The following is a 421,439-nucleotide window of genomic DNA, read 5'->3' as shown; positions in this document are numbered from 1 at the left end:
AAGAAGATTATACGGCTATGACTAAACGTACTTTGGGTGGAACGGTTCGCAAACGTAAACGGACATCCGGCTTTCGGGCTAGGATGCGGACACACACGGGCCAACAGGTGCTTAAAGCACGGCGGCGTAAAGGTCGGGCCCGCTTAGCTGTGTAATGCTCCCAAGCCCCCATCGGCTGCGATCTCGGCATGACTTTAACCACATTTATAAAGAGGGCAAAAGCTGGCACGGCCCATATTTTGTCGCTTGGTTACTCCCTCGCGCAACCCTAGAACCAGGCCAGGCTCCGTCAAACCCTTCATTCTTTGCAACCCGGATTGGCCTGGTGGTCGGTAAAAAAGTTAGTAATTTGGCCATCAGACGTAATTGGGTCAAACGCCGTATGCGCCAGGCCTGCTGGGAATTATTAAAGGAGATCGAACCGGGCTGGGATGTGATTTTAGTAGCCCGGCGGGCAGTATTAGATCTCCAAGCCAATCAATATCTGCCAGAATTAGAGCAGTTACTGGCACAAGCAGGTATCTTACATGGGCATTAAAGAAGACATTTATTATGAAGGTGGCCCCCACTGGGGGGATTTACTCATCAATATCTTTTTAGGTTTTACAGTGATCTGTTTACCGTTAACCGTTGGGGCAATTGTTCGGGCCTTGTGGGTGCGCTATCGCATTACAGACCGCCGCATTACCATCATTGGTGGCTGGTTAGGGCGTGATCGCTCGGATATTGTGTACAGCGAAGTAGCCAAGGTTGTGACCGTGCCGCGGGGCTGGGGAGCCTATGGGGATATGGTCGTAACTCTCAAAGATGGAAATCGCCTAGAAATGCGGGCTGTGCCTGGGTTTCGTGATGTTTATGCCTTTATCTCGGAACGGTTAACCCCCCAGGCCCAGGGTGTCAGTGGGGCCCTCGGCCGCTAAGATAGGGTTCAGATTGCTATAAGATTGCTGTTCTTGCGCTAGGGATTCATTTAAGTTCATGGATTTTGGTATTGGGTTTCTTTCCAGTAATGTCATGCTGCCGATCCTGGATTTTTTCTACGGGATTGTGCCGAGCTATGGCCTGGCGATTGTGGCGTTAACCTTAGTGATTCGGTTTGCGGTTTACCCCCTCAGTGCTGGCTCGATTCGCAGTATGCGGCGGATGAAAATTGTCCAGCCCCTCATGCAAGAGCGTGTTAAGGACATTCAAGAGCGATACAAGAGTGACCCGGCCAAGCAACAACAGGCCATGTCAGAGGTTTACAAAGAGTTTGGTAACCCCTTAGCCGGCTGCTTTCCCTTACTCCTCCAGTTGCCCATTCTCTTTGCCCTCTTTGCTACCCTGCGGGGATCGCCCTTTGCTGATGTAAAATACCCAGTTAATTTACAAATTGTTCCAGCCGACCAAGCTGTGCAGGTTCAACCCTATGCCAGTAAATCTCAAAACATCTATGTGGCCGAAGGAACTCACTACCCGATTCAAGCGGTTTTACCTGTAGGCACTAAGCTCACGGTCGGGGAAACGATTGATTTAGCCTTTCAAACTACGGAAGGCAAGCCCTTAGGGGGCATCCTGGGAAACTACCCAGACACAGATATTCAACCCCACTGGCAGGTCACTCGGGGACAAGAACGGGTCAATCTGGATGAAAACGGCCATCTCGTTGCCCTCCAGCCTGGTGATGTCACCCTTGAAGGAATCGTCCCCGGCATTGCGTCCCAAAAAGGCTTTCTATTCATTGACGCTCTGGGCCGGGTTGGGGCCTTAGATAATGAACTCTTTATGACGGCCCCTGATGGTAGCAAAACGATCAATTGGGACGGGATTCACTGGGATATTTTGTTCATGATCTCCGCCTTTGGGATTAGCTTGTACGTTAACCAACTCCTATCTGGCCAAGGTGCAACTAGTAATCCCCAGCAAAATCAAGTCAATCAACTGACTCCAATTCTTTTTTCAGGGATGTTTCTCTTTTTCCCCCTCCCGGCTGGAGTTTTGCTTTATATGTTGATTGCTAATATTTTCCAGACAGTCCAAACCTTCATCTTGCAGCGAGAACCCTTACCGGAAAACCTGCAAAAACTCCTGGATGAAAAGGAAAAAGCAGAAGCTGTCAAAAATCGAGATGCTCTGCCCTTTGAGGCCGGTAAAGCCAAACGGAAAACTAGTAGCTAGTCACTCCCTTAGATTGAATCCATTGTCTTGAGTTAACTATGAGCGATCCGAAAATTGAACAGGGATGCCAATGGCTAGAGCAGGCCCTAACTAAATCTGGTTTTCCGGCTGTAATTTCCGTGATTGAGCCACCCGTGAGTCAGTTAAATGGCTGCTGGTTAAAAATTCAGGCCGAGAGTCTAACCCCAGAGCAGCGGAGTCAGCTTTTAGGTGTCCAGGCCAACTTACTCAACTCTTTCCAATATCTTTTGAATGCCACCTTAAATTTGGGCTTACCGAAAGATGAGCATTTGATCTTTACGTTGGAATTAGGGGATTTCCGAGCCCAACGCTATCAGGAACTCGTCAAATTGTCTGAGTCTGTCGCTGAAAAAGTGAAAGAAACAGGGCAAGCTTATCAGTTTCCAGCCTTGCCCGCAGTTGAGCGGCGGATTATTCACACCCTTTTACAGGAATACCCCGAACTGAATACCCAAAGCCAAGGGGAAGAACCGAATCGTCACTTAGTGGTTTCTTTACAGGCCAATTCCCCAGATACTGCCGAATTGGACGTGTAATCACTCTTGGCCTGGCTAAAGCAATTAAAAATCTAATCTCTCCCAGGCCAAGCTTGCCAAACTGTCCCTAAGGTCGCTGGTTTTTTGACATTGACAGCATGGGTAAAGCCCGAGCCGATTGGGGGGGTAAGGCATAGGCAGCCACCTTTTCTGGGGGATGATTTCGCTGCCAACGTTGCCAGGTTAACCACCGCCAGGCCAGGGCTGAACTAACGGCTAAAAGCCCCACAAACACCAAGCCTCCATAGCCACCCAGGCCGCCAATGGCTGTATCCACAGACCCAACAATGACTATAAAGGCAGAGATTGGTTCTTTACGGTAGGCAGTACGGAGAAAACGGGGCCAAATCATGATGCTTAGGTTAGAAAGTAATAGGGATCGTGCCAATCAGTTTAGAACAAGCCTAACCAAGAAAGAAGCCCTTGACCTGTAAAATATTCCACTAACAAGACGGCCACTACTCCAACCATTGCGGCCCGGCCATTTAAGCGTTCGGCAAAACTGTTAAAGCCAAACTTGGGAGTTTCTACGTTGGGAGTCCGGGTTGGTTCTGTCATACAGAGATTTTTAACGTCCTAAAGAATAAGAGTTTGGCCAAGGTAGCTCCTTGGATTGCCCCCATTCTAGCTTGATTCCCGATTAAGAGCCTAAGACTAGGGCATTCTGGGGAAAAGCTAATACGAGTTCAATCGCTTCAATTATGGAGTTTCCTTGTCAAGTTTTGCTGGTGAGTTACGGTTAATGGCCCGCCCGATGGTATCCGGCAGTTTGGTAATCGCTTCCTGGATAAAGGCCTGGATAAATTCATCGCGGCGATTCAGTTGGAATTGTTGCTGGACGACCTCACTCATGCCCCCATCGCCCCAATCTTGATCTTGGCGGAAATATTCAATAAAACTTTTCCCAGCAATGCGGGTTAAATAGGCGGCCCCAATACTCTGGATCGCCCGCCCAACGACAATGCCCCCGACACTCAGTTGTAAAGCAGTCGCCACTAAGTCCATGGCCCCTTTCACAATCCCCAAACTGGCTAAGGTGCGCCCCAACGAGAGGGCTAATTCCCGGCCCCGGGCTGCATTAAGATCACACCCATAAACGCGCCCAATTTCCACTACCATTTGGGCATTGACAGCGGCAGCCGCGAGTAGATCCACGACTGGAATTGGCGTAACACAAATGACTCCAGCCCCAATCCACTGATAGCGTTCGACAATTTTATCGGCCTGGCGTTTCCGTTGGCGGTCAATCAGGCGGCGGGCTTCTTCCCCCAGACGTTGGGATTGGAGGAGGATATTATCCGCAACGAGATCCTGTCCCTCGGCCCGGAGAATTGCGGCAATCCGTTTTAAGACAGGCAAAATATCCGGATCTGGGATAACGGTATTGCCATTGTCCAGAATGATTGGCTGAGGGGCGGCGGCAATGGCTACGACATCGGGTGCGGCAATAATACCTTGCAGACGGTGGCGGAGTTGGGCCAGGATTAAATCCCGATCGGCTGAGGTCATCCGATCAATTTTGTTCAAAACCACCAGCGAGCGTTTGCCCATTTCCACTAGGCTGACTAAGGGGAGATATTCCGATTGCCGCAGGTCGTTATCTAAGACAAACAGGAGTAAATCAGCTTCCGTGGCCAGTTGACGGGCCTGTTGCTCCCGTTCTGTGCCAGCAATCCCCGCTTCCAAGATGCCTGGGGTGTCGGTAATCCAAATATCTTGGTCAATCCCCCGCAACTGGAGGCAATAGGTGGCTCCCATGGTGGTTGTTCCCATTGGGGCACTGACTTCACCGACAATTTTACCGACAATTGCATTCACCAATGAGGTTTTGCCCGCCGAACCTGTGCCAAAGACAACTAAGCGGATATGTTGACGACTAAAACTATGTTCCAATTCCCGGGCTTTGGCTTGGAGGGCAAGGCGGGCAACTTCATCTTCAACTTGGTTCAGTTGTTTTTGCAGGGCTTCGAGGGTTTCAACTGCGGCTTCCGTTTTTTCTACCGGGGCCTGGGGGCGGGGTTTCCGGGCTTTTGTTTGACGAACGAGGCCAAGGTAGTGAATTAGGGCATAGAGGAGGGCCAAGAAAACCAGGATTAGGACAACCAGGAGGATATTGGCCAGGAGGGGGCTGGAAAAGGCAATTTGAACATACAGGCCATGGAGGGCCGCCACTAACCAGAGCATTAATCCTAAAACAATCCCCAGGCCAAGAATCAACAGCAGTGAACGGGACATGGGTTAGGGTAAATACTTGGCGAAATAACTGAAAAATGGCAAACTCAAGGACTGATTCCGGCTGAGGCGAGTCATCAACCAAAACAACGTCAAAAAATATCCCGATGTCCAGAGACTATTGAGAAGTAAGAAGCTAGTTTCTGGCCCCATTTCAGCGGCTCCGGCTCCTAAATTTAACGTTCCATAACCCACCACCCAGGCCAAGGCTAAAAGGATGGTTAATCGGCTAATTTTGCGCTGATCGGGATTGACCTGACGTTGCCTGATGATCCAAATGGCCGGGATCACGCCAAAAACTGGGATCAAAGACAGATAAAGCCAAAGCCGTGTTGCCGGTTTCATTGGGATAACTTCACGAGCCTAGGCCAGATTAACAAGATTCGACCACCAGGCCTGGAGCGGCATTCCGACATAAAAGGTTAACAATGATTTAGAGCGCGGTACATAGTTATTACACCCCCCCATCAGCCATTCCCAGAAGCGGAGCTTGCGTAACCGTTCTTCCCGCCACAGGTTATCCGCCAAAAGTTGATCGTTATCGGCCAAAATTTTTGTCACCCGTTTCTCTAGGTCGGTGATTTCAATCCGAGTTTGCTGGTAGATGCCTTGAATTTCAGTAATGGTCTCCTGGAGTTCTTGGTAGTTGGCTTGCAAGGCTTCGTACTCGATTTTGGTGCTTTGCCATTGGGCATTGAGGGTGACTTGTTCGGCTTCCAAGAGGCGATAACTCTCTTGAAGTTGCTGGTGAGCCGTTGTTTGGGCAACTAATTCCTGTTCTTGGGCTTGATAGGCCTGGCGCAATTGTTCGTTGTCATAGTCAGCATTTTCTAGTTTGGCACTCAAATCTCGGAGATCAAATTCCAGATTTTGGCAATGGCTTTGGCTGGCGGCATAGTTTTCTTGGATCGTGTGATAGTCCGCTGCTAGATGTTCATATCTTGTTTCTAGATTGAGATAGCGAGTTTCCAGGGTTTTGATTTGGGCGGCATAGGCTTCGGCCTGGGCTTTGTATTGTTCAATTTGCCGGGCCTGGTATTGGTACTCTTGGCGAATTTGGGCCACTTTGGCTTCTAAGGACTGTTTCTCGGTTTTGAGCCGCTCGGCAATGCCCCAGGCCTGTTTGAGGGGCCCGTCATAACTCTTTTTGAACCAACCACTAAAGAAGGAGACTCCCGTTAAGCCAATTCCGACAAAAAAATAGGTAGTGAGGAAGGATTGGGCTTGATCAGAAAGAATATGCAGCATAGGTCATCCCCTGATTCTGATAAATTGCATGAGCAGCAGTGAAGGAGAAGTGTGAGGCTAGGAAACATAGCCTAGTAAATCACGACTACCAAGGTCTTAAGACAACTATACCAGGCCGATCAAAGCAGGGTTAGGGGGTGAATTTACTGATCCAAGTCAAAATGAATAACGGTAATCTAGTGGCCCACGCCCACATAGCGGAATCCTAAGCGTTCGAGGGCCTGGCGGTCTAAAAAGTTGCGGCCATCCACAATCACGGGGTTGGCCATGTTCTCGGCAATTTTGCTGTAATCCAACTCCAGAAATTGCTGCCAGTCTGTGACCAGGACGAGGGCATCACACCCATCGGCTAGTTGGAGAGGATCCGTTTCCACAATCACATTCGATAGCCCAGACCGTAATCCTGATTGAGATACCAGGGGATCATAGGCTTTAACTTTGGCCCCCAGTCGGTTTAATTCCTCAATCAGGTTCAACGCCGGGGCATCGCGCAAGTCATCGGTATCGGGCTTAAAGGTGAGGCCCAACAGGCCAATGGTCTTGCCCTTGAGAATTTTCAGGACTTGCTGGAGTTTTTCAACGACAATATAACGCTGCCGTTTATTGACTGCCACCACAGACTTGAGTAACTCCGCTTCATATTTATAGTCATCGGCTGTATGGACAAGGGCAGAAACATCTTTCGGGAAGCAAGATCCCCCCCAACCCAGGCCGGCCTGGAGGAATTTTGAGCCAATCCGCGAATCCAATCCAATCCCCTGAGCCACCTGGACCACATCAGCCCCGACCCGATCACAGATATTAGCCACTTCATTGATAAAACTAATTTTGGTTGCTAGAAAAGCATTGGCGGCATATTTAATCATTTCGGCGGAACTGAGATCCGTCACTAGCACGGGCACCGGGGGCAAGTTTTGATTTTCAGCATATTTCCGCTCCACAATCGGTGTGTATAGCTCCTTCATTAGGCCAAATGCCCGCTGACTACTGCCCCCTAGGACAATCCGATCCGGGTTAAAGGTATCAAAGACAGCAGAACCTTCCCGTAAAAATTCCGGGTTACTGATGACATCAAAGGATAAGAGGCTCTCATCTTTAATCGCCCCGCTTTGATCTACGAGTTCGGGCCGCTTTTCGTTAATCCCATCGAGGATCAACATCCTAACCCAATCTCCAGAACCAATTGGGACAGTGGATTTATTGACCACGACCTTATAGCCCGCCTTGAGATTTTCGCCAATCCCCCGAGCCACCGCTTCGATATACCGGGTATCGGTTTCCCCAGTCGGTAAAGCTGGAGTCCCCACCGCGATAAATAAAATTTCCCCATGCTCAATGCCCGCCTCTAAGTCACTGGAGAACTGAATCTTTTGGGCCTGGATCGCGTCCCGGAGAATTTCCGTGAGTCCCGGTTCATAAATGGGGGATTGCCCGGCCTGGAGGATTTTAACTTTCTCGGCGTTGTTATCAATGCAAATCACGTCATGGCCAATGTGCGCTAGACAGGCACCGGTGACTAAGCCTACATACCCTGTTCCAATCACACAGACTCGCATGATTACGCTCCTACTGCTAAAAAATGTGCCGAATCAATTCTCAAAATGTACCGGAAATTGCGCCACTTGAGGCAGTTTTTATTTTATTGATTCACTAGAAAAGGGTTTTAGGGCTGTGGATTCTCAAGCCAGGCTCCGAGAGCTAATTGAGTCGCTTCCACGGAATTTAGGAGTTGATCTGTGAGGTAAGTTAACGGGTGGGGAGATATGCCAGGGCTAGCAGGAACAAATTCAGCCACCACGGCCTGGAGGTGATAAATCAAGGCTTTTGTCGTAGCGATATGGGTTAGGCAAAGATCTGAGGGGGTAGGCTGCACATGAGTGGGCGGAGATAGAAAAACAGGCCTGACCTCGGTTAAGGTTAAGGGTAATAATTCGGAAAAGAGGGACTCCACTTCTGGTTCTAAGGACTCAGGCCCTAAAAGCTGGTTCAGTAAGTCCACATCCAGCCAATCGTTGACGGGCGATAAAGACGGGCCTGGGTTCTCCAGTTCAGAATTATGGGCAGTCGGAATTGAATTCATGACCCGTCTCGCAACAACTACAACTTAGGATAATCCAGGCCCCGCCTACAATAGTAAACGTGGCTGTTGGGGCCACCGGTTCTGGTTTGGATTAGCTGTGATAGTAAAACGTCCCATTGTTATTGGTGTTTCCGGTGCATCAGGGCTAATTTATGCAGTGCGGGCCGTGAAATTTTTACTCCAAGCCAAGTATCCAGTGGATTTGGTCGCTTCTAAGGGGGCTTATCAAGTCTGGCGGGCAGAGTTGGGAATTATGATGCCTTCTCAACCCGATCAACAAGCTGAGTTTTGGCGGTCACAAACCCAAGAAGCGGGGGGAACCTTAATTTGTCATTCAGCCACGAATTTAGGGGCGAGCATTGCCAGTGGCTCCTATCGGACATTGGGGATGGTGGTGATTCCCTGTAGTATGGCCACCGTGGGGAAATTAGCGGCGGGATTGAGCAGTGATCTCCTTGAGCGGGCGGCCGATGTCCAATTGAAGGAGGGGGGGAGATTAATCCTTGTGCCGCGGGAAACCCCTTGGAGTTTGATTCACCTGCGAAATCTGACTCAATTGGCCGAAGCGGGGGCCCGCGTTGTTCCAGCGATTCCGGCCTGGTATCATCAACCGCAAACCATCTTAGATTTGGTCGATTTTGTCGTGGCCCGCGCCCTTGATCAACTCCAGGTTGACTGTGTTCCCCTCAAGCGTTGGCAGGGGCCAATTTCATCTGAGGAGTAATAGTTGGTGCGGCGGATTTTTCTATTAGTTGTTCTAGTTGGCCTGGCCTTGTTGATTTGGCAGAATTGGCAGGTTTCATTCCCCATCGTCTTTTTATTTTGGCGGACTCCTGCTTACCCCTTTGGACTGTTAATCTTGGCGGGCCTGGGTTTAGGCTTGTTGGTGGGGATGGTCATTACACTTCTGTGGTCAATTGGGCAAAATAGGGTTGTTAAGACTGCGGAACCGCCCCGCCGAGAACGAACCCCCCCGCCTCCTGCACCTGCACCCGAGCCAGAAATTGAGGATTGGTTTACGGAGCCGACTGCCTCATCCCGACGAGAACGCTGGACAGAGGCCCGGAATGTCACCCCTCTAGAGGATCAGCTCCCTCGCCCCCAAGAGAGTTACCCCACTCCAGAATCCCCCCCGGTCAAAATTCCCGAGGTAGAAGTCCCCGAATCAGAGGCGATTCCGGCCGAGCCATCTTCCCCCAGGCCAGCCCGCAAACCCCGTCGCCCCCGCCCAAATGTCCGCCCAGATGTGGTAGATGCTGAGTTTCGCGTTTTAACACCCCCCTACCATTCCTCCGGTTCCGATGATGGGGTTAGGGATCATGACGACTGGGGTGACTGGTTAGAGGAAGAAGGATGATTTCTGATCCGCAATGTTCAACTCTCCCCCATCGCCTCAATGGGACGAATCTCTATTTAATTGGGATGATGGGATCCGGTAAAACGACCACTGGCCAAGAACTTGCTGCTGCCTTGGGCTATCGGTTTATGGATACAGATCGCTTGATTGAACAGGTGGCCGGCCAGTCTGTGAGTGAAATTTTTGCCCAGGCCGGGGAAGCAACCTTTCGTCAACTAGAAACCCAAGTTCTGGCGGAAGTCTCCTGCTATCATCATCTCGTGGTGGCGACGGGGGGCGGAATTATTCTAGAGCCGATGAATTGGAGTTATCTGCATCATGGCCTGGTCATTTGGCTCAAGGTATCGATCCCCAACTTGGTCAATCGTTTGGCTGGAGATACCACTCGTCCCCTCCTTGCTCATGCCGCCTTAGCCGAGAAACTGACCACCCTTGCCCAGGCCCGCAATGAGTTCTATGCCCAGGCCGACTTAACCTTAACTATTGCGGATGATCTGCGCCCTCATCAGGTGAGCCAGGCCATTTTGACCGCTTTACCAAAAATTCTCCGGGATGATATTTAAGATCATTTAGGGGCTAGTAAAACGGGGGTGGGGCCTGGAAACTCTATGGTAAGCTGCAAACTAAGCACAGTTCGAGAGCACCTCTAAAGCCATGTTCAAGCGCATTTTAATCCCAACCAACTTAGCGGATGGCTTGCCGCGACTGGTGAATTTTATTCCTCAATTAGCGGTCAATGGCCTGGAAAAGGTGATTTTTCTCCACTGCTGCCACATTGAGGATGACTTCGAACGGATCCGCCAGCGGGAAAAACAATTGACCAAAGCCCGGGAACTTTTGACAGTGGATCAAAGCCAATTTCCGCCCGGTTTGACCGCCGAAGTCATTATTGAGACCCGGCGAGCGGTGGATGTCATTTTAGAAGTGATTGAGCAACACCAAATAGATTTAGTCTTGATGAGTCGGCCGGCTCGGAGCTTACTAGACGAGAAAATCTTTGGCAGCACCACCATTGATTTAATTCAACGTACCAAAGTTCCAGTGATGATTGCCCGGCCTCATTTATTTTGGGTTATGACCTCGGAAGAACTGGCTTTGCGCTGTCAGCACCTCTTACGTCATGTCATGATTCCCTACGATCATAGCCCCTCGGCTCAACACCTGCTGCAACAAATTAAAACCCTGGCCCAAGAAGCTCCGCCCCATCCCCTCGCGGCCTGCACCTTAGTTTGGGTGATTAATAATTCCGGTCAACAGGATTTAAGTGCTAATCAAAAGGTCAAGGAAGCAGAAACAATTTTGGCAGAGATTGAAAAAGAATTGGCTGGCCTGGGATTACGGGTCAAAACCATCACTAAAGTCGGAACCCCGGTCACAGAAGTTGAAGCCGTTGCCCATGAGTTGGATATTCATGCCATTGGCTTGTCCTCGGCAGCGGTGGGTAAAATCTGGGAGCTTTCCATTCCGAGCTTTGCCGGTGAAATTTTGCGCCGGAGCGCGTATCCCGTCATCTACTTCCCGCCCTCTGGCCGTGGTTAAGCCAATCTATAACTCCTTACCGATATTCCACTACTTCTGAGACTGGGAAGCGGACTTTCGGCGAAGTGGCATATTTATCATCCGCAGCCCGGTAGCCTAGGGGACAAACAACCACGGATTTATAGCCTAATCCTGCCAGTCCCAACACCTCATCATATTTGGCGGGAATAAAGCCTTCCATCGGGCAAGTGTCCACTCCCACCATTGCGGCAACGGTCATTAACTGAGCCAAGGCAATATAGACCTGCCGGGTGGCCCAATCTTCCATATCCAAGGGGTAGGGCGGCTTGGCAATAAATCCTTTCACCACATCGCCAAATTTTTGCAGATTTTCCACCGGGACTCCCTGAACTTCGGCCATCCGAGCGAGATAGTGATCCACATAATCCGCATCAATGGGGGTTCTGATGGCTAGGACAACTAAATGGGAGGCATCCACCACTTGTTTTTGTCCCCAGGAGTGTTCCACCAGTTGGGCCCGGATTTCCGGATTTTCGATCACAAAAAATTTCCAGGGTTGTAGGCCAAATGAGGACGGGGCCAGGACTAAGCTCTGTTCCAGTAAAGCCCAGACATCTGCCGGAATTTTTTTGTCTGCATCAAACTTTTTCGTGGCATAGCGCCAATTCAGTTGTTGTAACACCACTTCGGGACTGGGAGTCGGTAAGCTCATAGTTAAACCTCACACTGCATCCCTAAAATATCACTGCTACCCGCTTGCCTGCCATTTGGTCAATGACTGAAGGTGATCTACAAACGACCTACAGTTTTCACCAGGCCTGGGAGATTCTTTTTAAGGGGATGCCAGGGCCAAGGGGATAGGGTTAGTTGAGGAGTTCATACAGTTGGGAGAGGGTCGTTGGAAGTTTTGGTGCATCAGCAATTACGGGCCTATTTACGGGCGGTGGGAGGAAGTGACTGGCCCCATCATTTGACCTTGGCCCGTTTGGTAGCCCGTACCTTACACTTGCACCGCGATGCCTTAATGCAAATTTCTGGCCAAGCCACCTATCATTACCACCATACTCTCAGTTATTTAGTCCCCCTGTTGTTACTGCCCGGCCCCGCAGTTCTGGTCACTTGTCCCGCAACCCAGCAATATATCCTCCACGGACAATTGCCTCAGCTTTTAGAGTTTTTGCCGATTGATAAGCCAGTTGTGACTGCACCAACCTGGCCAGATAAAAACTTTCAAGGCTTGCTGTTGATCACCCAGGCCGACTGGTTAAGGGGGATGTTAGCCGCGACTCCAATGATCCCCTCGGCCCTTCCGACTGTGATTGATGGCCTGGAAATGCTTGAAACTACGGCCCAAGCTGTCTTGACGGTTAAACTGACCCCTGCGGATTGGGAAGAACTCACTCGCTGCTTTCCCCAGGCCCGGCAAGCAATTCGGGATGTGTTGATTAAGCTAATTCATGAGGTTTTTCAATATCCCCGTAATCCCTATGGCTGCTATCGCCTGTCCCGCCTGGCAATTGAGCGGCTTTTGCAACTGTTGACTGGGTTACTAGCCACATATTCCGTGAACCTTCCCCAGGCCTGGCAACAATGGTTCATGATGCTGAAAACGCCCCAATATCATTGCCTATTAGCCAACCCTGATGCCGATTATGGGCAGATCACCCTCCAAGGGTTTCCCCTCAAAATTCAAGACCAACTCCAGGCCCTCTGGCCCCGCCAACCCCTCGTTTTCTTAGGACAGCAAATTGAATTAGACCCTCAAGCTCCCCTGTGGCGGCAGCGTTTGGGCCTGACTGGCCTAGAAGCCATTAATCTGGCCTTTCATCCAGCCCGGGCCCAAGAAACCCTATCCCTCTATCTGCCGCAGCGATTTCCATTGCCCAATACACCGGAATTTGCCCCCTATCTCCAGGCCCAGTTGGGTGGTTTACTCTGGCAGTTTCAAGCCCGTAGCAGTCGGCCCGAAAATCCCTGGTTTGCGGTGGTGATTGTTGATGATTTGCCTTTACGGGAACAGATAGCCGCCAATTTAGCTGCCAGTTTTGGTTCTCAGGTGCGGGTTGAAGCGCCGCTACGGTCAGAAAGAGGAATTTTGATTTGTCGGTGGCAGTACTGGGTGGCCCAGAGCCGCTCCTTCCCGATTCCCCAAGCCCTTTTGGTTGTGACGTTGCCGATCCCCTCTCGAGAAAATCCTCCTGTCGCGGCTCGGATTGAGTTTTATAAACAACAGCATCGAGATTGGTTTCGAGAATATTTATGGCCAGAGTGTTTATCTCGCTTGGCCCAACTTATCGCCCCAATTCGCAATCAAAAAACACTCCTTGCCTTGTTTGATACTCGGATTATTCACCGCAGTTATGGTCAGGATGTTCTTAATCTTTTAAGCCCCTATGAGCCTGTGGAAATCTCCCAGGTCAATGCTTTAGAGCCTTGGTTAGAAGAACTCAAACTCGAAGCACCCTAAACTATAATGAAAAAGTCATTACTGATGTTTTTGGGAATTTTACCCAATACACTCCTAACAGTCTTAATTGCAGTCACAGCAGCTCTAAGGTTTTATGAACCCACCGACTTCCCACCCCAATTCCCCCCCGGAACCTTTAGAGACTGGAGCCTATGGGCCTTTGCCGCAACCCTCTTGGTGGCTTTGGTTGATCTTGGCCTTAAGTGGTTCAATGGAAATTTGGCTCGAAACCGAGAGGATCAAGCAAGAGACCAGGCAAATCAAGCTCGACACCGAGAAATTGAGAGAGAGCAACGCGAGGCTGAGAGAGAGCAACGCCAGATTGAGAGAAAGCAATACCAGGATCGACGCGATCTTGCGCTCCTAACTTACTTGGCTGAGCCTACCCCCGCAAATCAACAGAAGTTAAAAGCGATCTGCCAAGAGATTCAGCAAAATATGGATGATTTGGGTTTGAATCAGTAAAAGTACATCACCGTTCTGCCAGAATTTGCTCCACTACTGTCCAGGCCCCGTAACTCACCCCCGCCGTTCCTTCTCCTGGATGGACAGAATCACCCACCAGCCATAATCGAGAAATGGGAGTCCGGGTCGCCAGGCCAAAGGGGCCAAAGGTACTCAATCGCTGACCCAAACCACCAACAATGCCTAAATCGCGGGCTGTATAACGGGCAAAGGTTCTGGGGGTCGCAGCTTCAACGTGGTGAATGGTCTCTGGGGTGAGGTGAAAATATCGGCCAAGATGTTCTAGGGCAGTTTGGATATAAACTTCTTTCCGGGCCTGATAATCAACATCATTGCCCCACCATAAAACCGGATCCGTAAAACTGGAAGCAATAATCGTCCGATATCCTTCAGGAGCGCGCCCATCCCCGGCCTGGCTGACGGAAACAAAAAGGGAATTATTCTCGCCAATGGGGCCATCGTTATCGGACAAAAACTGGAGATGGGGCGGGCAATCTTGGGGAACGGCAGCGTCTTGAACCCCTAAATAAATCACAAAGGCCCCGGAAGCAGGCGGTAATTTTTCAATTCGATGTTTGTAACTGGCGGGAACTTGCTCACCTAAAAGTTGGCTCAGGTTTTGGACGGTGACATTGGCGACAACATGATCGGCGGTTTCTGTAAAGGTTTCTTCGGTTTTTAAGTTGCGGGTTGTGACCGACTTGGCCAGGCCATTTTCGAGGTGAATATTTTCGACACGGTGTCGGGTCAAGAGTCGGCCACCAAATTTTTCCAGGCCTGCCTTTAACCGATCCGCCAAAACCTGTATACTGCCCTTCAAGTGATACAAGCCAAAGGGGGCCTGGGACATGGCTAAGGCTGTGGCTGCATATAACACGGCGGTTTCACGGGCATCCACTTGGGAATAGAGTTTCAGTTGTAAATCTAAATAACGCCGCAATCGGTCATCTTGCCCCAGGCCAAACAGGTTTAATAAATCCCCCACGGTTAGTAAACTAAAGGGAATGGTTAAGAGGGTATCTGGCCGTAAGGCTGCCAACAGTTTAGATAGATCCCAACCATTGCGCGGGGGTAGCACCGGATCCCGGGCCTGAAATCGCCAACTAATGTCAAATAAGCGAGCTAAACACTGCCAAAAGGGTTCACTACCCGGAAATTGTCGTTGTCGCTCCTGTTGCCATTTTTCGGGATCTCGCCAGGCCTGGATGGGGTGCTTTTCTCCTGGTAAATAGACTGCACAGGCTGGGTCACAAACCGTTGCTTCGGGTATTGGCAAATCTAAATCCTGAAAAATGCGGTGATGAATGCCCCCCGGTTCCAGGCCCGCCACCTGAGTTGCCCCAACATCAAAGGTAAACCCCTGCCGCTTAAACGTCGAAGCACAGCCCCCAATCACCGCCGCTTGCTCCAATACCAAAACATCAAAACCCCGCCGTGCCAACAACGCCCCCGCTGTAATCCCGCCAATCCCGGCCCCAATCACAATGACGCGCTGACTCATAATGTCTGTATTTCTGAGAGATTCTTTACATATCTTAACAATATTTGCGGGTCAAATGAAATGAAAATGGCTATTTTTCCTAAGAAAAGCCCGTTTATCTGTCCCCTTGAACAAATCGCCTAAACTGGAAATTGATTGATTTCTCTATCATTCCGTTTGACAAAACAGTCAAGTAGGATCTTTCAACCCCCTTCAATTCTTCCTCCCTTCAAGCCATTGGAATCGCCGGTCAAAAGGTTTTGCAATGCTCTGTGCCCCTTGTCCAGATAACGAAGATCGCCGCCTCCAGGCCCTTGATGCCTATCGTGTTTTAGATACGCCGCCGGAGTCTGACTTTAATCAAATTGCCGAATTAGCGGCTGCGGTCTGTGACGTACCCATCGCCTTAATCAGCTTGGTTGATAAAGATCGCCAATGGTTTAAAGCCAAGGTGGGCCTGGATGCAACCGAAACGCCCCGAAACCTGGCCTTTTGTGCCCACGCTATTTTGCAACCCCACCTTTTGGTCATTCCCGACACCCTCTTAGATGAACGTTTTGCTGATAATCCCCTAGTCACGGGTGAACCCCATATTCGTTTTTATGCGGGCATGCCCCTCATCACCCCGACCGGATTTACCCTAGGAACCCTATGTGTCATTGATCAACAACCCCGCCAACTCAACCCAGTCCAAGAACTCACGCTCCAAACCCTAGCTAAACAAGTCGTGACTCAACTGGAAGTCCGCCGGAATCTGCGTCGGGTTCAAAAGCTGCTCCGAGAACGGCAACATAATAGCAACCTACAGAAAGATATTCTTGATAGTGCCAACTATGCCATTATTTCCACAACTGTTGATGGAACAATCTGCGCGTTTAATTCCGTAGCTGAAAAATGGTTGGGATATAAAGCCAGAGAGCTACTCGGTTGTGCAACCCCAGCAATTTTTCATGATCCACTCGAAATTCAGTTCCAGGCTAAAATCCTCAGTCAAGAAGTGGGTCAAGAGATTCCTCCAGGGTTTGAGGTTTTTGTGCATCGTTCTCGATCTGGTCAGGCCGATGAGCGGGAATGGACCTATATTCGTAAAGATGGCAGTCGCTTTCCGGTCAAATTATCGGTTACAGCCCGGCGGAATTCCAAAGGCGAGATTAATGGTTTTTTGGGAATTGCTAGTGACCTTTCGGATCAAAAGCACGCTGAAATTGAACTGCTGTTGCGCGAGCGGGCTATAGAAGCCAGTACGAACGGGATTGTAATTACGGATCATCGCCGCCCAGACTACCCCGTGATCTATGCCAACCCTGCCTTTGAAAAAATTACGGGCTATCGTGTCTCAGAGGTGATTGGCCGCAACTGTCGGTTTCTCCAAGGGGACGATCAAAATCAACCAGGGCTACAGGCCCTCCGTCATGCCATCAAAAAAGGCCAGTCGGGGCGGGTTGTGCTCAAAAATATTCGCAAAAATGGTACTGTCTTTTGGAATGAACTTTCCATTTCCCCAATTTACGATGACCAGGGGCAGTTGACCCACTATATTGGCATTCAAACCGATGTCAGTGAACGGAAACGGGCTGAGGCGGTTCTTCAGCAACAAATGCGACGAGCATTACTTCTGCGGCAAATCACGGAAGAAATTCGCCAAAGTTTGAATGCTAAACACATCTGTGAAATGGCGGCCCAGGCCCTTGGGCGAGCGTTGAAAGTCGATCGCTGTTTAATTCATACCTATCGGCATACCCCCGAATTAGATGTGCCCTTGGTGGCGGAATATTTAGCAGAGGGGATTACTTCTATTTCTCAGCTTGAGATCCCCATCAGTGGCAACAGGATGCTGGAGCGGGTGTTAGTCTCTGACCAGGCCTGGGTTGTGGATCGCGTCGAACAAGAACCCGAAACGGCCAGTATTGCCGAGTTTTGCCAACAGATTTCCCTCAAGTCCCTTTTAGCCGTTCGGACATCCTATCGGGGTGAACCCAATGGCTTAATTGCCTTGCACCTCTGTCACCACTCTCATCGCTGGCAACTTGCGGAAGTAGAATTTTTGGAAACGGTGGCGGCCCAAGTTGGGATTGGTCTGGCTCAGGCCCAGCTATTGTCCCAAGAAACGGAACAACGGGAGCAACTTCTGATTCAAAATCAAGAGCTGGAGCAGGCCCGCCTGAGTGCTGAACTGGCCAACCGGGCCAAAAGTGATTTTCTCGCCACCATGAGCCATGAAATTCGCACCCCCATGAACGCGGTGATGGGCCTGACCAGTTTGCTGTTAGATACGCCCCTATCCCCCCAACAACAGGACTTTATTCAAACGATTCGCCAGGCCGGGGATACCTTGCTGACGATTATTAACGACATTTTAGACTTTTCCAAGATTGAATCGGGCAGCATGAGTTTGGAGCAACGTCCCTTTGACTTGGCCGACTGCATTGAGGAGGTTCTCGATTTATTAGCCACCAAAGCGGATGAGAAAAATATTGAACTTGGCTATACCTACAGTTGCCATACGCCTCGACAAGTCCTAGGGGATGTGACCCGAGTCCGGCAAATCTTAGTGAACTTAGTCGGCAATGGCGTGAAATTTACCACCCAAGGGGAAGTGATGATCCATGTGGATAGTCGCCCCCAAACGGCCCAAGGAGACTATGAACTGCGGTTTGCCATTGAGGATACCGGGATTGGGATTCCTGACGATCGCCTCGATAGATTGTTCAAGCCCTTTAGTCAGGTGGATGCCTCAACCACGCGCCAATATGGTGGGACGGGCCTGGGCCTGGTAATTAGTCGGCGGCTCTGTCAGCTAATGGGGGGCGATATGACGGTGCAAAGCCAGGTTGGGGTTGGGACAACATTTCGGTTTACGATTCGCGTCCCTGTGGAGGCGAGAATTTGTCTTCCCCCCCCCGAAAACCCAGCTCTCCAAGGAAAACAAGTCTTAGTTGTTGATGATCATGAACCCATTGCCCATCTTCTGGGGGCGCGGCTCCAGGAATTGGGCCTATCTCCAAACGTTTATTCTGAGGCAGCCAAGGTTTTGCAGATTCCCGACCAACCCTGGGATGTGGCTCTGATTGATCTCCAGATGCCGGGTCTGAATGGGATTCAATTGGGTCAACAACTGCGGCAAAAATATCCCCAACTGCCCCTGATTTTGATGACTCCCCGGAGTTGGTTACAAACCGCTGTAGCGAAATCACTATTTGTGGCGTTTTTGCAAAAACCAGTCCGGGCCAAGCAATTGGGACAAACTCTGCTCCAGGCCCTGGATCCACATACCCAAGCACCCCAGACTCCGGCCCCGGCCACCCTTGATGTAACCTTAGGGGAACGGCTACCCTTACGAATTTTATTAGCTGAGGATAATCCTGTTAATCAAAAAGTGGCTCGACATATTCTCCAACGCCTGGGGTATCAAGCGGATGTGGCTGTCAATGGCCTAGAGGTCTTAGCGGCCCTAGAGCGTCAGCCCTATGATGTGATTCTCATGGATATCCAAATGCCAGAAATGGACGGACTCACCACGACAGAAAAAATTTGTGAACGTTGGTCAGCCCAACAACGCCCTTGGATCATTGCCATGACCGCCAATGCCTTAGAGGGAGATCGGGAGATGTGTTTCCGAGCCGGAATGGATGATTATGTCAGTAAGCCAGTCAAGATTGAAAGCCTCGTAGCCGCCCTCCAACGCACCCAGGCCCATTCCCCAAAGTTGACCTATCCGCAAATGCATTAATCATTAATCATTAATCACTGAGAACCACTCATCAGTTGGTTGAGACGGTTTGCCTTTGTCTGTAATCTTCTTCCAGCCAGGCCATGACTGTTTTCCCTAGACGTGTCCCACTCAGCCGATCAATTTCCCGCATCCCCGTTGGACTAGTGACGTTGACCTCCGTTAAATAACCGCCAATCACATCAATCCCGACAAAGACCAAGCCATCTCGCCGGAGAATTGGCCCCACTGCCTGACAAATTTCCTGATCCCGGGCCGTGATCTCGACATTTGCCACCCGCCCGCCTGTGGCCATATTCCCCCGAAACTCATCCCCGGTCGGAATCCGATTGACAGCCCCAATAGGCTCACCGTCTAGCAAAATAATTCGTTTATCCCCGGCCTGGGCCGCTGGCAAATATTCCTGCACCATGACGGGTAATTGCCCCCGCTCCGTACTAATTTCAATCATGGAGTTTAAGTTGCGATCACCCGCTGCCAAAAATAGAATCCCTTCCCCCCCTTTGCCTCCCAAGGGTTTTAAGACTGCTGTACCCTGGGCCTGGACAAACTCCCGGATTTGGGTTTTCGATTGGCTCACAATGGTCGTAGGAATCACCTTAGTAAATTGCAGGGCATACATTTTCTCGTTGGCTGAGCGGATGCCTTGGGGATGATTGATAACCTGAGTCTTCGTTGTGGCTAAACGATCGAGAATATAGGTGGCATATAAATAAGCGGTATTCACGGGTGGATCGGGGCGGATCCAAACCACATCAAAGTCTGTCAGTGGACGCAAGCTGGAGTCCCCTAAACTAAACCAGACTGGCTCCGGCAACCATTGATCCTCTTGCAGAATAACGGGAACTAAGGTCACGGGTTGGACAACTGCCCAGGCCTGGCTATGGATAATACTAAGCTGCTGCATGGTGGTGATCCAAACCTCGTGACCAGCCAGTTGGGCCGCCTCCATTAAGGCAACACTGGTATCGTGGCCGGGATCAAGGCCAGCAATTGGATCGATGATAAAAACCTGTTTCATCGGCTGTTTCTCCCGTTAATTAGGCGTAAAACTTAAAAGCAGCTACGGGAGTTTAGACCCCACTTTGGAGTAAGATATCCAACTTTCCCTGAGCCTCTAAGCGATGTAAATCATCACAGCCGCCAACATGTTGGTCATTGATGAAAATTTGCGGTAAAGAGCGTTTGCCATTAGCCCGTTTAGCCATTGCCGCCCGTGCGGTTTCATCCCCATCAATCCCATATTCTGTAAATTGAACTTCCTTACGGGAGAGTAACTGCTTAGCACGGATACAAAAGGGACAGGTTGCCCATGTATAAATTTCCACCTTGGCCTGGCTCATCGGAGGAGCATTCCTAACGGTACGACATCTGCTTTTACGTTACCCTAATTTCTCCCCGAGAATCTGGGATTAACCGTCAAAATCATCCCAAAGATAGGCCACCTAACAACATTTTTAGGTTCTTCTCGAAAACTTTGTGAAAAATTAAAATTTCCCCCACAGAGACTCTATCTTCGCATCTGGGTTAACGACAACTATCCCATTGCAAGCGAGGAAGGGTGAGGGAAAGATCGATGATTGGTTATGTTCCGAGCCTAGACAGCAGCGTCTTCTTCAGAAACTTGGGTTAATTTAATGTGCTTGCGCCCCAGGGTAATTTCAAACTCATCTCCGGGTTCCAAGTTCATTTGCTTGGTGTAGGCTGAACCAATCAGTAAGTTGCCATTGGCCTGGACACTAATGCGATAGCTGGCACTCCGTCCACCCCGACTGCTGCCTGATGCTGATTTGCCGTCCAAATTCAGACCTTGGGCATAGGCTAGTGCTTTATAAAATTTCAGCGTGCTAACCCGTTCTGCGCCACCTTTTGTTGTTGTGTAATAACCACAGGCCTTGGCAATTTCTTCTTGGCTTTTCCCATCCAAGTCCTTGACTTTTTTGAGGAGAGCTTCACCTGTGAGTTGATTAGTGCTCTTGCGAGGCATTCGTTCACCTTCCTTAAATTAAGTTGACATTGGGTAAGTGGCGAATAAGGGAAATCTGCCAGACACTTGGCGCGAATCGCAACTTACAAACCTGAATTTTTAACCTAATAACTAGCAAAGCATAGAATCTGATAGGTTTCAAGTTGAGAACTCAATTTTTAGTACATTTTGTTATTATTTTTTTTGATTTTTGGCCATCGGTTACTTTTATTACTTGTGGGATTGTTGCCTTGAACTATAATTCTATAATTGAAAATATTTTACTTAAGGCGAGAACTTAGTTTTATACAGATAAATCATTAAACATTCTGCTATGAGATTCAGCCAACACAATCTTGGTTGGGGTTGACATTATTTACGACACCACTTGAGAGGTTGCATTGATTATGACCTAGAATTTTAGAGAGTTTTACCCATCCAGGCCTGATCCGTTAGACTCAAAATATTAGCTATTAGAACTTGTTTTTGTGACCTTGGATCAGCAACTCCAAACTCTGATTGCCCAGGCCCCTGCCGATGGCCAAACCCCCCAGGCCTTACAAACAATTGCCCCAATCTTGCGGAAAATTGCCGAATCTTTGCCTGAATTGAACTATTACATTTGTCAAAGTCCCCAAGGAAATTGGGAATCGGTTACCCTTCAACATCGCCACCTACCCGACCTCAGCAGAAACGTCATCTATGCCTATGCCACCTCTGGTCAAGCCGAAAGGGCCGCGGCCGCAGGTCGGGTTGTGGGGGAAATTCCCGTCATTGCCCTCTTGTTTCAACTCATCGCCCTAGAACCGGTGGATAGCATTATTTTTGTCCCCCGCACACCCCAAGCTCCGTCTCAGGAACTCCAACGCCAAGACCTGCAGCAGCAAATTTATCAGGCCCTCAGCCTACCCGCGGATTTGGCCTAAGCTCAGTCTAAAATGTCGAAGCAGAGTTAATATTCGGGGACTGGGCTGCGGGTTTCCCATCGCCATACACAGACTGTTCTAGAATCAGAGACATCCATAGGCATTGCTGAAATGAGGATTGACCTGCTTTGACCCTCCCCGAGATTTCCAGTCTATCTGGCCCTAACTAGGTTCTGTAATCTGCTGCTGAGGGGAGTCAGAATTTGAAAAATTTAGGCATAAATTTTAGATGCAGTCCTGAAGAGATGACTTGATGATGACCCTCAATAATTTGGCTCCCCAGATTGACCACACCTTATTAGACCCCCTTGCCACAGAAGCTGACATTGAGCAATTGTGCGCCCAGGCCGAGCAGTGGAAATTTGCCAGCGTTTGCATTTACCCGATTTGGGTGGCCCGTGCTGTTGAGCTCCTCTATGGCAAAGTGCCCCTCGTTTGTACGGTGATTGGTTTTCCCACCGGGGCCCATACCCCTGCAACAAAGCTCTATGAAGCTCAAGCTGCGGTGGATGCTGGGGCGCAAGAATTGGATGTGGTCATTAATTTGGGCTGGTTAAAAATGGGTCATAGCGAGGCCATCTATAACGAAATCGCTGCCATCTGTGAAGCCACTCAAGTTACAGTCAAAGCGATTTTGGAAACCACGGTTTTAACTACGACTGAGAAGCAAATTGCGGCGGAAATTTGCCTGGATGCGGGGGTGAGCTTTCTCAAAACCAGTACAGGTTGGCAGGGGGGAGCAACGGTTGAGGATGTCAAACTTCTGAAGGAAGTGGCCAAGGATCGGGTTGGAGTGAAAGCCTCAGGCGGGATTCGCACCTATGACCAGGCCAAGGATTTAATTAATGCTGGAGCCACCCGTTTGGGCACATCCCGCGGCATAGACATTCTCAATCAACAAAATCGGGATGATAGGATTTGAACCTACGACCCTCTGCTCCCAAAGCAGATGCGCTACCAAGCTGCGCTACATCCCGAAATCGAACTAGCAAGAGGTCAATAAGATATAACTTCCTGCTTAACCATAGTAGCTTGTCTCATCCCCTAGCGGCTATTAGGATACCAAAACATCCCCTTAATGCCCTCCGGATCCGGGCGAAACCCTAAATTTCGGTAAAAATTAACCACACCAGGATCCGCAAATAGGGTGATGTTGCTAATGTCTTCCCGGCGCAGTTCTTTAATAATTTGCTGCATTAAGGCTTTGCCCAGGCCCCGTTGTTGAAACTGTGGATGGACGACAACATCCCAAATGGTGGCATTAAAGGCATGGTCAGAAGTGGCTCGGGAAAAGCCAATTAAGCGCCGATAACTGCCCCGCTGCTCCCACATAGAAACGACAATAAAACTATGCTCAATGGCTTTTTTCACCTTCCGCAGGGGCCGTCGCGACCAACCCACCGCATCACAGAGTTCTTCAAGCTCCTGAACGTCAATTTCCTTTTCTTTGCTAAAGAAGATCTTGCTTGTCCCGGAACATTCAGCCGTAGGATTAGCATCTCCAGAGGGAACAGGTGTCAGTGTTGAGGTGGCGGTTGAAGAATTACTTTGACCACTAAAAAGATTTTTCCAGAAGCTCATGCAAGTATGCTGGAGATGGTTTGTTAATCACAGGCCTGGGGCTAACGAAGCAACCAAAGTTGGCTGATCCACAGATTTCAGTATAGCGGCAAACAAAGTATGATTTCCGAGAATCAATGGTCAGACCAAGACCTCCTGAAGCGCTTTAACCGCACGTTCCCCGATTTTTACGAGCAGTACGCCAGCAGCGAAATTCAGCGACAAAATCTCCAGCTTGCCTATCAGATTCACCGCACTAAGCAACCCGTAATTCACTTATCCCTAGAGAACAATCGCACCGCCCTTTACTTTGCTAATCGGAACCATTCCTATCTCCTGAGTGATCTCTTTGGGGTGATGGCCGCCTATCGCCTGGGAATCCATAGCCTTAGCCTCTATGGGCAAATTCGCACCCCCATGCTGGTGTTTATTAAACTTGTCCTCTCTCAAGATGGTATAGCCCTCTCGAAAAAAATGACCGATAGCGTGCAGCGGGCCCTTCTGCAAACCTTGAATGGTGAATTTGCCGTGGAGGACATGCTGACCTTAGAGTTTGACTGGGGAGAAGGACTCAAGGATGTCCAAACCAGTTTTTATACGGATCATGTGTTTAAGTTGCCCGCCCTATTAATTGAAGCCGCCAGTCACCCCGGCCTGCTTTATAAGGTCATGCATGCAATTTGGGGGGAAGAGTTGTTGGTGGTCAATACCAATTTCATGCTTTGGCGGAGCCGGGTGCGACTACTCCTTTACCTCCTCGGCCCCAATGGCAATTTAATTCCTGATTACTTGGGACAGCGTCTCGCCCAAAATATTAAAGACCGTATCCTGGAAATTCCCACATCAAATTAAACAGCCCTAAATTGGCCAGCCAGGGCTTTTAGATTAACATAAGGTAAAGTTCCTAGGTGACTGGCCTGGGATATTCCACAAGCTTGATCGCAGTCATGGGTTTTATGTTGCCGCTGCCAGACTGGTAAATAGATTCACGTCAAGAGTAGGATGGCTGCCTCAGGTCAAAATTTGGGGGTGAATTGTTAGGATCACCCGATACACAACCATTGAAATTTAAAAATAAGCCTGCTAGGGTCCCTACTTGATGCTTCTGTTATGAACCCATCTCTCAAAGCTCCTTGCCCTTGAGTCACAACTTCGCTATTCCCGAACACGCAAAGTTTTTATTGTTTTCCAGGCCTTCTCTATGACTCCTGAACAATCCGACCAAGAACATTTTGAAATTAAAGATCTGCAAAACCCCGCAGAAACCAGTGCCATGACCGTCACTGTGCGGGATATGTCCGTAGATGATATCGCTCCAGTCTTTCATTTAGGGGAGCGTTTATTTACGAGTGATCTCTACCCCTCCCTGTACCGAATTTGGGACGAATGGGAAGTGATTGGCTACTACAATACGGATCCCGATTATTGCTTAGTTGCAGAAATAGAAGGTAATCTGGCCGGATTTGTCCTCGGCACCATTATTGAAAAAGCCCCTTGGGTTTATGGCTATATCAACTGGTTAGGGGTCAGCCGCGACTATCAACGCCGGGGAGTGGCTGATATTTTGGTGGATAAAATCATTGAGCGGATGATTGAGCAAGGAGCCCGGTTTATGCTTGTGGATACGGACCCAGCTAACACCCCCGCCGTTAAATTCTTTACCCGGAAAGGCTTTGGCAATCCCCGCAAGCACGTCTTTTTCTCAATGAACTTGACGAAGCACGAATACTATGGCCGCCTGATTGAATTTGAGCGCAATCGCTCTGAACGAGTCACCTATCACCGTCCCCGCCGCCGCCAATAGACCCTTAAAATAACTGAAAAAAATAAGGCCTGATCTCAACTAGACCCGGCCCTGTTTATTCAACCCCTCTAAACTCCGGCCGTTAAGGGTGATGGAGCCTGAGGCACATCCAAGGTAATGGACAAGGGTTCTACCCGCCAAATGTCTTGACAGTATTCCCAAATCGTCCGATCCGAGGAGAATTTACCCATCCGGGCGACATTTAAAATCGACATTTTTGTCCAATGGGTCTTATCCCGAAATGCCGCTGCCGCCCTGGCCTGGCAATCTATATAGGACTGATAATCGGCTAAAAGCATATATTCATCGTGGTAGAGCAGGGAATTGACAATGGGTTGGAAAATGCCTGGTTCGCGGGGGTTAAAGTAGTCGCTGATTAAGCTATCAATCACCTTTTTGAGCATCGGGTTACTCAGGTAATAGTCATAGGGGTTATAGCCCTCGGCTTTCAGGCTCATCACTTCTTGGGCCGTTAAGCCAAACAGGAAGAAGTTTTCCGGCCCCGCCTCTTGGCGAATTTCCACGTTAGCCCCGTCCAATGTGCCAATGGTTAAGGAACCGTTGAGGGCAAACTTCATATTCCCAGTCCCGGATGCTTCTTTTCCAGCGGTGGAGACCTGTTCTGAGAGGTCAGCGGCGGGATAGGCCATTTCGCCCAAGGAGACAGAGTAGTTATTCAGGAAGACGACCTTAATCCGCCCCGCCACATCCGGATCATGGTTGACCATATCACCAACTGCGTTGATCAGTTTAATGATCGTTTTGGCCATGAAGTAACCAGGGGCCGCCTTCCCGCCAAAAATAAATGTGCGCGGCTGAATATCAATGCTGGGGTTGGCCTTGATTTGTTCGTAGAGGGTAATAATGTGCAGGACACAAAGGTGTTGGCGTTTGTATTCGTGAATCCGCTTGATCTGGACATCAAAGAGGGAGTAGGGATCCACCTCGATTTGGTTGTTGCGCCAGATGTATTCTGCTAGTCGTTCTTTGTTGCTCTGTTTAATCGCCTGCCACCGGGCCTGGAAGGTAGGATTCTCGATTTGGGTTTCCAGTTGCTGCAACTCATCTAGGTGGGTCACCCAATGCTCGGAGCCAAGGGTTTCTGTGATCAGGGTAGCTAGTTGGGGATTGCTCAGGAGTAACCAGCGGCGGGGAGTAATTCCATTGGTTTTGTTTTGGAATTTCTCGGGGTACATCTCATAAAAGTCCCGCAGTAATTCCTGCTTGATCAACTCAGTGTGTAACTCGGCGACCCCATTGACCGTATGACTGCCGACACAGGCCAGGTGCGCCATCCGAATTTGCTTGCCATGTCCTTCTTCCACCAAAGACATCCGGGCTAAACGGGCCGTATTGCCGGGGTAACGGAGGCGAATTTCATTGAGAAAGCGGTAGTTAATTTCGTAAATAATCTCCAAGTGTCGGGGTAAGAGCCGTCCAAACAAATCCACCGACCAGCGTTCCAAGGCTTCTGAGAGGAGAGTGTGATTGGTATAGGCAAAGGTGCGTTGGGTAATATCCCAGGCCACGTCCCAGTTCAACTGCTGCTCATCCACCAACAACCGCATTAATTCCGCCACACCAATGGAGGGATGGGTATCGTTTAATTGGATGGCCGCTTTTTCCGGGAAGGCATCAAAGGTGCTGTGATTACGGAGATAGAGGCGAATAATGTCCTGGAGGGAGCAAGCCACAAAGAAATACTGTTGCCGTAACCGGAGTTCCTTCCCTTGGAGGGTTTGATCTGCTGGATAGAGAACTTTGGAGATGTTTTCGCTAAAGGTTTTGTTGGCTACGGCCTGGGTGTAGTCGCCAGCATTAAACACCTGGAGGTTAAAGTCTTCCCCAGCCTTAGCACTCCACAGCCGCAGGGTATTCACTGTATTGTTTTTGTAACCAGCTACCGGCGTATCATAGGGAGTCCCGAAGACTGTTGTTTCCGCAATCCAACGCACCCGATAACGTCCTTGAGCATCGGTAAACGCTTCGGTGTGGCCGCCAAACTTGACTTCGACATTGTAATCGGGACGGGCAATTTCCCAAGGATTTCCAAACCGGAGCCAGTTATCTGGAACTTCCTGTTGCCAGCCCCCACTAATCTGCTGCTCAAAAATGCCAAATTCATAGCGAATTCCATAACCAATGGCTGGAATTTCGAGGGTGGCTAAGGAATCGAGGAAACAGGCTGCTAAGCGTCCCAGGCCCCCATTGCCTAAACCAGGTTCCGCCTCCCGATCCATGAGTTCCGTCAGATCCAGGCCAAAGTCGGCCATCGCTTGTTTGGCTTGCTCATAGAGGCCCACGTTGATCAGATTGTTGAGCAGTAAGCGGCCAATCAAAAATTCTGCCGAGAGGTAATACACCATTTTGGCATCTTTTTCGTAGTAAGCTTGGGCTGTTTTAATCCGCCGATGGACTAATCGATCTCGCACCGTGTAGGCCAGGGCCATGTAGTAGTCATAGGCCGTGGCAAAATAGGCATCTTTGCCTTGGATGTAGTGCAGATTATCTAAAAAGGCGCGCTTGAGTGTCCCAACCGTCATTCCCGTCCGATCACTGTCACAGTACATATCCTCATGGGTGAGCTCGGGCCTGGGGGAGTTCCCATTTTGCTTTTGGTTAGTCATGGCGGAATCGGCACTTAACGTAAATACTTAGAATAATCCTAGGCCAGATAACGCAAAAGTACCTGAGATTACCGCTGACCAAGCTTTAAGAATTGCTTAATATCTGTAATATCTTCCATCTGTAACTCTGACCAGGCCTGGTGTTGACTGGTTTTTATTCGATATCATCCCTGCTGAACACGTTGCTCTAAAATTTAAGATTGTCTTCATCTTTGTCCACAGAGTTGTCTGAACCGAGCCTGGATCAGGAGTTTGTATTTTTGGGGTCTAAGGCATCTCGTAAACTATCGCCGACAACATTAAACGACAAAACCGTTAAGACAATCAAAACAGCGGGGGGCCAAATCAACCAGGGTTGCAACAAAAGAATAGAAGCATTGGTGGCTAAGGAGAGCATATTTCCCCACGAGGGATCCGGTTGTTGGATACCCAGGCCAATCAGACTGAGGACGGACTCGGCGACAATAAAGTTGGGGATAGCTAAGGTAGCGGCAATAATGACATAGGTGGTGGTTTGGGGCAGAATATGCCGCAGGATGATGTACAGGGAACGGCCCCCCATCGCCACCGCGGCCTGGACATAGGTTTGGGACTTGAGGGAAAGCACTTGCCCGCGAATCACCCGTGCCAGGCCTGCCCAACTGACAAAAGACGTGATCAACACAATCAATAAAAATCGTTCTGCACTGCTTAAACCCGCCGGTAAAACGGCCGCCAATGCCACCAGTAAGTAAATGGTTGGGATTGTCATGAGTACTTCAACAATTCGCATCAGCCCCACATCCCACCAGCCGCCAAAGTAGCCGGAAATTCCTCCCACCAACATCCCCAGGGGAAAAGCCACCGCTACTCCGACCAGCCCAATACTTAGACTAATGCGGGCCCCAAAGAGCAGCCGACTTAATTGATCGCGGGCTTGTTCATCGGTGCCTAAAAGATTGAGAGTGCCTGGGCCGGTTGTACCAAATAAATGGAGACGACTCGGAATTCCTGGAATCATCACCCGCGACTCAATTTTCGGATCAGCAAAATTCCACTGGGTTGGCCAAGGCAGACTGATTTGGAGAAACCGATATTCAAACCCCTGAACAAATAGGCGAACTGGGGAAGGTGCTTGTCGGTTAACTCGTAATGGCCGCTCTCCCGTATCTAAGCTAACGGGGCCAAGGGTGGTGGGATAGACATGGGGGCCAATGAACTGCCCTTGGGCGTTGCGCCAATACAGCTGGGTGGGGGGTAACAGCGCGCCCTCGGCCTGGCTACTGTAGGGATCATAGGGAGCCATGAAGTCCGCGCCCAGGGCCAACAGATAAAAGCTTAAAAGGACAATCGCCCCCAGCTTGGCCAGCGGGTTTGACCGCAATCGCTGCCAGGCCTGCATTCCTTAGCGCACCACGAGGGCCTGATTCCGCACGGCCTGGGCTAAATCCTGCAACATCTCAACGGTGGTCGGAAAATCCACGCAGGCATCCGTAATGCTTTGGCCATAGGTGAGTTGGCGTAAATCTCCGGGGATGGCCTGCTGGCCGGCGACTAAATGACTTTCAATCATCACGCCCAGAATATGGCGATTACCCCGTTGCAGTTGCCCGGCAATGTTCTGAAGGACGGCCACTTGCTTATTGTGATCCTTATCAGCATTGGCATGACTACAATCCACCATGATCCGTTGGGGTAAGCCCTTGTGTTGGAGGAGAGTGGCAGCCATCTCAATGTGATCACTAGAATAATTCGGGCCATCTTTACCGCCCCGGAGAACCAAGTGACTATCAGGATTGCCTGTGGTAGTAACAATGCTGGCCAGGCCTTGGGCGTTGATGCCAAGAAAATGATGGGTTTGTTTGGCCGCTAACATGGCATTGATGGCGGAATCGAGATGCCCATCGGTTCCATTTTTAAACCCCACAGGCATGGAAAGACCAGAGGCCATTTGGCGGTGGGTTTGGCTTTCGGTGGTTCTCGCTCCAATCGCAGTCCAGGCCACCAGGTCGGCAATGTATTGCGGAATGATGGGATCTAATAATTCAGTTGCCGCAGGCATTCCTAGTTCGGCTAAATCGAGTAGGAGTTTCCGAGCCAGTTGCAAGCCCGTGTTGATGTCATAGCTGTCGTCTAGGTGGGGATCGTTAATCAGCCCTTTCCAGCCCACTGAAGTCCGGGGTTTTTCAAAATAGACCCGCATGACAATTTCTAAGGAGTCGGCCAGCTCCTCCCGCAAGGCCTGGAGCTTTTGCCCGTAGTCGTAAGCCGCACTGACATCATGGATTGAGCAGGGGCCAACCACCACGAGCAGGCGATGATCGCGGGCCTTCAAAATCGCCCGGATGCGATCGCGGGTGTCAGCCACGAGGGCGGTAATGGTGGGGGTGGTGGGAAGTTGGTTTAAAACGGTTGCCGGGGCTAACAAAGGACGAGTTTCAACAACGTGGAGATCAGAGGTTTGACGCATGGGGCCGATCAAAGTGGTTTTCTGATCTTAGCAAAGTTTTTTTGCCCCCCTAGATTTGATCACGCTTAGTAACATTTCTGACTGGCCTGGACTGAGACCTTGCTAGTTCTTGCTGAGGTGACAGAGGAAATAGTCTTGAGGCATAATAAAATTAATGAGTCTTTTTCAATACCTAGCGACTCAAAATTCTATCAAGGCTTTTGCTTGGGGTGGTTCCGCTGTGTCTAAATATTCCCCGGAGTTACAACCCACACCTCCCCCTCAGGCCTGGGATCAGTATTTAGAGCATCCATCAGTTCAGCCGTCTAATTCTTGTTCGGCATCTAGCATTCATGTAATTTTTATTGATCCCAATCTTCACCAAGCTGCACACCTGCAACATCTTCTTGACCAGGCCTGTGATTTGCTGGACTTCTGCCAAGTGGAGCATTACCCCAGTCTTGAAGCCGCTCAGGCCCATTTAAGCAACCCAACTCCACCTATCCTCTTAATCTTGATCTTGCCCCTCGAGAATCCTCAGGCCATCATCAACCAGTTAGATACCATTGCCTCCTCTATTCCCTTAATTCTGATTAGCCCGCCAGAGCATGAATCTTTGGGCCTGGCGCTACTCCATTTTGGTGTCCAAGATTACTTAGTCAATAATGAACTCAGCCCCAGAATCCTTGCGCGGGCGATCCACTATGCTCAAGAACGCCACCGCAATAAACAAGCTCTCTGGCAAAAAGCAGAACAGGAACGTCTTGTTATTCAAATCACCCAGAATATTCATGCTTCCTTAGACCTAGAGACGATTCTCAATACCACTGTCCAGGAAATTCGCCAATTCTTAAAAGCAGATCGGGTCGTGATCTATCGGTTTCGTCCAAATTATTCGGGAACAATGGTGAATGAGGCCGTTATCGCCCCTTGGCCCTCAGTGTTAGGGGATGTGATTCATGATCATTGCTTCTCTCAAAACTTTGTTGACCAGTATCAAAATGGGCGTATTCAGGCTTTGGGAAATATCCACACTGCTAAACTGCACCCTTGTCATAAAGAACTCCTCCAGTGTTACGATATCCAAGCAAATTTAGTCGTTCCGATTGTGGTGGCCGGTAAGCTCTGGGGCCTGATCATTACCCATCAATGTAGCCAACCGCGGGAATGGGCCGCTGAAGAAGTCAATCTAGTTCGCCAACTATCCACCCAAGTTGCGATTGCCATTCACCAGGCCGAACTTTACAGCCAACTCCAGACCGAACTCAATGAACGCAAAGAACTGGAAAATCGCCTCCGTCACCAGGCCCAACATGACTCCTTAACCGGACTGCCCAACCGGGATTTATTGTCTTTACGCCTTCAAGAGACGATAGAGCGGCCCGACAATGCCTATGCCATCCTCTGTTTAGACTTGGATCGCTTCAAAACCATTAACGATAGTCTGGGGCATTCCGTCGGTGATGGTTTTCTCCAGGAAATTGCCCAACGTTTAAAACGTGCCGTCAGTCCCCAGGATTTTGTCGCCCGGATGGCTGGGGATGAATTTGTGATTATTTTGGAACAACTCCGGGATCAGGCCCAGGCCGAAACCATTGCCCAACATTTAATTAATCGGCTAGCGATTCCCTTCAAGGTTAATCAGTATAATCTCTATACCACTGCCACCATTGGCCTGGTGATGGGCACACCGGACTACCAGAAACCGGAAGAACTGCTCCGAGATGCGGACACGGCCATGTATCGAGCCAAAGGCCTGGGGAAAAATCGGTATGAAGTATTTAATTCGCAACTTTACCTCCAAGTCAGCCAACGCCTGAATTTGGAATTGGAAATGTGGCAGGCTGTGGAGCGTGGCGAATTTACCCTCGTCTATCAACCAATTTTCAACCTGAGTACCCAAAAGCTAGTTGGCCTGGAAACCTTGGTACGCTGGCCCCATCCCACCAAAGGCATGATTTCCCCCGCAGACTTTATCCCTATTGCCGAAGAAACCGGACTGATTATTCCCTTGGGAACTTGGGTCTTACAAACCGCCTGTCAACAGTTTCACCTCTGGCGAGAAAGCTATCCTTACGAATTTACCGAGGATATTGGTTTGAGCATCAACCTCTCCAGTAAACAGTTTTCCCAGGCCACCTTGGTTGAGCAGATTTCTAATATTCTCAAGGCTAATAAAGTGCCTGGTTCCTGTCTGAAAGTAGAAATCACCGAAAGTATTTTAATGGAACATCTTCAATCCGCTCGGCAAATGCTCCATGAACTCAAGGCCTTGGGGATTCAAACGGTTATTGATGATTTTGGCACCGGGTACTCTTCCCTCAGTTATTTAAGCCATTTACCCCTAGATAGCATCAAAATTGACCGTTCCTTTATTACATGCATGGAGCAGACCCCAGAAAACTTAGAAGTTGTCCATGCCGTTATTTCCCTAGCTCAAATTCTCAAGTTAGATGTTGTTGCTGAAGGAATTGAAACCGATAGCCAACTTGCAACATTGAAAACCCTTGGCTGCCCCCATGGTCAAGGTTACTGGTATTCTCGTCCTTTACCCCCAGAGTTAGTTCCCCCCTTTCTCCGTGAACACAGCTAACAATTCCTATCCCTTGTTAAACCTAGAATTTTCAGCTTATATCTTGGATATATTGCCATGGCTAACTCAGGATATTGATCATGTCAGAAGTCACAACTCAATCCAATCTGGGACAAGTATTAACTGTCATCCAGGCCATGTAAGCGGACATCACCGTGATTCGTTAAGATGTGCAAACCCTGGATAAACGCTTTGAAGTGGATGCGGCCCGCACCGATGAGTGCCTCAAAGGTATTGAAGACAAAATTGGTGATCTAAAGCAAGAAGTTTCAGACTTACGAACTCAACAGCGGGCCACAGATAGCCGGATTCTTACGTTTATTTTCCCTGCGTTGGCAGCGACCCTTGGTTTATGGGCTAAGGTTGTATTTTTTGATACCAAAGCCTAAATTCTTTGGACTAAGACTCCCCCAGGCCAAGGGATTGGGTTAAGCTTGATTCGCACTGAACTTAAATCACCACGTCTATGACCGTCCTTACGCCGAACCCCAGTTTTAGCTTGACGATGCGGATTGAGATTCCCCAACAGCCAGGAATGTTAGCCCGAATTCTCCAGGCCATTGCCGAAGTCGGAGGTGATTTAGGACATATCAATTTGGTCAAACATAGCCGAGATTTTACAGTTCGTGATGTCAATGTGGCCGCTGCCAGTACGGAACACGCCGAAGCCATTGTTAACGCCGTTAAGGAGCAAACCCACTGCCACATCTTGGAGGTCTTTGACCGGACATTTAACCTGCATCAGGGTGGCAAAATTACCGTTACCAGCAAGATTCCCCTCCAAGGGCAGGATGATTTAGCCATGGCCTATACGCCGGGGGTGGGTCGGATTTGTACCGCCATTGCCCAAGATCCGGATCAGGTGCATCGCTTAACCGTCAAGGGGCATATGGTGGCGATTGTGACAGATGGGAGTGCAGTCCTGGGCCTGGGGAATTTGGGGCCAGAGGCAGCGTTACCCGTGATGGAAGGCAAGGCGATGTTGTTTCAAGAGTTTGGGGGCCTGGATGCCTTTCCAATTTGTCTGGATACCCAAGATGTGGATGAAATTGTCCAGGCCGTGAAGCATATTGCGCCGGTCTTTGGGGGAGTGAACTTGGAAGATATTAGCGCGCCCCGTTGCTTTGAAGTGGAAACTCGTCTCAAGCAAGAACTGGATATTCCGATTTTCCATGATGATCAACATGGAACTGCCATTGTCTCCCTAGCGGCGTTATTCAATGCCTTGAAGTTAGTCAATAAAACCCTCCCTCAGGTGCGGATTGTCATTAATGGGGCCGGGGCGGCGGGGGTGGCCATTGCCCGATTATTGCGCCAGGCCGGGGTGACGGATATTTTCCTCTGTGACTCCAAAGGAATTATTTCCCTGGATCGGACGGATTTAACCCCTGGAAAAAAAGAATTTGCCGTCAAACAGGCTGGGAATTTAGCCGCCGCCATGACCAATGCGGATGTTTTTTTAGGGGTGAGTGCGCCCGGAGTGGTTTCTGTGGAGATGGTCAAATCCATGGCCCCGGATCCAATTGTCTTTGCGATGGCTAACCCGATTCCCGAAATTCAACCGGAACTAGTCCGCGATATTGTTGCCGTTATGGCCACTGGCCGGAGTGATTACCCCAATCAAATTAATAATGTTTTGGCGTTTCCGGGTGTCTTCAAAGGAGCCTTGGGCTGTCGAGCGAAAGCCTTAACCACCGAGATGTTTCTCCAGGCCGCGCAAGCCATTGCCGAACTCGTGACTCCCAGCGAACTGAACCGGGAATTTATTGTCCCCTCTGTCTTTGATCGGCGGGTGGCTCCAGCAGTGGCGGCGGCGGTAGAACATTGTGCCAGACATCAAGGCCTTGCTCGCATCTAAAGCCCTGAAGATGCCTAGTTTTTCGCCTTTGGCTCCCGGTTGCGAATGACTAAAAAACCACGGGATTTACCTGAGACTGGATCTATCGTTCCCATTGCTTGCCAGAGGGCCTGGACAGAAACCCAGATCGGCGGATATTTGTAGCGGGCTACATCTAAGATCAACACCTGATCCTGCTCGGCATGATAGGCGGCCAACGGTGAAATATGTCCCCCTGTTTCCTGACCAATACTGGAGCGTAAATAATTCACCAAGATGTATTGATTAGCCTTTCCGAGGGATATGCCCAGAATTTGCCGAAATTCCGCCAGGCCCAGATCAGACCCGTAATATCGCTCTACCGTGACGGGATAGGTCTGTAAGAATTCGGCCAACTGGGATAGGGTTAACCCCTGGTGAGCAATCAGATGCCGATCAATCACCGCATTGGTTTGGGGAGTAAAAATGGTGTCTTGGTTCAGATAGCCCCGTTGCCAGGCCGGTGTATTTGCAGTTGTAACGCCTAAGGCATTTAAGACCATGACACTACTGGCCACACCACAATAGGCTGGGTTAATTTGGGTGACAAAGTGGCTCATGAGGGGCAAAACATCGGCCTTAGCTTGGCTGGTTTCCAGTAGTGATTCGCCAGTTCTAGATGTTAAAGAGGTTAGCCCGGCTTCTAAGGTTAAGGTTTGTCCCCAGGCCGGTGTGCCTAGCCAACTTCGACCCAAGCCCAGCATCAGGAAGGTCGAGATCCCCAACCCCTTGATCAGAAGATTCAAAATTATTTCACCCCCCTTAAACATCGTCTTTCTCTGGTATCTGGGCTACGTTTCTGTGGCTGTGGGGGGGCTAAAGAGTCCTAGAATTTGCTCGCAGATTTGTCGGAGTTGGTTTTGGACTGCGGCCTGGGGTAGATTTTGACCCATGAGTTGCCAATTGCCCACGGTTGAAAGCCGCCATTGTTCTCCCTGGAAACTCAGACCCACGGCTTCGACACCAATAGCCCGCTGTTCCTCAGAGATTGGATCTCGAAACAAGCGAATTTGGAGCAAAAGACTGCGGGCCTGACAACGGCGACTCCACCCAGGAAGATGGAAGGCTAAATCAATAGAGTCGGGATCGACTAATTCTCTTGTACTGGGGTCATTGGCCCAGGGTTTGAGATCCACCTTCATATCAGGAAATTCCTGCTTGACCAAATTCACCACTGCCGCAATCTTGGTTGTCATGGAAAGCCCCACGGCTTGTTCGGCTGCATTCATGAATCGGTCTCCTCGCCTGACTTGTCAGTGATTTTAACAAGGTTCGCCAAAAAAGGTTGCATCCCCCAGTCATACCGATGATGAACCCCAGTCCGAGGATCAGCAGCCATCAGGTCAAAAACCAGCGCGGGGGAGATAAACCCTATAATCAGCCCTATGTTTTCTCGTTTTTGACAAATCTCCATGATTGCAATTTATCCGGGTAGTTTTGATCCCATCACCCTCGGCCACTTGGATGTGATTCAACGGGGCTGCCGCTTGTTTGAGCGGGTGATTGTGGCTGTTTCCCGAAATTTACAAAAACAGCCGTTGTTTACTGTAGAAGAACGGATTCAGCAAATTCGCACCTGCACTGAGCATCTCAGCAATGTGGACGTGGATACCTTTGATGGCTTAACCGTGACCTATGCCCAAATCCAGGGGGCGAAAGTTTTGTTAAGAGGATTACGGGTTTTGTCTGATTTTGAGTACGAGTTGCAAATGGCCCATACTAATAAGAGTTTATGGCCGGAGGTGGAAACAGTTTTTCTGACCACATCCAATGAATATAGTTTTTTAAGTAGTAGCCTCGTCAAAGAAATTGCTCGCTTTGGTGGCAGTGTTACTCATCTGGTTCCCCCCAATGTTGTTCAGGACTTAGGACGATGTTTCAACCCAACCCCACCAGTCAACCCACCGACAACCGCCCCATTGATAATCGCGGAGTCCCGATGATTCCGACCACCTCCCCCGCTGATTTACCGCTGTTGCAACAACTTCGGGAATTAGAAGAGTTGCTGATTATGGAAGGGGTCAAAATTCCCTTAACCGGCCGCAAAATCATCGCCGAGGAAGAGATTCTCCATCACCTCGAAGAAATTGAGAAAAAAATCCCTGAGACAGTCCTTACAGCCGAGCGAATCTTGGCCAAACGAGATGAAATCATTAGCCAGGCCCAGAATTTTTCCCAGGATATTGTCCAAAAAGCAAAACAGAAAGCAGCCGAAATTGCTGATGAGTTGCGGATTGTCCAACAGGCGGAAATGGAAGCTCAGAAAATTCGGGAAAATGTCCAACGGGAAGTGGAGGCTCTCCGGCAACGGACTGTGGATGATCTCAATCGGATGCGACAACAGGCTGAACAGGAAATTTATCAGTTACGTCACCGGGCCGAAGCAGATGCTCAACAAACCCAAACCGATGCTGATGCCTATGCCTATAAAGTCTTAGGGGATATGGAAAATCAATTTTTGGAAATGCTGCGAGTGGTTCGCAATGGCCGCCAACATCTCCAACACCAAGCCCCCCGTCATAAGCACTAAGAAGTGGCTACACCCAAATCAGCGAGTTGGCCCCAGAAATAGGCGGATTCACTTAAATATCCGTGTAAACTGGGGGAATCCTCTAGGGCATCGGCAATCTGACCCAGGCCATTAACCAGACTCGATACCCAACTGTTGTGATACTCTTTGGCCTGGGGCTGGGCTTCTAACTTCAGTAAGTGCATTATCACCCGAACCCACTGGGATTTCAGTCCATGGCGTTCTGAGTGTCCTAAACTTTCGACCTCCTCAATTAATGCCTCTACGTCCAGGCCGGCAAAGTTACCCGCACGCAGATGTTTGGCGGTTTCTTTCACCCAGGCCAGATAATCGGTTTGATATAAAGTTTGATGTGGCGTTGTTTTCACCGTTTCGACCTCTAGGCCCACAACCACTCTAGTATTTCTAAGTATTCGCAGGACTGAACATAACAACTAATTAAGGTACCGGATAGCATTACAGATAAATCATTGATCTCCATTTCCATAACGCTATTCGGCACAATTTAGTTAAGGTGGGGGTTGGTTTAGCTGAGATAGTGCTGAATGGTTTCCCGGTATTTGCTTTTTGGTTTCATCCCAACCAATTGCTCTACCAATTCCTTATCTTTGAACAGTTGAATCGTGGGGGTGCTGGTGACTCCGGCCTGTTCGGCAATATTACTATCCACCGTGATGTCAATTTCAATCAGGTGCATCTTCCCGGCAAACTCATCCGCAACCCGATCCAAAATGGGCTTGAGGGTATGGCAGGGGCCACAGGTGGGGGAAACATATTTGACCATCAACAGCCGATCACTGTCATGGAAGAGTTTCCGCAGCGCATAGCCGCCATACTGTTTGGTTGCTTCTGGATCAAAAGTCGCTTCAGTGGTCGCAGGGGTCGCTTCTTTGACTTCGGCTTCGTAGTGGGCATCGGGGTTGGCCTGGTGAAATTCTTGGATCAAGTTATTGGCCGATAACCAGCGTTCGGCTTCGAGGGCGGCCATACATCCACTTCCGGCAGCAGTAATGGCCTGGCGATATTCATGATCTTGAACGTCCCCGGCAGCAAACACCCCTGCGAGACTAGTTTCAGCTTTTCCCGGATGGGTGACGACATAGCCGACTTCATCTAAATCCAGTTGCCCTTGGAATAGATCGGTGTTGGGTTTGTGACCGATGGCATAGAACAGGCCCTTGGCAGAAATTTTGCGCTCTTCCCCTGTAACCGTATCTTTGACCACCAGGCCCTGCATTAGATTGCCATCCCCATAGACTTCCACCCCGACCGTATTGCGATGCACTGTGACTTTAGGATTAGCCAAGACCCGATCCTGCATGGCTTTACTGGCCCGCATTTTGTCCGTCCGGATCAGCAAATGAACGTGGGAGGCATATTTGGTCAGGTAAACGGCTTCTTCGGCGGCACTGTCTCCCCCCCCAATCACAATCAGTTCCCCATCCCGGAAAATGGGTGTGGCCCCATCACAAATGGCACAGGCAGAAATTCCCTTCGTCCAATATTCAGTTTCTCCAGGCAGTCCCAGGCGTTTGGCGGTGGCTCCGGTGGCAATAATCACGCTGTTAGCTCTGACTTGACGTTCGGCCGAGGTAATCACAAAGGGCCGCTGGCTGAAATCCACATGGGTAACGTCCTCTGTGACCATTTCCGTGCCCCAGCGAATGGCCTGGTCTTTCATCCGTTGCATCAGTTCCGGGCCTTGTAAGCCTTCGGGAAATCCAGGAAAATTCTCAACCTCAGTCGTCGTCATCAGTTGTCCGCCTGGGAGTCCGCCGGCCTGGAACCCTTCAAACATAAAAGGTTTTAGGTTAGCCCGAGCCGCATAAATCGCCGCTGTATATCCGGCGGGGCCAGAGCCAATAATCACCACGTTTTCAATGGTATTCAGGGCGTTGGTTGTGCTGTCCATGGTTTTAATCCAAACTCGTAATGATTCCGCTTAAGCCTGATTTGATTGTAAAGGATTTGTAATGCCTCTGCAAGGGATGTTTCTTATCCGGCCTCTAGCTGCATTGCAAAATGGAAACTATGGCATCAATTTTGATATTAAGGTTGCTGCACATCACAGGCCGTCAGTCCTTGAGCTTTCTTGATGAATTTTGTATCAAATGTGTAAAGGCCAGAACAGGCCTGGCTCTGGGCAAGGTGCAAGGCATCAGCAAAATCTAAACCATTCTCATGCCATTGCAAGGCCTGGAGGAGCAAGTGTCCATTGGTAAGTTCAACATTGGGTAACCCTAGAAGGGTTCTAAAGGCCTGGCCAATGTCAGCAGGTTTAAATTGGTAGGCAAAGCGTAAGACCCATTCGGTTTCCAGAAGCACAGTATCGGGAATAAAGATCACTTGTTCTTGAAAGAGTCTCAGACTTTGTTGAAACTGGAGTTCATCATCTTTCGTCAATAGGCGGACAAGGATATTGGTATCAACGGCGTTCATCCCACTGCTCCATAACTCCCTGGCGAATTGCATCTTCTAGTTCATCCAAGGTTTTGGGTTGTCCTGCATAGGCTAAACATCCAGCAACTTGAGCCAAGCTTGTTTCTGGAAACGGTTTCTTTGGCTTGAGGAGAATACCATCACCCACAGTAGTCGCGATCAATTCTTGACCCGCTTCCCATTGATGAGCCGTGCGGAGAGCTTTGGGGATAATAACTTGACCTTTACTGGATAAGCGAGTGATATCCATGACTTCAGTCTGGCAATCAGTAAGAAATATGTAAGGATTCTAGCATTCCCATCTCAGGGGTAGTTGTAGGGATTAGATGCAATGAAAGTAAGAGTCAGGATGTTTTGGAGTATGGCCTGGTATAGTAATGTGCAAGAAATTTATGCACTCAGAGACATGGCTTTATCAGCATCCCAATTTAACTACATTGCAAAATCATCCAGGCCTGGTCAAAGTTTTGGGCGTGAATATCGCTTTCCTGACACCAAAAATAGAGCCGCCCCATGTCTCCCCACATCATCTTGGTATTGTCATCAGTATCCAATTGGAACAGCAGTTGCCAGTTTGTTGCGCCAGGGATCAGGTTTCGGATTTTGGTATCGGCTTCCTCAGAACTATCCGTACTGTAAGAACTATCCCCACAGTAAATGCCATGTGCGGCAAATTGGCACTCTAGTTGCATACCGCCCTGGATCGCCAAGGGATGCCCCAAGATTTGATGGCAAACACCCGCCGATTCAGAAATTTCAGCCAGTAGCTCGTAGTAGGTTACTCTTTCGGGGTCTGTTAATTGGAGGTTTTGGATGGCGATAGCATCAATGGGGGGTAAGGTTAGATTTTCTGAGAAACTTAAGGAGCAAAGATCATAGAATTCCTCTTGGAGTTCTTGACTTAGTAGCTCGCAGCGGTGGAGTGGTTCACTGGCCTGGGGTAAATAAATCACAGCCCAACTACCTCGATCCTCTGGATCAAATCCCCATGTCAGTTGATTTTGATCATAAAAAAATAGAAGCCAGCCATTGGAGGGCAAAATACTGGCAGTCGGAAAGATCGCTAAGTCCGTGAGATTAATTTGAGCTAAAAAGGATAAGGTGTCACCGTCCCAAACTGGCCAGGCAAAATCCTCGCTTACATCGGGTCGTCCGCCAATCCGAGATGCTCCCAGAGGTAATTCTGTAGCTGTGATTGGGGTTGTGTCGATCCGAATCCCAGGCCTGGTCAAGTTTTTTAAGGCATCAGCTACTCGGGCCAATTGGGGATTCCCTAAACCATTGATAATCGTTGAAGACATGGGTTAAAAACCTGATTGCGGGCCTGGGCAAGCGACTCAACTGAGCAGAAACATCGGCATATCAGAATTTTAGACGGGAAAGTTGCTATTCAATGGCCAGTGACTTAATTCAGCTACATTAAAAACCTTGAATAAATAATTAACTTGAGTCCAAAATCAGGAATTCCTGAAAAGCTTTGCGAGAGAGGGCTTTTATTGAGCTAAAGTCCGGGTAAATTCCCAAAAGTTATCCGTCTTGTATCAATCACCAAAGGTCTTTAGGATACTCTTAAGCCACTCTTTTAAATTTAAAGCCACAATCATGACACCAGCAACGGAGCCTGAGACTTTATCCCCCATGGCAGAGTCTATGGCCTCCCCACCGCCGCAAATGGTTTTGATGCAAATGATCACCGGATATTGGGTGTCTCAATCGATCTTTGCGGCAGCCAAATTGGGTCTTGCGGATCATTTAAGCACAGGTGAAAAGAATTGTGCGGAACTAGCCACTGCCACTGGCTCTCATGAACCCTCTCTCTATCGTCTGTTGCGGGCCTTGGCCAGTGTGGGCATCTTTGCGGAAACTAAACCCAGTACCTTTGCCATAACTCCCCTGGCGACCTTTCTCCGCAGTGATGTCCCTGGTTCCGTTCGGGATGCCTCGATCATGATGGGCGATCAGGAACACTATGGCAGTTGGGGCAACATTCTCCATGCCATTAAAACGGGTGACAGTAGCTTCCAAGACCGTTTCGGCATGAATATCTTTGACTACTATGGTCAAAATCCGGAAGCTGCCAACATCTTTGACCGCGCCATGACTAGTTTCTCCAGCCCGGAAATTGCGGGAGTAATATCAGACTATGATTTTTCTGGAATCAAGAGCTTAGTTGATGTGGCCGGCGGGCAAGGGAGTTTACTCACAGCCATTCTCCAGGCCAACCCCACCATGACCGGCACTTTATTTGATATGCCTGACGTGATTGAGCGAGCAAAATCCCACATTGCAGATAGTCCGGTGAGTGAGCGATGTCAGTTGGTGAGTGGCAGCTTTTTTGAATCAGTCCCCGCCGGAGCCGATGCCTATATCCTCAAACACATCATTCATGATTGGGATGATCAACGCGCTATTGCCATTCTCAAGCAATGTCACCAGGCCATGGCCGCCAACGGTAAAGTTTTGGTGGTTGAGCAAGTGATACCCCCCGGCAATGATCCCTTTATTGGCAAGTTCCTCGATGTGAATATGTTAGTCATGTGTCCCGGTGGTAAAGAACGGACTGCGGCAGAATTCCAGGCCCTGTTTGCCCAAGCTGGATTCAAGTTAACTCGAATTGTTCCCACCCACGGCATTGTCAGCGTTATTGAAGGGATGCGACTGTCATGAATTCTCGCTCTTTCATTTCCGGCAGATTACTTCGACCATTTCGCAGGGGGTTGTGGTTGGGAATTTTCCTGGCGGTTTGCGTCCCTTTGGTGTCCTTAGGTGTAGCTCATCCGGTCAGTCGGGGATTTCAGGTTTCGACCTTGGATGCTTTAAGTGCCGGGGTGTTTGAGGGGGCGATCAGTTTTCGAGAGTTGCGGCGACATGGGGATTTTGGTTTGGGCACTTTTGCGGGCCTGGATGGAGAACTGATCGGCCTGGACAATCAGTTTTATCAAGTCAAACGTGATGGCGCAGTTTTACCTGTCAGTGATCAAAGCCAGACTCCCTTTGCTGTTGTTACCCAGTTTAAGCCCACCCAAAAAATTATCCTGCCCGGAACTTTTACCTACACCGAGTTACAAACGGCCTTAGATCAAAAATTACCCAGTCTCAACTATCCCTATGCCCTAGCGATTGAAGGCCAATTCCCCCAATTGCAATTCCGAAGTGTCCCAGGCCAGACCCCGCCCTACCCAACCCTAGCCGCAGTCGTCAAACAGCAAACCCTGTTTAATTTTGAGCAAGTCTCAGCTACCTTAGTCGGGTTCCGCCTGCCCCAGAATATGCAAGGAATCAATGCGGCTGGATATCATTTTCATGGTTTAACCAAAGATAAAAAAAGTGGTGGGCATCTCCTAGCTGGGCAATTTCGGAATCCGGTGGTTCAAGTCCAACTCATGCAGGATTGGCAGATTCAATTTCCCGACACTGCTGCCTTTGCCCAATCACCTGCCCCAATTCCCTAGCTCAAGACCGGAATGGAAGATCAGAGAACTCATTGCGGCAGTCTCAAGCAGTCAGTTCGGAACAACCTCAGTAAATTAAATAAAGTCGCAACACACTGCAGGGAGTAGGAGTATGCTCGGCAGGGTGAACAAGTTATTCTGTTTTGCCATGATGATTACTGCTGATTACTAATGGTGAGTTGATCTGGATTGTTGTAGTTTACAAAGCCAGGAAAGAGCTTCTCCAGGCCCTGATCCAAGGTTTCTGCCATGACAATTTGTTGATTAAACATGAGAATCACTCGCGCTAAAATCGGCAAACTATTCTGACTGGCTTCCAGGTAAAGGGGTTCGACATAGAGTAACGAGCGTTCAATCGGAATAATCAGTAAATTCCCTTGCAATGAACGTGAGCCAGCCCGATTCCAGAGGGAGATTTGTTGGGAAATGGTTGGGTCTTGGTTAATTCGAGCTTCAACTTGTTGGGGGCCAAAGACCAATTCTTGTTTTGGAAAGGTGTAGAGGAGTAGCTTCCCATATTGATCGTGATCTGAGCGAGCCGCTAACCAGGCCACCAGATTGGGGCGATTTAGGGGCGTAAAGGGATAGAGCAAAATAAACTCCTCCTGATTCCCACTGGGTAGCCGCATGATCAGGTAATAGGGCTTGACGGCCTGGGGATCGTTACCATAGATTTCCTGGGGAATTTGCCATTGGTCTTCCTGACTGTAAAACACCACCGGATCGGTCATGTGATAGCGCAAAAGTTTCTGAGACTGGGCCTGGAACAGATCCACCGGATAGCGAAGATGGGCGGCCAGACGCGGCGGCATTTGGTCAACGGGATAAAAGAGGTTCGGAAAAATCTTCGACCAGGTTTGAATCAAGGGATCGGAATTGTCCATGATATAGAAGCGCACCGAACCATGATAGGCATCCACGACCACCTTGACGGAATTGCGAATATAGTTAAACGGCTCCTCCCCCGGATCAGAGTAGGGATAGTAACGGCTGACAGTATAGGCATCAATGACCCAGTACAAGAAATTTGGCTCTGATTCATGGGGCGACTCCACATCAATGGCAGCCTCGGGGCGGGTATCGGCAATGACTAAATAGGGCTGCTGATCAAAGCGCAAAAAGGGGGCCAAGGTTTGCACCCGCGTCATGATGTTGCGGCGAAAGAGAGCCTTGGTTTCTCGGTTGATATTGGGAGTTAACAACAGTTGCCAGTCGTGGAAATAAACAGACATCACCAACCGTTGCCAGAATGCCCCCACTGGAACGCCTCCTCGTCCTTGATAGTGGTTATAGGCATTGTCATTCCCCGTTGGATAGTCCAATTCCGGGACATTGGAGGGGGCCAGGACATGGGTATCCGTAATTTGTCCGTAATAAATCCGGGGAAAACCAATGGGAATACTATTGGCGATGGCTGGATTGGCCGTCACTAAACCGCCCTGGGAACCACTAACAATATCTTGGACAAAGTATTTCGGCAGCCCTCCCTCACCCGCTACATTGACGGGACTCATGGTAAAGCCATAGCCGTGGGTAAACACCAGATGTTCATTGATCCAACTTTGGGCCTGGCTGGGGACGGCGGTGTAATCTAACTCCCGGGCGGCGGTGAGGACTTGGCGGACTTCTTGATCGGAGTTGGGATTTGTTGAAGTGGGGTCGGCCTGGGCACTGATCTGGTAGCGATCGATAAAGGCATCGGGAAAGCGGTAATAGGAGCGCAGTTGTTGGAGTTGGCGATTGGTTTCTAAAAGAGGGCGAGTATCCCAGAGGCGAATATTCCGCACCGTGGGGGCATTGTCAGCGAGGGCTTGGGCCGTGAGATTATTTTCCGGTTGGAAGGGTTCTGCATAAACAGTTTCCAAGTTATAGGCCTGACGAGTGAAATCAATCGTGCGCTGGATATAGGGCAGTTCTCGTTCCAGTTCGTTCGGTTGGACAATCAGGGCCTGGGCCAGGTTGGGGAGAATTTGACCAATGATAAAAATTAAACAGGCATAGCCCGTCACGGTTCGCAATAACCAAGGGGATGCGGGGGCCAGCCGAATTTGCCCTTTCCCACCCCGCCGGATTGCTGACCAGAGCAGGATAATCCCCACCCCCAAGGTAAAAACAGCAAAGAGGGTATAGAGAGGAAGGGTAATTCTAATATCCGTATAACTGGCCCCAAAGGTGACTCCCTGCGGGGAATAGAGGAGTTTATAACGCTCTAACCAAAAACTTAGGGCTAAACAGAAACAAAACCCACCGGCGAGGGCCTGGATATGCTGCCGTTGGGCCCGATTAAACCCCGTAAACTGACCAAGACTGAGGCTATCTCCGGCCAACAGATAAATTAAGGTGACTCCGGCGAGGGCAGAAATCATCAAGGCAGTGAGGACAAAGCGGATCCATTCCCAAAAGGGCAGGGTAAAAATATAAAAGCCAATGTCTTGATGAAACAGGGGATCAATTTGACTAAAGTTTGTCCGTTGCCAGGCCTGGAGAACAATGGCCCAATGATTCCGCCCTAACCAGGCCAGTCCCAAGCTTTGCCCAATGGCCACCAGCCGATAGCCCCAAAAGGGTTGGACAAGACAGCCGACAGCCGCCAACAAGACAAGACAGAGATAGAGGGGATTTTGGAACCAGCCTCCAACAATCGTGATCACCGCAGTCAAATCAAACTGGGGCAGGAGGGGATTAATGGCCAAACTTGCCTGGGCCTGGGAATTAAAGGCTAAGGAGACCACTACCGTATGTTCAACTAGAGCAATCGTGACTAAGGCCAGGCCCAAGCTTAAGGGCAAGAGTCCCTGCAACCCTAAATAGCGTGTCCCAGAGCGGGGCGTTTGCTCGCGTAATCGATAGGCCAGGCCACTGTTTAAGCCCAAAAAGACCAATCCCCCCACCAGGCCCAGGCCCAGAAAGCCGAATTGGGTCAGCCAGCGCCGCCAAAGCACAGATAAGTAGCCCAATTCCTGAAACCAGAGGGATTCAGCTACAACTCGACAGCCCAGATAAATCAGCCCCAAAATAGTCAGGCTCAGCAGGCCAACCAGGATTCCTTTCGGCCATCGTTGCGTTTTCGATGTCAGGGGAGGCGGGGCAATTACGGTCATTTCCTACCACTCTACGAACAACTGATGATCTATAAACCAAGCGTCTAAACGCGGGCTGCTTCTATCCTGCCTAATTCCTGAGGGACTATGACGGGTAGGATGTTGAACATTTGAGAACTTTAATCGGATTGCCCAGCCACTTGCCGGAGGGTCGGGGTCGGGACTTGGGCCAGATAATGGCGGCGAAACTGTTCTTCGGCAATGGTGAGGGCAAACTGCTCTACGGCCTGGGCGTTGCGAGAAATTGCTTGCGGATAGCGACAACTGATGGCCGGGTGAGCCTGGGGCTGTTCGGGCTGCGGATAAACAAAAATCTCGACTCCCAAGGCAGTTAACGTATCCAGGCCCCTGGTCAAGGCTAATTCACTAATGCCCAGTTCGGTTTGGAGGCGACCTAGACTAATTTTGGCTCCGGTGCGGCTGAGATGTTTAGTGATCCCAATTAACCGTTGCCAGGCCTGGGTGGGAGTGGTGCGGGGTGGGTGGCCATAGATCAGGGCTAAGGGGGTGGCAGTCGTCCAGGCCTGGGAGAGCCATTGGCGCCATTCTGCCCAAGTTTGGGGGGGAGTCTCTAGGGTTAAGACCGTTTCTGGTAAGGGTGGGGTGGGGCGATAGCGATAATCTAAAATTTCCAGCCGGGCGGCGTGGCTCAGGAGAACATTGGCATAGGGGGCAGGTTGCAGATCATTGACTTGAAAAACATATTTCTTGTCTTTGGTGTTAAAGTTCAATTCTCCCACGAGGTCACAAAGTCCAAGGGGAATATCTTCGGGTTGATGATCCCACCAGATGCCCGCCGCCTGATGTCGCGATTCTGGGTCAACTATTGTAAAGGTGACAAAGCTATAGTTCTGGGACTGCCCTTGAATATCTTTCAGGCCATTGCGCCAAGGTTTGAGAATTTCCACACCCCGTACCCGCAACGTGACCGCTGGATTTCCCAGGCCATCATAGGGTTCCAGTAATTTTAACTCCCGAAATAGCCTGGGCCCGAGTTCAGCAACGGTGACATCTAAATCAATCTGAATGGCAGGTTCAGCCGGTGGTTGTCCGCCCCATTGTTGCCCCAAGGTCTGGTTTAAGGCTTCTCGCAAAAGTGGCACATTTTGAATGGGTAAGCTCAAACCAGCGGCAAAGGGATGGCCCCCAAAACGATGGAACAGATGTAGGTGTTGATTGAGTAGCTCATAGAAATCCAGGCCCCCAATGGAGCGAGCCGAACCCATGGCCAAGTCTGGGGGTGAATTTCCATCTGCTTGAGGATTAAAGGGGGCAGATTCAAAATCTAGATCCGCACCATCCTCATCACCAAGGTCTAATCCTTCTGCTCGCAATAAAATCACTGGTCGCCCATATTTCTTGGCCAATTGCCCTGCCGCCACACCGACTAGGCCCACTGACCATTGGGGGTGCATCAGGACAATCACATAGGTGGTGGATAAATCTAAGCGGGAAATTTCTTTTTCAGCTTGTTTAATGATGGTTTTTTGAAGTGCTTTGCGGCGATCATTGGCTAACTCAGCGGCCTGGGCTAATTCCTCGGCCCGTTTGGGATCTCGGGTCGTCAACAACTCGACACAGAGTCCGGCATCCCCATAAATCCGACTAACGGCATTAATCCGTGGCCCCAGGCCAAAACTAATATCGGTGGGGCGATCTCCTCTCTTACGGGCATTTGCAAGTAAGGCTTTTACACCCGGACGCTGCTGATCCTTTAACTGCTCAATTCCCCGTTGGGCTAAATACCGACAATCTCCTCTGAGTTCGACTAAGTCGGCAATTAAACCAATCGCTACCAAATCCAAGTACGCTTCCAGGGGGCCTTGGGGAATCTCCGGAAATTTGGCATACAAGGCCTCAATCAGTTTATAGGCCACGGCCACACCAGATAAATGGTGGAGGGGATGGTCGTCAGGAAATTCTCTCGGGTTGATGATGGCGGTGACATTGGGCCGATAGGGAGGCAGGGTATGGTGATCCGTGATAATCACATCCATTCCCAGGCCGGTTGCATGGCGAATTTCAGCTAGATTGGTGCTGCCCGTGTCACAGGTAATAATCAAGGTACATCCCTGGGCCTGGAGTTGGGCAAGGCCGGTCATGGATAACCCGTGAGATTCTGTCAACCGATTTGGGATGTAATAGACAAGCTGCTCATTTTGCCGAAAAAACTGCCCCAACCCCTCCCATAACACCGCCGTGGCTGTCATCCCATCCGCATCAAAATCCCCCCAAATCGCCAGCTTCTCTTGGTCGGCCCGGGCCTGGGCAATCCGTTCTACTGCTTGGGACATTTCCGCAAAGGCAAACGCCGATGTTGGTTCGTAGTTCTCAGGAAATAAGAAAGACTTAATCGCTGCGATATTGCGCCACCCCCGCTGCCATAACACTTGGGCGGTAGAGTTTCCCGCTTCTGGATGGAGAGACTTAATTGCACTGATGAAGGGGCCTGGGGGAGTCTCTGAGGCCAAGTGCTGCCAAAATACCATCGTTAAAAAATCTCCCTAGCCTAGATGTGATCTCAGACGGGATTTTCCTCCTACATATCCCATGATTGTCTCACTTTTGGCAGAAATGACTATAGCTCATGAGATATTGACAGAAAAATATTATACCGAAAAAGTAGGTGTAAAGGCCTAAAGCACAATGTGCCTTTCAGGATAGGTTCAAGCTGATGAGTGAATTCTTTTATTGGTGTTAGCGCGGGGCCTGGATTAACCATGTGGTCAAGTCCATAGGGGTTTGAAAGTCTAAAAGGGCTTCTGCCAAGTTCTCCAGTTCTGAAACAGGAAGATCGCGAATCTGCTGGCTAGTAGCCTCCGACAGGGGGCCAAATTTATGCTGAAGTAGCCGCAAGGTTAACAAAGCCTCACCTTCTTGTCGTCCTCGTTGAAGTCCCCGTTGTTCGCTGGTTTCGACTAATCGCCGATAAGTGACAGATTCGAGCATAATTTCCTCCCGTAATAACTGATTCAACAACTCCTCTCTAAACTTTAGCCCACCCAAAAGATAGGTGTAAGTGGTTAAACTCAGTCGTTCTTCTCGGTTTTCTAAATCTTCTAACCGCTGCGCCACATCAGTTAACAAGTTTTCGGCATTTGTAGTTTTGGCCAGAATTGCTAAGGGCCACAAGGTCGGAAAGGCCATAAGTTCTGATGCTGCCACTTCCCACAACCGAATGACCTGGTAGCGATGCAGGGTACTGGCAGTTTCAAAATAGTCCACTTGCACAGCGGTTGACGTAGTAGGCCTGAGAAATAAAACAATCTGCTTCACGGGTTGGCGATATTGACGATAAAGCCGGGTGTAGTAATCCAGCATTCTCAAGGGCATTTCTGGGTCAGCTTGGGTTTGAAATTCCAAATGCAAGATTTGATTGCCGACTTCTAAAAAGCTGACAAAATCTGCCCGGATCGGTTCTACAGATAGTTCAGTTTTGAGAATCTTGATTTCCGCAACAGGTTCGGCCAACAGCCATGTGACAAAGGGCCTGGGGTTACTTTCAATCAGAGCTTTGCAGAGGTTGTCGTAGACCATGGTGGGGATGTGAAAAAGCTTGCTCTAACTCTGACCTAGTGTCCCTCCTGATTACTAATTGTCATCGTTATCGGGCATGGTTCTTCAATTAAGGATTTAGCTCCTACATCTTATCGGCAATACCCAAGGGAACACGTTTTCATAGATTCGGTATTGCCCTGACTCAGCCTTAGACAATGAGGATGTCACTGGCAACCAGGCCTGGTTTTGTACTGAGAGTCGCAATCTGGGTTTGGGCTGTCCCGCCGAAGCCATCTGCATCAAAGAATAATCCACCCGTAGATTGGTTGTAAATAAACCGATGGGTAGAACTGGTTGCGGCTGTACCCAAGATAAATTGAGATGCAGCGAGTGTCCCAACAACTAAACCACCACCAAATCCACTTGCTAAGACTTGAATCCTATCGGCATTGCCAGAAACCTTACTAAAGTCAGTAATCGTATCAATACCTTCAGTGCGCGCCGTGAACCGGAAGAAATCATTGCCATTGCCACCGGTCAAAGAGTCGTTACCCGCCCCTCCTACTAAAAGATCATTACCATCTCCACCAATCAATCGATCTACACCTAGCCCACCATTGAGGGAGTTTGCTCCAGAGTTTCCAGTAATTGTATTATTGAGGGTATTCCCAGTGCCATTTATAGCTGCTGTCCCTGTTAGGGTTAGGTTCTCTAAATTAGCTCCCAAGCTATAGGTAATTGAGGAGAAAACAGAGTCAATCTCAGTCGTAATTGTTGACGTTTCAGAAATGACATCTCCCGTGTTGTCTACAACATAGAAATCATTGCCAAGACCACCGACAAGACGGTCTGCCCCTAACCCACCATTGAGCGAATTATTGCTGGCATTTCCAGTGATCGTATTGTTTAGACTATTCCCTGTTCCATTGGCAGCACTGCCCGTCAGAAAGAGGTTTTCCAGGTTTGACCCAAGAGCATAACTAATTGAAGAATAGACCGTGTCAATCTCAGTCGTAATTGTTGACGTTTCAGAAATGACATCTCCCGTGTTATCCACAACATAGAAATCGTTTCCAAGACTGCCGACTAGACGATCTGCCCCTAGCCCACCATTGAGAGAGTTATTACCACTATTACCGTTAATCGTATTAGCTAGGGCATTCCCTGTTCCATTAACTGCGGCTGTTCCCGTTAAGGTCAGATTCTCTAAATTAGCTCCCAAGCTATAGGTAATTGAGGAGGAAACAGAGTCAATCTCAGTCGTAATTGTTGATGTTTCAGAAATGACATCCCCTGTGTTATCCACAACATAGGAATCGTTGCCAAGACCACCGACTAAACGATCTGCCCCTAGCCCACCATTGAGAGAGTTATTACCACTATTACCATTAATCGTATTAGCTAGGGTGTTCCCAGTGCCATTGATCGCCGTAGTTCCGGTTAGAATCAGGTTTTCCAGATTCGTCCCTAAACTGTAGGTAATTGCGGATTGAACTGTGTCAACTCCCTGACTGAGGGCCTCAACCACAACATCCCCAGCATTATCAACAATGTAGGTATCGTTTCCCAGGCCCCCGACCATTCGATCAACCCCGGCCCCACCATTGAGGAGATCATCCCCCGCTTCTCCTGTCAGGGTATTATTCGCCGTATTGCCAAGAATTGTATTGTTGAGTTCATTCCCTGTCCCGTTGATGGCGGCTGTACCGGTGAGCGTCAGGTTTTCCACATGAGGTGTGAGGATATAGCTAACACTGGCCTGGATAACATCAATGCCTTCATTGGCTGATTCCACCACCTTATCGCCCAGATTATCAATGATGTAGGTATCATTCCCCAGGCCCCCGGCGAGCCAATCTGAACCAACCCCACCATTCAAAACATTGTTGCCCGTATTGCCCATCATCGAGTTATTAAGGGTATTGCCAGTCCCGTTAATATGCCCAGTTCCAAGCAGGGAAAGATTTTCAACATGAGCCGCCAACGTATGGGTGATAGACGAGCCTACTTCATCAATGCCAGCATTAGCAGCTTCAACCACCACATCACCCGTGTTATCCACCAGATAAAAGTCGTTCCCCAGGCCCCCCACCAAGCGATCTGCCCCCAGGCCCCCATCGAGAAAATCATTACCCAATAAGCCTTCGAGGGTGTCATTCCCCCCTAACCCAGACAGACGATCATCCAACACCGTACCGTAAATCTCATCATTGCCTTCAGTTGGTGTATTACTTGGAGGATTGGGTTTGGTAATAGCCCGCAGATCGCGGAAGTTTTCAGTTGTAAATGTGTAGAAGTTTGTGTGATTGAGGGTGATTAAATTTGGGGCAATCAGGCCAATCTGTTGAGCCGCCTTTGTACCGGAGCCATCAGCGTCATAGAAAATCTTACCCGTGAGGTGATCATAGAAAACCCTTGTGGTCGTCCGTGTGGCTTGGGAGCCAATTTCAAACTGATTGGCAAGGAAGAAGCTATTCGCTGTCCGGCCATCGCCAGTGGTTTGCAGGGCAATAATATCTTCATTGGGATTAAAATCGGTAACGGTGTGCATCGCATTGGGATGGATCATCATGGCAAACCGATCGCTCCCGGCTCCCCCTTGCAAGGCATCAAGCCCTTCATTCCCGATAATGACATCATTCCCTTCCCGACCAATAATGGTGTCGCTGTTTTTAGTACCAACGAGAAGATCCGCCCGCAACGTCCCGGCAATGACTGCCCCATCGTTGGGATTGACCACACCATCGCCATTGAGATCTCCTTTAACTCCAGAAGCCGGGGCATACACCCATCCATCAGGATTGTTCTCAATTGGTTGAAACGAACCATCCGGGAGTCGCACCATTTCCGTAATGTGCATCCCATTGGATTGGTCATCGGGGCGAATCAGAAAGTGGCGGTCGGGAATGTCAAAAATCGTGCCGGTCTCATAGCGATCTTGCCAATCGGAATAGTAAACCTGGGACGCGGCCGTAAACTTGACTGTGATAATGCCCTGGTCGTTAACGGTATAGGTTCCGGTATATTCATCGAAGCGTAAAATATAGCCCTCGGAGCGATTGGCGTATTGATAGCCCTCATAAAGATAGAACTTGCCATCGGCAGTGAAGTTGTAAACCCCCTTTAATTCCACCGGAAATGTCCAGTAGCTTTGGGGATAGTTATCAAGTTCAATCCCTGGGGTGCTGGGGTCTGGGTCAAACTCACCACTGGGCCGAGGATCATAGGGAATACCGGGCCGACTCACCCCATCATCCGTAATAATTGCGTAAATATCCCCCCGGCCAACCCTGACATAATCGTTAAAGTAATTCAGCTTTGAAGCATCTCCCCAAACACCAACAAAAAAGGGCGTTTGATTCTGAGTTGTGAACGTTCCTTGGTTCTGATTAATAAATGTACTCACAGACTGGGAAAGGGGATTGTTCGGGCCTGGGGTTAATCCCGTAATGCCTACGTTGACGGCAGAGGTGGGGGCCTGGGTGAGTAAGGGGGATGTCAGACTTGGGGTTTGGATTGGTGTCCCGTTTGACTTGGCAAGGGCATTGATTTGCGTATTGAGTTGATCGATGGCCTGTTGGGCCGGGGCCTGGGTCGTCCGAATTAGATTGGTTCGCCGCAATAGTAAATCTTCCACCCCATCATTTTCTTGCCCAATCAGAGCGGAATTAAATAAGCCTGACATTGCCCACTGCTCCTAATCCTAGATTTGACTTTTGATAGTTCCATCATCTCCAGGCCCCTCTGGGCAGTCCATACAGCGAATTTCGGAATTATCTCTGCTATACTTCTGATGAAATTCTGGTAAAGTTCGCTATCCCTGGATCAACATACTTGCTATGGAGTTTGAACAAGGCCTGGAAGCAGTTGATAATACTGTGTTCCAAAAAACTGGCCGGCGATTAGGGCAAGTAGAACGACTTGTATTAACTGGATGTTGGCAGAACAAAACCTATGATGAAATTTCTGAGGCAGCAGGGTACTCCCTTAGTTACATTAACCGCACCGTTGCGCCTAAGCTTTGGCAGACTCTTTCCTCGGTTTTAGAAGAGCGAGTGAATAAGAAAAATATTCGCTTCTGTTTAGAACGGCATTGGCACAATCAAAGGCTTGCTCAAACATCATCTGCTCTACCCCAGGCCAATATCCCTAAACCGCCACTGTCCCCTGAATTATGGCCATCATTATCGGCTTCATCCAGCCCTGAGTCATCCCCGTCTATTGATCAAATGGTTGATTGGGGTGAAGCGATGGACGTTTCCTTGTTTTATGGCCGTCAGCAAGAAATCAGTATCCTCAGTCAGTGGATTGTCCAAGACCGATGTCGGCTGGTGGGAATTTTGGGCCTGGGGGGAATGGGAAAAACGGTGCTTTCAATTAAATTGGCCCAAACTGTCCAAGATCAATTTGAAGCGATTATTTGGCGAACGGTTCGTAATGCCCCAACCCTAAAAAATCTATTGGAAGATATAATTCCGCTACTTTCCCATCAACAACAGATCCAAGGGGATATTGGGGCGTTACTGGAGCTATTCCGTCAGTCCCGTTGCTTACTCATTCTTGATAATTTGGAAACAATTTTAGATAGTCGGAATGCCGGCCGATTTCGCCCAGATTATGAGGACTATGGTGAGTTATTGCGCCTAGGGAGTGAAACACCTCATCAAAGTTGTATTCTGTTGACCAGTCGCGAGCGACCCATTGAGATTGGAATTTTAGCCAGCACAGAAGCGAAGGTACGCCTATGGAGACTCGAAGGTTCTTGGGAGATTGCTCAGGCCATCTTGCAAGCTAAGAATATTGATAGTTCTCTGGCTGTCCAACAGCAATTAAGCTCTCGCTATAGCCACTGTCCCCTCATCCTCAAAATAGTCGCCACCTCGATTCAAGATTTATTTGCTGGTGATGTGGCCGCATTTCTGGAAGAAGATACCCTCGTTTTCAATGGCATTCGCCGCTTGCTCGATCAACAGTTTCAGCGACTTACTCCGTTGGAATTGAGTGTGATGTATTGGCTGGCTATTGGTCGAGAGGGCTTAGGCCTGGATGTCTTACTCGGCCTGATTCTGACTCCCCTGCCAAAACGCAAACTCCTAGAAACCCTGGAAGCTCTCACTAACCGCTGTCTGATTGAAAAGCAAGCCAATGGTTATACCCAGCAGCCTGTGGTTATGGAATATGTCACTGATGTTTTAGTGGAACAGGTCACGGCGGAATTGCTCACTGGAGAACTGAACCTATTTTTGAGCCATGCCCTCCTCCAGGCCAGTAGTAAGGACTATATTCGCTCGACCCAAATCCGCCTCATCCTCCAACCTATTGGGATCAATCTCCAGTCCCAATTTCCAACTGCTGTGTCCCTCCACCAACATATGCACCACATTCTCCAGCAAATCCGCGATACAGGGCCTGGGGCAAGCTATGGGGCGGGCAACCTTCTCAACCTGATGCAAACCTTAGAACTCGATTTAACTGGGGCGGATTTTTCCGGGTTAACCATTGCCCAGGCTGATCTCCAAAATGCACGGCTACATCGGGTCAACTTTCACCAGGCCAGCTTCTCCTATGTGTTATTTGCTGAATCCTTTAATAGCCCCTATGTCTCGGCCCTCAGTCCTGATAACCGCTATTTAGCCATGACCGGCCCCGATGGCTTAGTCCATATGTGGGATGTCACAACTGGTCAACGTCAACTGACACTGGCCGCGCATCAGGGCCTGGCCTTAGGGGTTGCCTTTAGTCCCACTAGTGAGGTGTTAGCCACGGCCAGTTTTGATCGCACCCTCAAGTTTTGGCAGATTCCTACGGGGGTCTGTCTCCAGGTGATCTCAACTCCGGCTCCTATTTGGAGTGGCTGTTATAGCATTGATGGGCAACTCTTTTTCCTAGGCCTGGAAGATGGCAGGATTCAAGTCTGGGATGTCAACCACAATCAAGGGGTGCAGGAATTCTCGGCCCATGAAGCCACCGTCGCGAGTTTAGCCATCCATCCCCAAGGAACTGTTTTGGCCAGTAGTGGCTATGACCGCTGTATTAAACTTTGGCATCTTCCCAGTCGAACGTGCCTCTATCAACTGACGGCCCACAGCGATAATGTCTGGAAGGTGGCATTTTCTCCCGATGGCACTGTGTTGGCAACGGCTGGGTTTGATGGGGTGGCGCGACTGTGGGATGCTGCGGGCCTGGACACTATCCCTGATTCTCCTAACCTAGATTCCTCTCAAATTCTCCCCCTACCCTGTCGTCATACTCTCAGCCTTCACCGCGGCCAACTTTTGGGATTATCCTTCAGTCCTGATGGCAGCCTAGTGGCCACGGCTGGTCAAGATAGCCTGATTCGTTTGTGGCAAGTCAGTACGGGGCAGCCAGTAGCGACATTGGCCGGACATCGAGATCTGATTTGGTCAGTGGTGTTTAGCCAAGATGGCCAGTCTCTCTATAGCGTCAGTAACAATGAAATTAAGTTTTGGTCGGTGGCAGCGCGTCTGTGTGAGCGGACATTGTATGGATTGAGTGTCACCTGTCGCACCCTGGCCATCCATCCCGCCGGAACCCGTTTGATCACAGGCAGCAATGATCGACAAATTCGTCTTTGGGATTTAATCAGCGGCCACTCTCCACGAATCCTATCTGGTCACACCGGCCCGATTATTTGCTTAACGCTCTGTGGCGATGGTTCGACTCTGGCCAGTATTGACGATGAAGGGATACTCAAGCTCTGGGATTTAGAGACGGGCATTTGTCGGCATACCTGTAAAACGGGCCTGGTCGCACTCTATGTCAGTGGCAGCCATCACTCCGATTTTCCGTTCATCGCCATCTCCAGCACCGCCAAAGTCATTCAACTGTGGAACTATCGCACCGCAGAACTGTTTCGGACTCTGGAAATTCCCAAATCCTTGGGCCATCCCCATGTGGTTACGATTCATCCCCATCAACCCCTCATAGCCACGGGACATCACACTGGGCAGCTGTATCTCTGGCATCTGACCGCAGACCAGCCCCACCAAACCCTGAGCGGCCAGGCCAACAAACCTTGGACGATTGCCTTTCACCCCGACCAACCCCTAATTGCCAGTGGCGGTGATGACTGTACAGTGAGCGTTTGGAATTATCAAACCAATACAGCCCTCCTTACCCTGGTGGGACATACAGCTGCCGTGGCCTGGGTGGCATTTAACTCTGATGGACGGCTAGTTGCTAGTGGGGCCGGAGATAACACGGTGCGAATTTGGGATGTGACGACTGGCCAATGCTTACACACACTTACCGATCATCAAGCCAAAGTAACCGCCGTTGCCTTTAGCCCCAGGCCCCTACCAGGTTATGACTGCCCTAATCTGTTGATCAGTAGCAGCTTTGATGAAACGATTCGCCTCTGGGATGCCGACACCGGAACCTGTCTTAAAATCTTACGACCGGATCGAATTTATGAGGGGATGAATCTGGTTAATGCCAGCGGACTCACGGAAGCCGAGAAGTTAACATTACAAACCTTAGGGGCGATCATTTCCTAACCAATGGCCTGGTTCAGACTTAGATTACGCCCACCCTTACTTCACCGAGGAGATTTTTACAGGCTCAATATCACCAGGCCTGGGGCCGGGGAGTATCATAAAGCATAAGTAAAATTGCGCGTTTCCGTGAATTTTCATCTTCTCTTGGCTGAGGCATAGAATGACCCGTTCTTATTTATCTGCTCTCTTAGTGTTGACCCTAGCCACCAGTAGCGCTGGAATCGCTGATCTCACAGCCCAGGCCCAGGGAAATGTTTCTCGCCCAGCCGTCCCCACAGAACTCCAGTCCCTCATTCAGAAAATTGATACTGCGGCTAATCAACGGGATTTGGCAGCACTTTTAGAGTTTTATGCCCCCAGTTTTAGCTCTACGGATGGTCTGAATCGGGAAATACTTGAGAAAGTCATTAAACGCCTTTGGGAAGAGTATCCTACCCTGACCTATCGCACCACCGTCAATCGTTGGAAACGTAATGCCACAGGCTGGGACGTTGAACTCACTACCACCATTAACGGCAAAGGTCAGTTTCAAGAGCAACCCCTAACCCTTGAATCTAACCTGAGCAGTCGGCAAAAAATTGTCAACGGGCAAATTACCTGGCAGGACATTACCTCTGAGCAGACCAAGATGACCTCTGGCTCGGCTCCACCCACAGTCCAATTTAATCTCCCCACTGCCGTCAAGCTCGGTCAAGATTACAACTTAGATGTCATTGTTCAAGAACCCCTAGGTGAATCCCTCCTCTTAGGAACCGCTACCGTTCAACCCATCACCCCAGAAACTTACCTCAAATCTCCTCCCTTGAAACTAGAGTTATTGCCAGCGGGCGGGTTATTTAAAATTGGCCGGGCCCCCAACCAGGCCGGGAGCCAGTGGATATCCATCGCCCTAATTCGGGATACAGGTAAGATCCTCGTGACCCAACGGCTACGGATTGGTCAACCATGACAGCTATGGAGCAAAATCCTGGAGAGACCAAGACCAGCGATCTCCCTGCTCAAACCACCCCCACTGCCTCTGAATCGCCTGCCTTAGCTGAAGAATTACCAGAACTGGAACCCAGCCAACCCGTTGCGAACATCACAGATTTTGGCATCAATCTCTACAGTCAAGCGGGGCAACTCATTCTCCAACTACCGCCGGAAATGCCTGGAGACTGGGAAGCGGTTTGGCAACAATTGCAACTCCATCTTCAAGCCCGGTCTCCATTTTGGTCTCCCCAAACCCATATGGAAGTGCGCGTCGGGAATCGCCTCCTCGACCAACGCCAACTCCAACAACTCGCGGAAGCTTTTCACCCTGTCCACATTAACGTACAAAGAATTTGCACCAGTCGTCGTCAAACCGCCATTGCCGCCGCCACCCTCGGTTACAGCGTTGAACAAACTCTCTTCATCCCCCCCTTTCCTGATAGCGAAGCAAGCCCTACAGAGGCGGCCCCCACCGCTAGCCCTCTCTATCTGCAAACAACTCTGCGATCTGGCAATGAAATTTGTCATGCTGGCTCGGTCATTCTCGTTGGTGATTTGAACCCAGGCAGCACCATTATTGCTGGTGGAGATATTTTAGTCTGGGGCCGCATTCGTGGGGTTGTTCATGCTGGAGCAGGTGGGAATTTATCAGCCCGGATTATGGGACTGTACTTAGCCGCCACTCAATTGCGAATTGCTGACTTAATTGCCCGTAGCCCGACTCCTCCCAAGGGTTTCTATCCAGAAGTTGCCTATGCCACCCCCAACGGGATCCAGATTGCCCCAGTCGGCCACCTTCACCTTGCCTAAGGAAAAACCCGTCCTCATTAGCCAATCCTCAAACGCAACGGTTATTTCTGAGCCGACTCAGATAGATGCTTACAACTCCACCATGCCTAAATTCTTAATCGGTCAGGCTGAACTGTACTACACCGTATCAGGTAATCACGCAGGAGATTGGCTTCTTTTAATTCCAGGCTTTGCTAGCGACACCTCGACTTGGGCATTGATGCTGCCGGAGTTAATTCAAGATTACCGAATCTTACGCTTGGATAATCGGGGCATTGGGCAGAGTTCCACTTCTGAACATGAATACCGTGTTACCGATCTCGCCCAAGATATTGCCGTGCTTTTAGAGCATTTAGGCATTAATGCGGTTCATGTGGCGGGGCATTCCTTGGGGGGGCAAATTGCCCAAGAACTGGTATTTCTGGCCCCTGAAAAAGTCAAAAGCCTGATTTTATTGGCAACTTGGGCCATGCCGGATCCGAAATTCCAGGCCCTGATGCAATTATTGGGTGATTTAGCAACACGGCTTGAGATGCGGTTTTACCTGAAGTCTCTAGTCCATTGGTTATTTAGTCAGCGGTTTTTTGCCACTCCCCAGGCCATTAACCAGATTTTCCAGGGCATTGACTCCATCCCAAACTTACCTTCACCCCAGGAATTAGCTCACCAAAGCCAGGCGATCATCCAGAGCAACACCATTAGCCGCCTAGTCTCAATTCACTGCCCCACCTTAATTCTCCACGGAGATCAGGACTTGATCACGCCCATCAAATTTGCCCACCAGCTAGCCCAAGGGATCCCCCAGGCCCAGTTTGCAGTCCTACCTGAAACCGGCCATGGTTCTATCATTGAGTCGTCCCAATTGGTTACAGGCGCAATGTTGGCTTTTCTGGAGTCCCTCAAGGGGGAGGGGAGTAAACCCTAAGCGGGAATGGGTAAGGTTTCCTCGGCAAATAGATTGTTGGCCAAACGATCTAAATCCGCATGGAAGTCCTGGCTGACTGTGGTTCTAGCGGGGGCAATCTGGCTGAGGTAAATCGTTTGCACATCACCGGGCAGGCAATCCCGTAACAGTTGGTAGCCATTTTGGAGATGCTGGGAAATTTCTCCGAGAGTGATGGGTTGGTCTTCGGCCTCAAGAAAGGCAATCAATCGCTCCGTATTCCAGTGAAAGGTCTGTGTTGTCACCAAAATTAGGCGAGTTAGGGCGGGTAGGTAGGCTAGGGCTGCTTCCAAATAACACCAAAATGGGGGGGAAGCGACTTGGAGGGTATAGGAAATAGACTCAATGGGAGGCACTGGGCTATGGACACAGGCGGCCACTTGATTTAATACCCAGGCCCGGAATGTGGGGACAGGAGCTTGATCTTCATCGGCCATCAATACCCCCGCTTCGGTAAACTTGACGGCGTGTAAACTAACGAAAATGGTTTGCCAGGTTTTGGCGTACAAGAAATCAATTTGGACTTGGCTGCGGGCGTGGTGGGAGAGGACACTATAAACCAAAGGCGCATAGCGGGCAAAAATCGCCACAAAATAGCGGCCTTGTTGTAACTGCTGTTGAAAAGATTCCACAAGGGCCTGGTCACTCAGCTTGAGGAGGGGCTGTACCAAGGGATGAGTATATTCCATTAAAGGGGGTAAAACTGCCGTTTTGACCATAATCTCGCTCAACAAACTCAAGGGTTAGTCCAAGGCAAATTGACACATTACAACTGACCTATTGGTGATACCGTTCCGCTCCTCTGGATTATGCAGGAGTATGCACAAGGCCCCTGTTAAGCTTTTGTAACTGTCCCAGGCCACTTGTGGAGAACTTGGCTTGGTTAAAATAAAACTAACCCTGACTGGGTGGACATCATGACACTGGCAACCCAACCGGACATTATCTACCCCGATAGTGACGGGCAACCGATGGCTGACAACACCAAGCAATTTAACTGGATTGTCCTGATCAAAGAAAATCTGGAATGTTTGTTTGCCAATGATCCTAATGTCTTTGTGGGGGGTGACTTACTCTGGTATCCCGTCGAAGGTCGGCCCGATATTCGGATTGCCCCCGATGTCTTAGTGGCCTTGGGTCGTCCTAAAGGAGACAGGGGTTCCTATCGCCAGTGGCAAGAGAATAATATTGCGCCCCAAGTCGTGTTTGAGATTTTGTCGCCGGGGAATACGCTCAAAGAAATGACCAAAAAACTCCAGTTTTATGAGCGATACGGCGTGGAAGAATATTACATCTATGATCCGGATCGCCATGAACTCACTGGCCTGGAGCGGGTTGAGGACAAACTGGAATTGATTGAAGAAATCGAGGCCTGGACTAGCCCCCGTTTAGGGATTCGCTTTGCTTGGACACCAGAATTGCTCAAGGTCTATTACCCGGATGGAAAACCTTTTTTGTCCACGATTGAACTGGCCAAACAAGCAGAGGCGGCCCAAATGTCATTAATTCTAGCCCAAGAGCGGGCTGACTTGGAAAAACAACGGGCAGACCAGGCCGAGGCGGAAAACCTGCGGTTACTGGAACTTCTGCGCAAGGCTGGGGTTGAACCTTAATTAATTCTCTGGAATCTGTTCTTGGCGAATTGACCAATCTAAAAGCTGCATCGGATGATAGACGGGAATAGTGTGGTGCTGCTCTGGAAGATACTGGCGAATTTGCAACGTACAACCGACATTAGCTGAGACAATCACGTCTGCCTTGGTTTGGGTCAGGTTTTTGACTTTTTGTCGGCCCAGTTCCGCAGCCACGTCCGGCTGGAAAATGTTATAAACCCCGGCACTCCCACAACATAACGCCGCATCAATCGGTTCGCGCAAGGTCACACCAGGAATTTTCCGTAAAAGCTGACGGGGTTGCAGGCTGATTTTTTGCCCATGAATCATGTGACAGGCATCTTGATAAACCAGTGTCAGGGGATCTTCTTGGAGGGGATGGAGGGGGGCGGTTAAACCCACATTGGCGAGAAATTCTTGAACATCTTTAACTTTGCTGGCAAAGGCTTGAGCCGGTGTGGCGTAGTCTGGGTCTTCCGCTAGTAAGTGTCCGTATTCCTTCAGGGTATGGCCGCAACCCGAGGCGTTAATAATCACGGCATCTAAATCCCACTGGTCAAAGGTATCAATCATCTGGCGAGCAAGAGCTTGGGCCTGGGCTTCTTGGCCTTGGTGGTGGGAGAGAGCAGCGCAACAGCCTTGGCTAGGGGGAATCACGACTTCACAGCCATTGGCCGTTAAGACCCTCACCGTAGCTTCGTTGACTTCTGGCAAGAAAATCCGTTGGACACAGCCGAGAATGAACCCGACTCGAAATCGTTTTGTCCCTTGGGCTGGAATCACAGTTGGAAATTTATCCTGCCAGGCCTGGGGGGGAATCGGGGGCAACATTTTTTCCATCGCCCCGAGGGATTTAGGTAACAGTTTCGCTAAAGGAGACCGCCGCCAAAGGGTTTGTATCCCCATTTTTTGATAGAGCCAGAGGGGAGCCAACAAGACCCGTAAACGCTGGGGATAGGGAAATGTAGTGAAGATCAGCGTCCGTAAGAGTTGCTCTCCTAAAGACCGTTTGTGATTCCGTTCAATTTGGGGACGAGTGGCGGCAATTAACTGGTCATAGGCCACCCCCGAGGGGCAAGTCGTGACACAGGCTAAACAGCCTAAACAGGAGTCAAAATGTTGGACGGTTGCTGGTGAAAGGGGGACTTTGGCGGTGTTGATCCCATCCATTAAGTAAATCCGCCCCCGCGGAGAGTCGGTTTCCTTGCCAATCACTCGGTAACTGGGACAGGTGGCTAAACAAAACCCACAGTGGACACAGGTATCAATCAGCTTCGGATCCGGGGGTGATTGGTTATCAAAGCCAAGGAAGGGAGGATAGGTGGCCGCTGATACGGGTAATGAGGCTGGCAACTCTGACATTAAATCCCTCCGACAAAACGTTGCGGACTCAACAGGCCCTTGGGATCAAATTGTTGCTTAATTGTTCCCATGAGTGCCATTGCATTCCCGGTGTAGCCCCATAGATCCAGGCTTTGCTTGAGGGCTAAGGGCGCATCTAAGACGGTGAAAAATCCCCCGCGGGCCTGGCAGAGAGGACGAATAATAGTGACAATTTTGGCTAAAGCGGGTTCATCCCCCAACAGTTGCATTTCCCCAATCCCGGCCCCCCAATGGAACACGAGGGAACCACCCAGGCCTAGTTTAGTAATCTCAGCCAAGATCATGTTCAGACCTAACACCCCTTGATCGGGTAAGAGACCAAACTTGGCTCGCAGCCCCCCGGCCCCCAAATTCCCAGCCCCCAGGCCCGCTAATGGTTGGGGAATTTCCGTAATCTGTACCCCGGCCTGTTGAGCTAACTGCTTGAGGCGTTTCCCTTGCACTTGTACCGCTGGCCTAAAGCCTTGAAACTGCACCCGTAAGCCCAAGTCGCCCTGTAAATGCGTTGATGTCAGCCAATCGGGAGAGAGCAAATCTAGACAAGTCGGCATTAGACTATTACCGCGTAAATCCGGCAGCAGTTGGGCCAATCGATCAGAGGCCCCACCCATGAGCCAGGTTTGACTGTGTTCCGGCAGAGGATAGACCCGCAACGTTAATTCGGTGATGATCCCCAATGTGCCCCAGGCCCCGATTAGCACTTTATGGAGGTCATACCCAGCCACATTTTTAACCACTCGCCCCCCGGACTTGACCAACGTGCCATCAGCCCGGACAAACTGCATCCCCAAGCACAGATCTCGAATCGTGCCATACCGATGCCGCAGCGAGCCTGTATCTCGGGTTGAGGCAATTCCCCCCAGAGTGGCCTGGTCAGGCTGGATCGGATTCAGGGGAATAAATTGCTGTTCGGCTTTGAGTTGATCTTGGAGGGACTGGAAGCTGATCCCGGCCTGGGCTGTGACGGTCATATCCGCCGCGGCATGATCAATCAGTTGGGTTAAGTGGGCCGTACTCAGCAAAATATCGGCAATCCCTAATCCGCCCCAGGCCAACTTAGTTCCACTGCCTAGGGGTAAGACTCGCCAGCCTTGACTGGATGCGGCCTGCATGATCGCTTGGATTTGGGCCACTGATGCCGGATAAACTACTGCGACAGGGTGTGTATCTGGAGATAATGCTCGTTGCCAAATGGACTTTGCAGGATGCTCTGCCCAGGCCTGGATGCTCTCACGCCCGACAATAGTTCCGAGAGTATCAATGATTGATTGGGGAGAAATAACGGTCATTACTCGGCTAAACCCAAAATTACTTGACCGGAATTTCAAACACAAACCCTTCATAGTAGAGCAGTTGTCCCTCAGGACTAATCACCGGGCGGGCACTTTCACAAATTCGGGTTTGCGTACCATCAGCTCGATAGATCTGACCGACTAAATTTTTCACAAACCCCTGCTTATCCACCATTTGCAGAAATCGGGGCCATTGTTGATCATCCACATAGGGCAGTTTTTCATGGGCATGGGGATCATCCAGCCAGTCTTGGGCCGAGGCATAGCCATATATTTGGGCTAAGGCATCATTCAGTTTGAAATACCGGCCTGCCGGGGAACGCTGATAAATGCCAACAATGGCCTGGTCAAACATTTGCCGTGACTTTTCTTCCATCTCCTGCAACGAAGTGACCAACTCGCGCCGCTCTTCCACAACCTGATGGAGTTGCTCATTTTGCCTATTGAGAAGAGCATTCTTGTGGCGCAGACTCTTTTCTAAATTGGCAATCGTCAGTTGGTTTTTGACTCGCGCTAAAACTTCTTCGGCCTGGAATGGCTTAGAGATGTAATCAACAGCACCGGCCTGAAACGCTTTAACCTTATCAAAAACATCATCCAAAGCACTGATAAAAATGATGGGCAGAGCTTTAGTTTTGGGATTACTCTTCAGCCGCTGGCAAACCTCATAGCCATCCAAATCCGGCATCATAATGTCCAACAAAATTAAATCTGGCGGTTCAGCCTCAACACCCATCAAGGCCATCTGCCCATTAATTGCCATCCGCACCTCATACCCCTCTAACTCCAGCAAAGCACTCAAGACTTCCAGATTTTCTTGGGTATCATCCACAACCAAAATATTGCCTGGCACGGAGGTCAATTGTTCTAAGGCCATGCAGATATCTCCTACTCTCTCTCTACTCTACTAGACAAGACAGAATCCGATGAAATACGCAACCCTAGCCCTCAGATTGCTCGTTGACATTGCTCTTTGTGAAGTGTTTTATCAATAGTAAACGTGTCCTATTCTCAAAATACTCGACAACTTTCTGGTGCATCTCTTCAACAGTATTTCCCGGCGAGAGAATCTCTACTACCAAATCAGGGGCCCCCTTAAAAAATCCCTGGGGTGGCCGGCTAAAACCTGTGAGACGATCCCGACTAATAAAGGAAATATCAGGGGATCGCTTATTGCCATTTTTGAGCGTAAACGCCGTACTCGAATCACAAATCGCGCCTAACTTGTGAGATTGAATATACCCTCCCAACTGGATTGTTAAAACACTGGCCAAGTAGCCATGCTCCATCCCGGAATTGCTTATTTCCACCACTTCCCCATTCGCTAGCTCATAACGCTGCCCATCCTGAGGCAAGGCCATAAAGGCTTCATCTGTCCAAGATTTGACTTCGGCAGCAACAGTCATTTCTTTATCCTCCTAAATCCACAGCAAGACTTAAAGGGTTAACTTGACTCTGAATATCAGCTAGTGGAGTGTGGGGGCAACTCAGCCAAAATTGTAAAGCGAACATGATTGAGAGCCAGATTACCGATCCGAACCCCTTTGTCACGGTAATTTGTTGTTTCAAAGGGAATCCCTTTACTCATTTCAATGTGATACCAGGGCAGTCCCATAAAAAAACGGGTCGGATAAGGGCCCCGCTCAACCACATCATCAGGGTTAGACTCCATCGGTAGCCAGCCGATCCCCGGCACATAAAACTCCAACCAAACATGATTATAGGTTGCTGTTAAGGGAATCCCAATTTGCTCTGGAGTGGGAGGACATTTATACCGGCCAACTGTGCGGCAGGCAATCCCATTTAAGCGGGCCAAGGCTAGCAAAACTCCCACATATTCCCCACAGGAACCCACGCCGCGTTCCAAGACCACATCCGGGGTATCAATCATCGGAGTCAAACTATAGGAAAGACGGTCATAAACGTAATTGCGGATTTTCAACATCTGCCGCAAGATATTGGTTTCCGTCCCAATCGCCTCTCGAGCCGCAGCCTGGACAAGGGGGTGATCCATCGCCAAATCATCATCATCAGTTAAATACTTTGCCGCAAATTCGGTCGATAAAGATTCCCCCCTAGGCACATCATCAGGAGTCAAGTGATATTTAATCCCGCGCACTTCGACCCAGGCCCGCCAACCAAACAAACGGGCCTCAGGAGAGCGTAATTCGGGAAAGTGAAACACGGCAACCTGGTGATTTCCAACGGTTTCAACCTGATAGGGAGTTCCCAAGGGTTCGGCTTTAATGAGTCTTTGGCGGAGAGTGTCTACCGGCAAGGAGATGCGCCACTCTAGGTTATCCAAGTAGGTCTCATCCAGGGGAGAAATTTCCTCCAGATAACACATCTCAATTAGGTAGCCATTGGAAAGTGTGTAATAGTCAGCGGCATTGGGCTGAAAGACTAGGGGATGGATATAGGTGTAATCTCGATAGTCCAGTTCTAACGGATTATTCAGGTTATTGGGATTGTCCCGTAGGTAGGGTTCCTCCCCCGCATAGGTTAACCAAACGTTACCCTCTGGATCCAGGCTAATCGCCGTAGGATTGGTAAACGGTGTTAACGCTGCAGATTGAACCTTCCCCGTAGTAATGTCAAGTTGATAAACCGTTTGCTCTAACTGATCACAGACCCAAAGGTAGTTGCTAGCCAAGGTGAGATTTTCCGGCCCAATCCCCGGTTGCGGAATTTTCCGAATCAAATCGCCTGTTTTGTGGGCCAGTTGGTGAATATAGCCGGATTTTTGACAAGTAACATAAACCCCATTTGCATCCACCGTTACTCCATGAACTGGGTAGGTCAAGCGGGTAAAAACTTGCGGCGTAAAGTCGGGCAGTTGGCAGACATAAACGCTTTCGGCTCGACAAAACCAGAGAGTTTCCTGCCACAGACAAAGCCCCTGGGCATCTAAAAAGTCCTCGGCGTTGTAAGGATTGAGGATTTCAGCATGGTTATTCTCAGGATTAACGAGCAGCAAGTAACCGCGAATCCGATCCACGGCCAGGAGCGTCGCGCCATGAGTTGCAGCCGGGTAGGGTAAGCGAGACAATTGCCGCAGCCAAACAGAGTCGTCATTTACCCAGGCCAGGCCATAAAGTTGATAGCTACCTAAGGGACGGACAATTCGCCAACTCGGAGTCGGAGGATCATCAGCGACTAACTCTGCCTCAATAATCTCAGTCACACTTTATCCTTTGACAGGCCAGAATACGCCCATGCCTAATTGCCGTTTACCTTAGCCTGTTTTTTCCCTAGGTTTCAACCCTGGCAAATTACTTCACACGATTCCCTTGCCATAATTCAGAGCGGGAAGCTATGAGGATAGGCCGCTGTGGATTAAGCAACGCCAGATCACCAGCTTCGTCAACGAAAGAGTGACGATAACATTGATCGGATGGCATGACAACAAGATAGGGAACAGGAACTAGAAACCTATTTATTCCGCAGCCGAGACTAGTTCCCGTTGGGGGGGCGTAATCAGCACCTTAACTTGGCCCGACTCATCCACATCCACAACGGCTGTAGCCCCCTCCTTCATCCGGCCAGTAAGGAGCTCTTCCGCCAAACTATCTTCCAATAAGCGCATGATTGCCCGACGTAAAGGTCGCGCCCCATAGCTAGGGTTATATCCTTCATCAATCAGCCGCTCTTTGAACCGATCCGTAACCGTCAAGGTGATATTGCGTTCGGTTAAACGGGTAAAGACTTCCTTGAGGAGAATATCGGCAATCTCTTTCACCTCGTCTTTGGTGAGTTGCCGGAAGACAATAATTTCATCCAAGCGGTTGAGAAACTCAGGACGGAAGTATTGCTTCAGTTCTTCATTCACCAACGACCGGATGCGATTGTACTGAGACTCGGCCGGGTTATCACTGGCAAACTCAAAGCCCAGGCCCCCAGCCCCTTTCTCAATCACCTTCGAACCAATGTTTGAAGTCATGATCAAGAGGGTATTTTTGAAGTCAACGGTACGTCCCTTAGAATCCGTTAACCGCCCATCCTCCAGGATTTGGAGCAAGAGGTTAAAGACATCGGGGTGAGCCTTTTCGATCTCGTCAAACAGCACCACCGTATAGGGCCGTCGCCGCACCGCTTCCGTTAATTGCCCACCCTCGTTATAGCCGACATAGCCAGGAGGAGACCCAATCAGTTTAGAAACCGTATGTCGTTCCATAAACTCCGACATATCCAAGCGGATCATCGCCTCTTCCGAACCAAAGAAGTAGGCAGCCAGAGCTTTTGTTAACTCGGTTTTACCAACTCCAGTGGGGCCTGAAAAGATAAAGCTGGCAATGGGACGATTCGGATTTTTGAGACCAACCCGGGCCCGGCGAATCGCCCGAGAAATTGCTTTGACAGCCTCATCTTGACCGATCACCCGTTGATGGAGTGTGTCTTCCATATGGAGCAGTTTTTCCGATTCGGTTTCGGTTAACTTGCTCAGCGGCACACCCGTCCAAGAGGAAACAATATGGGCAATGTCTTCTTCGGTGACGACTGGAGATTTATCTTCATCCGTGGTGGTTTCTGACTTCTTCTGTTGAGAAATATTGCGGATTTGGGCTTTTAAATCCATTTCCTTATCCCGCAGTTCCCCGGCCTTATCAAAGTCTTGGGCCCGCACTGCATCATCCTTATCCTTCAAGACTTGCCGCAGTTCTTTATCCAACTCTTTAGCGGCTGGAGGCAATTGAGAATTAATCAACCGCACCCGTGATCCGGCTTCATCAATCAAGTCAATGGCTTTATCCGGCAGATAGCGATCTGAGATATACCGATCCGCCAACTTAGCCGCAGCTTCCAGGGATTCATCCAAAATTTTCAGTTTGTGGTGTTTTTCGTACCGCTCCCGCAGACCATAGAGAATTTCAATGGTTTCATCAACAGACGGTTCACCGACCATCACGGGTTGGAATCGGCGCTCAAGAGCGGCATCCCGTTCGATGTGTTTACGGTATTCATCAAGAGTGGTGGCCCCAATGCACTGGAGTTCGCCCCGAGCCAAGGCCGGCTTGAGAATGTTGGCCGCATCAATGGCCCCCTCGGCCGCCCCCGCTCCAATCAGGGTATGGACTTCATCAATCACCAGAATCACATTGGAGGCCTGGCGAATTTCGTCCATGATCTTTTTCAGACGCTCTTCAAATTCCCCCCGATACTTGGTTCCGGCCACGAGTAAGCCAATATCCAAGGTGACAACACGTTTCTCTTGAAGAATATCAGGAATATCATTGTTGGCAATCCGTTGGGCCAGGCCCTCGGCAATGGCGGTTTTACCCACCCCAGGTTCACCAATCAGGACAGGGTTGTTTTTTGTCCGCCGTCCTAAAATTTGAATGACCCGCTCAATTTCTTTTTGCCGCCCCACAACGGGGTCTAATTTACCGTCAATGGCCATCTGGGTTAGGTTAGAGCCAAATTCATCCAAGGTGGGAGTTTTTGTCCGTCCTGAACTGGAGCCAGCGGCAACCTCGGCTGTTTCGCCCAGCATCCGGATCACTTGGGTGCGAACTTTAGAGAGATCGACCCCTAAGTTTTCTAGCACCCGGGCCGCCACTCCCTCTCCTTCGCGAATTAGCCCCAAGAGTAAATGCTCTGTACCAATGTAGTTGTGGCCCAATTGACGCGCTTCTTCTAAGGACAGTTCTAAAACTCGTTTAGCCCGCGGTGTAAAGGGAATTTCTACTGCCACAAAGCCAGAGCCACGACCAATGATTTTTTCGACTTCAATCCGGGCATCTTTGAGATTGACTCCCATGGATTTGAGGACTTTGGCAGCAACCCCTGTTCCCTCGCCAATCAGACCGAGGAGGATTTGTTCTGTGCCAACAAAGTTGTGACCCAGTCGCCGGGCTTCCTCTTGCGCCAGCATAATCACCTTGATGGCTTTTTCTGTAAACCGTTCAAACATGACCTTACCCCAAATGGTTGCTGCGTGCTGGTAGAGACAATCTTAACACGGGATTTTAGGTGCTAAGTTGTATGCAAACCTACAACTACTCTAGTGTTCTGGCTTAAGTTTGGGGGAGGGGATTGGGGTTCGGTTTTTACGCCTAAATTATTTTTAAGTTGCTTATTGGCGTTAATTCCCTAGGCTCCAATCACCAGGCCCCGTTGGCGCAGTTGATCGACAAAAAATTCTTCTAAAGAGGGTCGCCCTAATTTCAAACTCAGCACTTGCCCACCCATCTCTTTGACGATGGTTAAAAACCGCTCTGGGGATTCCTGGATGATTCCCTGCCAGCGATCTCCTTGGACTTCCAACTGTTTTAGCCACTCCTGCATGCCTTCAATGTGACCGCCCCGACCCTCGACATGATAAGTATTTGTGCTGCCCAGCAGTTGATCAATCCCCCCTTCACAGATCAGTTCCCCCTGGTGCAGAATCCCAACCCGATCACAAATTGCTTCCACATCCGAGAGAACATGACTGTTAAAAAAGATCGTTTTGCCCTGTTTCTTGAGGGATAAGATAATTTCCCGAACCTGATACCGGCCGAGGGGATCTAAGCCAGACATCGGTTCATCTAAAAAGACGAGTTCTGGATCATTAATCAGGGCCTGGGCCATGCCAACCCGTTGGAGCATCCCTTTGGAATAGCGGCGCATTTGTTTTTTGCGAGCATCTTTTACCGATAAACCAACCATTTCCAGGAGTACTGGAATCCGTTGTTTTTGAATCGTGCGGGGAATCCGAAATAGCCCAGCCGTAAACTCTAAAAATTCCCAACCCGTCAAATAGTCATAAAAGTAGGGATTTTCCGGTAAATAGCCGATGGTTTCTTTCATCCGTCTATCGCCAATCGGATGTCCCAGAATTAACCCGGTTCCCGCAGTCGGACGCACCAGGCCCAGGAGTGTTTTTAGAAGTGTCGTTTTACCTGCACCATTGGGGCCCAGTAAGCCAAAGGTTTCGCCCTCATAAATGGTCAGGTCATAGCCCTTCATAGGGTTAATTTTTTGTTGGAGCCAAAATCCAGTCCGATAGGTTTTACGCAGTTGCTTAATTTCAACAACGGGCCGCTTGGCCTGGCCTGGCTGGAGATTGGCAGAGAAACTATCCATAGAAATAGAGGCAGAACAAACAGGTGACGAGTTGAGCTTAATTGACCTAGATCCTACTCCAGGCCTGGGGATTCTCCAAGGTTTTTTTTAGGATTAGGGCATGGGTTCCCTGACTGCTTGAGGAGTCGTGCACGCCCCTGAACCTGTTTAGTCCTCAATCCTCAGCGGTAGAATCTGGCGATTTAACTTGGCCCCACCTTGAAAACTCTATTTTCTGTGTAAAACTCAAAATGTCAAAATGCTAGAGTGCAAAAAGTTGCCAGAAAATCTATGTCCAAACGTACCCAGGCCCCTGACTTTGAAATTCGTCTCCTGCGCGAAGGAATCGTTGAGTCTGTCCATCGAGGTCATGCTGTTGTCTGTGATCAACGGGGACGAATTCTTTCCTTAGCTGGAGATGCGGAAACTGCCGCCTTTATTCGCTCCTCCCTCAAACCCTTCCAGGCCTTGGCGATTACCACCAGTGGCACCCTTGAGCGTTTTGATCTCAGTGATCGGGATCTGGCGGTGATTTGCAGTTCCCATCGGGGCACCGTCGAACAATTACGGCAAGTATTTAATATTCTCTGGCGATCTGATGTTGACCCCACCAATCTCCAATGTCCTACACCCACTGGTCAACAGGGCCCCTTAGCCCACAACTGTTCTGGGAAACACGCTGGGATGCTGGCGGTTTGTCAACAACGGAACTGGCCCCTCAACACCTACCTGAATCGGCAGCACCCTGTCCAAGAGTTAATTTTGGCGAAAGTTGCGGAACTGTTACGGATGCCCGCGGTAGAATTTATCTACGCCCATGATGACTGCGGCGCCCCCACCTACTTCATGCAACTTGCGGACATGGCCACTCTCTATGCTCAACTCACCTCTGGGGAAGACTGGGCCATGGAGCGAGTGATTCGGGCCATGACTCACCATCCGATCATGGTTGCGGGGGATGGACAATTTGATACGGAACTGATGCGTCTCACCCAAGGGGAACTGGTCAGCAAGACAGGGGCAGAAGGGATTCAATGCATCGGACGGATTGGGGAAGGCATGGGCCTGGCGATCAAAGTGACCGATGGAGCTAAACGAGCTAAGTATGCAGTCGCGATTCATCTGCTTCGTCAAATGGGCTGGATTACCCCAGCTATTGCTGAAACCTTGGCGGAAACTTTTTTGAATATCACCCATTTTACCCGCCTTGAGGTAATTGGGGAATTAGTCTTAACTTAAATACTTAAATTTGCCCCAAATGTAACAACGGCAACATAGGTTTTTGTAATAAAAATTATTCTTACTGTAGGGGGCTTTGAAATTAGGTTTCATGGCGTGCCTGGGCATATTCCCTAGCTCTCTTCAAGAACCAACAGTGACCAAATTGCCTGTGTAGTGTTGTGATTCATCAACTCATCCAGGATCGCTATTACATCCTCAAACTTCTCGGCACAGGGGGGTTTGGAGAGACCTACTTGGCTAAAGATATTGGCCGGGCCAGTAATCCCCTCTGCATTATCAAGTACCTCAAACCAGCTAGTACAACCGCCGCATTTCTCAAAAAACTCCGGCAGCTGTTCCTGCGCCAGGCCGAGATATTAGGGCGGTTGGGACATCATGAGCAAATGCCCGCCCTAGTCAGTTACTTTGAGCAGGACGGGGGCTTCTTTATTGTCCATGACTACGCCGAAGGGCATACCCTTGATCAAGAGTTTCAAACTGATCAACGCTGGAGCGAGTCTCAGGCCACAGAATTACTTAAAAATGTTCTCGAAATCCTCAGCTTTGCCCATAGCCAAGGGGTGATCCATGGGGATGTTAAGCCGGAAAATCTGGTGCGGCGATATCGGGATAACCGGATTGTTTTAGTTGATTTCGGCACTGTTAAACAGGAGCAAACTCAATTTACAACTCCCGATGGGGATGTCCATGTCAGCATTGCTGTTTCCACACCTGGCTATGCGGCGGCGGCCGATGGAACAGTAATTCCTGATTACGGGCGTGATGTCCAGTCCGTAGGCTATCTCGGGATACGCGCCTTGACGGGAGTGTCCATTGAAGCCTTACCCCGCGATCAAGAAACTGGAGAAATCATTTGGTCCTCCCTCGCCTTAGCCAACTTTGAACTAGAGGCCTTCATTAGCAGACTCGCCCACCCCCTCCCGGAAGAACGATTTAGCAATGCCAGTGAAGCCTTACGGGCCCTGCTGCATCTAACAGATTTTTATGCCCCAGTCAGTGTGGCCGCCCTGGCAGCTAATACAGCCAACAATGTCGCCTTACTAGAGTCTCCACCGGTTCTTTTGACAACAACAGTAGATATCCCCCCAGCAACTTCAGTCCATGGTGGACTACTAACGGATAGTGAACTGGCCAATCTGGATGCTTGGTTACCCGGAGAGACCGCTGAAGAGCAGACCTCGACGCGCGACTCTGCCCAGCCAACACTGTCACCCCTGACAGGGCTACAAAAAATATTGATATTTGGGGGCACGATTTTGGCCCTCATGGCGGGCATTATGGGCCTGGTTGGCGGCCTGGGTTTTGTCACCCCCCCCTCGCAATGGCAAACAGTCCTAGACCAAGCCCACCAACGGCGGGGAACCGGAGCCTTTGATGACTGTCTCAAACTGGCCCAACAGATCCCCAGTACTGACAAGCTCTATGGCCAGGCCCAGTCCTTAATAATTCAATGTCGGCTAGATCCCGCCAAAGCCTTAGATGAAGATGGTCAACGCCCCCAGGCCATGGCCCTCCTCGCCACAATTCCCCAAGCCGACCCAGCCTATACCGCTGCTCAAGAACTTTTGGGGTTATGGTCTGATGCCCTTCTCAGTCAAGCTAACCAGGCCTATCAAAGTGGGAATCTTGACCAGGCCCAAGCTCTCATTCAAGCCATTCCTCCCACCAGTCCCAGCCATTCAATTGCCCAGGATGCTCTGGCCAGTTGGCGGGCTGAATTTGCGGCTAATCAAACAACGCTGGCCCAGGCCCGGCAGGCCTTTGATCAACAACGATGGCCGGAAGCCATTGCCCTAGCCCAACAAGTGCGTTTGAATGGCCAGCCAGTTCCCGAAGACTCCGACTATTACCGCCAAAATATCGCCCCCCTGATCCAGAATGCCCAGACTCGGCAAGCTACGGCCCCAGAGACCAATCCGGTAACCCCCGATGGAGCAGCCACCAGTCCTGGGTTGGATAGCAATTCCCCACCCCCAGAAGCAACACCGGAGGTAACAGCAAGCTCTTCTCCGGAGGTAGAAACTTTAAATAATCCGAATCTGGCATCACCAACCCCAACAGCCAGCCCAGAGGCCATTGGTAATATTGAAGCCGCCGTTGCCCAGTAGCTAGCCTAGGCCTGGTGATGCTCATAGGCTGCAATGATTTTTTCTACGAGTGGATGCCGGATAATATCACCCTTGGTCAGATAGCAAAACGCAATTTCAGTCACCTGCCCCAGGATTTGTTCCGCCACCACTAGGCCAGAGGGTTGATGTTGGGGCAAGTCCGTCTGGGTGACATCGCCGGTGACAACGAGCTTGGAGTTAAAGCCAATCCGGGTCAAGACCATTTTCATTTGGGCAGGGGTCGTATTTTGGGCTTCATCCAGAATCACGAAGGCATTGTTCAACGTCCGACCCCGCATATAGGCCAGGGGAGCGACTTCAATTACGCCCCGCTCCATCAGGTTGGCGATTTTCTCCGGCTCCACAAACTCATAGAGAGCATCGTAGAGGGGGCGCAGGTAGGGATCAATTTTTTGCTGCAAGTCCCCGGGGAGAAAACCGAGCTTCTCTCCCGCTTCCACTGCTGGTCGTGTCAGGATTAAGCGTTCAAATTCGTGACTGAGGAGGACTTGAATCGCCAGAACCGTAGCCAGAAAAGTTTTGCCTGTGCCGGCCGGGCCAATGCCAAAGGTGAGGGTATGGTTGCGAATTGCTTGAATATATTGCCGTTGCCGAAACGTTTTAGCCCGAATCACCTCCCCCCGTCTGGTGCGGGCCAAAACATCGGCTTGTAGGTCTCGCAGTTCTTCCGTTTGTTGGGTATCCAGGGCTTGCCGGGCGGTCAGAATATCTACCTGAGTAATAAATTTACCATCCTGCCAAAGATGTCCGAGAGCTTGCAGGAGGGACTGGCTGAGGGTTTGTTGGGATTCGGTTCCACAAATGAGTAAGTCTTGTCCGCGCAGAACCCACTTGGCTCCGGTTTGGTCGGCCAATAGCCTTAAGTTCCCCTGATTCTCACCAGCTAAAGCCACAGCAGCGGCCGCAGTTGGGAGTTGAATTGTCAGTACCTCTGGCATAGACAGAGTTTAGCGGTTCCGCTTGCGGGCGGCCTCCTGCTTACGTTTACGTCTTAAACTGGGCTTTTCGTAGCGCTCCCGGCGTTTGACTTCCGAGAGAATCCCAGCTTTTTGGATTTTTTTCTTGAATCGCCGTAATGCAGACTCAATGGATTCATTTTCACCTAAACGCACTTCAGACACAGATTAACTTTGCCTCCTTGGGGTGGGTCGGGGATGATCTCGCTGGGGTCGCCGTTTGGAACCTTCACTTTCTTGATCGCGAGAACGAGAACTGGATTTAAAATCACGTTCGCCAAAAACTTCGAGATAGGCTTGCTGCCCTTGGTTTTGTCCGGCGGCTTCAACAATAGCTCGAATCGATTGAATTGTGCGCCCACCCCGCCCTAGAACCCGGCCTTTATCTGTGGGATCAAAGGCAACACGAATCCAGGCCTTGGTATGGTTAGCCCGCAATTCCGTGTGCACCCGTAAGGCTTGGGGCATATCCAAAAAGGGGGTGAGTAAAAACTCAACGAGGGCCGTGTAGTCAACGGAGACAGCAGTCATGGACAACTTAAGCCTTTGCCGGAGTGAGGATGCTTGCTTTCTCCAGAATTCGCCGCACAGTTTCCGTTGGTTGGGCCCCGGCTTCTAAACGACGATGAATGGCTTCTGTTTCTAAACGGGTGACTTCCCGAATTGGATCGTAAAACCCTAATTCTTCCAAAGGCCGCCCATCGCGCCGATCCCGGCTATTGATGGCCACAATACGGTAGGTCGCATTGCGTTTTTTGCCATATCGTTTCAATCTCAGTTTAATCATGCCAGCGGCAGAAAACTCCGTAATTATATGAACCGGTCTCTAACTATAACATAGCTTCATCCCCAAGGATAGTCATCTTTTTTGTGCTTGGCTGTTATCAATGGCAGGGAGACATAACCTTGGGTTGGGAATTTTGACTCGTTCATCTCGGTCTATCTGAGGCTATACAATCAAGTTGGATTAATTTTGACCATCTAGATAAATTTAGGAGGGAACCGATGCCGACCAAGGTGCAGAACGAATCCCTAATTAAATTGATTAACATCGAAAAATCCTATCGGCAGCCCAATGGTCAAGTAATTACGATTATGGAGCAAATTAACCTGGAGTTAAGAACCGGGGAAATTGTTGCGCTGTTGGGGCCATCGGGATCGGGGAAATCGACGTTAATGCGGATCATTACCGGACTGGTGACTCCGACCCAAGGACAGGTGCTTTACCGGCAAGAACCGATGCGGGGCTTAAATCCAGGGGCAGCGATTGTTTTCCAAAATTCGGCGTTGTATCCCTGGTTAACGGTGCTGGAAAATGTGGAGCTGGGTCTCAAAGCCATTGGGGAGGGCCCGCGCTCTCGGAAACGAAAAGCCCTGCGGATGATTGACATCATTGGCCTGGATGGATTTGAAAATGCCTATCCTAAGGAATTATCCGGGGGAATGCGGCAACGGGTTGGGTTTGCGCGGGCCTTGGCGGTGGAACCAGAACTCCTCTGTATGGATGAACCTTTCTCAGCCTTGGATGTCTTGACGGCCGAAAACTTGCGGTTTGAACTCTTGGACTTGTGGCTAGAGAAGAAGATTCCGACCCAGAGCATTTTAATCGTTACTCACAACATTGAAGAAGCGGTGATTTTGGCGGATCGGATTATTGTTTTGGGGAGTAACCCAGGCCGGGTGCGGGCCGATTTTCCGATGACGTTGCCCCATTACCGAGATCGTAAACAAGCCGCATTCCAGGCCATTGTGGATCGGGTTTATAAAATTCTCACCAATCCCGATTTAGATGAGCCGGAAGAAGAAACACCAGAGCCGATTAGTGCCGGACAAACGGGCAGTGAACCCCAAACGCCGAAATATCAATTATTGCCCCATGTGCGAATTGGCTCGATTGCGGGCTTACTGGAACTTCTAGAGAACCGCCAAGAGGATTTATATCGCCTTGGGCAAGAACTTCAGCTTGAACTGGATGATATTTTACCGATTGTGGAGGGGGCCAAGTTAATGCAGTTAGTGGCCTTAAATGAGGGAGATATTGCCGTCACCGCATTGGGACAAGCCTTTATTGCTGGGGACATTGACCAACGCAAGTTGATTATTCGACAACAACTGTTAAATCATATTCGTCTTGTCCAGCAAATTTTTGCCTTTTTGAATGCCAAGCAAAATTCCCGTATTCCGGAAAGTCTAGTCCTGGATATTTTGGAGCGTTATTTCACCCCCCAAGAGGCCAACCGCCAACTGGATACAGCCATTGATTGGGGCCGCTATGGGGAATTATTTGGCTATGACGAACCCGCGAAGGAGATTTTCCTAGAAACCCCAGTCTTAGATGATCCGTTGGCCTTAACCACCACTGAGGTATAGTGCCTTGACCCGTCCCTTAACGCCAGAGAACCAAACCATTGATCGTGTCGCCTGGACTTGGCAGGATGGCTTAATTATTTTGGCCGTGATTGCTTTGGCCTTTTTTGTCGTCAGTACCGCCTCGCGCTTTACGGGGGTTTACGATCCGGAAATTCAAATTGACCTCAGTCCCAATAGTCTGCCAAGTTATACGGCCCAAACCTTGTTACGGATGGTGGTGGCTTATTTTATCTCTCTGCTTTTTAGTATTGTCTATGCCTATTTTGCCTTTTATAACCGAGTTGCCGAGCGGGTGCTCCTACCGTTATTAGATATTCTCCAGTCCATTCCTGTGCTTTCCTTTTTACCGGGGGTTGTCTTGGCGCTGATTGCCCTATTTCCTGGCCAACGGATTGGGATTGAATTGGCAGCGATTTTGCTGATTTTTACGGGCATGGCCTGGAACATGACCTTTAGTTTTTATCAGTCCTTGACCGGGGTGCCGCGGGAATTACGGGAAGTGGCAGAAATTTATCGGCTCAATCCCTGGCAATGTTTTTGGACAGTGGACTTACCGGCGGGGGCGATTGGCCTGATCTGGAATAGTGTCATGTCGGTGGCCGGGGGCTGGTTTTTCCTGATTGCGATTGAGTCATTTACATTGGGCGAGAGAAACTTTACCCTCCCTGGCTTAGGCTCCTATTTGGGAACTGCGGCCAATGCAGGGGATTATCAAGCACTCCTCTACGGCCTGGGGGTGCTGATTGGAGTCATCATTCTGATTGATATTCTGGTCTGGCGGCCCTTAATTGCCTGGGGTGAGCGGTTTAAGTTTCAGTTGGTAGAAGCAACCAATGTCCCCCAATCGCGGATTTTAGATTTTCTCCGCCGTTCCCCAACCCTGCGCTGGCTCAATCAAACCTGGACCATACCCCTGCAAGAAACTCTGGATCGGCGGATTGTCAAGTGGGTTAAACGGGGACGGACAGATTCTTTAGGGCAGGGTCTCAGGGGTTGGCGTAAACAGTTGAATTGGCTGATGCTGATTGGCCTGGGCTTGGGGGTTGTTTGGGGGACGATCCACGCCATGCTCTTGATGAGCCAAGTTCCCTTAAGTCGTTGGCAAGACATTGGCCTGGGGGCGGGTTTAACCACTATCAGAGTATTAGTTGCCTTAGTTCTTTCCCTGTTGTGGACAGTTCCAGTGGGAGTGGCCATTGGGCGAAATCCGCGAGCGGCTCAACTCCTGCAACCGATTGTTCAAATTGCCGCCTCCGTCCCAGCGACGGCCCTGTTTCCGGTTCTACTCCTAAGTTTGGCAAATTTGGGGGGTGGCCTGGAGATTGGTTCGATTGCCCTGATGATGCTAGGGACAATGTGGTACATCCTGTTTAATGTGATTGCGGGGGCCCAGGCCATTCCCACCGAACTGTTTGAAGCGGCAACCGTCTATCAATTAGGAACGCTCCAACGCTGGCGGACATTAATCTTACCGGGAATTTTCCCCTACTTAATTACAGGGATAATTACGGCGGTGGGCGGGGCCTGGAATGCCAGCATTGTCAGTGAATATGTGGAATTTCAGGGGCGAGTTGAGACCACCAATGGCTTAGGGGCATTAATTTCGGAGGCCAGTGCCAGGGGTGATTTTCCCTTGTTATTAGCAGCAACCATTGTCATGTCTTTGGTCGTGGTTTTGACCAATCGTTTAGTTTGGCGGCGACTCTATCGCTTGGCAGAGACAAAATATCAATTACTTTAGTGTGGAAGTTGTCAGAAAGATGATTTAGCTACTTTTGGGACAATCAAATGGATCGAGAGGACTTTAATCTTAAGTTGACAGATTGATTGAATTGGCCCCGACTGCCCCGTATATCTTATTTTTCCCCTCGTTCCTCAATGATATAAAAATGACCAATCCAGCTATCATAGACATTCCCCAGGCCCTGAAAACAGCCCAGCACCACCTCAATCAACGGGAATTTGACCAAGCTCAGTCTCTTTGCCAGCAGGTGTTAGGAATTGCCCCCCATACCCCAGGTGCATTCTATCTTTTGGCGTTAATTGCCGATCAACAGGAAAAATACCCGGACGCAATCCAACACTATCAGCGGGTGATCCAACTCCAGCCGGACAACCCCACCGCCTACAATGATTTGGGGAACGCGCTGCAACGCTCCAAAAATATTCTCCAGGCCATTCCCTGCTATCAAAAGGCCATTGCCCTCAAGCCCAACAATGCCCAGGCCTACAGTAACTTAGGGGTCGCGTACCAAGATTTAGGACGTTATGAGGAAGCCCAAGCTGCCTATCGCCAAGGCATTCAAGTCGAACCCACCTACCCCCATACCTACTACAACTTAGGGAAGTCCTTTCAATCCCAAGATCGTCTAGAAGAAGCCATTCTTACCTATCAACGCTGCATCCAGATTGATCCTAGTTATGCCATGGCCTACAACAACATGGGTCTGGCCTTTTACGATCTCGGACAAGTCGAACCTTCCCTGAGAGCCTATGAAAAAGCCCTAGAGATTGATCCCAGCTATGCCAACGGACATCAAAACTATTCCCTAGCATTGTTGTTGGCAGGTAATTACGCCCAGGGGTGGCAAGAATATGAATGGCGGTGGCGTGCTAAGGGCCCCGATAATCGCCCCCCGCGTCCGTTTACACAGCCTATCTGGGACGGCCAAGACCTAAATGGCAAAACGATCCTGATTCACTCTGAGCAAGGCTTTGGGGACACGATTCAATTTGTCCGCTATGCCACGATTGCCGCAGCAAAAGGGGGACGGGTGATTGTGGAATGCCAGGGGCCACTGGTGAGTTTAGTCCGCACTGTCCCAGGAGTCGCTGCCGTGATTCCCCGCGGGGCTGATTTACCCGATTTTGATACCCATGCCGCGACCCTGTCTTTACCCTACATTCTCAAAACCACGGTTGAAACGATTCCTAACCAAGTCCCCTATCTCCGGGCCGATGTTGTTTCCTTGCCCTTACCGACTCCCCAAAAACCAGTCCGCCTCAAAGTCGGGATTGCTTGGGCCGGTAGTCCGGGAAATCGGAATGATCACCGCCGCTCTTGCCCCCTCCATCACTGGCTGCCCCTGTTCAACTTACCCGATGTGGAATTTTACAACCTCTATAAGGGGCCACGCCTGCGGGAAATGCACACGTTGTTCCATGAGGGGAAAGTTCAAAACCTGAGCGAACGGATGCGGACTTTTGCGGATACAGCGGCGTTGATGGCCCAATTGGATTTGATTATTAGCGTGGATTCTTCGCCAGTGCATTTGGCGGGGGCTTTGGGTAAACCGGCCTGGTTGTTACTCTCCTGTGCCAGTGATTGGCGGTGGTTACAAAATCGGACGGATAGCCCCTGGTATCCCACGGTGCGGATGTTTCGCCAGGCCCGGTCACAGGATTGGGATACTGTCATGGCCGAAGTGATCACCGCCTTAAAGAGGGAACTGCAATCTGTAACCCTGCCACCCCCACGTCCTATCAGCCTCCCAACACTCAGACCGACCACAACCACTCCCCCCCGCCTGGCCATTGGCATTAGTTGGGAAATTGGGGTAACTACGGGTTGGCGAGTGTATGGGTTGAATTTAACCTTGGCTCTGCTGAAAACCGAAACCCATTGGCCCTTGCCCCTAACTCCCTTACCGGAACCCCAGGCCCTCAACCCGCTCCATCGCACCCTGATTGAGCCAACCCTACAACCTCAAACCCAACTCCGCTCAATTCTTAGTCAACACCCAGCCAACGAAATTCTCCAGGCCAATTTTGTCTGTCTCCATGCTTTAGGAAATAACTGTGCTTCTTTGCCACTGATGGAGCGACTCCGGGGACAAGCCAATATCGGAGTGATTTTTTCCGAAGACACGGCCTGGGAAACCGAAGCAGTCACGAAAGCAAATCGTTATGACCAAATTGTGGCGGGTTCGGGCTGGAATCAGGAAATTTTACAGAGCGTCGGGATTAAAAATGTGACTACAGTCCATCAGGGGATTGATCCCACCCTCTTTCACCCGGCCCCCAAAGCAGGATTATTTGCTGAGAAGTTTGTGATTTTTTCTGGGGGTAAGTTGGAATATCGGAAAGGTCAGGACATTGTCATTGCTGCGTTTCGGGAATTTCTGGCCTGTCACTCGGATGCTCTTTTGGTCACGGCCTGGCATAATCCCTGGCCAAAAACTATGACCGAAATTGAGCGGGCCGGCCATGTTCAGGGCATACCGACTCTCAAAAATGGGCGTTTGGATGTGGTTGGCTGGTTAGCTGAAAATGGGATTCCACCCCAGGCCGTGGTAGATATTGGTGCTGTTCCCAATCCCCAAATGCCGCCGATTTATCGAGAAGCAGATGTAGCAATTTTCCCAAATCGAGGTGAGGGGGGGACAAACCTAGTGGCGATGGAGTGCCTGGCCTGTGGAGTGCCAACCATTTTGTCAGCCAACACTGGACATTTAGATTTGATCGGGCCTTTAGAAAACCCGACTCATTGCTATCCCCTCAAAACTCAGGCCCCAGTTACTCCAACCGCCCAATTTCGCGGCACAGACGGCTGGGGAGAATCTGAAGTGGCCGAAATTATCTATCACTTAGAGACAATTTATCAGAATCGTTCCGAAGCCCAACAACGCGGTCAAGCGGCGGCTAAGTTTATGACCGACTGGGCCTGGGATAAGCAAACTAAACGATTATTACAAGTCATTCAGGGCCTGGAAACTCAGTAGGTTCATAATCAAGATATTCCTGGTCTCATCATGGCCTACGATAATCTCTGTAAATCCCTTGTGGAGAGCAACCCCAGGCCCTTGGTCACACGGCTGTTGGTCGAACCTGTTGCGGAAATCAAGATTCTCAAAACTGAACTTAGGCAATCACCCGTTGGCGTAAATCCAAGCTGTAACTCATCACCATTACGGTTAACAACAATCATTGAGTGTATCCCTGTTCTCTCCTCTCTGTCCTACTCTTACCTGGAATAGCTATAGTTATCGTTTTTTTGCATTTGCCTACACTTGTTTTTTTACTGAATACTAAGATTTATTGATGACCAGGCCCGAACTTTGACTCCGATTCAAGTTGTTCTAGTAGCCAGAGATCAACGGGTTTACCATCTTTGCGCTTGAGAATGACCGCTACTTGATAAACCAGGCCTGAGCCAGGGGGAGCCGGACTTTGTTGAAATTGAATCTCATAATCCTGCGGGTTTTCTTGGCGTAGTTTTAACCAATCTGCCACCTTGGCCTGGGCAAAAAAGGACTGACCCTGGGCAAACATCTGGCTGATTTGCAACACTAAGCTGTGGGGTAAATAGCGGGCCATAGATTTAATTCCCTGATTATGCTGATCTATACAATTCAATCACCAGACCTAGTTCTAGATATTTTGCTCTATTGCCCAAATTCCGAGCGGGCCTGCTCCACCAATTCTGGGGTGACTTCATCTAGGGCCTGTTGACGGGCCAGTTCTTCAATCCGTTGCCGGGCCTGGGTACGGACAAAGTAGGGGATGTTCTGGAGTTTTATTTCTGCCGCTTTTGACCAAGGTAAGGCCCCACCTAGATCCCTGTTGTTCATGTGATCAATCTCAATCAATTGTGTCCCCATCTGTCCTGATCCTAGCCCAGAGGTTCTGCCCTAGCTGAGTTTTTTGTTCCAGGGGCCTGGGAATTGATAATTTTTAATGGTTGTCCGAGCTGATTGAACGCTATCCGCTGATTTCCGGTGAAGATTCTTGCCAACAGGCCCTTAACCCTGACTAAATCCGCTACGATCAGATCTCGGCCTGAATTTTGGCATCTTTCTAGGCTCCGTCCCAGGCCCTAACCCTTTGGCGTTTTAGTTTAGACATTGGCAAGAGGCATTATTTTGACTTCGACACAGACTCCCCTTAAAGTTACCCAAGAAAAATTACCCGCCAGCCAAGTTGGCCTGGAAATTGAAATCCCCGGAGCCACCTGCCAGGAAGTCTATGACAAAGTGGTTGCCAAAGTTTTGCGCTCCACCTCTGTACCAGGTTTTCGGAAAGGCAAAGTCCCGCGCCACATTTTGCTCCAACGGGTCGGGATTGGTAATCTCAAAATTGCGGCTCTTGAAGAATTAGTTGACACCAGCATTAAAGCTGCAATTCGCCAAGAAGATATTCCGGCTTTGGGTAATTTGCAACTTCGCTCTAAGTTTGAAGACCTGATTGCCACCTTTGAACCCGGCCAACCCCTCGTTATTTCCGCCAGTGTCGATGTCAACCCAGATGTAACTTTGGCTACTTACACCGGCCTGGTTGTCGAGTATGAACCGGCCCAGCCAGACCCCGATTATGTCAGCAAAACCCTGGCCCATCACCAAAATGAGCGGGCAACCCTGCTCCCCGTTGAAGATCGCCCAGCCCAGGCCGGGGATGTTGCGGTTGTTGACTTTCGCGCGGTTTTTGCCGATACCGAGGAACCGATTGAAAATGCCCAGGCCGAGGACTTTCAACTGGAATTAACCCAAGGGCAGTTTCTTCCGGAACTGATTGAGGGCATTGTTGGGATGGAAGTTGGCCAAACCAAAGAAATTAATCTGACCTTCCCAGCAGACTATTCTGATCAAGACTTGGTGAATCAAGCGGCAGTTTTTTCAGTCACGCTCCATGAGCTTAAGGAAAAAGAACTCCCGCCTTTGGATGATGACTTTGCCCAAGAGATTAGTGAGTTTAAAACCCTGGCCGAGTTGGAAGCATTTTTAAATAGTCGTCAAGCCGAAAATGTTGAAAAAACGACCCGAACCAATCAAGAAGCGGCCCTTCTGAATCAGCTAGTTGAAAATTTAACTGTGGAACTCCCAGAAGTGATGGTTCAGCAGGAAGTGAATTATATTCTCAGTCGTACCCTCTCCCGCCTCAAGAGCCAAGGCCTGGATGTGGGCAACAACATTCCTGAGGAAATACTGGACAGTCTTCGGCAACAGGCCCGCCCAGAAGCCATCGCCCAACTTAAGCGCACCCTAGCTTTAGGTTATGTAGCCAAACAGGAAAAAATTAGCCCCGATCCGGAGGCGATTCAACAGCGAATTGCAGAACTGAATGCATCTATGCAGGATCGCCGTCTTGACCAAAGCCGTCTCAAGGACGTTGTTGAAAGCGAAATTCTCGAGGAGTTAACCGTTAATTGGCTCTTGGAAAAATCGGAACTCAAAATTGCTGCACCCAAACTAGACAGCGAAGCTACCCCTGAAGTCCTTGAGGAACCCCCGGCGGCCACAGCTACCGTTGAAATCTCAGCCACCCCTGTTGATTCCCAGTCTGGGGATGAGGCCGACTCAGAATCTAGCCCAGCCCCCAAAGAAGGCAGTCGTAAACGCAAAAAGCCAAATCCGTCACCAGTCGCGGATAGTTAGGCATAATGAGAGTAGCTAACTCGGGCCAGGCTGGAAGTTCTGCCTAAGACCCACTGATCCAGGGTTAGAAATCAGCGCAGTTTTAAGGTTTTAGTGAATTCTATGCTGCATTCTCGCTCCAACTATCTCAGCCCCACTTCAATGGCAGCACCCTTTGATGCCCAGGCCCCCTATCCCCAGGTGATTGCTCCCCAAGCCAATATTGTGCCGATGGTGGTGGAACAGTCTGGACGGGGAGAGCGGGCCTTTGATATTTACTCACGTCTGTTACGGGAACGGATTATTTTCCTCGGTGGCAGCGGTGGCCAAGGGCGCGGCATTGATGATACGGTTGCCGATTCAATCGTGGCTCAACTCCTGTTTTTGGATGCCGAAGATCCAGAGCGGGATATTTACCTCTACATCAACTCCCCTGGGGGGTCTGTGACGGCGGGGATGGCCATCTATGACACGATGAAACACGTCCGCCCGGATGTCTGTACCCTTTGCTTTGGCCTAGCTGCCAGTATGGGGGCCTTCTTGCTCTCTGGCGGAACTCCGGGTAAACGGATGGCCTTGCCCCACTCCCGCATCATGATTCACCAGCCCTTAGGGGGCGCGCAGGGACAGGCGGTGGATATTGAAATCCAGGCCCGAGAAATCTTGTATCACAAGAAAAAACTCAACGAACTCTTAGCTAGCCATACCAGCCAACCGATTGAGCGGATTGAAGCTGATACGGAACGGGATTTCTTCATGTCAGCGGAAGAAGCCCAGGCCTACGGTTTGATTGATCAGGTGGTCACTCGCCAAACCTTACCCAGCCATGTTGAAGCAGTTCCCGCCTAGGCCTTAAATTGCCCCTAGGTTGCTCATTGAGGTTCCTCATGCCCAAATACGATGCCCATCTCAAATGCTCCTTCTGTGGTAAGTCCCAAGAGCAGGTCAGGAAGTTAATTGCCGGGCCTGGAGTTTATATTTGCGATGAGTGTGTCGAACTCTGTAATGAAATTTTGGATGAGGAACTCTCGTCCCTGGGGGTAGCTCCCCGCCGTGATCCCCAACCAGAACGCCCCCGCAAGCCCCGCTCAACCCTGCCTCCTTTTAACCAAATTCCCAAGCCGCGGGAAATTAAACACTATCTTGATGATCATGTGGTGGGGCAGGATGAAGCTAAAAAAGTCCTGTCAGTGGCTGTTTATAACCATTACAAGCGCCTCAGCCTCTTAGAACATCCCGCCAAGGGAACTGAGGATCATGTCGAGTTACAAAAATCGAATATTCTTTTAATTGGCCCCACTGGCTCTGGGAAAACCCTCCTGGCCCAAACCTTGGCCAAGATGTTGGATGTCCCCTTTGCGGTGGCCGATGCGACTACCCTAACGGAAGCGGGTTATGTGGGCGAGGATGTGGAGAATATTCTCCTGCGGCTTTTGCAAACAGCTAATTTAGATGTAGAAGAAGCCCAACGGGGGATTATTTACATTGATGAGATTGATAAAATCGCCCGCAAAAGCGAAAACCCCTCCATTACCCGAGATGTTTCTGGCGAAGGGGTTCAGCAAGCTCTGTTGAAAATGTTGGAAGGCACAACAGCCAATGTTCCCCCCCAAGGGGGCCGCAAGCATCCCTATCAAGACTGTATTCAAATTGACACCACAAATATCCTCTTTATCTGTGGTGGGGCCTTCGTTGGCTTGGAAAAGGTGGTAGAGCAACGGGTGGGTAAAAAAGCGATGGGGTTTGTCCGGGATGGAGAGAGCCAGGCCAAGGAGAAACGGACGGCCGATATTCTCAAAAATCTAGAACCTGGAGACCTAGTCAAGTTTGGGATGATTCCAGAATTTATTGGTCGGATTCCGGTTGTGGCTGTGTTAGAGTCTCTGGATGAGTCAGCCCTGGTGCGGATTTTGACTGAACCCCGCAATGCCATTCTCAAGCAATATAAGAAACTCTTACACATGGATAATGTCCAACTGGAGTTTCATCCAGCCGCTATCCAGGCCATTGCCCAAGAAGCCCATCGTCGCAAAACCGGAGCCAGAGCCTTACGTGCGATTGTGGAAGAAATTATGTTGGATGTGATGTACGAGTTACCATCCCGAAAAGATTTAACCCGTTGCCAAATTACCCCAGAAATGGTCGAGAAACGCTCTACTGCTGAACTCCTACTGCATCCTTCCTCTATTCCGACCCCTGAATCGGCTTAAGGGCTGTTGCGTTCTCCCCGAGTAATAAAGGCTATCCGTTGACCAATGTTGGCGGCATGATCGGCCATTCTTTCCAAGTTACGAATTATCAACACCAGGACTAAGTTGGGTTCTACGGTTCCGGGGATTTCTAGTCCTTGCGCGAGGGTTTGATATAAGGATTCATAGTCACTATTCACGACTTGATCGAGTTCCCGTAAGTCATTACCGACCGTTGCATCCAAATTTGTAATTGCTAATAGGCTTAAGGACAGCATCATCTGAACGCGCTCAAACATACCGCGGAGGCGGGGTAAGCAAGGGGGGGGGGAGTGGGTAAAGAGCTTTGTTGCCAATTGACCAATTTCTTGGGCATAGTCGCCAATCCGCTCTAGGTCTCGCACCAGTTGTAGCATGGCACTCAGCAAGCGCATATCGTTAGCGACCGGGGCCTGGAGGGTGATAATCCCAATGCAGTTGGCTTCGATGTGATGGTAAAGGCGGTCTGTCTCGATTTCTTGGGCAATAATGGCGGTGGCGGCGGTCAAGTTCTGCTCAAAAATTGCTTGAAAGGCCAGGGAGCAGGATGTTTCAACGAGGGCCCCCATCCGTAGAACATCGGCCTGGACGCGTTTAACCTGGCGTTCAAATTGTAAGCGGAGGGGCCGGGAATTAGTCATCGTTGAGCCAAGGAGATCAGGTCATGGTTGTTGGCGTTGATTTAACCTCTCTTTATCATGATCGAACCTAAGCAGGTTATGGGATAGCCAAATGGCTCTAAAAATCATTTGAAGAATTTTTATCCTTTATGATGATAACCCTCAAAATAATTAATCTTTGATAGCGAAGCAAGTAGTCGAGATAACAGCCAGGCCGGGGGAGATTTGATAGGGTAGTGAGGCTTGGCTGACAGATATCCTGATGCAGTCTTTGAAGCTTAGTAGAACCCCTAATGATGAAATTTTATCCAGTTTTTAGATAGTAATCTCTCGCCTACAGTTCATCAGTATTTTTAATTTACCGGATGTTTGAAGTCTAGTTGTGATCATGCTTCTTTCAGATTAACGTTTCATAGTCAGGTAAATCAGCTATATGTTGCGGGGAAGGTACTCAAAGTCTCGATCTCGGCGATTCCGATCACGACAGCGGGGATTTGTTTTGCCCTTGGTTTTGGGGATGGGCCTGTTGATGCTGCTGGTGGCTGTAACGATGACTTTTCGGTCTCAAACTCAAAACACAACCGCCTCAGCCCAAAAAGCCTCAGAACGGAGTATTGCTGTTGCCGAAGTTGGCCTGGCTCGAATGCAGGATTTTTTCAGTCGAAATCGCGGTTTATTGCGTCAAAACTACCCTTGGGCTGGAGCGAGTGGTCGTCCTTTGGATAGTTTGGGCTGTACGTCTGCTAATAACACCTATACTGAAGCCAACAGTTTCAATAATCTAGTTAGTGTTGATGGTGGGCAATTTCAAGTTGTTAGTTATGCCGCTCCTGGTACAGTTCCTGGTACAGGTATATTAACGTTACAGGGAGATGCCACAGTTGGAAGTGAGGTCAAAGCAAAAACTCAACTGAGGGCTAATATTCCGATTTCCCGCAGCGTTGTCCCTTCCTCAACGACACCCGTTCTTTGGGCTGAAAATTACACCTTTTCTGGTTCCGGGACACAGGTAAATACAACTTCTGCAGATCGGATTATTGAAGCGAAATGTGGCACGCTCAGTTCATCAGTTGGGACAGGAAATCGGATCGCTGCCGGACAAGTAACCTCTAGCCCGACTCAAACCCTACCAACACCTTTAACGGCCCCAGCTTCAGTAATTGCCTTGGGAAATGTAAACTCAGGTGTAACAATCTTACCTAGAGCAACAGATATATCATCCTACCCAACAGGAAATGGTTCAGTTGCAGGTGAGTATGTTTATACTGCTAACGTCAACCTTCCGACTGGAACATCTCAAGTTATTGTCACTCCAGGCCGAAAAGTAACGATTTATCTCTCGGGCGGGGCGGCTAATTTACTCACGGCTCTTTCAGCAGGTGGTTCTTCCACAACTCGGGTAAAAATTGGTCACGACTGTACTGATACTGATTCACCAGCAGATGGGATGTCTAATGGTTCAACTGTTGTGACGGGATGTACGGCAAGTAACTTTAAGATTATTGGTACAACAAATACCGATACAATTACCCTCGCTAGCCGTCATACGGTGGGAGGTAGTTCAAACTTACAGACAACAACTGAGGCTATCATTATTGCCCCCAACGCAACTGTTACGATTGGTCAGTCAAACTATACAACTCGTTTTAAGGGGATGATTTGGGCGAAAACAATTGATTTATCCCAAGGAACTTCGACTTTTGAACCTTCTAGCGTGGCCTGGACAACGTTGCAACCAACATTACCGCCCATTAGTCCCCCTGGTAGTGTTCTGCCCCTGAGCATGGATACCTTTAGTAAGTGGGAACGGGTGGCGATACCATGAAGCAACTGTTGACGCTCCCGATGTTCCGAGTTCGTTATTCATTACTTCTGAAGTCTAAAAATCAAGGCTTCTCATTAGTTGAAGCCATTGTGGGGATGTTGATTGCTCTGCTGTTTGTGACAACCTCATTGCAGCTAATGGTTTATGCGTTGGTGTTGGCCTCTCAAGGACGAGGATCCAGTACGGCTAAAAATTGGATTCAAGAGGATTTAGAACAAGTCAAAAGTTTAGCAGCGGCATATAAATCAACAATTCTAAGCTCGGCGACTACGGTGGGAGCAACAACATTAACAGTGGGTTGGACTACGGGGTTTGCCACTGGGGATATTGTTCGTGTCGGCTCTGACCCCAATAACTACACAGTGAGCGGAGTTTCGGGAACTACTTTAACCCTCTCTTCGGGGATGACCACTGTTCAATCAGCTAATGCTAACGTCACCGCCGTCAATATGTGCAATGCTTCAACTGCTGCCTCTGGGTTTGCCTTTGCTTTACGTTCTAATCTTCCCTCTGTCGCCACAACAACTAAAACCATTGGAGGGAAAAACTACACTTTGTCTCGTGGGAGTGCCGGAGGAGGAACAACCCCAGCTATTTCGTCTACCCCTCCCTTTAATGTCTTACAAATTTCCTACAAGGTTGTCCCAGCAGGTGAGACCAATCCCATTGCGACTCTTGACACAGAGGTGATTCCCGATGCGGCGATTAAATGTCCCTAATTCTAAGGGGTTTACGTTACCAGAAATGCTAGCAGTGGTGGTCATTATTGGCATTTTAGCGGCTATTTTTATCCCTAGTTTCCTGGCCTGGCTCAATAATCAACGGATTAGAGACGGGTTGGTTAGAGTTGAAGGAGCGCTGAAAGAGGCCCAACGAGAGGCTATCCGGCAGAGCAAGACTTGTACAGTAAATGTCGTTACAGGTAGCAACGCGAGCTTGTCAGGTAATTGCCTTGTAACGGGTACTAGGAGATTTGATAGCAACTGGCTAACTGGTACTATTCAAATTGACTCTAACCGAAGTGACATAAACTTCTTTGTTGGCGGTACTACAAATGCACAAGGTACAATTGTTGTTTCTATGCCAAATACTAATGCTCAGTCACTTTGCTTAGTAATTTCTAATGGAATTTCCTTGATGAGAAAAGGAGCCTATACCGGAGATATTTCTAATCCTGTGGCTACTTCATGTAATACAATTCAAATACAATAATGAAAAATAAGTCTAAGAGATTGCAAAATAAAGGCTTTACGCTGACAGAACTTCTTGTTGGGGCTGCACTTGCTGGTGTAGTTATTGCTTTTTTGGGATATGGACTTGTTGCTCTACTGGGACAAGACAGAAATACTCAATCTAATGGTGAGCGTTCTGTTGAGATCGATCGGGCATTGGGCTATTTATCTGGCGATATTCGAGAGACTAAGTCTATAAGCCTACCCACCGGATACACTATTTCTGGTTCCGGATGTGAAATACGCACTCCAGTCCTTTATCTTAAGAATCCTGACAACAGTAATACTATCTACTATATTCGGGACATAAGTGCCTGTACTGGCTCAGAATGGTATAAGCCTAATGTACTTCATCGAGTGGGCCCTCCCGGCACCAGTCCGGCTGATCCGCCAACTTCGTTCAGTAGTTCACTAGGTAATGTTCTTCTTGATGGTTTGCAGGATCCAATAGGAGGTTTCTCTTGTACTACAGGAACACAAACTGGTACTAAAGGTTTTTATGCCTGCATTGAAAGTCCTCGCTCTGTTACAGTTCACATTTTTGGTCGGGGTTCAAAAGGTGAAACAATGCCAGTTCAATCGACGCGGGTGGCGGTGCGGGGACGTTAAGACTTATTTGCGCTTGCCCTTATTCCAGGCCCTTGGTACGGTAACGACCCAGAAGATGCGCGTAAACGTAAGAAAGTTGACAACCCATGAGGAAAATAGCACAGGTTAAATAGATCCAGAGTAGCAAGATCATCACGTTGCCGATAACACCATAGGAGAGAAAATGACTGCCAATCGTAATGATGCTATTGCTAACTAGCTGTTGTAATCCCTTGAGTAATCCCGTTGTTAGTAGTGCTCCTAGCCAAATATCTCGCCACTGAACCCGAGCTGATGGCAGAATCTTAAAAAGAATACTAGTTGCTAAAGCTAAGAGAAAGAGGGATGAAACACCTTGTAGGCCCTGGGCTAGTTTGAAGTTGTCAAGCTGGAGAAGCGAGAAGCTATCTTGAAACGTCGCAACCAACATTAAAATCAATTCAACAACGATATTCATTATTAACGAAACAAAGAGTAGTAATGCGGTACCAATGACTAATAAAAAGGCCAACAGTCTATTGAGCAGAATTGAAAGCATTGCCCCTTGTAAGGATGGCGGCTGAGGCCTGGGGTATTGGGACTGCCAAATCTGATTGATGGCGGTTCTTAAGCTGGTAAAGACTGTACTGGCTGAAAACAGGAGGAGAATGAACCCCACCAGGCCGGCTCCCGTACTACTTTGATGAAGCGCATACATCGTCTCCTGGACTAGATCATGAACGGTTGTGGGGAGGAATGGCTCAATACTGGCTTTGATGGTTTGAAATCCTACGCTACCCGGCCCCAGGAAGTATCCCAGGCCACTGAGTGCCACTAGTAGCAACGGAAAGAGAGACAACAGGGCATAGTAGGCTAAGGCTGCGGCCATCTGTGTGCAGTGATTTTGGTTCCAGAGTCGCCCCGTTTGTACGATCAATTGGGTGGGGGTGGCGGGTAAAACCACAGACTGTAGATAACGGATAATCTGCGCGACTGAGGCACGGGGGAAGTTATTTCGTTTCAGGGGCATGATAGTTTGGAGTTACTCCATGGTTGAGGTTAAAATGCCATTGCCAGAGCTTGAGCAGCTTTCCTTGCCTCAATTAGTGGCCCAGATGGTAGTGGTGCGGGCCAGTGGTCATATTTTTGATCAGGAAATTCAGTATCCGGCCTGGGAGCCACCTACAGATATTCTCAATCACTGGGTCAACGATTTGGGCGTGGGGGGTGTCATTTTCCTGGGGGGGAGTGCGGCGGAACTATCCCATCGCTGTCAAGAATTACAATCCCAGGCCCCGATTCCTTTACTACTAGCGGCGGATATTGAAGAGGGTGTTGGGCAAAGATTTTCAGGAGCCGTAGAATTTCCACCCCCATTAGCCTTAGCGGAAATTGCCCAAACTCAACCGGAACGCGCCCAAAACTACGCCACTAAAATGGGGGCTTGTATTGCTAGGGAAGCTCTCGGTATTGGCTTAAATTGGGTCTTGGCCCCGGTCGTAGATGTTAACAACAACCCCGCGAATCCGGTGATTAATGTCCGGGCTTTTGGGGAACGTCCTGAAATTGTCAGTCAATTAGCCTGCGCTTTTATTCAAGGGGCCAGAATCTATCCAGTTTTGACGGCGGCGAAACATTTCCCAGGCCACGGGGATACGGCTACAGATTCCCATTTAGATTTGCCCGTTCTCCCCCATGACCGTAACCGTTTAGAAACCATTGAATGGCCGCCTTTTCGAGCCGCAATTGCCGCCGGGGTAGATACAATCATGAGCGCGCATTTATTAATTCCCTCTTTAGATGACATCTATCCCGCGACCTTATCCTATAAAGCTTTAACAGAAGAACTCCGCCAGGCCTGGGGCTTTCAGGGGTTAATTGTCACAGATGCGTTAGTCATGGGAGCCATTGCCAATCGTTATGGTGCAAACCAGGCCCCAGTCATGGCCGTCAAAGCGGGGGCTGATATTTTGTTAATGCCCGTTGATCCACCGGGTGCGATTGACGCTGTTGTTGCGGCCGTGGAAGCTGGAGAAATTAGTCGCCAACGGATTGAGGCATCAGTGACTCGCATTTTTGCCGCCAAAGCGAGAGTTTTTACTGAACCCTCAGACTTTCGGTTAAATTCACTTTCTCATCCCGAAGATTGGCAACTCAGTGCGGAAATTCTCAGGGCATCGCAAATTGCCAGTGATCTGCCTTGTCAACTACGAGCAAATCCCAATGGCATTAATTGTCTTATTGTGGATGATTTGTTACATCAAGATTATCTGAGTCGCACTGCCCCGGCGGTAAAATTACCTGTTCAGTTTGGCTTTAAGCAACTAGAGCTTGTTGATTGCAATACATCTTTAGGGCAGTTAAAGCAGATACCTCAACAACCAACCTTGGTGCAAATTTTTAGCCGTGGGAATCCGTTTCGGGGCCTGGCCGGATTAAGTGAACAAGCCCAAGTTAAAATTCAGCAACTCATCGCCTCAGAACATCTCGTTGGTATCATCATTTATGGTAGTCCTTATGTTTTAGACAGTATCCAGCCTAATCTCCCGAAAGATATTCCCTATGTTTTTAGCTACGGTCATAGTCTAATTGCTCAAAATTTTGCGATTGAAACTCTCTTTCGTCACCCCTAACTCATAAAAATCATGGCTGAATACGACACCATTGCTAACTTGTTCCAGGCCTCGCGAGAGTTACCGTTTCGCTGGCATAGTGAAGCCTACACCTATTTAAAAGAAATTGGCGATGTAACCGACTTAAGGATTCTTGATCTGGCCTGTGGGGAAGGAATCTATAGTCGTTATTTCAAACAACAAGGGGCGGCTCAGGTTGTTGGTGTGGATATTTCACCGGAAATGATTGCCTTAGCTAGGGCGGCTGAAATCCAAAATCCCTTGGGAGTTGAATATTTAGTGGCAGATGTGACAGGCCTGGAGAAGATTGGTGAGTTTGATTTAGTCGTTTCTTCCTATCTAGTTAACCATGCCCCTGATCAATCTACCCTCTTAAAAATGCTCCAGGCCATCGCTAAAAACCTCAAACCCCAGGGGCGAACCATTCACGTTACCAACAACTTAGGCCAGGCTCCGGAAACATTTGATATCTGTACTCCCTATGGCTTTACCAAAACCGCGCAACTACCTTTAACTGAGGGAACTCCCCTAGAAGTTGGCTTCATTTTGCCCGATGGCACTGAATTTAAGGTGATTGATTTTTACCTCAGTCCAACGACCTATGAACAAACTTTTATCCAGGCCGGGTTTACGCCAATTCAATGGATTGCTCCCGAAGTCTCTTCCGAAGGTATCAAAGAGTTAGGTAAAGACTACTGGCAGGCCTGGTTAACTTACAAGCCAATTATAATTATTAAAAGTAAATTAATCTGAAAACCTGGAGTTGATTATGTTTCCTGAGTCTGTGCATGAAAAGTTGAAGCAATTAATAAATAGAAATCAAGAAATCATTGATACCATAAATTCAGAGAGTAAAAATCGTCCAGCACGAGAACTAAAATCTATTGCAGAGTCTCAAGGGTGGTGGTTAGAACGTACTCCTGGGGATCACAAAATTTATAAGCATGATGAATATTTTGAGCATCCCAGTTATTCTGGTTACATTACGATTGATGATTGCAATGACAATTTATATGCCCGCCAAGTCAAAGCTGAACTACAAAAAATATTTGCTCCTAAACAAAAGAAACTCATTCAAGAACTTATTGCTGAGCCGGAGATTCAATCAACTCTTAGAAAATGGTTAACATTTAATACCGAGGTAGCTGAATCTTCAGAGCTTCAAAAATTAGTCAATGAAATTGAAAATTTAAGGCACCAACTTTACATTCGTAATCAAGAAATTCACTTGCTGGCTCACTCAGTTTCTCTTGATACGATTCAAAATAATGTTGAAGATCAGCAAACCTTAGAGGCAATTCTGAATGAAAATCAGCAGTTGATTGACCAAAAAAATGATGAAATTAATCAATTATTTGATAATCTGGCTCAAAAAGAATATGAATTAACTGTATCTACGTATAGAATTGAATCTTTGCAGATAGAGAAAATGAATCTCTTCGCTGAACTTGCACAATTTCAAGAACAGCAGCAGCATCTTGTTGAGTTAGAACAGGAGTTAGTTTATCTCCAACAGTTAGTCGCTAATTTACAAGCTTTTGAGCAACAAGTCGCGCAACTGCAAAGCCAATTAGCTCAGGCCGAGGTTCAACGCCAAAATCAAATTGAGGCCCACCATCAACAACGTCAGCAACTCATTCAACAACATCAAACCATTCAAGATCAACGACAAACCCAACTAGCGACCTTAAATGCCCAAATTCAGCACTTAGAAGCTCAAAACAACCAGCTCCAGGCCTGGGTTGCCGAATTAAAACAAAATCTGAATCAAGCCACCCTAAGCCAGCTTCAACTAGTCCGTACAACTCGCTATGATATTCAAAAACCGCTCTGGATTTCCTCGGCCATTGCTGCTGTGATTGTTGCCTTTAACCCTGGCCCAAAATTGATCAATGCAGTGGCTGTTGCGGCGATTCCTACAGCTACTCTTGCGATGCAAAAACGGCGTGAAAGTCACAGGTTTTAGATTGCAGCTCAAACAGGGGTATAGGCCGATTTCTGAATCAGTTTAGCGATTTGATTGACTAAGTCCACAGGTTGGAACGGTTTCACAAAATAGGCATTTGCCCCCAATTGTTGAGCTTTATAGCGGTGTTGATCGCCACTGCGAGATGTCAGCATTGCCACGGGTAAAGCCTCCCACTGGGGATGATGGCGGACTTCCTGTAACAGGGCAAACCCATCCATACGCGGCATTTCCACATCTGAAATAATTAACCGGATGGGATCACTAATCCGATTGAGCTGCTCCCAGGCCTCTTGTCCATCTCGGCAGGAAATAACCCCATAACCGGCCTGGGTTAACACGCGCTCTAACAGCCGCCGCACCGCTACCGAATCATCCACGATCATCAGGGTTACTTGATCAGGGCGAGACAATTCGGGGGGCGGGGGTGGAGAGGCTGGCAGTTCTGCGGGGCTCTGAAGTAAGAGTTCAAATTGGGGGGGGGAGAGGACTGGCACAACCGCACCTGTTCCCAAAACTGTACAGCCCATCACATAGGGAGGTACTTTAATGGTGGTGTCAAAGGGTTTTAAGACAAACTCCCGCTCTTCTAATAAAGCATCCACCCCTACAGCCATAGGTCGCTCATTCACCTCCACCACCACCCCAATTGCAGCCGTGAGGGGAGCCGCCTTGGTGGGGCGAGCATAGGGTAAAAATTGTTGCAGCGGTGCATAGGGAATCGTCTGATCTTTCCAGATAATTCTAGTTGTCGGGATGCCTGGCTCCATAAACTCGGACAGCTTAATCACCTCCAAAATGTTCACAGAGGGAATTGCCAGGGTAAAGTCATGGGTTTGACACAGCAATAACGGCAGAATGTTCAGAGTTAGGGGTAAGGCCAAAGTGAACGTTGTACCCTGTTGGGGTTTGGTGCTCACCCGAATCGTCCCTCGCAATCGCTCCACTTGCAGCCGCACTACATCCAGGCCGACACCCCGCCCCGATAAATCACCTACTTCCGCCGCTGTAGAAAATCCGGGAGCAAACAAAAATTCTAAGATCTGCTCTTCCGTTAATAGGGAAACCGCCTCGGCCGGACAAAGCCCTTTTTGGACTGCTTTTTGGGTCACTTTTTCCAGATTCACCCCCTGCCCATCATCCACCACACTAATCAAGACCTGATTGCCCGACACTTTAGCCGAGAGAATGATTTTTGCGGTGGGATGTTTACCATTGCGTTGACGGACTGCGGCCGGCTCAACCCCATGATCAAAGGCATTACGGACAAGGTGGGTGAGCGGGGTTTTCAGTTGCTCCAGAATGGCCTGATCTAGTAAGGTATTTTCCCCATGAATTTCCACGCTCAGGGGTTTTTGATAGCGTTGACTAAGGCTATTTAGGGCCGGGATAAATCGTTCAGCAACGACTCGAAAGGGGACAAGCCTGGCATCTGTTAAATCAGCCCGCAAACTGCCTAAAAACTGCCGCCCATCATCTAACGCCGCTTGTAATTCCCGATTGAGGAGGTCAATGTCGGCCCCCGTTTCCTGAATTCGGGCCATGATTTCCTGAAAGTCTTGCAGGGTGGAATGAAGTTCTGTGTAGCGATCAAATTCGAGACTGTCAAATTCCGGGGCGGGATCAGGGGAGACCCCTAGGGGTAAATGATGTCCATTTGCTTTGAGGCTTGGTGCTGTGGCCAGGCGGTCATAGAGGGTTTGCACCTGTTCTCGAATCGGCCCAAATTGGCTAATTCGGCGTTTGAGTTCGCGGCTAATTTGCTGAAACTGGGCCTGGTAGAGGTTTAAGCGTTCTTGACTAATCAGTAACTCACTGACTGTATTCCCCATCCGATCCATCCGGGTGAGTGGAATCCGCAAATTCAGGGATGCTTTTTCGGATTTTGCGGTTGGTTCTAATTGAGGTGGACGAGAAGTTGGCTCTAGAGGTGGAGAAGATTCTGGCGTTGCCGGAGTTGGGTTCTGAGGGGATGGAGCAAGTTTTCCGGCTAGAAATTCCGCCCGTTTTAACCGGATTTCACTAATAATGGCAGGGACTAATTCAGCTAATGGGGCCTCACTGCGGAGAACCGTAATGTGTTCAACAACCTCTGTCAGCCAGGCCAGGTTCAGGGTTTGCCCCAACAGTTTTGTCTCCACCAAAAAGGTATTTAGAGCCGCATTAAGAGCTTGACTGGGGTGGGACTGAGCGGCTTCTAATTGCTTGAGGCTATCCTCCAAATCGGTTGTTAAGACAGCTTGGACAATTGGGGAAATCCCGGTGGAGCTAGTTTTTTGGGGTAAGGCCTCACTGGGTAAATCGTTGAGAAATTGATCCAGGGCCTGGAGCAGAGCATTGCGGTTGGGGTCTTGCTGGGGGGATTGCGCCTCGGTGGCAGCCACAACTAAGCCATGAATTTCTTCAACCCCCAAGGCCAACAATTCATGGGCCGTACTGTAGTCTCGGGCCCGCCCCTGATGTAGAGCTTCTAATAAGTCTTCCAAGCGATGGGCTACTTGTTGTAAATCAGGCAGTTGGGCAATTCCAGCCCCCCCTTTGAGGGTATGGGCTGCCCGCATTAATTCTGAATAGGCGGCGAGGGAGGGTTGGGCTTGGCGAGTTAGGGCCTGGACTCCCTGCTCCAGCATCCCCAAATATTCCGGGGCATCCTCTTGGAGAAAGCAAAGGCGGGCTTCACGGGTAATAGCATCAAGGTCAGCAGCATTCAGAGGCATAGGGCATCCACCTAAGACGATTTTCCGCTAGTCAACTTGGAAACGTGAGACCGTACTTTGTAGTTTTTCAGCCACGGATACCAATGTCTGCATAGAACTTGCTACCCCTTCCGATTCTGAGGAGGTTGTTTGGGCAATTGTCGCGACTTCTTGAATTGTTTCGTTGACCACTAAGGAGGCTTCTGTCTGGGAAACCGTGGATTTGGAGATGCTTTCCAGCAGAGCATCAATTTCTTGGCTGATACTGGCCAGGCCTTGGAGGGTATCTTTAGTTTGGGCCACCAGTTGTGTGCCTTTAACCACCTGGGTTGTACTAGCTTCCATTTGGCTTAAAACGTCTGCGGTTTCCTGTTGAATCCCGGTGACTAACTGTTCAATCTCGTGGGTCGAGTCTGTTACCCGTTCCGCCAGTCGGCGCACTTCATCTGCCACCACCCGAAACCCTTGCCCATTTTCTCCCGCCCGCGCCGCTTCAATCGAGGCATTAAAGGCCAAAAGGTTGGTTTTTTCCGAAATCCCGGAAATGATGTTGACGATTTTAGAGACCTCCTGGGACGATTCGGCCAGCCGTTTCATCCGTTTTGAGGTTTCTGCCACACTGGTGCGAATATTTTCCATACTGTCCACCGTGGCATCCATGGTCTGATCCCCAACTTGGGCAGATTCCCGGGCCTGGCGAGCAATCTGGGCCGCTTCTTGGGCCGAGGCGGCAACGGTCTGAATGGACTGGGCAATATTCGCAACTGACTCTAGGGTGTTGGCAATCACCTCGGCCTGGGTACGGGCTTCCGTGGATAACCGTTGGACGGATGTTTCACTGGAACGAGCCGCGTCTTGGACTTGGTTTGCCGCCGCTTGCACCTGCATAACAATATCTCGCAAGCTCCGAACTGTGGCGTTAAAGGCATCGGCAATAGACCCCATTTCCCCTTCATCCACCTTGGCACGGACGGTTAAATCTCCCCGCTGTGCCCCCTCAATATCCAATAGCAGATTAATCACGGCTTCCTGAACTCGGAGGCGTTCTTGTTTTTGCTGTTGAGCTTCGGCGCGGCGTTGGGCCTCCAAATCTGTGACAGTCTGGTAAAGAGCCTGAAATTTCTGGTCAATGTTTTGTAAATAGCTAACCAATCCAACCACTTGTGGATCCTGCCAGTCCACCTGTGGTAACTCACTGGCCCAATCTTCCCCATGATTATGAAAAATATTGAGTAAGCGACTTAGCTCTCCCCGGAGTTTCTTATCGCCTCCCCCCAGAAAACTAAAAACAGTTGGGGGGGGGGCAAGGGCCACTTTGGGAAGACTGGGGACAAAGAGAGGAATGGCCTGGCCCGCGATGGCTGCCAAACTATTTTGGGCACTAATCCCATAGAATCCATTCTCATCCGCGGCGACGAGTTGCCGATAAATGGCTGTTGCTTCCGCCGTTAACCCCTGTTGCTCATAGGCTGTGGCCAAGCTAAATTGAGCTAGGTAATCCTGGGGATCAGCCGTGATAATTTGCTGAAGGGCGGCCACATCTTGCCGGATAATCGCTTCAAAATAGGCATCGTTACTGGGAATACCCCCAGAGGTGGTGAGGGAATCGGTTGTCAGAGTCATAGGAGGGCCATTGAGGTAGGGGAAGAGTAAAGTTGTACGGCAGTAAAAATGGCTTCAACATTTAATTTCAGCAAGGAGTACCCAGGTGGATGAATCCAGGCTGAAAAAAATTGATGCATCCGTTGTTCGAGGCGAGGAGGGACTGGGCTAATGTCCTTGGCCTGGCAGGCAACAATACCCCGTAGGTGGCTCGTTAAACAGCCAAGATGATACTCAGCCTCTTGATCCTCAGATTCATCAGGAAGCCAATTAACGACCAGGGCTGGAGACCGGCGGCGTTTGCTGGAATGGGTTGGCTGTAGGCCCAAGAGGTATTCCAAATCAACCATCCAGAGTAACCGCCCCCGCTGGTTGACAACCCCCAACAAGGCTGGCGCAACCCCCGGAATGGGGCAGAGCTCCGAGGCTTCCACCGTCAACACCTCTGCTGTTTGGGTCAGTGGCACAGCAATATGAACAGATTTGGTTAATTCAATATGGAAAAACTCTTGTTCCATGCATCCCCCAACGTTGCTCTAGCCCCTAATCATGTAAGTATTCGGCAACAGTCTCTAACAATTCATCAGGGTCATAGGGTTTAGTAATGTAAGCATTTCCCCCCTGCCGTAACGCCCAAAACCGATCAAACTCTTGATCCTTTGATGAACAGAAGACAATCGGAATCTCTTTGAGATCTGGTTTCGCCCGGACTTCCCGACATAGCTCCAGGCCATTGGCTCCAGGCATGACAATATCTAAAACAATTAAATCCGGCGGTTGATTCTCAGCCAGCCATGTCAAGGCCAGTTCTGCTGACTCGGCTAAAGCAACCTTATGGCCAGACCGCTCCAATAAACCCGTCAGCAATTGTTGCTCTGTGCGCGAATCTTCTACAACCAAGACTGTTTTCATGCTTTGTATCGTCCTTTTCCTTCTTTTTGCTTCCTATTAGCTAAGCGACTGTTGGCCGGGCCTGGCGGGCAAAACGTTCTGCCAACGTCAGCAACTCTTGGGGTGTAAATGGCTTGGTTAAATAGTCTGTTGCGCCGACCATCCGAGCCCGAATCCGGTCAATTAGCCCATCTCGTCCGGTTAACATTACAATTGGCACATCCTTAAGGAGATCAGACTGGCGCAGCATACGGCAAAGTTCATAGCCATCCACTTCCGGCATCGTAATGTCCATTAAGACCAAATTCGGTTTTTGTCGGGCTAAGGCCGTAATTGCCCGGGCTGGCTCTGTAAGTCCCATGACTTGATAACCCGATGTTTCTAAAATGAGCCGGACATTGCGCTGAACGGTTTTACTATCGTCAATGCAAGCCACGACTGGGCGTTGAGCTTGTTTGGGTTGCACAAAGGGGCCAACATCAATCCCGCCCTCAGCGATCAGAGATTTGAGAATAGTGGCGGTGTCGAAGGTGGACAGTTTGAGCTTGGTCGCCAGGCTGTAGATACTCACGCCAGGGGTAAGATGGGTTGTGAGTCCCTTAAAGAGGGTTAAGTTAGTGCTGTGTTCCCAGAGGCATTGTTGCAGTTTGTTGGGGTTCGTGATTGTCACACGCTGGAAGGGAGAACTGATGATTGTCCGCAGTTGGGCCCACTGAGAGATTTCGCTGCGCATCGGGAGAATGGCCTGGCGAATGGGGACGGATAAGATTAAGTTTTCTAAACCCAAGACCCGGTCGAACTCAACTTCTGCTTGGGGCAGGGCCAGTAAATGGACAAGGGCTTCTTGGCTGAGAAGAAAGATCAGCTTGCGAAGTTGGTTTAGATTCAGTGTGCCTGCTTTCCATAACTGACAGAGCCACTGGTAGTCGGTCTGGTTTTCTGTAAAGTTGACGGGCAGCCGCACTCCAATTTGCTGGAGCAAGTAGGTGATTCGTTCTGGCTGTCCCATTTTGCTATTGGCGTAGTGGAATTGACCATTGCCCACATAGAGTTGCCAAATGACCGATTTATCGTTGGGGTCGAAAAAGGTAAACCGGCCAGACAAGTGGGATGCCGTAACTTTCTGAAGTACCTTGGCCGGAAACACCATTGGGTTGCCCTTCGATGTCGGCTTCGGAGGAGCAGTGTTAGAACTCGGTAAGGTGGTGTGTGTCATGGTCGCTGTAGCTAATCCTCAAGGTATGTAGTATTTGTGTCGTGTTGAGCCGTAATCGAAAACTCTACGAACCTAGTCAATAAGCAAATGTTAACTTCCCCTCAAATTCCCCTCTAAAGTCTTTAGTCCACACCCCTTTCAGTGAGCTAAAGCTTCAGTGACTCAAAGATGTTTAGGCATCATATCTTACTGAGTTGATTTTGACTATAACCCCCTTGGTACAGCTTAGAGAAATCTCCTCTAGCAAAATGTATCTAAATTAACAATTCCTTGGGGATGGAAAACACTATAAAATTCGGGAGATGCGGAGGAAAGACTTTTTATGGTTACCCCCACTGCCTATTAGTCAGTATCTTCCAGATTTTAGCCAGGCCTGTAATTAAAATTTTCTATTGATATCATCAGGTTTTATGAATAATCCAATGCTGATTATTAACAGACCTTATCTGAGCTTTGATCAGCCTGACTGGTTAATTGTTCAAATGCCTTAAGCTACGCCCCAAGCCATATCGGGTTGTCCAGATTAGGACTGGTAAGGGCTAGTTAGAAAAACTTTGGCTCCCAACATGAGATTTTTACAAGTCAATACTCTCCATAGGTTCAATGTGCTAGTTAAAAATGAGTAAGCATCGTCTCAATGAGGCTTGAACCAGGCCTAGATTAAGAAAACGAGGATAATGATGACTAAAGAAACCAGGAAGCTAGTTGGAATCAGTCGTCTGCCTAAACGTCTAATTATTTTTGTCTCCATTTGCTGTTCTTGTTGTCGTTTTGTCAGATAAACATTAATGACTAAGGTCAGGAAGATAGAAATACAACAAATTAGGAAGAAAGCATCAAAAAAGGTTAAATAACTTACCCGCGGTAAGCTGCTACTAATACTAAAGTTAAACGTAATTGCAGTGAGTAAGGCTCCAATGGAAAGGGGGAAAGGACCAGTGGGAACATTAAATAAAGGAACCCAAAGAGATAACCAGGCCACGATCACAATCAGCATTAATGGCAAGAATGCCCGCCAAATGTAGAATCCACTCCGCCGTTGGGTCTCAATCTTAAATCGAGCTTGAGAATAATCATCAGTTTGAGGAATTAATTGAGTTGTTGTAACTTCTTGAGTAATGTTGTTTAATTTCCATTCACTGAGAAATACCTCTTGTCGCCACTGGCTTGGCTTGGGACTCACCTTGAACACAACGTTATTGATACTGTAGTCCTCGGATTCTAGAATGAGTCTTAACTGCTGTTGATCAAAAGGAAAATGGGCCAAATTTAATTCCGAAGCCAGTTGTAGGTTAATCTTGCGAATATAGGTGACCGTTCCATCAGGTTCAACAATGACATCGCCATCAGTCGGTAGCTCAAAGTTGCTACTATTCACGACTTCTACCTCAGGCGACCAGATTTTTGCTAAAGGTATTAGCCTTTCTGGTTTCTCCTCTGTATCAGGCGTAAAGGCCAATCGCGAGTCCTGCCAAATCAGCCAAATCACAGTATTTAACTGATACTTTTGCAGAACCTGATTGATTTCCCCAATGTCATAGACAAAAATTCCAGCTTCGACCGTTACAGGTTGTTGTGAGGGCAGTTGCAATTGGGGGCGCAATTGCTCAAGTCTTGGTTGGGCTGTGGGGGGCCTGTTGACAGTTGCTAGAGGTTCTGCCAGGCCGGGGGGATATCCCATTCCAATAATCAATAGGAAAATAACCAGCCCCCACCCCCATCTGAATCCCCTTGAATACAATCTAACGCCCACCCACCGTAATACTATCTACCTTGATATGGGGTTGCCCGACCGTCACATAAATACTGCCACTGACAGAACCACAAAAACCCGCTGCCAGGCCCAGGTCTTCCGAACACATAGAGATCCGGTTCATAATTTCCTTGGCTTCCCCAATCAGAGTTGCGCCTTTGAGGGGTTTGGTAATTTTGCCGTTTTCGATCAGGTAGGCTTCTTCGACTGCAAAGTTAAATTGTCCCGTTGCCCCCACACTGCCGCCGCCCATGCGCTTACAATACAGTCCTTTATCTACGGAAGCGAGCAAATCATCAAGTGAATAGTCTCCGGGCGCAATGTAGGTATTTCGCATCCGAGACGCGGCGGCAAAGGCATAACTCTGGCGGCGACCACTACCCGTGCGAGGATGACCTGTCCGTAATGAACCAGCCCGATCACTGAGGAAGTTTTTGAGAATGCCGCGTTCAATTAAAAGCGTGCGTTGGGCGGGCATCCCTTCATCATCCATGTCAATCGTGCCAAATTCCCCCCGCGAGATCCCTTCATCCCAGGCCGTCAGGTTTTCATGGGCAATTTTCTCGCCTTTTTGATCAATGAAGGGCGTGGTTTGCCGCTCAATTTGGGTTGTTTCTAGTAAATGCCCACAAGCCTCATGGAAAATCACACCGCCAAATTGGTTAGCCATGATCACCGGATAAGTTCCCGATTCAATGTAATCAGCCCGCAGCATCCGCCCCGCCGCTTCAGAAACATCGGCAGCCGTAGTTTGATAGTCCCAGGCCCGGAGGAAATTAGGATTACTGGTATCTCCTTTTCGTTCACCAATAGAGGTTCGATGTTCCCCATCAGCACACAACACCGAAGCTCCCGCCGATTGGGTCAGGCGAATATCCCGGGCAAACGTCCCATCACTGGCCGCTACTAAGATTTCTTGCCAATCCCGAAAATAGCTAATCCGCCGCGATTGCAAATGTTGGGTGACGTTGTTAATTTCGGCACTGGCCGCCAAAAGAATTTCGCCCGTTTCTGAAATAGAGCTACAGGTATTTAACCAAAAGTCTTTTCCTTTCTGCCCGCCATAATCCCGCAGTAGCTCTAAATAAATTTCCGGAACATAGGCCTGGGGACTGGGGAGATTGAGGCCCATCAACAATAAAGCTTTTTCAAGGGCGGCCCGTAAGCCACTAAAACTTAAATCGTTGGTACTGACATAACAATCAGCAGTGCCCCGAAACACCCGTACCCCAGCCCCAGTGGTTAAGCGCGGTGAAATACTGGTAATTTTCTCTTCTTCGGCCAAGCAACTGATATAGTTCACTCTTTCTAGAAAGAACTCGACTAAATCAGCCCCGGCTGCCCGGCCCAGGCCCAGCAAGGTGGATAACGGTGCTTCCCAGGACAGATCAAACCGTTCTAGATTCGGGGTATAGGTCAGGCTGGGGAGTTCGTGGGAAATTAGCAAAGTAGTTGCAGGAGCCATGAAAAGATAATTCCTTGATCAAGACCGAAGTGGCGAGGACAAAGTAAATGGTTTGGGTGCGGCTATGTCCTTACAAATTTAACAAATCTCCGCCATCCTAAAATAATGAGGCCAGGCCCACAGGTAATTCTTTGATGCTGATGAATGGATGGCAGTGGCAGAGCCTTGTTAGTAATCCGCCCCAGGCCTGGTAATCATTGACTCAAAGGGTAAAAATCTAGCTCAGACTTTTGTGTTGCTCTTGATGGAGGGGCAAAGTAGAAGGGTTAGTCTAGTTATCAAAAAGAAAAGCTCCAGGAGTCTTGCCGTGTTTCGACCCTGAAGCTTTCTGTTTGCGAATCACTCCTCACTGAATTCATATTAGTCCCTCTGATTTAGGCTGTTCATCATCTGAGTGCCACTTTTGGGATCGTCACCAGCCATATGGGGATAGTCCGAGGGGTGCCAACCGAAGTTTGCATCTTGCCGATCCGGGTTGCCCTAGAGAGTCTCTTCGGCTCTAACCGTTGCATGGCGGACATTTCCTTGGGAAGATTGGAGCAATAGGTTAATCAGCAAACTCTTATTTAGGAGTGTCACCCCTTGAGTACATCAGTGGCAATTGTCACAGGCGCGTCCCGCGGTATTGGCCAGGAAATTGCGTTGACGCTGGCCGCCCAGGGCGTTCAGGTGGCGATTAATTATGCTCGCTCGGCTGAGGCGGCCCAGGCCCTGGTCGAGAAAATTCAGGCCCAAGGTGGGGTAGCCCTGGCCGTTCAGGCAGATGTCTCCAAAGCAGATGAAGTGGATCACTTGGTTAAAACAGTCACCGAGGCCTGGGGGCGGGTGGATATTTTGGTGAACAATGCCGGGATTACCCGAGATACCCTACTTCTGCGGATGAGTCTTGAAGATTGGCAAGCGGTGATTGATCTGAACTTGACAGGGGTTTTTCTCTGTACCAAAGCTATTAGTCGCCTCATGCTTAAACAGCGATCAGGACGAATTATTAACATCGCTTCCGTTTCTGGACTCATGGGCAATCCAGGCCAGGCCAACTACAGTGCGGCCAAAGCGGGGGTGATTGGCTTTACCAAAACAGTTGCCAAGGAGTTTGCCAGTCGCGGGGTTACGGTTAATGCAGTTGCGCCTGGTTTTATTGCCACAGAAATGACCCAAGACCTCAATGCTGAAGAAATTCTCAAGTACATTCCTTTGGGGCGGTTTGGGCAACCTGCGGAAGTGGCCGGCATGGTCAGGTTTTTGGCTCTGGATTCGGCGGCGGCATACATTACGGGGCAGGTGTTTAATGTAGATGGCGGCATGGTCATGGCTTAAGCTGAGGTGAGATTGATGTCGGTACTCTCATGGCTGATGTAGTCGTCCCACCCCATTGGACAAATATCACCCAGGCCTACTATCCAACAGTAAAGCGAGACTCTTGGTACAGTTCTGTGGCCCAAACCTATGATCGGGTAAGGCCGCGCTATCCCCAAGGGTGCATTCAACAGGCCTTAGATTGGGCTAACCTCTCGCCGGGCAGTCATATTTTGGAGTTAGGCTGTGGGCCGGGGATTGCCTCTCTTGCCTTTGCGGAATTGGGATTTCATCTGACCTGTTTAGAACCCAGTAAGACGGCTTGCGAAATTGCCCAGGCCCAGTGTCGTAAATTTTCTCACGTTGAAATTATTAACACCACCTTCGAGGCCTGGAGTGGTTTAGAACAGTCTTTTGATGCAGTCTTAGCGGCGACTTCGTTTCATTGGTTAGACCCAGCCATTCGGTGTCAAAAAACAGCAGAATTATTAGTTCCCCACGGCCCATTGATCTTGCTCTGGAATGTGCCACCCCAACCCCACCCGGATGTGTTCGTGACGATGACTCCGATTTACCGTGAGTTTGCGCTGCACCTAGGGCAGTATGAGGAGGCCGAGCAACATTTAGTCGCGATGGATATTCTCAAAGGGCATATTTTGGACTCAGGTTATTTTGAAGATTTTCAGACCCATACCCAGGCCTGGCAAATCACCTACTCTGTGGTGGATTATTTAGCTCTGCTGGGAACCTTATCCCCCTACATTGTCTTGGCAGCCGACCAACGAGAAACTCTTTTCAGGGAGCTAGAAAAATCTCTAACCCAGGCCTGGGGGGATACCCTGACCCTAGATTGTTTGACCGGGGTACAAGTCACCCATAAGAAAACGGCAATCCCCGGACAAACTTAAACTAGAATTGTCTTGAATAGGGTTTGCACCTGTGACCAAGCATCGCTGGCCGCCGCCGCATCATAACTTCCCCGTTGATCACAGAAAAAGCCATGATCGGCCGGATAGCGGAAAATATGATGTTTAATCCCAGATTTTTGAAGTGCCGTTTCCATGGCGGTTACTTGTTCCAGGGGAATACTGGCATCCTGATCGCCAAAAAAGGCATAAATTGTTCCCTTAATATCTGGGGTGCGAGTGATCGTAGGTTGGCCGCCGCCAGGGGTAGATGTGACAATTCCGGCCCCATAGAAAGAGGCTGTGGCTTTAATTTCTGGCAAGGTTGCGGCTAAATAGGCCACATGGCCCCCAAAGCAAAATCCAATCGTCCCAATGGCCTCAGGATTCACATCCCCTAATTGGCTGAGGTAGTAGATCGTGGCCTGGGTATCGGTGAGGAGATGGGCCGCAGTGGTGGCATCCTTATATTTCCGACCCATTTCAATGTCTGCGGCGGTATAACCCGTCTCAAAGCCTGGGGCCTGGCGCTGATAGAGAGCGGGGGCAATGGCCACATATCCCTCCTGGGCAAACCGTTCGGTGACATGGCGAATATGGCTGTTGACCCCGAAAATTTCTTGAAAGACAATGACGGCGGGATGGGGGCCTGGGGAGTCGGGCAGGGCTAAGTAGGCATCAATGGCAATGTCACTACTGGGAATTTGCACGGAGCGGGTCGTAATCGTCATCGCCAGTTATGCCCTAAACCCCGTCAACATCAGGAAAAGTGCGCTTGAATTCTTCCAAGAGATCATCCAATTCTTCCAAGGCCTGGTTGATGTCAATGCGTAAGGTGCCAATGTCGGGCTGCTCGAGCAACTGCACTAAAGCTCCTCGTTGTTGGACAATGTCCCGTACCCCAGTCCGTAATGCTTCCTGATCCATACTGCCCTCTCAAGCAGAACCAACGCTTCACCATCTTAACGAGTTCTTGGGCATCTTTTCCTAGTCGTTGTTGTAGATCTAAGGCCCGCTGGGCTGGGCTACCTTAGAGACCGGGGGAAACTGGCTCGGCCTGGGGCGTGGCTAAGAGTTCCTTTAGGGGGGTTGAGTTGCTGGTTAAGGTGGGCTTTAATTCCTGAAAATCCCGCCCCAACTCGAAAGTGGCAAACTGGGGTAAAATTTCCCGACAAAAGGTATCTGCGGCCCGCGACCGATAGCGGTTGGGATTAGTGATTAAGGACAAGGTGCGCTTGATAACGACATTTTCTATTTTGATGCACCGCATATCTCCTAATTGCAGTTCTTTATCAATGGCTGTGACCGAAAGAAACGCTGCCCCCAGTCCCGCCTGTACCGCATTTTTAATCGCTTCAATCGAGTTCAGTTCCATTTCCACCTTTAAGCGGCGAGGGTCAATATTGGCTCGGAGGAGAACCTGATCAATCACTTTGCGGATTGTGGATTGGGCATCCAAAGTAATAAAGTTCAGCTTGTATAAGTCCTCTTTAACAATTTGATCGGAGACCGCTAAGGGATGGCTTGCCGGTAAGACAAGGGCCAATTCATCTTCCGCATAGGGCGTAACGCTAATGGATTCCGTTAATTCGGCTGGAACTTCGCCCCCAATGATCGCCAAATCCACTTGCCCATTGACTAAACTCCAACAGGTTCGCCGCGTCGAATGGACATGGAGTTGAACGGCCACCTGAGGATAGAGATGGCGAAACAGACCCATCATCCGCGGAATCAGGTAGGTTCCAGTGGTCTGACTTGCGCCTAAAATCAGGGTTCCCCCCTGGAGTTTTTGCAGGTCATCCACGGCCCGACAGGCTTCTTGGCAGAGGGCTAAAATCCGGTCTCCATATTCCAAGAGTAACTGTCCGGCCTCGGTCAGTTGGGCCCGCCGCCCCCCCCGGTCAAACAAGGGGACATCGAGTTGTTTCTCAACATTTTGGATTTGTAAACTGACGGCGGGTTGCGAAATGTAAAGGCTTTCGGCGGCGCGCTTAAAACTACCTTCTGCCGCAATGGCTTTGAGAATACGGAGATGATCCAACGTAAAGGGTAGATCGGTCATGAACGACTCACAGGCTTTAGCCATAAAGGGAAGAGGATCGCAATTTAATTGAGGAAAGGTATCAGTCTGGTCAGTGAGGAATTGCCAGAAGCTTAATTGCTCATTGTGGCAGCTTATTTCATCTCGGCCAATAGGTTTAGGCTACAATCCAGCCAGGGAGAGCGGGTAATGGTCGCACTTGTGGAAATATAGTCCACTCCGGTCAGGGCGACAGTGCGAATGGTTTCCTGGGTGATATTGCCCGATGCTTCAATTTTGACCTCTGGGCGTTGATGGCGGATCATATCCACGGCCTGGGTCATCCGCTCAATAGGCATATTATCTAGCATAATGATGTCTGCCCCAGCGGCTAGGGCGGTTTGGACTTGCCCGAGGGTTTCGGTCTCGACTTCAATTTTGTGGGTAAAGGGGATTTGGGTGCGAATCTGATCAAGGGCCTGGGCAATACCACCAGCAGCCTGAATATGATTGTCTTTAATCATCACCGCGTCGTCTAAGCCCAAGCGATGGTTAATGGCTCCCCCCACTTGAGTGGCATATTTTTCCAGCAATCTCAGACCAGGTGTCGTTTTGCGGGTATCAACGAGTTGGGTTGGTAAATCGGCAATGAGATCGGCATATATCCGAGTTAAGCTGGCCACTCCACTCAGGTGCATGACTAAGTTGAGGGCAACCCGTTCGCCGAGGAGGAGCGTTTCTAAACTGGCTGTCACACGGGCAGCGATTTGACTAGGGTTGGCTGGCTCACCATCCTGAATCAAGAGCTCAATTTGGGCTGTGGGCTGGAGGAGTTGAAAGACCCGCCCAAAAATTGATAGTCCAGCGATCATTCCAGCTTGTTTGATTTCTAGTTCGGCTTGTCCGGTTTGTTCTCCCAGGCCCAAGGCTTGTGTTGTCCGATCACCCCGGCCAATATCTTCCTGGAGCCAGGCCTGGAGAAGCGTATCTAAGATCAGCCAATGGGGTAAAATCGCCACAAAATTTTGCTTCCCTACACAACTGCCTGCCAAATCCTTTTTAATACTCTAGGGCCAAACTCCAAAAATCCTCCATGTTTCGGACAAGTCTGCAGTGAGTTCAGCACGATACTGGGAATCAAAACTGCGCCAGGTTCTCTATCCCCGCCCCGGCCGTCTTCGTCTGGCCTTGCAATACCGTGGCTCGGTGATTCCAGCGATTATGCCGCCAGTGCTACTCTGTACGGCTGTTGGGATTGTGATTAGCCTCCTCCATACCTATGTCTATCCCCTGAGTATGCCGATTCTGGGGACGGTAATTCCCACCATTGTCCTGGGGTTGCTCTTAGTTTTTCGGACGAATACGGCCTATGAACGATTTTGGGAGGGGCGGAAACTATGGGGCCTGATGGTGAATACGAGCCGGAATCTGACCCGCCTAATTTGGGTGGCCATTCCATGTGAGACAGAAGCAGATCGCCATGCCAAGGTTGCTGCCCTGCATTTGATTTTGGCGTTTGCAATTGCAACGAAACAACATTTACGGCAAGAACCTTTGCAAGAAATAGCCCCATTTTTGACCCCTCATCAGCTCCAGGCCTTGGCCACGGTACAAAATCCCCCCCTGCGAATTGCGTTTTGGCTTGAGGACTATCTCCATCGACAATATCGGCAAGGGAAAATTCCCACCTATCAACTGACGGTTTTAAGTGATTATGTGGGGCATTTGGTGGATGTAGTCGGTGGTTCGGAGCGGATTATCAAAACCCCGATTCCTTTGGCCTATGCAATTCACCTCAAGCAACTCCTCCTGCTTTATTGCCTCCTGCTGCCTTTTCAATTAGTTGGACAATTGGGCATTTTTACTGGCCTGGTGGTGGGATTGATTGCCTTCACATTATTTGGAGTAGAAGAAATTGGCCTGGAAATTGAAAATCCCTTTGGTCGCGATTGTAATGATTTGCCCCTAGATGCCATCTGTCAAACCATGCAACAAAATATTCAGGATTTGATTGATGCTCCATTAATGCCGTTCATAGCTCCACCTGACTCAGAATTACGGTCAGGTTACCCCCTTACCAAGATGGATCAATAGCGTTACTGTTTATCCAGGGTAATTTAGAGACTTGCATCGAGTCTCGCTCGGCCGGTGACGGATATCAGCCTGAAACATGGCCAACAAAGTCACGTACCGTCCGTAGGGGGGCCAGAACCGCCCCACTTGCCCCAGGTCACGTCATGCCAAATTGTGTTCACTTGCAAATGCTGCCCCTGCGGATTGATGTAGTGGTACGCAGACTGTTATGAGAGAGTAGAAATCTTAAAAAGACTGCCTTCCTGACTTGTCCCAATAAGAACCCTAAATGAGTAACGCTATACATCTCTCGTGATTGTCAACATCTCTCGCCGCAACCCCCACACTTCGGGGCGGGACAACTATCTGTCATTAGTCCCAAACATCGTATCCGCAATCAATCTCTCATTCACAGAACATAAGAAGAAAAAGTGTTTTTAGAGGGTTAAAAATTGGGGACTCTGTAATTTCCAATCAAGAGTTGTGAATTAAAGAAACGGATTGATTAAATTCGCCATAAACGATCTCTGGTATAAGCCAGTGTTCTATTCATTAACCACATCAATGACAGCATTGATCGCAAAGTCTCTGCGGTTCCTAAAAATTCAAGTTCGCTCTACTAAGGCACAGGCGTGATCTCAACTTCCATTTGATAAAACTTGAATGTGTTCACTTCCTCTGGGTTATCCGCTGCCACTAACTGGTAGGAGTCCAGTACGTCCGTAATGAAGCTCTCCCATTCGGATTCTGGTAGATGCTGAGTCCATTCCACAAACGTGGCCCAGGCAAAAGCAAAAAACGTCTTGCGGGTTTTGAAATCCCAGGCTTTATCCTCCACGTTCAACTTCACAACCCGAAATCCAGCCTTCTCAGCTAACACTCTGTACTCCTCGGGCGTGAAATGCACATAGGGTTGGCAAAAGCCCGTGAAGTTGTTGATCCAGCGCTCCCGATGACAGACCTCTTCAATAATATCTTCCAGGCATTTGCGCTGGCCACTTGGTACCAAGCGTAGCAGGGCCCGTCCGCCTGGCTTCAGTACCGCTCGAATTGAGCAAAGGGCCAAGTCTTGCTCTACAACCCAGTGAAGAGCATTAAAGGAAACGACAAGATCAAATTCATTCTGGTAGGGTAATTGGCGAGCATCGGCCACCTCGAAGTGGAGGTTCTCTAGAACAGGGCGACCGAAGCGGCTCGATGCGAAAGCAACCATCTCTCGCGACGGATCAATGCCAAGCACCCAGCCACGGGGAAGCCGCATAGCAATTTCCGCTGTGATCTTTCCGTCTCCGCAACCAATATCAAGAATCCGCTCGTCGCCTTCCAGAACCAACCGCCCAAGCTGTTCCTCCGCCATCACCTGCTGAAGACCCGATTGGCGGTGATAATCGTCTGCGTGCCACTCTGTCATGAAATGTCCTCGGGTTGCAGCTGCTTGACACTAGACGTTATTAGACTGCTTCATCTAGAGATTATCTTTCAAATTCTTGAATAATGTTGTGACATCGAGCTATTTGCTTCCATTCACTCATTAATATGCTACCTGCATTTGCTCTAATCTCAATTCTAAGATGCAATCAAACATTACCACAGATGGTTATGTGCTGAAGAATTAAGCATATCTCAAATCTGACAACCTAACGCTCTTTGTCTTAATAAGCGCGAAAAGGAGAATCTGCAGCTTTAGCAATGTAGCCACCACCTTATTTAATTACAACACGGAAGCCTCTGTTATCACGAAAAACAAGCTTGTCCTGCAATGAGGGAAATGCTTATGGTTAAAAGCTGATGGATTTGAGATTGTGAACTGTTGATTCTGCCACCAGAACTCCAAACAGAAAGTCTTAAACGGGTTTATGACAACAGATTCTCTCCTGGACTGGTACAAATTAAATCCCTATATAGCAAACATGAATTATTCATGAGAACGCATCATATAGCAAACAGTAATGAATTGTGAGATTAGGATGGAATTATATCTATCTGAAAATTTCTAGTTTCACCCTAGGTTTACGGAAAGGCTATTCCTTGCCAAGGCCTGTGATGATCAATCATTCTCACAAATCAAGATGGACTGCTATACATACTGAGATGAGAAGAATGGAGAACAAAATGACTTAAAAACTGTTCAAACAGCCATTTAGTAATCTTAAACGTCTTCAATAAGTGCCACACTTTACTCAAGAAGTTTTTAACTTTCAGCCACACTGCTTCAAATCGCATATACTGATCAATTTACGGTTGAATAAAAAAGTCATTCTAATTTAAAAAAATAGTTTTGTGTTTAGAATTAGATAATCTTTAGTTGATAATTTTTCAGGATTGACTTGAAGATATTTGCAAAGAAGTATAAGATACTTATAATGGTTCTAATTTTTTATAAGGGCATCAACCTTTGATTATTATTTTAGACTTTTCTACTTGAAGTACTTCTCCTATGGGAGGAAGTATGAAAAATTACACATAAAGAAAAGAAAAAAATTTACTGAGCAACAGATTTGGCGTTGCATAGTCAAGAGATGATATGAGAATAACGTGGAATTTCCCGGAACTTGAGGTAATGAAGTAATAGTTTTATCGAGGCAGCTAAGACTGTTACCGACTTGGAATAGCAAAAGGTTTTCCGGTGTGGTCGAGCTAAATAATGACGCAAGCGACTGTTTTCGCCTTCAACTCAAGTCATCGCAGTTTTACTGACCAGATGGTCGCCATCATCTTCGAGCGAGCAAAGCTCTACAATAAAGCACGGATAGACACAATAGTCATCTGTAATATACAGAAAACAGTGCCAACGACGAATGACTAACCATAATTGTCAAAATGTTGGAGCATTTCGTTGCCCCAATACCCAAGCCATAATCCCAGCACAATGGGCATTTACAGATGTCCACAGCCAGATTTTGTTTTTTTGAGCTAACAAATGTTTCTAGCTCATCCACCTGAGCAATTTGTGGAATTTCTGCGGATTCTGGTGCATCGGGAAGGACTTCACCTAGCGCTTTGACTCAATTAATCTACGAAAGATAAAATATCTACACGGTGTTGTGATTCACCCCAGTACAGCGTTCAATGGCTCGGAATCCCAGACCGTTGACATAGAGTTTCAAGCAGTGTTCTTTCACTGTATCAGGGTAGCCTTTGGGTGAATAGGAGTCGATAAATTGGCGACCGCATTCTACACAAAGATAGTTTTGCTTCGCACCACGGTGGCCGTTCTTACTCACATGGGTAGATTGACAATTAGGACAGTTTATCTTTCCATTATGCAACGCCAGAAAAAGAACCTGATGTCCGGCCGTCTCAACGAGGTCTTGTAGACTAACGGTCGTGCGCAGCATCACTGCCTTTCGGTGTATTGAGGCATTATCCAGAATCAGGAGTGAGGGTTGGTCTAACTCGGGCAAGCAATAACGGCTCAATCACCCGGCAAATCCCACTGCATCCAAAAAGCCATTAAAAATCATCCGTGCAATAAAATCCTTCATGTGAGTTCGCCGAGCAGCAACTAGACTCTCTCGTTTCCGTCGTTTCCCCTGTTGGTCTCCAAATAACCGCTGCCCCCGTTTTGACCAGCCATAGATACAGGTCGGATTGGTGTCAAATCCCGTCTCATCAATGTAAACAAGACTTGAACTGCCGGACTCTTTCACCCACCCTTGCAGCGTCTTTAAGTAGTTAATTCGCTCAGTGCGACACCGTTCTTGATACCGGAGTTGTTTTTTTATGGGTGATTTTAAGTTAACTCAAGGCATAGGCAACGGTCGAAATCCCCACGCCCAACCGCTGGGATCGATCCACTAAACGGTCATTCTACGAACGTTGGCTTAGCCTACCGGAGGTGCAGCAAAGCTCTAGGGGTAGGCTCTCACATCTGCTTCCAGCGCAGACCAGTCCAGTTTCCGGGGACGACGAGTGACCACGGTTGGGGCTAAATTATCCCGTCCCAGCCACCGATAAATCGTTGAGCGACCCACCTGGAAAATTTTGGATGCTTGAGTCACTTGACCACCCTGTTGGAAATAGGCAATCACCCGTTGGCGTAAATCCAAGCTGTAACTCATCACCATTAGGGTTAACAACAATCATTAAGTGGATCCCTTTTCTCTCCTCTCTGTCCCACTCTTACCTGGAATAGCTATAGATTTAACCAAGTCCAGACAAAAATTTTAAAAATCGTTCAATCTGCCTACATCCCAAAATGGATAATGCTGTAATTAACAGCTAAAATTAGCGGGTGATTGGAGGCTGGTGAAACTGGAATTCCAGATAGTTAATCGCTTCAGGACTGGTGGGAGCTAAACCATGCAAAATACCAGCAGAGTAATAAATAATGCTCGGTGCAGTTGCCACAAAGCCCAAAATATCCATCTGTCCAGTTAGGAGAATAGCCATAACATCATAGTCATGGAAATGGATGGGAAAGCCAGTATAGGGATGATGATAAGCTCGATAGAAAGTAAGACTCCCGCCATTGGCCAGGGGTTGATTTTTCCAAATTTGTTTTTGTTGATGAGGTTTTTGACTATCCCAAGCCTGTAACTCTATTGGATCAAATAAGTGAAACTGGGCAGTGAAATCTTTTTGGAGTTTTGGTTTTAATTCTTCAATCCACTTAAAAATCAAAAAACTAGCTGGCTCATTGCCTACAGACTCAATGGTATGTAAGTCCCCCGGTGGATGATGGAAGCAACTGCCCGGCCCAATCCGAATCCGATGATCAGGCGAAATAATCTCTAACTCACCATTGAGGAGAATAATCATTTCTTCTTCAGGGTGTTGATGAATCCCATGGGGGCGATGCCCAGGCCACAAAGCTGAATAATATGCAGAAATTTTGCCCATCGGCCCTTTGTAGTCTTTGATTAAAGGCATGACCACCCAGTTTGCCAATGGATGAATGGGAGGATTTTGGGGTAGAGACCGAATCCAGAATGTTGATTTCATTGGAATCTAGAAGCCCCCAGTTGTTTGTGAGTTTTCACGACCCCGATGAAATTCAAATTCAATAATAGTGATTGGGGCTGGGCTGACAGGTGCAAGAGCATGGAGGGTACCAGCAGGGTAATAAATAACAGCAGGTGCATTAGTGTTATGCCCGAGGGCTTTCATTTCACCATTGAGTAGAACTAGCATCAAATCATGATCATGGCTGTGTGGGGGATACCCTCGATTGGGTGCTAGATGAATTAAACCAACTTTGAGCTTCCCGCCATTAGTCAGGGGTTGGTTTTCACAAAGTATCTGGAGTTGAAACCCTTTCTCCTGATCCCAAGGGGCTAAATCCTGGGCATCAAATAGGAAAAATTCAGCAGTTTCAGATGTTTGCGGTTTAGGTTCAGACTTCCACTTGAATACCAGAAAGCAGGCAACTTCCGACCCAACGGCCTCAATTGTGTGGGGATCATGGGGTGGATGATGAAAAAAACTCCCCGGCCCAATGGAAATTCGATGATCAGGAGCGAGAATATCTAATTTCCCAGAAAGCAAGACAATAATTTCATCATCATCATGGGTATGAATTGCATGGAGAATATGCCCAGGAGCTAGGACGGAGTAGTAAGTTGAGAGTGTCCCCACCAGGCCTGGATAGTCTTTATACAACGGCTTAATTACCCAGTTTGACTCTTGATCGATCGGAAAATATGCGGGGATAGACCTGACCCAATAGCCTAACTGACTCATATTCATATCAACGTCCAAAGGTCACATGAAATTTTATGATATTTGTAGGTTCCATTGATTAATAATTGATTTAACTGGATTAGGACGAGTTGCCGTGGCGTGTTTTTTGGAAAATTCAGTAAGATTGCTTCCTAAGTCTGCTCCTAACCAATTCTCAAGTTGATTATCGGATAAACCCTGGGGGCTAAACCAATTGGCAGTCTGGGCTAAGTGCCGTTCTTGGAGGCGAGTTCCCAAAATAGCTTTTTCTAGATCTGAGGGGCAAATTAAGAGTGTGATACCCTGCCGGAGAAAAAATGAAGCTGACAACGTACCACCGTGAACAACCACAGCCCGGCAGCTTTCCGTAATTATTTTGAAGTTGATCAGGGATGGTAAGTATTGAATCTGTGGGGGTGGGAAAGATGTTTGAACCGTTTCAATACCCTGTCCAGAAAGGTAGGCTAGCACGGGAATCTCTTTGGCAGTGAGAAACCTGAGCAATGGCACCAGAAAACGATTGTTTGCTGACATATAAATAAAAACACCAGAATCTATATTTTCTAAGCTTTTCTCCTCAAGCCTTACTGAAAACACGGCATCAATCCCTCCCCAATAGGTTTCTCCTTGGCGAATTGGATAGTGATCTAATTCCGGTTCTATGCACAAAAAACGCTCGACCCTGTCAAATAATGCCGCAACTCTGGCTAAAGGAGGGATCCCCATTTCCATCAAAACAGGGTTGACAATCCCTAAGAAAATCTGGTCGGCTTGCTGTAACTGTTCAATGGACAACGAAAACCAGGGATAGAGGCTTGGCATTGGCTCCGAGAGGGGGGGTAGCGTAAACCCATGTCCAATAGCCACGCGGGGATAAGCGGCATCACGACTGGCGAGCAGCGCAGATGGGGCATGATCACAAATCAAAAGATCAGGGTCTAGCTTGTTCAGAATGTTCTGCCAGGCCTGGACTCTTTGCTTAATTGTTTCCGAATGCCAAAACCCATTTCGCAGCAGATTCGCCGTGTAGTTGACTGAGAGGGGGAAATCCCGTGGTGGTGCAGCAGGAACAGGCAGTTCAATTACCCTGATTGCCAGTGGGAGTAGTGAGTAGGCAGCCGGCTGGAGCTTGGGAACAATAGCCGTTACAGAGTACCCATAGCCAATTAACTCACTTGCAAAGGCTGCAATCGAAGTAAGATGACCAAAACCCGCACCTAACTCCCAGGCAAGCACCACATGGAGCATAAGTTGATTAATTTTAAGAAAAACTGATTAAGAATAAAAGCCACCGTCAGCACCTGAACCAGCGAAACTAGCTTGGGTAAATTCATTAACCGGAGACTGAGAGACTGCTGGTGTGACCCATGCTTTCTTGGCCTGGCTAGGGGCCTGATCTGAGTGGGCAGTAGAGTTGGTTTGGCTATTGTCGCTCATGATTCAAAAATCTCCAATAGAAAATAAAAAATCATTCTAGCTGCTGAAGTAATCCTACCTCAAGACAATGGGTAATAAATCCACTAACTTCAGATCTGCAAACATCATCCTGGACATCGTAAACGGCCTGGACTTGTTTGTAAATATCCCCTAGAGTGCGCGGCGTAGCTTTATCTAAAAGACTAAAAATATAGCTGGCACTACTGTTTAGATTGAGAAAAAAGCCCGTTTGAATGTTTAAGGCAATAATTTCACCGTCAACATCGCCAAAGGTAATGTCTGGGTTGAGCTGAAGTTGGGTATCAGGATTAAGAGTAAAAGCGGTCATAACGATTGTGGAGTTTGTCCATGGCCAACAGCATAGCCGATCTTTCAGATGTCGTTGAGATAAAAATCTGTTTTTCGGCTTAGGCTTTGTGGAGAAGGTTAGCAAGATGATCCACCCAGGCCGGGAGTGTTAGGGTTTTGGGATAGCCAATGATTGATATGGGAATTGAGTTCGCAATGTTAATCCACTGAGGAAAAAAATGTTCAATCTGCCCCAGGCCCCGCACTAGTTCTGTCATATAAGTAAATTGGCGCAGGGTTTCTAGTTTTGCCTTGCCCAGAATCGGCGTAGTCAATTGCTCACAAGCCCGATCTAACAGCCAAATTTGCCGGAGCGGTCGCAGTTGATCACAAAAACCTGTTGGGGGCAACCGATAGATGTATTTCAGTTGGTTTGGGACAGGATAACTTAGATCCGGGGGAGACCAATTCAACAGCTTGAGGGTTGGTTCAGTCAGGCGTAAAAATCCCAGGCCAGGTGCGACTAAAAACTGATTTGCTTTTGGCGTAAGAGCGGCAATATTGTCATCCAAAATTCGGAATCCCTGGGCCAACATCAAGGCCGTCAGAGTTGATTTACCCGCCCCAGAATGACCACAAACCACCACTACCCCCGTGGGCGTTTCAATACTACAACCATGCAGGGCTAATGTTCCGCGTTGGATTAATACTCCCCCGGTCACGCCTCCAAACAACAAATTACAGAGTTTGAGGGGGTCTATAGTAGGCTTAGGCGCAATCGAAATCCGTAACCCATTCGCAACAAAAAAATTGGCAATGGTTCTGGTTTGACAGAGTAACTGGCCGGGTGCAGCCGTATAGATCTGTGACTGGTAAAGCGGATGCGGCAAAGCAGGGGGGACAGGCTCCACAACCACTTCCACATCATAGGCTTGGCCATTCTCTGGAATTGCGCGTATTGGAAAACCAGCCATTTGAGACCGAAACCTTAAGCCAAAGGCCGGGTGGACGATATACTTTTCCGCTTCTAGCATTGATAATCAAATATCCCGGTTAGAACCGCATTAAAAATAAGCCAACTCCAATCCCCCGTAAGAGGGAACTCACTCGAACTGTTTTGGCCGGGGTGATTCCTGTCGCTAATTCTGCTAGGGTCAAGCGCATTTTTGGAATATCTAACCAGGCCTGGGCCAGTGAATGTGCTTCTAGTTTGTCAAGAGTAGTCGAAATAGCATCCCGTTGGGCCCAAACTCGATAACCAATATCGGCCGCTTGCAGCCCTTTCCGTTTGCTATGGAGAACCATTTTCGGTAAAGACCCGGCCATCCCCTGGCGAATTAACCCTCGTTGTAATCCCTTGGCCCAAAAGATGCGATCTGGAACTCGCCAACAAAATTCAATTATGCGCCGATCACGGGTCGGATCTCGGACATCCATGTGATGGGCTGCCCCCAATTCCATCCAGATTTCTCCAATGCCCCCCAGGCCCCCTAGCCGAAATTGTTTAATCCGTTCTCTTGAAATTGCCTGAGATGCCCCCAATATCCGGTGATACCCCATGGCTTCCATCCGTCCCCAAAGATCAACCTCAGCCACTAATTCTGGGCCGATGAGGGCATCATTTCCCCAGGGAGCTTGATTAAGGGTTTTCAAATGAGCCAGGACATCTAGAGAGGGTTGTAGGAGCGGGCGGAGAATTTGTCCCTTCAGGGTTTGCCAAGTGCCCACGCGACTCTGACAAAATTCAGTTAAAAACCGCTGCCATTTCCCCTGGAGGACATAGGGCCAGAGAGTCCCAGACCCATTAAAGGAAACCGTGGCATTCCCACCTTGCCCAGTCAGCATCACTTTGATTCCTTGGGCCTGAGCCATTGTTAAGATGTCGAGGATCCAGTAGTAATTCACCGCCGCATGGCCCGGCCGATCATGAATTTCCAACAGCTTCTCAAGGGAATAGATAATACTACTCTCAGTTGAGAATACAGGAATAAAATTAATATCACCAATATATTCCGCACAGGCCTGGGCTAACCCTGTCTCATCTCCCAATCGTAGTCTCGAGGCTCCATCCGGTTGAAACTGTGGCACAGAAGTATAGGCCTGCAGGGTTTCATGTTGTTTTTTCAAGATCGGAGCCGCCAGCGAGGCAACTGAACCAGAATCTAAGCCAGAACTGAACATCAGTCCCACAGGCCCATGACTGTTGGCAAGCCGGTCAGATACAGCTGTACGATAAAGTTCCCGAAAGGCCTGGTAATAATCCTCATCATCGGCCCAGGCTAACTCTGATAAAGTCTCAGGCTGCCACCAAGTGTAGAGTTCTACTTTTGCGTCATGGCAACGAATCGCATTTCCCACCGGCAGTCGCATAATTTCCCCATAGGCCGTTGCCCCCTCTTGGCTCGGATCCATAACTAATGCTAGTTGGCGGGCAATCTGATAGGCATTTGGTTGTTTTGGGACAAAGGGGTGGGCTAATAATGTCTTCAAACTATTGGAAAAAATTAGCCACTGAGAATTATGCCAATAGTAAAGGCCCCGATTTCCGCCTGCATCTCGCCCCAACCAAAGAGATTGTCGGTGTCGATCCCAAATTCCGCAAGCCCAGTCCCCATAAAGGTAATCCACACAGTTTTGACCCCAATGCTGCCAGGCCTGGAGAAAAAGCTGACTATCTGATAGTTGCGAAAGCTGATCATCATTAACACCCAAATTCTGCCCCAGCCGATCGCGATCATCCAGCCGTATTTGACCAACCAAGACAAAATCTTCCGTCACAAGAGGCTGTAACTCAAACGCATCATGGGGATTAATTCTTAGTAACTGGCTGTACAACAAAATTGGCCCCTCTTGCCAAATTTCATGACCAGTTCGGCTCCAATCTGAGGTTGCCCCTACCCTATTCCAATGATGATCTGGATTTAGCTCATGTCTAAGAGAATATAGTCCATAAAATTTAGTCATCTTTTACTCCATCTCATCCCCCGTTAACTGCCACTACTAGGGTATTTATTACGATCTAAGTCTGAGGAATAGACTCAATAAACATACCCTTGCCCAGAGCGCCTATTCATCTCGATGTAAGTCCTACCATTTAAATCAATAGACTGTTGTAGAGGATTGCATGTTGTTTAGATATAAATTATCAGTATTCAGGTGTCCTTACGCTCTATTACAGCTTAGAAAACGTTTCCGAATCAGCATCAGGAACCAGTAATTTTGTCACATAGCTCTCCAGACTAAATTAAAAATCTCCAGAAGAGTGCAAAATACCCTAACAGCCCTGAATTGCTCTACTTAACTCGATTCTGTAAATTACGATCAAATCCATCCCAAGGGTTCGAGAATACCCTAGTCTTGGGTTAACAACGCCACAGCATAAACTGCAATTCCTTCTTCCCGGCCCTCAGGCCCCAATTTCTCATTAGTAGTGGCTTTGATCGCGACTTGATCCAGATCGAGTTCCAGGGCCTGGGAGAGTTGGACTTGCATTTTACTGAGATGGGGTTTCAGTTTGGGCCGCTCAGCCACAATCACCGAATCAATATTATTAATTTGCCAACCCCGTTCCTTCACCAAGCCCGCCACCTGTTTCAAGAGGCGCACACTATCGGCCCCAGCCCATTGCGGATCATCCGGCGGAAAATAATGCCCAATATCTCCTAGGCTCAAGGCTCCCAAGAGGGCATCCATAATGGCATGGGTCAGAACATCCGCATCACTATGGCCCAACAAACCCAACTCATGATCCAGGTGCACTCCACCCAAAATAAGGGGACGGCCAGGCACTAGGCGATGGATATCGTAACCGTTACCAATCCGTAACTTCATACCATAACTCTAAGGCTAGGCTTCGCTATCAGGCATAAAATTGAGTGCAGCCGAATTCATGCAATAACGCTCACCCGTGGGAGGTGGGCCATCGGGAAAGACATGGCCGAGGTGGGCATCACAGACCGCGCACAAAACCTCAGTTCGGCTCATGAACAGGCTGCGATCCACTTCCCGACGAACATTTTTGGGGTCAATGGGTTCCCAAAAACTGGGCCAGCCTGTGCCCGAGTCATACTTGGTTTGGGACTTAAAGAGGGGTGTACCGCAACAAACACAGGTATAAGTTCCAGGTTCTTTATTATTCCAGTAGCAGCCCGTAAAGGCCCGCTCAGTCCCTTTTTTACGAGTCACATGAAACTGCTCTGGGGTCAGTTGGGCTTGCCACTCCGTATCTGGTTTTTCGACTTTGGTTTGGATATTTTCAGTCATAATATCGCCCCTTCAGAGCAATCAGTGATCCTATACTGACGCAAAAACCGGTCTTCCGGCAAGTATTTTTAGGACTGAGCCAACGCCGGCAAACTGGGGATTTAGCGGTTATTTTTTTGGGGTTTACTGCGATGAAACTGACCCGAATTGGTCTGGGGATTTTGGAGTTCTGGAGCGTTAGGAAAGAGCTTAGCGGCTAATGTTGAATAACTGCCTTGGAGTGGGCAGCGATATTGGAGAGAACAGGTTGGGCAATATTGACCTTGACTGTAGCGTTCGAGGTTATCCCGATTAAAGAAATAGGGTTTATGACTAAAGGTACTGGCTACCCACTGCCACGAGAGATTATTACTAGCCGGATCACCATCCAGTAAATGGTGCAAAAACCAAGCTGCCCCGGCTTGCCAACGGACTTTACGCCAATGCACTACATAGGCCGCCAACCACATCCGGGCATGGTTATGGAGATAGCCGCTGTTTTTGAGTTCTTGGCTAAAGCCATCCATACAGGCCAGGCCAGTGCGACCGGCATCAATATCTGGTGGTAACTCCGGTTGATAGTCCCTCGGTTGCCAGCCTGTCTTATAAGGTTCTAAGTCTTGCCAAATGTGATCCCCCAGTCTTTCATAGAGTCGCTGCCAATAGTCGCGCCAGGCCAGTTCCGTAATGAGTTTTTCTCCCTCAGTCCAGGTTTGAATTTGGGCTAGAACAGCGGTCTTTACCTCGGCTAGACTCAACACACCATGACGCAAATAGGGAGATAGGCGAGTGACGGCTCCAGCCAAATAGTTACGGGTTTGACCATAGGGGCCAGGTTGGATTCTAGCGAGAGCCAATTCAGCCGCAGTCCGTCCGCCAACCACAGCACTCACCTGATCCCCTTCGGCGGCAATCTCTGGGAATTCCTGCTTTAGGTAGTGAATTAAATCGGCTCGATCCGTAAACGTTCGCCGCAGCGCAGAAGACATGACACCTAAATCTGGAGTGAATTTAGCATTTGTATCATAATGTAAAGGAGTCTCAGAATTCAGTGTTAATATATCTACAGATTTTAATGCCCCTATGCTTCACTCCAACTTACCAGAACCCCAATTGCTGAAAGCTCTCTTGGAACCCTTGTTCGATGATTTTCACTATTGGTTTGGACGGGCCGAATCCCTATTACGGCAGGAGGTGCTGTCCTTTCTGGAACCCGAAGTCCAGGCCCAGCTTTTAGCCCGCGTCATTCAGGCCCAACAAGAGGTCAATGCGGCCCAGAGCTTATTTGCGGCAACGGAGGGAACCGCCGGGGTCGATACCGAGGTTTTAATGAAGTGGCATCAACTGGTCAATGAGTGTTGGCGAGTTAGCTACCAATATCGCTTATTACGCCCGTAGAATTTCAAGGCAGTCGGTCTCTTTAGCTATGATTTAGGCAGAGGCTTCTAGACACTGAGATACCAATACCTGAGACACATTACCAAGAGATAATTACACTGGGGTTTGCTGATTATGGAAGGGTCGTTCATCTTGCAGTTAATTTATATCGTTGCCTTTACCATTTTGGCTTTATTGGCAATGGGCAACCTCATTCGCAACCTCATTACTCTGGGGATTGAGTCACAGCGTACCTACCCCTATGCCCGCCCAAATCACCCTAGAGTCAGTCACCCTGAACTCCTGGATAGTCGTGGACAAGTGATTGATGAGCCTTTGCTGGTGATGCGTTCCCTCACCCTAGAGGATGCTCGCAATCAACTCGATGCTCTTTATAAGGACTCTCCCAGTTCTGGAGATGAAACTGAAGTTTGAGCCGCGCAAATGGTTAGGGCAAGGAACCCAGGCCTGGCAGTCTTGGTTTCAGGTGGATCCAGAAAAACTCAAGGAGATTCTGGCCCAAATTCGCAGTCAGTTGCCCACCACGGAAGTTGTTTTAATGGGCAAGCCCCAGGCCGGCAAAAGTTCGATCACTCGGGCCTTGACGGGAGCAGATTTGAGTATTGTTGGCTCAGGCTTTCGGCCCCATACTCGCCATACGCAGCAATATGCCTTTCCAACGGATGATCTGCCCCTGTTGATTTTTACGGACACGGTGGGCCTGGGGGAAACGAGCCAGGATACGGATTTAATTTACCAAGAGTTAGAAGCCCAACTGGCTAACGGCAAAAATGCCCAAATATTAGTCTTAACGGTCAAGATTACGGATTTTGCCACGGATTCTCTCCACCACCTTGCCCAACAACTGCGGCAGAAGTTTCCCCATATCCCCTGTCTATTGGTCATCACGTGCTTACATGAGGTCTATCCAGCTAACTCAGCCAACCATCCCCCCTATCCTCCCGACTTTCCCCTGCTTCAGGAAGCCGCCCAGGCCCTCCAGGCTCAATTTGCTGATATTACAACTAACACGGTCTGGGTGGACTTTACCCTAGCAGAAGATGGATTTGAGCCGGTGTTTTATGGCCTGGGAGAACTCGGTATCGCCCTAGAGCAACTTTTACCGGAAGCCGAAGCCGGAATTATTCACCAACTGTTAGATGAAAAAGAAATTTCGACCCAGTTGGGAACGGTGTATCGTAACGTTGGGCGGCGATCAATCTTACCCTTTGCCATCATGGCCGCAACTCTAGCGATTGTCCCCTTACCCTTTGCCACCATGCCTGTTTTAATTGCCATTCAGACCACGATGGTAATCTTAATTGGCCGGCTCTACGGACAAACCCTGTCTCCAGCCCAGGCCGGGGGGATTTTAACAACCATTGGGGGTGGCTTCCTAGCTCGATTGGTGGGGCAACAACTGATTAAATTTATTCCGGTCTTAGGGAACGTCATGTCCGCCTCTTGGTCGTTTGCCTATACCTGGGCTTTGGGGGAAGGGGCCTGTGTTTATTTTGGGGATTTAATGGGGGGCAAGAAACCCAACCCCGACCGGATTCGCCAAGTTATACAAGACTCCTTTCAAGAAAACACTCGTAAATTTCGACAACAACTTATGGCTCAAGGGAAAATAAATTAAGTGCAGTCGCTAATTTATAAAACAGTCTATGTCAGCCATACTACTGATTTGGAATTATCGTCATTTCACTTAGGAATGAAACACAGAAATGCTTGAAACCACTATCAGTTGTACTCTTGAATGTCTGACTTTTGGCAGAAATGACTATACTAATGAAATAATCTGATTTCTATTTTTACGCTGAATCTGAAAATCACTATCCAAAGTCAATAAAGTGCTATCAGAATAAAGCTCAGTTATCCGTACTAGGCAAGTATCAGCCAGAGACATAGGTACAGATTGATACCGCTGCATAAGTTCTTGAATGGCAGGCGATCCCTGGTTAAGTTGAAAGGGAATTTTTAGTTTTTGACTGTGGATAAGTTTCAGGACGATTTCTTGTCCTTGGTAGACATTTTAGAAGAGAAAACAAGTTTCTGTAATGACGGCTTCACAGGTGAGAAACGGGGCGGTAGTTTGGCTGAGTTGAGCTTTTACCCAAGGATGATACTGTTTGCTGCAGTTGAGGCGCGCAACAAGAAATCCATCTTGATACCATTATTGACCAAATCCTGCCATGTGTTTTTATCAGTAGCTAGGTTGCCAGGCCCCCCTTCTAAACTGCCAATAAACTTACTCGCGTCTTCCCAAAGGGAGGTAATAGGTTGTGCTGAAAAAGGAGAGGAGAACTCATGGGGAGAAGGGATATTGTTCTTGAGAAGTTGGATAAAATCTGCCAGGAAGACTAGGAATTCTGGAGGTAGAGTTTGAATATCTTTTTGGATTTGCTCGAGGGTTGTCATGATAAATAATTGATGACTGCAAATCTTAGTTTAGCCCAGGCCTTGAGAACTAAGAGTTAAGTGTCGTTCTAATGTTTTGTAATAAACCCGATCACAGCGTTGAGTTTCGATTCCACTGGTGGGCTGATAGCCATTTTTCTCATAGAGTTTCACGGCCTGGTTCATAATGGTCGCTGTTTCAATCCAAATTAAGTCAAATCCCCGTTGGTGAATCTGCTGTTCCAATTGGCTCAGGAGAAACTGGCCTAAACCTTGCCCGCGGGCCTGGGGATGGAGGTACATTTTGCGAATTTCTACGGCATTCTCCCCGCGTGCAATTGGATAATAGGCGGCCGTTCCGACAATTTGCCCCGCTTGTTCTATGACCCAAAACTCGCCCCCCTGGGCTTGGTAAAACGCTTCAACTGCGACCACATCTGCGTCTGCCCCTTCCGGTTCCCAGGCCAGGCCAAATTCACCCAGCACCGTGGCAATGAGGGCGGCGACTGCTTCCCGATCTTGGGGTTGCCAGGGGCGAATGTCAAAGTCACGATAAACCAGCATCAAGCACGCCTACGGAGCGATTATCCCCAAAATTATCCCAATCTTAGACTGGCCTGGGCCTATTTGCTCTTAACCTTTCCTTAACCCAAATCGCCCTCAACAAACGAAGACGGGTCAAGCATACAATAAATTTTGAAATGGGTAAATCTATTGCTAAAATAGCTAAGGCGAAATTATTCAGCCGCCTAAGCTTTTTACTGCCTTTAGCTGAAATGTGGGCCATCAATCGGGGTGGTCAATTTTTAGCCTGAAAATATTAAGTTTTCCGATGGAGTTTGCTACTTCTATGTCATATCACAAACTTTGGTTTCGTCAAACAGCCAAAAATCTTAAGCTCTTACATCCTTATCCAGAATTCTCAAAAATACAAGGCCTGGTTAAAAGTGCCATGCCACAACTGATCACAGACTTAAAAGCAGAAGGGGAAGACCTCAATGATCCCCAAGTCTGGTGGCAAGCATTGTATATGGACGCTCTCTTACTGGTAGAAAATTCCGCTGGAGAGAGCTTCAAAATTGCTGTGGGCCTGCAAGATAAGTGGAAGCCCGCTCTCAATGCCCATCGAACAATTTCATCCCCCACCTTTCAAAAATGCCGGGAAAGACTAGATATTGATCAGCATTGGTTATTTTATGTCACAAGTAAATATCCCTACGGTGAAGAGGTTTGGATTGACCTAATTTATGCCCAGGTGGATCGGGAGCCGCCCCCAAGTACCTGCGTCTTATTGGATGTTGATGCTTAAGGGTTATCAGGTTTTAAGAGTTGACGCAGGCCCAAAACCAAGAGGATCAACATCGTTGGGAGAAGAAGCAAACTGATAATCATAGTCGGTGTTTCTGGGAGTGGGTATTGACTGCCCAAGGTTTTAATCGCCACTGCCAAAGAAAGCGAGACGATCATCAGTTTGCCAATCCAGGCCAAGTCAGATAGCATAGATTTCCTCACGCTGCCTATGGAACATGAATAATCCGGTAAGTGTTGCGCCCTTCTGCTTTAGCCTGATAGAGGGCCTGATCCGCTGCTTCGAGAAGATGGACTGGAGAGCTTTCCGGGGTTGGCCGGCCAGTGCTGATGCCAAAACTCACCGTCACCACGGGGCTAACTCGAGAGGCGGCATGGGGAATTTCCAGGGCTTTCAAGGTGGCTTGGATGTTCTCAACCACACGACTAGCCCCGGCTCCATCAGTATGGGGCAAAATGATCGCGAATTCCTCACCACCATAGCGGGCCACTAAATCTACAGCCCGCCTAGCCGTAGTTCCGAGGGCTTGGGCTACCAAGTATAAACACTCATCTCCAGTTTGATGTCCATAGAGATCGTTATAGGCCTTGAAGTCGTCCACATCGCAAAACACCAGACTCAAAGGGGCTTGTTCTCGCAACAAACGATTCCATTCCCGAGCTAGACATTCATCAAAGTGACGGCGATTGGCAATTTGGGTTAAGTCATCGGTAATCGCAAGGCGACTCAGTTCTTGGTTGGCAGCTTGCAGGGATTGGTAAAGCTCCGCTTGACGAATGGCCACCGCTAATTGATCGGCAATCACTTCTAATAAACTGACCTCGCTGGGATGCCAGGCCTGGTCGGGGTGACTTTGTTGCAAGGTTAAGCTGCCCCAAGTGTGGGCTTCAACCTGGAGTGGCACCATTAACCAATTCCCCGGGAAGGAGGTGGCTAACTCCCGATTAAACTCGCCTAGGTTGGGTTCTGTTTCGGCCTGGTGAATTTGTACCGTTTGCCCCTGTTTGAGGGAGGTAGCAATCGGGTTCTGGGCATCAGGAATAATGAGTCCTTGACTTGGGGGTAGGGAAGACTCTCTCAGGTATTCAATAATATGATCCCATTGCCCCAATTCTGGCCGATACTGAACAATCGCCACCCGATCAACATTTAATAAGTGCCCAATTTCATCCACCGTGGTTTGAAATATTTCTGCCAAATTGAGGGAGTTGCGAATGGCTTTAATCACCCGGTTCAGGGTTTGTTCTCGCTGGGATTGATACCGGAGCGCATCTTCCACTTGTTTGCGTTGGGTAATATCACTCAGGGTAATAACGACTTGTTCTAGCTGCTGGCTGGCGTTGAAATGGGGTTCGGCCGTGACTTGCAACCAGATTAGATCTTGGCTTGGACGGTTGACCCCCAAGACCACATCCCGAATGGGGATTAACTGTTCTGTGGCCCTTGCCGAGGGAAATTGGGCCGCCGTTAAACGCTCTCCAGTTTCATTTACAACATACCAATCTAAATCTTGGGCTGATTTTCCCAGGAGTTGATCAAGGGATAACCCCAAAATATTGGCTGCCCGTTCATTGGCCAGAATAATCTCCCCTTGTGGGTTGTGAACAATAATACCCACCGCCACATCTTCAACAAGCTGGCGAAAGCGGGATTCACTCTGGGCTAGTTCCAACTCGGCCTGTTTCTGAACTGTAATCTCGATGGAAATACCATCAATATACTGAGCTTCCCCAGCCGCGTTATGGATCGCTTGTCCCGACTCATAAAACCAGCGCACCTGACCATCGGCCCGAATCACTCGGTATTCAACTCCATAGTGATTTTGTCGCTTGAAGATTTCCTGAATGGTGTCATAGACATACTGCTGATCATCGGGATGAATGATGCTGGCAAAGGTGCGGCGACAGTTGTTGATAAAATCCGCGGCCGGATAACCGACAGTTTGCTCAATGTTGTCACTCAGGTATTGAATTGTCCAGTCTGGATCATTAGCACAGCGAAACACATGGCCCGGCAAATTGGCCACTAAATTCTTAAAGCGCAATTCATTGCTGGCAATAGCAGCCTCAGCGTCTTTACGGCTACTAATATCGGCCACTGCACCTAAAAGCCGGAACTCTCCAGATTCGGAATGGAAATATTGACTACAATCGCGCACCCAAGCATAGTGTCCATCCTGGCAGCGAACCCGATATTCACAACAGTAAGGCGCACCAGAGCTTTGACTGCTTTCCCAGCCAGCTTGTACTGCTGTCACGTCGTCCGGATGAATTAAATCTAACCAGGCCTGGCCGGATTGAGGCATGGCATCTAGGGGATAACCAAAGAGGCTGACAGTATTACCCACCCAGAGCGTTGTGTCGTCTTGAATGTGCCATTCCCAAAAAACTTGTTGACTAATCTCGGCGATGGTTTGAAGGCGGTCATACCAGCGGCGCAGTTCCGTCAGTTGGGCTTGATGCCAAATCAGTTCCTCTTGCTGAGTCGTCAAGTCCCAAAATATCAACCATATAGACCTATTAGCCTTGGGAACAAGTCCCACCTGCCACCAACGCTGATGAGGGGCATCAAAAATTTGGGCATATCCAGTTTGGTTTGTAGTGATAGTCGCTTTGTAGGCCGGCTGGAGATGGTCTTGCCAGGCCTGGGGGAGCAAACGCCAGAGATTTTGGTTCAGTAGAGATGTTTCTGAATAATCCCAAACCTGATTCATGGCAGCACTAAAGGCAACGATTTCCCCTTGGCTATCCACCACCACCAGGGGGATTGGAAACTCCTCAAACATCATGATATTGGTCAACGTTGACGGGGGAAGAAATTGCGTCATGCAGTGAAGAAAGCTAGGCAAAATCTGAGCAAGTGGGGATATTTGCGAAGAGTTTCAGATAACCCTAAATTTATCCTATCTTGATTATTGCCTTGACCTTAAGATAACGTCCCAAGCTCCAAAAAAATGATTAAATCATCTCGATATTCATACATAAATTCAAACAATTTTGATAGGGACAATATTGCTTGGCAATGATTTGTTAAAGATCTAAGACATTGACAGGAGGTCTAATTGAACAGAGGTGGCTATGGGTGTGATCTCGGAAGCGGGGCCTGGGGGGTGAGACGGAGTTGTACCTTCTTTTTCCCAATCTTGATGATCTAGCAAGGATGTTGCCGCCATTAATAACTCAGATTTTAAGGGTTCAAGGTCGGGGCGTTGTTCTAAATACAGTTCCAAGGCGGCTAAGGGGGCAATGGTCTGTCCCAGGCCCAGTTCTGGCAGGCGGGCCCGCGGTAGTTGGGTGACTAGTTCGGGGTGGATGCTAAAACTGTGGGCGGGTGTCAGGGCCCCATGCAAACTCGGTAGATCAATCAGGGCCGTTTGATCGGGACGGAGGCGATACCGCAGGCGGACAATGGCCTGGTCAATGCTGGCCTGAGTAATCATCTCTAAAAGCCGGGCCTGGGGATGCTCATGAATCAGGGATAGATCCACATCCAAGGTTAAAAAGGGACGGGTGGGAATTGGACAAAACTGCCACTGGGCCTGACCTTTACAGATTTCTACAAGAATAAACCCCTTTTCTTCCCCCTCTTCTCCAAAATCAACCCGCTCAATACTACCTGGGTAAATTACGGGGGGCTGCTCGCATAACACCTGATGCCGATGGACATGGCCCAAAGCCACATAGTCAAATTCTGACTGGGCCAGCAGAGAAAGGGGAATTGTAAAGCCTTTCCCGACACTTAAGAAGCGCTCTGCCCCAAACCGGGCCGTATCCACCATGGCATGGGCCAATAATACCGTTGGCTGTTCGGGATCCAGTTGTCGAATTTCCCCTGCTAATGCCACCATTAACCGCTGAATTAAAAGTTGCCCAACTTCGCCCAAGCCCAGGCCCTCGGTTTCCGGTTTTGTCAGGAGAGCGGAACGAGTTAACCAAGGCAACGTTACCACTTGCACATCACCCTGTTTTGTTCTAATCCGGTGGGTAGAAAGCTGATCGCCGACAATAAAGCCAGGTACTCCCAAGGTGCGATAAATTACTAAGCTGGCTCCCCCCTGGCCTTGGGCGTGTTGATCATGATTACCGACTAATAAAACCGTGGGAATCTGGGCATCAGCTAACCGGCGGAACTGTTGGGCAAAGGCCTCCTGCACCAAGGGAGGTGGGGTGGCATCGGGAAAAGCATCTCCTCCAAACAACACTAAGTCAACGGCTTCCGCCAGGGCCTGGTCAATGCAATAGGTTAAAGCGGCGACAAAGTCTTCTAGGCGAGTATTCAATCCTGTGAGGGGATTCAAACGACCATGGCCCAGACCGCTGCCGAGGTGAATATCTGATAAATGAAGAAGCTTAACCATTGCCACTGTTGCCCTGCATCTCTTAAGGGGTTGCGCTCATCCAGGCCTGGTTTCTATCTTAACTGTGGACGATGGGGGGGACGCGACCTGTTCTCAAGTCTAAACATCTTGGCAATTCTGGCCATACGATGCGACTTAACTGCCTCTAATCAGCGTCCTAGATGGGATCTGCGATTGTTCTTTGTATATATTTTATTTCGACTTGTGTCTCGCTCCCGCTGTGAAGCTATAGTGGGGTTGCCTATTTTGGGGCACAGTTGGCTGAAAGTTGTTGATTAATATTCCGACTGAATCATGCCCAGCCAAAATCCTAACCCGGCCTGGTTAACCATTCATAGCTCAAATAAGCTCAAATATGACGTAGAACTTTGGGGGGGGATCAGTTGGACTATTGGTCGTTCTCAAAGTTGTCGGATTGTCATTGAAGATCGCTATGCCTCTCGGCTCCATGCAGTGATTAATTCAGTCATGTTTCAGCATCAATTTCTATATTTTGTGATGGATAACAACACAGTTAACGGTACATTGCTGAATGGGAATAGCTTAGTCTATCCAACTCTCCTCCATGATCAAGATGTCATGGTGATGGGAACGACAATTCTGGCATTTCACTATCCGACTATGTTTGAGGTTAAAGAACTCAGGATTATCAAAGAAATTCAAAAATTTTCCCAAACCGTTAGCAAAAGTATTCCCTGGACGGGCTAAGGTCAGGCTAAACTAGACAACTTTAAGCGAGCAAAAATCATCCGCCCCGCAGAGGTTTGGAGGGCACTGGTAACCACAACAGGTAATTGATCACCAATGTGGGTTTGCCCCTCTTCCACCACCACCATTGTCCCATCTTCGAGATAGCCAACCCCTTGCTCTGGCTCCTTTCCTTCTTTAATAATTTTCAGTTCCAAGGTATCCCCTGGCAAGTAAACCGGACGCAGGGCCTGGGCTAATTCATTGACATTAAAAACATTTACCTTTTGAAACTGGGCGACTTTATTGAGGTTGTAATCGTTAGTGACTAAGATACCGTCAATTTCTTGGGCAAGTCGGACAAGCTTGGCATCAACGGTCGTCAAGTCTGGATAATCAGCGGAATGAATTAAAATCCGTCCATTTAGATTAGCCTGCAGCCTGTTCAAAATATCCAGGCCCCGTCGTCCTCGCGACCGTTTTAAGTCGTTTTGAGCATCAGCAACCAGTTGCAATTCCTGTAAGACAAACTGGGGAACAAGAATTTGACCCTCAATAAACCCCAAGGTGAGTAGCTGCTCAATCCGGCCATCAATAATACAACTCGTATCCAGTACCTTTGAGGCGGCGGCCTTTAAGGTACCTTCGGCCACAAGAGAGGTTTCGACAGAATTAGGATTAATTAACCGCAACAGGGCCCGCCCCTGACTGTCTGCTAATGTGGTTCCGGTATAAGCGAATAAAATGCTCGTTAATACCGCTGTCATCGGCTTGATGAACGAGAAATCATCAGGAATGGGTAGTAGAAAAATTGGTGCCAGGAGCAAGTTAGCCAACAATAACCCCACGACCAGGCCCACCGCCCGTGACAATAAAACATCGGCTGGTAAATGGCGAATATCGGCCTCAACTCGGTGATAGACCGTTTGTACTGCTAAACCAACCCCAATCCCAATTAAGCCGCCAAATCCGGCCACAACCCACCGTAATGCGCTGATGTTGGCCACTTGTTCAAGGGTCATGGGAGGAAGAAGATTGACCGCATGAAACCCAATGGCGGCTCCAGCAACAATAAAAATAAAGGAAAGTATGATGTCGAGCATGGCTTAATTACCCTGAGTGGCGGGGGCGGGGGGCGTTGTTTCCATCATCTCTGAGTTTGGGGCCGAGACAGGGTCGGGATTACCGCTCTTTAGAGGCGCAATCGTCTCAGTACTCCGAACAAAATTCCTGAACTGTTCTTATTGGATTATAATTCCTCAGTTTTAGCCTGGTTTGACTGGGGCTGTTTACAGGAAGCAGACTCTGTATTCCAATCAATGATTCGGCCGGCCCGACTACCTGCTTTAAGACCGACGGCCTCGGCCTGGGGGCCCAAAATTAAGCGCATTAACAGTCCCCCCAAGGTTGCCAAAGCTGTTTCCCCAACAAAGGCGCGACTCGTTTTCATCCACCATTCCAGAACAATATTAACCGAGGACGATGTCGGGGCTGTTGTGTCAGGTTTTGGATCAGGGCTGATGACTTGTCGGGCTGCGTCTTCGGCAATTTGTCCGCCGACCATATTCCCCATCATTTGCCCAATAATTTCTCCGGGCGGCCCAAGCAAAGCTCCCCCCACCAGGCCCCCCGTGATTTCCCCAGCTACCTCTCCGGCTTTACTGCTGGTGCGAATTTCTAAACTTTGGGTGACCTTTTCTTTAGTTTTATCTAAACAAAGCGTTTGCAGATCAAAGGCATGCTCCTTGAGGGTTTGCATGGACTCTACACAAACTCTTGCCCCAATGACACCGCCTACAAACGTCCCCACCTGTGTCCCCAAAACTACCCCGGCTGGCCCGATTGTGGCCCCACCCACTGCCGCCCCAGCTATCCCGCCGACTACATCTCCAACTTGTCCCCCAACAATAAAACTGCCAATATCCTGGGCTTTGTCGCTGACTTGTTCTGGTTCTAGGGCAAAGGCGCGGGTGAGGTTCGTGATGCCATGATTTCCCTGACCTATCACCTCTAAGTCCCCAATGGCCTGGAGTTGGGTTAACAGTTGCGGGAGGGAAATGACTTGGGGGTTCCAGTGAAGGGTTAAAGATTGGGCGGTTGAGTTGAGGCGAACTTCGGTGATCCCGGTCTGGGCCTGGAGATGCTGTTGGAGATAGGTTCCGTAGCCTGGGTCTTGGCGGAGATGGGGGATTTTCAACCGCAACCGATCTGGAGTGAGATGGACGAGCTCAGCCTGGATAACAGGATCGGGGCCTGGAGGTGGCTGGCTAGAGGATGGGGATGTGCTGCTCATGAGGGGCCAACTGCCAGGGGGGCTATTTTGATTTTAGTTAGTCTCTGGTGTCAATAATTTTGAACATAATTGGGATCAAGGGGCCAGGCCATTTTCCAGGGCAAAGCGGACTAACTCGGTGCGGCTGCTGGTATTGGTTTTAATAAATAAGCGGCTAACGTACTTTTCAATATTGCGGACACTGGTTTGGAGTTGACTGGCGATTTCCTTATTCATCAAGCCTTGAACAACCAAATCTAAAACACTCTGCTCTCTGGGGGTCAGATCCAGTTTGATCGGGTTGGGATTTAAGGGGGTACCGCGTTTGACTAAGAGGGAGCGTAATTCGGCAATTTGTCCGGCTAAGTCGGCAATATCCGGTTCGCTAATCGCCGCGGCTTGTTGATAACGGCGCAGGAGGTTTTTGACAATGGCGACCAATTCATCAGGGTCAAAGGGTTTGGAGAGATAGGCATCACAACCCGCGTCATAGCCCTGGACGCGATCTCGTTTCATCCCGCGGGCAGTTAAGAACACAACGGGTAAATAACTAAAGCGTTCGTCTTCCCGCAGCTTGGCCAAAAATTCATAGCCATCCACTTGGGGCATCATCACATCGGTAATGACTAAATCGGGTCGCTGTTGTTCGAGCAGTTCCCAGGCCTGGGTGGCATTACTGGCGGCGGTGACGGTAAACCCACTGTCCTCTAAGTAGGCCTGGACGGCATCCCGCAACCCCGGTTCATCATCCACTAACAACAAATGCTCAGACATAGTGATTCCAAGTTTTCTGACTCATTCAAGGGGGCTAATCGTTCCGCCTGATTTCTAGTGTACGCTGCCAACTTCCTCTAAAATTGAGTGAATCCGCAAGTCCGTATGCTAAAACAGAGGGCAGTTATGGAAGCTGAGACAATGAGTATATCTGCACCTGAAATGGCCATTGCCCCAATCAATACGGTCGCGGCCACAGAACTGCGTCCTTGGGGATCATTTACGATCTTGGAAGAGGGGCCGGGTTACAAAATTAAGCGGATTGAGGTCAAACCTGGCCATCGCCTGAGTTTACAAATGCACCACCACCGCAGTGAACATTGGATTGTCATTGCTGGTATTGCCAAGGTTCAACGGGGTGAAGAGATTATTATGCTTTCTCCCAATGAATCTACCTATGTGCCCCAGTTTACCCGTCATCGCTTGGAAAATCCGGGCAAGATCAACTTAGTTTTAATTGAAGTCCAGAATGGGCAATACTTGGGAGAAGATGATATTCAACGGTTTGAGGACGACTACGCCCGCTCCCATACTTAAAATTTCTCATGCCTGAGTTGCCTCCCGATACTGTCTAAACTCTGACTATGACCGTGACTCTAACCCCCGCCGCTGTCCGTGAACTTGAGCGACTGCGCCAAAAATCCCAGGCCAAGGCTAATGGAGACATTCTTCGTTTAGGGGTCAAGTCTGGTGGTTGCGCCGATTGGCTCTACGTTTTGGAGTTTACGGCAGCGGCCCAACCCAATGATTTTGTCGCGGAAATTTCTGGACTGGTGATTGCCGTGGCGGCCGACAGTGTGGCTAAATTGACAGATTTGAATTTAGACTACACCGAAGATTTAATGGGAGGGGCCTTTCGATTTCATAATCCAATTGCCGGGCAAACCTGTGGTTGTGGCCTTTCCTTCAAGCTCGTTGATCATTGAATGCAACTCTCTCGACTAAGATCAAGTCATTAGATTCGGGAGCGTTGGGCAAGAGAAGGGCAGGGGATTAAGCGTGACACGATTCAATTGGGGGAGCAAGCGATTACTCTTAGGATTACTCCTTGGCCTGGGAGTACTTGGGACTAGTGGAATAGCAGAGTCTCAGAATCTACCCACATCTGATGCCAATGCAGTTCCTCAGCAAGCCTTAACCATTCTCGCCGATGTCCAACAGGCCAACTCCATTACGGGGATCGTCACCGCCCGGGGTAATGTCCAACTCATTTATCCCGCCCGCCAAATTCAGGCTACAGCTACCCAAGCCCAATATTTCAGTCGAGAGCGGCGGATTGTCTTAACTGGCAATGTTTATGTTCTGCAAAAGGGGAACAGCTTACGGGGCGATAGTGTGACCTATTTGATTGATCAGGAAAAGTTTGTCGCCACCCCAGTCACAAACCAACAGGTTGAATCCATTTTGCTGATTCGGGATAATCCTCCCAAGACTACCAATCCAAATCCATAGCGTCCTTTCCCCATGAAAATTTTGTTAGAAGGTGTACGCAAAACCTATGGGGCCAGGACAGTTGTTGATCAGGTCACCTTAGGGATTGAGCAGGGGGAGGTTGTCGGACTCTTGGGGCCAAACGGGGCTGGGAAAACGACAACATTTTATTTAGCCACAGGCCTGGAAAAACCCGATCAGGGGAGAGTTTGGTTAGATCGTGACGACATCACCCCATTGCCCCTCCATCGCCGGGCCAGGTTGGGAATTGGCTATCTCCCCCAAGAACCGAGTATCTTTCGGAATTTGACGGTGGCAGAAAATATTCTCCTGGTTTTAGAGCAAACTAAGGTTCCCCGCCATCTCTGGGCTGATCGCTTGGATCACTTACTCGCAGATCTGAATCTCCATAAAATTGCTCAGATCAAAGGCAATCGAGTCTCAGGGGGGGAACGGCGGCGAACGGAATTAGCGCGGGCCCTGGCCATGGGAGTCGAGGGACCCAAATTTTTGTTTTTAGATGAACCCTTTGCTGGGGTAGATCCAATTGCGGTCGGCGAAATTCAAACGATTGTCACTCAACTGCGGGCCCAAAACCTGGGAATATTGATTACCGATCACAACGTTCGGGAAACGCTTTCCATCGTGGATCGAGCCTATATCATGCGGGATGGGCATATTCTGGCGGCGGGGGCAGCGGCAGATTTATACGAGGATCCCCTCGTCCGGCAATACTATTTGGGTGAAAATTTTGTCCCCTAGGCAAATTTGGCGGCGATGGCTCTGGCCACTGGGTCGGATTGGGCCTGGCTCACGGTTGGACTGGTATCTCTGGCGGAATATTGTCCCCGCCTTTGGCCTGGGGATCACGATTTTTGCCGCCTTAGCTCTTTCGGTGGGGGTGCTATTTGACCTAGTGCGACAAGTGGCCGAGGCTCAAATTCCCTTGACCGCAGTTTTACAAGTTCTGCTCTTCCAAATCCCTTACACTCTCACCTTTGCTTTGCCAATGGCGGTGATGCTGGCTGTTTTAACGACGATCAGTCGCTTGGGGGAGGATGGGGAACTAGTGGCCTTCAAGAGTATTGGCCTTAGTCTCTATCGTCTTGCTGCACCGATTTTGGCCTTTTCTCTGGTGATTAGCCTCATCACGTTTACCTTGGGTGAAACCGTCATCCCTGAATTTCGGGCCCGGTCGGATCAGGTGTTACAGCGGTATCTGCGCCAAGAAGAGCGGGTTGGCCAAAGTCGGGACATTTACTATCCAGAATATGGCCCCAATGACCAAGTGCGGCGATTGTACTATGCCAAGGAATTTGATGGGGTCTCAATGCGGGGGATTACAGTGGTAGATTTTTCCCAACCGGAGTTAGTACAGGTGATTACGGCGGCTGAGGCGGCCTGGAGTTATCCCCGCAGTACTTGGACAATTGCTGATGGAGTTATTTACCTAGTCTCGAGCTTGGGGAATATTCGCGACATTATTGAGTTTCAACAGCAGCAGTTAGTCATTCCCCGCAAGTTAGAAGAAGATGTCCTCAGCCCTTCTCAAGTGACCGAACTTTCGACGGCTCAGGCCCGCCAGGCTCTCACTCTTGCCCAGAAAGATAATAACCCCATCCTCGTGCGCGCCTTAAATGTCCATCTTCAGCAACAGTATGCCCAGCCCTTTGTCGCGATTGTCTTTGGTTTGATGGGCCTAGGGTTTGGGGCGATGGGGCAAAAGCGGGGGGCGGCGCAGGGGTTTGGCTTAAGTGTGGGCTTGATTTTCGGGCAGATTCTATTGACCTATTTTTCCGGTGCTTTAGGGTTTGTCGGCATCCTCACACCGATTATGGCCGCGTGGCTACCCCAAGGCCTAGGCCTGGCTGTGGCCATCTGGCTCATTCAACGGGCTAATCGCTAAGCTCCTCGCCGACCTATGATAGATGAGCAGAAGAGAGTCAGGTTGGGCCGGGATTAATTGGTCTTGTGAATTACGAGCCGCTGCACCATAAATATCGCCCCCAAACCTTTGCGGATCTGGTGGGACAAGCGGCTATTACGACAACTTTGACCAATGCACTTCAACAGGAACGAATTGCCCCAGCCTATCTGTTTTGCGGGCCGCGGGGAACGGGAAAAACCTCCAGTGCAAGGATTTTAGCAAAATCTCTCAACTGTTTAACTGCGCCGAAACCAACCCCAAGTCCCTGCGGTGTTTGTGATGTTTGCCAGGCCATTGCCCACAGTTCTGCCCTAGATGTAATTGAAATTGATGCGGCCAGTAATACCGGGGTTGATAATATTCGAGAATTAATTGAAAAAGCCCAATTTGCTCCAGTTCAATGTCGCTATAAAGTTTACGTTGTGGACGAGTGTCATATGCTCAGTACCTCAGCGTTTAATGCCCTCTTAAAGACTCTTGAAGAACCTCCAGATCGGGTTATTTTTGTTCTCGCAACCACCGATCCCCAACGGGTTTTACCCACGATTATTTCTCGTTGTCAACGTTTTGATTTTCGCCGCATCCCCCTGGCCGATATGGTCTCCCATTTAACCCATATTGCCGAACTAGAAACTATCAATATCAATCCAGAAGCCGTTAACCTAGTCGCCCAAATTGCCCAAGGTGGCTTACGGGATGCGGAAAGTTTACTCGATCAACTCAGCTTATTAGATGGAGAAATTACGATTGAACGGGTTTGGGATTTAGCCGGTTCGGTCCCTGAACAAGATTTATTTCAACTCCTCCAGGCCGTCAAGAGTCAACATCCCGAAACGTTACTTGAGCAAACCAGACACTTATTAGAACGCGGGCGTGAACCCTTAATTGTTTTACAGAACCTGACCGGATTCTATCGAGATTTTCTGATTGCTAAAACGGCTCCCCACCGCCAGGATTTAGTGGCCATTACCCCGGACACTTGGGCCGCCCTCTGTGAATTTGCCCAAAACTGGTCGAGTCAGGACATCTTAGTGGGACAACAACATCTGCGGGCCTGTGAACTACAAGTCAAAAACACAACTCAGCCGCGCCTGTGGTTAGAAGTGGGGCTTTTAGGTTTGCTGTCTCTCTCCAAAACAGATCAAAGTTCTCCACCCCCAGCCAATAGTCCCAGACCCCAGGCTCAATCGCCCACGATTCCCCCGGCAGTTATTTCCCACCCCCCAAGCCAGCCCGTTGCCAATGCCATTCTTCCCACTGCAACACCGCCTCGCCCAGCCGTTCCCGAAAATCTACCAACCCAGGCCCCGCCACCATCTCCGGCGAAATCTTCTCCCCCAGACCCTACCCCACAGCCCCCCGATCCGACTGACCTCAACCTTTCCCACCTTTGGCAACAGGGGATTCAACTGGTTCAATTTCCAGGCACCCAGGCTTTGCTCTCCCAACATGGGCAACTCCTCAGTTGTAGTGATCGGGAGATTCGGATTGGCTTGCCATCTCCCGGTCTATTGAAGCTGACCCAAAAGTATCAGGACAAAATCGAAATTGCCTTTCAAACAGCCCTCGGCAAACCCGTCAAAGTTCGCTTAGAAATTGCCACTAGTCCAGCGGCGGATACATCTCAATCTACTCCAGCCGTCCAGCCCCGGCCCACCCCACCTCCTCCCAACCCCACCCTTAATCCCCGTCAACCACCCGCCCACCCGCCGGAAAACCCGCCCCCCTCACCCGCCCCAGAATTCCAACTTGCGCCCCCCGCCCCACCCGATGCCCTCAGCCAGGCCACCCAAAGCTTTGCTAGGTTTTTTGCGGGCGAAATTGTTTCGCCTGAACCCGGTAGCCCCCCCGTAGTCTTGGAGCCGGAGTCTCTCAGCCCAGATAGTCTCACGCCCGCCACTGACGAAGCAGAACTCCCCCCAGAACTTGAGGAAGATTTACCTTTTTAAGCCAACAACCAGAGTGTTTTAACCCGAATATTGGCCCCGTAATTGCCCACAGGCGGCATCTCGTTCCAGGCCCCGTGAGCGACGAATACTGGCCGCAAGACCGGCTTGGTGGAGAATATTCAAAAATGTTTGTAACTGGTGGGGACTGGGGCGGCGATAACTGGCATCCTGAATCGGATTGTAGGGAATCAGATTAACGTGACTTTGAAACCCTTTGAGTAATTGGGCTAAGGCCAAGGCCTGGGCCGGAGAATCATTCACCCCCGCTAAAACCGTATATTCAAAACTCACCCGCCGGCCTGTTTTCTGCACATAGTCCCGACAATCTTGAATGAGTGAATTTAACGGGTAATGCTTGGCACTGGGAATGAGTTCTAATCGGAGTGCTTGGTCAGGGGCATGGAGACTCACCGCTAAGGTCACTTGGAGACTAAAGCTGGCTAGGCGTTTAATCTGGCCTGGAACCCCCACTGTAGAAATGGTGATATTACGCTGCCCAATCCCCACGTCTTGATTCAAGCATTGCACAGCCTCTAACACGGCCTCTAAATTCAAAAGCGGCTCTCCCATCCCCATTAAAACCACATGGCTGACCCGTTCCCCAAAATCGGCCTGGACGGTTAACACCTGATCAACAATTTCATGACGGGCTAAGTTGCGGGTGAACCCCCCTTTCCCGGTGGCACAAAAATCACAGGCCATGGGACAGCCGACTTGGGCAGAAACACAGACCGTTAATCGCTTGGCAGTCGGAATCCCCACCGTTTCAATCACCAGGCCATCCGCCAGTTTTAAAAGATACTTAACGGTACCATCGGGACTGGGATGCCGGGCCTGGATTTGGGAACGCCCCACCGCCACAGACTCCAAAGAATTCCGCCACTGCTGGGGAAAGACCGTCACCTCTGTTAATGAGTGAATCCCTTTTTGATACAGCCATTGATGGAGTTGTTGCCCCCGATAGGCCGGTTGATGTTGGGATTCAGCCCAGGCCATGAGTTCAGGTTTAGACGCACCCAGGAGAGGGCCATGCGGGGATAAAACGGCAGCGTTCATGGCTCAGTCACAGCAAAAATCAGGAATAGAAGGGGAATTATTGATTATCTTAGCACTAGACAAAATTTCCCCAGGCCGAGATCACGTCCCAAACAAACAGAATAGTCCCAGGCATGGCCAGAGCAGCAAAATTAAGCTCGGTCAAACCAGAGCACCTTCAGCACACTGCCGCCAACTACAGTTACCAGGCCAACAATGAAGGCCCACAGACGCGCATCCAGGATTTTTTGCCGATCACGCAATTCAGAAATATCATCTCGGAGTTCATCCCGTAAGGAACCAACCTTATCATTGAGTGCTTTGATCTCTCCCTTAAGCTCAGTCTTAACCGCATCAACCTTGTCACTAAGACCCTTAATCTCTCCTTTAAGCTCAGTTCTGATCGCATCAACTTTGTCATTAACTGCCTTAATTTCAGCCTTGACCTCGGCCCGGAGTTCATTCATCTCCCCTTTTACCTCGGCCCGTAATGTTTTGAATTGTTCATCGGTCTTGGCCTGATTAACCTTCATTTCCAAGGCGAGGGCCTGGATCGCATCCAAAATTTGCTTTGTTTCGCTGGCTGTTACGACTTCAGACATGGTTATCTCCCTAAGTGCTCCATTCCCGCAGGTGTGGGTAAATTTTGAAACAGCCGCCCGTCCTCCATCTGAATTAACCGATCCGCCACATCTAAAATTCGGTTGTCATGGGTCACTAGCAAAATTGTACAACCCTGTTCCTGGGCCAGTTTCCGCATAATTTCCACCACATCTCGCCCTGACTGTTTATCTAAGGCTGCGGTGGGTTCATCAGCTAAAACCAACTTGGGATGGCCCACTAAGGCTCTGGCAATGGCAACCCGTTGTTTTTGACCGCCCGATAAGTGATGGGGTAAGTAATCCAGATGATCCCCCAATCCCACCGCCGTTAACATCTCTGTGACTCGTTTTTCAGCCATGGGGGCAGGAATATCCGGCTGTAAATCCATTGACATCATCACATTTTGGCGGGCCGTCAGGGAGTGGAGTAAGTTGTTGGCTTGGAAGATATAGCCAGTTTGGCGACGAATTTGTAGTTGTTGACTGGTGCTGGAATGGCGGAGTTCTTGTCCCAAAACCCGTAAGCTTCCCTCTTGGGCCGACCGTAAGGCTCCAATCAATGTCAGGAGGGTGGTTTTACCAGATCCTGATGGCCCGGTCATAATCACAATTTCCCCCGGATAGATCTGGGCCTCTAGCTGGAACAAAACCTGCTTACGGAGACGACCAGAGCCAAAATAATGATTTAAGCCTTGAATATCAATAACGGGTTCCATCGCCCCACATCCTTGAGCCTTAGAAAATATCAGCCGGATCCGCGGCCTGGACCCGCCTCATGGCAATGCCGCCCGATACAGTACACATCATGACTGTCAGGACAAAGACCATCAAGGCTCGCTCAACAGTCATCCCCACCGGGAGCGCAGTGGCTCTATAAATTAGGTTGTATAGCACAAATGCCACCGCAACCCCTGGAATATAGCCCAATACAGACAGAATTAGCGACTCCTGCATGACCACCCCATAGAAATATAAATTCCGATAGCCCATGGCCTTGAGGGTGGCATACTCTGGTAAGTGATCCGAGACATCTGTGTAAAGCACCTGATAGACAATGACTGTGCCGACAATGAAGCCCATCAAGGCCCCCAGGGAAAAGATAAACCCAATAGAAGTGCTTTTTTCCCAATAGGTGCGCTCAAAATCCACAAAGCCTTGATGGGTGAGAACAAGAACATCATTGGGTAGCTCTGCGCGCATCTGAGCCACGAGCGTTTCAACCGCAGTCCCTGGTTTAACCTTAATTAACCCAACATCAATCAGTCCCACAGGCCGGCGCGGAAATAACCGTAAAAAATTCAGGTCGCTGGTGAGTAAATTGCCATCAGCCCCAAAGTTCGCCCCCATGTGAAAGGCCGCATCCACTGTGATTTGTCGCCCGGAAACTTCAGTGATCACCCGCCCATTGTCCTGTAGCAGTTGACTAACCGGCCCAAATTGAGCGCGGGAGTCCACATCAAACAGGGCATGATCGGCAAGTTTAATTTTTTCCCGATTTTCCCGAACCCCTGGCAAAATAAAGGAGTCAGCCGTGGGATCGACCCCAATCACGAGGAGTTGACGCGTGGTTTTATCCACCGGATTCCGCCAGAGACCAAAGCCCAAATACAAGGGGGAAACAGACTCAACTCCGACAAACCCACCTGCTTGATAGAGCCGCCGCCGGGTAAAGGTCTTCATCGCAATTAGGGCTGTGGATTGGGGGCTAATCAGGACAATATCGGCGTTAATCCCATCGTGAAAGCGCACCGCAGCCTTGAACAGGGCATCCCGAAAGCCAAACTGCATCATCATCAAAACCACTGCAAAAGCAATGCCTGCCACAGCGACTAGCAGCCGAATCCGTTCCCGTTGGAGTTGGAGCCAGGCCAGGGGAATCGCAAAAATCATTCTGGCCTACCTGGATCAATCACAACTTCTACCTGCAAATTGGTCAGGCCAGCGGCAATACGACTATCATCCAGACGAATTTTTACCTCCACAACCCGGACATCGGTTTTGGCCGCCGGATCCGTATCAATGACATCGTTTTTAGCAATGAGCAGGCCGACATGGGCCACTTGACCAGAAATCAGCTTGGGGAAGGCGGGGCTTTTAATCAGGGCCGGTTGGCCGATTTGGATCCGGGGGACATCGGTTTCATAGACTTCGGCGACAGCATACATCTGCTTTGTATTGCCCAGTTGTAAAATCCCATCATCACCAATGGCTTCCCCGGCCCAGGTATAGATTTTCAGGATTTGGCCAGCCCGGGGAGAACGAATGATGGTGCGCTGGAGACGAGCTTCGGCTAATTCTAAATTCCGTTTGGCAGAGTTGACGAGAATCTGGGCCTGGGAACGACTGAGGTTGGCCTGGGCAGAGCGGAGTTGATCTTGGGCATTGACGGCGTTGGTCTGTTCTTCGTTGCTAATTTGGCTCAAGGTGGCCTGGGCGGCTTCCAGTTCTTCAGTACGGCTGCGGACAATCAATTCTTTGTCTTCGAGCTGTTGTTGGGAGATGGCCCCGGCCTGGGATAGCTGGCGAAACCGTTGATATTCCCGTTGGCTCGAGGCTAGTTCTGCGGCAATCCGTTGAATCGTGGCTTTTTGGGCCTGCATTTGGGCCAGCTTTGGTTTGGTGACTTGGTTCAGCCGGGAGCGGGCCTCGGTAATTTGGGCTTCTCCCAGTTCGGTTTCGGCCTGGAGACGTTTCTGGGCTTCTGCCAGCTGATCCGCTGCTAAGTTGCGCTCTGCCAAGCGTTCCGGATAACTATCTAAATAGAGCAGAACTTGGCCGGGTTGAGCAAAATCCCCTTCTTTAACTAAGAGCTTGCCAATCCGTTCACCGGGGGTGCCACTTAAAACAATACTCTCCCCTTCTGGCTCAAGGCGGCCCAAGGCACTGATTTTTTCCGAGGGCGGTGGCTTAATCTCACTGATAGCAGGATTGGGCGTAGATGCGGGGAGACTTGTCAACTGTCGAAGACTCACCATCAAGGTCAATAGCCCGAGACCGACCAAACTACCGATGAGCCAGGGATTCATGCCCTTGAGACTAAATGGACTCCCCACCCGATTCACCTTCCTTCCCTGATTGTTTGTAGCCTGCCTCAAATGTCTGAGTCTGTGTTGATCCTAATCTAAATATAAAGAAATGCTAAAAATATGAAATCATGTTCGCACCAATACCCTATTGCCCTTCTGAGGGGGGATGGTATCATTTATCACAGATCTGTTGCTTAATGCGTTGCTTAATACCCACTCTGCGGAAATATCTTCATTGCCACTGTCTATTGGTAGGGTCGTCCCATGACATCGACATCCATTGCACCTGTTGTTCTCGTTATTTTAGATGGCTGGGGCTACCGAGAAGAATCGGCTGGAAATGCTGTAGCTTTGGCGAAAACACCTGTCATGGACAGTCTATGGGCGGCTTACCCCCACACCTTGGTGCATACTTCCGGTAAAGCAGTCGGTCTGCCGCGGGGGCAAATGGGTAATTCGGAGGTTGGGCATTTAAATATTGGGGCCGGCCGAACTGTGCCTCAGGAGTTAGTCCGTATTTCTGACGCAGCGGAGGATGAAACCTTGCATCAAAATCCGGCCCTTGTCAAGCTCTGCCAGGCCCTGAAAAGCCGTCAAAGGAAGTTACATTTGATTGGCCTATGTTCCGAGGGGGGGGTGCATTCCCATTTAGATCATCTTTATGCCCTTGTGGAAATGGCCCAGCAACAGGGAATTACGGAAGTCTGTATCCATGCCATTACCGATGGTCGTGATACCCCGCCCATGGAAGCCAAGGAGGTGTTAAAAACCCTAGAAGAGCACTTAAAGGACATTGGCCTGGGCAAAGTCGTGACGGTGAGTGGTCGCTATTACGCTATGGATCGAGATCGGCGGTGGGATCGGGTGGAGTTGGCCTATCGAGTGATGGTCTCCAACGATGGGATGAACTCTCTTGCACCGTGGGAAGTGGCAGCGGCGGCTTATCAACTCGAGATTACCGATGAATTTATTCAACCCGTCCGGATTGCAGCGGGGGCGGTTGAGCCAGGGGATGGGGTCATTTTCTTTAACTTTCGCCCCGATCGGGCCCGGCAACTGACTCAGGCCTTTATTGACCCCAATTTCCAGGGATTTCCCCGGGAGCAGATTGAACCCTTAGAATTCGTCACTCTGACCCAATACGACAGTAGTTTGACCTGTGATGTGGCCTTTCCCCCTCAAAACCTGAACAAAATCCTGGGGGAAGTAATTTCCGAAGCCGGGTTATCGCAATTACGGGTGGCCGAAACAGAAAAATACGCCCATGTCACCTACTTTTTTAATGGTGGTATTGAGGATCCCTTTCCGGGGGAAGATCGGGTTTTGATTCCCAGTCCCATGGTTCCCACCTATGATCGGGCCCCAGCCATGTCAGCAGCAGCGGTTACGGAAGCGGTAGTAGCAGGGGTCGAAAAAGGAATTTACTCGTTAGTAGTAGTCAACTACGCCAATCCCGATATGGTTGGACACACGGGGCAAATTCCCGCAACGATCCAGGCCTTGGAAACGGTTGATCGCTTTTTGGGTCAGGTGATTGACAGCACTCTGAAGATGGGCGGCACACTCCTGATTACGGCGGATCATGGGAATGCTGAATATATGCAGGATGAGAATGGCAATCCTTGGACGGCTCACACGACTAACCCTGTACCTTTGATTTTGGTAGAAGGGGAAAAACGGCAAATTCCCGGTCATGGGACGGATGTGCAACTGCGTGAGGGAGGCTGTTTAGCGGACTTGGCCCCGACTATTTTGGACATCCTCAAGTTAGAGCAACCAACGGAAATGACTGGAAAATCCTTAATCGATACGGCGGCCTATGAGATGCGCACTAGCCGTACCCCTGTCCCGGTTAAGCTTTAAGGCTTAGAATTAAGGTTCAGGATGTGTTGCAGATGTTCTACAGGTCACAGGTCAGTTAAAGCAATGTTGGAAAAAATCTTGATGGGTGTTTGGGCCTTTTCTGCCTTGGGTTTAGTTATTTTAGTGTTGCTTCACAGCCCCAAGGGGGATGGTCTAGCGGCGATTGGCGGTCAGGCCCAGTTATTTACCAGTACCAAAAGTGCGGAAACGACCTTAAACCGAATTACCTGGACGTTAACCGTACTGTTTATGGGCTTAACAGTGGTCTTAAGCGCAGGTTGGTTAGGGGCAAGTTCCTAAATTTTTACCGTAATTTTTCAAGATTGGCCATGGGGCAGAGGGAGAGACCCTGGGGTAAGGAATGAAGGCCGTTGTTTTGCTCTCTGGTGGTTTAGATTCCGCCACGGTGTTATACCAGGCCCAGGCCGATGGTCTAGATTGTCATGCCCTGTCCTTTGATTATGGTCAGCGACATCGGACGGAACTCAACTCTGCCCAGGCCATTGCCCAAGCTGCGGGTGTGGTTGCCCATCAAGTTGTCACCTTCAATCTCCGGGCCTGGGGTGGGTCTGCGTTAACGGATGATCAGATTGCTGTACCGGAAGAACGGGATATTGAGGCCATGGGCCAGGGGATTCCCGTCACCTATGTCCCAGCCCGCAATACAATTTTCCTCAGTTTTGCCCTGAGTTATGCCGAAGCCCTGGAGGCCCAGCGGGTCTATATCGGAGTGAATGCCTTAGATTATTCTGGCTATCCCGACTGTTGCCCAGACTATGTGGCTGCGATGCAAACGGTCTTCGATCTAGGCACAAAAACGGGTCGGGAAGGAAAACAGATTACGATTACGGCTCCTTTAATCAATCTCCATAAAACCGAAATTATTCAACTGGGAAATCGGTTAGGTGTACCGTGGCTTAAAACCTGGTCTTGCTATAGCGATGGTGGTAGGGGTGAAGTTCCCATGGCCTGTGGGGTTTGTGATGCCTGTCGGTTAAGGTTAGCAGCGTTTGCCGAGTTGGGCCTGGTGGATCCAATTCCCTATCGTTGTTTTTAAGCTGAATATATCTTAAAGAAGGCGTTAGTGTTGGCCCTGATAATCATCCCGAGTTCCCCTGGCTTTAATGGCATCACTAATTCGACCCAGGGCATGAACATAGGCCGCCGTTCTGAAGGGGATGGTTTTAGCCTGGGCAATGTGCCAAATTTCATTAGTTTCCCGTAACATCCGCTCTTGAAGTTTTTGATCCACTTCTGCTGCACTCCAATACCAGCCACTGCGATTTTGCACCCACTCAAAATAACTGACGGTTACGCCCCCGGCATTGACTAAAATATCAGGAAAAACGGGAATTCCCTTTTGTTCTAAAATTTCATCGGCAGCGGCAGTGATCGGCCCATTCGCGACCTCAAAAATCACCTTGGCCTGGACTTGGGCGGCATTATCCTGGGTAATTTGTTTTTCCAGGGCGGCGGGAACCAAAACATTCACGGGCAGTTGCAGGAGTTCTTCATTGGTAATTCGTTGATAGTCCACGCGCTGGCAGACGCTACCGGCACAATAGACCGCCTCCAGGCCCCGCGTCGTTTCCTTATATTGCTTAACACTGGGAATATCTAATCCCTCTGGGGCATAAATACCACCTTGGGAATCACTCACCGCCACAACCCGATAGCCAGACTTAAAAAGCAGTTCCGCTAAAATTCCACCCGCATTACCAAAACCTTGAATCGCCACAGTCGTGTTTTGGGGTTGATAGCCATAGCGGGGCAACACATTATTGATGACGGTATAGGCTCCCTTAGCAGTGGCAGAATTGCGGCCTAAACTCCCCCCCATTGCAATTGGCTTACCCGTGACCACACCCCGACTGATCCGGCGGTTAATTAGGCTATACTGATCCATCATCCAGCCCATAATCATGGCATTGGTATAGACATCCGGGGCCAAAATATCCATGTCCGGGCCAATAAAGTCGGCAATTCCGTCAATATAGCCGCGGCTAAGGCGTTCCAATTCCATGACCGACAGGGCTTTCGGATTAACCGTGATCCCCCCCTTTGCCCCGCCAAAAGGTAAATCCATCACGGCACACTTAAAGGTCATCCAAAAGGCTAGGGATTCCACTTCATCGGCAGTGACATGGGGATGGTAGCGTACCCCGCCTTTGCCCGGCCCCCGCGTGTCCTCATAGCGCACCCGATAGCCCTGAAAAATTTGCAATGAGCCATCATCCATCCGCACGGGAATGGCGACTCGAATCGCGGCTTTGGGGTATTTCAACCGTTCTAGGGTATCGGCGGGTAAGTCCACATGGGCCATGGCCCGTTGCAGTTGAATTTGGGCATCGGATAGTTGGGAACCACTCATAAGATCCTGGAATTGGGCCTAAGTCTAATTTTACGATGGCGGCTTCCCCAACCCGGCCTGGGTTATCAGAACCGTTACTTGGCTTCGTACTCTTAGATCAGGTTGATCCTCGCCCAATGATTTCCATGAGGCTTTCCTATCCCAAGCGAGGGCATCATCACATTGCCAGCCTAATAGCAACTTGTCAAAAATTCGATTAAAGACAATAATCTTAAGATTTCTATCTATTTATAACTGTCTGCGTAACATTATAAGTTTAAGAACTGTATCTTCAAATTGAAAGTTTTTAGTTGGCAATGTAATATCAGGCAAATGCTCAACTAGTGACCTAACAACTTTCATGAAATCTAGCCTTGCTTTTGTGTTTATTGGTTTGATCCTCACTTTTCCGCCAGAAGCAACGGCTGAAACCTGTGAGCCACTCCCCCCTCAAGTCTCGCCCACCGATGGAAACAAGGTTCGTATCAGAATTGCTCCAGATTTGGGCTTTAATTCCCATGGCAACACCTATTTTATAATTCCCCGGCCTGTTTCCACGGTCACAATTAAACTCACACCTGTCACCACTGATAATGCCGCCTATCCAACCCAACTGATTGCCCGATATTCTGATGACACAATTTTTGAATCCGGCGCACCAATCTTTGTCCCCGATAGTAACAAACCAATCATTTGGGGCCCGTTACAAGTAAATCAGTCTGGGAAGGTTTTTGATGTCTTTAATGTCAAAATTCTCGAAAACTATCGCCTCTATCCCCAATCGAAGGGGTTTACCTACGACCTAGAAGCGTTTGGCTGCCGTTAGCCTCCGTACCATTTTCCCAACCATCCCCACCCCTACTGTCATAATTCACCATGATCCGAGCTTTTTCAGTTTCATCCCTCCTCCTCTCCCTGATCCTTGCCTTGCCTGTGAGCGGTGGTAGTGTCTTAGCGGCCCCGGTTCCAGCCACCACATACAAGACAACGGCTATTCCTGCCCCCGATGCCATTGGCAATGATGCAAGCCGTTACAAAGTGACCATTTATCCAACTGTGCCCGGTATGGGAACTCGTGATGTTGCCCCCGATCCCGATGGTTCTGTTTGGTTTAATGGGCAGTGGTCAGGGGTGATTGGGCATCTTATTCCGGCCACTGGGGAGGTGAAGTTGTATCCCCTTGGTCGTGGCTCCCATCCCCACGGGGTCATTATGGGCCCAGATGGCTATCTCTGGATTTGTGATGAAGTCAATGCCATTGTCCGTTTTGACCGGAAAACCCATGAAGTGAAGCGGTATAACCTGCCGCCATTTCCCCACACGATGGGTTACGGCAACCTGAATACGCCCGTGTTTGATGGTAAGGGAATTCTCTGGTTTACAGCCCAAAATGGCTATTATGGTCGCTTAGATCCACGCACAGGTGACATTAAAATCTTTCCGGCTCCCTTGGGCTATGGTCCCTACGGGATGACAGCAACACCGAAAGGGGATGTTTGGTACACCAGTTTGGCAGGGAATTACATTGCCCGGATTAACACAACAACCTTTCTCCCAGAGGTGTTTACCATTCCTGAGCGGATTGCCAATGGTTCGCGGCGAATTTGGTCAGATTCCCAAGGCAATATCTGGATTACGACCTGGGGGACTGGGGCCTTGATGCGATTTAACCCAGTCTCGAAACTTTGGGACTCCTATAAACTACCAGGCCTGGGGCCGCGGGGCTATTCCACCTATGTTGATAACCAAGATAAGGTTTGGAGTTCTGATTTTGGGACGAATTCAATTCACCAGTTTGATCCGGTCACAAATTCATTTACTATTTTTCCGGGGAACAAGCAGAATGTCCAAACGCTCCAGATGAATGGAGTTGGAGATCGGATTTGGGCCGGACAGCAAGGGGTTGATCAGATTGTTTTATTTGAGCGTATAAAATAGCGTTTGATCACACACATTATCGTCCCCAAAAATTACCGATAACCCTGTTTCATACGTTGTTGCTGATCCCAGGCCTGGGTATGGCTTTCCTCCTTGGCGTTTGGGAAACTGTTGCCTACGCTGATCCTGTTCCTCCCCTGAAACCCATGACGTGCCAATCAGCGAAATTTCCCGCACCCACCCCAGAAGCAAGGCGCGAATTAGCTCCAAGTGGAACATTGAGGGTGGTGATTAATACGGGAAATTATGTCTTGGCTACGGAAGATGAGAACTTTAGACCCTATGGTATTTCTGTCGATATTGCCCATTTACTGGCCTGGCAATTGGGCGTCCCGGCAGATTTTGTTGTTGTTCAAGCTGCGGCAATTTCTTTTGAACGGGTTAGTACCAATCAGTCAGATATTGGCTTCTTTGGGGTTGATCCTTGGCGGGCTAAAAGTGTGGACTACACAGACTCCTATGTTCACATTGAAGGGTCTTATATTGTCAGGGTGGATTTGCCAATTCAAAACCTGAGTGATGTGGATCGTTCTGATATTGAAATTGTGGTGGGAAAAAACAGCGTCTATAATCTTTTCCTCAATCGCACTATCAAACAGGCCCGGATTATTCAAGCACCAACCTCTCCAGAGGTGACGAGCTATATGTTGGCTAATAATCATCCAGTTGGGGCTGGGATTCGTAATCAACTGGAGGCAGATATGAAGCGGTATGGCGGTTTACGCATTCTGCCACAGCCGTTTATGACGATTCAACAGGCCATGGCGACTGGAAAAAATCGTCCAAATGGAATTGCCTATCTGCAGGCCTTTGTGAGGGAACTAAAAACCAGTGGTTGTGTGCAAGAATTAATCACGCAGTACGCTGTTACCGATGCTACTATCCCGGCCGCTCAGTAAGTCCTGGTTCTATGGAAATGGCGTTGCATAATGGAAAGATGAACTGTCCTGATTGTCAATCTACCCATGTCAGTAGGAACGGCCACCGTGGCGCAAAGCAAAACTATCTTTGTCTGGATTATGGTCGCCAATTTATCGACTCCTGTTCCCCCAAAGGGTATCTTGATCCCGCGAAGAGCCACGGATTGAAGCTCTATGTCACAGTCTTAGCGGCCTCGATAAAACTATTACTTCATTGCCTCAAGTTTTGGGAACGTTCACTGCTTCCTCATATCATTTCTTGATTATGCAGCACCCCACATCCTACACCCCAAAAGTGTTTCCGAAAATATTGTTCCGCCAGGCCTGTGAGTGCCATAGGGGTACGTTGTGAGACTCAAGAGAGATTACCCCTACTTATCCCTGGATTGCAGGGTATTTAATGAGACTAACTGAGACTGAAGAAGTGCTAGAAAGGACTTAAATCCCTTCATAAATGGACATTTTGAGATAGTCTCAGACAAACATAAAACGGAGAGAGGGAGATTCGAACTCCCGGAAGGTGTGACCCTTCAACAGATTTCAAGTCTGCCGCAATCGACCACTCTGCCATCTCTCCAAGAAAAGACTATAAACGCTGATCGATACCGAAAAAGCCTTGGGATAAATGCCGTAATCTCCACGCGCCGCCATCAGTAATCTCGATCAACCTAAAGCTTATGTAAATTCAGGCCAGCTTCCTTCGCAAAGGCACTCAGACCCTTAAATTGGAGGGTTTTAATGGCTTTAGTTGATAGCCGCAGCCGTACCCACCGATTTCCTTCCGGCCACCAAATCCGTTTCCATTGCAGATTGACCTCTTGCAGCTTCTTCGTCCGGCGATGGGAGTGGGAGACAGCGTAGGCGTTGTTAGCTTTTTTTCCGGTTAGTTGACAGACACGGCTCATAAGTCACTCACAAGGCGAAATAACCACAGACTTAGTAGTGTACCACCTTTAGCCCAGGCCTGGTATTTCTAAGGGACTGAAGCAGCCGTGAACAAAGATTTTCTCTCCGGTTGAATTAAAGCTGTAACTTGGGTTAATAATTCTTCCGGGTCAAGGGGATAGTGGAGGCAAGCATCGGCTCTCAGATAGGACGGTTCTGGTTCAGATCCAGTCTCCGGTAGAGTGAGGGACGCACCTGGGGGGCACAGCAGAATGACCTTTGTGGGTTGGGGGCTGGGGGCTGCCTGCAGATGTTCGACTAATCGATTTAAATTAAATCGATCTAAGCGTTGGGAGACAATAATCAGCCAGGGTTGGAAGTGGGATAGCTGTTCGATGACCGGATCTGTGACCCAAATGACTTGATATCCCGCTGCCGTCAAAAGTTCACAAATCAGGGTCGCCGTATCTTCCTGTTCCTCAATTAAGATAATTCGACCTTCTGAAGCCGGAATCGGTAACGCGGTGAGGGAAGATTCCCAGGCCTGGAGCGGGATTGAGACAAAAAACGTTGACCCATGATCTTCTCGGGATTGCACCGTAATCGTTCCTTGGTGGAGATCGACAATTTGTTGAACAAAGGCTAACCCCAGGCCCATCCCCTCATGTCGCCGCCGATAGGGTGTATCTAACTGCTGAAAAAGCTGAAACAGCAAGGGCTGTAAATGACTTGGAATCCCAATCCCGGTATCAGACACCGCAAAGCGCGCCTCCTGGCCATCACACTCCACCCGCAGAGTCACGCTTCCTTGGGCTGGGGTAAATTTAATCGCGTTGGTCAGCAGATGAATTAAGACCTGTTGGAGTCGGTGCGGGTCAGCCGTAAAGGTATCTAGATGGGCGGGAATATCCAGTTCTAGTTTTAAATTCAGTTGGGCTGCCATGGCCAAGGCCCGCACCCGTTGCCGCACCTGTCGAGCCAGTTGCCCCAAAGAAAACGATTGAATCCGCAAGGCGGCCTGCCCTACCTCCACCTGGGAAAGTTCTAAAATCCGGTTAATTAACTCCAGTAGGTGAGTACCGCTAGCGTGGATAGTCTCTAGGTATTGCCGTTGTTTTTCCGTCAAGGGGCCGAGGGGCCAGCGCAAAAGAGTCGCCGACATCCCAATCACACAGGTGAGGGGACTGCGGAGTTCATGACTGATGGTGGCCAGAAAATCACTCTTAACTCGGTGGGCCGCCTCGGCAGCTAGAAGGGATTGACGCAGGGCCTGGGTGCGCTCGGCAACGCGATCTTCTAGGCTGATTTTCTGTTGTTGGAGTTGACTGTAGAGTTGGGATTGATAAATGGCGATGCTGATGTGATTGCAAACATGACTCAAAAATTCCTGCTCTTGGGGATACCAAACCCGTGGTTGTTGACAGGCATGGGCCATTAATCCCCCCCAGACTTTTCCCTGAACCACAATCGGAACCAGGAGAAGAGATTGTACCTGATAAGATTGCCAAAACTCTACCCAGACCCCGTTTTGCTGGTGATTAACAGTAATATCCGGCAGTGCCAAAATCTCCCCATCCCGGAACTGCTGCCAATTGACTGGATCCGGGCCCCAAGGAATATCCCCAACTCCTAACAGGGAACTCCAAGCCTCGTCCCTTTGGGCTTCATAGGTCACTTCCCCTTGGTTTTCGGCCATGGCCTGGAGAATTAAGACCCGGTCAGCTTGGAGAAATTCCCGAATTTGGCTCACAGCGGTGTTGAGGGTGGCGGGTAGATCTAAGCTTTGGCGAATTTGGGTCGTGATTTGATGAATCAGGCGTTCCCGCTGCATCCGTTGTTGAACCGCCAGATTAACTTGGGGCTGACAAATTGACGTTTGTGGCGATAGATCAGCCGCGCAGAGGTTTAAAAGTTCAGCCAAAATGGTTTGAGTGACTTGCAATACAGGGGTAGATGCCCCAGATTGATACTCTGGCCATTGGAGTTGACGGGGTAAGCTCTGGAGAAATTCCCGCACTAGCTGCGGCGCAAAGGTAAGTTGTAATCTCAAGAAGCCCGGTAGTGGGGTTGCTTGTGCCGTCAGTAGAGCCGTAAAATCCGGTGCCACAATTGCCGTAAAGTTTTCTGTTTCCCCCAGGCCTGGGTTCGTTAAATTAGGAAACTCCGCACCGAAGCTATCCTCATTGGCCAATCCCATGAGATTCTGTTCCGGTAACGGATCACCCGTATCTTGAATCACAACCCGCTCCCCTAGCTCTTGAGTCTGAGCCAGAAGCACGGCGGCAAATTGCCCATACTTCCCCGCAGGCAAGGTTTGCGAAAAGATTATGGCCGTATCCGGTGACACCAGATTATTCCTCTATGAGTAAGATATGTAAGTTGGTCAGCCAACAATGCTCAATGCAAGCAGATTTTCAGGTGAGATTGGAACAACCCGTTAAAGTAGTGAAGTCACACCCCATCCACCATCACCGAGATGAACAGAACCCCACCTTGGTGGTATTTTTCCTGAATATTATTTTTGTGGTGATCAAGCCTGATCTAATTTCTGTTGTAACGGTCGGAGATCATCAGATGGCAATTCACACCAGATTCCTTAAGGATTAAGCCCGATTCATTTAGCTCTGTAAATTAGGAAAAATAAATGCATCGAATTGTTAATTTAACCAATCAGAATGTAACCAATAGCAACGGCGAAACTGTTAATTTTATTCGCCAAACCCCGGCCCCGATTTTCTTCCTGACCACCGCCGATACTGATATTCACGTCCTTTCCCAGGCCTGGACCCGCTTACCCCAGGATTTTCCCACCGTCCGGGTGATGAATTACTTGAACCTCCAGCAGCAAATTGTTATTGATGATTATGCCGAAGCGGTCTTAGCCCAGGCCGAGGTGATTGTTTTGCGGCTTTTGGGGGGGCGGGCCTATTGGTCTTATGGCTTAGAGGTCTTACAAACCACGGTGGCCGATTCGGGTGCGAAGTTGATTGTCTTGCCCGGAGATGATCGCCCGGATTTGGAATTAATGAGTTTGTCGAGTTTGCCCCTAGAGCAGGTGGATCAACTGTGGCGATATTTTCTTGAAGGCGGGGTGGAAAATATGACCCAGGCCCTGTTGTTTCTCGGCTTTACCTGTCTGGATACACCCCAAATTCCAGCCTTACCGCAACCTGTGCCTAGAGTCGGAATCATGGCCTGGAACAGTCAAGTTGAGTTAGCCGAAACAGCCCCAAAAGTTGGAATTTTGTTTTACCGCGCGCATTATTTAGCAGGAAATACCGCACCGATTACCGCCCTCTGCCAGGCCCTGAGCGAAAAAGGATTACAACCGATTCCCGTCTATGCCCAATCCCTTCAAGATGAAACCATCCAGGCCGAACTACTTAAACTTTTAGCTCCAAATGACACCAGCAAAATTGATCTGATTCTCAATACCACCAGTTTTTCCATTGCCCGCCTTGATTTAGCCCAAACCGATACAGAACGGGGCCTGGAGTTTTGGCAAGCCTTGGATGTCCCCGTGATTCAAGTCATTCTCAGTGGCAGTGGCCTGGCAACGTGGCAGGAGGATATTTTGGGGTTGAGTCCGCGGGATTTGGCGATGAATGTGGTCTTGCCAGAAGTGGATGGGCGGATTATTAGTCGGGCAATTTCGTTTAAGTCGGGAGAACTTTACGATCAAGAGTTAGAAACAGCCATTATTGGTTATCAGCCGGAACCGAGTCGCATTGATTTTGTTGCCGAGTTAGCTGCCCATTGGGGCAAGTTGAGAAGGCTTAATAATGCTGACAAAAAAGTTGCCCTAATTCTCGCAAACTATCCCGCTAAAGATGGCCGAATTGCTAACGGTGTTGGTTTAGATACCCCGGCCAGTTGTGTCAAAATTCTTCACGAACTTAAAGCTTCCGGATATGATTTGGGCGCTCAAGAATTACCGAACACTGGCGATGAACTGATTCAACAGTTAATGAAAAGTATCACCCACGATCCAGAGAGTTGTTATCGTCCTGTAAATCAATCTTTTAGAATTCAAGAATATAAAAATTGGTTCAAGTCACAATCTGAAACTATTCAACAAAAACTTGAAACCTATTATCCCCAACCCCAACAGGATATTCCCATCCCAGGCCTGGTATTTGGCAATATTTTTATCGGCATTCAACCCCCACGCGGTAACGACTTAGACCCGAATACGAATTATCACAATCCTGAACTGCTACCCACCCCAAACTATCTCAGTTTCTATCTTTGGATTCGCCATAGTTTCCAGGCCAATGCGGTGATTCATATCGGTAAACATGGCAATTTAGAATGGCTTCCCGGAAAAAGTGTGGCTCTCTCGAATCAATGTTTTCCCGAACTTGCCCTCGGGCCACTGCCGAATTTTTACCCGTTTATTGTCAATGACCCCGGAGAAGGCTGCCAGGCCAAGCGGCGTTCCCAAGCTGTAATTATTGACCATCTCACCCCCCCGATGACCCAGGCCGGGCTTTATGGGCCGTTGGATGAACTCAGCCAAGTTCTCGATGAATACTACGAAGCTGAACAACTCGATCCGCCTCGTTTACCACTCCTTAAAGACCGGATTGATGAATTGATTAAGGTTTTGCATTTGGATCAGGATTTAGCGCACCTTGCACCGGCTGAGAGTGGAGATTGGCAGGCCTGGTTGAATCAAACCGATGGCTATTTATGTGAACTCCGGGATGCCCAAATTCGAGATGGGTTGCATATTTTGGGTCAATGTCCTGAAAACAGCCAACTCCGGGATTTAATTTTTGCCATTGCTCGCTCCCCTAATCGGATTCATCTCGGTTTAACTCGTTCTTTAGCAATAGATTTAGGGTTTGATTGTGATCCCTTAACCACCCCTGCCACAGAACCCAGTCCTGATCCCAAATTTCGCACCGTGGGGGATTGGACAGCCGCACTAGATCACCAGGCCAGTTTACTGATTGATCGCCTTCTCACTCAAGACGTACCAACTAATTTAGGCAGAGAAACTAACAAGGTCTTGGCCTGGATTGCTGATAGTTTACTGCCCAATCTCCGCCGCACCAATGAAGAACTGACTCAATTGTTACGGGGTTTAGATGGCTGCTATATTCCCAGTGGCCCCAGCGGCGCGCCAACCCGTGGCAGACCTGATGTATTACCCACAGGACGCAATTTTTATGCCGTCGATTTAAGAGCAATTCCCACCGAAGTGGCCTGGGATTTAGGTCGCAAAGCTGCCGAAGCCGTGATTGAGCGCTACACCCAAGAACAGGGAGAATTTCCCAAAACCCTCGGTCTTTCGGTCTGGGGTACAGCCACCATGCGCACCGGGGGAGACGACATTGCTGAAGCTTTAGCTCTCTTGGGAGTGATGCCGGTTTGGGATGGGCCGAGTCGCCGGGTCGTGGATTTAGACGTTATACCTTTCACGCTTTTAGGCCGTCCCCGAGTAGATGTGACGTTACGAATTTCCGGCTTTTTTCGGGATGCCTTTCCCAACCTGATTCAACTCTTTGATGATGCCGTGAACTTAGTCGCTAGTCTGAATGAACCGCCGGAGCAAAACCCCTTAGCGGCCCATGTTCAAACTGAAATCACCACGGCTGTAGATCAGGGTATTAATTTAACCACCGCCGAAACCCAGGCCAGGTTACGGATTTTTGGATCCCCCCCCGGAGCCTATGGAGCTGGATTACAAGGCTTAATTGACAACCCCCAGGCCTGGAATGACACCACCGATCTGGCCCAAGCCTATATCAACTGGAGCAGCACTGCCTATACCGGAACCGGCCAAAGCCAACCTGCCCCAAAAGCCTTTCAAAATCGCCTGGCCCAAATGCAAATCGTCCTCCACAACCAAGACAATCGAGAACATGATCTTCTTGATTCTGATGATTACTACCAATTTCAAGGGGGATTAACAGCGGCGGTAAATCTCCTTAACGAACAAGCTCCAACGGTTTATTTTGGCGATCATGGCCAGACCGAAAACCCAAAAATCCGCGCCCTGACTGAAGAACTCGCCCGTGTCTATCGTTCCCGTGTGATTAACCCAAAATGGATCGCTGGAGTCATGCGTCATGGGTATAAAGGAGCCACAGAACTGGCCGCCACCGTGGATTTTCTCTTTGGTTTTGCTGCCACCACCCAGACCATCCCCAATCATATGTTTGCCGGAGTCGCCCAGGCCTATGTCTTTGATCCGGTCGTCCAGGATTTTCTCCAGGCCAAGAATCCCCATGTTTTACGGGATATTGCCGAGCGATTATTAGAAGCGGAAAAACGGGGCCTGTGGACAGAGGTAGAGCCAAGTTGCAAAGATCAATTACGGGCCATTTTGCACCAGGCCGAAGCCAAAATTGAGACTTATGGGGTTACTTGATCTGTTGCCGCCGATTGAACAAAATATCCCAGGCCAAGAGATGCGAAGCCCCAGAAATCCCGACCCCAAAGGCTGGAATCAAGGCAATCGGAAACGTAGCAATCGTGGACATACTCGGCACTTGCAGCAATGTCAGCGTTAAACCAGTGCCCACAGCCAGGATAAAGTCCGCCATGCCAAACAAATGAAAAGCCCAGTATTTTTTCTGGCTCCGGGGACGCATCAGCACCGGAATCACCAACACCCCCGCCACTAAATCACCCCAGGCCGCCCGCTCGACAAATATTTGAGGCAGCAAATCCTGAGCACCATAGTAGAAAAATACCACCGCCGCCGGAATCCGCCACAGATGAAGCAGGGTCAAATAGTAAAGGGGAATAGATTGGCAGTAGGCCCGCAATAATGGCATTTGAGAGTAGGCAAAAACTGGAGTTGCGATGCCCAAAAACACCAGCAATGCAAAGCCCAGCCCCGTTAAACTCTGCAACCAGCCCCAGTAACTACTCACTCCAACCAGCAAGCCCCAAAGAGCCGCAACCAAAAGTAAGCGATTTGTCCAGTGTTGCCGTTGATGTTGGGTCAAGGAAATCATAAAACCTCCAAAAATAAATAAATTTGCGGACAGAGTTCGAGATTCAACTTAAGTGCATATACACATATATCGGAAAAAATTTTAGGACTGGATCGTGGTTGTTGCTGCCCCTAAGCTGGCCTGGAGCAGTTGCCATTGGGATTGGCCAAGGGATGCTTCAATGGTGGCCTGGGCCTGTTGCCAAAGGGGAAAGGCTTGACTCAATATCTGTTCTCCTTTGGGAGTGAGATAAACGAGGCGAGTGCGCTGATCCAGGCCTGGGGCAATCGTGATCCAGCCTTGGCGTTCCAGAGGTTGCAGGTTGCGGGTCAAGGTCGTCCGATCCATCACCAGAATATCGGCTAGCTCATGGATTGAAACCACACCTGCCAGGCCCAGAGCGGCTAAAACTGTGAACTGCGTAATCAACAGGCCAGTGGGTCTGAGGGCATCGTCAAAATGTTTCGTGATCACCCGTGTTGCCTTCCGGAGTTGAAAACAAGCACATCCAGACACCACCTGCTGTAGGACCGTTGAGTCGAGGGGCGTAATTTGTTGATCCATAGCTTAAGTGTATATACACATATTGTTACTGTCAACTCATTCACACAAGAGTGATGTAGGAGCGTCAGGGGCTATTTTGAGGGAGCCAAGGCAAATGATTGTTCAAATTCAGCCCGTGTCAGGGGTTGTTTAACTTCCAGGCCCTCCCCACCCAAAACCGTTAAAGGCTGACCATTGACGGATAACCAGACCGGCTGAGTTGGATTTAAACTGGTTGCCGTATAGAGTACCTGTCCCAATCGCCCTTGCATGGAGGTACTTCCACCCCCCTCTTTAAATTCCTTAGATAAATTAATATGAATGCCATCGGGCTTAACATCGAGAGTCTCTAGCTTTGTTCCAGCCGGAATCGTGGTAGTCAAGGTCGGTGCATCAGGCCCGGATAACAGTTGGCTTAAACCAGTAGTGAGGAGTTCCTCGGCAGTGGCGTTCTTAGAAATTGGCCCAAAGGTTAGGGGGGTTTTCACCAGGCCTGTCCCCTGGGGGTTTAACCAGTAAAGCTCTACCTGTCCAGAGACCACGACCGGAGAACTGGTTGGCGTGGGGACAACACTCTGCGGGGCCTGAGATTGAAATGTCCACCAGGCCGTGCCACCAATGGTCACCAATGCCACCAGGCCCAGCCCCCACCCCCAGCGCATCCATTTTTGTTCCTGGCCTGGCATGACAACTCACCTCAACCAACGCCCAAAATCTAATCTTGGGGACGCATTACAGCCCCATAATAGTTCCAGCCTACCCTCCTAGAATAGACCCATGTCACCCCTTGTCAGTTTTCTGTTTACGTCCCCCGGCCCCCTGATTCACCTCGGCCCCCTCACCTTGCGCTGGTATGGAGTCATTATTGCCACCGCTGTATTTATCGGTATTTGGCTCTCCCAACATCTGGCCCGCCGCCGTCACCTAGATCCGGACTTAATTCCTGATTTAGCGATTTGGTTAGTCCTCGCCGCAGTCCCCGCCGCCCGCCTCTATTACGTTGCCTTTGAGTGGGACTATTACCAGCACCATCCTGAGCAGATTATCCAAGTTTGGCAGGGTGGCATCGCCATTCATGGAGCTATTCTTGGGGGACTTGGGGCGACCATCATTTTTAGTAAGCTCCGTAAAATCTCCCTCTGGCAGTTATTAGATGTGATCGCCCCCTCCCTGATTTTGGGCCAGGCCATGGGCCGTTGGGGCAACTTTTTCAACTCCGAGGCCTTTGGAGATCCGACCAACTTACCCTGGAAGCTCTACATTCCCCTCAACCGCCGCCCCCCAAACCTCCGTCAATTTGACTCCTTTCATCCCACCTTTCTCTATGAATCCATTTGGAACCTGGGGCTACTGGGTATTTTGCTCTGGGTATTTTTTCGGTTTCCCCAGGCCCGGCCAGGAACCCTTATTTTTATCTATGCTTTGGGATATGGTGCTGGCCGCCTCTGGATTGAGGGCCTGCGTACCGATAGCTTAATGCTCGGCCCCTTACGGATTGCCCAGGTGATGAGCCTAGTGTTTATTCTGGTTGGCCTGGGGGGCCTCTTCTGGTTATATCGTTGGCAACGCCCCTTACCCGATGTAGTCTCGACAACAGAACAACCCTAATGTATCGGGATTTTCTCGGATTGCCCATAGCCAACCTGAGTTAAAATGGGGGCTGTTGTTAACGCCTGGGAATTTAGTAAAGGTTAGCTATGGATATTCTTTCCTTGGGTTGGGTTGGTGTTTTGGGTCTATTTACAGTTTCCATTGCCCTCGTTGTTTGGGGCCGCCACGGGATGTAATGGGGGCTGAACCTTAATTGCTTGTGGAAACTTCGGTTGTTAATGTCCTGATCTTAGTTGCCCTGGGCCTGCTCCTAGCGATCACCGGGGGAATTAGCTATTTAACCTTTGCGGAATGGCGAGATCGGCGGCGTTTAGACCAGGAACAAAAAGAACAACGGGTTAAAGGCAAACGGAAATAGGCCCAGTTCCTCTCCTCCTTCCGTGCAAATTTTTCATAGACTCTTAGCCACTACTTCTTTGGAGGTCAGCTTCAATTTCCCGTGGATAGAGTAAATACTGCTTTGTTAAGGGCTGGGTTAAGGTCATCACCAGGCTGGAACATTGATTAATATCCACCAGGCCCGTGGGACTTTTGACCTTGATCCCCTTGTTATAGAGGGTGTAACCCCGACTCACAGCCGTCCGAATCGTCACATAGTAGTTGGGGTCAAACTTAAGTTTCTTCGCTAACTCTTTGGCTCTCGCCGCTTTGACCTGTTGCTCTAATTCTGATCCACTGCTGATATCCCAGGCCTTGAGCAAATCTCGATCCAAATACCGCCGACACAAATCGGCCAAAATCGGGTCTGAATGGTGCTGCCAGGCCTGGAGATGGTAATCCAAGGTAATATCGTCTGCCCCTAAATACTGCTCCAGGGATAACTCCTGATTGTTTTGAGTTAACCAGGCCCCGATCACCCCATCCGCCCAAACTTGACCCACCCAAAATAGCTCCCTAGCCCGAGAAATTGCTTGTTCTAGCCCCCAGGCCGCAGCCAAATTTTTCGGATGGTTATAAATCTGGGCATACATAAAATAGCGGACAAACAAATAATGTTCAATCGCTGCTAACCCCTTTTGATTCACCGTCAATTCTTGGGAGACCGGGTCGTAATCCATAGCCATTAAAATTCGGTCTAGATCTAAATGCCCATAGGAAGCCCCGGTAAAATAGCTGTCTCGCATCAAATAATCCAAACGGTCACAATCTAGCTGACTGGTGACTAACTGCCAAACTAGCGGAATGGGAAACTGCTTGAGATAAATTTTTTCTAGGTCTGTGGCTAACTGGGGGTGAAATTCATCCAAGGCCTGGCGCACAGGTGGGGATTCCAGAAAAATCCGCCTAGTCCAACCCTCATGCTGTCCCTGAAAAATCTCTTCGGCTGTATGACTGAAGGGGCCATGGCCTAAATCATGTAATAGGGCTGCTGCCAACACCTGAGGACGATAGGGACGTAGTTCTGGATATCGTTTCGCCAATCGGTCAAAAGCCCGCCGGGCAATCTGCATCACCCCCAAAGAATGGGTAAAGCGAGAAGCCTCAGCCCCATGAAAGGTTAAGCTGGCTGTTCCCAACTGCCGGATTCGCCGTAACCGTTGACAGGCCGGGGTATCAATTAAGCGAATCAGCAGCTTTTCAAGTGGATCACTACCGTCAAGGGTAATGGCTCCGTGGAGAGGATCATGATACGTCCGACTAGGCAACATCTCAGGAAAAGTACCCCGATTAAAGTTGAGTCACTCAAGTAGAAGAAACGAAAACTTTGGCAGATGAAGACGAACACTAAGCGTGATGAATAGACAGATTACGTACGTCAGGATAACAGATAGAACAGCATTTAAAAAACCAAGAACACTAATTTTTGTCAATGCAAGAGAAACAACATAAATCGTAATAGGAGCATGTAAAAGATAAACACCACCACTTCCCGGAGCAGTGAAGTTTGAAAGTATTTTCGAGTAAGATACGTAGACTCCAAGTGTAAACAGGACAAAAACAATTGAAACATCTAGAAAGCGGTGATCAAATCCAGACATAGCTAAGAATAAAGAACTAACTACAAAAGCATAGACGTAAAATGATTCAATATTTTTTGAAAATGAGTATTTAAGCATTTGTCCTGATGAAAAACAAAAAATATACAATGGGATATTTAATAGGTTTGGGCCGGCAGGTGATTCAACTGGGTAAATTTGAGAAAAAATTAGAGCAATTACTGCCAAGATCAAGAAGAAATATTTTGAATCTACGTTGAATAAGTTCAGTAATAATGTACATAGAAATAATGTATTCAAAATTAAAAACAAATAGGAAAGAAAGTACATCTGCATTGGCCCCTGAAGCTTCAGAATTGATATTAAACCGTTGACAAGGCTATACTTTCCAAGCAAATATAAGGCGGATACATAAATAAAAGAAAATATAAAGAAAGGTATCATAAGTCTCATAAAGGTTTTCCTAAAGAAACTCACTAAACTCTGAATTTTGCAATCAGAGGCACCCTTAAAGAAGAAACCAGAAATAAGAAAAAAGCCAATAACAGCACCATCTACATAATTTCCAACAATATTAATTAAGTCACTAACATCTTTGGAGTAGCGGGATTCGGATTTTACGTGTAACCAAATTACTCCTAATGCAAAAATGTGCTTTACTATATCAACTCCTACAAATCTCATAAAAAATCCCCTATAAAATTGTGTATTAACGATTAATTGAGTATCATATAATTAAATATTGTTGTGTAAGCTCAAAGTTTTCAATGCTGCTTGGTATTGACTGTCGGCATCCGTAGCAACTTGATCTTGACCAATTGGAGCTAGGGACACGCGCCGATCTGGGGCAATACCAATCTTATTAATGTCACGATGGCCAGGTGTTTCATAGTGGGCAATGGTGACCGCTAACCCAGATCCATCGGATAGGTTAAACAACGATTGAATGGAGCCTTTGCCAAAGGTTTGTTCACCCACTAACTGGGCCCGCCCCGTATCCTGCAATGCCCCCGCTAAAATTTCACTAGCGCTGGCAGTTCCTTGATTGACCAACACCACTAAGGGATCTTTAGTGAAGGGTTCATGAGTGGTCGTAAAACTGCCTAACACGCCTTGCCGATCCACCGTATAAACGACCACCCCCGGTTCCATAAAGAGTTCAGCAATTTCGACCCCGGCCTGGAGCAACCCCCCCGGATTATTCCGTAAATCTAAAATGTAACCATCTACCCCTTGCTTTTCCAGCCGACTCAGGGCCTGGTGCATCTCATCAGTGGCCATGGCATTAAATTGGGTCAGACGGAGATAACCAATCTTTTCTCCGGTGGGGGTGGTTTCCAGTTGGCTAATTACCGGATTGAGGGTGATGTGATCCCGCTTAACCGGAATTTCAATTGGCTGTTGATCCCCCTGAGAATGGATAACCGTTAAAACCACCGTGGAGCCAACTTCGCCCCGCATTCGTTCTGCGGCTTCATCAAGGGTTAACTCTGGGGTTGGAGTCGCGTCAATCTTAAGAATTTTATCTTGGGGTAACAATCCCGCCGCCGCCGCTGGAGAGCCAGCAATTGGGGCAATCACTTGTAAATAGCCTGTGTCCGGTTCCGAGGCAATTTGCAGACCAACCCCGGTTAATTCCCCGCTGGTGCTGGTTTGCAGGCTGTGATATTGGGCCGGGCGTAACAAGCGGGTAAAGGGATCCCCTAAGCTAGCCAGCATCTTTTGGATGGCTTCATAGGTCGCCTCTCGGGTTTCTAGGGGATGCCGGAGTGCCTCTTGACGCACATTCCACCAATTTTGGCCATTAAAGGTCTCATCAACATAGGACTGACTGACTATTTTCCAGGCCTCGTTGTAGAGTTTTTGCTCTGTGGTCAGGGCCAAGGCGGTTGAGCTAACTCCAAACCAGGCCCAGGCCAAGCCCAAAAACCCCAAAATCAAGCCTAAACTGTGGTGCCGAAAACCTCGCCCCATCTCTTGAACCCTCCTTGCTACCTATGCCCAGAAAATTTGTTCAGATTGTGTTACATTTCTCATGAAGCATACGGTTTTCAGGACTCATCCCGGATATGAACAAAGTTTACAATTGGTTTGATGAACGTCTCGAAATTCAGGCCATCGCCGAAGACATTTCAACCAAATATGTGCCTCCCCACGTTAACATTTTTTACTGCCTGGGGGGAATCACCCTTACTTGCTTTTTAGTCCAGTTTGCGACTGGCTTTGCCATGACGTTTTATTATAAACCGACCGTGGCCGAAGCCTTTACCTCTGTCCAATACATCATGAATGAGGTCAACTTTGGTTGGTTGATCCGCTCTGTCCATAAATGGTCAGCCAGCATGATGGTGTTGATGATGATTTTGCACGTTTTCCGGGTTTACTTGACCGGTGGCTTTAAGAAACCCCGGGAATTAACCTGGGTCACGGGCGTGGTTTTAGCCGTGATCACCGTCAGCTTTGGGGTGACTGGCTACTCTCTCCCCTGGGATCAGGTTGGCTACTGGGCCGTCAAAATCGTCTCTGGGATTCCCGCTGCGATTCCCTTTGTTGGTGATTCCTTGGTGGAATTGATGCGTGGTGGTGTCAGTGTTGGTCAAGGCACTTTAACCCGGTTCTACAGCCTCCACACCTTTGTCTTACCCTGGTCAATTGCCGTCTTTATGCTGATGCACTTCTTGATGATCCGCAAACAAGGCATTTCTGGCCCCCTCTAGACCCATATCTGCCCTCTGCTATTGGATGGCATAAAGTTTTGGTAACAGTTCCATGGGTAACAGTTTTTTCCCTGATCTCCTTTTATGATCGAGAAAGTTATCAAAACCAATATTGATTAAAAACACTGACTGCCCTCTGCTGGTGCGCGAAAGGAGAACATTATCACCTATGGCTAAGATTGTTAAACAACCAGATCTCAACGATCCTGCCCTGAAAGCCAAGCTCAAAAAAGGGATGGGCCATAACTATTATGGCGAACCGGCCTGGCCCAATGATTTGCTCTATATGTTCCCAGTTGTGATCATGGGTTCCATTTCCCTATGCATCGGCCTGGCGGTTTTAGACCCGGCCATGATTGGTGAACCCGCTAACCCGTTTGCGACCCCCTTGGAAATTTTGCCGGAATGGTATCTATACCCCACCTTCCAAATTTTCCGAGTTGTTCCCAACAAGCTCTTAGGAGTCTTGATGAATGGGTTCATCCCCTTGGGCTTGATCTTGATTCCCTTTATTGAGAATGTCAACAAGTTTCAAAATCCCTTTCGCCGCCCTGTTGCAACTACTGTGTTCCTCTTTGGAACCTTGGTAACAATCTGGTTAGGTATTGGCGCTTGCTTACCCATTGATAAGTCCTTGACCTTTGGCTTGTTCTAAGACCTGCTTAATTTTTAATTGCTGATCATGCCTCCTAGATTTTTTCAGGGGGCATTTTTTGTGAGTCAATTAACAAAAAAATATTTTCTTTACACTAGTTATTAAAGTACCGCCTTAGGTAATTGGCGGTCAACCGATAGAAATAATTAGTATCCCAGCTTTGATAAAAACTATCAAAAATTTAAGAACAACTGGCTTCACTTCTAAAACTGGTGGAGTCAGGAAAACTCTAGTTCACTAACTCCAATAAATTATCAATTATCCTACATCACTCGAATTGATTAAGACTTCAGATGGAATAGGCCATCAGACTACAGTAATCTTTTTATATCTATAAACTTAGATGGTGATATGAAGTCTTAGTTAAACGCCCATGATGTTGAGATAACTATGGATATTAAACATGAGGATCGCGTTCAATATTTTTCGGCTGCTATTGTCAGTTCATTGCCGATGTGTATCCCTTAATTACCACAATAGGCTCGCCAGTTTTTTCGATTCAGCTAACTAGCTAACTCTAACTGTATTCTCCCTAATCGACATCTAGCCAGTTCATATAGGTTCAATAGCATTGAAGAATATCCTTTCAGTCAAAGCAGTAATAATTGCTAATCATTAAAGATACGGCGTGCTATTGATTTACTAACTTGAAACAGTCATCCCAAGACTTGAAATGATAGGTTCTGCTTTAAGTAAATCAAGATAAAAGGATCTGGCTTTGCAGATTTAGTTGAGATGGCTTTATCTCATCAGTCCAATTGACTCTTTTTCACTTTTTCAAGTTTTTATTACTTGCTTTTATGCCAAGTCTTTCCCCATTCAATCCGTTGTTCTAGTTACTTAAATGTAATCCCGACAAAGATTTTAGTCTCTTTTAGATACTGACAGATATAGTTGTGGGTACAGCTCATATTTTAGGCAGAGGTTCTTTAATTTTAAAGTTATCAGCGCAGTAGAGTATGTAATTTTTATTATATTGTGAAGGTATCTTGTGGATTGCATTATTTTTAACGATTGAGGATCAATCACTATGAAATTGGGACAATGGCTGGGGTTAATTGTCACCTTAGTTTGTCTTTATGTCCTTTGGGAAATTCGCCAAGTGATTTTACTGGTCTTTTTGGCCGCAGTCTTGGCAACTGCCCTCAATCGGATTCAGCGACAACTCCAGGCCTGGGGGTTAAAAGCTAAGTTAGCTCTCCCCCTGACGATTCTGGTGGCCCTGGGGCTAGTCTTGGGATTTTTTGTCCTGATTGTGCCGCCGTTTCTCCAGGAATTTCGCCAAATTGCTACGCTTGCCCCGAAAGGGGTGGCCCAACTGGAAACTTGGTTAAATCAAGCCAGTACAGTTATTCCCGGCCTGGGACGACAGGATCAAGCGCTACCAGAACGATTAGTGAGCCAACTTCAACCGTTCTTAGAAGAAATTTTTGGCAACTTTTTTGCACTCTTTTCCAATACCTTGACCGTGTTTTTAAACCTCTTGCTGGTGTTGGTCTTAACGGTGATGTTGGTCATCAATCCTCAGCCCTATCGCCAAGGGTTCATTCGTCTCTTTCCGGCCTTTTATCGCCGCCGTATAGACAACATTCTCACCCTCTGTGAAGCGAAACTCCTGGCCTGGTTGACAGGGACGGGAATAAATATGGTCGCCATTGGGGTGGTCTGTGGTCTGACTCTGGCGGTATTAGGAGTGCGCCTGGTGTTCGCTAATGCGGTCTTAGCAGGAATTTTTGAGGCGATTCCGACCATCGGCCCCGTCTTGAGCTTAATTCCACCCATGTTAATTGCCTTTCTGGATGATCCTTGGAAAGCGGGGGCTGTGTTTGTTGCCTATATTGTGATTCAGCAGTTGGAGCAGTACCTTTTAGTTCCGGTGGTCATGGCCCAGCAGGTGGAGGTTTTACCAGCCATGGCTCTTTTGGCCCAGTTGACCTTTGCCCTTTTCCTCGGGTTCATGGGCTTGCTCTTGGCCTTGCCCTTGTTGCTGGTGGGACAGATTTTATTTGCAGAGATTATTATTAAGGATATTTTAGACCCCTGGCAATTATCGGAATCTGAGCCAGAGTCCCCTCAATACCTGGAATTAGAACCTTTGTTGGAAGCCCAGGCCCCGCCCCTGTCCGAATAGGAAGCCGAGATATTGTCCTTGCTTAAGTTGAAACTTTCTCTAAACAAGCGGCGGTCTGAAACTGGGGAATTGTGCTATTTCCTGTACAAAACAGGGCAGTGGCGATCTCAGCCTGGAGAATGTCAATTAAATCAAATAAACAGGCTTCGGATTCATAGGCGGCTTGTAGCAAGGGCCGGGCTAACCCCACCAATGACGCACCTAAGGCAATTGCTTTGGCGGCATCCAGGCCATTGGTAATTCCCCCCGAGGCAATCACAGGCATGGCCGGAAATTGTTGATGAATTGCCACCAAGCAGTCAGCGGTCGGAATTCCCCAGTCAGCAAAGGTTTGTCCTAAGCGTTGTTGGCGGAAATCCTGTCCCCGCGCCCCCTCGACTTTGGCCCAAGAGGTTCCCCCAGCCCCGGCCACATCAATGGCTGCCACCCCGGCCTGGAGGAGTTTTGCGGCCATCGCGACCGAAATGCCATTCCCCACCTCTTTGACAATCACGGGGACTGCGAGTTCTAAACAGAGTTGGCTAATTTTGGGTAACAGGCCGGTAAAATTCCGATCACCGTGGGTTTGAACCGCTTCTTGGAGGGGATTCAAGTGCAAAATCAAGGCATCAGCAGCAATCAAGGAAATAATTTTTTCACAGGCCCGGGTATCACAACCATAGTTCAACTGTACCGCCCCCAAATTGGCAAACAGCGGCACATCCGGGGCAACATCGCGAATTGCAAAGGTATTGGCTAAATCAGGCTTTTCCAAGGCGACCCGTTGTGACCCCACTCCCATCGGGATCCGAAATTTTTGGGCGGCCTGGGCTAGTCGGCGGTTGATTGTTTTTGCTAAATCGGTTCCCCCGGTCATGGAAGAAATCAGGAACGGCGCACCCAGTTGATGGCCGAGAAAGGTCACTCCCAAATTCACATCCGAGAAGTCAATCTCCGGCAGACACACATGGCGCAGGCGATACTGTTCCAGGCCAGTGGTGACTCCCTCAAAGGCGACTGCATCATCCAAACACAACCGCAAATGATCCGCTTTTCGCCCCTGAATATCATCCCCAGGACTATTTTGGTTTGCCAGCATACTCTGCCTCTACCCCGCCAGCTATAATCTACTGCGATTTTTGGGGCCTGGGGAGTTGGCCTGTCCCTTGACCTGAGACAATAAAAACGCGTTAACATCACCTGCAAATCTGAAGTCCAAGGAGTCCCCATGAGTGCCGATGCCGTCAAAGCTATGAAGCAAGCAGTCGCCCAGGCCGCGGCCCAAGAGGTGAAATCGGGGATGGTGGTTGGCCTGGGGACGGGTTCGACAACCGCGTTTGTGATTCAGTTTTTGGGTGATCGCCTCAAGTCTGGGGAACTCAGCAATATTGTTGGTATTCCCACCTCGTTCCAGGCCAGTGTTCTCGCCAAACTCTACGGCATCCCTCTCGTCACCCTTGATGATGTGGAACGGATTGATATCGCTATTGATGGGGCCGATGAGGTGGATCCGGACAAGGTTTTGATCAAAGGGGGAGGCGCGGCCCATACGCGGGAAAAAATTGTGGATGGCCTGGCGGAAGAATTTCTAGTCGTGGTGGATAGCTCCAAACTTGTGACTGAATTGGGGTCAACCTTTCCTGTGCCGGTGGAGGTGTTGCCATTAGCCTTGAGTCCTGTGACCCGTGCCTTAACGAATCTTGGGGGTGAGCCAGTGTTGCGGATGGGGGTGAAAAAAGACGGGCCGGTGATTACGGATCAAGGCAACATGGTGATTGATGTCAAGTTTGCCGCCATTCACGATCCCGACGAGTTAGAGAAAACAATTAATAATATCCCTGGTGTACTTGAAAATGGTCTCTTTGTTGGCCTGGCAACGCGGATTTTCGTGGGTGAACTCGTCAACGATCAACCTGTAGTTCGGGAAATTAAGTAACTCGTAAAATCGAGCTATACCCCCTAAATCAGCTTCAAGACTTATGCAAATTGATCTGAAAACGATCCACAAGCGCGTCTGGCAAATCGGATGGCTACGGACGCGTTTCGGAAGGAATTTGAGACTTATCTGGCACAATTTGAGAACTACTTACTGACCCGTCTCCGGCTGGGTACTGTGCGCCAACATATGGCCGTCATTAGGATGCTGATTGACTATCTGTGTTGGGATTGCCAGGTGGCAGGCTTTAGTCAGATCAAGCGGGGCATGGTCTGTAGCAAATTCCGGCGTTGGCATTGCGGCCATACAGGTGATTTAGAAAGTCAAGTCAAAACCTCGGTCAAAAAGTTCTTTATGTACCTGATTGAGTGCCATCAGATTCCAATCGGTCAAGATGTAATCAAGGGCCTGGAGATTAAGCTCAAATCTAGGGGTGAAGCTCAAAATTAGAATTCTGTTTTAGATGCGGTAGAGTTCAAGAGAGTTAGATGTGGTTTGGGTTCTGATCGGGCGAGAACAGCCTTTGTCAGGTGATGTTTCTGGGTTGGCAACAGAGAGATTGATCGGGCATTCAAGTTTTAGGCAAGATGCGGAGCATGGGGATGAACATTAGTGATTTTTTACAGGTCTGGAATCGGGCAATTTTTAAGCTGGGCAATCAAACAATTACAATTGCTTGGATCATCAGTTTAGCCTTAACCCTGGTACTTTTGGGACTAGGCATCATTTACTGTAAAAAGTTTCTCCGCAATTGGTTATTAGTCAAGTTAGGGATTAGTCGTGGCAATAGTGTGGTGATTTCCACCTTACTAACCTATGGTTTGGGCGCAATCATTTCTGTTATTGTCTTGCAGATTCATGGCCTGGACATTACCTCCTTAGCTGTGGTCTTAGGGGGCTTAGGGGTGGGGATTGGCTTTGGCTTGCAAGACCTAACTAAAAATATTGTCAGTGGTGTTACTCTTCTTGTTGAAAATAAATTACAAGTGGGCGACTATGTGGAATTTAGTGGACTGACGGGGTACATCAAAGAAATATCCATGCGTTCAACTATTATTACCACGTTGGACGGGGGCGATGTCATTTTACCCAATAGCACGTTGACCACGAATGAAGTCTTAAATTGGAGTTATCGAGACTTTTCTGGACGTATTCGTTTACCTATTACTGTCGCTTATCGTTCTGATCCGGTGTTAGTAACCGAAACCTTATTGTATGCTGTCCATAAACATCCGGCTGTCCGGCGTGAACCTCTCCCACGGGTGATTTTTAAGGGCTTTGGTGACAGTGCCTTAGAATTTGAAGTCTGGGCCTGGGTGGATCGGATTGATAATGCTTTAACGATTAAAAGTTCCTTGAATTTTACGATCAATTACTATTTTCGCCAGGCCGGGATTGAAATTCCTTTTCCCCAACAAGATATTTGGTTCCGAAATCCAGAAACTCTTCGCCCACCCGCGCCAACTTCTCCAGAATTCTTGGCCTCACCGCTTGACGATCTAAATCATAACAATCATGCCCCAGGCCTGGATGGTTCTACTTGCAGCGAAACACTCCCCACCTATAGCCTCCGAGAATGCTTACATCGAATTCCTTATTTTCAAACCTGTAATGAACTGAGTGTGCTGCAAATCATTCAATCTGGGTATCGTAAGTTTTTGCCCCGACATTCGATCCTATTTCAGGAAGGTGAGGCTGCCGATGCGATGTACGTCCTACTGTCTGGTGAAATTGAATCTTTTTCCCATAAACTAAATCGGCGCATTAAGGTTTACCAGGCTGGCGAAATGTTTGGGGAAGTCCCCGTCCTCCTCAATTTTCCCTATATTGTTGATGCCCGCGCCCTAACAGATTGTCATATTTTTGTCATTCCTAAAGTTCAGCTAGAAACCCTTCTTAAAGTTGCGCCCTATTTTGCTGAAATTGTGACTCAGGAAATGATTAGTGAGAGAGAACTCTACGATCCAGTTCAACAGAAACTTGAAGAATTAGGACTCTTTAAAACAATGGAGCAAAAAGATGTCTTGGCCTGGGTGCGGACTCGGGTAAAAGAACTTCTAAGCCTCTCGAGCAATTGATCAGGCTCTAACTTTACAATTAAAGAGAAGAGTCGCTATCTGGGTAAAGACATCGTGGTGTATCAATTGGGGATTTTGGGCCTGGGAACTGTGGGGGGAGGTGTCGCACAGGTCTTATTAACCCCGGAACAGCGTCATCCGCTCCTGCAAAAGCTGCAAATTAAAAAAGTCGGCGTGCGCGACCTTGACAAGCCCAGGCCAGTGAACTTCCCCCCAGAAACCTTAACGACAGATTTGCAGAGTATTGTCCAAGATGCAGAAATTGACATCGTGGTGGAACTCTTAGGGGGCCTGGAGCCAGCCCGAACCTTGATTCTAGAAGCCATTGCCCAAGGGAAACATATTGTCACGGCCAACAAAGCGGTCATTTCTCGGTTTGGGGACGAAATTTTTACCGCCGCAAATCAGGCCGGGGTCTATGTGATGCTCGAAGCAGCTGTGGCGGGTGGAATTCCTGTGATTCAACCCCTGAAGCAATCCCTCGGCGCAAATCGGATTCACACGGTCACGGGGATTCTCAACGGGACAACCAACTATATCCTGACCCGGATGCAGCAGGAAAAGGGTGACTTTGCCGAGATTTTGGCCGATGCCCAACGACTAGGCTATGCCGAAGCAGACCCCAGTACCGACATTGATGGCCTGGATGCCGCCGATAAAATTGCCATTTTGGCTTCCTTAGCTTTTGGCGGCCGGATTGCCCGTGATGAAGTCTATTGCCAAGGGATTCGTTCCGTCACCGCCGTAGATATTGCCTATGCTGATAAGTTGGGGTTTGTGATTAAGCTCCTTGCCATTGCCCATCGGGATTTTAGCCAGGCTGACAATGCTTTAGAACTGCGCGTTCATCCAACTTTAGTCCCCTTAGATCATCCCTTAGCCAGTGTGAATGGGGTTCATAATGCCGTGTTAATTTCTGGAGAACCCCTCGGAGAAGTGATGTTTTATGGGCCGGGAGCCGGGGCCGGGGCAACCGCGAGTGCAGTGGTGGCTGATTTAATTAACATTGCTGCGCTTTTACCGATGGGAAATCAAAGTCACCCCCTCCTGACCTGTACCCATGAGCATTACTGTCCCATTGTGCCCTTAGCCCAGGTTTCTAGCCGTTTCTATGCTCGCCTCTTAGCGGAAGATCATCCAGGGGTTCTCGGAAAATTAGGCACTTGTTTTGGGAACTATGGAGTTAGTCTGGAATCCCTAGTGCAGATTGGCATTAAGGATGATTTAGCTGAAGTTGTGGTCGTTACTCATCACGTCTGCGAAGGAGAGTTTCGCCAGGCCTTGGATGAAATTAAAAGTCTGATCTCTGTGAATCAGGTTGCTAGTGTGTTACGAGTCCTGGCGTAGGTGGCCCTGGGAATATTGGCATGAGTTTCGTCAGCCTTTCTAACTCCAGAACAGTTTGTGTAACGCGATATCCCCAAATCCAGCAACCCAAAACATTTCGGTTTATGATCAAAAAATTATCCGCTCTGAACTAGGCCAACTCCCAATCCATGAACGCCAAACATCTCCAACAGGCGATCCAGGCCCTAGAGCAAGACCCACAAACTCTGCGGATCCGAAAATTTTTGTTTGCTACCGCTACCCGCAAATGGCCGCGTCAGGCCCCAACAAAACTGGCTGAAATCCCGATGAGTCAATTGGTTCTAGCTAACCTGAAACAATATCCCCAGGCCCCTCTCCTTGATCAGGTAATTAAGCGGCTGCTGGCCAGTTTGAATAAAGTGGAGGCCTATAAACCCATTGCCCGACAAATATTAACCGTCCTCCTCCCCCTCTATGGGCAAACCGAAGTCGCCAATACCTCGCCTCTGCTTACCATGCCAGCCCCGGCTACCAATCCGCCCCCCGCAACCCCAGCGATGCCTGCTACGCTTTGGTTTGATTTACGCCACGATGTCACCCGTTACATTACGCCACTGCGGGTTAAGATTTTAGTGTTTGCGACCCTATATCATCAGCCCGACCTGAATTATGCCGCTGATTGGCAGGAGATCTACAGCGTTGTCTTAACCGACCTCTTAGCCGATTTGTTTGTCCAGTATCCCAGTTATGATCTCCTCAAAAAACGGGTTATTGGGGTAGCCCAGGGCCTGGAACCAACTCAAGAGTATTTGGCCGCCGCCGACCGCCTGTTACGCACGATTCAGCCTATTTACCAACGCTACGGCATACTCTCTGTCACCTCAGCCACTCCCCCAACGATTGCCGTTGTCCAGGCCCCACCCATGCCCCACTTGGAAACTGTTGTGATTAGTGAGGATAGCGATGAGGAGGCCACCTGTGTCTTTTTTCCCCCGCCCTAATAATGGTTGAGATGATGCTTGAGAACGGCAATGAGTAATTTAGATGCCGCGCAACTTTTGGACTATTATGTCGCGGGCCAAACTGACTTTTCCCAGGCCAACTTGGCAGGGATACAACTGGCAGGGGTGGATTTAATTGGGGTTGATCTCAGTGAAAGTAATCTCTGTGGGGCCAATCTTTCCTTTGCCTTGTTGGGACGGGCTAATTTTAGACGGGCCAATTTAGCGGGGGCCGATTTACGGGGGGCGAACCTAACCCAGGCCGACTTGACGGAATCCCTACTCCAAGAGGCTAACTTACACGGAGCCAGTTTAGAAAAAGCCATCCTAGTGGGGGCTGATATTACCTTGGCCGACTTGACCGATTGCAACCTAATTGAGGCCGACTTACGCCAAGCGAATCTCAGTAGTACACGGTTTGTCGGGGCCTGTTTCCGGGGGGCGAACTTACGCAAAGATAACTATCAAGAACGGACTGTCCTGCGGGGAACAGATCTGGAAAAGGCTGATTTTCAGAGTGCGAACTTGGCTGAAGCGGATCTAGCCCGGGTGAATTTGACGGGGGCCAATCTCAAGGAAGCGAATTTACGGGGAGCCGATTTAATGGGAGCCAACCTCGAACGGGCTTATTGCCAAATGACGCGCTTAACGGATACAAATCTGAAGAAAGCCGGCCTGGCCTGGGCGAATTTACGGGAAGCTAGATTTGATCGGGCCCAACTCCAAGAAGCGGATTTCTTCCAAGCTGACTGTTACCAAGCTAACTTTTCCCACGCTCACCTGGATCAAATTATTGGGGAAAAGGCTAACTTCACCCAGGCCATTTTTACCAAAGCAGATCTACGCCGGGCCAATTTACGAGGCAGTACCTTAAAAGAAGCTCGCTTGATTGAGGCCTATCTAGCCCGTACCGATTTAACCGGGGCCGATTTAACGGGAGCCAACTTAATCCGGGCCGAAATTAGCAGTACCTTACTCTTAGATGCCAACCTTACTGATGTCACGATGCCCGATGGCAGTACTTATCAATGACTAGACCTAACTCCACATTGCTCCTAGTTGACGGGCATTCCTTGGCGTTTCGTTCCTACTATGCCTTTGCGAAGGGACGGGATGGGGGCCTGCGAACTTCTACGGGAATCCCAACTAGCATCACCTTTGGCTTTTTGAAAACCCTGTTGGAGGTCATCCAGGCCGAGCAAACCGATCATCTCGCCGTTGCCTTTGATTTAGGGGGGCCAACCTTCCGCCATGAAGCCGATAGCACTTACAAAGAAGGCCGACCGGAAACTCCCGATGACTTTGCCCCCGACCTAGAAAACTTACAACTGCTCCTCCAGGCCCTGAGCGTCCCGATTTTAATTTCCCCTGGTTATGAAGCCGATGATGTGATTGGAACCATTGCTCAACAGGCCAGCCAGGCGGGATTAAAGGTCAAAATTGTCAGTGGCGATCAGGATTTATTTCAACTGATTGACCCGGAAAAAGGGATTTCAGTTCTGCATTTGAGTTCTGCCTTTGCCAAGAGTACAACTGCTGCTAAAGAATTCGGCCCCGAAGAGGTTAAAAGTAAGCTTGGAGTATGGCCTCGGCAAGTGGTGGATTACAAAGCTCTCTGTGGTGATACGTCTGATAACATTCCCGGAGTGCGAGGCATTGGCCCCAAAACCGCCGTCCAGTTGATTGAGCAATTTGAAACTCTAGATAACATTTATGCCCATTTAGATCAGATTAAGGGGGCCACCCAAAAAAAACTCAAAGAGGGCTTAGAGTCCGCCCGCCACTCCCAATTTATGGCCCAAATTGCCCTGAATGTCCCAATTGAAGTGAGTTTAGAGCAACTGGTGTTAGGAGATTTTGATTGGCATACCCTTGATCCTCTGTTAGCCAAATTAGAATTCAAGGCCATTAAAACCTCTCTCTTACAACTGCATACCCAACTGGGCGGCGCGCAACTAGCAGCAGAAACCTTAAGCCAAGATGAGGATTGGTTCTTCTCCGCCAATGACACCGAAAATGCCCAGCCCCCACACCTAGATGTGCAAATTATTAATAGTCCCGCAAAACTCGATCAACTCATTGAAACCCTCAAACAACAGACCGATCCAAACAAACCCGTGGCCTGGGATACGGAAACCACCTCTCTCTCACCACGGGATGCCCAATTAGTCGGGATTGGCTGTTGTTGGGGGCCAGGCCTGGATCAGATGGCTTATCTTCCCTTAGGACATCGCACAGGGCAAAACTTAGAACTATCAGTAACGTTAGAGAAACTCCAACCCATCTTAAGGGATCCCAACTATCCCAAAGTTCTGCAAAATGCCAAATATGATCGGCTGGTGTTGCAGTTTCAAGGCCTAGAATTAACGGGTGTGGTCTTTGATCCCATGTTAGCCAGTTATGTCATCAACCCAGAAGGCAGTCATAACTTAACGGATATTTCCAGTCGGTATTTACCCATTCGCGCCTTAACCTACGGTGAATTAGTCAGTAAGGGGCAATCTCTCGCTGATGTCTCTATTTCAGAAGTCGCTCAATACTGTGGCCTGGATGTTTATACCACCTATTTACTCGTTGATCCCCTCCGCCAAGAACTAAGCCAAACCCCAAAGTTACTAGAGCTATTGGAACAGGTTGAACTGCCCTTAGAACCCGTCTTAGCGGCTATGGAAACGGTGGGGATTCGGATTGATGTGGATTACCTAAAACAACTCTCTGAGCAACTCAATCATCAACTGAATCAACTGGAAACCCAGGCCTATGAATTAGCAGGCTTTGACTTTAATTTAGGCTCTCCCAAACAACTGAGTCAATTACTCTTTCATACCCTGGGCCTGGATATCAAGAAAACCCGCAAAACCAAGCTGGGCTATTCCACCGATGCCGCCACCCTCGAAAAACTCCAAGGGGATCACCCCATTATTGATCTCATCCTCGAGCATCGCACCCTGGCTAAACTGAAATCCACCTATGTAGATGCCTTGCCGGAACTGGTGAGACCCGATACCCAACGCGTTCATACCGATTTTAACCAGGCCATTACCGCCACCGGCCGCCTGTCTTCGTCTAACCCCAATCTGCAAAATATTCCCATCCGGACAGAGTTTAGTCGGCAAATTCGGGCGGCCTTTATTCCTGAGCCAGACTGGATTTTAATATCAGCGGATTATTCCCAAATTGAGTTACGCATCCTGGCCCATCTCAGTCAAGAACCCCGTCTCATTACCGCCTATCAGAACCGCCAAGATGTCCACACCCTCACAGCCCAGTTGCTCCTAGACAAGACAGAGATTAATTCCGAAGAACGCCGCCTGGCCAAGATCATCAATTTTGGGGTCATTTATGGCATGGGTGCGCAACGATTTTCCCGAGAAGCCGGGGTAAATTTAGCCAACGCGAAAGAATTTATTGCCAAATTCTATGATCGCTATCCTCAGGTTTTTACCTATCTGCAACGAATGGAGTATCAAGCTATTTCCCAAGGCTACGTACAAACCATTCTCGGCCGGCGGCGCTACTTTAATTTTGATAGCTCCGATCTGACCCAACTAAAGGGCAAACCGATCCAAGAACTAGAAAAGATCGATATCAACAAACTAAAAATGACCAATTTTGAGCGGGGGCAACTGCGAGCGGCAGCCAATGCTCCGATTCAAGGGTCCAGTGCCGACTTAATTAAAGTGGCGATGGTCAAACTCCAACAGGCCTTACAACCCTACCAAGCCCAAATTTTGCTTCAAGTCCACGATGAATTAGTGATGGAAATGCCCCAAGAGGAATGGCAGGCACTTCAACCCCTGATTGAAACCACGATGGCCCAAGCAATTCCCTTATCTGTGCCCTTAGTTGTCGAAGCCCATCCTGGCCCCAATTGGATGAGCACCAAATAGCTAGGAGCCGTTCAAAAATTAGGGAATGTTCTGCCTAGCCAAAACGTCCACTGACATATTGCTGGGTTGCTTCCTGCTGCGGACTGTGGAAAATATTTTTGGTTTGATCATATTCCACTAAATAACCATATCGCTTGCCTTTATCCGACAGGGTGGCGTTAAAGAAGGCCGTCATATCGGAAACCCGGGTCGCCTGCTGCATATTGTGGGTCACGATGATGATCGTGTAGGACTGTTTTAGCTCATTAATAAGCTCTTCCACCTTCAGGGTCGAAATTGGATCCAACGAGGCACAAGGTTCATCCATCAAGACGACTTCTGGCTGCACTGCAATTGCCCGGGCAATACATAGGCGTTGTTGTTGTCCTCCAGAAAGAGCTAATCCACTGGTTTTGAGCTTATCTTTGACTTCATCCCACAGCGCGGCCTGGGTTAAGGCTCGCTCGACAATTTCATCTAAATCCCCCTTATGCCGATTCACCCGCACCCCATAAACCACATTGTCATAAATCGATTTCGGAAACGGGTTAGGCTTTTGAAAAACCATCCCAATTCGCCGCCGCAATTCCACCGGATCCACTTGGGTCGAATTGATATTTTGGCCATCAATGAGGATTTCTCCCTCAGCCCGGAAACTATCAATTAAGTCATTTAAGCGATTAAAACAGCGTAATATCGTACTTTTGCCACAACCCGAAGGACCAATAAAGGCGGTCACTTGCTGCTTCGGGATTTTAATCGAAACCTCTTGGACCGCTAAAAAGGAGCCATAGTACACATTAAGATTACGAGTTTCTACGGCAGTTTCAGCAACAGGATGAGCGGAAGTCATAAGCAATAAATCCCAAACAGAACAGTTAACGGCGGCGGGTGGCCAAGCGAGAAATGATGCTAGTAATTAAGACTAGAATGACTAATAAAAATGAAGCTGCCCAGGCCAATTCTTGCTGATTTTTAAACGGAACAATGGCAAAGTTATAAATCAACACTGCCAAAGAGGCCGTCGGGGCCAACAAACTCTTACTCCAAAACTGAGTAAACAACGCCGTAAAGATTAAAGGAGCCGTTTCTCCCGCCGCCCGGGCCACTGCTAAAGTCGTTCCTGTAATAATTGCCGGAGCCGCCGCTGGTAAAATGACCCGTAAGGTCGTCCAATAGCCAGAAGCTCCCAGGCCAACCGAGGCCCAGCGAATATCTTGAGGAACAATTAACAAGGCCTCATCCGTTGTCCGAATAATGGTTGGCAGCATCAACACCGCCAAGGCCGCCGCACCGGCAAAAGCAGAATAAGTCTTTAAGGGAACAACCAAGGCCGCATAGGCAAACACGCCCACAATAATCGAAGGGACACCGTTCAAAATATTTGTGGCAAAGCGAATCCAACGGGCGACCCAATTTGGGGCAAACTCCGATAAAAAAACCGCCGCCCCAATCCCAATCGGTAAGCTAATCACCACCGCCAGGCCCACCATCGTAATTGTCCCAACAATCGCATTGGCAAAACCACCACCCGGAACCATTGGCGGAGGGGGCAATTTCGTGAACAACGCTAAACTAAAGCGACTACCACCTTGCCAAATTACATAGGCTAATACGGCAACCAAAGGAACAACCGCAGTCACAACGCAAAGGCCAGTCAGGGAGGTCATCACCCAACTAAACAACGTCCGGCTAGTAAATTTCTTATCAAAGGCGGAAACAGCAGTCATAGGTGCAAGGGGGGAAAGGGCAGATAAACCAAATCAGGCAGGCTCAGGAAATTTATTTGACCATATATGGCAACAGCAACAACCTAGAATTTTTTGACTTGCAGGACAATCAACTCAGCAATCACATTCACCACAAAGGTCATAAAGAACAAGACTAATCCGGCATACATTAGGGCGGCAACCTGGATCCCACTGGCTTCGGCAAACTGACTGGCCAAGAGCGATGCAACCGTATTTCCAGGGGCAAACAGAGAAATATTTACCTGATTCGAGTTACCGATCAACATTGTCACGGCCATCGTTTCGCCCATCGCCCGCCCTAAGGCTAAAATGATTGCCCCGATAATCCCTGAAAATGCCGCCGGTACCAAAACCCGGAAAACCGTTTCCCACCGAGTTGCGCCCAGGCCAATCGAGGCTTGCCGAAGTTCGGGGGGGAGAGAAGCCAAGGAATCCCGAGAAATCGCCGTAATAATGGGCAAAATCATGATTGCTAACACGACCCCAGCCGGAAGCAGGCCAGGCCCAGTCGGTTGGGTTGAAAATAGAGGAAACCAGCCGGCCGCATTGTGGAGCCAACCACCAAAATCCCGCAAAATGGGGATCAAGACAAAAATACCCCAAAGCCCATAAACCACACTGGGAATGGCCGCCAACAGTTCAATCAAAAAGACTAGAACGGTTCGTACCGCCACCGGGATGAAGTTTTCACTGAGGAAAATTGCAGTTCCCACCCCAATCGGCACCCCCAATAAGAGGGCAATGGCACAGGTGACGAAAGTTCCATAAATCACCGGCAACGCGCCATAAATACCTGTCACCGGGTTCCAACTTTCTGTCACCAGAAACCCCAGGCCAAACTTCGAGATCGCCGGCCCTGCTTCAATCGCCACGCGAAGGCCAATAAACAGAAGCAAGATAGCAATCCCATAGGCACAAATGCGAGTCAACCAAATAAAGCCGCGATCCACCAATTTTTCTTGGGGAGTCCGGGGTTGGGCAATGGCCGGGGCCTGGGGGAGAGAGGTCGTCATAAACGGTTCCTAGGGTTTGATCGTCTCTAGAGCAGCTTTCACACGAGTCACCACAGGCTCTGGCAGGGCAATATAACCCAAGGCCGCGCTATCCTGTTGCCCAGTGGTTAAACCATACTCCATCGCCGCTTTGAAGGCTTTTACTTTCTCGGGATCACTGTACTCTTTATAAGCCAAAATCCAGGTATAGCTGACCAGCGGATAGGACTTCGCCCCTTCCGGATCGGGAATAAAGGCTCGCAAGTTTTCTGGTAACTCTACTGTCGCCAGCGTTTCGGTAAAGGCTTCCGGGGTTGGCTCAATAAATTCACCTGCCTTGTTTTGGAGAATCGCCATCTGGAGACCATTTTGCTTAGCGTAGCCATATTCGATATAGCCAATCGAGCCAGGGGTTTGTTGAATCTGGGCCGTCACACCCTCATTCCCTTTGGCCCCAACACCCACTGGCCATTGGACGGTTTTGCCTTCCCCAACTTTGTCTTTCCACTCTGGGCTGGCCGCGGCCATGTGCTTTGTAAATACCCCAGTTGTCCCACTGCCATCGGAACGATAGACCACTTGAATGGCTTTGTCGGGAAAAGTAACACCGGGATTGTCCTTAACCACGGCCGGATCGTTCCATTTCTTGACTTTACCCAGGAGAATATCAGCTAGTAATTGCCGAGATAATTTAATTGGTTCCTTGACTTCAGGGAGGTTATAGGCCATCACAATTGCCCCAGCCGTCATGGGTAGCATCACCACACCCTGCGAGACCTTAGCAATCTCATCGTCTTTCATGGCCACGTCGCTGGCCCCAAAGTCCACCGTACCTTGGGTAAATTGTTGGACTCCAGCCCCGCTGCCCACAGATTGATAAGCCACGGTGATGTTCGGATACTTTTGATTAAAATCAGCAAACCATTTCTGATAGAGAGGAGCCGGGAAAGTCGCCCCCGCCCCACTGAGAGCAACCTGACCTGAGACCGGAGAGGTAGAGTCGCCCGAACCTGTTGTTTCTTGACCGCCGCCACAGGCCACCACCGTGAATGCGACCGATACCCCTGCCAGGCCAGCTAAAAAACGGGATCGCTTAATTTTTGCAACCATGATCCTCAATCACCAAATAACGTCAAGCGTGAAGCAGTTACAAAACAACCAAGACAGAGAAAATCTGTAAAAACGGATACAATCACTAAAATCTCAATCTACTTCACAGGCTAGACGATACCCTGATTCAGTAAAGACCAGGTTAAGGTAAATCAAATTAACGAAACCTTAAAGCAACAAACCTGACTTTTTGACTAGAACTCCCAGGCCTGGAGGCGCAAACTGATTCATGCCAAAAACTCTGTCTCCCTTAAATTGGCCCGATCAACTCTTAACAAAATCAGGACTCAAAGGGCAATTCTGAAAATATCCTTAAAGATGTCCAAAATTAATTTGACCTTAACGTGGTCTGGGGAAAATTCTTGTTGTGTTGCCCCCTTAAACTAATTGCTGCTAGCCCCTGAATGCTCTCCCAATAATTCCTAATCCTCAGTTTTTAGAATATTTCCTCTAAATTTTTGTAACAGCTTTCCCCTCTGCAAACCAATCGAGTACCCTCAAAATATATCAATAGAAATTGATGGGTCGAGTTTTCCTGATTGATGCGTTACTTATCCCCAGTGTGCTAATTCTCCTTTTCTTGCCGGAGTGTTTTCAGTTCCTATGCGTAAACTTCTCTTCCGTCCCCTGCGCTCATTCTTTCGATTTTGGCCCCTTGCCCTAATCCTGGCTATTCTCGTGGCCTGTGGTTCACCCGAGTCCCAACTCAGTCAAGGGCCGATTAAGATTGATGGTTCTAGTACTGTGTTTCCGATTACAACCGCGGTGGTCGAAGCCTTTAAGGAAACTCTCCAGGGGCAAAATGCTATGATTGAGGCTCAGTTTTCCGGGACTTCAGGGGGGTTTCGGCGGTTCTGTGCGGGAGAGACAAGCATTAGTGATGCCTCGCGCCCCATTTTGATTGCGGAGATGAATGCCTGTATTAGTAATGCCGTGCCTTTTATCGAATTACCTGTGGGGTTTGATGCCTTGACGATTGCGGTGAATCCGGCCAATGCCTGGGTGGATCAGTTGTCTCTCGCTGAACTAAAAATGATCTGGGAGAAAGCTGCGGAAGGGAAAATTACCCGTTGGAATCAGATTCGTCCCAATTTTCCGGATCAGCCGTTAGTCTTGTACGGGCCTGGGAGAGATTCAGGAACGTTTGACTATTTTAATGAAGCGATTATGGGGGATGCCAAAAATTCCCGCAATGACTATACCGGCAGTGAAGATGATGATGTGATTGTCAAGGGTATTGCCGATAATCCTAACGCCCTAGGGTACTTGCCGTTTGCCTATTTTGAAGCGAATCAAGATCGGTTAAAGCCAGTTCCCATTGATAGTGGCAAAGGTGCAGTGCTTCCCTCGGTTGAGACGGTGCAAAATGCTCAATATCAACCCCTCTCTCGCCCCTTATTTATTTATGTGGATGCCAAGGCTGCCCAGGATAATAATGTATTAAAAGAATTTGTTGAGTTTTATCTTAAAGAAGCACCTAGTTTAGTAGCGAAGGTTGGCTATATCCCCTTACCAGAGGAAGGCTATCGTTTGGCTGAGTTGCAATTTATTCGGGGGGAAGTGGGAACTGCGTTTAATGGTGCGCCGGAACCTAATATTACGATTGCAGAAATTTTGCGGCGACAAACCCTTTTTCAAGCCCAAGGGTCTTAAGGCAGAACTTCACTAAATATTTTGGCTAAGTGGACTCATTTTATTCCATCCTGAAACCGATGGGGGGATTGACAGTTCATCAGCCCAGGCCTGGACATTGTTATCTTTGCGCCTGCAACAACCAGGCCTGGATGCCATCACCGAGGGTTTTCGCCAATTGTTTTTGGGATGTTTCATCCGTAATCCATTCAAATTCCCAGGGATTGATCATGAACCCCAATTCCAGGACAACGGCTGGGGCAACAGTGGGGCGAGTCAATGCCAAATTATTCCAAAACACGCCATACCGGGGCCGATTTAGTTGGGTAGCTAAATAATCCTCTAAAAATAGCGCAAGACTGTGACTCTGGGCCTGGTACCAAAATGCGCCAATTCCCTGGGTGTTGAGGGCATCTCCCTGGTCTGGTAGGGCATTGTAATGAAGGCTGAAGGCTAAGGTCGGTTCACTATTTTCAATGGCGAGGATCCGCTCCGGTAAGTCTAGGTCTTTGTCCGTAGTCCGGGTTTGGATGACCATCGCCCCCCGTTTTTGCAGTTCAGTTTCTAGGAGTTTGGCCAGAATTAGCGTAAATTTCTTTTCAGGCTCACCCGTTGGCCCAATCGCTCCCGAATCCTCTGGCCCCCCATGCCCTGCATCTAAGAGGATTTTTAGCCCGGCCAAAGGTTGCGTTTTAGGCCCCAATTTCGGAGGATGCCTTAAGCCCAAAACCAACGTAGTTCCTTCATAACGGAGACGATAGCCCCATTGTTGTTGGTAATGAAGTTGAAACCGATAAATGACTTCCCCAGGCCGGGTTTGTTGCCAATCCAAGCGACTAATGACGGGATCTGCATCGAGGCGAATCACATCAGTTTGGGCAGTAGTGTTGAACAGTTTCAGGGTAAAGGTTTTGTCGCTCACATCCACAGCTACTGGCACGGGAACTTCCAGGGGAAAGCGGATTTCTGTCCAACCGGGGACTTGCCGACTGGTAATACTCCGAATCAGGGATTGTGTTGGGCTGTCTGGGGGTAAGGGTTGGGTTTCGTTTTTGTTAATCCAGGCCCCGTAGTCGAGTCGTAACCATTCTCCGGTTTGGCCTGTGACGGTAGCTTGTGTACCTGGGGGTAGCGGGGTGAGTCGGGAATAATCGGTGCTGGGGCCAGTGCGGGCAATACCTCCGAGGGGCCGGATCACTTGAATGGGGCGGAGTTGATTGGGGTTGAGAATTTGGATGCGACCGGGCGCAAGTTGGGATTCTTTGTTTGGGGCAGTTAATCGAAATTGGGGCCGGCCGTAGTCACTGGATTGGGACAATTGGGTACAGCCTCGAAAGGTTGAAATGGGGTTGGATTGGGGTTGATTCGTGTGGGTGAGGGCCGCACTGTTGGGGGGAAGCTGGGCCGGCGTTGGGATTGGGAATAGAGGAACTTTCTCCTGACCGACCTGGACGTGAAGGGTGCTTGTGGCTGGGGCCTGGGACGTAAAACAAAGGGGTTCATTCGGTAAACGACTCCAATTGCTGGCTGGCTCAAGAATATTTAGTCCGGTGATGGGGGGATGTTGGGGACGGGTGACAGTTAGAATTTGGGTTTGGCCACCGGCCTGGATACGGATTTGATTTTCTCCATAGGCTAAGGGAACTGTGGGGGCAAAATGGCCGGCTGGAGACCGTTGGCTAATTACTTGGTCATTAACCGTAACAATTTGCTGGGGTGGGGCTGTGCCAATAATAAAAATTTGGGGGGCTGTGGTTTGATGTTCAACGGGTGGATAGACAATCCGTAAGCCACTTTGATCTTGGGCTAGTAACTGCATCACCATGTATCCCCCCAGGCCTGTGAATCCCCCTCCCATTAGCCAACCCATGCCCCATTCCCCATCAGATTTGCCCCCCTATTATCCCCCGCTGCTTTTACGTTCCGGCCTGATCCATACTCTCTATACGGCCCTAATTCACGGACGCAACTGGCAGGCTTTAACTCCCTATGCCCAACCCCCTTATCAAGAGCAAATTATTCAAGGCGGGCAGAATATTCCCCTTTGGGCCTGGGTCGGTTCCCCAAAATCCCAAGTTTCCCCCGGCACTGTGATCGCAACTTACGGGATTACGGGAGAGCTAACAAACCAGTGGTATCTGCAAATTTTTGGGCGCAAGGCCTGGGACAGAGGCTATGGGGTAATTTTATTTGACTGGCGTGGACATGGTAAAACAGGCGAGCTTTGCCCAACGTTGACATCCGATGGCATTTATGAGGGTGGCGATTTTCTGGCCATTGCTGAACAAGCCGCCGGACTGGGTTGTCCTCCTCCCTATTGGTTGGTTGGCTATTCCTTGGGTGGACAATTAGCACTTTGGGGACTGCACGCCGCCGAAACAGAGAATAATGCTGATATTGCTGGGGTAGCGGTCATTTGTCCGAGTTTAGATTCCTTGCGCTCCTTGAAGTATTTAGTCAAAACTCCTTGGGGCCGAGCGATAGAACGATCCATCACCAAGCAACTCAAAATTCTGGCCCGGCATCTCTACGCCTACCATCCCCAGGCCTTGGATTTAGAAGCAATTCAACGGGCGAATAGTATTTGGGAATTTGATCAGGAGTTGGTGATTCCGCGCTTGGGGTTTGAATCTGTTGCTGCATACTACCAGGCCAGTAGTCCCTTCCGATTTCTCGACCAACTCAAGCGGCCCGTTTATATCCTCTATGCTGCCGATGATCCCCTCTTTGACCCCAGCATTATTCCCGACTTAAAACAGATTTGCCACCACAATCCAGCCTTGCATTTACACTTAACTCGATATGGCGGCCATGTCGGCTACTTAAGTGACAACCGAGAACAAAAACGCTGGGGTGATCCGGATGGCTGGTGGGCCTGGAATCGAGTCTTGGCCTGGTTTAATGGGCAATCTTCCAAGAGATGACGGTCATGAGCTTTCCAGATTTCCCCAAAAGCCCATTTCTCGGATTTGATCATAGTTATCCACTAGCTCTTTTAAGCGCAAAAGTTCTTCTAGCTCACGCCCCTATTTGATAGTTAATGTCTCCCCGGCCAACTGCATGGGAAATTTGACTCAGTATAATCAGCCTGGATTAAGTTAGAAAGTTGTTGCGTAAGCCAGTTTCAATACCCATCTCCCAATTCCAGCCCAACTCTCGAAATAACTCTAATCTGCCATTACTGCCCCTGATAGTTGTTGCTTGATTTTAGTCGTTGAAATATCAGGTGTCCGCTCCAGATAGCAAACATCGCAATAGGGCTTGAGAAAATCATACTCACCGCGCCAATCACTACCCATAACGACTAAATTTACCTGATGAGATTGTACGAAATCAATTTTTTCCTGAATAATTTTGACCCGTCCCCCGCCATCAATGGCACTACCATGGCGTAAAACCTGATTGACATAGCAAGTATGGAGTAACATTTCTTGGCGAATCTCAAACCTATAGAAGGGGGCTGCTTTCCCACAGGCCATGATCACTTCATCCGTGGCCAGGCCAACAATAACGTGCGATGCCATCTCAGCCATTCGAGCCAAAAGCCGCAAATGCCCGTAGTGAAGTAAATCAAACGCACCAAAGGTTATCGCCGTTGTCATGGATTCACAATTCGATAGGCTTGCTGAAAATGCCGCCACCGCTTAGCATCATCGGGAATCTCCAGATATTTTGTGCCGTAGCGATTTTTAAGAAATTGATCCAGGTGACGGGGAATTTTGACGGGGACTTGATGGATGTGGCTCAGTTGGGTTGGGAAAATGACATCAAACGGATACTTCCCATGCCAAGGACGGCCCAATGCTCCGGTGACTAATCCCTGTTTTTGAGTAAATAAGCGTCGATCCGATGTCAAGATGTAGGGAAAAAAAATATGTCTTTGTACACATTGAGCTACACGGGCCAAAGGCAAGGAACAAATGATTCGACTGACTAAGCGTTTCCAGGCCACGGGTGAGGTTGAAACGTCTGTTCTTGCCAAAACCTCTAGGACTCGGTCAATCACCTTAGCCAACTTGCCTGGCCAGACCATCATCGGCACAATATCAATAAAAACCCCTGCTGATTCGGCATTCGTAGCCCCAGATACTTGGGTTGAACTATCAAATACATTAAAGGTTGGAAAATAGGATGTACCTTTTAGAAGGGTGGCGTAGGGAGTCGGTAGATGGGCGAAAACCTTGGGTAGTCGCGGCCAATCCCGGGCCCAAACGGCTAAATCTAAATCATCATCCCAAGGGACAAAGCCATGATCATGACGGGCAATACCAAGACACCCTCCCCCAAATAAGCAATAGTCTAGGCCATGGTGATCCAATAATTCCGTAACCACGGCCAACATCCTCAGCAGCGTTTGATGCACTTCGGACAAGTTCATTGGCTCTAAATGCTGATCCGGTTTTGCCGTTGGTTCAGCCATACTCAATCAATCCCGTGTTGAGTTGAATTTAGGCCGTGATTAACTCAGGAATGGGGCGTTTGCTGTTGCGAATTCCCTCAATGGCCTGGGCGTAGTCCTTGGCTTTGAAGACGGCTGAACCGGCCACAATCGCATTGGCTCCGGCTTCTAAAACTTGCCAGGTATTATCCCCTTTTAGACCCCCATCTACTTCAATCCAGGGATCCAAGCCCCGCTCCTCACAGATGGCGCGTAAGCGGCGAATTTTGGGGACAACTTCAGGAATAAACTTTTGACCACCAAACCCAGGATTGACACTCATAATCAAGATCAAATCACAGAGCTCCAACACATATTCAATCAGTTCCAGGGGGGTTGAGGGGTTGAGCACCACACCTGCTTGCTTCCCTAATTCCCGAATTTGTCCCAATGTCCGATGGAGGTGGGGAGAGGCATTGTGCTCGGCATGGACTGAAATAATATCGGCCCCAGCCTTAGCAAAGTCAGCCACATATTTTTCTGGCTCAACAATCATTAAATGGACATCAAGGGGCTTAGGGGTGACGGGGCGAATTGCTTCGACAATCAAGGGGCCGATGGTGATATTGGGGACAAACCGGCCATCCATGACATCCACGTGAATCCAGTCAGCACCAGCGGCATCCACAGCCCGAATTTCATCCCCAAGCCGACTAAAATCAGCCGAGAGGATTGAGGGGGCAATCACCACGGATTTTGGGCTGCGTGCGAGGTTCATAGGACAAGGTTTTCCCGGAATCTTGAGGATTTACGATTGATCTTACCCCGCTTGTTGTCTGGTCGCAATTAGCGCAATTCGTTATGCATCTAACGTTAATGCCCGCGGATCCGGGTTGGCAGCGGGTTCAATTCCCGATCGTCTTCACTATTGGCCGTAGTATCCGCCGCACTTAAATATTTGGCGGGTTTGCTTAAGGGGGCTGGGTCATTCATCTCTAAGAAATGTAAGAGATTGCTCACTTCCTCTCCTGTCCCCCAAGAAATCCGTATCGAATCTGCATCCAGGTGAATCAACTCCAAGAGCTTCCGATCCGTAAGGATATTGGTGAGAACGGCCTTGAGTTGGCAAATTGTGGCATCGGCCTGGTGGTGGCGATCTTTCCAGTGCTGGATGGCGGTTTCCTGTTCCCGCTCCTGTTGGGCCTGGTGCAAAATTTGCTCCTGCATTTCCGCCACCTGCTGCTCTAATTTGTTAATCCTGACCTGTTGCTGAATGGCGTGTTCTTCAACTTCTTGGGCATGGTGTTGGAGTTGGGCCTGGTGCAGTCGTTGGCTACTATATTCTGTTTCTAAGGTGTAGATTTTGGTTTGGGCCGTGAGAAGGTTTTGACTCAGACCTTGGATAACTTGATTTTTGCTAGACTCTGGGCCTTGGGCCTTTTGCAGCGCAGTAATTATTTCCTGTTGGGTAGCGACAATTTGGGCTGATCGTTGGAGGCGGGACTCTAGGTCTGTGATCCTTTGTTGTCGGTCTTGGACTTGGGATTCTAACTGGCCAATGCGATATTGAAGGAGCTGAATTTGCTCTTGGTGCGGCCGCAACTGATGCTGAAGCTGGTTTATTTCGGCCTGCCGTTGCTGAGTCAGGGCTTGAGATTCCTTAAAAAGGTCGGCCTGGTGGTCATAGGCTTGTTGGAGATGCTGGAGTTGGTCTTGGAGTGCCGTATGACTAGCCTGTAGTTGATTCAACTGTCCTTGTGTGTGATAGTAGTCTGCTAATTGTTGCTTAAGACTGAGAATGGCCTGTTGTTGAATTTGGGCTGTTTCTTCTGTCCGAGCAAGAATATCTTCTAAAAACTGTTGCTCAACCAGTTGTTGTTTCAATTCTTCAATATAGACTTGACATTGATCGAGGGCCTGCTCTAGATGCAAAACCCGCTGGGGCCAGTTAGGTTCAGCGGAATGGCCGTCGAGATTACTCAATTTGTGAGGATTAGTGATCGCCACAGGGGTTTGAGGCAGAGATGGGGGGTCGGGAAAAACCTCTGCTTCTGGTTCCTCTGGGGTCGGGACTGGGGACACCCTCATCTCCTGTAACCAAGGCAACTCCAATTGAGATAGAGCCGTGGGGATGCTGGGGGGAGCTTCTTCCATAAAAACGCGCGCAATCTTTTCCTTAGCCCAAGTGCATGAACTTGAGGAGAGGGGGGGAAGTCGTTCTATCTTAACCTGAGTTTGTCAGTTACCTGCGGCCAAGAGGTATGACTTTAGACAAATCCTTGAATAAGATAAGTTAACAGGACTGGGCTATGGGGTAATGATGGCTCGTACCAGGCCCCGTTATTGAACACCTAACCAAACATTCCAAAAGTCTGCCATGCTAATCATTATCGCCACTAGGTGCGAATTGGGCCATGATGCAAATTAACACTCAGGTAACCTTACCCTTTCCTCGCCCCTTAGTTTATCAAGCCTATCGCGATCACCTATTGGAGCTTACCCCCTATCTCACCAACGTGAGGGAAATTGAAGTCAAAAGCCGTGAGGAAAAAAATCCTGGCCTGCATCTTGTCTTGGTCTGGCATGGAGGGGGCGAAATTCCCTTAGCCGCCCGCGCCCTACTCAGTGATGCCATGTTGTCTTGGACAGATATTACCGATTGGCATGATGCTGAATTTGTCACCGATTGGCAGATTCAAACCCATGCGTTTACGGAAGCGGTGCAATGCCTCGGAAAAAACATTTTTATAGATAATGATCATCAAACCCTGATTAAAAGCCAAGGACATCTAACCATTAATCCTGACAAAATTAAAGGAGTTCCAGGTTTTTTAGCCGGGGTGATGGCCCAGGCCGTGGAGGACTACCTCGGACAAAAGATCGAGCCTAATTTCCGGCAATTAGCTGGGGCCGTGCAGCAGTATTTACAAACTAAAACTCAATTTATTTAATAACAACCATTGATTAACTGTTCATCATGGCGGGGTTGTCTGTATGCCGTTAACCGTGTTGGTAACTGACGATGATCCTGGGATTCGCATGGCTGTGCATCACTATTTAGAAGATCATGGCTATTTGGTTCTCCAGGCCCGGCATGGTCAGGAAGCCTTGGCGATGATCAATCAATTTCAACCCCATTTATTAATTACGGACATTGCCATGCCGGAAATGGATGGATACCAACTTGTCCAACGCATCCGCCAACAACCTGCCCTCCGACTGTTACCGGTGATTTACTTAACTGGCCGCAGCCAAACCCAGGCTCGGATTAAAGCCTATCAAACCGGAGCGGATAGCTATTTATCTAAGCCGTTTGAGCTAGAGGAACTGGGAGCAATTGTCCGTAATCTCTTGGAGCGCAATCAACTTATTCAAGCGGAATGGCAACAACGGACGATCTCACAAACACCACCGGCCCTGGGAGCTCCAACCCATGAAAGTCTCACCCCTGCTCCGGCCCTAACTCCCCGGGAAGAGGAGGTGTTACGGTATTTATCCCAAGGATTATCCAATGCCCAAATTGGTGGAGAACTCCATTTAAGTGCCCGAACGATTGAAAAATATGTCGGCAGTCTTTTACAAAAATTCCAAGCCCACAATCGGGCCGAATTAGTTCGCATCTGGGTTGAGCACAACCAAGTTTCCTAAAAGCAATAAATTTAGGGGTACACTCGGACTCATAGATCAGAGATCAATTGTGAGTCGGCTACGGATAAGGCCTGATGCATGAGTCTTTAGGAGAGTTTTTAAGGCCACCCTCATCTGGGAACAACCAGGCTAGACAGCCTTACCTTAGTCAGGTTTAGTCGCGATAACGTGCATAGGCTGCGGCCATGGCTTGACGGTGAACCTCACGCCATGGAATTTGCTGAGTTGCGGCTAATTGGGCACAGTCTTCATATTCGGGTTGGATTGTGACTAACTCCTGGCCCCAGTATCCCAACTTGACTGGCATCGGCCCATAGGGTGTGGTGATGGTGACGATTTCTCGCTTGAGGATATGTCGTGATTGGAGCTGCCGCCGAATCCCCAAGGTTGTTGTTTCTCGGAAAAGCACTTCTTCACAGGCCAAGGCCGTTGCCAGGGGAGATAATACGGTGATCAACAGGCCCGGACGATTTTTTTTCATCATAATGGCCTGAGTAAATACCTCCACTGCCCCGGCCTGGTAGAGTGCATCTAAGGTATAGCCGATGGCCTGGGGACTGAGATCATCCACTTGGGTTTGGAGTTCAATAATTTCATCGGTTTGGTAGGGAATCTCCGTAGGTCCTGGAGCAGGGGATAACTGGCCGATCCAAAGCCGAAAAAGATTGGGAGTGGCTAAGTCTTGTGTTCCGGCTCCTAAACCAATTTTCCTAATCTCCATGGCTGGGGGAGAGCCAAAGGCCTCAGCTAAGGCCACAACAATGGCCGCACCTGTTGGCGTAACCAGTTCTTTCTGAACCCCGTTGTCATAGATGGGAACTTGCCGACTTTGATAAAGCTGCAATACGGCGGGGACAGGGACAGGTAAAATTCCGTGGGCCGCTCTCACCGTTCCACCCCCACTGGGCAAGGCCGAACAATAGATCGCCTCAATTCCCAACCAGTCCAGGCCAAGGCAACTCCCGACAATATCCACAATGGCATCTACGGCCCCCACCTCATGGAAATGGACTTTTTCGGGAAGAATCCCATGTACCGCCCCCTCAGCCCTGGCTAACTGTTCAAAAATCCGTAAACTCCAGGCTGTGACTTGGGGGGGAAGTGCCGCCGCTTGAATCAGTTGGACAATTTCCGGCCAGTGGCGACCGTGGGGATGGGCATGATGGTGATGGCCCCGATCCTGAAGATGCACATGGGCCTTAGTTCCGGCCTGGCCTTGGCGGGTGACTCGTTCGATCTCTAGGGTAAACTCATCCCCCAGGCCCAGCTTCCCCAGTTCTGCTTGGAGGTAGGCCAAGGGCACTCCCGCATCCACTACGGCCCCCAAGACCATATCCCCGGCAATCCCCATTGGACAGTCACAATAGGCAACGTTCACCATGCTTTAGGCCCAAGTTTTGATCCCTTAGATCTTAATTCCCTCTGGGCAATCACCGGGCCTGGGAACTTAAATCTCAGGGGTATGAATCGTCCCAATACTCACAGGCAGTGCCGCCGATCCCAGTTGGTGAGTCCGCCGATTCAAGGCCCAACCCGATACCCAAGCTCGTTTTCTTGATCCGCCTCAACGTCAAGCAATCTAGCCTTATGCAGACTGTTCTAAGAGAGGAGACATCTTAAAAAGACTGCCCATAAAGCATTTCTTGACTTGTCCCCATAAGAGCCGTAAATGAGTCATGCTATATCCCTGCAAACTTGCATAAAAATGAGTCGCAATTGCGTTATGGCCTAACTTAAGGAGGATTCCCAGAAGTTTTTACGGGATCATGAGCGGCGGCTACCATGGGCTTGCTTTATTCCTAAACCTTCAAGCTGAGATGCATAAAAATAGTCAAGAACAAGTAAGTATTAGTGAACATAGACACCTGAAAATATGACACAAACGCTGCATAAAGCAAGAAAAACCATTGTTAGCATAGAAACGATCCCTGTAGTGTAAGGAGTAGATAAGATTCATGATTCAAATGATGCAGACATCTGAGGGTGACAGGCTAGACATGATTACGGAAACAACAATTCTCCACGCGGCACAAGCCATTTATACCTGCTATCATCAAACCCATGGGGATAAGCAACTGCCTGCTGGAGTGGCAATTGACCGGGAAACCTTGCGGGGTCATGTGATTTTTCAAACCCAACCCGTTTTATTACCACGGGAATGCTTTGTCCCAGCGCAAAAACTGCCCCAAGATGTTACTCCCACTGCATGAGTTTGTATTGAAGATTGACTCTGATTATTGATGGTTTAGTTAACCTTTTGGTTTTGGGGTTGGGTGCAGCAATTGGCAGCTTCCTGAATGTGGTGATTTATCGAATTCCGGCCGGTTTATCCCTCATCTATCCCCCCTCCCGTTGTCCTGCTTGCCTGACTCGACTACGCCCCCAAGATAATATTCCAGTCTTGGGTTGGGTCTTTTTGCGGGGTCAATGCCGCTATTGCCAAGCTCCTATTTCTCCCCGCTACCCCCTGCTTGAACTTGGGGTGGCTGTGAAGTTTCTGGCGGTTTTTCTTCTCTTGGGTTGGCAGTGGCAGACTTTGGCCGATTGGATTTTTCTGAGTTGGCTGGTGGCCTTAGCCCTGATCGATCTGGACACCCTCACCTTGCCCCATATTTTAACCAAGTGGGGAGTAATGACCGGAATCATGGCTCAAATTTTTTTGGCCTGGGCAGATCAGGGGACAGTGGTGGCTTGTTTGTCGGCCTTGACGAATAGTGTGATTTCTGTGGTTCTGGGCCTGTGGTTGTTTGATCTGATTCGCTGGGGTGGGGCAGTCATTCTCCAACAGGAAGTGATGGGCGGTGGAGATGGGAAATTAGCGGCGATGATTGGGGCCTGGTTGGGGTGGAAGTTGCTGTTATTGACCTGTTTCTTAGCCTCGGCGATGGGGGCCGTGGTGGGTTTGGCAGGGATTGGCCTGGGGTTTTTGGGCCGGCGACAACCGATGCCCTTTGGCCCTTTTTTAGCCTTGGGGGCAGCCATTGCGGCGTTGTTTGGACAGGAAATGATTTCGGCTTACTTTCGTTGGATCGGATTGGTAGCTTGAGGTGAGGGGGGCAGTTAACCCGCGCTAAATTAGGCTCTGGGGTCAATGGCGGCCTTAATGACTTGACGATTGAGCATGGCCTGGAACGTGGCTTCTAGTTCGCTTAATGGGGCAATCCGGGTAATCAGTTTTGACCAGGGAATGACATTTTCAGAGAGAACTTGCAAGGCCTGGCGCACATAGGATGGAGTGTTGTGAAAAACGCCTTTCAGGGTCAATTCGCCATAGTGCAGTTGCTCCGTATTCAACGTAATTTGGGTATCCCGAGGACAACCGCCAAAGAGATTAACCGTTCCCCCAGGCCTGGTGCAAGCAATCGCCGTTTCCCAAACCGAGGGGACTCCCGTGGCTTCAATGACAATATCCGCGCCCAGGCCTGAGGTAAGTTCTTGAATTGTGGCGGGTAGGTCAGGGGTTTGGCGATGGTTAAGAATAGTGGTGGCTCCAAAAATCTGCCCAATCTCCAAGCGGGCCGGTGAACCCCCCGATAAAATCACAGTTGCTCCCTGCTGGGCTAAGACACCGACAAACATTAAGCCAATCGCGCCATCCCCAATCACTAGGACCTGGGGGGGGTTGGGCCAAGCTTTGACCTGATCTGCAGAAAATCCACAACGGGCCACACCATGCAAAACACAGGCCAGGGGTTCTGTCATTGCCGCAATGGGAGTGGGTAAATGTTCGGGAATGGCTAAGAGGTTTTTGGCGACAATCTGGGCGGGAATTTTCAAATATTCAGCATAGGTACCATTGTTAAATTCCAAGTTCTGACAGAGAGAATACTCATGGCGGTGGCAATAGAAGCAGTCTCCACAGGGTGCAGAATTGTTTGCAACTATCCGCTGGCCAATTTGCCAATCCGATACCCCAGCACCTAAGGCGACAATTTCTCCGGCTGCTTCATGTCCAAATAAGATTGGTGGTTTTAACATCCGGGCATGACCACCCCGCCGCCAAACTTTTAGATCCGTGCCACAGGTGGTTGCCGCCTGGACTGCAATAATCACTTCCCCAGGCCCCGGTGTGGGATCTGCAATCGTCTCTAGCCGTAAATCCTGTTGTCCGTAGAGTACTGCTGCCCGCACCAAAACACCTCGTGAGTCATTGAATAATTAAGTCCAGTCTTAAAATATCTCGGCCTGGAGTTGTTAGTTACCCTTTAGGATCAAAAAATATCACCTTGGTTAATAAGCCCACCGCGGTAATAAAGGCCGTAAACAGAAACGTCAAAATCCGATTATCAGTGGCTCGTTGTTGGAGTCGCAAATCTGATACTTCTTGTTTGAGGGCATCTACTTTTTCTTCAATGCTTTTGAATCGCTCATCCGTTTTGGCCTGATTGACTTTCACTTCTAGGGTCAGAGCTTGCAAATCGGCTTGAACCGTCTTGATATCGGCTTGAACGGCGTTGAGAGTCCCCTGCATAGTCTGGAGAATGGCGAGGACTTGACTTAAATCGGTTTGGGTGGTGACTTCAGGCATAATCGAGCGTCCAGAGTCATAAGGGGTTATATCCAAAATACATGATTCAACTTCCGGCCTGGTCAATTCGCAGCTTGATAAATGGGTAAGGTTAACCAGAATGTCGCCCCCTGATCCGGTGTACTGATCACGCCAATCTCGCCCCCGTGGGCCTGGACAATTTGCCGACAGAGATAGAGTCCCAGGCCAATGCCCCGTAAATGTCGAGATTGCTTGCCTTGATAGTACAAATCAAAAAGATGCTCTTGTTGTTCCGGGTGAATTCCCAGGCCATTATCTTGGACGGTACATAAAACCATCGGCTGACTGGAAGTCGCTTCAGATTCAACAACCCGAGCCCGCAGAGACAGTTTTAGGCCGGGGGGATTATGTTTGAGGGCATTGGTGATTAAGTTTTCAAAGACTCGTTGCAGTTGTCCCGGATCAATCCAAATCAAGGGTAAATCAGTGGGAACGGCATTATCCAAGTGGGTTTGATTTTTATCGAGAAGTAAGACTAAATCAGCCAAGGTGTTCTCAATTAACTGATCCAGGGCCTGGGGTATTTGTTGTAGAGACAGTCCGTTATCTTCGCTGGTATGAATATCCAAAAGGGAATCAATCAGGGTGAGTTGACGATTGTGACTGCTAATCATGCGGCTCCAAATATGCCGGGGGACAGTGACCGGGGCTGTTGTTTCATCGGCGGGGAGCAAGTGATTCAAAACCATCAGGGTTCCCATGACTGGGGTGCGTAAATCATGGGAGACGGCATGGAGAAAGACATCCTTGAGACGATTGAGTTCTGCGAGTTCCAGCATTTTTTGTTCCAGTTGCTGGGTGCGTTCTTGGACTTGATATTCCAAATTGGCGTTGAGGGCAGCTAATTGTTGATAAAGACTGGCCTGCTGTAAGGCAATCGCAACTTGGGTGGCCAATTGTTCAAGGAGTTGCCATTCAAAGATTTTCCAATCCCGTGGCCCGGCGCATTGATGCAGCACGAGGACAACTTTGGGGGGCAAATGCTGGGTGGGATAGCGCACATTAACAGTTTGAGGAATGGGGACGGCCAGGGTGGATTGGATGTGATAGCGGGCCAAAACAGGGGCGGTTGGTTCATGGTCAGTCTGACAAGTCCAGGCCTGGGGACAATCACCCAAGGAAAATAGGGTCTGTAAATAATCTGGGTCTTGGAAAATCGCCTCAATTCCCGCCTGCCATTCGGTGGAAATTGCTGCGGCTACGGTTTGGGCCTGTTGGGCAGTTCCATCCAGATAGGCAATGAAGACCCGATCCACATGGAGGCTTTGTCGAACCTCTAAAACGGTGGTGCTGAGAATATCCTCTAGTTCAAGAGATTGGCGAATCCGGAGGGCAATTTCCCCTAATAGTTTTTCCCGTTGATCCGCCAGCCGTAACTCTATTTCTGCCTGCTTACGTTGGGTAATATCCCGTAAACTCACTACTCGCATTGCCCGCCCTTGATACCGGATTGCCCGTCCTTGGAGTTCCCCAATAAAGGTCTCACCCGTTTTCTTGCGCCCGACTGCCTCAATCAGTTGATCCGAGGGTTCTTGTAAACGCTGACGAATCAACTCTCGGGAACTTGCATCAGCCAAATCTAAAACAGAGGTGCCAATCAATTCCTGGGACGAATAGCCAAACATCCGCTCTGCGGCCTGGTTAAGATCGACAATTCGCCCATGTTCGTGAAACACTACCGCTTCGGTCGTGGCCTGGAAAAAGCATTGGAGCCGTTCTTCGCTGGCTTGGAGATCCGCAAGGGCCTGGTGACGGTCGCGGGATTCAATCGCTAAGGAGACTAAATCGGCAATGGCTGCGGCAAACTGCTGTTCCCCAATCGTCCACTGCCGCGGGGGGCCAATATGTTCATGACAGACGACCCCAATCATCTCCCCCTCAACCCAAATGGGGGCATCTAGCATAGAGGTAATCCCGAGGGGGCGTAAGTAATGGGGGGCAAATTCGTGGGTGCGTGGGTCTAACTCGGCCTGGTGGGCGGCGATGGTGCGCTGTTCTTGGAGTGCGGCGAAATAGTCGGGATAATCTGCTGCTGCCAGTTCCAAGCCCTGACTAAACTGGTCTTGACTGGATTGGTACAAAATGATGCAGCGGACTTGTTGCCGTTGGGTGCTGTAAAACCAAATACCGGTACGCTCCACCTCAAGGGTTTGGGCAGCGGTGCGAGAAATATCCTGGAGGGCTAATTCTAAGTTCCCGTGGTGGAGGGGCTTACGCTGGGCCAGTTGAACGAGACGTTGATCATAGGGTTGGGCGGGGGGGGCATAACTCAGTTGCTTGGTCTGGTGATAATGCAGGGCGACTCCTAGGGGTTGGGTGAAGTGATAGAGGAGGTTAACTGTTTCTTCAGGCCAATAATATTCCTGCTGGGTGTACTCTAAGGTCAAAATGGCCCCCAGGCCCGCACCTATGTTGACTGGCATGACTAGAACTGAAGCAATTCCCAATTCCTGAAACCACTGCTGCTCGGCGGTTGAAAGTTCCCCGACCCTGGCCTGGAGACTGTGACCGGCCTGCAAACGACTTAACCAATGACTAAAACTGGCTAAAGGGCTGACCAAGGCTAAGGCAGATGCTTCTAGGGGAGATTTGGGCCAGGCTGCAAGTAAAGAGAGCCAATTATGGGAATATCCAGAGGTTTGCTGGACTTGCCAAAGGCGGACTCGATCCACATCCAAGGCAGTTCCTAGGTTATCTAAGGCAATATCGAGGGGTTCAGGCCAGGCCTGGGATGACCATAAACAAGTGAGGGACTGGGTAATGTGGGGCAAAACCTTGGCTTGCATAACGCTCTAATCATTGGGATCAACTAGCGGCAACGATCACCGTTAATCCCTGAGGCCAGATTCACCATCCTTCTCGGTTATTTTTTGCCAGGCCTGGGACTATCGGCTTTAGATTCATGGTAACTGTATAAAAAGGTTAAATCCTCAAACCATCCGTAGATACTCTTGGGGAGCCTACCTCATCGCCCTGAACCTAGTCAATTTTGGCTGTTAGAACTTAAAATCTGGCGAGCTTGTGGTGGTTATGAAACGATATGAATGAAGGATCAACTCACTGTAGTGACCCAAAAGGATTGATAAACCGTTATGAGTTGGATTTGGATATTATCTAGTTGAAATAATCGCATATCCGATCGGGTGTTCAGATTTGTAGAGATTCCTCATGAATACAAAAAGGCCTGGAGGTATATTTAAATATCTACTCTGCAAAGAACCGACTGGCAGTAACCTATCAAGAAAATCATCATAATTTACAGATGATCAGCATGAAGGAGATGAATTAAGCCTCAGGTAGGGTTATCTGTTAGGGGTATTGAGAGAAAGAATGTCTGACAACTTAATGATTGGATCAGTCCAATTTGGACATTTTCGGATCCACAAGACGCTAAAATCAGAGTCTTACTATAACGTATAACCATTGGGATTAAGTCGGCTCATGTTAGATTTGTCCATCCTCAAGCGAGACCTAAATTGGCTCACCTCGTGCCTGGCAAAAGCCCAGGACTATCTTTGACCTCCCTGCCCTAACTGCTAAAATTCAAGACTTAGAACAGATTGCGGCCCAAGCGGACTTTTGGGATGATCAAACCCAGGCCCAGGCAACACTTCAAGATTTAACGGATGCCAAGTTTCAACTGGAGCAACTGCACAAATGGCAAGCCGGCCTGGGGGATGCGTGTACAGCTTTGGAACTTCTGGAGTTGGAGTTTGATGAATCTCTCTACCAGGAAGCCATGGCCCAACTCACGGATATTGGCCAGCAACTGGATCGGTGGGAACTGGAGCAACTGTTAAGTGGCCCCTATGACAAAAATGGGGCGGTTTTAACCATCAATGCTGGGGCTGGGGGAACAGACGCGCAGGACTGGGCGGAGATGCTGTTGCGAATGTACACCCGTTGGGGCGAGCGGCAAGGCTATCAACTCCATTTAGCAGAACTGTCAGAAGGGGATGAGGCAGGGATTAAATCAGCGACGTTGGAGATCTCCGGCCGTTATGCCTATGGTTATTTGCGTTCGGAAAAAGGAACCCATCGCTTAGTTAGAATTTCGCCGTTTAATGCCAATGGCAAGCGTCAGACCAGTTTTGCCGGAGTCGAGATCATGCCCCAAATTGATCATAGTGTTACCCTTGATATTCCCGATAAAGATTTAGAAATTACGACAACACGTTCGGGAGGAAAAGGCGGCCAAAACGTTAATAAGGTAGAAACAGCAGTGCGGATTTTACACATTCCCACAGGCCTGGCCGTGCGCTGTACCCAAGAACGATCGCAACTGCAAAATAAAGAAAAGGCCATGGCCATCCTCAAAGCCAAATTATTGATTATTGCCCAAGAGCAAAAAGCCAAGGAAATTGCCGATATTCGCGGAGATATGGTTGAAGCGGCCTGGGGCAATCAAATTCGTAACTATGTGTTTCACCCCTATCAACTGGTTAAGGATTTACGGACAAATTTGGAAACGACGGCCATTACTGATGTCATGAATGGAGAGTTAGAAAACTTTATTCAAGCCTATTTACGTCAAGATATTCCGGTCGGCTAATGACTTATTTTAATTCGATTCAGGCTGGTTTCAATGCGCTTTGATGTCATTACCTTATTTCCTGAGTTTTTCGAGTCGCCGCTGCAATCCGGTTTAATTGGCAAGGCCCTAGCAAAACAGATTGCCGAAGTTTATTTCACCAATCCCCGCGACTTTACCACTGATAAGCACCATAAGGTCGATGATGAACCCTTCGGCGGCGGCGTAGGTATGGTCTTAAAACCGGAACCCTTGTTTGCTGCGGTTGAATCCTTACCCATCTGCCAGACGCGCGCAATTATCTATGTCACCCCCCAAGGCGAGCCGTTAAAGCAAGACCATCTCCAGGCCTGGGCCAATAACTATCAACAATTAGTGATTTTATGCGGACATTATGAAGGTGTAGATGAGCGAGTTGTGGAAAATTTAGTCACCCAAGAGATTTCCCTGGGGGATTTTGTCTTGACCTGTGGTGAAATTCCCGCCTTAACAATCCTCAATGGGGTGATTCGCTTACTGCCAGGAACGGTGGGCAAAACAGAATCCTTAGCGCAAGATAGTTTTAGTGCGGGCCTATTGGACTATCCCCATTACACTCGCCCCGCTGTATTTCGAGATTTAGCAGTTCCCGATATTTTATTGTCTGGTCATCATGGAGAAATTACAAAGTGGCGCACCCAACAACAACTCCAACGCACCCAGGCCCGCCGACCGGATTTATATGCAAAATGGCAACAACAGCAGAATCAGTAATACTCACTTAAGCCCTTAACTCTAGTGACCTGGTTCAATCAGATAAAATCCTGGCTGACAAATCTTGGGGCTGGACTTCTTGGCCTAATTACTCGGTATCCCTGTGCCTTTTGCGGTAAAAGCAAGAAAAATCAAAGACAAATTCACGGTTTATGCCAGTCCTGTTATCAAAAAATCCAGGCCGCTCAGCTTCCGACTCCCCAAACGATCTGGAATAAGACTCAAAACACATTACCCATCTTGGCCTGGGGAGATTACAATCCAATCCTTAGACAAGCTATTTTTAGGCTGAAATACGATAAATCTCTGCGGATGGCGCAACCCTTGGGAATTTGGCTCGGCCAGGCCTGGGTAGATCTCAAACTCAAGCAGTTACCCCCCTTAATTGTTGTCCCCATTCCCCTGCATCCAGACCGGTTACAAGAGCGTGGATTTAACCAGGCCGAGTTGGTAGCCCAGAGCTTTTGTCGCTATACCAATTTACCCTTAGCTCCCCATGGTTTAATTCGCCGTCAAGCCACAGAAGCCATGCACCAATTGAACGATCAACAACGGGCAGAAATGATGAAAAATGCCTTCGCGTTAGGGAGTGGGATTCAACGCAACCAGTTTGTTTTACTTTTAGATGACATTTATACAAGTGGCTCAACAATTCAAGCCGCTAAGGCAACCCTCAATCGGGCTGGGATTCGCGTCTATGGTGTGGCGGTGCTGAGCCTAGCCCGGCCGAGACATTATCTTTAGCTAGCCAGGATTTTGTCGCCAGTTCTTGGGAGTTCCTTGTTCAAACCCGTCAGCTTTGGCAGAATGGGGAAGTCAATCACTGGGCAAGCAAAACGATGAAGGTTTTGGTAGTCGGAGCAACAGGTCGCACAGGTAGTCGGATTGTCGAACAACTCCAGCAACGGCAGATTCCTGTGGTGGCCCTAGTGCGAGATGCGGTCAAAGCTGAGAAAATTTTGCCCACAGGGACAGAAATTAGAGTCGGTAATGTTTTAGAACCGGCCACCCTCGCTGCTGCGGTTGGAGATTGTGACCGAATTATTTGTGCGACTGGGGCGACTCCGAGCTTTAATCCCTTAGAACCCTACCTCGTGGACTATGAAGGCATCAAAAACCTGGTCGAAGTCGCCAAACAACAGCAGGTTCAACACGTTGTCTTAGTTTCGTCCCTTTGTGTCTCCCAATTTTTTCATCCTCTGAATTTATTTTGGCTGATTCTCTATTGGAAACAACAGGCAGAACAGTATCTCCAGGCCAGTGGTTTGACCTACACCATCGTTCGTCCGGGTGGCCTGAAGGAAGAAAATACTCAACTGCCCCCTGTGATTGCTAAAGCTGATACCCTCTTTGAAGGCAGCATTCCCCGGGCCCAAGTGGCTGAAATCTGCATTGAGTCTCTGTTTGCCCCGTCAGCCCACAATAAGGTTTTAGAGGTCGTAACTCGCCCTGATGCGGTTGTGGCCCCTTTGAGTGAACTGTTTGCTCAGGTTTAACTGGATAATTCAACCTATGTCACTGTCTGTACAAAAGCGATCTGGATGGTTGCTGTTTAAACTTTGGCCAGGCCTGGTGATTATCGCTATGGGAGTGCTGATTGCTGGCCAACCGGATTGGACGCGAGTACAGGCCTTTTGGCGAAAATGGCAACCGGGGGACGTGGCCCCTTTGGCAATGCGGGGGGGAGATCCCTATGTGCGGGCCTTGATGCGAACCATTTCAGTCAGTGAAGCCAATGATCCTAGTCCTTATACCCTTCTCTATGGGGGCGATCATGTCCAAGACCTCAGCCAGCACCCGGATCGGTGTTTACCTATTCTGTGGGGCCCCAATCAAGGGCAATGTACCACTGCGGCCGGTCGCTATCAGTTTTTAACCTCCACCTGGGATGAAAAAGCGGCCCACTATCACCCAGTCCCTCCCAATTGGCTCTGGTCTGACTACAACTTTGCCCCTGAATATCAAGATCAAGTGGTCTATCGCTGGTTAACCGATACCCAGGCCTGGGGGGCAGATATTCCAAAATTACTCCGAGAGGGACATATTCAACAAGTCCTCGCACTCTTATCCACCACTTGGACAAGCCTTGGTTATGGCATTGAAGATAATGTGATGACCCCCGGCCTGGAGAAAACCTATTGGCAACTCCTTGACCAAGAACTAAAACGGAATCAAACGAGCTAGAAAGTCTCTCCCTAGGGATGTGCCGGCCGTGAACAACCTAAATGAGTCGCTGGAGGTTCAATACCCGGAAAATGTAAAAAAGATTTAAGATCAGTAACGTTGCGTTAACGCCTAAATCTATGCCCCGTGCTGTTTGGAATGGAACCGTGATTGCCGAAAGCGATCAATGTGAAGTTGTAGAAGGAAATCAATATTTTCCCCCTGATGCGCTCAAGTCCGATTTTTTTACCGATAGCCCAACCCATACCACCTGTCCTTGGAAGGGGGTTGCCAGTTATTACAACCTGGTTGTGAATGGTCAAGTGAATAAAGACGCGGCCTGGTATTATCCCGATCCCAAGTCTGCTGCGGCCAACATCAAAGGCTATGTTGCGTTTTGGCGTGGGGTCAAAGTGGAGGCTTAGGCCCAGGCCCCGTTTTTTTGAGACCCCATCCACCGATTCATCACCCAAGGACGAACACGATGCGCTTTGAATTGACGACTCTCCAAGAAGCCTTAACCCCCTATCTAGAACCCCTTGCCGCCTATTTTCGCAGTTTGAATTTACCGGAATTTATCACTCATTGGGGCCACCCCTTAATGATGGGCATTGTAGTCGTCTTTATGGGGAGTTACGTTGGCCTAAGTGGCTGGCAAGGGCGGTTATCCCCAGATCCGAACCAGGCCCAGAAAAGTCGGGCTGACCATAAAAAACTGGCCCCGTTCATGTTTTTGTTTATTGTCATGGGCTACAGCGGGGGTCTCTTATCTTTGGTTATGGCCCAGCATCCAATTCTTGAAAGTCCCCACTTTTGGACAGGTTCAGCGGCGATTGGGATTTTGGGCTTAAATGGCGTGATTTCCTTAACTAAATTTGGCGGTGGCCAGGCCTGGTTACGGACATCTCATGCCTATATTGGTAGTGCGGCCTTGGGCTTACTGTTTGTGCATGGGGTTTTGGGGCTTAAACTGGGGTTATCCTTTTAGCCAACTGTCTGGTCATGCGCTTAGGTAAAGTCGTTAAATCCAATTCCCACTGGGATTATGTAGTGCAGTTGGATGATGCCCTAGATGTGGCATTACCACCCCAACCGGAAGACTATGGCCTGGGTAGTTTTGTCAAATTTGAAGATGAATTGCGCCATTGGGCCGTCGGGGTTATTTACAACACCCAATTATTTAACCCCCAGTTTAATCAAGCTGGCCCCAGGCTCAACCCAGACCCAGACCCAGTTTTTACTCCAGATTTACTCCAGGAAACCCGCGTTTTACTGTCAGCCGTACTAATTGGGAGTCTTGTCAGCCGTGATGCTTCAGGGGTAGAGGTTCAATTTGGGCAGCAGGGTGTCCCGCCAACGGTTGTCCCCATCAATACCCCAGTGTCTAGTTTGACCCCGACCGAGTTGGCTGCTTTTCACCAAAATCCGGCGGGAAATGCTCAGTTCAGCTACTATGCCCATCTGCTCCGGGCCGGGGGGCCATTGGCAACCGAAATTGTCCGGCAAATTGTCCAAACCTTAATGCCAATATTTAATGACACTGAGCGCCGGGCCTTGGGGATTTTGGGGCAAGATCTGGCCTGGCGGCATACCCTGAGTAGTCTGCGCTAAGGAACAATAACCCTCTGATTTAAAAATTAAGTAATTTTACGGAAATGGCTGTGTTTTTCTCAGGAATTCAATGATCCCCATTGAGGCTTGTTATGATGACCCTAGACAATTTGTCAACCTAAATTAAGTTTCTGCGGAAGCTTCTCTTTTTGCTGTTCTCACTCCCAGGCCTGGAGTCACTATGCCCATAACACCGATGACCCGCTACTATGTTCGCCGACTGATCCAAGATCAAGCTGTGGCCTTGGGGTTAATTGCGGAACCATTGAGCGGAACAGACTCCCAGAACTCCCAGTTTGTGGAAGAGTTGGTGGATTTTGCAGCCCTCTCAGAAAATAAGGCGGCAGAATTAGACCTATTGGTGCGGCTACATCAATCATTCAGTCAATTGGGGCCAGGCTATCGGGGCCATGTGGAGCAGTTGGAACGTAAGTTATGGAGTCTGTTGGGCCTGGTTGATCCGGTCACAAATCCTCTGCCAAGTCCTCCAACGGTCGTTGCCCTGATTGATCAATACACAGCCGCAAATGTGACGCTGTCCCAGGCCGTTGCCAGTCTCAATCAAGTCAGTCGGGTGGCTAAAAAGTACCTCGGAGATCTAATTACCCGCAACTACTGGCAATCGAGTCGTCCCCACAGCAGTTGGTTTGTGGATTATGAACTAGCGAGCCATGCCGAAATTCAATACCGAGGGGCTGATGATTATTTTCTAACGCCGGAACAATTGACCCAACTCCAGGCCTGGTTGGATACTTTTATCCATCAATGTCAGCGGGTTTTACCCCAATTTCCTCAAATGCTCACCAACGCCAATGTAGCCCTGACTGTTCCGGGATTAAACAGCTTCAAACCATGATTAATCATAGGCCTCAATTTGGTTAAAGTAGCGGCTTAAAAAGGTTTCTAAGTTTTCACTCCCCAGGCCAAAAGTTTGCTCCATCCGTTCAATCTCTTGGGGCTGACCATAGCATTCATGGCCTAAGAGGGTGCGGAGTGTACCTAGCTCGTTTTTAATATCGGCATTGAACAGTCCCAACATGGTCCAGGCCCCATCTACAGCCCCTTGGGGCACATTAATCGTGATCGGCTGCTTATTAAAAAATCGCCCAAATATCTGAGGGACATCTTGACGATAAAGTACTTGGGAACTGGCAACGGCAAAGGTTTGTTTATAGGCTGCGGGGGTTTGGGGGGCGGCGAGGGCAATTTTAGCTAAATCATCCGTACTGACTAAACCAATGCGATGCTCTGGGTTGCCTAAGAGTAAATACACACCCGTTTGTTGAAAGCGCACCGCCAAGGGAATCAAGCTAGACATGAGGGTGGCCGGTCGCAAGATGGTGTAATTCAAGCCGCTGGCCTGGAGATGATTTTCAACTTCCCATTTAGCCTTCAGCAGGGGAGAATCTTGGCGGTCGGCCGTCACGGCGAGGGCGGAAATATAGGTGAAATGTTCCAGGCCAATGGCTTTGGCAATGTCAATCAACTCAATGCTACTGCGATAATCTACCGCTAAATGTTGACCGCTACTAATCTTGCTGGCATGACAGGCGATGATATACCGCACCCCTTGGGCCGCCTTGACCAAATCCCGTTGATTTTGCACATCACCAATGTAAATATCCGCCCCCCATTGCCGGAGTTGGTCATAATCGGAACTCAGCCGGACAAAAGCCCGCACCGGAATATTTTGGGCGCATAATCGCTGGACAACCCGCCGCCCTAACGGCCCACTTGCACCTGTGACCAGAAACATAGAGGATTCCTTTGGCTCTTATACTGCTGATTCTCTAGGATCACGTTAGCAATTCCCAGGTCTTTGTTGGCTCTTGTCTCTTGGAAAAAACCGAGCCATGGTATTCCTGATCCCCCATCCCCCTTTTAATACCAAAGGGACTAGACTAAAGAAAAGATAACCATTTGTTGCTGTGTCTGCCATGCGGTTGCCGATTGAATCTGCTCAATCTCCCTACTACGGTGATGCTTACTATCGCACTCCCCCTCCTGATCTGCCCTCTTTACTGCTTAAAGAACGGATCGTCTATTTGGGAATGCCTCTAGTCCCGGCCGTAACTGAGCTTTTGGTGGCCCAACTCCTATTCCTCCAGTACGACGATCCCGAAAAACCAATCCGCATCTATATCAACTCCACCGGAACCTCTCGCTACGATGGTGAACCCGTTGGTTTTGAAACCGAAGCCTTTGCGATTTGTGACACCATTAACTACATTAAGCCCCCAGTCCATACAATTTGCCTTGGCCAGGCCATGGGAATGGCAGCCCTTCTACTTTCTGCTGGCACTAAAGGCTATCGAGCCAGTTTAGCTCACGCCACCATTGTCATGCATCAAACCAAAAGCTATGCCCGCGGCCAGGCCACCGACATTCAAATCCGGGCCAGGGAAGTTCTCGCCAACAAGCAAACCATGGTGGAAATTCTCTCCCGTAACACCGGCCAAACCCCAGAGCGGATCACGAAGGACATGGATCGACTGCTCTATATGACCCCTGATGAAGCAAAAGAGTATGGCCTAATTGATAAGGTGTTAGCCAATGAAACGGCCCTACCCATCCCAATTCCGGCGGGTGTTCGCTAGGGATCAGGTAACTTCTAGGCTTCATTTTTATTCCGAAAATTCTATCTGTAGCTGCACTGATGGCAACTTGGGGCTGTGCCTCTAGTGAGGATTGAAGGAGAATGGCAAAATAAAGGTATTTCTTCGGCTGAGTAGGATGCCCGTGCCCATCGAACAATCCCTTGAAGTACCCAGTGACTTAGCACAACTGGATCAAGTCTTAGGCTGGTTTGCCCAGGCCCGCCCGGAATGGGTACAGAAAACGATTTGGCTCCAACTGGAATTAGCCCTCGCTGAAGCCTTTACCAATGCGGTGCGCCATGCCCATCACCATAACCCAGAGCCGCCGCCTGTCTTGATTGAACTCCAAGGAACCGCCACTGCCGTAGAACTGAAAGTCTGGGATCACGGGCCCACATTTAATCTCGAAGAAAAACTGGCCACGCTGCCGGAGCAAATTTCCCCAGACCAGGATGGTGGGCGCGGCTTAAAATTATTACAAAACATTGCGAGTGAATTAGAGTATCAGCGCATCGGCTCTCAAAACTGTTTGATTTTACGCAAGCTTCTAGACTGATTTCCCATGGTTTATCAAGGATTTAGGCATTATTAGTAGCCTATGATACTAAACGCTTGACATTCTCCCTATAGATGCCTAACTAACCTGAGAATCTGCTTCAACAGTCTCATAAATCTGTTTTATTCCGAAAATATATTAACTTCCGCATATCTACTGATGTGCTAGACTAACGGTTGCGTTAAGACAGAGATAGAGCGACTCATTGGAGTTAAAATTCCTTGATTTACCTAGTTTTACTCAAGTCATAAACTCTGCCTAGCGATTGCCAGAACCTCTTTAATTATTCATGTTCAATTAACATTTTCTTGCTATTTTGTCATTCATGCCCTCTCTTTTAATGTGTATTTGACGGTTAACTTAAAGTTTTTTTCCATTTTCACCTTTCTTTGCTTTCAAGCTGTATTGCGCGGGAGTAATCGTTCGTATGTTTAGTCATGTCTTTCAAGGAGAGCCAATGTCTCCACGTCAATCGCCTCCAAAGTCTCCAAAATTTCTCAAAGTGCTGTTTCAGCGTTTCCAGGCCTGGTTAGAGTCCATTGAAGTGCGTCATACCCGTCGGGCCCATTGGTTATGTCGGTGGATTCCCGCCCAATGCCCCTTTGAACGGGATGTCAAAATTGGCCCCTGGCAGTTTCACATTCCGGCCCTGTGCCATCTCAACCCCTTCTATGAGCAATTGATGGTCTTGCGCTTCCGAGCCTTATGTTTCTTGGCGGATGAATGTGGCGAGGATATCAGTCAATACTGCTAAAGTTTGATTTGGACACTTCACTTAATCTGCCCTTGTGGATCAATCTGTCATTTGGATACATGGCGATAATCTCAGCCCAACTCAGCCCACCTGGTCACAGTATCCGGATCGACCCGCAGTTTGGGTTTGGGATGATGACCTCCTCCAGGCCTGGGGGATTAGTTTCAAACGCCTCGTTTTTATCTATGAATGCCTCTTGGAACTTCCCGTAGAAATTCGCCGTGGTCATGTCACTCAAGAACTAACTCAGTTTATTGCCCAACATCAAGCAAGCCAAGTTCTCACCAGCCCTAGCCCCAGCCCCCGATTTACCCAAATTTGTCAAAGTTTAACCGTCCCCGTCAAAATTATTCCATCCCCAGAGTTTGTGGAAATTCCTGCCAACACGGATCTAAAACGGTTCTCTCGCTACTGGAAAGTGGCTAGACCTCACCTCATACCCGAAACAGATTAGAGAGTTAGTAGTGTTTCCAGCCACTTGAATCCTCCCAATACCGTCTGCCCGGCCGGCCGCCAACTCGGCCAATGTAATTCCCAGTTGCGTCATAACAGATAAAGTGACTATGCTTGCAAGAAACTGGCCTTTCTCGAACCTTGATGGTTGTCGGGCCATGAGCCTCTATCAGCCGTTGCACAACCTTCTCCACCCGAAAACGCGGCACTGCCGAATTAACGGAAGCTCCTACAGAAGGCAGGTGAGACTCTATAGGAAAATCTCGATAACCAATAATTGGTTTTAGAAAAAAAATAATTATCCGGAAAAAACGATTGATTTTTGCCCCGACAATCTGAATTAGCTGACGAGGAACTGCTAACTTCTGACCCTCCGGCGGAGTCACAGACTGATCTTCCTTGTAGTCCTTAGAGATACTCATCAGGATTATCCTTAAACATAGAATATGAATCAAGTCCCTTTGATGAATCCTGTTAGTGTTAATCTATTAACTAGGTAAATATCGAAGAAAGCTAAAGATATTTCTAATCCAAGCTAGTTATAGTTATGTGTATCTAAGTAGTTCGATGATGTTGTTTCAGAATTGCAGACTTTATATGAATTTGTTTATGGATCGTGCCATATCCATCCATAGCTGTCAATATGTCAAAAATCAGTTTCTAGGAACCCATGTATCTTGCTATACAGACTGTGATTAAAAGAAATTTTTCCATATTCGGTTTAAACGGTTACTACTACAGCAATTCTTTTTGACTTCCAAACGGTAGAACCTTGACATAACAGAATTTCCAGCATTAAGAGGTTCTATAACCAGATGGGATTGCTATGTCTGGCCTGTCCTAATCTTGTAAATTGAAAACAAAAAAACTGCCTAGCCTCAACCAAGCAGTCTTAAATCTCATTCGTTGATTAAAAGAGAAGGGAATTAACCTACTGCTTCAAAATAAACTTTGGACTTGACGGGATCGGGGTTCATGGTTTTCTCCCCAGGCTGCCAACCGGCGGGACACACTTCATCCGGGTGAGATTGAACGTATTGAATTGCCTGCAACACCCGCAAAGTTTCATCTACACTCCGACCAAAGCCCAAGTTATTGATCGTGGCGTGTTGGATAATCCCTTCTTTGTCAACGATAAATAACCCACGCAGGGCCACTCCTTCTTCGGTCAAGACATTGTAAGCCGTGCTGATTTCTTTTTTCAGGTCAGAGACTAAGGGATAGTTCAACTCACCAACACCCCCCGCTTTCCGGTCACTTTGCGTCCAGGCCAGGTGAGAAAATTGGCTATCTACGGACACACCCAAAATTTCCGTATTGATGCCCGAAAACTCGCTGTAACGATCACTAAAGGCAATAATTTCAGTCGGGCAAACAAAGGTGAAATCTAAGGGGTAGAAAAACAGAACCACATATTTGCCCCGGTAGTCAGAGAGTTTGACATCCTTAAACTCTTGATCAAAAACAGCCGTAGCATTAAAGTCTGGGGCTAACTGCCCAACTTGTAAACAACCTTCTGCCATGGAATACGCTCCTAAATTATTACGAAAACAGCGTCATGAACTGTGATGAGGCACTGAACAAAGGTAGGATTGTTACATTCAGTTACATCTCTTATTTACACCATATCATAGTCATAACGATTTTGGATAAATCCCCAAGGCACGGCCCCCTATGAAGCTAAAACAGTTGATTTCCGTGGGTTTTCTGATTTTTATTCCAATATCTATTGCGGCGGACTATTTGCACTGGGATACCTTGACAATCTTTTTTACCTCCGCATTGGGGATCATTCCCTTGGCGATTTGGCTGAGTACGGCTACGGAAGAAGTCGCTTTGGCAACGGGGCCCACCATTGGTGGATTATTGAATGCGGTGTTTGGCAATGCGACAGAGTTAATTATTGCCTTGGTGGCCTTGCGCTCGGGCCTGGTGGATATTGTCAAAGCCAGTATTACCGGCACAATTGTCAGCAACTTGCTCTTAGTGATGGGCCTATCCATGTTTCTGGGCGGCTTGCGATTTAAGGAACAGGAATTTGCCCCCGTGGTGGCGCGGGTGAATGGCTCCTCAATGACAGTCGCGGTTTCGGCAATTTTGCTCCCGGCGATGGTTATTTTTACATCTAAAGGGGTGACAGATGCTGCCATTGGTCATCTATCCATCGTCACGGCTGTGGTTCTGATTGTCGTCTATGCCCTCACCTTGCTGTTCTCCCTCAAGACTCATAGCTACCTTTACGATGTCAGCCAAGTGGATTTGGAAGGGGAAGTGGAACCCAGTCATAAACCCAACTTGGTGCTCTGGGTCTCTGTTTTAGTGATTGCCACCATTGGAGTTGCCTTTGAGTCAGAAATTTTTGTTGGGGTTGTCGAGGAAGCCACCTCAGGCTTGGGTCTCACACCTCTCTTTACGGGGGTGATTTTATTGCCGTTGGTGGGTGGAGCAGCGGAATATGTCACTTCGGTGCGGGTGGCGATGAAAAACAATATGGATTTGGCCGTTTCTGTGGCGATGGGGTCGAGCTTGTTAGTGGCGCTGCTAGTGGCACCGATTCTGGTTCTAGTGGGCCAGGCCATTGGCCAACCGATGGATTTGAACTTTAACCCCTTTGAAGTGGTAGCGGTGATCATTGCCGTTGTTGTCGCTAATTTAATTAGTCTTGATGGCCGTTCCAATTGGTTAGAAGGCGCGTTATTATTGGCGACCTATGCCATTTTGGGCACAGCCTTTTACTTTCATCCACCAGTCTAAAACCAGCAAAACTCGATTTATGAAAATTGCCACTTGGAATGTCAACTCAATTCGGACACGCTTGGATCAGGTTTGCCAGTGGTTGCAGGCCAATCCAGTCGATGTTCTCTGTGTGCAAGAAACCAAAGTGGTGGATGAACTCTTTCCCCAGGCCCCGCTGACAGATTTAGGCTATCACGTTTATATTTCTGGACAAAAAGCCTACAACGGCGTGGCGATCCTCAGTCGTGAGCCAGTGACCGAAATCTCCACTGGATTTAGTCCCGTCTTGGGTGATGTTGGCGACTTAGAGACTCAAAAACGGTTGATTACGGGGATCATTGCGCCCAATATTAGGGTGATTAATGTCTATATTCCCAATGGTTTGGCAATGGGGACGGATAAATATCACTACAAACTGGCCTGGTTAGCGACGCTAAGAACCTACATCGCCACGTTACAAGCCAATGCAGCGGAGGAAATGATTATCTGTGGTGACTTTAACATTGCCCCAGAGGATATTGACATTCACGATCCCCAAGGGCGAGAAACCCACATTATGGCTACCGATCCAGAGCGAGAAGCCTTAGAGCAAATAGCTGCCTTGGGCTTTCAGGATGGTTTTCGGAAATTCACCCCAGAAACGGGCCATTACAGTTGGTGGGACTATCGCACCGGCGCGTTTCGGGGTAATCGGGGTTGGCGGATTGATCATCACTATCTCACGGCGGGACTTTATGCCCAGGCCCAGAATTGTGTCATTGACTCGGCCCCGCGCAAACTGGAAAAACCTAGTGATCATGCCCCAGTCATCTTAGAAATTGGCATTGCATCATAGGAACATGAATTGTCCTGATCGCTATACTACCCTCATTGGTAAAAACAGTCACCGCCAGAATGGGCAAAACTATCGTGCTACTCATTGAGGGCTAGATGGGGACAAGTCAGGAAATGCTCTCTGGACAGTCTTTTTAAGATTTCTACTCTCTCAGAACAGTCTGTATAACGCCAGAGGGACAAACTTTTGAATTGAGTCAAACCGATTTAATCTGCCTAGAGGGGAGACTGAGGACTGTAGAGCCGGAGATAGTTCCAATAGTTACCCAAAATAGACTTGACATAGCCATAGGTTTCGGGAAAAGGAATTTGCTCAATAAACTGATCCGGATCCTTGTAGCCAAATCGCTGGAGCCAATCTGCCACGTTTCCCGGCCCGGCATTGTAGCTCGCTAAGGCCAGGAGGGTATTTTGGTCATGGAGGTCATGGGTGTGGGCAAAGTACCAAGTTCCCAGGTTGAGACTGTCCTCCACATTGTCCAACCGATAGGATGTCAGACCAATTTGGGGGGCAATCCAGGCCGCGGTATCAGGCATGACTTGCATTAACCCCGTGGCTCCCACAACCGACTGAATCCCGACTTCAAAGCGCGACTCTTGGCGAATTAAAGACATCACCAAAAGAGGGTTTATCTGCCGTTTTGCTGACCAGGCCTGGACTTGTGACCAAAAGGGTAAGGGGTAAAGCGCATACCAATAGGCAGGATTTTTCAGCATGGGGGTCAAAAACTTGGCGGTGGCGGGTTCAGTCCGGGCCCGTTGTTGCAGATTCTCCAGCATGAAAATCCCATCCAAATAATCCCCCACCCCCACCCGTACCAGGCCATCCGTTAATTGGGCCGCCGCTGTTGGTTCAACCCGATGCCGAAATTCCCATTGCCAGCGACTCCAGGCCAGGTCATATTGGCCCATTTCATAGAGAGCCTGTAAGGTTTGAGAGCCAGCACTGAGGGGTAAAATTTGCCGTTTTTCCGGGTCAACTGGAGGATTGAGGCCCCGCACCGTGGTAAAGGTGCCAACCGGTTTACCCAAAAGGCTCAAGGCCCGCCAAGTGTAATAGGAATAGGGATATTTTTCCGTCAGAATCTGCCAATCTTTTTGCCGTTGTTGCTGATCCGTTGCCCATTGCCCTAACCAAAAGGCTGCAGTTGGAGCCAGTTCACTATCGGGATTATTTTTGAGCAGAGATTGCGCCCAGGTTCTCGCTTCCCCCAGATTTCCGGCTTGGGCATCCCGTTGGGCCTGTTGCCATCTCAGTTGGGCGGCGGCCGGAGTAGTGGCATAGGTAGTTAATAAGGTTTCTCGGGCCTGGGCAGCCTGGGCCAAATTCCCGCTTTTTTCCAGACGGCCAGCTTGATCTAGGAGGGCATCAGCAGCAATAGTAGAAGTCTTAGCAGCCTTGGATGTTGTCATTGCCTGTTGAAAATAGCGCAGGGCCTGGGCATTACTCTCACTCAAACGACCTAAACGTAACCAGGCCAGGGCCGCTTCTTTTGTCTTGGGAAATTTTTGGACAACCCGTTGATAGGTCGTAATGGCTTGGTTCCGTTCATCGCCCAGTTGCAACGCTCGGCCCGCTCGATAGGTATTAAATGCCGTGGGGGGAGCTTGCAAATAGGCCCGGCCCGCTTTTTTGTAAGACAGGTTTTCCCAATAACCAAAGCCAATGGCCGCCCAATCTTCCGGTTTAAGTTCCTGGGAATAATATTTAGTGAGTTGATCCAGAATCTCAAGATAATTCTCTAAAAACAGGCCATGTTTTGCAATCAACACCAGCAGCGACCGTTGGCGGGGATTGGCCTGGAGGCGTTTTTGGGCCAGTTCCACGACGGCTGGGACTTGGGGAAATTGGGCCAGGGCTTGGTCGGGTTGATTCAACGCCAACAGGGCGAGGGCAGCTTCCGGCTCTTGGGGAAACTGGCGGACTATCTTTTCCCAAGTGGCTTTGGCTGGGGTGGGTTGATTGGCTTTTTCATAGGCCTGGGCTTGTAGAACCAAAATCGGGGCAGTCAGGGGTGTATTTTTTTGTTCTAAGTCCTTTAACCAGTCAAGGGCGGCATTGGGGTCACTCTTTTCCAGGGCAGAGATCGCCAGTAAATACCGGGCCTGGGCCTGTTGCAGCGGTAGGCCTTGATCGGCGAGTTTTTCCAGACTGGCAATTTGGTTTGGCTCTGGGGCCTGGAGGATTTCAGCAAAGGTGTTGGTACTGGCCTGGGGAGATTCTTGCTGTTTCAGACTCCACCAAATTCCGACCCCAATGCCCCCAACGGCCACTAGTCCCAGGCCCGCAGCAATCCAGGTGCTTTTTTTTGACTTGAGCATCATCAACCAGGGGGTAAGTTTGGGTAACATCTGCGAACGTTGGCAATAGCCTACCGGAGGTGTAGTAAAGTTCTACAATCCAGAGCAGGGCAACAGCAAAATCTGCCATCACTCTAGCCTGTTCCGGTCAAATCCTTACCGATCTGCGATTCAATTGAAGGGACGGGCCTTAGACTGAGAGTAATTTTTGATCCCTCATCTCAACTTGGATTTCCCCTATGTGGCAGCGGTGGTTACAGCAGTGGCAACTGAGTAGTCTAGAAAAAGCCTACCAAGGTGCAATTGCCCTCAAGGACATTGAAGATAAACATTTTCAAGGCCAGGCCGTGAGCTTTGACCCTCAACTGGGAAAAGCTGCCTCAGCGTATTTACAAAGTAAGGTGGAACAACAACTCAATGTTATCGAATTTAATCTCAGTCAGTTTCAGCTAACTGGCCGGTTTAAAAATCTCCAAAACGATCCTCAAGAAACGGAGATTCTCGCCAAGTTAGCCTTTATTGAGTCAGTTGCCAGTAAGTATCACAATCTAGCTCCGGTCTTCACCAAGAGTGGCTTAAAGTCCACCAAGCCCAGTGCCAATAATGCTTTAATTACGGATCCGATTACCAACAGTGGAGAAATTGTTGCTTTAACCACCGATAGCCGCAAGCCACCTCAAAGCTCTTTATTGATTGGTAACTTTATTGATACAGCCAATCAAATCAGACGAGAATTGAACCCAGACTATGAACAGGAAGTCGTTCAAGATTTACGCATTCTGCGCAGACAACAAGCTACGGCCATTCGCTGGCTCCTAATTCTGGTCATTGTTCCCCTTGTTGTGCAAATTACGACCCGCAATCTGATCTTTGAGCCGTTGTTAGATGGCTGGTGGAATCGCAATCCCAATCCGGCTGAAATTAGTCAAGAGGTGGGGGAACACTTTCGCCGAGAGTTTTTTGAATATAAGGAAAAGCTAGAAATTGGCGAAATCTTAGGATTAGTACCCGCCTCTTCCACGGATCAAATGCGAGCAAGACTCAAGGAAAAAGCCGAAGAACTCTATCGCCAGGCCGGGTATCGCACCTTAGATGGCCTGAAGAATATTTTTGCGGATATCATTTCCCTCGCTTCCTTTGTTCTTTTGGTTTATGGGGGACGGCGACAACTCCAGGCCCTGCGGATGTTTTTTGGGCGGACGTTTACCTCTCTCAATGACACGACTAAAGTCTTTTTGGTCATCCTTGTCACAGATTTATTTGTGGGGTATCACTCACCGGAAGGGTGGGAAGTTATTTTGGGTGGGATTGCCTCTCATTTTGGGCTGCCAGAGAGTCGCACCTTTAATAATAGTTTTATTGCTACAGTCCCCGTGATCATGGATTCCTGGTTCAAGTTTTGGGTCTTTAACTATTTAACCCGTACCTCGCCCTCTTCTGTCGCTATTTTAGAGAAGATGAATCAGTAGTAACAGATTTTAGATCCGGAGCTACGGAGACTGTTTTGACTCATAACAATCTGAGATGTTTTGCCAGTCCGTCATCTCACCTGATCATCTGCCATGGTAGTCCGTCTTCATTTTTGAGAATACTTGATGATTATCAGCTTATGTCGGAAACAGCCTTTCATTTGCTCATAAATCAGTACTGTTTGCGATAGGAACGCTCTCGGAGCCACAGCCCTAATCGGTAAGCCTATATAATCTCCAGGCTTGAAATTTTTTGCAGGATTTGACTTGCACATTTGGAGTCAGTTAGGTTATTATCTCGGTTAGTTGGGCTATCTTTTCCCCCGCATAGCCCCTCAAATCCCCGAAAAGGCAAATTACTCCGAAAGGGTAAGGCGCAAATCAGAAGGCCTGTAGCTGCCGCTTCAGAAATAGTATGGATGCTTTTGATGCCGAAGGGATTTTTCCAGAATTAGTCTAACTTAATTTTCTTACTCATCTTACAACTGCGCTCCTGTTGTGTAATATTGTGTCTCTGAGCAGCCATCATCCCAAGGGGGTTGTCCTGGGCCTGGTCTTAGGCTTGGCGGTCATTGCAGTTTCCACAGCGGCAATTTTAGTCCGTTGGGCCACTCTCGCAACCGCATCCTTGGGACTTGAGTCCAGTTATACAAGCGGTATTGGCTTTAGTATCTTTTTAGCAGCCGGCCGTCTGGGGATTGCTGCTTTACTATTACTGCCACAATTTATTAAAACTACGGCCCCAGTGCTCGCCCACCTCTGGCAACGCCCGAACTTGTCTGGCATCTCTAAACCCAATTCTCAGCAACGCCTCTCAGCCTATGGTTGGGGACTTATGGCTGGATTTTGCTTGGCAGCCCATTTTGGCCTTTGGTTTAGCTCCCTCAATTACACATCCATTGTTGCTTCGACAACCTTGGTGACCACAACCCCGATTTGGACAGCCGTGATTCAGTACCTTTGGCAAGGCAAAAAGCTAACCTGGGGGACGATGTTTGGCATTACGGTGGCCTGTGGCGGTGGGTTGCTCATTGGCCTGGGGGAAAAAGCAGGAGACCTCGCGCCCCAGCCCCTTTTAGGAAATGGCCTCGCTTTATTAGCGGCTTGGGCCGTTAGTTTCTATTTCATTAGTGGGGAGCAGGCTCAGGCCCAAGGGTTAAGCATTCAGCACTATACCGCCATTGCCAATACCAGTGCCGCCCTAATTCTTCTGCCGCTTCCACCGCTTTTGGGGGTTGCCTATGGCGGTTGGGCGGGGGAAATTTATGGTGTGCTGCTGCTGTTAGCCCTAGTTCCGCAATTGGTTGGTCATACGAGCTTGAACTGGGCGATTCGCTGGCTTTCCCCAACTTGGGTTACTTTAGCGGTTTTAGCGGAGCCAATTGCTGCGAGTGTCTTAGCCTTTTGGGTCTTTGGGGAACGTCCTGGCCTGGCTTTGATGCTTGGGGGTGGCTTAATTTTATTTGGAGTGGGTTTTGCGGTGATCAGGCGTTAACAAACAAACTATTCTTGATGCGCGCTTAATTGTGCTGTTGAAGATGCTGGATAATACCCCGCAGGCCCAGGAGGTAACTGTCGGGTCCAAATCCACAAATTTGTCCTATGACCACTGGGGCTAGGTAAGAATAATGTCTAAATTCTTCTCGTTTATGGATATTGCTTAGGTGAACCTCAACCACTGGGATCTGGATGGCGGCGATAGCATCTCGAATCGCCACGCTGGTATGGGTATAGGCTCCAGCATTGATCAGGACTCCAGAATAGCTGGCCCCGGCCTGGTGGAGCCAATCTACAAGTATGCCTTCATGATTCGACTGCTGGCAGAGAACATTTACACCCAGAGACTCAGCCAGTTGCTCTAAAGTGTGGTTAATTTCTTTAAGAGAGGTTGAACCATAAACCCCAGGCTCTCTTGTTCCCAAAAGATTTAAGTTGGGGCCGTGGATAACAGCAATGGTGATCAAATTCAGGGAATCCCGAAATGCTTAGCGACCGTTGCGATCCCGGACTGGGACTGGAATGGGTTCAAGGGCTGGCTCAGTCTCATCACCGGCAAGGAGTTCCACCAGTTTTTTTAACCAAGAGTTCAATGTTTCCAAAATTTGCTCAATGTAGTCCATAGGTTTAGTTAACTCCAGGCCTGGGCTAAAAGGACAAGGTACAGGAAGCAACGCCAGAAAATCTAACGTCTCAAATAATATTGATGATGTTTTATCACGATGTATTAAGCATAACCTAACACAAATAGTTTTGGGGTAGCAGTCGTAATTTTAGGGATCACTTTTGCAGCGCAACGCTGAGGCTCATCATCTCTGCCGATACATTGACGGTGCGGATTTATAGAAATCTTAAGAATTCTGCCAAGAAGAAACTTTCTGACATTTCTCTATTCAATCCCTAAGGGCCAGCACCATCGGCTTAGTGACAGTAACAATAAAAAATATTTATATTTATCATTGGTTGGAATCATTGAATTTCCGACTATCGAGGCTTGGTTGGGGTAGCTCCTGGATTAAAATATGGGTTGATCATGAACATTAGCCCAAAGATGCGAGGTCATAAGCTGTGCCGATAGCCGTTGGAATGGTAGAAGTGTTGGGAACTCCCCCGGCCTTGGCTGTGGCGGATGTGATGGTTAAAGCAGCGCGGGTGACATTGGTGGGATATGAACGTCTCAGTGGGGCCCGACTGACGATTATTGTCCGAGGCGATGTGGCTGAAGTCCAGGCCTCGGTTGCAGCGGGAGAAATGGCTGCTAAAAAAGTTCCAGCCGAAAGCCCGAAAGAAGAAACCCTATTTTGCTCCTCCGTGGTGATTCCCCGCCCCGATGATAATGTCGAAGCCATCTTCCCCACCATGCAGTTTCAATTTGGGCCCGATTGGGAGCGATTTTTAGTTTAGGGGTTGTACGGTGGTTTTCAGGGTCATCCCTAACTCTGTTTCCCAAAGAGATTGTTCGAGCAATTCTTGGCAGTGGTTTTGGGCATCGGCAATCACGACACGGGCCTGGTGCCCACCTTGAAGAACAGCCTGCCGCTCTCTCATCTCATAGGCCGCAATAATGACAATGTCTCCAATGGCACATAGATGTGCTGCCGCCCCATTGACACAAATTGTTCCCGTTCCGGCTTGGCCTGGTAACGCATAGGTTGTGAAGCGGTTGCCATTGGTTGCATTCCAAACTTCCACCTCTTGAAGGGGTAAAATGCCAACTAAATTGAGGAGATCCAGGTCAATCGTAACGCTCCCGACATAGTTAATATTGGCATCAGTGACTCGCAGACGATGGAGCTTGGCGTGAAGGAGTCGGATCAAAGCCATGGGAATTCATTGAATCGTATCGTCTAAATTTACCTTGCCATGGGGATCTCTGGTTGATGCCTAACTTTAGGGGACGAGGTGACGATTGGTAAAGGACAAAATGCATTCACAGAATGACCTGATAAATTTGATTACACAGTCCAACTCATTTTTTTCATCTCTCTAACTCCCCAGCCGATGACTCTGATCACTGATTAAGACTTTCAAGGTACAGATTAATCACAGCGCATTCGGGAGATTGTTCTGAGAATCCGATCCATGGCCTAGTAGAGTTATGCCCTAACCTACCCCAATCAGCCCCCTCAATGGGTCACAGGACAGGATCGAAGAGGAAGAAGAAAATGAGCCTACACACTCTACCGATCCCCCTTGAAAATTATTAAAAATTATTTCCAGACGCCCCGGTTCTTTGCGAACAAATGTAACAACTGATTAACGTCTCCCCTGGCTTTCATGGCTTTTATGTCCAACCTTGCTTGGAAAATCCCAGAAATGTTACAAAGCATTTCAAGGGTGTAGTTTGATGTTCGCATTAACAGACAATGTTTTGCGGAAGGTTTCTGACCTCACGGGGGTGATCCCGTCTGAGAGCTAGCTAGTTTAGCCCCTAGTTTGGCTCCCTGATCAAGGACGATAATGCTCCCGACTCACTCTGGCTCTGCCAGCTTCAGATACTAAGCCCCTAGTTTTTTCATTCCAACTTGGAGGAATTCAATGAGCGTCGTCACGAAGTCGATCGTGAATGCTGATGCCGAGGCCCGTTATCTCAGCCCCGGTGAATTAGATCGGATTAAGAGCTTTGTCACCACCGGCGAACGTCGGTTACGCATTGCCCAAGCCCTGACCGAAAATCGGGAGCGGCTCGTCAAACAAGCAGGTGACCAATTGTTCCAAAAACGCCCTGATGTGGTTTCCCCCGGTGGTAATGCCTATGGCGAAGAAATGACCGCCACCTGCTTGCGTGATTTGGACTACTACCTGCGCTTAGTCACCTACGGAATTGTTTCTGGCGATGTCACTCCCATTGAAGAAATTGGGATTGTTGGCGTGCGGGAAATGTACAACTCCTTGGGTACCCCCATCCCGGCCGTGGCTGAAGGTGTGCGTGGTTTGAAAAATGCCGCTGCTAGCCTCTTGTCTGCCGAAGATGCCGCTGAAGCTGGTTCTTACTTCGATTTCGTCATTGGGGCCATGCAGTAAGGCTGCGGTCTCTTGCGTTCAATTTTTAACTTATTGAGAACATTGCTGAGGAATTATAACCATGCAAGATGCCATTACCGCTGTCATCAACTCCTCTGATGTGCAGGGCAAGTATCTGGATACTGCTGCTTTAGAAAAGCTCAAGTCTTATTTTGCCACTGGCGAACTGCGCGTCCGGGCCGCTACCGTGATTAGCTCCAATGCCGCTGGTATCGTCAAGGAAGCTGTTGCTAAGTCCTTGTTGTACTCCGACATCACTCGGCCGGGTGGGAATATGTACACCACCCGGCGTTATGCCGCTTGTATCCGTGACTTAGATTACTACCTCCGTTACGCCACCTATGCCATGTTGGCTGGCGATCCGTCCATCTTGGATGAGCGGGTATTGAACGGTTTGAAAGAAACCTACAACTCCTTGGGCGTGCCCATTGCCGCTACCGTGCAGGCGATCCAGGCCATGAAAGAAGTCACCGCTAGCTTGGTGGGTTCTGATGCTGGAAAAGAAATGGGTGTCTATTTTGACTACATTTCTTCTGGTTTGAGCTAGAACTAACTACCGATCAGACATTTCTGATTGTGCTTTAGGTCTGGGATGTTGGGGATGAGTTTCAGTCTGTACAGGCCCCGTCATGTTCACTGGTGTTACTCCGGAATATGTTCGTCTTTGCTTGAACAGTTTGATATTGATCCCGAGCACCCAGACTTAGTGTATTTGAGAAGATGAATTTAGACCCACACTACTCAGGACAAGGTTTGGAGCCGATGACCTATGCGACTGTTTAAGATCACTGCCTGCGTTCCTAGCCAGACCCGGATTCGGACTCAGCGGGAATTGCAAAATACCTATTTTACTAAGTTGGTCCCCTACGATAATTGGTTTAAAGAACAGCAACGGATTCAAAAAATGGGAGGCAAGATCGTTAAGGTTGAGCTTTCTACTGGTAAACCAGGAGCTAATACTGGACTGTTGTAAGTTAGCCAGGATTTCAACGCCAATGATGCCGCTTATCAACCTAGCCAAGAGCTAGAGGGGTAGGCGGTTTTTGCTAAGGCATGATGCCCCTTTCTTTAGAGCGAAATATTCAGCCAGACATCATCTATCCCGATAGCGATGGCCAACCCATGGCAGAAAATACCTTACAGTTTAAGTGGATTATTCTGATCAAAGAAAACTTAGAATGCCTATTTGCTGATGATCCCAATGTGTTTGTGGCGGGCGATTTGCTCTGGTATCCCGTGAAAGGGCAGCCAGAAATTCGTGTTACTCCCGATGCGATGGCGGCATTTGGCCGACCTAAAGGTTATTGGGGTTCCTATCAGCAGTGGGAAGAAGGAAATATTGCCCCGCAAGTTGTTGTGGAAGTCTTGTCCCCAGGGAGCACGGCCACCGAAGTGAATCGTAAGTTGGCTTTTTATGATCGTTATCTGACTTCAGAGACTTTAGAAATTAATGATCCCAATGGGCAACGGTTTCAAACCATGATTGAGATGCGGCAGAATTTGGCAATCGCGACTCAACAAGCTGAAGCAGAACGACTACGGGCAGAGCAGGAGAGAGAACGGGCAGAGCAGTTACGGACAAAACTGCTGGAATTGGGGGTTGACCCAGAATCAGGATCGGATTTTGATGATCATTCCCTGAGCCAGAGCCTGAGATCAGAGCACATCTTGCAGGATTTTTTCAGGGTCATTTAGGCTTGGATTAGGGCGGCCGGCATAGTATTCAACGAGGGATAGTAATTCATCGGGGCTAAAGGGTTTGGCTAGGTAGTTGTTGGCCCCAAGGATATTGGCCCGTAACCGTTCGCTGAGGCCACTGTGGCTGGTGAGGATAATAATCGGGGTATGACGAAACTGGGGGGTGTGGCGAAGCATGGCACAAAAATCATAGCCATTGAGTTCCGGCATATTCAGATCACAGAAAATCAGGTCGGGATGGAGTTGAAAAATCAGGCTGAGGGCTTTGAGGGGGTGGGCAATACCTGTGGCTTCATAGCCGGCCTGGGAGAGGGTTTTTTCGACAAATTGCCGAATGGTGAGGGAGTCGTCCACACACATGATCCGGGGAGTGTGGCGTTGAATGTGCAGGGCAACTGGCCTGGGGGGAGCAGGAGGGGGGGTGAGTTGTACTAGGCCCTGGTGGAGGTAAGGCAGAATGACTTTGCCAACGCTACTGATATCTCTCCCCAAGCGCCGCGAAAGTACCCGGAGACTGAGTTGATCCTGCATCCAGGCCTGGAGGAGTTTCCAACTACTTTCGGCAAGGAGGGCCTGGGGCTGGGGGGAATCTCCTGGATGGAGGTATTGATCAGGAGAGCGAATGTAGGGATACAGGGTTTTCCACTCCCGTAACTGTTCCATGACATCACTGAGCAGCCCAATCAGAGGATAGGTGGTTAGTTGGGGAATACCGAGAGTTGCAGTTTGCCAACAAAACCAGCCCCGATAAAGACTGGCGACATCTAAAAGGGATTCCCGAATCATTGATCGCAATAGATGGTGAGCTTGGGTCATATCAATTTGGTCTTGTTGAAGTAGCCACCAAAGGGCTTCATATTCGGGCCAACTACTACCGGCAGTACTGTCCGAAAGCTCAGATTGATCGGGAGTGCGTAAATTATTGCCGTGGAGATAATCTTGGAGGCGATGGAGGGACTGGCTATGGATATCCGCGATGTAGAGAATCCGGCCGTTGGTGAGGAGCAATAACCAGTACTGGCCGCCCTCATCTTCGATATACAGTTCTCCCGTCCGTTGAGTTAGGGATAAACTTTGAAGCAAGCTATAAAAATCCAGATCGCTGAGGCTGCCTTCCATGCTCTGATTCCCAGGTTAATGGCCAGCATAGCGGTTTATCCCAGGCCTGGATGAGATTGGTTACGCTTATTCATTAAAAGATCAAAAGTTTCTGCCAGTTGTTATGATGAAGATCGACTCGGAACCATGCGATGACAACGCCTCAACCTTGTCAGGCCCGGAAGGGAGCAGCAATACGGGATGCTTGTGATAGGCGTGGCCTCCGGGTCTTTTAAGTTTTTATTGAGTCAATGCAGTAGATTGAGCTTTTTCTGGTTTGAATTATCCTGCTATTCCGATTGAAACCATTCACTTTGATGAGCGGGGCCTGGTGCCAGCCATTGTTCAGGATTACTTAGATGGCACGGTTTTGATGCTGGCCTGGATGAATCGGGATTCACTTTATAAAACAATGGAAACGGGGCGGACTTGGTTTTGGAGTCGTTCCCGCCAAGAACTCTGGCCTAAGGGGGAAACATCAGGTCATGTCCAGTGGGTGAAGTCGTTGCGGTATGACTGTGATGCTGATGCCCTGTTGATTACGGTTGAGCAGGTGGGAAATATTGCCTGTCATACGGGTGAGCGCAGTTGTTTTCATCAAATCCAAGCCCCGGAAACTGGTACTCCCACCCGGAACCCGCCCCCGGCCGATATGCTCTCGCAAGTATTTGAGGTGATCCGAGATCGGCAAAAACATCCCGACCGTCAATCCTATACTGCCTCGTTGTTCCAGGCCGGGGATAACAAAATCCTTAAAAAAATTGGTGAAGAAGCCGCTGAAGTGGTCATGGCCTGTAAGGATGATCAACCCGATGCCATTGCCGGTGAAGTTGCCGATTTGTTCTACCATGCCCTTGTTGCCCTGGCCCATCATGGGGTGAGCTTGCGACAGGTGTATGAAGTTTTGGCTGCGCGACGGAAATAAGCAGTAGAAAAGAGGAGAGAGAATACCTTAATCCTAAATATCTCACTTCTAATTCCTCACTCCTGAGAAACAACCATGAAAAAGCGCGTTACTCTCACCTTTCCCCGGCGCACGGTGCAAATGCCCTTAACCTATCGCTTGGCCAAAGATTTTAATATTGCCGCAAATATTATCCGGGCCCAGGTTGCGCCGAATCAGGTGGGGAAATTAGTCCTGGAGTTGGCGGGAGACATTGATCAATTAGAGGCGGCCTTGGATTGGATGCGATCCCAGGAAATTGGCGTATCCTTAGCCAGTCGGGAAATTATGATTGATGACCAGGCCTGTGTTCATTGCGGTTTATGCACGGGAGTTTGTCCCACCCAGGCCCTAACGCTGCACCCGGAAACCTGGCAACTGCAATTTACCCGCTCTCGCTGTATTGTCTGTGAGCAATGCATTCCCACTTGTCCCGTCCAGGCCATTTCCACCGCATTTTAGACAGTTTTGTGAGTTGTTATGGGTTGGCAGTTTTGGATTGATCGTGGTGGCACATTTACGGATATTGTCGCCCAGGCCCCGGATGGTCAAATCACCGTTCATAAGCTCTTATCTGAAAATCCCCAAAGATATCCAGATGCAGCCCTGCAAGGCATTCGCGAGATTTTAGGTATTGCATCAGATCAACCCATTCCCAGTAATCACATAACCGCTGTCAAAATGGGAACCACTGTCGCCACCAATGCCCTCTTAGAACACAAAGGTGAACCCACTGTTTTAGTCATTAATTCCGGGTTTAAAGATGCCCTCCGCATTGGCTATCAAAACCGGCCTGATCTGTTTGCCTTAGAGATTAAACTGCCAAAATTACTTTATGCGGATGTGATTGAGGTTTGTGGGCGTTACCAGGCCAATGGCACAGAATTAACCCCACTCGATACCAGCCAAATTAAACAGGGTTTACAAGCAGCGTTTGAGCAAGGAATCCAGGCCTGTGCCATTGTCTTGATGCATAGTTATCGCTATCACCATCACGAACAGGTTATTGCCGAAATTGCGACCGAGATTGGATTCAAACAGATTTCGGTATCTCATAGAATTAGCCCCTTAATTAAACTGATTCGCCGGGGTGATACGACTGTTGTTGATGCCTATTTATCCCCGATTTTGCGGCGATATGTGGATCGCTTAGGACAAGAACTCCCACCAGAAAAGTTACTGTTTATGCAATCCCATGGGGGCTTAGTCAGCGCAACTCAATTTCAAGGCAAAGACAGCATTCTTTCCGGGCCGGCTGGGGGCTTAGTTGGAGTCGTCCAAACGGGTTTACAAGCCGGAATCAAACACATCATTGGCTTTGATATGGGCGGCACGTCAACCGATGTCTGTCACTATCGCCATGGTGATGAAAATACGGTAATTCCTGTTTATGAACGGCAATGGGAAACTGAAATCGCTGGAGTCCGGCTACAAACCCCGATGTTAGCGATTCATACAGTGGCAGCCGGGGGTGGTTCGATTCTCAAATATGACCAAGGTCGCTATCAAGTTGGCCCCGAATCTGCTGGAGCAAACCCAGGCCCCGCCGCCTATGGAAACAATGGCCCCTTAACCATTACCGATGCCAATGTTTTTTTAGGTAAAATTCAACCCCAATTTTTTCCCAAAATTTTCGGCCCCAATGGCAATTTACCTCTCGATCTGGCTGCTGTTGAGACTCAATTTAAGCATCTTACTGAGCAAATCAAAACCACCACTCAAGCTACCATTACCCCAGCCGAAGTAGCCGCCGGATTTATCACCATTGCGGTCGAAACCATGGCCCAGGCCATAAAAAAAATTTCACTGCAACGGGGTTATGATTTACGGGATTATACCCTCTGTTGTTTTGGAGGAGCCGGAGGTCAACACGCCTGTTTAATTGCCGAGTCCTTGGGTATTTCTCACGTTTTAATTCATCCTTACGCCGGAGTGTTATCAGCCTATGGCATGGGATTAGCGGATGTGCGAGCCATTAAAGAGCAGTCGGTTTTGTTGGCAATTGAGCTAGATAACCACAGTCAGAATCAAACCCTAGAAAATATTGAAACTCAACTCAAACACGCCGCCATTCAAGAATTGTCAACTGAAGAAATCCAGCCAGAAAGAATTACTACCCGTACGACGCTCCAATGTCGTTATCAAGGCAGCGATACCAGTTTAGAAATTCCTTATTCCGGTGACTTAAGGACGATTATTCCCACCTTTACCCAGGCCCACCACCAACGTTATGGATTCACCTTCACAGATCGCCCCGTAGAAATTGCTAGTTTGGCCGTGGAAGCGATTGGAGTTATGCCTTTACCCCAAGATTCATTTAAAAACCAAAGCCAGACTGATATAAAACCCGTAGCCGATGTTGATCTTTACAGTAAAGGTCAATGGTATCAAGTCCAGGCCTGGCAACGGGAAAACTTAGCACCAAAAACAGTCATTACTGGCCCCGCTCTAATTATTGAACCCACGGGAACCAATGTGATTGAAGTTGGTTGGCAAGCAACAGTCACCCCACAGCGAAATCTCATCTTCAGCCAACAACATGATCAACCCCAAAAAATCAACTCCAATCAAGTAGATACAACTCAAAATTCACACCTCAAACCCGATCCAATTCAGTTAGAAATTTTCCATAACCTCTTCCAGGCCATTGCCGAACAAATGGGGATTACGCTGCAAAATACCAGTGCTTCGGTGAACATCAAAGAACGTCTCGATTTTTCCTGTGCCTTGTTTGATGCCCAAGGGGAATTAGTCGCCAACGCCCCGCATATTCCGGTGCATTTAGGGTCAATGGGGCAAACTGTGAAAATGCTTTTAGAAACGCGAGGCTCCCAACTCCGGCCTGGTCAAGTCTATGCCAGTAATAATCCCTACGCAGGGGGGACGCATTTGCCCGATATTACGGTCATCACACCCGTTTTTATCCCCAATAATCAGGCTCAGACACTAAATGATCCACCTTTAAGCTCGGACATTCCACCTCAAAGCTCGGATATTGCACCTCAAAGCTCGGATATTGCACCTCAGAACTCCAACGATGCAGCTTTGAACCCGAATGTTGGACTTCTGAACCCGAATGATGGAGCTTTGAACTCGAACGTTGGACTTCCGAACCCGAAAGATACAGCTTTGAACCCGGCCCAACCCCAGTTTTTTGTTGCTTCCCGTGGACATCATGCCGATATTGGCGGAATTACCCCTGGCTCCATGCCGGCCGATAGTCACCATCTGGATCAAGAAGGCGTATTACTCGACTTTTTCCAACTGGTGGATCACGGTGAATTTCAAGAACAAGCACTCCTGAATCTTCTGACAAATTGCCCCTATCCAGCCCGTAATCCGCAACAAAACATCACCGATCTCCAGGCCCAGATTGCGGCGAATAATTGGGGTGTCCAAGAATTAACCAAGTTAATCGAAACTTATGGTTTAGAAACTGTCAGTAACTATATGGAATTTATCCAGGCCAATGCCGCCGATTGTTTACGTCATCGCTTAAAAACGCTCAATTCTGGCTCCTTTACCTATCCACTCGATAACGGCGCAATCATTCAAGTCAACATCGAGGTTAATCCAAACAGCGAAACCCTAACCATAGATTTCACCGGAACTTCCTCCCAAGACACAGGCAATCTCAATGCTCCCCTTGCTGTCACTAAAGCCGCTGTTTTGTATGTCTTACGCACCTTAATTCCCGACAAAATTCCCCTTAATGCGGGTTGTTTGCGTCCCGTGACGGTGATTGTTCCTCAAGGCTGTTTATTGAATCCTAAATATCCCGCCGCCGTTGTCGCTGGTAATGTCGAAACCTCCCAGGCCGTGACCAATGCCATCTATGGCGCGCTCGGAATTATGGCGGCTTCTCAAGGAACGATGAATAACCTCACTTTTGGTAACTCAACCTATCAATATTACGAAACCATTGGCGGCGGATCGGGGGCGGGGCCTGGGTTTCATGGCGCATCCGGCGTGCAAACTCACATGACCAATTCCCGCTTGACGGATCCGGAAGTGTTAGAAACTCGTTATCCCGTCCTGTTAGAAACGTTTGCAATTCGGGCTGATAGTGGCGGTCAAGGTGAATTTACAGGGGGCAATGGGTTGATTCGGCGGATCAAGTTTTTAGAACCAATGACCGTTGGCATGATTTCTCAAAGTCGAATTGTGGCACCGTTTGGCCTGGGAAATGGTGAAGCAGGTAAGACTGGGGAAAATTTGTTAGAACTAGCAGACGGAACACGGCGAAAACTGGAGGGTAAATTTAGCTTAGAGATTCAGGCAAACGACATCATTGAAATTCAAACTCCTGGCGGGGGGAGCTATCAATACGGTGATTTAGAGATTAAAGATTAGAGCTTGACCTTAATTTTCATACATTTCAACAGTTTTGATCATGTGATCAGAAAATTTGTATAGATCGGTCAAATTATCTATGGGTTGACGTACTTCTTTACGATCTTGGTCGAAAAGGATCACGCTTTTTTGTTTTGTGTTAAAGCAAAGGCGACAAACTGGTTTCCGGTTATTATCATCCAATAATATCCCCATATAAGATTTTGTGTCACGATAAACAACTCTCTCTGGATTAATCACCCTAGCTGTAATTGCTCTTACAATCCGAAACCCTTCCAATTCTTCTTCCGTAGTCACAATTTCGCTAATGGGTTCATCTGATTCAGATGGTTTCTCATCAATGACTTCTTTTTGTAGGGCAGAGCGAAGACGATCTTCAATACGTTCATTAATAAACTGTTCAAATGCCTTCTTTACAATAGGAGAGAATTGTTCTTTTGCAGTTGCGGTGAATAGTTTCCCTAAATTTGCAGACTTATACAGGAACTTGACAAAATCCTCATCTGGTAATTTTGAATCATATTGGCAAAACAGATATTTCTTGATCTCAGAAATATATTTAAGCTCATTAGCAACACTCAATATCTGATTTAGATTAAAATCTTCCTTTGCTAGTTTTTTGACTTCTTTTAGTATTGAAGGCTTCGGATCCTGTAGGTTTAATTGTAAAAATGGTTTTTCATCCATTTTATTGGACACTTCAAGATCAGAATAGAAGTTATATTGGATTCCATTTGTTAGAACTCCAATCCGAGCATTAGTAACATGAAAATATCGAAAGAGTTGGGACATTTCTGCATGGCTTAAATCTACGCCAACTTTCTTACATTCAATTAAAAAGCTGATTTCACCGTTATAAAGGATGGCATAATCTACCTTTTCCCCTTTTTTTGTGCCAACATCTGCTGTAAACTCTGGAATTACTTCTCTTGGATTAAAGATGTCATACCCTAAGGCTGAAATAAAAGGCATAACCAAAGCATTTTTTGTTGCTTCTTCAGTTTGCAAATGATCTATGAGTTCAGGAATACGTTGAATGATGGCTGTAATTTTTTCGTCAAAGCTCATGTATGCCTCAATTCTTAAGCATCTTCATAAACAAGATTTTTCTAGAGTAGTCAAAAAGGAATAAGAATTTCTGACTCCTTAATGAATATAACGAATCTTTACTGAAAGCCATAGTTTATGATGACTAAGCTTTAAGTCACTGGATGCAACACTTTCTCCGCTGCAACAACTTCTGAACTATTGGCTTCAGAGGGGGAGCGACTTGCTAAAATTTTGAGAGACTAACTACCCTAAGAAAGCAATCAGAAAAGCTACTCAAAATCCTTGAGGCAGATAGACTAGAAGTAAAATTTACAGGGCTGTCAAAGTGCCTGATATCAAAATGAAATTCAACTTAACAGAATCAGAATCTAGTCGCCTCCTAGATCAAGCTATTCTATATCCCGATAGTGATGGCCAACCCATGGCTGATAATACCCTCCAGTTTCGTTGGATTGTTCTGATTAAAGAAAACCTCGAGTATTTGTTTTTACCCCAGGCCGATGTGTTTGTGGCTGGCGATTTGCTTTGGTATCCCGTCGAAGGTCGCCCTGATATTCGAGTGGCTCCTGATGTGATGGTGGCCTTTGGTCGGCCCAAGGGAGAACGGGGTTCCTATCGGCAGTGGCAAGAAGGGAATATTGCGCCCCAAGTGGTGTTTGAAATTCTCTCTCCCAGCAATACCACCAAAGAAATGAGCCGAAAACTCTTGTTTTATAACCGCTATGGCGTGGATGAGTATTACATTTACGACCCGGATAAGAACGAACTCACAGGCCTGGAACGGCAGCAGGGCGAACTTCTCCCGATTGAGACCATAGAGAATTGGGTGAGTCCCCGCTTGGGCATCCGTTTTGAATTAACACCCTCAACCCTCAATCTCTATGACCCCCACGGCAACCTATTTTTGAGCACTGTTCAGATCCGGCAACGGGCCGAGTATGAAGCCCAACGCGCCGATCAAGAAGCACAACGGGCGGAGCAGGAAAAAGCCAGAGCAGACCGACTTGCCGCGCAACTCCAGGCCTTGGGGATTGACCCTAAATGATTTTTGTTTCCTCCACCAATGTTAAGCATTGCCAGGCCCCAGCGGAATCATAGTGCCGACTTAAGCGCAGACGGAATTGAGGATTCACAAGCCAAGCCAACTCCAAGAAAAAGCCTTGCCGAGTCGGAATTTGCAACGGGAGAACCACCGAGCCACCACCGGGGAAACAAAAGAGTTTAATCGGATTAGGGCCAAAAAATGTCAGATGTTCACCATTCCAGGCCCCGGTTGAGTTAATCCTTTCCTGGCCGTAGTGGAGCGATTGGTGCAGGTGTTGGCCATCAAAGGTAATTTCTAGCTGCGTCTGCACCTGGGTCGGATTGCGAAAATCGGGATAAAGAGTCGTTGCTATCCCCTGCCAAATGCCCGTGAGTTGGCCTGGAGTCAACGCCGGTAATTCGATTTGAGGGCTGTCTTGCCGATATTCCCGGATGAAGGTGATGGTTTCCAGTTGCCCATTGCGATAGAGAGGAATTCCCCGCAGCCGCCGAGGTTTACCTATCCCTTCTCCCGCAATCAAGCCAAATTCCGCCCCAAAATCTCCATAGGGACCAAACTGGGTTGAACCTTGGGAAAACGCGCCATTGTCAAAAAATAAAACACTCCGGCTGAGGCTACTGTACTCCCAGGCCTTGGTTTGGCTCAGTTGGCCTTGGGTATCAAAGTATTGGTTCTCCTGGCGGATGGTTTGCTGATCGGGGCTGGGGGTGAGGGTGACCGTGGTTTGGGTTTCAGATTGTAATTTGCCTTGTCCATCAAAATAAGCCGAGGTTCCCAGCCAGCACCCCTGATGCAACAACAATGCCGACCACATCTGATTCACGTTTAATCCATCCCCTGTCCTAAACAAGTCGCAACGGTAGCTTTCACCGAAGTGGCCAGGCCCCCTAAGTCATATCCCCCCTCCAGACCAAACACCGTCTTGCGCGTCAAGGATAAACAGGCTTTAGTCAGTTGGGCATAGTCCGCTGGAGTCAGTAAAATCTCTGAGAGTGGATCATCCCGATGGGCATCATACCCCGCACTCACCAAAAGCAGATCCGGATTAAAGGCTTTGAGGAAAGGAATAACTTGTTTAGCCATGGCCTGGTGATAGTCGGCTCCAGTACTGCCCGCGGCGAGGGGAATATTTAACACATTCTGGTGATGGCCCTGTTCATGGGTAGCTCCGGTATAGGGATAGTGGGGAGACTGATGCAGGGAACAATAGGCAATGTTGGGTAAAGATTCCACACAGGCCTGGGTGCCGTTGCCATGGTGGACATCCCAATCAAAAATTGCCACCCGCGAGACTCCCGGCAAACTCAGGGCATAGTGGGCCGCAATGGCTGCATTGGCCAACAAACAAAACCCCATTCCCCGTTCTGGTAAGGCATGGTGGCCGGGGGGGCGGGCCAAGACAAAACTGGGCTGATCGGTATTCCACGTTTGACTAACCCCATCTAGCCACCCATTCACGGCCAATAGCGCAACTTGATAACTTTCCCCCGAAATCACTGTATCCGGATCCAAATGTCCCCGTTCCTGATCCCTTAAACTCTCAGCCAACCCTTGTAGGGCCTGGAGATATTGGGGTTGATGGACGCGCTCAATCCAGGCCAAGGGATCTCGTGCCTGTAGGGATGTCGGCAGTTGCCAGGTTAATTGATTAGCCCAGGCCGCGTTTTGGAGGAGTTTAACAATCGCCTCAAGGCGCTGGGGACGCTCCGGGTGGTAGGGGCCGGTCTTATGGTTAAGAAACTCAGGAGAATAAATAACAAGCATCGGCACCGGAGATTTTTTGCTGGTTTAACCTTAATCGGATTATAACGATCAACTGGGAAACTATGAGGCGAATTATCCTAGAGAGAACCTGTCCGCTGCCCCCTTGTTTATAAAGGCTCTTACCATGCATGAAGACGTTGATCCCATAGAACTGAGCCTAACGGCATTGACTCTAACTTTCTCTGATGAGGATATGACCCCAGCTACTCCTACGGAACCCCCACAGATGACTGACATTGACTTGAAAGCAAAAGAATACTACTTTAATCGGGCCTTGAGTTGGCTGGAATTTAATAAACGGGTCTTACAGGAAGCCTATGATCCCCGTACGCCATTATTAGAGCGTTTGAAATTCATGGCCATCCATAGCTCCAATCTGGATGAGTTTTTCATGATTCGGGTGGCTGGCCTGAAGCAACAGGTGGAAAGTGGCATCACCCAAGGCAGTGCTGATGGGATTCCGCCCCAAGAACAATTGGCAGCGATCCGGCAATATCTACGTCCAGCCGTCACAGAGCAACATCGGTTTTTTGAGTTAGAGTTGCGCCCGCGCCTGGCCCAAGAGGGGATTTTTATGTTGCATTATGCGGATCTCCATCCCGAACAACAGGCCTATCTGCACCAGTACTTTATTGACCAAATTTTCCCAATCCTCACCCCCCTGGCCATTGATCCGGCCCATCCCTTTCCCTACATTTCCAGCCTCAGTTTGAACCTCTTGGTCTGTGTCCAAGATCCCGCCTCCGGGCAAGAACTATTTGCCAGGGTCAAAGTGCCCGGTGGGTTTCCCCGCTTTGTCACCTTACCCAATCATTTACCCCGTTCAGATGAACATCAAGGCGGGGCCTGGGTCGGCATTCCCCTGGAAGATGTCATTGCCCACAACCTAGAATCCCTATTTCCGGGGATGAAGATTCTTAATCATTACGCCTTTCGGATTACCCGCAGTGCTGACTTGGAACTGGAAACCGATAAGGCCGATGATTTGTTGATTGCCATTGAACAGGAAATTCGCAAGCGGCGGTTTGGCTCGGTGGTGCGCTTAGAGGTGCAAAAACAGATCCCTCCCGCCATTCGGCATACCCTAATTGAGGAACTGGATATTGATGAAACCGATGTCTATGACGTGGAAGGCTTGATCTGCCTCAATAACCTCTTTTCTTTGCTGGATTTACCCCTGCCTCACCTGAAAGATCCTAGTTGGCACCCCATTACCCCCGCCAGTTTTCACCGGGTTGATGAGCGCGAATCCCAGTTTTCCCTGAACAACTTTGACCCCACCATTGAACTAGAGCATTGGGAGGCGGCAGCGGGGGAACTGTTTGGCTTAATTCGAGAGCGGGATCTCCTTGTCCATCATCCCTACCACAGCTTTGCCACCACCGTCCAACGCTTTATTACCCTGGCAGCTTACGACCCCAAGGTTTTAGCGATCAAAATGACCCTCTACCGCACCTCTGGGGATTCTCCCATTGTGAAGGCCTTAATTGCGGCGGCGGAAAATGGCAAACAGGTGGCCGTCTTAGTGGAGTTGAAGGCCCGCTTTGATGAAGAAAATAATATTCTTTGGGCTAGGAAACTGGAAAAGGTCGGGGTTCATGTGGTCTATGGTGTCCCAGGCCTGAAGACCCATACCAAAACCCTATTGGTGGTGCGCCAAGAAGCCGGGGAAATTCGCCGCTATGTCCACATTGGGACTGGTAACTACAACCCCAAGACTGCCGGACTCTATGAAGATTTGGGTCTCTTTACCTGCTGCCCTGATCTGGGGGCCGACCTGACGGATTTATTTAATTTCCTGACTGGATATTCTCGGCAACGGGACTATCGGAAATTATTAATCGCTCCTGTCACCATGCGGGATCGAATGTTGGCCTTAATCCAGCGGGAAATTGAGCACAGTCAGGGGGGAGGGCAGGGGCGGATTATTGCCAAAATGAATGCGATTACCGATGGGCAAATTATTCGAGCCTTGTATGAAGCCTCCCAGGCCGGCGTTGAGATTGACCTGATTATTCGGGGGATGTGCTGTATTCGGCCGGGTGTCCCAGGGGTGAGTGAGCGGATTCGGGTGATGAGCGTGATTGGGCGATTTTTAGAACATTCCCGCATCTTCTATTTTGAAAATAATGGCCAGCCTGAATTCTTTATTGGCAGTGCTGACTGGCGCTCCCGGAATTTAGATCGGCGGGTAGAGGCGATTGTCCCGATTACGGATCCGCACATTGGGGCTGAATTAAAGGGGATTTTGGATTTAATGCTCAATGACAATCGCCAGGCCTGGGATTTACAACCGGATGGTCATTATATTCAACGTCACCCCAGGGCCGATGAACCAGAGCGAGGTACCCATGCATTCTTGATGGAAATGACCCGCAAGGAACTCAAAGAACGGTACTTTAATTGAATTCAGCGGACTTTAATCTCGGCGTTATCTCAGTGTTAGCTGTTGGGAACTAAAACCAAAGAACTTCTCGTCAAGGATCAACGGTGAACCGAAACAGGTAAAGTAGGGGTTGCCAATTGCTAATTGTTGTGTGTGGTGGAAAATGCGCTTATTGATCGTTGCCGCGGTGATTATTGGAAGTTTGCCGTTCCCGGCCTGGGCTAACCCAAAACTCCAAGCCTATACCTCTGAGCAGTCGGATAAATATCTCACCGCCTGTATTGATAAAGCAAAAGCCTCTGCCCCGCCGTTCATCTCTGACAAATTTTTTCAAACCTACTGCCAATGCACCCTGACCTACATTCAAGATCGGGTCAAGTATGAAGATTTCCGCGATATGGCTAAGGCTCAAGCCCAAAAACAGGCCCTCACCCCCAGTCAACGGCAAGCGGCTGATGTTTTGGATGAAAGTCTCAAGGTCTGTTTTGCCCAATTGGGAGCCAGATTTAAGCGCTAAGTGAGGCAATGTGGCCAAGCTCAGAGGAAGATTCAGGTGGCTGGGGCTCTTTCTGCTGGTGATCGGCCTTTGGGCCTGGGGCAGTTCCGTGGGGTTGAGTCAAGAGTCGCTAGTGATTTTTCATATTCACCCCGATAGCGATCTCCAGGCCCAGTTCAACCAGGCAGCAACCGCCCAACATCAGGGGCAATCTGTCCAACTCCGATTTGCTCCGGGCATTTATCGCCAAACAGCCACCTTTCAATCTCAGCCCAATCCGACCCTCAAACATCTGCCTCCAGTCATCCTCAGGGCGGAAAAACTCGGCACAGTGATTTTTACGGGTGCAGATCTCTGGGACAATTGGCAACCCACCCCAACACCGGGAATTTATCAACATCCGTGGCCGGTTCAGTGGGGCTTTTCCGGGAATCCCTGGGCCAGTTACGACATTGACTTACCTTTACTGATGCAACGGGGGGAACTGGCCTGGATTAATCAAACCCGCCTCCAACCGGTCTTGACTCAGGCAGAATTACAACCGGGGACATTTCAGGTTGATGATCGGAGCGGACAAATTTACCTAGCCCCACCGGCCGATCTAGATTGGGCAACGGCAATGGTTGAAATCAGTACCCGCCGCAATGGATTAACCCTGAACCAGGCCGAAAACATCACCCTGCAAAATTTAATCTTTGAAAAGTATGGTGGGACATTTACGGGGGCTTTATCTATTGGTCGCTCTCAAAAGATTACGGTTGATCATTGTCAGTTTTATCAAAACAACTGGACGGGCTTAACTATTAACGAGTCCCAGACGATTGCCGTAACTAATGTCATCAGTGCCGAGAATGGGATGCGGGGCCTGGGCGGGGCGTTTATTACTGATTTGACCGTTGAGAATGTGGAATCGCGGGGCAATAACTGGCGGGGGCATTTGACTGGTTATTACGATTGGGATGCGGGGGAAAAGTATTTTTACTTGAGGCGGGCAACGTTTACTCACTATCGAGCTATTAATAACTATTCTGCTGGCCTGTGGTTTGACAGTGATTATCAAGATATTGTTGTGGATAACTGCCAATTTACGGGCAATGCGGTCACGGGGCTATTTATCGAAGCCGGGCCTGGGCCCATCACCATTAAAAACTCAGTCATCACTCAAAACTACAGTATTGCCCCCAATTATTTACAAACCCCTGGCCTGTTTGGTTGGGCAGCGGAAAATGTCACCCTTGAAAACAACATCATTGCTGGTAACTTGGGAGCGCAAATCGGGGTGCGAGATCTATATGTTCGTAACATTGAAATTCCTGAACAGCAGAAAACCGTCACCTTTGTCTCTCGAAACTGGCGGCTGCAAAATAACTGGTTGATGGCGACCCAGGCCCAAGAGTCCTTAATTTCTACTCTCAATGCCGAGCCATTTTTAACCACAATTCAATCAGATCGAAACCATTGGTTTAGCGACCAGGAAAAATCCTTTCACACCCAAGGCAAGGCTTTAACGTTCCCAGAATGGCAAGACCAAACTCAACAGGATCAAAAGTCTCGCTTTTTTAATTTAGATGGGCCGGGCTAGATTCGAACTAGCGTAGGCGTAGCCAACGGATTTACAGTCCGCCCCCATTAACCACTCGGGCACCGACCCATAACTTTTTCAGCGTTTTCTAGCTTACCACATTGAAAGAAGTTTCTTGATCATCAATTGTTCGGACTACTTTGTCATCTCAGGAGATCGGATTTTAATGATGGGCGGCATTCCTACCCAACAGTCCCAGGGAACCAACTTTCTGAAACTACATCAAATTACCTCAGGGATGAGGTAATAAGTGCAGGATTTATCTGCCAGGCGCTCGGCAATATCTCGCACTTAAGAATCTTTAGGAAGAGATTGACGAATGAGTTCTGGAACAGGGATTTTGGCTGGGGAAATCAGAGTTGGCCCGAGAGAGCGTTCACCGTAGAGCCTTGCTCGCTCGTGGAAGAGTTGGGCCAGGTGTTGGCGTTGATTCACCAGATAAATACTGACCAAGGTTAATCCCACCCCCCAGAGTTGGAAGGATGTGAGGGTCTCTTGCAAAATGAGTTGACCAAAGCTGAGGGCAAAGACAGGGGTGAGGAAGGTTAAGGAACTGAGACTGGTTAAGTTGCCTTGAGATGCAAAGTAAAAAAATAAGCCATAGGACAAGGCACTGCCAAAAACTGTGGCATACCCCAAGTTCAGCCAATCCAGGCCCGTTAAGTTAACCCAGGGCAGAGTATCTCCCCAAAGCCCCAGGCCGAGTAAGGGAAGTCCCCCAATAATCATGTGCCAGCCCGTCGCCATAATTGGATCCGCATATTCTTTGACCTTTCCCATCATCACCGTGCCCACCGCCATTGAGAGGGCCGCCAACAGCATCCAAAATTCACCCCGCCGGCCCAGACCCGCCCAACTAAAACTGATATGGGTCACCTGCCCGTGGATGAGATCAAACCACCAGGCCTGGGGAATGCCAATTAAACTAATGCCGCTAATGCCAATCAATAAACCCAGCCAACCCCAAAAGCCAATTTTTTCCCGATAGAGCCAGGCTGCCAACAAGGCCACGGCTAAGGGTTGGGAGTCAATCATGACTGAACCTAAACCTGCCCCTGTCCGCGACAAGCCAGCGGCTAAAAACCCTTGAAATAGGCTGCCATCTACCAGGGCAAATAAACCAATCCAGGCCCAGGCCCGTAATCCTTGGGGGTGTTTACGCCGAAGAAGCCAAGCCGTGAGCAGCACTAAAATTCCCGCTGGGATTAAGCGCACAGCCGCCACAAAAAAGGGACTGGTCTGGGGGAGAACCTGCTTCATCGCTACCATCGCCGTGCCCCAAAAGAAGAAGGGGGAAATTAAGATTAACCGTGAAACCAGGCCTGGGCCCGTCATAGCTCTCGGCTGCACTAACGAAAGGCGATTGTTCACGGGTATTCCACAAACTTTTGTTACAAATCCTTACGTTCCACTTTACTCAATAATTCCCCCTCCCAGCAAACGCTCACCGTCATACCAAACCGCGGCCTGTCCGGGTGTGACACCAAACTGGGGTTCGGTAAATACAAGCTTGGCCTGGGTTGTCGGGTTGACAGGATCTGGAATTAGGGTGGCGGGGGTGGGCTGGCTTTGGTAGCGAATTTGCACAGTCACATCAAGGGGATGATCTACTGGCGGAATACTGACCCAGTTCAGCCGCTGGACGCGACAGTCTCCCTGCTCGGCCTGGGTGCGGGGGCCAACAATGACTTGATTGCGGGTGGTATCGAGGGCCAGGACATATAAGGGTTCAGCGGCGGCAATCCCAATTCCTTTGCGTTGACCAATGGTGTAGTTATGGATGCCTTCGTGATAGCCCAAGACCTGCCCGGCCTGATCCACAATTTCGCCGGCCTGGGGGGGAATATATTGGGCCAAAAATTCCCGCATTGAGCCGTGGGCTTCTACCAGGCAGAGATCTTGGCTTTCCGGTTTACTGGCAGTGTGTAACTTAAACTGGCTGGCCATCGCCCGCGTCTCGGCTTTAGTTTGCTCTCCCAAAGGGAAGAGAGTATGGGCTAAATGGGCTTGGGTCAAGTCATAAAGAAAATAGGATTGATCTTTTTTCCGATCCACCGCCCGCCAAAGTTCATAGCGTTCCGTTGTGGAGTTATAGCGAATCCGGGCATAGTGACCCGTGGCGATATGATTTGCTCCTAAGGAGGCTTGGGCATAGGCTAACAGGGGGCCAAACTTGACCATCCGATTGCATTGAGAGCAGGGAAGAGGGGTCATCCCAGAGCTATAGCCAGCCACTAGGTAGTCAATTATCTGGGCCTGGAAAACCTCGCGGCTATCGACAACATGGTAGGGAACCCCTAATTCTTCACAAAGGCGGGCTGCATCAACCATCCCTTCAGAGCAACATTGCCCTTTCCCTTTCATCAGCCAGAGGGTAACACCGATGACCGGATAGCCCTGTTGATGCAGACTGGCAATGGCCACAGAACTATCTACCCCCCCGGATAAACCGACCACAATCGGCGTTGTCAGATCAAGGGCTGGCCTGGAGGAAGATGCTGGGGTTGCAGTAAGAGGAGACATAGGACGGGGGGCAATGGGGCCATTAGCGCATTAACTTCAGTCTAACTCTGGAAAATCACCTCTGAAAATATTCTCTTTATCTAGAGACTCAAGCCATAACAGCCTCTGGTTCACATCTTCGCGCGCGCTTCTTTTTGCTCAGATTGAATTTCATAGTAAAGCAATGGGCGCTCGTTGACGATGGCTCTACGAGTTCGAGACATTCCCAACCCCTCAAGCAACCGAATCGATGCGTTGTTAGGCTCATCAACGTCTGCCTCTACTCTCGCCAATCCAAGCACATTAAATGCGTAGCGAAGTATAGAACGTGTCGCTTCCTTGGCATATCCCCTGCCCCAGAGTTGTGGCCGTGTGCCAAAAATTAGACTCGGTGAACTTTGTCGTGAATGCAGTAGTCCGGAAAATCCTGCTACCTGATCCCTTTGATGTTCAAAAAAGAGCCAAATTCCATAGCCGTGCCTAGCAAAGGTTCCCACACTTGTTTCGATAAACGATTTTGCCTCCTCGGTGGATATTTCTCGGTCATCGAAGAGAAACCGTCGGACATCAGCCTCATTCCATAACTGGTGTACAGCATCTAGATCACTGATCTGACAGGGGCGCAAACTTAAACGTTCCGTGCGAAGCACATGCGACATTATTCCGACACCTCCCTTTTATGGCTGCTCTAAACAAATTCAACTTAGCCCTGAGTGACGGGTCGTTAACGTTGAAACACTGTACCAACTTAGGGATGAAGTAACCTAACTTATTGATAAACCCGCTACTCCAGGCCCATGCGTTGTTTTAAGGCGGCGGTGGCTTCTTCCCGATCATCAAAATGAATTTTTTCTGTGCCCAGAATTTGATAGTCTTCATGACCTTTGCCAGCAATAACCACCCCATCTCCGGGTTGGGCCTGGAGAATCGCGTCGAGAATGGCCTGGTGACGGTCAGCTTCCACAAGGGGGTTAATGGTTGGCTCAATCCCAGTCAAAATATCCTCTAGGATCCCTTGGGGGTATTCCGTGCGGGGATTATCTGAGGTGACGACTACTTGATCGGCTAAATCGGCGGCGATTTTTCCCATTTGCGGACGTTTGCTGCGATCCCGATCTCCACCACAGCCAAAGACACAGATCATCTGGCCGGGAATAAACGGGCGGGCGGCTTTGAGCAAGTTTTCTAAACTATCCGGTGTGTGGGCATAATCTACAATCACGCTAATATCTTGCGCTGGACTAACCTTGACCTGCTGCATTCGGCCGGGGACTCCGGGGAACTGGGGTAAACTGGCTAACATTCCAGCTAGATCTAGGCCCAGATGTAACCCAACCCCAAGAGCCGCTAGTAGGTTTTCGACATTAAATTGACCCACCAAGGGTGAGTTAAAGGCTCTTGTTCCTTTGGGGGTGTGAATGATGCCAGAAACGCCATCGGCCCGATACTGTAAATCCGTAGCCCAAAGGTCAGCTTCTCCTTTAGTCCGGTAACTCCAGGCCTGGTCTTGTCCTAACTTTCTGAGTAACCGTTGCCCATAGGGATCATCGCCGTTAATCATGGCTCGCCCTTTGAGATAGTTCTCCTCAAACAATAGAGCCTTGGCCGCAAAATAATCCTCTAAGTCCTTGTGATAGTCCAAATGGTCTTGGGTGAGATTGGTAAACACCGCCGCTGTAAATTCACAGCCCCAGGTTCGTCCTTGAGCTAAGGAATGGGAACTCACCTCCATAATCCCCACCTTGGCCCCGGCCTGGACAGCAGTGGCTAATTGTCCTTGAAGAGTAACAGCAAAGGGAGTGGTATGGGTGGCAATCACTTCATGGCCAGGCCAGCGACTATAGAGGGTGCCAAAGAGAGCCGGGGCCTGGTGAGCTTCCTTAACCAGATATTCAATCAAATGGGTGGTGGTGGTTTTGCCATTGGTTCCGGTCACACCCACAAGGGAAAGTTTTTGGGCTGGATAGTTGTAAAAGGCGGTTGCGAGTTGTCCACAGGCCCGCTCAATCTGATCTACAGGGATCACGAGGGCCGAATCATTGGGGTTAGGTTGCTTGGCCTGGGGAGAGACAATTGCGGCAATGGCCCCAGCGGCTAAAGCACTCGGCCAAAAATTCCCCCCATCTACACGAGTTCCCGGCATCCCAATAAACAAGGTTCCCGGCCGGCAATCCCAAGAATTTGTACTTAATTGAGTGACATCTAGGTCTAGAGCGGGAGATTGACTGGGGCAGGGAACATTAGCCGCAACCAAAAGCTCTCGTAAACGCATAACCATCCCATCCTCCAGGCCATGATTGAGTCTTGGCAGAAATTTTAGGCTATTTGCCTGGGTTTATTCAGACCAACGCTGAGAAGTCCAGCGAAACCCTAAGCCGAAGCACTCGTATAAAACCGGAGTGCAAACCGCCAAAACCGATTTGAGGCATAAAGTAATCCCCCCGCCAACCCAACCGCACCGAGAATCCACGGCAATTGCACCCGTCCCAAAATGACCTCTGCTGGCAGTGTGGTTAAGAATGCAACTGGAACAATAAAGGTAAAGAAAATACGATAGGCTACCGGATAAGCCACCATTGGATATCGCCCTGCTTCCACCAGGCCCCGCAACACCTCTGTCACATTATAAATTTTCACAAACCAAATACTGGTCGCCCCCAACATAAACCAAAGGCTGTAAAAACTAATGACACCCAAGCCCAAAGGCCCCAGGCCAGCCAGGTAACTTTGCCAACTGAGGCCTAAACGCTGTCCCGCATAGAAAATAATTAAACCGCCAAAGATAATATCAGGAATGCCCCAAAGAGAGACGCTGTAGGAGGATAACCAAAACTGGCTGCTAATGGGTTTGAGCAAAACAAAATCCAATGTACCTTCCTGGACTTGCCGGACAATTCGGTTTAGGTTGGGAACTAAAAAAGTGGCGGATATCCCCTGCAAAATCGTGAAAATTCCCAAGACAATCAGGGCTTCAGCCCAAGTCCACCCCGGAAAGGTATGGCCATCACGGTAAAACAAAAATAGGCCAAAAATTCCCCCAACTAAATTGCCTAGGCTACTGAGGGCGGCAATAAAAAAGTTAAACCGATATTCCATTTCCGCTGCGGTTGCAGTCGTCCAAAACAGAAAAATTAACCGAAAATATCGAGACAAGGGGAGAAGTATCCATCACAATCTATAGCAATCCTACCTGAGCCAAGGATCATTTAGATTGGCAACATCTGCAGGAGGAGTTAGAAGCTTTGGGACGGCAAGAATATCGAGAGTTAGTAAGTCGACTGACGCTGTTGTTAGGGCATTGATTCAAATGGGAATTTAAACCAGAACAACGATGCTGGAGTTGATTTTTAACCATTCGAGAACAACGGCGAACAATTACACGGCATTTAAAACAAAATCCTAGTTTAAAGACTCGATTAACTGAGGCAATAACGGATGGATATAAAGCTGGAGTAGATTTAGCACTACAGGAAACAGATTTACCCCTGCGAGTTTTTCCTGAAGATTGCCCTTACCCTATAGAAGGAGTATTAGATGACAATTTCATTTGTAAGACAAATCTGGCCTGGGAAGAGGATTATAATCAAGTCAAGTCAGTCAAACTATTTTTTGCAAAAAAATATTAGAGATTTTCAACTTTTTCAGCAAAGCTGTATACTTCGATTCCTAAATCTTCAGCAACAGGCCTGGCGGGGTCATCAACCATTGGTGAAATAACAATTTTTCGGGTGACAGGGCATTGATGACGTTTTTGATAGAATGCCACTTTACGATCAAAGCTATACATATCGAATTTTCTCATGGATGACTCAATTTCACAAGCAATGATATCTCCGTTTCTAATAATAATGTCAATTTCTACTTGATCCGGACGACCAAATACTTCACCCGCATCATCAAAGTCATTGATATTCAAAACATGGACATTAAACGATTGCTCTAAGATACCTTTCAGGGCATGACGAAAACTGGCTTCAGAATAGAGTCCCCATCTAGAACTTAGCGCACCAATAGCACTATCAAAACGCCGATCTAATCTGCGAATTTCAGCAAGTGCTTCATCCCATTTACGGTTTTGCTCGTCCCATTTGCGAGCCTGTTCTTCACGATCTCATTGCAGTTCATTAAGGATGCGATCAAATTTACTCTCGGTTTCTTGCTTGCCAGCGTAGTATTCTGAGACAGTGCGCAAAATAAAATCTCTGATCAACGGATCTTGGGGGATCAGGTTAGGAAGTTCATTGCGGATTAGTTCTTTTACTTCCGAGTTGGTCATACAATAGACATCTCCAATAACCTGATTTTGATCCATGCCCCATAAAGGTTCTAGCTTCATTTCTGGAGATGTCTAATCATTACTTAGCTTATCTATACTCTATCGCAATGTACTCGATGAGAGGGGCTGTAATCTGATAATTTCTCCAAAATGGCTAGCGGAGTTATCGGACTGGATTAGGGAATTACTCTTGAGTATCAACAACTTTTGGAAATAGGCCTTGCCCAAACAAAAAGTACTGGAACTCGATTGGCAAAATCTGCGAGAAGAAGGAGAAGCTTTGGGACAGTAAGAAAAGTAAGAATTGAGGCCTGGGAAGAACATCCAAGTTAAATTAAAAGAAAAAAACCTATATTTTTCAATCTTGTGGGCTGATAAAACCCATACTTAATCATTTGATACTTTCTAGTGGCCCAGGCCTGATTAGGAAGATTGATATAAGTTTCAATAATATTCAGTTGTTCTGGCAAGAGATGATGTTGAAAGGTTTCACGAAATTTCTTAGCTTGAATAATAGTTTTTTGGATGTCACTTCTAATTTCCTCTAAGTTACTGAGACGAGAAAAAATATAGTTAAGACCCCATTTTCTAGCACCAACATTGTTTTTTTGATGTTGACGGTAAAGTACGGTAGGTTCTGAAATATAGGCAATTTTACCAAGAGTAGCGGCGGTCAGAGCAATCCACCAATCGTGCATGATAGCTTCTGGGGGGATAGGGGTTACTAAATCTTTGAGGGGTTTGTTGATGAGCATTGTGCAGCCTGTAACAAAGTTTTGTAACAGAAGTCTAGGGAGTAGTTTTGGGGGATTGGGATCGAGGTTTTGGTATTGTCGAAAGGAGTGATGGATTAAGTTAAGGTCTTGATCAACAACTTGAAGGTCAGTATGAACAAGAATAGGAGTGTGATTACCATGTGTGGTTTCCATTTCTTGCATTTTTTTTAGGCTAATCTCCATTTTGTGTGAAAGCCAAACATCATCTTGATCAGAAAAAAAGATGTATTCTGAGTTTGCACTAGAAAAAAGAGCATTTATATTTTCTAAAACTCCAACATTAATCAATTGAATGTAAAACAATATATGTTGAGAATAACTATTTATGATTTTATTGATTATTTGAGTTGAACCATCATCAGAGCAATCATCACTTATTTTCACAAGATAGTTGGTTAATGACTGATTAAGAAGAGACAAAACTTGAGACTCAACATAACTTGAACCATTATAGACTGTAAGAAGTATTTCCACTTTATTCCGGAATTTGCTCATATTCTGATATAGCGCTTCTTAATGCATCTAGATACTGAAGTCCAAATCTTGAATCTGGCTCAAGATAAGCAGATTCTGCCCATTCATTCCAAGCATTGATAAAAATAAACTGCTCGCTTATTTTTTTCCTGGAAATCTTGGCAATTAATTGTTTCATATACATCTCAAATTTATATGGGCTAGCATCTCGAAAAATAGTCGCCCTTTCCCGATACCTTGCAGTGTTATCCCAGTCAACAAATGCACCTTCAAACAAAGGTAGTTGAGTATTTATTTTTTCACATATGATCTGCCGCCAAACAACATCATAATCATAGAAAGTCAGAGAAGATTTATTTTTGTTTTTTAAATCAGATAAATTATTCTTGATATAACTTGGTAAATAGTTATAGACGTTTATGATTTTGTTTTTTACTTTTGTAAGAATATGCGGCATAGAATTTTTTCTGAAATTGTATGCAGTATAAAATGGCTGAAAGAGCATAACTCCGTTAAAGTGTTGAAGAATACTAAAGTCAGGTAGCTGGTATTGATTCATTGCAATAAAAAATATATCATTTAACCCAAATTCTTTTGCTCTTAATTTCCAATAATTAAACATTTCACCAATTTTATGAATTTTCTGAGGTCGATAAATTAGGAAAATTGGTTTTCCATCTATAGTGATAGCTCTCTTATCTGTCCATGCCTTAATTAGGTAATCAAAATGCAATGACCAGCTATTAATTTCGGGGGGGTGAGTTTGTAATTGTAAAATATCATGATCTTGTCCATCCCATCTTCTTGACCAAGTTTCATTAGCCCAAGCAAGACAAAATTTTATATCTATATCTTTGTTTTCAAGGATGATATTCGTTGGTTTTTCTAGTAACTGTTTACCGTTAAACCAATAGTGATAGTGACAAAAACCATATATTCCATACTGCTTCGCCAAACTTACTTGCTGCTTAATTGTTTCTTTCTTAGATTGATCATAGTAGTTATTATTTGCAGGAATACGAGGCTGATAATGTCCTGGAAAAAGGGGAGTTGCTCTCCGCACATTAACCCAATCTGTGAAACCTTCACCCCACCACTCATCATTCTCTGGAATTGCATGAAGCTGAGGGAAATAAAGAGCAATTATTTTTGTCATGAGGTAATTACAAGTGTTTTGAGTTAGTTATGATTTGGCTTAACAAGACAAGCAAACTGAATATATTTCATATCGTAGAAGGGGCCTACAAGTAGCTTGGAAATAAGTTTTCCACGAATTGATTCTGATCGATTAATTCCATCCATCTTTAATATTGTATACCCCTGTTCTTCAAACATCTTTTTAATACTTTTTCTTGTAAAGAAACGAAGATGAGTTCTATCAAGGACTCCATAATCTTGATAATCCCAATTACCCTTTACAAGAAGCTCATATAGAACTGGAGCGTGTCGAATGTTAGGTAGTGAGGCTATCACAACACCTTCGTTGCTTAAATTTTTCTTGACTTTTTTTAGAACAGTATATGGATCAATAAGGTGCTCAAGCACATCATTAAATATTATACAGTCAAAATATTTTTCAGGAAGGTCATTAAGAGCATCTAATATATCTTTATGAAGAACTTTATCAAGATGCTGACTGGCAATTCTAGCAGCTTCAGGATTAATTTCAATTCCCCACGCCTCAACTCCAAATTTATCTTTTACAAGAGTTGCAAATCGTCCGTTAGCACAACCAATATCTAAAATTTTCTTTGAAAAAGATGGGATAAAAGCTAACATTTCAATTCTATCGCTATTAAAATACCAATTCTTAATGACTTGTCTCATAATTTTTACTCCTTGGGTGGCTTATTCTTATTAAAATTAACTGCAAATAACTTAATAAAAAAATTCTTAATTAAAAACCATCGAGTTCGTAGCTTCCAAAAAAAGCTCTTTTCAATATTTTCAATAGCTTTTGCATGAGTTACTAAAAGATTATTATTTTGAGCTTTTAGTTGTTTCAACTCAAGGTCAATTGAACTTAGTGCACGTTTCAAGTTAATCAGTTCAAACTTATACAAATCTAATTGGCCAGATGGCGTTAAAACTTCAAAAAGATGAGTATAGAGTTCTATAGAATCTGAATCCTGCTTAGCGACAGTCAAGGGTTTACGTGCTATGAGAACAGAGTCGTGCCAAACATTACTTCCATCATTGTAATTTTCATTTTCCCACTGTGTAAAAGCTTCTAAAACCTCGAGTTGAGCAAAGTTAGCCAGTGCCATCATACCATCAGGATAAAATCTCCAGCAATCTACAGGGTATCTATGTTCATATCCAGTAGAGGGAGCAATTAGACAACATAATCCTCCGGGTTTTAGTACTCTTGAAATCTCTAAAATAGTCAACCAAAAATACTGAATATGCTCCAAAGTTTGTCCAGATATTAACACATCAACTGAGTTCGAATTTATTTCATTCCACATATATGGATCACGAAGTAAAATATCTACGTTTTCTCCAGCCTCTAAATCTAAACCAATGTATTTCCAGTTAGGGCTGTGGAAAATAGGGCGATATGATCCTCCAATATTTTGGCTTCCAAGGTCTAATATATAAAGTTCTTCGGATAATTTGTTATTAAGATATTTATTAACAAATAACTGCATTTTGTCTATTGAGCTTTGGTGCATAGCGATGCCTCCCACTTCAAAATTGGCCTCACCAACCCCGGAAATTCACCGATATACTCTCCACGAGCGGAACTTCCAGATATATTGTCAGTAACTTTAAATGCTAGAGCGTTTGGCTCATGCAAATGAATACTAAATGGGTCTGGCGTTAATATGGCAAGTCCAACAATAAATGCCCCCTCTGCAAGGAAATTTGAAGGAATCCATACCGTGGCTGAATAATCTCCTTGACTCCGTGGTACATTACGCATATGTGAAACAATATCATGTGAGTTTAAGATATTAATACCTTTCTCATTAAATAAGTTACACCCATGTGTAAAAATACAACCATCTTTTGTTACTCTATATTCAATAGTGATTCCAATTTCCTCCGTTATCTCAAAACTGCTTTTTATAGTACCATCTTTATTATGAACTCTAGCCTTTAGGAAGAAAACTATCTGATCATCGGAAAAATTATCAAAATTCCACTGCTTAAAGTTTGTAACACCTAAATCAGATTTGATGTAGTGAGTTATTGCTTTTTTAGTCGATCCATTATATTCAACACCACCCCGAGTTAGAAGAATTGTTTCAGTACAAAGTCTAACAACAGCATCCATATTGTGACTAACAAATAGAATAGTTCTACCCTCTCTTTGACTCACATCTTTGATCTTTCCCAGGCACTTTTTTTGAAACTGGGCATCTCCTACCGCCAAAACCTCATCTACAATTAATATCTCTGGTTCTAAATGAGCCGCTACTGCAAATGCCAACCGAACATACATCCCTGAAGAATAATGTTTTACTGGCGTATCTAAAAACTTTTCCACCTCTGCAAATGCCACAATTTCATCAAACTTGGCCCTAATTTCAGTTCGGCTCATCCCTAGAATCGCCCCATTCATCAAAATATTTTCCCGGCCCGTTAACTCAGGATGAAACCCCGTCCCCACTTCCAACAATGATCCCACGCGCCCCCGAATCACTGCTTCCCCAGTTGTTGGCTTCACAATCCTCGATAAAATTTTTAACAGCGTACTCTTCCCTGCCCCATTTCGCCCAATAATCCCCACCACATCCCCTTGATGGACATCAAAACTTACATCCTGCAAAGCCCAGAACTCTTCCCACTTTCCTTGCTGCCACTCACCCTTAATGAATCCCTGCACTCCACTCCATAGATCTTCCCGAAAACTGCGATAGGCCAGTGACTTTTGGGCCCGAATCCGATACTTCTTACCTAACCCTCGCACTTGAATAACTGGCTGAGCCATTGAAATCCCCAAAAAAACTATTTCAATCTCTCAAGAAATTACTTTAACCAAACTTTCTAAAAATAAAACTGGCAAAACAGTTAGAACATCTAGGCAGCCTGCTCAAGATTCACTCTAAACATCTCCTCAATATCCAAATGCAAATCAAGGTCTTCCCATTCAATCATTGTATTACGGGCAATAAAACGAAACTGCTCCCTTTGTTCTGAACTGGCTAAAACCAGGGGTGTGTACCAGCTTAACGGAATAGAAATTATTCGACCATCCATAACCTCAATTTGTAAATAATTTTCATTAATCTCTACACTTTTACCCTGAATCATAGTTATTCTCCAATGATTTCAATCCATTTTTTGATCAGATAATCTTGATTGTCACGCACCATCTTAAGCTTAAGAGCTTGCTTTAACTCCTGTGGTTTGAGATAAGAACGAATAACTTTCAAAGTTTCAATTTCTATCTTTGCGTAGTCATCATTTGCCTTCAAAATATGGATATGCTTTGGCTCATGATCATTGCTTGGAATAATAATTTTAAACCCATACCGCTGAGATAATTCTTTAAGAATAGGTATTTCACTATATCCTCACCCATATCTGAGCCAAGTGATTATGCCAAGGACGAAATCCAATACTACTGGCCCAAATCCCAAACCTGAATCACTCCCTACTTCATGAAAACCTAGAAACTTACACTCTAAATTTACCCAAAATTTTAGGCTTATCGCTTAACCACCGAAAATCATTAAGAAAACCTTACGAATCATAATATTTTATTAAAAGTTCAGCGAACGAAAGAGTTAATAATCCAATTTTAACAAATGATGCAAAATTAATCGCACACTGCTCAAGAGACGATCTCGTTCCCGTTTTGACAAATCTCTCACTTCCTCCACCAAGTTTTCGATATCCAACTCATCAAAATGTCTGCTGGTGATCAAATCAGCCATCTTTTCTGACCATAGGGCAAAATCTTGTTCATAGATCTTTTTCATTATCTGTCTGTATTTTGCCTGATGGTGGGGTGGGACATCATCATTCCAGCATAGACTAATTGCAATTTCCCCAAAGCGACTCATAATAAACCCAGGCCTGGAATCTCCGGTATTCGGTCATACGTTAATAGCCCTAAATCACATCGGCAAATTCTTGCTCAACCGCCTGAAACGTTAGAGTTCCCAGGCCAAGGAAAATCACCCCACACACCATAGACCAGGCCAAGGCCCACCCACTCACAGGCGTAATCCCGGTGACTGCAAAGCGAAAGCCATCAATCACGGCCGCCATTGGGTTTAGGTAATACCACTTCTGGAACTGCTGCGGGACAATTTCTACAGAGAACACCACGGGAGACGCAAAAAATAGCACCTGCATTAAAAACGGGACAAGATACTGGAAATCGCGATAACGAACATTCAACGCGCCGAAAAATAAACCAATTCCAGTCGCTAAGAGCATCGTCACCCCCATCAGAACTGGAATCAAAACAAGGCTCCAAGTTGGGCGCAAGCCGTAAATAAAGGTCAAGGGCAGCAGCAGAAACAACGACACGACAAAATCAATCCAGGCCGAGGCCACCGCCGCAATCGGTATCATCAATCTCGGAAAATAGACTTTAGAAATCAGTTGGGATTCCCCAATTAAGCTGACACTGGCCCGATTCACCCCTTCAGCAAAGAGCGTCCATAACACTAAAGCGGAATAAACAAAAATTGGGTAAGGCACGCCAGCAGTGGGAATCTTGATTAATTTACCAAAAATAACATTGAAAATGATCATGGCCACTAGGGGTTGAAGTAGCACCCAGGTAATGCCCACAATGGTTTGTTTGTAGCGGACACTAATCCGTCTGAGAGTCAGCATATAGAGTAGCTCTCGATATTGCCAAAACTCATTGAGCACGTCTTTGAGGGGCGGATTTCTAGCGGAGATGATGGTAATAGGGGTAGCTACGCCGCTGTCAAGCTTTTTATCATTCACGATCTCTGAGACCCTCTCTACTCCTGCTCCGAAGCAATCGCAAACTTCACTCCCTCATAAATATCCTTCAGCCTAATTTGTAAATCGAGAGAGGCGAAAACTAGAGAACTATCCTCTCCGTGGATATCTGTTAGAATCCATTGCCCTTCTGGATTTTTAGTGAACTGCTCAATGGCAAACTGATCCTGATCAATCAAAATATAGTCCCTTAACTCAGGAATCGAGCGATAACGGGTAAACTTTGTCCCTCGGTCATAGTCTTGCGTGGATGGGGATAACACCTCGACAATCAGCATGGGGTTTGTAATTGTTGTGGTTCCCTTGCCCTCATAGATTGGCTCACCCTGAATAACCATCACATCGGGATAGGTAAATTGGCGATATTGAGGAATCCATAACCTGACATCACCGAAGTAAATTCGATACTTTTTGCCTTTAAGGGCTAATTTCAAAAATGTATAAAAATTACCAGCAATCTCATTATGGTTAGTTGTTCCACCAGCCATCTCAATAATTTCCCCATCCCGATATTCGTGCTTAAGATCAGACTTCTCCTCTATTTCTAAGTATTCCTCAGGAGAGTAGAATGACTTGTCTGTCACATCACTTGGGACTGTTTGAATCAGAGTTGCGGTCATCATTTAATCTATGCCTCCCTTTAAGAACGCATTCGTTGAATTATAAATGGCATCCCTAAACGGTATCAGGCTCAGGGTTTGGCCGTCAGTTGAATTTACCCCCTTAGCGAAATGGCGGCGAATACATCAGGCCCCCTTTTGTCCAGAGGTTGTTTTGTCCCCGTTCCAGTTTTAAGGGTGTTTGACGACCTAGATTCCGTTCATAGATTTCGCCATAGTTCCCCACGGCTTTAATGATATTGGCCACAAAGTCTGGAGCCACCCCAAGTCCTTGACCCAGTTCTCCCTCAACCCCTAAGAATCGCCGGACATTTGGATTTGGGCTTTGTAATTGTTGACTGAGGTTGGCCTGGGTAATCCCCAATTCTTCGGCATTGATGAGGGCGTAGATTGTCCACCGCACGGTATTACTCCAGGCCGGGTCGTTGGCAATCACCGCTGGGGCCAGGGGTTCCTTAGAAAAAACTTCCGGTAGAATGATATTTTGCGCGGCATTCGGTAAGGTTTGACGGCGTGAGACTAATTGGGAGCGGTCGGCCGTAACAGCATCACACCGTCCCTCTGAATAGGTCGCAAAGGTGGTATTCACATCCTCAAAGACCACGGGGGTAAAGGCAGCATTCAGGGTTCGCATCTGATCCGTAAAGTTTTGCTCGTTGGTGGTTCCGGCTTGCATACAGACGGATTTTCCGGCCAGATCGGCGAGTTTGGTAATGCCGCTGGATTGACGCACCATCACGGCCTGGCCGTCATAGAAAACAACTGGGGCAAAGGTAATGCCTAAATTGGTATCGCGGCTCATCGTCAGGGTGGTATTGCGACTGAGGAGATCCACTTCTCCCGTTTGCAGGGCTAAAAATCGTTCCTTGGCATTCAGATTGCGAAACTCGACGGCATTGGGATCATTAAATAGGGTGGTGGCCACGGCTCGACAAAGATCCGCATCCAGGCCCGCATAGTTCCCCTGAGCATCCACAAAGCTAAAGCCAGGGAGTTCACCACTCACGCCACAGACTAATTTGCCCCGTTGTTTAATAATGGCGAGACGATTGCTGCTAGTTGCGGTGGGGGTGGGGGAAGTGGGAGCCGATGTTGAGGCCGGGGGCGCGTCCCCATCACAGGCCACTAAACTAAAGCATGAGAGTAAAACAATTCCAGATAGCCTCAAAAGCTTGTGCGTCATCGTCTTCTGGAGGGTGTGTACTACCAACGTTTTCTCCCCATTTTTGATGGGTTAATGATTCCCTGACACTATAGCTTAGGATGGCGAATGGCCTGGAGTCGGGGTTGGCTGAAGGGCTAATGTTAGGATTGGGAAGATGCAGGGTAGTGAGATCCAAGGATAGGGGTCTCAATTTTTGCCATCTATATTACTCCGTCAAAGGCCAGTAAACCCCCATGACAATTCTCCACGGCAGTTGGGTGATTGGAGCGCAAGGTGAGAAATTTTATCTTTGGGGTGAGCGGTGGCGGGCCGGGGCTGAGACCATGACAGCAATCTCTGAGAATGTCGCCCCTTATCCCTATGCCCTGGAGTTTGCTGAGTTACGGACGGCTTTAGAATCAATCGGCCCAGGCCTGGGAGACGCAATTACTGCTAAGCCCTGCAATTTGGCCCTGCCCACGTTCATGATGGACAGACAACTCATCCCCAGTCCGCCCCAGTCCCTACCGGTTAAGGCCAACCCCCAAGCAAAGATTGCCCCCCAACCCGATGTCCTCATTCCTTGGCAGCTAACCGGCGGTGAAATAGATTTGGGTGTTCTCTTGGCCTGGTTTCAACATCTCCCCTTAACAGCAACTACCCCAGGCCCGCTCAAAATTGGTGATGATTTACGGTTTTGGAGCCATATCACTCGCTGGGGATTCGACTTGCTCGGACGCGGGAAATTTGTGCCGTTTCATCAGGCTGGGGCAGACTCGGAACTTGTGGAAATTCTTTGGATGCCACTGTTAGATAGTGTTACCGACCGCCAACGCCTAGAATTTTTTGCAACTCAGATGCCCCAGGCCTTGCGGTTTTACTTTTTTCTCAATCCCGATCAAGCTCCAAACATTCCCATCCCCCCCATCCCCCAGGTTCTCATTACCCGCTATTTGCAAAGGTTCATCAATTACTGGGTTGGGCAGATGCCAAAACTTGTGCCTGAAATCAGCCGTACCTGGGAAAACAAAAAACAAGGCAATGCCCCACAACAATGGTTCCAGGCCCTCCTCACTCCCTACAGCCGATTAGCCAAAACCCCGGAATCCAGTCAGTGGCTTGACACCCTTGAGCAGTGGTTAGCCCCCATTGCGCCGACAGTCACAGGTCAACCTCGCTGGCAAGTCTATTTTGAGTTAGTCCCCCCCCCCACCGAGGCGGATTCCTGGTCACTCACCTTTGGATTGCAAGCGGCAGAACAACCGGCTTGGCGAATTTCGGCGGCTCAGATTTGGCAACAGCCCGCAGACGCGATCACCCACAATCACCAAACGATTCACCGTCCTCAAGAAACTCTTTTAACTGGACTGGGCCTGGCGGTGCGGGTATTTCCCGACTTGGAAACCAGCTTAAAAACAGCCCGACCCCTTGGCCAAGCGTTAAATGCGGCCCAAGTTTATACCTTTTTGAAAATTGGGGCAGTTCGTTTAGAAGAAAGTGGTTTTGGATTGGTGATGCCTCCAGGCCTGGAACGGAATCGGAAAACCAGTGTTCCTCGCTTGGGCTTGAAAATTACGGCTGCTATTCCGAAGGAGAATCATCAGGGCCTGGGACTTGCCAGTTTATTAGATTTTCGCTGGGATATTTCCTTAGGCAATCGGGCTATGACCCAGGCTGAGTTTGATCGCTTGGTGGCCCTCAATAGTCCCGTGGTGGAAGTAGATGGGGAATGGGTGGAGTTGCGGCCCCAAGATATTCAGGCGGCCCAGGCCTTTTTTGCCACCCGCAAAGCAACCACTGGGTTAACCCTCCAAGATGTCCTCCGAATTGCCACTGGAGAGAGCGTCACCTTAGAAAAATTACCGGTTGTGGGCCTGGATGCCGATGAGAATCTCAAGGCGTTACTGGATGCATTAACAGGCAAACAAACCTTAGAACCGATCAATAACCCACCCGGATTTGAAGGAGAATTACGCCCCTACCAGGCCCGGGGTGTGAGTTGGTTAGCCTTTTTGGAACGGTGGCGATTGGGGGCTTGTCTAGCAGACGATATGGGCCTGGGTAAGACCATAATGCTATTAGCTTTCTTGTTATATTTACAGTCTAAAAAGCTCCCTTATTCTCCCACACTTTTAGTTTGTCCTACCTCTGTTTTAGGGAATTGGGAACGGGAAATTAAAAAGTTTGCCCCAGGCCTGGCCGCATATGTTCATCACGGCAGTGATCGCCCGAAAGCTAAAGCTCTCCAAAAAACCGTTAAGAAACACGATATTATTCTCACCAGTTATGCCTTGATTTACCGTGATCTTGAGAGCCTCAAACCCATCAAATGGCAAAATATTGTTCTAGATGAAGCCCAAAATATTAAAAACTCGGAAACTCGCCAATCAAAAGCCGTGCGCGAACTCAATGCCCAATTTCGGATTGCCTTAACGGGAACACCTCTAGAAAATCGCCTCACAGAACTCTGGTCAATTTTGGACTTTCTCCATCCGGGCTACCTTGGCAACAAACCCTATTTTCAAAAACGCTATGCCATTCCCATCGAACGCTATGGCGATACAACGTCCTTAAATGCCTTGAGAACCTATGTGCAGCCCTTTATCCTCCGCCGCCTCAAAACCGATCAATCTATCATTCAAGACCTCCCCGACAAACAGGAAATGACGGTCTTTTGTAGTCTCAGTCTCGAACAGGCTAGCCTCTATGAAGGAGTGGTTAAAAAATCATTACAAGACATTGAAAACAGCAGTGGGATTGAACGACGGGGACATATCTTAGCGACCCTCACGAAACTCAAACAAATCTGTAATCATCCTGCCCAATACCTAAAAGAAAAAACGCTTGCTGCCTCTCGATCTGGAAAGTTAATCCGCTTAGTTGAAATGCTCCAAGAGTTGATTGATGCAGGAGATCGGGCCTTGCTTTTCACTCAATATGCCGAGATGGGCAAACTCCTCCAGGCCTACCTGCAAACCCAAACCGGCCGGAAAGTCTTCTTTTTATCTGGCAGTACCCCCAAGCCCAAACGGGAAGCCATGGTGGATCAATTTCAACAGGATCCCCAGGCCCCGCCGATTTTTATTCTTTCTCTCAAAGCTGGGGGAGTTGGGTTGAACTTAACCAGGGCCAATCATGTGTTTCATTTTGATCGGTGGTGGAATCCGGCCGTGGAAAACCAGGCCACGGATCGCGCCTTTCGGATTGGGCAAACCCGCAATGTCCAAGTTCATAAATTTGTCTGTGCTGGCACCTTAGAAGAAAAAATCCATGCGCAGATTGAGCGGAAAAAAGCCCTCGCCGAGCAAGTGGTTGGGGCCGGTGAGCAATGGCTGACGGAATTAGATACAGAACACCTGCGAGACTTACTTTTACTTGACCGCAACGCCATTATGGACAGTGAATCATTATGAAACAACCTGACATTCTGCGGATCACCCGGAAAGCAGCCAGCCTCAAGGAAAAACGGGCCAAGGAACAGGCCGAAAATCCAGAGTTACAAGCCATCACCCCCAGTCCGGCCCTTAGCCGTGAAGGTCTCTCCCCAGAACCCTTTGCCCCCCTGCCCCAAAAAGCCCAAAATACTGAGCAATTGGAAAGTCGGGAATGGTGGAGTCAACGTTGGGTCGATGTTTTAGAATCCTTTGGCTGGCGGCGGCGGATGGAGCGGGCCCGTAATTATGTGCGGGAAGGGCGGGTTCTTAATTTAGAGTTCAACAATAATCTGGTTTTGGCCCAGGTTCAAGGTACGGCTCCTGCCCCCTATAACGTTGAGCTTTCCTTGGAGCCCTTTACGGAAGAGCAATGGCAGTTTGTGATTGAAGCGATGGCGGATCAGGCCCTCTTTGCCGCTAAACTCTTGGCTGGAGAAATGCCCCAAACTATTGAATCTGCCTTTGTCAGCAGCGGCCTCAGTCTATTTCCCTTTAGTAAGTTTGATATTCATAGTCATTGTGACTGCCCTGATCCTGTTAATCCCTGCAAACACATTGGCGCAGTGTATTACCTGTTGGGGGAACACTTCGGCCGAGATCCCTTTATTTTGTTTCAACTCCGGGGCAAATCCAAGGCAGCCATTACTCAGCAATTACGGCTGTTACGCAATTCCGAGGAGCCGCAGGGCCAGTCAACTCAGACTCAACCCCCTCCACCAGAGGTCAAAGCCCTTTACTCCCCACCAGATATGGGCTGTTTCTGGGATTACACGGCTTCTCTCGACCCGACCCTGATTAACCTTGAGCCAAGCAGTGAGAGCGATCAAATCCTCAATTTATTAGGCCCAATTCCCCTAGCCACAAGTAGTTCCGGCAATAGTAATCTCCAGAATGTGCAAGAGGCCCTGAGCGGTCTCAAAGGAATTTACCAGGCCCTGCGCCATTATGTCCTCAATTTGGAAACTGGGGAAAAGTAATCGTTCTAATCGGAGAGTTAAGCTGCCATGGGTTGCCAGGCCGGGGTTTGCTCTCCTGTGACGGGAAAATGACGAATTTCAGCATAGCCACTCAGCACCAGTTGATCTCCCACCGTCATCAGGCGATTTAATTTCAAGACCACACCATCAAGATCAAAGCGGTCTAAATCAACCATTCCATTGAGGAGATCCACAAAGGCCTCGGTTAAGCGTTGGCTAATCAGTTGTTGGGCTGGGGGAATGTCCTGTCCGAGCCACTGGGCCTGGGTAAACTGAATCCGGGTGCGCCGTTCAATGGCCAGGGCGGTGATCACCTTAATCGGGACAAGACCATGAAAGGGCAACTCGACTTCGGCTTGTAACTTGACTTGATTGTGGGGCAGCAACTGGATTTGGACATTGGTAAAGGAGACCGGTTCTTCACCGGAAATTGCCGCTAGTTGTGGGGTGAGAATATTTCTAAGCCGATTTTGCACCAGTTCCGCTTGAAAGGCCTGGTTAATGCCCGCTTCCGATAAGGTGATCTCGGCAATGGCCTGGGTGGGTTGTTGGAGCCGGAGTTTGCCTTGGAAAATTGCCCCTAAATCTATGGCCACCGCATCGGTCGCAAAGGACATTTCAGTAACGGGAAATTGCCGCCGAATCACCAGGCCCCGCCCCTGCATTTTGAAGCTGTCAACCTTGCCCTGTAAGATTTTTGCCGCCGGAAAACAGCCCACACTCACGGAGACCGCCTCGCTCTCGCTAAATAGATGGGTAATGGCCTGGGTGGCGACGGAATTGATCAGTTGCTCGCCCCAGTCAGCCGTCAATGTGGTGGTTCCAAACATGATGAGTATTAAGTAATGTTACGGAATATTTACTATCCTAACGAGATGTAACGGCTCTGACCAGGGTAGTTGTCCGTCACCTCAGGAAAAAAGTGATTGGAAGTATTGCCAGGCCTGGGTTTGGGTTAATCTCTGATTTTTTCTGATCGGGGTCATAAGTAAACCTAATCGGGGCCTGGGGGAATGAATGATAATAAAGGAGGGTTTTCCTAACAATCAGAAACGATGGGCAAGATGATGACTGAGCAAGACTTTCAACAGGCCGTTTTATCCCAACTCCAGCGGATTGAAGATGATGTTGATAACCTCAAGCAGGATGTGAGCGGTCTGAAAAAAGATGTAGATGGCTTAAAGCAAGATGTAGATGCCCTCAAGCAAGAGTTGACCTTAACCAATGTCCGAGTGGATACCTATCAAAAAGCGTCCGGACAAGTGGTGAATTTAGCCTTTGGTTTAATCGTTACTGCCACTGCCACAATCATCGCTTCAACAATCTTGCGTTAGTAGCCAAAATCATTAGGCTTTGGTGATCTCTCCCATGCCGGACAACACCCCTGTTCTTTCCCTTGTCATTCCCTGCTATAACGAAGCAGCTAATTTAACCCAGTTGTTGACTCGCATTGCCGCAACCCTCGCTCCCCTTGAACTAAACTATGAAGTGATTTGTGTCAATGATGGCAGCCGCGACCAAACCCTGCCCCAACTCATAGAACAGCATCAGCAAAACCCTCGGATTAAAGTCATTAACTTCTCCCGCAACTTTGGCAAAGAAATCGCTTTAACCGCGGGTATTGATCATAGTCGGGGCCGGGCTGTAATTCCCCTGGATGCTGACCTCCAAGATCCGCCAGAGTTAATCCCCGAGATGCTCTCCCGTTGGCAAGAGGGGTTCGATGTGGTGTATGCGACCCGGCGTACCCGTGCTCAAGATAGTTGGCTGAAGCGGCGAACGGCAGAGGGGTTTTATCGAGTCATGGCCTGGTTGAGTGACACTCCGATTCCAGCCAATACGGGAGATTTTCGGTTATTAGATCGGGCGGTCGTAAATGCTCTTAAACAACTCCCGGAGCGTAATCGGTTCATGAAGGGCCTGTTTAGTTGGGTGGGTTTTCGGCAAACAGTGATCTACTACGATCGACCCGGCCGGACAGGGGGCCAAAGTTCCTGGAATTATTGGCGGCTGTGGAATTTTGCCTTAGATGGTATCGTCGGCTTTAGTGTCAAACCCTTAAAAATTTGGCTCTATGTGGGTCTCTTTATTTCCCTCCTGGCTCTGATCTATGCTGGGATTTTAGTCTTCCGAACGATTACCTATGGGCGAGATATTCCCGGCTATGCCTCATTGATGGTGGCGATTTTGTTTTTAGGCGGGATTCAGTTACTAACTCTGGGGATTATGGGTGAATATTTGGGCCGGATTTATGCTGAGGTGAAGGGGCGGCCCCTGTATATTATTCGCGAGAGTTATGGTTTTGCCTTCAGCCCATATCATCAATCCGATCAGCCGGAGCAATTACAATCTCAACAATTTCCCAGTTCCCCCCAGGCCCCGGAGTCAGAGTCATGAGTTATGCCATTGATTTTGGGACGAGTAATACGGTCATTGCCCGCTGGAACCCAATTCATCAGCAACCGGAACCTGTGATTCTGGCGGGATTGACTGAGAGTTTAGAATCCCCTTTAATTCCCAGTTTGCTCTATGTGGACAATGCTGAAATTCCTGAACTTATCCTTGGACAACAAGTGATCCTGAAAGAGCGACAACAAAACAATAATCAGCGGTTATTTCGGAACTTTAAGCGGGGGATTGGCACCGAAATTCAGGGATTTTTGCCGCAACTTGATGGTGTTTCCCTCTCGTTTGAGCAGATTGGGACTTGGTTTATTCAGCGTCTTTATGAACAGTTACTTAAGCTCCATCCCGATGCCCTAACCTCTTTGGTCTTAACGGTGCCGGTGGATAGTTTTGCCGCCTATCGTCTTTGGTTAACAGATATTTGCCAGTCCCTAGCCGTTGAACAGGTAAAGTTATTGGATGAACCAACTGCTGCGGCTTTGGGAACTGGCCTGGAAAATGCGGAAACCCTCTTAGTTGTTGACTTTGGCGGCGGAACCTTAGATTTATCTCTTGTCAGACAACCTCCAACACCACCAGAATCACGGGGCTTTCTCCTCAAGTGGGGGCAACAAATCCTCACAGCCCAAGAAACTACGGGCAACCAGATGGCCAAGGTAATCAGTAAGGCTGGACGGACATTGGGGGGGAGTGATATTGACCAGTGGTTGGGGGACTATTTCCAAGATCGGTACGACCTCCCCATCACGCCTTGGACATTACGCCTTTGGGAACGGATGAAAATCAAGTTGTCTAGCCAGGCCCAGTCCGAGGATCTTTATCGTCATCCCGATACCGGCCAAGAGCAAATTTTGACCCTAACCCGTCAGGAATTAGAGGCAATTTTAGAAAAAAACAACTTCTTTAACCGTCTCGATGACTGCCTCAGCCAAGTTCTGCACCAGGCCCGCAACCAAGGCATCACAACCAAGGACATTGAAGGGGTGATCTTAATTGGGGGAATCTGCCAAATGCCCGCCATCAAGGCCTGGATTCGGTCGCATTTTCCAGCCGATAAAATTGCGGAGGATCATCCCCTCACGGCTGTAGCCACTGGAGCCTTATATCTCGATCAAGGGGGCGGGATTAAGGATTTTCTTTACCACGGCTATGGGATTCGCTATTGGGATTATCGCCGTCAAACCCATAACTGGCATCCGATTATTCAACCCGGCCAATCCTACCCGATGGATCAACCCATTGAATTACTCTTAGGCGCGTCAACATCCGATCAACCCGGCCTGGAACTGATTATGGGGGAACTTGGCCAAACCCAGGAGCGGACAGAAATCTTCTTTGAGGGGGGACAACTGATTACCCGCACCATTAAAGATCAACCCACTGTCCAGGCCTTAAATGATCGAGAAGGTAGCCGAACCATTGCCCAACTGAATCCCCTGGGTCAACCGGGTGCAGATCGGGTCAAAGTGCTATTTTCCGTAGATGAACATCGGCAGTTACGCATTTCCATTGATGATTTACTCACCCAAACTCGCTTGGTGGATCAGCAGTTGGTCATCACGTTGCGCTAGAGGTTAGGGAGTTTTAACCAGGCCCCGCTCAATCAACGCCTCAGCAATTTGCACCGCATTTAGGGCCGCTCCCTTGCGGATCTGATCTCCACATAACCAAAGTTCTAACCCGTTGGGATGGGATAAATCTTGGCGAATCCGGCCGACTAAGACATCATCTTGACCCGTGGCATCTATGGGCATCGGGAAGTAATTATTCTCCCAATCTTCCACCAGTTTGATCCCTGGGGCCTGGGCGATTAACTCACGGGCTTGAGTCACGGGGAAGGGCTGCTCAAACTCCAGGTTCAAGGTTTCCGAATGGGCCCGCAAGACCGGAACGCGCACACAGGTGGCCGAGATGCGTAACTCTGGGGCGTGGAAAATCTTCCGGGTTTCATTGACCATTTTCATTTCTTCCTGACAATATCCCTCGGCATTAATTGGCGTGTTATGGGGAAACAGATTAAAGGCCAGGGGATAGGGAAAGGCCGCGGTGGGGGGTGTTTCGTTGTTCAAGATGGCCTGGGCCTGTGCTCTAACTTCCTCCATGGCTCTGGCTCCGGCTCCACTGGCCGATTGATAGGTGGCGGCAATAATCCGTTGAATCGGTTGAGCTTGATGCAGGGGCCAGAGGGCAACGGTCATCAGAATTGTGGTGCAGTTGGGGTTGGCAATAATACCTTGATGCTGATCCAAATCAGCCGGATTCACTTCTGGGACAACTAACGGCACATCAGGCTGCATCCGAAAGGCACTGGAATTATCTACACACACCGCCCCGGCCTGGACAGCGACAGGTAGCCATTTCTGGGAAATACTCCCGCCGGCCGAGGCTAAGACGAGATCAATACCCGCAAATGAATCAGGGCCCACGGCCTGAATTGTCAGGTTTTCCCCTTGAAAAGCCAGGGTTTGTCCCGCCGACCGCTCTGAAGCCAACAACCGCAACTCCTGTAAGGGAAAGTTCCGTGCTTCTAAAAGCTGCAAAAGCTCTGTCCCAACTGCCCCCGTGGCCCCTAAAACCGCAACCCGATACCCCTGACTGCCCAAAGCCTGATCCTTCAAAACTACAATAATCTATGGTTTGTGTTCCCACTCGAGAAGACACCATAGGCGGATCCTGATCGTAGGTTGTGCCGTGTGGGCTTGTCTAGTCAAGAAATTTCTGTGGATACCCAAGGTGGGAGAGAGGAAAGAAGCGTGAGCCGGATTAAGACCATTATTCTTGTCCATGGTTTTTGGGCAGATGCCTCCTGTTATCGAGAAGTAATTCCTCGTTTGCGCTCGACTGGTTATGAGGTCATGGCAGTACAAAATCCCCTGACATCTTTGCAAGATGATATCGCCGCTACCCAACGGGTCTTAAATCGTCTCAATCAACCCTGTATCTTGGTTGGCCATTCCTGGGGTGGGTTTGTGATTACGGAAGTCGGGCTTGATCCCCGAGTTGTCGGGTTAGTCTATTTAGCAGGCCTGGCTCCCGATATTGACGAGTCCATGCTGGATTTAATGAGCCGTTATGGGCAACCTTCCCCCCATTTTCAAGAAGAGGATGGATTTATTTGGATTTCCCCACAGGGTATTAAAGAGGTCTTAGCTCAGGATTTATCGGATCAACAACAAGCCCTCCTCTACGCCACACAAACGCCACCTGCTGCTCCCCTAACCACGGCTAAAGCCAAGCAACCGGCCTGGCACCATAAGCCTAGTTGGTATCTTGTTACCCAAGCGGATCAGGCCATGCCCCCACCATTACAGGCAGAGTTAGCCCAACGGATGAAGGCTCAAACAATGATGGTTAATTCTGGCCATTTTCCAATGCTCTCTTACCCGATGACGGTTGTGGATATTATTGATGCTGCTGTCTTAAACTCCTAGTTTTGGATTCTCCCATCGCCAATTTTGAGCTTATGTTGGAACAAATCATCATCTGTATCAGTCAGAAGGGGTTTATAACTGAAAATTTTGGCAATTTTGTGACTTAATTCAAAGATATGAAATCCACATGGGGAACTTGCTAGCTCTAGCTGCGTCCCTAAGCCTAAGGAGACAGTTGATAAACATTGCCAATGCCCTTAGCAATACAGTTTGATTACGTTGTGTTCTGGACTGTTCAGTTTTCTCCAAGCTAATAACTGATTCAATGTATTAGCACGGTTTTCTTTAGTTATTATTCAGGAGTTTCATTATGCTTGGTCATCAGGTTTGGCCCGCTCGGTTTATGGCGGCTATGTTGCCCATTTCTTCTCTAGTTGTGCCCCTTGGTATGGTCTTTAATGCTCAAGTAGCCCAGGCCCAGACTCGGTTTAACGATACCCAAGGCCTGTGGAATCAGACCTGCATTGATAACTTAGCCCAACGGAACATTATTAGTGGCTATCCCGATGGGAGCTTCCGTCCCAATGCTTCTGTGACGCGGGCTGAATATGCAGCAATGTTGAATAAAGCCTTTCCCTCGGCTCCAGCGACCCGTTCGGCCGTCCAATTTGGCGATGTTCCGGCCAGTTTCTGGGGCTATAATGCGATTCAAACTGCGACAAAAACAGGGTTTATGAGTGGTTATCCGGGCAATGTTTTTCAACCTAATCAAAATATTCCTCGGGCCCAAGTTTTAGTTGCTTTGTCCAGTGGTTTACGGTATAGCCCCACCGGAAATATTGATACCACTTTGAATTACTTTTATGATGCTAATACGATTCCCGGTTATGCCCGGCCTGGGATTGCAGCAGCCACAGAACGGCAATTGGTGGTGAATTACCCTAATGTCCAACAGTTAGATCCAAATCTTTTAGCTAGTCGGGGGGATGTGGCGGCATTTCTGTGTCAGGCTACCCGTTCTGGAAACCAAGCTCTGATTCCGACCCAATATATTGCCGGTAGTTCCTCAGCTCCTCAACCCGTGGCCTCTGTCCCGGCAGGAACGCGCATTTCTGTCCGTTATCCTGATGCTGAACGGATTATCCTGGCACCCAATGAATCGGTCAACATCGCTCTGACCACCACCAGTAATGTGACGGATACGAATGGGCGGGTTGTGATTCCGGCTGGCAGTTTAGTCACAGGCAAAATTCAACCAGCTCAGGGTGGTTCCCAATTCGTTTCCAGTGGTGTTTCTGTTAACAACCAAATGATGCCAATTGCGGCGACCTCTGGGATTGTTGCCACTACGACTAGCACTCGAGATCCAAATGTCTTGAATGTCTTTCGGAATGCGGCTATTGGTTCAGCCGTTGCGGCGGGTATCTCAGGCCTGGCGGGGAATCAAACCATTACAGCGTTAAAAGTCCTCACTGGAACCACCGCTGGGGCCGCAGTTGAAACCAATATGGGCCGACCGGCTGCGTCCATTGCTCGAGATACCTTGATTGGGGCGGCAGTGGCCACAGGTGTTTCAGCCATTGTTGGAGATCGGACTATCACACCAGAGAAAGTCATTATTGGGGCTGGAGCCGGAGCTACAATTGGGGGAGCGATTGATCCGGCTAAGGAAAATGTGATTGTGATTACGCCAGATACTGATTTGACCTTGACACTGAATAGTCCGTTATCGGGTTATTAGGGTTCTCAGTTTGGCAAATATGGGGGGTATTCTCACCTGGCCTGGGAATTCCCCTCAATCCTAAATCACTCCGGCAATCATCAGCCCAAACCTAAGGGCAAGTGCTCCCCAGCCAGGCCCGAATTCATGCCATTGTTGTTCGACTCAAAGGTGACGATCCTTTATTTTTGGCGGGGGGGCGAAGAATACATGGGATTGATCCAAGCTCAAATTCCCGTCGAAGTTGTCCCCGGTGTCACCATCGGCATTGCTGTACCCGCCAAGTTAAATATTCCCCTCACCCATCGGGAACTCAGTTCATTGGTGCTGTTGGTAACAGGCCATGAAGGAGCCGGAAAATAGCCACCCGAAGTAAATTGGAATGCTGTAGCCCAGGCCACCGATACGATTGTGATATATTTGGGTCTGCACAACCTGAGCCAAATTCACCAGGCCTTGTTAGCTGCGGGGCGTAATTCTGAAACACCGATGGCCTTAATTCAAGCCGGAACTCGACCAGAAGAAAAAATTACCATTACAACATTGGGGGCAGAGTTTGAGGGCCTGGAGAACACGAAAACTCTGACTATTTAATAGTCAAAATTTCTAATAGATATAATTATTTTAATAATCAGTTGTTATTCTTTGTTGTCATTGCGATTTTACGCTGAATATCCATAGGAATTTTAAGTTTCTCTGCTAGCCTTTGGCGATCCTGATATCGGATATCATGCATCGAGCAATATCGTAAGACGATATACTTTAGCAATCTATCACATGTTGGATTTGTGCTAAATTCATGATGTAATTTCTCGATTTTCTTGATGTCTAATTTTTTTTCAAAATGCAACTCGATTATTTGTCGAACCAACTGAAAGGCGGGAGTTTTCTTCTTTGCAGTAACTACTTTATAAATATCGCAGCCCTTTGAAGAGCCTAAGGATAAGGAAACTTTATAAAGCATTGCTAAAATTATTAAATAGTTTATGCACAAATAAGAAGACTCAATTTTTTTAATTACTTGCAAGTCAGAAGATTTTGGATTTTGATCAATGGTCTTTTGAATCCTCCTGATTGCTTCATCACGCGAATTTTGCCAAAACTGCATAAATACACTTAGTAGTCTTAAAGAAACTGACAAAGATTCTTCGTAGATCAATTCTAGAGAGCTTCGTTCCAAGGAACCAAGTCTATTTCTAAAAATTTGCCCGCAAACTTCAGACGCACGGAAAACCTTATTTATTTTTGCCACAACCTCAGGCATCTCATCATTATCATCATCTTCCTTTTGTTGTTCTTCAAGTAGGTCTTTTTCTTGATCTTCTTTTAGACGTTCACTTTGGGCATCTTTTTGCTCCATGACAAGCTCAGGTATTTCCTTAATGAAATCATGGAGAAAGTATAAAGACTCCTTTTCTAGAGTTATCTCTTGTTCACCGGAGAAGATATCCATCACAGAATACAAGATTTGATCGAGGATCCATGGATCTTTAGAATGGTGAGTCAGAAAAAGAACTATATTGGCAGATTTTTCAAGATGAATGTTATTTATTAAATTATTTATTATTTTCTTTGCATCTTCTCCATGATGAAGAGAGTCTGAAATATTTTTGGCTGAAAAGAAGTAAAATAAATAGCGATATCGAAACTTTAACGTATTTTCAATACGCTCTAAAATCGATGCATTTATCAAATCATTAATAACCTTTTCTTGGTCAACTGCAAGAAAATTACTTGAATATTTCCTGAAAAATGCTTCCAAATTATCATCATCAATTGATTCGCTAGGAGATTGTAGTATCTCTCCCCCAAGCTCTGACAATACATTAAGATACATATCAACATCACTTTGTCTGACATTGACACGTTCAAGAGCTTGATAGATTAAATACTGATAACTATGTCCATAAGAAGTAATTTCAAGTCTTTGTGAAGTCATTGTCTCAAAAGACTGAAGTAACATCAAAATAAATAGTGGCTTTGCTGGAACTACATTTTTACCGACAAGACAATCAACATGATGCCTTAGTTCATCTTTTCTTGCCCAAAACTGTTGATCATCAGCCTCCTCTGTTAACTCTAGATTGACCCATTTATCAATTAGTTCACTACGATTAACATTACCAAAAGGAAGAATTTCTAGCTTTTGATAATCATCTAATCCAGGAATTTCATTTATAGTAAATCTCGATGAATCTTCCTCAATAAAAATAGTGTATGCAAATTCTTCTTTAACATCTGCAATGAACTTTCTCTTTGCTCTTTTATTGATTTTACTAAGTAAAAAATCATCGATAATACAAATCTTATTTGGATTTGCTAAGTAATCTTTTAGACTTAATGAAGTGTATGTTAATGAAACAGATTTTTCAATTTGCTGCTGAATACTAGAGCTTTTGATGTCTTGACCTTGAATGAGTATCGGCGCAAAGCCAGATGAAAGAGCATCAACAAATAATTGCTTTGAAAGAGAAGTCTTGCCTGATTGTTCTTCTCCAAAGACAAGTAAGCGTTTACCAACTCTTAGTAACTTTGATCCTGAAATAATCGGCGAAAAATCTTCTAATACATCTTTTAAAATTCTTAAATTTGGATAAACAAACAAATCATTAAACGTAATGAATTCCCGGTTGCGATGCACAAACTTAATTGCGGTACTATCAAGGAATTTTTGAAATTGAGCTGACAATTTCATTTCTTTTTTTGAATATAATTCTACTTGATTAAGTTGATATTCATTGTGAACTAGGTTATCTGTTTTTTTTTAGTACTCATATTTATTATTTTATTAAAAGTAGGGAAATTCCTTTCTAAAAATGTCCCTAAGTCTAGCTCCGGTTCAAACAATACTCCAAAATAAGGTGGAATAATGGAAATTACTCCTTTTATTTTTGCTGATGCAGGTTTATTTAATTGTTTAAGCTCCTTCTTTATTTCTGATAAGAGTTCAACTATTTGAATAGGGTTTTCCGCTGTACTCAAGTTAATTTTTTCAATTTCTTCACAAATTTCTGCAACTACTATTTCTGCTTCTTCTTCTGGAATCTCAATAGAGACAGATTGCCTTGACAAAATTGTCCAATATTCTTTTTCAAAAGGTTCCATCTCTTTTTTTAGATCAGATATTTGTAATTTAATTCGCTCTTTTTCTTCGACTGGAGCAATTGATAATGCTTTTTCTTTGCCAAATATTTGTTGACGATAATTACTTACAATCTGATCAAGTTCATTTAGACGGCTGATATACATACCCTAAACCTTTAATTAGCAGAAATGATTTTTGAGCCTTAAAATATAAGTTATAGCAAGATATATTCAGAAGGCATTCATAAATTTAATCGGGATCCTATACGAAAGAAAGAACAAAGGTCAATCCCATATAAGAAAATTAGCTCACGTTTATCTTGATAATGGAGCAGGTGCGCCACGTAACATCCCTTCTGTACTCAGATCCTCATCAATTTCATCCCAGTGGATACCATAACCACCCCCACACACTACCCAATTAGCCCGTTGCTCAGGTGTTGCATTAAATAACCTGGGATACCAAGCAAGAGGCACAGTAATAATCCGCCCATCCATTAAATCGACACTAATCGTTTCATCTGTGAAGTACACATTCTTGACCCGCTCATCGGCTCGAATTGCCAAAATACCCATACCAAGCCTCCAATAAGATTTTTTGATTCTCCTGAACCATTGATAGCAATTTCCGAAGTTCCTTGGCACTAAAACCAACATTTCTAGCTAGGCTAACTGGTTCCAGCCAAAACTTTACCGATGAGTGATCACGATCAATATGAATGTGGGGTGGCTCATTGGGTTCATGGCTATAAAAGTAGAAACGGTAAGCACCAATCCGTAAAACTGTTGGCATAGTTCTAAGCTATATGCTGATTGCCATGTCTAACAATATCTCCAAGTGAACCTGGGCTATCTATCCTAAATCTTGGCTGAGTTTATATATATTTTCCTCAGTTACATTTTTGAATGACTTGCGAACCCATCCCCGCCTTGCGCTTAAATTACTCCGGCAATCATCAGGCCAAAACGCAGCCCAAACAACACTGCCAGGCCCCAGAGGACTCCATTGGTCTGCTCCGGTTTACCAGCGACCCATTTCAAGCAGGGATAGAGCATAATGCCCACCGCCAGGCCCTCGGCAATGGAATAGGCTAAGGGCATGATCAAGATGGTGGCAAAGGCAGGGATCGCTTCGGTGGGATCAGACCAAGCAATGGCCCGGACATTACTTATCATCAGGACACCGACCATAAATAGGGCGGGAACGGTGGCAAAGGCAGGAATTGAGGCAAACAAGGGCATGAATAAAAGTGAGAGAATAAATAATAGGGCAACAAATACCGCCGTTAACCCTGTCCGCCCCCCTACGGCCACCCCGGTTGCAGATTCGATATAGGCGGTGACGGTGGAAGTCCCCAACACGGCCCCCACAGTGGTTCCGATCGCATCGGCCATTAAGGCTTGTTGACCTTTGGGTAATTCCCCTTGTTCATTGAGATACCCGGCCTGGAGGGCAACCCCCGCCAATGTGCCAACCGTATCAAAAAGGTCAATAAACAGAAAGACAAACGTCACCAAAATAAATGAGGCTAGTTGATTGATCTCCAGGCCCTGAAGCCCGACAAAGGCTTGCCCAATTAAATGTCCAGGCCAGTGGGGAATGGCAATTAACGCTTTCGGCCAGGCGGCCACTCCCGAGAGCCAACCCAACAACGCTGTGATTAAAATCCCCCACAACAGTGAGCCAGGCACTCGCCGAGTTAACAGGCCGGCCGTAATTCCAATCCCAGCCATGGCAATTAAAGGTTCCGGGGTATTGAGGTTGCCCAGGGTCGTTTTGGTGACCGGATCCGCGACAATAATTCCCGCCGTTGCCAGGCCAATATAGGCAATAAATAAGCCAATCCCAGCCGCAATCGCCTGTTTGAGAGATAAGGGAATGGCTGTGATGATTAAGCTGCGAATTTTGGAGAGGGTGAGGGCAATAAAAATTAACCCTTCCACCAACACTGCCCCCAAGGCCAACCGCCAAGGAATCCCCAGCTTCAGGACAACGGTAAAGGCAAAAAACGCATTTAAGCCCATCCCCGGAGCTAAGGCAAAGGGGTAATTAGCCAACAGCCCCATCACCAATGTCCCCACCGCTGCCGATAGGGCCGTGGCAATCACCAACTCTGAGGTTAGGTCTGGGGGAGATTTCAGGAAAATCGCATTAGAAAGAATTTGGGGATTGACGATCAAAATATAGGCCATGGTCATAAAGGTGGTTAACCCGGCCACGGCCTCAATTTTGATACTGGTTCTAGCCTCGGATAGGCCAAAAAAGCGTTCTAAAAGACGAATCATGCCGTCAATTATAATTGCTTGACTTCCGTCACAAGCTGCGTCAAAACCTCTTTAGCTGAACCAAACATCATCATGGTTTTGTCTTTGTAGAACAGATCATTTTCGATGCCTGCAAAGCCCGCATTCATACTCCGTTTAATCACAATCGTATGGTGGGCCCGATCCACATCTAAAATCGGCATCCCATAGATTGGACTCCCTGGATTACTCCGAGCCGCCGGATTGACCACATCATTCGCCCCAATCACTAAGGCCACATCCACATGTTCAAATTCCGGGTTGATGTCGTCCATGTCCCGTAACTGGGGATAGGGTACATTGGCTTCGGCTAAGAGCACATTCATATGGCCTGGCATCCGGCCGGCAACGGGGTGAATCGCATATTTGACATCCACACCCAAGCGTTCCAACTGATCGGCCAATTCCTTGACACTATGCTGGGCCTGGGCCACTGCCATCCCATAACCGGGAATAATCACCACAGATTTGGCATAGCCGAGCATCATTGCTCCTTCTTCGGCCTCCAGGGTGCGAACAGGTTGTTGCGTCGTAGCTCCAGTTTCTCCAGCCACTGTTGCAGGCCCACTGCCAAAGCCACTAAACAGAACATTCAAGAGGGAGCGGTTCATGGCTTTACACATGATTTGGGTCAGGATTAACCCCGATGCCCCCACCAATGCCCCGGCGATGATTAGCATACTGTTGCCAACCACAAAACCCGCCGCACTGGCCGCCACCCCCGATAAGGAGTTCAATAGGGAGACCACAACGGGCATATCCGCGCCACCAATGGGGATGACCATCAAGACCCCGATCACACTGGCCACCGCCGTTAAGCCCCAAAACAAGGGAAGTTGATTCGGATCAACAAAGAGATAGGCACTGCCCGCTAAAAAGGCAATGACTAAAAAAGCATTCACGGCCTGTTGTAAGGGAAACCGGACGGGCGAACCTGGAATAATGCCCTGCAACTTGGCAAAAGCGACTAAGCTACCAGTCAGGGTAATCCCCCCAATCAGCACGCCCAACAAAATGGTGACTAAGGAACTGGTGGTTAAGGTTTCCCCGGTGGTGACTAATCGCCAAAACTCGCCCATGGCCACCAAGGCAGAAGCAGCACCCCCCAGGCCATTGAGAATCCCGACCATCTGGGGCATATCGGTCATCGCGACTTTATAGGCTAAAACCACCCCAATCGCACTGCCGAGAGCCATCGCCAACAGAATCATTTCAAAACTGACGACTTGCCGATCAATTAAGGTGACAATCACCGCCACGAGCATTCCGACAGCCGCTAACCGGTTGCCATTGCGGGCTGTGGCCGGGGAACCCAATTGCTTTAAGCCGACAATAAACAGCGCCGCCGCCGCCAAATAGCTCAGTTCTTGAATACTAATTAACCAATTACCCACGACTTAAGCCCCTTTCCGTTTGAACATTTGCAACATCCGATCGGTGACTAAAAAGCCACCCACCACATTCACCGTGGCCAAGACAATGGCAATTAAGCCGAAAATCACACTCAAATCAGTGCCACCTGCGCCCGCCATCAACAACGCCCCAATCACGGCAATTCCCGAAATGGCATTAGAACCAGACATTAATGGGGTATGTAAGGTGGGGGGAACTTTGTTAATGACTTCAAAGCCAACAAAACTAGCCAGGACAAGAATTATCAAGCCCACTAAGACAGGATCATTCATAGAGTTCTCCAAAAAAATTATCAGGGTTGAGTCGCCAGAAGTAAGGATTGAAGAAGTGAGTCAACCTTGGATTGCGTTGAAACTGCCTCCTCTTGCCTCGCCGCTACCCCCTAAACACCGATAGTTTCCAGTTGGTGCAAGGCTTGCTTCACCCGTTCATTGCGAATTTCGCCGCCGTGGGTGACACAGGCCCCGCCAATAATGTCATCACTGAAGTCAAGGTTAAGTTCCCCGTCTTTGGTGAGATAGGTAAGCAAAGTCGAGATGTTTTTGGCGTACATTTGGCTGGCCTGGATGGCAAGGGATGAGGGTAAATTAATCGGCCCGATCACCGTGATCCCATTCCGGACAATTTCCCGGCCGGCTTCTGTCCAAGCACAGTTACCGCCCTGCTCGGCCGCTAAATCTACGACCACGGAACCTGGTTTCATGGCCAGCAACATCTCTTCAGTCACCAATAGCGGGGCGGTGCGGCCGGGCACTTGGGCCGTTGTAATCACCACATCGGCAGTGTGGACATGGGCAGCAATCGCTTCTTGGGTTTTCTGTTTGGCGGCCACCGAGACTTCCTTGGCATAGCCCCCGGCCGCAACGGTATCTTCTTCGAGGGCAACTTCCACAAACTTGGCCCCGAGGCTTTGGACTTCTTCTTTCACCGCCGGCCGAATATCAAAGGCCTCCACAATCGCCCCTAACCGCCGCGCTGTCGCAATCGCTTGTAGTCCAGCTACTCCCGCTCCAATAATAAAGACCTTGGCCGGGGGAATTGTGCCTGCGGCTGTGGTCAACATGGGGAAAAACTTGGGTAAGGCACTGGCCGCGACTAAAACCGCTTGATATCCGGCTACCCCAGCTTGAGAGGACAACGCATCCATGACTTGGGCCCGACTACTGCGGGGAATTAATTCCAGGGCAAAGGCGGTAATGTTTTTCTCAGCCAAGCGTTGGATGTGCTCGGGATTGCTGAGGGGACTCAAGAAACTAATCAAGGTTGAACCTGGCCGGAGCCAATCAATTTCCCGCTCCCGTAACGGCGCAACTTTGAGCAAGACATCCACATCGCCCCAGACCTGTTCCAACTCAGTCTTGATTTCGGCCCCCGCGGCCTGGTAGTCGGCATCACTGTAAAAGGATAATTCTCCGGCTCCGGCTTCGACAAGAACGATGTAGCCTTTTTTGACGAGCTTGGCCACCGTATCTGGATTTAATGCGACGCGCCGTTCTGCGACTTCTCGCTCCTTAACAACCCCAATTTTCATAAGCCTTTAGTAAATCAATAATGCGTGTTGTCTCCCAGGCTACTGTGATCCCCATTGGGCGATGGACATTATCAAGATTCAGCATCAAAATTCAACAACTCTTAGCATTTTGGTGATGTTGATCACGTAATAAATACCTAGTGAAACCATATTATGACTGATGATAAAAGCTATCCCATACCACATCACAACTCAATAAAATCAGCAGATTTGTTTAAGTCTGGTAATGAATTTGTTGAGCTCCTGGGCTCTTCCTTTTGAGATGTCATTAATAGTTGGTTTCTGATCAGCATCTCACTGGTAATCTCTAACACCTGCAACAGCAATTAAGTCGGACTTGTCCTAAGAAATATGCCTATGGCCGGGTGTGAATCACAGTAGTCGCATTTTCTGGAGGTCTATTCCTAGGGCCATCGGCTGTGACTCCATGCTCTCCCCTTCCTCAGCCCAGTTACGACAGGCCGCAGTCCCCATCGTCATCAACCCGAGCCTAGGTAGTTTTCAACCGATTAGCCCCATAGGAGGATAGAACCACTAACAACCCACCCATCCATTGGCCAAGACTAGGCTGCTCACCAATCATCACCACCGCACTGGCCACGCCAAAAACAGGAATCAAGGCAATATAAAACGCGGCCTGGCTCACAGGTAAATTTTGCAAGGCCATCAGATACAGCAGGAACGCCAAAGCATATTGCATAATGCCTGAACCGACGGCCAGCAGCCAAAACTGGGGTGGAATATCAGCCGCATTGACTTCATAGGTTGGGTTAATCATTGATAGGGCACTAAAACAGAAGACGGTCACAATCAAGCCCACCAACTGCTGCGATGAGGTGAGGTGTAGCGGATCAACTGATGCGATCTGCTTCTTACTCAAGAGAACGTAACAAACAGCAAAAACAACCCCCATCAACACCAGGACATTCCCGACTAACGAAGCATGATTGGGGTTTTGAGCATCCTGAAACATCAACAACAGGACACCGACAAAGCTGATGCCAGCTAGTAATAATTTCATCCGCGTCAATTTTTCCCCGAGAAATACGGCTGCGAATAAAATCGTTAAAATCACTTCCGATGCACCGATCAGGGTGACATTACTGGCGGTTGTCATTTGGATACCAAAAATCCCGACCATGTAGGCTAAGGCTGGTTCAAAGATCCCTGCAAATCCCCGCTTGATCTGCGGCCAGGTATAAGGAAGTTGCCGATCTCTCAAATAGCAAGCTAGGGTCAGAAACACCACACTGGAGGAGAGTTGAATCATCAGGAGTGTGGTTGCGGAAATCTCCGTGAGGGCGATTTTCGTTAGTGTTACCCCAACCCCCCAGAAGCAGGCGTAACCGAGGGCAATCAAAATACTTTTCATATATGCAGCAGTTGACGATATTTTTGTTCAACGGGACAGTGATCAGCCGGACAGACTTCCTCCTCACAGAGGCGACACATCACAAAATTCCGTAACTCGCTCGTGGTCATCGCAGTCAGCATCTTTTCAAGCAGGTTAGTCAGTTGCTTGCGCTCAGTCTCTGTCAGAGTGCCCAGGGCCAACTGCAATTGTTCTCGCCGCTGAGAGAGAATGGCTTGCCGTCGTTGATGCCCCGCATCCGTGAGAAACAAAGCCAATGTCCGACCATCCACGCCAGGCCGTCGCTCAACCAGATTTTCTGCTGCTAAACGGTCAATCAACCTCACAGTTCCGGGATGGGAAAGATTAAGAATTTGGCGTAGGGCATTAATCGAGAGGCCAGGATCAGCCCCCAACGTCACCAGTGCCGCCGCCGTCTCGCCACCATGTCCAGCCTGAACGGCAACGACAGCATTTAAAGAATCCATAATACTGAGAGCTAGCGCACCCAAAAGATTCAAGGTTCTGGCGTTATCCATAGTCGGGACAAAAACAAATCAAAACTTTAAATAATATATGTATTATACATATTTATTTGGAACCACAAAGCAAGTCTTACCGTTGAGAATAGGTCTTTCTGGGGTAGTCTCTTCTTGTCCATAACGTTTCAGAGGCTTCAGTGCCAAAGACTCAGGGGCATAATTTAAGAAATCAGGTCAGGGGGTCAAGGTAGCAATGATTAACTCAGTCCCACACATCCGACTCCCTCATTTTCCCAAGGGGGTTCTGGTGCTCCTTTGCGGGGTGCTTTGGCTGCTAGCAGGTTGTACTCTGCCCCAAGTCCAGGCCAGGGAACGATTATTTTTACCCCTAGAAATCAATTTTTTAGGATCATCTCAACTCCCAAATCAAGAGTTTAATGGGACAAAAGTAGGAGGACTTTCGGGAATCACCTTTGACCGCCAAACCAATCAGTACTATGCCATCAGTGACGACCGCCAACAGCCTCGGTTTTATACCCTTAAGTTGCAACCACCCGCCCCAGCCCAAACTCCGGCCGAAATTACCCAAGTCACATTTTTACAAGATCAGCAATCGGCCCCCTTTGCCCCCAACACTGCCGACCCGGAAGGCATTGCCCTCACCCCCGAAAAGACGCTGTTGATTAGTAGCGAAGGGGTGAAAGACCAGGCCCCGCCGTTTATCCGAGAATTTAGTTTAGATGGCATTGAAAAACTGCAATTTCGGCTTCCCAGTTACTACAGTGCTCATCCTGACCCCGAAAAACCAGCGCAAGGAGTCCAAAATAACCAAGGCTTTGAATCTCTCACCCTCAACCCCGCCGGAGATCGGTTATTTGTCGCTACGGAAACCGGATTAATCCAAGATTTAGACCCAGAAAACAAAACTATTCCTGTAGCCCGGATTTTGCATTATTTACGGGGAGATGTCCAACCCATCTTAATTTCTGAACACGCCTATCAATTGGAGCCAACCCCAAATACTGCTGTGGCCAATGGCCTGGTGGAGTTGTTAGCCCTCGATAATGGCGGACATTTCCTCAGTTTGGAGCGGACATTTAGCCTGACTCAGGGCTTTGGGATCAAGTTATTTCAAGTTTCCTTGGGCGGGGCAGCGGATATTACAACCCTGAAAAAACTCCCCCCAGGCCTGCAGGGGATCAAACCCATCCGCAAAACCTTGCTGTTAGATTTAGGAATCTTGGGGATCACCTTAGATAATTTGGAGGGAATGACCTTGGGCCCCCAATTGGCTGATGGCAGTTCAAGCCTCTTAATCATTGGCGATAATGACTTTCAAGCCAAGCGCACCACCCAAATTCTCTGGTTTAGCCTCACTGGCCTGGGACAAAGCTAATCAGAGGCGGCTAATATGGGGGAAAGTTAAACGCCGGATTTATTTGAGTAGCTACAAAATTTATGCCTTGGCCCTTTTCCCAACCTGTTAAAAAACAAATTGCCCGGATTGAAATCTCAGGGGCGATCATGGGGGCAACCCGCAAACGTGTCTTAAAAGCCCTAAAAACCGTGGAAGAGCGGGGATTTCCAGCCCTGTTGTTACGCATTGACAGCCCAGGGGGAACGGTCGGGGATTCCCAGGAAATTTATGCCGCCCTGAAACGCCTCCGAGAAAAAATGAAGATTGTCGCTAGTTTTGGCAATATTTCCGCATCCGGTGGGGTCTATATCGGCATGGGAGCAGAACATATTGTGGCCAATCCGGGGACGATTACGGGCAGTATTGGCGTGATTCTCCGGGGAAATAACCTTGAGGTACTCCTAGAGAAAATTGGTATTTCCTTCAAAGTGATTAAATCCGGCCCCTATAAGGACATCTTGGCCTTTGACCGGGAACTGACCGAGGATGAAAAAAACATTCTCCAAGACTTGATTGATACCAGCTACGGGCAATTTGTCCAAACCGTGGCCGAGGGACGTAACCTGAGTGAAGAAACTGTGCGCTCCTTTGCCGATGGGCGGGTGTTTACGGGACAACAGGCCTTGGGCTTGGGCTTGGTGGATCGCTTAGGGACAGAGGAAGATGCCAGGCGGTGGACAGCGGAATTAGCGGGCCTGGATGTGGAGAAAACCAAGCTCATTCCGATTGAAGAACCCAAGTCGTTGATAAGTCGCCTCTTGCCAAGTCGGGGAGAAACTCAAACCCAAAATCAGGATGTGGTGTCACGGGTGCTGGGCCTGGGGCAAGATTGGATCGAATTTGAACTGGCAACGAGCGGCCTCCCCCTCTGGCTATATCGTCCTTGACCTTGATAGAGTAGGTAAATCATGGAGGATGTCAGTGTGGCGTGGCGAGTCCGAGCAATTCGTGGGGCAACGACGGCCGCTAGTAATACGATTCCGGCGATTCGGGAAGCGGTTCAGGAGCTATTAGACGAGATTGAAGCCCATAACCAGTTGGACTTGATGGAAGTTATTAGTGTGACGTTTTCAGTAACGCGGGATTTGGATCGGATTTTTCCGGCGGCGGTGGCTCGAGAACGTCCCCAATGGCAAACCATTCCCCTGATTGATATTCAACAAATGTATGTAGAAGGTGGCCTGGAGCGGTGTATTCGATGCTTAATTTATTTCAATACCCCCCAACCCCAGGCCCTGATCCAACATATTTATCTCCGCCAGGCCCGTGATTTACGCCCGGATTTAGCCCTGACTGCTTCTTATCTACACGCTAGCCATCATTAATTTTTTCCATTGTTTGATTCTCTATCCCCCTCATAACCATTCCTATGACTACTGCTGTTGTTCAAGATTACATGACCACCAACCCTCACACCGTTAGCCCGACGGACTCGATTGAAACGGCGATTAAACTCATGGAGGAAAGGCAGGTGCGGGGTTTGCCTGTGGTGGATGAGGCTGGGAAATTGGTGGGCTTGATTACGGAAGCAGATTTAATTGTCCGAGAAGCCCCTTTAGAGCCGCCAGTGTATTTAACCTTGCTGGGGAGTGTGATTTATTTTGAGTCCCCAGAAAAGTTCCATCATCACCTTAAAAAAACGCTGGGGATGCAGGTTCAGGATGCAATGACCACTGATCCGGTTACAACCACCCCAACCACACCCATTTCTGAAGTTGCCCAGGCCATTGTCCATCACCACATCAGCCGATTACCTGTTTTAGATGAAACCGGGGGCCTGGTGGGAATCATTACGCGTCACGATTTGATGCAAGCCTTAAAGCTCTAGGTTCTGTTTAGATTAAATTGCAGAGTAATAATTGAATAAATACCCTGTTAGTCATGTTGTTAGACGACATCACTTAGAGCAAAATACTCGAATTTCTACGACAATTTTTTTTAGGAGCAGCGGGATCGATTTCACAGGCCAGGATTACTTCAATTCCTTCTTTTTCCAGGCCGATGTCAAGTCCCATGCAACCAGAGAAGAAACTTAATGCTCTCAACGTAGGTTTACTAACAGATTGTTGCGAGGAATGCTGTGACATCATTGGAGCAATAAAACAAGGCTAATTTCTCCTAGTCTATAGCAAGGTACAAAAGTAAAAAACTTACCCCAGGCCAGGCCATAGTCCATTTCTAAAATCCCCATCACCCAGGCCACGCCCAAACAGTATTTAAACCTTCCCAAAAAACCGAAAATCGTCCTGAAATCTTATCAGTTGGCAGAATCAAATACCCCAGGCCAGGCCCCGATCCATTTCAAAACTCCCCATCACCAGGCCCCACCCTAGCATTTTTAAACTTTTCCAAAGAACCGAGAATTTTTCTGAAGATTTATCAATAGACAAAAGAAAACGACCCAGGCCTGGATAAGGATAGCTAGAATATTATTTTTTAGTGCAAGTCTATGGCCACATCGTCCAAAAAGCTTACCCCAAGGATTGAAGCTGAGATTTCTCGACTATCAGGGGTTCTTAGCTGTGATCCAAAAATTCTGAGTGATTTCGCCTACTTTGTTAAGGGGATTAAACCACCGCCACCGCCTAAACCGAAAGCCTTAACTTTTCCACGACTCAAAGCAGCCGTATATAAGCATTTCAATGTGACAACTACTCTTGAACTTAAAGAGTCGGGTAATTTTCAGATGGCCACAAACGGGATGAAGTTGAATTTAGGCAAAAAGGAGGCCTGGGAAGATATTTATCGCAAGTGGATTGGCATTTTACCGAATGAGGAAGGAGAAACAGGCAAGGACTGCATTAATGGGATCAATATCTTTAAATACGACTTACCTTGGCGGGTGTTTGGACTGGATCGACACACGGCAACTGAAGCAGAGATTAAAGAGACATATCGAAATTTAAGTAAGAAGTATCATCCCGACAATCCTGAAACAGGGGATGACAGAATTTTTCAACGGATCAATATTTTCTATCGTAGTTTATTGGGTAACGGCTAATGGCAAGGCAAATCTGGATTTCCACAGCTAAATTGATTGAAACTCTGAGAATTTCGGAAAAACAACTCATGGAGATTGAGGAATTTTTTGATGCTGATCCCTATGACAAGTGGAATTTAGAAGAAGGAAAAGACTACCGAGTAATCAATAAAACAAGGGGACTCCGAGAATACACGGATACGGGGGCTTATGCCATTGCTTCTTACCTAGAGGAGAAACACCGGGCAGAAAATAAAGGTTTTATGGGTTGGCTTAAAGAGTTTATTCGGAAGTTAAAGGGGGATGTCAGAAAAACATTTGTCAAAGAAAAGATTCTCTATAATACCTCATCTCTTGTCAAGAGAAATAATATTTACCTTATAGATGAGAGAGATACAGTTGCAATTTTCGGCACTCGTAGAGATTATTTGAGGAAAATTTTCCAACTTGCCCAACGGGAAGAAAATCCATTACTTCCCAATCAAGACTATGATGATTCTCTCAAAGAGGGTATTCGTTATTACTCACTGAGTGGATTCTTGAAGCTGTCTAGGGTTTTTCACAAGGAGTTAACTAATAAGAACCGAAAAGAGTGGTGTCTTGATGCGGGTTCGTCCATTCCTTCCCATGTATCTGAAATTATTAAGCTCATTGAAGATCGAAAAAAGCGGATCGATAAAGCTAAGTCACTGGCTGAAAATAGGGATGGACATAAATGTAAAGTGACTGGACAAAAGCGTTCAGATAGTAAAATCAACGAAATTCAACTTCATGGACATCATTTATTTTCTGCTGCTTACTATCCTCATTTAGCTGATTCAGTGGAAAATATTATTACCCTTAAGAAAGAAGTCCATGATGATTTTCATCAAGTTATGGGTGGAAAAGGTAAACCTTGCACAATTGATGATTTCATACACTATGTTAAAGATCACTATCCTGAAAAATTAGAATTAATCACTTGGTTGCATGGGCAGAAAGCAAAAATTCCCTCTACTATCATTCCTAAAGATGCTCCAATGGTTTTGTATTTACCACCAAGTAGAGTCATGCAAAATAACTGAGACAAGACTTTGATGGAATTTCTTAAAACTACAACCGCCCAATCGCAATCCCCATGAGCATGACCCGATCAATCACATGAATCACCCCATTATCTGCTTCCACATCCGGCATAATCACCGTGGCGTTTTTCGCTTCAAACTTACCGTTACTGGCATTAATCGGAATCACCGAGCCTTCCACTGAAGTTAACTTGTCCACACCGACTAAATCCGCTTTTTTCCAAATGCCAGGCACCACATGAAATTTCAGTATCCGAGCCAATTGCGGTGTGTTTTGTACCAACGTTTGAATTGTTCCCGCAGGTAATTGGGCAAAGGCTGAATCCACAGGCGCAAACACCATAAACGGGCTTGGGCAGATGTCATAATATATGGGTTTTCATACCATCCTATTTTTATGAAAGTCAAAGATTTGTCGGTCGAAGAGCTTAAGCTATTGATCCAAGAAACGGTGGCCGAAACCCTTGACACTCTCCTGATTGACCCTGATGCTGGTAAGGAACTAAAATCAGAAGTGAAGCAACAACTTCTTGATTCTTTGCAGCAGACTCAAGCAGGTAAACGGGGAATTTCAGCCGATGACGTAGCCAGAAAGCTTGGGCTATCTTGGTAATGACCTATAGCGTAGAATTCACTCCAGAAGGATTGAAAGACTTTGAACAGCTAACATCAAGTATTCAAGCCCGTATTTTGCGAAAGATTCGTTGGCTTTCTGAGAACAATGTTTTTAACTTAAGTCATCTTCAGTGAGATTAGCGATTTTCATCAAAGACCTTAACGTTCCAATCTTCAAATCCTGATTACGATGGACAGGAATAGAGATAATCTGAAGCGTCTGAGGATTTTCATAAATATGATGGCTGCCTGTTACGCGTTGTAAAATCCATCCTCTTTTTTCAACAATTTTACATAGTCTCTTGCCAGAAACAGATTTCATACAGCAATTTCAATCTTTGTTTCAGCCGGTTCGTTTGTATCCCTCATATTCGCAACGTCTAGCCAGCCCTGAATTGCATCCTGTAAATTTGCCATCAACTCTTCTTTCGTTTCTCCTTCCGTAATACAGCCAGGAAGTGCAGGAACCTCAGCCCAATAGCCGCCTTCTTCAGCATTATGAATAATCACGGTTAGTTTCATCAGGTGTTACTTCCTCTTCTAGCAAATTTAGCGTTCAGACCTCTTTACTCGAAGTTTATACCTCCCAGCTTGATCGATGGAGCTTTTTGCTTGAACGTTTGACCTCTGAGCTTGACTGATGGAGCTTTTTACTCGGAACTTGCACCTCTGAGCATGAACAATGGAGCTTTTTGCCCAGAATTTGCCCCTCTGGACTCCAATGATGCAGCTTTTTGCTCGGAACTTGCACCTTTGAGCTTAAACGATGGAGCTTTGAGCAGCGCAATTTACAAAAATGCCCTTAAAGCCGCCCAATCGCCAGGCCCATGAGCATCACCCGATCAATCACATGAATCACTCCATTATCCGCTTCCACATCCGGCATAATCACCGTGGCATTTTTGGCTTCAAACTTACCATTACTGGCATTAATCGGAATCACCGAACCTTCCACCGAAGTTAACTTATCCACACCGACCAAATCCGCTTTTTTCCAAATGCCTGGAACCACATGAAACTTGAGAATCCGGGCCAGTTGAGGAGTGTTTTGCACCAAGGTTTGAATCGTTCCCGGGGGTAATTGGGCAAAGGCCGCATCCACAGGCGCAAACACCGTAAATGGGCCGGGGCTGTTGAGAACATCCACTAAATTAGCTACTTTAACCGCCGTTACCAGGGTTTGAAAATTCTCATTTCCGACTGCAATTTCCACAATCGTTGCCATTGTTCTTTCCTCATTAATAAATTGTGTGCAAACCCGTTCAATGAGTTTTAGCGATAGTCTTGAGACTGAATATTCCGCAGCCGGGCCTCTGGGCGTTTGAACCGATCCATTTGGGCTTCAAAAAATTGCCGATTCGCCATTAAATGATCTGGGTCTTGATCATCAAGGGGATAAAGTAATGCCGTCCGGAGGGCTTGAATAACCGCCGAAGTCACGTTATACATCGAACGCTGGAATGTAATCCCCAACTGAATCAACATATCATCATCACCCCGGCAATATTGTTTGTAGTAATCCAACAAATAGGGGGGTAAAAAGTGAAGCATATCCTGCATTAACAGTGTTGGCGGAATCCCGGCTGAACCCACAGGAAACACATCGGCATAGAGAATTCCATAGTGAAAGTCTTTTTGGTCTGAAGGCACTTGGTTGGCCTGGGCATTGTAGGATTTGGTTCCCCGGAATGGAGACGTGCGATAAAACACCGCTTCCACATAGGGCAAGGCCGCCTCATACAGCCAAGTAAAGCCTTTCGATTTAGGAATAATTTCGTAGCACTCGCCATCAATATAAACATGGTGATAAATTGGCCGCCCGGCAATCGCAAAAATCCCATTCACCAAGAAATTCATCGCATCCGGAACACCCTTAAATCCGCCTTCATCGTAAATATCCGACATTTCAAAAAAGACAGGCGCCATGATTTCCCAGAACAGGCCCAAGTTGGCGTAATAGGAGAGTTGCCGCACCTGCTCATAGAACATATCGGGAAACGCTTTATACAGGCCCAGCATGATTGGATTGCCTTTAAAGTAGGCCCGAATTGCCCGATCCGCATTGGCTTTGTATTCATCGGTGTCCAAATAGGGGTCAAATTGCCCACCCATGCCCCGATGCCAAAGCATAGCCCGCATACATTCTTCAGCAAATTCCATATTGATCCGGTCGTGCCAGAGGTGATGGAAAATTTTGGGCAGGTTTTGTTTCATTTCCCCCTTGGCCATAAATTCCAAAAGTTCAGGATGGGCCGTTGCTTCTCCCCGCCAAATCCGTAAATCAGCCGTGTCTCCAGCGTAGTGGTTATGTAAATCCAAATATTCCTGGGGTAAGAAATACTTAAAGGCCGGCAAGGGGTTCAAAAATACTCGCTCGGCAATGTAGAGCAAATCCCGCCAGTAGAAATCCATCGGCACAGCATAGGCTTTATAAATCCCAATGATCTGCATCAGGTTTTCTGGCGTATCGGGCAGCATCGACCCCCCGGCCTCTAAGCGATGGATCACCTCGGCAAATTCATGGGTGGAAGGAGGAATTTTGGTGTTGGGTGGATTTAAGGTCGCGGTTGTCATGGTCTTGTTCTCACGTGCAAGGATTTACTGAAGCAACTAGGTTTACTGGGCAATTAAATCTGGAACATCGGCTGCCAAAGTTGGAGTTGGTGGCTGGGCAATGATGGCGGAGGGTAAGTTCGGGGCAGCCGCAATCATGGCCGCAGTTGTAGATTCTGGCCAACGGACTAACCCAGACGGTTGAATCCCAAAATAGAAAATTACCAGGACTAAAATCAGGGCTGGGACTCGCTCATTCCACTCCACCTTGGGAAAATAGGCGATGGCGTTATCCAGTTTGCCGAAACAGGTGCGGTTCAATAGAATGACAAAATAAACCGCTGTCAACCCGGTTCCGACCACACAAAGCAAGGTTTGGGCTGGGAAAATTGCATAGCTGCCTTGGAAAACCAAAAACTCCGAAATAAACCCGACCAGGCCAGGGATCCCCGCACTAGCCATACCACCAAGGATCAACAAGGCACTGACGAAGGGCAAGCCCCGAATCGGATTCATTAAACCATTAAGGACATCCAATTCCCGTGTTCCCACTTTGGTTTCAATCACCCCAACCAGATGGAACAGAATCGCCAAAATTAGCCCGTGAGCAACCATTTGCGACACTGCCCCGACCAAGCTCAAATCCGTTAAGGCCGCTCCACCGAGGAGGATATAGCCCATGTGACCAATGGAACTGTAGGCCACCATCCGTTTAATGTCTTTCTGGGCAATGGCCACCGTCGCGCCATAGAGCACGCTAACGGCTGCCCAAGTGGCCAGGCCAGGCGCGAGAGTGGCCCAAGCATCGGGAAACAGTCCCAAGCCAAAGCGGAAAATCCCATAGGCTCCCAGTTTCGCCAAGACCCCACCCAGCAAAATCGCAATCGGAGTTGAAGCGGCTACATAGGTATCCGGCAGCCAAGTGTGAAGCGGCACGAGGGGAATTTTGATCCCAAACCCGACCAAAATCAAGCCCAGCAAGACAATCTGCAACCAGGCCGGTAAGGCGTTCCCCATCACGGCTTCATAGGCAAAACTCTCTGCACCTTGCACCCAGACTAAGCTCAGGAAAGCCGCTAAAATCAAGGCTCCAGAGACGGCCGTATAGAGCAAAAATTTAATTGCGGCATAGTTGCGCTTCTCCCCACCCCAAATTGAGATCAGCAGATAAAACGGCACTAACTCGACTTCATAGAAGAGGAAAAACAGCAGTAAATTCTGGGCTAAAAATGCGCCGGCCACCCCACCCGCAACCAAAAGAATCAGACTGTAAAACAGCCGGGGCCGCTCAATTTGTTCTTTGCTGCTGTAAATCGCAATCCAGGTTAAAAAACTATTCAGGACTAACAAGGGTAATGAAAGGCCATCCACCCCCAATTGATAGTTCAGACCCAAGACATCCAACCAAGGGAGAAACTCAGGAAATTGCAACAGTGGTTCAGCCAGATTGAAATTTATAGCAATCCATAAACTCCAGGCCAGGCCAAGGCCACTGATGGTTAACGCGGCTAATTTCAGAAAGCGCAGGGGGATGAGGGGAATAGTCAAAGCCCCCAATATCGGCAACCAAATTAAGGTACTCAACATAGTTTGTTAACCCAAATCAGAAGTTAAGAGGTGTAGTATCGGGATAGCAAAGGGAGCTTAGGGGAGTAACAGTCGCCAGGTAATCCAGGCCACAAACACGGTTAAACCCACCACAATCGTAAAAATATAGGCTTGTCCACGACCGGTATTGCTGTATTTCAAGGTTTCACCCCCGAATAAGGATACGATCCCCACCAAGTTGACCACGCCATCAACAATGAAGCGATCAAACCAATCCACAATCCGGGAAGTCCAATCCACCACAAAGACGATGCTGGAGCGATAGATTTGGGGGGTATAGAGGTCATAGGCAAACAGGGCTTGTACTTTTTTCCAAGGCAGTTGGATCGGCTTAGGAATACCTTGCCCCACATACACCACGGCTCCCAGTCCAGCCCCTAGCAACGTTGACCAAATCAACAGGAAAGCCAAACTCTTGTTGAGAACAGCCCAACTGGGTAATAAATCGAGGGACTGAAGAATCAAGGGCAAATGCAATACAATTCCCAGCACAAACGTCATCGGCAAGGTAATTAACCAGATATTTTCCGGTGAGCGTTCCGTCATGGGTTGGGGCTTTCCGGCAAAGATCAGGCCAAATTCCCGCGTCATGGCAAAGGCCGCCAGCGCATTGACGACTAATACAATCCCGACTAAGACCGGATGTGACTCCCACAGTCCATCAGTAAGTTGCAACAGGGCCCAAAAGCCACCAAAGGGCGGTAGAGCCACTAAACCCGCTAGACCCACTAAAAAGCTAATCCCCACAATCGGCCGGCGAGTCCAGAGTCCTCCCAGTTGAGTTAAGTCTTGGGTAATGTTGTTCAAGACAATGGAACCACTACTCATCACCAACAGGGCCTGGGCCAAAGCATGGGTCAAAATTAACAGCAAGGCGGCCTGGGTTTGTCCCGTACCGACTGCAATGAAGATCAACCCCATGTAGGCACTAACGGTATAGGACAGAGCCCGCTTCACGTCAATTTGGGCAATGGAAATTAAGGTTCCCCCAATCGCTGTTAAAGCTCCAATGGCAATCGTGGCGGTGACGACAACCGGAGACAAGGCTAAGACGGGCTGTAATTTGACTAAGACCCAGGCCCCGGTGGCCACCACCACAGAATTCCGCAAAATCGTACTGGGTAGCGGCCCCTCCATCGCTTCATCCAACCAGAGATGCAAGGGAAACTGGGCGCATTTCCCCATTGGCCCAGCCAGTAGTCCTAATCCTACTAATGTCGCTAAGGCCGGATCCACATTGGCTGTTGCGGCCCAAGTGGCCAAACCGTTAAAGTCCCAGGTGCCGGCCAAGGGATAAATTGCCAATACCCCCATCAATAAGAAGAGGTCGCCCACCCGTTTTGTTAAAAAGGCATCCCGCGCCCCGGTCACGACTAAAGGCTGGTTGTACCAAACTCCCACCAAAAGATAAGTTCCCAGGGTAAGAATTTCTAGAATCATGTAGCCAAAAAATAGGGAGTTACAGAGAACTAAGGCACACATCCCGGCCTCAAACATAGCCAGCATCGCAAAGAATCGTGACCAGCCCCAGTCCATTTCCAAGTAGCCGACCGCATAGACTTGAGCCAAGGCATTTAAGCCCGTAATCACCACACAGGCCCCAATCGTCACTGCCGAGATTTCCAGGGGTAAGGTCAGATCTAGTCCCGCCACATTTAACCAAGAAAAGTTGAGGTATTGGGGGGGAAGTTGCCAGGCCTGGGGTAAGGCCAAAAGACTATGAATCAGCGCAAACAGTGAAAATATCAGGTTGACATAACCCGCCGGCCTCGGCCCCGTCAGCCGAATTAGTCCAGGAGACCAAAAAATCGACAGGATCATCCCCATGATTGGATAGCTGGGGATCAGCCAAGCAGTATCTAATAAAAAGTGAGCCATAGAAATTACCAGGAGGGTGGGATGCAGGCTAAGTTAGTCCATTCCACTTATAGAAGGGAACAAGAACTATCAAGGAAAGGCAAAGACTTATCTCAATAGATTTAAGTGTAATTGTTTATAGTCAAAAGTCAATTACCTTTGTGATCCCAATAGGGTTAAATCTATAAAATTTACTGATAAATCTTACTTATCGGCAGTGGGAGCAGCAACGGCTCCAGCTAGGATTCCTCCATCAATTGTAATTTCTGCTCCATTCAGATAACGACATTCATCACTAGCCATTAACACCGCCACAGCAGCAACTTCAGCAGGCTGACCAAAGCGCTTCAGGGGACAATCACTGACCAGCGCTGCCATTCTCTTTTGGCGATCAGGGCCAATACCCAAAAGGGGTTCCCACATCGGCGTTAAAATTGCCGCGGGTAGAATTGTGTTGCAGGTAATATCCAAGCCCTGTTCGGCACAGTAGAGAGCAACGGTTTTACTGTGATTGCGCACTGCAGCTTTGGAAGAGGCATAGGCAGCGGCCCCAGGAATACCCACCAGGCCAGACCTTGAGGAGATATTAATAATCGCCCCTTTCGATTGGGACTGACGCATGGCTTTGATCCCGAACTTACAGCCCAAAAACACCCCATCTAAATTTGTGGCATGAACGGCCCGCCAATCCTCTAAAGCAACATTTTCTGGATCATGGGGAATCAACCCAGCCTCAAACCCTGTGATCCCAGCATTATTAACGACGACATGCAATTGCCCCTGCTCCGTTAAAATCTGCTGCGTTACCCGTTGCCAATCGCTTGCTTCTCGCACATCCAAGGGGCAGTAAATGGCACGTTCGCCTAAATTTCGAGCTGTTTCCAGTCCCAATTGATCCTGAATATCCGTGAGATAAACTACGGCTCCTTCAGCAATAAATGCCTCAGCAATGGCCGCTCCAATCCCCCGCGCTGCCCCCGAAATTAACGCCACCTTGTCCACTAATCTATTCATATTCTTTGTAGGATTAATTTTAAAACCGAGTCTCAGGAAAGTCAATATGATTTAAACGATACTTCAGGGCAGTTCCAGGTGCAGCACATGGGGATCAATAACTTTTTGCCCCAGGCCCTGGAACTCGTCCCTGAGAATCTCAACCACCAAAAAAGGCCCGGATCCAAAAGACCCAGGCCCCTAGTTGAGAATTAACGGAATATCAGGAGTCAAACTTAACGGCTAAACTGCCCACCCAACAAGGAAGGAGATAGATCCGACCAAGATTGCTTGACCAAATCCGTATCGGCCTGGACACTGCCCAGATAATTACCCGCAGGCAAGGTAGGGAAGCGTTTATAGGGTACAACATCCTCACCGAAGAAGCGGGCATATTCAGGGCTTTCTACCATCACATCCACTGCTGCCTTGAGACCTTGATCGGCAAGGATTTTATTGTACTGACGAATCTCGGCCTGGGTGGCGGGGGCACGTCCCAACAAATGCCGGAACAGGAACTCAATCACTTTGGTATTGGGATAGGGCGTATAGAAGCGATTCCGGTAAATTTCGGAACTCGCCAATGTCCGCACAAATTCCCGCACTGAAATTTCCCCGTTGCGTAACTTGCTTTCCAACTCCGAGCGGCGGAACTGGGCCGGCACCTGACCACTAAAGACATCCATGACTTGGACATAGATGGCGTTGATCACCAAATCCGTTTCCGAGCGAGAGGCTCCTATGGTAGAGCGATAAATCCGGGCGGGGCGGCGGCGGCTAGTCCCAACTCCAACTTCTACGGATTGCCCATCCCCGTTACTGAAGGAACGACCCAGTTGGATGAACCGGGGTAGGCTGGGATCTCCTTTGCGATCTAAGGCTTTGATCTGGGCCAGGGCCTGGGTTGCTAAGGGCAAGCTGCTACTATCTAAACTTGGCTTGACCGGGGCAAAACTGGGCACAACAATGGCATCGTTCTGCTTCGTCAGTTGGTTATAGAGCTTCTCGGTGTTGGGGAAGTTGGCCGCGGGCAAAGTGGGGAAGCGGCGATAGGGAACCGTATCTTCGCCAAAGGCCTCAGCATATTCTGCACTCCCGACCAAGGTGGCGATAAAGGCTTTTAATCCTTGGCTCGCTAAAATTTGGTTATATTTGCGAATCTCGGCCTGGTTGAGGGGGGCGCGACCCAGGAAGTGCTTCGTGCCCAATTCAATCACCTTGGTGTTGGGATAGGGGGTGTAGAACTCCTTGAGATAGAGGCTGGAAATTCCCAGGCCCTCGATGAACTCCTTCAGGGTAATTTCGCCGTTGCCCAACTTGGATTCGAGCACCGTAAATTCATTTCCAATCACATAGGGGGCAATGTCCCGCTCAAAGATTTGCCGATAGGCCGCATTGATGACAATATCCAGATTGGTCTTATCCGCCAGAGTGGTGAGCTTGAAGACTTTGGTTTGCTGCCGTTGTTTGGAAACCCCTTGGTTGGCCCGGAAGGAAATGGCTGGGGCCGTCCGCAGTTCCGTAACTTCACCCAATTCCACAAAGCGGGGTGTTTCTTCCTTCTCAACCTTGATCCCGGTTTCACCAATGGAACCCAAGCGCAAGGAACGCAATGCCACACCGGCCGGAGTTAAGTACCGCTCGTAGGGAACCGTACCTTCGCCGAAGGCCTGGCTGTATTCATCCGTATCAAGGATGGCATCCACAACGGCATAGAACCCTTTCTTAGAGGCAATATCGAAGTATTTGTTGATCTCCTGACGACCGTAAGTAGGCCGACCCAATAACCGCCGATGGATATACTCAATAGCTTTGGTGACGTATAGCGGTGTCCAGTAGAGACTGCGGAACAGATTGGACTTGGCCAACAGCCGGACAAATTCCCGCACTGTGATCTCGCCATTTTCCAGTTTGATTTCCGCAACTTTTTGCCGTTGTCCAGAATAGACATCCCGACCAAAGACTTGTAAGTAGGTGGCCCGAATCACGGCCTGGGTAGAGCTTTCGGCAAATTTGACACTGGCCCCACCGGTGTTGATGGTGCGTTTGCCAATTCGGGCATCAATACTGGGGAGTTGATCCAGCTTAAAGACCTTGGGACCAAGGGAGCCAGGAGCCACACCACGGGCAGCAGGATTACTCAGTTGGTTATTAATTCCCGGCCCCTGATTGATCAAAATCCGGCGGGTGTCTTTATTGAAGGGTTGGGGATTTGCCGCCGGATTGCGGTTTTCTTTTGGGAAGATGGCCCCAAATTGAATCTCTAGGGGATCATTCCCAGAGCCATAAACGTGCTGATCCGGTAAGGGCTGATCTTGGGCCGCAAAGGTGGTGATAAATTGGGGAACTTTCCGGAACGGGGCACTGTATTTAAACAAGTTTTGTTGGGCCCCCCAGTTGCGGCATTCTTGGGCTTCCTGACCCAGGCCCCGCAGGTAAGGCACCGTCTCCTCACCAAAGTAGTCGCTGTACTCTTTGGAATCCACCAGCGCATCCACGAGGGCCGGCAACCCACCTTTAGAAATAATCGAGAAATACTTCTGCACCTCTTCCCGACTCGATGGCCCCCGCCCGAGAATATGCCGGAAGGCTAACTCAATCACCCGGCTGTTGATAAACGGCTCGTAAAAGTTTTTCCGATACAACGGCGACTTGGCGAGACGGCGAACAAATTCCTTCATGGAAATGCTGCCATTTTTCACCTTGGATTCGAGATCAGAAATTCCCAAGCTGTAGGCCCGAGTAATGTCCCGCTCAAAAATTTGCCGATAGGCCGCTTTAACGACTTCGGTTTTTTCACTGCTGGATAGGCCGGGCTTCATCGCATATTTGGGGCGACGCTCGGCAGCATTGAAGTAAATCTGGGGCAGTTGTAAGCCTTGGGCATCGGTGGTTGGCCGTTGCCGGACTTTGTCCGAAGGAGAAGGGGCCACAAACTCATTGATCAGAACTTCAAAGTACTGCCCGACAATACTTTCGGCCTCTTTGTCGCCACGGAAATAGCTCAAGGCCGCCCGTTGCATTTCCTGGAGGGCCACAATCGTTGCATCTGTCGAACAGGCCGCTTCAATGATTTCCCGCAATCCCCGCGTGTTAACTGCAATGATGTTGGGATCACCCGCCACAATGGCATAGGTGGTATAGCGCAAGAACCAATCCAAGTCCCGTAAAGACTTCTGCATCCGTTCTGGGCCATAGCGGGCAATATTGATGGGTTTAAAGCCAGCTGGAGCAGCACCGCTACCCGTGGCACTAAAGACAGAGCGCAATCCCTCTAAGAACCCCCCCCGGGTATCGACATAGGTGGCAGTCCCTAGGGTCATCGCCTCTTGCATATCAATGGCTTTACCCACTGCACCAGCGGTAAATTTCGGAGTGTCTTCAGCCGCTGGGCGAGACAGAAAAGCCATGGGAGACCCACCCACGAAAATTCGGTTTGCGGCACGGGAGACAATAATTTCTGAGTTGCGGGTTAATGTTGTGGCAATATCAATACGTTTACTGCCAGAACCGAGATAGACCGCGAGTTCATCTAATTCTCCCCGACTGAGAAAGCGATCTTGCTGCTCAGCTTGAATAATTGTGGAAACGGGGACGGTTTGATATAGTTGCGGGCGGGCAACCAAACTTCCACCACTTGCCTTAACAACCATGGTTTTTTAAAGGCTCCCTTAAAAATTTAATTTGTGCAGTGCGTTTACTAAAGATTAAAACGATTCGGGTGATCCCAGGCCAAACCTTAAGAAATGTATCAAAACTCTCCCTAAAACCTGGATTCTATCTATCTATACTCATGGTTAAAAGGGAGTTAATCTATGATTTTCCGGTGGGTCTTGCTTGAACTGACTCAGTCTAGGGTGCAATTTTCTGAAATCTGGATTCAAAGACTCAGCTAGATCTCCGCAGGTTTTAAGGACTCCTCAGGGGAATGGGGGTGGCAAAACTGGGGGTTGGGCTTGGAGATGAGGGGGTGGGCGGTGAATTCCTGGCCTGGTTAGGCTTGCTCTGGTTGGGACGGACAACGGTGGTTTTCATTTGGAGTAGGGGTTCATCGGGATTAACTAAGTCAATGTAAACCAGTTGCTGGGGATTGAGGTATTGGGGGAGTTGTTCAAGGCGCTTCAAGGCCGCCAGTTGGGCCGGCAGACGGGGGCTATAGGCTCCTAAATGCACGGGGCCAAAACGAGTTTGCAGAATGATATTGCGGGGATTTTGCCAATCAATTTCCTTGACATCCATATCCAGGCCAGCTACGAGAGGGAACAGGGTTTGCCATTCCTTTTGCCGTTGGGGGTCAATTTCCATGATTGAGCGAGAACCAGCCTGGCTCGGGACAAAATAGCCCCGGAGTTTGGGATAGCTGGCCGGGGATTGGAGTTGATCATTGACGTAACTGGTGCGAGGAGCGACTAGGCCTTGGGCATCTAACATCCAAATACTGGCTGGGCCCTGTTCCAAGTTGGCAGGACTTTTAATTCGACAACGCTCACAGAGCACCATCGCCACTGGCAAACGCTCATCAATCCCAACAATCAGGGTCGGCGGAAACAAATGGCGCGCAATGGTCACCCGCTGCACCGGTAATGTGGCTTCTAGGCCTTGGATAATCCCTTGGGGGTTAAGCCTCAGCAAGGATTGGGGATACCTCACGGGCAAAAGGGCCTGGATCGCCTCGGTTTTGAGGAGTTTATGACCAATAATGGTGACTTGGCTGGGTTGATGAATCATCCAATCCGGTAAAGTTAAGCCCCAAGCCAAGCTACCCGTTAGCCCCATCAATACACCCGTGCGCCAGATATTGGCTAAACTTCGCAGCCGTTTTTGGTTTTTTAACTGTTTGCGCCGCTGTTGAATCGAGTCAATGGCAGTTACTTTAGAAGACGGCACTGATAACCCCTGGCCTCGCCCAACAACATTCCAGTCCAACCCTGAATGGATAGACTTACCAATCCTCTCGAACCCTTAGCAATAAACACCGCAACACCTTAGACTCTACCTAATTAACCGGACGGAGAAGCCATCCGTTCAAGATCGTAAAGATTAAAGTACCATTCTAGGGAGATGTTGCTCCTGTGACCTGGGGGGGTATCCAGGCCTGGTGATAAGATACCCGATGGCAGACTTAGCAACATTTGGAACTTACGATTGGTCATGGTTGTCATTTTTATTTTAAGCAAAGGGACTATTTCATGATGGGATTGCCACGCCCTCGATTACTCGTGCGGTCATGCTTAATGTTGCCTCTCTTGGGCCTGGGAATTTTGTCGGAGCCTGGCCTGGCACAGTCGAGTGGAACGACAGGAACCCCTGGCGCAACAGCACCCAATGTGGAAGTGGTTACCCCAGCCTTACCTGCGGGCACAGCCTATACCATTGCCGGGGGAAAACGCTTAATTGATGAAGCCGCCACCGCCGTCAACAGCCAAAATTATGTCCTAGCGGCCCGGAAACTCCTCGAAGCCCGCACAACCATGAACCAACTGTCTAACTATTACCAATCCATTAGTTCCAGTTTTTTGGGAATTGATGCCGCAGCTTCAGATAGTGGTCGCCGTAAAGCCTTAGAGTCAGCCCAAATGCGGGATATTGCCACCTATCAATTGGCATTGGTCTATCGGGCCAATAATCAACCAGAACTGGCAATTCCGCTCCTAGTCGAAATTCTTCGCAGTCAAAACCCAACTCGGGAACTTGGGCAAAAATCCTATCAACAACTCGTGGAGTTAGGCTTTATGGATGTTGCTTTTCCCCGTGGCCCCATTGGTGCGCCTCTCCCCAATCCCACCACTCCTTCAAACCCTGCCTCAGCTACCCCCGCTACCCCGTCTCCAGCCACTCCTGCGCCCGCTCCCACCCCTGCCCCTCCGGCCAAATAGTCCCTAGGAACCTACCTGAGCGATTTATGATTACTCCCGAGCAACTCACCCAACTGATTCAAACTCAACTCCCCGATGCTGTAGTAGCGGTAGAAGACTTAACGGGTGGTGGCGATCACTACCAGGCCACGGTGGTTTCTGAGTCTTTTATTGGCAAACGCTTAGTTCAACAGCATCAAATGGTCTATGGTTGCTTAACAACGGTCATGGCCACCAATGAACTCCATGCCTTAGCCCTGAAAACCCTCACGCCTCAGGAATGGTCTGGGCAAGCCTAAGGGGAAAATACTCAGGTTGCAAAGGGATTATCGGGTTGAGGGATCGGGATGATTTCTCGGGCCTGGATTGTCAGTTGTCGTTGTCCATCAAGGGTTGCGGTGATCATTCGTCCTTTGACGCGATACCACTGGTCGGCTGGATATTGGGCCCGGGGTTGGGGGAGTTTGACCGCCAGGCCGACCGGGTAAGCATCGGCAGCGCAACAGGTAATCACAAACCGAGCCAGGGTCAGGGTGTCATCGGGAAAACTAGCAGGATGGACGGCAAATCCTTCCACATCCACGGGTAAACCCCCATAAGCATCGGGTTCCGGGTAAATATCCAAGGTTCTGACCCAATCCACGAGGGTACGCTGTTCTGGAGGGGTATTGGCCCGAAAGGCCTGGGGTTTATTGCGCGTCACAGTCAGGCCGTCTCCCAGGCCCCGATGCACCGCCGTATCACTGTTAAAGGGGCGCGGCGTAATGAACAAGCCAATCAGGGCCGTTACCACCAGTAACCAACTCATCCAGCTTGGCGGCAGGAGGGAAAGATGCTGGAGGGGCATGACCTGTTTTTTGGCCAACCGGCGGGCCTGGGCAATCGCAATCCCTAGGAGAATAAAGCCCGAAATAATAGCCAAAGGAAAATAGTTGGGATGGATTAGCAGTCCCAGCCGTCCCCAAAGCCAAAAGACCAGAAACAAAATCCCCCACAGGCCCAGAGCCAGAACCGTCACCCATTCTTGGCGATACCACTGTTTAGAAATAACTGGGAACATCTGCATTGGGATTAACTCCAGCGCAAATTAACGAATAGACAGAAGAAAAAAGTAAGTTGGGCAACAATCGCAAAGATATAAATGAGGGCCCGCGGGCGAAAAATAGTTAATAACAGGCCAATACCCTTGAGATCAACCATCGGCCCGAGGACAAGGAATGCCAATAGAGAACCGGGGGTAAAGGTGGCTGCAAAGGCTAAGGCAAAAAAGGCATCCACTGTAGAACAAATGGAAATTACAGCCCCTAAAATCATCATGGTCACAACGGAAATAATTGGCCCCTGGCCTAAGCCCAACACAACGTCCCGCGGGACTGCTACCTGGACAATGGCGGCAATCAAACTCCCCAGAATCAAAATTCCTCCCAACTCCCGCAACTCTTGAATGGTGTTGTCCAAAAGCAGAGGCAAACGGGCTGACCAACTGAGGGTGGCTGGAGCTGGTGGGGCTAAGGTTAAAGCTAAGGTATCGGCTGCGACGGGTTGACCCGGTTGATCTAACCAGTAGGTTCCCCCCCGTAACAGTGGGCTGGCCAAGGCAGTTTTACCCTGGGGAACAATGGCATTCATGGCAGGTTGCAGAAACGGTGCCAAGTCTTTTTGGACGCTGAACACAGCCCCAACAACCGTCGCAATCACCAGGGTAAAGAGAATACGCAAGACGACAATTTCTGGTTGATCCCGAAAGGCAACCCACGTGGCCCAAATCACAATTGGATTGATGGTCGGGGCGGCTAAGAGAAACCCCATCGCCACAGAAGTCGGCACACCTTGGGCCAATAATCGCCGGGCCACAGGGACATTGCCACATTCACAGACCGGGAACATAAACCCCATCAAACTGCCTGCCAAGGCCCCGGCCAAGGCATTGCGAGGCATTAAAGCCACAAGGCGGCGTTCATCCACAAAGAGGAGCAATAACCCCGACAGCAACACTCCCAATAGTAAAAAGGGAATGGCTTCCACTAGCAAACTTAGAAACAGCGTATAACCGCTTTGAAATTGGCTGACTACATCCATACCAGGCCTGGGATCACGGCATACCCTAAACTACAGGTCAGTTCTTAGACCCATTCGCATCTCAATAAGTTGCCCCTCAGTTTAACAGCGTTCGTGGCCTGGTTTCTGGGCTTATATTGCTTCTAATAAGATTTTATCGGCATTGGCAATGACCCTTGTCGGATTGATGAGAGTGTCCCAAATCCAAAGTTCTAAAATCTGCCTGTCTTCAGTTTGGAAGCGGGAGTGCTACGGAAACTCTAAGTAAGGCCTTAATTCTACTAAAGAAGCTCAACTACCCATTGACTTCTCTGCTAACTGTTGATGTTCATGGGTTTATGTCTCTAAAGTCCCCGCCGATCTGTAAGGATTTCGTGGCCTGTTTTGGTGACTAGGACAGTATGTTCAAACTGGGCCGAGAGAGAATTATCCACCGTCACCGCCGTCCAGCGATCCCCTAAGATGCGGACATTTTTCGAGCCAGCATTGAGAATGGGTTCGATGGCTAAGGTCATTCCTTCCCGGAGGCGGACATTTTTTAGCTCATTGGTACGGAAATTAAACACCGAGGGTTCTTCGTGGAGATTCCGCCCCACCCCATGCCCTGTAAAGTCTTCTACGATAACAAAACCGTTAGCTTCCACATGGTCTTGAATCGCCCCGGCCAAGTCGAGAATGTAATTGCCCTCTTTGACCTGTTCAATCCCCTTAAAGAGTGCTTCCTCAGCAACTTGGACAAGTTTGGCGGCTGCGGGTGTAACTTCTCCGACGGCAATGGTGATGCAGGAATCTCCGTGAAAGCCATTGAAATAGGCCCCGGTATCGACTTTGACAATATCCCCATTGCGAATCATTTTCCGTTTGCTGGGAATGCCGTGAACCACTTCATGATTGATGCAGGAGCAAATGGAAGCGGGAAATCCCTGATAGCCCTTAAAGCTGGGGGTAGCGCCCATGTCTCGGATGCGTTTTTCGGCATAGGCATCGAGGTCGGCGGTGGTCATGCCAGGTTTAATTAGTTCCGAAATTTCTTTGAGGACGGTGGCCACAATGGTCGAGGCCTGGCGCATGATCTCAATTTCCCGGCGGGATTTGATTTCGATGCCTTTGCGAGGCCGGGTTTGGACGGGGGCATTAGCGGGGGAGAAGAAGTTCGTCAAAATATTCATGGAGGGCGGCGCGATGGGCATGGGGTATTCTACTTATCTTTTTTAGGATAGTCGTTTCTGCTATCAATTTTCAGAACTGGGGGGGGCGGGGCGGTTCCGGCGAATTTGAATCGTGATCTGGCCGGTGTAATCGGGAATGGGCGGGGCGAGTTTGGTGAGATGAACTTCAACGGCTTGGACTTGCGGAAATTCCAGGCCAAGGGCGGCAATTTCTCCGGCGAGTGTTTCGACTAAGGTAAAGCGTTGGCTGGTAAAGAGATGTTTAATTTGGGCAATTACATCGCGGTAGTCGAGGGCCTGGTTGAGATCATCGGTTTGGATGGCCGGTTCTAAGTCGAGCCACAGTTTTAGATCTACTTGAAACCATTGCCCCAAAATTTGTTCTTCGGGGAGCGCGCCTGTGTAGCCGTAATAGCGTTGGCCTGGGAGATAAATACAATCCATTAGTTTATTATTTAAGCTTTCTTTAATTTAGAGGCTGGCGTGCGGCGTTGTAATTCCCATTAGAAAATAACGATTTCTTAAGTAATTTTCGGGCCAAATTCACTTAAATTGGGTTCAGATCGCCCCATCGCTGGCCACATAGCCGGGGGTAGTCTCTCATCTAATTAGCTATCACGCATAAAATTAAGTTTATTCCGGGGAGGGTAAATAATGCCGTTAATGACACGCTGTTTAGCGGAACTGATTGGCACATTCTGGTTAGTGCTGGGGGGATGCGGGAGTGCCGTCTTAGCCGCTGGGTTTCCCTATAGTGCCGTTGTCGAGAAAGATCCTAACTTTTTTGGTCTGGGCTTTTTAGGGGTGGCCTTGGCCTTTGGGTTAACAGTTCTGACGATGGCTTTTGCGATTGGCCATATTTCCGGCTGTCATCTAAATCCAGCAGTCTCCTTTGGGTTATGGGCCGGGAAGCGGTTTCGCAGTTCGGAATTATTACCCTACATTGTCGCTCAGGTGATTGGGGCGGTCATTGCCGGTGGCCTGGTCTATTTAATTGCTTCAGGGCGGGGCGGTGGCTTTGTCTTAGGGGGCAGTAATCCCTTGGCAACTAATGGCTTTGGGGCGCATTCTCCGGGGGGCTATGGCCTGGTGGCAGCATTGATTACCGAAGTTGTCATGACCTTTATGTTCCTGCTGGTGATTTTAGGCGCAACGGATAAACGGGCCCCCCAAGGATTGGCTCCAGTTGCGATTGGTTTGTGCTTAACCCTGATCCACTTGATCAGTATTCCGGTCACCAATACCTCTGTGAACCCAGCCCGCAGTACTGGAGTTGCTTTGTTTGCCGGAGTTGAGTTGATTAGCCAACTGTGGTTGTTTTGGTTAGCGCCAATTGTGGGAGCAATTGCGGCCGGCTATGTCTATCTCAATATCTTTGAAGTGGCCAGTTCAGAACCAGAATCAGCCGAATAAGAAAATACGTCAACCTAAATTTTAACCCAGCCCCGCTTTTGACAGCCTTATATTTTGGCTCATCGGCGGGGTTTTGTGATGCCTGGATGTTCTTTCTTGACGAATTTTGGTAAGTTCTACTATTATTGAGCTAGTTCTCGGAGAGAGAATGTTATTTAGCCAGGGAGTCTGGTATGACAACAGAATATCAATTTGGCATCTATATTGGCCGCTTCCAACCGTTTCATTTTGGGCACTTGCAAACCCTGAAGCTGGCCTTGGAGAAAGTTAATCATTTAATCCTCATCCTGGGAAGTCATCGAGTTGCACCCGATACTCGTAACCCTTGGACAACCGCCGAACGAATTGAGATGATCCAGGCCTGTTTGCCGCCAGAGTTGTTAACCCGGATTCATTTTTTACCCATTCGCGACTGGCTGTACAGTGATAATCTTTGGCTGGCAGCGGTTCAACAACAGGTCTTAAATTTTACCCAAGGAAATCCCTCGGTGGCTGTGTTTGGCCATCACAAGGATACGTCTTCCTATTACTTAAATTTGTTTCCCCAATGGGATTATGTGGAGACGGGTTCCTATGCCGATTTGCACTCCACAGATATTCGCAACGCCTATTTTGCCGGGAATCACAGTGACTATCAGCCGAAAATCCCGCTGGCAATTGCTGACTATTTAGAACAATTTCAAGCCAATCCAAGGTATGCGGCTCTATGTCAGGAATATCAATTTTTGCAATCCTATCAACAGGCCTGGGCCGTGGCTCCCTATCCGCCGATTTTTGTCACGGTTGATGCGGTGGTGGTGCAGTCCGGTCATGTGTTGGTGGTGCGGCGAAAAGCGAGGCCAGGCCTGGGGTTAATTGCGCTCCCTGGAGGCTTTGTTCAACAAGATGAAACCCTGATGACAGCGATGTTGCGGGAACTGAAGGAAGAAACCCGGTTGAAAGTGCCTTTACCGGTCTTGCGGGGTTCGATTATTGACAATCATGTCTTTGATAATCCCGGCCGGTCTTTACGGGGGCGTACCATTACCCATGCCTATTTTATTCAACTAAAGGGGGGGGAGTTGCCTCCTGTTAAAGGGGGTGATGATGCCGAACAGGCCTGGTGGATGTCTTTAGCCGATTTGTATGCCCAAGAAGATCAGTTTTATGAAGATCATTTCCAAATCATTCAGCATTTTGTGAGTAAGGTTTAGGCTCTGATTCTGCTTGCATAGCGTTTTCGATTAACATTCATAATTTTGATACATTTTCAATTCACTTCCCATGACTTTGTTTATTGAGCATTGTCATCGGTATCAACTGATTAACTAATCACAAAATGACGACTTTCGAGGTGAATTTATGGACTATAACTTGATTCTTGATATTGATTCCTATAAAGCGAGTCACTGGTTACAATATCCTCCCCAGACAACTGGACTGTATGCCTATATCGAAAGCCGGGGCGGAAAATATCCCGAAACGGTTTTCTTTGGTTTGCAATACATTTTGAAACGCTATCTCAGTCAACCCGTCCAGGCCTGGATGGTAGAGGAAGCGGCTGAAGTTTTTGCCTTGCATGGTGTTCCTTTTAATATTGCCGGTTGGCGTTATGTTGTTGAAGAACTCCAGGGGCAACTACCAATCCGAATTAAAGCTGTGCCTGAGGGCCTGGTTGTACCGGTTCATAATGTTTTGATGACGGTGGAATCTACGGATCCACAAACCTTTTGGCTGGTCTCTTGGTTAGAAACGCTGTTAATGCGCGTCTGGTATCCAATTACGGTGGCCACCCAAAGCTGGCAGTTAAAACACGTGATCGATGAATCGCTCCAACGCACAGCCGATAATCCCCAGGCCGAAATTGGCTTTAAGTTGCATGATTTTGGGGCGCGGGGAGTCTCCAGTTGTGAGTCTTCTGGAATTGGCGGTCTGGCCCATCTGGTCAATTTTTGTGGAACCGATACAGTCCAGGCCTTAGTCTTTGGTCGCCATTACTATCACGCACCGATGGCCGGTTACTCAATTCCAGCTGCGGAACATTCCACCATCACGGCCTGGGGAGAAGCCCAAGAAGTTGATGCTTATCGCAATATGTTGAACCAATTTGCCAGGCCTGGGGCAGTGGTTGCCGTCGTTTCCGATTCCTATGACCTTTGGAATGCGATTGATCACTTGTGGGGCGAACAGTTACGGCAACAGGTGCTTGACTCTGGGGCAACGGTGGTCATTCGGCCCGACTCTGGGAATCCAGTGGAAGTAGTCACTATGGCTCTGCAAAAACTCGAAACCCACTTTGGCAGTACGGTAAATCAGAAAGGCTATCGGGTCTTAAATTCAGTGCGCCTTATCCAGGGAGATGGAGTCAATTCAGAGAGTATTGAAGCTATCTTGGCCAAAACCGAGGCATTGGGGTTTAGCACCAGTAATCTAGCCTTTGGCATGGGGGGCGCGCTGCTGCAAAAACCAAACCGGGATACCCAAAAATTTGCCATGAAATGCAGTGAACTTACTGTTGCGGGACAGTCTCGATCCATTCGCAAGAAACCCGTCACCGATCCGAACAAAACCAGTAAACAGGGACGGCTGTTTCTTGTCAGAACCGCAACGGGCTATCAAACCACCCCACCTGCCCCCGATGATTTGTTAGAGGTCGTCTATGAAAATGGTCAACTGCGCCGAGATGAGTCTTTAGAGATGATTAGAAACCGGGCCTGGGTGATGAGAAATACTTAGAGTGCTGAGGGTTAATTAACCTGTGTCACAATCTATGTAAGCTTTCTTCACACTTTAGTCGCATTGGCCTGGTTATCCCCCCTATGACGGACGCTCCTGTCTCCCACATTCGGAACTTTTCGATTATTGCCCACATTGATCACGGTAAATCCACCCTGGCGGATCGGTTGTTACAGTTCACTGGCACCGTGGCGGATCGGGAGATGAAGGCCCAATTCCTCGACAACATGGACTTAGAGCGGGAACGGGGGATTACGATTAAGCTCCAGGCCGCCCGGATGAACTACACCGGCCAAGATGGGCAGAAGTATGTCTTGAACCTGATTGACACCCCCGGTCATGTTGACTTTTCCTATGAAGTGTCGCGGTCATTGGCGGCTTGTGAAGGGGCCTTATTAGTCGTGGATGCCTCCCAGGGTGTGGAAGCCCAAACCTTGGCCAATGTCTATTTAGCCCTGGAACATAACCTAGAAATTATTCCCGTTCTCAACAAAATTGACCTCCCTGGAGCCGAACCAGAGCGGGTGAAAGGAGAAATTGAAGAAATTGTCGGCCTGGATTGTTCCCAAGCGGTTCACGCCTCGGCTAAAGAGGGGATTGGGATTCCGGAAATTTTAGAGTCGATTATTCACCTCGTCCCTCCGCCCCAAGATACCGTTGACGAACCCTTGCGGGCTTTGATTTTTGACAGTTATTACGATCCCTATCGCGGGGTGATTGTCTATTTCCGGGTCATGGATGGGCGGCTGAAAAAGGGAGATCGGATTCGCCTCATGGCATCGGGGAAAGAATACGAGATTGACGAGTTGGGCATACTCTCCCCAGGCCAGATCCAGGTGGATGAGCTTCATGCCGGGGAAGTCGGCTACTTAGGTGCTGCCATCAAAACTGTGATTGATGCCCGCGTTGGCGATACGATTACCCTGGCCAGCAAACCAGCTAAAGCACCTCTGCCGGGATATGCCGAAGCCAAGCCGATGGTGTTCTGTGGCCTGTTCCCGACCGATGCGGCCCAATTTGAAGATCTGCGGGAAGCCCTGGAAAAACTCAAGCTTAATGATGCGGCGTTGAACTATGAACCGGAAAGCTCCAGTGCCATGGGCTTTGGGTTTCGCTGTGGCTTCCTTGGCCTGCTCCACATGGAAATTGTCCAAGAACGCTTAGAGCGGGAATACAACCTGGATTTAATCATCACGGCTCCCTCGGTAGTGTATCGGGTGACAACGCTCAAAGAGGGTGTGATCATGATTGACAATCCCAGTACCCTGCCAGACCCGCAACATCGGGAAAAAATTGAAGAACCCTACGTCAAAGTGGAAATGATCACCCCGGAAACCTATGTCGGCACCTTGATGGAGTTGGCCCAGTCCCGGCGGGGAATTTTCAAAGATATGCGCTACCTCACCCAAGGTCGAACCACCTTAATTTATGAACTCCCCTTAGCGGAAATTGTCACCGACTTTTTTGATCAGATGAAATCCCGTTCCCGCGGCTATGCCAGTATGGAATATCACGTGATTGGCTATCGGGAAAATGATTTGGTCAAGCTGGATATTTTGATCAGTGGCGATCCGGTGGACTCTTTGGCGGCGATTGTCCATCGGGATAAAGCCTATAACGTGGGTCGGGCCTTGGTGACAAAACTCAAAGACTTGATTCCGCGGCACCAATTCAAAATTCCAATCCAGGCCTCGATTGGGAGTCGGGTAGTGGCCAGTGAGAGTATCCCAGCCCTCCGGAAAGATGTCCTAGCCAAATGCTACGGCGGTGATATTTCCCGGAAGAAGAAACTCTTAGAAAAACAAAAAGCTGGGAAAAAACGGATGAAAGCCATTGGCAGTGTGGATGTGCCCCAAGAAGCCTTTATGGCCGTGTTGCGCTTGCAAAACGAGTCCTAGGTGTCCAGGCCTGGAAATCCAACAGGACTCAAGTTTGCGCCTTTGGAAGGACGTTGGGGGTTTCTCCAGCCCCAGCCGGGAAATTCTCGAGTTGCAGGGAGTAAATAGGCTATTCTATAGCTGCACAAGCGGTGTGATGGTGATTTAGCCGCCCCTCAGTAGTTTAATGGATCATAACTAGGCAGCCGCAATAGTTTTCGGATGAACCCCAGGCCTGGATTGCTGCAAAAGAGACCCATGATGGATGACAGTGACCTCCAACTGAACGGAGCCATAATCAGCGAAGTTAACTTGGCCGATCACGAAGATTGGGCTGAGGTGACTGAACCGCCCCGGCCAGATCCCGATGAAATGCTAGCTCTGCTGACTGCCGAGGATGTTACCCAACGGATGCTGGCGGCGCGGGCTTTTTGTGAAATTGAAGATGCCAGGGCCATACCCGCACTCATTGACCTCCTCTCTTCTTCTTGTCCCCTCGTTCGGGTCAGTGCCGCATATGCCTTGGGCCGCAATCCCAGTCCCAGTGCTGTGGAGCCTCTGATTCAACAACTGGAGCAAGATTGGAATGGCTATGTCCGCAAAGGGGTGACTTGGGCCTTGGGGAATTGCCGAGACAGCCGCTCCCTCTTACCCTTAACAGAAACCTTACTGACAGATATTTCAGCGGTGCGATTATGGGCGGCCAGTTCCTTGGGGCAAATGGCAGAAGTGAGTATTGAGGCCGCAACCCAGGCTGTCCCTCCCTTAGTCAAGGCTCTGACTGTAGATGCGATGGCGGTCGTCAGAAGTAATGCGGCTTGGGCCTTGGGGCAACTCTGTCGAGCGATTCCTGTGGAGCAAACCTATAGCCAGGCCATTGATGCCTTGATTGGCGCGCTGGAGGATGAGGATATGGGGGTACAGGAAGATGCCCGGGCTGCTTTGGTGAAGTTGGGAGATGCCCGGGGCCTCGAAGCCATTGAAGCCCAAGAATTGGAAGGACTAATTTAAACCGCTATGTCTGTTCCCCTGATTGAGTTTCGGAATATCAGCAAAGCCTTTGGGGATAAGGTCGTTCTTGATCATGTCAACCTTGCCATACATGTGGGCGATGCTTTGGCGGTCATTGGCCCATCGGGAACTGGAAAATCCACCATCCTGCGTTTAATTGCGGGCTTAACGCAGCCGGATACGGGGGAAATCTATGTGAATGGCCAGAAACGAGATGGGGATTGGGATGAGGGCAGGGGAGATATTCGCATGAGCATGGTCTTTCAGCAGGCCGCCCTCTTTGATTCTTTGACAGTAGAAGAAAATGTCGGCTTTCATCTGTTGGAAAATACCAATCTCTCCTGTGCAGAAATCAAAACCTTAGTCAGCCAAAAACTAGCCTTAGTTGGCCTGGAGAACATGGGGCATTTGTATCCGGCAGAATTGTCCGGGGGAATGCGGAAACGGGTCAGTTTTGCCCGAGCCATTATGGATAATCCCAAAGATAAAAATGATGACCCCCAAATTTTGCTCTACGATGAACCCACAGCGGGCCTGGATCCGATTGCCTCAACCGTCATTGAAGACATGATCCGCAACCTCCACGCCACCACCTGCTCAACTTATGTCATTGTTACCCACCAACACAGCACAATTCACCGCACCGGAGGACGAATGATTTTGCTTTATGAAGGTAAGATACGATGGCAAGGAACTGTGAGTGACATTCCCACCTGTGATGATCCCTACCTGCATCAATTTCTCCAAGGGGCCGTCCACGGGCCAATTCGGATTATTGAACCACCCCTAGCTGGAGGCCAAAGCGAATGAGATCTCGGGTCATGCAGGAAAGTGTGGTTGGCCTGCTGTTTTTAATTGGCCTGGGGGTGCTGGGTCTAGCCTTGATCTGGCTGCGGGGAAATCTCTTTGCGGGGCAAACCTACGAAGTCACCATTACCTTGGCAGATGCCCCAGGCCTGGTGGTGGGTACACCGGTACGCTATCGGGGCGTTAGGGTCGGCAGTATTTCTGATGTCCAAGTCGGGCCAATGGGGATTATCGCCAAGGCCAAGCTGCGAGATGTGATTATTCCCCGTGATGCCATTCCCGAGGTGCGGCAGTCAGGCTTTGTCGGCAGTTCGTTTCTGGATTTTCGCCAAGTTGTGGCGGTAGCAGATCTTCCCGAAAATCTTTCCCCTGTCAGTGCCGATTGTGACCCCACGATCATTATTTGTAATGGGAAAAAAATTCAAGGGCGGACAGGTAAAAGCCTTGATGATTTGATCACCGCTGCCAATGCCATTGCCGATAGTTTGGATCAATCGCAACTGATTGAAAATACCAATTCTGCCATTACCAAAGTGGCCACCGCCGCCGAAAATGTGAATCGTCTTAGTGCCGATGCCCGAGTCCAACTGCGAGAATTTTCGACTGCGGCCCGTTCTGTCACCCAAGCAGCCAATCAGGTGACTAGCCTAGTCGAAGTGAATAAAGGGACTTTAACCACAACTCTAAATACCTTGAGTGCATCTGGACAGGAACTCAAATTAGTTTTGGGTAACCTATCCCCATTTCTAAATCGCTTAGAAAAAAGCACAGTCCTTGCGGATTTAGAAGCCTTGCTGAAAAATGGTTCCCAGGCCGCGGCCAACTTAAATACCATTTCGGGCACTCTCAGTAATCCGGCGGTGATGTTTTCCTTGGCCCAAACCCTAGATGCGGCCCGAGCCACCTTTATCAATACCCAAAAAATTACCAATGATCTCGTTAAACTATCGGGAGACCAAGAACTGCAAGAGGATTTACGGCGACTCATTCGGGGCCTAAGCCGTTTATTTTCCTCCAGTTTAGAGCTTGAACAACAACTGCTCGCCCTGACCCAACAATCTCAAGTGTCGGCCACGCCCCCGGCCTCAACCCATCATCCCAACCAGCCGGCCCTGGCCCCCAATACCGCCCACCGGGATGCAGAAATAGTTGTCCCTCCCCAGCCCGTCAATGCTACGGCTCCGCCACCCGACCCGGAACCAAGTCCCCTGCTTTCCCCCAACCCCTCTTGACCCTAGATTAGGCTGATCGGAGATCTTCTCATTACGTTAAGGAACAGCGCATGGAACGACCAAAGTGGGTAGCAATTCTGACCGGAGTAGTAGCAGTGTTACTGGGGGTAGGTTACCTCCTTTTGGGGCAACTCTTAGATTTTCGGGGGAATTTGCTGCCAGCCCCGTTGGATATTATTCTCAGTCTCGAATTTTGGCTGGTCTAGGCCGATCTCCGGATTCTTTGGTTCACAGCCGCAAATTCTCGTTATCGTGAAGATGTTTGGGCAATGGGAGCAGCTTAGGACTTGCACATGGGTAAAAAAGTTGTCATTCTCGGTGGGGGGTTTGGGGGACTCTACACAGCTTTGCGGCTCGGACAACTCCCCTGGGAAGATGAAGCCACTCCGGAAATAACCTTAGTGGATCAGGCGGATCGCTTTTTATTCACGCCTTTTCTCTATGAGTTGCTGACCGGCGAACTGGAAACCTGGGAAATTGCCCCCCCTTTTAGCGAAATTTTGGCCGACACACCGATTCAGTTTTGCCAGGCCCAGGTGTCGCACATTAATCTAGTTGAAAAACTCATCGCCCTCAGTCCCCAAGCCACCCTCGCCTATGACTATTTAGTTTTGGCCTTAGGCGGCACGACTCCCACTGGCCAAGTTCCGGGAGTTACCGATCATGCTCTGATGTTTCGGACTTTGGCGGATGCTTATACCCTGGGAGAACGCTTAAAAACCCTAGAGAATTCTAGACAAGACAAGATCCGGATTGTAATTGTCGGTGCCGGCCCTAGCGGTGTGGAACTGGCCTGTAAACTCTCGGAACGGTTAGGCAATCGGGGGCGAATTCGCTTGGTGGATCGCAATAGCCAAATCCTGGGTGGCTCCCCCAGTTTTAATCAGGAAACCGCCCAGCGAGCCTTAGAAGAACGACAAGTTTGGCTTGATTTAGACACCACCCCAGAGTGGCTGAGTGCCAATACCATTGCCCTGAAGTATAAAGACCAAGTGGATGAACTGCCGGTGGATTTGGTGATCTGGACTGTTGGGACAGAGGTGGCTGGAGCAATTCAAGCGTTGGAACTCCCCAAAAATGAGCGGGGCCGAATCCTGACCACCCCGACCCTCCAGGTTATGGATTATCCCGATCTGTTTGCCCTCGGAGATCTGGCTGATGTGCGAGATCAAACCGGTCAACAAGTCCCGACTACGGCCCAAGCTGCCTTTCAGGAGGCCGATTATGTGGGTTGGAATGTCTGGGCCAGCCTCAATCACCGGCCCCTGTTACCCTTTAGCTATTCCCATCTAGGTGAAATGTTGACCTTGGGAACCGATAGTGCTGCTCTGGCAGGCCTGGGATTGCAGTTGGATGGCTCCTTAGCTTACCTAGTCCGCCGCTTAGCCTACCTCTATCGGATGCCGACTTTAGAACATCAATTAAAAGTTGGGGCCAAATGGGTACTCTCGCCGTTGATGGACTTATTGACGACTGGGGTTTGAGGCGTTTTGAGGAGTGGGGTTAGGTAGATTGGCTCTGATTGCGGCGTTGACGTTTGACTTCATAAAGCAAGAGCGCGGCGGCAACGCCAACATTGAGAGACTCAACACCGGGGGCCTGGGGAATATAAACCTCTTGGCTGGCCTGGGTGAGTAGCTCTGGGGAAAGACCCTGTCCTTCACTCCCCAATAAAAAAATAGTGGGTTGGCCATAATTCACATCCCAATAATTGCAACTGTTAGGACTAGGCCGGGTGGCAATAATCTGCCAATCTGGGCTGGTTTGATAGGGGGCTAAATCTTGGCTGAGATTACTACTTTGCCTAAACCCGAGTCGAAACCATTGCCCCGCACTTGCTCGTAAAACTTTGGGATGCTCCAAATCCACGCAGCCTGGCCCCAGATAAATCCCCTCAACTCCAGCCGCAGCGGCCGTCCGAATCAGCGTCCCTAAATTACCGGGATCTTGAATCCCCTCTAACACCAGGCCGAGACTGTGGAGTTCCAGAGATGACGTGGGGCGGCGGGGGGCAATGGCCACAATTCCATCAGGGGTTTGGGTCGTAGCCAAGGCCGCTAAAACAGTTTCACTGACTGATTCCAGGTGTTCGGCAATTTCCTGGAGATGTTGATATAGCACTGGGTTTTTCCCTTGCCAGGCCGGGGTACTGTAAACCATCAATAAGGGGTAACGAACCGCACAGGCTTCCATAATCAGGTGAGTTCCTTCCAGGAGTAACTGCTGGTGGCGATGGCGATATTTGCCCTGGTGCAATTGCCGACACTGTTTAACCAGAGGATTGTGCAAACTGGTGATCATAACTGGGGAAATTGTGGGGGATTCCGAAAGGACTCTAGAATAATCCAGAAGCTTAAAAAATTCTAAACCACGCAATAGGTGAGGGTCTGTGACACAGTCCAGATGGCGCAAGTTGGCATATTGGCTCAGTTTGGGGTTGGGGGTGGTTCTGGCCTGGGGAATGCTCAGTCCAGTCTTGGCTCAGTCTCCCCCAAAAGTTGTGGATCCCCTCGATCATCCTGACAGCATTTACGTTCAACCCGCCGCCCCTGCTTCCCCCGCCCCAAGAGTGTCGGAACCGGAAATTCGCGGGGTTTGGCTGACAACTAACGACACTAGAATGCTCCGAGATCGTCCTAGACTAGCCCAGGCCATGGCGCAACTGGCCAATCTTAACTTCAATACGGTCTACCCGGTGATCTGGAATTCGGGCTATGTCACCTATCCTAGTCCAGTCGCTCAACGCCATAACATTCAGCCCTTTGTGATTCGGGGAATTCAAGATAACTATGACATCCTCGCTGAAGTGATTAACCAGGCCCACTGCCAAGGGTTACTGGCCATCCCCTGGTTTGAATTTGGCTTTATGGCCCCCGAAACCTCAGAGTTAGTCATGCAGCATCCCAACTGGGTAACGCAACGCCGAGATGGGACTAAAACCTGGGTCGGGGCGGCTGGAGAAGTGGTTTGGCTCAATCCTTTTCATCCCGAAGTCCAGAAATTTATTACGGATTTAGTTGTCGAGGCCATTAGCCAATATGACGTGGATGGGATTCAGTTTGATGACCACATGAGTCTGCCCAATGAGTTTGGCTATGATCCCTACACCATCGCACTTTATAAGCAAGAAACCCAAAAAGAGCCCCCGGCCCATCCCCAGGCCACGGATTGGGTCAAATGGCGGGCGGATAAGATTACGGCTTTCATGAAACAACTGAATCAAGCCATCCAGGCCCGTAAGCCCAATATTATTGTTTCGGTCTCCCCTAACCCCTACCCCTCAGCCTACAAGAGTTCCCTCCAAGATTGGGTGGCCTGGATTAACCAAAACATTGTCGATGAGTTGATTGTCCAAATTTATCGGCCCACCTTAGAAGCCTTTTTAGCGCAAATTGCCCGTCCAGAACTGCAAGCTGCCAAGTCAAAAATTCCCACCGCCGTTGGGGTACTCTCCGGTCTGCGCACGACCTTAATGCCGATCTCCCTCGTCAAAGCCAAAGTAACGGCGGCCCAAACCGATGGCCTGGGAGTTGCGTTCTTCTATTACGAAAGTTTATGGAACAATGGCCCAGAACCCCCAGACATTCGTCAAGCAGGTATCCAGTCTCTCTTTGCCTGGCCAGCCACTCGCAGTCGTCGGGTTCAATGTAGTTCAGGGACTATTACCCCGGCCAGTAGTCCGCCCCCTGCCCCTATCATTGCCAACTAATCTCAAGTCCTGATGATTTTCCCTCTCCATTAACCTCTAAGGAACCCTCCCCATGTCTAACCTTGACCCCGCCCAGGCCTTATGTCTCAAACCCTCGCCCTTGATCGCCTGGACAATCCTCAGTTTTTATTTAGCCTTGACGCTTCCCCTCCCGCTTCTAGCCCAACAAACCCAGGCCCCGATTTCCCCTTGGCTGTTACTGATTGCGCTGGTGATGGGCGGTCTGATTCTTCTGGGAACCCTCAGCTATCGAGTCGAACTAGATCAACAGGGGATGGCCATTATCTATCCGGCCTGGGTTCCGACTTTCCTCCGGCGACAGTGGTTAGTCCAATGGTCAGACATCACCGGCATTCAGCCGCGGGGCACAAGCCAAGGAGGGCTGGTTTATTATTTACTGACGACCTCTGGTACTGCCTATTTATTGCCGATGCGGGTGGCCGGCTTTAGCCAGATGATGCGGTTTATCCATCGCCAAACTGGCCTGGATACGGAACTGATTCGTCCCCTGGCTCAACCCTGGATGTACGGATTATTAGGGCTGTTTACTGTGTTGATGCTGGCCATAGATGCTTGGGTACTGCTCACCATTCCAAATCTCCCTGGCCTGGGATCAGCATGAGCAAATTTGGCTAATTAATCTGGGCGTTTCCGTTTTAGGAACCCAACCACTTGGGCGAGGGTATGCCGAATCGTATGTAGTTCTTCCTCCAGAGAGTTAACCAAGGTTTGCAGGGCCTGGAACTCAGTTGAGTTGATATTGGCTTGTAGTTCCGCTGGGGGGTGATCCTGAGACGAATTCCTAGCCAGTTGGGACTGAATTTCAACAACCATCCCTTGCAAGGTGGCAAAATCAGCCGGGTCAACCGTGTGGGCATCAGCCAAGCTCTGCATTTGCAGTTGGGCCACGCTGGCTTCCAGTTGGGCAAATTCTAGGGGGTCAATGGTGCTGGTAGTTGGGGCAGGTTGACTCACTTGGAACTGTAGCTCAACAACCATTGCTTTTAGGGCCGCAAACTCTTCTGGAGCAACCCCAGCCGTCACAACTGGGGCCTGAGCAAGGGCCGCTCTTAGTTCTGCCACCTCGGCCTGGAGAGCGGCAAATTCTGCCGGATCAATGCCGCCCACCGTTGCTGTTTCTGGGGTAGAAGCTTGGGACGTAGCAGGCGCTAGGCGAGCTTTGGCAAAGGCTTTTTTAATGGCTTCGTCTAAGTCCTCCTTTTCAAAGGGTTTTTCAATGAACTCGAACAGTTCAAAGGGTTCTTGAAGCTTTTCCGTGACCTCCTCCCGCCGCCCAGACATAATCACTAGGGGGACGCGTCCTAAATCTTGTCGCCGCTCCAATTCCTGGAAGACCTCCCAGCCGCTGACCTTAGGCAGGAGAAAGTCTAACATGATCAAGTTAGGGGATTCTTGCCGAATTAAATTGAGTCCCTCTTGGCCATCCTTGGCTTCTAGCACCTGATAGTCACCCTCGGGGAGCATATCCCGGACACGCATCCGAATGACTTTACTATCATCAATCACCAAGATTTTTTGGGTTGACACAAATACCCCCAAGTTCCTCTAGAAGGCGGTTAACTTGACTATGCCATATAAGTATCATGGTTCCAGTCTCGGCTAGACGCTACTTAGCTAACAATCTTAGGAAATTTAATTTATCTTAAGCTTTACGGATCTACCGGTCTTGCCCCATGTCTGAATCTGTCTCCCCCCCTCAACGCCTCCCCAGTTGGTTAAAATCTCCCATTGGTCGGGCCCGTGATCTAGCTCCGGTTCAACGCCTGATCAAGCAAGCGGGTATCTATACCATCTGTGAAGAAGGCCGCTGCCCAAATCGGGGGGAATGCTATAGCCAAGGGACAGCAACTTTTTTGCTCATGGGGCCAATTTGCACCCGGGCCTGTGGGTTTTGCCAAGTGGATAAAGGCCATGCTCCCCGGCCTGTGGATGATCATGAACCTGTCAAAGTAGCCCAGACTGTCCAAACCCTCGGCCTGCGCTATGTCGTCTTAACCTCAGTTGCCAGGGATGATTTACCCGATCAAGGGGTAGGGCACTTTATCGCGACAATGACCGCTATTCGCCACCTCAATCCCAACACCGCCATTGAAGTCCTGACTCCAGATTTTCGTGGTGATCAGCATTTAATTAGCCAAATCGTCCAGGCCTGGCCCGCTTGCTTTAACCATAATCTCGAAACCGTGAAGCGATTACAGGGGCCCGTCCGGCGCGGCGCAAAATATGAACGCTCTCTCGAGGTCTTAGCCACTGTCAAGCACCTTAATCCACAAATTCCTACCAAATCCGGACTAATGCTGGGCCTGGGGGAAACGCAAGCCGAAATTCTAGAAACTCTCAAAGATCTGCGGGCCGTGGATTGCAATCGCCTTACCCTCGGTCAATATCTGGCCCCGTCTCTCTCCCATTTACCAGTCGTCAAATATTGGCACCCTGATGAATTTAAGGCTCTCGGGCAAACCGCCAAAGCAATGGGATTTTCGCAGGTACGGTCTGGCCCGCTTGTCCGTAGTTCTTACCATGCTAGTCAGGTGGAGGAGAGTTAGTTCTAGTCGGATAAGTTGAACTTTAGTAACAGAAATCTTGCGGAATCTAAAGAACATTTAAGTTCGATAAAAATATGAAAATTACCAAATCTAGGTGTTAGTTTATACATAGGCACAAGAAAGGAGTTACAAAAAAGAGTTTCTCAAGCTCTGTTACTTCTTTAAGAACCCTAATAAAAGGTGTAAGCAATGAGAACTAGAGATTGTGCCATCCCGCTCTGGTTCTGGGGCAGGTTAGACAGTGATTTGAGTTAATTGTCGTTTCGTTAATCAAGGTGGTTTGTTTAGTCGCTTTGTGTTATTGATGTCCCCATTACACCTCGCACTGTGTTAATTTCAAAACCCATTTCTGTTGCTTGAGGGAGATGAACAAATACAACCGCTGTCTCAATCTGTTTGTAGTTGTTCTTAAAATGTCTCACAGCCGATCCGGTTAGGATATACATTGGGTTTGTCTAAAAGTTTTCCAGTGCAACCTATCCACTTTAGTAAGAGTTAAAAATTCATTGACCTATTCTTTCGGGATCTAGTTGCCTTCAACTGGGTCCCTCGTTTTGTGGAGACCTTTTGAGATTCCTGAAGTAGGCCTCTACTCCAGATTCCAGGCCTAGCCACAGTCACACTCCAAAAAAATTGAGGATACGCTTCACCGGCCCTCCCCTGTCTGGTTATAATTTTTGATTAGGGTTGGCTTACGCCACTCGCCTCAGTTATATCTGGCAATGGTTCAGGCGGTACATGAATTCGGTTCCAGAGTCGTTTTGTTTCAGTGGACAGGCATCTCTCCGAAGTCACAGGCCAACGCTCTGTATTTTTTTGTGCTTTGGAGCAGATTAGATTATGTCAATTTATGTCGGCAACCTTTCTTACACTGCCACTCAGGAAGATTTAGAGGCCGTATTTGCCGAGTACGGTTCAGTCAAGCAAGTTTATTTACCCGTAGATCGTGATACTGGACGTAAACGCGGGTTTGGTTTTGTCGAGATGTCCACGGATGCGGAAGAAGATGCGGCCATTGCTGAATTGGATGGGGCCGAGTGGATGGGACGACAACTGAAGGTGAACAAGGCGCGCCCGCGAGAAGCTGCTGGGGGTGGTGGCCGGTTTGCCCGCTAGAGAATTGGATTCATTACAGAAGAGGACAGCAACACCATGGCACGGATGTATTACGACACAGATGCAGATTTAGGTTTATTTGCGGGTAAAACAGTGGCAATTATTGGCTACGGTTCCCAAGGTCATGCCCACGCGCTCAATTTACGGGATAGCGGCGTGAACGTCATTGTGGGGCTTTATCCCGGAAGTAAGTCTGCGGCTGCGGCCCAGGCCGAGGGGTTAGCTGTCCATTCTGTGGCTGAGGCCACCAAGGCGGCGGATTGGATCATGATTTTGCTGCCGGATGAAGTCCAAAAAGAGGTTTATACCAAGGAAATTGCTCCGAATTTAACGGCGGGAAAAGTTTTATCATTTGCCCACGGCTTTAATATTCACTTTGGTCAGGTGGTTCCCCCGGCGGATGTGGATGTGGTGATGATTGCGCCTAAGGGGCCTGGCCATTTAGTCCGGCGGACTTATACCCAAGGACAAGGGGTTCCGGCATTATTTGCCATTTATCAAGATGCCACGGGGCAAGCACGTCAACGGGCCATGGCCTATGCCAAGGGAATTGGCGGCACCCGCGGCGGTATTCTAGAAACCACGTTCCGGGAAGAAACCGAGACGGATCTGTTTGGCGAACAAGTGGTCTTGTGTGGTGGCTTGTCGGCCCTGATTAAGGCGGGGTTTGAAACCTTAGTGGCGGCGGGCTATCAACCGGAGTTGGCCTATTTTGAATGTCTCCATGAAGTCAAGTTGATTGTGGACTTGATTGTGGAAGGGGGCCTGGCCAAGATGCGGGACAGCATTTCCAACACAGCCGAGTATGGCGATTTAACCCGTGGCCCCCGGATTGTCACTGATGAAACTCGGGCTGAGATGAAGAAAATCCTCAAGGAAATCCAAGAAGGCCAGTTTGCCCGTGAATTTGTTCTGGAAAATATGGCCGGAAAACCAGGATTCACAGCGATGCGGCGGCGGGAAGCAGAACACCCGATTGAAGAAGTCGGTAAAGACCTGCGGGCCATGTTTAGCTGGTTGAATAAATAATTCCAGTTGATTAAAACCCCTTTTGAACCATGAGTATCCAGGCCTGTGAGTAAGACCTATTATTTAGGCTTTGACCCAGGCCAGGATAAATGTGGTTTAGCGATTGTGACTGAGTTTCAACAGGTCATTACTCATCGAGTGGTTTTAGCTGACCAGGCCCTTAATGTCATCAATCAAGTCCTCACAACCTATAAAATCCAGGCGATTATTATTGGTAATCAAACTACTTCAAAGACTTGGCAAAAAAAACTAAAAGAAGGAGTTAGCCAAGAAATTGTGATCAAAACGGTTAATGAACGGAACAGTACTCTAGAAGCTCGTGATCGATATTGGCAAATGTTTCCCCCGCAAGGTTTAACAAAATTGCTGCCCCCAGGCCTGCGCCAACCACCTCGTCCGATTGATGATATTGTGGCGATTTTACTAGTTGAACGGTATTTAAAAGCTGTTCGCTCAGACTGAAGAACTATCAACAACAAGCAAGCAAAACTGGCGGTGAAGTGGAATGAGTTCACTAGTCAAATTCATCAAAGGTACTAGCTGCTTATCCTTTGACCTATCCAAGTCATACGCTAGTGTTTGCTGTATAGTATGAACTTTTCGGGGAAAGTGCTTATGGCCCCTGTTACAGCCGATGATCTAGAACGGCAGATGCCCGATGCTCGCCAACTGCTGAGCGATGAACCAGAGATAGAAAGCTCTCTGCACTATATGCAATTGCTGTTACTAGTGTCCTGTCTAGAGTGGGTATGGCGAGACCGAGATGACTTTTTCATTGATGCCAATCTGACAATTTACTTCAGTCGCCAACAACTCAAGCATCGGGATGTTCGCGGCCCTGATTTTTTCTTGGTCGAAAATACGACTCGAGAGCCTCGTAATTCCTGGGTAGTTTGGGAGGAAGATGGCCGTTACCCTGACTTAATTATTGAATTGCTGTCTGACTCAACGGCTCAAATGGATCGGGTGACAAAGCGAGAACTTTACGGAGAACGGTTTCACACGCCTGAGTATTTTTACTTTTCACCAGAAACCTTAGAATTGGCAGGCTTTAGGCTCAATTTCAATCAGTATGAACCCATAGCTCCCAATGAGTGTGGCTGGCTGTGGAGTGAAGCTTTGGGCTTGTTCCTCGGTATCCACAATGGTAAGCTGCGTTACTTTTCATGGGACGGGGCTTTGATTCTGACTCCGAATGAAGCCGCGGTGCAGGAGATGTGGAAGGCGGAACAGGAAGCCCAACGAGCCGAGCAGGAAAAAGCCCGGGCTGACCGTCTAGCAGCGAGGCTGAGAATGTTAGGGATTAATCCCGATGAACCCTGAGATTACCAGTGGGCGGCAGGGGATTTTTTAGCCTCGCCGTTAAGCTTCCTCGGGCCATGACTGTTCTGATGTTCTATGATCCAACCGACTTTGAATTCCGCTGACTCATCACATACCCCCAGGCCGGCGCCAAGCACCTGGTTCCGTTGCAGATCGGAGTTTCGAGAATGCCCATTAGGCAAACCAAAGCTTAGTGATGCTGGCGATAATTCCGCATGGCCTGGACAAATTTAGCAAAGAGATAGTCGGCATCATGGGGGCCAGGGCTAGCTTCAGGGTGGTATTGCACCGAAAAGAGGGGGAGGGTACGGTGTTCCAGGCCCGCTACCGTTTGATCATTCAAGTTGAGATGGGTAATTTCCACGTCTTTGCTGGTCAGAGATTCTCCCGTAATGGCAAACCCATGATTTTGACTGGTAATTTCGACTTGTTTTTGGGCCAGGCCAGCGGGTTGATTTAAGCCCCGATGCCCAAACTTCAACTTAAAGGTGTCTGCCCCCAAAGAAAGTCCCAAAAGTTGATGTCCCAGGCAAATGCCAAACATCGGTTTACCCGCTTCGAGCAAGGCCTGGGCCGTAGTAATTCCTTCTGTAACCGCGGCAGGATCTCCCGGCCCGTTGGAGAGAAAAATACCATCGGGGTTATGGGCCAAAATCTCAGCGGCACTGGTATTGGCCGGCACGACCATCACTTTACAGCCGTAACTAGCCAACCGCCGGAGAATATTTCGCTTTACACCAAAGTCAATGGCCACCACTAATAGGGGGGCTTGATCCGGGTCAACCGTGGCCGCAAATTCCCAGGCCGCAGCGGTGGGTTCTGTCCACTCATAGGCTTTAGGGGTCGTGACGGTTTTAGCCAGGTTTAACCCTTGCATACTCGGGGCGGCCTGGACTTGTCCCAAAAGTTCAACCGGATCTAAAATTTCGGTGGAGATGGCCCCATTCATGGCCCCAACGGTGCGAATTTTCCGGGTGAGGGCACGGGTATCAATGCCATAAATCCCCGGAATACCGTGTTTTTTCAGGTAATCGGACAAGGACTGTTCGGCGCGCCAATTACTGGGTTGTTCACAGATGTTCCGGGCAATGGCTCCTTTGACGTGGGGATAGATGGATTCTTCATCCTCCCGATTCACGCCCGTATTTCCCAATTCGGGATAGGTAAATGTCACAATTTGCCCACAATAGCTGGGGTCTGTTAAGACTTCTTGATAACCGGTCATCCCCGTATTAAAGACCACCTCGCCAACGGTTGTGCCCTTGGCCCCAAAGGCTTTTCCCATAAAGACCGTACCATCGGCAAGAACAAGGAGGGCACTTTGTGCTCGGGAAGTTGTCATAATCCAGGGGTTCCAATCGGTGAGACGTTTCTAGACTAGCCTATTCTTCTGAAAACCTGAGCGGTGGGGGAGAGAATCGGGGAAAATGGGAGGGGAATCAGGATTTGTGATGTCTTGGGTGGGTGGTGTTGGATGGAGAGATTAGGGAAAACGATCACCAGATTTATACAAGTCCTCGGCCTACTGCTCTTGGTGTGGGGATTGGTGAGCAATGACTTGGCCTGGGCTGGTCATGAATTAAGCCCCCTCAGGTTTGTCCCCCGCCAAGCGACCTGGATGGTAACCCTAACTCAACCTTTGCATAAAGTCTCTCCCCAGATACGCCCAATGGTTTCTGAGTTTTTTGAACGTCAGTGGGATGGCTTGGGCCTGGGGCGGGCGGGCGGGAGTCTTTTGGGCTTGGATGCTGGTTTGACCTTGGTGAATATTAGTCCAATCTCGGAAAAAACCGCCCAACCCGTCTGGATCATCCCAATCAAAGATGCGGCGACCACAGAAAAAGCCCTGACTAAGCTCTGGGAAAAACTGGAGATCACTCCCCTTGTCGAGCAGTTTCAAGGTATCGAAATATTCACCCCCGGCTTAGAGTTGGCTACTCCCCAGATTGCCTTGGGAATTGTTGGGCAAAGCTACTTATTTGTTAGCCCATCTGCCCAGGCCTTGAAAGAATCATTCATTGCCGCTCAATCCGTGGATAATTCCTTGTTGGGGGCGAATTTTTATCGGACTGCGAATCTCAATTTGACTCGGGACAATTGGGGGTTAAGTTATCTCAATCTTGGGGCCTGGAGTCAAGTTGCTCAAACTGGTGATGCAATTAGTCCGGATCGCTTGTTTTTACAATGGGAGAACATCAAAAAACCTGTCTCTGGCCTGGGGATTGGTACAACCTTGATTAGCTCCAACCTAGCCCCAAATTCCCCTGCACCGACTGCGACCAAACTGAATGTCTCTATCCCTAAACTCTTCCCGAGTGATCCGGCAGCCGTGTGGGTGGGGCATAATTTCCCGGCGATCTGGGGTCAACTGAGTGAATTATTGACTGGATACGGGGCCGGACAGCCATTTTTGGTGCAAACCCTCCAGGCCCTGAGTCGTCACTTGGGCATTAACCTCAAGACGGAAATTGAGCCTTGGTTGACGGGAGATTTTGGCTTGGCAATTTTTCCCCGTTCTTCAGAAAATAACTCTCAAGTCTCTTGGCATTGGCAACTCACGACTCCGACAAATGCAACGGTCACGGCCGGCCTGGAAACTTTAGAAACATCCTTGCGGAATCAGGGGTGGCTCAAAACTCCCAGGGAATTTGAAGCGATTACTGCCCAGGCCTGGAGTTCAACCGCCGATGCCCCCCCCACCTTTATCCAGGCCCAAGATCAAGCCTTTACCACCTTGGCAACAGAGATGACGGAACTACACCCGTCTGGTGTTGAAGCCCAAACCCCGGCCTGGCAGCCCCTTTTAACCCGTGACTCGCCGGATATGCTACTCCATCTGGATTGGGCCACCCATCAGCAGGCCTGGCAAACCACATTTCCCCTCCTTAAAGTCCTAAAAGTTTCTGCCCCAAGTCTGTTTGAAAATCTGGACGGAATCACTTGGCTGGGTCTGGGACAACAGGGAAAAGTCTCTCGGGGTGAGGTGATCCTGGCCTGGGGGAAATAATCTCGGCTAATCCCTCACTGTTTTGTATCAATCTTGGCCTGGGGACGTAGTCAGAAAAAGACGTTTTTAGACCGTCATCGCCAACGGATCATTCCCAGGATCGGCAGCCCATGATACAGACCCTTGCCCGCCAAAACTACTACCAATCTGAACCCGCCTTATATCTGGTTGAATCCTGTCGCACTGACATTCACGCCAATCAGATGATGGACGAACTCTTCCGAGACATTGAAGCATACCTCCAGGCCCCCAATCAGCAACTCAAACGCCTGGCTCCTGCATCAACATTGACCCGACCCACCACATCCTCAACTCCATCCTCGGCAGCATCCCTCGGCTGGAAAACCTGGGACACGATCAAAACCCTGAGTTCAGAGCGGTACTTCATTGGCCTGGGTATAGCTTCCTTTCTCATGGCTGGAGGCCTACTGATTGGGGGAATCCTCCACGACCAAGGAACCCCGACCTCAAACGTAAGTCTTAATCCTGGGGATGTTGAGTTTGCCCGCTATGCATCCCAGGCCTTGGGGTATATTCGCAGCACCTCACGGCCAACCACCGCCAACTCTGGCAATCTAGGCCTAGCCAATACGCCCTCCCCAGGCCTGGAGCCCACCACCATCGTCAGTCAAGATGCCCAAGGCAACCGGGTTGAGCGGGTTTATATCCCCGTTAACTCCAATACACCCACACCAACCAATACTCCGGCAAATCTCTCCCCAACAGCAGTAGCCACTAGTCCATCCCAGCCCCAATCCCTAACCCCCGTCCCGCCCCCGCCCAATAACTTGGCAAAAGTTAACCAGCCTCTTGTGGCGGCTAAAGCCTCTGTCCCAACAATGGCGACCAGCCTCCCTGCACCCGTAAAGCCCCAAAACAATTTAGTGGGGGTTATCGAATTGGGAGATCGCTCTATGGCTTTGATTGCCCACAATGGCTTAGTCCAACGGGTCTCCCCCGGAGATGTGATTGATAATTCCAATTGGCGGCTGACTGGCATTCAAAAACAGTCGGTTGTGTTGCAACGCGGTAGTGAAGTGCGCACCATTCAGGTCGGTGAAGCCTTTTAGGGGTTAGGGAGTGTTGGTGTTTCCAGAATTAAGCTCCAATCATTTTTTCATCCTCCCATCGCCTCGACTAAAATAGGCCTGTTCTAGTGACTAACTCCGCCATGAAATTTCTAGATGATCTCTCAGCCTTTTTGGAGCAACGTCTAGATGAGTTCTTGGCAGCTAACCCTGGGCTGAAGTTACAGATTCTTCTTTTGGAAGTTGAACAACAGGAGGCAGAAACCAGCCAACTCTTACAATCCCTCATGGCTCAAAAACAACGGGCCGAACAAGACATCCTGGGCCTGGTGGCTAATATGCGGAAATGGACTGAGCGGATTCAAAAAGCGGAGGCCGCCCATCGCCCCGATCTCGCCCAGGCTGCCCGTCAACGGGAACAAGACCTCCGGCAACGCGGGAATAGGCTATGGCAACAGATGTCCCAATCTCAGCAGCAAATTCCAGCTACCCAGGCCCTGCTGGAAAAAATTAAAGTTCGCCGTCAGGAAATCCAAGCTGAAATCCGCAAACACCAAACCCAGGCCCCGCCGCCACCCTTCTCCAAATCGGAATCAGTCCCCTCACCCCCCTCTAGCTTTGGTCAGTCCTTAGATCCTCTAGAAGCAACCTTTCGGGAAATGGAATTAAAAGAAGCCCTCGAGGAACTCAAGCGGAATATGTCTCGCTAGTCCCCCAAAGAATCTGACCTAGGATTTGGAGCTTTGCTGCCCCCGGAACCGTTTCCAGAGGATGGGTAAGATGGACAACAGCACCAGGCCGAGGCTAACCAAAATAATCGGCACCGGATTACCACTCACCACCAACTGATCTCCCGCCACACCAAACCAGGTATAGAGGACAATACTCGGAATCAAGCCCACAAACGTTCCCAGGCCATAGCTCCAGGTATCAATGGATGTAAGTCCAAACAAAAAATTCACAAAGCTAAAGGGAGAAAAGGGGGCCAGGCGGACAGCCAGAACAAAGGAAATGGGGTTGGCCTGCACGGCCTGGTTGAACTTGGCCACATACTTGTGGTTGCCAAATTTGCGTTCCGCCCAGCCATGGAGTAAATAGCGGGCTAACCAAAATGCCCCCATTGCCCCCACTGTAGCCCCAGTCAATGCCCAAACACTGCCCCAAACCAGGCCAAAAATCGCCCCCCCAGCAATGGGAAAGAAAGTGGCAGGAAGACCCACAACTGTAGATAGGGCAAATAAGCCGACAAATAGGACAACTGCCCAAGGGCCCCAACTCCTGATCATGGACACCAAAGCTTCGTAGTCAAATAACCAGCGTAGTGGGCCAGTTAAAACGACGGCTAAAATCATTCCGATCAGCACCAGCAGCCAAAATTTGGGCTTTCGGCATAGCCTTGAACACATACCTAGAAGGCGTTGCATGAGTCATTAATTGGGTAACTGTTGGGCATAAAAGCGGGCATAGCGAGAAGTCCCTCCGTCTTGATTCATCAGTTCATAATGGGAACCGGACTCCACCACCCGACCTTGTTCAATCACCAAAATCCGATCCGCTTTGCGCACAGTTGTGAGTCGGTGAGCAATGATAAATACCGTTCGATCCTGCATCGCCCGCTCTAAGGCTTCTTGAACCAGTCTTTCTGAAGCAGAATCCAGCGCCGAGGTCGCTTCATCCAAAATTAAAATCCGCGGATTCAGCAGTATGGCTCGCGCAATGGCTAGGCGTTGACGTTGTCCCCCGGATAAATTCACCCCCCGCTCCCCTAACCAAGTTTCATAGCCCTCAGGCAGTTGATCAATAAATTGGTCGGCATTGGCAATTTTGGCAGCTTCCCGGATCGCCCCATAGTCCAACTCCCGTTGACCAAAGGCAATATTCTGAGCTACGGTTCCCGAAAACAAGACCGTTTCCTGGGGGACGATGCCAATTTGTTGCCGGAGGCTCCTCAGACTAACCCCGCGAATATCAATCCCATCTATGAGAATTGATCCGGCCTGGGGATCATAAAAGCGGGGTAGGAGGTTGACAATCGTGGTTTTCCCGGCCCCAGAATGACCGACAAAGGCAATGACTTCGCCTGGGAGAGCGAGTAAGTTAAATTGCTGTAATACCGGCTGTCCAGAGCGATAGGCAAAGGAGACATGACGATATTCAATCTTGCCCGATAGTGGCGGCAAGGGCGGGGCCTGTTTTTTCTCCTGGACATTGGGTTGGAGTTGAAATAATTCAAAAACCCGATCCACAGAGGCCTCGGCCTGTTTGTATTCGTTAAAGTTAGCTGTCACTGCGTTGATTGGATCAATAAGCAGGGCAACCCCGGCGACAAAACTAAGAAATTCGGCTCCAGTCAGTTGCTTCGCGCCAATTTGCCAGGCCCCAAGCAGAAACAGAATCATCACACTAACGGATTCTAAAAACCCAACCACAGGATGTTGAATGGCTTTGACTCGTTCGGCAGCATAGCGGGCCTGGCGATTTTTTTCCGCTGCTTTGTAAAACCGCTGAATCTCATATTCTTCGGCCGCAAAGGCTTTGACAAGACGAATGCCACTGAATACCTCAGTCAGGAGCGCGGAAAGATTGGAAATCCGGTTTTGACTCAGGCGCGAAAAGTTGAGAATCCGGCCGCCAAACCAGGCCACCAGGGAAGCCATCAGGGGAGCCACGATTGCGGTTGCCAACGTTAATCGCCAGTTGAGGTAAAACAAATAGCTCAAAATTGTCAACATCGTCAACGCGGCGGGTAAAAACTGATGAAATCCCTTATGAACCACTTCCCCAACCCGATCCACATCTTCCGTGAGGCGATAGGTTAAATCTCCGGTGGCGGCCGTTTCAAAATAGTCCAGGCCTAAAAACTGTAAATGACGATATAAACTTTGGCGAATGTCTAAGGTCATCTCCAAAGCCGCCCGGGCCATTAAGGTATCTTGCCCAAACTGGAGGAGACCCCGAATAAAAAAGAGCAAGGCCCCACCCCCGACCCATTGCAACAGGCCGGGAATATCCCCTGCGCCAATCAGGGCTGCGGCTTGACCGACTAGGTAAGCAATTAAGGGTACGGAGCCGACAAAACCAGCCATTAAGACGAGGGCTAAACCAATAGTGCGCCAATGGGGTTTGAGATAGGGAATCAGAGCTTGGTAATTAGATTTCAAAGGACGTTACGCTACGAGCACACCCATCATCATCCCAGCCTACCCTGCCCCATAGACAAAATTGAGGAGAATTTATCGGGAGAACTGGCCGGTTTAAGTCACCGCCAGAGGAGTCTGATTTTGTTATGGTAAGCAATGGCGAATTATTTGGTTAAGTTTAGATCATGCCCCTGAACAACCCTTCACTGTATGAAGAACCCCTCGAACAGAAGAATTTAGCAGCCCATGCTCGCCCCGAGTTATCAGTGTTGGATTGGCTGGAGCAATCGGGACGACTGGTTAAACGGGATCAAGCTGAAAAAGACATTATCATTGACGGCGGTGGCCTGGATGAAATTGGCGATATTGATGAATTTGCCCCAGACGATGTGGCCGACTTTGAGGAGGAAGACGAAGCGGATGATGACCTGTAAGCTATTAGGTTGACACCTCTTTCCGTGGCATTGTTCCTATGTCTCAACCTGCAACCCACGCCCCTGTAGTGTTTTGGACAGGGAAACGCCTGTTTCTTGGCCTGTTAGCCGCCTTATTACTCTGGGTTCTCGGACTGGATTTCCTCACGGGTTCTGGGTTTGATTGGCAACAATCCCTCAGTCTTCCCTTTGGCCTGGGAGTTATCTTAACCGCTTGGGTTGGAGCTTGGGTTGTTCCTCTGTTGCGGCAATTAAAAGCGGGTCAAATTATCCGCGAAGATGGCCCCCAATCCCACCTGAAGAAAACGGGTACGCCCACAATGGGGGGGATTTTTATGATTCCCACAGGCCTGGGGGTTGGGGTAGTTTGGGCTGGGGTGACTCAAGGGGAAATACCAGTCACGGCCCTGGCAATTGCGGCATTAACCTTGGCCTTTGGGGCGATTGGCTGGTGGGATGATTGGCAAGTTTTAGTCCGCAAGTCCAATCAAGGCATGTCCGCCAAGTTACGGTTACTGTTAGAGGGCCTGGCGGCGGCGGGGTTTTCTGCTTGGTTGGCTACAGCAAATCCCACAGTGACTACGATTGATTTTCCTTGGGGTTGGCTTTTACCCTTGGGGTTATTGTTTTGGCCCCTAGGGATCTTTGTCTGTACAGCAGAAGGAAATGCTCTAAATCTCACCGATGGCCTGGATGGGTTGGCGGGAGGAACGGCGGCGATTGCCTTGATGGGATTAGCCGTCTTGGGGGGGACTGAACATCCTGAAGTGACAATTTTAGGGGCCAGTCTGAGTGGGGCCTGTTTAGGGTTTCTGGTGCATAATCACAATCCGGCCCGGGTGTTCATGGGCGATACCGGGTCATTGGCCTTAGGGGCGGCCCTGGCTGGTTTGGGCCTGGTCAGTCAAAACCTCTGGGAGTTATTTATCCTCAGTGGTCTCTTTTTTGCTGAGTCCCTGTCGGTGATTGCCCAAGTCAGTTATTACAAAGCCACTAAAGGCCCCGATGGCATTGGTAAACGCTTATTCAAAATGGCCCCCCTTCATCATCATTTTGAGTTGAGTGGTTGGACAGAATTACAAGTAGTTGCCAGATTTTATTTGATTGCCGGGGGCCTGGTATTGCTCTGTTTCGGCTTTAATTTCAAGCAAGTTTATTAAGCAACTCCTGATTGGCTTGGATAATTTTGGCAATTTACAACGGTGCGCCCTGCGCCTACATTGGGTTTAGGGAAGCATCTCATCGGAGCAAACCATGTTGAACTTCACGGCGGTTGCCATCCATTTTCCCGCTTGGTTCAAGTTCCAGGCCGGATCAATTTTTGTTGCGTTTCTCTTGGCCATGCTCCTGGTTTTGGGGTTTGCCCTTCCCGCCCAGGCCGAGAACTACACTAAAGAAGCCTTGGTTAACTTTGACTTTTCGGGGAAAGACTTACGAGATTCTGAATTTACCAAAGCCAATTTGTTCCACAGTAATCTCAGCCATACGGATTTGCGGGGAGTCAGCTTTTTTGCTGCCAACTTGGAAACGGCGGATTTGACGGGGGCTGATTTACGGGTAGCCACGCTGGATACGGCCCGGTTTACCAAAGCCAACTTAACGGATGCCAACTTAGAAGGCGCATTTGCCTTTAATACAATTTTTGATGGGGCAATTATTGACGGGGCAGACTTTACGGATGTGGATTTACGGCCAGATGCCCGGAAAATGCTGTGTAGTGTTGCCAAAGGGGTGAACCCTGTAACGGGTCGGGCTACCCATGACACCTTAGAGTGTGACTATCTTTAGACGTTTCTGCTGAAAACCAGGCCCCCCTAGGATTCGCCTCATTCTGGAGCCACTTCAGGGGAAGTCGTTTCTGGGCCTGGGGTAGGGATATCTGGGGATGAAATCTGGGCTTGGTCACGGAGTGCTTTTTTGGCCTGTTGCCAGAAGGTTTCCAGTTCTGCCAGGCTATAGTCTGAAAGGGGGCGGTCAAGGGTTGCTTCCATTTTTTCCAGGCGTTGGATAAAGCGGCGATGGGTTCCCTGCAAGGCATTGATCGGATTCAACTCGCTTTTTTGAGCCAAACAAATCACGGTAAACAGCAAATCCCCTAGCTCCGACTCCTGCTCCTCCAGGCCCCCCTGCAATAAACTTTCCTGAAACTCAGCCAACTCTTCATAAAATTTTTCCCAGACTCCGGCAATATCCGGCCATGTCATTCCGGCAGCGGTGGCTTTTTCGGCAATTTTGAGCCCGGCCTGGAGCGGGGGTAAGGTGCGGGCATAGCGATCGAGTTTTTGGCTCAGAGGGGGTTCACCATCGTATCCTTTTTCTTGGGCTTTAATGGTTTCCCACTGGAGGCGCACCTCTTCAGGTGTCGTTAATTCAACTTCAGCAAAAACGTGGGGGTGACGGCGAATCAGTTTTTGGGTAATCTGGGCGGCTACATCCTGGAGGGTGAACTGACCGGACTCTTGGGCAATCTGGGCCTGGAGAATCACTTGCAAAAGTAAATCCCCTAGTTCTTCGGCTATGGCCTGGGGATTTTGATCCTGAATTGCGGCAACCACTTCATAGGCTTCTTCAATTACATAGGGAGTCAGAGTTTCCGGCGTTTGGGCTAAATCCCAAGGGCAACCTGTTTCAGGGTGTCGCAGTTGAACCACCACGTTAACCAGGGCCTGGATCGCGCTCAAGGGAGGGGGCGGTTGGGGGGGGAGGTAAATTTGGCTGGGGACAGGACTGTCTGCTTGCTCAAGCCAAGTCTTGAGGGGGAGGGTTTGGCTGGTTTGGTCAGAAAAGATCAAGGTAATGGGATAGTCCGGGGCATAGAGGCTCAGGAGTAAATCGGCCAGTTCGAGTAATGTTTCGCCCGCCAATAAATTGGTGATCAGATAGGGCTGGGCTAGGTTGAGATCAGCGGCCTGGTCCATAAATGTTGCTGCTGACAAGACCTGTAACTGGGTGAGGAGGGGGCCTGGCAGCATAAGAATTAATTGGGTTCCAATGCGGATTAGGAAAATTATAGTTTATCGGTTTCTTGGACTCATGTTTTCTGAGGCGTAATCTGCTGGATAAATAGCTCAAATGTATCGTTTCTAACGATTAGCAAGTCGCGATTACCAACTGTGCAGCCCCAGATAACAATATCGAATCAGCAAAACAAGCTTGTCTGGCGATGCCTACCCGATTCCGATCATTTTTAACATCGTCTGTGTGATTGGCGCATTCTTAACCCATTGAAATCTCTGCTGTAATTATCGAGTAACGATTGTTAAGGCACTCTTGTTTAACCCCAGATATAGTGACATCATCGCAATGCCTTTTGGAGTGTACTCTGTCTGGAATTGCTTGTGTATCAGTCTATACAAGATTGTAAGATTTATATACAATGAAATGACATGACCTCAGGCCTGCTCAAGTTCCTATGAATGCATTGGCACCCCCTGTCCCCACAGATATATTGGTTCCTGATTGGTTACAAGCGTGTTTACTGGAACCCAATGCCGATGACGGGCAATCTTTAATCTGTCGAGCTTTTACTTTTGCTTACGATCTGCACACCGGGCAAAAACGGGCTTCTGGGGAACCCTACATTGCCCATCCCGTGGCGGTGGCGGGGTTATTGCGAGATTTAGGGGGTGGAGCAGCCTTAATTGCTGCCGGATTTTTACATGATGTGATTGAGGATACGGTGGTCACGGGGGAGGAGCTAGAGGTTCAATTTGGTCCGGAAGTTCGCTACCTTGTCGAAGGGGTCACCAAGCTGTCTAACTTTGACTTTTCCAGCAAGACGGAACGCCAGGCCGAGACCTTTCGCCATTTATTTTTGGCTATGGCCCAAGATATTCGGGTGATCATCGTCAAATTGGCGGATCGGCTCCATAACATGCGGACATTGGAATATCTCAAGCCGGAAAAGCAAATTCGGATTGCCCAAGAAACCAAGGATATTTACGCACCCTTAGCCAATCGGCTGGGAATTTGGCGGTTTAAATGGGAATTGGAAGATTTGTCTTTCAAGTATTTAGAGCCGGAAGCCTATCGCAAAATGCAAGAGTTGGTCGCTGATAAACGGGCCATTCGGGAAGCGCAATTACAGGAGGCTTTAAATCTACTCCAAGAGCGCATGGGAACCTTAGGCTTTGAACATTTGGAAATTTCCGGGCGACCGAAGCATCTCTATAGTATTCATCAAAAAATGCGGCGGCAACAAAAGGAGTTCCATGAAATCTATGATGTGGCAGGTATTCGGGTCTTAGTCGCCAACAAGGATGAATGTTATCGGGCCTTAGCTGTTGTCCATGATTGTTTTCGCTCCATGCCTGGCCGGTTCAAGGATTACATTAGCTTGCCAAAGCCGAATCAATACCAATCCCTGCATACGGTGGTCATTGGCCTGGGGGGACAGCCCTTAGAAGTCCAAATTCGCACTACAGAAATGCACGCTGTGGCTGAAAACGGGATTGCGGCCCACTGGAAATACAAGGAAACTGGGGGTTCACAGCCGAATAAGTGGAATGCCCGTGATGAAAAATTTACCTGGCTCCGGCAATTGTTAGATTGGCAAAACGATCTGAAGGATGCCCAGGAATATCTCAACAGTGTTCGAGATGATCTGTTTGATAATGAAGTTTATGTCTTCACTCCCCAAGGCGATGTGAAATCCCTCCATCAAGGGGCAACTCCAGTAGATTTTGCTTATCACATTCATACGGAAGTCGGGAATCATTGTGCTGGGGCCAGAATCAATCAACGCATCGTCCCCCTAGATACGATTCTCCGCAATGGGGATATTGTTGATATCATCACCCAGAAAAATGCCCATCCCAGTTTGGATTGGTTAAATTTCGTGGTGACGGAGACAGCCCGCAACCGCATCCGCCAATGGTATAAACGCTCCCATCGTGAGGAAAATATCCAGCGGGGTCGAGAATTACTGGTGAATGAATTAGGTAAGTCGGGCCTGGATGCACTGCTAAAATCGGCGCGGATGCAGGCGGTGGCCGAACGCTGTAATTACCAGGCTGTGGATGATCTCTTGGCCGCTTTAGGTTATGGGGAAATTACCCTCAGTCTGATCGTTAATCGGCTGCGAGAAACCGCTAAGTCCGTTGAACCCGATACCCAGGCCCTGATAAATCTCACCCACAGTAGCCCGAAAGTCATCCCACCTCCCTCAGGGCGCGCCAGTGAATCCCCAATCCTAGGTATTGAGGGCCTGGTTTACCACTTGGCGGGTTGCTGTAGTCCTGTCCCTGGAGAGCCAATTATTGGGGTTGTCACTTTGGGGAGTCGGGGAATTTCGATTCATCGCCAAGGCTGTGCCAATGCGGAGAGTATCCCCGGTGAGCGGCTGATTCCGGTGCGTTGGAATCCACAGACTAAAAGCAATCGTCCCCTAACCTATTCTGTGGATGTCCAAATTGAAGTAATTGACCGAGTGGGTATCCTGAAGGATATTTTGATCCGCTTGACTGATAATCGCATTAATGTCAGTAATGCCCAAGTCAAAACCTTTCCGGGACAAACAGCTATTATTGATCTCAGTATTGATGTTACAGATGCCCATCAGTTGGATCAGACCTTTACCCAAATTAAGAAAATTACGGATGTGGTCAGTCTGCGGCGGCGGCAACAGGGAACATCAGGGGGGAGTAAATCTGGGGCGGATCTGACGATTCCGGTGGAAGCTTCAGCGGCATTGTGATCGCTCTACTGATCTGAAAATCTCTTGTTTTGGCGACTCTGAGTTAGGGCCTGTGACAATCGCATTTTTGCAACTCCATCAAGATTGTCAATGCTTGGCTCCAGGCCTGGTCAGTCGTGATGCTCAATGTCAGGATTGCCTCAACCAAGGCGCGGTAGGTCAGCTTCTCCTCAGTCCGCCGTTACAACATCTCCTCCAGCTTGAGCAGCATCAGGTGAGGTTGACAGCGGGTGCGATTTTACTCAACGGGGCCTGGGAGGTTTATCGAGCCAGTTTGGCAGAGCCTTGGGCCAGTTTTCAGGCAAGCTTGAAGAATTCATCGGCTCATTTCCCTTGGCAACAGGCTGCTGAAAAGTTCCAAATCTCTTTTCCGGAATTACCAGGCAGCGAGCTAGAGCCATTAATGCAGGTGATCCAGGCCTGGAACTGTGACTATTTACGCCTGATTCCCTATTTCAGCCATCCTAGCCCAGAGAAACAATTGCCCCCTGATTTTTGGCCGGGATTGGTGGTTGAGGTGAACCAACTCTCACTTGGCCTTGAGCAACTCTTTGGCAACATGTTCCAGGCCCGCTATCTCATCCAATGGCAGCAGCGGCAGATTAATCCCCTTGACCTGGGCCTGGAGGTGTTAATTCAGTCGGTTGCTCCCTGTATTGCCACAGGTTGCGCCACCTTTGCGGCTGGGGTCTGGCACATCACGGCTGTTCCTGGATTGGCCGATGGCGAGACGACTATGGCCCCTGACCGCTATGACTTGGAGGCCACTACCTTCAAACTCCGCCAGACTCACCTGGGCCAAAAAGATCATGCCGACACCCTCAGCCCAGGCCTGGGAGTCACCCTCATGCCCCTCCCGGCAACCATAGACCAGGACATGATCTTGAGTGATGACCACCTAGAAAACCTGACCCAACTCCTCAGTACCCTGCCCCGATCAATTCAACCAAAACCATTGTGCTACGGTTGGCAAATTCCGACAGAAACCGGCCTGGCCCAGATTAGCCGCGTGAGTGACCACTTACCCGAACATCCGCCAAACTCCCACCAACTCCACCTCAAACCCTTAGCCACTGGGATCATCGCCACACCTGGCCAAGCCTTAGGCCCAGCCCTCGTGATCACAGAATCCATGGCCGCTCCTAATTTTGGTAGTCAGCAATCGGGATTTATTTGGGTTGTTGTCAACATTAATCCAGAATGGTTGCCGGGGTTGCGGGGGGCGGCGGGCCTGGTCTGTGAACGAGGCGGACTTGCATCTCATGGGGCAATTTTGGCGCGAGAATTGGGGCTGCCAGCGGTGATTGGGGTCTTGGACGCAACTCGGAACATTCGCAATGGGGATGTTTTATACCTTGATGGTCAAACGGGCCATGTTGCCCATGTCACGGAAATAACGCCAGTTCTCCAACCCAGGCCGCCACTACTTTTTGCCCCACCTTCCGGCCCACCGCCGCCTACCCCCAGGCCAACCCTTCGGACACAACTCTATGTCAACCTGAGCCAGAGCCAGGCCCTAGAACAGTTACCCAAGCTGCCTATTGCCGGGATTGGCCTGTTGCGCTCAGAAAATATTTTTTTGGAACGTTTGTCCGGCCAACATCCCACTCTCTGGTTTAGAGAACATCGTCAAGCTCAACTTCAAGCTCGGTTTAGGCAGGGCTTAGAACCCTTCTTTGCGGCCTTTGCTCCCCGGCCAATTTTTTATCGTTCCCTAGATTTACGCTCCCATGAACTACGGGGGTTAGTCGGGGGGAACCAGTATGAACCTGATGAGGAAAATCCAGTTTTGGGGTTACGGGGCGTGGCCCGCAGTTGTCTGTACCCGGAATTATTACAACTGGAACTGGCTACCCTACAGCAAATTCATGACTCGCATCCCGGCCCAATTCGTTTCGTTTTACCCTTTGTCCGCAGTTGTGAAGAAGTCGTATTTTGCCAGGAACAACTTAATTGGGTGGGCCTATCCCGTGTTCCAGACTTTGAATTGTGGGTCATGGCCGAAGTGCCTGGCATCTTGTTTATGTTGACAGATTTAGCTGGCCTGGGGGTGAAGGGTATTTCCATTGGCAGTAATGATTTAACCCAATTACTTCTGGGGGTGGATCGGGAGCATTCCAGCTTAGGCGAGCAGTTTAATGAGAATCATCCGGCAGTCAAAGCAGCCATTAGCCAACTGATTCGGACCGCTCAGAACCTTGGCCTGGCCTGTAGTTTATGTGGGGAAGCGGCCAGCGTCTATCCCGATTGGGTCGAATGGTTGGCCGGCCTGGGCATTGATGGCATTTCCGTCACTCCCGAAGCCTTAGGTCGCACTTGGGAAACCCTCGAACGATTCTAGCCACCCTCCTGGGTTGAAAGGCCTAAAAACTGATGATTAGGTATGGGGCTTCAAATTTACCTGCGGTTACGGGTTGATTTTGTAACTCGGGGGGAAGTGGTAAATGTCGGCGTTGATCGGCAGCTTCGATAGTGATTTCTCCATTAAATTGAGTCAGTTTAACTTGGTGTTTAGCCAAGCCGGGTAAAAAGACCTTTATTTGCCGTTGGGCCACATTCATTTCTTGGCAGGGGGGAGCCTTGAGGGGGGTGTCTAAATTGGGCAAGCTGGCCACATCAACCAAGCCCCGGTCATTACCCCTTAAACCTTGGACAGTCAGCGGGCTAAAGGCAGCCGTTACAGCCTCGATTGCAGCGGGGTTAACCGTTGGTACCAAGACTTGGGAAATAGGCACTTGGACTTGCTGACTTGCGCCCCATAACCACTGGGTCTGTTGGATGGCCATTGATTCCGGGGAGGTGACTAAATAAACCTGCAACTGCTGAGGGTCGCCCACCGCGTTTACCCCCTGCTCAACCCATTCTTTGCCTTGACTGAGGGCCGTAGAAATTTTTTGGGTATCAAAGTTGGCCGCTAAGAGGGCTGTGGCCAGGGGGCCGCCAATGGCGTTGGCAATTTTAACTGGGTCTAAGTCTTCCAAAATGCGGCCAAATCGCCGATAATACCAGGCCAGGGCATGGGGCAGGCCAATAAAGCGCAAGGTGGTGGTTGGATCGATGCCGGCATAGACTAGAACATCGTAGGCAGAATTTTGATAATACTGGCGGATGGCATTTAGGGTGAGAAATAAATCCATTCCTGGTAAAACCATCAGCTCTCCCGCATAGACCTCACTCCCTAGGACATCAGCGGGAACATAATCTCGGACAAATTTCCGCAATTCTTCCCAGGCCCCGCTCAGGATTTGAATAGCTTGCAGCTCGACAATCTCTAAATTTGGGGCAATGGTTGTTGGTTGCGGGTTAAACTCAGTCCCACAGAGATGTTTGAACCGGATGCCAGGGGTAGGAACGAGGATTAAAGTCTTTTGACCGGCCTGGGCATGACTTTGGGCGACTGCGTAAGCGGTGGGTTCAATATCACTGCCTAAAAAGGCCACGACCTTGGGCATAACTAGCTTTCTCCATAGGGTTGCCAGGCCCCGAACTGTTGGGCGTAATAGTCGAGGATGTCTTGCAAATATTGTGCATCCTCAGCCGATAAACACTCTGGGGTTTCAATCCGGATGCCACCAATTTGGCTGGCCAGGTAATCAAAGGGGCCGGGCAAGGGGGGTAAAAGCTCGACCGTGACTCCGGGCAATTGTTCGAGATGAGCTTGGACTTCCCGATAGACCGCTAGGGGGAGTTGGGGACAGCTTAAGGGAGTTGAGGGGCTAACAACCATGCCAAGTATTTCACCAAACATTGAACCCCGCCGCTCAGTCCTGATCTCCAGGGACAATCCCCAATCCTAGGCCTGGGATTCATTCACGAGAGGGGAGCGGCTGGGCAATGGACAACAGTTAACATGATCTAGACAAACCTTCCCCCATTGCAAGGCCCAACGGACAAGGGCAACCCGATTATCGGTTTTAGTTTTGGTGAGAATATTGCTGATGTGGTTGTCAACGGTACGTTTGCTGATGTCCAGTTCCACGGCAATTTCTTGATTGGTCAATCCCGCCGCCACTAATTCAATCACCTGTAATTCACGTTCGGAAAGAAGGGGGTAGTCTTGGGTGTCAGTGGTCTGCATTGGCCTGGGTTAGTCCGTATAATTACTCAGTGGTTTCTTCGATTGTAGGGGGTGTGGTCAATCATATCCCTAAAAAATATTTAACTGGATCAGTAATTTTAGGCCTGTCCACACCCTCTTAAGTAAAATATCGCCGCCACTGGGCCTGGACAAATTTTCTCTGGGCAATGATGTGAACCACAATGGTAAGCAAAAAGGTGTAGGCCAACCAAAAATGCAAGTCCTGGCCCAACTCTACAACCTTTGGATTGACCGGAAATAGATCTGGTAGGGTCATCCCAAACACTTGCACAGAACCACTGCGGCGAGAATTGGAAAACAACAACCCACTTAAGGGCACAACCACCATAAACAGATATAGGAGGCCATGAAGAAGACATTTCTGCCACCAGGCCGGGGAAAATTTGGGCAACTGTTTAGTATATTTGCGCCACCAAACCCGCAGTAGCACCAGCAACCGGGCCACCAGTAGGAGTAGAACAATCACCCCCAGGCCCTTATGGAAGTCGTACATCTCACTGCGGCCGGGGGTACCACGGGTTAGGCGAGCCATGATTGTTCCGGTGGTAAACAAAATGAGAAAGCAACCGTACATGGCCCAATGGAAAGACATTAATAACTGAAAGGCAGAATTAACACGGGTTTTGACTGCTAACCACTGAGCCATAGGTAAAGTATCCCCCTTGAACATTAGACCATTGCAATCGAATAGCTGCCCCAAACGTGCAAGACTTCTGTGTGGGCCTGAAGTTCCTCAAGGGCAGTATGGACAATCTCCCTCTTCTCCCCAACTTCCAAGTCTAGGAAAAATAAATAATCCCCCAAGCTGCGTTTACTGGGGCGGGATTCAATCCGACTGAGGTTAATATTTCGTTGGGCAAAGATCATTAAGGCGTTGACTAATGCCCCCGGACAATTGTTAGGCAAACTAAAGGCTAAGGAGGTATAGCTATCACCGGCCTGGGGCCAGCCGTCAGTCTCGCGGGGTTTCATGACCCAAAAGCGCGTACAGTTCATCGGGGTATCAGCCTCAAGGGGGTAGGCTTGGATATCACGGGCAAAAATTGGCAAATGATGGAGTTGGGCGGCCCGGATGGAGGTAATGGCCGCAGTAGTGGGATCAGTGGTGAGATAGCTTAAGGCGGCACTGGTGGAGTTGGTGGGGATTTGACTGGCCTGGGGTAAAAATTCCTGTAACCAAGGTTGGCATTGACCAAGGGCCTGGGGATGTGAGTAAACGTTTTGAACTTTTGTTAAATCGGTGGCCTGGGTTACAAAAGCATGGGAGATTGGCAAGACAAGGGCCTGGGTAATTTGAATGTGTTTCAACTGCCAGAGGGTATCAAGGGTCATATTGACGCTGCCCTCGAGGGAATTCTCCACGGGGACAATGGCATAGTGAACCTCACCCCGATCCAAGGCCTGGAGGGATTGAGCAATACTCGGATAGGGGTGTAAATCAAAAGTCTCGGGGTGTTTCAGACTGAGTGTGTTTCCAAATGCCAAGGCCGCCATCTCCGCATAGGTTCCGGCGGGACCAAGGTGAGCAAGGGTGATGGGCATGGGGCAAGGTTCCAAAACAGATGAAAGGCTTGTTTAGAGTTTAGGTTGGGGATAAACCGCCCACTGTGGAAATATTGTAAACTTAGGTTAAGAAAGTTAAAGGGGTTCTCAGGTTATATGTATCTCCACTTTACGGCTAACCAAACTGTAACCCTGGATGTGCCCAGTCATCCTACCCCCATCCAACACTATTTACGCCAGCCCCAACGCCTTGTCCATGCCCTGACTGACCCAACCCGAGTCGAGCTTTTGGGGGAACATTGCTTTCGCTTAAAAATGCGCCCCGTGAACTTTTTGATGATCACCTTGCAGCCCGTGGTGGATATGGAAGTTAAGGCTGCAGCAGATGGAAGTATTCGCCTACGTTCCAAGGCCTGTGAAATTCGCGGGGTGGACTATATCAATCAGCGGTTTCGCTTGGATCTGATTGGCTATTTACGGCCGGAAGTCACCCCAAACCAAACCAAACTGATTGGCCAGGCCGACTTAAAAGTGGGAGTTGATATGCCGCCCCCCTTATCTTTAACCCCCCTGCCAATTTTGGAAGCGACTGGCAATGGCCTATTAAAAAGTGTCCTCCTCACCATCAAACAGCGCCTCATGCACCAACTTTTGGCCGATTATGGGGCCTGGCTGGAGGAGCAACACCCCCACGAACTCCCCGCCGAAGAGGGCATGGTGACTGTCCCAGGCCTGGTTTAAACCACTATTTTGGACTGATCAACTTGCCTATAGTGTCTGAGTGATCTAGATGTCCTTACCCCTGCCCTTAGATGAGTTTAACCAGGCCTTGCTGGCCCGAGTCCATCCGCCCAATTGGGAAAATCCCACACCAGCTTCCTGCTATGACTTAGTGGTGATCGGGGGTGGCACGGCCGGATTAGTGACTGCGATTGGGGCTGCAGAGTTGAACCTCGGCCTCAAAATTGCCTTGATTGAAAAAAGCCTCTTGGGGGGGGATTGCTTAAATTGGGGCTGTGTTCCGTCAAAAACCTTGATTGCCGCCGCCAGAAGAACCCACCAGATCCGTAATGCCGCCCCCTATGGCATCCATTGTCCCCACCCGACTATCAATTTTGCTCAGGTGATGGAACGGGTCAGAGCAGTCCGGGCCGAGATCAGCCATCATGATTCCGTAGAACGCTGCCACCAGGCCGGAATAGATGTCTTTTTCGGGACAGCCCAATTTCGGGATAGCCACCATCTCTACGTTGAGCAGCAGATTTTGACCTTTAAACGGGCTGTGATTGCCACCGGAGCGAGGGCCACAATCCCGAACATCCCAGGCCTGGACACTGTTCCCTATTTCACCAACGAAACCATCTTTAACCTGACAGAACTACCGCAAAAACTGGCTATTATTGGCGGCGGGCCGATTGGCTGTGAACTGGGGCAGGCCCTACAACGCTTGGGCAGTCAGGTGACGATTTTCCAGCGGGCCGCTCAAATTTTGCCCCACCAAGATCTCGACACAGCCCAACTCCTAGAAACTTGTCTCCGTCAAGAAGGCATTGAGATTAAAACATCTACCCAGATTCAAACTGTTATCGCCACTGGCAGCCAAGCCCAAATGGATTACTACCGAGTCGAACATCCCCAAGAGATTCAGTCCTTGACCGTAGATGGAATTTTAGTGGCGGCGGGGCGAACTCCCAATATTGAAACCTTGAATTTGGCGGCGGCGGGGGTGGAAGCTCAACCAGGCCGGGGTATTGTCGTGAATGATTATTTGCAAACCCGTCAACCCCATATTTTTGCCGCTGGGGATGTGTGCCAGGCCTGGAAATTTACCCATGCCGCCGATGCTGGAGCCAGGATTGTGATTAAGAATGCCCTCTTTTCCCCTGGGGGCCTGGGTCGCAGCAACGTCAGTCAGTTACTTGTTCCCCGTGTCACCTATACGGATCCAGAGGTTGCCAGTGTGGGAATCAGTGCCGCCCAGGCCAAGGTCAAACATCTGAAGGTGCAAATCTTGAAAATTCCCTTTCAGGAGGTAGATCGGGCCGTGACGGAGGGGGAAACCCAGGGGTTTTTAGAATTAGTCTTGAGTCACAATTCCGATCGGATTCTGGGGGCGGCGATTGTCGGTCATGGAGCCGGGGAACTGATCAGTTACATTACCCAGGCCATGGGGACAAATCAGGGACTTTCTCGCTTGAGTCAAACCATCTTTCCCTACCCTACCCAAGCCGAGATTCTTAAAAAAGCTGCCGACCATTACTACCAAGCCACCCTACTAAGGCCTGGATCTCAAGCTCTGTTGAAAATAGTGCGTTGGCTGGCACGGTGATCGAATTGACTGAATCCTTAAAATTCAACTTAATCTTGACTCTCAACGGGGGTTACAGACAAGGAACTGGCAAAACCAGCTTCTAGTTCCATCCGTTGTTCCATTTGGCGTAAGAAATACCCGGTCATCATTGCCGAGGCTAACAGGCCCGCTAAGTTATCTCGATCTGTTGTGATTTGAATATTAAAAGCCTCAGAGGGTAATCCCCCCACCAGTCCTTGGACATTATGACTAATAATTTGGCGGATTTCTGGGCTAGCAGAGCGGGCCACCCGTGACAAAACTTCTGGGGACTGATTTTGGAGGTATTTCAGCAGCAGATTGTTGGTGTGCTCTTCGGTAGCGTCGGAGAAGAATTCACTATTTTCAGAGTTAAAGACCATACCCAATTCCGCTTAACGTGACTCTTATTCTGCCATCTTTGTTTACGGTGTGACATGAGATCCTGAGGCGAAAATACCGAACCTGAAGAACCGGCATTCTTTACTCTGAATAATGAAACCAACAAAGATGGCTGAGATTGCCTAGGGATTGTTGGGTTTGGGTGTAACCTTCCCAATCACTTTTAAGATGCCGTCATCCCCAACTTGCCAAATATCATAGACTCCCACGACATCCCCATTGGCATCAATATCCACGTTACCGCTGGCTCCTTGGTAGTTGATTTTCTCGCCTTTGCGCAACAACTTTAGCCCCTGGCAAACATCATCTACGGGTGTCCCAGACCCCCCAGAAACCTCTAATAAGTGGGCCTTGATGCCTTCGCCAGTATTCACTCCGGCAGCTTGGGCCGCTAACATCAACAGGGCCGCCGCATCCCAGGCCTGGGGGACAAATGCAGGCGGGGCAGATTTATACTTGGCTTCCCAAACTTTCGTCACTTGGGCTAGTGCTTGACCATCTGCACCTGGAACAGTGCCCACAGCCCCAGCGAGGATAAATTTGCCATCGCTAGTTTTGCCCACTTGGGCCGGAAAGGTATCAGATTTCACGCCATCGGTGAGTAAAATTTGTACCCCTGGTGTAAGGCCCTGCTCAAAGGCAGATTTGAGTAAAAGACTTCCGGTTTCAGGATAAAGAATCGCCACCACCCCATCGGGTTTATTGGCAAAGGCCTGGGCGGCTTCCGTATTGAACGTAGAGGCCCGTTCATCATACCGAGTTGGATTGGCTTCGTTAACAACTGTGCCGCCCAATTTCTTGAAGGCTGTGACAAATTCCTTTTCAAAACTGCGGCCATAGTCATTATTGATCACCACAGTAGAAACCTTTCGTAACCCCCGCTCATAAGCTAACTGGGCCAAGGCCACGGCCTGGTAATTATCGGGAGGAGCCGTTCTAGCCCAGTAGCCATTAAAGTCTCCTTTGGCCGCCCGTTCTGTGAGGAGAGTGCTAGTACTACCGGGAGAAATTAAGACCACCTTACCCCGGGCCGCAATATCCACCGCCGCATTGGAGACACCACTGGCAAAGGAACCCACTACCCCCGCCACCTTATCCACCTCCACCAGTTTGGTCATGGCCTCGGCCCCCGCCGCCGGACTGGATTGGTCATCTTCCGCAATCAGGGTAACAGGTTGACCATTCACACCCCCACAGGCATTCACGGTTTCGACCACTAGGGGCACAGTATCCACGATGGGTTGTCCCACAGAAGCAAGGTCGCCCGTAGAGGGAAGTAGGGAGCCAATCCGTAAACCACTATTTGTTGCTCCACCATCGCTACCCGTTTGAGTTGCCTTATCACAGGCCCCTAGGGTTGCAAGTACCAACAATGCCCCCAGGCCAAGCCCGAACTTACATCCCCAAAACCCTGACTGAGCCATAGCTGCTTTACTCCAACTCACCACATAAACGGGTAACAATAACCCCAAACTATAGCATTACTCTTAAGCGCGAGTCAGGCACTTCAACATCCGATTGGTCAAGAGCCACTGGCCCCGACAAAAAACCTGTTGCGGCTCAATGAGGCTAAACCCCATCCGTTCAAAAAAAGGGCGGGCGGTAATACTGGCTTCAACTCGTAAACTCTCCAGGCCCCGTGTTATGGCTTCATTTTCTAAGGCTTGATAGAGCAATCGCCCCACCCCTCGCCGTTGATATTGCCAATGGCCATAAAAACAGCCGATGTGACCCGATGATTCCAGTTCGCCAAAGCCAATAATCTTGTCCGATGCCATGGCCAGGCCTGGGACTGGATCAATTGCAACAAAAGTTATTCTGGCCCCACAGCGGCTTGCCCAATCACAAAAATGTAGATCATCGGGGGCCCAGGCCTGGATTTGGGCGGGACAATAGTCTTGGGCGTTAATCCGATGGATGGTGTCATGGAAAAGTTGGGCAATCTGGGGCGCATCGGCAGGGATAAAACGGCGGACTTGATAAGGAATTTCAGGCATACAGGTATCCTAGGGCAGCTAATCTCCACAGGTTTTCGCAACAAAAGGGGCCTGGGGATCTCAATGCTTCGTATAATCAAGGGTTGAATGAGGCGACTTGCACCTTATTTTTCATCTTGGGACTTATTTTTATCCGAAGGGCCCTGGCCTGGGCGGTCAAAATTTAACCCATACTTATTTATGACTTTTGACGTGCTTGATGATCTGCTGTGCTTTGACTTCTGAGGTTAATCATGAGATACCGTGCTTTAATACTTGCTTTTTGCCTGCTGTGCCTCGGGTTTGTAACCTGGAGTGGTTCAGCCTTGGCTGCGAAACAGGGTGTAACCTATGACGATATTGTCGGGACTGGCCTGGCCAACAATTGCCCCACCTTGGATGATTCGGCTCGGGGGGCCTATGGAATTGATCCGACCAAATCCTACGCTATCACCGATCTCTGTCTGCAACCCACAAACTTTTTAGTCAAAGAAGAACCGAAAAATAAACGGCAAGCCGCAGAATTTGTGCCCACAAAACTCGTGACTCGCAAAACCTCAAGTCTGGATCAGGTGCAAGGACCCTTGAAAATTAACAGCGATGGTAGCTTAACCTTCATTGAAGAAGATGGGTTTGACTTCCAGGCCATTACGGTGCAAATGCCCGGTGGCGAGCGGGTTCCGTTCCTATTTTCTGTGAAAAATCTCGTTGCCAGTACTGAACCCAACATCACCAGCATTACCACTTCTACGGATTTCAAAGGGGAATATAGCGTTCCGTCTTACCGCACCTCTAACTTTCTCGATCCGAAAGGGCGGGGCTTAACCACTGGCTATGACAACGCCGTCGCAATTCCCAACAAAGCGGACAGTGAAGAGTTGCTCAAGGCCAATGTCAAGCGGTTTGGGTTGAGCAAAGGGAATATCTCCCTGGAAGTGTCTAAAGTGGATGGGCGCACAGGGGAAATTGCCGGGACGTTCTTGAGTGAGCAACTATCCGATGATGACCTTGGGGCCCACGAAGCTAAAGAAATGAAAATCCAAGGGGTCTTTTACGCTCGGATTGAGCCGACCGCCTAAACTGCCTAAACTTGAAACTAACGCTGCCGCCCTTTCCCTGTATCCGTTTGTCCGGTACTGTTAGTGGATGAGTAACACCCGATTAGAACTCCAAACCCTATCCATTGCTTATCCCAGGGCGATTAATCCTGAATTACGGGCAGCAGTGGTTGGGGTTTCTTTGCAGGTGCAAGGGGGAGAATGCCTCGGCCTGGTGGGGGAGTCGGGCTGTGGCAAATCAACCATTGGGCGAGCTATTTTGCAGTTGTTACCCCCAGGTTCCCAAATTAGAGGCAGCATTTGGGTGGATGGTAGCAATATCCTGACCTTAAAGGGACGAGCCTTACAACGGTGGCGGGGGGAACAAGTGGGCTTAATCTTTCAAGACCCAATGACGCGCCTCAATCCCTTAATGACGGTAAAGGATCATTGTTGGGAAGTCCTCCAGGCCCATGCACCCCATCTCTCTAGAGCCCAAAAACTCAGCAAAATTAAGACCACCTTAGAAACCGTCAAAATTCCCGCCGCCCGCATGGATCAATATCCCCATGAATTTAGCGGGGGGATGCGTCAACGAGTCGCCATTGCCCTGGCCTTGCTGTTGGAGCCGGTCTTAATCATTGCCGATGAACCCACCACCAGCCTTGATGTCACGGTGGCCGCCCAAATTTTGACAGAACTGACTCGACTGTGCCAAGCGCGAGAAATGGGCCTATTATTGATTTCCCATGATTTAGCTCTGGTGGGTAAATATTGCCAGCGGCTGGCCGTGATGCATCAGGGGCAACTGGTTGAAGCAGGCAACGCCAGGGAAATTCTCAGCAACCCCCAACAGCCCTATACCCAGGCCCTCCTTAATGCAGCCCGCCGGATGCACCAGGCCCCCGAAACTCCCACGGCCCCACCCGATGCGGATACCCCAGTCCTGCTGAGTTTGGATCACCTGGAACGCCACTACACCCTGGCTCCAAACCCCATTGCCCAACTCCTTGGCCAAGCTCCCCATTTCATCAAAGCTGTGGATGGGATCACTCTCGACATTTATGCGGGGGAAACTCTGGGCCTGGTCGGGGAATCGGGCTGTGGCAAAAGTACCCTCTCACGGACAATTCTCCAACTCGTCATGCCGACTGGGGGGAGAGTGCAATTTCACGGGGAAGACTTAACCCAACTCACCTCCAGGCAAATGCGCCCCCGCCGCCGCGAACTCCAGATGATCTTTCAAGATCCCCATGCCTGTTTGAATCCTCTTATGACCGTGGGACAAAACCTATTAGAGCCGTTATTGATTCATAGCCTGGCTACGCCCAAAACGGCCCAAGAGCGGGTGCTGGATATTTTGGCATGGGTTGAATTAGTCCCCCCCGAAACCTACTTTGCGCGGTATCCCAAGGAACTCTCCGGTGGTCAACGCCAACGGGTGGCCATTGCGCGGGCCTTAATTACCCATCCCCAACTGGTGATTTGTGATGAGCCAGTGAGTATGCTGGATGCCCATATTCAAACCCAAGTTTTGGAGTTAATGCAGCACCTCAAAGCCGAGTTTAATTTGACCTATTTGTTTATTACCCACGACTTAGCGGTGGCCCGGTTTTTCTGTGATCGAATTGCAGTCATGCAGGCCGGGCAAATTGTCGAGATTGGTCTCACGGAAACAATATTTCAACAGCCCCAACATCCCTATACCCAAACTCTGCTCCAGGCCGCTCCTCTCCTGACTCCAGCCCAAGCCAGTCATTAAGAATTGCAAATCGCCCTAATGGACTCCTGCGCGTGGTTTCATCCAGGCCCCGCGTGGGGTGATAAGGTAGGGGTTGAGCTTATTTGGTACACACCGTTGTCACAGAGGACGATGAGGCAATGTTGACCTATTTGCTGGCCTGGGCCGTTGCCTTTGGAAGCTTTGGCCTTTATTTAACTGCCTTCTTTTTTCCAGAATTACACCGCAAAAATGATCTGATCTTGAGCGGGGTTGGCTTGTTCTTTGCCTTGACGCTCTGGATCTATGCGGATCGCTTGCGGGGAGGACTGCTGTTGGGGGAAACGGCGGCGGTGGTGTTGATTTTCTGGTTTGCCTGGCAGAGCTTCAAATATCGGCAACAGTTAACAGACCCCAAGCTCAAAACCGATGCCTCCCAGGCCCAGGAACTCTTCCAAGCGATTAAATCCGTTCTCCCCGGCCAAAAGTCAGAGACTGATGGGGTTCCGACCAGCAAAATCGCCGGGCAAATTTCCGAATGGGTCAGCAAAGTTGATCTCGATAAGCTCAAAGGACAATTCCAAGGCGTATTCCAAAAAGCCCCGTTACCCAGCCCCAAAGCAATTGACCCCTCTGTGACATCGGAAATCCCAGGTAGCGAGACGGCTCTGGATGAGTTTGCAGACGAAATTGAAACAGTTGCCGAGGTACAAACTACAGCGGTTGAAGTTGAAACAGTTAGCCCTGATCTTGAAGATCAAGCTGTTACCGAACCTGTTGCGGCAGAGTCCACAGAAATTAATGTAGCCGCCGCAGAGGAGTCTAGCTCTGAAGTTGACAGCACTCCCCCATCCTTTGAACTGCAACCATCAATCAACACCGAAAATACCCCACCAGAACCCTCGGTATCAGAGCAGCCTGTTAACACTGAGGGCCTGGAATCTTTCCCATCTGCCCTAGAAAATCAGGAACCAACGCCTGTAGAGACTGACTCAGCCACAGAAAGTCCAGAGATTCAAGCTGAAACCCATGCCTCCCAAGATTTACCAGTCTCAGCCGAACCAGAGTCAATTGTGCGGGAGTCAGAGCCGGAAGCACCAGAAAACCATGAGCCTCATGACCCAAATTGGCCGCCCCCTGATCCAATCAGTTAATTAAAACGACTGCGAATATCTTGCTGATAGATGGAACTGTCTAACCCACAGGCCAGTTCTTGGGGCGTATTCGGGCAGTTGTTGTTAATGCCAGATTGAATCAGTTGTTCAGCAATGATGGCTCGATCACGGGCAGCGGGGTGGGTACTGAGAATCGCAGGCGGGGCCGGATTGCGGGCTAGTTTCGTTAAAAATGAGGGTAAACCAATCGTGGCATAGTTACTGCGGGCCAAGAGAATCAGGCCAACCCGATCCGCCTCCAGTTCATCTTGCCGACTGCGGGGCCGCCGAAACGCTAACTCTGCGGCCATCTGAACCCCTTGATCCCGATCTAGTCCGGCAGCCGTTAACAGACCCCGCGCCAAGAGGGTTTGCTGCATTTGGCGAATGACATGACGTTGCTCAATATGCCCCATTTCATGCCCAATCACTCCCGCCAGTTCTGCTTCATTGTCCGCCGTGGCAATTAACCCAGTCGTAACATAGACAAAACCACCCATTGTGGCAAAGGCATTCACGGCCCGATCATTAACCACCTGGAAAGTATAGGGAATATTTTTGCGTGCAGATACTGCCACCAAGCGTTGCCCAATTTGATTGATGTAGCTCTGGAGTTGGGGATTATTATTAACTCGCATCCCTTGACTGAGCATTTGTTGATTGATTTGACGACCAATGGCCACTTCCTGCTGTGGCGAAATATTAGACACCTGGAGCAATTGAATGCCTTGAAATAAAATCCGATCCAATACACTCTGGGCCTGGGCCGTTAGCGGATGGAGCAATACACTCAGGGCTAAACTAACCGCAGCAACGCGCTTGAACCAGCGATTTTGGCGAGGCGTGATAGGCACAGGATTTAATCACAGAAAGTTCTTTACTTCCAGACTAAGGCCCCTCTGGGAATGTTCCACTTGCTTTCTGCTCATTCTGGGTGGGTGACATCGTGATAGGCTGACTGGTGTGTGGAAATGTGGCCAACTTTAATGGGTTCGACAGATCTCCATACGGGCGAGTTGAGAGCAGATGGATGGCATTGATTGATTCCCAAGGGCGATTATTTGGCAAGTTGAGTGTCTTGGATGTTGGGGCTGGCCTGGTCTTGCTGTTGGTAGTGATTGGCTTGCTGATTGTGCCAGGTAAATCCGGGACTTCCATTGCCCAAGTTGCCGCGAGTAAACCCATTGAAGTGGATGTGTTGGTGATTGGCCTGGGGACTCGGGATGCAAAAGTCATTGTCCGGCCTGGGGAAAAAGCAAACTTTATTATCCGCAACCAACCCTATGGGCAAGTGGATATCAAAGCCGTTGATTATTTACCCCGCACTGTTACCGTTTCTCAACCCGATGGCTCCGTCAAGGCCTTACCAGATCCCCGCCCAGAAATGGCCTTTAGTAGCAATGTGTTGTTAACCCTGATCGGGAAAGGGCAAGTTACGGCCAATGGCCCGGTTTTAGGGAATAGTAATGTCAAGGTGGGGACTCCTGTAGAGCTAGACAACCCCAACTACAATGCCCGTGGGACAGTGGTGGATGTGCGGGTGGGTTCTTAGAGTTTGGCCGATTAGGTATCTCCATCAGAATTAAGAATCAATCGGCAAGCATCATCATCTGATATCTCGATTCACTATCCTCCTCTGACTCCCAACTTTTACCTGATGCTCAGACTGTAATTTAGGGTTATTCTTAATCCTCACAACTTCCTATTTGAGGAGGAGCTGGGTCTAATGCGTGTGTTGTTGGTTGAAGATGAGCCAGATTTGGGGGCGGCAATTCAAACAATCCTGAGGCAAAATAACTACATTGTTGATTGGGTGCAAGATGCGAACCAGGCCTGGAATCTTCTTAATCATCCTTGGACAGAATATACCTTGGCGATTTTTGATTGGTTATTACCAGGACTCAGTGGCATCGAACTCTGTCAGCGCCTACGGCAGCAAAACAATCCATTACCCATCCTGATCCTGACGGCGAAAGATAAAATTAGTGACCGGGTTATGGGACTGGACGCTGGGGCGGATGATTACTTAGTCAAACCCTTCGCAATGTCGGAATTCTTGGCGCGTCTGCGAGCTTTACAACGGCGCGTACCCCAATTTCAATCCCAGGCCTTGACCGTGGGCGAACTGACCCTTGACTATGCTACGGCTAGCTTAATTCATAATCCGAATTCCGAGATCAACATGACCATTCCCTTAACGGCTAAAGAGTTTCAATTGTTAGAATATTTTATGAAACATCCACAACAAATCCTCAGTAGCGAACAAATTAAAAACCAACTTTGGGCCATGGCCTCGGAGTCCACCAGTAATGTTGTGGCGGCTCAGGTTCGCCTACTGCGCAAAAAACTAACAGCCTTTGGCTATGACCATTTAATTGAGACAGTCTATGGGCTGGGATATCGGCTGAAGGGAAGTTGTCAATCAGGTCAGCAAAAGTGGTTTTAGAGATTAGACTCCTGGCCGGGTTAAGTGGCTAACCTAGTCTTATTCAGATGAGCCGTATTGAGGAATTGGATTAACTTGGATTAATGCGGATCAAGGCCTGGCCAAATTCCACAGGTTCGCCATTTTGCACCAAAATTTCGGTGACAATCCCGTTACTCTCGGCTTCAATTTCGTTCATGAGTTTCATCGCCTCAATAATGCAGACGACTTGTCCTTTTTTGACGCTATCTCCCACATCAATAAAAGGCGGATCATCCGGGGACGGGGCCCGATAAAAGGTTCCAACCATGGGGGAATTAATCTCGGCTCCTTTTTTCGGGGTCTGGGGTGGAGGAGTGGGTTCAGAAGCCGATACCACCTCGGGAGCGGGGACAGAGGTTTGAGACGTTACAGGAGCTGATGCACTGGTCAGGATTGGCTGAGCCACAACCATCGTGCCTTTCTTAAGAGTCAGTTCTAAATCACCACTTTTCAGGCTCAACTCGGTAATGTCCGTTTGGTTGAGAATGGTGACTAATTCCCGGAGTTGGTTTAGGTCTAGCTCCACGGTGTTTCTTTTACTCCCGGCCTAAGTAGGCATCACTGCGGGTATCAATCTTAATCCGCTCGCCAATGGAGATGAATAACGGCACCATCACTTGGGCTCCGGTTTCAACAATGGCCGGTTTTGTCCCCCCGGTGGCGGTGTCTCCCTTTACGCCTGGATCCGTTTGCACCACTTCTAAGACGACAGAATTGGGTAATTCTACTTCTAGAACTTGAGCCCCCCACCGGACTACATTCACCTCCATGCCCTCTTTCAAGTACTTGACCCGATCCCCAATCTGAGCGGCACTGAGGCTGGCTTCTTCATAGCTTTCCATATCCATAAAGACAAAGTCATCCCCATCTTTATAGGTGTGTTGCATGGTGCTTTTTTCAATGTTGGCCTGGGGAACCGTTTCACCAGCCCGGAACGTTCGCTCAACTACATTCCCAGATTGGACATTTTTGAGCTTGGTGCGGACAAAGGCAGAACCCTTACCCGGTTTAACGTGTAAAAACTCAACCACACGCCATACCGAACCATCTAATTCAATGCTGACACCGGGGCGAAAATCGTTACTGGAAATCATGAATAGGCCGCAAGTTCACCGAAATTGTATTGTACCCCGTGCGGGTGGCCTGGGCGAGGGATTCTCTAGGGAGAAAGGGAACTATTGGGTTTGCCGGATCATCATCATCTAGAATTTGGGCCTGTGAAAATGGGCAAGCCTCTGGATAGTCGGCCTCAGCATGAATTGTGATTCCAGACTTTGCCCGTTGTCCCTCCCGGATGGCTGAGGTTCTGGCACCTGGATAGGCTTCTAAACAGAGCGGTTTTTCAATATGATTTTAAGGAAGAGTACTTTTTGAGTTGTTTCTGGACTCGTTGACGGTATTCATCAATAGAGTTATCCCAACTATTTTTCATTGTATCGGGAGCATCAGCTTGAATCGTCAGCTTGAGGAAATGGGCCAGTAAGATCGTTACATTACTTTCGAGTGCGAGTCGGTTTGAGTTGCCCAAGTCATTTAGTCTTCAATCAAATTCTCAAGATCAAGACGCTCAAAGTTTCGATTCCTGAGGGAGTCAGTGGTTTCCTCCAGCCATTGTTGAAAGTCTTGTTCATAGAGATTGGTGAGATTGACTTGAGTCATGATGTTATCGCTAACCCAGGAGAACCATGATGGGATGGCTGGCTATTAATCGTAAATTTTGACTAATTGTATCCTAACCAGGCCTGGAACTCCGACACATCTTGAAACCCGAGGAGAGCCTCACTCAATGCTTCTAATTTTTCAGTTGTTAATGTCCTGACCTGAGTCTCAAGGGAAGCATCAATCTGTCCAAAACGATACTGTAAAAGCCGCAAAACAATTTTGGCCTCCCCCCGCTGTTCTCCTTGCTCTTCCCCAATTTTGAGAACATCCTTGTAGAACTGGGTATGACTTAAATTTTCGGTTTGGATACTTAACATGGCACGCACCCCTTCCAGGCCAGCGTCTGGAAATTTACTTATCACTATAGCCTCCACTACATCCAGCCATTGGTTAAAGTCTGATTCACTGGCGACCGATTCCAACAGGCTTTGGGCGGCGGGGACTGTCACCGAGGCATCTAAAACCAACAACTGGAGCAAGCGCAAGGTAGGACTTAATGAGTCAGCGGCCGCTAAATCCTCTAGGTAAATGGATTTAACTTGCTGGTCTAATGGCTCCAGGTAGGGCCGAGCATTCCCTAAGCGTTGTTGTCTTGACTGTAATATTAATAAGCCTCGCCACGTTCGTTCAACTTGGTACTGATGCAAATAACGATAAATCTCAGCAAAGAAACGTCCATAAAAGCCTGGGTCTGACTGCATCTGAGCTTCAACAAATACCACTGGCTGCTCCAAGGTTGGCTCAAGCGGCGTAAAGACTCCATCAAGGCGATATTCGGTTGCTTTTACAACTGGGGCGGTATATTCATACTCACAGGTCGGATCCAGGCCAGGAATCAGTTCACTTAGCAGCCGTGTCCGAAATAGAAAGATAGCGTAGAATAATTTATCCGTTTTCATCTGCATCTCGACCCGGCCTGGGGATATTGATGGTGGATCATGACCGCAGCAATGACTGGACTATCGATTAAATCTGGATCCTCCTCCCTTTTGGACTGTAAACCTGAGACCAGGCCCCGAGGACATCCTGTTCAAAGGTCTCAGCCCAAGTTAAATAGGTGGCGGCTGTAATTTGATGGGCTTTGTCCCCAATGTGCTGTCGGCGTTCTGGATGAGTCAAGAGGGGTAAAATAGCTGCGGCCCAGGCCTGGGGATCCCGACTATCCACGATCAGGCCATCTTCACCGGGCTGTTGAATAAACCGGGCCCCATTGTCAAATCCCGAAATCACCACTGGCAATCCCGCCGCCCGCGCCTCCACAACCACATTCGGCCCCGTTTCCGACTCCGAGGGAAAGACAAAAATATCACTGCTGGCATAGACCAGGGCCAGGGTTTCTTGGGGTAAGACTCCCGGCAAGGTTACGTTGTCTCGCAGTAATGCCTTCACCTCAGCCATTTGCCCCCCAGCCCCAGCCACAAAAACATGCAAATCACAACCCTGATCTAGCAGTAGCCGCGCCGCCTCAGCCATCACCATGACCTTTTTACTGGCATCTACCCGGCCGACAAAGAGCAACACTGGGACATCCGGGGGAATCTGAAACCGCTGCCGAAATTGGGCTGAATTGCGCCGACTGGGATGAAACAGTTCTCGATCCAGGCCCAGGCGAAACCAACTCACCCGCTCTGGGGGTAAGAAACTAGTCAACCAATCATAATCCGCTTGGCGCGAAACCAAGATTCGGTCACAGGCCTGGCAAAAGCGTTTTAACTTTTTACGGGCATCTTCTCCCAAGCGTTGATCCAACTGCCACTGCTCCAACAGTAACCTGCCCAGATACCCCCGTAACCCCGCAGCCCCCAAGAGACGATCAATAATATCTCGGGAATAGACTTGGGTAAACAGGGGTAAATCGGTATTCAAACAGGTGAGTAGGGGGCGATCTGTTTTTTGGCAATAGCGGCGGACGGCCTGGGCAAAGCTAAAGGTATCCGTAGTTTGAAAAACATCATGCTGCGGTAAAAATTCCCTTAGGCGGGTGTGGCTGGGCCATAGATCCGTGTCCCCGGCTCCCTGTTGCAGAAATTTGAGTTGGCCGGTGCTGAATTGGGGGGGCAAGAGGTGATAGCGGACATTTGGGGCAATTGTGACGACTTCTTCTGTTTGGCCCAGGAAATAGACCGTCACATCCACTAGGTCAGGAAAATTAGCCGCGGCCTGGGCATAGCGTTCCCAACATTTGACATGCCCACCGGCCTGGGGTTGCCACTCCAAGCAGACAAAAACACCAGCAGAGAGGGGCCGGGAGCCGGGCATCAGGGGCGGAGAAACCGAGTCAAGACTCACCATAGGTTGCCAATCTGCCACATGGAAAAAATGCCTAGTTAAGGAATAGGAGCAACCGGAACATCCAGGCCCGGCACATTGCTAGAAACCGTAGAATAGAATTATATTAAACGTTCTCAAATAGTCTTCATAATTTTTCATGGCCAGCCTAACCACTTCCCCCGTCCAAGTTGAAAAGACCAAACTTAAAAATCCTCCCTTTGAACTCCACTTCTTAGGAGACAAGGTACTAAGGCAAGGCTCAAAGCGGATTACCCAGGTTAATGAAGACACGCGCCAATTGGCCCGGAAAATGCTCCAAACCATGTATAGCTCCTCTGGCATTGGCCTGGCAGCCCCCCAGGTTGGGATTAATAAACAGTTGATTGTTGTGGACATTAATCCCGATGAAGCCGCCAATCCACCCTTAATTTTGATTAATCCCGTCATTAAAGGGGTTAGCGAAGAGGTAGAAGTAGCCGAGGAAGGGTGCTTGAGTATTCCGGGAGTTTATTTAGATGTTAAACGCCCAGTTATGATCGAAGTCGCTTACAAAGATGAACTGGGTCGGCCCCAAGTGCTTTATGCGACCGAGCTCTTGGCACGGGCAATTCTCCATGAAATTGATCACTTAACCGGGGTGATGTTTGTGGATCGGGTTGAAAATGCCATTAAGCTCCAGCAGGAACTCAAAGAACATGGATTTTCTCGCCAGGCCGTGCGTCCGCTCAAAGCCTAGGGGCAGATTTTTAGTCATTTTCCTATAAGTAATTGTAATTTAGGGCTGTGTTGCCGTCACAATATTTTTAGTCAGTAAGGTTTGCCAAATATCCTCACAGTTCTCGGTTAAGCTATGGTCTCCCCTAAGTACCTGTAACTCAACCCAGGCCCGACTTTGTCCATAGCGTTGACTTGCTGAAACTGGAATCACCTCATCCCCCTCTCCGTGAAAAATGAGGGTTGGGACAGGGCGGGTTAACTGAGATTCATCATAGGCCTGGAGATCCTCAACAAAGTGATAGTTCAGGGGCCGGCGTTGGCCATCAGCGTAATGCTCCACCTCCAGATAGCCTTGGGTTTGCCATTGGGATAATTGCTCGCCTAAACGGGGGAGCCAGGCCTGGCTGAATTCAAAGGCCGGTGCGAGTAAAACCAACTGTTCTATCTGTGAATTGTGCTGTGCTACCCAGGCCGCTGTGAGTCCGCCAAAACTTGAGCCGATTAACACTGCGGGTTGAGGGAAGGGAGGTAAGAGCCTTGAGACTGCGATAATATTGCGAGTTAAAGTCAGTTGGCTAAAATCCGGCTGGTTTAAGTCAGGAATGAGCAGAGGAACCCCCAGAGTCTCAAGCTTTTCCCGGAAAAACACCGCCTTGACAGACCTCGGCCCAGAGGCAAAGCCGTGTAAATAAATATAGGTTGGTCTTGCCATTTTTACCCCGTCACCTGAATCTAGGCATGATGACTCAAGTAGGCAGCAATGGCCTCCCGGGTAACGGCAGCAATAGATTTATTGTCTTGACTGGCTAAATCCTTCAATTGTTGATACTGGTCATCTCGCACATCCACCCGATACCGCCGCCCTTTGTGGGAGAGGGGTTGATAGGTCGCCATAAACTCCCGTAATGCCTCAAATCCCACTCGATGGCAAAAATCTCCAAAACTCTCCAGGCCGGGCTTAGTTAACCGGGATTTTTTATAGAAGACCAACAATGGTTCTATGGTGACTTCCAGTTCCGCAATGGGTAATTTCTCAATGAAGGTTTGGGCTAAACGGGTTTGATTGGGGCAGCCTGCCAACCAGAGTTGATAGGTTTCTGGGGTAATGCCCACAAATCCCAATTCCGCTAAGTAGGGTCGGGCACAGCCATTGGGGCAACCCGTCATCCGAATCACAAAATGTTCTTGCTTTAGACCCACTCGATCCATGACGACCCGAATCCGCTCCAAAACAGTGGGAATAGCCCGTTCCGATTCTGTAATGGCCAAGCCACAGGTGGGTAGAGCCGGACAGGCCATGGCATAGCGTTCGAGAGGATCAATGGTTTCTAAGCGGGAAATCCCATGATCATCTAGAAGGGCCTGGATCGCTACTCGATCTTGCGGCTCAATGTCAGAGAGAATCACATTTTGGTGAGGAGTCACCCGCATCGGTAAGTCGTAGTGTGTCACGATTTTCTGCAACGCCGTTTTTAAGCGAAACCCTTGACGATCCCAAATCCGGCCATTAGCAATGGACAGCCCATAGAAATACCGCCCATCTCCCTGCTCCTGCCAGCCTAAAAAGTCCTCATACTGAAACGGCGGTAGCTCATAAAGTGGTTGTAGCGGTTTAGCAAAATACTCCTCCACCTTGGCTTTGAACTTAGCCACACCCCAGTCGTGGATCAAATATTTCAGCCGTGCATGTCGCCGAGTTTGCCGATCCCCATAGTCCCGTTGGGTGGCCACAATTGCTTTGACCACATCATACACATCGGCTCCGTCCACATAGCCAATGGGATCAGCGGCGCGAGCAAAGGTTTCTTCCTTGTTATGGGTGCGCCCCAGCCCCCCACCGGCGTAAATATTAAAGCCCTTGAGCTTCCCCCGAGCATCGGTGATCACCACCAGCGTCAAGTCTTGGGAAAACAGATCAATCGAGTTATCCCCCGGCACGGTCACAGCCACCTTAAACTTCCGGGGCATATACTGAGTGCCATAGATCGGCTCTTCATCATCATGCATCAGAGTGCCGTTGCCATTTCTCTGCCGGGCTGCTTTCACTTCTGGGGCTTCTTCAGCGGAGATTACCTTTTCCCCATCCAACCAAATTTCGTAATAGGCTCCCGTTTGCGGGGTGAGTAAATCAGCAATTCGATGGGCATAGTCGTAAGCGAGTTGGTACTCGGGACGATTCGTAAAAGGGGCGGGCGGGGCCATCACATTCCGATTCAAATCACCGCAGGCCCCTAAGGTTGAACCCATGCTTTTGACAATGGCGGCAATGGTGGCTTTTAAGTTACGTTTGAGAATGCCGTGGAGTTGAAAGCCTTGGCGGGTGGTGGCCCGAATGGTGCTGTTGCCGTATTCATCCGCCAGCCGATCCAAGGTTAAATATAACTGGGGGGGAATATAGCCCGCTGGACTCCGTGTTCGCAGCATAAACGAATAGTCTTTTTCCTGACCCTTCACCCGGTTGTCGCGATTGTCCTGCTGATAGGAGCCATGAAACTTAAGGATTTGGATCGCATCTTCACTAAAGTGGGTCGTATCCTGGAGGAGTTCGCTGGCCACAGGCTCGCGGAGGTGATTACTCCGTTCCTTGAGGGTTTCAACTTTAGAGGGTTTGTAGGGCTTAAGGTCAGTCAGAGGGGATGGAGCCATAGAACAATAAGAAATTGCGATAGTGTGGGCAGACGGAGGGGCATTGCCAGGATTGCCCTGTCCGGTTATTCCCCAAATCAAGGATTGTCAAAATTCCTTAATCTCGGTCGGAATAGCGTTCAATAATTTCCAATTATACAAGATTTATGGTTATGGATGGATCCATTCTCATCCTGCCGACTTCCTCAACCTGGGAGTTCGTCAAGGCCCCCAACGGCTCAGAGATGCTCCGGAAATGCATGAATGGCTGCGGGAGAACTCGGTCAAGACCAGGAATCTCAATGATGTTCCGAGGTATCCCCAAAGGAAGGACAATCCTGCCGCCAACATCGCTCCAAGTGGGAATATTGATAAAACTGCCAAAAGCGATGGGGGTTTAGAAATGTGCCTGGTAGCCCAAGGGGTTGGTTGAGATAACGCCAGAGGGGAAAGCGCAGTCGCAAGGGGCGGAAGGCAGAATGGGTCATGGTCGTCAGGAGGGCGTGAGGTCTAAATCTGGCAAACAGAGTCGTTACTTCATCATAAATCAGGGGATTGGGAGCGTCCTGGCCTGGTTATGTTTCTTAAGAGTTTTCTCAGGTTGACTCGCTTTTGTGGATAAAATATTGCAATTTCGCAACAAAGTGAGATGATAAGTAAAACTTAAAAAACTATCTTTTGCTTAATGCTTAGTTAAGGAATCCAGATGTAAGTTATGTCTATCAATAGGAATAATTAACCCTATGTAGATAACTGGCCGGGTCAAGATTAAGAAAGAAACTTTTCTGCTTTTACGGAGAACTCCCCTTCAGATATGTCACTTTTTGATTGGTTTGCCAACCGCAAGAAAGATGCCCCCTTACCCGCCACCCAACAAGAACGGGAAATCGCCGATGGTCTCTGGAGTAAATGCCCGGCCTGTGGGGTGATGACTTACACCAAGGATTTACGGGCTAATCAAATGGTCTGCCCTGAATGTCACCACCATAACCGCGTTACTAGTGATGAGCGAATTCGTCAGTTAATTGATCCCGGCACTTGGACAACCCTGGATGAACAGTTAGTCAGTTGTGACCCGCTCCAATTCAAAGACCGCAAACCCTACCAAGATCGCCTCAAGGAATACCAGGCCAAGACGGGTTTAAAAGATGCGGTGCAAACGGGGTTAGGGAAAATTGAAGGTGAACTTGTTGCCCTAGGGGTGATGGATTTCCGCTTCATGGGCGGCAGCATGGGATCCGTAGTCGGGGAGAAAATTACCCGCTTGATTGAACGTGCTACCGGCGACAACCGGCCTGTGATCATTGTTTGCGCGTCTGGTGGGGCGCGGATGCAAGAGGGGATGTTGAGCCTGGTGCAAATGGCTAAAACCTCCGCAGCCCTAGAACGGCATCGAGAATCTCGGTTACTCTATATACCCGTCTTAACCCACCCCACAACCGGCGGAGTCACAGCTAGCTTCGCCATGCTCGGCGATATTATTCTGGCTGAACCCAAGGCCACTATTGGCTTTGCAGGGCGACGGGTCATTGAACAAACGTTGCGGGAAAAACTACCCGATGACTTTCAAACCGCAGAATATTTGCTCCAGGCCGGGTTTGTGGATGCCATTATTCCCCGAACCCAACTGAAAGGAACCTTAGCCCGCTTAATTCGGCTTCATACCTCCCCTAAATCCCATCATTCCCTTGTTCCCCCGACATTGAGCATCCCTTCTATCGTTCAATAGCAGGCCTGATAACAGGGTCATGCCCATTTGTTATGAATTTAAGTTAAGCTTGACGTTAACAAATAGAAATCTTCCTTCATTGAGGTAAGAGGCAAGACGTAAATTAAGAGTATGAGAGGGTTTATTCCTCCTGTGTGATTCCAGAGGTGAAAGCGACACCATGTTCTCTCCCCAAGACCTAATTGGCCAAAAAGTCTGGCTTGAAATTGAACGAGACGACCCCTATGGACCCATTGCCCCGATCCGAGTTCAGGCTGAGATTACGCAACCAACTTCCCCCCCCTGGTACTTTGGACGATTTTTAAATCCCCCGACCTTTTTGTGGGAACCCGGTAAATGGCTCACCTATCAAGAAGCCGAGCGGGCCTTTCTGATGCAGCCTGTTCTGGAAGAGGAAGAAGAGGATTTTGCTGATGAAGATGACGATCTTTACCCTGATGAATTAAACCCACCCCGCTGGTGATATGCCACAGCCAACCCTTGCTTTTGGTTGTGATCTCAGTGGCCGTCATGAACTGGCCCAATTTTTTCAGGCCCATGCCGCTTTCTTAAAACGATTTCGCCTCCTCATTCCCCAAGATTTAGAGGTTTTGCTGCCGGATATCCTCCACGCCCGCCCTGAAATTGAGTTTATCCCAGAGATGGGACAGGGGGCAGAAGTCCTCATTACTGCTAAGATTCTCGCCAAGGAAATAACGGCTGTTTTCTGGTGGGGTGACTATTGGCCTGGACAGTCCGGGGAAATGGACTTAGTGATTCGCTATTGTGCCCGCTATGATGTCCCCCTTGCCCTCAATTCCGCCACCGCCTGGGCCATCCTAACCAAGGCGGCCCGTTACCCCCATGCTTGTTTGATTTTTAATCCGGTGGCTGGCCAAGGGGATGCCCGCCAAACTCTCTCTCAGATCCGGAGCCTGCTGAAACCCTACTTTCATCTCACAGTTTTAACCACAACTCCTACTACTAGTACTGAAAGTCTTGTGAAGCAAGCGCTAGGGTCAGAAATGGATACAATTCTAGCCGCAGGGGGGGATGGAACTATTTCCGCCGTTGCCCATGCGCTGGTTGGGACGGATATTCCTTTGGGGGTGATTCCCACCGGTACAGCTAATGCCTTTGGATCGGCTTTGGGTTTACCAGGAACCATTCCTGCGGCCTGTGAGGTGATCATCGCGGGCCATACCAGACACGTTGATATTGCGGCCTGTGAAGTGAGGGGGGTGGATGATTCTGCCTGTAAACAAACCATGATTTTACTGACAGGAATTGGCTTTGAGGCGGAAACGGTGGAGCGGGCAAATCGGGAAGTGAAGGATCGCTTTGGCAGTTTGGCTTATATCTGGGCGGGAGTGCAGCAATTTCAATCTCAGTTCCCGTTTACAGCCGAGCTAGTGGTAGATGGACAAAAGACAGAATTTACGGCAGCAGCAATTACGGTGGCGAATGCAGCTCCGGTAACGTCAGTGCTGGCCTATGGTACAGGAGATGTCATTATGGATGATGGGCTGCTCGACATTACGATTGTGGCTCCAGCCGATCGCCTCCAGGCATTTAACTCTCTCTTGGAATTGTTTGGCAGTGCCATTCGCAAAGTTGCCCCTAACCGAGATGACATCATTGGCTTGCGGGGTAAAACCTTAGAAATTAAAACCGATCCGCCGCAAAAAGTTGTCGTTGATGGTGAAATTCTGGGGACAACACCATTGACCATGAAAACAATTCCCCAGGGCCTGGTTGTCTTTGCTCCATTTTGAGCGATCCATAGACCCAAGCATGGGCTTGCACCTGTGGAGTGAGTTGGTGTTACCTATTTAGGACTGGATGGGTGCAAGTTTAAACGTATTTTGCTGCTGGAGTTGCTCAAGTTTTGATCACTCAGAACAGTCTGCGTTAGGCTACGTCCTAGAACGATGACATTACATACTTATAAATGAACCATAATATGATTTACTAAAATACAGAACAAGATGAGCAGAGTAGAGATGGCTTACAGTGCTGATTTACGAAAAAAAGCAATAGAAGCAGTTGCTCATGGAGCAGTCAAGGCTCAACTCTGTAAGACTCTTAATATTAGCCGAAATACTCTTGATCTATGGATTAACCAATATCTGGAAACGGGTTCTTTTGCACCGCGTTCCTATCATCATCAACGCCGAGAACCCAAAATCAAAGATATTGGTAAGTTTAAGGACTTTGTTCTCAAAAATAGTGATAAGACTCAAGAGCAACTGGCAAAGTTGTGGGGCGATAATCTTAACCAACAGGATGTGAGTCGTGCCCTCAAGCGTCTCAACATTACCCGTAGAACCCAGGCCAGACGCAATAAGAAAAAAACCTAAAGAGAAGCTAAATTGGTTTGGGTTGAAAAAGTATCATCGGTTAAATGAGTCATGTTAGATAGCGATCTGTAGGAGTGCTGATTGACCCTCAAATCTGTTTGCGAGAGCCTTCGATAATCGATCCGCTTGTGAGAAACCATATTACTACGGAGAATTTCTGGGAGTCCTATCAGGCCTGGTATCCTGGCTTCCAGCAGACACAACTATAAAAAAATACGGAGAGAGAGGGATTCGAACCCTCGGTGAGTTGCCCCACACAGCATTTCCAGTGCTGCGCCTTCGACCACTCGGCCATCTCTCCAAATCAAAAGCTTAGGGCACAGGATTTTAATGGTAGCAAACTTTTTGCCGCAAATCTCACCGTTCAGTGATCTCTGTATTGGGCAATTGGGATCACAATCTCGCTAAAATTTGCCAAGATGCCATAGAACACCTATTGATAGACAGGTCTGGACTCAATTGTGGATTATACGCATACATGGTTAGCCCCATCTCAGGGGATCATGGTTGGTTGGCTACTCATGTTTGCCATTGCCCACAGTGGCCTGGCGGCATTAAGACTGACCCTTGAAAAGCAAGTAGGCGCAAGACTTTATCGGATCGGCTTTGCCTTAGTCAGTCTCACCCTAGCCGTGGCCATGATTGGTTATTTCTTAGCCCATCGCTATGACGGGGTGCAACTGTGGCAACTCCAAAATGTACCGGGGATACCTGGCCTGGTATGGTTACTTTCCGCCATCTCATTTCTATTTCTCTATCCAGCTACCTTCAATCTCCTCGAAATTGCCGCCATCCAAAAACCCCAAGTCCATCTCTATGAAACTGGAATTATCCGCATTACCCGCCATCCGCAACTCTGGGGGCAAATTATTTGGTGTCTGGCCCATACCCTTTGGTTGGGAACTTCGTTTACCTTGATTACCTCCCTTGGCCTGATTGCCCACCATTGTTTTGGGGTGTGGCATGGGGATCGCCGTCTTGAACTCCGCTATGGGCCGGCCTTTTTAGCGATTAAGGCGCGTACTTCTGTTATTCCGTTTCTGGCAATTTTTCAGGGTCGGCAAACATTGGTCATCCAGGAATTTTTCAAACTTGCCTATATTGGCGTTGCGATTTTTATCGGCCTATTTTGGTGGGCCCATCCTTGGCTTTACCGTGCAGGATCCGCCATACACTGGTAGCATGATCCCAGGTTAAGGCTAGGGCCGCAGTCGTGAAATCTGTTAGTGAAATAAATTTTAATCAAGAAGTTATTCAATCTCATCTTCCAGTTGTTGTTAGTTTTTGGGCCCCTTGGTGTGGGCTGTGCCGGTTAATTGAACCTATCCTCCAACAGATTCAGGCCAATGGGACGATTCCTCTTAAAGTCGTGCGGATTAATGCGGATGAGAATTTTCACCTGGCCCGTCAGTATCGCCTCCAAAGCCTCCCTACTTTGCTATTTTTTGAAGGGGGTGAACTTCGAGAGCGGTTTGATCCCCAATCCGTTCAGGGTGATCTCCGGGCGGCTGTTCAACAACTGGTTGAATCTGTTCGCTGCCAACCTTGTTTGCAAAAGGATTAGCCAAGCTGACCAAGGGGCATGGGGTAGGCCTTAAGAAGTTCCTAAACTGTAGAGCAACGCTCCCATATCCTCAGAGGGTTTCAGTTATACAAATCTGATCCTCAGGAATACCCAGAGAGTCAGAATGCGACCAAGCCATAGACCAAGGTACCCCCCCCACCTCCAGGCCGGCCTGCTTTGTGGTGGCACTCAAGATTAAGGTGTCCTGGTCATAAAGCCGTAGCATTAAAACCCCCTGTAGGGTATCCCAACAGGTCGGGATCATCCCTTGGACAGTCGGTACTAAAATCTTGGCGGGGGGATGAGGGCAATGGGCCTTAATTTCGGCTCGATAGTTTTTGACGATCCCAGTCATTGACCAGGCCCCCCAAGGTAGCACCTCCCAGGCCAGCCGAGCTTCCGTCCAGGGGGCAAACTCATAAAACTGATTCTGATAGTGAATCCCAATGAGTCCAGCGGGTTCTTGCCAGGCCAAGATTTGCCGTACTCCTCCTGCCGCTGTTAGGGACAAATCTGGATGGTTAGCAAAAGCATTCGCTTGGAGCCAAAACCATTGACTTGGAAAGCTCTGGCCCCAATTTTTTTCCGCATAGGCTGGAGCCTGGTCAAATTCGTAGGTTTTTCCCTGCCATTGAATCCAGCCAGAAGCCAGCCCGTGAGCTAAGAGCACCTGCCATCCGGGATCATAAAGGGGTAAGTAGGATAACCAGCCGGCTGTAGCTTGCTGATGCCCCCAAGTTTGGATCGGCTTAATGTCGTATTGCCAGCGGGCTACCACGTCGCCATTGGGGTGCTTGAGTTGTCCCTGGTTGAAGCTGCCCGTGGCCTGGTACCCTTGGTTAACTTCTCTGAAAAATTGGCTTGGGTTGAGCAGTGTTCGGAAGTTAACTGTATCGGTATGTCCCAGGCCGCAAGCATCAGACCAGGCCCAAAAAGTATTGACATCCGGAAAAGAACGACAAAAATAGGACTCCCCTGGCCCATAGACCTGAGCAGAACCACCCCCCGGCTGTTGAATAGAGTACATAAAGGCAAAACTGGCCGGGTCAGGTAAGGTAATTCGGTAGTACCAACCTTCAAAAAACGGTTGATGAAGACCATCCCAGTGATAGCCCCCATGGGGAATAGAATTCATGATCTCGGTAGGGTAAAAATTACAGACGCGTGATTCGGGGAGCTTGATATTGCCAAGTAAAAAATGCTCAAACACTGACTCTGGAGTTACTGCTGTCCATCGGACAATCCTTGAACAGGACGCGGTCTAGGACTATAGGGTTACGCAGGCTGTTCTGAATCATAAAACCTTAGAATTATCCCAGCAAGATACGTTTAAACTAGCCCTGAGCTAATTCTAATTCGGTAAAAACATCCTGACTTCTATGTTCAGCAAATTAATGATAGCAAGGTTAGTAGGCATTTTGACGGGCAAAGACAGCAAAAACTGTTTTAATAATAATCTTGACGTCAAGCCAGAGAGACCAGTTGTCTAGATATTCTAGATCATAGTCAATGCGCTTTTGCATTTTATCTAGGGTATCTGTTTCACCACGGGAGCCATTGACTTGGGCCCAGCCCGTAATCCCGGGTTTAATCTTGTGACGTAACATATAACCTTGAATTTTTTTCCGGTACAGTTCGTTATGGGCAACGGCATGGGGGCGTGGGCCAACCACACTCATATCTCCCCGCAAGACATTGATAAATTGGGGTAGCTCATCTAGGGACGTTTTTCTCAGAAATTTGCCAATGGCGGTAACACGGGGATCATTCCGCTTAGCCTGGATCACAATTTGATCATTTTCCATCACCTTCATCGTCCGAAACTTTAAGACTTTAATCTTCCTTCCATTCAGTCCATAACGATCCTGTTGAAAAAATACAGGGCCTGGAGATGTAAATTTAATTGTTAAAATAATAATCGCAAAAATGGGTAAACAGAACAACAGAGCCATTGAGGAAAACCCAATATCAAAAAGGCGTTTCAATGCATATTGAACTTGGGTAAATGGGACTTCCCAGAGTGCAATCAGAGGCATTCCATTTAACTCATACAAGCGCGAGTTAAGGAGGTTAAGAATTAAAGAATTAGGGATGCAGTAAACGCACGCAGTTGTATCCTGTAACTGCTCAATTAAGTTAGCAATTGTTTCTGAGTCTTCAAGGGGATGAGTGATATAGACAATATCCGGGGATTGAGTCTTGACGTAATCTCTGACATCGTTAAAATCACCAAGCACACTGGGGTGATCATGTAACTCTGGAAAGCGAGAATGAACAAAGAAGCCTTTGATATTAATGCCAATATGAGGGGTTTGACCTAAGCGATCGACTAACTCTGCACTGGCTGAATTCATCCCAATCACAATTGCGGTGCGCCGATTAAAGCCAATAGCCCGAATCTGCCGCAGAACATATCCAACTAAAATGTGCAGTAAAGAGATGACAAATGGGGTTAAAACTGCCCAAGTAATGATCACTGTGCGGGAAAATAGATCCGAAGACTTGGTAATAAAACCAATAAATGATAGAAGCGCAATTACAAAAAACCAAGAAAAGAATATTTTAATAATTCGACTAAAAATTGGGGTTGCCCGGTAACGATAGTACACACCACCAAAGTTAAAAATGACCAGAATCAATAAAAAACTAATAATTGACAAAAACCAATCAGGCAAAGAAACCCGCTGAGGTTCGTCTAGAATAAAGTCAATTCCCTTAATCAAGAGGACAGCGACAATTGGATCTAGAGCTTGTTGGAATAGACTAATCAGCGAGGCATTATTTTGTAAGAATCCATGACGATTGTAAATCATAGTATCTTCCTACCGATGATTCCTTGGAACATTTGAGTTAGTTGAGGCTAGTTTAATTATTTTTTGATTAGGGTGGTCTAATGTTATCTCGATTAACTTTGTTTCCATTGCCTTGAGAACATTTTCTTGATGCCAGGCCTGGAGGGCGAATTGACGGGCTTTTTGACCCAGTTGTTGACAATATTCAGGATGATGAAATAGCTGCTGTAGGGCCTGGGCTAACAAGGTTGGATTTTCCGGTGCAATCACCAAGCCCCCATGGCTGACATAACGTTCTAATTGGGTTCCAGAATGGGCTGTGGCAATGACTGGCTGACCTGAGGCAAACATTCCTTTGAGTTTAGAGGGTAAGACTGTATCTGCCACATCGGCCCGCTGGGGGAGCAAATGAACATTAGCAATATTCAGCAGGTCATTAAGAGCTTCCAGGGGTTGTAAATCTTGAAACAAAATATTGCTTAAGCCTTGTTCTTGAGCTAACTGCATCAGCCGTTGCTTTGGAAAGCCTTCACCACAGATGATAAATTGAATTTTTGGTTGCTCAATTAGAAGTTTAGCTGCTTCTAAAATGATGTCCAGGCCTTGCTTTTCCCCCAAACTCCCCGAATAAAGGGCGACGAAAGCATCTTCCGGAATCCCCCAGGCCTGGCGGAGTGGACTTGGAGCATCTAAAGGATAAATCAGAGCGGTATCTACCCAATTCGGAAAGAGCCAAGTATAGGGGCCAGCCACTTTTTTAGAAACTAAGCGTTGGTACATCTGCTCAGAGATGGTGGTGATGACATCGGCTCCTTGCAGCAGCTTGCGTTCAATTCCAGCAGTAAGTTTCGTTAAGATGCCACCTGAGGCCAATAATCCCAACCCCTGAGCCGCATCTAGTTCAAAATCTTGAATATGAAGCCAGAGCTTACCACGCGTCAAACGAGTCGCTACCCAGGCCCCAGGTAAACAAAAAATAGTCGGTGCGAGCAAACAAACAATATTGGGGCGAAACCTAAATGTCTGCCAGGCCATGACCGGAAAGCTACTCACGGCAAAAGACATCAGGTGGATTAAACGTTTCAGGGCTGATGGTTGGGCAGGAACCCAGAGAGGACTCCGGTAAACACGGATACCAGCAACAATTTCTTGAGTCCAACAATTTTTATAAGGGGGAAGGATGCGCCATTTTGGGTAGTAGGGGGGAGCCGTAACGACCTTTACGTGATGGCCGGCCTGGGCAAACCACTCTGCCATTTCACTGGTATATTTCCCAACACCGGTGATTTCAGGCGCGTAATTCAGCCCATAGATCAGGATTTTCACATCTCCTCCTCAGTTAAGATGGGATTCCGTTAAGCTTACTTTGTCTTAACGTTGCTATCCTAGCTGGGAACTGCTCTCTACCGTAAATAATTTCTGGAGGGCCTGCAATATTTCTAGGTATTAGTGAGAACGGGGCATGATCTCATCCGGCCCTGGTACAGCGGCGATCTCAGGTTTTGCCTGGCCAAGCCCGTGCAAGATTACATAGAAGCAGGGAATGATAAACAGCGTTAATAGGGTTGCTACAGCCAGGCCAGCAAAAACCACAATCCCCAACGGCTGCAAAAATTCTGACCCTTCTCCCATCCCCACAGCCAAGGGAAACATTCCAATCACCGTAGTTATGGTAGTCATTAAAATTGGGCGTAGCCGTTCTGGGGCAGCTTTGAGGATGGCGAAACGGCGCGAACAATTTTCCTCAGCATAAATTTGATTGGCGCGCTCCACCAGAATAATCGCGTTGTTAACGACAATCCCCACCAGCAGCACCCCGCCGACAATGACGGTGGCCCCAATGGCTGTACCCGTCATCGCCAGGCCCCAAATACTCCCAGATAGGGCTAAGGGGATGGTCAGCATGATCACGAGGGGATCCAACAGAGAGTTATACTGCACCGCCATGACCACGAAAACAAGAAAAGCCGCTAAGCTCCCTAAGATCACTAATGCCGATTGGAGCTCTTGATTGGTCTGGGCCGCTGCACTGGGGAGAACACTGACTCCTGTAGGTAGCTCTAGTCCTTGAATAATTCCCCGCACCTCCTGAATGGCTGCACTCAAACTCGCCTTTTCATTGAGTGTCCCGGCAATCATAAAAACCTGCTGTTGATTAATTCGGCGAATTTCGGCCGGGGCTTGGCCCGTTTTTATTTCGGCAATATCTCCAAGACGAATGGGGCGATGATTGGGGACAAAGAGGGGAATTTGGGCCAACTGATCCGGTTGATTGACAGAATCTTGATCTAATTGCACCCGAATATCCACGAGGCGATCTCCCCGCTGCATCTCTGTTGGCACAAAGCCTTCTACCGCAGTTTGAATCGTGGCTCCAATGGCCTGGGCCGATAAGCCAAGTTCTGTGGCCCGTTGCCAGTCGGGGAGGATTTGCACTTCGGGTTGACGGGGGTCGCCATCGGGACGAAATTGGGCCAGCTTGGCGTTCTCATCTAGGGCTGCTAAAACCTGCCGACCGGCCTGGGCTAAGGCTTTTTCATTGTTACTGCGTAAAACCACATCCAAATCGGAGCGCAAGGGCGAATTGGTTAAGATAATCCCCCGTACCTGGCCTGGACTGAGACGGACGCGAATCCCAGCTAAGTTGAGTTGACTAATCGCGGCATTGGCCTGGGTTATGTAAGCGGGAAGGTTGACTCCGGGTTGGAGCACAATGGTGGCAGAACTGCGTTGGGAATTGGCGGTGGTACTGCTCGCGAACAGAGACCCCCCGGATGTGGTAAACACGGCTTGAGTCCCCGGTTGGGCTAACAAGACCTGATCTACCTCTGCCATGACTTGCCGATTAAAGGTGACGGGCGTTCCTGGAGGAAAGATGGCAATTAAGTTGACTTGTCCGGTACTAATCCGGGGTAAAAGTTCTTGGGGAATTTGCCCCGCTAAGACCCAACTGCTCCCCCCCAGTACCACTACAGCGACCACAACCACAACAAATCGCCAGGCCAGGACAAACTGCAACAGCCGTTGATATTGCTGAGTGACACCTAAGAATTTCTGGTTAAAAGTCCGAAACACCCAAGTTTGCCCCAGGCCACTGCGGTAAGGAATCGCTAATAAGCGCGAGGCCAAAGCTGGAACCACCGTTAAGGCCATCAACAAGGATGCCCCCACCGCAAAGGTAATCGTTAAAATCAGTTCATTGAAGAGAAGTGCAATCAGTCCCCCCAACAGCAAAAAGGGTAGAATTGCCACCAAATTCGTCAAGGTGGAAGCCACAAGGGCTGATTCAATGTCTTGGCTGCGGCGTTTGGCTTCTTCAATAAACTGCTCTTGGCTGAGGTTTTTGCTGGCTGGAGTATGGGAAAGGGTTTCCAGCATGACGATGGCATTATCCACCACAATCCCCACCCCAAGAGCCAGGCCTCCCAAGCTAAAGACGTTCAGGGAAAAGTTAAATACCCCCATCAACAACATCGCCACTAGGGTAGAGAGGGGAATTGCCAGGACAATAATTAAGGTTTCCCGAATTGAGCCGAGAAAGAGTAAGACGGCAAAGGCCGCCAAAGCTGTTCCGGTTATCCCTGCAGTGATCACATTATTTAGGGAATTGCGAATAAAAATAGACTCATCCAGGACGGGCACAATCGTAATATCTGCGGGAATTAAGCCATTGGCCTGGAGTTCCGCAAACCGTTTTTTGACCCCTTCAACGACGGTAATCGTATTGGCTTCTGGCTGTTTGAGCACACTCAGCTTAACGGCAGGCTGCCCATTCAAACTGACAAAAACTCGCTGCTCAGCACTGCCATCAATGACGGTGGCCACATCATGGAGATAGACTTGGCGATTGTTGGTCAGGGAGAGAGGAAAATCTTCAACGGCTGTAGCACTCGTAAATTTTCCAACAGTGCGGGTCAAGGCTTCCGCTTGCGGGCCCCGAATTCGTCCCCCCGAGACATCTTGATTGCGTGAGGATAAATCTGCCAAAAGTTGGTTTAAGCCCAGGCCCACTGCTTGTAATCGATCCAAATCCACCAAGACGCGCACTTCTTCCGTTGCCCCACCTGCGACATCAACCCCAGCCACCCCTGGGACAATACTTAATTCGCGGTTCAAATCTTCATCGGCAAAAACCCGTAACTCTCGACCCGATAGACTATCTGAGGTCAAAGCGACTTCATAAACAGGTAACTGGGAGGGATCAAACTTAAATATCCGGGGTTCTTCAATACTATCTGGTAACTGATTGCGAGACCGGTTGAAGGTGGCAGTGGCATCATTCAGGGCCTGGTCAATGCTCCCCCCCGGTTGGAAAAATAAATCTACACTGACTTGTCCTTCCCGAGTTTGGGAGTAAATTTGGACAATGCCATCGGTGCGGGCTAAGGCTTCCTCTAGGGGTTTGGTAATTTCTTCCACAGCCACGTTTGGGGTAATTCCAGGGGCATCCAACCGTAAGCCAATTCGGGGATAGGTAATGGATGGCAACAGATCAACTTGAAGGCGCAAGAGAAAGAACACCCCCAAAACAATCACGGTTAAGGTCAGCATCAAGGTGCCGATATGGCGGCGGATGGCCAGACCACTGAAACTAAACCGAGGCGGCATGGGCGGTAGGGGTGGGAGTTGACTCATACAGATGTCCTAGACCGAGGAACAAGGGGACGATAGAGCTAAAGCAAGGCCTGACTGATTAAATCTTAAGTTGCATGGGCAAAAATGCCAGGCCTGAGGCCTCCTTGAGTTATAGCGGCGATATATCTGGCTATCAAGGTGAAATGCTCTCAATGAATTTCATCCTAAAAAGTACTAAAAAACACAACTTATAGTCATTTCGCTCAGGCATGAAACACAGAAATGCTTGAAACCATCACCAGTGGCACTCTTGAATCTCTCACTTTGGGCAAAATTGACTATATCTCTCTGTTAGACTCACAAAAAACCTTTAAGGTTTAGAAGTTTAGATTTCTATGAAAGACAATTTTGTCTAGGCTAGGGGATCGACTTAGGTGAACACCAGTCAGGGCAGCCTGCATAAGGTCATTATTTTAATTCACGTCAGGCTCAGGCTTGAGGGTCGTGTTGGGGCGCTAACCATCGAACCAGGTTCCTGACGTAGGCATGAATGTCCACCAAGGCATCAGGATTAATAATCATTCCATTTCCAGGTAGTTCAGCCACAAAACTTGGACATCCATAATTTGGCTCCCAGTTGTAATCAACAAAATGGTGAAACGTGGATTGTGCAACTATCCGGCCATGATCTGGAGTCCCTTCAACCGCTACGGCTAAATTAAACGGCCGACCTGTAACTAAACTCACTCCTGTGGCAATCACCTGGGCGTGGAATGTTTCATCCGGGCAACCAACACCTCCTTCATGGGGATGGGCTGGAAAGTAGCGAATTACCCCTGTCTCTGATTCTGGATTTTTGAGTAAATCGTGAATTGGCAGGGTGGGGGTAATGTCTTGGTAGTCCCCATTGGCTCCTGAGTGGTAGTTGGGCCAGGCAATGGTCGGGGTGTGGCAGTCATCATTACAGCACCGCTCTGGATCAGGGTCGGGTTGAGTGGTGTGGAAATAGTGAAAGGGGGCAATATAGTCCAGGCCAGTTAACGACTTCCCCATGTCCTGATGGTCGCGGGTGGCCATAATTCCTCCCCCTTGTTGATGAAACCGATTGATTCCGGCAGCATCGGCAGGACTAAGCCCCTCCCCCACATCCAAGGCAAATAGCCACAACTGATCAAAATCTCGCCGATCAAGTTGGCTCAAGACCGGATCATTTCCTTCCTCGTTAGGTTGGCGGTCGCGGGCGGTAACAAGAGCAGGTTCCCTCAGACCAGTGCGGAGATAATCCTGTAGCAAGGAAAAGGTATCTATTGTCCAATCATCGGTAGTTCCAGCTAAAAGAGTCGTTTGCAAGAGGATGCGTTGGGGGTCGCGCATGGGAAATTACTTTGGGTAGGATCATCAAAACTTTACTACGCGCCTTTCTAAACCGCTATGTTGTTGGTCAGTAAGGGATAGAGGAACTTTTGTCGCCATTTTGCATCTCGCTCTCGCAAACAGGGAACTTCGATCAGATGAATCCCCGATTTGGGTAAGGGATTTAGGCGCGATACTAACTCTGGCCACGCCCCGATTAAGTGATGCTGAACACCATAGGCTTGGGCTAACCTCTGAAAATTAACCTCTTGAGGCGTGGCAAAGTAGGGATCAAAAACGTGCTCGGCCTGGTGGATGGGTAGATGGGCAAAAATTCCCCCCCCATGATTGTTGATTGAGATAATTGTTAGGCTCCCCTTAAATACTTTATTCAGTAAAAAGCCATTGGTATCGTGGAGCAGGGCTAAGTCGCCTGTGATTAGGACTGTGGGTTGATTCTCCCAGGCCACTCCCAAAGCGGTTGATAAAGTCCCATCAATGCCATTCACACCCCGATTAAAGAAGAACCGAAACGCCTGAGAATTAGCCAGAAAAACAGTCTCCATATCCCGTACAGGCATACTACTAGCAACAAAAATCGGTGTTTGGGGGGGCAGAGTTTGGGACAAAAGCCAAGCCAGCTTCGGTTCACAGAGCCAATCTACGTCCCCGAACAGTTCTGATAGTTTCCGCTGTCCAATCGTTTCTGCTGCTATCCAGGCCTGGTGATAGGGAGAGGTTTTTGCAGTTCCAGAAAAGTCAGGCAACCTCCCGGCTAAGGTTTCGATGTCCCAACGGAGAGTTTGGCTGGCCCCGTGGAGGGGATCAAAATTATCGGGCTGGGGACTAATAATCCAACGGGCGGGAGTTGTTCTCTCTAGCCAGGTTCTTAAGGGTTTGCTAGTCGGCAGTTCGCCAAGTTGAATCACCAGATCGGGTTTGAGGGACTCAGCGGTGGCTTGATTTCTTAAGAGTAGGTCATAGAGACTAATCACGACCGCAGACTCGTTAGCAAAATGGCGCACAGGCGAGAGGGCATCCGCTAAGATTGGCCAATCTAAGCATTGACTTAAAGAAAGCACGGCCTGGGCATAGGCGTTAGGAACAGCAGGTTGACAAGGGCCGGCAATAATCACCCCCCGTTCGGTTTGGCTCCAGGTTGGCCAGGGAATAGCTTGGGGCAGGAGATAACTTAATTGGGGTGGCTGGAGGGCCTGGAAGAAAATTGGCCAATCCACCGTCCCGGAAAATACCGCTGTCTCAGAGTCAGGGATTGGGGCTAACGGTTCGCGCAAGGGAATATTAAGGTGAACTGGCCCAGGGGTTGGCATTAGCGCCATTGACCAGGCCTGGTTGATCGTTTGTCGTAAATAAGCCAAATGAGTCAGGTCTAAAGACGGTAAGCCTAATTCCGTTTGCCAGCGCGGAAAATGCCCATAGAGTTTAGTTTGATCCATGGCCTGGCCGGCATGACAATCGCGCAATTCGGGCGGACGGTCGGCAGTCAACACTAGCAAAGACACATGACTAAGACTGGCTTCAATAATGGCCGGATAAAAATTTGCCGCCGCAGTCCCAGAGGTGCAGACAATCAGCACAGGTTGATGGGATTGACGCGCTACCCCCAAGGCAAAAAAGCTGGCCGAGCGTTCATCAAGGATCGGAATTGCGGCAATTTTTGGATGTTCTGCCAACGCCACCGTTAACGGGCCAGATCGAGATCCAGGGGCAATCACCGCCGTTTTCAAGCCCAAGCGCACCAAGGTTTCTGTCAACACCCAGGCCCAGAGGCTATTGATATTACAAGCGCGTGATTGCAAACCAGCTTGACCTATACTTTCGGAGGTTGCGAGGAACCCGGCCAACGCTTCTTAACCTGTCCTAAGATGCCGCTGAGAATTGCACCACCCATGAACAGGCCCAGAGCAGGAGTGAAAAATGGCTCCCATAGCCTCAGCCAGAGGTCAAACCCCAAGGGAATATCGAGACTGCGACCAAGGAGTCCCACCACAAACCAAGCAAAGCCGAAAAAGATCAGAAAACTGTTGGCAACCAAGACCCAGTTCACCCAGCGACCAATAACTTCTAGCATGGGACAACCCTATGGCTCCAATTAACCGACAATCCAGGCCTGGACTCTTAACAAAGCTTCCCAATCTGGTTTCCGGGTCAATCCCTCTTGAATATTATCCGTAACTTCTTGGCGCAGTTCAGGCACAACCATAATAATGTGTTGGATCAGTTCAATATGGTCACGAACTCCTTTTTGTCCCTTCTCCAGCATCGCTAAAACCAAGTTAATCCGGGCCTGGGGATCTTGGGGATTGAGTTTCACCGCTTTTTGGGCAGCCTTATAGGCAGATTGGGTTTTCCCGACCAGAAGATATAACCAGGCCAAGCAGGTCCAGGCCGGCGCGCTTTTCGGAGCTTTTTGGCAAATGGTTTCAAAGGTGGGAATCAACTCCGCCGCATCCGCCCCAGCCTTATATTGAGCAATGCCTGCATCGAAAATTTCTTCCACCGTTGCCGTAGATGCTGTCACAGCCTTAACCCCTATCGATCTGAGAACTTATAGAGTTGGAATTGAACAACTCAAATTTCGGTACAACCATTTTGTAGTTTAACTTACCATTGGAATCATCACTTCAGACATCCCCAGCCCCGCTTGCTAACCTAAAATCAGGCCCATTGCCATTGCCCCAGCGGATATTCATGTTCGACAATTCCAGGCCAGCACTACCATGACCCCCCTCATCACCCCGCCGATCATCTACCCCGACAGTGACGGACAACCAATGGCCGAGAATACCAAGCAATTTCGCTGGATTGTCTTGTTTAAGGAAAATCTAGAATGTCTCTTTGCCGATGATCTCAATGTCTTTGTTGCGGGTGATTTACTCTGGTATCCCGTAGAAGGCCGGCCAGATATTCGGGTTGCCCCCGATGCCATGGTGGTTTTTGGACGGCCCAAAGGAGACCGCGGTTCTTATCAACAATGGCAGGAAGAAAATATTACGCCCCAAGTTATCTTTGAGATTTTATCTCCAGTTAATACAGCGGCGGAAATGAACAAAAAACTTGCCTTTTATGATCGCTACGGAGTTGAAGAATACTACATCTATGATCCAGATGAAAATGGCTTGACTAGCTATCAGCGTCTCAACGGCCAGTTATTTGTTGTTCATGACCTCAATGGTTGGGTGAGTCCTCGCTTACGAATTCGGTTTCAGATGCAGTCCGATACGCTAGAGATTTATTATCCAGATGGCCGTAAGTTTTTAACCACGTTGGAATTTAATGCCCAGGCCCAGCAGGCCGAATTAGCGGCGATGACAGCGAAACGAGAAGCCCAAAACGCTCAACAGCAAGCTGAAAAACTAGCTGCGCAACTGCGAGCCTTAGGTGTCGAACCCAATTTAGAGTGAAGCATTTATGTCAGAGTTTCAAATCCAGGCCCCCTTTCAACCCACTGGCGATCAACCCCAGGCCATCACCAAACTGGTCAATAGTATCCAGGCCGGGCATCGCTTTCAAACGCTTTTAGGCGCGACCGGAACCGGAAAAACCTTTACCATTGCCCAAACCATTGCCGAAGTTGGCCGACCTACCTTAGTCCTGGCCCATAACAAAACCCTAGCGGCGCAACTGTGTAATGAACTGCGGGAGTTTTTTCCAGATAACGCGGTTGAGTATTTTATCTCCTATTACGACTATTACCAACCGGAAGCCTATATTCCTGTCACCGATACTTATATTGAAAAAAGTGCCTCGATTAACGAAGAAATTGATATGCTCCGCCACAGTGCCACCCGATCTTTATTTGAACGGCGAGATGTGATTGTGGTCGCTTCGATTAGTTGCATTTATGGCTTAGGGATGCCAGCGGAATATTTGAAGGCTTCAATTCCCTTACGAGTCGGGGCAGAAGTCGAGCAACGGCAACTGTTACGGGATTTAACCAATATTCAATACAGTCGTAATGATGTGGATTTAGGCCGGGGTCGATTTCGGGTTAAAGGCGATGTTTTAGAGATTGGCCCGGCCTATGAGGATCGCTTAATTCGGGTTGAGTTTTTCGGGGATGAAGTGGAAGCCATTCGCTATATAGATCCAATCACAGGCGCAACGATTCAAAGTTTACAAGGGTTAAATATTTACCCCGCCCGCCACTTTGTCACCCCCGCTGAACGATTGGCCCAGGCCTGTGAGGAGATTGCCACTGAATTAAAAGAACAAGTGCTGAAGCTAGAGTCGGAAGGGAAACTCTTAGAAGCCCAACGGATTGATCAACGCACCCGCTATGACTTAGAAATGCTCCAAGAAGTGGGCTACTGCAATGGCGTTGAAAACTATTCCCGTCATTTAGCCGGTCGCCAAGCCGGAGACCCCCCGGAATGTTTAATTGACTATTTTCCCAATGATTGGCTGCTCGTGATTGATGAATCCCATGTCACCGTGCCACAAATTCGAGGCATGTATAACGGTGACCAGGCCCGCAAAAAAGTTCTCATTGATCATGGATTTCGGTTGCCCAGTGCGGCGGATAATCGTCCCCTGAAAGCCCCAGAATTTTGGGATAAGGTGCAGCAATGTATTTTTGTTTCGGCCACGCCGGGGGATTGGGAAATTGAAGTCTCAGAAGATCACGTTGTCGAGCAAATTATTCGACCCACGGGGGTGATTGATCCAGAGATTTTTGTCCGGCCCACGACAGGGCAAATTGATGATCTCATGGCAGAAGTCCAGCAACGGACTCAACTCAAAGAACGGGTCTTAATTACCACCTTAACCAAACGGATGGCGGAGGACTTATCGGAATATTTTCAAGACCGCCATGTCCGAGTTCGCTATTTACATTCCGAAATTAATGCGATTGAACGGATTGAAATCCTCGATGATCTGCGCAAAGGTACTTTTGATGTCTTGATTGGCGTAAACCTATTACGGGAGGGGCTAGATTTACCGGAAGTATCCCTCGTAGCGATTTTAGATGCTGATAAAGAAGGGTTTTTGCGGGCCGCGCGTTCTCTGATTCAAACCATTGGCCGGGCCGCCCGTCATATTCGGGGACAAGCCATTTTGTATGCTGACCGAATTACTGACAGTATGGAAAAAGCGATCTCCGAAACGAATCGCCGTCGCCAAATTCAACAGGCCCATAATGAAACATATGGCATTATCCCCCAACCCATTGTTAAAAAATCTAGTAATGCAATTTTGGCTTTTTTAGATGTGTCCCGCCGCCTCAATGCCCAAGAATTAGAAACGGCTGTTTTACAGGTTGATGATTTATCCTTGGATCAAGTTCCAGAGTTAATTCAACAACTAGAGGGCCAAATGAAAGATGCAGCCAAAAAGTTAGAATTCGAGGCAGCAGCCAAATTCCGGGATCAAATTCAACAGCTACGGGATAAGCTTCTAGGGCACTGAACGAATCAACCGCTTGTACCGGAATGGCTTGGCTCAATTCAAATCTGATTCATAAACTTCTTGTTAATCTTGCTAGGGTGAGTCCGTTAATTTTCGCTGATCCGGCCCCCGACCCAACTATAACGTGACTCATTTAGGGCCCTTATTGGGACAAGTCAAGACATGCTCTATAGGCAGTCCTTTTAAGATTCCTACTCTCTCGGAACAGTCTGCGTAACGCTGTAGATGAGAAATGTGATAGAGTTCCATCCCAATATAATCTCATCTTGCGATTAGGAAATTCCTAAAGTCCCCTCAGAAATCAATGTTGTTGATAGATAATCGGCCGCAGTTTCCACTAGGGTCATGGTACGGGCATAGGGCATTCGAGTTGGGCCTAAGACCCCAATCGTTCCCATTGGGCAATTGCCCCGCCGATAGACACTGGAGACTAAAGCACAGGATTGCAACGGGAGAAGAGGATGTTCGGTTCCAATGGTGACACGGACACGCGTGGCTAGGGGGCCAAACCGCTGGCCTGGGTTTATGTTGGTGTGTTCTTCATCCCAGGCTCCAATGAGTGACCAGAGTTGTTCGGTTTCAGCTTCTAATAATTGCAGTAATAATTGCACCTGTTCTCGTTGGGAAAATTCCGGTTGTTGAATCACTTCTGCCAGGCCTGTGACAATAAACGTACCTGACTTCCGAAGTCGAGTTTGGGGGATAAGGCTTGTGAGTAATTGTTGGACTTCTTGGGCAATGGATTGAAACTCAGCATCCAGCTTTTGCCAATCTAAGACCGAGAGTTGGGCTAAGGTTTTGCCTTGGAGATGATGATTTAGGAAGTTCGTTAAAACCTGTAACACTTGTTCATTGGTTTCACTGCTCTGGCCTGGGGGAAGTTGCAAAACCACTGACTGGGTTTCATAACTATCTAAAATGACAATGACCATCACCTGATCAGGGGCAATCGCCACTAACTTGACCACATAAATCGTATTTCCGAGGGTTGGCGGCATGGTAATTAAGGTGACACAGCCACTTAAGGTTGAAAGTAATTGGGCCGCACTGCGTAAAATTGCTTCCAGGCCGGGCTTTTCCCATTGGTCTGGCTTCTCAGGGTCTAAACGTTGAGCTAATAGTTTTTCAACCCGCCGGGCAAAATCTGGGATCGGTGAAATTAACTGATCCACATAAATCCGATAACCAAAATCAGAGGGAACTCGCCCCGCTGAAGTATGGGGTTGATAGAGTAATCCAGACTTTTCCAAAACCCCCATGATATTGCGAATGGTTGCCGAACTCACCTGTAGATTATATTCATCAACTAAAACCTTAGAACCTACGGGTTCGGCTGTGGCAATGTAGTGGTTAATAGTGGCGGAGAGAACCTGCTGTTGACGTTGACTCAGTTCGAGGGGCATAGGTAAATTCACAACGAGATTGCTAAAAATAAATTCAAATAAATTTTAGAGAATGTCTCTGGGCGATGGATACCAACCTAAGGGACTGAATTCCGACCAACCAGGAGAGAGTTATAGCGATAGTTTAAGAGAGTTTAAGGATTTTTGCTGAACAATAGCAGATCGGGCTTAATAATGGGGCCAGGTTGGCTGAATTTCATCAACATAGGCATCAATCCCACCCGTAATATTTTTGACCTGGGAATAGCCCTGCTGTTTCAACCAGTGACAAAACTGGGCCGAGCGGATTCCATGATGGCACAATGCCCAAGTTTCTTTGGTTGGGTCAAGAATTGCGGAAATCTTGCCCTGCCACTGCTCAAATTGGCTGAGGGGTAAATTGATAAAGCCGGGAATGGCGACAATCTCCAGTTCCGCTGGTTCGCGCACATCCACCAATTGCACCACCGGATTACCACTGGCGAGTTGCTGCTCTAAATCTTGAACTGTCACGGCTTCTAAGCCTCTGCCATAGACCATCTTGATTAACCATTGTCAGAGTTGACTTTATTATGGGCAGGAATCAGGCGCGATAAATATTTTCACACATAGCGTTACTCACGTAGGGCTGTTATTGGGAGAAGTCAAGAAATACTTGATGGGGAATCTTTTTAAGATCTCTACTCTCTCAGAACAGTCTGTGTAACGCTATAAATAGTAATTTTCACTATCGCCTCATAATTTAGGGGGGTGATTTTCCTAAGGCATAAGCATGCCAAAGTTCTGCATAGGGAATATTTTTGGATGACCAAGGTTTATGGTGGCCACCACTCCAATGAAGAATTCCAATTTCTGAGCGGGGTTTGCGCAAGGCCCAACTAATCCAGCGATAATTACCAAACCCACAGCAATTCCATTTCCGATCGAGGTGAATATAGTCTTTGAACATCAGGTTCAGCAGGGTTTCATCATTGAGTTGGAACAGCCGATAATTGTACTGGGCTTCCCACTCCAAATAACGGTAGAGTTGTTGATAGTTTTGATCCCCCCAAAAGCTCAAATCTATAAATAAAACTCCGGCATTAAAGGTTTGCTTAAATTTCCGCAGTTCTGAGATCGCCACCCAAGGTCGGGAAAAATGAAAAATTGCCGGAAAAAAATTGGGGGTCGCCGCAAAATAATGCTCAGAAGTAAACGAAATCGAATCAAACAAGGCCGCAATATCTTGGAGAACGATCAAATCCGTATCGAGAAAAATCACCTTGCCCAGGTCGGGAAAAATATCCTTCAGAAATAGTCGGGAATAGAGCAGGAAGATGGCGTTCTCACTCTTGCGGGATTTGGGTTGATATTTGCGTTGAACATAGTCTTGAATGATCGGGTTGGGATGATACTCACGGACACGGAACTGAAACGGTGGGTGAGGAAAATAGGCGTTAATTTCGGACTCAAAGAACGTGGCCTCAGTGGGCGGAGTAATAATGTGGAGAAAGAGACGACCCGGTGAGGCTGTATTTTGCAGAATTGAATTAACTGCCGTGATTAAGCCAAACAAGTAGCTTTTATCTAGGGCAAAAATCAGATGAATGGGCATAAGGAAGTCGCAACACTCCAGAAATGAACTTGGCTTGAGCAGGGGGAGAGTGACAGGAACAGCTTACGGCCCGAAGTCTTGAGTTGGCCCAAATTAGGCATTGAGTTTTTTCTGCAGCAGTTGGTTGGTGAGTTTGGGATCAGCCCGCCCACCGGTTTTTTTCATCATCTGTCCGACAAAGAAGCCCTGGAGTTTCGTTTTCCCCGCCCGATATTGGGCTAGTTCTTCGGGGTGGGCCGCGAGGACTTCATCAATCAGTTTTTCCAGTTCGCCTGTATCGGACATCTGCACCAGCCCTTTTTTCTCAACCAAGGCCTGGGGAGAGCCACCGTTCAGCAGTAATTCCGGGAGAATATCTTTGGCAATTTTGCTACTGATCGTTCCTTTTTCAATCAAGCCAATCAACTCAGCCAGGCCAGCCGGGGTTAAGGGAATATCCACTAAGGTGCGTTTTTCGGTTTTGATGTAGGCCGTAATATCCCCCATAATCCAATTGGCCGCTTGTTTGGGATTGGCTCCGGCGGCAACAACGGCTTCAAAATATTCGGCGGTGGTGCGCTCATCGGTTAGAACACGGGTATCGTAGGCCGATAGTCCCAATTCCGATTCGTAGCGATGCCGTTTTTGGGCCGGGAGTTCGGGGAGTTCAGCTAACCAGGCCTGGTGTTGGGCTTCACTAACTTCAATCGGGCCTAAATCTGGTTCCGGGAAATAACGGTAATCACTGGAGCCTTCCTTGACCCGCATTGTAAAGGTTTGTTGGCTGGCTTCATCCCAGAGGCGGGTTTCTTGGACTAGTTTTTCACCCTCTCGCAGGGCCTGGACTTGACGAGCAATTTCAAAGTCAATCGCTTTTTGGATCGCACTAAAGGAGTTCATGTTTTTAATCTCAACTTTGGTGCCAAATTTCTCTGTTCCCACCGGCCGCACGGAAATGTTCACATCACACCGGAGGGAGCCTTCCTGCATATTCCCGTCACAGACCCCCAGATACCGTAAGATTCGCCGCAGTTCTTGGGCATATTCCGCCGCTTCTTGACCAGAGCGTAAATCAGGTTCAGAGACAATTTCGGCTAACGGCACCCCAGCCCGATTGAAATCTACCAAGGAATAGCTCGATCCTGAGAGGCGATCACTGCCTGCATGGACTAACTTCCCGGCATCTTCTTCCATGTGCAGCCGTGTAATCCCAATCCGTTTGCGAATCGGTTGTTCGTTTTCATCTAAAAGTTCAATTTCTAGCCAACCATGCTCAGCAATCGGTAAATCATACTGGGAAATTTGGTAGTTTTTCGGCAAGTCCGGATAAAAATACTGCTTCCGGTCAAATTTACTGTAGGGGGCAATCTGACAATTGAGGGCTAACCCTGCTTTAACCGCATATTCCAAAACTTTCTGATTTAGAACGGGGAGAGTTCCGGGCAGTCCTAAGCAAATTGGATCCACATTGGTATTGGGGGGCTGGCCAAATTGGGTGGAACTGTTGGAGAAAATTTTGGTATTTGTACTCAATTGACAATGAACCTCCAGGCCAATAACGGCTTCATACTCAGTGGCAATGGTGGTGTTCGTCAAAGTAGCAGTCATATCGGTTCAACTCAGCCGCAGTCAAGGATTTGGAGTCAGTTGAGAGTTAGTATCGCTACCTTAACATACTGCTGGGGGCCTGGTGGATTAAGCTTTTTGGAGCAATTTTATCCGTGATAAAGCCTCATCTGGATGCGGAAATGACTGGCTCTATTTGACAGCAGTTTCTAGCCAAAGAGTCTGAACTAATTTTAATCGCTTCGGGTAAATTCCCCGCCCCTATAGTCCTTCGGGCATTCAAGAAAGGGGCGTAATCTTAAGCAATGAGCGAGTACATTCATAAGAGTCATAACGTCACGGTTTTGTTATATCGTCTAGTTTTTCCGGCTAAATATCGCCGAGTAGTTATTGATGAGCGAGTGGATGAAGTACTGAGGGAGGTCTGTTTAGACATAGAGAAACGCGATGAAATTAAATTTGTAGAGATTGGGGTCGGTAAGACTCCTGTTCATTTTTTAGTCCAATCTGTTCCGACATATTTCCGACATATAGTGTGACAAAGTTAGTGACCATGCTAAAAAGCTTGACTGCCCGTGAAATTTTTAAGCGGTGCCCCGAAGTAAAGCGTCAGTGATGGGGAGGAGAATTTTGGAGTGATGGCTATTTTGCGAGTACAGTTGGAAAACATGGTGACGAGAGAATAATTGCAAGCGATGTGAAGAATCAAGGGCAAGAGTATCTGCAGTTACACCGAGATGGGCAACTCAGTATTTTTTCATACTGATACCCCGTCCGCTTGCGGTGGGGAGGCTTTATTTAACGAGAAAAGCTAGTTCCAGATGTGATTGGGGAACTGGGATATTTCCACCATTCCATACTCTGTTTCCAGGCCCGGCTTTTGGGTTCTAATTCCTGAAAACTAGCGGCAACCGCACTAAACACCGCGTCCACTTCAGCCAGGGGAACTTGCTGGGCCGCCTCTAACTTAATTCCTAAGCGGCTTCCCGTACTTAAGCGGACAATGTAAAACTCTTGGTAAATTGGATCCGTAGGGTTTTTAACTAATGCCTCACCCTGAAGCCGCCGCCCAAACATAACCCGATTAACCGGAGTGACAGGATTCACTAAGGGCCCAGTTCCTAAGCTATAGCGCAAATAATTCATCAGCTCCACTGTAGACAAACTCCCCAGAATACTATCGGCTGCAGGAATTTCTTGAATACCGACTAATAATTCATGCTCGCCGGGTGTCGCCACGGGGGGATAAACAACAGCGACTCCATCCGCAATAGCTCGGGGTGGTGAAAATGGGCCGGGGGTTTGAAAGGTAATACCCAAGAGATTATAGGTCTGGGGGCTGGGTTGTGGCTGGGCTGTTACGGTTCTGACTGGGGCAAAAATGGCAACACCGATGATACTACTTGAGATTAGTGCGCTAATTCCAAGGGATGTTAAATAAGGTCGTATCATGGGAGTCTTAACTAGTCCATTACCAACAATGCTAAATGTATCTGGCAAGTTAAGATTCTATGCAACTCTCGGGCTTGGCCTGGGAAAAGATTGCCGTTCTTCGGGCCAGGTGGACTCTGATCGCGAACTGACTTTTATGGGGATATAAAATAGTGCGCCAGGGAACTGTTTTCACCCTTTTTGCCTCTTTAGCCGTTACGGCTGGCCTGTTAGGGGCAGGGTTTTGGGCGTTGAACCGTTATGCCCCAGGCCTGGTGAACTCTTCTGCCCCCAGTTCCACTACATTCCAGGCCCAGATGACACGCCTGACCCTCTTGGGAGATACGTTCAGCGGCTACAGTACCTTTCGGAATCCTCAATTTCTCCAGGCCCTCAAAGAATCCGGGATTGACTTGATATATAGAGATGAATTTGATCAGGCGGTTCGGGCTAAAACCCTAGGAGAGAACCAAGCGGATTTAGTCGTTACTACTCTGGATCAATTTCTTACCCAACGGCCCCAAGGTAAGATTGTTGGACTGATTGATCGCACGGTTGGGGCCGATGCCGTTGTCCTGAATACCCGTCAATATCCCCAACTGAAATCGCTCTTAGATTTACAAACCCTTGTTAACCAACGCCAACAGGCCGGTCAACCTGTCAGTATTGCCTTTGCTGCCGATACCCCCAGCGAATTTTTGGCTCTGGTCTTAGACACCAAGTTTGATGCTTTTAATCTGTCAGATTTTAATGTGATTCAGGTTGCTGATGCCTCCGAGGCCTGGAAACTGATGCAAGATCCCCAGCAAAATATTGCTTTAGCAGTGTTGTGGGAACCCTATGTCACCCAGGCCCGGCAAGCTAAAAATACGGTCGTCCTTTCCAGTCAAGATGCCCCCACCGCCATTGTGGATGTGATTGTTGCCAGTGATCGCTTAATTCAGTCTCAGCCAGTTGCAATCACAACATTTTTAGAAAACTACTACCGCCGCATTGATGCCAACATTCGTGTTTCGGCTCAACTCCAAGAACAAATTGCCCAAGATGGTAACTTAACCCCCACTGATGCGGCGACAGTCTTGCGAGGCATTGAGTTTTTCACAGCCCCCGAAGCCCTGCAATGGATGCAGAAAAAAATTCTCCAGCAACGAATCCAGGCCACGGCTGCCATTTTGGTCTTAGCTGGACGACTGAGCCAACTCCCGAAGGATACCCAAGACCTCTATACGCCCGAATTTTTGACGCGGGCTGCCACCAATACCCAGACCTTGATTGATCTAGTCCGCGCCGATAATCCAGAACTGGCCGATAAATTAGCAGGGGGGCAAAACCGCCAAACCACTGCCAAACCCGTCACGGCTCAACAGGTTGCCACAGCCACTAATATTGGGAATTTGCAAATCCGTGGAGAGGTAAAATTTGCTACTGGCTCAGCCCAACTCACTCCCGCAAGTACACAAACTCTCCAAGAATTAGCCCGTGACATCAGTGAATTTAATCCAGCTACCGTTGCCGTGCGGGTGATTGGCCATACCTCCCGGACGGGTTCAGCGAGTTTCAACCAGAGTTTAAGTCAACAACGGGCCCAGGTGGTGGCCAATTTCCTTAAGACTCAAGGGATAAAACCAACTGTGGTTGCCGAAGGCAAAGGATTTAGCCAGCCCCTCAGTGGGATTTCCCCAGCAGATATTCGGAACCAGCGGACAGAAATTCGCCTAGTGCGCTTAAATTAGGGTTCTGCTCTCAAAATATCCCAGCAAAAAAACTGATGGCTTCTTTGAGGGCAATCACGAGGGCATCAATTTCAGCTTTGGTGTTGTAGAAATATAAACTGGCCCGGGCTGTAGATTGAACGTTGAGATAGCGATGTAATGGCTGGGTGCAATGATGACCGGCCCGGATCGCAATGCCTGACTCATCGAGAATTGTGGATAAATCATGGGGATGCACGTCACCGGCGGTAAAACTGACTAAGGCGGCGCGACCGAAACCCTCTGGATCAGGAGCTGGGCCGTAAAGCGTTAATTCGGGAATGTCACTCAGTTTTTGCCATAAATAGGCGGTTAATTCAGCTTCGTAATTGTGAATGGCTGTCAGGCCAATGGCATTCAGATAATCTATGGCTGCACCCAAGGCAATGGCCTCACCAATGGCGGGTGTCCCGGCTTCAAATTTATGGGGTAGGTCGGCATAGGTAGCATGGTCAAAAAAGACATCCGCAATCATTTCTCCGCCTCCCAAAAATGGTGGCATGGAACGGAGCAAATCCAGTTTTCCATAGAGAAAGCCGATTCCCGTCGGGGCACACATCTTATGTCCTGAGGCCACCAGCCAATCACAATCAAGGGCCTGGACATCCAGCTTCATGTGGGGCGCACTTTGGCAAGCATCAATTAAAACCTTTGCGCCAACAGCATGGGCTAACTCGGCAATTTGGGCCACAGGCGTGATGCAGCCTAAGGTGTTAGAAACATGAACAACTGCAACCAGTTTAGTTTTATCCGATAATAGGCTTTGAAATTGGGGGAAGTTGAAGGATTGTTGTGCATCCAACTCTACAAACTTGAGGATAGCTCCCGTTTTTTGAGCGACCAGTTGCCAAGGGATTAAATTACTGTGATGTTCAAAAACCGTGAGGATAATTTCATCCCCAGGCCCGAGATGACTTAACCCCCAACTATAGGCCACTAAATTTATCGCTTCACTGGCATTACGGGTATAGACAATTTCCTGACGAGAACGGGCATTAATAAATTTAGCAACTTTATCCCGAGCACCTTCATAAGCTGTTGTGGCTTTGTCACTGAGGGTATGGACACCGCGATGGACGTTGGCGTTGTAGCCCTGATAATAGTCCACAAGGGTTTGAATCACGGCCTGGGGTTTTTGGGAGGTGGCAGCATTATCTAAATAGACGAGGGGTTTGCCGTGAACTTGTTGCTGAAGAATCGGAAAATCGGCGCGGACTAAATCGGCAAGGGGGCGAGTTTGGGTCATTGTCATGGGGGATATACCAGGCTAGGAGAGGAGATGTTAGGCCTCTATGATAGTGAAGGGGGCTAATCAGGGGGGGGATGGCAGTTCCGTTGATTTGAGCTTTACCGATTGATATTGAGATCATAGTTGAGAACCGGCTGGCTTACAAATCTGGTCGAGTTCAAGTTGCATACAAGGGGCTGTAACTCACAAAACTGCTAACTGACTGCCCTTAAAACTCCATAACAGTGACGACATTTATAGGTAACTCCCCGGCAAACTTTGGTATGGCGATGGGCAGAAATGAAATGCTCAGAACAATGACAGAGATAGCGATATCGCCGTTGTTGATATTTAAGGTGGGATACATCCATTTGGTGAGTGCGCTGGGGAGATTGGCCAATCCAGGCCATGAGTTCTTGCCAATGGGGATCATGGCCTCGGGCCTGGTACAGGCGGTAAGCGAGAATATGGGCGAGTTCATGCAGATAGGTGGGAATTAATTCAGTCGGATTTTGGCGCAACAATCTATAGTTGAGTTTGATTTCCTGGCCGCCAATGGCCCGCCCGGCACAACTACGCATCCGCTCACTAAAACTGACAATGACGGCTTGGTCTAGTAAACGGGCTTGACGGAGTGTGAGATAAGGTTGGATCCGCTGAAGGGCCTGGTCGTGGGCGGCGATAATCCGAGTCTTAAGCACCCGGCCGGGTTCTTCCTCAAGATTGACCGTTCCCAGTTGAAAGCGAATGTTCATCAAGCATCCAGACTATGTTCCAATTCCCAGGGGGTAACTTGCTGGCCAAAAGACTGCCACTCTTGATGCTTCAGTTTCAGATAAGCCGTGACAAAGGGTTGGCCCAAGGCCTGGTTCAGGGTTTGGTTGGTTTCTAAGTTGCGCAAGGCATCCAAAAGATTACCCGGTAATTTAGGGGCAGTGTCTAAGGGGAGGGGATCGGTGTAGTTGTTGTTGTCATGGCGGGGGCCGGGGTTTAGCTTTTGCTCAATTCCTTCTAATCCACTGGCAATTAAAACCGCAGGGAGTAAATAGGGGTTAGCGGCTCCATCGGCTAAACGAAATTCAAACCGGCCCGCATCCGGAATCCGAATGGTGTGGGTGCGATTATTACCGCTGTAACTAATAGAATTAGGCGACCAAGTAGCTCCAGAGGTGGTGACAGGGGCATTGATCCGTTTGTAGGAGTTGATAGTCGGATTGCTGATCGCACAGAGGGCCTGGGTATTTTTGAGAACCCCTGCGATAAAGTGATACGCCAAGGACGAGAGGCCCAGTTCGCCGGCTTCATCTAAAAAGAGATTCTGTTCTCCAGTTCCATCCCAAACCGAGAGATGAGTATGGCAGCCATTCCCCGTCAGATGGGCAAACGGTTTTGGCATAAATGTTGCCCGGAACCCGTGTTTTTCGGCAATGGATTTGACCATGAACTTAAAGAACGCATGACGGTCGGCCGTAACCAATGCATCTGCATATTGCCAGTTCATCTCAAATTGACCATTGGCATCTTCATGATCGTTTTGGTATGCGCCCCACCCCAGGCCAAGCATGGCATCGCAAATTTCAGCAATAACATCAAACCGCCGCATCAGGGCCTGTTGGTCGTAGCAGGGTTTGGGTTGGATATCCTTGGGATCTGATAAAGCTAACTCCTCAGCAGACAGTAGGAAAAACTCACACTCGACCCCGGTTTTAATCCGATAGCCTAAATCTGCGGCTTGCCTTAAGGCCCGCTTCAGCACCAGACGGGGAGTTTGCGCAATTTCTTCACAGGCGGGAGTCACTAAATCTGCGGCTAACCAGGCCACCTCAGGTTTCCAAGGCAATTGAATCAGCGTATCTAGATCGGGAATGGCTAACACATCTGGATCCGCCGGAGTCAAATCTAACCAGGCCGCAAATCCCGCAAATCCCGCCCCATTCGTGGCCATCGTATCGATAGCAGCAGTGGGAACTAATTTCGAGCGTTGTACCCCAAACAAGTCCGTAAAGCTAATTAGAAAATAACGGATGCCTCGATTACGGGCGGTTTCGTAGAGTTGGGACATAATAGGCTTGTTGGTAAATTTGCGGATTTAGGTTAGCTTTAGTTTCTTCGTTGTCTTGACATGATGCCATTGGTTACAGGACACAATAGCAAATTTCCAGAATTTTATGACTCTAGGAATCAAGCAGTCTCAACTTTTTAATGAAAGGGTTCACCATGTCAGAGAAATATTTAATCAAGGAGTTTAACGCTCTTCCCCAGGAAGCTCAGTCCCAAGTTTTAGGTTTAATCCAGGCTTTAAAAACTCAAATATGAAAGCTCCCATAGTGATGGAGGTTTTCAACCCACGCCATTAGAGAATGAATCTTTTTTGGGGATATGGCGAGATCGGGAAGACAGCAAGGACGGTACGGCCTGGGTTCGGAAAATTCGGCAATCGGAATGGTCAAACTCCAGTCAAAGGACGTAATCATGAGGACGCAATTACACAAGTTCGCGCTTGAGGCTGAGACTTCGGCCCAACAACAATTTTCACATCTTGATCGAGGGCATTGAGAAACTGAAATAATTCTGGTGCAGAAAACTCACTTAATTTACCGGACATTAAGGCAACAACTTGAGTAATATCTATTTTTAGGATCTCAGCTAGTTCAGCATCAGATACATTTTGGTTTATAACAATTTTGATCACTGAATATCCAAACTCAACTCATCAATCATCCTCTAATAGTTCGATGATGGCTTGACGAATAAAGATGGCATCTTCTGGGTTTTGGTAAGGGTTTCCGGCCCGATGCCCCCAGATTGACGGAATCGGTAAATATTCAGCATTGGGAATTAAATTGGCTTCAGCAGCACAATCTTCAGGCGTGAAATATAAATCCGTTGTGGCTGGCATCACCAAAGTTGTTGCTGAAATGGATTTGAGGGCTTGTTCATAATCCCCCTTAAAGATCGGATTATCACTGACATCACACCGTAACCAGGTATCAAGCATGGTAATCAGATTATGGGGGTCTCGTTTCCGGTAACTGGCTTCCCAGGCCCGTTCTAAATAATCCTCTAAAGACTCATACCCTAACTGGTAATACAAACCTTGACGATAAAAGGCCTGGGAGGCCGCCCAACTCGCGTAAATCTGAGCATAGGCACGATAACCCCGATCCGGAATCCTCTGAAATCGCCTGCCATCCCAGGCCGGGTCAGCGGTTAAAGCCGCGCGCAAACTTTTTAAAAAAATGCGATTGTGATCGGTGGTTTTAGCAGTCCCACATAACGCTGCAATTCGTTCAACCCGATCCGGAAACAATACCCCCCAGTGATAGGCCTGTTGCGCGCCCATTGACCAACCATAAATTAGGGCTAATTTTTCAATTCCAAAGACTATTCTTAATAACTGTTCCTGGGCCTGGACATTATCAACATGGGTAAACCAAAAGTTAGATTCGGCTAGTTGACATTCTGGGCAATTACTCGGCGAACTCGACAGGCCATTGCCAAACATATTTGGAATCACAATAAACCAACGGCTGGGATCAAGAATCCGATCAGGACCAATCAACCAGTCAATATCCGAATGATGCGCGCCATAGGAGGTGGGATAAAGAATCACATTGCTACGATCCGCGTTTAATTCTCCGTAGGTTTGATAGACAATGTTGGCTTCAGATAAAACCGCTCCACATTGAAGCTCAAAGTTAGGAATTGTGTAAGTTTCAGCCATGGATTAAGTCATGAGGGGGCCTGGGCCGCTTGGAAACTATCAATAATTTTGCGATTTGCTGCGATATACCCTGGCTCGATTTCGGTTAAGTTTGCTTTAATTTTCTCATGAGCTTTAGCTAAGGCATGGAAAGGAATTGAGGCATACAGGTGATGTTCAGCATGGTAGGGCATATTCCACATTAGCAAGCGAATCGGCCAAATTGTATAGGTCGTGCGGGTATTAGTGAGCGGGTTTGCATCATAGGTGCAGCCCGTATGTTCTGCCAACAAAATTGCCCGTAAAATTGGTTGTCCCAACGCCAAGGGAATGAGCCAATAGGTCAAAAACCAAGGTTGGTGCAAGGCAAGAGAAATGCCAATAAACAGGACATAAACCAATAGCTGGAACCGAATTGAACGAATCACCTCCGGCCTGGCTTCTGCCGGGATATACGGGCAGTTTTCCAATTTTCCTAACGCAATTTGCGTATGCCCTTTAATTTTGCCCAGCCACCAGGGAATGCCGCTCACTTCCCAAAGATATTCCCGCCAATTGGTTGGTTTGGGGTCTTCCAGTTCCGGATCCTGGCCTGGGAGTTGGGTGTAGCGGTGATGCCATTTGTGATAGCGGCGATAAAAGGTGCTGTTATAGAAGCATAAAATTCCAGCAAACCAGGCCACGGCATCATTCACAGCATTACTCGCAAAGGCGGTTCGGTGACTGGTTTCATGAAGCGTGGCGAACATCGAGGCGAGGCTAAACCCATAGATCACTCCAGCGGGCAAGGCAATCCACCACTGCGCCCAGGCCAAATGTGCCCCCCAAACAATGCCGCTGGCCACCATCACAATTAAATGGGTTAATAGCTGTAAACTACCTCTCCAATCTGACCGTTGATTTAGTTCTTTCAACTCAGCAGTCGGAATGATCAGTTGCGGCTTGAGGGGAGGCAGGGTAGAAGAATTACTCATGAGTACGTGCAGTTTAATGTCACCAGTCCCGTTGCATTCACTATAGTAGTGCAATAATTAAACTCACACACTTGCAGATAGATAGTCTTTCCTTAATCAGCATTACATTCAGGTTTCGGTTCTAATTAGTTGGCATCATATGAAGTGTTTTAGGTTCAGGAACGACTTGCCCTTCTGCTCGCCAAGCGTCTAAGTACATTTCAATCACTTCTTCGCCCTTTTGAATGGCTTCTTCACGAGTTTTTCCATAGGTACAGGGCATGATAACAAGATTTGTAAACTCTGAAATTGTGGCTAGTCACAGTTGATCTTCATCCGACCACTCAACAATACATATTGTAGCCATTCATGAATCCTCGTCCTTCTTCAACTTACTTAGCATACCCATGCGCTAAAAACCATTTAATGGCTTCTTTGAGAGCTTGATCTACCGAAGTTTGGGGTAAATCTAGCTCATTGATGGCCTTGGAAGCGTCGTAATACATCTTTTGTTTTGACATTAAGACTCCATCCACCGGCACACTTGGCGTTTTTCCCAACTGCCCCAACACCATTTCATCAATCCAGGCCACAATTAACGGCACAATTACGGGAATGGTCACTTTTGGAGCCGCTTTTCCAGTCATAGCAGCCAATTTCTCTAAAATCTCTTTCAGGCTCAGGTTTTGATGGCCAAGAATATAACGCTCTCCAGTTTTTCCCTTTGCATAGGCGAGTAGATGCCCCCAGGCCACATCCCGGACATGGATTAAATTTAACCCCGTGTCCACATAAGCTGGCATTTGATTGCGTAAAAACCGGACAATTAAATCTCCGGTTGGTGTGGGTTTGACATCCCAAGGACCGATGGGTGTGGTGGGGTTGACAATAACAATATCTTGACCGTTTTTAATGGCCTGGTGCGCTTCCTGTTCCGCCCAATATTTAGATTTTTTATAGGCACTAATTAACTTTTCTGGAGGACTTTGATAGGCTTCTGTTCCCGGTTTTCCACTTGGATCAACCCCAATCGCAGCGACAGAACTGGTATAGACAACGCGTTCAACTCCGGCAATGTGGGCAGCTTTGAGAATATTTCTGGTTCCTAAAACATTGCTCTCATAGAGTTGTTTCTCATCCTTTCTCCATAAGCTGTAGTGGGCCGCGACATGAAACAGGGCCTGGCAGCCGGTCATGACCTGACTTAAGTTCGGCTGATTCAAATCCCCAGAAATCAGTTCAATGTCCAGGCCCTCAAGGGTGATGGCTTGCTGAGGGTTACGGACAAGTGCTTTGACCAGCCAGCCTTGTTCTTGCAGTAAGCGAATTAAATTGGCCCCCACAAAGCCACTGCCCCCGGTCACAAATGCAATCTGGCCCATGGTTTAGCTTAATGTCCGCCAAAAACTTCAATATTGGCAAAGGCACAGACGGGCGAGGCATGACCGACCCGAATTGCTTGATTAGGTTCCCCTTTCCCGCAATAAGGTGTGCCAAAAATCCCTAGAGTTGATTGATCCCCCACCGCAATCAGATTCCCCCAGAAGTTGGGTGTTGCGCCTCGATAGTTGGGATTACGGAGGACTTGCCCCAATTGCCCGTTGTTAATTTCCCGCGCATATTCACAGCCAAACTGAAACTTGAGCCGATAGTCATCAATAGACCAAGAGCGGTTGGATTCCATGTAAATGCCCTGTTCAATATTGCCAATGATCTCTTGCCAACTCCTACTTCCCGGTTCAAGATTCAAATTGGCCATCCGATCAATGGGCGGCCGATTCCAGGAACAGGCTCGTAAGTTAGCAACCCCCGGAACCCCAGAGCGCAACTGACTTTCCGCACTCCCCAGGCCCCGCAGCAAAATTCCTTCTTTAATCAGGTATTCTCGTTGGGCCGGTACACCGCCATCATCAAACCCATAACTGGCTAACTCGGTCGGGACAGTCGGATCAAAGGTGACATTGAGTAAGGGTGAGCCATAGACCAACTGCCCAAAATCCTCTAACTTGACAAAACTACTGCCGGCATAATTGCGCTCATCGCCCAAAATCCGATCCAACTCCAAGGGATGGCCAATACTTTCATGGATTTGTAGCATCATTTGATCCGGAGCCAGTACCAAATTTGTGGTCGTAGTCGGACATTCAGCGGCGGTTAACAATTCCAGAGCTTGACTGCCAATCTTTGCGGCCCGTTCTAAGACCAATTCCGCTGCCAAAACCTCCAGGCCAGCTTGATAGCAACGGGCAAACATCCCATTGTCAGTTCGTTGTTGAATATTGGCTCCATCTTGGGCCGTGGCGGCATAGTGGGTGATGGCCTGGAGAACGTCTTGGCGAATATTCCCACCATTGCTGCTGACCCAATGGGATGTGGTGGCTACGGTTTGCATCAGGGCCGTGGTTTGGACAATTTTTTCTGAGACTTTCAGGGTTTGACAAATTTTTTGCAAGAGTTCGTTAATTTCCCCCGGCCCCAAGGCACCCAAGGCATCCTGTCCATAACCTCGATATTCCCCGACTACAGCCGGCCGAATCGCCACTGATACAGGGGACAAACTCCACTGCGAGGCTCTTAAGGCTTGTTGATAGGCACGATCTGCGGCTTGCTGCAAACTCTCTCGATCCAAGCGATTACCGGCCCCATAGCCCAGTTGCCCATTCACCAAAACCTCAATCATCACCCCGGCCGAGAGATCATGGTGATTCACTTGGGGGTTGCCATCACGAACCGAGCGCGTGGTGGTTTGTTCTTGGACGTAACGTAAGCTAATCCATTCGGCTTGGGTATTAATTTGGGTTAAAGCCTGGGCCAGATCAGGAGCTTCGAGAGGTGGTGCTAAGACAGGGGCAGCCAGAGGAGTCATGGGCAATGAGGAATAGGTTTGGAGGATGCAACTCCGTGATCTTAGCTCAGTGGCAGACTTACAGTCTAAGGATCTCCAACACTGGTTTGAGGCTTGATAGCTCCAGGCCTGGAATTGTTGGTCAAGCAACGTCAAGCCTGACAAGATAAAAGATTTATGGAGATTCAGGTTATCGACTGGGCCGGGGGGTAATCTGAATGTGATCGTGTTTGGATCGTTAGTTATGGTTACGTGGAAGCCCATTGTTTTATCTGTTGCTTTGGCTGGCCTGGGATTTGGTACTCCGGCGATCTTTGTCCCACAATTCTTTGATGCTCAGGTGCTGGCCCAAACTAAAATTACTCCCAGTCGAGCGTTAACCGTAATTGTTGTGAACAACTCTGGTGTACCAGTTGTGGCCGGTGAAGGTAATGCTAAAAACGATACTCTAGCTCCTGGAAAGTCAAGGTCTTTTTCATTTCCTTCCATTAAGAACTATGTCAATGATGTGAATATCCTGATTTATAACAGTGGTGGAACTCCCCTAATGTTCAGCACTTCCAATTTCAATGCCAGTACAAATACCCTAACGATCAATATCGCCGCAACAAAAGCCAATAACCCCAATGTTCACGGTAGTGTCAGTATTGGCCCCAGTGGCACGGTGCGGTTTATTTAGTTGGGTTTTGGGTTTAAAAAGGGCCTAAGTTTCTGGGCGCAGCAGGGGAAAAGCAATCACATCGCGAATACTGGGGGAATCGGTCAACAACATCACCAGCCGATCAATCCCAATCCCCAGGCCCCCGGTGGGTGGCATCCCCTGTTCTAAGGCAGCGAGGAAATCTTCATCAATGCTGTGGGCTTCTAAGTCTCCGGCTTCTTTACGGGCAGCTTGTGCTTCTAGACGTTGACGCTGATCCACGGCATCGGTTAACTCTGAAAAACTATTAGCTGTCTCGCGCCCAACAATAAACAATTCAAACCGTTCCACCAGGCCAGGTTGGGATCGATGGGGTTTGGCGAGGGGAGAAATTTCCACCGGGTAATCAAGGACAAAGGTGGGCTGAATTAAATTGGGTTCGACCGCTTGCTCAAAGGCTTCATTCAAAACTCGGCCAATGGTGTCGCATTTTTCTACATCTTTAATTCCAGCATTTTGGGCAGCAGCTTTGGCTTCAGTGAGATTCCTAAACTTGCGAAAATCCATCCCCGTAGCTTCCTGCACCACATCAAACATCGTGACGCGCCGCCAAGGAGGAGTTAAATCAATTTTTTGGCCTTGGTAGTTGATCTGAAGCGTGCCTAAAACAGTTTCGGCGGCATAGGTAATCAGAGTTTCCGTCAAGGTCATCATCTCGGTGTAGTCAGCATAGGCCTGGTAAATTTCAATGCTGGTAAATTCCGGGTTGTGGCGAGTTGAGATGCCTTCATTGCGGAAAAGACGACCCATTTCAAAGATTTTCTCAAAGCCACCCACTATCAAGCGTTTTAAGTGTAATTCCGGGGCAACGCGTAAATAGAGTTGCATTTCTAGGGTGTTGTGATAGGTAATAAAGGGCCTAGCTTCGGCTCCCCCCGCTTCAGCTTGCAAAACAGGTGTTTCAATTTCAATAAAGCCCTGTTCATCTAAGTAACGGCGGATAGCGGCGGTGATCAAGGCCCGTTGACGAAAGGTTTGCCGGACTTGGGGGTTAACGATTAAATCCACATAGCGTTGGCGATAGCGTTTTTCGACATCGGTCAGGCCATGCCATTTGTCGGGAAGAGGCAGGAGGGATTTGGTCAGAATTGTGTAGGTGTGGACATAAACCGAGAGTTCGCCTTTTTCGGTGCGCTTAATGGTGCCAACTGCTCCCAAAATATCCCCGGCATCGGTGAGTTGCTTGAGGTGATCAAAGGCCTGGGGGTCGGTTTCGCCCATGTTGGCCTGGATTGTTTGTTTATCTAAATAAAGCTGAATTGTATCGCTTTCATCTTGAAGAGTAAAAAAAGCTAATTTGCCAAACACCCGCCGATTCAGGATGCGCCCGGCCACCGCCACTTGCACATCTACCGTTTCCCCATCCTTGAGATCAACGTACTGGGCCTGGAGTTGGGCGGCGGAATGAGTGCGATCAAACTGGTAGGCATAGGGGTTAATTCCCAAATCCCGTAGTTTGGCCACCTTTTCGCGACGAGTTGCTTTAATCTCTTCTAACCCAGAGCCACTGTGATCCGTTGCCTCAGCCATGCCAATTCCTTAAAACAGTCCCATAATTCCATCGCCTACTGATTTTGCCATTGTTCGCGGGGCCTGGGGAGTTGTGACTGGATGTTATTCACCCAAGATGGATTTATCTAGCTCTAAGGCGGGCTGCATCAGTTTGGCCTCTTCTGGAGTCAAGTGTTCATTCACGATCTTGGGTAGAACTTTGTAGGTGGCCTGGGAGGCTTTTTCATCCCGAAAGGCTTTGATGATTGTTCGATACCAGAGGAGGAAGCCTTCCCGTAAAGAATCTAAGTCATCAAAAAGCATGGAGGTGGCCGATATCCGTAAAACGTGCTGGCGATCTCGTTGACAGACGGCACTATAGTCCTGCTTGCCTTTCTGGAAAATGTAAGGACTTTGGGACTGCAGGGTAGCGCCTAATTTCTCCGTAATGGTCGTCTCAGCATCCCGAACTTTGCTGTAGGCACTCATGCGCGTCTCTACGGTTTCTAGGTAGTCTTTGAGAAATTTTAATTCGGAGGGGCTAGCAAATCGACCATCGGCTTCATTGGCTAAACGGGTTAACTGCTTAAACATTAATATTTTCCTGTGAAATAATCGTTTGTTTTGGCCAGCGCGCATTTAAGAAGCTACTGGGGGAGACGGCAACTAAAAAGCTGTTTAAGATCAATGCCAGGCATGAGTTAATTAACCGCCATTAAACCGTCTCCCGACCAAAGTTTACTGGGACAAAATCGAATGATTCAAGGACAAGATGGGTTGCATATAGGTGTATTCCAAGGGGGATAACAGTTTTTTCATCATGTCTGGCAGTTGTTTGCCATAGGTGTTTTCAGCCATGTGGCTATAGTTAAAGGACTTGACAATGGTGCGATACCAAAGCAGAAAGCCGTCCCGGAGTAAATCCAAATCTGCAAACAACATCGCGGTGGCACTAAGACGAATCGCATTGGTTAAGTCCCGGCGACAAATACTGGCTTGATCCTTGCCGCTAAATGTGTAGCAACTGGATTTAGCTGACAACTGCCGCTGTTGGATTTCCGAGACCATACTGTCTGCTGCTGCACCAATTTTCTTATAGGTTTCGACCCGCTCATCCACAGTATCTAAATAGTCTCGCAGAAATTTTAACTCTGCCGCAGTTGCAAACCGGCCATCGGCTTCTGTGGTCAAGCGATCTAGTTGAGTTAACATAGTCATCCTCCAGATTAATAACAGCAGGGTTAAGGCTGATAAAGTTAAAAATCAATCTCAAATCTCATGTTCAAAAATACACTCCATCACCCAGAAAAACTTTTGCGACTAGGGGGAAAGTTGCCCATTTTTCATCCGTTTTTCGATATCGCTTGCGGAGGCACCTTCGTTTTGCCAGAATGAAGCGGCATCAATCCGTTCCTGCTTACCCACCAGAAATTTACAGTAGGTTTCCCCCATCGCATAGCATTGAATTTCGATACAACCGAGGGATTTTTTAATCAGGCCCGTGAAAAATCCAGCAAACATGCCGGCATAAAGATAGCAAACCGGTTTTCCCACATCCCCTAAGGTTCGAGCAACAACAGAATCAAAGATATTGATAAACATAAAGCCATTTTTCTGCTCCGATAAATCAATATCCCAATTGCCCCACCCTTGGGTGACAAAGGGCCACCACCAGGCCTCGAACAAAAAGCTCAAATTGGTTTGGCGCAATTCGCGGTTATATTCTTGTCGGAAGTTTCGTTGAAAAAAGTCGGCATCTTTTAAGCCCCACTCTTCCCCAATTTTGTACATCACCAAGGTTGAGGCGGGGCCAACTTCCTGCTCCAGGCCAGTGATCATACCCACGATAAAATCTTCGGTAACAAGGATGTTCCGAGCTTGATGCCAGTCATGGATTGTGCCCTGCTCCCGATTAAAGTGAAAATGATCCTCCACACTAAAGTGATTTCGGCGTTGAGGATGGCGTTCGCGAAGAGTTTGGGTAGCAAGAGGCTGGAGCATATTACGACTGGTAAGATGAGCAACCGTATTTTGAGATACAACCATGAGTTCGCAACATGTCCCCCTATGTGTATGATTTAGTGGTTTATTGGCTGGCTCATCCGTGGCACAAATGCTTATGACAATCATGATGAGTCACCATCACAAAAGTCAGCAGTTTGCATAGCCGAGACAATATCCCTATTCCCTAGCCTATTTGGGAAGCTTAAGAAGATGTACCGTGATTTTACGGATATTTGCTTACTGCAACATTTCTACAAGTTCGGCTTCTGTTAGACAGGGAATATTCAGAGTTTGGGCTTTGCTGAGTTTGCTCCCCGCATTTTCACCGACCACGACATAACTGGTTTTCTGGCTGACACTGTCGGTTACCTTCCCCCCGGCCTGTTGAATGCGTTTTTTGGCCTCTGCACGACTCATAGTGGGTAATGTCCCGGTGACAACCAATGTTTTGCCTTTGAGGGGTTGCGAATTGGATGGTACAGGGTGAAGGTCTGGAGTGGTCAGTTGCAGGCCGGCCTGGGACAAGCGGGTGATCAAGGTGTGATTTGCCGGATTTTGCCACCAATCCACTACGGCCTGGGCAATTTCCGGGCCAATTCCATGAATTGCATTCAAGTCCTCAAGGCTGGCCTGGGCTAAGGTTGCCGCGCTGGGAAACTCAGAGGCGATGACTTGGGCATTGACTGCACCGACATGACGAATCCCCAGGCCATAGAGAACTCTTGACCAAGGTTTTTGTCTGGATTTTTCGAGGCTGGCGATGATGTTGGCGGCAGATTTGGCTCCGAGGCGGTCTAGGTTGGCCAGTTGCGGGGCCTGGAGATCATAGAGATCTGCGACTGAGGTCACCCAGCCTTTCTCGACTAATTGACTAATAATCTTCTCCCCCAGGCCCTCCACATCCAAGGCATTCCGACTGACCCAATGGAGCAATGACCCGCGCACAATAGCCGGACAAGTGGGGTTAACACAACGGGTGACCGCCTCATCTTTCGGCTGGATGACAAGTTCATGACACTCCGGGCAATGGCTGGGAAAAACAAAGGGCTGTGCGTGAGGAGAGCGTAATTCTGGAAACACCCGCAAAACTTCTGGAATAATTTCACCTGCTTTGTGAACCACAACCCGATCGCCAATATGTAAATCCAACTCTGCTAAACGATCTCGATTATGGAGAGTAGCGCGGGAAACTGTTGTTCCGGCCAGTTGAACCGGATTTAATTCCGCCACAGGGGTTAAGGCTCCCGTGCGTCCCACTTGCACCGTAATATCTAAAACTGCCGTAATGGCTTGTTCGGGTTCATATTTCCAGGCAATAGCCCAGCGGGGAAATTTTTGGGTAAACCCCAGGCCCTGCTGCACCGCCAAATCATTGAGCTTAATCACCACGCCATCGGTTAAATAGGGCAAAGCCAAACGTCCTGTGGCCCAGAGATCATAGTAGGCCTGGACTGCGGTTAAATCTGGACAGTATTGCCGGTTGGGATTGACCTTAAACCCGATATTTTGCAAGAGTTCCAGACTATGCCATTGGGTTGTGGGAGCGGGGCCTGGGAAGTTGACTGTCCTTAAATCATCGGTCTCAGGCAAATGTAGCGTATAAGCAAAAAAATCTAGTTGACGTTGGGAGACAATCCGGGCATCCAGTTGCCGTAAAGTCCCGGCCGCGGCGTTACGGGGATTGGCAAACAGGGCTTCTCCTTTGGCTTCTCGCTCTTGGTTAATGCGGTGAAAGACATCTAACCCCAAAAAGGCTTCGCCCCGAACTTCAACAATCTCTGGCGGGTTATCCCAATTTAATCTCAGAGGAATCGAACGAATTGTTTTGACATTGGGGGTAATATCCTCCCCAGCCGAGCCATCCCCCCGCGTGACCCCACGGAGTAAGACACCTTTTTCGTAGGTCAAGGCTAACGCTGAGCCATCAATTTTTAATTCGCAGACATATTCGGGTGTAGGCAGTTCGGCCCCTTGATTCGTTTGCCAATACCGCTGCCAGCGCACTTCCCAGGCCTGCATTTCGCCAAAATCAAAGGCATTTTCCAGGCTATAGAGTGGGATATGGTGCTGCACTGAAACAAATTGACTAGCAGGTTTTTCTCCGACCCGCTGTGTAGGACTGTCCGGGGTAATAAACTGCGGAAATTCTTGTTCGAGGGCCTGGAGTTCGTGATAAAGCTGGTCATAGACGGCATCCTCCATGATCGGATTATCCAGGGCATAGTAGGCATAACTGGCCTGGTGCAGGAGTTGGCGGAGTTGGGTGATTTTTTCTTCAGGCTCCACAAGAAAGCCGGGGATATTACTTTGTGTCATACAGCTTAAAATGAGAAACGGCTCAAGCCACTGGCTTCAATAGTTAGGCGTTGAAGCGTCAAAAGACTTTGTAGTTATAGGGTCAGATAGGCTCAATGTCAACCAGAGTATCTGACACTCACCCCAAAAACTATCCGAGAATCAAATTAAATCGGGTACAATGGTTATTCGCGCAAATTATGAGGCTCTGGTTTTCCCCACTCAGCTTCATAGTTATTTGAGTTTATTTTCTTCCTCCACCGTTCACTGCCCAATTACCTAGAGGTCAGCATGGCTAAACGCCGCAATCCTAAAAAAGAAAAAGCCCTCCGTAACCAGGCCTATGCCCGCAAGTTTCGTAAACGGTCTCCGGGTCGCTTTGGCCGCCGCTTCTTCAATGACAACCGTAATGAGGCCAAAGAATCTGAAAATGCTACACCTGAGGCCCTAGAGGGAGCCAGCGACTAGTCCTTAGGGAACTAAAACTAGGCGAGAGGGTGTGTGAGTAACTTTGCGGTTTCCATGCCAGATGCCCAGGCCCGCCCCAACCCCCAGGCCGGGTTCGTCTGGCCACACCAATCACCACAACAGATCAAAGTCGGTGACAGCGGGGCAATGAGGTAGGGCCTGGGATAGCCTTGAGTAATTTGAGCATATCGCCAGCGATGGACTTGTAGCCAGTTGGGGGCTGTCAATAGATCTGGTAAGTCATATTTTTTCTGCACCGAGGCCCAGAGGTAATAACCGGCATCTGCAAGGGGAACAGCCTCAAAATTGGCCTGGGCATAGTCCGGGGTACTGTGGAGAACAATCACAGGAGGGGCTGGCTGCGGTCGTTTTTGGCTATCCCAGGCCCACCAGCAAATTTGCGAATCATCCGGATCCAAGGCCGGTAGGGCTGGTAAAGCTGACCTCAACTCTGGGGCAAAGCCAACCATCACTGTCAGACTGGGATCGTAAGTCACCTGGGCCAGATGGCGGAGAAACTCCAGGGCCAGGCCATGATCGCTCAAGGGCCGGCAAAGTTCGTGGATCTGGGGGGCGGGAATCGCAAGAACTAAGGTCTTACACCACCAGGCCTGGGCTACTTCCTTGGGGTTGACCGTGGTCACTTGCCAAAGTTGGGGGTCTGGATTCACCTGAATCATCGTGACCCGCTGTTGCCGCTCAATCCTTAACCCTTGGGCTAAATGTTTGGCAATGCTCGTCATCCCTTGGGGAGCAGCATAAGCTTGAAAATGACTAAGTTCGGAGGGCTGAGTGGGGGTGAACTCGGGCCAGGCCTGGATTATTTCCTTAGTTAATAGCTCGGTTGTTAAGGCTTGCCACTGGGGCCAATTGGGAAAATCGTCAAAGTCTGGGGGGGCTATCCAGGCCGGGACACCATGATCGAGCCAACAATCTGTCCCAATCCGCCGCGTCGCAATTCGCCCCCCCAGGCCAGCAGACTTTTCTAAAATTAGAACCCGTTGTCCAGACCGCTGTAGCTCTTGCCCACAGGTTAGACCCGATAAACCAGCCCCAACGATAATGACATCAAAAACATCACCACCGGGATCACCCTGGATCGGCATTGGAGTCAGGCTAGTCATTATTTAACCGCTCGTGATGGATTCCAATTCAGACCCTTCAGCAATATCAGCGGAAACTGGGGTCGGAAAAGTTGGGGCCTGGTCTGGGAGCCAATTTAGCAGGGGCAAAGGCAAGAGGGTACTGAGATTGGCGACCACCACTAATATCCACAGCCGCCCAAACTCTTGGTCAGAAATCCCTAGCCAGTGGGTTAGGAGTGCGCCGGTTTCGTGAGAGACCAAATTCGCCAAGTTGGAGATCGCCATTAACAAGGCAAAAAGGGTCGCTTCAATCCCTGGTGGACAGAGGCGGGCGGCCAAAACCAATACAGGCATAAAGGCAATTTGCCCCATCACTGTCAGAATTAAGCTATCTCCCAAACTAAACCAGTGATCATCAATGCCCAGGCCCCGATTAGCATGGGTAACCAACAGCAGCGTCGTCATCCCCAAAGCAGCCGAAAGAACCGTACTCCAGAGGAAAATTGTCCGAACGGGTAGTCCCCGTAAAAATCGTTGAAAGATCCACACCCCCAACAGGGCCGCCAAACTGGTGACTAAGCGGACTCGCCCGAGAAATTCGGGATCAAACCCAAGTTCATTAGTCGTAAAGAAGAAAAAGGCTGAGTCGGAACTGGGAGTGGCTTGCCAGAGAAATAAGAAACCCACGGGCAACCAAATTTGCTTTTGCTTCAGGGCCTGGGCAACATCCAGAATATGCGTCCAGGTGGCTGAGAGTTTAGGGCGTTCCCTGAGAGGGGTTTCATGAATCAAGCCAGCTACCCCTGAGACAAGCAGCGGAAACGTCGCCGTAATTAAAAAAATTGTATCTGTACTGAAGTGGGCCAAAAGCTGTCCACTAAAGTAAGCTGTGATAATACCACCTACCGCTGTTGCCCCCCAGCAGAGGGATTGCAAGGTTCCCGCCGTACTAGCAGATTCTCCCCTGGCCCGCTCCACAACTAAAGAGTCCACAATCACATCACTGACAGCAATTGCTAAAGAACTCAGGGCAATGGCCAAGGTGGCTTGCCAAGGAGCCGTTACACCCAAAGCAAGATAGACCCAGGCCCCGCAGCCCAAGAACCCAGACAAAATTAAGTAGGAACGCCGCCGATAGCCAAAGAGGGGTAAACTATCGGAAAGCAAGCCAAATAAAGGCTTCAAGACCCAAGGCAAGGCGACAATTCCCATGAGGGCGGCCACTTCGGCTGGGGTCAGACCTAACTCATCTTTGAAAAAGAAGCTCACAGCTAGTCGGGCCAAGCCTAAAATACCCTGGACAAAGTACACCAACAGGATTGCCAGCAGTTCCGGGGTGGGTTCTTGCCCCAAAAACACGGTACGCTTCAGCCAGCCCTTGAATCCCGTTGTGGTGGGCGGTACTGGAATGACAAGGGTTTCTGCAGGTGGGTCAACAATCATTACTAAATATTAAGTAGTGCTAATGTCCATGATACTCATCGAATTTGGAACTATGAGTTTAGATAGAGCATATCAGCCAGGCCATCGTTGAACGGGGCTTACAAGGTGCAATGATCATCCCGCAGCCGGTGGTTGGGAACTCCAGGGCAGTGATGGATATCAACAAAGACGGGGGGAAGCTATCACAGTTTTCTGAGCTTGACCTCCTTAAGCTGAAGATATGGGATTCAATAACCTGGAGGATACTCCCCATGCAACTGCAATCTCTCGCTAATGTCACACCGATCATGGCTGGTGTTTTGGGACTGGGTTTAATGCTCAACGCTGGCCTGGCCTGGGCTGATTTTGTTCCTCCCAGTAACCTCGGCCGGCCGGGTAATCGGGAAGGGGCGGCGACTCGGGGGACGTGTAAATTTGATCTAGCCCAAAAAGAGCCAGGTCTGACAGCCCTCATGCCCCGCTCCAACATTGGCCTAACCACGGCGGCTAATCCAACAGTGTTTTGGTATTTACCAAAGAACAACTATCAAGTTGGCGAAATGATGCTCTACAAAGCCACAGAGACTGAACAAACCCTCGTAGATCGCACCACCTTTCTTTTAGAAGGTCGCCCTCCTTTGGATCGGTTTACCTGGGCCAATCAGACTCTAGCTCCCAACCAAGATTATCGCTGGGTGTTAAGTCTCATTTGTGATCCAGCCAATCCCGATCCCTCCCAAATTGTTTATGTGGAAGGTTGGGTGCGGCGGGTGGATTTAGCCCCCAATGTGCAGACAGCACTGACCAATGCCCAAGGTCTGAATCGGTTTCAGATCTTTGCTAAGGCTGGCCTCTGGTACGATGCCCTGACGGTTTTAGCCAAGCAACCCAGTAGTACCCAAGTTCGCCAAGAGTGGGCCAAGCTCCTGACGGCTGAGACGGTACAGTTACCCGCTTTAGGTCGTTATCTCCTGACCAGTGCGACAACCGCCACAACTAAATAATCCCTAGTTGGCACTAAAGACTTGCACACCGCCGCCGCGGGCCATTGGCTCTAACACCAACCGTAATTGGACTGGGGCCGGAGCATTGGTCGCCGCAACAAAGGGTTCATTGGCCAAGGGAATAGGGGTGCGGTCAATATAAACTTCTGCGGCCCGGTTGAGGGGTAAGGCCCGCTGAAGACTGCCATCGGGGTTAAGAATGAGGGTGTATTCCAAGGTTTGACTTAGTTCTGCAGGAGGCTGCCAGCGTTGACTAAAGTAACTCCGCACCGCGGCAACAGACTGACCACTGGCCACATCCAAGTTAAGGGAACGGGCAACGGCGGCCGGTGAGCGGACTGGACTTTGGGCATTGGGGGGCAAGGGCCTGAGGGCAGCGGCTCCAGCACTGGGAGAGGTAATGACGTTACTGTCCAGGCCAGTTTCAAGACGACTATTCTCCTCTGGTTTGGCTGGAGTAGTTGGGGCAGGAATGGTGATCCGGGCGTGGGGAGCATTGGCCTGGGGTGGGGCGGGGCGGGGTAAGAACGGGCTGGGTGCTTCCTCAACGGGACTAGCTGTACGCACTGGGGGGGGAATGGGGGGTAAAGGTATCGGGCGCAAGTTGACAGAGGCCTGGGGTGAGTTGGCAGGAGGTGGAACTTCCCCTAAATCGGCCGGGGCCTTGGGAAGGAGGGTGGGTAAGGGTAAATTCAGTTGGGTCGGAATTTCCGTAGGAGCCATTTCCTGGGAGAGAAACTGGTTTTCCGGTTGGAGCCAAGGGATCAAGGCTGTTGTCACCCCTAAAACGACCGCCGCCACCGCCGTACTTTGTACCCACACGGGTGTTTTTTGCCAAGCTCCATAGACCCGCGCCCCCAGGCCTGGTTGAGGCTGTAACAGCGGCCAGCATTCCCCTAAAAGATTACCGAGATCAAATAACTGGGAGAGGCTCAAGGGTAAAACCGAGGGATCAAAGTTTTCTTGGGCTTCTGAACAAGTTAATCTTAAAGGCCCTAGATGCAGATGATGGGACAAAGGAGAGACCTGGGTGAGGAAAATGGCTGGAGAGCCGGATAAATCCCCTCCTGCTGGGGCAAAAACGTCCGAAACTAGGGTACTGATCTCCTGATCCAAACTGGCCGGGGCGAAGAGTCGCATGGGTTGGGCTTGCTCTGTGAAGGCCTGTCGCCGTTTTGCTAATAGGGCCTGGATGTAATTATTGACACAACGATAAAGGGCCTCTAATTCTGATCGCTGGCCATGGATTTCAATAACGGGGCTTTCCGCGAGATGACGGGTATCTTCGGCTGGGGACAAGCGGAGCGTAAATTGTAAATTTTCCCAAGCTTGGCGAGTTGCCCAGGCCAAGAGAGGATGACTCTCACCCGTGAGCCAAAGTTGACAGGTGGGTTGACGATAATAGGCTTCTTGGAGCATAGACATTAAACCTAGGCACTATCCCACTATATCGGTCTAGCCTTCTCTGACCAGTGCTGACCCAGCTTATCCCGATCGTCCTAGATGCGAAACTGCAAACGGTATTGGCCCAAAGAGCATAGGGAGGTGTAGTTAGTTAGTAATTGTCAAAACAAAAATTTTTAGGATGGACATCGTGGTGCAGGGCAATCTGGAAAATACATTGATGTAAATAAATTTTTATGTTTATAATCCGTACAGTTCATCAAGATTTATATGGTAGTTGTTAAGGTTCAGTAACGTTTTATGAAGCCCCGGATTTTGGTCATTGATGACGATCCAGCCATTGCCGAGCTTGTCTGTCTCAACCTAGAGCTTGCTGGCTACGATGTCACCCAGGCCGCTGATGGGATTCAAGGTCAAGCCCTCGCCCTACAACTGCTACCAGATTTAATCATGCTGGATTTGATGTTGCCGCGGGTCGATGGTTTTACGGTCTGTCAACGCCTCCGCCGCGATGAACGCACAGCCATCATTCCCGTCTTGATGTTAACCGCCCTCAGTCAAACCCAAGATAAGGTGGAAGGCTTTAATTCTGGGGCTGATGATTATTTAACCAAGCCCTTTGAAATCGAAGAAATGTTGGCTCGGGTGAGGGCCTTGCTGCGGCGCACGGATCGAATTCCCCATGCCGCCAAACACAAAGAAATTCTTAGCTATGGGCCATTGACCCTAATTCCAGAGCGGTTTGAAGTCATCTGGCTCACCAAAAATATTAAACTGACCCGCTTAGAGTTTGAACTCCTCCACTGCCTATTACAGCGACATGGACAAACGGTTTCCCCCAGCGATATTCTCACGGAAGTTTGGGGTTACGATCCCGATGATGATATTGAAACGATTCGCGTCCATATTCGCCACCTACGGACAAAACTGGAACCAGATCCCCGACATCCGAAGTACATCAAAACGGTTTACGGGGCCGGCTACTGCTTGGAATTACCCAACACAGGTGATGAAATTTCTGGGATCAGTATCAAAGCCAATGTACCTGTCTAAATCTTTGTTCCATGGGCTGTTCGCTATTCTGAATCTGTGATGATTATTGAATTAACATCGCTTGACTGGTCTGCTTTGTTGCCCTCAAACCCTTAGAAATCTTGTAACTATAATTTTCTGATTTGAGCCTTGTTTTACCTAAATTTGCAGGGCGAGAGGATACCTTTCCGGCTCACTCCATCGGTTAACGTATTGGATCACTCATTGAGGACTGAATAGAGGCAAGTCGGAACGTAATTTATTGGCAATGCCTAGAGGATTTCAATGATTTCAGAACAGTGTAGGTAATGTGTATAACCTTGAATCATTTTGGAGAAATGAGGCCCTATGATCAAAGGCTAGGGGTTTCTCTGTTGCCCATTACTGGCCACGACACCAGCCAGACTATTTGACCTAGAGGAGATAAAACTTGCCAATTCTGCGCCTTAGCTGCCTCTTATTGCCCAATTTAACTGTACTGAGTTTACTAGGATTTCTGATTAGTGCAGGCCAAGGTTGGCAGAGGGGCTGGCCTGGGATTGGGCATACGCTCAAAGCCCGCTTGTTTTTAGGATTAACGCTTTTATTGATCATCAGTTCTTGGGGGGCGGTAAACCGAGGTGAGGCCTGTTTACAACTGGTTCACTTTATCCCCTTTTTTGTCTTTTTCTTAGGTCTAGAAGTTATTTTCAATCAAAAAAGGGCTTTATTACCAATCTTGGCCGCTGATCTTGTTGTAGGAGCCTTGCCCTTAAATCTGTTTGCCTTAGGAGAATGGTTCATTAAAGCTCTCTATCGTGAATATGGTTGGCCAAATTATGATCAGTGGCCAGTGATTAATGACTATATCAATATCGTCCCAGACCGGGTTGTCGTTTGGTTTGGTGATCCAAATTTCTTAGCGAGTTACCTAGTGATGATCTTTGGTTTAGGCTTAGGGTTATGTTGGCAAGCTCGAGAAAAGCCGATACATTACCCAACTCCTTGGCGAAATGTTGTTCTTCCCTCAGGCTTAATCTATGGAATGGCTGTCATGAATGCCTTAACGATTTTAGCCACAGCCTCTCGAACAGGGTGGGGGGCCATTATTTTGCAATTAGCCTTGTTTGGGATTGCCTGGCAACGGAGGCTAGTATGGCCAATTTTAATGGCTAGTTTGGGGTTGCTCCTGGTGGGCTTATTCAGTGTGGCGGGGGTCAGTGGTCGCCCAGATCTTACGAGTGATCCTCGCTTTAGCTTGTGGCCCCTGGGCTGGCGGCTCATTGTCGAAAAACCTTGGTTTGGCTGGGGGCTAGGCAACTTTAAAGAGCTTTATCCCACAATGACGATGATTCCGAATTATCCGGAACTGGCCCACTTGCATAACTATTGGCTAACCCTAGGGGTGGAAGCGGGCTTACCTGCCATGATTTTACTGAGTGGAATCGTTTTCTGGCTGGCCTGGGGGAATGGAGTTTGGCTTCAATTTTTTAATCCCCACAGTTCTCAAAGCGGCTGGCAATTAGGCTATGGCTTGGGCTTTTTGGGAACGGTTGCCTACGGATTGCTGGATGTGACCTATTTTCAAGCGGCTAATAACGCTTTGGGGTGGTTATTACTGGCTGCTCTAACAGTGATTGGGCAAAAGAGTTCGGCTCCCTATCAGCCCATTAAGATATAACAATTTATATTCTAATTTACTTCTATTTATTCTGATATCAGTAACGCTATAGTTTTTAACTATGACTTGAAACTTGAAAGAGCTTTTAATGATAGATAATCCATCCAAGGTCATGCCATTACGGCGACTATTTTAGCTCATGAACACCTCAGATATATTAACAGCAAGAGGCTTTTCAACTCACTCCTATGCAATCTAAATAGGTAATACGATATGACGTTAGAACCGACAGCAGTTGTCTCGGTGCAATGGTTAAGATTGCGCTTGGGTCAGCCCGGCCTGGTGGTGATTGATTGTCGCTTTTCCTTAAGTGATCCAGGCCTGGGGGAGAGCCACTATCAACAGGGCCATATTCCAGGAGCTTACTATTTACATCTCAATCGGGACTTATCTGGGCCGGTGGAAACCCATGGAGGCCGCCATCCCCTTCCTGATCCAATAACGCTTGGGGAAACCTTAACTAAATGTGGAATTAATGCCGATACCTGGGTCGTGGCCTATGATGATTCTCGCTCCTGCTTTGCGGCCCGTTTGTGGTGGTTACTGCGCTGGTTAGGGCATGATCAGGTTGCGGTGTTGGATGGGGGATATCAAGCCTACTGCCAGGCCCAACTGCCCATTTCTCAAGAAATTCCTGTCCCACAAACAGGGTATTTCCAGCCCAGGCCCCGCTTCGATTGGGTGGTTGATTATCAGTTTGTCAAAGACTATCAGCCAGATCCGAACCGCGTCTTAATTGACTCCCGCGAACCGGCCCGTTACCGAGGAGAAATTGAACCCATTGATCCCATTGCTGGGCATATTCCAGGAGCCGTGAACTATCCTTGGACAGAGATTACTGATCCCCAAGGTTTTGTGAAATCTGTACCGGAACTCCAAGCCCATTGGCAGCAGTTAGACGATTCCGCCGGCCTGGTGGTCTATTGTGGCTCTGGGGTTACAGCCTGTGTCAATCTCTTGGGACTAGAGCTAGCGGGCCGGCCGGGGGCAAAACTGTATGCGGGCAGTTGGAGTGATTGGTGTTCTATGTCATTCAAGTCTGAGACAGTCTAAGACTGCCTCAGACTTCTTTCAGAATAAGGCTTCTAGCTTACTTGAATGTCTAACTGGGTCTTGTTTAGTCTATAGACATCTAGGGGCAAGTGGGGGCACAATAGGGGATACAAATGAGATGCCTTAAAATTTGTGCCACCCGTATGAAGCTCACGGATATTCAAATCAAGGCAATTAAGACAACCGAGAAAACAATAAGGCTATGGGATGGTGAGGGCCTGTACTTAGAGATTCGCCCCCCATGCTCTAAGGGATGGCGGTTTAAGTATCGTTTTCAGGGTAAAGAGAAACGAATCAGTTTAGGGGCATATCCCAAGGTTTCATTGAAAGAGGCTCGCAAACGCCTAGATGAGGTAAAGAGGCTTTTAGCTGATGAAAAAGACCCTTCTAACGAGCGGCAATCCCAGAAACGTTTAACAGCCTTTAATGCTGCAAATACGTTTGAGACGGTCGCTCGCGAGTGGTGGGAAACCATGTCCTCAGGCTGGACAGTATCTCATGCCAAAGATGTTCTGCACAATCTTGAAGTTGATATTTTTCCGTTTATTGGGCATCGTCCCATTGGTGAGATCGAGGCTCCTGAATTACTAGCTGTTTTACAAAGAGTTGTGGCTCGTGGTGTAGTAGAAACCGCCCATCGAGAATTGGGAAATTGTAGGCGGGTGTTTGGGTATGCCTTGGCTACAGGTCGAGCTAGTCGCAATCCGGGAGAAGACCTAAGAGGAGCATTGCCACCAAAACAGCAAGCAAATCATTTCCCCGCTATTACCAAGCTAGATGATGTTGGGTGGTTGGTTAGGTTGATTGATGGGTATTGGGGCACGTTTGTTATCTGCTCTGCCTTTAAGTTGGCTCCTCTGTTCTTTGTTCGACCGGGTGAGTTACGAAGTGCAATGTGGGAGGAGATTAATTTTGAGGCAAAAGAATGGCGTTATCTTTCGACTCAACGGAACGTTGATCACATCGTTCCTTTGTGCAATCAAGCTATTACGATTCTCCAAGAATTGCACCTAGTAACCGGGCATGGTACTTATTTATTTCCTAACAGACGGGATAAGGAACGCCCAATGTCTCATGGCTCGCTTAGTGAAGCGTTAAAAGCATTAGGAATCTCAGGAGAAGAACATACCTGGCATGGATTTCGTACAACAGGCCGAACGATTTTAGAGGAGGTGTTACATTACCCCCCCGGCATTATCGAACTCCAATTAACCCATTGTATTCGTGACCCTTTGGGACGGGCTTATAACAGAACCACATTTTTACCTGAGCGGCGGGAGATGATGCAGGCCTGGGCAGATTATTTAGACAAGTTAAAGGAAGTCTGATGGCTATTGACTTTTTTATTTGGGACTTAGTAAAAGACTTTACTATTTTTAACGCTGCCTGCCTATGGTGTGAGCTTGACCCAAATCGAGTAGATACAAACAACATTCCAAGCAATGTTGAAGCATTGATGGGAGTCATCGAACAAGAAGTAGGTGGGTATCGGGGCGACAAAATCGCTGGTAATAAACTGCGAGTCGGAATTAACCCAAAATTCAGTCGCAGTTGTTCTGAGATGGAGCCAATCCCAGTTAGTCGAGAAGACTTAAGGAAGTGGGCAAAAAGTAAAGATCAATACCCACCATTCTTATTCAAAGAAAGTCGAGTGGTAAGTGGTCTTGAGAAAAAGTTGCACCCCAACGAGCGTAGGACATTATTAGAGATAGTCAAAAGATTGCTGGAATCACAGCATGTAGACATTTCAAAAAAGGAAGCAACAGCCAAGTTTATGTCCTTAGCGGGTATTTCTGATAACACTGCCAGGAAATATCTGAATGAAATGAGAGAACTTGACTAAACCGCATTGCGGTTTTATTTTCCGCATTGCGGTTTTGAGCGATTAAAACATTTCAAGCTGAGCCTGTTGTGTAGTGGAGCAACAGGCTTATGTCTGAACTACCCAAAGACGGCTTCTTACGAATTGATGATGTCCTGAAATTTATCCCAGTGAGTAAAAGTACCTGGTGGGCTGGTGTCCGCTCGGGTAGATTTCCCCGTGGCGTAAAACTTGGCTCAAAAACTACGGTTTGGCGGGTTCAAGATATTCGGCAACTCATCGAAAATCCTACGGGCGGCGGCCCTAAAACGTGCGAAACCCCCACGGACGGCAATCTGTAGGGGTTTCAAAAGTCTTTGTCGAAGGCGGCAAAACCTAACTCAACCTAAGTTTAACCGCCTTTGACTCCAAGTAATACCTATATGGAGAAAAAGGTAATGACTACTACCAAACACAAATCCTATCTCGCTCATCGGGGTCTAACCTCTGAAGACTGCGAGTTACTCGGAATCCGTCACCTGTCCTATGATGAAGCTACAAGCAAGGCTTACGGCTTTGGTAAAGTGGCTGCCAGTCCCGATGGAGTTCTTTTTTCCCCTTTTCTAAAGGGGGAACGCTCGGAATTGCCCGGAACTGGTATGACTCTAAAGAATCTGAGCAGGCACACCTAACCAAGATCAATGAACATCGGGCATCTAAAGACCTTCCACCTCTCACTCACACTGGTAAGTACATTCTGCCTTTACGTGATAAGGCAAAGGGTCTGGTCTATGACCCCACAACAGTTTTAGACCCTGACACTGAGCAGCCTGTCATTCTAGGCACTGAGGACGTGATTGGTGCGGCAAAGGCAGCACTTCGGGGGATTCGGGTTGTCTCAACATTTGGTGTTTGGCTAGGAACGAAGGCAGATATTGAGGCCGGCCAAAAAACGGGTTTTAAGCACCCACTCGCAGGTAAATTCCAAGAGTACCTAACCGACTCTGACGGTATTGAAAAGCCCTCTGTTGCTGCTGCTCTGGTTCGTACAGGTATTTTACTCAAGGTGAGGATTGGTGGCTTTCCTTCTACCAGTAAAGAAAAAGTCGGATTTGATGAGTGGTTGGATCAGAATCCTCTTGCCACGGCAGAAGCCCTAGCTGCTCTTGTTTCTGAGAATGCAATGGGGGTGTTTGAATGGCTGGCTACCTTGCTCCCTAATCATGTGGACTGGCTGAAAGAGCGGGGTCATATTGATACCGAAGCAACGAAAATTGCTGGCATCGTCAAGGAAGCAATTCTCTCTGAACTGTTGAAGCACTTTAGCGTTGCTGATCTTCGGAACAACGGTTTTTATGACAAGGTGCTCAAGCCAACTGGGACAGACTTGAGCGCACTGAAAAAGTACCAATCCCAGGCCGGGCAACAGAAGAAGGAGTCATCTGTCGCTGAGTTGGTGGTAAACCTGTGCAAGAAGGAGTGCTACTTGTTCCATGACTCTGTAAAGGTAGCCTATGTCGATGTGATTGTGGAGGATTGCCGTCACACCTACCCTTTGCGCTCGCCTGAATTTAAGCGATGGGTCGCTCGGCGGATATACGAAATGAGTGGTAAATGCCTCAACTCTGACGGCTTTACCGCTGCCCGCACCACGTTGGAAGCCTTGGCGAACCATGAAGGGCCTGAGATTAAAGTCTGGCTCCGAGTTGCCGAGCATGAAGGCAAAATCTATTTGGACTTGGGCAATGATAAATGGCAAGCCGTGGAGATTGATGCTCAAGGCTGGCGCATTGTGGATCGTCCTCCTGTGCGTTTTTGGCGGCCATCCTCCATGCTGCCATTACCCATTCCTGTCGAAGGTGGCGACCTCAATGACTTCAAAACCCTAATGGGCTTAGATGCTCAGACTCCCGAGGCTAAAAGGACTTGGCTCATGATCGTTACCTTCTGGATTTACTGTTTGACCCCATTTGGCGACTATCCAGTGTTGCTGTTGGTAGCGTGTCGGGGTAGTGGGAAAACAACCCTGGCAGAGTTTCTGAAAAGCACCATTGACCCTTCCAAAGCTTCCCTGATTCATATTTCTGGGGATGCTCATAAGGTTGGGATCACAGGGTCTCGGCGGTGGCTCATGGGCTACGATAACGTCTCCTTTATCTCTGAAGCAGAGTCGGACATCGTCTGCCGGGTTGCGACAGGCTTTGGACACGTAACCCGTACCTTATTCGAGACGGACGGCGAAACTAACTTCGAGTTTTCCAGGCCCCAAATCATTACCGCTATTGATCATGTGGTCACCCGTGATGACCTTGCAGACCGTCTCTTGATGGTGCAGTTGCCAGAGATTGACAAGTCCAAGCGACTGACCAAGCAGCAGCTTAAAGCCAAGCTAGAAGCCATGCAGCCTGCAATTCTAGGCGCATTGCTTACCCTTCCCTCTCAATCCTTAGCGATTCGGGAAACGTTGCCTGATAAGGACTTACCCCGACTGGCTGATTACGGCAAGCTGGCCATGGCAGCAGAACAGGCACTAGGGATTAACCCTGCTAAAGATGAGGGTTTCTTGGAAGTGTTTGAGAAAAACCGTGAACTCTCTCGGCAAGTAGTCTTAGAGGCTTCGCCCCTGGCAGAGGCAATTTCGCTGATGGTTGCGGATCAGGGCAACTTCAAGGGAACGGCCACTGAACTTTTGAGGCAGTTGGAAAACTACGTTGAGGATTCAGTTGTCAGGTCACGGGTCTGGCCCAAGGCGACAAACTCTCTATCCCGCCAACTGAATCGCCTCAAGCCTGACTTGGCTGCTGTTGGCATTTTGATTTCTGCCGAACGGGGAGCTGGAACTGGGACTCGTTTGATTGAAATCAAGGTGCGCCTCAACGAGTTCTAGCACCCTCTTTCAGCATCCCTAACCAGAAAGTTTGATGAAAGTATCGTCACAATCGTCACATCTTCTATCTCTGTTGGGAGAATCCCTGCTTGGTAAGGATTGTGGCTGTGACGATATTTCAAAGAGTATCGTCACGTCATCGTCACAAACTGCTCAAGTATCGTCACGGATTATGAGTATCGTCACAAATATCGTCACAGCTACAAGTGCCTCCAGACAAGGCTTTTAGGCATTCTGTGACGGTTGTGACGATTGTGACGATATTTTTCCCTTCTATCTGTTCCGCCAATTCTAAAGGTTGTTCTGGAGGTCTTTATGGAAAATCTTCATCTTGTTGGTTCTATGGTTTACGGAAAGTTAGGGGTAGCTTATCGGGTTGTAGATGTGAGCAAAGGCTCCATTACCGTAGAGAACCACAATGGTATTTTGTTTGATGTCAATCCTTCTGCAATCTGTAGGTGGGAGACTTCCGAGGAAGTGGCAATGTCTCAGATGCCAGGCTCAAAGAGGCTCTTTCGGCCAAGAGCCAGTTACACCGAGGGACAGAGAGTGGAGGTGTGGATAACATCAAAAAGACGCTGGCTTCCTGACTATTACTATTGCAAACCCCATGAAACACCTCTACTTCATTGGGTGCGGACTGAGGATGCACCGGCTGAAACCAGTGTTGTTGAAGACACCTGCTTGAGACCGTATGGTTCCATGCTCTTTCCGCCTATGCGAAAGCAGGTGAAACTAACTTAAATAGTTCCTGGGGTTTAGTTCCCACTAAGGGATGTGGTCACACTTAGTTTGCTGTTGTTACTAGGATTAACTCTAAATGGGGGGCGAAGAAGGGGACTTAGATGGTGTGCTAAGAGCTGAAACAGATGCAGGTGCCTAAATCTCAGCAGTGTGAGTCTTGTCAGATGAACGCCCACAGCCAGTATTTGGTCTGTGCTATTCATCCCTGTGGGCCGAGCAGTGATGCCTGCCCAGATTATGCCCCGGAGCCAGGTTATGACACCGATCTATGGGAACCTGTTGGGGCTGCCTACTACAACGGGGAGTTGGTTGTCACTCGCCGTGTCGTGTCCGCTGAAAACCGCCTCCACTTATTAGAGTCACATCCATTATTTCGGGCTGTTGTCCCAGATGTGATGACGTTTTCCCCCTGCATCTTCGCCTCCAGCTCACTGGGATTGCCCGAAGTGTGAGTGGATGAATGATTCTGTCTAGGGGGGCTTCTTTTCTGAATTGCGGGCGACAGCAATAGCCTCACCTTGTTACCCATAGACCGTAGATGGTGCTTGCGGGTCTGGCTATTACTGCTGCTGCGGTTAGTCCATGCTCCGTTAGGTAGCGCCGGAGTTACCGAGAAGTCTGGAGGTCGTGCATAACACCCATACTTTATGAAGTGAATGTTCGTAGTTTCGCCCTTCCTTGCCTTGGTAAACGGCTAGCTCCGACTTGAAGTTGTCATAGCTTGTCTCTTCTGCAAGGTCTACCAGGATTGTGCCCCAGTCCTGTTCCCGCTTAAGTCCACTGTCTACTTTTTCCAGACAAGGTCACTCCCACTTTGCTTCTAGTTGCCCGAAAATTCGGGGCGATAGGAAGTCTACGGGTACTTCTTAGTAATTAGGTGACTATGGAGGGTAGTGATATTTTATGACTGTATAAATTATCGTTACATCCCATGTGAAAGTAGCAGAATAAGGCTACGTATTTGACTCGTTGTTGCGACCAGCACTTCTCCAAGGCAATATGGTCTATTAGTCAATGGGGCAGGGTTGTCGCTGAAACTCATGGCTGATTAGCCTATGCTCAACTTGTAAGTAACGTTATCCATGCACATTTTCTAGCGGTGAATTGGAGATTAACCATTGGCAGGCACCGAGAACAGCAATACCCTCAGCCCTGGTCAAATCGTCCATGTGCGTTCGCGCCAATTTTTGGTGGAAGACATCACCCCCGCTCCTGTGGCTACAGGAGACACTCTGGTACGCTTGGCTTGCCTGGAGGATGATGCCCAGGGGGAAACACTAGAGGTATTTTGGGAGCGGGAGGTCGACGCTCAGGTGATCGAAACCTCCTCCTGGGAGTCTGTGGCTCATAAAGGATTTGATCAGCCCCGCTACTTTTCGGCTTACCTCCATGCGCTACGGTGGAACTGCGTTACCTCTACTGAGCCAAAGTTATTTCAGGCCCCCTATCGGGCAGGAATTGAGGTCAAAGCCTACCAGCTAGAGCCCCTACGCAAGGCCCTGCGGATGCCCAGGGTTAATCTGTTTATCGCAGACGACGTAGGCTTGGGCAAAACTATCGAAGCGGGTCTTATTCTGCGCGAGATGCTGATGCGGCAGAAGATTAAGCGGGTAGTGATTTCTTGCCCACCGTCGGTAGTGCGCCAGTGGCAGGAGGAGATGGAGAGTCGCTTTGGTCTCACCTTTATTGTGTTTGACCGTGACTTTGTTTCTACCAAGCGGCGAGAACGGGGCTACGGTATCAATCCCTGGAAGACCCATACCCGCTTCATCATTTCCCATGCACTACTGCGGGATGAGACCTACGCCGCCCCCTTGCGGGATTGGTTGGGTGAGTTTTCAGCAGGGGCACTATTGATTTTGGATGAAGCCCACAATGCGGCTCCGGCTAGCGCTTCTCGGTATGCGATCGACTCCCAACTGACCAAGGTAGTCCGCGACTTGGCTCCCCGGTTTGAGCATCGGCTATTTTTGTCTGCTACTCCCCATAACGGGCACTCCAACAGCTTTGCAGCTCTGCTAGAAATTCTCGACCCCCAAAGGTTTTGCCGGGGGGTGCCAGTGCGCAACAAAAAGCTGCTGGATGCTGTTATGGTGCGGCGACTCAAGCAATATCTGCGAGCAATTAATGAACCCGACTTTCCCCGGCGGGAGATTATATCGGTCATCATCGACGGGTTACCTGAAGATGCTCCAGAGCTAGTGTTGGCTCGGCTCCTGCAAAACTACCGCACCTGTTGCGAGCAGCGGCTGAAAGATTCTCCCCGCTCGGCCCAAACCACCGCCATGCTGGTAATGACCAACCTGCAAAAGCGTTTGCTGTCATCTATTGAGGCATTTGCCCGCACCCTACGCGTCCATCGACGGGCTATTGAGCGCCAGGCCCAGCATAAAGTCACTAGGCAGGGTAGTCTTTCCCTACTGTTAGAGAGTCCTGGGTGCGACGATGACCGGGCTGACCTACAAGAGGAGGAGGTGACTGCTGAAGAAGATAGCCAGATGGAAAAGGCTACCTATGCCGCAGGCGAAGCCATTTCCCGCGAGGAGCTAGAGCTGCTGGAGGCAATGACTCAAATCGCTGAGTTGAACCGACGACAGCCCGACAGCCGAATTTTGACCCTGGAAAATTGGCTGCGGCAGAATCTTGGCCCTAACTTGGGCCAGCCTGGTGCCCACTGGCTCAACCGACGAGTCCTCACTTTTACTGAGTATGCCGATACTAAGCGCTACCTCGAGCAGCAACTTAAGCGCATAATTGCTGGTTCTGATCGTGAAGATGATCGCATTGGCATCTTCCACGGCGGTATGGGCGATGATCGCCGCGAGGAAATCAAAGCCGCCTTCAACGCCGATCCGGCCCAGCACCCCCTGCGAATTTTGATAGCAACCGATGCGGCGCGGGAGGGGGTAAACCTACAAAACTACTGTGCCGACTTATTCCACTTCGATGTGCCCTGGAACCCCAGCCGCATGGAGCAGCGCAATGGTCGCATCGATCGCAAGCTCCAGCGAGCCGATGAAGTGCGATGCCACTACTTTGTGTTACCCCAGCGGCCCGAAGACCGGGTGATTGATGTGCTGGTGCAAAAGACTAAGCGCATCCACGACGAGTTGGGTAGTCTATCACCCGTGATTGAAAAGAATGTCTCGAAACTGTTGGAGAAGGGTATTTGGGCCAACGAGGCTGAGACATTAGCCAGTGCCATCAATGGGGCAGACGAAGCTGACGATGTCTCTAAAGGGCGGAGCGGGGCGATAGAAGAAGAGTTAGAGGCTATCCGGCTGCGGCAAGATAAACTGCGGCAGCAACAGGTGGAGCTAGAGGGGATGTTACGCGACTCAAAAGAGTGGCTAAGCCTGAGTGATCGCCACTTTCGCGATGCTTTATCGGTATCGCTGGAACTAATGGGGGCACCAGGACTTAGACCGCTTTCGGCACCAGAGGACGTAGACAACGATGAGTGTAGTCGCTGGGAAGTACCCGCCCTCGACCAACAATCCGGGGCAGACCTGACCTGGGCCAATACTCTCGACACTCTGCGGGCACCGCGTCAGCGAGGACAAAAACTGTGGGAATGGCGCAAAGAAGCCCCTATTCGCCCGATTGTATTTCGTGATCCGGGGTCTCTAGATGGGGAGGTGGTGCATCTTCACTTGGAGCATCGCATGGTGCAGCGGCTGTTGGGGCGGTTCTTATCCCAGGGTTTTCTATACGATGAGCTGACTCGTGCCTGTATGTGCCGGACTGATGACCCTATTCCTAGGGTGATTATGCTGGGGCGGCTGTCGTTATACGGGGAGAGAGCGGCCCGGCTGCATGATGAAATTGTGACCGTAGCGGCGGAATGGCTAGACCCCCAGGCCAGGGGACGAAGCAAACTGCGGCCATTAACGGAAGGGGAAAAGCGGGATGTCCTACAAATTCTGGAGACATCGCTGGCCAATCGTCGTTTGCAGGAGGTGCCAACTTTATTGATGGATCGGATGAAGGAGTGTACTGCCAGAGATGTGGAGGAATTGCTGCCTCATCTGGAGCGACGTTCTCAGCAGTTGACGGAAAGTGCCAAGCGCAAGTTGACCCAGCGGGGTGAGCGGGAGGCGGTGGAGATGAAGACGTTGCTGGAGGAGCAGCGGGACAGAATTCTGAAGCAGGAGCGGCAGTATGAGACGTTGCAACTGGGCTTGTTTAACCGAGATGAGATGCGGCAGATTGAAGCAGATCGGCGGCACTGGCGGACGCGGGTGGAGCAGCTTGAAGACGAGATTGTGACGGAACCGGAGCGGATTCAGCAGGCCTACACGGTGAAGGCTGAGCGGATTGAACCAGTAGGGATTGTGTATTTGTGGCCTATTTCAAGTTAACCAGAAAAATGAGTTTAAGCCATGAGAATTGACAGAGTTAAAATCAAAAATTACAAGTCCATAACTGACTGCGAATTCCCCTTTTTCAATTACTACACTGCTATATCAGGGAAGAACAATGCAGGTAAGTCAAATTTGTTAAAAGCAATATTTCTCTTCTTTGAGGAAGATGAGGAACTTCCTTTTATGGGGATTGTGAGGGATAAAGAAATTGATTTTGGGAATGATTAACCTCAATGGAAAGAGTCAGGAGAATCAATAGAAATAAGTATCTTTATCACCATCTCAAAAGATCTGGATGCAGGATTGTTTAGATTTATATCCAGATTCCTCGAAAAGGAATGGCCACCTAATGAAATCAAGCTTAAGCTTGGAAAGGTGTTTGAGGAGGATTCATCTCGAGAAAGCGTTTTCATAATAATGGATAATAGCATCGAGGAAGAACCCGTAGAAGATTATTTCGTGGTTCAAGAGATACATAAGAGACTTATATCTTCTGGAGTCTTAGTATTTCACAACTCAACAAAACAAAAAGATAGCTTCTTCTTAGGCGACTCATATAAGGTTTTTGGTGACATTGCTGCAACGCATAAGATGAAACTTAATAACGCCCAAGATAATCTTTTTTAAGGTCTTAAGAACCATTGCTCAAAAGCATAAAGAAGAAATTGTAGATCTTCTTGGCAGATTAGATGATAAATATGAAGTAGAGATTGCCATTCCAAGGATGAACTTGGAGCGATTTCCGATGGCAATTTCTTTGGGAGACAAGAAGCATGGAGTACCGCTTCAAGATTGGGGAAGCGGCACTCAAAACCGAACAAAGATACTTCTGTCTCTTCTTCAAGCTAGGAGGATGAGCCAATCTGCTTCAGAGTCGGACAAGATTACACCCATTATCATAATTGAAGAACCAGAGAGCTTTCTTCACCCATCAGCTCAAGCTGAATTTGGAAAGCTTTTACAGGACTTGTCAAAAGAATTTCAGGTTCAGGTCATAGCAACTACACATAGCCCACATATGTTGAGCCTAGAGCAACCTAACTGCAATCTTCTATTGTGTAGAAAAATTGTAGGCAAACAGCTCCGAGAGACATATAGTACTTTCAATTAAGAAGTAAAGATGAAAAGTCAATGCCGTACAGCATGGATTTGCGCACCCGAGTCGTGACCTTTGTAAAAGAGGGTGGCAGCAAAGCAGAGGCATCTCGTCGGTTTCAGGTGTGTCCGGCAACGGTCTATAACTGGTTGAACCGAGAGGATTTACGTCCCACCGTTGTCAAACGTCGTCAGCGCAAGCTCGATTGGGCGGTTCTAGAACAGCACGTTAAAGACCACCCCAATGCCCGCCTCTGTGACCGAGCAGCCCATTTCGGGGTGAACATTCACGCCATTTGGTATGCCCTGAAGCAGATGAAAATTACCCGAAAAAAACAGCAAAAGTATCGAGAACGCAATCCTCAGGAACGTCAAGTCTATCTCAAGCAATTACAGGAGATTGTGAAGCGACAGGGGTCGAGATGTCTCGTTTACATCGATGAAAGTGGCTTTGACAACCGAGTCTCTCAACCCTGGGGGTGGGCCCAACGAGGCACCAAGCTTTTTGCAGACAGAACCGGAAAACGAGAAAAACGGGAAAATCTACTCATGGCCAGATGCAAAGATGCTCTATTAGCCCCCATGGTAGTTGAGGGAAGCGTTGATGCCGGATGTTTTGAGAAATGGCTGTCTGAGTGGGTATTACCGACCCTCCAAGTCCCGTCCGTGTTGATTTTAGACAATGCCCCGATTCACCGGAAAAATGTGATTCGAGACATTGCCCACCAATGCGCGCATCAGGTGCTCTTCCTACCCAAATACTCGCCAGACTTTAACAAGATTGAGCACGATTTTGCTGCCTTGAAGAAACGAAGACAGTATGC

Annotated in this window: 396 protein-coding genes, 4 tRNA genes, 1 other RNA gene, 7 pseudogenes and 1 riboswitch (1 of these 409 only partly in view); of the genes and pseudogenes, 190 read left to right on the top strand and 218 right to left on the bottom strand. The window is 48.8% G+C overall.

All coding sequences use genetic code 11. The features are described from left to right. The first annotated feature begins 17 nt into the window (after positions 1-17). From rpmH to SYN6312_RS17890, 5 genes are read left to right on the top strand one after another with little or no spacing between them, the layout of a single operon-like run. Positions 18-155 (top strand): 50S ribosomal protein L34, encoded by a 138-nt coding sequence (rpmH, locus tag SYN6312_RS19245; protein WP_015126310.1) that lies wholly within the window; start codon positions 18-20, stop codon positions 153-155. Continuing rightward, positions 155-538: a ribonuclease P protein component gene (gene rnpA, locus SYN6312_RS17905; protein ID WP_015126309.1), complete on the top strand. Its 384-nt coding sequence runs from the start codon at positions 155-157 to the stop codon at positions 536-538. The genes rpmH and rnpA overlap by 1 nt, the downstream gene beginning before the upstream one ends. Beyond that, positions 528-920, top strand: a complete 393-nt coding sequence (locus SYN6312_RS17900; RefSeq protein ID WP_015126308.1) for a PH domain-containing protein — start codon at positions 528-530, stop codon at positions 918-920. The genes rnpA and SYN6312_RS17900 overlap by 11 nt, the downstream gene beginning before the upstream one ends. A 58-nt stretch (positions 921-978) precedes the next feature. Further along, the gene (yidC, locus tag SYN6312_RS17895; protein ID WP_015126307.1) at positions 979-2,157 is read left to right on the top strand and encodes a membrane protein insertase YidC; all 1,179 of its coding nucleotides are present in this window, start codon (positions 979-981) and stop codon (positions 2,155-2,157) included. Between the two features lie 38 nt (positions 2,158-2,195). Then, positions 2,196-2,714 (top strand): R3H domain-containing nucleic acid-binding protein, encoded by a 519-nt coding sequence (locus tag SYN6312_RS17890; RefSeq protein WP_015126306.1) that lies wholly within the window; start codon positions 2,196-2,198, stop codon positions 2,712-2,714. A 67-nt stretch (positions 2,715-2,781) separates the two neighbouring features. Here the strand turns inward: SYN6312_RS17890 and SYN6312_RS17885 are convergent, their stop codons facing one another. The 7 genes from SYN6312_RS17885 to SYN6312_RS17855 all read right to left on the bottom strand — a co-directional run bounded on the left by SYN6312_RS17885 (position 2,782) and on the right by SYN6312_RS17855 (position 8,274). After that, positions 2,782-3,066, bottom strand: coding sequence for a hypothetical protein (locus tag SYN6312_RS17885; protein ID WP_015126305.1), 285 nt, complete (start codon positions 3,064-3,066; stop codon positions 2,782-2,784). A gap of 41 nt (positions 3,067-3,107) precedes the next feature. Beyond that, on the bottom strand, positions 3,108-3,272 hold the full coding sequence (locus tag SYN6312_RS20025) for a chlorophyll a/b-binding protein (RefSeq protein ID WP_015126304.1): 165 nt from the start codon (positions 3,270-3,272) through the stop codon (positions 3,108-3,110). Positions 3,273-3,413: 141 nt separating this feature from the next. Next, the gene (locus SYN6312_RS17875; protein ID WP_015126303.1) at positions 3,414-4,949 is read right to left on the bottom strand and encodes a YcjF family protein; all 1,536 of its coding nucleotides are present in this window, start codon (positions 4,947-4,949) and stop codon (positions 3,414-3,416) included. 3 nt (positions 4,950-4,952) lie between these two features. Continuing rightward, a complete protein-coding gene (locus SYN6312_RS17870) occupies positions 4,953-5,291 on the bottom strand; it encodes a hypothetical protein (protein WP_015126302.1) in 339 nt (112 codons plus the stop codon). Positions 5,292-5,309: 18 nt separating this feature from the next. Continuing rightward, positions 5,310-6,194, bottom strand: a complete 885-nt coding sequence (locus tag SYN6312_RS17865) for a hypothetical protein (RefSeq protein ID WP_015126301.1) — start codon at positions 6,192-6,194, stop codon at positions 5,310-5,312. Between the two features lie 176 nt (positions 6,195-6,370). Then, positions 6,371-7,750, bottom strand: a complete 1,380-nt coding sequence (locus SYN6312_RS17860; RefSeq protein WP_015126300.1) for a UDP-glucose/GDP-mannose dehydrogenase family protein — start codon at positions 7,748-7,750, stop codon at positions 6,371-6,373. Between the two features lie 107 nt (positions 7,751-7,857). Continuing rightward, entirely contained in the window at positions 7,858-8,274 is a 417-nt protein-coding gene (locus SYN6312_RS17855) for a hypothetical protein (RefSeq protein WP_015126299.1), read from the bottom strand. 97 nt (positions 8,275-8,371) lie between these two features. On the opposite strand from SYN6312_RS17855, the gene SYN6312_RS17850 reads away from it, so the two are divergent. The 4 genes from SYN6312_RS17850 (at position 8,372) to SYN6312_RS17835 (ending at position 11,170) form a co-directional block, all read left to right on the top strand. Next, positions 8,372-8,998 carry a flavin prenyltransferase UbiX gene (locus SYN6312_RS17850; RefSeq protein WP_015126298.1) on the top strand — a complete coding sequence of 209 codons (627 nt, stop codon included), beginning with the start codon at positions 8,372-8,374 and terminating at the stop codon, positions 8,996-8,998. 3 nt (positions 8,999-9,001) lie between these two features. Next, a complete protein-coding gene (locus SYN6312_RS17845; protein ID WP_172636070.1) occupies positions 9,002-9,631 on the top strand; it encodes a hypothetical protein in 630 nt (209 codons plus the stop codon). Beyond that, on the top strand, positions 9,628-10,194 hold the full coding sequence (locus tag SYN6312_RS17840; protein WP_015126296.1) for a shikimate kinase: 567 nt from the start codon (positions 9,628-9,630) through the stop codon (positions 10,192-10,194). Before SYN6312_RS17845 ends, SYN6312_RS17840 begins: the two co-directional genes overlap by 4 nt. Before the next feature lie 91 nt (positions 10,195-10,285). Then, a complete protein-coding gene (locus SYN6312_RS17835) occupies positions 10,286-11,170 on the top strand; it encodes a universal stress protein (protein ID WP_015126295.1) in 885 nt (294 codons plus the stop codon). Between the two features lie 16 nt (positions 11,171-11,186). On the opposite strand, the gene SYN6312_RS17830 is transcribed toward SYN6312_RS17835, so the two are convergent. After that, positions 11,187-11,843 carry an NAD(P)H-dependent oxidoreductase gene (locus SYN6312_RS17830; RefSeq protein ID WP_015126294.1) on the bottom strand — a complete coding sequence of 219 codons (657 nt, stop codon included), beginning with the start codon at positions 11,841-11,843 and terminating at the stop codon, positions 11,187-11,189. A gap of 186 nt (positions 11,844-12,029) precedes the next feature. Here SYN6312_RS17830 and SYN6312_RS17825 point away from each other — a divergent pair, with 186 nt between their 5' ends. Next, positions 12,030-13,598: a helicase C-terminal domain-containing protein gene (locus SYN6312_RS17825; protein ID WP_041430929.1), complete on the top strand. Its 1,569-nt coding sequence runs from the start codon at positions 12,030-12,032 to the stop codon at positions 13,596-13,598. A 6-nt stretch (positions 13,599-13,604) separates the two neighbouring features. Then, a complete protein-coding gene (locus SYN6312_RS17820) occupies positions 13,605-14,063 on the top strand; it encodes a hypothetical protein (protein WP_015126292.1) in 459 nt (152 codons plus the stop codon). 7 nt (positions 14,064-14,070) lie between these two features. Here SYN6312_RS17820 and crtD read toward each other — a convergent pair whose 3' ends face one another. Beyond that, the gene (gene crtD / locus SYN6312_RS17815) at positions 14,071-15,564 is read right to left on the bottom strand and encodes a C-3',4' desaturase CrtD (protein WP_015126291.1); all 1,494 of its coding nucleotides are present in this window, start codon (positions 15,562-15,564) and stop codon (positions 14,071-14,073) included. A gap of 244 nt (positions 15,565-15,808) precedes the next feature. Between crtD and SYN6312_RS18585 the strand changes: the two genes are divergently transcribed. Continuing rightward, the gene (locus tag SYN6312_RS18585; RefSeq protein WP_015126290.1) at positions 15,809-19,273 is read left to right on the top strand and encodes a response regulator; all 3,465 of its coding nucleotides are present in this window, start codon (positions 15,809-15,811) and stop codon (positions 19,271-19,273) included. 31 nt (positions 19,274-19,304) lie between these two features. On the opposite strand, the gene gshB is transcribed toward SYN6312_RS18585, so the two are convergent. From gshB to SYN6312_RS17795, 3 genes are all read right to left on the bottom strand, one after another. Further along, entirely contained in the window at positions 19,305-20,294 is a 990-nt protein-coding gene (gshB, locus tag SYN6312_RS17805; protein ID WP_015126289.1) for a glutathione synthase, read from the bottom strand. Between the two features lie 52 nt (positions 20,295-20,346). Next, positions 20,347-20,616 (bottom strand): glutaredoxin 3, encoded by a 270-nt coding sequence (gene grxC / locus SYN6312_RS17800; protein WP_015126288.1) that lies wholly within the window; start codon positions 20,614-20,616, stop codon positions 20,347-20,349. Positions 20,617-20,870: 254 nt separating this feature from the next. Further along, positions 20,871-21,260, bottom strand: coding sequence for an AbrB family transcriptional regulator (locus tag SYN6312_RS17795; protein WP_015126287.1), 390 nt, complete (start codon positions 21,258-21,260; stop codon positions 20,871-20,873). A gap of 467 nt (positions 21,261-21,727) precedes the next feature. Here SYN6312_RS17795 and SYN6312_RS17790 point away from each other — a divergent pair, with 467 nt between their 5' ends. Both SYN6312_RS17790 and deoC read left to right on the top strand, forming a co-directional pair. Beyond that, the gene (locus SYN6312_RS17790) at positions 21,728-22,165 is read left to right on the top strand and encodes a hypothetical protein (RefSeq protein ID WP_015126286.1); all 438 of its coding nucleotides are present in this window, start codon (positions 21,728-21,730) and stop codon (positions 22,163-22,165) included. Positions 22,166-22,418: 253 nt separating this feature from the next. Then, positions 22,419-23,087 carry a deoxyribose-phosphate aldolase gene (gene deoC / locus SYN6312_RS19240; protein WP_371257375.1) on the top strand — a complete coding sequence of 223 codons (669 nt, stop codon included), beginning with the start codon at positions 22,419-22,421 and terminating at the stop codon, positions 23,085-23,087. Here the strand turns inward: deoC and SYN6312_RS17785 are convergent. After that, positions 23,069-23,142, bottom strand: a tRNA-Pro gene (locus SYN6312_RS17785). The two genes, deoC and SYN6312_RS17785, sit on opposite strands and share 19 nt — an antisense overlap. A gap of 67 nt (positions 23,143-23,209) precedes the next feature. Then, entirely contained in the window at positions 23,210-23,746 is a 537-nt protein-coding gene (locus SYN6312_RS17780) for a GNAT family N-acetyltransferase (protein ID WP_015126285.1), read from the bottom strand. A 99-nt stretch (positions 23,747-23,845) separates the two neighbouring features. On the opposite strand from SYN6312_RS17780, the gene SYN6312_RS17775 reads away from it, so the two are divergent. Then, a complete protein-coding gene (locus tag SYN6312_RS17775; protein WP_015126284.1) occupies positions 23,846-24,577 on the top strand; it encodes a hypothetical protein in 732 nt (243 codons plus the stop codon). 349 nt (positions 24,578-24,926) lie between these two features. Then, complete coding sequence (locus tag SYN6312_RS17770; RefSeq protein ID WP_015126283.1) at positions 24,927-25,529, top strand: GNAT family N-acetyltransferase; 603 nt, start codon at positions 24,927-24,929, stop codon at positions 25,527-25,529. Between the two features lie 68 nt (positions 25,530-25,597). On the opposite strand, the gene SYN6312_RS17765 is transcribed toward SYN6312_RS17770, so the two are convergent. From SYN6312_RS17765 to SYN6312_RS17755, 3 genes are all read right to left on the bottom strand, one after another. After that, complete coding sequence (locus SYN6312_RS17765; protein ID WP_015126282.1) at positions 25,598-28,156, bottom strand: glycogen/starch/alpha-glucan phosphorylase; 2,559 nt, start codon at positions 28,154-28,156, stop codon at positions 25,598-25,600. Between the two features lie 244 nt (positions 28,157-28,400). After that, on the bottom strand, positions 28,401-29,537 hold the full coding sequence (locus tag SYN6312_RS17760) for an ABC transporter permease (protein ID WP_015126281.1): 1,137 nt from the start codon (positions 29,535-29,537) through the stop codon (positions 28,401-28,403). Positions 29,538-29,540: 3 nt separating this feature from the next. Continuing rightward, a complete protein-coding gene (locus SYN6312_RS17755) occupies positions 29,541-30,605 on the bottom strand; it encodes a 3-deoxy-7-phosphoheptulonate synthase (protein WP_015126280.1) in 1,065 nt (354 codons plus the stop codon). 220 nt (positions 30,606-30,825) lie between these two features. Here SYN6312_RS17755 and SYN6312_RS18580 point away from each other — a divergent pair, with 220 nt between their 5' ends. From SYN6312_RS18580 to SYN6312_RS17740, 3 genes are all read left to right on the top strand, one after another. Beyond that, positions 30,826-33,177, top strand: a complete 2,352-nt coding sequence (locus tag SYN6312_RS18580) for a bifunctional diguanylate cyclase/phosphodiesterase (RefSeq protein WP_172636069.1) — start codon at positions 30,826-30,828, stop codon at positions 33,175-33,177. Between the two features lie 170 nt (positions 33,178-33,347). Beyond that, positions 33,348-33,566, top strand: coding sequence for a hypothetical protein (locus SYN6312_RS17745; protein ID WP_015126278.1), 219 nt, complete (start codon positions 33,348-33,350; stop codon positions 33,564-33,566). Between the two features lie 77 nt (positions 33,567-33,643). After that, complete coding sequence (locus SYN6312_RS17740) at positions 33,644-35,035, top strand: NAD-dependent malic enzyme (RefSeq protein WP_015126277.1); 1,392 nt, start codon at positions 33,644-33,646, stop codon at positions 35,033-35,035. Between the two features lie 14 nt (positions 35,036-35,049). Here SYN6312_RS17740 and SYN6312_RS17735 read toward each other — a convergent pair whose 3' ends face one another. Both SYN6312_RS17735 and SYN6312_RS17730 read right to left on the bottom strand, forming a co-directional pair. Continuing rightward, complete coding sequence (locus SYN6312_RS17735) at positions 35,050-35,799, bottom strand: phytochelatin synthase family protein (RefSeq protein WP_172636068.1); 750 nt, start codon at positions 35,797-35,799, stop codon at positions 35,050-35,052. A gap of 45 nt (positions 35,800-35,844) precedes the next feature. Then, on the bottom strand, positions 35,845-36,282 hold the full coding sequence (locus SYN6312_RS17730) for a hypothetical protein (RefSeq protein ID WP_015126275.1): 438 nt from the start codon (positions 36,280-36,282) through the stop codon (positions 35,845-35,847). Between the two features lie 183 nt (positions 36,283-36,465). Between SYN6312_RS17730 and coaD the strand changes: the two genes are divergently transcribed. After that, positions 36,466-36,996 carry a pantetheine-phosphate adenylyltransferase gene (coaD, locus tag SYN6312_RS17720; protein ID WP_015126274.1) on the top strand — a complete coding sequence of 177 codons (531 nt, stop codon included), beginning with the start codon at positions 36,466-36,468 and terminating at the stop codon, positions 36,994-36,996. Further along, positions 36,927-37,583 (top strand): ATP synthase F0 subunit B, encoded by a 657-nt coding sequence (locus SYN6312_RS17715; RefSeq protein ID WP_216594164.1) that lies wholly within the window; start codon positions 36,927-36,929, stop codon positions 37,581-37,583. The genes coaD and SYN6312_RS17715 overlap by 70 nt, the downstream gene beginning before the upstream one ends. On the opposite strand, the gene SYN6312_RS17710 is transcribed toward SYN6312_RS17715, so the two are convergent. The 5 genes from SYN6312_RS17710 to SYN6312_RS17690 all read right to left on the bottom strand — a co-directional run bounded on the left by SYN6312_RS17710 (position 37,580) and on the right by SYN6312_RS17690 (position 41,323). Continuing rightward, the gene (locus tag SYN6312_RS17710) at positions 37,580-37,978 is read right to left on the bottom strand and encodes a DUF29 domain-containing protein (RefSeq protein ID WP_051021074.1); all 399 of its coding nucleotides are present in this window, start codon (positions 37,976-37,978) and stop codon (positions 37,580-37,582) included. The genes SYN6312_RS17715 and SYN6312_RS17710 overlap by 4 nt on opposite strands. Positions 37,979-38,109: 131 nt before the next feature. Beyond that, positions 38,110-39,495 (bottom strand): thioredoxin-disulfide reductase, encoded by a 1,386-nt coding sequence (gene trxB, locus SYN6312_RS17705; RefSeq protein WP_015126271.1) that lies wholly within the window; start codon positions 39,493-39,495, stop codon positions 38,110-38,112. A gap of 137 nt (positions 39,496-39,632) precedes the next feature. Next, complete coding sequence (locus SYN6312_RS17700) at positions 39,633-40,022, bottom strand: type II toxin-antitoxin system VapC family toxin (RefSeq protein ID WP_015126270.1); 390 nt, start codon at positions 40,020-40,022, stop codon at positions 39,633-39,635. Then, on the bottom strand, positions 40,009-40,272 hold the full coding sequence (locus tag SYN6312_RS17695) for an AbrB/MazE/SpoVT family DNA-binding domain-containing protein (RefSeq protein WP_015126269.1): 264 nt from the start codon (positions 40,270-40,272) through the stop codon (positions 40,009-40,011). Before SYN6312_RS17695 ends, SYN6312_RS17700 begins: the two co-directional genes overlap by 14 nt. Before the next feature lie 178 nt (positions 40,273-40,450). After that, complete coding sequence (locus SYN6312_RS17690; RefSeq protein ID WP_015126268.1) at positions 40,451-41,323, bottom strand: YwqG family protein; 873 nt, start codon at positions 41,321-41,323, stop codon at positions 40,451-40,453. Between the two features lie 301 nt (positions 41,324-41,624). Between SYN6312_RS17690 and SYN6312_RS17685 the strand changes: the two genes are divergently transcribed. Together SYN6312_RS17685 and budA are read left to right on the top strand one after the other, a co-directional pair. After that, positions 41,625-42,689, top strand: a complete 1,065-nt coding sequence (locus tag SYN6312_RS17685) for a methyltransferase (protein ID WP_015126267.1) — start codon at positions 41,625-41,627, stop codon at positions 42,687-42,689. 56 nt (positions 42,690-42,745) lie between these two features. Further along, on the top strand, positions 42,746-43,474 hold the full coding sequence (gene budA, locus SYN6312_RS17680) for an acetolactate decarboxylase (RefSeq protein WP_216594163.1): 729 nt from the start codon (positions 42,746-42,748) through the stop codon (positions 43,472-43,474). A 155-nt stretch (positions 43,475-43,629) separates the two neighbouring features. On the opposite strand, the gene SYN6312_RS17675 is transcribed toward budA, so the two are convergent. The 4 genes from SYN6312_RS17675 to SYN6312_RS17660 form a co-directional block, all read right to left on the bottom strand. Next, the gene (locus SYN6312_RS17675; RefSeq protein ID WP_015126265.1) at positions 43,630-46,575 is read right to left on the bottom strand and encodes a UPF0182 family protein; all 2,946 of its coding nucleotides are present in this window, start codon (positions 46,573-46,575) and stop codon (positions 43,630-43,632) included. Positions 46,576-46,694: 119 nt separating this feature from the next. Then, on the bottom strand, positions 46,695-49,064 hold the full coding sequence (locus SYN6312_RS17670) for a DHH family phosphoesterase (RefSeq protein ID WP_015126264.1): 2,370 nt from the start codon (positions 49,062-49,064) through the stop codon (positions 46,695-46,697). A gap of 208 nt (positions 49,065-49,272) precedes the next feature. Beyond that, positions 49,273-50,112 (bottom strand): DUF4351 domain-containing protein, encoded by an 840-nt coding sequence (locus SYN6312_RS17665; protein ID WP_015126263.1) that lies wholly within the window; start codon positions 50,110-50,112, stop codon positions 49,273-49,275. Positions 50,113-50,281: 169 nt separating this feature from the next. Next, complete coding sequence (locus SYN6312_RS17660; protein WP_015126262.1) at positions 50,282-53,758, bottom strand: calcium-binding protein; 3,477 nt, start codon at positions 53,756-53,758, stop codon at positions 50,282-50,284. Positions 53,759-53,912: 154 nt separating this feature from the next. Between SYN6312_RS17660 and SYN6312_RS17655 the strand changes: the two genes are divergently transcribed. From SYN6312_RS17655 to SYN6312_RS17640, 4 genes are all read left to right on the top strand, one after another. Next, the gene (locus tag SYN6312_RS17655; protein WP_015126261.1) at positions 53,913-57,590 is read left to right on the top strand and encodes an NB-ARC domain-containing protein; all 3,678 of its coding nucleotides are present in this window, start codon (positions 53,913-53,915) and stop codon (positions 57,588-57,590) included. Between the two features lie 160 nt (positions 57,591-57,750). After that, positions 57,751-58,539, top strand: a complete 789-nt coding sequence (locus SYN6312_RS17650; RefSeq protein ID WP_015126260.1) for a hypothetical protein — start codon at positions 57,751-57,753, stop codon at positions 58,537-58,539. Next, positions 58,536-59,372 (top strand): septum site-determining protein MinC, encoded by an 837-nt coding sequence (locus tag SYN6312_RS17645; RefSeq protein WP_015126259.1) that lies wholly within the window; start codon positions 58,536-58,538, stop codon positions 59,370-59,372. Before SYN6312_RS17650 ends, SYN6312_RS17645 begins: the two co-directional genes overlap by 4 nt. Further along, entirely contained in the window at positions 59,317-60,276 is a 960-nt protein-coding gene (locus SYN6312_RS17640; RefSeq protein ID WP_015126258.1) for an alpha/beta fold hydrolase, read from the top strand. Before SYN6312_RS17645 ends, SYN6312_RS17640 begins: the two co-directional genes overlap by 56 nt. Here the strand turns inward: SYN6312_RS17640 and SYN6312_RS17635 are convergent. Further along, positions 60,273-61,034, bottom strand: a complete 762-nt coding sequence (locus SYN6312_RS17635) for a hypothetical protein (protein ID WP_156804884.1) — start codon at positions 61,032-61,034, stop codon at positions 60,273-60,275. The genes SYN6312_RS17640 and SYN6312_RS17635 overlap by 4 nt on opposite strands. 177 nt (positions 61,035-61,211) lie before the next feature. Between SYN6312_RS17635 and SYN6312_RS17630 the strand changes: the two genes are divergently transcribed. Then, entirely contained in the window at positions 61,212-61,907 is a 696-nt protein-coding gene (locus SYN6312_RS17630) for a Uma2 family endonuclease (protein ID WP_015126256.1), read from the top strand. Here SYN6312_RS17630 and SYN6312_RS17625 read toward each other — a convergent pair whose 3' ends face one another. From SYN6312_RS17625 to SYN6312_RS17595, 7 genes are all read right to left on the bottom strand, one after another. Continuing rightward, positions 61,908-63,269: a (Fe-S)-binding protein gene (locus SYN6312_RS17625; RefSeq protein WP_015126255.1), complete on the bottom strand. Its 1,362-nt coding sequence runs from the start codon at positions 63,267-63,269 to the stop codon at positions 61,908-61,910. After that, positions 63,269-64,579, bottom strand: a complete 1,311-nt coding sequence (locus SYN6312_RS17620; RefSeq protein ID WP_015126254.1) for an FAD-binding oxidoreductase — start codon at positions 64,577-64,579, stop codon at positions 63,269-63,271. Before SYN6312_RS17620 ends, SYN6312_RS17625 begins: the two co-directional genes overlap by 1 nt. Before the next feature lie 19 nt (positions 64,580-64,598). Continuing rightward, the gene (locus tag SYN6312_RS17615; RefSeq protein WP_015126253.1) at positions 64,599-65,459 is read right to left on the bottom strand and encodes a response regulator; all 861 of its coding nucleotides are present in this window, start codon (positions 65,457-65,459) and stop codon (positions 64,599-64,601) included. A 64-nt stretch (positions 65,460-65,523) separates the two neighbouring features. Then, entirely contained in the window at positions 65,524-65,988 is a 465-nt protein-coding gene (locus SYN6312_RS17610; protein ID WP_015126252.1) for a Uma2 family endonuclease, read from the bottom strand. 56 nt (positions 65,989-66,044) lie between these two features. After that, complete coding sequence (locus SYN6312_RS17605; RefSeq protein ID WP_015126251.1) at positions 66,045-67,766, bottom strand: transglutaminase domain-containing protein; 1,722 nt, start codon at positions 67,764-67,766, stop codon at positions 66,045-66,047. Between the two features lie 252 nt (positions 67,767-68,018). Further along, positions 68,019-70,493, bottom strand: a complete 2,475-nt coding sequence (locus SYN6312_RS17600; RefSeq protein ID WP_015126250.1) for an ATP-dependent Clp protease ATP-binding subunit — start codon at positions 70,491-70,493, stop codon at positions 68,019-68,021. 179 nt (positions 70,494-70,672) lie between these two features. Beyond that, positions 70,673-71,647: an ABC transporter ATP-binding protein gene (locus SYN6312_RS17595; RefSeq protein WP_015126249.1), complete on the bottom strand. Its 975-nt coding sequence runs from the start codon at positions 71,645-71,647 to the stop codon at positions 70,673-70,675. Between the two features lie 270 nt (positions 71,648-71,917). Here SYN6312_RS17595 and SYN6312_RS17590 point away from each other — a divergent pair, with 270 nt between their 5' ends. Both SYN6312_RS17590 and SYN6312_RS18575 read left to right on the top strand, forming a co-directional pair. Beyond that, a complete protein-coding gene (locus tag SYN6312_RS17590) occupies positions 71,918-72,865 on the top strand; it encodes an asparaginase (RefSeq protein ID WP_015126248.1) in 948 nt (315 codons plus the stop codon). A 161-nt stretch (positions 72,866-73,026) separates the two neighbouring features. Then, positions 73,027-74,976: a serine/threonine-protein kinase gene (locus SYN6312_RS18575; RefSeq protein WP_015126247.1), complete on the top strand. Its 1,950-nt coding sequence runs from the start codon at positions 73,027-73,029 to the stop codon at positions 74,974-74,976. Positions 74,977-74,981: 5 nt separating this feature from the next. Here SYN6312_RS18575 and SYN6312_RS17580 read toward each other — a convergent pair whose 3' ends face one another. From SYN6312_RS17580 to rpsP, 4 genes are read right to left on the bottom strand one after another with little or no spacing between them, the layout of a single operon-like run. Then, positions 74,982-75,935 carry a PhoH family protein gene (locus SYN6312_RS17580; RefSeq protein WP_015126246.1) on the bottom strand — a complete coding sequence of 318 codons (954 nt, stop codon included), beginning with the start codon at positions 75,933-75,935 and terminating at the stop codon, positions 74,982-74,984. 9 nt (positions 75,936-75,944) lie between these two features. Further along, the gene (rpsU, locus tag SYN6312_RS17575; protein WP_015126245.1) at positions 75,945-76,118 is read right to left on the bottom strand and encodes a 30S ribosomal protein S21; all 174 of its coding nucleotides are present in this window, start codon (positions 76,116-76,118) and stop codon (positions 75,945-75,947) included. A 3-nt stretch (positions 76,119-76,121) separates the two neighbouring features. After that, on the bottom strand, positions 76,122-76,484 hold the full coding sequence (locus SYN6312_RS17570) for a KH domain-containing protein (protein ID WP_015126244.1): 363 nt from the start codon (positions 76,482-76,484) through the stop codon (positions 76,122-76,124). A 7-nt stretch (positions 76,485-76,491) separates the two neighbouring features. After that, positions 76,492-76,740: a 30S ribosomal protein S16 gene (rpsP, locus tag SYN6312_RS17565; RefSeq protein ID WP_015126243.1), complete on the bottom strand. Its 249-nt coding sequence runs from the start codon at positions 76,738-76,740 to the stop codon at positions 76,492-76,494. Between the two features lie 218 nt (positions 76,741-76,958). Between rpsP and SYN6312_RS17560 the strand changes: the two genes are divergently transcribed. From SYN6312_RS17560 to SYN6312_RS20445, 4 genes are all read left to right on the top strand, one after another. Beyond that, complete coding sequence (locus SYN6312_RS17560; RefSeq protein ID WP_015126242.1) at positions 76,959-78,323, top strand: AAA-associated domain-containing protein; 1,365 nt, start codon at positions 76,959-76,961, stop codon at positions 78,321-78,323. Positions 78,324-78,327: 4 nt separating this feature from the next. Then, positions 78,328-80,064 carry an ABC transporter permease subunit gene (locus SYN6312_RS17555; protein WP_015126241.1) on the top strand — a complete coding sequence of 579 codons (1,737 nt, stop codon included), beginning with the start codon at positions 78,328-78,330 and terminating at the stop codon, positions 80,062-80,064. A gap of 148 nt (positions 80,065-80,212) precedes the next feature. Beyond that, positions 80,213-83,044, top strand: coding sequence for a tetratricopeptide repeat protein (locus SYN6312_RS18570; RefSeq protein WP_015126240.1), 2,832 nt, complete (start codon positions 80,213-80,215; stop codon positions 83,042-83,044). 30 nt (positions 83,045-83,074) lie between these two features. Continuing rightward, positions 83,075-83,299, top strand: a complete 225-nt coding sequence (locus SYN6312_RS20445; RefSeq protein ID WP_216594243.1) for a hypothetical protein — start codon at positions 83,075-83,077, stop codon at positions 83,297-83,299. 58 nt (positions 83,300-83,357) lie between these two features. Here the strand turns inward: SYN6312_RS20445 and SYN6312_RS17545 are convergent, their stop codons facing one another. Then, entirely contained in the window at positions 83,358-83,639 is a 282-nt protein-coding gene (locus SYN6312_RS17545; RefSeq protein WP_015126239.1) for a hypothetical protein, read from the bottom strand. Between the two features lie 68 nt (positions 83,640-83,707). Then, positions 83,708-83,893, bottom strand: coding sequence for a PCP reductase family protein (locus tag SYN6312_RS17540; RefSeq protein WP_041431780.1), 186 nt, complete (start codon positions 83,891-83,893; stop codon positions 83,708-83,710). Between the two features lie 291 nt (positions 83,894-84,184). On the opposite strand from SYN6312_RS17540, the gene tig reads away from it, so the two are divergent. The 3 genes from tig (at position 84,185) to clpX (ending at position 87,882) form a co-directional block, all read left to right on the top strand. Beyond that, positions 84,185-85,693 carry a trigger factor gene (gene tig / locus SYN6312_RS17535; RefSeq protein ID WP_015126237.1) on the top strand — a complete coding sequence of 503 codons (1,509 nt, stop codon included), beginning with the start codon at positions 84,185-84,187 and terminating at the stop codon, positions 85,691-85,693. Positions 85,694-85,795: 102 nt separating this feature from the next. After that, complete coding sequence (gene clpP, locus SYN6312_RS17530; protein ID WP_015126236.1) at positions 85,796-86,521, top strand: ATP-dependent Clp endopeptidase proteolytic subunit ClpP; 726 nt, start codon at positions 85,796-85,798, stop codon at positions 86,519-86,521. A 38-nt stretch (positions 86,522-86,559) separates the two neighbouring features. Continuing rightward, the gene (gene clpX, locus SYN6312_RS17525; protein ID WP_015126235.1) at positions 86,560-87,882 is read left to right on the top strand and encodes an ATP-dependent protease ATP-binding subunit ClpX; all 1,323 of its coding nucleotides are present in this window, start codon (positions 86,560-86,562) and stop codon (positions 87,880-87,882) included. Here clpX and phoU read toward each other — a convergent pair. Next, positions 87,879-88,541, bottom strand: coding sequence for a phosphate signaling complex protein PhoU (phoU, locus tag SYN6312_RS17520; protein ID WP_015126234.1), 663 nt, complete (start codon positions 88,539-88,541; stop codon positions 87,879-87,881). The two genes, clpX and phoU, sit on opposite strands and share 4 nt — an antisense overlap. A gap of 478 nt (positions 88,542-89,019) precedes the next feature. Between phoU and SYN6312_RS17515 the strand changes: the two genes are divergently transcribed. From SYN6312_RS17515 to SYN6312_RS17500, 4 genes are read left to right on the top strand one after another with little or no spacing between them, the layout of a single operon-like run. After that, on the top strand, positions 89,020-90,345 hold the full coding sequence (locus SYN6312_RS17515) for a hypothetical protein (protein ID WP_216594162.1): 1,326 nt from the start codon (positions 89,020-89,022) through the stop codon (positions 90,343-90,345). Further along, a complete protein-coding gene (locus tag SYN6312_RS17510; RefSeq protein WP_015126232.1) occupies positions 90,342-91,064 on the top strand; it encodes a prepilin-type N-terminal cleavage/methylation domain-containing protein in 723 nt (240 codons plus the stop codon). Before SYN6312_RS17515 ends, SYN6312_RS17510 begins: the two co-directional genes overlap by 4 nt. Continuing rightward, the gene (locus tag SYN6312_RS18565) at positions 91,042-91,557 is read left to right on the top strand and encodes a Tfp pilus assembly protein FimT/FimU (protein ID WP_015126231.1); all 516 of its coding nucleotides are present in this window, start codon (positions 91,042-91,044) and stop codon (positions 91,555-91,557) included. Before SYN6312_RS17510 ends, SYN6312_RS18565 begins: the two co-directional genes overlap by 23 nt. Continuing rightward, positions 91,557-92,186, top strand: a complete 630-nt coding sequence (locus SYN6312_RS17500; protein ID WP_015126230.1) for a type II secretion system protein J — start codon at positions 91,557-91,559, stop codon at positions 92,184-92,186. The genes SYN6312_RS18565 and SYN6312_RS17500 overlap by 1 nt, the downstream gene beginning before the upstream one ends. Before the next feature lie 19 nt (positions 92,187-92,205). Here SYN6312_RS17500 and SYN6312_RS17495 read toward each other — a convergent pair whose 3' ends face one another. Further along, positions 92,206-93,174 carry a YihY/virulence factor BrkB family protein gene (locus SYN6312_RS17495; protein ID WP_015126229.1) on the bottom strand — a complete coding sequence of 323 codons (969 nt, stop codon included), beginning with the start codon at positions 93,172-93,174 and terminating at the stop codon, positions 92,206-92,208. Positions 93,175-93,193: 19 nt separating this feature from the next. Between SYN6312_RS17495 and SYN6312_RS17490 the strand changes: the two genes are divergently transcribed. From SYN6312_RS17490 to SYN6312_RS17480, 3 genes are read left to right on the top strand one after another with little or no spacing between them, the layout of a single operon-like run. Continuing rightward, positions 93,194-94,777, top strand: coding sequence for a glycoside hydrolase family 3 N-terminal domain-containing protein (locus SYN6312_RS17490; protein ID WP_015126228.1), 1,584 nt, complete (start codon positions 93,194-93,196; stop codon positions 94,775-94,777). A gap of 12 nt (positions 94,778-94,789) precedes the next feature. Next, the gene (locus tag SYN6312_RS17485) at positions 94,790-95,530 is read left to right on the top strand and encodes a class I SAM-dependent methyltransferase (RefSeq protein WP_015126227.1); all 741 of its coding nucleotides are present in this window, start codon (positions 94,790-94,792) and stop codon (positions 95,528-95,530) included. Positions 95,531-95,546: 16 nt separating this feature from the next. After that, positions 95,547-96,743 carry a hypothetical protein gene (locus SYN6312_RS17480; RefSeq protein WP_015126226.1) on the top strand — a complete coding sequence of 399 codons (1,197 nt, stop codon included), beginning with the start codon at positions 95,547-95,549 and terminating at the stop codon, positions 96,741-96,743. Between the two features lie 8 nt (positions 96,744-96,751). Here SYN6312_RS17480 and SYN6312_RS17475 read toward each other — a convergent pair whose 3' ends face one another. The 7 genes from SYN6312_RS17475 to SYN6312_RS17445 form a co-directional block, all read right to left on the bottom strand. Beyond that, the gene (locus SYN6312_RS17475; protein WP_015126225.1) at positions 96,752-99,460 is read right to left on the bottom strand and encodes a hybrid sensor histidine kinase/response regulator; all 2,709 of its coding nucleotides are present in this window, start codon (positions 99,458-99,460) and stop codon (positions 96,752-96,754) included. Positions 99,461-99,487: 27 nt separating this feature from the next. Further along, positions 99,488-101,062, bottom strand: coding sequence for a methyl-accepting chemotaxis protein (locus tag SYN6312_RS17470; protein ID WP_015126224.1), 1,575 nt, complete (start codon positions 101,060-101,062; stop codon positions 99,488-99,490). Continuing rightward, positions 101,059-101,559 (bottom strand): chemotaxis protein CheW, encoded by a 501-nt coding sequence (locus SYN6312_RS18560; RefSeq protein ID WP_015126223.1) that lies wholly within the window; start codon positions 101,557-101,559, stop codon positions 101,059-101,061. The genes SYN6312_RS17470 and SYN6312_RS18560 overlap by 4 nt, the downstream gene beginning before the upstream one ends. Positions 101,560-101,584: 25 nt before the next feature. Beyond that, positions 101,585-101,953, bottom strand: coding sequence for a response regulator (locus tag SYN6312_RS17460; protein ID WP_015126222.1), 369 nt, complete (start codon positions 101,951-101,953; stop codon positions 101,585-101,587). Between the two features lie 40 nt (positions 101,954-101,993). Next, entirely contained in the window at positions 101,994-103,148 is a 1,155-nt protein-coding gene (locus tag SYN6312_RS17455) for a response regulator (RefSeq protein WP_041430925.1), read from the bottom strand. Between the two features lie 655 nt (positions 103,149-103,803). After that, on the bottom strand, positions 103,804-104,829 hold the full coding sequence (locus SYN6312_RS17450) for a gated ion-channel transmembrane region/gated ion-channel ligand binding domain-containing protein (protein ID WP_015126220.1): 1,026 nt from the start codon (positions 104,827-104,829) through the stop codon (positions 103,804-103,806). A gap of 61 nt (positions 104,830-104,890) precedes the next feature. Then, positions 104,891-106,366 carry a TldD/PmbA family protein gene (locus SYN6312_RS17445; protein WP_015126219.1) on the bottom strand — a complete coding sequence of 492 codons (1,476 nt, stop codon included), beginning with the start codon at positions 106,364-106,366 and terminating at the stop codon, positions 104,891-104,893. A 582-nt stretch (positions 106,367-106,948) separates the two neighbouring features. Here SYN6312_RS17445 and fabG point away from each other — a divergent pair. Both fabG and SYN6312_RS17435 read left to right on the top strand, forming a co-directional pair. Continuing rightward, positions 106,949-107,683: a 3-oxoacyl-[acyl-carrier-protein] reductase gene (gene fabG, locus SYN6312_RS17440; RefSeq protein WP_015126218.1), complete on the top strand. Its 735-nt coding sequence runs from the start codon at positions 106,949-106,951 to the stop codon at positions 107,681-107,683. 29 nt (positions 107,684-107,712) lie between these two features. Beyond that, positions 107,713-108,570, top strand: coding sequence for a class I SAM-dependent methyltransferase (locus tag SYN6312_RS17435; protein ID WP_015126217.1), 858 nt, complete (start codon positions 107,713-107,715; stop codon positions 108,568-108,570). Here SYN6312_RS17435 and SYN6312_RS17430 read toward each other — a convergent pair. The 4 genes from SYN6312_RS17430 to nadC form a co-directional block, all read right to left on the bottom strand. Next, positions 108,567-109,304, bottom strand: a complete 738-nt coding sequence (locus SYN6312_RS17430; RefSeq protein ID WP_371257412.1) for a dienelactone hydrolase family protein — start codon at positions 109,302-109,304, stop codon at positions 108,567-108,569. The two genes, SYN6312_RS17435 and SYN6312_RS17430, sit on opposite strands and share 4 nt — an antisense overlap. Positions 109,305-109,311: 7 nt before the next feature. Beyond that, the gene (locus SYN6312_RS17425) at positions 109,312-109,494 is read right to left on the bottom strand and encodes a hypothetical protein (protein WP_015126215.1); all 183 of its coding nucleotides are present in this window, start codon (positions 109,492-109,494) and stop codon (positions 109,312-109,314) included. Between the two features lie 103 nt (positions 109,495-109,597). Then, complete coding sequence (locus SYN6312_RS17420) at positions 109,598-110,629, bottom strand: LysR family transcriptional regulator (RefSeq protein ID WP_015126214.1); 1,032 nt, start codon at positions 110,627-110,629, stop codon at positions 109,598-109,600. A gap of 113 nt (positions 110,630-110,742) precedes the next feature. Further along, positions 110,743-111,606, bottom strand: a complete 864-nt coding sequence (gene nadC / locus SYN6312_RS17415; RefSeq protein ID WP_015126213.1) for a carboxylating nicotinate-nucleotide diphosphorylase — start codon at positions 111,604-111,606, stop codon at positions 110,743-110,745. A 94-nt stretch (positions 111,607-111,700) separates the two neighbouring features. On the opposite strand from nadC, the gene SYN6312_RS17410 reads away from it, so the two are divergent. After that, the gene (locus SYN6312_RS17410) at positions 111,701-112,681 is read left to right on the top strand and encodes a bestrophin family protein (protein ID WP_015126212.1); all 981 of its coding nucleotides are present in this window, start codon (positions 111,701-111,703) and stop codon (positions 112,679-112,681) included. A gap of 598 nt (positions 112,682-113,279) precedes the next feature. Here the strand turns inward: SYN6312_RS17410 and SYN6312_RS17405 are convergent. The 14 genes and pseudogenes from SYN6312_RS17405 to SYN6312_RS17350 form a co-directional block, all read right to left on the bottom strand. Continuing rightward, on the bottom strand, positions 113,280-114,071 hold the full coding sequence (locus tag SYN6312_RS17405; protein ID WP_015126211.1) for a trans-aconitate 2-methyltransferase: 792 nt from the start codon (positions 114,069-114,071) through the stop codon (positions 113,280-113,282). Between the two features lie 1,101 nt (positions 114,072-115,172). Further along, positions 115,173-115,914: pseudogene (locus SYN6312_RS19565) on the bottom strand (IS1 family transposase). 165 nt (positions 115,915-116,079) lie between these two features. Further along, the gene (locus SYN6312_RS18555) at positions 116,080-116,310 is read right to left on the bottom strand and encodes a transposase (protein ID WP_051021068.1); all 231 of its coding nucleotides are present in this window, start codon (positions 116,308-116,310) and stop codon (positions 116,080-116,082) included. Positions 116,311-116,511: 201 nt separating this feature from the next. Further along, entirely contained in the window at positions 116,512-116,742 is a 231-nt protein-coding gene (locus tag SYN6312_RS17395) for an IS630 transposase-related protein (protein WP_156804876.1), read from the bottom strand. A 145-nt stretch (positions 116,743-116,887) separates the two neighbouring features. Further along, on the bottom strand, positions 116,888-117,604 hold the full coding sequence (locus SYN6312_RS17390) for a cupin domain-containing protein (protein ID WP_015126210.1): 717 nt from the start codon (positions 117,602-117,604) through the stop codon (positions 116,888-116,890). A gap of 6 nt (positions 117,605-117,610) precedes the next feature. Then, on the bottom strand, positions 117,611-118,348 hold the full coding sequence (locus SYN6312_RS17385) for a cupin domain-containing protein (RefSeq protein WP_015126209.1): 738 nt from the start codon (positions 118,346-118,348) through the stop codon (positions 117,611-117,613). A gap of 27 nt (positions 118,349-118,375) precedes the next feature. Continuing rightward, positions 118,376-119,569 (bottom strand): hypothetical protein, encoded by a 1,194-nt coding sequence (locus tag SYN6312_RS17380; protein ID WP_015126208.1) that lies wholly within the window; start codon positions 119,567-119,569, stop codon positions 118,376-118,378. Between the two features lie 27 nt (positions 119,570-119,596). Continuing rightward, positions 119,597-119,758 (bottom strand): hypothetical protein, encoded by a 162-nt coding sequence (locus tag SYN6312_RS20020; protein WP_015126207.1) that lies wholly within the window; start codon positions 119,756-119,758, stop codon positions 119,597-119,599. Between the two features lie 31 nt (positions 119,759-119,789). Beyond that, entirely contained in the window at positions 119,790-120,086 is a 297-nt protein-coding gene (locus tag SYN6312_RS17375) for a PqqD family protein (RefSeq protein WP_015126206.1), read from the bottom strand. A 79-nt stretch (positions 120,087-120,165) separates the two neighbouring features. Next, the gene (locus SYN6312_RS17370) at positions 120,166-121,080 is read right to left on the bottom strand and encodes a hypothetical protein (protein WP_015126205.1); all 915 of its coding nucleotides are present in this window, start codon (positions 121,078-121,080) and stop codon (positions 120,166-120,168) included. A 19-nt stretch (positions 121,081-121,099) separates the two neighbouring features. Beyond that, a complete protein-coding gene (locus tag SYN6312_RS17365) occupies positions 121,100-123,010 on the bottom strand; it encodes an asparagine synthetase B (RefSeq protein ID WP_015126204.1) in 1,911 nt (636 codons plus the stop codon). Between the two features lie 387 nt (positions 123,011-123,397). Continuing rightward, complete coding sequence (ispF, locus tag SYN6312_RS17360; protein WP_015126203.1) at positions 123,398-123,877, bottom strand: 2-C-methyl-D-erythritol 2,4-cyclodiphosphate synthase; 480 nt, start codon at positions 123,875-123,877, stop codon at positions 123,398-123,400. Positions 123,878-123,892: 15 nt separating this feature from the next. Continuing rightward, the gene (gene msrB / locus SYN6312_RS17355; protein ID WP_015126202.1) at positions 123,893-124,309 is read right to left on the bottom strand and encodes a peptide-methionine (R)-S-oxide reductase MsrB; all 417 of its coding nucleotides are present in this window, start codon (positions 124,307-124,309) and stop codon (positions 123,893-123,895) included. Between the two features lie 101 nt (positions 124,310-124,410). Further along, complete coding sequence (locus SYN6312_RS17350) at positions 124,411-125,277, bottom strand: FAD-binding domain-containing protein (RefSeq protein WP_015126201.1); 867 nt, start codon at positions 125,275-125,277, stop codon at positions 124,411-124,413. Between the two features lie 94 nt (positions 125,278-125,371). On the opposite strand from SYN6312_RS17350, the gene SYN6312_RS17345 reads away from it, so the two are divergent. The 3 genes from SYN6312_RS17345 (at position 125,372) to SYN6312_RS17335 (ending at position 127,304) form a co-directional block, all read left to right on the top strand. Further along, positions 125,372-125,686, top strand: coding sequence for a DUF2605 domain-containing protein (locus SYN6312_RS17345; RefSeq protein ID WP_015126200.1), 315 nt, complete (start codon positions 125,372-125,374; stop codon positions 125,684-125,686). Positions 125,687-125,800: 114 nt separating this feature from the next. Further along, a complete protein-coding gene (locus SYN6312_RS17340; protein ID WP_015126199.1) occupies positions 125,801-126,100 on the top strand; it encodes a DUF2973 domain-containing protein in 300 nt (99 codons plus the stop codon). Next, complete coding sequence (locus tag SYN6312_RS17335; protein ID WP_015126198.1) at positions 126,084-127,304, top strand: GTPase family protein; 1,221 nt, start codon at positions 126,084-126,086, stop codon at positions 127,302-127,304. The genes SYN6312_RS17340 and SYN6312_RS17335 overlap by 17 nt, the downstream gene beginning before the upstream one ends. A 473-nt stretch (positions 127,305-127,777) precedes the next feature. Here SYN6312_RS17335 and SYN6312_RS17330 read toward each other — a convergent pair whose 3' ends face one another. Next, on the bottom strand, positions 127,778-128,086 hold the full coding sequence (locus SYN6312_RS17330) for a hypothetical protein (RefSeq protein ID WP_015126197.1): 309 nt from the start codon (positions 128,084-128,086) through the stop codon (positions 127,778-127,780). A 30-nt stretch (positions 128,087-128,116) separates the two neighbouring features. Beyond that, entirely contained in the window at positions 128,117-128,629 is a 513-nt protein-coding gene (locus tag SYN6312_RS17325; RefSeq protein ID WP_015126196.1) for a GNAT family N-acetyltransferase, read from the bottom strand. A 286-nt stretch (positions 128,630-128,915) separates the two neighbouring features. Here SYN6312_RS17325 and SYN6312_RS17320 point away from each other — a divergent pair, with 286 nt between their 5' ends. Then, complete coding sequence (locus SYN6312_RS17320; RefSeq protein ID WP_015126195.1) at positions 128,916-129,374, top strand: hypothetical protein; 459 nt, start codon at positions 128,916-128,918, stop codon at positions 129,372-129,374. On the opposite strand, the gene SYN6312_RS17315 is transcribed toward SYN6312_RS17320, so the two are convergent. From SYN6312_RS17315 to sbcD, 3 genes are all read right to left on the bottom strand, one after another. Further along, complete coding sequence (locus SYN6312_RS17315) at positions 129,371-129,565, bottom strand: hypothetical protein (RefSeq protein WP_015126194.1); 195 nt, start codon at positions 129,563-129,565, stop codon at positions 129,371-129,373. The two genes, SYN6312_RS17320 and SYN6312_RS17315, sit on opposite strands and share 4 nt — an antisense overlap. Before the next feature lie 17 nt (positions 129,566-129,582). Continuing rightward, positions 129,583-132,201 (bottom strand): diguanylate cyclase domain-containing protein, encoded by a 2,619-nt coding sequence (locus tag SYN6312_RS18550; protein WP_083853541.1) that lies wholly within the window; start codon positions 132,199-132,201, stop codon positions 129,583-129,585. A 210-nt stretch (positions 132,202-132,411) separates the two neighbouring features. Beyond that, positions 132,412-133,731 carry an exonuclease subunit SbcD gene (gene sbcD, locus SYN6312_RS17305; RefSeq protein WP_015126192.1) on the bottom strand — a complete coding sequence of 440 codons (1,320 nt, stop codon included), beginning with the start codon at positions 133,729-133,731 and terminating at the stop codon, positions 132,412-132,414. A 294-nt stretch (positions 133,732-134,025) separates the two neighbouring features. On the opposite strand from sbcD, the gene SYN6312_RS17300 reads away from it, so the two are divergent. After that, positions 134,026-134,439 carry an FHA domain-containing protein gene (locus SYN6312_RS17300; protein WP_015126191.1) on the top strand — a complete coding sequence of 138 codons (414 nt, stop codon included), beginning with the start codon at positions 134,026-134,028 and terminating at the stop codon, positions 134,437-134,439. Between the two features lie 2 nt (positions 134,440-134,441). Here SYN6312_RS17300 and SYN6312_RS17295 read toward each other — a convergent pair whose 3' ends face one another. From SYN6312_RS17295 to SYN6312_RS17285, 3 genes are all read right to left on the bottom strand, one after another. Continuing rightward, positions 134,442-135,521 carry a PIN/TRAM domain-containing protein gene (locus SYN6312_RS17295; protein ID WP_015126190.1) on the bottom strand — a complete coding sequence of 360 codons (1,080 nt, stop codon included), beginning with the start codon at positions 135,519-135,521 and terminating at the stop codon, positions 134,442-134,444. A gap of 146 nt (positions 135,522-135,667) precedes the next feature. After that, positions 135,668-136,711, bottom strand: a complete 1,044-nt coding sequence (locus SYN6312_RS17290; protein WP_015126189.1) for a hypothetical protein — start codon at positions 136,709-136,711, stop codon at positions 135,668-135,670. Positions 136,712-136,786: 75 nt separating this feature from the next. After that, complete coding sequence (locus SYN6312_RS17285) at positions 136,787-137,464, bottom strand: response regulator transcription factor (RefSeq protein ID WP_015126188.1); 678 nt, start codon at positions 137,462-137,464, stop codon at positions 136,787-136,789. A gap of 141 nt (positions 137,465-137,605) precedes the next feature. On the opposite strand from SYN6312_RS17285, the gene SYN6312_RS17280 reads away from it, so the two are divergent. The 6 genes from SYN6312_RS17280 (at position 137,606) to SYN6312_RS17255 (ending at position 142,771) form a co-directional block, all read left to right on the top strand. Then, positions 137,606-138,001, top strand: coding sequence for a phosphomannose isomerase type II C-terminal cupin domain (locus SYN6312_RS17280; protein WP_041431763.1), 396 nt, complete (start codon positions 137,606-137,608; stop codon positions 137,999-138,001). A 47-nt stretch (positions 138,002-138,048) separates the two neighbouring features. After that, positions 138,049-138,390, top strand: a complete 342-nt coding sequence (locus tag SYN6312_RS17275; protein WP_015126186.1) for an iron-sulfur cluster assembly accessory protein — start codon at positions 138,049-138,051, stop codon at positions 138,388-138,390. A 73-nt stretch (positions 138,391-138,463) separates the two neighbouring features. Then, on the top strand, positions 138,464-138,916 hold the full coding sequence (locus SYN6312_RS17270) for an LptA/OstA family protein (RefSeq protein WP_015126185.1): 453 nt from the start codon (positions 138,464-138,466) through the stop codon (positions 138,914-138,916). Between the two features lie 12 nt (positions 138,917-138,928). After that, the gene (gene lptB / locus SYN6312_RS17265; protein WP_015126184.1) at positions 138,929-139,657 is read left to right on the top strand and encodes an LPS export ABC transporter ATP-binding protein; all 729 of its coding nucleotides are present in this window, start codon (positions 138,929-138,931) and stop codon (positions 139,655-139,657) included. Beyond that, positions 139,638-140,801, top strand: coding sequence for an LptF/LptG family permease (locus SYN6312_RS17260; RefSeq protein ID WP_015126183.1), 1,164 nt, complete (start codon positions 139,638-139,640; stop codon positions 140,799-140,801). The genes lptB and SYN6312_RS17260 overlap by 20 nt, the downstream gene beginning before the upstream one ends. Before the next feature lie 65 nt (positions 140,802-140,866). Next, positions 140,867-142,771, top strand: a complete 1,905-nt coding sequence (locus tag SYN6312_RS17255) for a DNA polymerase III subunit gamma/tau (protein ID WP_015126182.1) — start codon at positions 140,867-140,869, stop codon at positions 142,769-142,771. 18 nt (positions 142,772-142,789) lie between these two features. On the opposite strand, the gene rlmN is transcribed toward SYN6312_RS17255, so the two are convergent. The 5 genes from rlmN to SYN6312_RS17230 form a co-directional block, all read right to left on the bottom strand. Next, on the bottom strand, positions 142,790-143,827 hold the full coding sequence (gene rlmN, locus SYN6312_RS17250; protein ID WP_015126181.1) for a 23S rRNA (adenine(2503)-C(2))-methyltransferase RlmN: 1,038 nt from the start codon (positions 143,825-143,827) through the stop codon (positions 142,790-142,792). Positions 143,828-143,958: 131 nt separating this feature from the next. Further along, the gene (locus SYN6312_RS18545; RefSeq protein ID WP_015126180.1) at positions 143,959-144,408 is read right to left on the bottom strand and encodes a hypothetical protein; all 450 of its coding nucleotides are present in this window, start codon (positions 144,406-144,408) and stop codon (positions 143,959-143,961) included. 2 nt (positions 144,409-144,410) lie between these two features. Continuing rightward, positions 144,411-145,124: a DevA family ABC transporter ATP-binding protein gene (locus tag SYN6312_RS17240; RefSeq protein ID WP_015126179.1), complete on the bottom strand. Its 714-nt coding sequence runs from the start codon at positions 145,122-145,124 to the stop codon at positions 144,411-144,413. A gap of 19 nt (positions 145,125-145,143) precedes the next feature. Continuing rightward, entirely contained in the window at positions 145,144-146,298 is a 1,155-nt protein-coding gene (devC, locus tag SYN6312_RS17235; protein WP_015126178.1) for an ABC transporter permease DevC, read from the bottom strand. After that, on the bottom strand, positions 146,295-147,461 hold the full coding sequence (locus tag SYN6312_RS17230) for an ABC exporter membrane fusion protein (RefSeq protein WP_253276387.1): 1,167 nt from the start codon (positions 147,459-147,461) through the stop codon (positions 146,295-146,297). Before SYN6312_RS17230 ends, devC begins: the two co-directional genes overlap by 4 nt. A 237-nt stretch (positions 147,462-147,698) precedes the next feature. On the opposite strand from SYN6312_RS17230, the gene gpmI reads away from it, so the two are divergent. The 3 genes from gpmI (at position 147,699) to queC (ending at position 150,354) form a co-directional block, all read left to right on the top strand. Further along, positions 147,699-149,297 carry a 2,3-bisphosphoglycerate-independent phosphoglycerate mutase gene (gpmI, locus tag SYN6312_RS17225; protein ID WP_015126176.1) on the top strand — a complete coding sequence of 533 codons (1,599 nt, stop codon included), beginning with the start codon at positions 147,699-147,701 and terminating at the stop codon, positions 149,295-149,297. 63 nt (positions 149,298-149,360) lie between these two features. Next, entirely contained in the window at positions 149,361-149,597 is a 237-nt protein-coding gene (secG, locus tag SYN6312_RS17220; RefSeq protein WP_015126175.1) for a preprotein translocase subunit SecG, read from the top strand. A 61-nt stretch (positions 149,598-149,658) separates the two neighbouring features. Beyond that, on the top strand, positions 149,659-150,354 hold the full coding sequence (gene queC / locus SYN6312_RS17215; RefSeq protein ID WP_015126174.1) for a 7-cyano-7-deazaguanine synthase QueC: 696 nt from the start codon (positions 149,659-149,661) through the stop codon (positions 150,352-150,354). A 24-nt stretch (positions 150,355-150,378) separates the two neighbouring features. Here queC and SYN6312_RS17210 read toward each other — a convergent pair whose 3' ends face one another. Further along, positions 150,379-151,668: a Glu/Leu/Phe/Val dehydrogenase gene (locus SYN6312_RS17210; protein ID WP_015126173.1), complete on the bottom strand. Its 1,290-nt coding sequence runs from the start codon at positions 151,666-151,668 to the stop codon at positions 150,379-150,381. Positions 151,669-152,008: 340 nt separating this feature from the next. On the opposite strand from SYN6312_RS17210, the gene SYN6312_RS17205 reads away from it, so the two are divergent. The 3 genes from SYN6312_RS17205 (at position 152,009) to SYN6312_RS17195 (ending at position 154,484) form a co-directional block, all read left to right on the top strand. After that, entirely contained in the window at positions 152,009-152,473 is a 465-nt protein-coding gene (locus tag SYN6312_RS17205; RefSeq protein ID WP_015126172.1) for a hypothetical protein, read from the top strand. Positions 152,474-152,523: 50 nt separating this feature from the next. Continuing rightward, positions 152,524-153,585, top strand: a complete 1,062-nt coding sequence (locus SYN6312_RS17200; protein WP_015126171.1) for a streptogramin lyase — start codon at positions 152,524-152,526, stop codon at positions 153,583-153,585. Between the two features lie 80 nt (positions 153,586-153,665). Further along, on the top strand, positions 153,666-154,484 hold the full coding sequence (locus SYN6312_RS17195; protein WP_015126170.1) for an ABC transporter substrate-binding protein: 819 nt from the start codon (positions 153,666-153,668) through the stop codon (positions 154,482-154,484). 511 nt (positions 154,485-154,995) lie between these two features. Here SYN6312_RS17195 and SYN6312_RS17190 read toward each other — a convergent pair. The 3 genes from SYN6312_RS17190 to SYN6312_RS17180 all read right to left on the bottom strand — a co-directional run bounded on the left by SYN6312_RS17190 (position 154,996) and on the right by SYN6312_RS17180 (position 157,737). Further along, positions 154,996-155,082 (bottom strand) — tRNA-Ser (locus tag SYN6312_RS17190). Between the two features lie 91 nt (positions 155,083-155,173). Next, complete coding sequence (gene rpmB, locus SYN6312_RS17185) at positions 155,174-155,410, bottom strand: 50S ribosomal protein L28 (RefSeq protein WP_015126169.1); 237 nt, start codon at positions 155,408-155,410, stop codon at positions 155,174-155,176. A gap of 68 nt (positions 155,411-155,478) precedes the next feature. Next, a complete protein-coding gene (locus tag SYN6312_RS17180; RefSeq protein ID WP_015126168.1) occupies positions 155,479-157,737 on the bottom strand; it encodes an ATP-binding protein in 2,259 nt (752 codons plus the stop codon). Between the two features lie 14 nt (positions 157,738-157,751). Here SYN6312_RS17180 and SYN6312_RS17175 point away from each other — a divergent pair, with 14 nt between their 5' ends. Next, on the top strand, positions 157,752-157,997 hold the full coding sequence (locus SYN6312_RS17175; RefSeq protein ID WP_156804868.1) for a hypothetical protein: 246 nt from the start codon (positions 157,752-157,754) through the stop codon (positions 157,995-157,997). A gap of 37 nt (positions 157,998-158,034) precedes the next feature. After that, positions 158,035-161,769 carry a cobaltochelatase subunit CobN gene (gene cobN / locus SYN6312_RS17170; protein WP_015126166.1) on the top strand — a complete coding sequence of 1,245 codons (3,735 nt, stop codon included), beginning with the start codon at positions 158,035-158,037 and terminating at the stop codon, positions 161,767-161,769. Here the strand turns inward: cobN and SYN6312_RS17165 are convergent. The 3 genes from SYN6312_RS17165 to SYN6312_RS17155 all read right to left on the bottom strand — a co-directional run bounded on the left by SYN6312_RS17165 (position 161,762) and on the right by SYN6312_RS17155 (position 163,569). Next, positions 161,762-162,361 carry a hypothetical protein gene (locus SYN6312_RS17165; protein ID WP_015126165.1) on the bottom strand — a complete coding sequence of 200 codons (600 nt, stop codon included), beginning with the start codon at positions 162,359-162,361 and terminating at the stop codon, positions 161,762-161,764. The genes cobN and SYN6312_RS17165 overlap by 8 nt on opposite strands. A gap of 81 nt (positions 162,362-162,442) precedes the next feature. After that, positions 162,443-162,904 (bottom strand): MarR family winged helix-turn-helix transcriptional regulator, encoded by a 462-nt coding sequence (locus SYN6312_RS17160; RefSeq protein ID WP_015126164.1) that lies wholly within the window; start codon positions 162,902-162,904, stop codon positions 162,443-162,445. 71 nt (positions 162,905-162,975) lie between these two features. Next, the gene (locus SYN6312_RS17155; protein WP_015126163.1) at positions 162,976-163,569 is read right to left on the bottom strand and encodes a GerMN domain-containing protein; all 594 of its coding nucleotides are present in this window, start codon (positions 163,567-163,569) and stop codon (positions 162,976-162,978) included. A 91-nt stretch (positions 163,570-163,660) separates the two neighbouring features. On the opposite strand from SYN6312_RS17155, the gene lgt reads away from it, so the two are divergent. The 3 genes from lgt to SYN6312_RS20245 all read left to right on the top strand — a co-directional run bounded on the left by lgt (position 163,661) and on the right by SYN6312_RS20245 (position 164,852). Beyond that, a complete protein-coding gene (gene lgt, locus SYN6312_RS17150) occupies positions 163,661-164,491 on the top strand; it encodes a prolipoprotein diacylglyceryl transferase (protein WP_015126162.1) in 831 nt (276 codons plus the stop codon). Between the two features lie 89 nt (positions 164,492-164,580). Next, positions 164,581-164,670: a cytochrome b6-f complex subunit PetN gene (gene petN, locus SYN6312_RS17145; RefSeq protein WP_015126161.1), complete on the top strand. Its 90-nt coding sequence runs from the start codon at positions 164,581-164,583 to the stop codon at positions 164,668-164,670. A gap of 23 nt (positions 164,671-164,693) precedes the next feature. Further along, positions 164,694-164,852, top strand: a complete 159-nt coding sequence (locus SYN6312_RS20245) for a hypothetical protein (protein ID WP_015126160.1) — start codon at positions 164,694-164,696, stop codon at positions 164,850-164,852. A 43-nt stretch (positions 164,853-164,895) separates the two neighbouring features. On the opposite strand, the gene SYN6312_RS17140 is transcribed toward SYN6312_RS20245, so the two are convergent. From SYN6312_RS17140 to ctpA, 3 genes are read right to left on the bottom strand one after another with little or no spacing between them, the layout of a single operon-like run. Continuing rightward, the gene (locus SYN6312_RS17140) at positions 164,896-166,143 is read right to left on the bottom strand and encodes an HD domain-containing protein (RefSeq protein ID WP_015126159.1); all 1,248 of its coding nucleotides are present in this window, start codon (positions 166,141-166,143) and stop codon (positions 164,896-164,898) included. Positions 166,144-166,173: 30 nt separating this feature from the next. Next, positions 166,174-167,115, bottom strand: a complete 942-nt coding sequence (locus SYN6312_RS17135) for an acyltransferase family protein (RefSeq protein ID WP_015126158.1) — start codon at positions 167,113-167,115, stop codon at positions 166,174-166,176. A gap of 51 nt (positions 167,116-167,166) precedes the next feature. Beyond that, a complete protein-coding gene (gene ctpA / locus SYN6312_RS17130; protein ID WP_015126157.1) occupies positions 167,167-168,405 on the bottom strand; it encodes a carboxyl-terminal processing protease CtpA in 1,239 nt (412 codons plus the stop codon). Between the two features lie 95 nt (positions 168,406-168,500). Here ctpA and petB point away from each other — a divergent pair, with 95 nt between their 5' ends. From petB to SYN6312_RS17115, 3 genes are all read left to right on the top strand, one after another. Next, a complete protein-coding gene (petB, locus tag SYN6312_RS17125) occupies positions 168,501-169,148 on the top strand; it encodes a cytochrome b6 (protein ID WP_015126156.1) in 648 nt (215 codons plus the stop codon). A gap of 169 nt (positions 169,149-169,317) precedes the next feature. Then, positions 169,318-169,803: a cytochrome b6-f complex subunit IV gene (gene petD / locus SYN6312_RS17120; protein ID WP_015126155.1), complete on the top strand. Its 486-nt coding sequence runs from the start codon at positions 169,318-169,320 to the stop codon at positions 169,801-169,803. 1,030 nt (positions 169,804-170,833) lie between these two features. Continuing rightward, a complete protein-coding gene (locus tag SYN6312_RS17115) occupies positions 170,834-171,934 on the top strand; it encodes an AI-2E family transporter (protein ID WP_015126154.1) in 1,101 nt (366 codons plus the stop codon). A gap of 22 nt (positions 171,935-171,956) precedes the next feature. On the opposite strand, the gene fni is transcribed toward SYN6312_RS17115, so the two are convergent. Then, positions 171,957-173,012 (bottom strand): type 2 isopentenyl-diphosphate Delta-isomerase, encoded by a 1,056-nt coding sequence (fni, locus tag SYN6312_RS17110; protein WP_015126153.1) that lies wholly within the window; start codon positions 173,010-173,012, stop codon positions 171,957-171,959. Between the two features lie 129 nt (positions 173,013-173,141). Here fni and rpiA point away from each other — a divergent pair, with 129 nt between their 5' ends. The 7 genes from rpiA (at position 173,142) to polA (ending at position 182,126) form a co-directional block, all read left to right on the top strand. Next, entirely contained in the window at positions 173,142-173,849 is a 708-nt protein-coding gene (gene rpiA / locus SYN6312_RS17105; protein ID WP_015126152.1) for a ribose-5-phosphate isomerase RpiA, read from the top strand. A gap of 90 nt (positions 173,850-173,939) precedes the next feature. Then, on the top strand, positions 173,940-174,299 hold the full coding sequence (locus SYN6312_RS17100; protein WP_015126151.1) for a hypothetical protein: 360 nt from the start codon (positions 173,940-173,942) through the stop codon (positions 174,297-174,299). A 152-nt stretch (positions 174,300-174,451) separates the two neighbouring features. Then, positions 174,452-175,927 carry a mechanosensitive ion channel domain-containing protein gene (locus SYN6312_RS17095; RefSeq protein WP_015126150.1) on the top strand — a complete coding sequence of 492 codons (1,476 nt, stop codon included), beginning with the start codon at positions 174,452-174,454 and terminating at the stop codon, positions 175,925-175,927. Positions 175,928-175,981: 54 nt separating this feature from the next. Then, the gene (locus SYN6312_RS17090; protein WP_015126149.1) at positions 175,982-177,274 is read left to right on the top strand and encodes a homoserine dehydrogenase; all 1,293 of its coding nucleotides are present in this window, start codon (positions 175,982-175,984) and stop codon (positions 177,272-177,274) included. A 149-nt stretch (positions 177,275-177,423) separates the two neighbouring features. Continuing rightward, positions 177,424-178,236, top strand: a complete 813-nt coding sequence (locus SYN6312_RS17085; RefSeq protein WP_015126148.1) for a hypothetical protein — start codon at positions 177,424-177,426, stop codon at positions 178,234-178,236. 30 nt (positions 178,237-178,266) lie between these two features. Further along, complete coding sequence (locus SYN6312_RS17080; RefSeq protein WP_015126147.1) at positions 178,267-179,268, top strand: pentapeptide repeat-containing protein; 1,002 nt, start codon at positions 178,267-178,269, stop codon at positions 179,266-179,268. Continuing rightward, the gene (polA, locus tag SYN6312_RS17075; protein ID WP_015126146.1) at positions 179,265-182,126 is read left to right on the top strand and encodes a DNA polymerase I; all 2,862 of its coding nucleotides are present in this window, start codon (positions 179,265-179,267) and stop codon (positions 182,124-182,126) included. The genes SYN6312_RS17080 and polA overlap by 4 nt, the downstream gene beginning before the upstream one ends. Before the next feature lie 34 nt (positions 182,127-182,160). Here polA and pstB read toward each other — a convergent pair whose 3' ends face one another. From pstB to pstS, 4 genes are all read right to left on the bottom strand, one after another. Continuing rightward, positions 182,161-182,958: a phosphate ABC transporter ATP-binding protein PstB gene (gene pstB / locus SYN6312_RS17070; RefSeq protein WP_015126145.1), complete on the bottom strand. Its 798-nt coding sequence runs from the start codon at positions 182,956-182,958 to the stop codon at positions 182,161-182,163. Between the two features lie 25 nt (positions 182,959-182,983). Then, entirely contained in the window at positions 182,984-183,835 is an 852-nt protein-coding gene (pstA, locus tag SYN6312_RS17065; protein ID WP_015126144.1) for a phosphate ABC transporter permease PstA, read from the bottom strand. Between the two features lie 83 nt (positions 183,836-183,918). Beyond that, positions 183,919-184,869, bottom strand: a complete 951-nt coding sequence (gene pstC / locus SYN6312_RS17060) for a phosphate ABC transporter permease subunit PstC (protein WP_015126143.1) — start codon at positions 184,867-184,869, stop codon at positions 183,919-183,921. Between the two features lie 9 nt (positions 184,870-184,878). Beyond that, positions 184,879-185,958, bottom strand: a complete 1,080-nt coding sequence (gene pstS, locus SYN6312_RS17055; protein ID WP_015126142.1) for a phosphate ABC transporter substrate-binding protein PstS — start codon at positions 185,956-185,958, stop codon at positions 184,879-184,881. Between the two features lie 603 nt (positions 185,959-186,561). Here pstS and SYN6312_RS17050 point away from each other — a divergent pair. Next, positions 186,562-187,611, top strand: a complete 1,050-nt coding sequence (locus SYN6312_RS17050; RefSeq protein ID WP_015126141.1) for a PstS family phosphate ABC transporter substrate-binding protein — start codon at positions 186,562-186,564, stop codon at positions 187,609-187,611. 100 nt (positions 187,612-187,711) lie between these two features. On the opposite strand, the gene SYN6312_RS17045 is transcribed toward SYN6312_RS17050, so the two are convergent. Beyond that, a complete protein-coding gene (locus tag SYN6312_RS17045) occupies positions 187,712-189,460 on the bottom strand; it encodes an N-acetylmuramoyl-L-alanine amidase (protein ID WP_156804866.1) in 1,749 nt (582 codons plus the stop codon). On the opposite strand from SYN6312_RS17045, the gene SYN6312_RS17040 reads away from it, so the two are divergent. Then, the gene (locus SYN6312_RS17040; protein ID WP_253276386.1) at positions 189,432-190,514 is read left to right on the top strand and encodes a YheT family hydrolase; all 1,083 of its coding nucleotides are present in this window, start codon (positions 189,432-189,434) and stop codon (positions 190,512-190,514) included. The genes SYN6312_RS17045 and SYN6312_RS17040 overlap by 29 nt on opposite strands. A gap of 243 nt (positions 190,515-190,757) precedes the next feature. Here the strand turns inward: SYN6312_RS17040 and SYN6312_RS17035 are convergent, their stop codons facing one another. From SYN6312_RS17035 to SYN6312_RS17020, 4 genes are all read right to left on the bottom strand, one after another. Next, positions 190,758-191,192, bottom strand: a complete 435-nt coding sequence (locus SYN6312_RS17035; protein WP_015126138.1) for an adenylyltransferase/cytidyltransferase family protein — start codon at positions 191,190-191,192, stop codon at positions 190,758-190,760. Then, positions 191,189-192,010 carry a LicD family protein gene (locus SYN6312_RS17030; protein WP_015126137.1) on the bottom strand — a complete coding sequence of 274 codons (822 nt, stop codon included), beginning with the start codon at positions 192,008-192,010 and terminating at the stop codon, positions 191,189-191,191. The genes SYN6312_RS17035 and SYN6312_RS17030 overlap by 4 nt, the downstream gene beginning before the upstream one ends. A 28-nt stretch (positions 192,011-192,038) precedes the next feature. Then, complete coding sequence (gene rpe, locus SYN6312_RS17025) at positions 192,039-192,746, bottom strand: ribulose-phosphate 3-epimerase (protein WP_015126136.1); 708 nt, start codon at positions 192,744-192,746, stop codon at positions 192,039-192,041. A gap of 95 nt (positions 192,747-192,841) precedes the next feature. Further along, complete coding sequence (locus SYN6312_RS17020; RefSeq protein WP_015126135.1) at positions 192,842-194,122, bottom strand: hypothetical protein; 1,281 nt, start codon at positions 194,120-194,122, stop codon at positions 192,842-192,844. Positions 194,123-194,382: 260 nt separating this feature from the next. Here SYN6312_RS17020 and SYN6312_RS17015 point away from each other — a divergent pair, with 260 nt between their 5' ends. Both SYN6312_RS17015 and SYN6312_RS17010 read left to right on the top strand, forming a co-directional pair. Next, complete coding sequence (locus SYN6312_RS17015) at positions 194,383-194,919, top strand: hypothetical protein (protein ID WP_015126134.1); 537 nt, start codon at positions 194,383-194,385, stop codon at positions 194,917-194,919. 43 nt (positions 194,920-194,962) lie between these two features. After that, positions 194,963-195,616, top strand: coding sequence for a response regulator transcription factor (locus SYN6312_RS17010; protein WP_015126133.1), 654 nt, complete (start codon positions 194,963-194,965; stop codon positions 195,614-195,616). A 154-nt stretch (positions 195,617-195,770) separates the two neighbouring features. On the opposite strand, the gene larC is transcribed toward SYN6312_RS17010, so the two are convergent. Next, positions 195,771-196,997: a nickel pincer cofactor biosynthesis protein LarC gene (gene larC / locus SYN6312_RS17005; RefSeq protein ID WP_015126132.1), complete on the bottom strand. Its 1,227-nt coding sequence runs from the start codon at positions 196,995-196,997 to the stop codon at positions 195,771-195,773. Between the two features lie 583 nt (positions 196,998-197,580). Here larC and SYN6312_RS17000 point away from each other — a divergent pair. Together SYN6312_RS17000 and SYN6312_RS16995 are read left to right on the top strand one after the other, a co-directional pair. After that, positions 197,581-197,826, top strand: coding sequence for a hypothetical protein (locus SYN6312_RS17000; RefSeq protein ID WP_253276385.1), 246 nt, complete (start codon positions 197,581-197,583; stop codon positions 197,824-197,826). A gap of 14 nt (positions 197,827-197,840) precedes the next feature. Next, positions 197,841-198,662 (top strand): A24 family peptidase, encoded by an 822-nt coding sequence (locus SYN6312_RS16995; protein WP_015126130.1) that lies wholly within the window; start codon positions 197,841-197,843, stop codon positions 198,660-198,662. A gap of 29 nt (positions 198,663-198,691) precedes the next feature. Here SYN6312_RS16995 and SYN6312_RS16990 read toward each other — a convergent pair whose 3' ends face one another. From SYN6312_RS16990 to SYN6312_RS16980, 3 genes are all read right to left on the bottom strand, one after another. Beyond that, the gene (locus SYN6312_RS16990; RefSeq protein ID WP_015126129.1) at positions 198,692-199,747 is read right to left on the bottom strand and encodes a zinc-binding dehydrogenase; all 1,056 of its coding nucleotides are present in this window, start codon (positions 199,745-199,747) and stop codon (positions 198,692-198,694) included. A 67-nt stretch (positions 199,748-199,814) separates the two neighbouring features. Beyond that, entirely contained in the window at positions 199,815-200,144 is a 330-nt protein-coding gene (locus SYN6312_RS16985) for a hypothetical protein (protein ID WP_015126128.1), read from the bottom strand. 62 nt (positions 200,145-200,206) lie between these two features. Continuing rightward, the gene (locus SYN6312_RS16980; RefSeq protein ID WP_015126127.1) at positions 200,207-202,951 is read right to left on the bottom strand and encodes a GAF domain-containing protein; all 2,745 of its coding nucleotides are present in this window, start codon (positions 202,949-202,951) and stop codon (positions 200,207-200,209) included. 655 nt (positions 202,952-203,606) lie between these two features. Between SYN6312_RS16980 and prfB the strand changes: the two genes are divergently transcribed. The 9 genes from prfB (at position 203,607) to SYN6312_RS16935 (ending at position 210,079) form a co-directional block, all read left to right on the top strand. After that, a protein-coding gene (prfB, locus tag SYN6312_RS16975; RefSeq protein ID WP_156804863.1) for a peptide chain release factor 2 occupies positions 203,607-204,717 on the top strand; the annotation gives its coding sequence in 2 pieces (ribosomal slippage) (positions 203,607-203,681 and positions 203,683-204,717; 1,110 coding nt in all). A gap of 33 nt (positions 204,718-204,750) precedes the next feature. Then, complete coding sequence (trmD, locus tag SYN6312_RS16970; protein WP_015126126.1) at positions 204,751-205,449, top strand: tRNA (guanosine(37)-N1)-methyltransferase TrmD; 699 nt, start codon at positions 204,751-204,753, stop codon at positions 205,447-205,449. 24 nt (positions 205,450-205,473) lie between these two features. Next, a complete protein-coding gene (locus SYN6312_RS16965) occupies positions 205,474-206,193 on the top strand; it encodes a ComF family protein (protein WP_015126125.1) in 720 nt (239 codons plus the stop codon). A gap of 95 nt (positions 206,194-206,288) precedes the next feature. Next, complete coding sequence (locus SYN6312_RS16960; protein WP_015126124.1) at positions 206,289-206,945, top strand: SDR family oxidoreductase; 657 nt, start codon at positions 206,289-206,291, stop codon at positions 206,943-206,945. A 16-nt stretch (positions 206,946-206,961) separates the two neighbouring features. Beyond that, positions 206,962-207,633, top strand: a complete 672-nt coding sequence (locus SYN6312_RS16955) for a glycoside hydrolase family protein (RefSeq protein WP_015126123.1) — start codon at positions 206,962-206,964, stop codon at positions 207,631-207,633. Between the two features lie 119 nt (positions 207,634-207,752). After that, positions 207,753-208,037, top strand: coding sequence for a DUF427 domain-containing protein (locus SYN6312_RS16950; protein WP_015126122.1), 285 nt, complete (start codon positions 207,753-207,755; stop codon positions 208,035-208,037). A gap of 59 nt (positions 208,038-208,096) precedes the next feature. Continuing rightward, positions 208,097-208,600 carry a DUF4079 domain-containing protein gene (locus SYN6312_RS16945; protein WP_015126121.1) on the top strand — a complete coding sequence of 168 codons (504 nt, stop codon included), beginning with the start codon at positions 208,097-208,099 and terminating at the stop codon, positions 208,598-208,600. A 14-nt stretch (positions 208,601-208,614) separates the two neighbouring features. After that, positions 208,615-209,223 (top strand): hypothetical protein, encoded by a 609-nt coding sequence (locus SYN6312_RS16940; RefSeq protein ID WP_015126120.1) that lies wholly within the window; start codon positions 208,615-208,617, stop codon positions 209,221-209,223. A gap of 181 nt (positions 209,224-209,404) precedes the next feature. Continuing rightward, entirely contained in the window at positions 209,405-210,079 is a 675-nt protein-coding gene (locus SYN6312_RS16935; RefSeq protein ID WP_015126119.1) for a hypothetical protein, read from the top strand. On the opposite strand, the gene SYN6312_RS16930 is transcribed toward SYN6312_RS16935, so the two are convergent. After that, positions 210,080-210,979, bottom strand: coding sequence for an SDR family oxidoreductase (locus tag SYN6312_RS16930; protein WP_015126118.1), 900 nt, complete (start codon positions 210,977-210,979; stop codon positions 210,080-210,082). It lies immediately after the preceding gene. A 181-nt stretch (positions 210,980-211,160) separates the two neighbouring features. On the opposite strand from SYN6312_RS16930, the gene SYN6312_RS16925 reads away from it, so the two are divergent. The 4 genes from SYN6312_RS16925 to SYN6312_RS16910 all read left to right on the top strand — a co-directional run bounded on the left by SYN6312_RS16925 (position 211,161) and on the right by SYN6312_RS16910 (position 213,584). Beyond that, positions 211,161-211,820 (top strand): ATP-dependent Clp protease proteolytic subunit, encoded by a 660-nt coding sequence (locus SYN6312_RS16925; RefSeq protein ID WP_015126117.1) that lies wholly within the window; start codon positions 211,161-211,163, stop codon positions 211,818-211,820. Between the two features lie 136 nt (positions 211,821-211,956). Next, the gene (locus tag SYN6312_RS16920; protein WP_041430918.1) at positions 211,957-212,376 is read left to right on the top strand and encodes an ATP-binding protein; all 420 of its coding nucleotides are present in this window, start codon (positions 211,957-211,959) and stop codon (positions 212,374-212,376) included. Between the two features lie 457 nt (positions 212,377-212,833). After that, the gene (locus SYN6312_RS16915) at positions 212,834-213,130 is read left to right on the top strand and encodes a Mo-dependent nitrogenase C-terminal domain-containing protein (protein ID WP_015126115.1); all 297 of its coding nucleotides are present in this window, start codon (positions 212,834-212,836) and stop codon (positions 213,128-213,130) included. A 34-nt stretch (positions 213,131-213,164) separates the two neighbouring features. Next, positions 213,165-213,584 (top strand): hypothetical protein, encoded by a 420-nt coding sequence (locus tag SYN6312_RS16910; RefSeq protein ID WP_015126114.1) that lies wholly within the window; start codon positions 213,165-213,167, stop codon positions 213,582-213,584. Between the two features lie 4 nt (positions 213,585-213,588). On the opposite strand, the gene SYN6312_RS16905 is transcribed toward SYN6312_RS16910, so the two are convergent. Both SYN6312_RS16905 and SYN6312_RS16900 read right to left on the bottom strand, forming a co-directional pair. Next, entirely contained in the window at positions 213,589-214,005 is a 417-nt protein-coding gene (locus SYN6312_RS16905; protein WP_015126113.1) for a hypothetical protein, read from the bottom strand. 504 nt (positions 214,006-214,509) lie between these two features. Further along, positions 214,510-215,106 (bottom strand): peroxiredoxin, encoded by a 597-nt coding sequence (locus tag SYN6312_RS16900; RefSeq protein ID WP_015126112.1) that lies wholly within the window; start codon positions 215,104-215,106, stop codon positions 214,510-214,512. 151 nt (positions 215,107-215,257) lie between these two features. On the opposite strand from SYN6312_RS16900, the gene cax reads away from it, so the two are divergent. Continuing rightward, complete coding sequence (gene cax / locus SYN6312_RS16895) at positions 215,258-216,337, top strand: calcium/proton exchanger (RefSeq protein WP_015126111.1); 1,080 nt, start codon at positions 215,258-215,260, stop codon at positions 216,335-216,337. 19 nt (positions 216,338-216,356) lie between these two features. Further along, positions 216,357-217,154 (top strand): exodeoxyribonuclease III, encoded by a 798-nt coding sequence (xth, locus tag SYN6312_RS16890; RefSeq protein WP_015126110.1) that lies wholly within the window; start codon positions 216,357-216,359, stop codon positions 217,152-217,154. Between the two features lie 215 nt (positions 217,155-217,369). On the opposite strand, the gene SYN6312_RS16885 is transcribed toward xth, so the two are convergent. Further along, positions 217,370-219,505 carry a transglycosylase SLT domain-containing protein gene (locus tag SYN6312_RS16885; protein ID WP_015126109.1) on the bottom strand — a complete coding sequence of 712 codons (2,136 nt, stop codon included), beginning with the start codon at positions 219,503-219,505 and terminating at the stop codon, positions 217,370-217,372. Between the two features lie 188 nt (positions 219,506-219,693). Between SYN6312_RS16885 and SYN6312_RS16880 the strand changes: the two genes are divergently transcribed. Together SYN6312_RS16880 and SYN6312_RS16875 are read left to right on the top strand one after the other, a co-directional pair. Further along, positions 219,694-220,923, top strand: coding sequence for a hypothetical protein (locus tag SYN6312_RS16880; RefSeq protein ID WP_015126108.1), 1,230 nt, complete (start codon positions 219,694-219,696; stop codon positions 220,921-220,923). Between the two features lie 340 nt (positions 220,924-221,263). Continuing rightward, positions 221,264-221,359, top strand: a riboswitch (cyclic di-GMP riboswitch). Positions 221,360-221,431: 72 nt separating this feature from the next. After that, positions 221,432-222,418: a DMT family transporter gene (locus SYN6312_RS16875; RefSeq protein WP_015126107.1), complete on the top strand. Its 987-nt coding sequence runs from the start codon at positions 221,432-221,434 to the stop codon at positions 222,416-222,418. Between the two features lie 25 nt (positions 222,419-222,443). Here SYN6312_RS16875 and aroQ read toward each other — a convergent pair whose 3' ends face one another. Further along, positions 222,444-222,887 carry a type II 3-dehydroquinate dehydratase gene (aroQ, locus tag SYN6312_RS16870; RefSeq protein ID WP_015126106.1) on the bottom strand — a complete coding sequence of 148 codons (444 nt, stop codon included), beginning with the start codon at positions 222,885-222,887 and terminating at the stop codon, positions 222,444-222,446. Between the two features lie 21 nt (positions 222,888-222,908). Beyond that, a complete protein-coding gene (locus SYN6312_RS20015; RefSeq protein WP_156804859.1) occupies positions 222,909-223,094 on the bottom strand; it encodes a hypothetical protein in 186 nt (61 codons plus the stop codon). 394 nt (positions 223,095-223,488) lie between these two features. On the opposite strand from SYN6312_RS20015, the gene SYN6312_RS16865 reads away from it, so the two are divergent. Next, positions 223,489-223,824, top strand: a complete 336-nt coding sequence (locus SYN6312_RS16865; RefSeq protein WP_015126104.1) for a carbon dioxide-concentrating mechanism protein CcmK — start codon at positions 223,489-223,491, stop codon at positions 223,822-223,824. On the opposite strand, the gene panD is transcribed toward SYN6312_RS16865, so the two are convergent. After that, on the bottom strand, positions 223,816-224,244 hold the full coding sequence (gene panD / locus SYN6312_RS16860) for an aspartate 1-decarboxylase (RefSeq protein ID WP_015126103.1): 429 nt from the start codon (positions 224,242-224,244) through the stop codon (positions 223,816-223,818). The two genes, SYN6312_RS16865 and panD, sit on opposite strands and share 9 nt — an antisense overlap. Before the next feature lie 714 nt (positions 224,245-224,958). Between panD and apcA the strand changes: the two genes are divergently transcribed. The 4 genes from apcA (at position 224,959) to SYN6312_RS16840 (ending at position 227,139) form a co-directional block, all read left to right on the top strand. Beyond that, a complete protein-coding gene (apcA, locus tag SYN6312_RS16855) occupies positions 224,959-225,444 on the top strand; it encodes an allophycocyanin subunit alpha (protein ID WP_015126102.1) in 486 nt (161 codons plus the stop codon). A 61-nt stretch (positions 225,445-225,505) separates the two neighbouring features. Next, entirely contained in the window at positions 225,506-225,991 is a 486-nt protein-coding gene (gene apcB / locus SYN6312_RS16850) for an allophycocyanin subunit beta (protein ID WP_015126101.1), read from the top strand. A gap of 222 nt (positions 225,992-226,213) precedes the next feature. Beyond that, positions 226,214-226,417 (top strand): phycobilisome linker polypeptide, encoded by a 204-nt coding sequence (locus tag SYN6312_RS16845; protein ID WP_015126100.1) that lies wholly within the window; start codon positions 226,214-226,216, stop codon positions 226,415-226,417. Between the two features lie 83 nt (positions 226,418-226,500). Further along, a complete protein-coding gene (locus SYN6312_RS16840) occupies positions 226,501-227,139 on the top strand; it encodes a Uma2 family endonuclease (protein WP_071880548.1) in 639 nt (212 codons plus the stop codon). Here SYN6312_RS16840 and SYN6312_RS16835 read toward each other — a convergent pair. Beyond that, on the bottom strand, positions 227,101-228,261 hold the full coding sequence (locus SYN6312_RS16835) for a response regulator (protein WP_015126098.1): 1,161 nt from the start codon (positions 228,259-228,261) through the stop codon (positions 227,101-227,103). The two genes, SYN6312_RS16840 and SYN6312_RS16835, sit on opposite strands and share 39 nt — an antisense overlap. Positions 228,262-228,376: 115 nt before the next feature. Between SYN6312_RS16835 and ffs the strand changes: the two genes are divergently transcribed. From ffs to SYN6312_RS20690, 4 genes are all read left to right on the top strand, one after another. After that, an RNA gene (gene ffs / locus SYN6312_RS18055) (signal recognition particle sRNA small type) lies at positions 228,377-228,473 on the top strand. A 44-nt stretch (positions 228,474-228,517) separates the two neighbouring features. Then, entirely contained in the window at positions 228,518-229,165 is a 648-nt protein-coding gene (gene hisIE / locus SYN6312_RS16830; RefSeq protein ID WP_015126097.1) for a bifunctional phosphoribosyl-AMP cyclohydrolase/phosphoribosyl-ATP diphosphatase HisIE, read from the top strand. Positions 229,166-229,240: 75 nt separating this feature from the next. Beyond that, positions 229,241-229,645, top strand: coding sequence for an NIL domain-containing protein (locus tag SYN6312_RS16825; RefSeq protein WP_015126096.1), 405 nt, complete (start codon positions 229,241-229,243; stop codon positions 229,643-229,645). Between the two features lie 18 nt (positions 229,646-229,663). Continuing rightward, on the top strand, positions 229,664-233,536 hold the full coding sequence (locus SYN6312_RS20690; protein ID WP_015126095.1) for a hydantoinase B/oxoprolinase family protein: 3,873 nt from the start codon (positions 229,664-229,666) through the stop codon (positions 233,534-233,536). Between the two features lie 9 nt (positions 233,537-233,545). On the opposite strand, the gene SYN6312_RS16815 is transcribed toward SYN6312_RS20690, so the two are convergent. Then, entirely contained in the window at positions 233,546-234,604 is a 1,059-nt protein-coding gene (locus SYN6312_RS16815; protein WP_015126094.1) for a type I restriction endonuclease, read from the bottom strand. Between the two features lie 322 nt (positions 234,605-234,926). On the opposite strand from SYN6312_RS16815, the gene SYN6312_RS16810 reads away from it, so the two are divergent. Further along, entirely contained in the window at positions 234,927-235,631 is a 705-nt protein-coding gene (locus tag SYN6312_RS16810; protein WP_015126093.1) for a Uma2 family endonuclease, read from the top strand. Here SYN6312_RS16810 and SYN6312_RS16805 read toward each other — a convergent pair. Beyond that, complete coding sequence (locus SYN6312_RS16805; RefSeq protein ID WP_015126092.1) at positions 235,624-236,445, bottom strand: DUF3598 family protein; 822 nt, start codon at positions 236,443-236,445, stop codon at positions 235,624-235,626. The two genes, SYN6312_RS16810 and SYN6312_RS16805, sit on opposite strands and share 8 nt — an antisense overlap. Before the next feature lie 11 nt (positions 236,446-236,456). Beyond that, complete coding sequence (locus SYN6312_RS16800) at positions 236,457-237,395, bottom strand: histone deacetylase (RefSeq protein WP_015126091.1); 939 nt, start codon at positions 237,393-237,395, stop codon at positions 236,457-236,459. Between the two features lie 193 nt (positions 237,396-237,588). On the opposite strand from SYN6312_RS16800, the gene ppk1 reads away from it, so the two are divergent. The 3 genes from ppk1 to SYN6312_RS19230 all read left to right on the top strand — a co-directional run bounded on the left by ppk1 (position 237,589) and on the right by SYN6312_RS19230 (position 241,859). Continuing rightward, complete coding sequence (ppk1, locus tag SYN6312_RS16795; RefSeq protein WP_083853568.1) at positions 237,589-239,802, top strand: polyphosphate kinase 1; 2,214 nt, start codon at positions 237,589-237,591, stop codon at positions 239,800-239,802. Between the two features lie 142 nt (positions 239,803-239,944). Beyond that, positions 239,945-240,298 (top strand): hypothetical protein, encoded by a 354-nt coding sequence (locus SYN6312_RS16790; protein WP_015126089.1) that lies wholly within the window; start codon positions 239,945-239,947, stop codon positions 240,296-240,298. Between the two features lie 58 nt (positions 240,299-240,356). Beyond that, positions 240,357-241,859: a right-handed parallel beta-helix repeat-containing protein gene (locus tag SYN6312_RS19230; protein WP_071880547.1), complete on the top strand. Its 1,503-nt coding sequence runs from the start codon at positions 240,357-240,359 to the stop codon at positions 241,857-241,859. On the opposite strand, the gene SYN6312_RS16780 is transcribed toward SYN6312_RS19230, so the two are convergent. The 6 genes from SYN6312_RS16780 to SYN6312_RS16755 form a co-directional block, all read right to left on the bottom strand. Then, a tRNA-Tyr gene (locus SYN6312_RS16780) sits at positions 241,847-241,928 on the bottom strand. The two genes, SYN6312_RS19230 and SYN6312_RS16780, sit on opposite strands and share 13 nt — an antisense overlap. A gap of 222 nt (positions 241,929-242,150) precedes the next feature. After that, entirely contained in the window at positions 242,151-243,209 is a 1,059-nt protein-coding gene (locus SYN6312_RS16775) for a DMT family transporter (protein ID WP_371257411.1), read from the bottom strand. A gap of 63 nt (positions 243,210-243,272) precedes the next feature. After that, the gene (gene mnmA / locus SYN6312_RS16770) at positions 243,273-244,331 is read right to left on the bottom strand and encodes a tRNA 2-thiouridine(34) synthase MnmA (protein WP_041431740.1); all 1,059 of its coding nucleotides are present in this window, start codon (positions 244,329-244,331) and stop codon (positions 243,273-243,275) included. Between the two features lie 161 nt (positions 244,332-244,492). Further along, the gene (locus SYN6312_RS16765; RefSeq protein WP_015126085.1) at positions 244,493-245,020 is read right to left on the bottom strand and encodes a GNAT family N-acetyltransferase; all 528 of its coding nucleotides are present in this window, start codon (positions 245,018-245,020) and stop codon (positions 244,493-244,495) included. A 125-nt stretch (positions 245,021-245,145) separates the two neighbouring features. After that, the gene (locus tag SYN6312_RS16760; RefSeq protein WP_015126084.1) at positions 245,146-246,639 is read right to left on the bottom strand and encodes a UDP-N-acetylmuramoyl-L-alanyl-D-glutamate--2,6-diaminopimelate ligase; all 1,494 of its coding nucleotides are present in this window, start codon (positions 246,637-246,639) and stop codon (positions 245,146-245,148) included. Between the two features lie 92 nt (positions 246,640-246,731). Beyond that, entirely contained in the window at positions 246,732-247,514 is a 783-nt protein-coding gene (locus tag SYN6312_RS16755; protein ID WP_015126083.1) for an ABC transporter permease, read from the bottom strand. A 59-nt stretch (positions 247,515-247,573) separates the two neighbouring features. Between SYN6312_RS16755 and SYN6312_RS21095 the strand changes: the two are divergent. After that, positions 247,574-247,987, top strand: a pseudogene (locus SYN6312_RS21095) (DUF29 domain-containing protein); the annotation flags it as partial. On the opposite strand, the gene SYN6312_RS20685 reads toward SYN6312_RS21095, so the two are convergent. From SYN6312_RS20685 to SYN6312_RS16700, 14 genes and pseudogenes are all read right to left on the bottom strand, one after another. After that, the gene (locus SYN6312_RS20685) at positions 247,984-248,217 is read right to left on the bottom strand and encodes a hypothetical protein (protein ID WP_256377512.1); all 234 of its coding nucleotides are present in this window, start codon (positions 248,215-248,217) and stop codon (positions 247,984-247,986) included. The pseudogene SYN6312_RS21095 and the gene SYN6312_RS20685 overlap by 4 nt on opposite strands. A gap of 24 nt (positions 248,218-248,241) precedes the next feature. Beyond that, positions 248,242-248,451: pseudogene (locus SYN6312_RS20805) on the bottom strand (DUF3782 domain-containing protein); the annotation flags it as partial. A 21-nt stretch (positions 248,452-248,472) separates the two neighbouring features. Further along, the gene (locus SYN6312_RS20680; protein ID WP_253276383.1) at positions 248,473-248,637 is read right to left on the bottom strand and encodes a hypothetical protein; all 165 of its coding nucleotides are present in this window, start codon (positions 248,635-248,637) and stop codon (positions 248,473-248,475) included. A 329-nt stretch (positions 248,638-248,966) separates the two neighbouring features. Further along, positions 248,967-249,887, bottom strand: coding sequence for a glycosyltransferase family 2 protein (locus SYN6312_RS16745; RefSeq protein WP_172636066.1), 921 nt, complete (start codon positions 249,885-249,887; stop codon positions 248,967-248,969). A gap of 1 nt (position 249,888) precedes the next feature. Next, a complete protein-coding gene (locus SYN6312_RS16740; protein ID WP_015126080.1) occupies positions 249,889-251,043 on the bottom strand; it encodes a glycoside hydrolase family 99-like domain-containing protein in 1,155 nt (384 codons plus the stop codon). A 23-nt stretch (positions 251,044-251,066) separates the two neighbouring features. After that, positions 251,067-251,714, bottom strand: a complete 648-nt coding sequence (locus tag SYN6312_RS16735) for a class I SAM-dependent methyltransferase (RefSeq protein ID WP_015126079.1) — start codon at positions 251,712-251,714, stop codon at positions 251,067-251,069. Positions 251,715-251,719: 5 nt separating this feature from the next. Continuing rightward, positions 251,720-252,562 (bottom strand): methyltransferase domain-containing protein, encoded by an 843-nt coding sequence (locus tag SYN6312_RS16730; protein ID WP_015126078.1) that lies wholly within the window; start codon positions 252,560-252,562, stop codon positions 251,720-251,722. Further along, a complete protein-coding gene (locus SYN6312_RS16725; RefSeq protein WP_015126077.1) occupies positions 252,544-253,824 on the bottom strand; it encodes an ABC transporter ATP-binding protein in 1,281 nt (426 codons plus the stop codon). The genes SYN6312_RS16730 and SYN6312_RS16725 overlap by 19 nt, the downstream gene beginning before the upstream one ends. A gap of 89 nt (positions 253,825-253,913) precedes the next feature. Continuing rightward, a complete protein-coding gene (locus tag SYN6312_RS16720; RefSeq protein WP_015126076.1) occupies positions 253,914-254,147 on the bottom strand; it encodes a DUF2442 domain-containing protein in 234 nt (77 codons plus the stop codon). A gap of 2 nt (positions 254,148-254,149) precedes the next feature. Further along, positions 254,150-254,353: a DUF4160 domain-containing protein gene (locus tag SYN6312_RS19215; protein ID WP_256377511.1), complete on the bottom strand. Its 204-nt coding sequence runs from the start codon at positions 254,351-254,353 to the stop codon at positions 254,150-254,152. A gap of 270 nt (positions 254,354-254,623) precedes the next feature. Continuing rightward, positions 254,624-254,902, bottom strand: a complete 279-nt coding sequence (locus SYN6312_RS16715) for a DUF29 domain-containing protein (RefSeq protein WP_015126075.1) — start codon at positions 254,900-254,902, stop codon at positions 254,624-254,626. A 49-nt stretch (positions 254,903-254,951) separates the two neighbouring features. After that, positions 254,952-255,803 (bottom strand): ABC transporter permease, encoded by an 852-nt coding sequence (locus SYN6312_RS16710; protein WP_015126074.1) that lies wholly within the window; start codon positions 255,801-255,803, stop codon positions 254,952-254,954. Between the two features lie 17 nt (positions 255,804-255,820). Beyond that, entirely contained in the window at positions 255,821-256,444 is a 624-nt protein-coding gene (locus tag SYN6312_RS16705; protein WP_015126073.1) for a Uma2 family endonuclease, read from the bottom strand. Between the two features lie 100 nt (positions 256,445-256,544). Beyond that, complete coding sequence (locus tag SYN6312_RS16700) at positions 256,545-257,624, bottom strand: amino acid ABC transporter substrate-binding protein (protein WP_041430914.1); 1,080 nt, start codon at positions 257,622-257,624, stop codon at positions 256,545-256,547. Positions 257,625-257,839: 215 nt separating this feature from the next. Between SYN6312_RS16700 and SYN6312_RS16695 the strand changes: the two genes are divergently transcribed. Together SYN6312_RS16695 and SYN6312_RS16690 are read left to right on the top strand one after the other, a co-directional pair. Then, complete coding sequence (locus SYN6312_RS16695) at positions 257,840-260,998, top strand: DEAD/DEAH box helicase (protein WP_015126071.1); 3,159 nt, start codon at positions 257,840-257,842, stop codon at positions 260,996-260,998. Then, on the top strand, positions 260,995-261,996 hold the full coding sequence (locus SYN6312_RS16690; RefSeq protein WP_015126070.1) for a hypothetical protein: 1,002 nt from the start codon (positions 260,995-260,997) through the stop codon (positions 261,994-261,996). The genes SYN6312_RS16695 and SYN6312_RS16690 overlap by 4 nt, the downstream gene beginning before the upstream one ends. A gap of 17 nt (positions 261,997-262,013) precedes the next feature. Here SYN6312_RS16690 and SYN6312_RS16685 read toward each other — a convergent pair whose 3' ends face one another. Next, entirely contained in the window at positions 262,014-262,826 is an 813-nt protein-coding gene (locus tag SYN6312_RS16685; RefSeq protein ID WP_015126069.1) for a DUF2993 domain-containing protein, read from the bottom strand. Positions 262,827-263,060: 234 nt separating this feature from the next. On the opposite strand from SYN6312_RS16685, the gene SYN6312_RS16680 reads away from it, so the two are divergent. Genes SYN6312_RS16680 through SYN6312_RS16670 form a run of 3 tightly spaced genes read left to right on the top strand, consistent with a single transcriptional unit; the run spans position 263,061 to position 265,973 of the window. Beyond that, positions 263,061-263,330 (top strand): DUF4988 domain-containing protein, encoded by a 270-nt coding sequence (locus SYN6312_RS16680; protein WP_253276381.1) that lies wholly within the window; start codon positions 263,061-263,063, stop codon positions 263,328-263,330. A gap of 34 nt (positions 263,331-263,364) precedes the next feature. After that, entirely contained in the window at positions 263,365-264,393 is a 1,029-nt protein-coding gene (locus tag SYN6312_RS16675; RefSeq protein WP_015126067.1) for a glycosyltransferase family 2 protein, read from the top strand. Further along, positions 264,390-265,973 (top strand): Hsp70 family protein, encoded by a 1,584-nt coding sequence (locus SYN6312_RS16670; RefSeq protein ID WP_015126066.1) that lies wholly within the window; start codon positions 264,390-264,392, stop codon positions 265,971-265,973. The genes SYN6312_RS16675 and SYN6312_RS16670 overlap by 4 nt, the downstream gene beginning before the upstream one ends. A gap of 3 nt (positions 265,974-265,976) precedes the next feature. Here SYN6312_RS16670 and SYN6312_RS16665 read toward each other — a convergent pair whose 3' ends face one another. Continuing rightward, positions 265,977-267,005, bottom strand: coding sequence for an aspartate-semialdehyde dehydrogenase (locus tag SYN6312_RS16665; RefSeq protein ID WP_015126065.1), 1,029 nt, complete (start codon positions 267,003-267,005; stop codon positions 265,977-265,979). Between the two features lie 150 nt (positions 267,006-267,155). On the opposite strand from SYN6312_RS16665, the gene SYN6312_RS16660 reads away from it, so the two are divergent. From SYN6312_RS16660 to SYN6312_RS21090, 3 genes and pseudogenes are all read left to right on the top strand, one after another. Continuing rightward, a complete protein-coding gene (locus SYN6312_RS16660) occupies positions 267,156-267,833 on the top strand; it encodes an alpha/beta fold hydrolase (RefSeq protein ID WP_041430913.1) in 678 nt (225 codons plus the stop codon). 310 nt (positions 267,834-268,143) lie between these two features. Next, positions 268,144-269,514 (top strand): S-layer homology domain-containing protein, encoded by a 1,371-nt coding sequence (locus tag SYN6312_RS16655; RefSeq protein ID WP_015126063.1) that lies wholly within the window; start codon positions 268,144-268,146, stop codon positions 269,512-269,514. A gap of 126 nt (positions 269,515-269,640) precedes the next feature. Then, positions 269,641-270,087, top strand: a pseudogene (locus SYN6312_RS21090) (SAM-dependent methyltransferase). A 37-nt stretch (positions 270,088-270,124) separates the two neighbouring features. On the opposite strand, the gene SYN6312_RS16645 reads toward SYN6312_RS21090, so the two are convergent. The 10 genes from SYN6312_RS16645 to SYN6312_RS16605 all read right to left on the bottom strand — a co-directional run bounded on the left by SYN6312_RS16645 (position 270,125) and on the right by SYN6312_RS16605 (position 279,664). Next, the gene (locus SYN6312_RS16645) at positions 270,125-272,182 is read right to left on the bottom strand and encodes an NACHT domain-containing NTPase (protein ID WP_156804855.1); all 2,058 of its coding nucleotides are present in this window, start codon (positions 272,180-272,182) and stop codon (positions 270,125-270,127) included. A gap of 56 nt (positions 272,183-272,238) precedes the next feature. Next, positions 272,239-272,742, bottom strand: coding sequence for a hypothetical protein (locus tag SYN6312_RS16640; RefSeq protein ID WP_015126061.1), 504 nt, complete (start codon positions 272,740-272,742; stop codon positions 272,239-272,241). 150 nt (positions 272,743-272,892) lie between these two features. Then, the gene (locus SYN6312_RS16635) at positions 272,893-273,153 is read right to left on the bottom strand and encodes a DUF2442 domain-containing protein (RefSeq protein WP_015126060.1); all 261 of its coding nucleotides are present in this window, start codon (positions 273,151-273,153) and stop codon (positions 272,893-272,895) included. Continuing rightward, positions 273,125-273,370 carry a DUF4160 domain-containing protein gene (locus SYN6312_RS19210; protein WP_015126059.1) on the bottom strand — a complete coding sequence of 82 codons (246 nt, stop codon included), beginning with the start codon at positions 273,368-273,370 and terminating at the stop codon, positions 273,125-273,127. Before SYN6312_RS19210 ends, SYN6312_RS16635 begins: the two co-directional genes overlap by 29 nt. 143 nt (positions 273,371-273,513) lie before the next feature. Then, positions 273,514-274,863 carry an NCS2 family permease gene (locus SYN6312_RS16630; RefSeq protein WP_015126058.1) on the bottom strand — a complete coding sequence of 450 codons (1,350 nt, stop codon included), beginning with the start codon at positions 274,861-274,863 and terminating at the stop codon, positions 273,514-273,516. A gap of 8 nt (positions 274,864-274,871) precedes the next feature. Beyond that, positions 274,872-276,275, bottom strand: coding sequence for an NAD(P)(+) transhydrogenase (Re/Si-specific) subunit beta (locus SYN6312_RS16625; RefSeq protein ID WP_015126057.1), 1,404 nt, complete (start codon positions 276,273-276,275; stop codon positions 274,872-274,874). 3 nt (positions 276,276-276,278) lie between these two features. Beyond that, positions 276,279-276,566 (bottom strand): NAD(P) transhydrogenase subunit alpha, encoded by a 288-nt coding sequence (locus SYN6312_RS16620; protein WP_015126056.1) that lies wholly within the window; start codon positions 276,564-276,566, stop codon positions 276,279-276,281. Positions 276,567-276,676: 110 nt separating this feature from the next. Then, the gene (locus SYN6312_RS16615; protein ID WP_015126055.1) at positions 276,677-277,825 is read right to left on the bottom strand and encodes a Re/Si-specific NAD(P)(+) transhydrogenase subunit alpha; all 1,149 of its coding nucleotides are present in this window, start codon (positions 277,823-277,825) and stop codon (positions 276,677-276,679) included. A gap of 490 nt (positions 277,826-278,315) precedes the next feature. Next, positions 278,316-279,197 (bottom strand): DMT family transporter, encoded by an 882-nt coding sequence (locus SYN6312_RS16610; protein WP_015126054.1) that lies wholly within the window; start codon positions 279,195-279,197, stop codon positions 278,316-278,318. Continuing rightward, positions 279,194-279,664, bottom strand: a complete 471-nt coding sequence (locus tag SYN6312_RS16605; RefSeq protein ID WP_253276380.1) for a MarR family winged helix-turn-helix transcriptional regulator — start codon at positions 279,662-279,664, stop codon at positions 279,194-279,196. Before SYN6312_RS16605 ends, SYN6312_RS16610 begins: the two co-directional genes overlap by 4 nt. Before the next feature lie 247 nt (positions 279,665-279,911). On the opposite strand from SYN6312_RS16605, the gene SYN6312_RS16600 reads away from it, so the two are divergent. The 4 genes from SYN6312_RS16600 (at position 279,912) to SYN6312_RS16585 (ending at position 282,903) form a co-directional block, all read left to right on the top strand. Continuing rightward, on the top strand, positions 279,912-281,054 hold the full coding sequence (locus tag SYN6312_RS16600; RefSeq protein ID WP_015126052.1) for an esterase-like activity of phytase family protein: 1,143 nt from the start codon (positions 279,912-279,914) through the stop codon (positions 281,052-281,054). A gap of 62 nt (positions 281,055-281,116) precedes the next feature. Continuing rightward, positions 281,117-281,962, top strand: a complete 846-nt coding sequence (gene sppA, locus SYN6312_RS16595; RefSeq protein ID WP_015126051.1) for a signal peptide peptidase SppA — start codon at positions 281,117-281,119, stop codon at positions 281,960-281,962. Between the two features lie 21 nt (positions 281,963-281,983). After that, positions 281,984-282,400, top strand: coding sequence for a chorismate mutase (gene aroH, locus SYN6312_RS16590; protein WP_015126050.1), 417 nt, complete (start codon positions 281,984-281,986; stop codon positions 282,398-282,400). A gap of 44 nt (positions 282,401-282,444) precedes the next feature. Beyond that, positions 282,445-282,903 (top strand): CBS domain-containing protein, encoded by a 459-nt coding sequence (locus SYN6312_RS16585; protein ID WP_015126049.1) that lies wholly within the window; start codon positions 282,445-282,447, stop codon positions 282,901-282,903. A 258-nt stretch (positions 282,904-283,161) separates the two neighbouring features. On the opposite strand, the gene SYN6312_RS20010 is transcribed toward SYN6312_RS16585, so the two are convergent. Continuing rightward, positions 283,162-283,305 carry a hypothetical protein gene (locus SYN6312_RS20010; RefSeq protein ID WP_156804854.1) on the bottom strand — a complete coding sequence of 48 codons (144 nt, stop codon included), beginning with the start codon at positions 283,303-283,305 and terminating at the stop codon, positions 283,162-283,164. A gap of 219 nt (positions 283,306-283,524) precedes the next feature. Between SYN6312_RS20010 and SYN6312_RS16580 the strand changes: the two genes are divergently transcribed. Together SYN6312_RS16580 and SYN6312_RS16575 are read left to right on the top strand one after the other, a co-directional pair. Next, positions 283,525-284,076, top strand: coding sequence for a J domain-containing protein (locus tag SYN6312_RS16580; RefSeq protein WP_015126048.1), 552 nt, complete (start codon positions 283,525-283,527; stop codon positions 284,074-284,076). Further along, positions 284,076-285,119 (top strand): hypothetical protein, encoded by a 1,044-nt coding sequence (locus tag SYN6312_RS16575; RefSeq protein ID WP_015126047.1) that lies wholly within the window; start codon positions 284,076-284,078, stop codon positions 285,117-285,119. The genes SYN6312_RS16580 and SYN6312_RS16575 overlap by 1 nt, the downstream gene beginning before the upstream one ends. Before the next feature lie 28 nt (positions 285,120-285,147). On the opposite strand, the pseudogene SYN6312_RS16570 reads toward SYN6312_RS16575, so the two are convergent. After that, positions 285,148-285,474: pseudogene (locus SYN6312_RS16570) on the bottom strand (fasciclin domain-containing protein); the annotation flags it as partial. 42 nt (positions 285,475-285,516) lie between these two features. Between SYN6312_RS16570 and SYN6312_RS16565 the strand changes: the two are divergent. Beyond that, entirely contained in the window at positions 285,517-285,732 is a 216-nt protein-coding gene (locus SYN6312_RS16565) for a hypothetical protein (protein WP_015126045.1), read from the top strand. Positions 285,733-285,846: 114 nt separating this feature from the next. Here the strand turns inward: SYN6312_RS16565 and SYN6312_RS16560 are convergent, their stop codons facing one another. The 9 genes from SYN6312_RS16560 to SYN6312_RS16520 all read right to left on the bottom strand — a co-directional run bounded on the left by SYN6312_RS16560 (position 285,847) and on the right by SYN6312_RS16520 (position 297,632). Beyond that, positions 285,847-286,056, bottom strand: a complete 210-nt coding sequence (locus SYN6312_RS16560; RefSeq protein ID WP_015126043.1) for a type II toxin-antitoxin system HicA family toxin — start codon at positions 286,054-286,056, stop codon at positions 285,847-285,849. Then, entirely contained in the window at positions 286,053-286,256 is a 204-nt protein-coding gene (locus SYN6312_RS16555) for a type II toxin-antitoxin system HicB family antitoxin (protein WP_015126042.1), read from the bottom strand. Before SYN6312_RS16555 ends, SYN6312_RS16560 begins: the two co-directional genes overlap by 4 nt. Positions 286,257-286,536: 280 nt before the next feature. Then, positions 286,537-286,959, bottom strand: coding sequence for a fasciclin domain-containing protein (locus tag SYN6312_RS16550; RefSeq protein ID WP_015126041.1), 423 nt, complete (start codon positions 286,957-286,959; stop codon positions 286,537-286,539). Positions 286,960-287,006: 47 nt separating this feature from the next. Continuing rightward, on the bottom strand, positions 287,007-288,308 hold the full coding sequence (locus tag SYN6312_RS16545; protein ID WP_015126040.1) for a CO2 hydration protein: 1,302 nt from the start codon (positions 288,306-288,308) through the stop codon (positions 287,007-287,009). Between the two features lie 42 nt (positions 288,309-288,350). Next, a complete protein-coding gene (locus tag SYN6312_RS16540) occupies positions 288,351-289,874 on the bottom strand; it encodes an NADH-quinone oxidoreductase subunit M (protein WP_015126039.1) in 1,524 nt (507 codons plus the stop codon). 57 nt (positions 289,875-289,931) lie between these two features. Further along, positions 289,932-291,773, bottom strand: coding sequence for an NAD(P)H-quinone oxidoreductase subunit F (locus tag SYN6312_RS16535; protein WP_015126038.1), 1,842 nt, complete (start codon positions 291,771-291,773; stop codon positions 289,932-289,934). 183 nt (positions 291,774-291,956) lie between these two features. Then, positions 291,957-292,766, bottom strand: coding sequence for an SDR family oxidoreductase (locus SYN6312_RS16530; protein WP_015126037.1), 810 nt, complete (start codon positions 292,764-292,766; stop codon positions 291,957-291,959). Positions 292,767-292,981: 215 nt separating this feature from the next. Beyond that, a complete protein-coding gene (locus tag SYN6312_RS16525) occupies positions 292,982-296,398 on the bottom strand; it encodes a phycobilisome rod-core linker polypeptide (RefSeq protein ID WP_015126036.1) in 3,417 nt (1,138 codons plus the stop codon). Between the two features lie 256 nt (positions 296,399-296,654). Further along, complete coding sequence (locus SYN6312_RS16520; RefSeq protein WP_015126035.1) at positions 296,655-297,632, bottom strand: cell division protein FtsQ/DivIB; 978 nt, start codon at positions 297,630-297,632, stop codon at positions 296,655-296,657. Positions 297,633-297,934: 302 nt separating this feature from the next. On the opposite strand from SYN6312_RS16520, the gene SYN6312_RS16515 reads away from it, so the two are divergent. Together SYN6312_RS16515 and SYN6312_RS16510 are read left to right on the top strand one after the other, a co-directional pair. Then, complete coding sequence (locus SYN6312_RS16515) at positions 297,935-298,621, top strand: hypothetical protein (RefSeq protein WP_015126034.1); 687 nt, start codon at positions 297,935-297,937, stop codon at positions 298,619-298,621. A 26-nt stretch (positions 298,622-298,647) separates the two neighbouring features. Further along, a complete protein-coding gene (locus tag SYN6312_RS16510) occupies positions 298,648-298,899 on the top strand; it encodes a BolA family protein (RefSeq protein WP_015126033.1) in 252 nt (83 codons plus the stop codon). Positions 298,900-298,910: 11 nt separating this feature from the next. Here SYN6312_RS16510 and SYN6312_RS16505 read toward each other — a convergent pair whose 3' ends face one another. The 4 genes from SYN6312_RS16505 to folB all read right to left on the bottom strand — a co-directional run bounded on the left by SYN6312_RS16505 (position 298,911) and on the right by folB (position 302,271). After that, complete coding sequence (locus SYN6312_RS16505) at positions 298,911-299,666, bottom strand: TIGR03943 family protein (RefSeq protein WP_015126032.1); 756 nt, start codon at positions 299,664-299,666, stop codon at positions 298,911-298,913. A 5-nt stretch (positions 299,667-299,671) separates the two neighbouring features. Further along, a complete protein-coding gene (locus SYN6312_RS16500) occupies positions 299,672-300,679 on the bottom strand; it encodes a permease (protein ID WP_015126031.1) in 1,008 nt (335 codons plus the stop codon). A 323-nt stretch (positions 300,680-301,002) separates the two neighbouring features. Beyond that, positions 301,003-301,827, bottom strand: a complete 825-nt coding sequence (gene map / locus SYN6312_RS16495; RefSeq protein ID WP_041430912.1) for a type I methionyl aminopeptidase — start codon at positions 301,825-301,827, stop codon at positions 301,003-301,005. 63 nt (positions 301,828-301,890) lie between these two features. Beyond that, a complete protein-coding gene (gene folB / locus SYN6312_RS16490; RefSeq protein ID WP_015126029.1) occupies positions 301,891-302,271 on the bottom strand; it encodes a dihydroneopterin aldolase in 381 nt (126 codons plus the stop codon). 219 nt (positions 302,272-302,490) lie between these two features. Between folB and aqpZ the strand changes: the two genes are divergently transcribed. The 9 genes from aqpZ (at position 302,491) to SYN6312_RS16450 (ending at position 312,366) form a co-directional block, all read left to right on the top strand. Then, entirely contained in the window at positions 302,491-303,240 is a 750-nt protein-coding gene (gene aqpZ / locus SYN6312_RS16485; RefSeq protein WP_371257410.1) for an aquaporin Z, read from the top strand. Between the two features lie 173 nt (positions 303,241-303,413). Beyond that, entirely contained in the window at positions 303,414-304,433 is a 1,020-nt protein-coding gene (locus SYN6312_RS16480) for a bifunctional nicotinamide-nucleotide adenylyltransferase/Nudix hydroxylase (protein WP_015126027.1), read from the top strand. A gap of 148 nt (positions 304,434-304,581) precedes the next feature. Further along, positions 304,582-305,955, top strand: coding sequence for a nicotinate phosphoribosyltransferase (locus tag SYN6312_RS16475; protein WP_015126026.1), 1,374 nt, complete (start codon positions 304,582-304,584; stop codon positions 305,953-305,955). Between the two features lie 83 nt (positions 305,956-306,038). Beyond that, complete coding sequence (lepA, locus tag SYN6312_RS16470) at positions 306,039-307,853, top strand: translation elongation factor 4 (protein ID WP_015126025.1); 1,815 nt, start codon at positions 306,039-306,041, stop codon at positions 307,851-307,853. A gap of 240 nt (positions 307,854-308,093) precedes the next feature. Then, complete coding sequence (locus SYN6312_RS16465; protein ID WP_015126024.1) at positions 308,094-308,843, top strand: HEAT repeat domain-containing protein; 750 nt, start codon at positions 308,094-308,096, stop codon at positions 308,841-308,843. A 6-nt stretch (positions 308,844-308,849) separates the two neighbouring features. Next, entirely contained in the window at positions 308,850-309,653 is an 804-nt protein-coding gene (locus SYN6312_RS16460) for an ABC transporter ATP-binding protein (RefSeq protein WP_015126023.1), read from the top strand. Further along, positions 309,650-310,882 (top strand): MlaD family protein, encoded by a 1,233-nt coding sequence (locus SYN6312_RS16455; RefSeq protein ID WP_015126022.1) that lies wholly within the window; start codon positions 309,650-309,652, stop codon positions 310,880-310,882. The genes SYN6312_RS16460 and SYN6312_RS16455 overlap by 4 nt, the downstream gene beginning before the upstream one ends. A gap of 50 nt (positions 310,883-310,932) precedes the next feature. Beyond that, positions 310,933-311,088 carry a hypothetical protein gene (locus SYN6312_RS20240; RefSeq protein ID WP_015126021.1) on the top strand — a complete coding sequence of 52 codons (156 nt, stop codon included), beginning with the start codon at positions 310,933-310,935 and terminating at the stop codon, positions 311,086-311,088. A gap of 87 nt (positions 311,089-311,175) precedes the next feature. Beyond that, positions 311,176-312,366: an NAD(P)/FAD-dependent oxidoreductase gene (locus tag SYN6312_RS16450; RefSeq protein ID WP_015126020.1), complete on the top strand. Its 1,191-nt coding sequence runs from the start codon at positions 311,176-311,178 to the stop codon at positions 312,364-312,366. A gap of 19 nt (positions 312,367-312,385) precedes the next feature. Here the strand turns inward: SYN6312_RS16450 and SYN6312_RS16445 are convergent, their stop codons facing one another. Further along, a complete protein-coding gene (locus tag SYN6312_RS16445; RefSeq protein ID WP_015126019.1) occupies positions 312,386-313,183 on the bottom strand; it encodes an RNA methyltransferase in 798 nt (265 codons plus the stop codon). Between the two features lie 88 nt (positions 313,184-313,271). Here SYN6312_RS16445 and SYN6312_RS16440 point away from each other — a divergent pair, with 88 nt between their 5' ends. Together SYN6312_RS16440 and SYN6312_RS16435 are read left to right on the top strand one after the other, a co-directional pair. Beyond that, entirely contained in the window at positions 313,272-314,591 is a 1,320-nt protein-coding gene (locus SYN6312_RS16440; protein ID WP_015126018.1) for a family 10 glycosylhydrolase, read from the top strand. A 52-nt stretch (positions 314,592-314,643) separates the two neighbouring features. Continuing rightward, positions 314,644-315,213: a hypothetical protein gene (locus tag SYN6312_RS16435; protein ID WP_015126017.1), complete on the top strand. Its 570-nt coding sequence runs from the start codon at positions 314,644-314,646 to the stop codon at positions 315,211-315,213. A 14-nt stretch (positions 315,214-315,227) separates the two neighbouring features. Here the strand turns inward: SYN6312_RS16435 and SYN6312_RS21085 are convergent, their stop codons facing one another. After that, complete coding sequence (locus tag SYN6312_RS21085) at positions 315,228-316,139, bottom strand: response regulator (protein ID WP_015126016.1); 912 nt, start codon at positions 316,137-316,139, stop codon at positions 315,228-315,230. Between the two features lie 146 nt (positions 316,140-316,285). Here SYN6312_RS21085 and lipA point away from each other — a divergent pair, with 146 nt between their 5' ends. The 5 genes from lipA (at position 316,286) to SYN6312_RS16405 (ending at position 320,626) form a co-directional block, all read left to right on the top strand. Continuing rightward, on the top strand, positions 316,286-317,158 hold the full coding sequence (lipA, locus tag SYN6312_RS16425; RefSeq protein WP_015126015.1) for a lipoyl synthase: 873 nt from the start codon (positions 316,286-316,288) through the stop codon (positions 317,156-317,158). 840 nt (positions 317,159-317,998) lie between these two features. Further along, positions 317,999-318,274 (top strand): RNA-binding protein, encoded by a 276-nt coding sequence (locus SYN6312_RS16420; protein ID WP_015126014.1) that lies wholly within the window; start codon positions 317,999-318,001, stop codon positions 318,272-318,274. A 36-nt stretch (positions 318,275-318,310) separates the two neighbouring features. Continuing rightward, positions 318,311-319,303 carry a ketol-acid reductoisomerase gene (ilvC, locus tag SYN6312_RS16415; RefSeq protein WP_015126013.1) on the top strand — a complete coding sequence of 331 codons (993 nt, stop codon included), beginning with the start codon at positions 318,311-318,313 and terminating at the stop codon, positions 319,301-319,303. Positions 319,304-319,348: 45 nt separating this feature from the next. Next, positions 319,349-319,765: a Holliday junction resolvase RuvX gene (ruvX, locus tag SYN6312_RS16410; protein WP_015126012.1), complete on the top strand. Its 417-nt coding sequence runs from the start codon at positions 319,349-319,351 to the stop codon at positions 319,763-319,765. A gap of 153 nt (positions 319,766-319,918) precedes the next feature. Beyond that, the gene (locus SYN6312_RS16405) at positions 319,919-320,626 is read left to right on the top strand and encodes a Uma2 family endonuclease (protein ID WP_015126011.1); all 708 of its coding nucleotides are present in this window, start codon (positions 319,919-319,921) and stop codon (positions 320,624-320,626) included. A gap of 190 nt (positions 320,627-320,816) precedes the next feature. Here SYN6312_RS16405 and carA read toward each other — a convergent pair whose 3' ends face one another. Next, on the bottom strand, positions 320,817-321,968 hold the full coding sequence (gene carA, locus SYN6312_RS16400; RefSeq protein ID WP_015126010.1) for a glutamine-hydrolyzing carbamoyl-phosphate synthase small subunit: 1,152 nt from the start codon (positions 321,966-321,968) through the stop codon (positions 320,817-320,819). A 204-nt stretch (positions 321,969-322,172) separates the two neighbouring features. On the opposite strand from carA, the gene SYN6312_RS16395 reads away from it, so the two are divergent. The 3 genes from SYN6312_RS16395 (at position 322,173) to SYN6312_RS16385 (ending at position 325,371) form a co-directional block, all read left to right on the top strand. Continuing rightward, positions 322,173-323,633 carry a DUF3352 domain-containing protein gene (locus SYN6312_RS16395; RefSeq protein ID WP_172636065.1) on the top strand — a complete coding sequence of 487 codons (1,461 nt, stop codon included), beginning with the start codon at positions 322,173-322,175 and terminating at the stop codon, positions 323,631-323,633. Positions 323,634-323,743: 110 nt separating this feature from the next. Further along, the gene (locus tag SYN6312_RS16390) at positions 323,744-324,703 is read left to right on the top strand and encodes a hypothetical protein (RefSeq protein WP_015126008.1); all 960 of its coding nucleotides are present in this window, start codon (positions 323,744-323,746) and stop codon (positions 324,701-324,703) included. Between the two features lie 86 nt (positions 324,704-324,789). Then, a complete protein-coding gene (locus tag SYN6312_RS16385) occupies positions 324,790-325,371 on the top strand; it encodes a TIGR04376 family protein (RefSeq protein WP_172636064.1) in 582 nt (193 codons plus the stop codon). 18 nt (positions 325,372-325,389) lie between these two features. On the opposite strand, the gene SYN6312_RS16380 is transcribed toward SYN6312_RS16385, so the two are convergent. Continuing rightward, on the bottom strand, positions 325,390-326,013 hold the full coding sequence (locus SYN6312_RS16380) for a TVP38/TMEM64 family protein (RefSeq protein WP_216594160.1): 624 nt from the start codon (positions 326,011-326,013) through the stop codon (positions 325,390-325,392). 78 nt (positions 326,014-326,091) lie between these two features. Then, a complete protein-coding gene (locus tag SYN6312_RS16375) occupies positions 326,092-327,822 on the bottom strand; it encodes an ABC transporter ATP-binding protein (RefSeq protein ID WP_015126005.1) in 1,731 nt (576 codons plus the stop codon). Positions 327,823-327,986: 164 nt separating this feature from the next. On the opposite strand from SYN6312_RS16375, the gene SYN6312_RS16370 reads away from it, so the two are divergent. From SYN6312_RS16370 to SYN6312_RS16360, 3 genes are all read left to right on the top strand, one after another. Next, positions 327,987-328,235 carry a DUF3134 family protein gene (locus SYN6312_RS16370; protein ID WP_015126004.1) on the top strand — a complete coding sequence of 83 codons (249 nt, stop codon included), beginning with the start codon at positions 327,987-327,989 and terminating at the stop codon, positions 328,233-328,235. Between the two features lie 38 nt (positions 328,236-328,273). After that, positions 328,274-329,395: a phospho-N-acetylmuramoyl-pentapeptide-transferase gene (gene mraY, locus SYN6312_RS16365; protein ID WP_015126003.1), complete on the top strand. Its 1,122-nt coding sequence runs from the start codon at positions 328,274-328,276 to the stop codon at positions 329,393-329,395. A gap of 94 nt (positions 329,396-329,489) precedes the next feature. Then, positions 329,490-330,023, top strand: a complete 534-nt coding sequence (locus SYN6312_RS16360; RefSeq protein ID WP_015126002.1) for a pentapeptide repeat-containing protein — start codon at positions 329,490-329,492, stop codon at positions 330,021-330,023. A 38-nt stretch (positions 330,024-330,061) separates the two neighbouring features. On the opposite strand, the gene mazG is transcribed toward SYN6312_RS16360, so the two are convergent. After that, positions 330,062-331,207, bottom strand: a complete 1,146-nt coding sequence (mazG, locus tag SYN6312_RS16355) for a nucleoside triphosphate pyrophosphohydrolase (RefSeq protein ID WP_015126001.1) — start codon at positions 331,205-331,207, stop codon at positions 330,062-330,064. A 440-nt stretch (positions 331,208-331,647) separates the two neighbouring features. On the opposite strand from mazG, the gene SYN6312_RS16350 reads away from it, so the two are divergent. After that, positions 331,648-333,930, top strand: coding sequence for a bifunctional (p)ppGpp synthetase/guanosine-3',5'-bis(diphosphate) 3'-pyrophosphohydrolase (locus SYN6312_RS16350; protein ID WP_015126000.1), 2,283 nt, complete (start codon positions 331,648-331,650; stop codon positions 333,928-333,930). 52 nt (positions 333,931-333,982) lie between these two features. Continuing rightward, on the top strand, positions 333,983-336,271 hold the full coding sequence (locus tag SYN6312_RS16345; protein WP_015125999.1) for a putative PEP-binding protein: 2,289 nt from the start codon (positions 333,983-333,985) through the stop codon (positions 336,269-336,271). 22 nt (positions 336,272-336,293) lie between these two features. Here SYN6312_RS16345 and SYN6312_RS16340 read toward each other — a convergent pair whose 3' ends face one another. From SYN6312_RS16340 to pheA, 5 genes are all read right to left on the bottom strand, one after another. After that, the gene (locus SYN6312_RS16340) at positions 336,294-337,382 is read right to left on the bottom strand and encodes an ArsA family ATPase (RefSeq protein WP_015125998.1); all 1,089 of its coding nucleotides are present in this window, start codon (positions 337,380-337,382) and stop codon (positions 336,294-336,296) included. Positions 337,383-337,384: 2 nt separating this feature from the next. Further along, positions 337,385-337,657, bottom strand: a complete 273-nt coding sequence (locus tag SYN6312_RS16335) for a hypothetical protein (RefSeq protein WP_041431723.1) — start codon at positions 337,655-337,657, stop codon at positions 337,385-337,387. A 66-nt stretch (positions 337,658-337,723) separates the two neighbouring features. Continuing rightward, the gene (locus SYN6312_RS16330) at positions 337,724-338,008 is read right to left on the bottom strand and encodes a response regulator transcription factor (RefSeq protein ID WP_015125996.1); all 285 of its coding nucleotides are present in this window, start codon (positions 338,006-338,008) and stop codon (positions 337,724-337,726) included. 118 nt (positions 338,009-338,126) lie between these two features. Then, on the bottom strand, positions 338,127-338,675 hold the full coding sequence (locus SYN6312_RS16325) for a cytochrome b (RefSeq protein WP_015125995.1): 549 nt from the start codon (positions 338,673-338,675) through the stop codon (positions 338,127-338,129). 23 nt (positions 338,676-338,698) lie between these two features. Further along, on the bottom strand, positions 338,699-339,571 hold the full coding sequence (pheA, locus tag SYN6312_RS16320; RefSeq protein WP_015125994.1) for a prephenate dehydratase: 873 nt from the start codon (positions 339,569-339,571) through the stop codon (positions 338,699-338,701). A 117-nt stretch (positions 339,572-339,688) separates the two neighbouring features. Between pheA and SYN6312_RS16315 the strand changes: the two genes are divergently transcribed. After that, positions 339,689-340,273 (top strand): DUF1997 domain-containing protein, encoded by a 585-nt coding sequence (locus tag SYN6312_RS16315; RefSeq protein ID WP_015125993.1) that lies wholly within the window; start codon positions 339,689-339,691, stop codon positions 340,271-340,273. Between the two features lie 49 nt (positions 340,274-340,322). Further along, a complete protein-coding gene (locus SYN6312_RS16310) occupies positions 340,323-341,861 on the top strand; it encodes a mercuric reductase (RefSeq protein WP_015125992.1) in 1,539 nt (512 codons plus the stop codon). Positions 341,862-341,890: 29 nt separating this feature from the next. On the opposite strand, the gene SYN6312_RS16305 is transcribed toward SYN6312_RS16310, so the two are convergent. The 3 genes from SYN6312_RS16305 to SYN6312_RS16295 all read right to left on the bottom strand — a co-directional run bounded on the left by SYN6312_RS16305 (position 341,891) and on the right by SYN6312_RS16295 (position 344,260). After that, positions 341,891-342,244, bottom strand: coding sequence for a DUF760 domain-containing protein (locus tag SYN6312_RS16305; protein ID WP_015125991.1), 354 nt, complete (start codon positions 342,242-342,244; stop codon positions 341,891-341,893). Positions 342,245-342,385: 141 nt separating this feature from the next. After that, complete coding sequence (locus tag SYN6312_RS16300) at positions 342,386-343,735, bottom strand: ABC transporter substrate-binding protein (RefSeq protein ID WP_253276379.1); 1,350 nt, start codon at positions 343,733-343,735, stop codon at positions 342,386-342,388. 15 nt (positions 343,736-343,750) lie between these two features. Continuing rightward, positions 343,751-344,260, bottom strand: coding sequence for a GNAT family N-acetyltransferase (locus SYN6312_RS16295; RefSeq protein ID WP_015125989.1), 510 nt, complete (start codon positions 344,258-344,260; stop codon positions 343,751-343,753). A gap of 233 nt (positions 344,261-344,493) precedes the next feature. On the opposite strand from SYN6312_RS16295, the gene SYN6312_RS16290 reads away from it, so the two are divergent. The 3 genes from SYN6312_RS16290 to SYN6312_RS18530 all read left to right on the top strand — a co-directional run bounded on the left by SYN6312_RS16290 (position 344,494) and on the right by SYN6312_RS18530 (position 348,150). Beyond that, the gene (locus SYN6312_RS16290; protein WP_015125988.1) at positions 344,494-345,318 is read left to right on the top strand and encodes a photosystem II manganese-stabilizing polypeptide; all 825 of its coding nucleotides are present in this window, start codon (positions 344,494-344,496) and stop codon (positions 345,316-345,318) included. Positions 345,319-345,385: 67 nt separating this feature from the next. Continuing rightward, complete coding sequence (locus SYN6312_RS16285) at positions 345,386-347,038, top strand: ABC transporter ATP-binding protein (RefSeq protein WP_015125987.1); 1,653 nt, start codon at positions 345,386-345,388, stop codon at positions 347,036-347,038. An 83-nt stretch (positions 347,039-347,121) separates the two neighbouring features. Beyond that, positions 347,122-348,150, top strand: a complete 1,029-nt coding sequence (locus SYN6312_RS18530) for a Ycf66 family protein (protein WP_216594159.1) — start codon at positions 347,122-347,124, stop codon at positions 348,148-348,150. On the opposite strand, the gene SYN6312_RS16275 is transcribed toward SYN6312_RS18530, so the two are convergent. Further along, positions 348,147-349,004 (bottom strand): M48 family metallopeptidase, encoded by an 858-nt coding sequence (locus tag SYN6312_RS16275; RefSeq protein ID WP_015125985.1) that lies wholly within the window; start codon positions 349,002-349,004, stop codon positions 348,147-348,149. The two genes, SYN6312_RS18530 and SYN6312_RS16275, sit on opposite strands and share 4 nt — an antisense overlap. 176 nt (positions 349,005-349,180) lie before the next feature. Between SYN6312_RS16275 and SYN6312_RS16270 the strand changes: the two genes are divergently transcribed. Beyond that, the gene (locus SYN6312_RS16270) at positions 349,181-349,702 is read left to right on the top strand and encodes a DUF4330 domain-containing protein (RefSeq protein WP_015125984.1); all 522 of its coding nucleotides are present in this window, start codon (positions 349,181-349,183) and stop codon (positions 349,700-349,702) included. 174 nt (positions 349,703-349,876) lie between these two features. Continuing rightward, complete coding sequence (gene rppA / locus SYN6312_RS16265) at positions 349,877-350,596, top strand: two-component system response regulator RppA (RefSeq protein ID WP_015125983.1); 720 nt, start codon at positions 349,877-349,879, stop codon at positions 350,594-350,596. 70 nt (positions 350,597-350,666) lie between these two features. Here rppA and accB read toward each other — a convergent pair whose 3' ends face one another. The 5 genes and pseudogenes from accB to SYN6312_RS16240 all read right to left on the bottom strand — a co-directional run bounded on the left by accB (position 350,667) and on the right by SYN6312_RS16240 (position 354,571). Next, positions 350,667-351,143, bottom strand: coding sequence for an acetyl-CoA carboxylase biotin carboxyl carrier protein (accB, locus tag SYN6312_RS16260; RefSeq protein ID WP_015125982.1), 477 nt, complete (start codon positions 351,141-351,143; stop codon positions 350,667-350,669). Between the two features lie 10 nt (positions 351,144-351,153). Continuing rightward, complete coding sequence (efp, locus tag SYN6312_RS16255) at positions 351,154-351,711, bottom strand: elongation factor P (protein ID WP_015125981.1); 558 nt, start codon at positions 351,709-351,711, stop codon at positions 351,154-351,156. Positions 351,712-351,959: 248 nt separating this feature from the next. Beyond that, positions 351,960-352,276, bottom strand: a pseudogene (locus tag SYN6312_RS21080) (DUF29 domain-containing protein). A 62-nt stretch (positions 352,277-352,338) separates the two neighbouring features. Next, a complete protein-coding gene (locus SYN6312_RS16245; RefSeq protein ID WP_041431718.1) occupies positions 352,339-353,178 on the bottom strand; it encodes a DUF2887 domain-containing protein in 840 nt (279 codons plus the stop codon). Positions 353,179-353,245: 67 nt separating this feature from the next. Next, the gene (locus SYN6312_RS16240) at positions 353,246-354,571 is read right to left on the bottom strand and encodes a glycosyltransferase (protein WP_015125978.1); all 1,326 of its coding nucleotides are present in this window, start codon (positions 354,569-354,571) and stop codon (positions 353,246-353,248) included. 136 nt (positions 354,572-354,707) lie between these two features. Here SYN6312_RS16240 and def point away from each other — a divergent pair, with 136 nt between their 5' ends. Beyond that, the gene (gene def, locus SYN6312_RS16235) at positions 354,708-355,286 is read left to right on the top strand and encodes a peptide deformylase (protein ID WP_015125977.1); all 579 of its coding nucleotides are present in this window, start codon (positions 354,708-354,710) and stop codon (positions 355,284-355,286) included. A gap of 39 nt (positions 355,287-355,325) precedes the next feature. Here the strand turns inward: def and SYN6312_RS16230 are convergent, their stop codons facing one another. The 3 genes from SYN6312_RS16230 to SYN6312_RS19185 form a co-directional block, all read right to left on the bottom strand. Next, positions 355,326-355,979, bottom strand: a complete 654-nt coding sequence (locus SYN6312_RS16230; RefSeq protein ID WP_015125976.1) for a YqiA/YcfP family alpha/beta fold hydrolase — start codon at positions 355,977-355,979, stop codon at positions 355,326-355,328. A 20-nt stretch (positions 355,980-355,999) separates the two neighbouring features. After that, positions 356,000-357,913 (bottom strand): sulfite reductase, ferredoxin dependent, encoded by a 1,914-nt coding sequence (gene sir, locus SYN6312_RS16225; RefSeq protein ID WP_015125975.1) that lies wholly within the window; start codon positions 357,911-357,913, stop codon positions 356,000-356,002. A 278-nt stretch (positions 357,914-358,191) separates the two neighbouring features. Beyond that, on the bottom strand, positions 358,192-358,380 hold the full coding sequence (locus SYN6312_RS19185) for a hypothetical protein (RefSeq protein WP_015125974.1): 189 nt from the start codon (positions 358,378-358,380) through the stop codon (positions 358,192-358,194). 326 nt (positions 358,381-358,706) lie between these two features. Here SYN6312_RS19185 and accD point away from each other — a divergent pair, with 326 nt between their 5' ends. The 4 genes from accD (at position 358,707) to SYN6312_RS16200 (ending at position 361,960) form a co-directional block, all read left to right on the top strand. Continuing rightward, complete coding sequence (gene accD, locus SYN6312_RS16215) at positions 358,707-359,621, top strand: acetyl-CoA carboxylase, carboxyltransferase subunit beta (protein WP_015125973.1); 915 nt, start codon at positions 358,707-358,709, stop codon at positions 359,619-359,621. A 160-nt stretch (positions 359,622-359,781) separates the two neighbouring features. Further along, entirely contained in the window at positions 359,782-360,084 is a 303-nt protein-coding gene (locus tag SYN6312_RS16210; RefSeq protein WP_015125972.1) for a hypothetical protein, read from the top strand. A 1-nt stretch (position 360,085) separates the two neighbouring features. After that, a complete protein-coding gene (locus SYN6312_RS16205) occupies positions 360,086-361,375 on the top strand; it encodes a YegS/Rv2252/BmrU family lipid kinase (protein ID WP_015125971.1) in 1,290 nt (429 codons plus the stop codon). Positions 361,376-361,603: 228 nt separating this feature from the next. After that, entirely contained in the window at positions 361,604-361,960 is a 357-nt protein-coding gene (locus SYN6312_RS16200) for an IS630 transposase-related protein (protein WP_015125970.1), read from the top strand. Positions 361,961-362,176: 216 nt separating this feature from the next. On the opposite strand, the gene SYN6312_RS16195 is transcribed toward SYN6312_RS16200, so the two are convergent. After that, positions 362,177-362,261, bottom strand: a tRNA-Ser gene (locus SYN6312_RS16195). Positions 362,262-362,421: 160 nt separating this feature from the next. On the opposite strand from SYN6312_RS16195, the gene SYN6312_RS16190 reads away from it, so the two are divergent. Beyond that, positions 362,422-363,141, top strand: a complete 720-nt coding sequence (locus SYN6312_RS16190; protein WP_015125969.1) for an NnrU family protein — start codon at positions 362,422-362,424, stop codon at positions 363,139-363,141. 32 nt (positions 363,142-363,173) lie between these two features. Beyond that, entirely contained in the window at positions 363,174-363,524 is a 351-nt protein-coding gene (locus SYN6312_RS16185; RefSeq protein WP_015125968.1) for a co-chaperone YbbN, read from the top strand. Between the two features lie 70 nt (positions 363,525-363,594). On the opposite strand, the gene SYN6312_RS16180 is transcribed toward SYN6312_RS16185, so the two are convergent. The 8 genes from SYN6312_RS16180 to SYN6312_RS16145 all read right to left on the bottom strand — a co-directional run bounded on the left by SYN6312_RS16180 (position 363,595) and on the right by SYN6312_RS16145 (position 374,786). Next, positions 363,595-364,659 carry a tocopherol cyclase family protein gene (locus tag SYN6312_RS16180; protein ID WP_015125967.1) on the bottom strand — a complete coding sequence of 355 codons (1,065 nt, stop codon included), beginning with the start codon at positions 364,657-364,659 and terminating at the stop codon, positions 363,595-363,597. Positions 364,660-364,930: 271 nt separating this feature from the next. Then, on the bottom strand, positions 364,931-366,337 hold the full coding sequence (locus SYN6312_RS16175) for an undecaprenyl-phosphate glucose phosphotransferase (RefSeq protein WP_015125966.1): 1,407 nt from the start codon (positions 366,335-366,337) through the stop codon (positions 364,931-364,933). Positions 366,338-366,346: 9 nt separating this feature from the next. Then, on the bottom strand, positions 366,347-367,642 hold the full coding sequence (locus SYN6312_RS16170; RefSeq protein WP_015125965.1) for a WcaI family glycosyltransferase: 1,296 nt from the start codon (positions 367,640-367,642) through the stop codon (positions 366,347-366,349). A 120-nt stretch (positions 367,643-367,762) separates the two neighbouring features. Then, positions 367,763-370,951, bottom strand: coding sequence for an efflux RND transporter permease subunit (locus tag SYN6312_RS16165; protein WP_015125964.1), 3,189 nt, complete (start codon positions 370,949-370,951; stop codon positions 367,763-367,765). Between the two features lie 429 nt (positions 370,952-371,380). Next, a complete protein-coding gene (locus SYN6312_RS16160) occupies positions 371,381-372,265 on the bottom strand; it encodes a hypothetical protein (protein WP_015125963.1) in 885 nt (294 codons plus the stop codon). Between the two features lie 47 nt (positions 372,266-372,312). Further along, positions 372,313-374,079, bottom strand: a complete 1,767-nt coding sequence (gene menD, locus SYN6312_RS16155; RefSeq protein WP_371257409.1) for a 2-succinyl-5-enolpyruvyl-6-hydroxy-3-cyclohexene-1-carboxylic-acid synthase — start codon at positions 374,077-374,079, stop codon at positions 372,313-372,315. Further along, a complete protein-coding gene (locus SYN6312_RS16150) occupies positions 374,076-374,336 on the bottom strand; it encodes a hypothetical protein (protein WP_015125961.1) in 261 nt (86 codons plus the stop codon). The genes menD and SYN6312_RS16150 overlap by 4 nt, the downstream gene beginning before the upstream one ends. 21 nt (positions 374,337-374,357) lie before the next feature. Further along, positions 374,358-374,786, bottom strand: coding sequence for a M48 family metallopeptidase (locus SYN6312_RS16145; RefSeq protein WP_015125960.1), 429 nt, complete (start codon positions 374,784-374,786; stop codon positions 374,358-374,360). Between the two features lie 199 nt (positions 374,787-374,985). Here SYN6312_RS16145 and SYN6312_RS16140 point away from each other — a divergent pair, with 199 nt between their 5' ends. Continuing rightward, the gene (locus SYN6312_RS16140) at positions 374,986-375,669 is read left to right on the top strand and encodes a Uma2 family endonuclease (RefSeq protein WP_015125959.1); all 684 of its coding nucleotides are present in this window, start codon (positions 374,986-374,988) and stop codon (positions 375,667-375,669) included. 7 nt (positions 375,670-375,676) lie between these two features. Then, a complete protein-coding gene (uvrB, locus tag SYN6312_RS16135) occupies positions 375,677-377,674 on the top strand; it encodes an excinuclease ABC subunit UvrB (RefSeq protein WP_015125958.1) in 1,998 nt (665 codons plus the stop codon). A gap of 272 nt (positions 377,675-377,946) precedes the next feature. Here the strand turns inward: uvrB and hrcA are convergent, their stop codons facing one another. From hrcA to gatB, 4 genes are all read right to left on the bottom strand, one after another. After that, a complete protein-coding gene (hrcA, locus tag SYN6312_RS16130; protein ID WP_015125957.1) occupies positions 377,947-379,077 on the bottom strand; it encodes a heat-inducible transcriptional repressor HrcA in 1,131 nt (376 codons plus the stop codon). 168 nt (positions 379,078-379,245) lie between these two features. After that, positions 379,246-379,596: a rhodanese-like domain-containing protein gene (locus tag SYN6312_RS16125; RefSeq protein ID WP_015125956.1), complete on the bottom strand. Its 351-nt coding sequence runs from the start codon at positions 379,594-379,596 to the stop codon at positions 379,246-379,248. A 202-nt stretch (positions 379,597-379,798) separates the two neighbouring features. Beyond that, on the bottom strand, positions 379,799-380,650 hold the full coding sequence (locus SYN6312_RS16120) for an LPS glycosyltransferase (RefSeq protein ID WP_015125955.1): 852 nt from the start codon (positions 380,648-380,650) through the stop codon (positions 379,799-379,801). 93 nt (positions 380,651-380,743) lie between these two features. Beyond that, a complete protein-coding gene (gene gatB, locus SYN6312_RS16115) occupies positions 380,744-382,237 on the bottom strand; it encodes an Asp-tRNA(Asn)/Glu-tRNA(Gln) amidotransferase subunit GatB (RefSeq protein WP_015125954.1) in 1,494 nt (497 codons plus the stop codon). Positions 382,238-382,500: 263 nt separating this feature from the next. Between gatB and tnpA the strand changes: the two are divergent. Continuing rightward, a pseudogene (gene tnpA / locus SYN6312_RS19180) lies at positions 382,501-382,961 on the top strand (IS200/IS605 family transposase). 32 nt (positions 382,962-382,993) lie between these two features. Here the strand turns inward: tnpA and SYN6312_RS16110 are convergent. Next, positions 382,994-383,647, bottom strand: coding sequence for a hypothetical protein (locus SYN6312_RS16110; protein ID WP_015125953.1), 654 nt, complete (start codon positions 383,645-383,647; stop codon positions 382,994-382,996). Positions 383,648-383,799: 152 nt separating this feature from the next. On the opposite strand from SYN6312_RS16110, the gene SYN6312_RS16105 reads away from it, so the two are divergent. Then, positions 383,800-385,359, top strand: a complete 1,560-nt coding sequence (locus SYN6312_RS16105) for a phosphate ABC transporter substrate-binding/OmpA family protein (protein WP_015125952.1) — start codon at positions 383,800-383,802, stop codon at positions 385,357-385,359. Between the two features lie 10 nt (positions 385,360-385,369). Here SYN6312_RS16105 and SYN6312_RS16100 read toward each other — a convergent pair whose 3' ends face one another. From SYN6312_RS16100 to SYN6312_RS16060, 9 genes are all read right to left on the bottom strand, one after another. After that, positions 385,370-386,629, bottom strand: a complete 1,260-nt coding sequence (locus tag SYN6312_RS16100; protein ID WP_015125951.1) for a SufS family cysteine desulfurase — start codon at positions 386,627-386,629, stop codon at positions 385,370-385,372. Positions 386,630-386,820: 191 nt separating this feature from the next. After that, positions 386,821-387,360, bottom strand: coding sequence for a SprT-like domain-containing protein (locus SYN6312_RS18525; protein WP_015125950.1), 540 nt, complete (start codon positions 387,358-387,360; stop codon positions 386,821-386,823). Further along, the gene (glnT, locus tag SYN6312_RS16090; RefSeq protein WP_015125949.1) at positions 387,360-388,667 is read right to left on the bottom strand and encodes a type III glutamate--ammonia ligase; all 1,308 of its coding nucleotides are present in this window, start codon (positions 388,665-388,667) and stop codon (positions 387,360-387,362) included. Before glnT ends, SYN6312_RS18525 begins: the two co-directional genes overlap by 1 nt. A 408-nt stretch (positions 388,668-389,075) precedes the next feature. Next, positions 389,076-389,297: an XRE family transcriptional regulator gene (locus tag SYN6312_RS16085; protein ID WP_051021058.1), complete on the bottom strand. Its 222-nt coding sequence runs from the start codon at positions 389,295-389,297 to the stop codon at positions 389,076-389,078. A gap of 21 nt (positions 389,298-389,318) precedes the next feature. Continuing rightward, entirely contained in the window at positions 389,319-390,329 is a 1,011-nt protein-coding gene (locus SYN6312_RS16080; RefSeq protein WP_015125948.1) for an alpha/beta fold hydrolase, read from the bottom strand. A gap of 8 nt (positions 390,330-390,337) precedes the next feature. After that, the gene (locus tag SYN6312_RS16075) at positions 390,338-391,282 is read right to left on the bottom strand and encodes a fatty acid desaturase family protein (protein ID WP_041430907.1); all 945 of its coding nucleotides are present in this window, start codon (positions 391,280-391,282) and stop codon (positions 390,338-390,340) included. Positions 391,283-391,403: 121 nt separating this feature from the next. Beyond that, positions 391,404-391,544 (bottom strand): type II toxin-antitoxin system HicB family antitoxin, encoded by a 141-nt coding sequence (locus SYN6312_RS20675; RefSeq protein ID WP_253276378.1) that lies wholly within the window; start codon positions 391,542-391,544, stop codon positions 391,404-391,406. 109 nt (positions 391,545-391,653) lie between these two features. Next, positions 391,654-392,643: a hopanoid-associated sugar epimerase gene (gene hpnA / locus SYN6312_RS16065; protein ID WP_015125946.1), complete on the bottom strand. Its 990-nt coding sequence runs from the start codon at positions 392,641-392,643 to the stop codon at positions 391,654-391,656. Between the two features lie 8 nt (positions 392,644-392,651). Then, a complete protein-coding gene (locus tag SYN6312_RS16060) occupies positions 392,652-394,256 on the bottom strand; it encodes a TldD/PmbA family protein (protein ID WP_253276377.1) in 1,605 nt (534 codons plus the stop codon). A gap of 94 nt (positions 394,257-394,350) precedes the next feature. Between SYN6312_RS16060 and SYN6312_RS16055 the strand changes: the two genes are divergently transcribed. Further along, complete coding sequence (locus SYN6312_RS16055; RefSeq protein ID WP_015125944.1) at positions 394,351-394,785, top strand: hypothetical protein; 435 nt, start codon at positions 394,351-394,353, stop codon at positions 394,783-394,785. A gap of 24 nt (positions 394,786-394,809) precedes the next feature. On the opposite strand, the gene lysS is transcribed toward SYN6312_RS16055, so the two are convergent. From lysS to ligA, 5 genes are all read right to left on the bottom strand, one after another. Continuing rightward, positions 394,810-396,336 (bottom strand): lysine--tRNA ligase, encoded by a 1,527-nt coding sequence (gene lysS, locus SYN6312_RS16050; RefSeq protein WP_015125943.1) that lies wholly within the window; start codon positions 396,334-396,336, stop codon positions 394,810-394,812. An 84-nt stretch (positions 396,337-396,420) separates the two neighbouring features. Next, entirely contained in the window at positions 396,421-396,891 is a 471-nt protein-coding gene (locus SYN6312_RS16045; RefSeq protein ID WP_015125942.1) for a phycobilisome protein, read from the bottom strand. A gap of 144 nt (positions 396,892-397,035) precedes the next feature. Beyond that, positions 397,036-397,509 carry a phycobilisome protein gene (locus tag SYN6312_RS16040; protein ID WP_015125941.1) on the bottom strand — a complete coding sequence of 158 codons (474 nt, stop codon included), beginning with the start codon at positions 397,507-397,509 and terminating at the stop codon, positions 397,036-397,038. Between the two features lie 108 nt (positions 397,510-397,617). Next, positions 397,618-398,343, bottom strand: coding sequence for a V4R domain-containing protein (locus tag SYN6312_RS16035; RefSeq protein ID WP_156804850.1), 726 nt, complete (start codon positions 398,341-398,343; stop codon positions 397,618-397,620). Positions 398,344-398,538: 195 nt separating this feature from the next. Further along, complete coding sequence (gene ligA / locus SYN6312_RS16030) at positions 398,539-400,617, bottom strand: NAD-dependent DNA ligase LigA (protein WP_015125939.1); 2,079 nt, start codon at positions 400,615-400,617, stop codon at positions 398,539-398,541. 270 nt (positions 400,618-400,887) lie between these two features. Between ligA and SYN6312_RS20005 the strand changes: the two genes are divergently transcribed. Next, positions 400,888-401,064, top strand: coding sequence for a hypothetical protein (locus SYN6312_RS20005; protein ID WP_015125938.1), 177 nt, complete (start codon positions 400,888-400,890; stop codon positions 401,062-401,064). 17 nt (positions 401,065-401,081) lie between these two features. Here the strand turns inward: SYN6312_RS20005 and SYN6312_RS16025 are convergent, their stop codons facing one another. Beyond that, positions 401,082-402,188 carry an NAD(P)/FAD-dependent oxidoreductase gene (locus SYN6312_RS16025; protein ID WP_015125937.1) on the bottom strand — a complete coding sequence of 369 codons (1,107 nt, stop codon included), beginning with the start codon at positions 402,186-402,188 and terminating at the stop codon, positions 401,082-401,084. Positions 402,189-402,191: 3 nt separating this feature from the next. Next, the gene (locus tag SYN6312_RS16020) at positions 402,192-403,592 is read right to left on the bottom strand and encodes a folate/biopterin family MFS transporter (RefSeq protein ID WP_015125936.1); all 1,401 of its coding nucleotides are present in this window, start codon (positions 403,590-403,592) and stop codon (positions 402,192-402,194) included. Between the two features lie 251 nt (positions 403,593-403,843). On the opposite strand from SYN6312_RS16020, the gene SYN6312_RS16015 reads away from it, so the two are divergent. Further along, a complete protein-coding gene (locus SYN6312_RS16015) occupies positions 403,844-404,575 on the top strand; it encodes a DUF928 domain-containing protein (protein ID WP_015125935.1) in 732 nt (243 codons plus the stop codon). A 3-nt stretch (positions 404,576-404,578) separates the two neighbouring features. Here the strand turns inward: SYN6312_RS16015 and SYN6312_RS16010 are convergent, their stop codons facing one another. Continuing rightward, the gene (locus SYN6312_RS16010; RefSeq protein WP_015125934.1) at positions 404,579-405,994 is read right to left on the bottom strand and encodes a DUF4335 domain-containing protein; all 1,416 of its coding nucleotides are present in this window, start codon (positions 405,992-405,994) and stop codon (positions 404,579-404,581) included. A 285-nt stretch (positions 405,995-406,279) separates the two neighbouring features. On the opposite strand from SYN6312_RS16010, the gene SYN6312_RS16005 reads away from it, so the two are divergent. The 12 genes from SYN6312_RS16005 to SYN6312_RS15935 all read left to right on the top strand — a co-directional run. After that, the gene (locus SYN6312_RS16005; protein WP_015125933.1) at positions 406,280-407,032 is read left to right on the top strand and encodes a response regulator transcription factor; all 753 of its coding nucleotides are present in this window, start codon (positions 406,280-406,282) and stop codon (positions 407,030-407,032) included. 409 nt (positions 407,033-407,441) lie between these two features. Continuing rightward, entirely contained in the window at positions 407,442-408,671 is a 1,230-nt protein-coding gene (locus SYN6312_RS16000; RefSeq protein WP_015125932.1) for an O-antigen ligase, read from the top strand. Positions 408,672-408,884: 213 nt separating this feature from the next. Further along, on the top strand, positions 408,885-409,724 hold the full coding sequence (locus tag SYN6312_RS15995; RefSeq protein WP_015125931.1) for a sulfurtransferase: 840 nt from the start codon (positions 408,885-408,887) through the stop codon (positions 409,722-409,724). A gap of 113 nt (positions 409,725-409,837) precedes the next feature. Next, positions 409,838-411,052, top strand: a complete 1,215-nt coding sequence (locus SYN6312_RS15990) for an integrase arm-type DNA-binding domain-containing protein (RefSeq protein WP_253276376.1) — start codon at positions 409,838-409,840, stop codon at positions 411,050-411,052. Beyond that, on the top strand, positions 411,052-411,567 hold the full coding sequence (locus SYN6312_RS15985; protein ID WP_015125929.1) for a hypothetical protein: 516 nt from the start codon (positions 411,052-411,054) through the stop codon (positions 411,565-411,567). The genes SYN6312_RS15990 and SYN6312_RS15985 overlap by 1 nt, the downstream gene beginning before the upstream one ends. 89 nt (positions 411,568-411,656) lie before the next feature. Then, positions 411,657-411,887, top strand: coding sequence for an AlpA family transcriptional regulator (locus tag SYN6312_RS15980; protein ID WP_015125928.1), 231 nt, complete (start codon positions 411,657-411,659; stop codon positions 411,885-411,887). A 491-nt stretch (positions 411,888-412,378) separates the two neighbouring features. Continuing rightward, entirely contained in the window at positions 412,379-414,412 is a 2,034-nt protein-coding gene (locus SYN6312_RS15970; protein ID WP_015123648.1) for a hypothetical protein, read from the top strand. A 908-nt stretch (positions 414,413-415,320) separates the two neighbouring features. After that, the gene (locus SYN6312_RS18520) at positions 415,321-415,608 is read left to right on the top strand and encodes a hypothetical protein (protein WP_253276375.1); all 288 of its coding nucleotides are present in this window, start codon (positions 415,321-415,323) and stop codon (positions 415,606-415,608) included. Positions 415,609-416,274: 666 nt separating this feature from the next. Beyond that, the gene (gene drmD, locus SYN6312_RS15955; RefSeq protein ID WP_015125926.1) at positions 416,275-419,517 is read left to right on the top strand and encodes a DISARM system SNF2-like helicase DrmD; all 3,243 of its coding nucleotides are present in this window, start codon (positions 416,275-416,277) and stop codon (positions 419,515-419,517) included. A 21-nt stretch (positions 419,518-419,538) separates the two neighbouring features. Continuing rightward, positions 419,539-419,748 (top strand): AAA family ATPase, encoded by a 210-nt coding sequence (locus tag SYN6312_RS15950; protein WP_041430905.1) that lies wholly within the window; start codon positions 419,539-419,541, stop codon positions 419,746-419,748. 373 nt (positions 419,749-420,121) lie between these two features. After that, on the top strand, positions 420,122-420,631 hold the full coding sequence (locus SYN6312_RS15940; protein WP_083853536.1) for an AAA family ATPase: 510 nt from the start codon (positions 420,122-420,124) through the stop codon (positions 420,629-420,631). A gap of 20 nt (positions 420,632-420,651) precedes the next feature. Continuing rightward, a protein-coding gene (locus tag SYN6312_RS15935; RefSeq protein WP_015125925.1) for an IS630 family transposase crosses the window boundary here: on the top strand, positions 420,652-421,439 show its 5' portion. 58 nt of this gene lie beyond the right edge of the window; 788 of the gene's 846 nt are visible here — the first part of the coding sequence; its start codon is at positions 420,652-420,654; its stop codon lies beyond the right edge, outside the window.

Source organism: Synechococcus sp. PCC 6312, from assembly GCF_000316685.1.
GTDB lineage: Bacteria > Cyanobacteriota > Cyanobacteriia > Thermosynechococcales > Thermosynechococcaceae > Pseudocalidococcus.
This window is presented reverse-complemented; position numbering and strand designations above follow the sequence as displayed.

Bases quoted from the DNA above. Each gene is read 5' to 3' on its own strand.
- rpmH (WP_015126310.1), top strand. From the start codon at position 18: ATGACTAAACGTACTTTGGGTGGAACGGTTCGCAAACGTAAACGGACA.
- rnpA (WP_015126309.1), top strand. From the start codon at position 155: ATGCTCCCAAGCCCCCATCGGCTGCGATCTCGGCATGACTTTAACCAC.
- SYN6312_RS17900 (WP_015126308.1), top strand. From the start codon at position 528: ATGGGCATTAAAGAAGACATTTATTATGAAGGTGGCCCCCACTGGGGG.
- yidC (WP_015126307.1), top strand. From the start codon at position 979: ATGGATTTTGGTATTGGGTTTCTTTCCAGTAATGTCATGCTGCCGATC.
- SYN6312_RS17890 (WP_015126306.1), top strand. From the start codon at position 2,196: ATGAGCGATCCGAAAATTGAACAGGGATGCCAATGGCTAGAGCAGGCC.
- SYN6312_RS17885 (WP_015126305.1), bottom strand. From the start codon at position 3,066: ATGATTTGGCCCCGTTTTCTCCGTACTGCCTACCGTAAAGAACCAATC.
- SYN6312_RS20025 (WP_015126304.1), bottom strand. From the start codon at position 3,272: ATGACAGAACCAACCCGGACTCCCAACGTAGAAACTCCCAAGTTTGGC.
- SYN6312_RS17875 (WP_015126303.1), bottom strand. From the start codon at position 4,949: ATGTCCCGTTCACTGCTGTTGATTCTTGGCCTGGGGATTGTTTTAGGA.
- SYN6312_RS17870 (WP_015126302.1), bottom strand. From the start codon at position 5,291: ATGAAACCGGCAACACGGCTTTGGCTTTATCTGTCTTTGATCCCAGTT.
- SYN6312_RS17865 (WP_015126301.1), bottom strand. From the start codon at position 6,194: ATGCTGCATATTCTTTCTGATCAAGCCCAATCCTTCCTCACTACCTAT.
- SYN6312_RS17860 (WP_015126300.1), bottom strand. From the start codon at position 7,750: ATGCGAGTCTGTGTGATTGGAACAGGGTATGTAGGCTTAGTCACCGGT.
- SYN6312_RS17855 (WP_015126299.1), bottom strand. From the start codon at position 8,274: ATGAATTCAATTCCGACTGCCCATAATTCTGAACTGGAGAACCCAGGC.
- SYN6312_RS17840 (WP_015126296.1), top strand. From the start codon at position 9,628: ATGATTTCTGATCCGCAATGTTCAACTCTCCCCCATCGCCTCAATGGG.
- SYN6312_RS17835 (WP_015126295.1), top strand. From the start codon at position 10,286: ATGTTCAAGCGCATTTTAATCCCAACCAACTTAGCGGATGGCTTGCCG.
- SYN6312_RS17830 (WP_015126294.1), bottom strand. From the start codon at position 11,843: ATGAGCTTACCGACTCCCAGTCCCGAAGTGGTGTTACAACAACTGAAT.
- SYN6312_RS17820 (WP_015126292.1), top strand. From the start codon at position 13,605: ATGAAAAAGTCATTACTGATGTTTTTGGGAATTTTACCCAATACACTC.
- crtD (WP_015126291.1), bottom strand. From the start codon at position 15,564: ATGAGTCAGCGCGTCATTGTGATTGGGGCCGGGATTGGCGGGATTACA.
- SYN6312_RS18585 (WP_015126290.1), top strand. From the start codon at position 15,809: ATGCTCTGTGCCCCTTGTCCAGATAACGAAGATCGCCGCCTCCAGGCC.
- gshB (WP_015126289.1), bottom strand. From the start codon at position 20,294: ATGAAACAGGTTTTTATCATCGATCCAATTGCTGGCCTTGATCCCGGC.
- grxC (WP_015126288.1), bottom strand. From the start codon at position 20,616: ATGAGCCAGGCCAAGGTGGAAATTTATACATGGGCAACCTGTCCCTTT.
- SYN6312_RS17795 (WP_015126287.1), bottom strand. From the start codon at position 21,260: ATGCCTCGCAAGAGCACTAATCAACTCACAGGTGAAGCTCTCCTCAAA.
- deoC (WP_371257375.1), top strand. From the start codon at position 22,419: ATGATGACCCTCAATAATTTGGCTCCCCAGATTGACCACACCTTATTA.
- SYN6312_RS17780 (WP_015126285.1), bottom strand. From the start codon at position 23,746: ATGAGCTTCTGGAAAAATCTTTTTAGTGGTCAAAGTAATTCTTCAACC.
- SYN6312_RS17775 (WP_015126284.1), top strand. From the start codon at position 23,846: ATGATTTCCGAGAATCAATGGTCAGACCAAGACCTCCTGAAGCGCTTT.
- SYN6312_RS17770 (WP_015126283.1), top strand. From the start codon at position 24,927: ATGACTCCTGAACAATCCGACCAAGAACATTTTGAAATTAAAGATCTG.
- SYN6312_RS17765 (WP_015126282.1), bottom strand. From the start codon at position 28,156: ATGACTAACCAAAAGCAAAATGGGAACTCCCCCAGGCCCGAGCTCACC.
- SYN6312_RS17760 (WP_015126281.1), bottom strand. From the start codon at position 29,537: ATGCAGGCCTGGCAGCGATTGCGGTCAAACCCGCTGGCCAAGCTGGGG.
- SYN6312_RS17755 (WP_015126280.1), bottom strand. From the start codon at position 30,605: ATGCGTCAAACCTCTGATCTCCACGTTGTTGAAACTCGTCCTTTGTTA.
- SYN6312_RS17740 (WP_015126277.1), top strand. From the start codon at position 33,644: ATGACCGTCCTTACGCCGAACCCCAGTTTTAGCTTGACGATGCGGATT.
- SYN6312_RS17730 (WP_015126275.1), bottom strand. From the start codon at position 36,282: ATGAATGCAGCCGAACAAGCCGTGGGGCTTTCCATGACAACCAAGATT.
- coaD (WP_015126274.1), top strand. From the start codon at position 36,466: ATGATTGCAATTTATCCGGGTAGTTTTGATCCCATCACCCTCGGCCAC.
- SYN6312_RS17715 (WP_216594164.1), top strand. From the start codon at position 36,927: ATGTTTCAACCCAACCCCACCAGTCAACCCACCGACAACCGCCCCATT.
- trxB (WP_015126271.1), bottom strand. From the start codon at position 39,495: ATGGACAGCACAACCAACGCCCTGAATACCATTGAAAACGTGGTGATT.
- SYN6312_RS17700 (WP_015126270.1), bottom strand. From the start codon at position 40,022: ATGAACGCCGTTGATACCAATATCCTTGTCCGCCTATTGACGAAAGAT.
- SYN6312_RS17695 (WP_015126269.1), bottom strand. From the start codon at position 40,272: ATGGATATCACTCGCTTATCCAGTAAAGGTCAAGTTATTATCCCCAAA.
- SYN6312_RS17690 (WP_015126268.1), bottom strand. From the start codon at position 41,323: ATGTCTTCAACGATTATCAATGGTTTAGGGAATCCCCAATTGGCCCGA.
- SYN6312_RS17685 (WP_015126267.1), top strand. From the start codon at position 41,625: ATGACACCAGCAACGGAGCCTGAGACTTTATCCCCCATGGCAGAGTCT.
- SYN6312_RS17675 (WP_015126265.1), bottom strand. From the start codon at position 46,575: ATGACCGTAATTGCCCCGCCTCCCCTGACATCGAAAACGCAACGATGG.
- SYN6312_RS17670 (WP_015126264.1), bottom strand. From the start codon at position 49,064: ATGGTATTTTGGCAGCACTTGGCCTCAGAGACTCCCCCAGGCCCCTTC.
- SYN6312_RS17665 (WP_015126263.1), bottom strand. From the start codon at position 50,112: ATGGTCTACGACAACCTCTGCAAAGCTCTGATTGAAAGTAACCCCAGG.
- SYN6312_RS17660 (WP_015126262.1), bottom strand. From the start codon at position 53,758: ATGTCAGGCTTATTTAATTCCGCTCTGATTGGGCAAGAAAATGATGGG.
- SYN6312_RS17655 (WP_015126261.1), top strand. From the start codon at position 53,913: ATGGAGTTTGAACAAGGCCTGGAAGCAGTTGATAATACTGTGTTCCAA.
- SYN6312_RS17650 (WP_015126260.1), top strand. From the start codon at position 57,751: ATGACCCGTTCTTATTTATCTGCTCTCTTAGTGTTGACCCTAGCCACC.
- SYN6312_RS17645 (WP_015126259.1), top strand. From the start codon at position 58,536: ATGACAGCTATGGAGCAAAATCCTGGAGAGACCAAGACCAGCGATCTC.
- SYN6312_RS17640 (WP_015126258.1), top strand. From the start codon at position 59,317: ATGCCACCCCCAACGGGATCCAGATTGCCCCAGTCGGCCACCTTCACC.
- SYN6312_RS17630 (WP_015126256.1), top strand. From the start codon at position 61,212: ATGACACTGGCAACCCAACCGGACATTATCTACCCCGATAGTGACGGG.
- SYN6312_RS17625 (WP_015126255.1), bottom strand. From the start codon at position 63,269: ATGTCAGAGTTGCCAGCCTCATTACCCGTATCAGCGGCCACCTATCCT.
- SYN6312_RS17620 (WP_015126254.1), bottom strand. From the start codon at position 64,579: ATGACCGTTATTTCTCCCCAATCAATCATTGATACTCTCGGAACTATT.
- SYN6312_RS17615 (WP_015126253.1), bottom strand. From the start codon at position 65,459: ATGGCCTTAGAACAATTGACCTCCGTGCCAGGCAATATTTTGGTTGTG.
- SYN6312_RS17610 (WP_015126252.1), bottom strand. From the start codon at position 65,988: ATGACTGTTGCTGCCGAAGTCAAATCTTGGACAGATGAAGCCTTTATG.
- SYN6312_RS17600 (WP_015126250.1), bottom strand. From the start codon at position 70,493: ATGTTTGAACGGTTTACAGAAAAAGCCATCAAGGTGATTATGCTGGCG.
- SYN6312_RS17595 (WP_015126249.1), bottom strand. From the start codon at position 71,647: ATGGATAGTTTCTCTGCCAATCTCCAGCCAGGCCAGGCCAAGCGGCCC.
- SYN6312_RS17590 (WP_015126248.1), top strand. From the start codon at position 71,918: ATGTCCAAACGTACCCAGGCCCCTGACTTTGAAATTCGTCTCCTGCGC.
- SYN6312_RS17580 (WP_015126246.1), bottom strand. From the start codon at position 75,935: ATGCCAGAGGTACTGACAATTCAACTCCCAACTGCGGCCGCTGCTGTG.
- SYN6312_RS17570 (WP_015126244.1), bottom strand. From the start codon at position 76,484: ATGACTGCTGTCTCCGTTGACTACACGGCCCTCGTTGAGTTTTTACTC.
- rpsP (WP_015126243.1), bottom strand. From the start codon at position 76,740: ATGATTAAACTGAGATTGAAACGATATGGCAAAAAACGCAATGCGACC.
- SYN6312_RS17560 (WP_015126242.1), top strand. From the start codon at position 76,959: ATGCCGACCAAGGTGCAGAACGAATCCCTAATTAAATTGATTAACATC.
- SYN6312_RS18570 (WP_015126240.1), top strand. From the start codon at position 80,213: ATGACCAATCCAGCTATCATAGACATTCCCCAGGCCCTGAAAACAGCC.
- SYN6312_RS20445 (WP_216594243.1), top strand. From the start codon at position 83,075: ATGGCCTACGATAATCTCTGTAAATCCCTTGTGGAGAGCAACCCCAGG.
- SYN6312_RS17545 (WP_015126239.1), bottom strand. From the start codon at position 83,639: ATGGCCCGCTATTTACCCCACAGCTTAGTGTTGCAAATCAGCCAGATG.
- SYN6312_RS17540 (WP_041431780.1), bottom strand. From the start codon at position 83,893: ATGAACAACAGGGATCTAGGTGGGGCCTTACCTTGGTCAAAAGCGGCA.
- clpP (WP_015126236.1), top strand. From the start codon at position 85,796: ATGCTGCATTCTCGCTCCAACTATCTCAGCCCCACTTCAATGGCAGCA.
- clpX (WP_015126235.1), top strand. From the start codon at position 86,560: ATGCCCAAATACGATGCCCATCTCAAATGCTCCTTCTGTGGTAAGTCC.
- phoU (WP_015126234.1), bottom strand. From the start codon at position 88,541: ATGACTAATTCCCGGCCCCTCCGCTTACAATTTGAACGCCAGGTTAAA.
- SYN6312_RS17510 (WP_015126232.1), top strand. From the start codon at position 90,342: ATGAAGCAACTGTTGACGCTCCCGATGTTCCGAGTTCGTTATTCATTA.
- SYN6312_RS18565 (WP_015126231.1), top strand. From the start codon at position 91,042: ATGCGGCGATTAAATGTCCCTAATTCTAAGGGGTTTACGTTACCAGAA.
- SYN6312_RS17500 (WP_015126230.1), top strand. From the start codon at position 91,557: ATGAAAAATAAGTCTAAGAGATTGCAAAATAAAGGCTTTACGCTGACA.
- SYN6312_RS17495 (WP_015126229.1), bottom strand. From the start codon at position 93,174: ATGCCCCTGAAACGAAATAACTTCCCCCGTGCCTCAGTCGCGCAGATT.
- SYN6312_RS17490 (WP_015126228.1), top strand. From the start codon at position 93,194: ATGGTTGAGGTTAAAATGCCATTGCCAGAGCTTGAGCAGCTTTCCTTG.
- SYN6312_RS17485 (WP_015126227.1), top strand. From the start codon at position 94,790: ATGGCTGAATACGACACCATTGCTAACTTGTTCCAGGCCTCGCGAGAG.
- SYN6312_RS17480 (WP_015126226.1), top strand. From the start codon at position 95,547: ATGTTTCCTGAGTCTGTGCATGAAAAGTTGAAGCAATTAATAAATAGA.
- SYN6312_RS17475 (WP_015126225.1), bottom strand. From the start codon at position 99,460: ATGCCTCTGAATGCTGCTGACCTTGATGCTATTACCCGTGAAGCCCGC.
- SYN6312_RS17470 (WP_015126224.1), bottom strand. From the start codon at position 101,062: ATGACTCTGACAACCGATTCCCTCACCACCTCTGGGGGTATTCCCAGT.
- SYN6312_RS18560 (WP_015126223.1), bottom strand. From the start codon at position 101,559: ATGGAACAAGAGTTTTTCCATATTGAATTAACCAAATCTGTTCATATT.
- SYN6312_RS17460 (WP_015126222.1), bottom strand. From the start codon at position 101,953: ATGAAAACAGTCTTGGTTGTAGAAGATTCGCGCACAGAGCAACAATTG.
- SYN6312_RS17455 (WP_041430925.1), bottom strand. From the start codon at position 103,148: ATGACACACACCACCTTACCGAGTTCTAACACTGCTCCTCCGAAGCCG.
- SYN6312_RS17450 (WP_015126220.1), bottom strand. From the start codon at position 104,829: ATGGGATATCCCCCCGGCCTGGCAGAACCTCTAGCAACTGTCAACAGG.
- SYN6312_RS17445 (WP_015126219.1), bottom strand. From the start codon at position 106,366: ATGGCTCCTGCAACTACTTTGCTAATTTCCCACGAACTCCCCAGCCTG.
- SYN6312_RS17435 (WP_015126217.1), top strand. From the start codon at position 107,713: ATGGCTGATGTAGTCGTCCCACCCCATTGGACAAATATCACCCAGGCC.
- SYN6312_RS17425 (WP_015126215.1), bottom strand. From the start codon at position 109,494: ATGGATCAGGAAGCATTACGGACTGGGGTACGGGACATTGTCCAACAA.
- SYN6312_RS17420 (WP_015126214.1), bottom strand. From the start codon at position 110,629: ATGACCGATCTACCCTTTACGTTGGATCATCTCCGTATTCTCAAAGCC.
- SYN6312_RS17405 (WP_015126211.1), bottom strand. From the start codon at position 114,071: ATGACAGAGTGGCACGCAGACGATTATCACCGCCAATCGGGTCTTCAG.
- SYN6312_RS17390 (WP_015126210.1), bottom strand. From the start codon at position 117,604: ATGAAATCAACATTCTGGATTCGGTCTCTACCCCAAAATCCTCCCATT.
- SYN6312_RS17385 (WP_015126209.1), bottom strand. From the start codon at position 118,348: ATGAATATGAGTCAGTTAGGCTATTGGGTCAGGTCTATCCCCGCATAT.
- SYN6312_RS17380 (WP_015126208.1), bottom strand. From the start codon at position 119,569: ATGCTCCATGTGGTGCTTGCCTGGGAGTTAGGTGCGGGTTTTGGTCAT.
- SYN6312_RS20020 (WP_015126207.1), bottom strand. From the start codon at position 119,758: ATGAGCGACAATAGCCAAACCAACTCTACTGCCCACTCAGATCAGGCC.
- SYN6312_RS17375 (WP_015126206.1), bottom strand. From the start codon at position 120,086: ATGACCGCTTTTACTCTTAATCCTGATACCCAACTTCAGCTCAACCCA.
- SYN6312_RS17370 (WP_015126205.1), bottom strand. From the start codon at position 121,080: ATGCTAGAAGCGGAAAAGTATATCGTCCACCCGGCCTTTGGCTTAAGG.
- SYN6312_RS17365 (WP_015126204.1), bottom strand. From the start codon at position 123,010: ATGACTAAATTTTATGGACTATATTCTCTTAGACATGAGCTAAATCCA.
- ispF (WP_015126203.1), bottom strand. From the start codon at position 123,877: ATGAAGTTACGGATTGGTAACGGTTACGATATCCATCGCCTAGTGCCT.
- msrB (WP_015126202.1), bottom strand. From the start codon at position 124,309: ATGACTGAAAATATCCAAACCAAAGTCGAAAAACCAGATACGGAGTGG.
- SYN6312_RS17350 (WP_015126201.1), bottom strand. From the start codon at position 125,277: ATGTCTTCTGCGCTGCGGCGAACGTTTACGGATCGAGCCGATTTAATT.
- SYN6312_RS17345 (WP_015126200.1), top strand. From the start codon at position 125,372: ATGCTTCACTCCAACTTACCAGAACCCCAATTGCTGAAAGCTCTCTTG.
- SYN6312_RS17340 (WP_015126199.1), top strand. From the start codon at position 125,801: ATGGAAGGGTCGTTCATCTTGCAGTTAATTTATATCGTTGCCTTTACC.
- SYN6312_RS17335 (WP_015126198.1), top strand. From the start codon at position 126,084: ATGAAACTGAAGTTTGAGCCGCGCAAATGGTTAGGGCAAGGAACCCAG.
- SYN6312_RS17330 (WP_015126197.1), bottom strand. From the start codon at position 128,086: ATGACAACCCTCGAGCAAATCCAAAAAGATATTCAAACTCTACCTCCA.
- SYN6312_RS17325 (WP_015126196.1), bottom strand. From the start codon at position 128,629: ATGCTGGTTTATCGTGACTTTGACATTCGCCCCTGGCAACCCCAAGAT.
- SYN6312_RS17320 (WP_015126195.1), top strand. From the start codon at position 128,916: ATGTCATATCACAAACTTTGGTTTCGTCAAACAGCCAAAAATCTTAAG.
- SYN6312_RS17315 (WP_015126194.1), bottom strand. From the start codon at position 129,565: ATGCTATCTGACTTGGCCTGGATTGGCAAACTGATGATCGTCTCGCTT.
- SYN6312_RS18550 (WP_083853541.1), bottom strand. From the start codon at position 132,201: ATGACGCAATTTCTTCCCCCGTCAACGTTGACCAATATCATGATGTTT.
- sbcD (WP_015126192.1), bottom strand. From the start codon at position 133,731: ATGGTTAAGCTTCTTCATTTATCAGATATTCACCTCGGCAGCGGTCTG.
- SYN6312_RS17300 (WP_015126191.1), top strand. From the start codon at position 134,026: ATGCCCAGCCAAAATCCTAACCCGGCCTGGTTAACCATTCATAGCTCA.
- SYN6312_RS17295 (WP_015126190.1), bottom strand. From the start codon at position 135,521: ATGCTCGACATCATACTTTCCTTTATTTTTATTGTTGCTGGAGCCGCC.
- SYN6312_RS17290 (WP_015126189.1), bottom strand. From the start codon at position 136,711: ATGAGCAGCACATCCCCATCCTCTAGCCAGCCACCTCCAGGCCCCGAT.
- SYN6312_RS17285 (WP_015126188.1), bottom strand. From the start codon at position 137,464: ATGTCTGAGCATTTGTTGTTAGTGGATGATGAACCGGGGTTGCGGGAT.
- SYN6312_RS17280 (WP_041431763.1), top strand. From the start codon at position 137,606: ATGAGTATATCTGCACCTGAAATGGCCATTGCCCCAATCAATACGGTC.
- SYN6312_RS17275 (WP_015126186.1), top strand. From the start codon at position 138,049: ATGACCGTGACTCTAACCCCCGCCGCTGTCCGTGAACTTGAGCGACTG.
- lptB (WP_015126184.1), top strand. From the start codon at position 138,929: ATGAAAATTTTGTTAGAAGGTGTACGCAAAACCTATGGGGCCAGGACA.
- rlmN (WP_015126181.1), bottom strand. From the start codon at position 143,827: ATGAACGCTGCCGTTTTATCCCCGCATGGCCCTCTCCTGGGTGCGTCT.
- SYN6312_RS18545 (WP_015126180.1), bottom strand. From the start codon at position 144,408: ATGTCTGAAGTCGTAACAGCCAGCGAAACAAAGCAAATTTTGGATGCG.
- SYN6312_RS17240 (WP_015126179.1), bottom strand. From the start codon at position 145,124: ATGGAACCCGTTATTGATATTCAAGGCTTAAATCATTATTTTGGCTCT.
- devC (WP_015126178.1), bottom strand. From the start codon at position 146,298: ATGATTTTTGCGATTCCCCTGGCCTGGCTCCAACTCCAACGGGAACGG.
- gpmI (WP_015126176.1), top strand. From the start codon at position 147,699: ATGACATCGACATCCATTGCACCTGTTGTTCTCGTTATTTTAGATGGC.
- secG (WP_015126175.1), top strand. From the start codon at position 149,361: ATGTTGGAAAAAATCTTGATGGGTGTTTGGGCCTTTTCTGCCTTGGGT.
- queC (WP_015126174.1), top strand. From the start codon at position 149,659: ATGAAGGCCGTTGTTTTGCTCTCTGGTGGTTTAGATTCCGCCACGGTG.
- SYN6312_RS17210 (WP_015126173.1), bottom strand. From the start codon at position 151,668: ATGAGTGGTTCCCAACTATCCGATGCCCAAATTCAACTGCAACGGGCC.
- SYN6312_RS17205 (WP_015126172.1), top strand. From the start codon at position 152,009: ATGAAATCTAGCCTTGCTTTTGTGTTTATTGGTTTGATCCTCACTTTT.
- SYN6312_RS17200 (WP_015126171.1), top strand. From the start codon at position 152,524: ATGATCCGAGCTTTTTCAGTTTCATCCCTCCTCCTCTCCCTGATCCTT.
- SYN6312_RS17195 (WP_015126170.1), top strand. From the start codon at position 153,666: ATGGCTTTCCTCCTTGGCGTTTGGGAAACTGTTGCCTACGCTGATCCT.
- rpmB (WP_015126169.1), bottom strand. From the start codon at position 155,410: ATGAGCCGTGTCTGTCAACTAACCGGAAAAAAAGCTAACAACGCCTAC.
- SYN6312_RS17175 (WP_156804868.1), top strand. From the start codon at position 157,752: ATGAGTAAGATATGTAAGTTGGTCAGCCAACAATGCTCAATGCAAGCA.
- cobN (WP_015126166.1), top strand. From the start codon at position 158,035: ATGCATCGAATTGTTAATTTAACCAATCAGAATGTAACCAATAGCAAC.
- SYN6312_RS17165 (WP_015126165.1), bottom strand. From the start codon at position 162,361: ATGATTTCCTTGACCCAACATCAACGGCAACACTGGACAAATCGCTTA.
- SYN6312_RS17160 (WP_015126164.1), bottom strand. From the start codon at position 162,904: ATGGATCAACAAATTACGCCCCTCGACTCAACGGTCCTACAGCAGGTG.
- SYN6312_RS17155 (WP_015126163.1), bottom strand. From the start codon at position 163,569: ATGCCAGGCCAGGAACAAAAATGGATGCGCTGGGGGTGGGGGCTGGGC.
- lgt (WP_015126162.1), top strand. From the start codon at position 163,661: ATGTCACCCCTTGTCAGTTTTCTGTTTACGTCCCCCGGCCCCCTGATT.
- petN (WP_015126161.1), top strand. From the start codon at position 164,581: ATGGATATTCTTTCCTTGGGTTGGGTTGGTGTTTTGGGTCTATTTACA.
- SYN6312_RS17140 (WP_015126159.1), bottom strand. From the start codon at position 166,143: ATGTTGCCTAGTCGGACGTATCATGATCCTCTCCACGGAGCCATTACC.
- SYN6312_RS17135 (WP_015126158.1), bottom strand. From the start codon at position 167,115: ATGAGATTTGTAGGAGTTGATATAGTAAAGCACATTTTTGCATTAGGA.
- ctpA (WP_015126157.1), bottom strand. From the start codon at position 168,405: ATGGGGCGAGGTTTTCGGCACCACAGTTTAGGCTTGATTTTGGGGTTT.
- petB (WP_015126156.1), top strand. From the start codon at position 168,501: ATGAACAAAGTTTACAATTGGTTTGATGAACGTCTCGAAATTCAGGCC.
- petD (WP_015126155.1), top strand. From the start codon at position 169,318: ATGGCTAAGATTGTTAAACAACCAGATCTCAACGATCCTGCCCTGAAA.
- SYN6312_RS17115 (WP_015126154.1), top strand. From the start codon at position 170,834: ATGAAATTGGGACAATGGCTGGGGTTAATTGTCACCTTAGTTTGTCTT.
- fni (WP_015126153.1), bottom strand. From the start codon at position 173,012: ATGCTGGCAAACCAAAATAGTCCTGGGGATGATATTCAGGGGCGAAAA.
- rpiA (WP_015126152.1), top strand. From the start codon at position 173,142: ATGAGTGCCGATGCCGTCAAAGCTATGAAGCAAGCAGTCGCCCAGGCC.
- SYN6312_RS17100 (WP_015126151.1), top strand. From the start codon at position 173,940: ATGGCTACGGACGCGTTTCGGAAGGAATTTGAGACTTATCTGGCACAA.
- SYN6312_RS17095 (WP_015126150.1), top strand. From the start codon at position 174,452: ATGAACATTAGTGATTTTTTACAGGTCTGGAATCGGGCAATTTTTAAG.
- SYN6312_RS17085 (WP_015126148.1), top strand. From the start codon at position 177,424: ATGAACGCCAAACATCTCCAACAGGCGATCCAGGCCCTAGAGCAAGAC.
- SYN6312_RS17080 (WP_015126147.1), top strand. From the start codon at position 178,267: ATGAGTAATTTAGATGCCGCGCAACTTTTGGACTATTATGTCGCGGGC.
- polA (WP_015126146.1), top strand. From the start codon at position 179,265: ATGACTAGACCTAACTCCACATTGCTCCTAGTTGACGGGCATTCCTTG.
- pstB (WP_015126145.1), bottom strand. From the start codon at position 182,958: ATGACTTCCGCTCATCCTGTTGCTGAAACTGCCGTAGAAACTCGTAAT.
- pstA (WP_015126144.1), bottom strand. From the start codon at position 183,835: ATGACTGCTGTTTCCGCCTTTGATAAGAAATTTACTAGCCGGACGTTG.
- pstC (WP_015126143.1), bottom strand. From the start codon at position 184,869: ATGACGACCTCTCTCCCCCAGGCCCCGGCCATTGCCCAACCCCGGACT.
- pstS (WP_015126142.1), bottom strand. From the start codon at position 185,958: ATGGTTGCAAAAATTAAGCGATCCCGTTTTTTAGCTGGCCTGGCAGGG.
- SYN6312_RS17050 (WP_015126141.1), top strand. From the start codon at position 186,562: ATGCGTAAACTTCTCTTCCGTCCCCTGCGCTCATTCTTTCGATTTTGG.
- SYN6312_RS17045 (WP_156804866.1), bottom strand. From the start codon at position 189,460: ATGGGTTGGCTAATGGGAGGGGGATTCACAGGCCTGGGGGGATACATG.
- SYN6312_RS17035 (WP_015126138.1), bottom strand. From the start codon at position 191,192: ATGACAACGGCGATAACCTTTGGTGCGTTTGATTTACTTCACTACGGG.
- SYN6312_RS17030 (WP_015126137.1), bottom strand. From the start codon at position 192,010: ATGGCTGAACCAACGGCAAAACCGGATCAGCATTTAGAGCCAATGAAC.
- rpe (WP_015126136.1), bottom strand. From the start codon at position 192,746: ATGAACCTCGCACGCAGCCCAAAATCCGTGGTGATTGCCCCCTCAATC.
- SYN6312_RS17020 (WP_015126135.1), bottom strand. From the start codon at position 194,122: ATGGAAGAAGCTCCCCCCAGCATCCCCACGGCTCTATCTCAATTGGAG.
- SYN6312_RS17015 (WP_015126134.1), top strand. From the start codon at position 194,383: ATGATGCAAATTAACACTCAGGTAACCTTACCCTTTCCTCGCCCCTTA.
- SYN6312_RS17010 (WP_015126133.1), top strand. From the start codon at position 194,963: ATGCCGTTAACCGTGTTGGTAACTGACGATGATCCTGGGATTCGCATG.
- larC (WP_015126132.1), bottom strand. From the start codon at position 196,997: ATGGTGAACGTTGCCTATTGTGACTGTCCAATGGGGATTGCCGGGGAT.
- SYN6312_RS17000 (WP_253276385.1), top strand. From the start codon at position 197,581: ATGATGCAGACATCTGAGGGTGACAGGCTAGACATGATTACGGAAACA.
- SYN6312_RS16985 (WP_015126128.1), bottom strand. From the start codon at position 200,144: ATGCCTGAAGTCACCACCCAAACCGATTTAAGTCAAGTCCTCGCCATT.
- SYN6312_RS16980 (WP_015126127.1), bottom strand. From the start codon at position 202,951: ATGCAAGCCAAGGTTTTGCCCCACATTACCCAGTCCCTCACTTGTTTA.
- trmD (WP_015126126.1), top strand. From the start codon at position 204,751: ATGCGCTTTGATGTCATTACCTTATTTCCTGAGTTTTTCGAGTCGCCG.
- SYN6312_RS16960 (WP_015126124.1), top strand. From the start codon at position 206,289: ATGAAGGTTTTGGTAGTCGGAGCAACAGGTCGCACAGGTAGTCGGATT.
- SYN6312_RS16955 (WP_015126123.1), top strand. From the start codon at position 206,962: ATGTCACTGTCTGTACAAAAGCGATCTGGATGGTTGCTGTTTAAACTT.
- SYN6312_RS16950 (WP_015126122.1), top strand. From the start codon at position 207,753: ATGCCCCGTGCTGTTTGGAATGGAACCGTGATTGCCGAAAGCGATCAA.
- SYN6312_RS16945 (WP_015126121.1), top strand. From the start codon at position 208,097: ATGCGCTTTGAATTGACGACTCTCCAAGAAGCCTTAACCCCCTATCTA.
- SYN6312_RS16940 (WP_015126120.1), top strand. From the start codon at position 208,615: ATGCGCTTAGGTAAAGTCGTTAAATCCAATTCCCACTGGGATTATGTA.
- SYN6312_RS16935 (WP_015126119.1), top strand. From the start codon at position 209,405: ATGCCCATAACACCGATGACCCGCTACTATGTTCGCCGACTGATCCAA.
- SYN6312_RS16930 (WP_015126118.1), bottom strand. From the start codon at position 210,979: ATGTTTCTGGTCACAGGTGCAAGTGGGCCGTTAGGGCGGCGGGTTGTC.
- SYN6312_RS16925 (WP_015126117.1), top strand. From the start codon at position 211,161: ATGCGGTTGCCGATTGAATCTGCTCAATCTCCCTACTACGGTGATGCT.
- SYN6312_RS16920 (WP_041430918.1), top strand. From the start codon at position 211,957: ATGCCCGTGCCCATCGAACAATCCCTTGAAGTACCCAGTGACTTAGCA.
- SYN6312_RS16915 (WP_015126115.1), top strand. From the start codon at position 212,834: ATGTCTCCACGTCAATCGCCTCCAAAGTCTCCAAAATTTCTCAAAGTG.
- SYN6312_RS16905 (WP_015126113.1), bottom strand. From the start codon at position 214,005: ATGAGTATCTCTAAGGACTACAAGGAAGATCAGTCTGTGACTCCGCCG.
- SYN6312_RS16900 (WP_015126112.1), bottom strand. From the start codon at position 215,106: ATGGCAGAAGGTTGTTTACAAGTTGGGCAGTTAGCCCCAGACTTTAAT.
- cax (WP_015126111.1), top strand. From the start codon at position 215,258: ATGAAGCTAAAACAGTTGATTTCCGTGGGTTTTCTGATTTTTATTCCA.
- xth (WP_015126110.1), top strand. From the start codon at position 216,357: ATGAAAATTGCCACTTGGAATGTCAACTCAATTCGGACACGCTTGGAT.
- SYN6312_RS16885 (WP_015126109.1), bottom strand. From the start codon at position 219,505: ATGTTACCCAAACTTACCCCCTGGTTGATGATGCTCAAGTCAAAAAAA.
- SYN6312_RS16880 (WP_015126108.1), top strand. From the start codon at position 219,694: ATGTGGCAGCGGTGGTTACAGCAGTGGCAACTGAGTAGTCTAGAAAAA.
- panD (WP_015126103.1), bottom strand. From the start codon at position 224,244: ATGGCTTTGATCCGACTCCTTCACGCCAAGCTCCATCGTCTGCGAGTC.
- apcA (WP_015126102.1), top strand. From the start codon at position 224,959: ATGAGCGTCGTCACGAAGTCGATCGTGAATGCTGATGCCGAGGCCCGT.
- apcB (WP_015126101.1), top strand. From the start codon at position 225,506: ATGCAAGATGCCATTACCGCTGTCATCAACTCCTCTGATGTGCAGGGC.
- SYN6312_RS16845 (WP_015126100.1), top strand. From the start codon at position 226,214: ATGCGACTGTTTAAGATCACTGCCTGCGTTCCTAGCCAGACCCGGATT.
- SYN6312_RS16840 (WP_071880548.1), top strand. From the start codon at position 226,501: ATGCCCCTTTCTTTAGAGCGAAATATTCAGCCAGACATCATCTATCCC.
- SYN6312_RS16835 (WP_015126098.1), bottom strand. From the start codon at position 228,261: ATGGAAGGCAGCCTCAGCGATCTGGATTTTTATAGCTTGCTTCAAAGT.
- SYN6312_RS16825 (WP_015126096.1), top strand. From the start codon at position 229,241: ATGAAAAAGCGCGTTACTCTCACCTTTCCCCGGCGCACGGTGCAAATG.
- SYN6312_RS20690 (WP_015126095.1), top strand. From the start codon at position 229,664: ATGGGTTGGCAGTTTTGGATTGATCGTGGTGGCACATTTACGGATATT.
- SYN6312_RS16815 (WP_015126094.1), bottom strand. From the start codon at position 234,604: ATGAGCTTTGACGAAAAAATTACAGCCATCATTCAACGTATTCCTGAA.
- SYN6312_RS16810 (WP_015126093.1), top strand. From the start codon at position 234,927: ATGAAATTCAACTTAACAGAATCAGAATCTAGTCGCCTCCTAGATCAA.
- SYN6312_RS16805 (WP_015126092.1), bottom strand. From the start codon at position 236,445: ATGTGGTCGGCATTGTTGTTGCATCAGGGGTGCTGGCTGGGAACCTCG.
- SYN6312_RS16800 (WP_015126091.1), bottom strand. From the start codon at position 237,395: ATGCTTGTTATTTATTCTCCTGAGTTTCTTAACCATAAGACCGGCCCC.
- ppk1 (WP_083853568.1), top strand. From the start codon at position 237,589: ATGACCCCAGCTACTCCTACGGAACCCCCACAGATGACTGACATTGAC.
- SYN6312_RS16790 (WP_015126089.1), top strand. From the start codon at position 239,945: ATGCGCTTATTGATCGTTGCCGCGGTGATTATTGGAAGTTTGCCGTTC.
- SYN6312_RS16765 (WP_015126085.1), bottom strand. From the start codon at position 245,020: ATGTCGCATGTGCTTCGCACGGAACGTTTAAGTTTGCGCCCCTGTCAG.
- SYN6312_RS16760 (WP_015126084.1), bottom strand. From the start codon at position 246,639: ATGGTTATGCGTTTACGAGAGCTTTTGGTTGCGGCTAATGTTCCCTGC.
- SYN6312_RS20680 (WP_253276383.1), bottom strand. From the start codon at position 248,637: ATGACCAACTCGGAAGTAAAAGAACTAATCCGCAATGAACTTCCTAAC.
- SYN6312_RS16740 (WP_015126080.1), bottom strand. From the start codon at position 251,043: ATGACAAAAATAATTGCTCTTTATTTCCCTCAGCTTCATGCAATTCCA.
- SYN6312_RS16735 (WP_015126079.1), bottom strand. From the start codon at position 251,714: ATGAGACAAGTCATTAAGAATTGGTATTTTAATAGCGATAGAATTGAA.
- SYN6312_RS16730 (WP_015126078.1), bottom strand. From the start codon at position 252,562: ATGCACCAAAGCTCAATAGACAAAATGCAGTTATTTGTTAATAAATAT.
- SYN6312_RS16725 (WP_015126077.1), bottom strand. From the start codon at position 253,824: ATGGCTCAGCCAGTTATTCAAGTGCGAGGGTTAGGTAAGAAGTATCGG.
- SYN6312_RS16720 (WP_015126076.1), bottom strand. From the start codon at position 254,147: ATGATTCAGGGTAAAAGTGTAGAGATTAATGAAAATTATTTACAAATT.
- SYN6312_RS16715 (WP_015126075.1), bottom strand. From the start codon at position 254,902: ATGAGTCGCTTTGGGGAAATTGCAATTAGTCTATGCTGGAATGATGAT.
- SYN6312_RS16705 (WP_015126073.1), bottom strand. From the start codon at position 256,444: ATGATGACCGCAACTCTGATTCAAACAGTCCCAAGTGATGTGACAGAC.
- SYN6312_RS16700 (WP_041430914.1), bottom strand. From the start codon at position 257,624: ATGACGCACAAGCTTTTGAGGCTATCTGGAATTGTTTTACTCTCATGC.
- SYN6312_RS16695 (WP_015126071.1), top strand. From the start codon at position 257,840: ATGACAATTCTCCACGGCAGTTGGGTGATTGGAGCGCAAGGTGAGAAA.
- SYN6312_RS16690 (WP_015126070.1), top strand. From the start codon at position 260,995: ATGAAACAACCTGACATTCTGCGGATCACCCGGAAAGCAGCCAGCCTC.
- SYN6312_RS16685 (WP_015126069.1), bottom strand. From the start codon at position 262,826: ATGTTTGGAACCACCACATTGACGGCTGACTGGGGCGAGCAACTGATC.
- SYN6312_RS16680 (WP_253276381.1), top strand. From the start codon at position 263,061: ATGATGACTGAGCAAGACTTTCAACAGGCCGTTTTATCCCAACTCCAG.
- SYN6312_RS16675 (WP_015126067.1), top strand. From the start codon at position 263,365: ATGCCGGACAACACCCCTGTTCTTTCCCTTGTCATTCCCTGCTATAAC.
- SYN6312_RS16670 (WP_015126066.1), top strand. From the start codon at position 264,390: ATGAGTTATGCCATTGATTTTGGGACGAGTAATACGGTCATTGCCCGC.
- SYN6312_RS16655 (WP_015126063.1), top strand. From the start codon at position 268,144: ATGCTTGGTCATCAGGTTTGGCCCGCTCGGTTTATGGCGGCTATGTTG.
- SYN6312_RS16640 (WP_015126061.1), bottom strand. From the start codon at position 272,742: ATGTATATCAGCCGTCTAAATGAACTTGATCAGATTGTAAGTAATTAT.
- SYN6312_RS16635 (WP_015126060.1), bottom strand. From the start codon at position 273,153: ATGGGTATTTTGGCAATTCGAGCCGATGAGCGGGTCAAGAATGTGTAC.
- SYN6312_RS19210 (WP_015126059.1), bottom strand. From the start codon at position 273,370: ATGCCAACAGTTTTACGGATTGGTGCTTACCGTTTCTACTTTTATAGC.
- SYN6312_RS16630 (WP_015126058.1), bottom strand. From the start codon at position 274,863: ATGATTCGTCTTTTAGAACGCTTTTTTGGCCTATCCGAGGCTAGAACC.
- SYN6312_RS16620 (WP_015126056.1), bottom strand. From the start codon at position 276,566: ATGAATGATCCTGTCTTAGTGGGCTTGATAATTCTTGTCCTGGCTAGT.
- SYN6312_RS16615 (WP_015126055.1), bottom strand. From the start codon at position 277,825: ATGAAAATTGGGGTTGTTAAGGAGCGAGAAGTCGCAGAACGGCGCGTC.
- SYN6312_RS16610 (WP_015126054.1), bottom strand. From the start codon at position 279,197: ATGAAAAGTATTTTGATTGCCCTCGGTTACGCCTGCTTCTGGGGGGTT.
- SYN6312_RS16605 (WP_253276380.1), bottom strand. From the start codon at position 279,664: ATGGATTCTTTAAATGCTGTCGTTGCCGTTCAGGCTGGACATGGTGGC.
- SYN6312_RS16600 (WP_015126052.1), top strand. From the start codon at position 279,912: ATGATTAACTCAGTCCCACACATCCGACTCCCTCATTTTCCCAAGGGG.
- sppA (WP_015126051.1), top strand. From the start codon at position 281,117: ATGCCTTGGCCCTTTTCCCAACCTGTTAAAAAACAAATTGCCCGGATT.
- aroH (WP_015126050.1), top strand. From the start codon at position 281,984: ATGGAGGATGTCAGTGTGGCGTGGCGAGTCCGAGCAATTCGTGGGGCA.
- SYN6312_RS16585 (WP_015126049.1), top strand. From the start codon at position 282,445: ATGACTACTGCTGTTGTTCAAGATTACATGACCACCAACCCTCACACC.
- SYN6312_RS16580 (WP_015126048.1), top strand. From the start codon at position 283,525: ATGGCCACATCGTCCAAAAAGCTTACCCCAAGGATTGAAGCTGAGATT.
- SYN6312_RS16575 (WP_015126047.1), top strand. From the start codon at position 284,076: ATGGCAAGGCAAATCTGGATTTCCACAGCTAAATTGATTGAAACTCTG.
- SYN6312_RS16565 (WP_015126045.1), top strand. From the start codon at position 285,517: ATGAAAGTCAAAGATTTGTCGGTCGAAGAGCTTAAGCTATTGATCCAA.
- SYN6312_RS16560 (WP_015126043.1), bottom strand. From the start codon at position 286,056: ATGAAATCTGTTTCTGGCAAGAGACTATGTAAAATTGTTGAAAAAAGA.
- SYN6312_RS16555 (WP_015126042.1), bottom strand. From the start codon at position 286,256: ATGAAACTAACCGTGATTATTCATAATGCTGAAGAAGGCGGCTATTGG.
- SYN6312_RS16550 (WP_015126041.1), bottom strand. From the start codon at position 286,959: ATGGCAACGATTGTGGAAATTGCAGTCGGAAATGAGAATTTTCAAACC.
- SYN6312_RS16545 (WP_015126040.1), bottom strand. From the start codon at position 288,308: ATGACAACCGCGACCTTAAATCCACCCAACACCAAAATTCCTCCTTCC.
- SYN6312_RS16540 (WP_015126039.1), bottom strand. From the start codon at position 289,874: ATGTTGAGTACCTTAATTTGGTTGCCGATATTGGGGGCTTTGACTATT.
- SYN6312_RS16535 (WP_015126038.1), bottom strand. From the start codon at position 291,773: ATGGCTCACTTTTTATTAGATACTGCTTGGCTGATCCCCAGCTATCCA.
- SYN6312_RS16530 (WP_015126037.1), bottom strand. From the start codon at position 292,766: ATGAATAGATTAGTGGACAAGGTGGCGTTAATTTCGGGGGCAGCGCGG.
- SYN6312_RS16525 (WP_015126036.1), bottom strand. From the start codon at position 296,398: ATGGTTGTTAAGGCAAGTGGTGGAAGTTTGGTTGCCCGCCCGCAACTA.
- SYN6312_RS16515 (WP_015126034.1), top strand. From the start codon at position 297,935: ATGATGGGATTGCCACGCCCTCGATTACTCGTGCGGTCATGCTTAATG.
- SYN6312_RS16510 (WP_015126033.1), top strand. From the start codon at position 298,648: ATGATTACTCCCGAGCAACTCACCCAACTGATTCAAACTCAACTCCCC.
- SYN6312_RS16505 (WP_015126032.1), bottom strand. From the start codon at position 299,666: ATGCAGATGTTCCCAGTTATTTCTAAACAGTGGTATCGCCAAGAATGG.
- SYN6312_RS16500 (WP_015126031.1), bottom strand. From the start codon at position 300,679: ATGGATGTAGTCAGCCAATTTCAAAGCGGTTATACGCTGTTTCTAAGT.
- map (WP_041430912.1), bottom strand. From the start codon at position 301,827: ATGAATATTTTGACGAACTTCTTCTCCCCCGCTAATGCCCCCGTCCAA.
- folB (WP_015126029.1), bottom strand. From the start codon at position 302,271: ATGGATTGTATTTATCTCCCAGGCCAACGCTATTACGGCTACACAGGC.
- aqpZ (WP_371257410.1), top strand. From the start codon at position 302,491: ATGACACGCTGTTTAGCGGAACTGATTGGCACATTCTGGTTAGTGCTG.
- SYN6312_RS16480 (WP_015126027.1), top strand. From the start codon at position 303,414: ATGACAACAGAATATCAATTTGGCATCTATATTGGCCGCTTCCAACCG.
- SYN6312_RS16475 (WP_015126026.1), top strand. From the start codon at position 304,582: ATGGACTATAACTTGATTCTTGATATTGATTCCTATAAAGCGAGTCAC.
- lepA (WP_015126025.1), top strand. From the start codon at position 306,039: ATGACGGACGCTCCTGTCTCCCACATTCGGAACTTTTCGATTATTGCC.
- SYN6312_RS16465 (WP_015126024.1), top strand. From the start codon at position 308,094: ATGGATGACAGTGACCTCCAACTGAACGGAGCCATAATCAGCGAAGTT.
- SYN6312_RS16460 (WP_015126023.1), top strand. From the start codon at position 308,850: ATGTCTGTTCCCCTGATTGAGTTTCGGAATATCAGCAAAGCCTTTGGG.
- SYN6312_RS16455 (WP_015126022.1), top strand. From the start codon at position 309,650: ATGAGATCTCGGGTCATGCAGGAAAGTGTGGTTGGCCTGCTGTTTTTA.
- SYN6312_RS20240 (WP_015126021.1), top strand. From the start codon at position 310,933: ATGGAACGACCAAAGTGGGTAGCAATTCTGACCGGAGTAGTAGCAGTG.
- SYN6312_RS16450 (WP_015126020.1), top strand. From the start codon at position 311,176: ATGGGTAAAAAAGTTGTCATTCTCGGTGGGGGGTTTGGGGGACTCTAC.
- SYN6312_RS16445 (WP_015126019.1), bottom strand. From the start codon at position 313,183: ATGATCACCAGTTTGCACAATCCTCTGGTTAAACAGTGTCGGCAATTG.
- SYN6312_RS16435 (WP_015126017.1), top strand. From the start codon at position 314,644: ATGTCTAACCTTGACCCCGCCCAGGCCTTATGTCTCAAACCCTCGCCC.
- lipA (WP_015126015.1), top strand. From the start codon at position 316,286: ATGTCTGAATCTGTCTCCCCCCCTCAACGCCTCCCCAGTTGGTTAAAA.
- SYN6312_RS16420 (WP_015126014.1), top strand. From the start codon at position 317,999: ATGTCAATTTATGTCGGCAACCTTTCTTACACTGCCACTCAGGAAGAT.
- ilvC (WP_015126013.1), top strand. From the start codon at position 318,311: ATGGCACGGATGTATTACGACACAGATGCAGATTTAGGTTTATTTGCG.
- SYN6312_RS16405 (WP_015126011.1), top strand. From the start codon at position 319,919: ATGGCCCCTGTTACAGCCGATGATCTAGAACGGCAGATGCCCGATGCT.
- carA (WP_015126010.1), bottom strand. From the start codon at position 321,968: ATGACAACTTCCCGAGCACAAAGTGCCCTCCTTGTTCTTGCCGATGGT.
- SYN6312_RS16390 (WP_015126008.1), top strand. From the start codon at position 323,744: ATGATACAGACCCTTGCCCGCCAAAACTACTACCAATCTGAACCCGCC.
- SYN6312_RS16380 (WP_216594160.1), bottom strand. From the start codon at position 326,013: ATGATTTTAGCCGTCGTTTTAACTGGCCCACTACGCTGGTTATTTGAC.
- SYN6312_RS16370 (WP_015126004.1), top strand. From the start codon at position 327,987: ATGCCCCTGAACAACCCTTCACTGTATGAAGAACCCCTCGAACAGAAG.
- mraY (WP_015126003.1), top strand. From the start codon at position 328,274: ATGTCTCAACCTGCAACCCACGCCCCTGTAGTGTTTTGGACAGGGAAA.
- SYN6312_RS16360 (WP_015126002.1), top strand. From the start codon at position 329,490: ATGTTGAACTTCACGGCGGTTGCCATCCATTTTCCCGCTTGGTTCAAG.
- mazG (WP_015126001.1), bottom strand. From the start codon at position 331,207: ATGCTGCCAGGCCCCCTCCTCACCCAGTTACAGGTCTTGTCAGCAGCA.
- SYN6312_RS16350 (WP_015126000.1), top strand. From the start codon at position 331,648: ATGAATGCATTGGCACCCCCTGTCCCCACAGATATATTGGTTCCTGAT.
- SYN6312_RS16340 (WP_015125998.1), bottom strand. From the start codon at position 337,382: ATGCCCAAGGTCGTGGCCTTTTTAGGCAGTGATATTGAACCCACCGCT.
- SYN6312_RS16335 (WP_041431723.1), bottom strand. From the start codon at position 337,657: ATGGTTGTTAGCCCCTCAACTCCCTTAAGCTGTCCCCAACTCCCCCTA.
- SYN6312_RS16330 (WP_015125996.1), bottom strand. From the start codon at position 338,008: ATGCAGACCACTGACACCCAAGACTACCCCCTTCTTTCCGAACGTGAA.
- SYN6312_RS16325 (WP_015125995.1), bottom strand. From the start codon at position 338,675: ATGGCTCAGTGGTTAGCAGTCAAAACCCGTGTTAATTCTGCCTTTCAG.
- pheA (WP_015125994.1), bottom strand. From the start codon at position 339,571: ATGCCCATCACCCTTGCTCACCTTGGTCCCGCCGGAACCTATGCGGAG.
- SYN6312_RS16315 (WP_015125993.1), top strand. From the start codon at position 339,689: ATGTATCTCCACTTTACGGCTAACCAAACTGTAACCCTGGATGTGCCC.
- SYN6312_RS16310 (WP_015125992.1), top strand. From the start codon at position 340,323: ATGTCCTTACCCCTGCCCTTAGATGAGTTTAACCAGGCCTTGCTGGCC.
- SYN6312_RS16305 (WP_015125991.1), bottom strand. From the start codon at position 342,244: ATGGTCTTTAACTCTGAAAATAGTGAATTCTTCTCCGACGCTACCGAA.
- SYN6312_RS16295 (WP_015125989.1), bottom strand. From the start codon at position 344,260: ATGCCTGAAATTCCTTATCAAGTCCGCCGTTTTATCCCTGCCGATGCG.
- SYN6312_RS16290 (WP_015125988.1), top strand. From the start codon at position 344,494: ATGAGATACCGTGCTTTAATACTTGCTTTTTGCCTGCTGTGCCTCGGG.
- SYN6312_RS16285 (WP_015125987.1), top strand. From the start codon at position 345,386: ATGAGTAACACCCGATTAGAACTCCAAACCCTATCCATTGCTTATCCC.
- SYN6312_RS16270 (WP_015125984.1), top strand. From the start codon at position 349,181: ATGGCATTGATTGATTCCCAAGGGCGATTATTTGGCAAGTTGAGTGTC.
- rppA (WP_015125983.1), top strand. From the start codon at position 349,877: ATGCGTGTGTTGTTGGTTGAAGATGAGCCAGATTTGGGGGCGGCAATT.
- efp (WP_015125981.1), bottom strand. From the start codon at position 351,711: ATGATTTCCAGTAACGATTTTCGCCCCGGTGTCAGCATTGAATTAGAT.
- SYN6312_RS16245 (WP_041431718.1), bottom strand. From the start codon at position 353,178: ATGAAAACGGATAAATTATTCTACGCTATCTTTCTATTTCGGACACGG.
- SYN6312_RS16240 (WP_015125978.1), bottom strand. From the start codon at position 354,571: ATGGTGAGTCTTGACTCGGTTTCTCCGCCCCTGATGCCCGGCTCCCGG.
- def (WP_015125977.1), top strand. From the start codon at position 354,708: ATGGCCAGCCTAACCACTTCCCCCGTCCAAGTTGAAAAGACCAAACTT.
- SYN6312_RS16230 (WP_015125976.1), bottom strand. From the start codon at position 355,979: ATGGCAAGACCAACCTATATTTATTTACACGGCTTTGCCTCTGGGCCG.
- sir (WP_015125975.1), bottom strand. From the start codon at position 357,913: ATGGCTCCATCCCCTCTGACTGACCTTAAGCCCTACAAACCCTCTAAA.
- SYN6312_RS19185 (WP_015125974.1), bottom strand. From the start codon at position 358,380: ATGACCCATTCTGCCTTCCGCCCCTTGCGACTGCGCTTTCCCCTCTGG.
- accD (WP_015125973.1), top strand. From the start codon at position 358,707: ATGTCACTTTTTGATTGGTTTGCCAACCGCAAGAAAGATGCCCCCTTA.
- SYN6312_RS16210 (WP_015125972.1), top strand. From the start codon at position 359,782: ATGTTCTCTCCCCAAGACCTAATTGGCCAAAAAGTCTGGCTTGAAATT.
- SYN6312_RS16205 (WP_015125971.1), top strand. From the start codon at position 360,086: ATGCCACAGCCAACCCTTGCTTTTGGTTGTGATCTCAGTGGCCGTCAT.
- SYN6312_RS16200 (WP_015125970.1), top strand. From the start codon at position 361,604: ATGGCTTACAGTGCTGATTTACGAAAAAAAGCAATAGAAGCAGTTGCT.
- SYN6312_RS16180 (WP_015125967.1), bottom strand. From the start codon at position 364,659: ATGAATTCTATTCCCCATGGGGGCTATCACTGGGATGGTCTTCATCAA.
- SYN6312_RS16175 (WP_015125966.1), bottom strand. From the start codon at position 366,337: ATGATTTACAATCGTCATGGATTCTTACAAAATAATGCCTCGCTGATT.
- SYN6312_RS16165 (WP_015125964.1), bottom strand. From the start codon at position 370,951: ATGAGTCAACTCCCACCCCTACCGCCCATGCCGCCTCGGTTTAGTTTC.
- SYN6312_RS16160 (WP_015125963.1), bottom strand. From the start codon at position 372,265: ATGCGCGACCCCCAACGCATCCTCTTGCAAACGACTCTTTTAGCTGGA.
- SYN6312_RS16150 (WP_015125961.1), bottom strand. From the start codon at position 374,336: ATGCTAGAAGTTATTGGTCGCTGGGTGAACTGGGTCTTGGTTGCCAAC.
- SYN6312_RS16140 (WP_015125959.1), top strand. From the start codon at position 374,986: ATGACCCCCCTCATCACCCCGCCGATCATCTACCCCGACAGTGACGGA.
- uvrB (WP_015125958.1), top strand. From the start codon at position 375,677: ATGTCAGAGTTTCAAATCCAGGCCCCCTTTCAACCCACTGGCGATCAA.
- hrcA (WP_015125957.1), bottom strand. From the start codon at position 379,077: ATGCCCCTCGAACTGAGTCAACGTCAACAGCAGGTTCTCTCCGCCACT.
- SYN6312_RS16125 (WP_015125956.1), bottom strand. From the start codon at position 379,596: ATGGTCTATGGCAGAGGCTTAGAAGCCGTGACAGTTCAAGATTTAGAG.
- SYN6312_RS16120 (WP_015125955.1), bottom strand. From the start codon at position 380,650: ATGCCCATTCATCTGATTTTTGCCCTAGATAAAAGCTACTTGTTTGGC.
- gatB (WP_015125954.1), bottom strand. From the start codon at position 382,237: ATGACTGCTACTTTGACGAACACCACCATTGCCACTGAGTATGAAGCC.
- SYN6312_RS16110 (WP_015125953.1), bottom strand. From the start codon at position 383,647: ATGATACGACCTTATTTAACATCCCTTGGAATTAGCGCACTAATCTCA.
- SYN6312_RS16100 (WP_015125951.1), bottom strand. From the start codon at position 386,629: ATGACAATGACCCAAACTCGCCCCCTTGCCGATTTAGTCCGCGCCGAT.
- SYN6312_RS18525 (WP_015125950.1), bottom strand. From the start codon at position 387,360: ATGAACATTCGCTTTCAACTGGGAACGGTCAATCTTGAGGAAGAACCC.
- glnT (WP_015125949.1), bottom strand. From the start codon at position 388,667: ATGTCCCAACTCTACGAAACCGCCCGTAATCGAGGCATCCGTTATTTT.
- SYN6312_RS16080 (WP_015125948.1), bottom strand. From the start codon at position 390,329: ATGGCTGAAACTTACACAATTCCTAACTTTGAGCTTCAATGTGGAGCG.
- SYN6312_RS16075 (WP_041430907.1), bottom strand. From the start codon at position 391,282: ATGAGTAATTCTTCTACCCTGCCTCCCCTCAAGCCGCAACTGATCATT.
- SYN6312_RS20675 (WP_253276378.1), bottom strand. From the start codon at position 391,544: ATGCCCTGTACCTATGGAAAAACTCGTGAAGAAGCCATTCAAAAGGGC.
- hpnA (WP_015125946.1), bottom strand. From the start codon at position 392,643: ATGGGCCAGATTGCATTTGTGACCGGGGGCAGTGGCTTTGTGGGGGCC.
- SYN6312_RS16055 (WP_015125944.1), top strand. From the start codon at position 394,351: ATGGTTACGTGGAAGCCCATTGTTTTATCTGTTGCTTTGGCTGGCCTG.
- lysS (WP_015125943.1), bottom strand. From the start codon at position 396,336: ATGGCTGAGGCAACGGATCACAGTGGCTCTGGGTTAGAAGAGATTAAA.
- SYN6312_RS16045 (WP_015125942.1), bottom strand. From the start codon at position 396,891: ATGTTTAAGCAGTTAACCCGTTTAGCCAATGAAGCCGATGGTCGATTT.
- SYN6312_RS16040 (WP_015125941.1), bottom strand. From the start codon at position 397,509: ATGTTAACTCAACTAGATCGCTTGACCACAGAAGCCGATGGCCGGTTT.
- SYN6312_RS16035 (WP_156804850.1), bottom strand. From the start codon at position 398,343: ATGGTTGTATCTCAAAATACGGTTGCTCATCTTACCAGTCGTAATATG.
- ligA (WP_015125939.1), bottom strand. From the start codon at position 400,617: ATGACACAAAGTAATATCCCCGGCTTTCTTGTGGAGCCTGAAGAAAAA.
- SYN6312_RS20005 (WP_015125938.1), top strand. From the start codon at position 400,888: ATGGCTAAACGCCGCAATCCTAAAAAAGAAAAAGCCCTCCGTAACCAG.
- SYN6312_RS16025 (WP_015125937.1), bottom strand. From the start codon at position 402,188: ATGACTAGCCTGACTCCAATGCCGATCCAGGGTGATCCCGGTGGTGAT.
- SYN6312_RS16020 (WP_015125936.1), bottom strand. From the start codon at position 403,592: ATGATTGTTGACCCACCTGCAGAAACCCTTGTCATTCCAGTACCGCCC.
- SYN6312_RS16015 (WP_015125935.1), top strand. From the start codon at position 403,844: ATGCAACTGCAATCTCTCGCTAATGTCACACCGATCATGGCTGGTGTT.
- SYN6312_RS16010 (WP_015125934.1), bottom strand. From the start codon at position 405,994: ATGCTCCAAGAAGCCTATTATCGTCAACCCACCTGTCAACTTTGGCTC.
- SYN6312_RS16005 (WP_015125933.1), top strand. From the start codon at position 406,280: ATGAAGCCCCGGATTTTGGTCATTGATGACGATCCAGCCATTGCCGAG.
- SYN6312_RS15995 (WP_015125931.1), top strand. From the start codon at position 408,885: ATGACGTTAGAACCGACAGCAGTTGTCTCGGTGCAATGGTTAAGATTG.
- SYN6312_RS15990 (WP_253276376.1), top strand. From the start codon at position 409,838: ATGAGATGCCTTAAAATTTGTGCCACCCGTATGAAGCTCACGGATATT.
- SYN6312_RS15985 (WP_015125929.1), top strand. From the start codon at position 411,052: ATGGCTATTGACTTTTTTATTTGGGACTTAGTAAAAGACTTTACTATT.
- SYN6312_RS15980 (WP_015125928.1), top strand. From the start codon at position 411,657: ATGTCTGAACTACCCAAAGACGGCTTCTTACGAATTGATGATGTCCTG.
- SYN6312_RS18520 (WP_253276375.1), top strand. From the start codon at position 415,321: ATGAACGCCCACAGCCAGTATTTGGTCTGTGCTATTCATCCCTGTGGG.
- SYN6312_RS15950 (WP_041430905.1), top strand. From the start codon at position 419,539: ATGAGAATTGACAGAGTTAAAATCAAAAATTACAAGTCCATAACTGAC.